Raw genomic sequence first — 461373 nt, 5'->3', positions numbered from 1 at the left:
TCTTCGCCACTGGCTGCCTTTAGGTCTTTTGTTTCGATCCCAATCGTAATTTCTTTAATCGTCCAAGTGCTTCCATTATAGAGGCGGACAGTAAATTTATTGCCAGACTCACGCATCATCGTAGCAGAAATCTTAGCTTGTTCAACTGAAGGCAACCGCTTAAAGCGCCCCGTTTCTTTTTCATTATTTTTCATTTCATTTTTTTTACGACTTCCAGGATAAAGCACCCAGGACTCTCCAGTTTTTCTGTCAATTTCATATGCAGGACCCTTGTCTGTTGGCGTAATGGAGAAGCGTGAATTCTGAAGATACATATACCATCCAATAAGGCTAGCAATAGCAATGATCGCTGCTACAATGATGGCTGCTACAGGGACACTGCTTTTGGGGTTTATTTTATCTTGGTTCATTATTCCCCCTATAATTAATCGATTATTCCCCTTTGGGGATATATCAAAAACAAAAAGGCAGTACATCCTACTCGCTATCATCTTCCCATAATCTGTCAGAAATTTTAGTGCATTGCCTCCACGTTACTATGGGAAGGATCAAACACAACACAAAATACCCCATCTCAAACAACCACAAAAGTAATCCTGTATACCAATGCTTTGTAGAAACAGAAACGCCAGAATTAAGAGTCTAGTTTATTGAATAGCGTGTCTCATTTTTCATTGACAGATTCCGTGCGGCTGTTCCATTTATTTGGGTTTCGCTGTTGTGTCCGTCAGCAGCAAGTGTATCACGTCAGGCAGTACCTGATCAAAGTCGAACCAGCCTCGGTCGGGCTGGGTTGAAAGGGGCAGAGCGATATAAGAAATTCCATGGGCCACGGCCCACATGGCGGCGGTAACCCTTTTAGGGGGAATGCCCTTTAAGAGCTTTCTGGATGCATTATCCCGGTTCATTCTTTCCGCAATGCCTTCGAGAATACGCTCCACGACAGCACCCAGTCCATTGCGAAGCTCTTTTGAAACCAGCGCGTATCCGTTTTCGTCGGTGGTCAGCAGGTCCATCACGTTAACGTACCGGCCGAACCGGGAATAGTAGGCCTTATAATCATCTGCAATGGCCATTAGGGCTTTTATTGGATCATTGATTTTCAGGCTTTTCGTGATTTCTTCTTCCAGAAGCTTCATGTTGTGAATCAACACGCAGACAATCAATTCTTCCTTGCTTTTGAAGTAGGTATAAATGGTGCCGGGGGACACATCAATGGTTTCCGCCACCCGGCGGATGGTCACTGAATCGTATCCTTCTTTATGAAAAAGTTTTTCAGCAACCTCAACAATCAGCTGTTGCCGGGCCAGTTTTTCTCTTTCTTTAAGTTCCTTAAACATAGCCAGAACCTCTTTTCTTAGGGTTGTTCGGCTGACTAAATTTCGTTTAGTTTTTGTTAGGGTAAAAATTTCCGGCCATTAAGTCAAGAAGGAACTTTAATTATGATAACTTTTTGAAAGACAGAGATTTTTTATTGACTCACGTCCGGCAAGCCCGGTTAAATGGTCGACAATTGATCGGTTGACAAAAACAACTTCACCCACAATAATTAGGAAAGACTGGTGGAAATAGAGTCATATAATTTAGAACGAATATTGAAAGAGAAATCACTTGGCTTTAACACTTAAAACTTCTTGGTGGACTGTTCTACGGACTCGTGTGGGGTGCTTCCTGCTTGTCGTCTCCGTTGTTCTGTTGCCGGAAGATGATTCGTTTTAGCATCTTATTTATCTATAATTATTCATTCTGATCAACTTCACAATCTTCCGCAATTTCATCAAGAAATTCTGGCTTCAGGTACTTGGTCATCGAAGCAGTATTTTTGATGGTGCTTCTCAGCCCTGAGAAAGGAATGTATTTACATATCTGGTTCATCGGGGTAGACAGGCTGGAAAAAACAGGACGGTTCACTTCAGCATATACTTTCTCACGTCGCTCATCTGGGGCCACTATGTAAAGCGGAATATTAATATGGGGTTGCATTGCGATTAAATCAGCCATTCTGAGGATACCAGAATAAATTGAAGTTGTACTTTCAATCTCAAATGCCGCCAGAATAGTGTTCTGTTTCAACCACAACACATCTATAAGCTGAATTGTTTTGTTGGTCGCTTCATCGAAGGTTAAGGGGAGGGATTTTTTTACTCTCGGGAGGTCCCCCAGGCGCTGGTTATTGATCTCTTTATTGCGATCATTGTTTGCCACCCAAAGATCAAGCCCCATATCATTGCCAAGATTAAGCAGCATCCACTGAATTTCTGTATGTTCGGTGTGTTCTTTTTTTGTATCTGTTGCAGTGTCTGACTCCGGCTCAGGAGGTGGAACGGTTACTGGTCCTTTATCAGTATCAACAGTAATGTCCACCTTCGATGCGGATGTATTTGGTCGCCATCCATCTTTAAGGTCCGTATAAAAATCAAACTGGCGATCTGATTTGTCGTACTCTTTCTTCAAAGCATTGCGAATCAAAAGTATGGCGTCATCTAAATCGGCAGGGACCGGGAGGGCAACTTTCTTTCGATAGGCATCAACGATCCATTTCTTGTCTCTTGTACTGATAATCCTCTCATAGTAGTCTGGAAACGCCATATAAAGTATGGCGTGACGCATATCATATCCTCGGTCATTGCAGAGTTCTATATTTTCCAATACCATATCCATAGCATTTTTCATTGCAGTATGATCTGAAATGATACTCTGGGCTGATTCTTGTTCTTTAATATGCAGAGTAAAAAGAACAATAAACCAGAACTGGCTATATTTAGTATGGTACTTAAATGCAGTGCGTGAAAAACCATGGCGTTGTACCTGCCAAATGGGGTCTGATTCTACCGGAGGGGTAACCCTTGCGTGTGATGCAGCCCAGCTTATATCTTTGCGTATTTTATCCAGAGTAATATTTATGGAGGGAAGGAAATAAACAAAATAGATGTCACAAATAATCGCCCATTCAGAAGGAGACGCACCATCCATTTGCTTTTCAAGCTTCTCTTCAAAGGCAAGAGTCTTTCCAAGTAACGGGGAATCAATCAGGCGCCGTTTTAATGACTTCACATTATCCAAAGTCCAATAGTTTTGATCAGGCCATAAGAGAGATTTATCCTCCAGTAGACACTTCTCAAAAAACAACTTAATTGTGTTGTAAAGACCTTCATTTTCTATTCGTCTGGCCATTATTGTCCCTCATAAGTTATAAACCAACCCAATAAGTATCCTGATAATCACAACCCGCGTCTGTAATGAATAGAACATTATAATCCTACGTGCGCAGTCTGTAAAGAACCTGCCCGAACTTGCATTCCTTTTACTTGACGTGATATAAAACATTTTCATCAGATTGAAGGACAATTGTACCCTCTCCCCCTCTCGTTTTGTTTTTCGATCCGATGGGGATTTTAATGTTTTGATAAATACAGGAGGTACGTCATGCCACGACCAGCCAAGAAAATTTCTTTAGATTCTGCTTTTAAGTTGATACTCCGTGACAGCGGAATTCCCACCCAGAAAGACATTGCCACGCTTAACGCAAAAATTGACCGACTTGAAAAAATGGTAAAAAACATATCTGCCAGACAAAACATTGCTGTGGCAAAAGCAGGGCGTCCTCAAACTAAAGGGAAACGCCATGGTTCTGCCACAGACATGGTTTTTGCAAGCATCACTAGAAGCAAGAAGGGTGATGGGTTTACCAATATTCAGAAAAAAACTGGGTTTGATGAAAAGAAGATCAGAAACATTATTTTTCGTTTGCACAAGCTCGGAAAGATCAAACGGGTGGGGCGAGGAAAGTACGTAGCGAAATAAAACCTGTGTTAAAATTATTTAAAAAGCTGGGCTATCTGAAAAGACAACCCAGCTTTTTTTTCACCTTACAAATATTTCCAAAAAACCAATCACAGTACAACAGGTATCCATAATGACTGATATTAATCCCCCAACATTGGCATAATAAACCTATACAGTTGTGAAGTGGGCACCTCTTCATCATCCATTACCGCTCTTGAGAGCAAGACAAAACTGTGTTCGACACGATAATCTTCAAAGGCATATAAAAATTCATGTTTTTCTCCTGTCAGTTCACCCTTAAAATTTTGAGTTAACACCCACAGATCACTCTTTTTGTCCCATTTTTTCTTTCCACTAAGGCCATCATAGAATTTTATGACTGTGCACATATCTGAAAGCTCTCCGCCAACATAAGTATGAAGCCTTGCCATAAGAAAATCTGATGGTGGGCCAATCTTGCCGTATTTTTTTACTAGTTCTTGGGCCTCTTTTGTCTCTGCCTCTAATCTTTGTCTGTCTTTATTCTCTTGCGCGGCTTTTTCTTTATCCATTTCCTCTTGCCATGCCTTTTGCCGTGCCCTTTCCTCAAGGGTGTATTGATATTCCCTTAAGTGATCTTGTATGTTTGTCTCAACGCTATGATAATCAAGGTCTCTGGCGCATTGGCATTTGTACTCCACTTCGGGAATAACCTTTTTTATCTCTCGTAACCGATCCAATTCAGCATCAGAAATTGTAAAATCCTTTATTTTTTCTATAAGCTTTTCAGATTCTTTTCTCAGGGCGTTCCACTGCTGTGTTGCTTGATCGCTAACAAATATTTCTTTCTGCTCCTTTTTTAATATTTTGATAGATTCATTTATGGTGTCTGGGAAATCCTCTTCGCCGTAGTTCCTAAAAAAATCATTTTCCCGGCAAGATATCATTGTTTTTTTATATTTGTCGAAATCATCTTCAACCCAATCAGACAACGGTTTCCTAAAATATTGCGACATAATAACATTAAGCTCTTTTGCATCAGCCGCATAATCGATTTCGTGGAGTGGAAAATTTTTTATTTTTTCACATTCAGAGAGATCGATACTTGGCGGATTATCTCGGGAGACGTCCTCATTTGTAACTTGCTTGGGTTGCTCCTTCGCCTGTCCTTCTTTTTCCAGCAAGGCCATTTGTTCTTGACGCTCCTTTTCAAGAGCGGCCTCTTTTTTCAAGCGTTCTTTCTCACGTTCAGCAGCAAGCCTTTTGCTCTCTTTCTCTTGACGCTCCTTTTCTTCCTTTTGACGCTTCTTCTCCTCTAATTGGGCATGATATTTTTCAATAACACGGTCTCTATCATGCAAATATTGAATAGCCGCCGTATTAAAAGATTCGATGGAGCTTACGGCTAATTTTTGATCAGAAGTGTCTTGAATCAATTTATCGGATTCAAGTTGTTTCAATGCTTCACTGGTTTGGCTAATCTTCTGGAATAAATCTTCGTCTTCAAATCGGCTCAAATCAGCATCCGGCCTATCTACTGGAATATCTTGTGTCAACGTCTTTAATTCCTGGTAGTTGCTGAATCCGGCATCTGATAAAATTTTTATTGGATCGTCCTTCCCAATATTTGATACAGCTCGCTCGGTTTTATTTTCAACCGCCTTTTGTGCCTTGTTGATTAAATCACCAAATCCTGCATAGCTTTGACTTGATAATACGGAAATAACGACCATAACAAATAATAAATTTTTGACCATGACTCTCCTCCCTCTCATTGAAAAAGCCGGACTATCCTACGACAGTCCGACTTTTTAAGTTGCTTTTTCTCTAGGCATAGCCCGTGATTTTCATCAGTATTGAGGAGGATACCATCTGAATAACAACACTGATGATTGCAAGGCCCCATTTAAAGTCAATTTCTCCGACTGGCAGCTCAGAGTTAGCCTTTCTTCCACAATAGATCCAGACTATCAAACCGATCAATGGGAACCCTGAAATCGCAGACAGAAAAAAAGCTTTTGGAATTTTGCCATAGCCTGCATAGTAATGGGCACCAAAAATCAACCCCATCCAACTAAAGCCTGTCTTCTTTTCCATGTTTTTTCCTCCTGTTTCTAAGTGTGTTAATGATGTGACTCCCCTTTTGGTGAATTATAAAAGGGCCATTGAGTGAATGTTCAAGTCTTTTTTACCATATATAAGAAGCATTATCAACAGTTATCCATTCATTTGAGTGCCTTTAAGGCAAGGCAATATTGCCGTATAAACACTTACGGAGGGCTTATGAATGGATAATGAACTTCTGAAAAAACGACTGGGTATCCGCCTGAAAGAACTGCGTCTTGCTAAAAATCTTAAGCAGGAAGATATTGAAAAGAAGCATGGCTTTAATTATCGATACTATGGCAGGCTGGAGAGGGGAGAGATAAATCCATCCCTAGAAACCCTTAACAAGCTGTGTGAAATATTTGATGTCTCCTTGGCAGCGTTGTTTCAATTTTTGAACCCAGACGATAAGCTGAGTACAGAAAGGGAGTCTATCTCTGTAAAAGTTTCCCAGATTTTAAATAATGCCGGTGCCGCCAAACTGAAAAAGATAAAAATATTCCTCGACGATATTTTATAATATCCCCATCCATCCTGTTTTTTTGTTCAGATCTCCTCTCAACTTATAGATAAGTATTCCCCGCCTTCAACAACATAAAACCTCTATTTTTACTATATTTGGCCCCACTCTATAACAAGAATAAGCTAACATATTAATATGTTATGGTATTTTTACTGTTGACAAAACAGCCTGTTTTTAGTATAATTAGTTAAAAATATACACAATTTTTATTATTTGCCGCACGACTATTGCCGTGTGGCTTTTTGCGTTTATGGGGCAGGCGTTTCTTTGATTTACCAAGATTGATGCAAAGATTTTTCGGCCCATGATATAGAGGGAGGGAATACAAGATTATGTGCGGTTATTGTATTGAATCTATTGGAGTTAAGCATCTTTTATTAGGGGAAGAATTTACCGAAGAGAACCTAATTCTTTCGGATTTTTATATTCAGGAAACAGTCGATCTGAATCAGGGCATTCATACAGTGCTTTCTTTGATTGTTGATTCTGAAAAAACAGAAAAAGACAAATTAAAACGATTAAATTCACATATTATTTTATGTCGTTTATTAGAAATTCTTATAGATCATGGGGTAGATTCAACCAACTATGACAGCCTTTTGCACAATGATTGGATTCTAAAATCAATAGTGTGTGAAAGCTTTGGGACTACCTGCCGGATTGAAACTTTGAACCGAATTGCATCTTTTTTACCTCACTTGCAAACCTGTTACAACTTAAATAGATGGGATTCAGATGATCCGATGCAGAAAGCCGAAAAGCGATTTCCAAATATTCGTTTTTTTTATCCACTTTATCAAGCAGAAACATATTTCAATCAGGATAAGTGGCACACTTTCCTGAATCAAGCCGATTTATCCAAAGAATGTGCATTTATTTTAAATTGTTATGTTTTATGGTGGTTGCAGGATGGTGACTCAAAAAAAAGTGATTCTCAATACATTGAGGAAATTCTTTCAGGTACAGGTGTTGTCTATGATCCCATTATGAGCACACCAAAAGAAGAACGGGTGATATTCGATTTGGCTTTTCGGGCTTTATATTTTAGCGTTTGTTATCTTTCTAAATTGCATATCCATTATGATTGCTTAAAAAAACTCATTTTAACTTCTCCGTCAGGAGTTCCTTTTTTTGATGGAATGGATTTATGGCTCCAGAGAAAAGCAACAGAAAGAATATATAGATTCGAGGGGGTAACTTTTTTTATCCATTCAATAGATGATATACGAACTATACTTCCATTGTACCTGATGGGAAAATGCAATCTTACAGGGAATGACAAGATCAATCTCTGTCGATTTATTAAATTATCCAAAAGATATGGTGATGATTATGAAATGTTTTATAAACACATTTGTTGTGAGATACCTGTCTCCTATGGCTTATGAGAAAGAACAGTATTTAACCCGCATATTTTATGAAGAACTCAAAAATGATAAAAATCGTCTCAAAAACCCTCCCAGAGTTGTCAGGCAGTTTGACGGTCCCAGTTGAACAAAAAACCGATTGCCGTCGTCAAAAATTGGCTTCCGGCCCTGAAATCCCCAATTTCGACTATATTTAGGCTTTTCTTGCGGAAAAAATATTATAACACATTGAAATATTGAACAATATTGACACTTTTTAACTTGACAAAATAGCCGAATTTTAGTATAATTTATTAAAATTAAAGGAAATTGTTACCAAATAGCCGCACGACAGAAATGTCGTAGCGGCTTTTGTGTTTTATAGGGCAGGAGTTAAATATGCATCGCATGGTTATTATGAATTTGAGAGCTATTATGGACATAAAGTATTTCACAGAAGCCCAGGTTAGGCTGTTGAGGCGAACCGTCAAAGATAAGGCTGTTGCCGATCAGAGCAAAAAAAATAAAACCGGTATCCGAGAATGGATGGTAATTGACCTTATAACCAGTACCGGCTTAAGGGTTGAAGAAGTATCCAATCTCCGTTGTGGGGATCTAAAGGCTGGTTACGGGCAATGTGAAGTCTTTGTGAGTCGAGGGAAGGGTGGGCGTTCAAGAACGGTTGAAATCCCCCAATCCCTCAAAACACACCTCAACCAGTACTTAAAATGGAAAAAGGAGCAACAAGAAAGGATAGGCCCAAGCAACTATTTATTTGTTGGCCAGAGAGGGCCTTGGACTGCTCAGGCAATTCAGCAGCTTGTTAAAAAGTATCTAAAGAAGCTTGGTTTGTATGAAAGGGGCAAAAGTGTGCATGCTTTAAGACACAGTTATGCTGTTCAGCTCTATCGAAAGAAACGTGATTTGAGAGCAGTTCAGAAACAACTTGGGCATGCATCGATACAAACAACACAGATATACGCAGATGTTACAAAGGAGGATATTCAGCAGCAAATAAACGGGTTGTGGTAAAACCCCTGTAGATAAACGTTTAGAGCAATGAAAGAGCCGTTCCAGATAGTCTGGGGCGGCTTTCTGCGTTTTGGAAGCAACAAAAAGAAAGGAGGTTGAAAGGTAGCGACCATGACGAAAGCCGAGAAAGAAAAATACGAAAGCATTGATGCGCTGAAAGACCTATTTAAACAGCTTAAGGGCAGAAAGTTTGTCCTAGACTGCGGCCATCACGTGACTTTCGGATACTTTCTTTCCAACAACATCGTAATCATTAACGAGAAGGAACCCAAAATCATTTGTACAGACTGTTGGGATTAAGGAGGCATTTATGTGGAATGAACCTAACGAAGACATGTTACAGCGGATACCGAAATTATATGAAACAGAGCATGTACCGTTAACGGATAAGTTGATCTACATGCATTTCTTTATCGGAGGATGTGACTGGTTTGTAGCGGAGTACGACGGCAATGATATTTTCTTTGGCTACGCTATTTTAAACAACGACTATTACAATGCGGAATGGGGGTATTTTTCTTTATCTGAGCTCAAATCCATAAAAATACAGGGTTGGGCGGAAATCGACAGAGATACCTTTTGGGAAGTAAAGAAGGCTTCCGAAGTAGACAAAATCAAAATCCATTAGGAGGTATACCATGAAGAACCTACTTATTGTTAACAACGTCAAGACTGAATTGGGGCTTGATGAGTTGGAATGCATTGCCGACATGCTAAATGATAGCTCTCGACATAGCGAAGTTTTCTATGAACTCTCGAAGCTGGAATCCGTGGAGATAAAAGAATCAATAGCATCCAAGCATACCATTACCAAGGAGATCGTTTATTCCTTAATAAACTCCCAATCTATTGACGTTTTAAGGGTATTGGTTGGCAACAGGCATGCTATCCCGTTTTTCAACAGAAAGTGCGTTAGGACACTGATTGAGACGCATGACAGCGAAATATATGCATCCATGGCGCAAAACCTCAACGACTACGCTCAGGTCTGTAATGTCGAGTGTTTGTGTGAAGACCTGATAGTTAATGATGTTCAGGTAAAAATGGTTCTTGCGGATAACCCAGACACCCCTGTTTTTTATTTAACTGAGTTAGCCAGTGACGCAGATGTATCAGTAGCGGAAACCGCTAAAAACACCCTCCAAAGCTTTGTAAACAATATGGAGGCTTAATATGAACGTAAACTATGGTTTTGAGCTTGATTTGGCAGAAGGCCTTGTTTTCGGTCACGACATAAATATTGAATTCACCTGCCGTCAAGCTGACCTCCGAAACCAAGCAAATAAAGCTGGTTTGCACATGCTACCGGAAATACTGAACCTAATTGAAACGCTATGAAACCATACAGGCAAGGGGATTTAGACGGATTATGCGGTATCTATAGTATCGTAAACTCTGTCAGATATATTAAAAAGTTAAACACTGAAGAGTCGGAAGAGTTGTTTTATAAGTGTTTGCGCCTAGCCGAAAAGAAAAGAAAGCTCTCAACCATTGTAAAAGAAGGCTCTTCTTTACCCGTACTGATAAACATCTTTAACGAGATTGTTGATATCCAGTACGGCATTAAAAGCACAAGGCCTTTTCACAAAAGAAAGGATGTATCTTTAGGTTGTTACTGGGATTATGTCGTTACTTTCTTGGAAGTCCCAGGAAGAGCTGTGTTGGCAGGCATAGACTGCGAAAACGCTGAAGGACACTGGAGTGTTGTGGTGAAAGCAACTCCCAAGACTTTTTACTTGATGGACTCTTATTATGAAAAACTATGGCATAGAAGGAAGATGTCTACGAAAAGAATATCTATAAACAGGCCATACTTGGTAGCACCTACACATTCTTTCTTTTTAGGGTAAATCATTTCATTTAGGGAGGTTTATTTTGAAAAATCAAAACCATAAAGTCGAAAAGTTTCAAGAAATATTAACCGAGGCAAAGAAAATAACGCCTGAAATAGAGGAAGAAACCGTTGTTAAAATCATTAATCATTTTGACCCTGACTTTTTTGATAAGAACGATCCTTTTTCATCATTACGTTTTGCCAATATTGATAGATCATGTGTTTTAGGTGGATGCAACCTTACCCTAGGGAAGGATCAATATGAGGGGTTTCGAGACGAACAAAAATATGACGAAGTGCTTTGGGCGGCAGTAGATGAATGCTATCGTTTTAGAGCAAGAACAGTTGATAAAATCCTATCTTTTATTTTACCGGAACTAGCTGAAAGGATCTTTGAAGTCAGGCCATGCACAAGGAAGTTGAAATTCATTGGGGATGGTCAAGAACATCCGTATTTTGAGGTCGGGAAAATATACGAATCCAAAGATTTTACTGGAGCGACCTATTCTTTTGCGGATTATCAAAATGGAGAAAGGAGAATCGGTTTCTGCTATTTTGAATGGTGTTGATTCCCATATTATTCCAGAAAAAACACCTGAGAAAGCAATAATCGTATCTATGGTACAGGCGGTTGTTATCTACGAAAAGGATCACGAGAAATAGGCCATACCTGGCACCCCCTCTCCGTATTTATTCTTAAGGTAAATTCTTGTTCTTAACTAAATACATTTTTAGATACCTTAAAATCCTTTAGAACTAAGAGAATGACAGTAGTGACGGTTATGACGATAAAAAATAGTAAGTTTTTTTAATTTATATATATTTTAAAAATAATAATAAAATAAAAAAAGTACCATCAATAATCGTCACTACTGTCACTATCGTCATTTAATCTCTAATGTTATTAATCTGTTCTCAGATGTCCTCTTCTTATTAAATTTTATATTAAAATGGTTAAGGGCGGCGGGAAAAGCTCCTATCTCTTGTTGAATTTTGTTGGGTTTAGGGATAACTGCGCTTTTTTCAGGGAAAGCTTTCTTTAACTGATTAACCAAATCTGTTGCATTGCCTTCCCACCGCTTATCTTTACATTTCTCAAGGAAGTTTTTTATACAATAAACAATGGGATTTTCAAGATATGTCTTTGATAAATTCTTATTGAGATGGGTGTTATAGTCAGTTAAAAATTTTTTACCTTTCCATGGTAAGGCTTCTTCGGCAGCACATACCCAACTCGCAAAATCACTCATGCGTGGCAAAGGGACATCAATCTTGATGTTTTCATTTTTTAATGCTGAAGAGACCGCTTTTAAGAGAGAGCCTAAGATCAATGGTTGCGCTTCCTGAAATTCCTGATTCAACCGTTTTTTTGTTAAGCGTTTAGCGTCATCAATAAAAGGCAGTTCAATTATCAGTGACCTATCGACTAAATCATCAGCTTTAATAAAATTATTTATTCCATTCATGATTATTGGACGATTGGCTTGAAAAACATACTCTTCATCATCCGTGTACTGCTTTCTTTTTGAAAGACCGCCTCCCGTACTGACACGACAAAGAGCATCAGACATTGGTTGGGATAAAACAGAAAGATTGTCAAAAGACACCAGCCAGTTGTTTTTGCAATATATCATCAAGGTCTCTTCATTCCCAGATAATGCTCTTGTGGTCGCTTTTGCTGGGTCAATCAAAAATTTTAAAAATTCAGTCAAGGTGCTTTTTGATGAGCCTTTGGGGCCGGTTAGTATTAATGCCACATATGGCCCCTGAGGGTTCAGAGCACCAACAAGCCAGGCCAGTATGAGTCTACATGTATGCTTATGCTGTTTGCCAGCAGGAAGAAAATGCTTCAATTTTGCAAAGCCTTTACCTTCCACAGGTACGGGGAGGGGAAGCATTCCTTGAGGGCGGTAAAAGTGGACTGGCGTTTCTTGACAAATTGTCCAGCCTTCAGATGTTATTTTGACAACTTGCTTTTTTTCATCTGCCAGGTCCAAATAAATGGTGTTATCAACCCTAGCTATCCTTATAGAGACTTCACCTTTTTTATTCTGATCAACAGCATTGGCTTCCAGATGATCAATGATCAGATCAATGTCTTGGCGGGAGATAAGGGCATCACTGCTTTTTCGGATTGAAGATCGGCAGTGGCGTTTAAAGTTATCAGATCTGGTATCTAATACCTGCTCGCCTCCTTCACCGTTAATAATTGCGTAGAAGAAACCACTATTGGTATCCTGCAATATCTCGTTTTTCTCAAAAAAGGTCTCAATAAATTTATTGAATTGAGCAGTTTTGGCGTTTTTGTTTTTATTATCTGAAGTCGATGCATTGGGGGGATAAGATGAAATACTCTCTGCAATCTTTTTAACCTCGTCATCTTCTAGGGCAGGGGTACACCTATTTTTATTGGCTTTACGAAGGACTCCATGGATCTCATCCAACTCACGTCCTTCCCCTCGCAGGCTACCGGCAATTTCTGCTAGCGTGTCGTTTCTTTTACCTTCAGGTATTTTTTTTAACGAGTGGACAAGATCACAATACTTTTCCCCTTTTTCAATAAGGTCAGTCAACCATTCAGGCATACCGGCTATCTCTATACTGTCAGGGCTATGTCTCCATTTATATTTTTTGTTTTTTATATGGTCAGAGGGAGGAGCTACCACGTATCCTCCTTCGCCCCGGATATCAATATTGCCCAGTAGACCAGTTTTACATGGGATACGGGTGTGCGGTGGTTTAAAAAATAGCTGGTATCCTCCCCCACCGGTTTTTTGGTTGACCGTTTTGGGTAGATTGCCATATGTTTTTTCAAGCTTTTTCATGTTATCGGGGCCATCAGGCAGATCGATATCTATCGCTATAAAACTCTCCTTCCCCGTCCTGATACCGATGTTCGCATCTGGCCATCTCGACCACCATTTTTTTAATTGTTGTTGGCTGCTGGAGGCGTTTTTAAACCCTTCAGTCAGATCCTCGGCATCATACATAGGATGTTTACCAGGTGTTGTGCATGTAGGCTTGTCACAAGAGCATTTCCCGTCTTTAATGGTGTGCAGGGGGAAAATAGGCCATCCTTTTTTATAATATTGTTTCACGGCTTGCCATTTATCGTTGTGTTTCATAATGTTATCTCCTTTTTATTCGTTTGCATGGGCTTATCAAGCCTCATCGTTTATGTGTCTTATAAAATAGTTAATCCGTTTCTGGAGTTCCTGCATCCGATTGAGATCTAATTCCGTATAAAGACCTTCCTTCTTGATAATGCCTGAATGTTTTATTAAAAGGTCTATTGCGGCACTGGCTTGCTTGACAATGGTGGCCTTGTTATCTGTCTTCCCTTTCTCCTGAACGGTATCGGTTTTTTTCTTTTTCCCGGTTCCACCTTTTTGTTTTTTGCGATTTATAAGGCGGTCGATCTTGTTCCGAAACTGTTTTTGCTGGTCTGGTGTGGCCGTTCGTGTTGGAATTTTTAATTTATTCTTCTGTAAAATTGAAACAACGTCTTTATCCTTTTCCTTTGCCATGAGGTCTAACAGCCGTGTCGTACCAAGGCAGCAGAGTTGCGGATGGTTTTTTATATCGACATATGTTGCTATTTGCATGTAACGCTGGATGGTACGGAAGGACATTTCAGGCAGTTGTTCTTGAATATACTCTTCGAAATCATCTAAGCCCGTTTCCTTCGTGATTTGCTGGATCGTGTTGGCCACCGAACCTTGTTCATGCCGAAGTTCAACTAGGTTACCTTCTACCGGTATCACCCTTGCCTCTATGTCCTTAATTTCCTGGACGTAATACTCTCGTTTTTTGTGTTGCTTTGTCATCCTGATCCTCCTTATTTAAGTTGCGGTTTTGGAATGATTCCTTCACACATTCTTGAACTGTAATCAGGATACAGGACCTGATGGTATTGTCAAACGATTCAAGTGGTTAGTTTCGACGTTCTGGAGTTAAAGATAAAATTCAAAATGGATTTTTGATTTCAAATCTTTTATTGTCATTTTTCCAGAAAGTCGGCATTATGTGGGTGGCTAAAATTAGGCAGAGGCTTCAGCCGGTGATAAGTTTTTCCGAGTACAGATGATAGAGATAGAAAAACAAATGGACGTTTATCCGACTATACTTGGCAGAGATTTACCGGGAGGTGTCGTGAAATGAAGTTGAGTGAAAAACTGAGTGAAAGATGAAAATTAATACTGGCATTTTAAAATTTTTTATCATAAATTTTTATAAATACTCTTGTTGTAATTACCTGAAAATTTAACAAGATCTTTAAATTATAGGCTTTTATATGTTTTGAAGTGCTTTCTCTCACGCCGGTAACGGGGGTTCGATTCCCCCTGGGATCACCACAGACAATTGAATTTCCTTCCAGGGAGCTCTTCGGCCGGCAAAAATATTGTTGACAAGGCCTACGTGACCAATTCCAGTCATTTCAGAAAGGTTGTTGTGCATGTGACGGCCATGGGCCTGCTTTTTATCATGGCCCTGACGATCCGTCTTGCCTTTCTGCAGGCCAATCACAGCAATGTTTTTATGCAGCGTGACGCTGGCGAATATCTCAACTATGCACGCAACCTGGCTTATTTTAATGTTTTTTCAAAAGCCCCGCCCGGCATCGCCGCTGCCGCGCCTGATGCCTTCCGGTCCCCGGGATATCCATTGCTGCTGTCCCTGGTGCTGCGAATTTCCGGCGAACAACGGTTTTTAGAAAACGCGCTAACGGTCCAGCAGGTGGCCGGGGCTCTGCTAACGCCCCTTACCTACGCGCTCGGCGTTTTTTTTCTCCATCCCGCGGCGGCGGTGACGGCCGGCCTATTGACCGCCTTCAGCCCCCATCTGATTTCCGTGGGTGGATGTATGCTGAGTGAGACCCTGTTCGCTTTCTGCCTGCTGGCCGGACTGTGCGCCTTTCAGTGGGCCATCCGTGGAACCGTTCGTGTTTTACCAGTATCCGCGCTGTTGTTCGGCTGTGCCTACCTGGTTAATGAAACGGTCCTGTTCCTGCCCTTTATCATCGCGGCGGCCATTCGGTGGCGTTTAAATCGCTATGAAGATTCTGATTATCGCCGTGCTATGAAACGGGGTCTGCGAATTTTTGTGCTGGTGTTCGCGATTTTTCCATGCGTCTGGATGTTCCGGTCCCACGTCCTGCTGCCGCCCGTTGCGGCACGGGGGACGGATAGGGCCATTGCTACACTGAGCCACGGCGCCTATCCCGGCTTTATTTACAAAACACGCTTCTTCATGCCCTTTCCCTACCGGGAAGATCCGCAGCAGCCGGCGTTCGGATCTTCCATGGAAAATTTTACCCGCATTCTCTGGCAACGGGCAAAGGCGGAGCCGTGGCGCTATGTTTCCTGGTATTTTTTCGAAAAACCCCTGTACCTGTGGCGGTGGAGCATCATTCAGGGAAAGGGGGACGCTTATATCTATCCGGTAAACCGCCGGCTGGAAGAGATATCCCCGCTGCTGGGTGTGATGGCGACAACCATGCGGTTGCTGCATCCCTGGCTGATGGTTACCGCGGCACTGGCCCTGCCGCTGCTCCTTTTTAAAAGGAGAACAGAGACCTACTTTCCCCAGGTTCGGCAAACCCTTTCGCCGCAACTGGTTTTGATTACGTTGCTTTATTTTACGCTGCTTTACATGGTGTTTGCGCCGTGGCCCCGCTATTCAATTCCCCTCCGTCCCCAGTTCTATCTGTGCGCTACCTGGTCTCTGGCGATTCTGATGTCCATGATTCAGGGACTATTCAGTAAGCACAGGGCCGAATCTTCCATTTCCGAGTCCGGGCCTTTCAACGGTTGATTCGGCCGGCACATGTTGAAAAATGTCATGACATATTCGGACCAGCGCCGATTATACCTCTTGAAAGCGTCGCTTGCGGCCCACCCATTTCTCACATTCCACCACCGTGAAGATCATCAGTCCGGCGCCTATCACCATGGCCCACTCGGTCAGCCCCATGGGCGCGCTCTGGAAAACGGTGTTGAGCGCGGGCAGGTAGGTGTAAAGCATCTGCAGCAGGGTCATCACCGCCACCCCGGCCCAGAGCAGGGGATTGCTGAAAAGACCAAGGGACCACACCGGGCGGGTCATGGAGCGGCAGTTGAACAGGTAAAACATTTCACCGAACACAAAGACATTAACCGCCAGGGTTCGGGCCAGGGCCTCGTCATTGCCGGCCAGCGCCAGTTCGATTTTAAACAGGCCAAAGGCGCAGATCACCAGTAGCAGGCTGACCATCAGAATGCGCAGGATCAGGGGCCGTGTAAGAATGGGCATGCCCGGGTCCCGGGGCGGACGGGCCATGATGCCCGCCTCCTTGGGCTCAAAGGCCAGCATCAGCCCCAGCAGCAGGGCGGTGGTCATGTTGATCCAGAGAATCTGAAGGGGCAGAATGGGCAGGCGGGTGCCCAGGAGAATGGCGAGCAGGATGATCATGCCCTCGCCGCCATTGGTGGGCAGGGTCCAGGTGATGAACTTGATCAGGTTGTCAAACACGCCCCGGCCCTCTTCCACCGCGGCCTTGATGGTGGCAAAGTTGTCGTCGGTGAGTACCATGTCGGCCGCCTCCTTGGAAACCTCGGTGCCGGTCATGCCCATGGCCACGCCGATGTCGGCCTGGCGCAGGGCCGGGGCATCATTGACCCCGTCCCCGGTCATGGCCACCACGTAGTCCCTTTGCTGAAGGGCCTCCACCAGCCGCAGTTTCTGCTCCGGCGATACCCGGGCAAACACGGCGGTGCTGTCCGCGGTCTCCACCAGTTGTTGGGCCTCAAGCGCGGCAATCTCCTTTCCGGTGAGGACCTCGCGGGTGTGGTAGAAGCAGGTGTCGCCGCACAGGCCGATCTGCCGGGCAATGGCCCCGGCCGTGCCGGCATGGTCCCCGGTGATCATCTTGACCCGGATACCCGCTGCCTGGCAGGCAGCCACCGCCTCTATCGCCTCGGGACGGGGCGGATCGATCATGCCCTGAAGGCCGATAAACACAATGCCCTCCTCCACGTCCGCGTGGGTGATTGTGGTGGTGCCCGCCGGCATCTCCTTGCGGGCAAAGGCCAGAACCCGCAGCCCCTTTTCGGCCATGGATTCCACCCATCCGGAAATGGCCCCCGGCCCGGCAATATCCGGTTCGCCGTCCGGGCCTAAAATAGTGGCGCACTCCACGCAGACGCTTTCAATCGATCCCTTGACATAAAGTACCGGCGGTTTGCCTTCTCCCCGGTCGTGCAGGGTGGCCATGTACTGGCGGGCCGACTCAAAGGGAATGGTGTCAAGCCGGGGCATCTCTTTTTCCAGTTGACGGGGATCAAAACCGGCCTTGGCCGCAGCCGCGATCAGGGCACCTTCCGTGGGGTCTCCCTCCACCCGCCAGCCGGTGTCGGTTTTTTTCAGGCGCGAATCGTTGCACAGCAGCCCTGCCTTTAAAAGCTCGGAAAGGGCGATGTTGGATGCCGGATCAGTCCCGTCCTTAACAGACGAAATAACGCCCTCCGGATCATACCCGCCGCCCGATACCTCGTAGCGGGGCCCTCCAGCCACGATATCCAGTACCGTCATCTGGTTCTGGGTCAGGGTACCGGTCTTGTCCGAACAGATCACCATGGTGGAGCCCAGGGTTTCCACGGCCGGCAGTTTGCGGATAATGGCGTTGCGTTTGGCCATACGGGAAACACCGATGGCCAGGGTGATGGTGATGGCCGCCGGCAGACCCTCGGGAATGGCGCCCACGGCCAGGGCCACAGACGCCATAAACATCTCCACCAGGTCCTGGCCCCGGACAAACCCCACCACAAAGGTCAGGGCCGCCATGGCCAGGATGGCATAGAGGAGAATATTGGAAAAGTGGTGAATCTTTTTTGTCAGAGGGGTTTCCAGCACATCGGCCGATGCAATGAGCTGGTTGATACGGCCGATCTCGGTGCCATCCCCGGTGGCCACCACCACACCCTGACCGGTGCCGTAGGTGACCAGGGTGGAGGAGTAGGCCATGTTGCGCCGGTCTCCGATGCTCATTTCGGGATCCAGTTTGCCTTCCGCTTTCTGAACCGGAACGCTTTCACCGGTCAGCGCGCTTTCATCGACCTGCAGTTCCCGGATTTTTATCAGTCTCATGTCGGCCGGCACTTTGTCCCCGGATTGCAGCAGCACCAGGTCCCCGGGTACCAGCAGGCGGGAGGGGAGACGCTGTTTTTCACCGTCCCGGATCACCGTGGCCTCGCTGATCATGGCGTCGGCCAGGGCTTCGATGGCCTTCATGGCCTTGGACTCCTGTACAAAACCGATGACGGCATTGACCAGCACCACGGCAAAAATGACCGCCGAGTCCACATATTCGGCCAGCAGCAGGGTGATCAGGGCCGCGGCCATAAGGATGATTACCAGGGGCTGCTTGAACTGCAGCAGAAACCGGATAAGGGCTCCCTGGCCCTTTGCCCGGGTCAGCTCATTGAGGCCGAACCGGGTTGCCCGCTCATCGGCCGCTGTTCGGGAAAGGCCGTTGGTTTCATGGGACTCAAGGACGGAAACCGCCTCCCGCGCATCTATCGCGTGCCATGTTTTTTCAGGAAGACTGCGCATGGTCCTCTCCTTTACTGCCTGTTGTCTAGTTTCCATCCATAAATGGCCTTTTCCCGCAATCTCCGCGTCAAACTGCGGGCTTCCTTGTGCGGCGTACAACAGTACGCCTCCGCGTCAGTCCTTGTTTTCCTTGATCTTGCGAAAAAATTCTCATTTCTGGATTGGAAACCTTTGTCGTGTCCTCATAATCAATGGATGGACACTGTCTATAAAAAAGCCGGCGTCCTGAATGCCGGCTTGAAATACGAAAGGACACCTCTGAAAATTTATATCACACCGTCCGCTTCAGCACCTCACGGATCTTGGCGGCCAGGTTCTGCAGAGAAAAGGGCTTCTGTATGAAATCGATGCCTTCTTCCAGCACACCCTGGTGAACAATGACATTGGCGGTGTAGCCGGACATGAAAATCAGCCGGATCTCGGGGCAGATCTCCTGAATCTGGTCTGCCAGATATTTACCGTTCATTTCCGGCATCACCACATCGGTGATCATCAGGTCAATGGCCGTGCCGTGCGTATCCACCATTTCCAGTGCTTCCTGGGGAGTGGCTGCCGCCATGACCGAGTATCCCAGCCGTTGCACCATAATGGTTCCCATTTCCAAAAGCACCGGATCATCCTCCACGATCAGGATGGTCTCCTTGCGGCCGGTGGTGAACGGTTCTTCCGCTGATTCCGGCCGGTCCGGCTCCTCCTCCTCCTCGGCCCTGTGCCGCGGGAAATAGACTCGAAAGGTGGACCCGTTACCAGGTTCACTGTATACGCTGATAAACCCATTGTTCTGTTTGACGATGCCGTACACCGTGGCCAGGCCCAGGCCGGTTCCCTTGCCCTGTTTTTTGGTGGTGAAAAAGGGGTCAAACACATGGTCCATGGTCTGGCGGTCCATGCCGACCCCGTTGTCACTCACCGCCAGCATCACATACTCACCCGGTGTAAATTCGGCATGGGTATCGCAATAGTCCTGGTCAAAAAAGAGCGTGTCGGTTTCAAGTGTGATGTTGCCCACATCCACAATGGCGTCCCTGGCATTAATGCAGAGGTTTGTCACCACCTGGTTTAACTGGGAGGGGTCCAGCCGGACGGTACAGTGCCCGGGTCCGGGTTGCCACGCCAGTTCGATGTTTTCCCCCATGAGCCGGGAAAGAATTTTAAGCAGGCCCTCCACCGACGCGTTGAGGTCCAGCACAGTAGGCACAATGGTCTGTTTGCGGGCAAAGGCCAGAAGCTGGCCGGTGAGATCGGCGGAGTGGCGGGCCGCCTGAAGTATGTTTTCCAGGTACTTGTATTGCGGGCTGTCGCTGTCTGTTGCCTCGATGGCCAGTTCTGCAAACCCGATGATGGCGCCCAGCATGTTGTTAAAATCATGGGCCACGCCTCCGGCCAGAACTCCCACCGCCTCCAGCTTCTGGGCCTGAAGCAGCTGCTCCTGGAGTTTTTCCCGCTCCGCCTCCGCTTTTTTTCGGGCCGTGATGTCAAAAAAACTGATCAGCAGGCTTTCTTCGATGCGGTTGGCGCCGATGATCATGGTCCGTTCGATGCCGTTTTTGCAGGTCACCCGGATTTCACCCATGGTGACCGGTGTGGCGCTTTTCGCGGCCCGATCAATCGTGTCCTGCCAGCCCGCCATCAGCCGCTTCCGGTAATCGGGATCGGGATAGGCCAGGCGCCACCAGTGATCCATGGTAGGGGCATCGTCCATGGTGTAGCCCACCACCTCGGTGAGACGGTCATTGACATCCAGTATCTCGCCATTCAGGGAAATGGCGGCCAGGGGAACCGGCGCCATTTTGAAAAGCGATCGAAAGCGGGCTTCACTTTGCTTTAAAGCCTCCTCGGCCTGCCGTTTTTCCGTCACATCCACTGTCATGGTAAGGATCTGTTTTTTGTCCTCGATCTCCAGTATTACCGACGAGTACAGAAGGTGTCCGAGGCTTCCGTCCTTTCGTGTCACCGTGGCCTCACGGTTTTTTATCGACCCGGTGGTCCACAGGGTGTTGATGATATCGATAGCTTCCTCTTCAGGAAGGGAAGAAAAATCCCAGATATTGGCGGTAGACAGCGCCGTCCGGTCAAGGCCCCGGCGTTGGAGAAACTCATTGTTGGCCGACAGCAGTTGCCCGGTTTCAGAATCGCTGATCACAATGGCGTAGGGCGCGTTTTCGAAAACAGCCCGGAATCGGGCCTCGCTTGCAGCCAGCCGCTCCTGGTTCTCTTTGATGCTCTGGATGTTGACATCCAGGCCGATGATACGGGAGACGGCCCCGTTTTCATCCCACTCAACGGCCCGGCCGTTGCAGAGCACCCAGCACCAGGTACCGTCGGCCCTGCGCAGCCGGAATTCGGCCTCAAACTGTCCATGTCCGCCGGAAGCAATGTGCCCCTGAAAGGCTTTGTCTGCTGCCGGAAGATCGTCGGGATGAATAAAGGTCCTGATAAATTCCTCCTCGGGGAATTCTCTGGCCGCGTCCGGATAACCCAGCATGGCACACCACTGCCGGCTTAAATGGGTTTTTTGCTGAATCGGGTAGGAGTCCCACACACCGGCCTGAAGGGCTTCAGTGGCCAGACGCAGCCGGTCGGCCTGCTCAATGATTTTCTGCTGGGCCTGTTCCAGGTTGGCGACCTTTTCCCTGAGCCGGCGGCGCAGCGCATAGGTGATAACAATCAGCCCCGCAATCAGCAAGACACCGAACCCGGCGATCACCCAGATCAGGCGCCATGTTTCCGGGCTCAGCCAGTTGGACACCTCCAGGGATATCCATTTTCGGTGGGCGGCCTGCATCTCGTTTGCGGGGATCGCATCAATGGCCTTCTGAATGGCGCTGAACAGCAGCGGATACCGGCGGCTGACGCCGATGCTCCAGGCAAAAGCGTAGTCCGTGGCGCCGGCCACGGACAGGTTGGAGATGCCCTCCCTGTCGATGTAGTAGGCGGCCACCGCCAGGTTTTCCAGAAATGCGTCCACGTGGCCCAGGGAGACGGTGTGAAGCCCTTCGACCACATTGGACACCGGCACCACGTTAAACCCCACCCGCAGGGAATGCCTCGAAGCGTAGCTTTCTGTGGCATACCCGGACACAACGGCCACCCGCTTGCCCAGCAGATCGTTTATGGTCATGTCATGGGAAGCGCCCCGGCGGGTGATGATCACCACAGGCACCGTGGCATAGGGCTGGGTGAAAAAGGCGTACGCTTCTCTTTCAGGAGTGGCCACGATGGTGGGCGCAATGGCGCACTCCCCGGAGGCCAGGGCTGTCAGGTGCCGGTTCCAGTCTTCGCAGGGCTGCCTGATAAAGGCAACATCCAGCAGGTCTTCCACAAGGGCGATCACGTCCGCGCCCATGCCGGTAAAAACGCCGGTGTCGGAAGCAAATTCAATGGGAGGGAATTCGGTGTTAAACCAGAGGGCCAGCTTATCCGGGTTTTCATCAAGCCATATCCGTTCTTCCGGAGTCAACTCCAGGGCACCGTGTTTGTCGCCGCCGGCAAGGGTAAAGGGTACGGACAACAGGGAAATAGAGAGCAGCAGAAACGCTGCCAGGTACAGCTGTTTTGAAAGTCGCAATCCGTGGTTCATGAATGCCTCTCTGCCGGTCCGGATATCCAATACACCATCGTTTAGCGGGTTGAGGATTATATGGCTGAAGTCTTTATACTATAGACCATTCCCCGGTCCTGTGGCAATGCAAAACAACCTTTTGTTCCGGGATTCGCGATGCCGAAAACCCGGTAAAATCCTTACCTGATGGCCCGCAACCCTTTTAAATCTTTTGATTTGGCTTTGGTTCTGCAATTGACACGTCCGCTCCGGGTGTGCTATAAACACCCCTTGCGTAATGGACAATTCTACTCACACACTTGAAAAAACCGTATCCATTGTCAATGAACTCGGGCTTCACGCCAGGGCTGCGGCCAAACTGGCGGCAGTGGCGGGCCGGGCAAGCGGCGGTGCGTGGCTGATAAGCAATAGGCAGGCGGTGGACGCCACCAGTGTGATTGATATTCTGACCCTGGCCTGTTCCAGGGGTATGACCGTGACACTGAAAGTGGATTCCGCGGCGGACAGTCATATACTTGAAGAGATGGCGGTTCTGGTGAACAACGGGTTTGGAGAATAGACACCCATGACGGACGGCAGGAACGAAATCAAACTGGTGGGTGTGGCCGGTTCACCCGGCATCTGTATCGGCAAGGCCTATCTTATCGATACGGATACGTCCGGTGTGGAGGTGGTGGAGAAGTATTTCATTGACAGCAAAAATATCTCAAAGGAGGTCAACCGGTTCAAGGCCGCGGTCAAAAAAGCCAAGGACGAATTGTCCGCCATTATCAAGGACGTGCCGGAAGACCTGCAGGACCATGTGCATATCCTTGAAACCCACATGGTGATGTTCAAGGACAAGATGCTTTACGGCAAGACCATTGAAACCATTGAGAACGAGCAGGTCAACGCCGAGTGGGCACTGAAAAAAACCGTGGCCGACGTGCGGGAGATGTTCCGGGATATCGCCGACCCCTACATCAAGGGCCGGGTGACCGATATCGCCCAGGTTACCAACCGGATCATGCAGCAGCTGCTGGGCACCACCACGGTGGATATCGGCAAGATCGACAAGCGGGTGATCCTGGTGGCCCATGACCTCTCCCCGGCCGACACCAGCCAGATTCAGCTTGACAAGATCAAGGGGTTTGTCACCGACCGGGGGGGGCGCACCTCCCACACCGCCATTATCGCCAAAACGCTTGATATCCCTTCGGTGCTGGGTATGGAAAATGCCACCAAGATGATCCGCAACGACGATATCATCATCGTGGACGGTGAAAGTGGTATCGTCATCGTCAACCCCACCGATGAATCGATCATCAAGTACCAGAACCGGGAGCAGGAGTACGAGGCCTACAAGATTGATGTGGCCAAAAGCAGTCACCTGCCGGTCCAGACCGTGGACGGCGTTTCCGTTAAGGTGCTGGCCAATATTGAGCTGCCCGCGGAAATCGGCCATGCAAAAGAGTATGGCGCCGACGGTATTGGTCTTTTCAGAACCGAATTTCTCTACCTGAGCCGCAAGGAGTTTCCCACTGAAGAGGAGCTCTTTTTAGAATACCGCAAGGTGGTGGAGACCATGGCCCCCAAGCCGGTGACCATTCGGACACTGGACATCAACGGCGACAAGGTGGTGGCCTATGACCAGACCGAGGAAGAGGCCAATCCGGCCCTGGGGCTGCGGGCCATCCGGTTCTGCCTGAAACGGCCCGAGGTGTTTCAGACCCAGCTGCGGGCCATTCTGCGGGCCTCGGCATTCGGCAACGTCAAGGTGATGTTTCCCCTGATCTCCGCCTACGAAGAGATGGTACAGGCAAGGGAGGCGCTGGACACGGCCGCTGATTCACTGAAAAAGGACGGCCTGGCGTACAACGGCGATATCGAGGTGGGGGCCATGATCGAGGTCCCGGCCACGGTGATCATCGCCGACATGCTGGCCGATATCGTGGACTTTTTCAGCATCGGCACCAATGATCTGGTGCAGTATTCCCTGGCCATCGACCGGGGCAACCGCCAGGTGGCCCACCTGTTTCAGACCTTTCACCCGGCGGTGATTCGCATGATCCGGCAGGTGATTGAGGTGGGTAAAAGCAAGGGCGTGGATGTGGTGATGTGCGGCGAGATGGCCGGTTTCCCGATCAACCTGCCGATTCTGCTGGGCCTGGGCCTGGAGCGACTGAGCATGAATCCGCCCGCCATTCCCATTATGAAAAACGCCATCCGGTCCATGAAGGCCGGGGATACCAAGTCTTTTATGGATGAGGTGTTTACGAAAAACACGGCCGCCCAGATCAGTGACCTGGTACACCAGCGGTTTGGCGATCTTTTCCCCTCCCTGCCCGACATCACGCAATAGCAAAGCCATCGGCATGGGCCGATACCATCGGAGTCTCCCTGTGGAAACGGTACGCATAAAAATTGTTACGGAAAACAAAAAGGCCCGTCACGACTTTTTTCTCGAAGACGAGTTTGAGGCCGGCATGGTGCTCACCGGAACCGAGGTGAAATCTCTTCGGGGCGGCCGGGCCAACCTCAAAGATGCCTATGCAAAAATAAAGAACGGCGAGCTTTTTCTCTACCAGATGCACATCAGCGCCTATTCTTTTGCCCACTACGACAACCACGAGCCCGAGCGGCCCCGGAAACTGCTGGTACACAAACGGGAACTGAAAAAACTGATCGGCAAGATCAATGAAAAGGGCTACTCCCTGATTCCGGTCAAGGTCTATTTTAAAGGCGGCAAGGCCAAGGTGGCCGTGGCCCTGGCCAAGGGCAAGCGCAAGTTCGATAAGCGGGAATCCCTCAAGCAGAAAGACGCCAAGCGGGAACTGGACCGGGCCAGAAAGAGTCAGCGGTAACCCCCCCACCCCCACGTCATCGTCGGGCCGTAGCCCCTGGGGCGAAGGCCGGACCGGGTAACCCAGCATAAATTGATTCAAAATACCTCTACCGCCTCTCCGAATCGGGATCGAAAGCCAAGAAACAATAAATCGCATTGATACCGAACCCGATCCCGATAGCGATGCGGATAGGGGCATCTGCATAATAAACAAAAAATCTCTGTTGAAACCGCTGTTTTTGTGCTTATTTTTATTCCAATCCGTATGTTTGACAACCATGCGAAAAAGGAAAAAGGAGCGTAAAAATAATGCGTTTTGATAAACTCACCATAAAAGCACAGGAACTGTTGCAGGCGGCCCAGTCCGATGCCGGCGCCCGGGGTCACCAGCAGATCGAACCCGAGCACCTGCTTTTTGCCATGCTGGAGGAGAATACCGGTATCGTGGCCTCCATGCTGGGTAAACACGGCGCGTCCGTGGACGCCGTCCGCCGGGACACGGCCGAAGCCCTGGAGGCCATGCCAAAGATTTCCGGCGCGGCCGCCGAGGTTTATATCTCCCGGCGGGCAAAGGCGGTCCTGGATGTCGCCTTTGCTCAGGCCGCGTCCATGAAGGACGAGTATGTGAGCGTGGACCACCTCTTTCTCGCCCTGCTGGATGAAAAGGGGGGCAAGGCCGCCTCCATCTTAAAGCAGCACGGTGTCACCAAAGACGCCATGCTAAAGGCCCTGCTCGACATTCGGGGCAATCAGCGGGTAACAGACCAGAACCCGGAAGAAAAATACAAAGCCCTTGAAAAGTACAGCCGGGATCTTACTGAACTGGCCCGGCAGGGCAAGCTGGACCCGGTCATCGGCCGGGACGAGGAGATTCGCCGCATTGTCCAGGTGCTCTCCCGCCGGACCAAGAACAATCCGGTGCTTATCGGCGAGCCGGGCGTGGGTAAAACCGCCATTGTCGAGGGGCTGGCCCAGCGCATCGTGGCCGGAGATGTATCAGAGGGCCTGAAAAACAAGCGCATCGTGGCTCTGGATATGGCTTCCCTGATCGCGGGCGCCAAGTACCGGGGCGAGTTTGAAGATCGGCTCAAGGCCGTGCTCAAGGAAGTGGAGCGGGCCGAGGGCAGCATCATCCTGTTCATTGATGAGCTGCACACCCTGGTGGGCGCCGGTGCCAGCGAAGGGGCCATGGACGCCTCCAACATGCTTAAGCCGGCCCTGGCCCGGGGGTCGCTGCGGTGCGTGGGCGCCACCACCCTGGACGAATACCGCAAGTACATTGAAAAAGACGCGGCCCTGGAGCGGCGGTTTCAGCCGGTGTTTACCGGTGAGCCCGACGTGACCGACACCATCTCCATTTTGCGGGGATTAAAAGAAAAGTACGAGGTGCATCACGGGGTCAAGATAAAGGACGCCGCCCTGGTGGCGGCGGCCACCCTGTCCGACCGCTACATCACCGACCGGTTTCTGCCGGACAAGGCCATCGACCTGGTGGATGAGTGCGCCTCCAAGATGCGTATCGAAATTGACAGCATGCCGGCCGAGATTGACGAGATTCACCGAAAGATCGTTCAGTCCGAAATTGAAAAAGAGGCCCTGAAAAAAGAGTCGGACAAAGAATCCAGGAAACGGCTGGGCGCCCTGGAAGAGGAATTGGCCCGGCTCAAGGAGGACCATGCCGAACTAAAAGCCCACTGGGACCGGGAAAAGGGCATGATCCAGACCATTCGGGGCATTAAAAAGGAGATCGAGGAGCTGGGCGTGGCCCAGCAGCAGGCCGAGCGCCAGGGCGACTTTGCAAAAGCCGCCGAGATTCGATACGGCAAGAGTGTGGAACTCAACAAAAAACTGGAAGCAACCGAAAAAGAGCTGGCCGCGTTTCAGGCCGACAAAAAAATGCTCAAGGAAGAGGTGGACGCCGAAGACATTGCCGAGGTGGTGTCCCGGTGGACCGGCATTCCGGTCAGCAAGATGATGGAGGGCGAACGGGAAAAGCTGGTGCACATGGAAGATCGGCTGGCCCTGCGCGTGGTGGGGCAAAACGAGGCCGTATCCGCTGTGTCCGACGCGGTGCGCCGGTCCCGGTCCGGGCTTCAGGACCCCAACCGGCCCATCGGTTCCTTTATCTTTCTGGGTCCCACCGGCGTGGGCAAGACCGAGCTGGCCAAGGCCCTGGCCGAGTTTCTGTTCGACAGTGAGCAGGTGATCCGGGTCGACATGTCCGAATACATGGAAAAGCACGCCGTGGCCCGTCTCATCGGCGCGCCTCCGGGATACGTGGGGTATGAAGAGGGCGGGTACCTCACCGAAAGCGTGCGGCGAAGGCCCTATTCCGTGGTCCTGTTTGATGAGATCGAAAAGGCCCATCCGGATGTGTTTAACATCCTTTTACAACTGCTCGACGACGGCCGCATGACCGACGGCCACGGCCGGACCGTGGATTTCAAGAACACCATCGTGATCATGACCTCCAACGTCGGCAGCCACTTGATCCAGGAGATGTCCCGGGCCAACGAAGACCCCGACCAGGTCAAAGAGCAGATCACCGACGTGCTGCGCCAGAACTTCAAGCCCGAGTTCTTGAACCGCATCGACGAAATCATCGTGTTCCATAACCTGGACCGGGACCAGATCGCGAAAATTGTGGAAATCCAGGTGCAGCGGCTGGGAAAGCGTACGGCCGAACGGGGCGTTTCCATTGTGCTGTCCGACGCGGCCAAACGGTTTATCGCGGAAAAGGGCTACGACCCGGTGTACGGTGCCCGGCCCTTGAAGCGCATGATTCAGAAGCACATTGAAAACCCGCTGGCCATGGAGATATTAAAAGGCAACATTCCGGAAAACAGCACCATTTCCGTGGATGTGGAAGGCGACGGGATTGTCTTCAGGCAGGCGTAGTTTCTTTTTCAGACATTAAACAAAAAAGGGCCTGGAGTAATTCTCCAGGCCCTTTTGATTTTGTGGCGGGAGTGACGAGGCTCGAACTCGCGACCTCCGGCGTGACAGGCCGGCGCTCTAACCAAACTGAGCTACACCCCCGGAACTGACAGGTTAAACGCCCATGGTGGGCGGAACAGGGCTTGAACCTGTGACCCTCGGCTTGTAAGGCCGATGCTCTCCCAACTGAGCTACCCGCCCTGTCCGTGTTGCGTAAAAGGTCTTTTAGCAACCCCTTGTGGCAAAGTCAAGACAAAAAGGGATGTCTTTTATCAGTTGGCGCTGTTTTTCGCGCCGTTCTCCGGCTGGGCCGCCGCGACGGGCGGTGCCGGGTCGCCGGCGGCTGAATCCGCCGGTTTTAAGGCCAGATCCAGGATTTCGTCCATGTGCTCGGACAGGATGATCTCCAGCTTTTTGGCGATGGTGGGCGGAATCTCATTCAAGTCCTTTTCACACTCCTTGGGAATGATAATCCGGTGAATGCCGCCCCGGTGGGCAGCCAGGATCTTGTCCCGAATGCCGCCCACGGGCAGGACCCGGCCCCGCAGGGTGATCTCGCCGGTCATGGCCAGGTTCCGGTAGACCGGTTTCTTGGTCAGGGCCGACACCAGGGATGTGCACATGGTGACCCCGGCCGATGGTCCATCCTTGGGAATGGCGCCTTCGGGCACATGAATGTGAATGTCGAATTTTTTGTGAAAGTCCGAATCAATTTTAAACTGATCGGACCGGGACCGTACGTAGCTTACGGCGGCCTGGGCCGATTCCTTCATCACGTCGCCCAGCTTGCCGGTGATGGTCAGCTCTCCCTTGCCCGGCATGATGGCCGTCTCCACGCTCAGCAGTTCGCCGCCCACCTGGGTCCAGGCCAGGCCGGTGACCAGGCCCACTCGATCGTCGTTTTCCATCTGGCCGTGATGATAGGAGGGCGGGCCCAGGTATTTGGCCACTGTTCCGGCGGTGATGCGGAAACTGTGGTGGCCGTTGCCCTTTGCCACCTCCCGTGCGATTTTTCGGCAGATGGTGGATATCTCCCGTTCCAGGTTGCGGACCCCGGCCTCCCGGGTATAGCGCTGAATGATGGTGTAGACCGCGTTTTTGGAAAAGGTGATCTCCCGGTCGGCCACGCCGTTGGCCTTGAGCTGCTTGGGAATCAAAAACTGAGTGGCGATATTGTATTTTTCATACTCGGTGTAACCGGGCAGCTTGATGATCTCCATGCGGTCCTGCAGGGGCAGTGGAATGCTGTGCAGGCTGTTGGCCGTGGTGACAAACAGGATGTCGGACAGGTCGTAGTCCATGTCCAGGTAGTGGTCGTTAAAGGCGAAGTTCTGCTCCGGGTCCAGCACCTCCAGCAGGGCCGCCGACGGGTCGCCCCGGAAATCCATGCTCATCTTGTCCACTTCGTCCAGGCAGAACACCGGGTTGTTCACGCTGGTCTTGCGCAGGGCTTGAATGATCTTGCCGGGCATGGAGCCGATATAGGTGCGCCGGTGGCCCCGAATCTCGGCCTCATCCCGCACGCCGCCCAGAGAGATGCGCACAAAATTTCTGCCCGTGGCCCGGGCAACGGACTTGGCCAGGGAGGTTTTCCCCACGCCCGGCGGACCCACCAGGCAGAGAATGGGGCCTTTGACCTTTTTGACCAGGGACTGGACCGCCAGGTATTCCAGAATGCGCTCTTTTGGTTTTTCCAGGCCGTAGTGGTCCTCGTTTAAAATCGTCTCCGCCGCGTCAATGTTGTTGTTTACCTTGCTTCTGCTGAGCCAGGGCAGGCTGATGATCCAGTCAATGTAATTTCGGATCACGGTGTGTTCGGCGGACATGGGCGGCGTGTTCTTCAGTTTTTTCAGCTCGTGCCGGGCCTTGCGGGCCCCTTCTTTGGACATCTTTTTGCGCTTGATGCGCCGCTCCAGCTCGGCCAGCTCTTCGCCGGCCTCGTCCTTGTCCCCGCCCATCTCCTTCTTGATGGCCCGCATCTGCTCGTTGAGATAGTAGTTCTTCTGATGCTGCTCCATCTGCTTTTTGACGCGCTGCTTGATCTTCTGCTCAATGCCGGCGATTTCGATCTCCGAGCGGATGAACCCGGACAGCTCGGTCATGCGGTGTTTCAGGTCCGCCTCTTCCAGCAGCCGCTGTTTGTTCTTGATGTTGAATGGCACATGGGCCGCGATGGTATCGGCCAGCTGGGAGGCATTGGTGATGGTCGCGATGTTGGCCTGAATCTCCGGGGGCACGGCGTCCTTGTTGTGTTTTACAAAGGCGTCAAAACTTTCTCGCACCGTCCGGGTAAAGGCGGTCTCTTCGGCCAGGGGAAGGCCGGTTTCAATGACCGGGCGGACCTCAACCTTGAAAAAATCTTCACCGGGCAGGAAGTTGACGATGCGGCCCCGGACGGAGCCCTCCACCAGGGCCTTGACCGTTCCATCGGAAAGCCGCAGCATCTGAAGCACCGTGCCGATGGTGCCGATGGTCTTGATATCGTTTTTACCGGGATCGTCGATGTCGGGCCGGGTCTGAACGGCCAGGAAAATATGCTTGTCCTGGTCCATCGCCGTTGCCAGGGCCGCGATAGACCGTTCCCGGCCGATGAACAGCGGCACCACCATGTAGGGAAAAACAACGATGTCCCGTAAAGGCAACAGGGGGAGGCTCAGGCTGGACATCTCTTCCTCCTCCTGCCTGAACAGCTTGGGTATATGAATCATGGCGTCATCGCCTGTCTGGTATGGATGTGAGTCCGCGGAAGCTGGGGCATACCCGGACGGGGGTTATGCCTGCTTTTTCTGTTTTTTGGCCTGCTCGAAAATGAGCATGGGCGCTTCCTTCTTTTTGATCACCTCTTCGCCGATCACGCACTCCTTGACGCCTTCCTGGGAGGGAATTTCGTACATCAGGTCCAGCATGCAGCTTTCAAGAATGGAGCGCAGGCCCCGGGCGCCGGACTTGCGTTTCATGGCCAGGGAGGCCACCGTGGCCAGGGCGCTGTCCGTGAACCGCAGGTTGACCCCTTCGATTTCAAACAGCTTCTGAAACTGCTTGATCAGGGCGTTTTTTGGCTCGGTGAGAATTTTGACCAGGGACTCTTCGCTCAATTCGTCCAGGGTCACGATAATAGGCAACCGGCCCAGAAATTCGGGAATCAGGCCGAACCGGATCAGGTCCTGGGGCTCCACCAGCTGCAGCGACTGGTTGTAGTTTTTGTCTTTCTCACCGGTGACCTTGCTGCCGAACCCGATGGTCTTTTCTCCCACCCGGCGTTCGATGAGCTTGTCCAGGCCCGTAAAGGTACCGCCGCAGATGAACAGAATGTTGGTGGTGTCCACCTTGACAAAGTCCTGCTGCGGGTGCTTGCGGCCGCCCTTGGGCGGCACGCTGGCCAGGGTGCCTTCCATGATCTTCAGCAGGGCCTGCTGTACGCCCTCGCCGGAGACGTCCCGGGTGATGGAGGGGTTGTCGGAGCGCTGGGCGATTTTGTCGATTTCGTCCACGTAGACAATGCCCCGCTGGGCCTTTTCCACGTCATAGTCGGCGTTCTGCAGCAGGGAGAGAATGATGTTTTCCACATCCTCGCCCACGTAACCCGCCTCGGTAAGGGTGGTGGCGTCGGCAATGGTAAACGGCACGTTCAGAAACCGGGCCAGGGTCTGGGCCAGCAGGGTCTTGCCGCACCCGGTGGGGCCGATCAGCAGAATGTTGCTTTTCTGAATCTCCACGTCACTGGTTTTTACCGAGGTGTCCAGCCGCTTGTAGTGGTTGTAAACCGCCACGGCCAGGGCCTTCTTGGCCCGCTCCTGCTCGATGACGTAGTCGTCCAGCAGGGTTTTTATCTCCTTGGGCGCCAGCAGTTCACGGGTGCCCTCGGTTTCCCGCTCGTACTCCTCTTCGATGATCTCACCGCACAGGTGAATGCACTCATCGCAGATATAGACGGCCGGGCCGGCGATAAGCTTTTTGACCTCTTTCTGGGTCTTGCCGCAGAAAGAGCAGATGAGCTTTTCATGGACCTCGTCACGCTTGCTCATGATTATGCCTCCTGGGGTTTTTCCAGCTTGTCCAGATCACTTCTGTCGGTGATCACGTGGTCCACGATGCCATAGGCCTTGGCCTCTTCTCCGGACATGAAAAAGTCGCGGTCCGTGTCAACCTGAATCTGCTCAAGGGGCTTGCCGGTGTGGTGGGCCAGAATCTGGTTCAGGATATCCTTCATCCTCAGTATTTCCTTGGCCTGAATGGCGATGTCCGAGGCCTGGCCCTGGGCCCCGCCCATGGGCTGGTGGATCATGATGCGGGAGTTGGGCAGGGAAAACCGCTTGCCCTTGGCGCCGGCCGCCAGCAGAAAAGCGCCCATGCTGGCCGCATGGCCGATGCACACGGTGGCAATGTCCGATTTGATATACTGCATTGTATCATAGATTGCCATGCCGGCGGAAACCTTTCCACCGGGGGAATTGATATAGAAGTTAATGTCCTTGTCCGGATCTTCCGACTCAAGAAACAGCAGCTGGGCGATGAGCAGGTTGGCAGTCTCGTCGTCGATGGCGCTGCCGATGAACACGATACGGTCCTTGAGCAGCCGGGAGTAGATATCAAAGGCGCGCTCGCCCCTGCTTGTCTGCTCGATGACCATGGGAATTAAGGGCACTGTATACCTCCTGTTTACAAATTCGATTTATGCCTGATCCCCGGCGGTGTCGGGGCTCGAGGGATCCGGGGTCACTTCTTCAACGGTGCTACCCTCTATAATAATACGCATTGCCTTTTTTTCAAGCAGCGTGTACCGCAGCACATCGATTTGCTCGGGGTTGCCCTGGTAGTACTGCTTGACCATGTCGGCGGGCTGGCCCATGCTTTTGGCAATAGACTCAAACCCTTCGGCCAGTTCATCATCAGAAATCGCCATCTTTTCCTGGTCGATGATCTTGTTGAGAATCAGGTGGCGTTTGGCCTGCTTGACCGCTGTGTCGCGGTATTTTTCAGAAAGGGCCTCCTTGGTCTGGCCCAGGGCTTCCAGGGAGAGGTTGTAGGCCGAGTAGGTGCGATCGATTTCGTCGAGAATGCCGTCCAGTTCATGCTGCACCATGGTTTCCGGCACCTCAAAGCTGGTCTTTTCCAGCAGGGCGGTAAACACCTGTTCGTGGAGTTCCTGCTCGCCGCGGCGGTCATAGCCGGACTGAAGGTTCTTGCGAATCTCGGTCTTGAGCTGGTCCAGGGAGTCAAAGGGGCCGAACTGGGCGGCCAGCTCGTCGTTGAGCTCGGGCAGGATCTCTTCCTTCAGACTTTTGAGGGTGACGGTAAAGCTGATGGTGTTTCCGGCCAGTGTTTTGCTTCCATGGGTTTCCGGAAAGGTGACCTCGAACGTGCGGGTTTCACCAACGGTCATGCCCACTACCTGCTGGTCAAACGTTTTGTCAATGGCGCCGGAACCGATCCTGAGGTGAAATTCCTGCTCATCGGGCAGGTCCGCCACGGGCTGGCCGTCAAGACGGGCCTGGTAGTCGATGATGGCCGCGTCTTTTTCCTGCGCGGGCCGGGGTTCGGCAATGTCCTGAAGCTTGGCCAGGTTTTTGCGCAGCAGCGTGAGCTGGTGGTCCACCTCTTCGTCGGTGCAGGCGTAGAGGGGTTTTTTAAGGGTCAGCCCCTTGAAATCGATATCGTCGATTTCCGGTTTGATTTCGATGGTGGCCGAATAGGTGAAAGGACCTTCTTCGGAAAGGACCGACGGGTTGATCTGGGGGTCGCCGATGATGTTGAGCGCCTTTTCCCGAATCGCGTTTGGCAGGCTGCTCTGGATCAGCTGAATACTCACATCAGCGTGTACCTGGTCCTTGTAAAGCCTTTTGAGCATTGACATCGGGGCCTTGCCTGGTCGAAACCCTTTTATTTTTGCGGTTTTTCGAATTTGGTCAAATCCGGCGTTCAGCTCCCGGGAGACAACCTCCACGGGAATTTCAACATGGAGCACTTTTTTGATGGTGCTCTGGTCTTCTACGGTAACATGCATCTTGACTGTCCTTTTCCATTTCTAAAATTTTAAAGAAAAATACCTTGACGCACGACGGTTCACCGTCATGCGGGGATGAACCACTGACTGTTTTTCTTATGTGGTGCGAGAGGGGAGACTTGAACTCCCACTCTGTTTCCAGAGCTGGATCCTAAGTCCAGTGCGTCTACCAATTCCGCCACTCTCGCCTGGTAATTACGATGGGCGACCAGTGATGTAACCTGTTTTTTTGATGTGTTTTCCACGCCTTTCTGGTACCATTCGCTATATATTGAAGTATGTAAAGTCTGAACACTCTAAAGTCAACCGGTATTTATGTCAAGGGAAAAAAGGCTGGCAAATATGCAGGAAACAGCCATAATTATTAGGTTTCGTGCCAAACAGCGCCTGGCGGTGCTGCTGGTGGCCGGGTTTGTGGCCATTGCCGGAACGGCCCTCTGCCCGCCTGTTCGGGCCGATGCGCCTTCCGCCAAAATTATTGCGCTGGATCCCGGCCATGGCGGCACTGATACCGGCACTGAAGGCAGCGGCGGCCTGCTGGAAAAAGAGGTCACCCTGGCCCTGGCCCGCCGGGTGGCGGCCTGCCTTGAGCCGCGCTACGGCGTGGTTCTGACACGGTCCGGCGATTACCGGCTGGACGGTGTTGATCGTGCGGCCCTGGCCAACAGCCGGCAGGCAGACCTGTTTGTCAGCCTTCACGCCGGCGGCGGCTTTTCTTCCACATCAGGCGGCATCACCGTGTTTTACAGGGGGCTGCCGCCCGACAGCCTTCTGACCACTGCTGATTCTCCTGAGAGCAGTGCCGATACCTACAGTTTGTGGGACAGAGTTGATGAAAAACAGTTTTATGCCGCCAGAAGCCTGGCATCCCTGCTGCGGGAGTCCTTTGACCCCCTGGCCGTAAGCGGCGATGCCGTTGTCCGGCAGGCGCCCCTGGCGCCGCTGACAGGTATGCACATGCCCGCCGTGCTGGTGGAGGTTGGGGCCATCACCCATCCGGCGGTGGAGGACCGGTTCCGGGACCCGGATTATCTCTCCGCCCTGGCCGATGCTGTCTGTGCCGCCGTGGACCGGTTCTTCGGCCCCTGACACCGCCGGGGCCTTGCATAACCGGCCGTGGTGTGTTAAACAACCCTTTGTCTTTTTTCGCCGGGTTCGAAGGGGAGACGGGCCGGGCGTTTAAAACCCTGTCGGGGCGTGGCGCAGCCTGGTAGCGCACCTGCTTTGGGAGCAGGGGGCCGCAGGTTCAAATCCTGCCGCCCCGACCAAAAACAGCAATAACGATGTAAAACCCGTCATCCGGTTTCCTGCTTCCGGTATACCAATTTTCGTGTTTTATACCCCTGTTTGCCTCCGACAAAAAAGCAATACCCTGCCCGGGTTTGTCCAAATGGTTTGACACAGTGACAATGGATTGATAATACAAACAAAAAGCAGGCGAAGAAAACCATCGGTAATGAAGGGGTTGGCCGGATGCCGCATGTAGAAACCGGGCCTGGAGTCAGCATGAAACATTCAAACGGGACATGGCGCGCGCTGTGGGGCGCGTTATTTGTTGTCAGCCTTTTGTTGACAGGCTGTGGCGGTGGCACCTCGGATGATGCCGCTTCACCGGATATTGTGCTGAGCGGGCAGGTGGATGCCTCCGCCATCCCGGGAAGTGAGCGGCGCGGGCCGATTTTTGTGGCAGCGGCAAAGACAGCGGACATGGAACAACTGGAGAATGACCCCGAATCCGTGGTGGTGGATATCAAGCCCGTGGACGCGGACAACCGCTATCGCATGGATGTCTCGCTGCTGGGCATGTCGCCGGGGGAAACCGTTCACCTGATCGCGTTTATTGACAACAATTTTTCTGATTCCCCGGCCCTGGATACCGGGGATTTTCTGGGGTTTTACCTGCCGCCGGAATCCTTTGACACCGCCTATACCCTCAGGGCGGGCCAGAACAGAAACCTGGATATCGCCATCACCCGCGAGGTGTTCGACTTTGAGGCGGAACTCGGGGGCACCGTTTTCTGCGACAACGGCCTGTTTGACTGTGAGGGCGGACATGACCTGACCATCGTGGCCTATGCGGCACCCATTACCTCGTCGGACTTTACCGGGCTGGACACGGACGGTGTGATCGGGTTTAAAACCTATGAAGACGTCTCTTTTCCCCTGGATTACACGCTTCCCATTCTGCCGTACGGGTATGATGTGCCCATTGAAAATGTTCACCTGGTGGCGTTTCTGGATGTTGACGGCAACGGCGAGGTGAATGCCGGGGATGTGGTGGGCAGTTATGCCGCGTCCGCCGATGCCATGCCGGCCTGCCTGACGATAACCGGCGGCATGACACCGGAAACAGACCGGTTTCCCGTTTACATGATGCAGATGGTCAATGCCCCGGCGAGCGGCAGCGACATCACGGTCTCAGGCAGCATCACCATGCCGTTTGGCGGGGAAAACAGAGCGGACATGCCGGTGGTGCTGGTGGTGGGCGATCCCGACGCCATGAACGACGGCGAGAGCGGGCTTGATGCCTTTGAGTATTTTCAGATGCTTTCCCCCGGCGAATATGATTTTACCCTGGACCTTTCATCCACCCGGTTTGCCCCCGGCGACGCGGTGATGGTGACGGCCCTGTGGGACCGGGACTTTGACGGGTGCTTTCCCGATGTAAGCCCCGGGGACTGGGTGGGGTTTTACGCGGATGCCGGCAGTCAGCAGTTTTCCGTTGTGCTGGCAGATGGTGACAATCCGGGGATTGATATCAGGATCAGTCGCGAGGTGTTTGACTTTGAGGCCGAGATCGGCGGCACCGTTTTCTGCGACAACGGCCTGTTTGACTGTGAGGGCGGGCATGATATTACGATTGTGGCCTATGCGGAACCCATCACCTCGTCTAACTTTACCGGGCTGGACCCGGACGGTGTGATCGGCTTTAAAACCTATGAAGACGTCTCTTTTCCCCTGGATTACACCCTTCCCATTCTGCCTTACGGGTATGACGTACCCATTGAAAATATTCACCTGGTGGCGTTTCTGGATGTTGACGGCAACGGAGAGGTCAATACCGGGGATGTGGTGGGCAGCTATGCCGCGTCCGCTGACGCCATGCCGGACTGCCTGACGATATATGACGGCATGGCACCGGCAACAGACCGGTTTCCTATTTACATGATGCAGACGGTGAGTTCTTCGGCCGCCGGCAGCGATATCACGATTTCGGGCAGCATCACCATGCCGTTTGGCGGGGAAAACACAGCGGACATGCCGGTGGTGCTGGCCGTGGGCGATCCCGGCGCCATGGGTGACGGCGGTGGCGGGTTTGACGCCTTTGATTACTTTCAGATACTATCCCCCGGCGAATATGCGTTTACCCTGGACCTTTCATCCACCCGGTTTGCTCCCGGCGACGCGGTGATGGTGACGGCCCTGTGGGACCGGGATTTTAACCGGTGCTTTCCCGATGTAAACCCGGGGGACTGGGTGGGGTTTTACGCGGATGCAGGCAGCCAGCAGTTTTCCGTTGTACTGGCCGACGGTGACACTCCAGGGATTGATATCACGATCACCCGCGAGGTGTTTGACTTTGAGGCGGAAATCGGCGGCACCGTTTTCTGCGACAGCGGCCTGTTTGACTGTGACGGCGGGCATGATATTACGGTTGTGGCCTATGCCGGGGCCATCACCTCCCTGGACTTTGATGAATTGGACCCGGACGCCATTATCGGATTTAAAACATATGCCGGTACGGCTTTTCCCCTGACTTACACGCTTCCCATTCTGCCGTACGGCTATGACGTGCCCATTGAAAACGTCCATGTGGTGGCGTTTCTGGACATCAACGATAACGGCATGATTGATGCCGGTGACATTCTGGGGAGCCATGCCGATGCGGCCGGCGGCATGCCGAGGTGTATCACGATTGTAGACGGCATGACCCCGCAAACAGATGTTCCCATCTACTTTATCAGTGAGATTGCCGGGGCAGGCGGATGGGACATCACCCTGTCCGGCAGCGTCACCCTGCCGCCTGGAGGCGAGAACCGGGCCGATGAACCGGTGGTGGTGGCGGTGGCCGATCCGGCTGTCATGCTGTCCGGCGGCAGTACCCTGGCGGCGGTGGATTACTTTAAAACCATTCCCGCCGGTGAACTGGATTATGAACTGGACCTTTCCGGAACCCGTTTTGTCCCGGGAGACGAGGTGATGGTATTTGCCCTGTGGGACCGGGATTACGGGGGCTGTTTTCCGGAACTCACGCCCGGGGACGTGGTCGGTTTTTATTCAACCGGCGTTCAGTCGCTTACCGTTGTCCTGGAGGACGGTTCTAACCCGGGAATTGACATTGATATCAACCGGGCGGTGTACAATTTTGAAGCTGAAATCGGCGGCACGGTCGTCTGCGACGGTGGAGCGGTTACCTGCGAAAACGGTCATGACCTGACCATTGTGGCGTATGCGGAACCTGTCAATTCACTGGATTTTTCCGAACTGGACCCGGACGGTGTGATCGGCTACACGACCTACACCGATGTCTCTTTTCCCCTGGATTATACGCTTCCCATTCTGCCGTACGGGTATGATGTGCCCATCGAGAATGTACATGTCATTGCCTTTCTGGACGCGGACGATGACGGCGCGGCCGGCCCGGATGACATTGTCGGATATCACGCGGATGAGAACGGCATGCCCGCCCCTGTCACCATCACCGGCGGCATGACAGCGGCGACCACGGATGTTGGAATCTCCATGTCAACGACCATCCCTCAGCCCGGGGGGTATAACATGTGGGTCACCGGCAGCATTGAGCCGCCGGATGGATATGACGCGGACGCACCGCCGATCTATATTATTATTACAGACGAGCAGGACGGGCTGTCCGAGCCGGACATGTCCGCCATCCGTTATTTCCAAAGGCTTGACGCCGGGGCCATCGACTTTGATATTGACCTGTCCGGCACTGCCCTGGCACCCGGTGACCGGGTGACCATTCTGGCGCTCTGGGACCAGGACTTTAACGGGTTCCCGGTTTTAACACCGGTAGTGGATCTGCTGGGCATCTACATGAACACGGGCAGCCTTGAGTTCGGCATGGCCCTTGAGACCGGGGATAACATTGTGGATCCCGGCCAGGCGGACTGGTCCTTTGCCGTGAACCGGCGGTATTACGACCACGATGCGTCGGTCTTTTTTCAGATCAACTGTAATGGCAACTGCGGTACAGGAGATGATCTTATTTTCGGGGCCATCACCAGCCAGGGGGTCAACGGCGGCAGCGGATTTCAGCCCACCGGCAACACCTTTGACCTGGATTATGTCGTCGGCCTTGACTCCGCCGTTGTGCAGGCAGACACTAACTACTGGTACGAGATGGATTTTTTAAAAATTCTGCGGGATCAGGCCGGTGTGCATCCCAACCCCTCTGACCCGTCATTTCCCGCCGGCGATTTTTCCATGGACGCGGTCTACCTGTTTGCCGTTGTGGACAGCAACGGTGATGGCCAGCCGGATACCGGCGACGCCATGGGGTTTTACTGGGAATGGGTTATTTTCCCGCTTCTTCGCGCCCCTTCTGATTTTGCGGTGTCTGACACCGCAAACGTGCTGGGGGGCAACCGGGTTCTTTTCTGGGGGCAGACGTATTAAAAATTGTAAGTTAAGTCCGCGTACACCCGGTTGTTGTCGTGAATGTTGTCATAGGTGATGCTGTCACCGTCCTGGTAGAAGAGGGCGCCGATGCCGCCGGTGAGGCGGTCGGTAAAATCATAAGACGCGGAAAGGCGCTCAAAGGCGCCGTCTTCTCCCTGGCCGCCCCTTAAAAGGCCGAAAAAGACCAGCTCAAGCCGTTCACGCAGAAAGGTCCGGGAGACCCGAAGGGCTGCTTCGAACTGTGTTTCCACGGCGTAGTCCGGCATCTTTTTCATGGCCGGCTCAAAGTCGTCCACCCATGTTTGTAAAAGATCCAGGGAAACAGTAGTGTTTTTCAGGCCTGAATACTCCAGGCCGACCAGCCACCTCAACTTCCCTTTTTCATCCTCCGTGCTGGTGTACCGGTAACCATCGGTATAGGAGAGCTCCGTCTTGAAAAGCCAGCTGCCGGTGGTGACATTGGCGGCCCCGCCCACCATGTACAGCCTGGCATGACGGCGCACGGCCACAATATCCTGTTCATAAACCGGCTGGGTCCCGCCCCCGGGCAGCGGAATGGTATCCACGAGGGTGTATTCATAGCCCAGCAGTTCATAGTAAGTGTCGTCATCAAACAGATAGGCGCCGTATAAAGACGCGTCCCACCCGTGAAAGATGCCTTTTATCGCCATTGCCAGTTCTGTATTGGCAAGGCTCGGACTGGGCACTACCTCGCCGGGCTGGGCTTCGTTTAAGGGATAAAAGTCGTTGCCGACCACCGGCATTTTGTTGAACCGGATTTCTGGAATGGCAATGCCGGTGATGGAAAAGGCGCCTGTGTAATAATCCAGCCGGGTCATGCACACCGGCAGGCGAATGTCTTCGATATCCACCAGGCCGGGGGTGCGGCTGTCAACGGGATTCAGCACATCAGTGACACGAAAGTTCTCCGACCGTCCCCAGACCACTATCTGGCGGCCCACCTTCAGGTCAAGGGACGGCAAAAGAGAGCCCTGCACATAGGCCTCCCGGATTTCAGCCTCGTCTTCATACACGTCCAGCACCTGGCTGGTGTAGTTGTCACGGCCCTGGATGGCGTATGCAAAATCATAGAACGCCCGGCCGCTGACGCGAGCCTTCCAGGAGTGATAAATATCCCGATCAATTTGCAGGTCAAGTTCCGATCGCATGCGCGACAGGCCGCGGTGATCGGTCCAGCCGGGTTCAGGGGGATCATGGTTGACGTTAAAGACAGTGGAGAGCTTTACCGAACCGCCCACATCCCAGGGAGAGGCGGTTGTGTCCGCGGCGTCAAGCTCAAGCGAAGATGTCTCGTCCTCAAACCCGGACAGTACATCGCCGAGGTCGCCGGAAGTTTCCCCATCGCCGTCAAACCCTGCCAGAACACCGTCCAGGCCATCAGCGGATGTCCCGCCATCATCAAACCCTGAAAGCACATCATCCAGGGCGGGATCACCGGTGCCGTCGGTGTCCGCGCCGGCCAGCCGGTCTTCCTGCAAAGTGCCGGCATCCGAACCTTTATTCGTTTTTTGATCGGCAGAGCGTTTTTCCGGGTGTCGCTCTGACAGGCGGGCATACTGTTTGAACACAAACCCTTCGGTGCCGTCGGACTTGCGGATTTTGACCCACGCTTCCAGGACTTCCAGGACCGTCGATGTTTCCGAAGCGGTCAGTTTCCCCACGACATCGGCATTCAGGCCAGGCCGGCTTCTGATATTCAGCACCGGCACGGTGGCGGTGAGCAACACGGGTTTCTCTGAAGGCGGGTCCGGCATCAACGCCTCTTCAGGCGCCTGTTCCGGTTGTATGACGGCGGTGTATTCTTTGAACACAAACCCTTCCGTGCCATCGGATTTGCGGATTTTGACCCACTTTTCCAGAACTTCCAGGGCCGTTGATGTTTCCGAAGCGGTCAGTTTCCCCACGACCCCGGCATTCAGGCCGGGCCGGCTTCTGATATTCAGCACCGGCACGGTGGATTGAATCTCAACGGCCTGCTGCCTGCCTGCGGTGTCCGCGGCCATTGTAAAGAAGGGAACACCCCATATCATAAAAAAATACAGCAGGCCCCACACTCCATTGCGCCGGTTTATCCGCATGTGCCCTCTTCTGGCTCCCGTATCCGGGTGAAGTCCCTATATGTGATGATTCTTGTTTTTCCCCTTAAACACTGATAAAGAATTGTTTATGGTGAATTAATGAGGACTATTTCATTTTTTGCACTGCTTTTCAAGGGGGACAATCAAAGATGCCGAAGAATCAATCCAGAAAAGTAACCAACGGACCAAGGGTTTATATCGCGTCGGACTACATTGATAAAGCCTACCGGTTTCCCATCTGCAATCAATTTATTGTGGAAGGACGGGGGAATATTGATTTGCAGGCATTGACCCATGCGGTACATGCTGCCGCTGCAGCCAATCCCAGCACCCGGCTGGTCTATAGGGGCTGGCTGAGCGCCTCCCGGCTTGTGGATTCCGGTGTGGCCCCACCGGTCACCGAACTGGACGGCGCCCAATGGTCCGGGTTGAATTTTCAGGGCACCTCTTTTTACAAGCGGCCCCTGCCGATAAAAACCGGCCCCACCAGTGAAGTGCTGGTGTTCAGGGGCGACCCCCTGCGGCTGGTATTCCGGACCCACCACGGAATTACCGACGGGCAGGGGACCTTCATGTGGATTGCGGATGTGTTTCGTATTCTGCGCGGCGAAGCACCCGAGGGGTCGGGCTATGCCGAGTCCATCGACCAGTTCCGGAACGTCACCGGCATGCATGAGCCCAAATGGAAGGGCGGGCAGTGCGTTGCGCCCACGGGAAACCCGGGAGCGGCATCGCCCGACATCTCCTTTTGCCGCATGGATGTGAAAGGGCCGATCTCCAAACTCCTGCCCAAAGTCGCGCTGCTGTCGGCACAGGCGGCATGGCAAAAGAACCCGGATGGAAAGGTAATCTTCGGGATTCCATTATCCCTGCGGCCCCGGCGGCCGGACATTAAATCTGCCAGCAACCTGTCCCGTGCCCTGTATATTGAAATCACCCGGGAAACCACCATTGAGGCGATTCAACAGCGCATTCAGGCCTACATGGAGCAGGACGGAAAGCCGGCATTTGCGGAGAAAATCATACCGCGCCTTCCCCTGTGGGTGTTGCGCCGCTACCTGGAAAACGACATCAAAAAAGGCCTGAAAACCGGCCGGTACTGGGTTTCGGGATTTATGTCCAATATGGGCCGGATCCCCGCCCCCCTGGTGACCCTTGATACGTTTATCCCAGACATGATGTTTGCCGTCCCCCCCTGCGGCATGATGACGCCGTTTTTTATCGGTATGATGGGATTTAACAAGACCATTTCCATTCTTTTGTCCATGCCCTCCCATCTGGCCACCGGCAACCGGGACAGGGCATTTATGGAGTTTCTTGCCGAAAACCTGGAGTAGAATGCCGGGACTAATCCATGGAAGGATAATACACCAGAGAAATCATGGAAACAGGAAACGCCGCAGGCATCATATGCCGGCGGCGTTTTTTTTAGGTATTTTCCGGGGACTGAGGGCCTGAACAGGCTGGATTTACGCCGTACCTTCGACGGTAAAGTGCCGGTCCAGCCGCATGGTGCGAAAGAGGTTTAAAATGTTTTTATTGGCGTTGATGACCTTGAGCATGCCTTCCACTTTGGCCAGCGAGTTATAGACAGCAATCATGACGCCGATGCCCACGGAGTCCACCATCTCCACGCCGGTCAGGTCAATGGTGACCGACTCGGGTGATTCCCGAATCACCTGCTGCAACTCCTCCCGGAAACCATCGGCCATGGAGGCCACCAGGTCGGTCCCGGGCTTCACGATCACCTGCCTGGCCTGCCGGGTGATTTCACTCTGAGCCATTCGAAGCCGCTCCATCTGTTAGAATTAATTAAGAACACATGTTCAACAACGGGTTCTGCTATGGTTATTACTCTAGCACCGCTTTGCCGAAAGCGCAAACAAAAAGATGGCGCAGATCCATGTGTGCCGATCGCGGAGGCCGCAAGCAAGACCGGCTGGAAGGGGGCCTGTTCGGGTCAGCGGGCCTCGGACTGGGAAACGGGCCGCTGGCGGGCCGGTGCTTTGGGCGGGCTGTTTTTTTCTTCGGCATTCCGGACCAGGGACTTGACCTGTTTGGCAAACTGGTCGGTGTACTGGGTGTCCAGGACCCAGAGGTTGAAGGTCTGTTCGTAGGAAAGTCCTATCTCTCCGGCATAGTTGGAGGGGTAGATAAAGACCGGCATGCTTTTCTTTTTCAAGTTTTTGCAGATACGGGCCAGGGAGGCATGAATGGCCGGTGCCGGCAGTGCCCGGTGGTCGGTGATAAAGATCTTGATGCAGCTGGTCAGGTCGGCCATGTTCAGGCCGATGTCCGAGCTGTTGATCATCAGCACCGCCTTGATCTGGTCTTTGGTTTTCAGGGAGAAGAGATACCGCTTCCGCTGAAACCCGAGCTGCAGATACTCGTTGGAAAGCTTGCGGATATTGCTGGACCCGGACACCAGGTCAAAGGCCTGCATCATCAGGCCCCCGGATTTGTGTTCGTAAAAACTCTCCAGCACCGCCAGGTCTTCGTGGGTGGTGGACGCCAGGTAATACCCTTCCGGCAGAACGCAATCCTTGTGCTCCTCCCGCCGGTGACGGAAATAGGCCAAAGAATCAATGGAGCATCCCTTGGGGCTCTGGGTGTTGCGGGCGATGCTGCCGAATACCGAAATGGCGAACTTGTCGTTGGAGTCGTAGTAGCTGACCAGGTAGTCCAGGTGGGCCGAGGCAAAGGAGTAGGACTCGTACACATACCGGGCCGCCTGGTTGAGCAGGGAGAGCTTCTGACTCAACTGGGGAATGGTGTTCTGGGAGGAGTGAAGGCAGAGAATCCAGGACCTTTCATAAAACCGCAGCATGGCCAGATGCCCCAGAATCATGCCCTTGTCCTGGTAGATGAAGTGGCGGGCGATGTGGGGGTTTTGCGTGTAGAGGTTTTCGTAGGTCCGCTTGACCTGGTCCTTGTGCTCGTGCACCAGTTCGTAGCTGTCCGAATAGATGATGCCGTTGCGGAAAAAGAACTCCCACAGCAGGTCCATGTTCACCGAGTCGCAGAGGTAGGAGTTGCCGTCCTCGGCCTGCCCCAGGATGGCCAGCAGGTTCATGTGGTCGTTGATGGCCATGTCCAGGATGGTGATGCCGCACTTGACCCCGTGCTGGTCATCCTCTTCCGGTATGCTGTAGATCACCTGGCCCCGGCACCGGAGCACGAAGTTGCTGGCAAACTTGAGGGTGGTCTCCGGCGTGACCAGGCCGGGGAGCAGCACCGCGTCTTCCTCGTGTTCCTCCACGGAGAACCCGGAACCCGACATGTCGTGAATTTTGAGCTGGACATCCTTGCCGGTCAGCGGGTGCCGGATCACTGCGTCCGGAGAGGGAACCAGCTGCTGACGGGCGCTGCGGTACTCCCTGGGCTTGAACCGCTGAATCTCGAAGTTCAACGGTTCCAGTACGATGTCCCGGTACTCCTTGTCCCCGGTCTGTTTAAATATCAGGCACTCCCCTGAATAGATGGTATCCTTGCCGGAACGGAGAATGATGTTGACCTTCACATCCGGGTTGATCCACTTGAAGGTCGGGGATATCTTGCTGATAAGCCGGATATGAAAGGCCATGGTGGAAAAGTCCAGCAGTTCGCCCCGGTAGACCACGCTGTTCTGCACCATGCGTACATCGATGCCGTGACAGTCGTACCGCTTGACCCGCCGCTTGTTGACCTCCTGGTACTGCCGCGGCAGCTTCATGATGATCCGCCTGCGGCTGGCGCTGATAATTTCGGGCTTGACCATCAGCACCTTGTTGTTGTCCGGAATCAACACCTCTTCAAGCCGGTAGTTGCGGAACACGGGGACCAGGTCCGATATGTCGGTCCAGGTGCACTCCAGCCGGGCATCCTTGCAGGGCATGGGCAGGACGTGCTTGGTCACCTTGTGGTCGTACTTCTTGTGATGGAAGTTGATGAGAATGGTCTCATCCTGGAAGTTGATATAGTTGAGCCGGTCGATGAGATACTTGACTTTGCCGCTTTTTTTGCCTGTGGTGGCGTCGGTCTTTTCATTGAGGTTGATCAGCCGGGAGCCGGGCGCCACCTTGAGCCGGCTGGTGGCCGACGGGTTGGGAAAGACTTTGACCTTCTTGGCATTGCCGCTGTGAATCGGCTTGTAAATGATGTGCCGTTTGCCTGGAGCATCCACGAATATGATTCCACGCCCTGATTGCGGAGTTTATTGAAGCACAGTGAAATATTTACTGAAAATGTAGTACCATATCACCGGGACAATATCGAGGGAAAAACCGGTCGCAGTAGACATGCCACCATATCTTTGCGTTTTGGCTGTGAGGACCACTACCGCTGGTGTATGCGCCGCCGAAAGGTGTTTATCGAATTGATGTTTGGGCGGAGATCAGTGGAACAGCCGGGCCATCAGGGGCAGGGCACCAAAGGTGCCCAGCGTGCTGCCCAGATTGACCAGCACCACAACCAGCAGCACCCGGGTGACCCGGTTGCGCCAGAAACCGCCAAAGGAGGTGATATCGGAAGAGAGGTCTTCCAGGTCTCCCACGGTGGGCCGCCGCACCAGGGCTTCCACCAGCCCGGCCACCCATCCGGCGCCAATGGCGGGGTTGACCGATGTGATGGGGGCCGATACCGCGGCCGCCAGGATGGTGAGCGGATGGCCCCATGCGGCCAGGGCGCCCAGGCCGGCCAGGGTGCTGTTGGCAAGAATCCAGAGCCCCAGAAGGTGCATGCCGGTATCCCTGCCGCCCAGGGCAAACCCCAGCACAAACACCGCGATGATAAGGGCGGGAATACCCCACTTTATCACTTTCCCGGATATACCGGGCGGTGGAACGGTCTCCAGCGCCTGAATATCGATGGCCGTGTTCCAGTACCGTTTGATGCCGGCTACATGGCCCGCACCCACCACAGCCACGATCTTTTTTCCGGGGGCGTTGTAAATGGAGTGGGCCAGGTACTGGTCCCGTTCATCGATGATGATTTTTCGCAGCATGGGGTGGGATGCCTCCAGCTCGGCCAGCACCATGTGCAGCATGTCCTCCTGCTTGAGCTTTTCGATCTCCTCTTCAGAGATTTCATCGGCACCTGCAAGGGAGCCCACCAGTTGGAACAGGAGCTTGCTTTTTCCCCAGAGCCCCATGGAACGCCAGGCCCGGGCAAGGGTGGCGCGGATTTCCCGGTCGGCCAGGTGGATCTTTGCCCCGATTTTTTCCGCGGTTTCAATAGCACTGATCATGTCCTGGCCCGGCGCAATGCCGAACTTTTCCGCGATCTTTTTCTGAAAGGCGGCCAGCAGCAGGTTGGCCAGCAGCATAAAGGCCTTCTTGTCCCGGACCACCTTCAGGATGTCCATCTGTCGCCAGTGCTCCCGGTTGCGGACAGCCTCAAACCTGGGCCGGCAAAGCTCCACGCACACCGTGTCCGGCTGCTCTGCCTCAATCACCTGAGTGACCTGTTCGGCGCTCTGGCGGGAGACATGGGCGGTGCCCACCAGAAGGATCTCTTTGTCACCTGCATGCAGGTGATGAATGTTGTCGTCACTGGTCATTATTATTCTTTTCGTGAAATATGCGGCCTGACGTGTTAAATTATCGCCCTGATACCGCCGGATATATCGAATTCCGTGCCGTGTCAAGGAAGATGTCCAACAGGCTCGTTTTTGTTGAAAGTGCCATGTATGTTTTGATTTCGATACCGATACCGATCCCGGTAGCGATTTGGGTTTGGATAACATAAATTCATGGTTGAGGAGATACCGGTGAAAAAGCAGCAGAACACGGAAATCAGGGCCGAAGATTTCCGAATTACGGAAGAACCCTTCTACCTGCCGGCGGGAAACGAGGCGGTTCTGTTTCAGGCGGCTTACGACGCCCGGCTGCCCGTTATGCTCAAGGGCCCCACCGGCTGCGGCAAGACCCGGTTCGTGCAGCACATGTCCTTTCGTCTGGGCCGGCCCCTGATCACCGTGGCCTGCCACGAGGACCTGTTTGTCTCCGACCTGGTGGGCCGCTACATTCTGAAAAACGATGAAACCGTGTGGCGGGACGGCCCCCTGACCACGGCGGTGCGTATGGGCGCTATCTGCTATTTTGACGAGATCGTGGAGGCCCGGAAAGACACCACCGTGGTGATTCACCCGCTGACCGACGACCGCCGCACCCTCTATATCGACAAAAAAGGAGAGGTGATTCCCGCCCACCCCGACTTTCTGCTGGTGATCTCCTATAACCCCGGATACCAGTCCGTGCTTAAAGACATGAAGCAGAGCACGCGCCAGCGGTTTACGGCCCTGACCTTTGACTATCCGGCGGCTGAACATGAAATTACCATCATTTGCAAGGAGGCGGGCGTGGACCAGGAGACCGCTGACCGGCTGGTGCGGCTGGGGACCCGGATTCGCAACATTCGGGAGCACGGCCTGACCGAGGGGGCCAGCACCCGGCTCCTTATCTATGCCGCCCGCCTGATCCGCCAGGGCGTGGCCGGGGCGGACGCCTGCCGGGCCGCCATCTGCCAGCCCCTGACCGATGATGAGGGGTTGCAGGAGACGCTGGATGATTTGGTAAAAGATCTGTTTTGATGGCTCCGTAAAAAGCCCAATCTCTGCGTTGCGCGGCATCCCTCGTCACTGCGGCGTACATTCAGTACGCCTCATTCCTCGGGCTTTGCGGCGCCTTGATCTTGACCTTTTTACGAAGCCATCCTGAATCGGTGGATAGAATGCCTTATCGGACCGGATACGGCGTGGGGCAATACCGCTTACGTTCATGAACCAATTCTCATACATAAATAATGGAGACTCCCCCCTGGAGGTCCTGGCCCTGGCCGATCCCGACCTGGCCCGCCGGGTAAAAAACCGGCTGGACAAGGCCGGATGCGATTTGAAGGCGAAGGCGGTAAGCGTTCTGGCCGGTGACGTGGTGTACGGCCTTTCCATTGAATCCGCCCTGGGCCGGGCCCTGGCCGACGGCTACCTGGCACTGATCACCGGGGGCGCGGACCGGAAGGCCATTGATTGTTACAGCCGATCCCTTCAGGCGGCCATTAAAGAGGGGCCCACGTTTGGCCGGATTCTGGCCATCAGCCTGCCCCCGGTGCTGCTTCACCCCGATTCCCGGCTGTTTGACCGGTTCATGGCCGCCGTGAACCGGATCAAGGCCCGGTGGCTTTATGCCCTGACCGCCGAGCCCATGGAGATCATCGGTGAACTGGTGAGCGGCAAGGCCGCGGACGCCGGCCTTGCCTACCTGGACCTTTTGCTGGCGGTGTTTGACCATGAACTGACCTACAACCAGTACCGGCGGTTTACCGCCGAGTTTCCCCGGGCCGTGCTTTCGTTTTCGCCCGGCCAGCGGGCCTGGAAAACCGTTCAGCTGGAGCGGGTGGTGCGCCGGGATTTTGACCTGGCCTGCCTGTTTCTGACGCCGTTGACCCGGGAGCTTGCCTTTCTGGCGCCGGCCGACCTTGAACGCTTTATCTCAGAGGGGCTGGACCGCCATCAAAAGGATGCCAACCGGGGAAAAAAGTTTCTGACCTTGGAGTCCCGGACCGCCATTGAAACCTGCGACCGTCTTCGGACCACGGCGATTTTTCCGGAGATGCAGCAGAAGATTTCCTGCTACCTGCATGCCCGCACCGGCCGGGCCATTCCCGTGAAGCCGATCTCCGGTCTGCCCGAAACTTTTTTTTCGAATTCACCTGATGTGTCTGCCTGTTCCGACGGGAAGACCATTTTTCTGGCCGACACGATCAACCGCAATTCGCGGCGGAAAGAAAACAGCGATTTTTACAAGGCCCTGGCCTGGATCGAGGCCGGGCTGATTGAGTTCGGCACCTTTGATTTTGACCTGCAAAAAGCCCTGGAAAATGCCGGCCGTCCCCCGAGACCCATCGGGCCGGGCGAAGATGGCCGCACCGATATGGAACGGCTGTTTGACTGTTTTCCCCACACCGGCCTGGCCGCCGACCTTTTTTCCATTTTTGAATACGGCCGGGTCCGCACCCTGCTGGAAGAACATTACCCGGAAGGGGCCCGGCGCTTTTACGGGCTGGTCCGGCAGGCGGCGGCCCCCGGGCCGGGCGAAAATATAATGCAGACGCTTCATGCGTGCATCGCCCTGGGCCGGAACCTGGTACAATGCAGGGGTGCCGGAAAGCGAACGGTGGAGACCGTGGCGCGTATTTTCAATCACCATGCAGCCGGCCGTCCGTTTCCCGAAGCCTCGGCCCAGGCCCTGTTTTCCGTGTTCGAAGGCCTGCGGCCCGGTCTTTTCATGCAGGGCGAATACAGATCCATGGCCCCGGCCCTGGGCCTTTGCCTGCGGCCCGCGCTTTTTGCCAGGGCCTGGGGCGAGCATGACAGGCTGGCGGGCCGGGTGCAGCAGGCTGTTGCAAAAGAGGGGTACAAGGCATACAAGTCCGATATCCTGCGGCGAATGCGGGAACAGGGAGGGCTTCTTTATGCCGAAGATATTCAACAGATCGTGGCTCACACCCCCCAGGCGCATGAACCGGGACCGGAAAGCGGTGCCGGCCCCGGTTTACCGGGCATTGACCTGTCCGACCTCCATGATTCCCTGGCGGCAAACGGGCCGGCGCCGGATCCTGCCGGCGGGCCGGTTTACCGATACCGGGAGTGGGACCACGCCATCGGGGACTATCTTGCCGATCATGTGCTGGTGCGGGAACGCCGCTTCGATCCGCCGGATTCCGGATTCTACCAGTCGGCTCTTTCCCGGCACCGGGGCCTGGTGAAAAAAATCCGCTACGCCTTTGAACTGCTCAAACCCGAGGGTATGACCGTGCTTCGCAAGTGGCGGGAAGGAGAGGATTTCGATTATCGCCAGCTGATCGATTTTGTGATTGACAAAAAGGCCGGCAAAACCCCGTCCGAAAGGATCTATATCAAGCGGCTTAAGAAGGTGCGGGACGTGGCCGTGCTGCTGCTGCTGGACATTTCGCGTTCCACCTCCGGCGCGGTCGCCGGTTCAGACACGACCACGGTGCTCTCCGTTGAAAAGGAGGCCACGGTCCTGTTCTGCGAAGCCCTGGACGTGGTGGGCGACACCTTTGCCATTGCCGGGTTTTCCGGCACCGGCCGCCTGGGTGTGGACTATTTCCCCATCAAGGATTTTGACCAGCCCATGACCGACACCGTGCGCCGGGGCATCGGCGGGCTGTCGCCCCAGCGCAACACCCGCATGGGGGCCGCCATCCGGCATGCCACGGCACAGCTCAAGGCTGCGGCCGCCGCCTCCAGGCTGCTGATCATCGTGACCGACGGGTTTCCCAACGACCTGGACTACAAGCGGGAACGGGCCATTGAGGATACCCGGCGGGCCCTGCTGGAAGCCAGGGCCGGCGGCATTTCCGTTCACACCATCACCGTGAACATCGCCGGTGACGGCGTGCTGGACGATCTTTACGGAAAAGTGCGCCACAGCGTGATCTCCAATGTGAGGGAGCTGCCGAACAAGCTGCTGCGAATCTACGGGCGGTTGACAGGATGACCATGTACTTGTCTTTGGCGCAAAGAAAAGAATGACCCTGACGAACAATATGGTTGCACAGACCTGATCTTATTCTTACTCTTACTTATAATCGTAATCGTGACCCACAGTTAAAAAGTTTCGATTAAGATTAAGAGCACGAGCACGAGTAAGATTAAATAAGAAATCGAACTGGATATTTTACAAGCGGATGTGGGCGGATCAATGGACGACATGATTCTCTACAACGACATTTATCACTGGGAGGGGCTGGGCAAGGCCTTCGGCCTGGCCACGGGGAGAATCCGGCTGCGTATTTTCGACCTGGACAAGGCCCCGGAAAACAGGGGCGTTCGTCACCTGAGACCCATGGTGGTGGTGGTTTCCGATGTGCCGGGAGAGAGCATCACGGTCAAGGGGTGGGCCGGCCCCCTGGCCTCCTTTATTTCCAGGGCGTTTCATATCGATCCGCACCGGATGCTCTGGGTGGAGCACTACCCTGCAGTTCAGTACGGCGTCAAACACGTGAAACAGATTGATGAAATTTTTGAGGCAGTGGAATTCACCTGGGAAGAGGGTGTGGCCGTGGCCCCCAAATGGCGTCCGCTGAAACCGCCTTTGCGGGACGTCGTCAAAAACCTGGTGGATGTCTGTTGAACCACTCCTTATGGCTCGCCTGTTTTCTGCTCCATGGGGTTGTCCTGCCAGTCCAGACAAAAAGCGGAGATTTCCGCTGCCAGGCCCTGGGCCTCTTTTGCCGGCCCGCCATCGGCATGCAGAAACCCCATCAGGCGCCACACCTTTTTGCCCAGGGCCACGGTTTGTGCCACATTCAGGGGCAGGGGCCTTGTCCCGTCAGTCGGGCCTTTGTCTGACGCGCAAGTCTTTTTGACCGCCCCGGGAATATCGTCCAGCCGGTTTACCACCGGCCCGGTGGCAAGGCCGGTGACCATGGAGTTGTCACGGCCCCGGAACACGGACCGGCAATCATTTTTGTAAAGCACCACCGGCTTGCCGGCCATAAAGGCCATGGCCGCCTCTGCCACGGCCCCCTCGTCCGGCACCCGGCCGTTGGTGTTCACCACAATGCACCCGCACCGCTCAATAATCTGAAACAGGTCCAGGGCAAATATCAGCCGGTCTACCACCTGCCGGGATTTCAGGATATTTATACCCAGGGGTGAGTTTAAGAACTTCATCACATGGGCTTCCAGTCCGTCCCGGTGGGGCAGAAAGGTGGCATACCCGTTTTGCTCCAGTACCCCGGCAATGGCGGTCATGCCACCAATCTCTTCGGGACAGAAAAGCGGACCGGAACAGTAGACAACGGTTTTTTCTTTTTGTGCCATCTACAGACTTCCAGGTTACACCGCTTCCATGGTGGAAGTGGGCTTGGAGGTGATGTTGTAGGTCACGCTGACCACTTCCGGAATGGTTTTCGTTATTTTTTTGGCAACCGATTCCAGCAGGTCAAAGGAGAGCCGCGTGGGCCGGGCCTTGCGCGCGTCCACGCTGTCCCAGCAGCGGATTTCAATCTGGTTGCCGAAGACCCGCTTGTTGTCCCGCATGCCCGTGACCCGGTCCTCGTGCAGAATGGCCATGTACTGAAAGGCGTCAACGTCCTTGAAGGTCTTTTCCATGATGGCCGTGGCTTTTCGCGCCAGGGCGATCCTGTCCGGCTTTGCCTCGCCGATCACCCGGGCCGCCAGGGCCGGGCCGGGAAAGGGCATGCGTTCAAAAACGGCTTCCGGCAGGCCCAGGCCCCGGCCCACCTTGCGCACCCCGTCCTTGCGCAGTTCAATCAGCGGCTCCAGGATTTTGTAGCCGAACGCCTTCTGGGGGTCAATGCCCAGCTGCGCAAAAACATTGTGCTGCCGCTTGATACCGGCCACGGTCTCATCCACGTCTGTCAGGATGGTGCCCTGAAGCAGGTACGTGGCCTTGCTCTTGACCACCAGCTTGCCGAAAATCTTTTTATAAAAGGTCTGGGTGATGGCCTCTCTTTTTTCCTCCGGGTCGGTCACGCCTTTGAGCGCGGCGAAAAAGGCCCTGGAGGCATCGATGACCTCTACCGGAATCCCCATTTTTTTGAAGGTTGCCACCACCCGGGCCGGTTCGCCTTCCCGCATGATGCCGTTGTCGATGAAATAGGTTTTCAGGTTTTTGCCCAATGCCCTGTGGCCCAGCACGGTGACCACGGACGAATCCACGCCTCCGGAAAGGGCGTTAATGGCCATTCCGTCTCCCACGGCCTGCTGAATGTCTTTTACCTTGTCGGCGATAAATTTCTCCACATTCATGTTTTTTGCCTTGATCTCCTTCATTTTGGCCATGGTGCCGTCCTTTCTGAAAGCGGGTTGGTAATGAGACGAAAAAGAGACTGTCTCCAGTCTTTCAATGAAACGATGTGAAGTTCAGCAATACAAAAATTACACGTTTTTGGCAAGAAAAGGTTCGGGCGTGACGTTGAGCCGGATAAACGGCCCCACGTCATCCTGTCCGGTGGCAATCCTTGTTTTCAGGGCACCCGGGTCACTGCTTTGGTCAAGGATGCTTTGGTATAGAGCATCAAACTCTTTTTTCGTGGCAAACCGGGGCTGATAGCCCGTGATCCGGTTATCGCTCATGACGGGATAAAGGCTCAGCGCACAGTCAAATTTCCCCTTTTCTTCCGTTACCGCCATCAACGCGGCCAGACTGAAAGGGGGGCCGTCATGTTCCGCGTACCGGCCCGGGGCGTTGAACACAAAATTGCCCAGGCTGTATATGATCCAGCGGTCATGGTACAGTTCAATCTCCTGAAGCCGGTGGGCCCCGTGGCCCAACACCAGGTCCGCGCCGGAATCGATCAGGGCATGGGCCAGGGCTGTCTGCCCGGTGGTTTTCCACTGATAGTTTTTGCCCCAGTGTGGAAAAGCGATGATAAAGGCCCCGGGGTTTTCCCCGCGCAGGGCCCGGATCTGGGCGGCGGCCCTGGGGATTGACCAGGCATTCACACCGCCCTTGTCTTTGCCGGCGTAAAACCGGAATGCCCTGTCATAGACCGGCCGGTATTCAAAGCCCGCCGCCACCAGCATTCGCAGGGGGTGACCGTTGATTTTATAAGACAGCGCAAGAGGCCGGGCCCCGTCAGCCGCGCTTGCCCCCGCGCCGAAAGTCTCCATGCCGTTCTGCTGCAATACGTCCAGGGTCTGTTTCAACCCTTGCAGGCCGTAATCCATGGTGTGGTTGTTGGCCAGGGAGAGGTGCTTAATGTTGTGTTTTGCAAGCGCGGCGGGCGCCGCGTGAATATCGCTCCAGTGAAGATAGGATTTTCTGCCTGCCAGCGGAGACGCCGGCAGGCTGGTGACAGGCGTTTCAAGATTGGCCACGGTTGTATCCGCGCGCTTCAGAAGCGGCAGCAGTCCGGCAAATCCATGATCATATCCCCGGGTCTTGAGAATGTCCTCGCCGGCCTGTTGGGCGATGACACGCTGATAGCTTTCGCCAAATGCGGTGTCACCCGCAAAAAGGATATGGACCTGCCCGGTGTGGGCAAGACCATCGGCCGTGTCGCCGGCACGGCACCCGTAAACGCCGACGGTGATTACACACACCACCAGCAAAAGCCGGTACGGCGTGAAGCGGTTTTTAAGGGTCATGGGTTTTTGTCTTTCCCGCTGGTGACCGGTGCCGGGGTCACCGCGCGAATCCAGGGTTCCAGACGTTTGCCATAGGCAACTTCCACCCCGAAAGCAGGGGGGGTGTCGGAACGTGTCCTTTTTTGTGAGAGCAGGGCCGCAAACACCTGCTTGTTGCCGACAGGCACGTGGATTTGCCCTACACTCAGCCGTTGAATATGGCCCACGATTTTTTCTTTTTTGTCATTCGCGTAAAAGGTGTCCATGGCAACAATGGCCGGAGCAATAATAAAACGGTTCCGGTCGCTGTATTCCACCCGCAAGGCTTTGGCGTCGGTGCCGGCGTCCACGGCAAACAGCCGGGAGCCGCTGGTTTTCACTTCGTTCACCCGCTCCTGAAAACGGGTATACTCTTTTTCAAGGTCCTCGTCATTCGGAGCGGCCTGATGCGCGGCCCGTATCTTCTCTAATGCGGTATCCATCTGCTCCAGAAACTGTTGCCAGGGTGTGCCGCCCAGTTCCAGAACAACAAATACCTCTCTGGGCGTATCGGGCTTGTATTGATGTCGTGCCTTGTATCGGTCCACGTTAAACCCCAGCTCACGAAGTTTGGCCTCGTCCATCCACCGGGGATTGCGGGACCGGTAAGTATACCAACCGTAGCTGTCCCCACGCTCCATGCCCAGCGTCTGCCACGCTATCTCCAGGGCCATGCCGCTGTTCTCTTTTGGCGTCCAATAGGGCAGGTTGAGCTCCCGCTCAGAGAGCACCACCACGGCATTCGGATCGCCGGAGCGGTTGTATGCCACGCCGGACAACACGATGCCGTTGATTGCCGCGATCATGATAAAAGCCAGGATAAAAAGTGTTTTTGCGGAAAGGCGCTTTTTCATGATGCCACCTCCTTTGCCCGCGGTTCGTCGCTTCTGAGTCGCTTGAATATCAGCAGAGCCAGAATCGCGGTCAGCGCCACGACAAAAAAGAAGATGTACTTGGGCATCCAGTCCCACCACCAGTCAAAAATTTTGGTATACAGAAAAATCACGAAAAACACGGTGCCGGTGTTGACCACGTCGGACCAGTTTTTTTGAAGGCCCAGCCAGATGGCCAGGGCGCTGACCACAAACCCCACGGCCTGGTAAAAATATTCCACAAACTTCCCATCGATATTGATGTAGCTGACGCTGGCCCAGTTTGCCAGCACCAGCACCGGCAGGAAAAAGAGCAGCATGGCAAACACCCGGTAGATAAGACCAAACCCGGAATAGGATTTGTGGGAGACAAAAAACGGAATCACAAACAAAAACAGCGCCACCGGGAAAAAGTTTTCCGGCCGGGTTCCGAAATATATCCAGTAGCAGCCGGACCACGTGCCGGTGCGGGCGGACAGAAAACAGGCCAGGCTGATGATGCCCGCGGCCAACAGCAGCCTGGCGTCGGTGGCATAGGCCAGCAGAAAGGCAAACAGCGCCCAGACCAGAAAGGCGTTTTCCGACGGCACGATGTTGAAGATTTGGCCCAGCATGATCAGGTTCAGCACAAAACAGGCCACGCAGACCAGGCCGAAGATTTTTGAAAAATAGCCGGACGGCTCGCGGACCGAGGCCGTGTATGTCAGGGCCAGGGTGACCAGGGGCGCGGCGGTCAGGATAATCACCTGAACCGGTGTGGAAAAGCGGCCCCAGAACTGGTAGAAAAGAAAAAACACGCTGGCGGCCAGCGCCAGGGCGCCCAGAAATGAGGCAATACGCATGCCCAGGCTGAACTGCTTTTCCCTGCGACTGGTGTCGATGTCAAAGCCGGCGGTAAAGGTTTCCAGCAGTCCTTTATGATAGGCGTCCACCGCCGCCTTCTGATCCGGGGCCAGGCACAATACCTGTTCCTTTTCCAGCAGCACCAGCTCCTCCTGGAACCCGGCAATCCGGTCGGCCCGTTTCTGGGCCTCGGTTTTAGAGAGTTTCCCCATTGAACGCCCTCCTCTGGTTATTGGTATCAGGCAACGGCCCTGTCCTTGCGCGCGGCCAGGCGAGTTGTGGCCATCATGGCCAGGCCACCGGCCAGGGCCGTTACCGCGCTGGCGATGAACAGGGGGCGCGCTCCCGTAGCGTCGAAAAAAACACCGTTGACAAAAATACCGATCATCATGCCAAGGCCGAAGCTCACCGCGTTGTTTACGGCCTGGCCCAGGGTTTTGGTGCCTTCCAGGCTTACCCGGTCCATGTAAAGAATACTGGCCATGTGAAAGGCGGCATAGGTGGCGGCGTGCAGCAGCTGACCCAGGAGAATCAGCGGGGCCGATATGACAACGGCCATCAGCAGCCAGCGGACAACGGCCACAAAAAAAGAGAAGATCAGTACCGCCTCCAGGGAGAAACGGGCAAAGAGCCTGGGCGAGGCCAGCATGACCACGATTTCGGCCAGGGATGCCAGTGCCCAGGCAAACCCGATGAAAGTGGCGTCAAACCCCAGGTTCTCCAGGTGAATAGAGAAAAAGCCGTAGTAGGTGCCGTGGCTGACCAGCATCAGAAAAGCGCAGGCCAGGAACATTTTGACCCGTTTCTGCCGCAGCAGGGAGCCGGCCCCGCTTTTCTCCCGCGTGCTTTTCACCGCGGGCAGGGCCAGCGCACCGGCGGACTGGAGCAGGGTGCCGGCCAGAATCAGGGGAATGATGATGTCAATGGAAAAGATGTCGGTGACCCGGCCCATGAGGATGACCACCGCGATAAAGCTGGCCGTGCCCCAGGCCCGGACCCGGCCGTAGCTGTTTTTTTCCGCGCCCAGTATGTCCATGGAAAAAGCCTCCATAAAGGAGATCACCGGAGCGCGAAAAATGCTGTAAAACAGGGTAATCACCAGCATGGGAATAAAATCGGTGGTAAACAGAAAAAAGCTCCACAAGCCGGCACTGACCATGTTGCACAAAAGGTAGATCGGCTTGCGGGCCTCAAACCGGTCGGCCAGGGCCCCCCAGATCAGGGGAAAAACAACGGTGGCGCCGGTCTGGATGGCGGACAGGGTGCCGATCTGAAAACCGGAAAAGCCCAGGTGGTAGCAGTAGAGGTTGAAAAAGGGCAGAAAGATGCCCAGCACGGCAAAGTAGAGAAAGTATTGCAGCGCGAGGCTGATGCGGCTGGATGGGGTCTCTTTTTCAACCACGAAACGTCTGGTCTCCGGCAGGGCGTGAATCAAAACGGCGTGCGGTCTTGCGCTTCCCTGCTTGATTATTGGTCATGATCATGACATAAAATAAACAGTTGACCGGTTATAACCTTTAACCCGGGTGTTAAAATGAGCAATGTTTTTTCCCGTTTCAGGCCGCATGGTAGCAGATATCACTGTTTTTTGCCATGGGGTTTCCTCCTTGTCTGCCTGCTGATGTCGGGATGCGCGACCCGGGTCGTTTCCACGCCGCCGGCAAAACCATCCACCGGTACGTACCGTCAGTTCGGCAAAGAATACAGGCTGCTGCCCAGCGCTGCCGGTTTTACTGAAGAGGGCATGGCCTCCTGGTATGGCGAGCCGTTTCACGGCCGGAAAACCGCCAGCGGCGAGGTTTATGATATGCATAAACCGTCCGCGGCCCACAAGACGCTTCCCCTGGGCACCCGGGTCACGGTGTATAACAAACAGAACGGAAAATCCCTTGAAGTGCGAATCAACGACCGGGGACCTTTTGTGGCCGGCCGGGTCATCGACCTCTCCTATGCCGCGGCCAGGGAACTGGGCGTAATCGGTCCGGGCACCGCGCCGGTGCGCATCACGGCCCTGGAACCCCATCCCGGTGATGTGCGGCTCGGCAAAGAAGAGGGGGTGTTTGCCTTTCAGGTGGGGGCCTTTGCCAGCCGGCAGAACGCCGACAATTTTCAGGCATCCCTTTTAAAACGGTTTGCCCATGTGCATGTGACGGAATTTTTTGACGGGGTGGATACGTTTCACCGGGTGCGGGTGGGGCGGTACCCGTCCCGGGAAGCGGCTGAGGCGGCCCGCTCCCAGATGGCCGCGGCCGGTTTTGAAGATGCATTTATTGTGGCGGAATGATGGAAGCGCCCGAACTTCGAAATGTCGTGTTCCTGGACCGGGACGGGGTGATCAACGAGGATTTCCCCGGCTATGTGAAGAACTGGGCCGAAGTGACCTTTGTGCCCGGCAGCCTGGAAGCCATTCAGCGGCTCACCGAAGCCGGGTTCATCCTGATGGTAATCACCAACCAGCCGGCCGTGGGCCGTGGCCTGATGACCCGGTCCTGCCTTGACTACATGATCGCCAAGATGCGGCAGGAGGCGGAACACGCCGGCGGGCGCATTGTTGACGTGTTTTACTGCCCCCATGTGCCGGCGGACCGGTGCGGCTGCCGCAAGCCTTTGCCCGGCCTGATTCAGCAGGCCCGCGAAAAATATCACGTGGACCTGCTCTCTTCGGTGATGATCGGCGACAGTGCGGAAGATATTGAATGCGCCCGGACCGCCGGGTGTGGCTGTTCGATTCTGGTCAGAACCGGCAACGGCAGACAGGCGGAAAAAGAGCTGGCCGAAAAGCAGGTTTTTCCCACCTGGGTGGCCGCCGACCTGTTGGAGGCGGCCCTGTGGATGATCAAAAATCACGATTCGGATCCGGCCGCATGATTACGCTTCAAGGGGTCCTGGAGACCATTCGATATCGCCATCCTTCCACTTTTTACACCATTGCCGGTCTGCGTGTGGCCCGGCCCGGCACCCTTGTCACGGTGGTGGGCATCCTGCCCGGCGTGACGCCGGGGCAGACCGTTACCCTCACCGGCGAATGGACTACCCATGCCCGGTACGGCCAGCAGTTTTCCGTGAAAACCTGTGACGTCACCCTTCCCGCCACGGTGGAAGGTATTCAGAACTACCTGCAATCCGGCCTGGTCCAGGGCGTTGGAACCGCCATGGCCAGAAAGATCACCCGCCATTTCGGCAAAGAGACATTTTCCGTGATTGAAAACCAGCCTGAGCGGCTGGCCGAAGTGCCGGGCATCGGCGCAGCAACAGCGCTCATGATCCGGAATGCCTGGCGCGAGCACCATGCTGTCAGGGAGTTGATGGTGTTTTTGCAGGAAAAAGGGGTGGATGCCTCCCTCAGCGCCCGGATTTTCCGGGCGTATGGAGAGGCGGCGGTGGATATCCTGCGGGCCGACCCCTTTCGCCTGGCCGAGGACCTGCCGGGCCCCGGGTTTGTGATCGCCGACACCATCGCCCTTTCTTCAGGTGCCAGGGCCGACGACCCCCGGCGGATAAGGGCCTGCGTGCGCCACACCCTGGACCAGAACAGAACGGCAGGCAACGTGTTTGCCTTTGTTTCCCACCTGGTGGACCATTGCGGCACGCAGTTTCACATTGACCCAGCGGATGTGGAGACCGCCCTTTTCGAGCTGGCCCGGGCCGAGGAACTGGTGATAACCGAGATGCCCGGCCCGGACCCGGATGTGGCCATTGTTTATCCGGCGGACCTGTACGCCGCTGAAACCGGCATCGCGGCCCGGCTGGCCGCGTTTGCCTCGGTCCCTGTCACCACGGACCGGGCCGACAGCGACCAGATCATGGACCAGGTGGTGCGGCAGTTGGCCATTCAGCCCTCTGTCGAACAGCTGGCGGTGATTCAAAACATTCTTTCCCACCGGGTGGTGGTGGTGACCGGAGGGCCGGGCACGGGCAAGACCACCCTGATCCGGGCCATTGCCGCGGTGTTCGAGGGTGCCGGTAAAAAAGTGATGCTGGCCGCGCCCACGGGCCGGGCCGCCAAACGTCTCTGCGAAGTGTCCGGCAAGGAGGCGGTCACCCTTCACCGGCTGCTGGGCATCGGGTTTGAGGAAACCCCTTTTCTGAAAAATCAGGACAACCAGCTTCGCGCCGACGTGATCGTGGTGGACGAGGCCTCCATGGTGGACATTCCGCTTTTTTTTGCCCTGCTGTCCGCCACTCCGGTAACCGCCGGGCTGGTGCTGGTGGGGGATGTCTATCAGCTGCCGTCGGTGGGCCCGGGCAACGTGCTGCGGGATCTGATTGCATCCGGCAGCCTGCCGGTGTTTGAGCTGACCCAGGTGTTCCGCCAGGCTGAACAGAGCGCCATTGTGCGGAACGCCCACCGCATTCGCCGGAGCGAGCCGCCGGACCTGGCGTCCGCCGCTGCCATCTCCCCGGATACCGGCTTCTGGTTTGTAGAAAAAGAAACTCAGGAAGAAATCGCCGCCACGATAAAAGACCTGTGTGTTTCCCGGTTGCCGCGAACCTTTGGCCTGGACCCGGCAAACGATATTCAGGTACTCACCCCCATGCACAAGGGCCCGCTGGGCACCATCGCTTTGAACCATGCACTCCAGCAGGCATTAAACCCGGATGGCCCCGGGAATAAAGAGACACTGGCCGGTTTCAGGCCCGGCGACAAGGTGATGCACCTGAGAAACAACTACACCAAGGAGGTGTTCAACGGCGACATCGGTACTGTGGCGGCTGTGGACACACGGCGGCGCATGATTGATGTGAACTATGACGGCCGCATCGTCGAATATGATGTGGTCGAAGCCGATGAGCTGACCCTGGCCTATGCGATCACGGTGCACAAGTCCCAGGGATCGGAGTACCCGGCGGTGGTGCTGCCCATGACCACCCGGCATTACACCATGCTGGAGCGTAACCTTTTTTATACCGCCATGACCCGGGCACGGCAACTGGTGGTGCTGGTGGGGACATCAAAAGCAGTGGCAGTGGCCATGCGGAAAAACACCCCGAAAACCCGGCTGTCGCTTCTGGCCGCCCGCCTCAACCCGGCCATCATCGACGAGGAACGGTTTGCGCAGGACGATATGACCTGATTGCAATACCGGTATTTTTTTGTCCCACCTTCGCTTCCTTCGTGATCTTCGCGGTCTTCGTGTCATAAGCGGTCAGCCGCGCCGGGCAGTCAGTATGTTTCAACACGAATACCACGAAGATCACGAAGAAAAAGATCATGATCACGAGTAAGAGTACGAGTACGATTAAATTTTGGTTTTATCCAAATCGAAATCATATGCTCCGGGTGTGACGCTCTTGTTTTATGAAGACGAAGGGTTGAATCAGGAATGGTGCTGGGAGTGAAAGCGAGCCGCATTGGCCACCAGGGCCGGGGCCCAGGCCGGTGTGCCCAGGGCGTGAATGTGGGTGTAGGCGGCAAAGACGTTGGTGCGGCAGATGCCGTCCCGGTGACTGACAAACCCTTTGCCCCGGGTGGTTGAAAACACCAGGTCGGCATCGGACCCCTCCCACTGTCGTACCGTAGAGTAGCGGAACTCATGGCCCCGAATCTCCATACCAACGGGAAACCACGGATTCTCACGGTCCACCATCGAGATGGTATAGCCATGGCCCGCCGGCCTGGCCGATATGCCAAAGGAGACCGGCAGCACATTGCACATGGGGTATGCGGTATTCTTCAGTTCCAGCTCTTTTCCCAGGTACATCAGGCCGCCGCACTCGGCATAAATGGGCAGTCCGGCCTCGGCCAGCTCAAGCACCCGCTGCCGGAACGACGCATTGGCGGCCAGTTCTTTTGCGTGGGTTTCGGGAAATCCGCCACCCAGATAAAGGGCGTCGATATTCGCCGGAAGCGATGGGTCCGCAATCGGGCTGACAAATACCAGATCGGCGCCGGCCCGCTCCAGTGCCTCCAGGTTGTCCGGATAGTAAAACTGAAAGGCCGCGTCCCGGGCCACTGCAACCACTGGTTGAAAGCCGGAAAGGGGCGCTGCCGCGGCTTCCGGCGCTGGCGACTCAACCGGCAGGGCCTCGTCGGCAATGGCGGCAACGGCATCCAGGTCGATATACTGTTGCGCGATCCGGGCTGCCGCCTCCACCGCCTCCTGGGCCCATGCATGCTCGAAGGTGGGCACCAGGCCCATGTGACGTTCGGGAAACTCCTCGTCGGCCAGCTTGGGAATGGCCCCTACCACTGGAATGCCGCAGTAGTGTTCAATGGATCGGCGTACAATGGATTCGTGCCGGGGACCGGCCACGCGGTTTAAAACAACGCCGCGAATTCGGGTGGCCTCGTCAAACTGCATGCACCCGGCCACGACGGCCGCTGATGTGCGGGTGGTCTTGGTACAGTCCAGGCACAGCACCACGGGTGCCCCCAGCAGCTTGGCGATTTCCGCGGTGCTGGTGCGACCGTCGATGTCAATGCCGTCGTAAAGGCCGCGATTACCTTCGATGACGGCAATCTCCATGCCGGTGGTATGGGTGAAAAAGGAGGAAAGAACCGCTTCGGAAGGGATGAAGAAGGTGTCCAGGTTCCGACAGGAAACGCCGGCTGCCAATGAAAGCCAGCCGGCGTCAATATAGTCGGGACCTTTTTTAAAAGGCGCGACCCGTTTTCCCAGATGCTTCAGTGCGGCGGTGACGCCTATGGCAACAGTACTCTTTCCCGCCCCGCCTCTTAACGCGGAAAAGACCAGCCGCGGGCAGTGAATGGGGTGTTGCATTAAAGCCTCACCAGGGGAAAAGGTGCGTCCCTGTTTGTGTGGCGGGGTGCAGGTGAAGAACTAGTCTTCGTGCTCCGCCCCGGCCTGTTTGCCCGTTCCCTTCAGGCCGTACATGGTGGTGCTGCCGCTTGACCAGAACTCCAGGATCTGCGCTTCAACCATCTTGTTGACAAACTTCTTGGCTTCACGGGGTTTCAAGCCCAGGATGTCCTGAAGATCGGAAAAATAAAACTTGGACTTGGTCTTCTGCTTTTTCTGCAGCGCCTCGATAACCATTTTGTTTGCAGTTTCCTGATCCATATCCGCCATGGTAGCTCTCCTTCAAAAAGGCAAAAGAGAGACGGAGATCATCCCCGTCTCTCTATTGCCGGTTAAGTGACTAGTCAGTGAACTTGAACTGGGTCGTCTGCCGCCAGGTGTAGTAGGCGGGATCACGGAAATCGTCAATCAGGTGATGGGTGAATTCCAGGTTGCACTTCTCAAAGAATCGTTCCCACCCGATCCGTTCGGCCCACTCGCCGACCCGCTCGTATTTTCTGGCGTCCTTGGAATAGGCGTCAATGATCTGCTTGATGACCGCCGTGGTTTCAGGCCACAGGGGCGCATTATTGGGCAGAAATGCCACCGCCACCTTGGAGAACTTGGGCGCGCTGATCCGGTTGGAGACCTTGCCGCCCACCATGATCACGATACCGTCCCCCTCTTTGTCCGCCAGGGGCAGGGCCGGGCACATGGTGTAGCAGTTGCCGCAGTACATGCACCGCTCGTTGTTCACGGCCACGGTCTTGACTTCGGTGCCGTCCTCAAGGGTCTTTTTGACGGGCTTGATGGCCGCCGTGGGGCAGGCCGCCACCGCCAGCGGAATTTCGCACATCTTGTCAAGGTACTCGTCCTCGATCATGGGCGGTTTTCTGTGGTAGCCCAGAATGGCGATATCCGAGCAGTGCACCGCGCCGCACATGTTCAGGCAGCAGGCCAGGGAGACCCGCACCTGGGCCGGCAGGTCCATGCTCTGGAAGTGGTCAAACAGGGCGTCCATGGTCGCCTTTACAGGGCCGGAAGCATCCGTTGCCGGGGTGTGACAGTGAATCCACCCTTGCGTGTGAATGATGTTGGTGACGCCGGCACCGGTGCCGCCGATGGGGAACTTAAAGCTGCCGCCGGCAAATTTCCGGCCGGCCAGGTCTTTTTTCAGCGGCTCCACCTTGTCCTTGGAATCCACCATGAACTCGATGTTGTTACGGGTGGTGAAGCGCAGGTACCCGTCGCAGTGCTTGTCCGCGATTTCGCAGATTTCGCGGATGTGGGTAACCGACATCAGGCGGCATCCGCCGACGCGCACGGTGTAAACCTCGTCGCCAGTTTCGGATACATGAACCAGAATGCCGGGCTCAAGGATTTCGTGGTAGGCCCATTTGCCCTTGTTCTTGGCAATCACGGGCGGATAGAACTCTTCGTAACTTCTCGGGCCGATATCGGTGATACGGTCCTTCATCGGCTCAGCTGGATTATAACCAGAGGATATAAAAGCCATTGTTTTCCCCTTTCTTATCTCTGATGGTTTTTACGATATTCTTTGATATCACGCTCGAAACCGCCGGGAACCTCGTCTTCCTTCCAGAAGATGTACGGATTGGTCCTGGGTTCCTTTACATGCTGGGCAACGGGCTTGATGTTGGTCATCTCAAGCAGTCTCTGGAAGCCCTGGCGCTTCATCAGCTCGCCCAGGCGCTCGCGGTTCTTGCCCTCTTCCATCCACCAGTCCCATACCGCCTCGATCACTTCCTTGATCTCGTCGTAAGGCTCTTCGACCTTGATAAAGGGAACCAGCAGGGAGCCCATCTGGGCACCGTCAAGAATGGGCGCCTTGGCGCCGGCCAGGATGGAAAGACCTTTTTCCTTGCCGGGTTTCAAGGCCCTGGGCATGACATTGATGCAGTGCATGCACCGGGTGCATTCCCGGTTGTCGATTTCCAGCTTGCCGTTTTCGTACTTCATGCAGCCCGTGGGGCAGCGGTCAATTACTTCGGCCTTAATGTCAAAGGCACCCCAGTCACGACCGGAATGGGCGCCGGCATTGGGCGGATATGTGCCGTCCACATAGGCTTTGACCGCATCCTGATCGACCTGAATGTCGTCCTTCCATGTGCCGACAAAGGAGAGGTCGGCCCGGGCGATGGAGGCCACGCAGCAGTTGGGACATCCGTCAAACTTGAACTTGAACTTGTAGGGGAATGCCGGACGGTGAAGCTCGTCCTGGTACTCGTTGGTCAGGTAGTGACACAGAGCCTGAGTGTCGTAGCAGGCATACTCGCACCGGGCCTCGCCGATACAGTCTGAGGGGGTCCGCAGGTTGGAGCCGGAGCCGCCCAGGTCCTGGTTGTGCGTGTGGGTCAGTTCAAAGAAGATCTCTTCCAGCTGGGGCGTGGTGGTGCCCAGGAAGATGATGTCGCCGGTGGAGCCGTGCATGTTGGTCAGGCCGCTGCCCCGGAACTCCCACAGGTCGCACAGGTCATTGAGGTACTTGGTGGTGTAGAACTTGCCCGCGGGCTGGGCCACGCGCATGGTGTGAAAGTGAGCCACGCCGGGAAACTGCTGGGGCTGGTCGCAGTAACGGCCGATAACGCCGCCGCCGTAGCCGAACACGCCCACGATGCCGCCGTGCTTCCAGTGGGTGACACCGTCCTTGAAGGACAGTTCCAGAACACCAAGAAGGTCTTCCACCACGTCCTGGGGGATCTGGTACTCGATGTTCTTCTCGTTCTTCGCTCTTGCCTCTGCTTCCTGCTTGAGGTCGGACACAAAGCTGGGCCACGGTCCGGACTCCAGCTGGTCAAGCAAAGGAGTCTGATGTTTTGCCATTCTTTTCCTCCATTTGTGAATAATGAAAATGATCTTGCCTGTCGGCAGTCAAAACACTCACGCCTCGTACTGCTATATATAGTCCCCGTTACCAGGGGATCCTATCCAGCGGTGTCAATTTCCTTTTTAATTTCCGGAGCCACGGCGTATCCCAGCTTTTCGGCCTTTTCGCAATGGGTCGCGGCCAGTTCAATTTCACCCTTTTCCAGGTAGGCGATGGCCAGGTTGTTATGGGCCACGGCAAAAGCCGACTCAATTTCTAGGGCCTTCTTGCTGGCCTCGATGCTTTTGTCGACCTGCCCGTGTATCAGGTAGGCATTGCCCAGGTTGGCATAAGCCTGAATGAAGTTGGGGTTGAGGGCCACCGCTTTTTCAAGGGCCTCGATGGCCGCCTCAATGTTGCCCTGCTGAAGATGAACAAACCCGATATTGCCGTAGCCCTCGGAAAACCCCTCTCTGGCGTTGACCGCTTTCTGATTGTAAAGCAGGCAGCCTTCCAAATCGTTGTGGTGCATGCGAATGCCACCCAGCAGTACATAGGCCTCGGAAAAGGTGGGGCTGCAATCGACCGCCTCCTTGAGCTCGTGTTCGGCCTCGTCAAACCGTTTCTGGGCCAGCAGGGCCACCGCGTAGTTATAGCGGGTCATGCCGCAGGTGGGGTTGGCCTGCACGGCGTTTTTGTGTTGCTCCAAATAGGCGTCGGCATTAATGGATTGTGTCATCTGTCTCTCTTTTGGCCCGGAATATGGAAGCCGGAATTTATAAAAAATCTCTGCTATATAAAGGAGCTATTCTAAGCTGCACCATGGGGGGGTTGTCAAGAGAAAAGAAACCAAAACCAAAGAAAACCGTCCCGCTTTTCGGGTTTTGGCCATTTTTAAAACGGGCAGGGAACAGGTTCAAGGCGGCTTTTGATATTGTTATTCGCCGGCGTGTGTGATAACAAGCAGTAAAACCATATTGTTGAAAGTGACAGGAGGAGATATGAGACCGGGATGTTATACGGCGCTGATCACACCGTTTGATGATCACGGGGTGGATGAGGAGGGTCTTTCCCGCCTGGTGGCGTTTCAGATGGAAAACGGTATTGCCGGCATCGTGGCCGTGGGCACCACCGGCGAAAGCCCCACCCTGACCTGGAACGAGCACAACCGGGTGACCGAGTCAATCGCCCGGCAGGTCAAGGGCCGGGGCATCTGCATCGCCGGCACCGGCAGCAACAACACTGCGGAAACCCTTTCAGCCACGGAGCACAGCGTGCGGGCCGGGGCCGATGCCGTGCTGCTGGTGGATCCTTACTATAATGGCCCCAGTTCCCTTGAGATACGCAGGGAATATATTGAACCCGTGGCCCGGGCCTTTCCCGACACCCGCATCATTCCCTACGTGGTGCCCGGCCGGACCGGCGCCCAGGTGCTGCCGGAAGACCTGGCCCTGGCGTTTCAGCGTTTTGCCAATGTGGACACGGTCAAGGAGGCCACCGGCAACCTGGAGAACATGCGGCGAACCCGCCAGTGCTGCGGTGACGCCTTCAACATCCTGTCCGGTGACGACAACCTGGTGTTTCAGATGATGACCGACCCGGAGATTCGGGCCTGCGGCGTGATTTCGGTCTATTCCAATATCTTTCCCGGCGCCATGTCCCAAATGGTGGCGGCCCTGGACCGGGGCGACAAGGAGGAGGGCCGTAAAATTTCTCTGGCCCTTTCGCCCCTGTTGGAACGGGTCACGGTGGTTTCCACGGAAGAAACCCCCCTGGGCCCTGTTACCTGCCGTGCCCGCAATCCCCTGCCGGTCAAGACCCTGATGGCCCTGCTGGGCATGCCGTCAGGCTTCTGCCGTCAGCCCCTGGGCAGAATGACCCCCGCGGGCATTGACTCCCTGGTTGCAGCGGCCCGAAAGGTGTTTGCCGGTGCCCCGGAACTGTTTACGCCGGTGGCCGAATCCTTCGGTGTTGACGTGGAGGCCCGGCTGTTTGACGGCGGGGTCATGAAAAGCCTGGTTTACCCGGACTATTAAGGACAACAAAATGGCGGCTGCCACGGTGGATATTCGCGGGTATTGCGATCCGGCCTTTGAAAAGGTTCGAAAAACCTTTGTGGCCAATTTCAAAGCCGGAAAGGAACGGGGCGCCGCCGCCGCCATCGTGATCGACAACAAACCGGTGGTCAACATCTGGGCCGGGAACGCCGGTTTTACAAGCCGCCGGCCCTGGCAGGAAAACACCCTTGCCAACATCTATTCGGCCACCAAGGGGGTAACAGCCATCTGCGCCCACCGGCTGGCTGAGCAGGGGCGACTGGATCTGGACAGGCCCGTGGCCGCCTACTGGCCGGGATTTGAAAAAAAGGACAAGGGCCACATCACTGTCCGCATGCTGTTGAACCACACCGCCGGCATGGTGGCCTTCAAGCGCCGGCAGCCGGCCAGTGCCCTGTACGACTGGAACACCATGGTCTCGGCACTGGAGGCCCAGTCCCCCTGGTGGCGCGATAACACCCTGGGATACCATCCGGTCACTTACGGCTGGCTGGTGGGCCAGGTGATCCGCAACATCACCGGCAGAACCGTGGGGCAGTATTTAAAAGAAGAGATCACCGGGCCATTGGGGCTGGACCTGCATATCGGGCTGGAGCCGGCCCAGCACCACCGGTGTGCCACCATGGTGATGCTGAGGCTGCCCACCATTCATAAAGACTGCCTTCGGTTGACCGCCGAGATGATACGCCACCCCTTTGGCGCCACGTCCTGCGCTTTCGGCAATCCGGTAAGCATTGCCACCGGTGTCAATACCGCGGCCTGGCGCGGCGCCGAGATCCCGTCGGCCAATGGCCAGGCCACGGCCCTGGCCCTGGCCCGGCTTTATGGCGTGCTGGCCGGCGGCGGCACGCAGGGCAATACCCACCTTCTGTCCGCCGAGTCCATCAACCGGTGCGTTCAGGAGACTTCCGAAGGCATGGATGCGGTATTGAAACTGCGCACCCGGTTCAGCCTGGGGTTCATGCTCAACCAGGACAACCCGTCCGGCAGCATGGGGCCGGGCCGCCGGGTCTTCGGCCATCCCGGCGCCGGCGGGGCACTGGGCTTTGCCGACCCGGACGCGAAAATGGGATTCGGCTACGTGATGAACAAAATGGATACTTTCATTCTGGTGGACCCCCGGGCCAGACGCCTGATCGACGCGGCCTACGAGTGCCTGTGATTCTTCCTTTTTTGCCGGCTACTTTTTGACGGTAAACCCTTCGCCCTTGAAAAAAATCGCTTTGAGCCAGCGGAATCCGAATTTGAGCAGCTCCACCTCGCTGTTGCGGATTTTTTCCACCGTGTCGGGATCAATGTCGTAGCGGGAAAGAAAGCTGCTTTCAAACACAAAACGCTTGAAGGCGTCCACATCGTAGGAGACCATGAAAAACATCTTCTTGGCCTGCTCGGTCAACTGAACGTTGGCGGGAAAAGAGCGTTTTCGCACCACCAAGTCGGTCCATTCGGCATTGATCTCGTCGTGAATGTCCACGCCCTGGTCTTTCCGCCACTCGGCAACAGTCCACTCCTTTTTCTCTTCAAATCCCTTGCAGTGGGGCTCATTGACAAAGAAATAGAACCCGTCGCCGTCCGGGGCCGGCATATCGGTCTCCTTGTGGCTCAGGGTGGCCACGCCAAGGGGGTAATAGCGGCAGGCCGTGGGCCGGTCCTCATAAATGATGCATCCGTCGTCCCGCACAAAGGGGCAGGAGGTCTGTTCATCATCAAGCAGCTTCAGGGACACCACCGGCAGATCGGTTTTTTCCAGAAGGTGGGGCTCGGTGTAGATGGCCAGAAACTCTGTGGAGGAAAGGTCCAGCCGGTTTTTGAGCCGGACGATATCATAGGGGGTGAGCAGAATGTTGATGCCCCGGCAGCAGGAGGTAAAGCAGGGAACTCCCTTGTGGCATTCAAACACAAACCGGCTCTCCGGCCCGAAACGGACGGGATTGATGGTTGCGGCGCCGCCGCCGGATGAAGTGGTGTTGTCAGTCATAATGGTAAAAACTCCTTTTTATTTGTTTTGTCTGTCCGTATTTTTCACATTCCGCTTCGATAGTAAAGCCAAAACCGGAACGCATGGTTTTTCCGTGCTTTTTTGCACAGGTGGAGCTGGTTAAAAACGGTCGGCCGGCAATCAACCGTTGGCAAAAAATGCTTTGCGGATTCTTGCGTTTGGTGCTAAACCGCTGTAAGGTATGTGACTTGAACGGCCTTTGGCCGCGTATTGAAACAGAGGAACAACGTCAATGTCCGGTATTGCAGGTCGGGAGTTTGTCGCAGGCAGGCGCTTTTTAGGCCGGCTGGCCCACGGCACGGATATCCTTGGTGCCATAGAAGAATTCTGCGTCCGGCATGAGATCCGCAGCGGGGTTTTTTCCCTGATCGGCGCTGTATCCTCAGCCACCATCGGGGCCTACGACCAGAAGCAGCAGGTGTATGTCACGGTAAAGGAGGACCGGGAGCTTGAGATTCTGTCCTGCACCGGCAACATCTCCTTAAAAGAGGGCAGGCCCTTTGTTCACGCCCATATTGTGCTGGCCGATATTCACGGCGAAACCATCGGGGGCCACCTGTTTTCCGACACCCTTGTTTTTGCCGGTGAAATCGAGATTGTCGAGCTGGTGGGCACCCCACCGGAACGGGCCTATGACGAGGTCACCGGCCTGATGCTGTGGCAAATGACGACAGACACCTCATGAAAACTGATCCGGATGTCCCGGGAATAGATTCGTCATCGCGAGGAGCGCGGCGACGAATCAATCTTATTGCATACGTACCTTTATATATAAATAAACGGCAGGAGACAGAAGATGGAACTTACCCTGACCCGGGCACAGGAGTTAAAGCCCCACCCCAAGGATGATGAACTGGCCTTTGGCACGGTGTTTACCGATCACATGTTCAATATGGATTACTCCCCCGAGAAGGGGTGGCACACTCCCCGCATCGAGCCTTACGGGCCTTTTGAGCTTTCACCCGCCTCAATGGTTCTTCACTACGGGCAGGCTGTATTTGAGGGGCTCAAGGCCTATCGTACCGCATCCGGCGGGGTGCAGCTGTACCGGCCGAAAAAGAACCTGGCCCGGCTCAACGAGTCGTGCCGGCGGTTGTGCATTCCCGAATTCAACGAAGAAGATCTGCTGGACGGTCTCAAACAGCTGGTGTCCCTGGACCAGGCATGGGTGCCCTCCACCCACGGCACCTCTCTTTACATCCGGCCCTTCGTCATCGCCACCGACCCCTACGTGGGCCTGCGGTCATCCCACACCTACCGGCTTGCCATCATTCTGTCGCCGGTGGGGGCCTACTACCCCGAAGGATTCAACCCGGTCAAGATCTGGGTCACCCGGAAGTATGTGAGGGCCGTGCGTGGCGGTGTGGGACATGTGAAGACCGCGGGCAACTACGCGGCCAGCCTCTATGCCACGGAAGAGGCCCACAAGGAGGGCTATACCCAGGTGCTGTGGCTGGACGGCGTGGAGCAGAAGTATGTGGAGGAAGTGGGCTCCATGAACATCTTTTTCGTGATCAACAATGAGTTGGTGACCCCGGCCCTCAACGGTAGCATTCTGCCGGGCGTGACACGGGATTCGGTGATCGAGGTGGCCCGGTCCTGGGACATGCCGGTGGCCGAGCGAAAAATTTCCATTGACGAGGTGTTTGAGGCCCAAAAAAGCGGGGCTCTTTCCGAGGTGTTCGGCTCCGGCACCGCCGCGGTGATTTCACCAGTGGGCATGATCAAATGCGATGATCTCGAGGTGACCATCGGTGACGGCAGCGCCGGGCCGATGTCCAAAAAATTCTTTGACACCCTCACCGGTATTCAGTATGGCGACGCGCCGGCGCCGGACGGGTGGATCGAACCGGTATAGCCCGGACATTTCATGAAATGTCCGGGGTAACTATTGTCCCAAAACGGTTTTATCATGACAGGACAGATCTCCGGTTGTTTATCCAAATCGAAATCGCTATCGGTATCGGAATCGAATTGTATTTACGGCGGTGCTCTCAAAGACTGTTTCCCCTATCCCGCTTATCCGTGTACTTTTCTTGGCGGCAAGAAAAGTACCAAAAGAACCGGCCCCGCAGCTTGGCCTCCGGCTTCCCTCGCGCAAACGGTTTTTTCGGAGCGGGCAGGAACTCGCCCACCTTCGGTGGGCTCAAACAGCCTGCCCGCTTTTTCCCGAAAAAACCGCCTGCGCTCGGCTGCGCTGCAATGGGCAGGGGCTGCCATCAATGCCCCGATAAAACAAACAAAAACAGTTGCCCCGTCTGCATATCTTATGATCAACGGGGTTAAGGAGACCTGATGGAAATCAGTAAACTGTTTTCACTGGAGAACAAGACGGCCCTTGTCACCGGCGGTTCCATGGGCATCGGCCGGGCCACGGCCCTGGCCTTTGCCGATGCCGGGGCTGACGTGGCCATTGTCAGCCGCAAGATGGAAAACCTGGCCCCCGTGGCCGAAGAGATAAAGGCCAAAGGGAAAAGGTGCCTGCCCGTGGCGGCCCACGTGGGCCGCATGGACCAGCTTCCCGCCATTGTGGAGCAGGTGGTTGCCGAGTTCGGACAAATCGACATCCTGGTCAACAACGCGGCCACCAGCCCGGCCTATGCCACCATTTTCGAAGCCCAGGAAAAACTGTGGGATTCGATCATCGGCCTCAATCTCAAGGGGCTCTATTTTCTGAGCCAGGCCGTGGCCCGGGTCATGGAAGAAAAGGGCGCCGGCGGTTCCATCATCAACGTCTCCTCCATCGACGGGTTCGCGCCCCAGGCCCAGGTGGGCATCTACTCCATCTCCAAGGCCGGGGTCAATATGGCCACCCGCTCCATGGCCCTGGAACTGGCGCCTCACAAGATCCGGGTCAATGCCATTGCGCCGGGGGCCACGCGCACCAAGCTCTTTGAAGGGCTGTTCGCCTTTCTGCCGGAAGACGAAAGGGAAAAACAGATTCAGCAGATCGGCCAGGCCTTTCCCCTGGGCCGGGTGGCCGTGCCCGACGACATGGTGGGGCTGATGCTCTACCTGGCCTCTGACGCCTCGGCCTACATGACCGGCCAGGTGGTGGCCGTGGAGGGCGGGGTGCTGCTGCACGGGGGGCTGTAATTAAAAAATAAGGTTTATCTCCCGATTAGTGGGAGTAAAGACTTGCATGATTTTCAGTGCAGTTGATGGTTTTAAAGGGGCCAGGGGTTCAAGGATTCAAGTGGTCCAGTAAAAAAACCCTGCGCATTCACTAAATTGGATAAGGTTCGAAAATTAAAAAAGCGGCTGCGGGTTGGAAGATGATATAAAGGAGAAGAACCATGGAAGGCAACTGGAACCCCGGAAGTCTGCTGGGGATGTCGGGTTACTACTGGCGTTCTTGTGTGCTGCACGCGGCCATCAGGCTGGACCTGTTTACCGTCATCGGGAATGAATCCCTTACCGCCGAAACAGTGGCCGACCGGATTCGGGCGGACAGCGACGGCACGGCCCGGTTGTTAAACGCCCTGGCCGCCATGAAGCTGATGACAAAGAAAGAGGACCGGTTCGGCAACACATCGGCCGGATCCCGGTTCCTGTCCGCGTCCTCTTCGGAGTACATCGGTCACATTATCCTCCATCACCACCACCTCATGGAATCATGGCAGCAGCTTGACAGGTGCGTGACCTCTGGCAAACCGGTGCGCACAACGCTTGCCTTTGGCGATCCGGCTGTTCGTGAGGCGTTTATAAACGCCATGTCCACCACGGCCATGCTCACGGCGCCCCGCCTGGTGGGCCATATGGACCTGTCAGGCCGGCGTGCCCTTCTGGATTTAGGCGGCGGGGCCGGCATGTATGCCATCGCCTTCTGCAAAACCAACCCGCACCTGTCGGCATGGGTGCTGGATCTGCCATCTTCTCAATCCCAGGCCAGGGCAACCATTGAACGCTTCGGCATGACCGGCCGGGTGCATTTCCTGGCGGGCGATTACCTGCAAGAGGATCTGCCCGGCACTTACGACGCGGTATGGATGTCCCATATCTTTCACAGCGAAAATCCGGACACCTGCTCCCGAATGCTTGAAAAGGTTTACCGGGTGCTCGACCCGGGGGGCCTGGTGGCGGTCCATGAACTGATCCTGAATGACGACCGCACGTCGCCGCTTTTCCCCGCGCTTTTTTCATTGAACATGCTTACCGGCACAGCCGAGGGCCGGTCCTATACCAACCGGGAACTGACCCTGATGCTCAAAGGCGCCGGGTTTACCGACATAACCCGCCTGTCTTATGCCGGCCCTACCGACTCGGGCATCTTGACGGCCAAAAAGCCATAACCTGGACCAGGGATAAACGGGACCGGCCCCCTTCGTGATCTTCGTGCGCTTCGTGTCCTTCGCGTAAAAAGCGGCCGGCCGATTGAGTCAGCGGGATGTTTCAACACGAAGAGCGCGAAGATTTGGAAGAACACGAAGAGGCAGATGATTCAAGTCGTCCGTGACAGGCGGCGAGAGTTTCGATCCCGATCCCGATAGCGATATCGATTTGGATAAAACAAGGAAAAACTTTTTCAAAGGGAACCGATCATGAAACACGGAAAAGCAACGACAAAAATGGCCTCCTTCTGCAAGGACTCCTGTCCGGTCTGCACCCGGGCACGGGAAAAGGGGGAGGGGTTTCTTTACGAGTTTGTAAAGCTCGAAGAGCAGATCTGCCCGGCCTGCCGCTCCTACAAAAAGGTGTTCGGCGTGCCGGCCCATGAGAAAATCAAAAAAAAGTAGGCTTTTTTTTGGCAATTCGTGGGCCGGTATCAAAAAACCGGGCCACATGGTCCTGGTAGGCGGCGATCTCTTTTGACTTGAAGATCGATTTGGCGGATTTGTCCGGCGTTTCAAAGAGCAGGATAAAATAGCGCCACAGCCCCTTCATCCGGTCCAGCAGGTGGACCGGTCCGTTTAAACGAAGGGTATAGCGGGCCATCAGGTCGTCGTGAAAATTTCGCATTCGGGCCACCTTTTCTTTTTCCTCCGGCTGACTGCCGCCAATGGCTGCCGGCAGAAAAGGGTCGGCAAGCGCTCCCCGGCCGATCATCCACCGGTCCACCGCCTTGAAGCGGCCGGACAGGTATGCAAAATCCGCAACTGTCTGAATGTCACCGTTGTACATGACCGGAAGGCCGGTGTTCTCCAGCACTCGTTCAAAGGCCGCCAGGTCAACGGTTCCTTCGTACCGCTGAATCCCGGTCCGCGGATGCACGATCAGCTCGGCCAGGGGATACCGGTGCAGCACCGGCAGCAGGCCCATCAACTCTGTTGTATCCGCCCATCCCAGCCGGATTTTGACAGAAAGACCGCCCTTCATGCGGGACATGACGGTGTCGAGAAATTCCGCGATCCGGTCCGTGTGGGGCAGCAGGCCCGCGCCCCGGTATTTTTTGGCCACCATGGGATAGGGGCATCCCAGGTTCCAGTTTGTCACCGAATACCCCAGATCGTACAGATGGTCGGCCAGATAGACAAAATCCTCGCCGCTGTTGCTCAGAATCTGGGGCACCACCGGCAGGGCGGTGTTGTATTCAGGCAGCAGGTCTTTCAGGTGGGCGCTTTTGATTTTTCTGTCTTTACGGCTGGAAACAAAAGGAGCCACCGCCGTGTCAAACCCGCCGAAGTGTTCGGCAAAGGCGGTGCGGAAGATATGATCGGTGATGCCCCGAATGGGGGCCATGCAGAGGGTCATGGGCATACCGTGATTTTCCAGCACCGGTGAATCGGCGTTTTCCGGTTGCGGTAATCCTCTGGAGTCGTGGCCGACGTGATCTCCTGAATGCCGGCCACGCCAAGCCGCTCCATACGGGGGGCAAATGCCTGGTGGTTGGTGGAAAAGAGGATGGTGCCGCCGGGTTTCATCAGGGCCACGGTCATTTCCAGCAGCCGGGGATGGTCTTTTACAATGTCCATGTTGTGCGCCCCGTCCCGGCTGGTGGCAAAGGACGGAGGGTCAACGATGGCCAGGTCAAACCGCCGGGCATCCGCGGCCGCTTTTTCCAGAAAGTCGAACACATGGGCCTGGACCAGGGTGTGGCCCTTTGACGGAATGCTGTTTAACGCCATGTTCTCCCGGGCCCACCGAATGGCGGTGCGGGAACGGTCCACCGACGTTGTGGACCGGGCCCCGCCCCGGGCCGCGTAACAGGTAAATGTGCCCGAGTAGCAGAACAGGTTTAAAAAGTCTTTGCCGTCCGCCATCTCCCGTACCATTCGCCGGGTATCCCGATGGTCGGAGAACAGGCCGGTGTCCACATAGTCGTCCAGGTTGACGTAAAATTTGAAATCCCGTTCCGACATCACGATTTTTCGCTCGGTGCGGGCCAGCCGTTCATAGCGCTTTTGCCCCTGGGTGCCGGTGCGCCGGGTCTTCAGATGGACTTTTGCCGGTGGCACTTCCAGGGCCTCTGCCACCGCGGCTCCCATCATGGGCAGCCAGTCCGGGGTGGACTGTTTGCGGGTGTATTCGCCCACCACCAGGTGACCGGCGTACCAGTCCACCACGGCCCGGATCTCGGGAATGTCCCAGTCGTAGATCCGGAACACCTCGATGTTCTGCCGTGCAAACCGTTTTTTTAAATGCCGGTACTGTTTTTTTGCCCGGTTGGCCAGCATGTGGGCCTGGTGCCGGTATTTTTCCAACAATGCCGCGTCTGGTAATGCCATACTGTTGCCTGCCGTTCTTTCGGGATTGCTCTGATGTCCGGTTGTAATGATGTTTCTGATAAAAGTCAATGCACTTGCCGAACCGGCCGGGACTGCCTTTTGGGTCTCTTCAACCGGTTCCCGACATGACAGGAGGGGTTTGACAAGCAGCACCCGTTTGCTATACTGCCTTCTGCTTCTTGTCACGCGGCTGTCTGTTCTTCATCAAAACAGTTTGAGAGGGCCATGAAAACAACCAAATGGGTATATCTTTTTGACGAATTGGATCAGGCCATGGCCAATGTCGGCAATGACTGGGATGCCGTGCGGGGGCTGTTCGGCGGCAAAGGCGCCAACCTGGCGGACATGCAGCGCCTTGGCGTGCCCGTGCCACCGGGCTTTACCGTCACCACCGAGGCCTGCAACGCTTACCTGGAGGGTGGCGGCGTTTTTCCGGATGATATGTGGGACCAGGAGCTGCGCGCCCTGCTGGCCATTGAAAAAAATACCGGAAAGATTTTTGGAGACAGTGAAAACCCCCTGCTGGTCTCCTGCCGGTCCGGTGCCAAGTTCTCCATGCCCGGCATGATGGACACCGTCCTCAATATCGGTCTCACCGACGAGACCGCCCAGGGCATGATCCGCCTCACCCAGGACCCCCGTTTTGTCTATGACGCATACCGCCGGTTGATCCAGATGTTCGGGGCCGTGGTCATGGGGGTTCCGGACGAGCCCTTTGAATCCGCTATTGACCGGGCCAAACAAAAGGCCGGGGTATCGGCCGACACCGAATTGACGGCCGAACAGTGGCATCTGCTGACGGAACAGTTTAAAACCATCTTTCACAGCCATACCCAGATCGATTTTCCCCAGGACCCGGTGGAGCAGCTCAAGATGTCCACCGAGGCGGTCTTTAAAAGCTGGAACGGCCGCCGGGCCGTTGATTACCGAAACGCCGCCGGCATTGCCCACGACCTGGGCACGGCGGTTAATATCGTCACCATGGTCTTCGGCAATATGGGAGATGACTGCGCCACCGGCGTGGCCATGACCCGCAACGGCGCTACCGGAGAACCGGGCCTGGAAGGGGACTACCTGATTAACGCCCAGGGTGAGGACGTGGTAGCCGGCATCCGAATGACCCGGAACATCGACCAACTGGCCACGGAGATGCCGGAAAGTTACCGGCAGTTGCAGGAGATCGCCAGAATACTGGAAAACCACTATCGCGACATGCAGGATATGGAGTTTACCATTGAAAAGGGCAAACTCTGGATGCTGCAGACCCGGGACGGCAAACGTACGGCCCAGGCGGCGGTACGCATCGCCGTGGACATGGTTGAGGAGGGAAGAATCACAAAGGAGGAGGCGGTGGCACGGGTCTCTCCCGGCCAGGTCGACTTCTTTCTTCACCCCCAGTTTGATAATCAGGCCGTGGCTGAGGCCAGGGCCGGGGGCAAGGTACTGGCCCGGGGCCTGAATGTCTCCCCCGGCGCCGCCGTGGGCAAGGTGGTCTTTGAAGCGGACCTGGCCGCAACCTGGGCCAGGGAGCAGGGTCGCCAGGTGCTGCTGGTGCGGCCCGAGACCAAGCCCGATGATGTGCATGGCATGCTGGCGGCCAACGGCATTCTTACCAGCCGTGGCGGCCGCACCAGCCACGCGGCCCTGGTGGCCCGCCAGTTCGGCAAGCCGGCCGTGGTCGGGGTGTCGGACCTGCAGATCAACCTGGTCAAGCGGTGCATGACGGTGGGAGACCTCACCATCCAGGAAGGGGACTGGCTCTCTCTGGATGGCAATACCGGTGAGGTTTTTATCGGCCAGATAAAAACCATGGAACCGGACATCAAAGATCCCTGGCTGATCAAGCTGCTCGAATGGGCCGACCGGATCCGCTCCCTGGACGTGATGGCAAACGCCGACTACCCGGTGGACGCCGGCCGTGCCCGGGAGTACGGGGCTCAGGGCATCGGGTTGTGCCGGACGGAGCATATGTTTTTTGAAAGTGAACGCCTGCCCCATGTGCAGAAGATGATCATGGCCACGCTTCCCTTTGACCGACGGGAGGCCCTGGCGGCCCTGCTCCCGTTCCAGCGGGAGGACTTTGCCGGCCTGTTCCGGGTCATGGACGGGCTGCCGGTCATCATTCGCCTGATCGATCCGCCGCTTCATGAGTTCATGCCCGACCTGGTGGAGCTGATCAACGAACTGGCCGATCTGAAAATGCGCGTCAACCACGCGACCAACATGGCCGATATAGACAGCCTGTTGCAACAGATCCGGGGCAAGGAACGCATCCGACAACGGACCGTGCAGTTGCAGGAGCAAAATCCCATGCTGGGCTTGCGCGGTGTTCGGCTGGGCATTCAAATCCCCGAACTGACCGGTATGCAGGTTCGGGCGCTTTTTGAAGCGGCCTGTGAAGTCACCCGTGAAGGCATTCGCGTCTTTCCCAAAATCATGATCCCCCTGACCACCCACGCCAATGAGCTTAAGCGCCAGCGGGAGGTGCTTGAGGAAACGGCTAAAAAAGTCATGGCTGAGCAGGGCATCACCATCGACTATAAATTCGGCACCATGATCGAACTGCCCCGTGCCGCCCTGACCGCCGATCGAATCGCGGCCCACGCGGAGTTCTTCTCCTTCGGCACCAACGACCTGACCCAGACCACCTTTGGCATTTCCAGGGACGACGCCGAATCCGGGTTTCTGATGAGTTACCTGAACCAGGACATTCTGCCGGACAACCCCTTTGCCACCCTTGACCGGGACGGCGTGGGTGAGCTGATGCGGATCGGGGTTACCAAAGGGCGAAGCGTTCGGCCCGATCTGGAATGCGGCATCTGCGGCGAGCATGGCGGTGATCCGGAATCCATCGCCCTGTGCCACGAACTGGGGCTGGATTACGTTTCCTGTTCACCCTTTCGCGTGCCGGTGGCCCGGCTGGCGGCGGCCCATGCGGCCCTGAAATCCAAAAACCGGAAACCGGCCGGTGCCTGACGGGCCGGTGCCGCGACCGCCTGGCATCTATTTTGTGAGGTAGTCCATGAGCAATAGCTTCTTTTCACCAAGAACGGCCTGCCTGTTTGTGTTGTGTTTTTTTTACGGCATTTACGCATGGGCAGCCCAGGAGGCACCGGATGTGCCGGAGACAGTGAGGGCCGGCGCCCATTACAAAACCGTGCTGCCGGACAATGCCCGTTACGAAGTGCTCCAGTCGGCAACGGCCCCCAAATGGCTTTTCAGGCTTGACCGGTACACCGGCCAGGTCTTCCAGTTGGTCCAGTCATTGACAGGCGAGGTGGCGTGGATTGAGATGCTGGTGTGGGAACGGCCTGAAATCAAAAAGCCGGCAACGGCGCGGTTTCAGCTTTTTGTATCCGGCTTTTCCGCCGCCTATAACGTGCTTGTGGACACCGTGGAAGGTCGCAGCTGGATTTTTCAGGTACGTGCGGTCAAGAACAAGGATACCGGTGAGTCCGTGGACATGACCGGATGGTTTCCGATTCTCCCGCCGGAGGCAGTACAGGCTGAACGCGGTACAAAATAAGCGTTTTGTTACATGCACCGCCCAGTAAAAAGCAAAAAAGGCCCGGCAGCCGTCATGGCGCCGGGCCTTTTTTACGCACGGGTTTGATTTACATCCAGGCAATACAGCCCGCCGGGCAGTTGGCAATGGCCTCGTTCACCTCGGCCTCGGGGTAGACGGTCAGGTCGGCCACCTCGATATAGCCCGCGTCGTTTAACCGAAACACCGAGGGACACACTTCTCGGCACACCTCGCACAGGATGCAGTCCGACAGCTCCACCACCGGCTGTTTCATTTTTATTGCCCCGCCTTTAACGCTTTTGCGATTTTGCGGCCGAATTCCACGCATGCGGCCAGTCCGTCTTCATCCGGCACATATTGAATCTTCAACCCCGGCTCGGGCATGGCAAATTTCATCGATTCAAGGGTGTCGTGAATGTCTTTTACCGATTCGCCGCTCCAGCCGTAGGAGCCAAAGGCCGCGCCGATCTTGTTTTTCGGTTTGAGGCCCTTCATGTAAACCAGGAAGTCCATGACCGTTGGGAACACGTTGTTGTTGAGGGTAGGGGAGCCCACGATCACGGCCCCGGCATCCAGCACCTCGGTCATTACTTCGCTGCGGTCCGAGGCGCGCAGGTGCATGGGCTTTGCCACAACGCCTTCGGCGGCCAGGCCCTCTGCTATTTTTTCAGCCATGGACTGGGTGCTGTGCCACATGGAGTCATACACCACCACGGCCTTGTTGTCCGCCGGATGGTCGCTCCACTTCGCATAAGCCGAGATGATGGCCCCCGGGTCTTTTCTCCAGATAATACCGTGGTCCGGGCAGATCATTTTAAATTCCAGCCCCATCTGTGTCACGGTGTCGATGAGTTTTTTGATCTTTTCGGTGTAGAGCAGCAGAATATTGGCAAAATACTTTTTGGCATGGGGGAAAATGGCGTCGCCGATTTCATCGTCAAACCGTTCCGGCCCGGCATAGTGCTGGCCAAAGGCGTCACTGGAAAAAAGAATCTTGTCTTCTTTTAAATAGGAAAACATGCTGTCCGGCCAGTGAAGCATCCGGGTTTCAAGGAACTGAACGGTGCGTTTGCCCAGGCTCAGTTCCTGGCCGTTTTCCACCACCTGGTAGTTCCACTTCTGCCGGAAGTGAAGGCTGTGGTTTTTGAGGCCCATTTTAGACAGGTACAGGGGCTTGTCTTCACCGATGTAATGCATCACCCGGGGCAGGCCTCCAGAGTGGTCCATCTCGGTGTGATTGCTGATGACCAGGTCGATCTTTTTCGGGTCTACGACCTGGGCGATGTTGGCCAGCAGCTGGTCGGTAAACCCGCTTTTGACTGTGTCCACCAGGGCAATCTTTTCGTCGACGATCAGAAAGGCGTTGTAGGTGGTTCCGGCCAGGGTGGAGTAGCCGTGAAAATCCCGCCCGTTCCAGTCCACCGCGCCCACGCTGTAAATACCTTTTGCAATTTCAAATGCCGCCATTTTATTCCTCTCTTCCTGAAATTCAGATCTGAAAATCAGCGCCGGCAGAGATGAGCAAAGGGACACGGCAGGCCGTATCCCTTCTCTCGTTCAGCTGCCTGTGTGCGAGTTACTCCTGCTTTACAAAATCATCCTTACTGGCCCCGCAGACCGGACATTCCCAGTCGGCAGGCAGATCCGCAAACGCGGTTCCCGGCGGGATATTGTTTTCAGAATCGCCTTCGGCCGGGTCATACACATAACCACACACTTCGCATACATACTTGTCCATGACGCTCTCCTTTCCATATGGTTTTTATTAAAATCGCTATCGCTATCGGTATCGGTATCGGGATCGAAACCGTTTGCGCCCAAATTTATAAAACCGCCGCTTTCATCGCATCCAGCCCGATCCGGTCGAGCATGGCGCCGATGCGCTCGGGTTTTTCGGCATTGGTCTTGTAAAAATCGACTACTTTTGCCACCAGTTCAAGGGCCTGCTCGTCGGATTCGATTCCCTCGGCCAGGGTATCGGCCAGCCGGGGCCTGCTGGTTCCCTTGCCGCCCACGGTCAGCACCCATCCGTTTTTTGTCCCATGGAGCCCCACATCCTTGATGCAGTTTTCCGCGCACTGGTTCTTGCAGCCGCTGACCCCCATTTTGGTTTTGCTGGGCAGGTCCATGCCGTGGTAGATCTCGTCCAGCTTCATGCCCATGCCCAGGCTGTCCCGCTGGCCCAGGCGGCAGAAAGCCGTGCCAGGGCATGCCTTGACACTGCGCACGCACATGCCAACGGCATGGCCCGGCGCAATGCCCAGGTCCCGCCAGATATTGTCGATGTCTTCAGGCCGGATCCCCACCAGGGCGATGCGGGCCGCGCTGGTCACCTTGACGGCCGCGGCATTGTATTTTTCGGCCGCATCGGCCAGTTTGCGCAGAACCTCCGGCGTCACCACGCCGCAGGCAAGATGGGGCGCAATAGCGTAAGTCTCTTTGTCTCTCTGCAGCACAACTCCCTTTTCTCCATCCTTCAGCCTGCTCTTTTCCTCCATGGTGTCAGATGCCTCCTTGTGTTTTCCCGTTTCCGTTATTATTGATGGCAGTCATTGCAGCTCACCGGCCCGGTCTTTTTGCCGGCCTGGGTCATCTCTTTGTGGCACCCCTGGCACACCTTCATCACCTGCATTTTGCGCAGGGTGCCGGCCGCCTTCAGGGAGACGATGCTGCCCGGCTCCTGGGGAAAGAGGCTGTGGCAGGTGTTGCAGTCTTCCAGCACCGTCTGGTGGGTGCCGTGGGGAAAGGAGACATCTCCTTTGTTGCCGGCGGGAATCACCAGGTTCGGGGCCCCCATGTTCATTTCCGCCGCCAGGGCCGCCACGGCCGTTAAAACCAGGGCCGCCAGTACCGGCCAGAACCACTTGCGCTGTTTCATTCAATCCTCCGTAATTTTTTTGGCCAGGGTCGCCAATTGAATCTTTGAACCCTTCTGCTAACCCGGATATTTCACGAGTTGATTTGGTCGCAGATGCAAGGCGCGGGACATGAAGCTGTAGTCAATCTACCGCGAATGTCCCGCAACACAGCAGATGCGGCCAAGGCGACTCGCCCGAAGGGTGAAATTTTTCGACATAAAATTGGCATAAAATACCTCAAGTCGCCCCTGACAGTTTGTATCCTTCAAAATTATTCGATTTTTAATTCAACAGTTTGTATTTTATATAAAATTTATACCTGTCGAAAAATTTTATGAAATATTCTGTCAATACTCCATCTCCTCAACAATCACCTTGCCTTTGAACAGCATGTAGGCCCATACCTGGTAGGCGATCACCACGGGAATGACCGCCAGCACCACGCCCAGCATGATTTTCAGGGTCAGTGGACTGGACGATGCATTAAAGGCCGTCAGGCTGGCGGCCGGATCCAGTTTTGATGGAAACAGGTTCGGATAAAGGCCGGCGATGCCGAAAAAGGTGCACATCACGATCGTGGCCGCCGAACTGCCCCAGGCCGCAAACCAGTTGCGCCGGGCGATAAAGATCCGCACCCCCACCAGGGCCGCCACTGCTGCCGCCGGGATCAGAAAAAGCGCGGGCGCGGACAGGTAGTTGCCATACAGGGGCGTGGCAAAGGCCGAGGCGATCAGAAACAGGGCCGCCACGCACAGCAGCACGATCCAGGCAACCGCCGCGGTTCCCGCGGCCCGTTCCTGGAGCGGCCCCTCTGTTTTGATGCAGAGCCACAGGGCCCCGTGCACGATAAACAGCAGCACAAACAAAGCGCCGCCCATCAGGCCATAGGGGGTGAGCAGCGAAAAAAGGTTTCCGTGATAGCCGGCGGCGTCAAAGGGAAGGCCGGCAAAGATATTGGCAAAGGCCACACCGAACAGCAGGGCCGGAACCAGGCTGCCGGCAAAAATGCAGATATCCCACACCCGCCGCCAGGCCGGGGAATCGATTTTGCCCCGGAACTCAAAGGAGACGCCCCGGAAAATCAGGGCAAACAGGATCAGCATCAGGGGTGTATAGAGTGAGGAGAACATCATGGCATACACCGCGGGAAAGGCGGCAAAGGTGACGCCGCCGGCGGTGATGAGCCACACCTCGTTGCCGTCCCATAGGGGTCCCAGGGCGTTGACCATCACCCGCCGGTCCTGTTCGGTCTTTCCAAAAAACGGGTAGAGAATGCCCACGCCAAAGTCAAACCCGTCGGTCATGAAAAAGATGGCCCACAGCAGGCCCCAGAGAAAAAACCATACGGCTTGAAGCTCCATCACCTCTCTCCTTATTCGAGTTCGACAGGGCCTTTAACGGCACTGGTCGCCATCAGGTAGATACCCACAGCGCCCAGCAGGCCGTACACCAGGACAAATCCCGCCAGGGAGACGGCCACCTGGCCGGCGGAAATATTGGCCGACACCGCGTCCGCGGTTTTCATGACCCCGTACACGATCCAGGGCTGGCGGCCCACCTCGGCCACCACCCAGCCCAGTTCGGAAGCGATATAGGGCAGGGGAATGGCGGCCACCATGATTTTCAGGTACCACGGGGTTTCCATCAGCCGGTTGCGCAGGAAAAAGCCGACTGCCGTCAGCAGGCAGAACAGTGACCCCAGGCCCACCATGATCTTGAAGGAGACCGTGGTGATCAGCACCGGTGGCCGCTCATCTTTTGGAAAGTCCTTTAATCCCTTTACTTCGGCGTTGAAATCGTGAAAGGCCATGAGGCTCAGGCCCCCCGGCACCTTGCCGATTTCAAGAATGTTTCTCTCGTTTTTTTCATCGGGAATGGCGAAAAAATACAAAGGCGCCCGTTCGGATGTTTCCCAGTGGGCATCCAGGGCCGCCAGCTTGGCCGGCTGGCTGTGGGCCAGGTCGGCGCCGTGCAGGTGGCCTTCGGCCACTTCAAAAAAGGAAAAAACCAGGCCGAACACCAGGGCGATTTTAAAGGAACGGGTAAAGACCTCCACGTGCTGTTTTTTCAAAAGATGGTAGGCGCTGATGCCCATCACGAAAAAAGCGGCAACAATGTAGGCGGCGCTGAGGGTGTGAAGAATCATCAGAACGGCAAACGGCTGGGTGACCACGGCAAAGAAGTTTTCCAGCTCGGCCCGGCCGTTGCGGATCACGTAGCCCACCGGGTGCTGCATCCAGGCGTTGGCGATCAGAATCCAGACGGCGGAAAAGGTGCCGGCCAGGGCCACCAGCCACATTACAATGCCATGGGCCTTGGCGGAGAGCTTTTTCCAGCCGAAGATCCAGACGCCCAGCAGCACCGACTCCAGAAAAAAGGCCACAGTGGCTTCAATGGCCAGCAGGGACCCGAACACGTCACCCACATAGGCCGAGTACCGGGCCCAGTTGGTGCCGAACTGGAACTCCAGGGTGATGCCGGTCACCACGCCCAGGGCGAAATTGATCAGAAACAGCCGGCCCCAGAATTTGACCATTTTAAGATAGGTCTTGTCCCCGGTCCATGCATACCGTGTCTCCATGAAGGCGATGAGCACGGCAAGGCCCAGGGTGAGGGGAACAAAGATGAAATGAAACAGGGTCGCTGCGGCAAACTGAAGCCGGGAAAGCATTAACGGGTCCATGAGCCACGTCCTTGGTCTGGTGTTGATACGATTGGATGTGCGCCTATCCTACCGTTTTTACGCGCGCAATTCAAACGCTTTTCCCCATCGGCAGGTTGTCAGGTAATTTTCTGGCCGATCTGGCGCCCGTAATTCTGGGCCATCTTCATCCCCCCCTCCAGGCTGGCCGACTTGAGCATCAGGGGACCCTCGGTCATATTCATGTTGAAGATGCGGGCCATGGTTTCAAAAATACGCTCCGGCGCCTCACCGCTCCAGCCAAAGGCCCCAAAGGCCCCGCCCACCTTCCCGGCCAGTTCGGCCTTTTCCGCCAGAAACAGGAATGTCTTCATGCCGGCGGTCATCTCCCCGTGATAGGTGGGAGCGCCGAACACATAAGCGTCATAGCCGGCCAGGGCTGCCGCTTTTTTGACGTCCTTTACTTCCATCAGGGTTACATCCACCGCTGAAAACCGGAGTCCCTCGGCGATGAGTTCGGCGATCTTCTGGGTTTCCCCGGTGCGGGTGGAGTAGACGATCAGCGCCTTTGCCATGTTCATGTCCTTTCATGAAAACTTCGGGTTAAAGCAGGGGCGCGGCCGGCCGCGCCCCTGCGGATTGAAGCTCTGCCCGGTCTACCAGTTTTCCCCCAGCAGCTCGAAATGGGCCTGGGGATGGGCGCAGGCCGGGCACATTTCCGGCGCGGCCGCTGCTTCGTGGAGATAACCGCAGTTGCGGCACCGCCATACGGTCGATTCATCCCGCTTGAATACCCGCCCGGCCTCGATGTTGGCGGCCAGGTCCCTGTACCGTTTTTCATGCTGTTTTTCCGCCACGGCTATCTTTTCATATACAATGGCGATATCCTCAAACCCTTCTTCCCGGGCCACTTTGGCAAATTCCGGATACATGGTGGCCTGCTCATAATGCTCGCCCTCGGCCGCGGCCTGAAGGTTTTCCAGGGTGGTGCCGATTACGCCGGCGGGAAAAGCGGCTGTGATCTCCAGCTCACCGCCTTCGAGAAACTTGAAAAACCGTTTGGCATGCTCTTTTTCCTGGTTCGCGGTCTCTTCAAAAATATCAGCGATCTGGACATACCCGTCTTTTCTGGCCTGTCCGGCAAAATAGGTGTAGCGGTTTCTGGCCTGGGATTCGCCGGCAAAAGACGCGAGCAGGTTTTTTTCGGTTCGTGTTCCCTTGATACGTGACATGATTCCTCCTTACAGTCAGTGGTTAATATTGTTGGTCATGAAAAAAGATATGGTTTCACAACGTGCCTGCCTTCGTGGATAAAAATGAAGGTAAAGCCGTTGTCAGGCCTCTTTCCACCACCCCTTCTGAATGTGGGCCCACATTTCGGTTTCAGCCAGCTTTCGAATCTGGTGGGCCGAGTCCAGCAGCACCCCGTAAAGAATGGCGCAGCCGTCGTCTTCGTGTTCTTCGTAACCCTTGGCCGCCAGGTAGATCATCTCTTCGGACAGCCGTAACAGCTCTTTGATGTTGGTGTCACAAGGTTTTAACATGTTGTGCTCCCGATAATAGGCCCGCACGCAGGCGTGTAATTTAAACCAGATAACTTATCAATTTGCGTGCCAGAATCGGGAGTAAAAACGAAAAATAATAATTTTACTTGTTATATTAACATATTAAAAAACTAACCGGCGGGGCATGACATCAGGAAACAGTATGTGCTCCGGTCCTGCCCACTGAAACAACGACCAGATTCTGTTTCAGCCGGCCGGGCATAAAAAATAACATACTGATTTAAATTACAAAAACTTTTTTTACTGTATCACGGTACTTTTCAGACACCATTGTATCGTGACACGGTTTTTCTGGTGGGTTTTTACCCCGGCGACATGCCGGGTTATGCCAGCAGTGCCCGGATCTGGTCCTCGATCCGGCTTTCAGGCACGGCCCCCACAAGGGTCTGGGCCACCCGGCCCTGTTTGAAAAAGAGCAGGGTGGGAATGCTGGACACCGCGTAACGGGAGGCGGTGGCCGGGTTTTCATCCACGTTGAGCTTTGCGATCTTGACACGGCCGGCATACTTTGCGGCCAGCCGCTCAAGCATGGGGCCGACCATTTTGCACGGCCCGCACCAGGGGGCCCAGAAGTCCACCAGCACCGGTACGGCGCTGGACAGAACCTCGTCCTGAAAGGTCCGGTCAAAGACGGTAATCGGGACAGAGAGGGCTTTGCCGGCAACCAGCGGGGCCCTGCATTTCCCGCACACCGGCATTTTCCCCGCAGGGTCCGTTCTCACCCGGTTTTTCGCGCCGCAGCGGCTGCACGGCACAATTACAGCCTGATCGGTCATGACCCTCTCCTTCGAAAGTCAGCATCAGATCATGGGAGCAAACATCTTCTTCCCGGCCCCGCACACCGGGCACTTCCAGTCATCCGGCAGGTCGGCAAACCGGGTCCCCTTTTCGATCTTGCCCTTTCTGTCGCCCCTGTCCGAATTGTAGATATAACCGCAGTTGACGGTCTGGCATCGGTACATGTCCGGCTGGTTTTCCATGGAAGATTCCTTTCTTAAAGTTCAAGCCTGAGGCTTTACCGGTTGAAAACTATTTGTTCGATCATCTTATTATAAGGCCGGCGGCAAAATCAACTTTTGCAATATTCAGACCATATCTTCTGGCTGTCTGCCTGCCTGCCGGAAGCGCTGCTTTGGGCCGGCAAAAAATTTTTTCATCCCTTCTTGACAGCCCGGCCTTTGTGATTATTATTTTTCTGAAAAATATAACCTTTTGATTTAACACTCTATATGTTGCTAAAAAGACAGGAGGTGTCCGTCCATTTAACAGGGGCGTATTGAAGGTAACCATGCCCAAAACAAAGGAGCACCAGGGACGAACCATTAAAATTGAGGGTTAAATACCAAACGGTTCCGGGGTCGCGTGGGCGGCTACGGAACCCGGAATGAAAGGAGGATACGCTATGATCACCAGACGCCTTTTTGATTTTCCCGGCTGGGGCCTGCAAAATTATCTCAACGAGCTGGAGCCGATCCGGCGGCAGCTGGGCAGGATCATGGAAAACATCGAAGGCAGCCAGCGCCTGGCAGGGGCAGGGGTGTTCCCCCTGATCAACCTTACCGAGGGAAAGGAGAACTTCTACCTGCGGGCCGAGCTGCCGGGCGTAAAGGCCGGCGACCTGGACATTCAGGCCACGGGCAACAGCCTTTCCATTTCCGGCGAGCGCAGGCTGCCTGAAGAGGACACGGGCGCCAAGTTTCATCGCCGGGAGCGGGACGCGGGCCGGTTTTCCAGAATGGTCAAGATGCCCGGCGACATTGACGCCGGCAAGATAAAGGCATCCCTGGTCAACGGCATTCTGACCATCACCGTGCCCAAGTCGGAAGCGGCCAAGCCCCGGCAGATCGCGGTGAACTGAAACTCCTGAACAATTTTATCCAATCCATCAGACTGTGAAAGGAGGGGATAGGAATGACAGACAAAGAGAAAAAAGAGATCCAGGTAAAAGAGAAGATGGAAGCGGCCACGCCCGAACAGACCCGGCCGGGCGCCGTGTTCACCCCGGCGGTGGATATTTTTGAAACCGATGCCGACATCACCCTGCTGGCTGATATGCCCGGTGTGACATCAAAGGATCTGACCATCGACCTTCGGGACAATGTGCTGACCCTGTCCGGTGATATTGCGCCTTTTGAAAATGCCGACGAGCAGGACATTCTGATTGAATACGAGGTGGGCAAGTACTACCGGCAGTTCACCCTGTCCGATATCATCGACCAGAGCCGGATCGAGGCCAAACTCAACGACGGCGTGCTTCGGCTGCGCCTGCCCAAGGCGGAAAAGGCCCAGCCCAGAAAAATCGAAATTTCCGCCTGATGCCGGCCGCACCGGACAGAAAAAAGAACAAAAAAGGGGACGGTTTGCACCGTCCCCTTTTTTGTTGACAGCAGCAGCCCCGGTCCTGATAATGGGCCAAGACTGGGGGAAATACAGCAGCCGTATAATCTATGTCAGCTGGAGAAAAAATCATATGGAAATTGAACCATTTCTTTTAGGAGTTGCAGGTAGTTTAGTTGCCTCAATTGTCTTTTTGATTTTCGCCTCATTTTTCCGTCCCCAACTATCTATTTCAAAGACTATTTCGAAAGGCGAATATGATGGAAAAAATATCTATTCAGTGAAAGTCGTCAACTGCGGCTGTCGCACTGCCATAAACATCAGAGCAGAAATGCAAATTATAGGGAATAGAGTTGTTGAAGGCGGAAAAGGAAGAAAAATATACGATGTAAAGCTACTCAAGAATGATCGTTGCATATTAAAACCTTATTGTAAAAATAATCCACTGGATTGTTCATTTGAATTTTCGACAGATGCCAATTTGGAAGTTGAATGGAGCAATACACAAGAATCAACCTTACTTTTGAGAGTGATCGCTCAAGATTCTTTTACCTCTTTTAGCAAGGTGTATGAGCAGGAATATTTTTCAATTAAAGAGGCGATTATTAATGGCCGTTTTGCCATTGGCAAAAAAATGATAATACACCGCTAACATATCGCTGGAAAACGACGCGCCGAAACAGCGCACGTTTCAGCTCCAGTGTTAGAGGGTTAACATGCAAAATACTATCTATCAAATTTTGAATTTGTTCCTGCTTTTCGTTCCGATTTTGATAATATTTCTATGCAGAAAGTTTGCTCCGAATAGATTTTGGTTAGGTATGGTTCTAAGCGTTGTGTTTTTTCCAATTGCCCATTTCTACATAAAAAAAGGTGGTGGGTATGTTTTTGTAATTCTTCTTAATGCCTATTTGTTATCTTTCTTAACAGAAAACGAGATTGTTTGGTTGGCAGTCAGTATTATAATTTCTGCTGTTTTAATGTTGTTCAGATTCAAACTTTGGTCAATTAAATCTATTGAACAGGTTCGTGGGTGACACCGGCAGCCTGCCTGCCAGTCTGTTCAGCACAGGAGGAGGCACTTATTCCTCCTTTAAATTATAACCTCTCGCCCTTCGGGCACGGGCAACGGGTTGCCCATGTTACCCCTTAAGTCGATATGAATGGATCAGGCAAAAAAACAATCAAGCCACGATTTTTAAGACTGGTCGTAATAGACGGGGCCAGTTACTTGCTCTTCGTTTTAGCAGTTGCAGTAATGGGCATTCCAGTTACTGACCCAATGATTTTGGCTTTCTTAACTATATCCGGAGTATTACTCATCCCGTTTTTTGCTGCTATATCATTGATGGCTTGTACATGTGATATCTCAGTTGAAGGGATTATGCCCACCTTACTGCCAACTCCTTGTGGCAGATTACGCTGGGAAGATATCGTATCTGTTCGCAAATCCCCTATGGGTCTTTTCTTTATTGTGTCAGGCAAAACACTGAACCATTTTTGTATACTTCCTGGGAATTGGCTACTGAAGGAACCAATCAGCTTAAAATCATTATTGTCGCCGTATGTACCAGAAGGTCACATTATACATAAAATTATTGCGACTTAACCATGCAACGCACACGGAGCGCAGGTGCGCAGCACAGGAAAAGGCACTTATCCTCCCTTCAAAGTATAACCTCTTACCCTTCGGGCACGGGCAACGTGTTGCCCGTTGCCGTAAAGATGGGCAGGCAGATGTTTTAGCCCCATTGCAGCGCAGCCGAAGCGAGAATGATTTTTCGGGAAAAGCGGGCAGGCTGTTTGAGCACCGCCGCAGGCGGGCGAGTTCCTGCCCGCGCCGAAAAATTATTGGAGCGAGGGAAGCCACGCCGGGGCGTGGCCAAGCTGCACGGGGCGATTCTTTTGGTACTTTTCTTCTAAAGAAAAGTACACGGATAAATGCTTTAAGAAAGATCAATGTGTAATGGTAAAGATTGCTTCGCTGCGCTCGCAATGACGCACGGTGCGAGCAAGACTGCTTCGTCATTCCCTGGCGGAGATTCATACTGCTGCGGGTGACACTGGCAGCCTGCCTGCCAGTGTGTGTAGCACAGGAAAAGGCACTTATCCCCCCTTCAAAGTATAACCTCTTACCCTTCGGGCACGGGCAACGTGTTGCCCGTGTTACCCGTTATTGGCGGGCTGTATATTCATCCAAAAGCCTGCGAATCATTTTCTGATATTGCGTGTTATACTTTTGGGCCTCTTTTTTAAAAAAAGCGACACTGGTTTTGCTTAACGCAATTGTAACTTTTACGGTTTCGTCTTTCAGGGCCAGTTCTTCAGGGGATGGGAGAAAATCGGGAATAACCTTGACCTTCCCCATGGGCTCATCCGTGTATTTGATTTTCTCTTTCATATATTTTTTTTCCTTTCCGCCAATATCCGGCGCCAAAAATTCTGATTTTGCTTTTTCTGTATGTAAATCGAACGGTCATTATTCCACCAGAAACCTTGCCAAGACAGTAATAGCGTTTCTCTTCAACACCGTGCTCAAGATCTTCGAGTATAACACGGTCAGGATCCAGAAAAGCAAGTTGTGCCAGGGCAAAAGAAACGCCATGCTTTTCCTGATTTAGCTTGTCTTTATTGACGTCCCAATCAAAATCAGATCGTTTTTTCATTGTTTTATACTAGGTCGGCAAAGAAAGAATGTCAATATAAAAATATGGTAATTTATATGGTCTTTTCGATCCATAACATAAGGGAACCTCTAAAAATCCATTTTTTAAAAAAGGCCGTTTGCGGCGGTAAAAAATTTTCAGATTGGGACCTTTCGGGTAAGTAATGAAGCATAAAAGTCATATTTTACATCCCATTTTACCGACTTTTTCCACCCCGTCGGCGGGGTCCACCCTCTTGGGACAGACCTTACCCCGTTGCCCCCAGTATACTGTATCGGTTTATGTTGTACGCCAGATTCCTCAATCCGATTTTGGCCCTGGCTCGAACAATTCCGATCGTCCGGAGAATCATTTCTCCGGCCATCATCGCCTGCACTCCAAAAACATGTTCGACTCGCGATCTCGTCTTTGCCCGTGTATGGTTGCCCCGTTGCTCCCGCTTCGTCAGCTTTCGGTGTCGACATCCCTTCCGCTGCAGATGCTCCCGAAAACCCTCTTCCTTGAGGCGCTTCACCGATTCCTCCGAACGATATGCCGAGTCCGCATACACATCACGACTGCTGTTGCTCTCATCAATTATCTGGTCAAACACCTGGCTGTCATGAACCGCCGCATCCGTAACCTCATAATCCCGAATCAGCTTGTGCTTAACGTCCACGCTTATATGGTTTTTGTATCCGTAGTAGTTCTGTCCGTTCTTCTTTGTCCACCGGGCATCCGTGTCTTTCTGACGTCTCTTGGCCTCTTTCCATTCCTCGGGAATATCTCCCCGTTTGATTCGCTCGTTTTCTTCCCGGCTGTTCCGTTGACGAGGGGCCGCTACAATACTGGCGTCAATAATCTGCCCTTTTTGCGCCAGAAAACCATTTTCCCGCAAACAGACGTCAAACTTCTCAAACAACGGTTTGATCAAACCAGCTTCGGTAATCTGCTCCCGAAACAACCAAATGGTCTTGGCGTCCGGCACCCGATCTCCAAGGCCCAAACCCAGAAAGCGCATGAACGATATCCGGTCCAGAATCTGAAACTCAATCCGGTCATCGGAAAGATTGTACAACGACTGAATAATGAGAATCTTGAACATCCGTATTACATCGTAGGGCCTTGCGCCGGCATTGCTTTTTCGCTCTTTATGACGAATTTTTTCCAGAGGCTGGCGGAACATCTCCCAATCCACCACTTGATTCAATTTAAGCAGTGGATCGCCGTTTCTGTCGAGTTTCTCAAATCTCTCATGCCAGTCAAAAAATCCGGTCTGCATCATCGCCATTTCTCCTCAATGCCCGTATTTACTGAGTTTGATGAGGATATTTATAACACACGATGATTTTAGAAACCATGATAAAATAATCAATTTTTAGAGAAACCCATAAATTATAAATCATGACGTGTGTGGTCCGTGTGCCCATTGCAGCGCAGCCGAGCGAGAATGATTTTTCGGGAAAAGCGGGCAAACACCGCCGCTTTCTATAAGGTCAGCCTGTGGCTGTTTTTAATTTTTACCATACGCTCTTTGCTGAGTTCCGCCTGTTCCGCAAACTCCGGCCATTTCCTGACACTGTCCAGGACATGGTCAATCATCTCGTTTGCCTTCTTCTTCTTGATGCCGGCAACACCGGCAAAGGCAATTAAATCGTCCCGCACAAATTTATCCCGCTTGCCGTTGACGCTCATCTGATGCCGGTTTGTCCAATCGCCGGTCGGATTATAGGAATAGCAGACATCAAAAGCCGGGGAAAGCCGCCACCGGCCCTGCCGGTCCATCAGAAAAGCGATGTTTTTCACATGATCATCCTGGTTGCGGGCAATGACATTAAAAAACGTCCGCAGCACCTGTTGATTGAGTTCCTTTTGCGAAAGGTTCAGCCGTTTCATCACGTAAATGGCCTGCTCGTATGCGTATCGGGCCGGCTGTTTATAGTCGTAGTGGGCCATGGCCCCCAGTGACTGCATATGGACTTTGCCGCCTTTTCCGGTGCGGTCGAAACGCCTGGTCATAAAGTGGCTTCGGCCCCCTTCGTGGTGAAGCCTGCAGTCAGTCATTTCGATGCCGCAATCGACAGCCATCAAATAATAGGCATATTCGATTCTGCCGTAGCCTTGCGGGTCGGCGAGTTCGTTGTCGCGATTGTTGGCGATGCCGTCAAATTTCATCAGCCAGTACTCGAAGCCTTTTTCGACATCGACCTGGCCGGAGCAAAATTCATTGGTCCGCGGATTCCAGGCCAGGATTGCTTTTGCCCGGGCGCCGCCTGCCGAGGTCCCGACGCGAAGAATGTCTTCGATGACTTTTCGGTCATCCTCACCCGTAAATGCGCCCCCCATTGCAGCACGTTCATCCAGCACCTTGTTCACCAGTGCTACCAGCTTGTCCACTTCGAGATTTTGCTGTTCTGTTGACAGTTCATGAATTGCCGGCTCAAATTCCAGCGCCCCCATACCGCGCCTGCCGATGTAACACAGGCGATCTACGGCATGGAAATCCATCACATTCCTGCCCGTTTCAGCGAGCCATGCATCAATGATCGCATTTCCGAATTTATCGGGCAGAGAATCCGCCAGCAATCCGGGGAGCCCTTTAAATGTATGCCTGGCCAGTGCCGGAAATTCATACGGGGCAGCGCGAAGGGGCATCATCAACGGTGATAATTGAATGCCACTTTCCAGGAAACCGGGCTCAAATTGAAATACACCGATTTCCCGGTCTTCCAGCCAGGTCACGGCGCCAATATCTGATCCCCAGAGCATGACCCGCGCATCGCTAATCATCGTTGGTTCCTCCGTCTCCCCATGACCATTGCGCTGTTTTTTCTTCTTTCCGGACCGGGCGTGCGCGCCGGCGTTCTTTGCCCAGGCCGATCCGCTCAACCGGCCTGACAGACGGATCAGGCAGAAGGACTTCGAGGCTGTGCTGGATGCCCAATGCGATCAGGACGCGAATGAACGTGTCCAAAGAAACGCCTTCGCCTTTTTCAAGGTTACGTAACGTTCTTACGGATATGCCGGCATCCTGAGCGAGTTGCGACTGTGTCAGGTTTCGCGAGAGCCTGATCTGCTCCATGCGCCCGCCAAGCGCAGTTCCAATCTGACGGCTATTCGCCAATGAAAAATCGATATTATAGGACATTGCAGCGTCTCCTTTAATTCGATATATTTTAAAGGCACTATATTGCTGATTAAATATATTTTTTAATATTTATAGGCATTATATTGCCGATAAAAATAAAAATCAATGGCAAATCAATATTAACGGCAAAATATCGCCTTTTATCGACTTTTGCTGTTATAAGCAGCAATATTTTGCCGGTAATATGGATTGTATTTCATGGAATGACGGAGAGGTGCCTATGCTGTAAAGATGGGCAGGCAGGTGTTTTATGCCCCATTGCAGCGCAGCCGAAGCGAGAATGATTTTTCGGGAAAAGCGGGCAGGCTGTTTGAATCCCGCGAAGCGGGATGAGTTCCTGCCCGCGCCGAAAAATTATTAGAGCGAGGAAAGCCACGCCTGCGGCGTGGCCAAGCTGCACGGGGCGATTCTTTTGGTACTTTTCTTTTAAAGAAAAGTACGTGGATAAATGCTTTAAGAAAGATCGATGTTTAATGGTAAAGATTGCTTCGTCGCTTCGCTCCTCGCAATGAGGGAAGGGGCGCTTTCGGGGATGGCCCCGGCAGCATGTGGCCCATGTTTCACCTGTGCGGCACCACGCAAAAAGGGGACGGTTTGCACCGTCCCCTTTTTTATTTTCAGTCCGGTCGCCGGGGCATGCTCCATTAACACGGATATTTCATGGACTATCCGGGTTAACGCGCCTTTTTTATGCCCATGGCCCCTTTGGCGGCGGCCAGCAGCCTGCCCGCCGTCCCCTTTTTCCCGGCCATGATGGCCTCCATCAGGTCCTCGGTGGTTTTCGGCGGCACGGTTTGAAAGCTTTTTTTCTCCAGCCGGATGGCGCCGGTCTTGCAGGTGGTCACGCACAGTCCGCAGCCGATGCACTTGCCCACATCCAGATGCGCTTTTTTCTCTTTTACCTCAATGGCCCCCATCTGGCACCGGCGGACGCACACGCCGCAGCCGTTGCAAGCATCGTTGTCCAGTGCCGCGTAAAAATTGCTGGCCGCAAAATCGGCGGGCCGGGACATGATCCGCATCATCTCCAGGACCCCGCAGCAGCACCCGCAGCAGGCGCAGACAAACTGGGGCTCCTGTTCGTTAGAGGGCTGCAGCACCAGGCCGTCTTTTTCAGACTGGTCTAAAATGGCAAGGGCCTCCTCCTTGGTGATGGTCCGGCCCCAGCCGTGGCGGGCATACATGTCATGAAAATCCCGAAGTCCCAGGCACACCTCCCGGCGGTCGGTCCTTTTGCAGGGCTCTGCCAGCAGGTCCTTTGCCTTGCGGCAGATGCATTCAGCCACGCCGATCTGTCTGTCGGTGGTTTCGATGATGGCGCGGATCTCATCATAGGTGGCGATGTTGTGCTCCGGGGTCACGCTTTTTGCCACGGGAATCACCCGCATCTGGGGCACGGCCGTGGTCAGGTATTCGATACCGTAGGCTTTGGTCATATACTCCCGGGTATCCAGGTAGAAGCCGGGCGTCATATGGGCCACCTGCATCTCGTACATGCCGATGACAAAAGGCACCAGGGCGTAGTGCATCACCCCGTCCTTTTCCATGGAAAAAATGGCGCCCCGTTTCTCCATGGCAGAGAGCCGGGCTTCCAGGTCCGCTTTTGAAAAATCGTTGTCCCTTACCTTTTCAAAGATCATATCCGCTGATTCAAACCGGTAGTCCATATGCAGGGCCACCCTGGCCTCATCAATGGTAAACATGGCCTTGAGCAGGCGCCGCTCCACTCCGGAAAAAGTGGCGGGAAATCCCACGGGCATGGTGTTTAAGTGCCTGCGCAGGGCACGGTAGGGTTTTTCCCATTGATACAGGTCTACAAGTTTGGTTTTCAACTGGTTGAGCGTGTTTTTCATCGGCCCCCCTGGGTTATGGTGTACCGGAAATGGAAGCATTCCATAAAGTCGATTGTCGGCAATATACACTTTTTGTAAAACAGTGTCAAATGGAAACTTTGCCACAACAGGCACAACAGCAGGATGTCACACTTTTAAATCGGTTCGGACTGCAACAGTGAATAATGGCATTAAAGGTAATTTTAAGTAATTTTTTGGATTAATAATTATAATTTTTCTAAATATTGACATAAACAAACAATTTATAGTAAAAAAATACTTTCATAAATATATTATCAACATGCAGGAAACGCATTTTCAGACGAAAGGAGAAGAATGTGGGTGCTATCGGATTTATTAAAAAATTGGCAATGGTCGTTCTGGTTTGTGTGGCTTTTTCTCAGTGGGCAGTTGCCGAGCCCTCCGGCGATTTGATTGTTTTTCATGCCGGCAGCCTCAGTGTGCCGCTGGAGGAGATCGGCAAGGGCTTTGTCCAGCAATATCCCAAGGTGAATATCCTCAGGGAAGGGGGCGGCAGCACCAAGATGGCCCGAATGATTTCCGAAGTGGGCAAGCCGGCCGATATCATGGCATCCGCCGATTTTGTCGTGATCGACAAGGTGCTGGTGCCGGATCACGCGGACTGGAATGTGCGGTTTGCAACCAATCAGCTGGTGCTTTGTTATACCGACAAAAGCAAGTTTGCCGGTGAGATCAGCGCGGACAACTGGTACGAGATCCTGGCCCGAAAAGAGGTGGTGTGGGGACATTCCGATCCCAACCTGGACCCCTGTGGCTATCGCAGCCTGATGGTGCTGCAGCTGGCCGAAATTTTTTACAACCAGCCGGGCCTGTACGATAAGTTGATCGCCAACCGGCCCCAGGCCAATGTGCGTCCCAAGTCGGTGGAACTGGTGGCCCTGCTGAAAACCGGGAACATGGATTACGCCTGGGAGTACCTGTCCGTGGCGGTGCAGCACGAACTTAAATATGTCAAACTGGACGACCATATCAATCTCGGCAATTATAAGTATGATGACTTTTACAAACGCGCCCAGGTCCAGGTAACCGGCGACAAGCCCGGCACCTTCATGACCCAGACCTGCCAGTCCTGCACTTACGGCATCACCATGATCAAGGATGGGCCCAACCCGGAGGCGGCCCTGGCGTTCCTGGATTACATGCTGGACCCCCAGGGCGGGTTGAAGGTGCTGGCCGATATGGGGCAGCCGCCCTTTATTCCCTGCCGGGTTCCCACTCAGGAGATGTATGAGAAGATTCCCAAGGGCCTGAAGCACCGGGTGGAGGTCAAAAATTAGCACATTCGCGGAAAAAGGCCGACCCGGAAGCGTGCTGGTGTGGGCCTCGCTTTTTTCCTGCCTGCTGGTGTCGGCCTTTATTGTGCTTCCCCTGGTGCAGATGCTGGTGCAGCCGACCTGGGAAAACATGCTGGGGGCCATCGGCGACAGAACCGTGCAACGGGCCATCGGCCTGAGCCTTTACACCGCGGGCTGGGCCGGTGCCCTTTCCTTTCTGTTCGGCACCCCGTTTGCCTATGTGCTGGCCCGGAAAGATTTTCCGGGCAAACGGCTTGTGGAAAGCATCGTGGATCTGCCCATCATGATTCCCCATCCGGTGATCGGCATTGCCTTTCTGGGCATTGTGGGGCGGGAACACTGGCTGGGCCGCCTGCTGATGGAAGCGGGTATCCGGGTGATGGGGTCCACGGTCGGCATTGTGACGGTGCTGACCTTTGTGGGCCTGCCCTTTTATATCAATGCCGTCAAAACGGGGATCGAAGCCATTCCCGTCCGGCTGGAGCATGTTTCCAGGAACCTGGGCGCCTCCATGGGCCAGACCTTTGCCCGGGTGGTCTTTCCCCTGGCATGGCGTTCCATGCTGGTGGGCCTGATTCTCTGCGCGGCCCGTGCCATTTCCGAGTTCGGCGCCATTGTGATTGTGGCCTATCATCCCATGACCGCGCCGGTTTTGATTTACGAACGGTTTACCGCCTATGGCCTGAAATACTCCCAGCCGGTAGCGGTCTGGCTGATCCTGGTCTGCCTGCTGCTGTTCGTGATGCTCCGGCTGCTGTCATGGCGCAGGCCGGATACCGCGGGCATGCGTACCGGGGGCTGGAAGAAGCGATGGAAAAGCGTGACATGAAGGGCCGGGTGGCGGTGTGCGACCTGTCGATCCGATTGCCCGGTTTCCGCCTGGAGCACATCAGTTTCTCCATTGAACCCGGCGAGTTTTTTCTGTTGCTGGGGCCCACCGGCGCCGGCAAGACCCTGACCCTGGAGGCCCTTGCCGGGCTGGTGCCCATTAACACGGGAACCCTTCATGTCAACGGGCAGAATGTCACCCGCCTGCCGCCTGAGGCCCGTTCCGTGGGTATTGTCTACCAGGATTATGCACTTTTCCCCCATCTGTCGGTGATGGAGAACATCTGCTACGGCGTACGGTACCGGAAACCGGAAGTACGAATGCCCCGGAAACAGATTAATGAATTGATGTCCCAGGTGGGTATTGCGCATCTGGCCAATCGTTCCATTGTCACCCTGAGCGGTGGCGAAAAACAGCGGGTTGCCCTTTTGCGTGCCCTGGCCGTCAACCCTTCGGTGCTCCTGCTTGACGAACCCCTGTCGGCACTGGATCCGGGATTCAGGGAGGATCTTCAGCAGCTTTTAAAGGCGCTTTGCCGCGCCACCGGCACCACGTTTCTGATGGTGACCCATGATGTGGATGAGGCCCGGTTTCTGGGCGAACGTGCGGCTGTTCTGCACGATGGCCGTATTGAGCAGACCGGCCCGGTGGCCTGGCTTTTTCAAAAACCGTCCACAGTGTTTGTCGCCCGGTTTACCGGTGTGCGGAACATATTTCCCGCCGTCTTTGACGGTGACCGGGCGATACTGGGCGGCTGCGAGCTGATGATGGAGGCCCCGGCTCCGGCCAGTGCCGCTCACGTGGCCGTGCGCAGTGAAAATGTGCGACTGACAAACGGCACAACCGGTTCCGGTGGTGTGAATCAAATGACAGGCCGGGTGACGGGCCTCACCCACATGGGACCCTATGTGGAGGCCATGATTCAGGCAGGCGGCCTGCCGTGGCGGTCGGCCGTGTCGCTTGAAGCTTTTGCCCGCATCAATCCGGCGCCGGGCCGGACGGTTGGCATGGAAATATTGCCTGAAGCGGTGGTCCCGATATCATCGGGCACCTGATTGCATGAACCGTATTAACAAAGGAGAAGAAAGATGAAAAAGTTATTGGCGTTGTTGACGGTTTTGTTTATCTGCGGTATGGCGGCAGTGCTGCCCTGCAGCGCGGAAGAGGCCAAGGCGCCCCTGATGATGGCCACCACCACCAGCACGGATAACACCGGCCTGCTGGATTACCTGGCGCCCCTGTTTCAAAAGGACACCGGTATCGAGCTGAAGTGGACGGCAGTGGGTACGGGCAAGGCCCTGCAGATGGGGCAGAACTGCGATGTGGATGTATTGCTGGTGCATGCGCCGGCCGCGGAAAAATCCTTTATCGAGGCCGGTCACGGCGTCAGCCGGACCGAGGTGATGTTTAACGATTTTGTGATTATCGGTCCTGAGGCGGACCCGGCGGGGATCAAGGGAAAGAGCGTGACCGATGCCCTGGCCGCCATTACCGCCAAACAGGCGGTTTTCGCCAGCCGTGGTGATGACTCGGGCACCCATAAGAAGGAGCTCTCCCTGTGGAGCGATGCCGGCCTGACGGTTCCCGACGGCGCTCCCTGGTACATGCAGGTGGGCCAGGGTATGCTGACCACCATCAACGTGGCCGCCGAGCGGAGCGGTTATACCATGACCGACCGGGGCACCTACATCAAGTACAGTGCCGACTACCAGGACAATCCACCGCTGGTTATTCTGGTGGAGGGTGATCCCGGCCTGAAAAATCAGTACAGCGTTGTGCTGCTGAACCCGGAAAGGTGCCCGAAGATCAACCGCGACGGTGCCGAGGCGTTCGCCAAATGGCTGGCGGACAAACCGGCCCAGGCGTATGTTCAGGATTTTAAAATGATGGGAAAGCAGCTCTTTTTCCCGAACGCCAAATAGTTTCCATCCATAAATGGCCTTTTTCCGCAATCTCTGTGTCAAACTGCGGGCTTCCTTGTGCGGCGTACAACAGTACGCCTCCGCGTCAGCCCTTGTTTTCCTTGACCTTGCGAAAAAATTCTCATTTCTGAATTGGAAACATTTTTCGTGCCCCCATAACAGTATGGATGGATGCGAAAAGCATCCTTAACCGTCGGCGGCAGGCGCCTGCCGCCGACGGTTTTTTCGGATTGATATATCATGGACTTTCTTTTCTCGGGATTGATAAAAGCCCTGGTGCTGCTGGCCACTGGTGACGCGCAGACCTATTCAGCGGTTTTTGTCACGCTGCGGGTCACCACGGCCTCCATGGCGGTCAGCCTGGTTGTGGGCATCCCCCTGGGTTTTCTGCTGGGGTACCATGAATTTCCCGGCAAGAACCAGGTCCGTATCGTGGTGGATACCCTGCTCTCCCTGCCCACGGTTTTTGTGGGCCTGCTGGTCTATGCACTGATCTCTTCCCGGGGGCCGCTGGGCGGCCTGGGCCTGCTGTTTACCCTGCCGGGCATCGCCATCGGCCAGGCCATTCTGGCCCTTCCCATCGTGATTTCCCTGGTGGCCACGGCCACCCAGGCCACTGACAAGAACCTTCGTGTCACCCTGGTTTCCCTGGGGGCCGGTCCAAAGAACCTGTTGTTGACCAGCCTGTGGGAGACCCGCCACGGCATCGTTTCCGCCGGGCTGGTGGCATACGGCCGGGTCATGACCGAGGTGGGCATTTCCCTGATGGTGGGCGGCAACATCAAGTGGTATACCCGAACCATCACCACGGCCATTGCCCTTGAAACCAACAAGGGGCAGTTTGCCATGGGCATCGCCCTGGGGCTGGTACTCCTGTTGATCGCTTTTTTTGTGACCCTGGGGGTCACGCTGCTGCGACGGCGGTCATGAGCGGCGGTAACCGTTTGATTTCAAGTATTATGGAGACATGCCGATGTCGTCGGTAATCTACCGGGTATCCGATTTGGTGTATGCCTATGACAGCGGGCCCCGCGTGCTGGAGGTCCCGGAACTGGAGATTACCCGGGGAACAGTCACCGGCCTGGTCGGCCCCAACGGCAGCGGGAAAACCACCCTGTTGAAGCTGCTGGCGTTTGTGCAGAAACCCGTGGCCGGCGAGATACGCTTCAAGGGCCGCCCGGCCTCGACCTTTTCAGAGCATGTACGGTTTGCCGTTACGTTTCTTCCCCAGACCCCCTATCTGCTGAAGCGGAGCGTGTACGGGAACATCGCCTATGGGTTAAGGCTGCGGGGGGTGACGACGGAAGATATGGATCGACGGATCGAAAGGGCCCTGGCCCTGGTGGGTCTACCCTTCGATGTCTGCCGCCGCCGTCCTGATTCGCTTTCCGGTGGCCAGGCCCAGCGGGTGGCCCTGGCGGCCCGGCTGGCCCTGGAGCCGGAAGTGCTTCTTCTTGATGAACCCACCGCCAGCGTGGATGTGGAAAGTGCCCGTCTTATCCAGGAGGCCGTGCTGGCGGCCCGGCAGGTGCATGGCACCACCGTGGTGGTGGCCAGCCACGACCTGCAGTGGATGCACGCGGTTTCCGACCGGATGCTGCAGATGTATAACGGCAGGGTCTGGGAGGCGGGCAGCAAAAACGTGGTGCCCGGGCCGTGGCATTCAGCAGGTGAGGGGCGATGGGAAAAGCATCTGCCCGGCGGCCAGCGGATTCATGTGCCGGCACCGCCGGTCGCCGATGCATCGGCGCTCATCGAGTTCGGCCTGGCCAAAACGCCAACAGCCGGTGCCGGCCTTCCCACCCTTTCCGGCAAGGTGACTCACCTTGTGCTGGAACCCAAGCGCCAGACCGTGGCAGTGACCGTGACAGTGGATCGCCTGACCCTTACCGTGCGGGTCGCAGACCATGAAGTGGAGCAACACGGCCTTCTGCCCGGCAAACGGATTCCCCTTTTTTACAACCCCGGCACAATCGTTTTTCTGTAAAACTTTTTTCCGTTATTGTCCCGATTGCGGATTTCTGCCGGTTCATTCTGAAAATCTCAGGCCGGTTATCCAAAGTTTTTGTTGACGATACACGCAAAAAGAGGTTTCTTGTTTTCGATACACCCTGAAAAAAAGGCCTGAAGGATAATACCCGGCGGCAGACGAGAACCGCCATCCGGTTTTACGCCGGAGAAGATGGAGAAAGTGTGAACCGGTCCCGGACAGACGCACTGCTGATCTCGCTCCAGGTCGATCTGGACACCATCGGCCTGAAGCAGATTCATGCCGTTTTGCAGGATCGGGGCTTTAGTTCGCTGCTGCTCTATCTTCCCTCTTTTTCCCCTGGCGATAATGTTCTGATGGAACAGGTTGTCCGTTTTGTCGCCGATCGCAATCCCGGGTTTGTGGGCATCAGCCTGATGTCCCATGAATTTTCCGGTGCGGCGGCCCTGACCGGTCGCCTCAAACAGGCCTTCCCCTGCCTGCCGGTCATCTGGGGCGGAATTCATCCTACCATCGCGCCGGAAATGTGTCTGGACCATGCGGATTATGTCTGCGTGGGCGAAGGTGAACACGCGGTGGCGGCGCTTGCCCGTGCCTTTCGGGAAGAAAAAACCGTTGAGCATATTTCCAACATCTGTTATCGCCGGCAAGGAAAGATCGTCCGAAACCCCCTGGAACCGGTCATCCAAAACCTGGATAGCCTGCCCACCTGTGAGCATCTTCCAAGAGGTTCTTATATCGCGCACCGGGGAAGCATTGTTTCCCTGGATCACCATCAGTTAAAGCGCTACGGCCGTTGGCGCGGTACAATATACAGCACCATGAGCAGCCGGGGCTGCCCGTTTGCCTGCGCCTACTGCTGCAACGATTTTTTATCCAGGCTTTATGACACCAGGAAGATACGGCGCCGGAGTGTGGCCAGTCTTATGCCCGAACTGTCCAGGGCCGTTGCCGATCATCCGGAAATTCAATATATCAACTTTCAGGATGACTGTTTTCTGGCCTGTTCCGACGCCTATCTGGAAGCGTTCTGTCATGCTTATCGCCAGAAGATCGGCCGTCCATTTATAGTCCGGTGTATTCCCGCTTTTGTGGATGCCGGCCGGTTGAAAAAGCTCAAGGCGGCCGGCCTTGTCTGGATGTCTCTTGGGTTGCAGTCCGGCAGTGATCGTGTGTTGTCCGATGCCTACAACCGGCATTCCACATCCGAACAGTTTCTGGCAGCGGCCCGGCTGGTGCATGAAGCCGGTATCGCGGCTTACTATGACGTCATTCTGGACAATCCCCTGGAAAACGACGAAGACCGTTACAAAACCATTGAGGTGCTGACAGCTGCGCCCCGACCTTATTTTCTTCAACTGTTTGCCCTGACGCTTTATCCGGGCTCCTCTCTGTATGAAAGGATAACTGCCGATTCCCCTGGATTGGCCGACGCTTATCTGCACAAGAATTTTTATCATTACCGGCATACTTCCATGAACAAATTGATTCGGATTTCAGCTTATTTGCCGGTGTCCGCTGTAAGGAGGCTGATTTCGTATGGCAGAAGCCGGCCGCAAAGCGCCGGATTCCGGCTGACGCTTATCACGGCCGGACTCTTGTCCACCCTGATGTTGGAACCGCTGGCCTATTTCCGGGTGATTCAAGTAAGCCAGCACGGAAGTGTAAAAAGAACACTCAAACAGATTCCGGTCTTTTTTAGAATCGGTTTCAGCCGCTATGTTAAGCAGTTTTCCAGCAGCCTGACAACGATTGCCGAACGATGGGTGAGGGATGATCTGATATCCGGAAACCAATCAAAAAATTTTCGCCGGTGAGGCGACGGGGAAGAGCATTTTGGAACTACAATGGCAAGCCTGCAACCTCTGTGGTGCTGATGCTCCACGGCTTTTGTATACCATTCAGGAAATGAGTATCCGAATGTGCGGAAAGTGCGGACTTGTTTATGTGAATCCCATGCCGGTAGCCGTAAACACGGAAAGCCTTTATGACGCCGCTTATTTTGACTATTATGTGATGACCGCCGCCATCAACCGGCGGACATATGCCGGCCATCTTGCTTTGATAGAAAAGTTTGCGCTCGGCAAGGGGCGGCTTCTGGATGTGGGATGTGCCACCGGTGACTTTCTTGACATTGCCAAATCCAGGGGGTGGGAAGTCAGTGGTGTTGATATCTCACCGGCTTATGCGGATAGAATCGCCAAACGATTAAATGTCCCCATCACGGTGGGGGATTTCAATAAAGTCCATTATCCGCTTGAAAGTTTTGACGTGGTAAGAATGGGGGATTCTATTGAACATATGCTGGATCCCAGGGGTGCGGTAAAAAAGGTTTTTTCTATTCTCAAGCCCGGCGGCATCGGTTATGTTCGAACCCCCGACATCTCACATATCATGCCCCGGCTGGTTGGAAAAAGGTGGATTCAGTTAAAGCCGTTTGAACATTTGTACTACTTCAGCCGTGCCACCATGCGGCGCCTGCTTGAAGAAGAAGGGTTTTATCTGCTGAAAATGGGGAGCGCGGGCATCTGTTGCACCCTGGATATGTTGCGCAATCGTCTTGAACATTATTACAACCCAAGACCGCTGCTGAAGATACTGGATTTTTTCGCAGACACACTGCGCCTGGGGCGGGCGCGGTTTTACCTCGATCCCCTGGAAGAGATGCAGGCGGTTTTTCAGAAACCCCATCACCATGATGGTTTATCCGTGCCGGAACCAATGTCATGCGATTACCGTAAGAAGACCGGATGTTAAACACAACCCGACAACAGTCATCAGCATTGCTGTATACAAGAGTAGCGGTTGCCGCGCTGGTCATATGTCTCTTGAGCGGGGCAATATATTTTCAGTCCATGCACTTCGGTCTTGTTATGGCGGACGATATCGATCTTTTTGAATATATGGCTCATCAGCCGGACAGGTTCTGGCATAACACACGCATGGCATTTACGGAGATGCCGGGTCATGTTCCGTATTGGATTCCGGTGAGCATGGCGTCGTATTTTGCTGACTATGAGCTTTTTCGGATGGATCCCGGAGGATACCATCTTACCAGTGGGGTGTTGCACGGGATTACGGCAACCGTTTTTTTTGTGTTGTTGTTTCAAATGACCGGATGTTTCTGGAAGAGCGTGGCAGCCGCTGCCATCTGGGCCGTTCACCCCCTTCATACCGAGTCTGTGGCATGGATTCCCGGCAGGGCAGGCGTTTTGAGTGTTTTCTGGACGATTCTGGCTGTCATGGCTTATGTAAGTTACACGAAAACGGGACGGTGGTGGAAGTCTCTGCTTGCCTGTCTGTTTTTTATCTTAGGACTTTTGTCCAAGCCCGCTATTATTCTTTTTCCCGTTTTTCTCCTGCTGCTGGATTATTGGCCTTTGCAACGGATTATCCCATTTGATGCGGATCGGCAGATAGAAGAAAAATCGCTGGTTTCCCTGAAGTGGTTAATCATTGAGAAGCTCCCGATCGCGGCCATTGGGGCCGGGGCGGTTCTGTTCGGCCGGTTTTTTTTTCAGGCCACGTCGATGGCTCAGTCCATGCAAGAGGGAAGTTTTCAGCCGGAACTGCTGCTCAACATTCCGGTGGTCTATGTCACCTATTTATGGAAGACCCTGGTGCCGTCCGGGCTTCCCGCTTATGTGCCGCCCATGGCGGGGTATCTTGTACCCCTGTGGCAGATTATGGGAGCGTTTACAATAATCACTGTTGTCACGCTGGCGGTCATTCGTTTTCGTAAAAAAGCGCCTTATCTTCTCGTCGGCTGGGGATGGTTTCTGATCGGGCTGGCGCCTTTTTTGCCGGTCTGCGTGGGACAGCATCGTTTTCTGCTGCAACGCTATGCCTATCTGCCGGTGCTGGGGCTGGTGCTGGGAATTGTGTGGGGCTGTGCCGCCCTGATGCGCCGGCTCGGTTTGAGCAGGTGCATCAGGGCGGTGGCAGCCGTGGCCGTGGTGGCGATGCTGACGGTTATTTCCCATGCCCAGACGCGGCACTGGGCGGATTCGCTTTCATTTTTCAGGCATGCGGTCGAGGTCCGTCCCGCTTGCAGCCAGACCCGGGCCAACTATGGAGAGGTTCTGTTTCTTCACGGCCGAAACGCCGAGGCGATCGGCCAGCTTGAAGCCGCCCTGGCCGTTGACCCAAACAATGCCCTGGCGCACTATCATTTGGGAAGGGCCATGGAGAGCGCCGGAAATTCTGAGGCGGCAATGCGCCATTTTGAAAAAGCCGTGTACTTGCAGCCGGATCATGTGCCGGCCCGCAACAGCCTGGGCAATCTCCTGTGTGACACGGGCCGGATCGACGAAGCCATCGTGCACTACCAGAACGCCCTGGCCGCCGATCCCTCGGCTTTTATGGTTTACAACAACCTGGCAACAGCGTTGACCCTCAAGGGAGATTATGAAGCTGCCGGTGATATGCTGAAAAAGGCCCTGGCCATTCATCCCGGATATGCGACCGCCCGGGAAAATCTGATGCGGATCGAACGGCTCAAGGCCGGCAGGTGATTCTTCATGCCGTTCGACTGAAGGCTTTTTTTCCCGGTCTCAAGTCCGGCTACGCCCCGCGATATCGGTTGACTTGCCTTTAAACTTTTGATAACTGGCAGTAGCCATTAACAATAAACCTGTTGCAAACAAGGAGCCATACATGGAAAGAACACTATCGATTGTCAAGCCCGACGGCGTGGAGCGGGGCCTGATCGGTGAAGTGGTCCGGCGGCTGGAGAAAGAGGGCCTGAAAATCATTGCCATGAAGATGATTCACATGACCAGGGCCCAGGCCGAGGGGTTTTACGCGGTTCACCGGGAGCGGCCCTTTTTTGAAAGCCTGACCACCTTCATGTCCTCGGGTCCGGTTGTGGTGATGGTGCTGGAAGGCGAGGACGCCATTTTGCGCTACCGCACCCTGATGGGCGCCACCAACTACAAGGACGCAGCCGAGGGTACCATTCGCCGGGACTTTGCCACGGAGATCGAGCGTAACGTGGTGCACGGGTCGGACGCGCCTGATACGGCGGCTTTTGAGATCGGCTACTTTTTCAATTCCTTTGAGATCATGGGCAGATGACGGAATCCCTGGGCATCCCGTGTATTTCACGAGTTGATTTGGCCGTCAGATGCAAGGCGCGGCATGCGAAGCTGTAGTTAATCTACTGCGAGTATGCCACAACGCAGCAGATGTGGCCAAGACGGCCCGCCCGAAGGGTGAATTTTTCGACATAAAATTGGCGTATAATACCTCAAGTCGCCTTTCATGGTTTGTATTTTCGAAATACACATGAATTTTATAGTAAGAGTTTATACTTTTTGAAAATGCCTACCCATGTCGGAAAAATTCATGAAATATGCGGGATATGCCGGAATCACCATTATACTGGTGCGGCCCCGCATTCCCGAAAACATCGGTGCCTGCTGCCGGGCCATGAAAAACATGGGGCTTTCCCGGCTGAAGGTGGTGGCCCCGGAAGCATGGGACCCGGTCCGGATCATGAAAACCGCCACCCACGCCTGCCGGGACGTGGTGGAAAAGATCGAGATTGTCGGCGACACGGCCACGGCGGTGTCGCCTTTTTCTTACATTGCCGGCACCACCGCCCGCATGGGCCGGCAGCGGCAGATGGTGCTTTCGCCCGGGGGCTTCGCTGAAAAAGCGGTTACCCTGTGCCGGGAGAACCCGGTGGCTGTGATGTTCGGGCCCGAGGACCGGGGCCTTGAAAACGAAGACCTTCAGTACTGCCACAACCTTGTCCATATTCCCACATCCGAATTTTCCTCCCTCAACCTGGCCCAGGCGGTTTTAGTGATCTGTTACGAGCTGTTCGGCGCGGCCCGGCCGAACCAGGACCATTTTCAGCCCCGGCTTGCCTCAAGCTTTGAGCTGGAGGGCATGTACGACCAGATGAAGGAGGTGCTGCTGGCCATCGATTTTCTGCGGCCGGACAACCCCGATTACTGGATGAACAATTTTCGCCGGTTTGTTTCCCGGGTGGGCCTGACGGCAAAAGAGGTCAAGCTGATCCGGGGGGTGTGCCGCCAGGTGAACTGGTACGGTGAAAAGCGGTATGCTGACGGCCTGGCTGAAAAGAAAAAGAAAGATCCCCGGTAGTTCTCGGTCTGTGGTAATCCCATGGCAGAGGGGGCGCGGGAAAAGATTGCTTCGGCGCTGGCCGGCAATGACGTTTTAAAAAAGGGGGGCGTGGTGACGCATCAGTCGTCACATGCCGCCGGGGGCCGTTTTACGGAAAGCAGCATCAGGGCCGCGATCACGTCAAGCCCCATGAACAGGATATAGGCCGGTGTGTAGGAACCGAATCGGTCAAAGCTGGCGCCCGCGATACCGAAGCCCAGCATCTGAAAGACCAGAAAGCCTCCCATGAACCGAAAGACCGAGGGAAAGGCCTTTCTGCCGAAAAGGTCGGCCACCAGGATGGGGTAGGTGGACATGACCCCGCCCATGGCAAACCCGAACAGGCAGACAAAAAGCCCGATGGCCGCCGGTGAGTGGACAAACAGGGCGGCCAGCAGGCCGATGCCGTTGATGGCCATGATGGTGGATGCCATTTTCGGGGCCGCGATGACATCGCACAGGGCGCCCCACACATATTTGCCCAGGGTGCCGGCAAGGGCCGTGGCCGCCATCAGCAGCATGGCCGTTGTGTCTGAAAACCCCACCTCCACGAATCTCGGTTTCAACTGGGACATGACCCCCACCACGCCGATCATGGCCATGGCATAGGCAGGGCCCACTTTCCAGAAGACCGATGTTCTCACCAGCCGGCCAAGGGTCCACCGGGGGACGTCGTCCAGCACACATGAAGGTTCAAGGGGAATGCCGGGCGTGGTAATACCCATGGCAAGGCCGCCGGACAGTTTCGGTTCGCTCTCGGGCTGGGATTGAATCTCTCCGTCGGGTTGCAGCCCCTTGTCCTCTGGCCAGTTGACGATCACCAGGCGGACCAGGGGGGCCAGCACCAGCACCATGGCGCCGATAAGAATGGCGGTGGTCCCCATTCCCAGCCGGGAGATCAACATCATGGCGGCCAGGGGCAGCACCGCGCCGGAGAGCGACATGCCGGCAGTGGCAATGCCCAGGGCCTTGCCCCGCTTGCGGATAAACCAGTTGCTGACCGCGGAGTTGGCCACGATGCCCCCATAGGCGCCATTGCCCACGTAAAGCAGAATATAAAGTAGATAGAAGAGCCACAGGGAAGACACCTGGAACACCAGCATAAAGGCTATGCCCGATATCAGGGAGCCGGTGATCATGAGCTTTTTTACCCCTATGCGCATCACCAGGGTGCCAAAGAAAAACTGGCCCAGCAGGCCGAAGGGGGTGCCGAGCATCAGGGCCATGTTGACCTGGGTCCGGGTCCAGCCGTGGGCTTCGCACAGGGGCTCGAGAAAGGCGTTGAACGCGTAAAATCCGGTGCCCACGGCCATGAAGTTGGCCAGAAAGGCGATGGCCACAATGTACCATCCGTAAAAGATCGGGCGCGGGGAAGTTTGTGTCATAAGGCGTTCAGCGCAAGTGGTTTGATCGAAATTGGGAAAAGAACGGCTGTCATTTGTTTTGTTCCACTCCGTCGGGCATGGGACTCATCTTTTCACCGCCCGGCACATAACCGCCGTCCAGGCGCAGCACCGCGCCGGTCATGAAGGGCGCATCCCGTATGACAAACAGAACGGCCCGGCTCACATCGTCCAGGGTGCCCATGCGGCCTACAAGGGTGTGATCGACAATGGCCTGTCTCTGTGCGTCGGTCAGCAGGCCCCAGCCCCGGGTATGTGGCCCGTGACGGGTCTCCACAAAGCCCAGCATGATTTCGTTGACGCAGACGGATGGGGCGCCCATGCGGGCCCAGGTTTCGGTCAGCAGGGACACACCGCGGCTGGCCGCCGCGTATCCCTCGTTGAATACCGGAGCGGCCGGGCCGGACCGGCCGACTATGCCGGCAATGGAGGAGAGATTGATCACCACTGCCTCGGGGGATGCCTTGAGGTGGGGCAGGGCCGCTTCAAACACCCACTGCTTGGCCCGCAGGGTGGTGGCCATTTCCAGGTCCCACTGCTTTTGCGTGTAGGGTCCGTGCACAACGGGCCAGCCGCCCCGCTCAATGTTGTTGATCAGGATGTCGATGCCGCCGAACCGGTCAGCCACCGTCTTCACCATGGCCGCAGCAGCATCCCTGTCGGTCAGATCCACCCGGCATATAAGGTGGTCGGCCCCGGACCGGGCAAAGGCGGTTCGCATTTCAGGCAGGCTCTCTTCCCAGTCATGGTGGGTGAGCCCCAGTTTTGCCTCCTGGCCGGCCAGGGCAAGGCCGATGTGACGGCCGATGCCCTTGATTGCACCCAGCACCAGGGCCACTTTTCCTTTTATTTCCATGCGTGTTCCTTATGGGCCGGGGCGGTGGTCACGATGAAAACAGCATTTTTTTAACCCAGGCAAGAGAGACGGCCAGCAGGGCCGTGTCATCCGACGCAGCCGCGGCCAGAGTGGCGTCGTCCAAATTCAGACCCTCCAGGTCCCCTTTTTCAAATATCTCCTGCCTGAACCGGTCCAGGTCATAACAGCCGGTATAAAATATTTTTTTAGATACCATGTCCAGAGACCGGCCCGGGGACGTCCTGTTTTTCGCGCTGATGATCTCCATGAGCCGATCGTTGGCCTCATTATAAGGGGCTAGGCCCTGGTCTTCTATCCACTGGGAAACCGTGCGGGGCACGCCCCGGTCAAACCCTCTGCAGTGGGGCTCTTTCATCAGCATGTAACGCTCTGTGACGCGGCCGGTCTCCCGGCACCGGGAGGCGACCCGGGCCAGGGGATAGACGCGGCAGGAGGAGGGCCGATCCGGGTAAACGCCGCATCCCTGTTCGTTGGCAAAAGGGCACTGGCGCTGCCGGTCCGCTGCCGACCGTTTCAGTGTCACCACCTCAAGGCCGGAGCCCTGTCCCGTGTAGTGGGTGGTGTAACGCTCCAGAAATTCGGTGGAGGAGAGTCCCAGGCTGTTCTTGAGGCGCAGAATATCATAGGGGGTAAGGTACTGGACCACATCGCAGCCGCAGGCATTAAAGCAGGGTACGTTCGGATCGCAGGCAAAACAGAAGGTGTCCTGGAGTCCAAGTTCTATGACGCTGTAGTCTTCCATAATTATAAAATATCCATTTCAGTTTTTGACTTTTTCATCACCCAACAGGTTTCTTCAGGTCCTTGCTGTAAGGCAGATAAGGGGTCAAGGGTTCGAGGGTTTACTTTAGAATTCAATATTGGGCCGGATGAACAGCTGAAAGTCACTGGATTTGTTTCGCGACAGGGAGCCGGTGTATTTCCGGCTGGTTTCCCACACACCGCCCACGGCCATTGAAAAAGCAAATTTTCTGTTTTTCAGGGGCCACTTTTTTTCCAGGGAAAGGTAGTGGCTGATCGGCTGAAACCGGTCCGCGGTGACATGAAAGGTGTATTCAAAACCGCTGTTTTTCAGTATGGAGCTGGCCGGGGCGTCATAGTCCAGCCGACTTCTTCGCAACGAGACATAGATCGCGTCGGAGATGTCGGCATGTTCGTGCACTTTACCACCCAGTCGAAAACTCCAGGTGAGCTTCTGGTCGGAAAATATCCGGTCCCCTTTCAGTTTCCATTCGATCTCGTACCACTGGTCATGGATAAAGTCATTGTCCTTGATGTGGTAGTCGCCCACGCTGAACAGAAACCCCATGTACCCGTTGTTGCCCGCCTTACCGGGCTCGCCTTTTTTTTCAAACTGCACCACGTTGCCGGCAAAAACCGAAAAGGCGTAGGGTTCGTCAAAACCGGCGGTGACGGCGTTGACAAGGTTTAAGCCATCAATGACTTCCGAGTCGTCGTAAAACTCCCTGGCATGTTTTTTAATCAACCCGCCCAGGCACGGCATGGGGTTGACGCTGGCCTCCAGCAGCAGGAACCGGGGTACCAGGGAGCTTTTGAGCAGATCCCGGTAGACCTCGTATTCACTTTTTTCTCCCACCCTGGGAATGGGGGCATCGGTGAGGCTCAGGATCAGGTCGGCCGATGTGTAGTAGGCGTCCCACGTGACTTCAAAGGCGATTCTGTCCGGGGCCTCCGCGACCGGTGCGGCATTTGCCGCCGGCGTGGCTGTGGCTGTTTCGCTTCCCGCTGCCGGGGTAAAAGCCGCCCCTGCCAGCATCAAGGCGTAAAAAACAGCCCGAAAAAGCCCCCGAACGCTTGTTTTCACCTACTCACCTTCAAATTCCATCAATGCAAACATTTTGTAATCACGAATTTTTTCCCGGCCTTTCAGGTCGGGCAGGTCAATGACAAAGGCGCACTCCACCACCTCGCCCCCCAACTTTTCCACCAGGTCGATGGTGGCTTTCACTGTACCGCCGGTAGCGATCAGGTCGTCAACAACAACGACCCTTTCCCCTTTTAGAATGGCGTCTTCATGAATTTCCACCATGCTCTCCCCGTACTCCAGGGAGTAGGCCGCGCCGATGGTGCGAAAGGGGATTTTCCCCTTTTTTCGAACCGGAACAAACCCCACCTCCAGCTTGTAGGCCAGGGGCGCGCCGAAGATCAGGCCCCGGGCGTCGATGCCCACGATTTTATCGATCTTCATTGTCCGGTATCGGTCGTAAAAACGGTTGATGGCCTCCTTGAAGGCGGCCGGGTCCTGAAGCAGGGTGGTGATGTCCCGGAACATTACCCCTTCGATGGGCCAGTTGGGCAGGGTGCGTATGGTTGCTTTCAGATCCATGGTGGTTTTCTCCTGTTTAAGGGATGGGTCCCGGCCGCCGGCCGGTCTATATTTTTGAAACCGCGGTGATCAGCAGCTGTTTCACATGTTCGGCGTTGCTGTGAAACACCTCCATAATGGCTTCCCACGATACGGTCTCTTCCTCGTCTCTCCAGCAGTCGTAGTCCGTGGACATGGCCACCGCCGCGTAGGGAACCTGGGCTTCATTGGCCAGGGCCGCCTCCGTGGCCACGGACATGTTGATCACGTCCGCGCCCCAGGCCTGGAACATTCTGGATTCGGCCCGGGTGGAAAAGCGGGGACCTTCGATGGTGACAACGGTACCGGTTTCATGAATGGGCAGGCCCAGTTCCCTGCCGCTTTGAATCAGCAGGTCGCGCAGATGTTTATCAAAGGGGTCGGCCATGGGGGAGTGGGCGCTCAAGTCCAGGTGTTCAAAAGAGTCAAAAAAGGTGTTTTTCCGCATTTTGGCAAAATCGATGAACTGGTCCAGAATCACAAAATCGCCCGGATGAATTTTTTCTTTTAAGCTGCCGCAGGCCGTGGTGGCCAGAATATGGGTGGCGCCCTGGTCTTTTAAGGCATGAATGTTGGCCCGGTAGTTGACCTCGGAGGGGGAGAACTGGTGGCGCCGGCCGTGGCGGGAGATCAGCATCACCTCCACGCCGTCAATGGCGCCGCACACCAGCGGAGAGGTGGGCTCGCCGTAAGGGGTGATCACCTCAAGGTCTTTTGCGTTCTGCAGAATATCCGGGTCTTCCAGCCCTGAACCACCGATAATGCCGATTTTTTTCATGTTCTCTCCCGGTGTGGTGTTACAGCCCACTGCTGTCTGGTCATGAAAAAGGGCAAGCCCCTGAAAATCGCCTTAAGGCGGTGCGCAGGGTTGCCCGTCCACATTTGCCTGCCTTTTCTTAATAGACCGGAAATACTACATGGATGAATGATTGTCAAGCATGGCCGGGCCTTATTGATGTCGCCGAAGCGGGCAAAAACAGGTTCCGGCTATTTTAAACTTGACATTATTGCGCTCAACTGGTATGACCTCTTACCAGACTGGAGGCAGCATGAATTTTTCACAAACACCCCTGATTAAACCGGCGCAGCACGCCGAACACCATATTGTCGCATCCATCCTGGACGGGACCTGGCCGCCGGGGACCTTGCTTCCCGCCGAACGGGACCTGGCCGCCCGGCTGGGCATCACCCGCCAGACCCTTCGGGAAACCCTGCAACGCCTGGCCCGGGACCGCTGGATCACCATCAGCCACGGCAAACCCACGGTGGTCAATGACTACTGGCAGGCCGGGGGCATGGCCATGCTCAAAACCATGGCGGACTTTCCCGAATTTCTGCCGCCCGAGTGCGTCGTCCATCTGCTGGAGGCCCGGGCCGTCTTTCTGCCGGCCTGCGCGGAAAAGGCCGTGCCCGCTCATCCGGAGCTCTTTTTGTCCCTGCTCGAAACCGCCGACACCCTGAACGAAGATCCCGCCGCCTTTGCTGAATATGACTGGGACCTTCAGATGCGAATGGCCCGTGCCAGCCACAATCTGATCTATCCGCTGTTTTTAAATGATTTTGAGCCGGTGTTTGCCGCGCTGGGCGGCCATTACTTTACCGAGAAAAAGGGCCGGGACGCTTCCCGGCGGTATTATAAAAGTCTGTCAAACGCCATTGGTCGCAAAAAAAAGGTGGCGCCCGTTGTCCGGCAGGCCATGGAGGAGAGCATCGAGATATGGAAAGCATGTCAACACACGTAATGTCGAATACCCCGGCCACGGTGGATAGCGTGGCCCGTTCCTGGGACCTGGTCGTTATCGGCGGGGGCATCACCGGCGCCGCCGTGTTCCGGGAGGCGGTGCGCATGGGCCTGCGAACCCTGCTGCTGGAGCAGAACGATTTTGCCTGGGGTACCTCCAGCCGATCCTCCAAGATGGTCCATGGCGGCCTGCGCTATTTGAAGGAAGGCAAGGTGCTGCTGACCCGGGCGTCGGTAAAGGAGCGCCAGCGGCTGCTGGCCGAGGTGCCGGGCCTGGTGGATCCCCTGGGTTTCATGATGCCGGTCTATTCAGACGGCGGGCCGTCCCGGCTTGTCATGGGCCTGGGACTTTCCGTCTACAGCCTCATGGCCCTTGAAAAACAGTATATCAGTTACAGTGCCGGACAGATGGCGGACCTGGTGCCGGGGCTGCGGACCCAAAACCTTACCGGCGGCTTTTATTTCAAGGACGCACAGGTGGACGACGCCCGGCTGGTGCTGCGCCTGATCCAGGAAGGCGTTGCCAACGGCGGCACGGCGTTAAACTATACGAAAGTTCAGGCCGTGGGACGGGACAGCCGTGGCAGGGTCGCCGCGATCACGGCCCAAGACACGGAAACCGGGGCCACGGCCGGGTTTGACACAAAGGTGGTGATCAACGCCACCGGGGCCTGGGCCGAGAAGCTGGGCCGGGTGCCCGAGTCCGGTGTTCATATTCGGCCGTTGCGCGGCAGCCACCTGATTTTTCCGGCGTCTGTGTTTCCGCTGGACCGGGTGGTGAGCTTCATGCACCCGGCTGATAAAAGGCCGGTGTTTATCTTTCCCTGGGAAGGCACCGCTTTTCTGGGCACCACGGACGTGGACCACGACCATGACCTGAACACCGAGCCGGTACTCACAAAGGCCGAGGCCGACTACCTGATGGAGGGGCTGGATTTTATTCTGCCGGGGTTGAAGATCTCCGTGTCCTCGTGCATTGCCTCCATGGCCGGGGTGCGGCCGGTACTCAGCCACGGCAGGGCCGCCGCTTCCGCCGAATCCCGGGAACACGCGGTGTGGGACGAAAAGGGACTGGTCACCGTTACCGGTGGAAAGCTGACCACCTTCCGGCTGCTGGCAAACGACGCGCTCAAGGCGGCCCGCGACTACCTGCCGGCCAAAAACCTGCCGTCCAAAAGCGAACCGGTCTTTGACGCGCCGAAAAACCGGTCCTCAAAGATGGCGCCTCTGAACAAAACGGTGCAGACGCGGCTTTATGGCCGGTACGGAAACCAGGCCAACACCCTGGTGGAGACGTGCGGGCCGGACCTTCTGGCGCCGGTATTTTCCACGGAAACCCTGTGGGCTGAAATCGATTTTGCGGCCCGCCACGGACAGGTGCGCCATCTTTCCGACCTGCTGCTGCGCAGGGTGCGCGTTGGCATTCTGCTGGCCGACGGCGGGGCCGCCTGTTTTGAGCGGCTGGAACCTATCTGTAAATCGGCCCTGGGCTGGAACCAGGAGCAGTGGGAATCGGAAAAGGCGGCCTACGTAAAGCTGTGGCGGGAAGCCTATGCCCCGCCGTCTGTGCTGTTTGCAAAATAATACCGTATGGCTCTCAATTCTTTTATGACGTTCAGGCACTTCGGGCCGGTGTCCAGAATGGTGGGTTGGCCATAAACGATTCGCCTCGCCCGTTGCAGCGCAGCCGAGCGCGAATGCTTTTTTCGGAAAAAGCGGGCAGGCTGTTTGAATCCCGCGAAGCGGGATGAGTTCCTGCCCGTGCCGAAAAAAGCGTTTGTGCGAGGGCAGCCAAAGGCCAAGCTGCAGGGCATGTTTCTTTTGGTACTTTTCTTTGCGCCAAAGAAAAGTACACGGGTAGTGTTTGAAGAACAATATAAATTAAGGGCATGCAAAAATAAAAGGAGAAGCCATGACGCCATCCAAAGACACCGCCGTTCTGCTGGCCGTGGACTGCGGCACACAGAGCCTTCGCACGCTTCTTTTTTCCGACACCGGAAACCTGCTGGCCAGGGTTCAGGTGGAGTATGCGCCTTATGTAAGCCCGGCGCCGGGCTGGGCCGAGCAGGATCCGGAAATCTACTGGAACAGCCTGTGCGAGGCCTGTAACCGGCTGAAGGCGGAACATCCGGACCACATGAAAAACGTCTCCGGTGTCGGCGTGACCTCCCAGCGCGCCAGCATGATCAACGTGGATGCGGCGGGCAAACCCCTGCGGCCCGCCATCATCTGGCTGGACCAGCGAAAGGCCCAGCCGCCCTTTGTTCCCCGGCATGTGATTAAACTGGCGCTCAAGCTGGCCGGCATGTACCATAACGTGCTGGACATTCAGGCCGAGGGAAAGTGCAACTGGATTCGGCAGAACCAGCCCGATATCTGGGCTGCCACGGCCAAATACCTTCAGGTGTCGGGGTTTTTAAATTTTCGCCTCACCGGCCGGTTCGCCGATTCGGTGGCCTCCCAGATCGGCCACCTTCCTTTCAATTATAAGAAGATGCGGTGGACGAAAAAACCGGATCTGCCGGCCCTGTTTTTTCCGGTGGAACCCGACAAGCTGGCCGAGCTGGTGCCCCCGGGCCAGGCGCTGGGCCGCATTACCAGAGCGGCGTCTCAGCAGACCGGCATTCCCGAAAACGTGCCGGTGATTGCCTGCGGGTCGGACAAGGGGTGCGAAACCATCGGTGCCGGCGTGGTGGACACCTCCATGGTGAGCCTGAGCTTCGGCACCACGGCCACGGTGCAGACCACGTCCGGCAGGTATTTTGAACCCATTCGGTTTATGCCGCCCTATCCGGCACCCATTCCTGGCCATTACAACCCGGAAGTGGAAATTTTCCGGGGATTCTGGATGATCACCTGGTTTAAAAACGAGTTTGCCTTTCAGGAGGTGATGGAGGCAAAGGAGAAGGGCATTGCCGCTGAAGTGGTGTTGAATCGCCACCTGGAAAAGACCGCGCCCGGCTCCATGGGCCTGGTGGTGCAGCCCTACTGGAGTCCCGGCCTGCAGAAACCGTCGGCCAAGGGTGCCATGATCGGTTTTGGTGATGTTCACACCAAGGCCCACATCTACCGGTCGGTGATCGAGGGGCTGGGGTTCGGTCTGATGGAAGGGCTTGAGCAGATGGAAAAGGCCGGAAAGTTTTTTGCCGAAAAAGCCGCGGTTTCAGGCGGGGCATCCCAGAGCGACGAAATCTGCAGGATCACGGCGGACATATTCAACCGGCCCATGGTCAAGGTGCAGACCCACGAGACATCGGGCCTGGGCGCCGCCATTGTCACGGCCGCGGGCCTGGGTGTGTATTCGTCGGTTCAGGCGGCGGCTGCGGCCATGATCAAGCCCCAGGTCGTGTTCGAGCCCGACCCCGACCACGTGGATATCTATCGCAACCTGTACGACCGGGTTTATAAAAAAATGTTTGCGGCCTTAAACCCGCTCTACGAGGAGATTCGTGACATTACGGGATACCCGGCGTAACCCCTCAGCCTGATCGAAATCAGGATCGCTATCGCTATCGGGATCGGAATCGAGACAGGCGGGAGATCACGAGCACGGGCACGGGCACGGGAAAGATTAAAGGTGAAACGAAATATTTGGAATGGAGGGATTATGAGCAAGCAGGCGGAAAAAACTCCGGAGTGGATCAGCACCCCGCCCAAACCCGGCACCTATCGGTCGATTTTAAAGTGGGGCGCGCCGGACGGGTTCAAACATCCCAGCGCCGGGTTTTTGAAGGTGATTCAGCAGACATTGGGGCTGTCGGACGCCGACCTGAAGCGCGGGCCCGACACCGGGGACCAGCCGGTGAAACACGACATTCCCTGCCGTCTCTCTTCCGATGACATGGCCGCCCTGGCCGCCATCGTGGGAGAGCAGAACATCGCCACGGACGACTACAGCCGGGTGCTGCATTCGTCCGGCAAGGCCATGGAAGACCTGATTCAGCTCCGGACCGGCAGGGCCGAACACGTGGCCGACTGCGTGGTGCATCCCAGGGATAAAAAGGATGTGGCCGCCATTGTGGCCTACTGCCATCAAAAAAAGGTTCCGGCGCGTGTTTACGGCGGCGGCAGTTCGGTCACGCTGGGCCTGGACGGCGTGGGCGGCGGCGTGACCCTGGTCATGGGCACCCACATGAACCGGGTGATCGAATTTAATGAAGCCAACCAGACCATCACCGTGGAGGCGGGCATCATGGGGCCTGCCTACGAGGAGCTGCTGAACAACGCGCCTGATCGGTTCGGCGCCAGCCACCGTTACACCGGGGGCCACTTTCCCCAGTCTTTTGAATACTCCTCCGTGGGCGGCTGGGTGGTTACCCTTGGGTCGGGCCAGCTCTCCTCCTATTACGGTGATGCATACGACCTGGTGGTCAGCCAGGAGTATGTGACACCTGTCGGGTCGTTTAAGACGCTGGATTATCCGGGCACGGCCACAGGCCCCAAGGTCAATGACATCATGAAGGGCAGCGAAGGATGTTTCGGCGTGCTGGTGGGCCTGACCATGAAGGTGTTCCGGTATATGCCGGAAAACACCCGGCGGTTTTCCTACATGTTTCCGGACTGGGAATCGGCGGTGAAAGCGGCCCGGAACATCAGCCAGGGGGAGTTCGGCATGCCCTCGGTGCTGCGCATCTCCGACGTTGAGGAGACCGACGTGGCCATGAACATGTACGGCATTGCCGGAACCCCGGCCGACACCTTTCTGCGCCTTCGCGGCATGAAACCCGGCCGGCGCTGCCTGATGCTGGGCCAGGCCGACGGTGAAAAGGGGTTTGCCGCCAACGTGAAGAAAAAGGTCGGCCGTGTGTGCAGGGCCTGCGGCGGCATCTACCTGACCACCTACCCGGCGAGCAAGTGGTTTGCCTCCCGCTTCAAAGACCCCTACATGCGCGAAGACCTGAACGATATCGGCATTCTTATCGACACACTGGAGACGTCGGTCACATGGGACAACCTGCACCATGTCCACCAGGGTGTGCGCAAATACATAAAAGACCGGGTCAGGGCCGTCTGCATGACCCATTCTTCCCATTTTTACGCCCAGGGCACCAATCTTTATTTTATCTTTATCATGCCCATGGCCGGGGCTGAAGAGTTCCGGACGTTTCAGCGCGGCATCATCGACGCCATCGTGGAACACGGCGGCTCCTTGAGCCATCATCACGGCGTGGGCCGCATGATGGGCCCGAAAATGGAACGCCACCTGGGCGCGGAGCAGATGGAAGTGCTGCGGGCCCTCAAGCGTCACTTTGACCCGCACAACATCATGAATCCCGGCGGCACCCTGGGGCTGGATGGATAGTGCGGGAGACATTACTATGAGGCCATTGCGAGCGTAGCGAAGCAATCCTGATCAGACAGGCGTCATTGCGCAGCGAAGCAATCTTGAACATATGCGCAGGAGATTGCCACGTCGCTTCGCTCCTTGCAATGACGAAAAAGGCCGTGGTTACGCCGCTGGCAAAGCAGTCTTCTGCTACCAGTTTTCGCCCAGCAGCTCGAAATAGCCCTGGGGCATGACGCAGGCCGGGCATTTTGCCGGGGCTTCGGTGCCGGTGTGCAGGTAGCCGCAGTTCCGGCAGCGCCACACGGCCGGTTTTTCCCGTGAGAACACGCGGTCAGCCAAAATGTTGGCGGCCAGGTCCCGGTAGCGTTTCTCGTGCTGCCGCTCAGACACGCTGATGGCGTCCCATGTGTCAGCGGCCCGCTCAAACCCTTCTTCCCGGGCGATCCGGGCAAAGCCGGGATACAGCTCACTGTGTTCAAACCGTTCGCCGTCCGCCGCGGCCACCAGGTTGTCATGGGTATCCTGAATCACGCCGGCGGGAAAGCTGCCGGTAATTTCCATCTCTCCGCCGTTGAAAAACTTGAAAAACCGCAGGGCGTGCTCGCACTCCTGGTCCGCGGTCTCTTCAAAGATCTCGGCAATCTGAACAAACCCCTCTTCAAAGGCCTGGCGCGCGAAATAGGTGTACCGGTTTCTGGCCTGGGACTCGCCGGCAAAGGAAAGCATCAGGTTGCGGGCGGTCTGGCTGTCACGAAATTTTCCCATGGGGATCTCCTTTGTTGAAATGAATCAGGCCGGATGCTTTAAAAAAACATCCGGCCTGGAAGGTTCACGCAGTGGCGGTGATGCTACTCTTCGAGTTCAATGGCCTCGGCGCCGCACTCTTCAGCGGCCTGGCGCACCAGGGCCTCGTATTTTTCAGGGATTACGTCAAACTGGACCACGGACAGCAGCTGGTCTTCATCATACTTGAACACCTCGGGGCAGAGCTTGTTGCAGTTCCGGTCCCCCATGCACTGGCTGGTAACGCGTGCTTTCATCAATTCCTCCTTTTAATGTCTTATTGATCAGTAACAAGGCGCTCATACAGCCTGGAAAAGGCGGAATGTATGAACGGAAAATGACAGCCGGATTTGACATCAAGTAGATATCACCCGGCCTTTTTTGTCAAGCCGGAAAACGGGCTACCGGATCGTCACGGCATCCAGGCCCGGGTTTTCCACAAGCCGTTCCCACTGGTCGCCCGCAATCCGGCCGATGTGCTCCACCGGCCAGGCCGGGGTCTGGCCGAAAAAGATGCACACGTAGTTGCCGCGCCTGCTGTAGGCGATGCCGCCTGCCGGAATATCGGGCACCGGGTTTTCTTCGCCAAGGTCGATGCCGACAGATCCGTACAGCTCCTCACCCCATTGCGTCAGGCTGACCGTATAAGGCAGATGCGCCTCGAATCTTTTTGCAATGGCGGTGTCAAACAGTTCCGCCTCAAGTACAAGGCCGCCGAAATCAAGCATTATCTGTTTTTTGGTCATTTATTCTCTCCAAGCCGGCTAAGTGTCTCATTCTGGATAGTGAACCAATCTGGTTGTCAGTCGTTGACATGCGTATCCCGTCATGCCGGGTCGCTGCCCCCGCCTTTTTTGTTAACGGGTCTTGTTCCCCCGTCCGGCAGTACCTCATAGATCAGTCCGTTTAATGTGTTTGATACAAATACGATGTCCCTGGAGTCAATGGCTATATTATCTATGCCGATACAGCCGACATCCGCCACCAGCTCTCTGGCCCCGGTAGCAGGCTCTATTTTCCAGATATTGCCCAGAAATGTGGAGGCATACAATTCCCCTTTGGCATTGAATTTAACGCCAGCCACCGTCGGTAACCCTGTGGCCACCGTTTGAATATCAGTTTCAAGTTCGGTTGTGACCGGATTGTCGGCATCCACATTGGTGGAAACAATCTTTCCCGCAAGGTTCAAGGCGGTATATAAACGGCCGTCCGGCCCGAAATCCGATCCATTGAATTGCCCCCGGGCGCCGGAAACAAGGCGGGGCGGCTTTTTCAAATCAGGATCAACTTCATATAAAGCATCGCCTAAAATTGCCAGCCCGACAAAAACCCTGCCCTCTTTTGATATCGCAATTGAGTTTACCCCGGTGGCGATATGCTGTTTTGTAACATCACCATCGGCAGCACGTCGGCAAATGTTCCCCTGCAAAATGTCTGTATAATATATGTCGCCACCGGGTGTAACCTCCACGTCATCCGGCCCGTCCACACTTTCTTCTTTGCTCAGGGTTTCCAGGATCTCTCCGGTTCCGGTGTCCATAACATGAACAGCGCCGCCCAGAACAGAGGCAATGTAAAGACGGTCATTCTTGTCAAAAAAGATGCCGTTTGCACCGCCGCTTATTCCTTTTGTCAGATACAGGGTATTTACAACCCCTGCTGCCACCAGGAGAACTACAAGCCCGACCAGGACCAGAAAAGAGATGGCGGCTATTTTTATTGATTTTTTTAGCATAAAAGCGGCTTTACCTGTTTCGAATCCGGGCAAAACAGCAGCACTGCCCGGTCAGTTGGTGCCCATCCCTTCCGCCCTGAGCTTGAGGGCCCTGTTCAGGTCGTTGAAAGGGCCCCGTATCGTTTTATCAATGAGATTTTTCACCGGGGGGATCAGCAGCCCCCAAAATACCATATCGTGATCGAGATGAGTTTTTCCGCCGGTCGTCTCTTTCAGCAGATAGATATGCTCACTTTCAAGCAGAAAGCGGATACCGGGCTGACCTTGCCATCTCAGCTCCCTGCCGGGAAGGACGACCAGCAGCAACGGTTTGAATATGCGGCTTTTCTGCCCTTCCGGGTGATAACGCAAGCAAAGCCGCTGCCCGGCCTGAACCGCGCCGCCGGCTTCTTTAACCATGGGGTTCCATTCCGGATAGGCGGCAAGGTCCACAAGCACGTTCCAGACGACATCCGGTTTTGCGTCAATATCAATTTCGGTATGGATTTCTTTTTTAAACATGCTGTGTCTTCTTGTGTCTAAGAAAGATTTTAGGGTCAAAGCAGGTTGTTCCTGACCCACTCATAAAAACGTTGTAGACCCTCTTCCCGCGAAACCGTTGGCTCATAACCCAAATCAGTACGGGCGCGATCTATGGAATAGCTGTGATTTTTAGCGAGTTCGGCAGCGGAATAGCGGGTAATGGTCGGCTCGCCGGACAACTTCAGAACCGTCCATAATACCTCCTGAGTGGCGCCAAGTGTATAAGCAAGCGGGTAAGGGATCCTGGCCCTGATCGGTGGCAAACCCAGGTCGTTCAGTATGCGTCTTAAAAAGCCCCACAGGTTAACCGTGTCGTTGTCCGTCACAAAATAGACGTTACCCGGTGCTCTATCCGCGGTGGCCGCCAGGATCAGGGCATCGGCACCGTTCTCCACATAAAGGGTGCTGATGATATTGGTTCCGTCTCCTACCTGAACGAGACGGCGTGATTTGGCCCGCTCGATAATGCGCGGAAACAGGGTGCGGTCTCTTGGCCCCCAGATCGCGTGTGGCCGGATCGCAACGGTTTCAAGGTCTGTGCCATTGGCCGCCAGGACGCGCTTTTCGCTCTCCGCCTTGGTCGCGCAGTAGTAGTTTAAAAACTTTTTTGGAAAGGGAAGCGTTTCATCAGCGTCAAAGTGGTCGCTGCCGTCAAAAACAGCAGAGGGGGAACTGACATGCACCAGGCGACGGACGCCCGACTTTTTACACCCCGCTATTACATTGTCGACAAGTTCAACGTTGATCGACCAGAACCGTTTCCATGGACCGAGGGGCGCGGCCAGGGCGGCGGGATTAAAGACCACGTCCATACCCTCGCAGGCCCGCGCGGCAAGGCTCGGATCACATAGATCCCCGGTAACAATCTCCACATCCAGATCTTTCAGCCGTTGAACGTTCCGCCCCGGAAGCTCAACCGTCCTGACAGAATGTCCGGCTTCTACCAGCTTGTCTATCAGGTGCCCGGCCAGAAACCCGCCCCCGCCTGTGACCACTGCTTTCATATGGCGCGACCCTTTCTGTAATTCGTTACAGCAGTGTTCAAAAAAACGCGGCAGACAATCGGCTGGTTAAGGGGTAACCCGGATATTTCATATAACGCCGCGGGTCAGGTGGCCTGTAGCACCAGCGGAAGGCTCACCTGCACCCGCTTGTTATACAAAAAACTATTCGTAATGAGCCCACATTCGTATAATCTTAACCGTTTTTTCAGCCTCAAGAACTTGATAGACAAGACGATGTTGAATATTGATGCGACGGGAATACGCCCCCGATAAATCACCCAATAGCTTTTCATAGGGAGGAGGTGTCATAAAAGGATTTTCACGCAAAACCTCAATCAACATTTCTGCTTTTGGTCTTAAACCGGCAGAGGATAGTTTTTTTGCGTCTTTTTGCGCTTGCTTTGTGAAGACGATCAGCCACATTACCAATCAAGTTCCTCTGTACACTCCTCGACGGGGGTGGCTAAACCGTCTCGTATTGATTCCCGCATACCTGGAATGTTCAGGAGATAAATTGTTTCCTGGATAGAGCGCCAGTCATCTTCAGAGATAAGCACTGCATTACCGCGCTTGCCTTTAATAATTATTGGCTCATGGGACGCAGCTGTTTCATCGATCAGGCCATAGAGTTTTGACCTTGCTTCTGTGGCAGTTAATGTCGGCATGATTTACCTTTTATAATAAAATTTTCGAACCCATCCATAGGTACGTTATTGCGTACGCCTTGTCAAGCCTTTTTGAGATGCAACGGCCGGCATAAGGCGCGGCGGCATTTTGCCGTCGCTTTGATGCCGTGGTTAGCCACTTAATACGCGAAAAGCTCTTGCAAACAATTGGTAATTTTAATCTGCGAATTTTGGGAAATTACACCAAGTTTTTGAATTAACCTGGATTTGTCAACGGCTCTCAGTTGGTCAAGCAAGATCAATCCTTTTTTACCCTGAAATGTATATTGGACTCTGGTTGGATAGCTAAATCCTTTGGATGTCATCGGGGCAACAATCGCGGTCTTCAGAGCAGCCATTTCATCAGGGGAGACAACAACACAAGGCCTTGTTTTTTTAATTTCAGAACCTTGTGTCGGATCAAGTTGAACCAGCCAAATCTCAAATCTTTGAACCTCTTTTTTTACCATTCCCAGTCCTCTTCATCTACCAATGGGGCATCCAACCACTCTTGATCCGATGCGCTTGATTCCTGGGCTTTAAGGGCTTTATCAAATTGTTCTTTCCAGCCTTCTCTATTTTTCTTCACAGGTTGAATTAACAGCCCGTCGTCGATTATTTTGAATTCCAATTGCTTGTCTCCCAATCGTGCTTGCTCGATTATCGCTTTTGGAATACGGATACCCTGTGAATTTCCTATTCTGATTAAAGTCGTCATTTTCGCCTCCAATTGTGGTTAATGTAATTACAATATACCCACAAAGGGACCTGTTGTCAAATCATATTTTTTCCCTAATTGCCGCAGTTGAGCGGCGATTTTATCGTCGCTCAACTGCGGCAATTCGCCGAGGGCGCAAGGACGAAGTCCGCTGCGCGCTCGGCGAACGTCCACCACCACCGGCGAGCAGGGTTTGCAGACTTCGCTAAAGTGAGTTCAACACCAAATTACGCCAAAACCCAAAGCCGACCGCCCCTGCGAGTCCGTGTGGGTGGCGTGGTTAGCCTTCCATCCTTGAGTTTACCGTTCTCCAAAACTTAGAACAAAACAGCGCCTTTGCAACAAAACAATTTTTTAACTTCAGGTTTTGAGAAAATATGAAGTTGATAGGTCCAAAACAAAAAAAATAAAAAGATAAAAAATTTTTCAACGATTGCATTGGACGAACAAGCCGGATGGAGCACAAAAATTAATGTCCTAATGATTCCAAAAGCCGAGCAAAAAAGAATAGCTGGAATAACCCATTCCTTTCTTTGCACTAAGCCAAAATATAAAATAATGAAAATGAACGACAAGAAAATTGTTTCAATTGAATCATTTCGGCTTTCACTCTCAAACAAACCCAACAAACCAAAGAAAATACCCAAAAATCCAAATATGGCTAAAATAAAATAAATTAGCTGGATCAGAGTAACAGATTTTTCGATTTTTTGTTTACTTAACATTATTTGTTAAGAAGGCTAACGGCGGCAGCCAAAGGGCGCCAGGGCTCCCTCTGACTGTCTTAAAGATGGTTGATGTTTAATTTTCCCCGAATGTTCAAAAGCCGAATGCCCTGGCGGTCCTTTTGGGCTGCCTGGTTATACGCTGGGCTTATTTTCAATTCTATCAAGAATATCTTTGATCAATTCCGGATCGTCAGCCCAAAATGGACGTGGAATTCTGGCAATTGATTTATTAACGTTATCTTTCAGAGTAATAAGAACAGAGCCAAAAGAAAATGATCTTTTGCATTTGACAATTGAACCGATCCACGTCCAATTATTTGAGACGTATTTTTTATTTCATCGTTGATCATAACGGAATCTAAAACCATTGCTGCCATGGTTGCGCCAGCTAAAGCAAATCCTATGGCGCCTATCAATGAGAAGCCCAGTAATACTATCATTGGTATTTCAAACCCTACAAGGATATTAAAAGAAAAGAAGAATACTGGAGGTATTAAGGCTTGCAATAGGGTGAATTTCAATAAATTGAACTTTATATATTTTTTCACAGGAATAGCCTTATTCTGTTGCGTATAACTGTTTAATCAGCGGCGCGGCTTTTTGCGTCCGCTGAATTTATAGGTTGGGCGCTATCGCTCTGAATCAATGTTGAACCATGGTCTCCAAAGCCCCACAAGTTTGTCCTCCTCGAAAAATCGCTCAGCGATTGCGTTGTCAGGAAAATCCGTGTTGAAAGAGAATCCAACTTTCGCATAAATCATCGATAAGGGATCTTCCTCGGATGGAAATATATGCTCTATCCCAAAACGCAATTGACAAGATGTCGTAGCCGGTTTTGCCTTAATATTGCCGTCAAGCGGAACATGAAGCCTCCCAAGTGAGCCGCTTTTTATGTGTAATGAGAACCGTTTCTTAATGTTCGTTGATTTTCCAATATAAAGGCAGGGATAAATTAACTCTTCAGGCCACCAATCGCCATAGACGACATCAACGGGTCGCCCCCCTGGTCCCTTGAGGACAATGTGGCGGTTTGAAGATAATAACTCCTCTTTGCTACCAATCCACCAGAAAGCATACACGCCTGCGGTTTCCGGAAGTGAAATTCGTGGCCCAGTGAATATTTTGCCTACGGGCTGAATGTGTTCTCTCATATGCATAGTTCACGCCCAACGTCCGCGGTGTGGGGCCGCAAGGGGAACGGGCCACCGCAGAAATTTCGTTTTTAAAATTATTTGATAAGTGCCAACACCGACCGCGCCTTGCGGTCCCTCACCAACGTGTTGTTAGCCATCATTTGATACATGCTTCAATAAACTTTACGCCCAAGGGTGTGAGCGTTACAGCATCAGAGCCCTTATAAATTGTTAGTGGCTCAGACCCCATAGTTACACCGCCTCTCAGTATTGCAGGGCCTATGCATTGCATGCGCATGAGATTGAAGATGCTTACTTGATAGGTCCCTTCATCAATTTTAACCATTTCCATAATTTGTTCTTTTTTGAGGCTGTAGTTTGTAATTTTACCTAGATCAGCATGATGCCCTTCTCTTTTTAATATATTGTAAAAGTTATTTAGAATTACTGCTTCAATTCCGGTAATGTTCTTGATGATGTCAACAAAGCCATACCTCAACTCACCATTAAAATTGGGGTCCATTGCATTAGCAAGTAGCTGGTTCCACAAATGTTGAATATTTTTATCATCTTCAAGGCTACTTTCTTCAAATATTGGAAGTGCCAACTTTGGTGGCACTGATCGAGTATCTTCTACACCACGGTCTTTAAGTATTTGATTTACATCATCTGACATTTGAACTAGGCGGCGCCAGCGGACAAACCTCAATTTATCGGTTATCATACCCGATACCTCTTGAATAGGTTCCTTAAATACACGCGCGAAGAACCCTCCAAGCTTTTCTGATGTCTCTAAGGATTTTTCTCCGAGATTGGCAACGCCCTGAACAGCTTTAGCAATTTCCTCTGCTTCTGACATTTTCTGTCCTTTATCGATGGCTAATTGCCGCAGTTGAGCGGCGCTTTCCCGGCATGAAATTGCCGTATGCATGCAGTTTCGTGACGGTAAAGGGTCCGCTCCAACGTCTTGTTCGCTGAGCGCGCAGCGGGAAGCGACAAGGCGGTGGAGCGATTTTATCGTCGCTCAACTGCGGCAATTCGCCGAGGGCGCAAGGACGAAGTCCGCTGCGCGCTCGGCGAACGTAGATTATATTGATTCTATTTCCCCACCAGTGTTTCCCGATTATTGTGGGTGCAGTCGTTTTTGTCAACTGATAAATTGTCCATTCATCATAATTTGTTATGCAAAAATACCATTGCCACGATTCCTATATTCCCTTATCATACAAAAGATTATATAGAATCTATATAAGCGTGGAGAATAATTATCCATGTCCATGAAAGACTTTCAGAACTACCTGCTGAACAAATATCTTGCTTCTGAAAAATCAGAACCTTATTGCGTTTTCTGGGTGTTAGAAGTCCTCTGGATAATTGACCAGGATATTGCTTCAATTTTTTAACAGAAAAAGGCAGGCATGATCGACCCGAATAAAAACAGAATCCCGGATGATGTCAAAAGTGTCCATTTGATCGCGGTGTGCGGCGGCTGAAAGCCATTAACACCATGCCCTTGTTCACTCTTTATTTACCGCCACGGCGGCAGCCTTTAAGTGTATCAAACACCTTTCCCTGGTTCTGTGCCCAAAATGCCCTGGCGTAGTCTTCATTGTTGAAGTGCAGAAGAATGCACCCTTTCTTGATTTCACGGTTCAGAAACAGGTTGGTCGTCGGGCCTGGTGCTAAGATGCCTCCCCCATCTGCCAATTCCTGAATTTTTGTTTTTTCCAGACGGTACAGGCAGCTTCGACAGATGGGGATATTGTAAGATTCAGTTTCTCCACAAGCATTTGAAACTATCGACCCGACGATGCCACCGGCTATTGCCCCGACAAACGCACCTCCGATGCCCCCGATGTTGGTTGCTGTTCTTGTCTTTGTGGCCGCCCATGTATTGAGTAAAAGGCTTTCGGTGGCATTGGCAGAAAAACAGCCTACGCACGCACTTGGGAACACAATATCTGCAAGAGGGCGAAACACTGCTGATTGCGAGTCAGACATTTCCCCCGCCGGATGCGTTGCGCCGCGCGCTGGTTTGGGTGTGTGTTCCTGTTTTACTGCTAGAGCCAGGGCCTCCTCCCCCCAAATTTCAGTGACAAACGTTTTCCATTCGTTTTTGTCTTCGGTCTCGGCCCCGGACCGTGTGGCTGCCAGAAGGTCGAGAGACTCCTGGTGGGACAGCCCATAAAGTTTTTCCAGTCCTGAGACGCGTTCTTTCGCACGGTTCTTGTGTGGGGTCTCCACTCGATTCGCAATCGATACAACTAGCACTAAGACCAATATCCCACCAAAGATGCCGAGAAGCCAACTGACCGCGAAGCAGGTAATGATCCCGGCAATTATCACCAACACCATGAGACATCCAAAAGCAGCCGAGCTCCTTCCGACCGGTTTTGCAAAATCCCGGTAGACCTTCTGTAAATGTTCAAGAGATTCCTTTGGGTCTTTTTTAAGAACATTTTCAGTACGATTCTTGACAGGTTGGGAGACAGCAGGCGCAGGCTTGTCGTTTGAGGAAAATGAAGACGGTCCATCCGGGACTCTTGGGATGGCGGCTTTCGTAGACACCACGGGCTCCTGTGGTGTTATGGATGCCTTATGCGGCACTGTAATTATCTGTCCACAAGCCGGACACTTGCCTCGCTTCCCAGACATTTTGTCTGGAACTTTAAGTTTCTTAGCACACTTGGGGCACGTGAGTTTCATGAAGCTCTCTTTACCATGAAACCGGGCTAAACGCCCGGGATGAGCGGTCCAACACATAAGGAGGGGAGACACAGTCTATCCCGACTGTTATACGTTGGACGCTTCATCGATTTGTTCTGGTGGCGGGGATGTGTGTGCCGTCCGGACATGGATTCTGTGTTGTGATGTAGAGCGGCTGTAAAGCGCCTGTCCCCCCCGGTTTTTTTCGACCCTATTTTTATTTTATTGAAATGTCAATGGAAAATGAGTTATTGATCATACCCTATGAGGCAGCATCAGTGTGTGGGTAATCAGGGATAAAACCCGGCGGAGTTTTTTGGAGAACAGGAAGTGCAGACATGATCGATCCGAATAAAAACAGAATCCCGGATGATGTCAAAAATGTCCATTTGATTGCGGTGTGCGGAACGGCCATGGCGGCCCTGGCCTGCATGCTCAAGGAGCTGGGGTATGCGGTGACCGGGTCGGACAGAAATGTCTACCCGCCCATGAGCGATCTTCTGGCCCAAAATCAGATTCCCGTGGCCCGGGGGTTTGCCGCGGAAAACCTGGATAACCGGCCCGACCTGGTGGTGGTGGGCAATGCCGTGTCCAAAGACAATGCCGAGGTGGTGCGGCTGGCTGAGGCGGGCCTTGCCTACTGCTCCATGCCCCAGGCCATACAGCACTTTGCCGCAAAAGACCGGGAGGTGCTGCTGGTGTGCGGTACCCACGGCAAAACCACCGCCTCTTCTTTGCTGGCGTGGATGCTCTATTCCGCGGGCCTGGACCCGTCATTTGTGATCGGCGGCGTGGTAAAAGACTTTGGCGGCAACTATCGGCTGGGCAAGGGCCGGCACATGGTGATCGAGGGTGACGAGTATGACACCGCGTTTTTTGACAAGCGGTCCAAGTTTTTTCACTACCGGCCAAAGGTGGCCATTTTAACCGGCGTGGAGTTTGACCATGCCGATATTTTTGCCGACTTTGGGGCTGTTCGAAAAACCTTTGATAAGTTTATCGGCGGCCTTTTGCCGGAAAGCCTGCTTCTGGCATTTGATTCAGACCCGGTGGTGAGGGACCTGGTAAAAGGCCGGGCCTGCAATGTTAAAATGTACGGCAACCGGGACGATTCGGCGTGGCGGCTGGGCAGGGTGACATTACAGCCGCCGGCCAGCGTGGTGGAGATGATATGCGGCGATGCGGTGTTTGGCACGTTTGAGACCCGGCTGATCGGCCGGTACAACCTGTTAAACGCCCTGGCAGCCGCGGCCGCGGCCCACAGCGTGGGCGTGCCGGCGGAAGAGATAAAAAAAGCCCTGGCCACTTTTTCCGGGGTGCGGCGGCGGCAGGAGGTGCGGGGCGTGGTGCGCGGGGTTACGGTGATGGACGATTTTGCCCACCATCCCACGGCCGTGGCCGCGACCATTGCCGGGGTGAGGCCCTTTTACCCGGAGGGACGGCTGATCGCGGTGTTTGAACCCAGAACCAACACCAGCATGCGCAACGTGTTCCAGCAGGATTACGCAAAGGCCTTTGACCTGGCGGACATGGTGTGTGTCAGCCGGGTGCCCCTGCCGGAAAAGGTGCCTGAAGGCATGCGCTTTTCTTCACAGCAGCTGGCCGATGACCTTATAAAAAGCGGCAAGGAGGCGTACTGTTTTGACGGGGCCGACGCCATTGTGGATTTTTTAAAGGGCAGGGCAGCTGCCGGAGACGTGGTGCTGGTGATGTCCAACGGCGGGTTTGACAACATTCATGAGAAGCTGCTGGTCGGTCTTTAATAAGGCGAAGCAGTCTTGAACGCATTTTGTGTCATTGCGAGCGAAGCGAAGCAATCTTTGCCGTATGCGATAGAGATTGCTTCGTCGCTGCGCTCCTCGCAATGACGGGGCTGGAGGAGATTGCTTCGTCGCAAAGCTCTGCGCAATGACGGAGATTCGGTCAGGCCGGGTCTGTTCGGGGCGACGTCTGCCGGCCGGGCAATGAAACCATCAGCACCCCGCCGACAGGCCCGGTTTTCACAAGTCCCTTTTCTTCCAGAACCTGAACATGGGTATAGACCTCGGACACGGCCAGAAAAATCTCCAGGGGCAGCCGGGCCGTGCGCAGGTTGGGAAACAGCCGGCGGGCCACCTGGTAGATGCTCTGTTCTCCTTTTTCAAGAAGGGCAAGAATCAGCCGGTTCCGGTTCTGATAGCTGACCGTGTACATGCGCACCACCGCTTCCAGATCGGTGATGGCCCGGCCATGGGCCGGATAAACCACCGTGGGGGACAGGGCCCGCACCTTTTCAATGGAGCCGTAAAATTCCTTCTGGCTCAGCCGCCGGGGCAGGGGCTCGTTTTCCCGCAGCATGACAAAGGCGTTGGGCGTGATATGGGGCAGCACATGGTCCCCGGAAAAGAGCATGCCCGTGGCGTCATGGTACAGGCAGATGGAGTCCCGTGTGTGGCCCGGGGTTTCAATGACCCGGCAGGTATAATCGCCCATTTCCACGGAGTCCGGCTCTTTAATCCGGGTGGTCACCTCGCAGCTTTCCCCCATGGATGAAAACACAACGGAGAGGATGCGCATCAGGTGGCGAACGGCAAAAGGCACCCCCATCAGGGCCAGAAACGCCCCCATGGTCTGCCGGGAAACACCGATGCCCGTGGCAATGCTCACCGGCTGGGTGAAGTTGCCGGCAATGTCAACGGGCCGGCGGGCCGCACGCAGGATCTTCTGGACCGACCCGTAGTGGTCGATGTGGCTGTGGGTCAGCACGATGCGGCCAATGTCGCCGCAGCCCATGCCGTGCTCGGCCAGGGCCTTTTGCAGCACGCCGAAAGCCCCGGCGGTTCCGGTGTCCAACAGGGTAACGTTGTTTTTTCCGGTAAACAGGTAGACGTTGACCGGCCCCGGCTTGTCGCCGGTCAGGGGCAGCCGGATGGAAAAGATGCCGTTTGCGATCTTACGGCTGAGGGTGGCGCTTTTTTTCAACGAATCCCGCCTTTTTTGTAAGAGGGCCACACATCGCTTTGACAGCGGGCGTTTGCGCCGCGGCGCTGCCCGGCTTTTTCAAAGCGGACCGGTTTCAGGAACCGGCCAGCCGTTTCCGGAAAGCGCTCTTTTCGCCCTTTTCCATGTCTTCCAGGGCAAAGGCCAGGGCCGCCTCCAGCAGGGCCGACTTATTGTCGATTCTGGCCCCTTCGAGCTTGAGCTGGTAAAAGGTCCGGTCAAAGCGGTCCAGCAGCTCCGTGGCCAGGTAAAACCCGGCCTTCTTCTTGGCCGCGCCTGTTTTGGCCCCCCTGTGCCCGCCGGTGGCGGCGGTCACGGGATCGGGCCCGGCATCGTCAAAAAAATCAGGAATGGGTTTCTTGGTTTTTGCCATCTTCAATCACCTTTCGCACAAGAAGTCGATACCCCTCGGCGCTGACGGCGCCGGGCCGAAGTTCAAAAATCGTCTGTCCCCGGGCCGCGGCTTCGGACAGGCCGGTGTTATACCCGATGGGCGCGCACATCTGCCGGGCAAACCGTTTTTTCAACTGGCCCAGCACTTCGGGGCTGTGCCGGGTCCGCCGGTCAAACAGGGTGGGCAGCACATACTTGAGCCGCAGGGCCGGGTTCTGTTTCTGGGCCGACAGCAGGTAGGAAAAAAAGACCTTGAGCCCTTCCAGGGAGGGGGCCTGCATGGCCACCGGGCACAGGACTTCGTCGGCGGCCATCAGCACATTTACGCTCAGCACGTCCCAGCCCGGCGCGCAGTCAAATATCAGGTAGTCCAGCCCGTCCCCTTTGGGCACCAGGGCCGAGGCCAGCACCGCATGGCGCTGGTCCCGGGGATACTCGCCCAGCCGGTGCTTGAGCTCCACCAGGCCCATGCCGCCGGCCAGCAGCCAGAGGTTGTCCCGGGCCGGGAACAGGGCGCTGTTTTTGGATACCGGCTCACCCTTGCGGTTTTCGCCGGTGACAAATTCGTACACGCCGTGGGGCGGCTTGACCCCGAGAAATCCGGCGGCCTGGCCCTGGGTATCGCAGTCCACCAGCACCACGGTGGCGCCGGTCATGGCAAGGCCATGGGCAAGGGTGACGGCCGTGGTGGTTTTTCCCACCCCGCCCTTGGCCATGGCAACGGCAATTTTTCGCATAGGCTTCTTTTCTCCCTAATATGAATTCTTCTAAAGGAGAAGTACCACGCCGGCAGGCGGCACGCAAGAAAAAACTTGCCCGCTCTTTTCCCCCCCTGTAGACTGGCATCATGACACGCTACGAAAAACCCCACAATCAGCGGGCTGTGCCATGACCCCGGCGCCGGTGGCCTATAAGGGGGTGTATCCCTTTTCCCTGGCCTGCCCTTCCTTTGTCTATCCGGCGGGCTACGCGGAAAACGTCCGGCGCTTGGCGCCCCTGGTGGATGAGATCGAGCTGCTGCTGTTTGAAAGCGGGCCGGAACGCCTGCCCTCCGCCGGTGAAATCGGCGCGCTGAAAACCCTGGGCGGTTCCGGCGCCGTCGCCTATAACGTGCATCTGCCCATTGATGTCTCCATTGCCGCCGCTGATAGGGCCGAGGCCCGGGCCGCTGAAAAGGCCATCGGCGAGGCGGTGGACCGTTCACGGTCACTGGTTCCCACGTCATGGACCCTGCACGTTCCCTGTGACCAGCCTAACGGAACCCGGCCTTCCCGCATCTGGGAGGAGCGGGTCTGCCGGCGCCTTGAGCGGATTCTGGCGGCCCATTCTCTTCCCCCCCGGTCTCTGGCCCTTGAAACCCTGGACTACCCGCCCTTCTTTCTCTACGATATCGTGGAGACTCTGGACTGTTCGGTCTGCCTGGACATCGGGCATCTTGCGGTAAAAGGGTATGACAGCAGGGCCGCCTTTGATCTGTTCCGGGATCGCGTTGCCATTATTCATGCCCACGGCGCGTCCGGGGCTGAGGATCACCTGGCCCTGGATGTCCTTGCTGCCGGCCGGCAGCAGGAATTGCTTTACATGCTATCGAACTTTGCCGGCACCCTTTCACTGGAAGTGTTTTCCGCAGAGGCCCTCTTTGCCTCTCTGGACTGTCTGGACCGGCTGTGGCATACGTTTCAGAAAACCGGCAACTGTTGAATGGAATGGCCATGAGACGACCGCTTCGACGCGTGACCGTGGTGCTGTTGTGGGTGGCCCTGGCCATTGGCGTTGCATGGTTTTATGATTACCGGCGTTCCATGCAGTCCCTGTGGAAAATCCGGCAGCATGGCAAAATCGTCGTTCTGACGGAAAACAACGCCAACAGCTACTACATCTATAAAGAGACCCCCATGGGGTTTGAATATGATCTGGCAAAGGCCTTTGCCGGACATCTGGGTGTGGACCTGGAGGTCAAAACGCCGGGGTGGGATGCTCTGTTTGCCTCCCTGCAGCGGGGAGACGGCGATTTCATCGCGGCCAGCATGACCCACACCAGAAAACGCGAACAGTACGCCGATTTTTCCGAGCCCTATCTTTCGGTACGCCAGCACCTGATTCTTCACAAGTCCGACCACAGCATCGTAACACCGGCCGGCCTGGCCGGCCGGACGGTCCATGTGCGGGAGGACACCACCTACCAGCAGCGGCTGGAGGCGTTGCAGGCCGACGGCATCGACCTGCAACTGGTGCTTCACCGGAACACCCCCACCGAGGAACTGATCGAGCAGGTGGCCAAGAGACAAATCGACATCACCGTGGCCGATTCGGCCATCGCGCTGCTGAACCGGCGCTACTACCCGGACATCCGTATCGCCTTTCCCATTGAAAAGGAGCAGCCCCTGGCCTGGGCCGTACGCAAGGGAGACAGGGGCCTGCGGACCGAAATCAACCGCTTTTTTGACGAGATCAAAGAAAACGGGACCTTTACAAGAATTTATAACCGGTATTATACGGCAGTGGATACCTTTGATTACGTGGATGTCAAAAAATTCCACCAGCGAATCTACACCCGGCTCCCCCGGTTCCGGCCCCTGATTGAAAAGGCCGCGGACCGTCATGGTTTTGACTGGCAGATGATCGCGGCGGTGATCTACCAGGAGTCCCATTTTGACCCCTTTGCCCAGAGTCACACAGGGGTCAAGGGATTGATGCAGCTCACCCGGGTGACCGCGGAGGAGATGGGGGTGACCGACCGGTTCGATTTCGAGCAGAACATCACCGCCGGCGTGGCCTACCTGGCCAAATTGCGCCACCGGTTTGACGATATTGAGGATCCCCGCACCCGTCTGCTTTTTGCCCTGGCCAGTTATAACATCGGCTACGGCCATGTGCGGGACGCCCAGCAGATCGCCAAAAACATGGGCATGGACCCCAACCGGTGGCAGTCCCTGAAGGAGGTCCTGCCCCTGCTGCGAAACCGGGAGTATTACGCGGACACCACCTACGGGTACGCCAGGGGAAACGAGGCGGTCCGCTATATAGAGCGTATTCTTACCTACTACGATATTCTGAAACAGAAAAAGGCCGTCTGAGCGGCCATACCGCCCGCCTTTCACTGCGTGCTGATGCTTTTCCTGCGTCCTCCGCGTCTTTGCGGTGAAATTTAATTTTTCGGGGTTTCCTTATATTTTTCCGCCGGCCACCAGGCGGGCGAAGTGGTCAAAGGACCGGTCGTAGGTCCGCTCGGCGGTGTCGGGGAAACAGCAGCCGGGCAGTTCCCGGCTCCGTAAGTGATATTCAAGGCATTCGCAGCAGATTCCTTTTCTTGAGCACGGGTCATAGGTACAGTTGCAGCGGGTCATGTTCTGGTCTTTGCGGCACTCCATGGGGCCTCCTTTCGCGGGATTTCAGGTTCAAAACGATTCTTGATGCGGGCCGTTGTGTAAGGCTGTTATACCGTATCAGCCCGATGGTGTCCAGAAAGGACCGGCCGTAAAACCCCTTGACGGCAAACGGGTTTCGGCTGTATGGTTTGTTGTTTTTCGTGTGTGTTGGCAACATGTGGCACGTACGGCCCGGTTGTTGAATAACTATTTGATTTTAAGGTTTATTGTGAACATAAATTTAATGGAGACAGGCAATGCCAGCGGCAACCGATAGCGGCCCGCTTCGCATCGGCCTGCTCAGTTACAGAAGCAATCCCCACTGCGGGGGCCAGGGTGTCTATGTGCGCAACCTGAGCTACTGGCTTTCCCGCCTGGGCCATCAGGTGGAGGTGATTTCCGGCCCGCCCGACCCCCAGCTCAAGGACGGGGTCAAGCTGACCCACCTGCCGTGCCTGGACCTGTACAACCCGGAGGCGTTGTTCCGTATGCCGTCGCTGCGGGAGCTGGCCCGGCCCATCAATTTCATGGAGTGGTTCGGCGTCTCCACCATGGGATTTCCCGAGCCCTTCACCTTCGGGTTGCGGGCCTATCAGTTCATGCGTAACCGTTTCAAGGACTACGACATCATTCACGACAACCAGAGCCTGTCCTATGGACTGTGGGCCATCGGCCGGGTGGTGCCTGCCGTGGCCACCATTCACCACCCCATCACCGTGGACCGGGAGATCGCCATTCGCAGCGTCCGGTCAAAAGTGGGAAAGCTTCAGCAGATGCGGTGGTTTTCATTTCTGGGCATGCAGAAAAGGGTGGCACGGTCACTGCCCCGTATTATCACTGTTTCCGAGCGGGCCCAAAAAGACATCAGCAGGGACTTCGGGGTGCGGCCGGACCGGTTTTCCGTGATTCCCAACGGCATCAACACCGAGCTGTTTTATCCCATCGATGAGATTGCCCGGGAGCCGAACCGCATCATCGTGACCAACAGCGCGGACACGCCGTTAAAGGGGCTGTATCACCTGCTGCATGCCGTGGCAAAGATCGCGGCCCACCGGGAGGTCTTTCTTACCGTGATCGGCAAGCCCAAGGAAAACGGCGGCGTGGAGCGGCTGGTGAAAAAGCTGGGCATCGGCCCCCTGATCACCTTCACGGGCCGGATCAGCAACGAGGAATTTGTGCGCCAGTACGCCAGGGCCACGGTGGCCGTGGTGCCGTCGGTGTATGAAGGGTTCGGCCTGCCCGCCGGTGAAGCCATGGCGTGCAGAGTGCCGGTGATCAGCACCTCCGGCGGTGCCCTGCCCGAGGTGGTGGGGAACGCCGGTATTTTGGTGCCCCCGGAAAACCCCGAGGCCCTGGCCCGGGAGATCGTGCGGGTGTTCGACAACCCGGCCCTGGCCCGGGAACTGGGACAAAAAGGATACGAGCGGGTACATCGTCATTTCACATGGGAAAACGCCGCCAGAAAAACCGAGGCGGTTTACAGAGAGGTTATTCGTGGTCACCGCGGACTTCAGCAGGCTTAAAGTAAAACCCGGCGCAAGGATTTTAGACATCGGATGCGGCGAGGGCCGTCACACCTGTGCCGCCTACCGGCTCAAGGGCGTTACCGTGGTGGGCGCGGACCTGAACTTTAATTCCCTGGCAGTGGCCCGGGAGAAACTGCACTTTCACGATCAGCTGGGCGAACACGGCGGGGGGTGCTGGGGCCTGTCCGTGACCGACATCACCCGGCTTCCCTTTGCCGACGCCACCTTTGACGTGGTGATCTGTTCCGAGGTGCTGGAGCACATTCCAGCGGACCGGGACGCCATGGCCGAGCTGCTGCGCGTTCTCAAGCCGGGCAAGGACCTGGTGGTCAGTGTGCCCCGCTATTTTCCCGAGCGCATCTGCTGGATGCTGTCCGACGATTATGTCAATGCCAACCAGGGCCATGTGCGTATCTACGCCAAGACCCAGCTGGTTAGTCGCCTGGAGTCCCTGGGCGCAAGAACCTGGGCCAGCCATTTTGCCCACAGCCTGCACTCGCCCTACTGGTGGCTCAAGTGCCTGGTGGGGCCCACGCGTACCGATTCCATGGCCGTCAATCTCTATCACCGGTTTCTGACCTGGGACATCATGAAGCGGCCGAAAATCACCCGCTTTTCCAGCCGGCTGCTGAATCCGGTGATGGGCAAGAGCCTGGTGGTTTACCTGAAGAAGAATTCTGTATAGCGCCTTTTGCACCGCAAAGGCGCAAAGTCCGCAAAGGGGTATGTTTTTCGCTTTACGCGCAGCGTTCAGCTTTTTCTTTGCGTCCTTTGCGTCTCTGCGGTGAGATTTAATTTTTTGAGATTCTCAAGCCGATTTTTGTATTGTAAGATAAAGTAACATATCATCTGCCAGCCGCCATCAGGGCTGGCGCCCACTCAACAGGTCAAATTCTCACGACGGAGGATATCGCCATGATGATGACCGCCGAAGCCTATGAGGCTTCTCTTCGCAAGCTTAATCTCAAGGTTTACATGTTCGGCCAAAAGGTTTCCAACGTGGTGGACCATCCCATCATCCGCCCGTCCATGAACGCCGTGGCCAAGACCTATGAACTGGCCCACCGGCCCGAGCACGAGGCCATCATGACGGCCACCTCCCACCTGACCGGCAAAAAGATCAACCGGTTTACCCATATTCACCAGAGCACCGACGATCTGGTAAAAAAGACCCGCATGGGCCGGCTCCTGGGCGGGGCCACGGGCTGCTGCTTTCAACGGTGCGTGGGCATGGACTCGCTCAACGCCCTTTCCATGACCACCTTTGACATCGACGCCAAATACGGCACGGAATACAACAAGCGGTTTATCCGCTACCTTGAATACGTGCAGGAAAACGACCTGACCTGCGACGGCGCCATGACCGACCCCAAAGGAGACCGGTCCCTGCCGCCGCATAAACAGAAAGACCCGGACCTCTACCTCCGCGTGGTGGAGGTCAAACCCGACGGTATCGTGGTGAGGGGCGCCAAGGCCCACCAGACCGGGGCCGTAAACTCCCACGAGGTTATTGTCATGCCCACCATTTCCATGCGGGAGGAGGACAAAGACTACGCGGTCTCTTTTGCCCTGCCCAGTGACGCCGAGGGCATCACCTACATCATGGGCCGCCAGTCCTGCGACACCCGCAAGCTGGAGATGGGCACCATCGACCGGGGCAACCCCTTTTTCGGGGGGCACGAGGCCCTGGTAGTGTTTGACGATGTGTTCGTGCCCAACGACCGCATTTTCATGCTCAAAGAATTCGAGTTTGCCGGCCACCTGGTGGAGCGGTTTGCCTCCTACCACCGCCAGAGCTATGCCTGCAAGGTAGGGGTGGGGGACGTGCTCATCGGCGCGTCCCAGACCATTGCCGAGTACAACGGCGCGGAAAAGGCCCATCACATCAAGGACAAGATCGTTGAGATGAACCATTTGAACGAGTCCCTGTTCTGCGGGTCTCTGGCCTGCGCCGCCACCGGCCACAAAGAGCCCAGCGGGACTTATTACGTGAACAACCTGCTGGCCAACGTATTCAAGCAGAACGTGACCCGGTTTCCCTACGAGCTTTCCCGGCTGGCCCAGGATATTGCCGGCGGCCTGATGGTGACCCTGCCATCCGAGCAGGATTTTAACGATCCCGAAACCGGGCCGGTGCTGAAAAAGTATTTTCAGACACGGGACGGGGTTTTGCCCGAAAACCGGGCCCGTATCCTGCGGCTGATTGAAAATATCACCCTGGGAACGGCGGCGGTGGGCTACCTCACCGAATCCATGCACGGCGCGGGATCTCCCCAGGCCCAGCGGATCATGATCTCCCGGCTGGCCAACATGGAGGAGAAAAAGAAAAAGGCCAAAGCCCTCTGTGGTATCAAGGACAATGACCAGTAAGGCCCAATCCGTCCGCGTCGTGTTTTGCGGCGGGTGCAACGCCGGGTATGACCGGGTGGCAACGGCGGAAGATATCCGGCGGCGCCTGAAGGCGGACGAAGCGTTTACGGTGACTGATGACGGGCAGCCGGATGTCGTGGTGGCGGTGTGCGGATGCACCTGCGCCTGTGTTGATGAAACGGCGTTTGGCAATGCCCGGATTGTGCCGGTGACCGATGAAAAAACGGCTCGCGATATTCTGGCTACTTTGAAAAAGACCGGTGCCCCATCCGACATGCCGGACCCTGAGGACTGTGTCATAATTTAAAAAAAACAATATTTAGTCATTGCGAGCGAAGCGAAGCAATCTTGAACGTCCAACTGATAAGGGCTTAGCAAGAGATTGCTTCGTCGCTTTGCTCCTCGCAATGACAAAAAATGAATTACGACACAGTCTCTCCGACCCGGCATCCAGTTAAATCTGATCGGCACTTTGACATCGGGATCGGGTTCGCAATCGAATTACAATCAGGAATAAAGCATGTCGATACCGATCCCGATAGCGATACCGATTTAAATGGAAGGCAAGAGACGCATATGACATTTCAGCAGACCCGGAAAATCGACTATTTTCAGACCGCCACCGACGGCCGGATCAAGCTGGACGCCCTGATGCGCATTCTGCAGAACGCGGCACTGGACCATGTGCACGAGGCCGATCGGGATACCCGGGTGATCATTGCCGCCGGTTATGCCTGGATTTTAAACAAGGTCATTCTTGATCTTGCCCGTTATCCGTTATATGGCGAAACTGTCACGGTGAACACCTGGCACCGGGGCATCCGGGGGTTCAAGTCCTACCGGGAGTATGAAATTCTGGCGGGAAAGGAGAGGGTGGCCACGGCGGCCAGCTCCTGGTTGTTTTTGGACCTGGCCCGGCGCAAGGTGGTCAAGGTGCCCAAAGAGACCGACGACCTTTACGGCGTGGTGCCGGCCATGGCCCTGGACCGGGACATCGAGGCATGGAAGCCGAACAAGAACCTGGTGCCCGAAGAGAGCATGGAGATCATCACCCGGCGTTCGGATTATGATATGCTGGGCCATGTGAACAACGCTGTCTATTTTGACTACCTGGACACCCTGCTCGGAAACCAGGTGGGAGACACCTTCGGGGTCCGCACGGTTGCCATTCAGTACAACCGGGAGATCGGCCGGCAGGTGAAGCGCATTCAGGCCGGCCTGGCCCGGCGGGAAAACGGGGCCTGCGCCTACACCTTTTTTGACGCGTCAGGAGTCTATGCCTGCGGCGACATCGTTCTGGCCTGACCATATTGTATCAAAATCGGGATCGCTATCGGGATCGGGATCGGCATCGGAAATCCCCGTCTCGCACAAATTTTTAAACACCTTTGTTTTTCACCCACAGGAGACATCCATGGCCAATACCGTCATCAATGACATCCAGGCGCTTCTGGAAAAAAGGGGGATTCCTGTTTTCGGCGTTGCCAGTGCGGACCTGCTTAACCAAACCGCGCCTGAGGGTTTTCGGCCCGGGGATATGCTGCCTGAAGCCCGGTCTGTGGTGATCCTGGCCAGGCCCCTGCCCCTGTCAGTTTTCCAGACGCCGCGCAATAACGGGTTTTATTCTTTTTATACGGCCGCCTTTCACACCTACTACCAGGCCACCAATGACGCGGCCAACGCCGCCTGCCTGATGCTGGAGGCCGCCGGCCACGCGGCCCTGCCCATCCCCTCTTATGGCCCGCTGAAGTTTCACAACGGCGAACCCCGGGGCCTGATCAGCCTGAAGCACGCGGCCGTGGCAGCGGGCCTGGGCAAGATGGGCAAAAACACGCTGCTGATCCATCCGGAAAAGGGAAACATTCTGCGCCTGGGCGGGTTGATCACCACCATGGACTGGCCGGCCACCGGCCCGGCCGAGTTCCCAAAGCTCTGCCCGGACAACTGCCATAAGTGCATGGACGCCTGCCCGGTGGGGGCCCTGTCGGAAAAAGGCATCGACAAGATGCAGTGCATGGGCAACTGCATAAAGCACACCCTGATGCCGCCACGCTGGGTGCTGTCGGCCATCCGCTGGCCGGTGGGAAAAAGCCGGTTTCTGACCGGTCTGATGGACCTGTTTGCCTTAAGCTTTTTTGACAGCTACGGGGTCTCCTGTTTTGCCTGCCTCAAGGCATGCCCCCATTTTCCGGAAAACCGGAAAAATTCGCCGCATTGATCAGCCGGCCGGCACCGGTTGTTCTTTTGGGGGCGCTTTCTGATAGAGAAACCAGTGCCATCCTGACCCGTAACCGCTGTATCGATATTCACCAAAAAGAGCATAGCTGCCGATATACGGCATGACGATGAGCGGCAGCGGCTGTTTTTCAGGTCTCCAGCTGAAGGTAATAAACCAGTCCGGCTGCTGCTGCTCCCATTCCGAAGGTTTGGCATATTGAATCTCTGGAGAAGAGGGCAGAAAGCGGCGGTAGAACAAGATCAGTCGCATCATTTTATAATAATCATTACCACTGATTACCACTTTGTCTCCGTCTGAATGCTCGATAATGGCTTCCAGGGCGGCTTTGTAATGTCCGCGCCCGTTTAAAAGCAGGGAAACCATCGGCTGTGCATTACCGGCGATAAAGAGCGCCACCAGAAAGATTGCCATCCATTTGTTCCATTTGCCGCTGGTGACCAGTGTGCCCAGAAGACGGGCTGTAAGCAGGTAAAAAAAGGGCAGGCAGATGGTGAGATACCGTGGGGAGAAGTAAGAGGGACGGGTGATACCCACAATCAGTACCGGTATGGCGATCAATGACGCGACAAAAAAAGACCACAGCCGGTTTTGTTGCCGAAAAAGCAGAAAGCACCCCGCGACCATGATGAGAGCCGTAACAGTGAAGGCAACAACGGCAATTTTTGGTTTCCATATATGGCCGAAAGGAAGGGACAGGCTTTGCAGGATGTTTTGCGCTTTTGAAACTTCTGGTCCGCCGCCGATCATCATTGGAGAAAAAAACCAGAGGTACAGGACTGTCATGAAGATAGCGGGTGGGCCGTAGATGAAAAACAGCCGGATAGTTTGTGTGTAGAGTTTTTGTCCCCGTTTATGCGCCACGGAGAACAGAGTCAGGGAATAAGAAAGCATCGCAAAGAAGATGATAACAAACGTGGCATGGGCAAGGATTCCCAACACGCACGCGGCCCAGAACAGCAGCAGGGTCAGCGTCTTGAGCGGATCTCCAACGTGTAGCAGGCAGGCAAAGGCCAGTAGAGAGAAAAAGATGGCCGGCGCATATCCACGGGCCTCGGAAAACATGAGAATCAGTTGAAAAGAAGATCCACAAAGTACCAGTGCCAGTATCGCATCCCGGTTCCCCCAGAGCTTTCGGGCGATATGGCCCAACAGCAGAAAAGAGCCGATACCTGAAAGGATGGAAAGCAGGCGATAAACGATAAAGTGCGTCTGATTGCCGGCCAGATATAAAAAGAGCGTGTTTAACAGATGGTTGTTGTCGTGTTTAAAAAAAAACAGTTCCAGAGGGGTTCTCGCGTTTTCGGCAAAAAGTATGGACCATACTTCGTCATGCCATAAATCCCCGCGGGCCGACAGAATCATCAGAACAGAAGCTCCGGTCACAAGAAGAAGGGGAAGGGTTTTTGAAACCCAGAGACTGGAAAACTGTTTTTGGGGACCGGCGCCGGGGGTCATTTCCGTTGCAGCACCCCCAGGGTCTTTACCCGGGAGTGGGGATTAAAGAGGCCGGAGGAAAGGGCCATTTTGTAGACCTCGTGCGGGGCCTGGCCCCCTTCATCGGGATTTTCAAAAATATCGTGAATCAGCAGCAGACCGCCGGGAATAATGTGTTGCGCCCAGCATCGGTAGTCGGTGGTGGCGGTTTCAAGGGAGTGGCCGCCGTCAATGAACACCAGGGAAAGGGGTGTGGCCCATCCTTTTGCCGCCGTGGTCGAACTGCATACAATAGGCACCACAGTGTCGGCAAGCCCGGCTTTTTCGATGGCTGAAAGAAAAAAGGGAAGGGTGTTGATCTGTCCGGCCCGGTGATCAAAAAGCGCGGGGTCAAAATATTCTTCGCCGGGCTGCTGCTCTTCAGAACCCCGGTGGTGGTCGATGGAAAAAAGAAGGGCGTTGTTCTCCCGGCAGGCAGCCCCCAGGCATACCGCCGATTTTCCGCAGTAGCTGCCCACCTCCAGGCAGGGGCCGGCAACGCTGGACCAGAGCGCCATGTCGTAGAGGTGCCGGGCCTCGTCATTGTCAAGAAAGCCTTTGATGTTTTTTAAATCATCAGGATCAAAACTCATTTGCCGCCGTCCATGTCCTCAAGGTTTGAAATCAGTACTTCCCGTTGTTTGACCCCGTCCGAAGGCCCCACCACGCCCTGTTGTTCCATTACCTCAATAATGCGGGCGGCCCGGTTGTAGCCGATGCGCAGGTGGCGCTGGATCATGGAGATGGAGGCTTGCCGGGTTCGGCTCACCAGGGCCACGGCCTCGTCGTACCGGTCGTCGAACTCCAGGTCTCCGTCGGCTTCTTCAGCCGCCGGCGGCGCCAGGGTCACGCTTTCGTCAAACTCCGGCTCTTTCTGCTTTTTAAGGAATTCGATGATGCGATTGACCTCGTCTTCGGAGATAAACGCGCCATGAATCCGCTGAAGCTTGCCTGTGCCCGGCGGCAGGTAGAGCATGTCGCCGCTGCCCAGCAGGCTTTCCGCGCCGTTGGTGTCCAGAATGGTGCGCGAGTCGATCTTGGACGACACCTGAAAGGAGATGCGGGTGGGAAAGTTGGCCTTGATCACGCCGGTGATCACGTTCACCGACGGCCGCTGGGTGGCCAGGATCAGGTGGACGCCCGCGGCCCGGGCCATCTGGGCAAGCCTTGCCAGGGCGGTCTCCACATCCCGGGAGGCCACGGCCATGAGGTCGGCAAACTCGTCGATGATGATGACGATGTAGGGGAGCTTCTCATCGTCGGGATGGTCGCTCTCCTTTTCTATCTTTTTGTTGTACTGAGCGATGTTGCGCACTTGCTTTGACGCCAGTTTTTCATACCGCTCCTCCATTTCCCGGACGGCCCAGTTCAGGGCGTTGGTGGCCTTTTTCATGTTGGTCACCACCGGGGCGATCAGGTGGGGAATGCCGTCGTACAGGGAGAGCTCGATGCGTTTGGGGTCGATCATCAGCAGCTTGACCTCGTCGGGCCGGGCCTTGTAGAGCAGGCTGCAGATCATGGTGTTCAGGGCCACGCTTTTGCCCGAGCCCGTGGAGCCGGCCACCAGCAGGTGGGGCATCTTGTCCATCTCCACGGCCACGGGCTCGCCCACGATGTCCTTTCCCAGGCAGAGGGTGAGCCTGGACTTTGATTTTTCAAAGGACTGGGAGACGATGATCTCTTTTATGCGTACCACCTCCCGCTCGGCATTGGGTATCTCGATACCGATGACCGACTTGCCGGGAATGGGGGCCACGATGCGAATGGAAATGGCCCGCAGGGCCAGGGCCAGGTCGTCGGACAGGTTGACAATCCGGTTGATCTTTACACCGGGCGCGGGCCGGTATTCAAAGGTGGTGACCACCGGGCCGGGCGATATTTCGGTGACCTCACCGCTGATGCCGAAGTCTTCCAGCTTTTTTTCCAGCAGCTTGGCCTGCATGTGCAGGCTGTCGTCATCCATGGAGGCGGGTCGCTTGTCCGGGTCAGTGAGAAACTTGACCGACGGCAGGTCAAAGGGGCCCGACGGGCTCATGAAATCGAACTCTTTCTGCTTGGGCGCGGGAACCGGCGGAACCGCCGTCACCGGCGCCGGTGCCTTGATGACAATTTCCCGTTCGGGCTTCTGGGCCTGTTTTTTCTGAACTTCGGCCCGTTTTTCCGCTTTCAGTTTTCTTTCCCGCCGAATGATGTAGCGCGTGCGAAGGGCGTCATAGAGGCGGCGGCCCAGGGCGTAACACCTTCGGCCGAAGCGCACCGGGGAGAAGCCGGTGGCGATGATCAGGCCCGTCAGGAACAGCAGAAAGGCGATAAAGGCGCCCCCGGCCGGCCCGGCATAGCTTACCAGCAGGTCTTTTAAGGGAATGCCGGTGATGCCGCCGGCGGGAAACCGGCTGCCCATCAGGGAATAGATATCCTGCCGCAGGGCGAACAGGCAGCCGGTGGCGATAATCAGCAGCAGCCCGCCCAGGGCGATGGGCAGAATGGTTTTGGCCGGCCTGCCGCCCAGCACCCGCATGCCGGCAAGAAACAGCAGAAAGGGAATCCAGAAGGCCCCCAGGCCGAAACCGGAGAGCAGCAGCCCCGCGGTGTAGGCCCCCAGCACGCCGAAGAAGTTATGAATGTCTCCCGGCCCCCGGGCGTGATTGATGGAGGGGTCGGCCGGGCTGAAGGTCAGCAGGCTGACCGTGGTCAGTACCACCAGAAACAGGATCAGAATACCACCGAGTTCTTTTCGCATAAGCCGTTTTATTCCACAAAAGCGAACAGGTTATCCCGGATATTTCATGAAATGTCCAGATTATGTGGCATCATACCTCAATCATCACAGGAATGACAACCGGCCGCCGTTTGATGGTGAATTTGAAATACTGCCGCAGGGCGCTTTTCATCTGGGTTTCGATCACCGAGACGCGGTCGGGCATGTCCGGCCGCACCTCCTCCAGGATTTCCAGGATCACGCACTGGGCATCCTCCAGGATATGGCCCTTCAGGTTCTGAAACACAAACCCCCTGGACAGCAGTTCCGGCCCGTGAACCACGATGCCGGTCTCCTCATCAAATACGATCACCACCACCACGATGCCGTCTTCAGCCAGCTCTTTTCTTTCCCGCAGCACACTGCTGCCCACGTCGCCCACGCCCTTGCCGTCCACCAGCACCCGGCCGGTGGTGATGTGGTCTTTGGTCCGGACACCGGTTTCGTCGAATTCGATCACCAGGCCGTTGTCCGGAAGAATGATGTTTTCTTCGGGAATGCCGGCCTGTTTGGCCAGGCGAGCGTGGTGGATCAGGTGGCGCCGCTCGCCGTGGACGGGAATAAAGTATGTCGGGTTGACCATCTGCATCATCTCTATCAGCTCTTCCCGAAAAGCATGGCCGGACACGTGAATATCGGAAATCTTTTCATAGACCACGTCCGCGCCCTGTTCATAGAAGTGGTTGATGATGCTGGTGATGGCCCGTTCGTTACCGGGAATGAATTTGGACGAAAGAATGATGGTATCCCCCGGCCGGGTCTTGATCATCTTGTTGCTGCCCGTGGCCATGCGGGCAAGGGAGCTCATGGGTTCGCCCTGGCTGCCGGTGGTGATCACCACCACCTCGTCGTCGGGAACCTCGTCAATCTGCCGAATGTTCATCTCGATGCCGTCCGGCAGGCGCAGGTAATCCAGATCCCTGGCGATCTGGGTGCTGGTTTCAATGCTGCGGCCGTCAAAGATCACTTTTCGGTTATGTTTTTCGGCGATGTCGACGATCTGCTGAATGCGCACGATGTTGGAGGCAAACAGCGCCACAATGGCCCGGCCCGGGCTTTTTGCGATAATTTTCTCAAGGGTTTCACCCACGGCCATGTCCGAAATGGTGCGGCCGTCCTTTTCCACGTTGGTGGAGTCGGACAGCAGGGCCAGAATCCCCTGGCCCCCGTACCACACAAACTTGTCCACGTCGGTGTTCATCCAGGGAAAGGCGCTCTGGCTGAGCTTGAAATCGCCGGAATGGACCACGGTGCCCACCGGCGTCTTGATGGCCATGCCCACACCATCCACCACGCTGTGGTTGACCCGCATGAAGTCCAGCTCAAAGGGGCCGATGCGCAGGAATTCATCCAGGGAAATGGTGTGGAGCCGGGCGTTGGCCAGCAGGCCCGCCTCTTCAAGTTTGTGCCTGACCAGGCCCAGGGTGAAGGGGGTGCCGAAGATGGGCACGTTCATGTCCCGCAGCAGGTAGGGAATGGCGCCGATGTGGTCTTCGTGCCCGTGGGTCAGCACCACGGCGGCGAAGTTCTTCCCCTTTTCCCGAATATAGTCCATGTCCGGCAGCACGATGTCCACCCCCAGCATGTATCCTTCAGGAAACATCAGGCCCGCGTCGATGGCAAAGGCGGTGTCGCCGTATTCGATCACCGTCATGTTCAGGCCGATTTCCCGTGTTCCGCCCAGGGGCGTGATTTTCAGCATGTTGTATCCCGGATGTTTCACGAGTTGATTTGGTTATAGTTCATTGCAGAACATCGCGCTTTATTTAAGTATTTATTCATGTCGAAAAATTTCATGCAAGATTCGGGATCGGGTCAGGTGATGATGCCCAGCCGTTCCAGGAGAGAATCCATATAGGTCATCAGCCACTCCCGCTGGCCGGCGGTGGCATAGGTGATGCAGTCGCAGCGAATTTTTTGGGGTGCGCGGACCAGCAGTTCACAGGAAATACGGGTCTCGTCCAGTTCCACGGCAAAACAGTGGGGCCGGCAGTCGGTGTGACGCCGCTGGGTGTCGGAAAGTAACTCCAGGGGAACCGGTACAAAGTAAATGTTTTCCATGGCGGACGGGCCGACGGTATCGTCCAGGAAAGACCGGATTTTTTCGTATTCTCCGGGCCTTAACTCGTCGATCACATATTGTTTCATGGGTTTTGTACTAACATAGATTGTGGTATAGTGCAATAATTTAGAAAATCAGCAAAAGGTGAAGCCGTCCATGAACCGTTCCGCATCCACGGATGTTGTATCCATGCCTTCCGGCCTTGACGACCTAAGGCGGGAGATCACCCGCACCGACAGGGAGCTTCTGGCCCTGCTCAACCATCGTGCCCGGCTCTGCCGCCAGGTGGGCCGGGTCAAGTCGGCCGCCGACCAGGCGGTGTTCAAGCCCTTTCGGGAAAAGGAGGTGCTTGAAGGGCTGGTGGCGGAAAACCCCGGAGACCTTCCCGACGACCACCTGCGCACCATCTACCGGGAGATCCTTTCATCCTCCCGGCGCTTGCAGCAACCCCAGAAGGCGGTCTACCTGGGGCCGGAAGGCACCTTTTCCTATTTTGCCGGCCGGGAGCTGCTGGGCAGCAGCACCGACTTTGAACCCTGCCCCAGCCTGGAGACGGTGTTTGCCGCGGTTGCCGGCAAAAAGGCCGACCTGGGCATCGTGCCCCTGGAAAACTCCCTTTCCGGCAGCGCCGGCCAGAACCTGGATCTTTTTCTCCGCTACGGTGTGCATATTCAGGCTGAAATCTACCTGCGTATCAGCTATCACCTGGTAGGGGCCGGCACCGGACTTGCCGGTATTCAGACCGTTTACTCACACCCCCGGGCCATTGACCAGTGCGCGGCCTGGCTTTCGAGCCATCTGCCCGAGGCCCATGTGGTGTTTGTGGGCAGCACGGCCGCCGCGGCCCGTGAGGCGGCGGGCCGGCCTGACTGCGTCGCCGTGGGCCACCGCCAGCTGGCCGCCATGTTTTCCCTCAACCTGCTGGCCGGGCCCGTCGAAGACGCGCCGGACAACTGGACCCGATTCATCGTCATCGGTCACCAGGCCCCTGCCGGCGGCAGCCGGGACAAGACATCAATTCTGTTCACCCTGCCGGACAAGTCCGGGGCCCTGGTCAGTGTGCTTTCCGTTCTGGCCAGAGGGGGCATCAACATGAAAAAACTTGAATCCCGGCCCATGCGGTCTGAAAAATGGCAGTACCTGTTCTTCGCGGACCTGGAGTGCGACCTCTCCGATGACGAGTATGCCGACCTTCAGGCCGAACTGGTTGAAAACTGCCAGACCCTGCGGGTGCTGGGGAGCTATCCTGCGGGGCTGCATCTGAACGACTGCTGATGGCTTCGTGAAAAGCCCAGTTTCTGCGTTGCGCGGATATAGCGCCTTTCGAAATCGGTATCGGGATCGCTATCGGTATCGGTATCGAAACCATAGTGGCTGAACAATCAAGAGCAAGAGCAGGAGCAAGAGTAAAAGTAAGCGTAAGATGATAAGGTATAGCGGTCATAATTTTTCAGGAATAACGAGATGAAAACCATAGGACTGGTGGTAAAGACCGATCCCGAGGCGGCCCGCAACGCTGATGAACTGGAAAAATGGCTGGCCGGCCGGGGCGTGGGAGTGGTGCGCACGGGCAGCGTTTCAGACGACAGAAAGGCACCGGTAGACCTGGGGTGCGTGTTTGTGCTGGGGGGCGACGGCACTTTTTTGAGCGCGGCCCGGTGGATCGGGGACGCCCCCATACCGCTGGTGGGCATCAAGTTCGGCGGCGTGGGCTTTCTGTCTGAAACCGTGGAGGACGACCTCTTCTCCGCGGCTGAAAAGATTTTAAAAGGCGAGTTTACCATTGCAAAGCGCATGCGCCTGCGGGTGACCATTTATGAAAATGGCCAGGAACAGGCCCGGCGCACGGTGTTAAACGACGTGGTGATCAACAAGGGGGCCCTGGCAAGGCTGGCCCATATTCACACCTTTGTGGACGGCTACGACCTGACCACCTACCACGGCGACGGCCTGATTGTTTCCACGCCCACCGGCTCCACCGCTTATTCCCTGGCCGCCGGCGGGCCGGTGATTCACCCGGCCGTGCCCGGTATCATTTTAACTCCCATCTGTCCCTTTACCCTGACCAACCGGCCCCTGGTGGTGCCGGACTCGGTGCGCATCGAGCTGCGCCTGGCCCAGTCGCCGTCGGACATCATGGTCACCCTGGACGGCCAGGAGGGGTTTGAAATGACGGAAGGTCATCGTCTGATGATCGAAAAAGCGGCCCACCCGGTGCACATGATCATCCTGCCGGGCCAGCGTTATTTTGACGTGCTGAAAACCAAGCTCAAGTGGGGTGGGGGACCGGCGGGGTATTAAGGAGTTTCCATTACTCCGTCGCTTCCGGCGAAAAGACCTTTCCGTGCCGGGCACTGGCTTTTTCCCAGTAAATTTCCTTTTTGACCTGTTTTTTCAGGTTTCTCAGGGTGTTTATGGGCTGAGTGGTGGAAAAGGCGTTGAGCAGCCAGCCCGGCAGAGCAATGCCCGGGTCCGCGATGGCGATGTAGGTGAAGGCTGATGTGTTCGGGCCGGTGGTGGTGTAGGTGAAAATGCCGTCCATCACCGGCATTCTGACGCGGCCGTTTTTTTCCGTCTCCGGGTCCATTCCCCAGACAGCGGCCTCTTCCACACTGCGAATGGAATCCACGCGAGTCTCTACGGTTCCCGCCTCCCAGTCCGCCGTTGTGACGACCCTGGACACGGCATCCCGGTCATTCAGAGGCCAGGGCAGGTCCACCACGTGGTAGCTGATTTTGTCATAATCATTGAACCGGTGGATGGTTCTCTGTAACAGGCAGTCGCCGAACCACTCATGGTAGCTGTCCGCATCGTCCATCACCTCGTAGATCACCTCCACGGGGGCCTCGACTTCACACCGGGCCCGAAGCTGCTTCATTTTAAATTCGTCCAGGGGCCGGTTTTCGACAACGATTCCGTTTTCGTCTGAAACGGTCCGCCACCCGTTGTCCGCCGCGTCATCAGCAAAAGCGCCAAACTGTGCGGTTGAAAAAATCAGCAGGAAAAGCAGAACAGGTTTGAGTCTCATGCGGCCGCACTCCTTTTTCAGGTGAATGGTTTTTTCGAACAGGGTTTCATGTTTCATACGCTGCCGGCTGGATTTTTTCAACCCTCATTTTACAGGCAGCCGGGCTTGAAGCATCTGGCGGATCACCGTGTCCTCCCAGTGACGGTTCTGGTGTCTTGCCACCCATGATTCATATCATTTGAGACGGTGGCGGGCAAGAGGGTGACCTGTTCCACTTATAAGAGGTATTGGCAGGGCGGCCGGTTTATGATACATCCTGATTGCGCATGTTCGATGCGTTGCCTCGCAAAAGATTACAAATCCCATTTTCAGGAGCCAGTATGAGCACGGAAGCCGAAAAAATCATCTACACCATGGTGCGGGTCAACAAGTTTCACCAGACCCGGCAGGTTTTAAAAGACATTTCGTTGTCCTATTTTTACGGGGCCAAGATCGGGGTCCTGGGCCTCAACGGCTCGGGCAAAAGCTCGCTTCTGCGGATCATGGCCGGGGTGGATGCCGAGTTTGACGGCCAGGCCGTGCTGTCCCCGGGGTATACCCTGGGGTTCCTGGAGCAGGAGCCGCAACTGGATCCGGAAAAAACCGTCCGGGCCGTTGTGGAGGAGGGCATGAGCGAGACCGTGGCCCTGATCAACGAGTACAACGCCATCAGCGAAAAGTTTGCCGAGCCCATGGATGACGATCAGATGAACCAGCTCATCGAACGCCAGGGTGTGCTTCAGGAAAAGATCGACCACCTGGACGCCTGGGACATCGACGCGCGCCTGGAGATGGCCATGGACGCCCTGCGCTGCCCGGCCGGCGACACGCCCATCAAGGTGCTGTCCGGCGGCGAGAAACGGCGGGTGGCCCTCTGCCGTTTGCTGCTTCAGAAACCGGACATCCTGCTGCTGGACGAGCCCACCAATCACCTGGACGCGGAAACCGTGGCCTGGCTGGAGCGGCACCTTCAGGACTATGCCGGCACGGTCATCGCCGTGACCCATGACCGCTATTTTCTGGACAACGTGGCCGGCTGGATTCTGGAGCTGGACCGGGGAAAAGGTGTTCCCTGGAAGGGCAACTACTCCTCCTGGCTGGAGCAGAAACAGACCCGCCTGCAGCAGGAGGAAAAAACCGAATCCCAGCGGCAGAAGACGTTGCAGCGGGAGCTGGACTGGATTCACATGTCGCCCAAGGGCCGGCACGCCAAGTCCAAGGCCCGCATCACCGCCTATGAGAACCTGCTCAGCCAGGAGCATGAAAAAGCGGCCGGGGACCTGGAAATCTACATTCCGCCGGGCCCGCGCCTGGGCAAGGTGGTGATCGAGGCCCAGGGGGTGAGCAAGGCCTATGGCAACCGGCTCCTGTTTGAAGAGATGAACTTTGCCCTGCCGGCGGGCGGCATCGTGGGCGTGATCGGCCCCAACGGCGCGGGCAAGACCACCCTGTTTAAAATGATCAACGGCGCGGAGACACCGGATACCGGCACCCTTCGCGTCGGTGAGACCGTGAAGCTGGCTTATGTGGACCAGGACCGCCAAAGCCTGGATCCGAATAAGTCCATCTGGGAGGTGATTTCCGGCGGGGCCGATATACTTGCCCTGGGCAACCGGGAGGTCAACTCCCGGGCCTATGTGTCCCGGTTCAACTTTGCCGGCGCCGACCAGCAGAAGAAAACATCCATGATTTCCGGCGGGGAGCGCAACCGGGTCCACCTGGCCTGTATGCTCAAAGAGGGCGGCAATGTCATCCTGCTGGATGAGCCCACCAACGACCTGGACGTGAACACCATGCGGGCACTGGAAGAGGCCCTGGAAAATTTCGGCGGCTGCGCCGTGGTGATCAGCCATGACCGCTGGTTTTTAGACCGTATCGCCACCCACATTCTGGCCTTTGAGGGGGACAGCCGGGTGGTCTGGTTTGAAGGCAACTACTCCGACTACGAGGCGGACCGCAAGCGGCGGCTGGGCAAGGCGGCGGACCAGCCCCACCGGATCAAGTACCGGCCCCTGACCCGTTAACCCGGGGTGCTCAAGGAAGGGGGTCTCGTAAAACGTCGGTCCTGGTAGAAGCCGTTACCACGTGGCGAATGCCGTGGCGGTCCATGCGCTGCCGGTCCGGGGAGAGACCGCAGCGTTCCAGGGCGCCCAGGATGCCGCCGGAGACCACGTATTCCCGATACAGGGGGAAGATGTCCCGGCCGCCGAGGGACCATTCCATCAGGTGTATCACAAACCCGGGCAGCGTGGCGGGCTGGGGCACCGTGTGATCGGAGATCACCAGCCTGTCGGCCACGGCGGCCATGGCGCGGACAGTGGCGTGACGTTCGTCAGGCCCCATTTCGTGAAGGGCCAGTGAAGTGACGGCCACGTCGTAACTGCGGTCAAGATCCTGTGCCAGCCGGGTGGAATCGCCAAAGGCAAAATCCAGATTTTTTACGCCCCGTTTGTTTTTTTGTCTTTCGCAATAGGCCAGCATACGGCGGGACAGGTCAACACCGGTCACGTGGCGGCATTTGGCGGCCAGTTCCAGGGCCAGCCGGCCCGTGCCGCAGCCTACGTCCAGCACGGTACTGCCTTCCGGAACAAAATCAAGAATCATTTGCCGGTTGGCGGTTTCCACGGGATCAAAGAACCATCCGTACAGGTATCCGTCGTACCACTGGTTTTTTCCGGTATTTTTCATGGGCTGTTTACCCGCATATTTCATGAACTATCCGGGTCAGGAGATCAGCGCGCCTTTAAAGTAATAGACCCGCTGGTGGTAGCCCTTTGCGTTCTTGCCGATATAGACAAAGCCGCTATAGGGCCACACCGCCTGGTTCCGGCTCTTCTGCAGGTATTCGTTTTCCACTTCCACGAACATGCCGATGCACTTGGTCAGCTCTTTTTTGACAAAGGCGGCTTCAAAAAAATCCCGGGTGTGCAGCACCAGGTTGGTGGCCAGCAGGGATCGGCGGTGATCCGGCGCCACAAAGCTGCGGTAGTAATAAAAGGAGTTTTCCAGCTGCGGGTTGTATTTTTCGTAAACCGTGCCCAGCCCGGCGATCTGGCCGGTGGCGCCGTCCCTGCCGATGCAGAACACCTGCCGGACCCGCTCCATGGCCATTTCCCTTGTGGGCAGGGCGTTGTTTTTCATCCAGAACTCGATGATTTCGTTTTTCAGTTCCGGGGTTTTGTCTTCCCATACATTTTCCAGAAGGTATTCATCGTCCCTGCTCATAGCCGGCACTCCGTTTGTGTTTTTGATATTGTGATACGCTCTGAATCAGATCGTGCCTATCTTATAAAGAGCCTGTTCCGGACACAAGGCTTTTTCATTTATCCGATTCAAGGAAACGGTTGAACACCGGGCCGCATGCCTGTATAGTTGAAAAAACATGATTCATTGAAGGAGTCGACCATGAAGGTTGTTTTTCATCCCGATTTTTACCAGGTCTACACATCGGACCCGGCCGCGGCAAAGGGCCGAATGGAGGCCGTGGTCAAGGTCATCGACCCTTTTGCCGGGTTTGTGACCGCCGAGATGGCGGACCATAACGACGTGGCGGCCGTGCACACCGAAGCCCATATCGACGAGGTGAGGCGTCAGCGGCTCTATCCTGTTGCCATGCTGGCCGCGGGTGGGGCCGTGCAGGCCGCCCAAATCGGCCTGGCCGAGCCCTGCTTTGCCCTGGTCCGGCCACCGGGCCACCACGCCTCTGCCGATGCCTCCTGGGGGTTCTGCTATTTCAACAACATGGCCGTGGCCATTGCGTCTTTGAAAAACCGGGGCCGCATCGACAGTGCCTATGTGCTGGACATCGACCTTCACTACGGCGACGGCACCGTGAACATTCTGGGAGACAAGTCCTATGTCACGGTCCATAACGTGGATGCCATGCGGCGCGACGCCTATCTGCGGGAGGTGGCAGACGCCATGGACCGGTGCGAGGCCGACATTATCGGCATTTCCGCCGGGTTTGACAACCACATGGAAGACTGGGGCGGGGTCCTGTCCACCGGCGACTATTTTGAGATCGGCAAAATGGCGGCCGGCGCGGCCCGGCGAAACAGCGGCGGATGCTTTGCCGTCCTGGAGGGGGGCTACAACCACGATGTGCTGGGCCAGAACGTCCTGGCCCTGATCCAGGGCATGGCAGCATGATTTTTGTGGCCGACAACCTTCATATTGTCAACCCGGTCGTTGAACAGGCGATTTTACACCGCGACCCCGGGCCGATCCGCGATCTGGTGACCCGGTGCGTGGCAGCCGGTGCCCAGGCTATCGATATCAACCCCGGTCCCCTGAAAAAAGATCCTGAAGCGGCCATGACCTTTCTGGTGAACACGGTGGCAACGGCAACTGACCTGCCCCTGCTGCTGGACACCACCAATGCCGCGGCCCTGGCCGCCGGTCTGGCCGCCTGCAAGAACCCGGTCATCATCAACGGCTTTTCACTTGAGCCTCGGAAGATTGAAACCATCCTGCCCCTGGCAAAAAGGTTTGATGCCGACATTGTTGGATTTCTGCTGGATGAGCGCAGCCGGGTGCCGGTGGATGTTGCCGACTGCCTGGAGGTGGCCGGCCGGTTGCTGGCGGCAGCCGAAAAAGCCGGCGTGAACCCGGCCCGGCTGATCATTGACCCGGTGATAGCGCCCCTGATGTGGGAAAACGGGGTGCGGCACAACCGGGCCGTGGTTGAGGTGATTCGCATGCTGCCCGACCTGTTCGGTCTTCCGGTGCGCGCCATTGCCGGGCTTTCCAATCTCACTACCGGTCCGGGGCCGAAAGAAAAGAAGCGGACGGCAGAGGTGGCTTTTCTGGCTATGCTGGCCGACGCCGGACTCAGCCTGGCCCTGGTCAACATTTTTCATCACCGCACGGTTGATTCCGGCGCTGCAAGCGAACATCTGTTGCGGTCGGACATTTTTTCATGGGAGGGGGTTTAGAACTCATGGGCTCCGGCGCCATCGGATGGGGCATAGACGTGGAGGGGCGGCCCATGCGCCACTGTCCCTGGCCTGTAACCGGGGAGGGCCGTTATCGTGAACCGTCACCAAAGGAGATCGAATCGGTTTACGGCATTTCCGGCCGGGCCGTGGCCGCGACCCTGCGCTATTTTGAGGCGTGCGGCGGCGACACGCCGGCCCTGGTGGAAAAGCTGAACCGGCATGCCCCGAAAGGCCCTTACCCGGCCTCACCGGTCGATCTTCTTGATGACTCCCGCTGGTACACCAACGAGTACTATTTTTACCTTCAGATGTTCTGCAAAAAGGCCGTGGGCCGTTACGACTGGCACGTGGGAGAGGACGGTCATGACCAGCTTCCGGTTTATCACAAGATATGGGAAAAGGGCTTTCTGGACCATCTTCCCTACGGCGGCCCGGACCGGGACTCCACCTTCAGCATGCTCTGCGCCATATTCAAGGGGTACGGCGCCAGGGGCGTGAATTTTAGTGACCTGTACGAGTGGGCCGACCTGTTGTGCCGGCACCAGGGCGCCGTGAGTTTCAGGGACGAGATCGTCAAGATGCCAAACACCTGGCTCTCGTCGGAGTTCTGGTACTACCTGATCGAGTTTGTCAAGATCGTCACCAACGAGAACAGCGTGTTTGCCATTGTGGAAGCCTGTTTCGATTATTACGACCTGGAGGGGTTCTCCTTTGCGCCGGACGGCATGCTGATGCACGTGCTCCAATACATGCTCAACAAGTCCACCCGGGCCTACCACGTGGAGATTGATCACGATCGGCGCCGGCACCGGGCACGGTTTCGCCTCTCCCGCCACCCGGCATGGGACCCGGCAAAGACCGGTCCGTACTATGCCGCCTGTACCCTGAGCGGGGACCAGGCCATTCTGGCCGCCTACCGCCTGGTGGTGCAGAAGTTTTTCCGGCTGGACCTGCCGCCCCGGATTTCCGGTGTTTCGGGCATGGGCACCGGCGAGGTGGCGTTTACTCTTCAGTGGGACCGGCGGGTGGTGTCGGTTCCCTTTCTGCAGTTGTTGGGGGCCAACGCGCTCATGGTGGCGGTTTACCTGGGGGCCGGTGCACTGGCGGGTGTCAGTGCCCCTTTTCTGTTTCTGGCGGGGGTGTTTGCCGTAAATTTTACCATCGCGCTTTTTCGGGTTTATCGTCATTATGCCAACCGCATCGCTATTTTGAAGGACCACCTGGAGCGGGTCCTGGCCGACAGCCGGGAACGGGTGGAGCAGGCCCAGACCATGAGCGCCGAGCTGCTGGAGGAGAAAAAACAGCTGGTGGCCGAGCGCGACGAAACGGCCCGCCGGCTGCGCATCACCGAGGTGTATACCCGTAAATCCCTGGTGGAGATGATCGCCGCCGGCAATGATCCCACCCGTATTCCGCCGCAGGACCGGGAGATAGGCGTCCTGTTTGCTGATATTCGGGAGTTTACCCGGCTGTCTGAAAACCGGGATCCCATACGGATCGTGGAGCTGCTTAACGATTTTTTTGATCGCATGAACCGGTGCATCATTGGTGAAAACGGCGAGATCGACAAGCTTATCGGCGACGGCATCATGGCCCTGTTTAACGATCCGGACGCCTGCCTGCGGGCCGCGGTTTCCATGTGCCGGGAGCTTCGGACTTTCAACGGTTCCGGCCCTTTTTCAGGCGACCGGGCCTTGTCCATCGGCATCGGCATTAATTGGGGCCATGTGGTGGCCGGCAACATCGGCTCGCAAAGCAAGATGGACTACACCGTGATCGGTGACATCGTCAACGCGGCCAGCCGGCTGGAGGCCCTGACCCGCCACTACGGCGTGCCCCTGATCATTTCCGAGGAGTTCAGGAAGCGGCTTTGCGGAAACTATGCCGTGGCCTTTCTGGACATGGTCCAGGTCAAGGGTAAAAAGGCGCCGGTGGCCATCTACGAGGTCTATGATCACCTGGGCCCTGATGCCGTGGCCTGCAAACAAGAGGTTGCCGGGGATCTGGAGCGCGCCTTTGCCCTGTATCGCCGGGGCGCCTTTGACGAGGCCGAAGCGATTTACGGTCGTGTGCGGGGGCAGGTGGCTGTTACGGCAAACCCCTGCCTGGACGACACCCTGGCCACCCTCGATTTTTATATTCGCCGCTGCCGGGACCTGGGCCGCCGCCGGGACGAACAGGTCCTTTCCGAATGGGACGGGGTATTCCATTTTGCCATCAAGTAGTTTCCATCCATGAATGGCCTTTTCCCGCTCCAAATCGGTATCGGTATCGAAATCGCTATCGAAGTTTTACGCCGGACAAGTCGGCCCGCCGCACCCGTTCGTCGTTGCGAGCGACTGTTCTGCTCTGAAACGAATTACGGGCAGGTTTTTCCATTAAGGCCCATTGTTTAATGGTGGACCGAACGCCAATGAAAGGACTCTCGCCCGTTGCGGCGCAGCCGAGCGCAAGCGGGTTTTCCGGAAAAAGCGGGCAGGCTGTTTGAATCCCGCGAAGCGGGATGAGTTCCTGCCCGCGCCGGAAAACCCGCTTGCGCGAGGGAAGCCGAAGGCCAAGCCGCAGGGCGCGGTTCTTTTGGTACTTTTCTTGCCGCCAAGAAAAGTACACGGATAAGCAAGAAAGAAAAAAATGATGATTGAATGAAGCACGGGTAAGGCCTTTCGGCCTTTGCCCGTGGCCCTGTCTTCCGGGCCGGTTTGCCGGATATTTCATGAAATGTCCGGGTCAGACTTTATAGCGCGTTATTCTCTCTTTGAGAATCGCCGCCTGGTCTTTAAAGGTATCGGATATGCTTGCCATTTCACCCGATACGTCAGCGTTTCTCTGAGCGATCTCTTTTAGAAGCTCCATGTCGGTGCCTATTTGAGCAACACCGGTGCTTTGATCTACAGACATCTTAAAAATTTCACGGACGAGCTCAGCCGTCTCCCTGCTTTTTGGCACAAGCTCTTTAAGAAGCACGCCCGACTCCTCTGATACGCCCAGGGCGGACTGTGAAAGTTCGCTTATTTCCTTGGATACCGAGGCGCTTTTTTCCGCAAGTTTCCTCACCTCGCCGGCAACCACGGCGAACCCCCTGCCGTACTCTCCGGCCCTTGCCGCTTCAATGGCCGCGTTTAAGGCCAGAAGGTTTGTTTTATACGAAATATCTTTAATGAGCACGGTTTTGTCTGTTATCTCCTTCATCGAAGCAACGGTTTTTTCAACAGAGGCGCCTCCGGCTTCGGCGCTTACCGCGGACATTTTCGCGATTTCGTCCGTGTTTTTCGCGTTTTCCGAGTTGCGCGCCACCGCCTCCCGTATCTCTTCAAGTGCGGCCGTGATCTTTTCGGCGCTCAGGGCCTGTTCATCGGCCCCGCTTTTTATCAACTGCGCCGTTCTGTTGACATCGATTGAGGCGCTGCTCAATACTTCGGCGCTCTTTATTACGTCGATCATAAACTCCTTTATATTGTTAATGTGGGCAGAGAACTGCCTGGCGAAATCCTCCAATACATCCCTTGATTTAACCACCGTTATCGTCTGCGTGAGATCGCCTTTTGTTGCTTTTGTTATGGCCGGCATGACGTTATCAATGGCCCTGGAGACCACCCTGAGCCGCCTGTTTATGATAACCCAGAGCGTCAGATTGAGCAGGAAAAGCGAGAGTGTGACAAAAAATATGCTCCTGTAAATGTTGTTGTATAAAATATGTTCAGGGAAAACGGCAAGCATTTGCCTATCGCCCCCGGGCAGTTGCGCCGCATAATACACGGAGACCTCCGACTCCAAAATACCTTCGAACTTTTGTGTTTCACGCCCGCGTGAAGACGTAAGAGATTCAAGCGTTGATTCCTTGAAATACCCGTGACGCTCGCTTCTCTCCACCACGGTGGAGATGTTTTTTCCCGTCATGCCTTTATCCGGATAAGCGTAAACAATATCTCCATTTTTTTCTGTGACAAGAAGGGTGCATCCCTCTTTAGCGCAATACGCGGGCGCGTAACCCCGCATATCCTCAAGGGACGCCAGCGCGGTCGCTTCATATTTTATAAACATGAATACGTTATCGTCAATTTCAGCCTTGATGACCGGAAGGTAAAGGTTGTAAACAATAATTGAAATCACTACATTGACAAGCAATATGATGGGGAGGACCAGGCTGACGACCTTGCTCCTGAGTCGCTGGACAGGGACCGGTATACCGAATCTGCCGATCGGATATGTTCTGAAATAATAAAGGTTCCTCGTAAAGTATCCGAGAAATAAAATGATAAACAGGCTGATAAAAAACACATAAAAATGGTAATAAAGATTTTTGTACCCGAGGTAAAAATACATGAAGGATATCACCGGCACATAAATCATCACCAGTGCTCCGATCTGTATGGAAAAAATTCTGTTTCCGGTGATCCTGAAGTTGTGAGCCAGTTTTTCCAGCACCCCCTTTTCAGTGATCGTATTTATTAAACGGAACAGCTTGGTGTTGATCCAGTAGACAAAATAAACATATATAATAATAAACGCCGAAAGGCTGAAGGCGATCAGAAACCATAAAAGCTCCCGGTCCCTGTTGAGTGGATAGGCGAAAGAGAATACCAGTACAAAAAAACCGATGGACGTCAACTGGCCGTATGCCCCGTATTTTTTAAACTGCTTCAGGATGTCATTAGGGTTCATTACCGCTGCTCCTTGGCTGTTGATGTTCTCCCGTAAAAGCCCGCCTGTTGGTGACGATAAGAATTTGCTTTTATTGTAATTAATTATATAGAGACCGGGCTTGTGTGTCAATGCGATCCCGACCCCGATCCCGATCCCGATATCGATTTGGATGATCAGGATTGCTTCGCTCCGCTCGCAATGACCTTATTAGACAAGCCCGGTCTCGCCGGGCGCTTCGGCACATCTTGCCCCCGGTTCTGCCCCGTGATATAAATCATCCAGTTCATTCAACCATTTGATTCCATCAGGAGACGCCATGCCGGACAACCGCGTGATCTATCTGATCGACGGCACCGCCTATATTCACCGGGGCTATCATGCCGTGCGAAACCTTTCCAACTCCAAAGGGCTGCCCACCAACGCGGCTTTTTCCTTCACCCGCATGCTGATGAAGCTGATGAAGGAAAAAGAATCCGAGTATGCCGTGGTCTTTTTTGACGCCAAAGGCCCCACCTTCCGGCACGAGATCGACAGGGAATACAAGGCCAACCGCCCCCCCATGGCCGAGGACATGGCCGTGCAGATTCCCTATATCAGGAAGATCGTGGAAGGGTTTAACCTGCCAATTGTAGAGCAGCAGGGGTACGAGGCCGATGACATGATCGGCACCCTGGCGGTAAAGGCCGAAAAAGAGGGCTTTGACACGGTGATTGTTTCCGGGGACAAGGATTTTGCCCAGATGGTCACCGACCATGTCACCATCTGGGACCCCATGAAGGAGATTGTCATCGACCGGGCCGCGGTGGAAAAAAAGTTCGGCATCCAGCCGGCCCAGGTGATCGACGCCATGGCCCTGTCCGGCGACACGTCGGACAACATTAAAGGCGTTCCGGGCATCGGCGAAAAAACGGCCCTGGCCCTGATTCAGGAGTTCGGCTCCCTGGACAACCTTTACGACCGGGTGGAGACCATCACCAAAAAGAAGCAGAAAGAAAACCTGCTGGCCCACCGGGACGACGCCTATCTTGCCAGAAAACTGGTCACCATCGACACCAACGCGCCTGTGGCATGGGACCTTGAGGCCTTTACGGTCAAGGCGCCGGACAACGCGGCCCTTTCCGCCCTTTTTGGCGAGCTGGAGTTTACAGGCCTGCAAAAGGAGTTTCCACAGCAGACCGACCTGTCGGGCAAGCGCTATACCGGCGTGATGACCCAACAGGAGCTGGAATCCCTGGCCGGCCGGCTGGAAAAAGCCTCCTGTTTTGCCTTTGACACCGAGACCACGGCCCTTGATCCCATGAAGGCCCGGCTGGTGGGCATATCCCTGGCTCTGGAACCGGACGAGGCCTTTTACATTCCCGTGGGCCACGCATACGAAGGCGCGCCCGTGCAGTTGGACCGGGACGCGGTGCTTCGAATCCTTGCCCCGGCTTTTGAAAACACAAAGATCACCAAGATCGGCCAGAACGTCAAGTATGACTGGACCGTGCTCTCCCGCTGTGGTTTTAAAATAGACGGCCCGGTATTTGACACCATGATCGCCGCCTACCTGCTCAACCCCACCCGTCGCAGTTACGGCCTGGACCGGCTGGCCGCCGATTATCTCAACCATCGCATGATCTCTTACCAGGATGTCACCGGCACCGGCAAAAACGCCAAATGCTTTTCAGCGGTGCCGCTGGAGGAGGCCATCCCCTACGCCGCCGAGGACGCGGACATCACCTTCAGCCTGCACCGGCTGCTGGAAAAGGAGTTGAAACAGGGCGGCCTTTTCGAGCTGCTTGAAACCATTGAGATGCCCCTGGTGCCGGTGCTGATGCACATGGAGATGGCCGGCGTGGCCGTGGACCGGGAGGCCCTGGCCGCCCTTTCCAAAGAACTGGAGGGGCAACTGGAAAAGCTGGAGGGTGAGATCTACGGCCTGGCCGGGGAGACCTTCAACATCAACTCGCCCCAGCAGCTGGGCGTGATCCTGTTTGAAAAACTGGGGCTTCCCACCCAGAAGAAAACCAAGAAAAAGACCGGCTACTCCACCGACGCGGACGTGCTGACCACCCTGGCGGACCACCACGAGCTGCCGGCCCTGCTGCTGCGCCATCGCACCCTGGCCAAGCTCAAGTCCACCTATGCCGACGCCCTGGCCGAACTGATTCTCCCGGAGACCGGCCGGATTCACACCTCTTTTAACCAGACCGCCACAGCCACGGGCCGCCTCAGCAGCACCGACCCCAACCTTCAGAACATTCCCATTCGCACCGAGGAGGGCCGCCAGATTCGCAAGGCCTTTGTGCCCCGGCCCGGCTGGACCTTTGTGTCGGCCGACTACTCCCAGGTGGAGCTGCGCATCCTGGCCCATTACTCCCAGGACCCCATTCTGATCGAGGCCTTTGAAAACGACGAGGATATTCACACCCGCACCGCCAGCGAGGTGTTTCAGCTTTTTCCCGAAATGATCACCGAGGACGTGCGGCGCCAGGCCAAGGCCATCAACTTCGGCATTGTTTACGGCATCAGCCCTTTTGGCCTGGCCCGGGACCTGGGCATCAGCCAGAAGATGGCGAAAAATTACATGGACAGCTATTTTTCCCGCTACAGTCGGGTAAAAGAGTTCATGGACAAAGCCATTGCCGATGCGCGCGAAACCGGCCAGACCCGCACGATGTTCGGCCGCATCCGGTATCTGCCCGACATCGACAGCCCCAACCGCACCCTGCAGGGCTATGCCGAGCGGGCCGCCATCAACACCCCCATTCAGGGCACGGCCGCGGACATCATGAAGCTGGCCATGATTGCAACGGAAAAGGCCCTGGCAAAAGAAAAACTTGTTTCGGTCATGCTGCTCTCCGTGCACGATGAAATCGTGCTGGAGTGCCCGCCGGACGAGGTGAAAACCGTCAGCGCCCTGGTGGCCGACATCATGGAGAATGTCTGCGACCTGGCCGTGCGGCTTAAGGTGAATGTGGCGCAGGGTAGCAACTGGGCCGACGCCCATTGATAAATAATGATGGCTGTGTAAAACGTCCAATCTCTGCGTTGCGCGGCGTCCCTCCTCATTCAGCGTACCGCCAGTACAGCTTCATTCGTCGGGACTTGCGCGCCTTGACCTTGAACGTTTTACAAAGCCATAGAGCCATCTTGTGCTGTTTATATCCTGAAAATTTTATCCTTAAGGCGGAAGTAGTATACTGGGCATGAGCGATTGCTTTTGCCCATTGCAGCGCAGCCGAGCGCGAATGCTTTTTCCGGGAGAAGCGGGCAGGCTGTTTGAGCACCGCGAAGCGGGCGAGTTCCTGCCCGCGCCGGAAAAAGTGTTTGCGCGAGGGCAGCCGAAGGCCAAGCTGCAGGGCCGCCTTCTTTTGGTACTTTTCTTGGCGCCAAGAAAAGTACATGGAAAAGCAGATAAGAAATAAGATGGATTCTGTCCTAAAACAACAAGGATGTAAATAAACAGTGACGGGCAACAAACTCAGCTTGCAGTCGACTCCAGGTCCGATGGGAGCTCGCAACTGAAGATTGAATGTCTTACAAAGCCATCCGAGGTAAAAATATGGAATTAAGACAGATCGATGACTATCGCTGGGAAATTCCGCAAACCGGCGCCATGCGGGTGCCGGGTATCATCTATGCCGATGCGGCCATGATGGCGGCCCTTCAAAAGGAGGAGGCCTGCCGCCAGGTGGCCAACGTCGCCACCCTGCCGGGCATTGTAAAGGCCTCCCTGGCCATGCCCGACATTCACTGGGGCTACGGCTTTCCCATCGGCGGGGTGGCAGCCTTTGACATGGACGAGGGCGTCATCTCTCCCGGCGGCGTGGGCTACGACATCAACTGCGGGGTGCGGCTGGCCGTCACAAAACTTTTTGCCGACGAGGTCGGCCCCCGGATTGCCGACCTGGCCGACGCCCTTTACGCCGGTGTTCCCTGCGGCGTGGGCTCCACCGGCGGCATTCGGCTGACCGTGGCAGAGGAGAAAAAGGCCATTTCCCAGGGCGCGTCCTGGGCCGTCAAGCGGGGTCTTGGGGATGCCGACGACATCGACCGCACCGAGGACTGCGGCCACATGGCCGAAGCGGATCCGGAAGCGGTCAGCGACAACGCCCTGGAACGGGGCCGGCGCCAGCTGGGCACCCTGGGGTCGGGCAACCATTTTATAGAGGTGGGCGAGGTGGTCGAGGTGTTTGATCCGGCGGTGGCGGCCCGGTTCGGCCTGGCCGAGGGACGGATCACCCTGATGCTGCACTCCGGCTCCCGGGGGCTGGGTCACCAGGTGTGCGATGACTACCTGGCGGTGATGGCAAAGGAGGCCCGCAAATCCAACATCGAACTGGTCGACCGCCAGCTGGCCTGCGCCCCCGTCAACGCTTCGGCCGGCCGACGCTATTTTTCGGCTCTGGCCTGCGCCGCCAACTTTGCCTGGATCAACCGCCAGGTGATGCTTCACCTCTGCCGGGAGGTGTTCATGCGGGTGTTTGCAAAGGGACCGGCAGATCTTGGCATGCGCATGGTGTATGACGTGTGCCACAATATCGCCAAAAAGGAGCGCCACGAGGTGGATGGCCGCGTGCGGGACCTGTGTGTCCATCGCAAGGGTGCCACCCGCGCTTTTGCCCCCGGCCATCCCGACCTGTGTGCGGCCTATCGCGACGTGGGCCAGCCCGTGCTGGTACCCGGCGACATGGCCACCGGCTCTTACGTGCTGGCCGGATGCGACGGCGCCATGGCCGAAACCTTTGGGTCGGCCTGCCATGGCGCGGGCCGGGTGCTCAGCCGCACCGCCGCCAAAAAGGCGGCAAGGGGAAGGGAGTTGTTCTCCGAAATGGCCGGCCGGGGCGTTGCCCTGCGGTGCCAGGGCCGCACCACCGCCGCCGAGGAGATGCCCGAGGCCTACAAGGATGTCAACAGCGTGGTGGAGGTGGTCCACCGGGCGGGGATCGCAAAAAAGGTTGCAAAAATAAGACCTTTAGCGGTTGTCAAAGGATGATGGGTTGTCATGTACCGGTTGTTTTAACCATTAGATTTTATGAGGGTTTTCTACATAAAAGGGATGCAAAACACCTCAGGCCGCCCATGGCGGTTTGGGCTTTGAAAAGTGCCCGAATTTTATTTTACCGAATTGTCTCCGGCTGGATATTCATCATGCCGAAAAATTTCATGAAATATGCTGGTTAAGGAAAAAACACCATATCTTGAATTTTTTAGTTGACACATCACAACATCTTGCGCTAGGTTGAGGCTACTTTCAGGGGCAACCCCATTCCCATAATTAAAACGATACAGATCGACGGGTTGGTGTTTGTAAACCCTGTTTTTTGTTTCATACGATTGTTTCAAAGGAGGCCGCAAGTGTTCGAAAGCATCAAGAAACGGGATGGCAGAATCACCACCTTTGATTCCAAGAAGATCACGGAGGCCATTGCCAAGTCAGGCAAGGCCACCGGCGAATTCGACGGCCGGGAGGCAAAAAAGCTGACGCTGCGGGTGCTTACCCTGGCCAGCCAGATGAAGCTGGGACCGGTGCCTGAGGTGGAGGAGATTCAGGACATCGTGGAGCGGGTCCTGCTGGATTCACCTTTTTATAAGAGCGCCAAGAGCTACATCCTGTATCGCGAACAGCACACCCAGATCCGTAACATCGCCACCAAGGCCAGTGTCAAGCTGGTGGAAAACTATATCGGGAAGATGGACTGGAAAATAAAAGAGAACAGTAACATGAGCTATTCTCTCCAGGGCCTCAACAACTATATCTCTTCAGACGTTACCGCCGAGTACTGGCTCAACCGGGTCTATCCGCCCGAAGTGAGGGACGCCCATAAAAGCGGTGACCTCCATATTCACGACCTGAGCCTGCTGTCAGTCTACTGCGTGGGCTGGGACCTTCAGGACCTGCTGGAAAAGGGGTTCAAAGGGGTCACGGGCAAGGTGGAAAGCTCGCCGCCCAAGCACTTCCGGTCGGCCCTGGGCCAGGTCGTCAACTTTTTCTATACCCTTCAGGGCGAGGCTGCCGGTGCCCAGGCCATTTCCAACTTTGATACCCTGCTGGCCCCGTTCGTGCGCCACGACCGGCTGGACTACAAGGGCGTGAAACAGGCCCTTCAGGAATTCGTGTTCAATATCAATATCCCCACCCGGGTGGGCTTTCAGACCCCGTTCACCAACATCACCATGGACCTGCTGGTGCCGACGACACTGAAGGATCAGCCGGTCATCGTGGGGGGAAAGATCAGCGAAACCGAAACCTACGGCATGTTCCAGGAGGAGATGGACCTGATCAACCGTGCCTTTGCCAACATCATGATGGAGGGCGACGCCAAGGGCCGGGTCTTCACCTTTCCCATTCCCACCTATAACGTGACCAAGGATTTTGACTGGGACAACCCCAACCTGGAACCCATCTGGCAGATGACCGCCAAGTATGGCATTCCCTATTTTTCCAACTTCATCAATTCCGACATGTCACCCGAGGACGCCCGGTCCATGTGCTGCCGCCTGCGGCTGGACAACCGGGAGCTGGCCAAGCGGGGCGGCGGTCTGTTCGGCGCCAATCCCCTCACCGGTTCCATCGGCGTGGTCACCATCAACCTGCCCCGTATCGGCTATGTGTCCAGCACCCGGGAGGAGTTCTTCGACACCCTGGCCCGCCTGGTGAACCTGGCCAAGGACAGCCTGATCATCAAACGCAAGGTGCTGGAGAACTTTACCGAGAACAACCTGTATCCCTACTCCAAGTTTTACCTGCGGGGTATAAAGGAGAAAACCGGCTTTTTCTGGAAGAACCATTTTTCCACGGTGGGTATCATCGGCATGAACGAGGCGTGTGTCAATTTTATGGGTGAAGATATCGGCAGCCGCACCGGCCGGGGATTTGCCCTGGAGGTGATGGATTTTTTAAGGGACCGGCTTTCCGAAATTCAGGAAGAGACCGGTGAAATCTTCAACCTGGAAGCCACTCCGGCCGAAGGCACCTCTTTCCGGCTGGCCATGCTGGACAAACAGCGGTTCCCCAACATTATCTGCGCAAACGAGACCTGCGCTTCCGGCAAGCCGGTACCTTTTTACACCAACTCCACCCAGCTGCCGGTCAACTACACCGACGACGTGTTCGAGGCCCTGACCCTTCAGGACGACCTTCAGACCAAGTACACCGGCGGAACGGTTTTTCACATCTTCCTGGGCGAACAGGTTCACGACACTGCCGGCGCCAAGGCCTTGGTGCGCAAGGTGGCCGAAAACTTCCACCTGCCCTATTTTACCCTGTCGCCCACCTTCAGCGTGTGTCCGTTCCACGGCTACCTGAACGGTGAACACGAAACCTGTGCCAGCTGCGGCAGCGAAACCGAAATCTACTCCCGGGTGGTGGGCTACCTGCGGCCGGTATCCCAGTGGAATGACGGCAAGCAGGTGGAGTTTGACATGCGCAAGACCTTTGACTCCGGCGTACAGCAGAGCATGGAGATGAAGAGCATTCCCGCCTATGCCGAGCGGGAAAGTGCCAGCATCGTCGGCCCGGGAACAAAGGCGGCGGTGGGCGCCCGTTAAGAAGCCCCCTATTCACAGGCAAACGCAAGGGCGACCCTTTTAACCGGGCCGCCCTTTTCATTATTTCAATCGGTATCGGTATCGGTATCGGGGTCGAAATCGGTATCGAGGAATAAGGATTAAAAATACGGACACGGACACGAGCACGAGCACGAGCACGAGTAAGAGTAAGAGTAAGATGAGCAGCAGGGAGATAAAGACAGGTAAAAAGTATCATGCGTATCGGCGGCCTTCAAAAAATTTCAGCCATTGATTATCCCGGCAGGGTGGGCTGCGTGGTGTTTACCGTGGGATGCAACTACCACTGTCCCTACTGCCACAACCCGGACCTGGTGCGGCCAAAAGGGCCGGACTTTATGTCCGAGGCCGATTTTTTCGCCTTTCTGTCCGAGCGTACCCATTTTTTAGACGGGGTCTCCATCACCGGCGGCGAGCCTTGCCTCCAGCCCGACCTGGCCGATTTCTGCGCGAAAATAAAGGAAATGGGCTTTCTGGTAAAGCTGGACACCAACGGCAGCCTGCCTGGCGTCACCGCCGGCCTGATTAAAAAGCACCTGGTGGACTATATCGCCATGGACGTCAAAACCGCGCCGGAGCGGTACGAGCCCCTGGCCGGGCCCGGGCTTTCGCCCGATACCCTTGTTCAAAGCATCGACCTGATCAAAAATTCCGGCCTGCCGTGCGAGTTTCGCACCACCTGTGTCCGGCCCTTTGTGGATGAGGCAGCGGTCCACCGCATCGCGGACCTGGTGGCCGGCGCCCCGCTGTATGTGTTGCAGCATTGCGGAAAAGAGCGTATGCTCGACCCCGAATTTTTTGATCAGGACCCGGTGATCGGCGCCGAAGAGATGGAGCGGTTTAAAAATATTGCCCAAAACCGTGTGGAACGGTGTATTATACGGTAAAAAAGGAAATATTCATGACCAGCATTAAAACCATAAAATCCAGAGCCCCCAAAGACTACCTGGTCTTTGCCCTGGATGTGCCAACGGTTTCCGAAGCCGCGGAATACGTTCACCTTTTAAAAAATCACGTGGGCATGTTCAAGGTGGGCCTGGAGCTGTTTGTCCGGGGCGGCCGCCGTATCATCGACACCATTCACGATGCCGGGGGCGGCGCAAAGATATTTCTGGACCTCAAGCTTTACGATATTCCGGAGACGGTCTACCGCACCATGAACGCCATTGCCGCCATGGGCGTGGATTTTGCCACGGTCCACTGCTCGGGCCAGAAAGACATGCTGGCCGCGGCTCAGGAGGGGGCGGACGGCCAGGTGGGAGTCCTGGGCGTCACTGTGCTGACCAGTATGTCCGCCGATGATGTGCGCGACGCCGGCTATGGGCCGGAGTATATTGAAAACATCTCCCGCTTGGTGATGAAGCGGGCTGCTGCCGCCGCTGAATGGGGATTTGCCGGCATCGTCTGCTCCCCGCTGGAGGTGTCGGCCATGAAGGAGCGGTTCGGCAAGGGTTTTGTCGCGGTCACGCCGGGCATTCGGCCGGCAAAAGGGCTGGTCTCCCGCGATGACCAGAGCCGCATCTCCACCCCGGGCCAGGCCATTCGCAACGGCGCCGACTACCTGGTGGTGGGCCGTCCCATCCGCGAACCCGACGACTCGGCCGCTGCCGCCGCCGCCATCTGCAAAGAGATTGAAGAGGCCCTGAAATAGGGCTTTTCTGTTGTATCGAGTGCCACGGGCCAGGCGACAGCTTGCCCGTGTCCGACCCCCGGCAATACGTTCCATCACCACATGAGAGTTAACCATCACAAGGAGACACCATGAAAATTGATATCACAAAAGAAGAGTATCGGCTGCTGCTGGACATCCTGTCCATTTCGGACTGGGTCATGAACTCCTATAAACTGGAGGATGATTCTGAAACCGAGCCCTATGTCGCGCTTGAGCAGAAGCTGCTGTCCCATGCCAAAGACTTCGGGTTCGACAACCTTGTGCAGTATGACGCGGAAGAAAAAGAGTATTTTCCCACGGCCGAGTATGAGGCGGCTGAAACCGACGCGCGGTTTATCGACGAGTTTGAAGACTTCTGTTTCTGGGAACAGTTGTGCAGCCGTCTGGCCGAAAGAGATCTGATCAGGGAAAGAGGGGCCGAAGTGGTCCAGGAAATGTCGCCCTGGGACAGAATCACTGAAGCAGAAGACCTGATGGAAAAATACGAGGACGAGTTTGCCGAAAACGGCATTGAGAATCTTGTCATATCAGAAGGGTAACGCCTTCACCCGGCAGGAATGACGCAACCGAACGTGAACCGTATCGGCCTTTTTTCATATTCTTTATCCACATCAAAACAGGACGGGTGTCACGGGCAAAGCCGCAAGCGGTTTGCCCGTGCCCGTTTCCCAGGATGTCCGGCCTTTTCCCGTCCCCCCGGATTTGATCCGGCAAGACCCATAAATGGACCCGTACCACCATGAACGTCCTGCTTATCTCGGCCAACACCGAAACCATCAACATGCCGGTCCTGCCCCTGGGCCTCTCCTGCATTGCCCGGGCCGTGCGGGCCGCCGGCCACCAGGCCATGGTGGTCAACACCCTGGACAAAGACCGGCTGATACCGGAAGCCCTTCAGGCCATTGAAACGTTTCATCCCAGGGTGATCGGCATCTCGGTGCGCAACATCGACGACCAGACCATGGAGCCTGCCCGGTTTTTGCTGGAGCCGGTCAGGGACCTGATCGCCGCCTGCAAAAAGCAGACATCCGCCCCCATCGTGCTTGGCGGGGCAGGGTACAGCATCTTTCCCGAGGCGGCCCTTTCCTATCTTGGCGCGGACAGGGGCATTCGCGGCCCCGGAGAAAAGCCCTTTGTCTCCCTGCTGGCCCATCTTGAAAACAATAAAAGCCCGGCTGCCATCCCCGGCCTTTACCTGCCGGGCCGCAAACCCGCGGCTCCCCTGGACCCGGACTGTCACATCAACGATTATCCCATGCCCCTGCCCGAAGACCAGGTGTTCGCGCCCTCTGAAACCGGTGACGCGCCTGTGTGGGTTCCGTTTCAAACCCGGCGGGGCTGCCCCATGGATTGCAGCTACTGCTCCACCGCATCCATAGAGGGCAGGACCACCCGCAAGCGGGACCTTTCCCGGGTAATTGATACCCTGGCGGCCTACAGACAGGCCGGCTTTTCCCATCTCTTTTTTGTGGACAACACCTTCAACATTCCCCCTTCCTATGCAAAGGCCCTGTGCGACGGCATCATTGAAAAAAACCTGAACCTCTCCTGGCGCTGCATTGTCTATCCATGGAAGATTGACAATGACCTGGCCGAAAAAATGGCGAGTGCCGGATGCAAGGAGGTGAGCCTGGGGTTTGAAAGCGGGTCTGCTCAAATGCTGCGGGCCTTTAACAAAAAATTTACCCCTGACGATGTGCGGGCGGTTTCCGCCGCGTTAAAGCAGTTCAATATCAAGCAGACCGGGTTCCTGCTGCTGGGCGGCCCCGGCGAAACCGAACAGACCATCCAGGAAAGCCTGGCCTTTGTCGAATCCCTGAACCTGGATGCTACAAAAATTACCTCCGGCATTCGCATCTACCCGGAAACCCAACTGGCCCGCCAGGCCGTGGCCCAAGGGATCATCGCCCCGGATGACACCCTGCTGTTTCCCCGCTTCTACATGGCCCCCGCCGTAAAAGACACCATCCGCGCCATCGTTGCCCCCTGGCTTACAAAACACCCCAACTGGTTTTCGTAAAAGTAAGGGGCGCATCTGCTGTGTTGCGGGATATTTGCGGATATACGGTAGGGGCGAACCTTGTGTTCGCCCTTGATGGACAACCACAAGAAGTTGCCCATCAATATTTTGTCCCGCGCCTTGCATCTGCGGCCAAAGCAACTCGTGAAATATCCGGGTTAAAAATCAAATTTCTTGACAGGACTAAATTAATATTGTACGTTTTTATACAAAAATATGTATCTATAGATACAATTTTATGTAGCTAGTGCCCATCCACCTGTTATGAGGGCACGAAAAAGTGTTTCCAATCCAGAAATGAGGGAAAGACCATTTATGGATGGAAACCAGATATCCTCCAGGAGGAGAAACGGCATGGCTGAAAAAGAATTATTAGAAAAATTAAACCGCCTGGGTTTCGCTCTTATGGAAACAAGGGCGGATTTTGATGTTAATAAAACACTTGCCGAAGTTGTAAAAAGCAAAGATACGCGATTGTGGGAAGGCTTCCCCGTTTTGCTGGTTAATGCTGCTAAAGAACCGTCTTTTGATTACGATCAGATCCTGAAGAATTTAACAAAAAGTGAAGAACGAAAAACGTTGCACTTTCTGTCGTTATTGTCGTTGGCGTTGTGTCAGCATCATCATTTGTCTTTTGTGTGGGCGCGGCAATTTAAAAAAAGTCTTTCACGCCCGGATCTGGACCGTCTGCAGGAGCTGAAAAACGCCCTGGTCCGGAATAAGGCTGTTTCGTTCGGAAACAAACAGTTTGACCCTTCACGCTTAAAAGAAACATTTAACAATTATTTTGTGCAGGATGCCGAGAAAACAAAACAGATGAAGGAACAATATGGGAACCTGTCTCTTGAATATGCGTTGTCCCAACTGTTCTCTCCAAAACAAAAGGAACTGTTTCAAAAGAAACTGCAGGGCGAACCGCTGACCAAAACCGAAAAGGAATATTATTCGCGTTCCGTAAAGAAAAAAGTTTCCGCCCTGGCAAACCCGGATCTTCACCGGCTGGCGCAGAAACTGATGGACTACTAACCCGCAGCATCAATAAACAGTGGCGGGTATGCTTTGAATGGCAGGACGGCAATGCCTTTAATGTGGCTATCGTCGATTATCATTGAGGTGAAAAAATGAGCAATAAAGATTTCCTTGATCCCATTGTACCGGGTGAAATCCTGCGTGAAGACTTTATGGAGCCGATGCAGATCAGTATCAATCAGCTCTCCCGGGACCTGGCCGTTCCTCCGAACAGAATCAGCGAGATTGTAAACGGCAAAAGAAGCATCTCCGTCGACACGGCCCTTTGGCTGGAGCGCTATTTCGGGGTGGAGGCCCAGTTCTGGCTGAACCTTCAGTCCGAGTATGACCTTCGCGTAATGAAACGTAAAATAGGGCCGGATATCAAGCAGCGCATTATTCCGGCCAAAAGGCCCGCTACGAATTCGACAGGCCGCAGCCCAAGTAGTCATCGCCCAGGATGACAACCTGCTCTTTCCCCGCTTCTACCTGGCCCCCGCCGTAAAAGACACCATCCGCGCCATCGTTGCCCCCTGGCTTACAAAACACCCCAACTGGTTTTCGTAAAAGTAAGGGCACAGGTTTTATTGTTATTGTCTTTCCCGTCACAAATTGGGCGGCATGATGTATAGTCAAAAAAACGATTTTCCGTTGACATTTCAATTAAATAAAAATAGGCTCGATTGGAAATCGGGGGAAAAGAACGCTCTAACGAAGGCATTTCAGTGGATGGCTTCCACCCACCGCTGACCTCGCTACGTTAAACCGCAACTTACAATTACAAGAGGCCTGCAGGTTCAATGGTTCACAACTCTAAATCGTGTCATCTCTACGTAACAGACGAGCTACAGCAACACATCGAACGTGAACCACCGGTGCTGCTATGTCACTATACGAATCAACATGGATTGCTGGGCATTATTTCCACTGGCGAAATTTGGGCTACGAGTGTAACCGACTTAAATGATCGGAGTGAATTTGAATACGCACAAGAACTAGCCGAATCGCTAATTGCATCACGCATCGAGGATGAGTCGGACGAGCGAAAGAAAAGACATCTTGGTTACCTACGCAATGCAGTGCTCAAGGCTGGAATTAATATCTGCGTTTCTTCATGGTCGTCGCGTATTGACGATCTCTCACAGTGGCGAGCATATAGCGGAGCCGGAACCGGCTATTCGATTGATGTAAAAGGCTCAGCGCTGAAAGAGTTTGCAAAAGCCCAAGACTTTATCCTCGCCGCCTGTATATACGATAAGAGCGAGCAGGAACGTGTTCTTCTTTCACTGATCAACGCAGACCTAGCCCAAAACATTGAGTGGGAGACAGCACATCCGCAAACAAACGAACTCGAGAGGTTTAAGCTTGAACAGAATGGCAGGAGCTTCGCCTACCATATCAATCGGTACGCTTCTCTCTTCAAGCATCCCGGGTTTGCGGGTGAGGATGAATGGCGCTTAGTCTCTAAACCGATAGACGTCTCAAGGATGGATTTTCGTCCAGGAATCTCAACAATTGCGTCCCATTTCCGTTTTTCGCTTCGAGATGGCAGTGGGCAAGGCAATCCGACTATTCGGCTTGAGTCGGTTCATGTTGGTCCATGCCCAGAACCAGAGCGTGCTCAACGGAATGTGCGCTTCCTTCTAGCAAAGTACAGTCCGCCGTTGCATGATCCTGAGATCATAGTCTCGAATGTCCCATACAGGACATGGTGATCTTTCGCTATACGGTTTAATGAGAGCCTGCACAGAGCCACAAAAGGTGGATGGCTTTGGCTGTTGCGACTTCGTCATTAAAAGTTTAATTGCCCACAGCCCGCATTCTTTTTGTAGTCTGTGAGACGCACGTTACAACACTCAGTACCAGAAAATGATTCGCCAGCTGCTGGATGAATATGCGGCCCGGCAATAGTTTCGGAATTCTTTAGACAGTGACCGGCTTAAACTCACGTATGGCTTACAAAAGCGTGAACCCGGCCTGATCGAGATTCAGGGAAAGGACGAGGAATGAACGATATTGTGGTGGTAGAAAGGATTACCAGCAAAATATATGTGATCCGACGGGTAAAAGTGATGCTGGACAGAGACCTTGCCGGACTGTATGAGGTGGAGACTTCCCATTTAAAGCGGGCGGTCAGACGCAACATAGACCGTTTCCCTGATGACTTTATGTTTGAACTGGCAAAAGAAGAATTGAAAGATTGGAGATGCTAATTTGGCACCTCCAATTCCGAAAAAATGGGGTTAAGATATCCGCCGATGGCTTTTACGGAGCAGGGCGTGGCCATGCTTTCCAGCGTGTTGATCAGCAAACGGGCCATACCAGACTTTCCTGTTGACATTTCAGGACGACGAAAGGTAATTTTTGTCAGGAGGATGGGCTTAACCATTTCATGTTACACACAACCATTATTGGCAGGGGTGGCAAAATGCCAAAACCACGTAAAATTCTTTTACTGGAAGTTGATATTGACAATGAAAAATTCCAGATGGCTCTGCTGGATGGATCGAAATGGCTTATTAACCCAGGCGACTTATCTACTGTTGTCACTTGGCTTCCCGCAACAGAGCTTAGAGTAGTAGAAAATAAAAGTTCTATGTTTAATTTTAGTATAACCAATGCCACTGACAGCAGTACTATCAGAGCGAGATGCCTAAATTCAGGAGAGAATGAAGCATAGGTGGCAGGCAAAGAAGGTCTATTTGGGGATCAATTCCCAAGGAGCTACAAGTTAAAAACTCCATACAGAATATTGGCTTGGATTATTAGTACCAGTTCAATACCGGCATTATTCGCAAGTATATTATTAGAAAAGTCATTTTTTATAGTCTTAAGCCACAACCAATTTTTACCTATGTACCGGGGTTACTTTTGAGGGAAGAGTCGTTATGTCAGGATATGTGGAATCAGGCAATGAGGAGGCAACAACAGGAGGTCATCAATGAGAGCAAGAATAACGATAATGACGTTCGTCTTGAGCCTTTTCATGGTGTTGGGGTGCGTTACCACTCAATCACATTTTTATGCAGTAAAGATTGATTCAATTAGTGGGATGAAAGCCGATAAGAACAGGTATGTTCTTTTGCCTGGGAATAAGGACACAACTGTTGATGACTTGCAGTTTAAAGAGTTTGCAACTTATATAAATTGTGCTCTTACGAAAAAAGGGTTTGTGCCTTCGGATTCTCCACAAGAGGCTAATGTTGCAATTATTCTTTTTTATGGTATTAGCGACCCACAAGAGTATCAACATACATATTCGGTTCCTATCTGGGGACAAACAGGAGTCTCTTCCTCTCGAACAACGGGCACTCTAAATACATATGGTAACCATGGGACTTACTCTGGTACAACCACATATACACCCACTTATGGCATTAAAGGCAGCACAACACGCACGAAAACCTATACAAAATATATTAGATTTTTCGTTTTAGATGCTGTGGATCTCGATGAGTATAGAAAGTCAGAAAAAGAGGTTCAGTTATGGAAGACTACAGTAACTAGTTCGGGCTCGGGCGGAGATTTGCGACGTATTTTTCCTGTACTTGTAGCAGCATCACAAGAGTATTTTGGTGAGAACACAGGCCAGGAAATAGATATTAGGATGTCTGATAAAGATAAACGTGTAGTCGAAATTAAAGGAATCGCAACAACTGACAAACAATAAAATTAACGGCCCTAAAATAAAGTTTCCGGCGGGTGCTTTACGTAGCTATATTTCCAATACCAGTCCCACTGAGCAGTGGTCTGATCCCGCGCCTTGTATATGCGACTGAATCAACTCCTGAAACATCCGGGTTAGACAATGAACCGGTGTGAATTTGCGTATATTATATAAAACTGCAAATCTGGTCTGATCGAAATCCAGGGAAAGGATAAATAATGAACGACATTGTGCCGGTAGAAAGGATTGCCGGTAAAATATATCTGATCCGGCAGGCAAAGGTAATGTTGGACAAGGACCTTGCTGAGCTCTACGGCGTTGAAACAAAGGTTTTAAAGCAGGCTGTGAAACGCAACAAGAAACGTTTCCCATCTGATTTCATGTTTGAGCTTACCAGGGAAGAATTTCAAGTCTTGAGGTCACAAATTGTGACCTCAAGTTGGGGCGGCAGCCGCTATGTGCCAATGGCCTTTACCGAGCAGGGCGTGGCTATGTTGTCCGGAGTTTTAAACAGCGACCGGGCGATTGCCGTTAATATCCAGATTATGCGGACATTTACAAAACTGCGCCAGGCGATTCTAAGTAATGAAGACCTGAGAAAAGAGCTGTCGGAATTAAAACAACTGACCGAGGACCGCTTTCGCGTTGTTTTTGAAACACTGGATCAGCTTCTGGCGGTTGAACACAAACCCCAAAAGAAGATCGGTTTTACCGTAAAAGAAAAACAGCGCGCCTATCGGAAAAACGGAGGGAAAAAGGCGAGGGCCACATGAACAACAAGAACCAGGGAATGGTTGTTATTTACCAGGAGGCGGATAAGCCGGTGGAGGTTCGGCTGGATACCGGGCGCGATACAGTGTGGCTGAGCTTGCAGCAGCTTGCCGAATTGTTTGTACGCGATAAGTACTTGATTTCAAGGCATATTCATAATATTTATAAAGAAGGAGAACTGGACAGGCAGGCAACTGTTGCAAAAAATGCAACAGTTCAAATAGAGGGTGAACGGCAGGTTCGGCGGCGGGTTGAATTTTACAACCTGGACGCCATTCTTTCGGTTGGTTATAGGGTCAACTCCCGGCGGGCGGTGCAGTTTCGCCAGTGGGCCACCCGCATTTTGCGCGAGCACCTCACCCGTGGCTGGACCCTGAACCAGCAGCGGTTTGAACAAAACGCCCGGGAACTGGAAGCAGCCATGGCCCTGGTGCGCAAGGCGGCCCAAAGTCCTGAATTAAGCACGGACAGCGGGCGCGGGGGGAGGCAACCGGCCTGTTTGCCCTGGAGCGGAAAGACAGTCTGGCCGCGCTGCTGGGCAACTTGGACCAGACGGTATTCGGGGAACCGGCCTATTCAACCTTGGAGTCCAAGGCGGCCCACCTGCTTTACTTTGTCGTCAAGAACCATCCATTTGCGGACGGTAACAAGCGCAGCGCGGCTTTCCTTTTTATCGACTTTCTCAACCAAAATGGCCGGCTGCTGAACCGGCAGGGGGAGCCGGTGATCAACGACATCGGCCTGGCCGCGCTCACGTTGCTGGTGGCCGAGTCTGATCCGGCCAACAAGGATGTGATGATCCGCCTGATTATGAATATGCTGGCCGGGAGAGGGAAAATAGTTTTATATCTCCAGCACCAGGCCCACCGGGCAGTGGTCTGATCCATAAACCGTGTTGTCGATAAAGGCGTCTTTGAGCCAGCCTTTGGATATAATGTCTTCGGTCACGAAAAAGTAGTCGATGCGCCACCCCACGTTCCGCTCCCGCGCCTTGAACCGGTAGGTCCACCACGAATATTTGACCGTGTCCGGGTAAAGGTGGCGAAAGGTGTCCACATATCCATCGGCTGAGATTTTGTCCAGCCAGTCCCGCTCGATGCGCATAAACCCCGATGTGTTTTCATTGGCTTTGGGGTTTTTCAGGTCAATCTCGTTGTGGGCCGTGTTGTAGTCCCCGCAGATCACCAGGCTTCGGCCCTGCTTGCGATACGCGTCGGCATAGGCGAAAAAGTCGCGGTAAAAGTCCAGCTTGTAGGTCAACCGGTCTTCACCCATCTGGCCGTTGGGAAAGTAGATGTTGAAAAAAATAAAATCCCCAAGATCCAGTTCGACAATCCGGCCTTCGTTGTCGTATTCCTCCCGGCCCATGCCGGTCTTCGCGTTTTTGACCGGCATCCGGGAAAAGGCGGCCACCCCGCTGTAGCCTTTTTTTGTCGTGGCATGGGCCCAGTACGAGGTGTAGCCCTCGATGTTTGCCATGTCGCCGGTCACCTGGGGGGCCTGGAGTTTGGTCTCCTGGATGCCGACCACGTCGGCATCCAGGTTTTTAAACGTTTCCAGAAAGCCCTTGCCCATCACGGCCCGCAGGCCGTTGACGTTCCAGGAGACCAGTTTGATTTTTCGTTTGGCCAATGTGTCCTCTTTTACTTGAGATACATTTCCTTGTATTGCTCGCGGATCTCTTTTTTGTTGAGTTTGCCCACGCTGGTCTTGGGGATCTGGTCCACGAACAGCACCTCGTCCGGCAACTGCCACCTGGCAAAGGTTTTGGCCAGGTGGTTGCGGATGTCGTCGGCCGTGATCCGTTCCTTTTCGCCCTCGCGCAGCACCACCAGGGCCAGGGGCCGCTCCTCCCACTTGGGATGGGTGATGCCCACCACGGCCGCCTCCAGCACGGCCGGAAAGGAGACGATTTCGTTTTCCATGTCAACCGAGCTGATCCATTCTCCGCCACTCTTGATCACGTCCTTGACGCGGTCGGTGATTTTAAGATAGCCGTATTCATCAATGGTGCCCACGTCGCCGCTGCGCCAGTAGCCGTCTTTTGTGAACTGGGCCTCCGTCTCCGGGGCATTGTGATACCGGGCGGTAATCCAGGGCCCCCGAATGAGGATTTCTCCCGGGGTTTTGCCGTCGCAGGGAACCTCTTCGTCAAGGGCGTTTACCACCTTGATGTCCAGCCCTACCACGGTGAAGCCCTGCTTCTTTTTCAGTTCCCACTTCTGGTCTTCGGTCAGTTTGTCCGCCAGCCAGGGCATGATGCGGTTGGTGGTCACCAGCGGGGTGGTTTCCGTGGCGCCGTAGGCGTGAATGATTTCCGCGCCGGTCAGGTCCCAGAACCCTTTCATCATGGCCACCGGGGGCTCGCTGGCGCCGGACAGCAGGCGGGCGCCGGCAAGGTCCGGTTTTTTGTCCAGGCCGCGGATGTACTCCAGCAGGGGCATGAATATGGCCGGGGCCCCGGCGCTGACGTTTACTTTTTCATCCACGATTATCTTGCACAGCCCTTCCAGCTTGTCCAGGGTATACATGCCCGGAAACACCAGGCGCGCGCCCACCATGGTGGCGGCCTGGCTGAGGCCCCACCCCAGGGCGTGGAACATGGGCACGATCTGGCAGTAGGTGTCGGTGGTGGAGATTTCCGCGTTGATGCCGATGGAACAGGAGTGCAGGTACACGTCCCGGTGGGAATAATAGACCCCCTTGGGCTTGCCCGTGGTGCCGGTGGTGTAGCAGGCCGCGTAAGCCGAGGTCTCATCCATGTGGGGCCATTCAAAATCCGGGGCGGATTCGGCGATCAGGTCTTCGTAGGAATAGATGTTTTCCAGGCTGGTTTCCACGTCCGCCAGCTTCTTGCCGGGCAGGGTAATGATCACGAACGCCTTGAGGTTTTTGCACAGCGGGGCCACGGCATGGGCGATGGGCAGCAGGGTTTCGTCCACGATGATGCAGGTCGCACCGCTGTGGTCGATTACATAGGCCAGGTCCTGGGGCGTCAGGCGCAGGTTCAGCAGCAGCATGACCGCGCCGGTGCCGGGCAGGCCGAAATAAATTTCATAGTTTTCATGGCTGTTCCAGGCCAGCACGCCCACCCGGTCGCCCACCTGGACGCCGATGGACCGCAGGCCGTTGGCCAGCCGCTTCATGCGTTCGTGGGCCTGGGAATAGGTGTACTTGAACATGCTGCCGTCCAGCCGGCGGCTGACGATCTCCTGTTGGCCGAAACTTCTGGCGGCATGCTGGATGATGGTGGTCACGTTGAGCTGGTAGTTGTCCTGGCTGGTGGCGGGAAAACCTTTGATGATGTCCATAAAAACGTCCTTTCTGCTGAAAATTCAGGGTTTGAACGGACAGCCGTTCGTGAGTTGAAACGCCAGCCCGTGCCGGGGGCGGGACAGGCGGTTGAAGGCATCCTGGAAAGGTCATCTTACCAAACCGGCCCGGATATACATCACGGGCGGGAGCAGTTTTTATCTACCTCAAAATGGTAGCCCGTTTGCCGGAATTTGGCAAGTCTTCTCTGTCCGGGGCATGCGGTTCGGCATGCCCCGGTGCCACCTGAACAGATGTAGGACCCCGTCGGGCAGGGGTGTTGGAGATTGTCATTTTACCGCATAGGTGATCACCGGATCTTCGGTCTTGCGGAAAATCCGGTTCTTGTTTTCAAGGTAGCGCAGGTGGGAGATAGCCTCGCCCGTGGCAAACCATTTCTGGGCCGGGGGAAAGGCGTCCCAGTTTTCAGCGGCAATATCCCAGGTCATGAAAGAGGCGGTTTCAAAGGCGGACAGGCCCGGTTGCGCAACAAGAATTTCCATCACCTCTTCCAGCCGGTGTTCGTGGTGAGTTTTGAGCTCATCAACGCGCCGGTGGCAGTCGTCAAACAGCCGGCGGTGGCCGGGCAGCACACGGGCTATGTCCATGGCCCGGACCTTGTCCAGGCTGGCCATGTAGCTGTTCAGGGGGTCGTCATCCTCGGACCAGCACTGAATGTTGGGGGTGATGTCGATTAAAAGATGGTCCCCGGCGATCAGGATTTTGTGGGCCGGCTCATACAGGCACATATGGCCCTGGGTGTGGCCCGGTGTGTGCACGCAGGTGAACCGGTACCGGCCGGCATTGACCTGGTGGCCGTCGCTTAAAATCTGAAGCGGGGGCCGCCAGTCGGTGCCGAACTTGCGGGCCGGGTGCCTGTCTAACGCCTTTCGCAGGGCGCCTTCAGGAAGCCCGCTTTTTACGGCGTATTGGATCATGGGCTCAAAGCCCTGCCAGTTTTCAATGATCTCCGCGTCCAGGCGATTGAAAAACACCTGCGTGCTGTCGGTTGCCATGCGGGTGACCAGGCCGAAATGGTCAGCGTGCATGTGGGTGATAAACAGGTCGGCCTTGCTCATATCCAGGCCGATTTCAGCCAGCCCGGCCTGCATGGCCTCAAAACAGACGTCATGGTTTAAGCCGGTGTCCACGATCAGGCTGCGGGGCTCGGCCCGGATGACATAGGAGTTCAAGTACTTGAGCGGGGTGTCGGGCAGGGGAATCTTAACCCGGAACAGGTCGGGAACGATTTCTTCAATCATGGGTCTTTCTCCGTATCAACTCAACGACCGCAGGCAGGAGAGGTCGCAGTTCTGGAACATGGTCACGTCCATCTCTTCGTCGATATACCGCAGGTCTTCGGCCAGCATGCAGTCCGCGGTTTCACCGCGGAACCGCTTTTTGTAGGCGGCAAACAGGCGGGGCTTTTTTTCGCCCAGCTCGCCCGCCACGGCCACGGCCCGGTCGATGACGGCTCTGCCTTCGGCCAGTTCATCCACCATGCCCACGGCCAGGGCCGCCGGCCCGTCAAACTTGCGGCCGGAGAGAAAGGCCAGGTCGGTCATGCGCTCGCCGATCACGTATTTCACCATGGCCAGGCACCCGGAGGGCGGCATAATGGAGACATCAATCTCCGGAAAGGTGCATACTGCTTTCTGGTTTTGCATCACCCGGTAGTCCAGGCACATGGAAAAGGCAAGGGCGCTGGCCACGGCATGGCCGTTGACCGCCGCCACCATCGGCTTGGGAAACACAAAGGCACGGTGGAAGAAGGTAAACAGCTCTTTGAAAAATTCCTTGATGGCGCCCGCCTCCAGCCCCATCACATAGGAAAGGTCCATGCCGGAGGAAAAGAACTGGCCCCCGGCCCCGGTCACCACCACGCCGGAAATGGCGTCGTCGGCCTTGATGTCGTCTAAAGCCGCGTTGAACTGGGCGATCATCTCGCTGTTAAAGGCGTTTTCCGGCGCATTGTCCATGGCCAGAATCATGACCCCGTCTCTGGTATCCATTTCGATCGGCATAAGATCCTCCTGTGGTTAAACATGGATTCGAATTTAACATACAGCCGGCCCTTACAGCCAGCGGGCCAGCAGCCCCATGATTTTCACGGTGACCCAGTCGGTCAGACGCGTGGGGAAAAGGTGGTGGAACAACACCATGATTTTTGCCTGTATTCCCACCAGCTGTCGGATTTTCGGCCTTTGGGCGGTCAGGGCGTGCCGCACGGCCTTTGATACGTTTTCCGGCGGAAAGGCCACCTTATTTATTCTTTCTGGCAGTTTGGCCAGCAGCCCCAGCTCTTTTTCATAAAGGCGCTTTGCCTGCTCCGGCATGGCATCAATGATTTGGTTACTGTTTTTCGCGGCTTTATTCCAGATTTCGGTTTTGGCACTGCCCGGCTCAATCAGGCAGACCCGTATGCCGGCGGGCAGCAGCTCCATGCGCAGGGCGTTGGCAACAGCTTCCAGGGCAAACTTGGACGCCGAATAGGGTCCCAGCAGGGGCAGCGTGTTGCGGCCGCTTTCGGAACTCATGAAAACGATACGTCCCTTTGCCTTTCGAATCAGGGGAAGAAAGGCCTGGGTCACGGCAAGCTGGCCGGTCACATTGACCTGCATCTGTGTTTCAAACATGGCCAGGGGAATAAACTCAAGGGGACCCTGAACGGTGATGCCCGCGTTGTTCACCAGGGCGTCCAGGCCCTTTCCGGCCAGGTCGGTTTCAAGCTTTTTTGCCGCCTGCCCAATGGTGTCGGCATCGGTGACGTCGAGGATCACCGGGATGATATGGCCGCTGCCGGCAGACACCAGGGCCTCGCCGTCTTCCGGGTTTCGTACGCCGGCAAATACCTGCCAGCCGGCGCGGGCCAGGTCAAGGGCGCACTGGCGGCCGATGCCCGTTGAAGCGCCGGTAATCAGAACGGAAGCCATATCCTTTCTCCCTTGCAAGAGGGGTGAGGCAAAATACGCCTTGCCAGGAAGCTTCAGCTATAGCAAGGCCTGCCGGGCGTGTCAATTTGAACCTGGAGAAGATCGCCGCTGGTGTGCCGGTCGCCATTCTTCTTGACGGTATCCCTGCAATTGACTATTTTGAAATATTCAGGCCAGGGCCATGTCTTTGCCGGCCGCCCCTTTTCTCAAAACAGCAGGAGGCCGCATGAAAACATCACTGGAAAAGTACAGGGAGTATGGCCGGCGGATCGAAGATCTGATCCGGCCGGCGACCTTTCCCCTGGCGGTAAAAATTGTCCGGCCGGAAGATGAAATCGCGCCCGAATACAAACGTCCCTTCAGGGACCTGGGTGTGCAGAATTTTGTATGCCAGAATTTTAAGATGGCGCGTACCTATGGGTGGACCATTGCCGTTACCGGGGCGGACATCAACTGCAAGCTGGCCCGGGCGCTGTACGGGTGGGACACGCTTACGGACCAGGAGCGGGAGTGGGCCGAGGATTTCAGCGTGGGGCTTTATTCAAAGGACCGGGAAACGGCCGGAAAGTTCGGCCGTCATCTTTACGCGCTGGACGAACCCTTCGCGGGTTTGATTATCTCGCCTTTGACACGGACAAAGATCGTTCCGGATACCGTGCTGGTATACTGCCTGCCGGCCCAGGCCATGCGGTTTGTCCAGGGCTACCTTTTCATGGAGGGGGGTGTTCTGGAGTTTGCCGCCGCCGGAAGGGTGGGCTCCTGCCATGAGGGGGTGACCAAGGTCCTGAAAACCGGCAGGCCCCAGTATGTCACGCTGGGTAACGGCGACCGCGTCTGGGGCGGTGCCCACGACCACGAGGTGATGTTTGCCTGCCCGGCGGAAAAACTGGATGTCCTGATGGAAGGGCTGGAAACAACCCATGCGGCGGGCCTGCGCTATCCCATCCCGCAGTACATGAACTACGCGCCGGGGTTCCAGGCGTCGTTTGAAAAGGCCGCCGTGCAGCGGGCCGGCGGCACCATTGAGAAAAAATAGGGGCGTCCCCGCGCTTTTGCCCATATTCTTGTTCGGGCCGGAGCGCGTGCTGTTCGGGTCGGACTGGCTTTTCGGCAACCCGGAACCCATGATTAAAATCGTCAAGGCCGCCTGCCGGTCCGATGCCGGCCTGGCCCGGCGGGTCTTTTATGATAACGCGGCGCAGTTATTGGGACTTTGACTGCGGCCCCGTCATGCCGGGTTGACCCGTTTGTAGTGTGCCCGTAAGGGCACTTTCAAGACGCCTGATGGCGTCACTACAAACGATATTGCCTCTGAAAAGCCGGCCTTTCCCGGTTTGAGGAAATCGGGGCCAGAAATTCAAGTGCGCATCGAAAAATTTCATGAATAATCGGGTTAAATCCTGAAGGCGATATACCGAAGGGAGAACAGATGAAATCCAGGATTTCCAAAGTCATGATCGGGCTGGTGATCGCCGGACTGGTGGCTGTTTTTTTCGGATTTGACCTCGGACAGTACCTGAGTTTTGATTTTCTCAAATCCCGTCAATCCGCCCTGGCGACCTTTTACGCGGAGCACCGGCTGATGACCATGGCGATCTATATGGCCGTTTATATTCTTGTGGCGGCGTTGTCGCTTCCCGGCGCGGCGGTCATGACCCTGGCCGGCGGAGCGATTTTCGGGTTCTGGATCGGTCTTGTCCTGGTCTCTTTTGCCAGTTCCATCGGCGCGACCCTGGCGTTTCTGGCGGCCCGGTTTTTGCTGAAGGATTATGTGCAAAACAGGTTCGGCAGCCGGCTGAAAACCGTGAACCACGGCATTGAAAAAGACGGTGCCTTCTATCTGTTCACACTGCGCCTGGTTCCGGTTTTTCCGTTTTTTGTGATTAATCTGGTGATGGGACTTACGCCCATCCGGACCGGAGTGTTTTATGCCGTCAGCCAGGTGGGCATGCTGGCCGGTACCGCGGTTTATGTAAACGCCGGCACACAACTGGGGCAGATCGATTCGTTGTCCGGAATCCTGTCACCCGGCCTTATTTTTTCTTTTGTGCTGCTGGGCATTTTCCCGTTTATTGCGAAAAAAACAGCCACCCTGATTCAGGCAAGAAAAGCACTGGTCAAATGATTCAGTGGAGCGGTATTCAGGCTCGGGGCATACCATCGGTGGATGCGGAAGTACAATAATCAGCAGGCGTATCCGTTTATCACGGCGTCACGCGCCGGATGGAGGCGCCCAGGCGTTCAAACTTTTCCTCCAGGTTTTCATATCCCCGGTCCAGGTGATAGACACGGCTGATTTCGGTGGTGCCGTCAGCCACCAGGCCGGCCAGCACCAGGGAGGCACTGGCCCGCAGGTCCGAGGCCATCACCGGGGCACCGGAGAGTTTGGGCGCGCCGGCAACCATGGCGGTATTTCCGGATATGGTGATGTCCGCGCCCATGCGCTTGAGTTCGCTGACATGGATAAACCGGTTTTCAAAAATAGTCTCCGTAATTATGGAAAGCCCGCTGGCCACGGACATCAGCACCATGAACTGGGCCTGCATGTCCGTGGGAAAGCCGGGGTAGGGCAGGGTTTTCACATCCACGCTTTTGATGGTGTCACCGCCGACCACCCGAATGACCTTGCCGTTGACCTCGATGCGGGCGCCGGTCTGGGCCAGCTTGTCAAGCTGGCCCTTCAGGTGGGAGGGCTCGGCGTTGGTGATGGTAATGTCACCCTTTGTCAGGGCCGCGGCCACCATGAAGGTGCCGGTTTCAATGCGGTCGGGAATAATGGAAACCGACACCGGGTTCAGGGAAGGGACCCCTTGAATGGTGATTTCCGGTGTGCCGGCGCCGGTGATGTTCGCGCCCATTTGATTTAAGACATCGACCAGGGCCGTTACTTCCGGCTCGCAGGCCGCGTTGCCGATGCGGGTGGTGCCATCGGCCAGAGCCGCGGCCATGAGCAGGTTTTCCGTTCCCGTGACCGATGGCACGTCAAAATAGATCGATCCGCCGGTCAGTTTCGGGGCCGAGGCATTGACATAGCCGTGTTCAAGCGCAATGTCGGCACCCATGGCCTCAAGGCCCTTTAAGTGAAAGTCAATGGGTCGTTCGCCAATGGCGCACCCGCCTGGAAGTGACACCCGTGCCCGGCCCAGCCGGGCCACCAGGGGGCAGAGCACCAGGATGGAGGCCCGCATCTTTCGCACCAGTTCGTAAGGGGCCTCGTGGTTGTTGACGCCACTGGCATCGACCTGGACCGTGGTTCCCTGGCACTCTATTTTGGCGCCCAGGTGGGTCAGCAGCTCCTTGATGCTTTGAATGTCCCGCAGGTCCGGCACATTGGTATAGGTGCACGTTCCGTTGGTAAGAAGGGAAGATGCCAGGATGGGCAGGGCCGCGTTCTTGGCGCCGCTGATTTCAACGGTACCGGTAAGGCGCCGGCCCCCTTCGACGATGATTCGGTCCATGGAAGGTCTCTTTCCCCGGCGGCTGCCGGGCTCACTTGCGGAACAAAGCAAGCGGCGGGTTTTGTGTTCTTGGCACACAGGTCATTGCGGAGCAGGGCGACGAAGCAATCTTCTGCCTAAAGCCGTTATCACAGCGTTAAAGATTGCTTCGCTTCGCTCGCAAAGACGGAAAAAACTCGCAATTACTGAAAAAAAACAAAAAGCGCCTGCTTCCCGGTATGCCGGGACAGGCGCTTTTTGATGTGCCGGTCAATGTTAGTGGTGGCTGTCGTGGCCGTTATCATCACCGCGCAGCGTGTCGTAGGCGGCCTTTAAAATGCAATAGGTCATGCCCGCGCCCAGGATGGAGAGCGCATACCACAGGCCGCCGTGAAACACCAGGTGCGCCGTGTCCCAATGCCATTCAAAAACAAACGGAAACATATGTACCTCCCTGACGCCGCATGCACGGCGAAAATTAGCTGTTTAACTCCTTTTCCTGCGGGAACACCGGCAGGTAACGATAGGCAAGAGAGATCAGCAGAATGCCGTAGGCCACCGGCAGAATGGTGGTGGCGATCTCCTGCCAGCTGGGAAAGTAGAGCACCCACTGGTCAAAGGGCATTACCGGAACCGCCATGACCTGAAGCACCATGACCCACCGGTTGATGGAAACACCCACGCAGGCCAGCACCGCGGCGGCAACCAGCAGCTTGCCGTTGCTTCGCACCCTGGGGGACAGCAGCATCAGCCCGGGAATCAGGCCGCCCACGATCACCTCGGCGATCAGCATCCAGTAGCCGTAAAACCAGTTGGCGTAGAAGGCGCCCAGGGCCTGGCCGGCGTGCTCGGGTGCGGTGACCGCGGCCCAGTAGACGGTGTCGATGATCTTGGCGATCACGTAGGTGGTGATCATCCATCCGGATATCTTGGCCAGGGTGTGAATGGCCGCGTCGCCCACCAGTTTTTTCCTGGTGACGGCCTCGGTGATCTTGGTGACCAGGATGGTGAAGCAGGGGCCGCAGGCCGCTGCCGACCAGGTGAACAGAAAGAAGGTGGTGGGCCATACCAGTACATGCTCCCGGAAGCCGAAGGGCCGGCCGAACAGAACACCGGCCACGCCGCCCAGGGATCCCTGGTGAAAGAAGGACAGAAAAGCGCCGGTGGCGGCAAACACGGCCATGATTTCGTGCATGTTGTGGCCCAGGTGATGGAAGAAGCGCACCTTGGCCAGCTGCCGGTTCTCCAGGATCAGGGGAATAAACTCGATGGTCAGCACGGCAAAGTAGCACGACAGACAGAAGGCCACCTCGGTGAGCATGGAGTGAACGTTGGCGTGCCAGAAGATGAACCATCCCCGCAGGGGCTGGCCGATATCGATGGCCAGAATCAGCAGCGCCGAGCTGTAGCAGATAAACCCGATGACAACGGCGAAGTTGATGATGTTTTTCAGCTCATCCTTTCCCACGATGTAACGCAGAAAACCCGTGAAAAAGGCGCCGCCGCCCAGGGCGATCACCGCCAGGTCGGCCCATATCCACAGGGCGAATCCGTAGTAATCGTTCATGTTGGTCTGGTTGAGGCCTTTGAGCCAGCACAGCAGCATGGCGTAAACGCCCCACAGCAGCACCGCGCCCACCACCGCGACGCCGATAAGGAATACCGGCAGCGGACAACGCCTGACCCCTTGAGGAATGAGTGCAGAATCCATAAACTATATACTCCCTGTTTGTGATGACTGGTTTATATCCACACCCGCCAGCGCGGGTTTTTTGTTCTAATGGCTTTCCGGTGCCCCGGGCTTTTCTGTTGCCAGGTAGTTGTCGCCGCTCTTGCGGACCCATTCCCGGCTGGACATGTAGTACACCTTGGGATTGGTGCCCAGGCGTTCCAGCAGCCGGAAGGCGTTGGGGTTTTTCGGCCGCCCGTGGTGGGCCGGGTCCGGCTGCACGATCTGGTGCACGGCATGGTCCGGATTGTTCAGGTCGCCGAAGATGATGGCGCCGGACGGGCAGGCCTGGGTGCAGGCGGTCTGGTACTCCTCTTCTTCCAGAGTGTCCCGCTCTTCCACATAGGCCTTTTCCATGGCCAGCTGGTAGCGGTGGTAGCAGAAGCTGCACTTTTCCACCACGCCCCGCATGCGCACCGACACGTTGGGGCTCAAAGCCTCCTTCATGCCATCGGGCCAGATCGGGTCAAACCAGTTGAAGTACCGCGCATGGTAGGGACACGCGGCCATGCAGTACCGGCAGCCGAAGCACCGGGTGTAGATCTGGCTGACAATACCCGATGTATGATCGTAATCGGTGGCCGTGGCCGGGCACACGGAGACGCAGGGCGAATGGCCGTGGTCCCCTTCACAGTGCATACAGGGCCGGGGAAGGTAGCACACTTCCGTGTCGGGAAACGGCTTGCCGTTGGTCAGCTTGTAGACCCGCATCCAGGTGATGCTTTTGAGCTTGTCGGTTTCGTCCTTCTTGAACGGCACGTTGTTTTCGGACATGCACGCCACCATGCACGAGCCGCAGCCCGTGCACTTGTCCAGGTCAATGACCATGCCGTACTTTCTGGGTGTTCCCTGCTGATTGTGTTTCATCCGTTCCTCTTATATGGGTTTATGCTTTTATAAGTTTCGCCGGAGCGCCCCATGCCGTGTCAAGGCCGGAAACCGGGTCCGGTACCGGGCCGATCAGGTCATTGACGTTGACGCCTTTGCCGCTGACGTAGTCGTCATAGGCGGTGTGGCCGAAGCCCCTGGGCATGGCCACCATGCCCGGCGCCACCTCGTGGGTGACCCGGACCCGGACCTGAGCCGTGCCCGCCGGTGTTTCCACCACGGCGGCCTTGCCGTCGGCAAGACCGGCCTTTTGGGCGGTTTCCGGATTTATCTCAACGTAAAGATCGTTTTTCTTTAAAATGGTGTCGGGAACAATTTTCATGGCATAGGGCGGTGTGGCAATGGCTCCGCCGGCAACGCGCATGGCGTCGTAAGCCGCCAGCACCAGGGCCGGGGTGTTCTGCCGCACTTTTTTGTCCGCCTCCACCACCGGGGCAAAGTCGGCCCTGCCCACGGCCACGGCGGTGTCGATTAATGTTTCCAGTACCGATTTCTGAAGATACCCTTCCGTGGCAAGCTTGCCGTAAACCAGGCCGAAGGTCTTTTCCAGACAGTCCTGATAGTCGCTCCAGGCAAAGGACTCGGCAACCGTTCCGCCCATGGCCTTTGCCAGGTCGAGGATCACGTCGCCGGGATGGCGGGTGTCGAGCCGGGGCTCCACCACCGGCTGGGTCAGGCCGATCATCGGGGTTTTGAGCCCGGCCGTGACCACCACGTCCTCGGTGCGTTCCAGGCAGGTGGGCAGGGGCAGAATGTAGTCGGCCAGGGCTGATGTTTCGTCCATGAAGGAAGAGAGGCTCACCACCAGGGGCACGGCCTCCAGGGCCGCTTTTACTTTTGTGGTGTCATGCAGGGTATAGGCCGGGTTGGCCTCCAGCACAAACAGGGCCTGGACGTCGGGGGTTTTGCCTGCCAGCAGGTCGGCGAGTGTTTTGGGGCCCTTTGCCAGGCCTTTTTGGGCCGTATCGTCCAGCACGGGCCTGGCCCACTGAATATAGTCCGGCTCCGGTCCGATGATCATGCCGCCCTGGCGGTTGACGCTGCCCACAAGGGCGTTGAGCGCGGTAACGGCCATGACTTCCCGGCTGTCGCAGGGGGTCTGTCCGTCGCCCCGGCCGCAGACCGCCACGGGGTGGGAGGCGGCGGCAAATTCTTTTGCCAGGGCCACGATAACCGATTCTTTGATGCCGGTGGCAGCCGCCACCCGGGCCGGGGTATAGTCTTTTTTCACAAGGGCCGCGAAGCTGTCAAAGGCGCGGCTGTTGGCGGCGGCCCCGGCGTTCAGGTTGTCGCGAAGAATCACGTGGGCCAGGCCCAGGGCCAGATCGGCCTCGGTACCCGGTTTGACGGCCACCCACTGATCAGCCTTGGCCGCCGTGGAAGAGAGCCGGGATTCCACCTGGACCATTTTGACACCGTTGGTTTTCCACTGGCTGTGGGCCGAAAACATGTGGACCGGCGAGCCCCAGCCGTCCAGCAGACCGGCGGCAAAGCTCAGCACGTAGCCGCTGTTTTCAAAATCAAACCCCACGGTTCCGGGTTTGCCGAACATGCGGGCAACCGCATCGCTGTAAGCGTTTTCATTGGTGGGAACCGGTAGAAAATGGGGAGAACCCGCGGCGGCCAGCAGCCGCTGCATCAGCCGGGCCACGGTGCCGCGGCCGGTGCGGGAGATGCCGGCAATGGCGTCGGCCTTGCCCGCTTCGCGCAGTTCGTTGAGCTTTTCGGCGATTTCCGAAAGTGCCCGGTCCCAGGATATCTTTTTCCATCTGCCGTTTTCTTTTTTCTTCGGTCCGGTCACCCGCCAGGGGCCGTAGAGGAGCTGAAGACCGGAGAGGCCCAGGGCGCAGACACCGTCGTTATTGACCGGATGGCCGGCTTTCCCCTCAATTTTTACCGCCCGGTCCCCGATCTTGCGCACCGAGATGCCGCAGCCGCCGGGGCACAGGGTGCATACCGAATCCACATATGAGGCCGGGCCCCTTTCCGGAACCGGCACCTCAATGGGGGTGCCCCGGAAATTCTGGCTCCAGATGGAGATGTCGTCCGTAAGCTTGATCGTCATGGGCGACAGGGCCGTGCCCACGGCGCCGCCGGCCAGCAATGTCAAAAAGCTTCTTCTGTCTATTTTCATCGGTTCTCCTCGACTTTTTTACAAGACCATCAAATGCGAATGATTGCGTCTTTTCAGACGGTCGTTATTTGTGGCACTGGAAACAGGCGCCCTTGCTGCCGGTTTCCTCCTCGTGGCACCGGGCGCAGTCGTCCATCTTCATGCTTTCCCATACGTTCTTTTTGAACAGGCTTGAGCCGGTGATGTCGTATCCCCAGATGTCCCGGCTGTAGCCGGTGATCCGGTTTTCCTGGTAGACGGGCAGGCTTTCCGATACACCGAGATAACCATGGCAGGTAATACAATCCATACCGGCCTTTCGAACATGGGCCGCGTGGGAGAAGAAAACACAATCGGGCTGCCGGGAATAGATCAGCCAGGGGACCTCTTTGTTCTGGTCCACGTACTGTTCGACAAAGGTCAGCTCCGCCTCGGTATCGCCGATGGCGTAGCTGTGGCAGTCGAGACACGCGTTGAGGGTGGGGATGCCGGCAAAGGTGCCGTCTTCACGGAAGAAGTGGCAGGCTTCGCAGTCCCCCAGTTCATCCAGGTGAAGGGCGTGATTGAACTGAAAGGGCTGCTCTTTTTCAGAGTAGAGCAGCGCCGGAAAGACCACCCAGCCCACAACCAGGGAGCCGACAAGGCCGATGATAAAGGCGATCAGCATGGCAAGGCCGCCCTTGTCTTTGGGGCTTTCCTGATTGCCGCCGTCAACAGAAGGATGCGTCGATTTGTCTTGTGCGCTCATGAACACTCCGTCATCATTACGATTTATAGGATTAACCGGTTTTGGTCATGTAAATCAAATTTTTATAGTCCACCCGCAACGGTATTGCAACCTGAAAAGAAAAAATTTTTTTGCCACAGCGGCAGGGCTTTGTCAAGGCAAATCCATACCATTCCGGTATGCGGGCCGCCCGTGGCACCCGTCGGTCAACGGAAAACAAATAATATCGTCAGGCGCAGGCATCCATTGCCAGACGAACCTCTTCGGCCACGGGACCGGCAAGTGTTGTTTCGGAAAACTTTTCCAGGGCCGTTTTGGCCTGATCGCCGCCGATGTGGCCCAGTGCCCAGGCCGCCATTCCCTTGACGCGGGGGTCCTCGTTTTCTTCAAACGCCCGTGCCAGGTCCGGAACAAAGCCCTGGTCCCGGCTGTTGCCCATGGCCCGGGCCACGTTCATCTTCCATCGCCAGATGTCGGCGGATGACATGTAGAACATGTGGGGCCATACACTGCTTTCAAAATAAGCGGTGTCCATGTGCAGCAGGGCCCGCAGGTCGAAGTTTTCCGCCTTGGCCGCGGCCCGTTCGTTTACCGGCAGCGCCTGGGCCAGCCAGGGCTGGTTGCGGGGGCAGACATTCTGGCACCGGTCGCACCCGTAGACAAACATACCCATGGGTTCCCTCATTTTGAGGGGCGTGATGCCGTCGCCGAAATAGGAGAGAAATGAGATGCATTTGCGGGGATCGATTCTGCCACTGCCCTTGAGCGCGCCGGTGGGGCAGGCGGCAATACAGACGTTCTTGCACCAGTCCGGGCATCCGATGCCCAGGGTGGGCGTGCCCGGCGTAAATTCTCGATCCACCACCACGGCGATGGGCAGGGTCCAGGAGCCGCCGCGCACGGCATTGTGAGCGTAAAAGAGGCAGTTCCTGCCGAAATCGCCCAGTCCGGCCCGGGCCGCGGCCACCCGGTGGGGCAGGTTAAAGGGCACCTTGGTGTTGATGCCGTCCTCCCGCAGAAAGGCGCGGAAGGCCTTTATCCGCGGCACCAGGCCGTCTTTTGTGACCCGGTCGTCATCCAGGTAGCACCGGCCGAAAATGCCCTCCATGGAACGGGGATAGGCGTGGGAAAAATAGTTTTCGATCAGAACGATGATGCTTTTTGCCCCCGGCAGGATGGCGTCGGGATCAGTGCCTTTCAGCAGGTCAAGGCCTACCTGCTCGGCCCATCCGTACTCCTCCTGCCGTTCCAGCAGCATTCGTCGGTGCTCCTCAAAAGGGTCGGCCGTGGTAAAACCGATGTCGGCAAACCCCAGTTCCCGCGCTTTTTTGATGATCTCTTCCTGTTGTAACATCATTCGTTCCTTTCAAAAAATAATCGGTATCGGTATCGAAATCGAAATCGAAATCGAAAAACAGACCGTCCTTTTATCGTTAAGGCGCAAACAGCAGTATCGACCGGATCATGTGGGCCATGACACGGCCGGCCGCATCAGCGGAAAGCCCCTGAATATCGCGCAGGGTATGCCATGTGAGCCATGAACCGGCTGTTTTCAGGCCCGCCAGCCGCCGGGCCGATTCGTCGGCCTCATGGTTTGCCAGTTCAGGGCCGAATATCCGTCCCGCCTGCTCCTCTTTGATCCGGCGGCACAGACCAAGGCCGTCGGTCACGGCATTCCACAGCCCGCTTGAGAGAACGGCCCGGCGGGTGGGGGAGATAAACTCCAGCAGGGTGGTGCGGTGGTCTACAAACCCGGCCAGCCGTTTGTCAAAAGGCGCTTCCCGCGGAATGTCGATCTCCAGCAGGGGGGCCAACCGCTCAAACTGAAGGGCCAGCATCATATTATATATGGACGCCATGTCCGGAAAGTGGTGGAAGACCAGCCGGGGGGAGACCCCTGCCTGTTCGGCGATCTGCTTTGCCGTGGGTGCGGTGCGGCCGGCGGCGATCAGCTCCATCAGGGCCATGGCAATGGCGGTTTTAGAGCGCCGGGACCGGTCTTTTCGGCCGTCAGCGGAAGGGAGTGTGCCTGACATGGTCAATTCAGAAGGCATGGATTGTTTATGTCCCGTTTTGATTGTGACGGGATAATATTACATTTAAAGTGCAATATATCAAGGTTAAAAATGGCGGTTCAGCGAATTTTGTATGAAACGATGCGGGCGGCTGGTTGTTGGATTGTTATATTTGCACGTATAATGCAAAAATTGTTAATCCAAGTTTTTTTACCCGACGTTCAAAAAATATTGCACATATAATGTAATATTAAATAAGTATCTGTTTTATAATAATTATATGTCAGTATATTTTTCGCTTCCCAAAGGTTGACCCGATGACATTGAAGGTATTTTCCACCACAAACAGGGCGTGCGGGTCAACCGTAAAAACCAGCTCCTCCAGGCGTTTGAGAACGATGTTGTTGGTGATCACCATCAGCACCTCCTTGTCTTTGCCGGAAAAACCACCCCTTGCCTTTATAATGGTGGCGCCCTGGCGAAGGTCTTCCTGCAGACGCCTGGCAATGGCGGGGTTTTTGTCGCTGATGACCAGCACCAGCTTACGGGCGTTAAAAAGGGCCAGCATGTAGTCCACCATGGTGGCTGAAACAAAGACCACGATCAGGGAGGCGATAAACAGGTCGATGTTCCGCTGGATCAGGAAAAAGGCAAACAGCAGCAGGCTGTTGAAGGCCATGTAAAACCGGCCGATGCCGATGTTGAACCGCTGGTTTAAAATAATGGCCACCACGTCCAGCCCCCCGCCCGAGCCCAGGGACCGCAGCACCATGCCGCCGCCGGCGCCGCACAGCACGCCACCGGCAATGGCGGCATAGACCTGGTTCTGAATTTTCAGGTCTCCTTCGATGCAGATGGAAAAAAGTGAAACCAGGATCATGGCGTAGAGGCTGTAGAAAAAGAACCGCCGGCTGACAAAAAACCAGCTCACCACGAACAGCGGAATGTTAAGCAGGAAAAACCACAGGCCCGGGCTGAGGGTTCCGGCGGTGTAGTAGATCAGCAGGCCGGTGCCGTAAACGCCGCCGGTGATAAACATCTGGGGAGAGACCACGGTCTGGACGCCAAAGGAGAAGAGGGCCGCCCCGACGGTGATCAGAAACAGGTTGTAAGGCGGTCTATAAACAAATTCGCGGGTGTTTTTTTTGCTGCTCATGTTCTCTTTTCTGACGCGGCAAAGCGGTTACGGATATGCTCGATGCGGCGGCGGTTGGCGCCCAGATCCGAGTGGCCTACCCGCGAGGCGGACCGCACATGAATGACCGGTTCGTCGGGAAAGTAGAACTCAACATCATCAACAAACCGGAAGACAAGCGAGGTAAAGGTGGCGTGAATATAAGCCGGTTCAACAGTGACCAGGACCACCCGTTTTTCGGTTTTCAGGAGCTGCACCAGCCGGTCCATGGCTTCCCGGGCCGTGCCGATGTAGGAAATGGGCTCGATAAAATGGCCGCCGGTTGCCTGGCTGTTCACGCAGTTGGGCGTGTCCGGGCAGGGGGTCAGCCGGCCGTCATGGACGCCCAGGCCGGGCAGCGTACCGGCGCAGCCGGCCATGGCCACAGTCAGAAGACATGCGAGCAGGTTGTGGTTCATGGGGTTTCCTCTCTTAAATGGTGACGGCTTCGTAAAAAGCCCAATTTCTGCGTTGCGCGGCATTCACTCGTCACTGCGGCGTACGACAAGTACGCCTCATTCCTCGGAATTTGCGGCGCCTTGAACTTGAACTTTTTACTTTGCCGTCTTGTTCCTTACTTTTATAAGGCCGTCAAATGGTGGTTTTTCATACACGCTTATATCCTCTATGCTTTCAGAAAAACAAGAAAATCATATGCCATATTTTTCACCTGCCCCCTCGACCCCTTGAATCCTTTCCTACGAGAAACTGTCATAGGCGATCATGTCCGGCTCCACCCCCAGCTCGTCCAGCATAGTCATCACCGCGTCGATCATGAGCGGCGGGCCGCACAGGTAGTATTCAATCTCCGCCGGGTCGGCATGGTCTTTAAGGTAGTGGTCGTAAAGGCACTGGTGAATAAAGCCGGTCATTCCCTGCCAGTTGTCTTCGGGCCGGGGGTCGGACAGGGCCACGTGGTAGGAAAAGTTATCATATTGTTCAGCCAGCTTCGTGAACTCTTCGTGGTAGAACATCTCCTGGACCGACCGGGCTCCATACCAGAAGGTGATGGGCCGTTTGGTCTGCTCGGTGTTGAGCTGGTGAAGAATGTGGGACCGCATGGGCGCCATGCCGGCTCCGCCGCCCACAAAACACATCTCCCGGCCGGTGGGTTTGACCAGAAAATCGCCGTAGGGGCCGCTTAAGGTCACCCGGTCGCCGGGTTTCAGGTTGAACACGTAAGATGAACCGATCCCCGGCGGAATGTCATCGGTTCCGGGCGGGGGCGTGGCAATGCGGATGGTAAAGCGCAGCAGCTCCTCGTAGGGCGGGTTGGCAAGAGAGTAGGCACGGAACACCGGCTCGTCGGCGGTGACGCAGAGCCCTGTCAGGTCGAACTGTTCCCAGGCGGAGGTAAACCGGTCAGCCACGTCAAAGCCGGCAAAACAGACACTGTCATATTCGGGAATGTCGATCTGCATGTACTGGCCGGCCTCAAATTCGATTGTTTCGTCATTGTCTATTCTGAGCACCAGCTCTTTTATAAAGGTGGCCACGTTTTTGTTGGACACCACGGTGGCGGTGTATTTCCTGATGGAAAAGATCGCTTCCGGAATGCGAATGCGCATGTCTTCGCGCACCTTGAGCTGGCAGGCCAGGCGCACATTGTCGTTTTGCTCCTGGCGGCTCAGGTGGGAGAGCTCGGTGGGCAGAATGTCGCCGCCGCCCTCCTCCACCGTGCAGCGGCACTGGCCGCAGGACCCTCCGCCGCCGCAGGCAGACGGCAGAAAGATATCGGCCCCGGCCAGGGCCGACAGCAGGGTACCGCCCACCGGTGTTTCAAGTGCCTTGTCGGCATCGTCGTTGATCACGATGTGCACGGTGCCCTTGCGCACAAGCGTGGCCTCCAGCACCAGCAGCATGGCCACCAGCACCATGATCACCGACGAAAACACGCTGAAACTGACAACGTAAATCAAGACAGGTTACCTTTTTCTTCAATAGTCATGTTGTCACGCCGCAGTGACGAGGAATTCGCGCAACACAGTAATTGGGCGTTTTACGAAGCCGTCTCATAGTGTGATTCCTGAAAACAGCATAAAGGCCATGGCCATCAGCCCGGTCACCACCATGGTGATGCCGTATCCTTCCAGGCCGTGGGGCATGTCGGCGTAGTGCAGCTTTTTGCGAATGGCGGCCATGGAGACAATGGCCATCAGCCATCCCAGGCCCGAGCCGAAGCCGAACACCAGGGATTCGAGAAAAGTATACTGGCGCTCCACCATGAAGAGGGATGTTCCCAGGATGGCGCAGTTCACCGCGATCAGGGGCAGGAACACGCCCAGGGCCGTGTAGAGTCCCTGGGAAAACCGGTCGATGACCATCTCAATGGCCTGGACCATGGCTGCAATGGTGGCGATAAAGGTGATGAATTTTAAAAAACTCAAATCCACGTTGGGCAGGCCGGCCCAGGCCAGGGCGCCGGGGGCCAGAAGGAACGTGTAGACCAGCCAGTTGAGGGGCGTGGTGATGGTCAGTACGAACACCACGGCAAATCCCAGGCCCGTGGCGGTGTGAATGTTTTTCGAGACCGCCACAAAGGAGCACATGCCCAGAAAATAGGCCAGCAGGATGTTGCCCACAAAGACCGAGTTTAAAAATATGGTGATCAGGTCCTGCATGCTACTCCTTTTTCAGGCTCTTCTGCAGCCACACCAGCAGGCCGATGATAATAAAGGCGGCCGGCGCCAGCAGCATGAAACCGGCGTCTTCGTAACCGGCGCTGTATGCGGCGCCGGGTATGACCTGGACGCCCAGCAGCTTGCCCGCGCCCAGCAGCTCCCGAATGGCGGCAACGATGATCAGCACCGAGGCGTACCCCGCGCCGTTGCCCAGCCCGTCCAGAAAGGCGAGGTGGGGCGGGTTGGCCAGGGCAAAGGATTCGGCCCGGCCCAGCACGATGCAGTTGGTGATGATCAGGCCCACGAACACCGACAGCTGCTTGCTGGTGTCGTACATAAAGGCCTTGAGAAACTCGTCGCACAGGATCACCAGGGAGGAGATCACGGCCAGCTCTACGATGATGCGGATGTTTCGCGGAATCAGGTTTCGCAAGGCCGAAATGATCAGGCTGGAAAACGAGACCACGAAGGTCATGGCCAGGCCCATGACAAGGGCGGTTTTCAGTTGAACGGTCACGGCCAGGGCCGAGCAGATGCCCAGCATCTGGATGTTTATGGGATTGTTCTCCCACACCGGTTGGGCCAGGGTTTTAAATGCCTGTGTCTTGGTGAGTTTCATCTGTTGTCCACACGCTTGATTTAAAAGGTTTATCCTGACTTCTTGTCACATGTCCCCTGGTCCGGGGGCACCATTTTAAAATGATCCTTGCGAAACTTTACCGATACCGGTTCATATTCGCGCAGAATCGTCTCCAGACCTTTGCTCAGGTAGCGTCCGGTAAGGGTGGCGCCGCTGATGCCGTCCACGTAGTTGGCCTGCCGGTCCGGCGCCACCTGATCTTTAACCGTGCCCTTGGCAACGGCAACGGAGACAAAGTCGCCGGCGGCATTGACGATTTTTTTGCCCACGAAGTTTTTCTGAAACCAGGCCTTTTCGATTTCACCGCCCAGGCCCGGGGTCTCTGAATGCTGGTACACGGTAAAGCCGGACACGGTTTTGCCGTCATCGGCAAGGGCCAGGTATCCTTTGATTTCTCCCCACACCCCCTTTGTGTCAATGGGAATGATGTAGTTTTCAATCATCTGGCCGGCGCCGATATTCAGGTAGACCTGAAGGGCTTTTGCATGGCTTTCCCCCGGTTCCAGGGGCCGGCCGTCGGGGGTCAGGCGCAGGCACCGAATGCGGTCGTTGAAAAGCTTCTCGATTTCTGCCGGGGTCTGCTTTTCGTCCTCCCGCAGCAGGCCGGCGGATTTTAGAATGTTTTTCTGCCGGTCGATGCGCACGTTGGCCAGCTGGTAGGGTTTGAGCCCAACGGCCGCGCCGGTGAGCAGGGCGCTGCACACCACGCACAATACCAGGGCAAACACGATCGATTTTAACGCGTCAGACATTGATGCTCTCGTAAAAAGTCTATTTGGGATGGCAAAGTAAAAAGTTCAAGATCAAGGCGCCGCAAATCTCGAGGAATGAGGCGTACTTGTCGTACGCCGCAGTGACGAGGGATGCAGCGCAACGCAGACATTGGGCTTTTTACGAAGCCATCAGACATTGGGCACTCGCTTTTTCAACCGAAAGGAAACGGCCACGTGGTCCAGCAGCGGGGCAAACAGGTTCATAAACAGAATGGCCAGCATGATGCCCTCCGGGTAGGCCGGGTTGAAGACCCGGATCAGCACGGTGAGCATGCCGATGAGAAACCCGTAAACCCACCGGGCGTTTTCCATGCCCGGCCCGGAGACCGGGTCGGTGGCCATATAGACGATGCCAAAGGCAAACCCGCCCATGATAAGGTGGTAAAGCGGATTCAGCCCGAACCAGGGATGGGCCCCGGGCCCGGCAAACAGGGTGAGCAGCCAGCCCGTGGCCAGCAGGCCGGCAACGCCGCCGATTATGATACGCCAGCTGGCAATGCCGGTGACAATCAGCAGGGCCGCGCCGGCCAGGCAGCAGAGGGCCGATGTGCCGCCGATGCTGCCGGGATAGTTACCCAGGAACATGGTCAGCCACGGCAACCCGGTATTTGCCAGAGTTTCCACTATGCTCTCTCCGGCCTGGGCCAGGGCTGCCACGGCCAGGGGCGTTGCCCCGGTGACGGCGTCCACCCCGGAGCCGGTGGCCAGGTCGGCCACCCACACCGCGTCGCCGGACATGCGGGCCGGGTAGGCGAAAAAGAGAAAGGCCCGGCCGGTCAGGGCCGGATTAAAAATATTGCGGCCCGTGCCGCCGAAGATCTCTTTTCCGATCACCACGCCGAAGGAGATGCCCACTGCCGCCTGCCACAGCGGAATGGACGGGGGCAGGGTCAGCGGAAACAGCAGGCCGGTGACCAGAAACCCTTCGCTGATGGGATGTTTTCGTATCGAGGCAAACAGCAGTTCCCAGAAAAAGCCCACGCCGTAAGAGACGATAATCAGGGGCAGCACAATCCGCAGGCCCCTCAGGGTCACGTCGAACAAAGAGAGCGAGAGGCCGGCGGCCATTGACGCCTGGTAGCCGGTGTTGTAAATGCCGAAAAAAAGCGGCGGCATCAGGGCCAGGATCACCATGCTCATGAACCGCTTCAGGTCGATGCTGTCGCGCACGTAAGGGGCCTGGACCGTGGCTATGCCGGGAAGAAAAAAGAAGGTTTCGGTGGCGTCGAACAGGGGCGCCAGCCGGGCGAACCGGCCCCCTTTTTCAAAGTGTCGGCGCTGGGAATCAAAAAGGACGCGGATCGCTTTCATGGGGCCGTTGTTTCCATATAGTAGGCCTGCCGGGCCGTTTTGAGGTGTTCGGTCAGTTCGATCTTGGACGGGCACACATAGGCGCACAGCCCGCACTCCACGCAGTCCAGCAGGCCGTGTGCCAGGGACTCCTCCACTTCACCGGCCAGCACCGCCTTGACCGTGAACTGGGGCAGAATGTCCACCGGGCAGACCGTGGCGCAGGTGCCGCAGTTGACGCAGGCCCTTTCTTCTCCGTGCATTCCGGCATCCATGGGCAGGGGGCCTTTTCGCAACCTGGATAAAAATGCCCTGGAGCGCGTGGGCTTGTTTGTCCCGGGTCGCAGAAAGCCCAGAAACTCGGATGTTTTTCCGTCGGGCAGGGCGGTGACGGCGGTTTCATACATGCCCAGAAAGGAGTCTGCACTGACCCTCTGACCCCGCCAGAGGCCTCCGGCCATGATCTGGATGGTATCCGCCTTGTCCAGCCCCGGCGCCAGCCGGACCAGGGGCGCCCCCATGCGGGTGCGGCAGTAATACCGTACCATCGGCGTTGAGACCGCCACCACCCGGTGAACCGGAAAGCATCCGGTTTTAAGAAATTCGCCCATCAACACCACGTCGGCGCCGTGAATGTACCAGTTTCTGTTGTCTGCCGGTGAGGAGCGGGTGTAATAGAGCAGCACGCCGGGGTCGTCGGCCGGATAGGGGCCGGTAACGGTGTGAGAGATCAGGGGTGAAATGGCGGTCAGCCGGCTGGCTGTCTCCGGCGATGCCGCTACCAGAACCCGGGGGGCCAGGCGCGAAAGGGCGGACATGCCCAGCCTGAAATGGTCGGCCGCGTCCTTCATATAGACCAGGGGGCCGGGATGAAAGGGGTCCAAGGCCTCAAGATTGACGATGATCGCCGGAGGATCGCTTAACGGATCGGCCATATCCCGAAAGGGAAGGGCGCGCAAAAACGGCCAGAGCCCGGCCTTCATCATCAGGGCGGTCAGGCCCGCCTTTTGCATGGCGCTGATCTTTTTTTCGGAAAGTGGATCAACGGATTCGCACGCTTCATCTCTGTCCACGGCGATCACAATGGCGCGAATCACCCGCCTGGGGCCGAAGTCAATGGCCTTCACCGTGCCGCCGGCCGGGGACACAAAACAAATGTCCGGGTTGCGCTTGTCGACAAACAGCACCGATCCGCGCCGAACCGTGTCTCCTTCGGCCACCTGGAGTTTCGGCTTTACAAAGGGAATGCGTTCCGGCACCACGCCGATCCGGTCAAAGCCGGTTATGGTTTCAAGGTTCGGGTCCGGTTGGCCGGTGATGTTGAGGCCGAGCCCCTTTTTCATGGCAACGGTTGGCATGGATCTGGCACCTGTAATATAAGGTCGGAAATTGCGAATTACCGTATCATGGATCGGGTTGACGTTCAAGCGCCGGAAGTCCTTGCGGACAGACCGGTCTTGACTTTTGGGCGTGACCCCCCCATGATAGGAGGGCTTTTTGGGGTGTTCCGGCATATACGGGAGTTCCGTCCCCGCTTTCTTACCGGGTCAATCTTTCTTGCCGGTTTGATCCCGGGTCCGAGGGGGAACACGAAGACGCAGGGCCTTTTAAAAAGGGAGTATCCATGCAGGGATTTTCCGATTATGACATGTACGATGCCATGGGACTGGCGCAACTGGTCCGCGATAAGGAGACCACGGCTCTGGAGCTGTGCGAGGCGGCCATTGCCCGGATCGAGGCCATCAACCCGAAGATCAACGCCGTGATTCACGCCATGTTTGACAAGGCCCGGCAGGCCGCTGCCGGGTCCTTGCCTGATGGCCCTTTTACAGGGGTCCCTTTTCTGTTAAAGGACCTGCTGGCCGCCTATGCCGGAGAGCCCTTTACCCAGGGGTGCCGGGGGTACCGGAATTTTATACCCGATCACGACAGCGAACTGGCGCGGCGTTACAAAAAGGCGGGCCTGGTGGTGCTGGGAAAGACCAACACCCCGGAGTTCGGCCTGCTGGGGGTCACCGAGCCGGAACTGCACGGCCCCACCCGCAACCCCTGGAACCCTGAACGGTCGCCGGGCGGGTCTTCCGGCGGATCGGGCGCTGCCGTGGCCTCGGGCATGGTGCCCATGGCTTCGGGCGGCGACGGCGGCGGCTCCATTCGGATTCCCTCGGCTTGGTGCGGCCTGTTCGGCCTCAAGCCGAGCCGGGGTCGGGTGCCCGCGGGGCCGGACAGTGGCGAACTGTGGCAGGGCGCGGCCCAGGAGCATGTGCTGACCCGATCGGTGCGGGACAGCGCCGCCATGCTGGACGCCATTTGCGGACCGGAACCCGGGGCCCCTTACGAAATTCTGCGGCCCCAACGGCCCTACCTGGAAGAGACGGCAATCGCGCCGGAAAAGCTGAAAATCGGTTTTAACACAGTCTCTCCCATCGGCCTGCCGGTACATGACGAGTGTATCAAGGCCGTTCACACGGCGGCCCGGCTGCTGGCGGACCTGGGCCATGTCGTGGAAGAAAAGGCCCCTGCCATTGACGGATCGGCCCTGGCCCGAAGCTATTTTGTGATGTATTACGGCGAGGTGGCCGCCGATATCGAGCAGATGGGAAAAGACCTGAACCGCCGGGCCACCCGCAGAGACGTGGAGGCCATGACATGGACCCTTGGCCGGTTGGGAAAGACCTTTTCCGCCTGCGACTTTGTGAATGCCAAGCGCCAGTGGAACAAGGCGGCCCGGGCCATGGCCGATTTTTTTACCGGCTGCGATCTTTACCTGATTCCCACCAACGCGCAGCTGCCGCCGGTCATTGGCGCCAACCGCCTTTCGGTTTTCGAAAAGGCCGGGTCAGCGGTGATTCACGCCCTGGGTCTGGAAAAGCTGCTGATCGCCTCGGGCATGGTGGAAAAAACCGGGTATCGCAGCCTGGCGCTGACGCCTTTTACCCAGCTGGCCAACCTGTGCGGCCTGCCCGCCATGTCGGTGCCCCTGCACTGGAGTGCCGACGGGCTGCCCTGCGGGTGCCAGTTCGTGGCGCCCTTTGGCCGCGAGGACATGTTGTTCCGGCTGGCCGGACAGCTTGAGCAGGCCGCGCCCTGGCGCGACAGGATACCGCTGGTGCATGCCACCCGGATGTAAAGGATTTCGGCCGGTCGGCGCAAGCGGGCGCTTCGGGGGGTGACAAACCGGTCATATTTCGTTAATATGCAACACCTGTATGGCCCGGCGCCGAAAACCCGTTTTCTTCAGGCGATGTGCGGGGCCTTTTTTTTAATCAGCAACCAGGGCCGGTCGGCATGACCGGTGGAAAAATGGCAAATATCCTCAAAAAGGCAATAAAAGCCCTCGCCCTGCTGATGGTGATCGGCATGGTCATCGCCGTGGTAGCGGGGGGCGTGTTCTATTACCAGATCAGCCGGGATCTGCCCCGGATATTTACTATTGATGACTACCGCCCGCCGACGGTCACCACCCTCTATTCCGCTGAAAAGCAAAAGATCGCCGAATTTTACACAGAGCGGCGTATCGTGGTGCCCTTAGACCGCATGCCGCCCATGCTGATCAACGCCTTTGTGGCGGCGGAGGATGCCCGGTTTTTTCAGCATACCGGCGTGGACCTGACCGGTGTGGCCCGGGCATTCATGAAAAACCTGGAGGCCGGTGCCATTGTTCAGGGCGGCAGCACCATCACCCAGCAGGTGGCCAAGTCCTTTTTTCTGTCGTCCGAGCGGACCTACACGCGAAAGATCAGGGAGGCGATCCTTTCTTATCGAATTGAGAAGCGGTTCTCCAAGGCAGATATTCTCTATCTTTACTTAAACCAGATATACCTTGGCCATGGCGCTTATGGCGTGGCCGCGGCCGCGGAAAACTATTTCGGCAAGCCCGTGGAAGAACTCTCCCTGGCCGAATGCACGCTGATTGCCGGGCTTCCCCAGGCCCCCAGCCGCTACTCGCCGTACCGGTACCCGGCCCGGGCCAAGAACCGGCAACTCTATGTGTTAAACCAGATGGTCACCGGGGGGTATATCTCCGAGGCAGAGGCCCAGGCAGCCCGGGAGGCGGAACTGGAAATCCAGCCGGTGCGGAGCCTGTTCCAGGAGAATGCCCCGTGGTATGCCGAGCATGTCCGCCGGTACGTGGAAGCCAAATACGGGCGGGACACGCTTTACAACCAGGGGCTCTCGGTGTACACAGCCGTGGATCTTTCCATGCAGGAGGCGGCCCGGCGCGAGGTGGACAGGGGATTGCGGGACCTGGACAAACGGCAGGGGTACCGCGGCCCTATTCGTCGTATTTCCGAAGAAGAGATCGAGCCTTTTCTGTCCTCCCTGCGGGAGGAGGCCCTCGGGAAGATGGAGCTGGCCGTCGTGGGAGACATTGTCCAGGGCGTGGTGGTGGATGTGGACGATGAAAAAGAGAGCGCGTGGGTGCGCCTGGCCCACGGCGCCGGAGAGATCCCCCTTGAGGAGATGAAGTGGGCCCGCCGGCCCGACCCAGGGGTGGCATGGTACCAGTCGGCCGCTACGATCAAAAAACCTTCCCAGGCTTTGAAAACAGGGGATGTGATATGGGTGAGAATTGTCAGCCTTGCGGAATCGCCTGAGAATATGGCCCCGGCGGCTGAGGACCGGGCGCTGGGTACCGCTGTTTTACGGCTCTCCCTGGAACAGGAGCCGGCGGTGGAAGCGGCCCTGATCTGTATGGAGGCCAGGCCCGGCCTTGTGCGGGCCATGATCGGGGGCCGGGACGCGGCAAAAAGCCAGTTCAACCGGGCCGTCCAGGCCATACGGCAGCCGGGATCGGCCTTCAAGCCCATTATTTACGCGGCGGCCCTGGACAAGGGGTATACACCGGCCAGCGTGATCATCGACTCGGCCATCGTGTTTGAAGACACGGCCCGCAATTTCACATGGAAACCCCAGAACTATGAAGAACGGTTTTTCGGCCCCACCCTGTTCCGCCGGGCACTGGAAAAGTCCCACAATATTCCCACCATCAAAATTCTGATGGATATCGGGGTGGATTATATTCATGACTACGCGAAAAAACTGGGCATTACTTCCCCTTTGAGCCGGGATCTTTCCATCGCCCTGGGGTCATCGGGCCTTGCGCCGGTTGAACTGGCAAAGGCTTATGCCGTGTTTGCCAATATGGGCGACCGGGTTGAACCGGTGTTTATTACCCGGATAGAGGACAGGGAGGGCCGGGTGCTGGAGGAAAATCGAGCCGAGCCGGTCCATGTTATCGGCAGCGACACCGCTTATATCATGACCCACCTGCTCGAGGGGGTGGTGGAACACGGCACCGGACGCCGGGCCAGGGAGCTGAACCGGCCGGCCGCGGGCAAAACCGGCACCACCGACAACCTGAACGACGCCTGGTTTGTGGGGTACACCCCTGATTTCGTGACCGTGGTGTGGGTGGGTTTTGACGAGGAGCAGTCCCTGGGCAAGGGAGAGACCGGGGCCAGCGCGGCCAGCCCCATCTGGCTGGGGTTCATGCAGACCATACTGGCCGGCAAACCGGTGAAGGAGTTCGAGGTGCCCGAGGGCGTGGTGTTTTCCCGCATTGACGCCGAAACCGGGCTGCTGGCAACCGATGACTCCCGGGAAACCTTTTTTGAGTGTTTCAAGAAGGGCACCGAACCCACCGAGTATGCCGAACCCGCCGATACGGTGGATGAGGAGGGTTTTTTCAAGGGCATGTAATCCGCCTGTTTTCCAGAACGGTTTTAACTCGGCAGGAAAGCGTCTCGTCTGTTTATCCAAATCGGTATCGGTATCGAAATAAAGAGAACCGGCTCCGCTTGTAATTCTGCTTCGAGAGCTTCGTGTCCTTCGTGTTTATAACCGACCAGTTGTACCAGGCCTTCAGAACGTTTCACCACGAAGGCCAAACGAAGGCGGGGTAACGGGCGGAAGTGATTTACCGGGCCGGGCGCAGGCCTGAAAACAAAAACGGAGCCGCCCTCATGGAGGCGGCTCCGTTTTGCGTTGTTTTGGCTGAGGGACAAGGATTCGAACCTTGATTAACGGGGCCAGAACCCGTCGTCCTGCCATTAGACGATCCCTCAGTGCGTTTTGCAAAGATACAAAAAGGCGGCCTTAAGGTCAAGTGGATTTTTTGATCATTTCCACGGCATCGGCCAGCCGTTCAAGCGTTTTCCGCCTGCCCAGGGCTTCGATGGTCTCAAAGATGCCGGGGCTTTCGGTTCTGCCGGTCAGGGCCACGCGCACCGGCTGGGCGATTTTACCAAATTTTTTCCCGGTTTTTTCCATCACTGCCGTAAAGGCCGGTTCCTGGTCTTTCTCCGTCAAAGAATCGAGGGTCGCCAGTTTTTCCGCCAGCATTTCAAGGATTTCCATGTTCTCGGGAACCAGGAACTTGGCCGTGGCCGCCGGGTCATAGGAGAGCGGGTCTTCGTAATAGAAGGCCGCCTTGTCGGCCATCTCCTTTAAGGTCTTGCTGCGCAGAAGCAGGGTATGGATGGCGTTGTGCAGGTAGTCGTTGTTTTCAGCCGCGTAGCCCTTTTCTTTTAAAAGCGGCAGCAGGTGGGGCGCCAAGGCCGCGGGGTCGCTTTTTTTGATGTGCTCGGCATTGATGGCCAGCAGCTTGTCCGGGTCAAACACGCCGGCCGACGTGCCGATATGTTCCAGGGAAAAAAGCTCGATCAGCTCCTTGCGGGTGAAAAACTCCTGGTCTCCGTGGGACCAGCCCAGCCGCACCAGGGCGTTGATCAGGCCGTCGGGCAGGTAGCCGGTGTCCCGGTATTCCAGCACCGACATGGCGCCGTGGCGTTTGCTCAGGCGGGAGCGGTCCCTGCCCAGGACCATGGGCACATGGGCGAACAGGGGCAGCTCACTGTCCAGTGCCCTGTACATCAGGATCTGGCGGGGGGTGTTGGTGACATGGTCGTCCCCTCGAATGATGGTGTTGATCCCCATGGTAATATCATCCACCACCACGGCAAAGTTGTAGGTGGGGGTTTGGTCGCTTCGCTGAATGATAAAGTCCCCTATCTCCGCGTTGTCAAAGGCGATGCCGCCCTTGACCCGGTCATCCAGAACGGTCTTTCCCGTATCCGGCGTGCGAAACCGCACCACGGCATCGTCCGACGGCGGCAGGGCCTTTTCCCGGCAGGTGCCGTCATAGGTGGGGTTGCGGCCTTCGGCCAGGGCCCTTTCGCGGCGCTCTTTTAACCGTTCCGGCGAGCAGGTGCAGTAGTAGGCATGACCTGATGCGAGCAGCCGCTGAATATATTCCGCGTACACCTCCATGCGCCGGGACTGGAAATAGGGGCCCTCGTCCCAGTCGATACCGAGCCATTCCAGCGACTTGATAATGCCCTCGGCGGACTGTGTGGTGGAGCGCTCCACGTCGGTGTCCTCGATGCGAAGGATGAACCTGCCGCCCGTGTGCCGGGCATAGAGCCAGTTAAACAGAGCCGTTCGTGCCCCGCCGATGTGCAGGTGGCCGGTGGGGCTGGGCGGAAACCGTGTGATAATTTGTTTCATTCGTTTATCCCTGTAATATCATTAAAATCAAATCTTTGTGGTTCGAGCCGGTGCCTGCCGACCCTGTTTTGCGTGGATCATAAGGTATTTGAGGGGATCCTGCAAGCCGGAAACACCGGTAGTTTCCATCCATAAATGGCCTTTTTCCGCAATCTCTGCGTCAAACTGCGGGCTTCCTTGTGCGGCGTACAACAGTACGCCTCCGCGGAATTCCTTGTTTTCCTTGATCTTGCGAAAAAATTCTCATTTCTGAATTGGAAACTTTTTTCCTACCCCCACAACCGATGGATGGACACCAGGTAAACAGTTCCAAAAACGGTTTTAATCACGGCAGGGCAGACTCCCGGTTGTTTATCCAAATCGAAATCGCTATCGGTATCGAAATCGAATTGTATTTACGCCCGTGCTCTCAAAGATTATCTCCCTTATCCTGCTTATCCGTGTACTTTTTCTGGCGGCAGGAAAGTACCAAAAGAACCGGCCCGTGTCGGAACAATTTCATGAAATATTCGGGTTAGCCGTTACACGCGGTTGCGCAGCATCAGCTCCATGGGGTGCGGGTTGAGGTATATCTGGTCTTTTAAGTATTCGGTTCCGTGTTTGCGAACGTAGTGGTTGATCAGGGTCAGGGGCACCACCAGCGGCACCAGCCCTTGGTGATAACGGTCAATGATCTCCTTTAACTCCGCTTTTTCATCGCTCTCCAGGGTCTGCTTGAAATACCCCATGATGTGGAGCAGTACATTGGTATTTTTCCGGGGCGTGGCGATTTTGGCCAGGGCCGGCATCAGGGCCTCCATATAAAGATCGTAGAGTTTGCCGGCAGGGTGCTTTTTGCCATCGGCCACCAGGGCTCCCAGTTTTTTCAGGGTCTGGGGGCAGTGGGCCATGAGCAGGTATTTGTGGGCCGCATGAAACGCAACCAGCCGCCCCACGGTTTTTCGTTCCTGGTTTAAAAGATGCCACCGCTGCATCACAAAGAGCCGCTCAATGAAATTTTCCCGCAGTTGCGGGTCATTGAGCCGGCCCTCTTCCTCCACCGGCACCAGGGGAAACCGTTTGACAAACAGGCCGGCAAATATGCCGGTGCCGTTGTTTTTCACGCCGCCGCCGTCCTGGTATACCTTGATCCGGTAAAGCCCGGAGCTGGGGGACCTGGATTTGAACACATAGCCGCACAGGGGGAGCCCTTCCAGTTCGTTCAGCCGCCGGGCGCTCCACGCCACCATCTGGTCGGTCAGGTCGATGCCGGTTTTCTGGGTCATCAGCCGAATGGCGCCATCGGTCTCCACCAGGCGGATGGCCTCCCTGGGGACGCTCAGGCCGCATTCGACTTCCGGGCATACCGGCACGAAATCCACGTACTGGCCCAGGGTGTCCCTGAGGTACCGGTCCAGCTTGTGGCCGCCGTCATAGCGGACGCTTTCTCCCATCAGGCAGGTGCTGATGCCAACCAGCGGTTTTTCCATCATGATGGTCCCCTTTTTTGTCAGTACGGATCATTATTTGTTTTGAAAAAGTTTCATAAATATTCGGGTCATCCCTGTTTGAAAAAGGTGACCATGGCCGCACCGGCCACACACAGCACGATGCCCACGGTCTGCACCAGGGAGAGCCGCTCGTTTAAAAAAAGGTAGCCCAAGACAGTGCCCAGCACCGGGGCCATGCAGAAGGCAATGGTCATCACCGTGGAGAGATGACCGTGTTTCAGGCCCGTGTAAAGAAACATGATGCCCAGGCCCCCGGCCAGAATGCCGCCGCCCAGGGCGATCAGGGCGATGGGCTTTGGTCCGGCCGCGCGTACCTGGCCCCAGTAGGGAAAGGATATGATTGTCAGAAAGGCCAGGGAGACAAGGGTGCGGACGGTAGTGCCCATGACCGGGGCCAGCCCGCCGGAGATCACCCCCCGTTTTTCCAACAGGGAGCCGGTTGCCCAGCAGGCGGCGGTTAACAGTGCCCATAATTCAGCTCGCATTATTTCTCCTTGTTTAAGGGTTCCTGTCCGTAGGCCATTCTTCCACAGGCCGGCCCGTTTGACAAGAACGGTGGATCGGCATCACGTTCTGGCCCTGGTAATAATGGCTCGCAGAAAGTCAAGCAGGGACCGCGTGTCCGTAGCCAGGGTGTAAATCAGGACGCCGAACTGAAGGCCGAAGATTCCGCTTTCCAGGACAAAAAAGGCCCTTGACGTGGGCATCACAATGAGAAAAGGGACCAGGACGGCGGACAGCACCAGCAGCCGGTACCGCCATACCGCCCCGGCCCTGGCCTGGTCTGCCCTGGCCAGGCCGACGATTTTTAACAGAAACCAGATGAGCACAATATCGGCGGTGCTCCAGAGCAGGCCCTGGATCTTGGTGACGATAAGATGGACTTCCGGTGAAAAGCCGTTGCCAATGGTGATAAACAGGCTTTCAGCCAGTGACGGGGGCATGGGGGCCGCCTTTCAGAACCAGGTAGGTTTTTACGCCGATCAGGGCCACGATCCATTCGATGAGAATCCAGAAAACGCCGCACGTCTTTATGTAAAACCGGAGGATGTTGACAATGGCCTGGCCGGAAAGGGCCGACCGGTCTACCAGGAAATGAAGGTAGCCGTGGTAGAGACCGAATCCTGCCAGAAAAAGCACGCACAACAGGGCCATACCCCAGCCGGGAAACCGTGGCCCGGGGGATGTCGGGTTTTTGAGCAGCCGGTAAATGCGAAACACGTAAACCGCAATGGCGCCTTCGATAAGCACCCAGAGCGTACAGATAAAATTCCACAGGTACCGGTTGTAGAGGACGGCGGTCACGGTATCTGGACCGATCCGCAGCCGGTCCAGAAAAAAACTTTTGCCGGCGTACAGCGACACAATCGTGACAAACAGGGCCAGGCAGCACAGGATGTAGATCCGCTGGCGGGAACGGCCGGTTTCAAGATACGCCAGTCCGCCGCGAACCCATACCATGATCAGGCCTTCGGCAAACAGCCAGAAAAGACCCATGAGCCTGGTAAACAGATGCATGCCTGCCGTCCCGAATACGTTGCGCGTTGATGGTCTCTAACCCGGATATTTCATGAAATCAATTACAACATACGGTATCTTATATAAAAATTCACAAATGTCGAAAGATTTCATGAAATATTCGGGCTAATAGACAACAGAGTGCCTGCCCGTGTCAAGGAAAGGGTTGTACGGTTTTTTGCTTTCTGGTATGTGTGATTCCCATGAACCGTTTACAATCACAGGAAAATATCATGGATCAGCACCTTTCTCCCACCCCGTACATGGACTTCGACGTTCCCGAGGTGATGGATTTTGCAAAAACCGCCGGCAAAGGCGCCACTGCCAAAGACAAGGCGGTAAACCTCTATTATGCCGTGCGGGACGGGTTTCCCTACAATCCGTATGCTTTCAACTTTGAGCGGGAAAATTATAAGGCCAGCTTTACCCTGGCCGCCGGCGAGGGGTTCTGCATTCAGAAGTCGATCCTTCTGGCCGCCGCAGCCCGTGCCATGGGCATTCCGGCGCAACTGGGCTTTGGCAACGTGGTCAACCACCTGGCCACGGAGCGGCTGAAAAAGCTCATGGGCGGGGACCTTTTTGTCTTTCACGGCTACACCGTGCTCTGGATCGACGGCCGGTGGGTCAAGGCCACCCCTGCTTTTAACCGGGCCATGTGCGATAAATTCAATACCCGCCCCCTGGAGTTTGACGGGGCAAACGATTCCGTGTTTCATCCCTACGACAACAGCGGCAACCAGCACATGGAGTATGTGCATGAATACGGGGCCTTTGACGACATGCCCTTTGACCTGATGATTGCCGAGATGCGTAAGTACTATCCCCAGTGGTTCGGCGAGGCGGTGTGAGACAGGCCCGATTCGTTGCTGCGACAGGGTCGGTGATACGGGGACCGATGCATCATCAAAGGACAAAAAAAATGCGGACCTCCTTTTTCTTTCTTGTTTTATTTTGTTGTGTTGCCGTTGGCCTTGTTGCGGCCGGCTGCGGCAAGGAGAGTGATTCACGGAAAGAAGTGACCCCGGAAAAGATCGCGCCGGTCCCATCACCAACAGTGGCAAAGAGCGCCCGTGAGCTGCGGATGAAAGTCGATCTGGACGCCCTGCCGGCTGATGATCTGCCGGCGGCGGTGAAGATGATCCGTGAGGCCCAGCAGTGGGCGGACAGAAAGGATGCTCTCGCCCGCCCGGCCCCTGGCGATGCCACGGACATGCTGCCTTATATGACGCTGAAGATGAACGATGCCGTTTTGGAAGAAACGTTTGCGCTGGGCCGTGGTTTCATGCTGAAAAGCCAGCGAGCCGCCGGCAACTTTGGCTATATGTATGACTGGCTGAAAAAAGAGTGGGTGCCGGGCGACAGCCAGGTACGCCAGGCCGGCTCGCTCTGGGGGCTGGCGCTCTGTCACCGCCACCGGCCCAACGATCAAACCGAAGCGGCATTGCAAAAGGGGTTTTCATTCTGGCTGGACCAGACCATTGAGGGCCCGGTGCCGGGTACCCTTCTGGTCCGGTACGGAAATGATCCCAAGGTCAGCACCGGCACGGTGGCCCTGGTGGCCCTGGCCATCGTGGAGTACCTGAAAACCGATACCCCCATCCCGGCGGCCCGCCGGCAAATGCTTACCGAAAAGCTGGAAGGCTTTTTGAAATATCTTGTGTGGACCCAGCGGGACAACGGCCTTTTTGCCGACAGCTACACGCCGGCGACAAAAACCAGAAGCAGCGGCTCCAGCCCCTATTATGACGGCGAAACCCTGCTCTGCCTGTGCAAGGCGGCCCGGCAGCTGGGCTATGACTTCCTGGTGCCGGTAATTGAAAAAGCGGCCCGGGCCACCGCTAACACCTACCTGGTCCAGGCATGGAAAGCCCGCAAGGACATGACCCTGACCAAGGGGTTTTACCAGTGGGGCAGCATGTCTTTTCTTGAATACTTTCTGGCCGGGTGGAAAGAGGCCGATCTCTACGCGGACGTGACCCTGACCCTTGGCTGGTGGATGATGCATGTCCACGAGACACTTGATCGGGGAAGAAACCACGCCTACGCCGTTGAAGGACTTGTCAGCGCCTATGCCATCGCAAAAGAGCGGGGTGACATTCTGGCCATGACAGACCTGCTGTATGTCATTGACCGCTCTCTTTACAAGCTGACCGCGTGGCAGATCGGCGGGCCCCTGGTCCATGCCAACCCCTTTCTTTCGGCCCACCCCACCGACGATCCGGCGGCCATCGGCGGCATCATGAACGCGGCCCGGGCCTGGCCGGGCCGGCCCCGCCATCCCGGCGACACCCAGCACGAGCTTCGGATCGACGTGACCCAGCACCAGATGCACGCGGTCATCCTGGCCATGGAGCATGTGTACGGCGTGCGGTGAAAGGGATACAACGCAGGGCGGCTCTGAACTTTTACGCTCTACAGCGTATGAAGCGGAGCCTGCCGCACAAACCCGGGAGCGCCGCACCCCAGTGCGGCATCTGTAACGCCCGGACGGTACCTTAAAAACTGTCTGGATTTTCTTGCAACCGGCTGTGTTTGATCGGTTTGGCTGTCTATATATCAGGGAATTCGGCCTTGCGTTTTTCAAGAAACGCGGTGATGCCGTGGACGCATTCGCCGGAGGCCACCAGGTCCACCGCTTTTTCCATTTCCATGTCAAGGGACTGGTCCAGGGTCATGTTCCGGCTTCCACGGATCACGGCCAGGGCGTGGCGAACGGCCTGCGGGCCGTTTTCGCAGATGGCGCCGGCCAGGACCAGGGCCTCGTCCAGGCAGCGGCCCGGCGCGCTGACCCGGTTGGCCAGCCCCAATTGCAGGGCTTCATCGGCGCCGACTTTTCGGGCCGAAAGAATCAGGTCCGCGGCTTTGGCCGGCCCCAGCAGGTGGGCCAGGGCCGCGCCCCCGCCCCAGTCGGGCATCAGCCCCAGCCGGACTTCCGACAGGCAGATCACCGCGTTTTTGTCCATCACCCGCATGTCGCACCGGCTGGCCAGTTCAGCGCCGCCACCGTACGCCAGGCCGTTGATGGCGGCAATAATGGGCACCGGCAGAGAGACAAACGCGTCCACCGCCTCCCGCACCACCTTCATGCCGTCCATCATCCCCTGCCGGTCCTGTTTTTCCATGGCCTCGTACAGCTCTACCACCAGGGGGTTGTCCGGGTTGACGTCAAACCCGGCGCAGAAGGCCTTCTCGCCGGTGCCGGTGACAATAACGGCCCGGGGCAGGGCCTGTTCCAGTTCGGCGGTCACCCGTTTGAGTGCGTCAAACATCATGGTGTTAAAGGCGTTTCGCCGTGACGGCCGGTCCAGCAGCACCAGGGCGATGGAACCACGTTTTTCAAGTCGGATGCCTTCGGTGGTCATGTCTTCTCCATTAATTTTGATGGCTTCGTAAAAAGCCCAATACCTGCGTTGCGCTGCACCCCTCGTCACTGCGGCGTACGACAAGTACGCCTCATTCCTCGAGATTTGCGACGCCTTGATCTTGAACTTTTTACTTTGCCATCCCAAATAGACTTTTTACGAGTTAATTAATTTTATGGGGCTCACTGAAAATTGGAGGTTCTTCTTATAAAAAAATGGTTTGCTGCGCGTAGCACCCATCCCTTTCTTTGCGCCCTCTGCGTCTCTGCGGTGAAGTTTAATATTCAGGGCGTTTCTTATGCTTTGTCCGGCGTGATGTTGCCGGGTCAGTCGATATGGCGGGCAGGCGGCAGGCACGCCTCAAGAAGCTGCTGGCGATGCATGTCCACAAAATCGTCCACATCGTCCTGCCAGTTGCGCATGACCAGCAGGTTTTCGGTCTCCAGGCGCCGGTTTTTCAGGATGGCGTTTTTCGGTCGCCGGGCCGGCGTGGGGTAGTCGGCGGTGGTGCAGGGGGAGATGGCATGAAGCACATCCATTCTTTTTAGAAAGTAGGCGGCCAGATCGTGCCAGGAGCAGTATCCCTGGCCGGTGGCATGATAGATGCCGCCGCCCCCTTTCTCGGCGATGACCTTGAGCTGCAACGCAAGGGTATCGGACCAGGTGGGGCAGCCGAACTGGTCGGCCACCACGGTAATGGGCGTACAGGGATTTTTCAGGGCCAGGCCCAGCATGGTTTTTAAAAAGTTTTTACCGCCCATGCCGTAGAGCCAGGCCGTGCGCACCACGGTGTTGGCGCTGCCGGTCTCCAGCACCGCCTGTTCTCCGGCCAGCTTGGACCGGCCGTAGACCGATACCGGATCAGGCGGGTCGGTTTCGATGTAGGCTTCAGGCACCGGCCTTTCGCCGTCAAACACGTAGTCAGTGGAGATGTGGACCAGCCGGCAGCCCCTTTTTTGGGCTGCCTGGGCCAGGTTTTCCGGGCCCCCGGCATTCGCGGCAAAGGCGGTATCCTGCTCGGTTTCACAGGCATCCACGGCGGTAAAGGCCGCGCAGTTGAGAATAAGATCCGGCCGGTGGTCCCCGACCATGTCCTGTACGGCGGCCGGGTCGGTGATATCCAATTCGTCTACATCAACGGGAACAATGTCCCAGCCGTGGGCAAAGTGCCGCATGCAGTCTTTTCCCAGCTGGCCGTTGGCGCCGCACAGCAGCAGTTTCATCACAGCCCTCCTTCGGGCTGGTGTCCCTTTCGCAGCAGGTCGAACACGGTTTTGACGGGGTTAAAGGCCAGGGGTGATATTTCCACGAACACGGTGTTCCAGAAGGCCATGGACCCGTTCCACAGGCCGGGATGCTCCAGGGCACGCAAGGGCCGGCCGTTGGTGGATTTTTCAGTGATGATGCCCATGTTCAGGTCCACAAACCGTTTCAGGTCGTAGGGCCGGCCCTTTGCGTCGCGCAGGCCGCAGACGATAAACACCGGGTTGAAGTGGGTGGCGCTCTGCCAGATAGCCTGCTGGTCCGGAGTGGCGCCGTTGACCTGGGCCGCCTCAATGATCTGGGCTGACAGGACCCCGTCTTTTGTTCGCACGAAAAAGGGGCCACCCCCGGGTTCGCCCACGTTTTTCACCACGCCGCATACGCGAAGGGGCCGGTCCAGCAGGGTCAGCAGGAACTTTTTCTGCTGTTTTCTGTCGGCGGACGAAAGTGTTTCGGGCAGGCAGAGGTTGAGCCGGTTGCAGGCAAAATCAATGGCCTGGTCAACCGTCTCGTCCGGGCAGGGATCGGCGGCAAGCTGCTCCATCCAGGCAAATACCTGTTGCTGCAGCTCCACCAGCAGGCCGAACAGGGCACGGGTTTCCGTTGCGGTTTTGTGCCGCATGCCGGTCACGGAGATGTTGTCGATGTTTTTGATAAACACGATATCGCTGTTCAGGTCGTTCAGGTTGTCCAGCAGGGCGCCGTGACCGCCGGGCCGGAACACAAGCCGGCCGTTTTCGTCCCGAAACGGCATGTTGGCATGGTCCGCGGCAATGGTGTCGGTAAACGGGTGCTGGGTGGAAAAAGTGATGTCAGGCCGGATGCCGTCCGCCTGCCGCCAGGCATCGCATGTCTGTTTCAGGAGAGCCGCAACACTGTCCCGGTGGGTCTCGGGCACGGTGAAATGGAGGCGGCAGACGCTGTTTCCGTCGGTGGCCAGCTCCACGGCCTCGGCCAGATGTTCTTCAAAAGCCGTGTACGCGCGGGGAGTGCCGGTATCGTCTGTATAACGGTGAAACAGGATCATGCCCTTGGGAAGGCCGGCATATCCCAGTCCGGCGGTGGTCAGCAGATGACGAAGCACCGGCCGGTAGCGGCCCGCGGCCACCAGTGCCCGGCACTCTTTTCCCGCCGTGGCCATGACAGCGGACAGGGCTTCATGAAAGGCAAACTTTTCAATATTATCCATGAAGCTGACAAGGGCGGCATACTCCTTGTTGTGCTGCCCGCTCTGGCGGTCAATGGAGGTCCGGTCCAGGGCGTCGGGGCTGTTGTAAAGAGACAGCAGGGACCGGAACATGCGGGTGGCCGCACCCGAGGCGGGCACGAACTTGGTGATTCGTCCCTGCTGAACCACCGGTTCCGAAAGGGCTGCCAGGCGGCGCCGTTCCTTATCGGAGAGTACCAGCACCCCCCTTTCCGGCGTGCACGGGGCCACCAGCTCGGGGGAGGCGACGCCCCTGTCAAACAGGCTTAACTGGTGATTGACCGTCTGCTCGGAAAGGCCTCTTTCCTTGATCTGTCGAATGTCCTCCCGGCTGAATACGTACTTGACCATGGGTCTCCCTGCTATCTCCCTGTCGGTGTGCCAGTGGTTTTATTTCAGTATTGGAAAAGTCGATCCACCATGGGGGAAAACGGCCACCGTGGCCTGTTTGCCCAGTTTCTTAACCCCCATGGCGATGACCCTGGCCGGATCGCTGCACTCCCCCTTGAAAAAGAAAAGTTTTTTTACAATTTCGTCGGTGAGGGACGGCACGTAAAGAAAGATGTCGTAGCCCCGGACAAGTTGCAAAGTGTAATAATATAAAAACTTTTCTTCTATGTCCAGGCCCTTTTTGGCAAGGTTTAAGAGCCCATACACCCGCGAAGGCCCGATGGCACGCAGGATCGCCTTGACCACCGGCAGGGGAAGCGGTGATCCGTCAGGCATGGGAATATCATCCATGCCCCGGTCAGCCCGGAGAAAGCCCATGACCGCCCCGCCGGGCCTGACCGCCGGCAGGGCGTTGCCCACGCACTTCATGCTCTGTTTGAAGTTGATCTCCATGGGAAAGGAATTGGTGATCACTCCGTCCACGGGCCGGTCCATGGATACACCGAAAAAGCGGCGGGTGTAGGCCACCCCCCGGCGGTGGGCCGCCACCGGGTCTCCGGCAAAGCAGGCGGTGATGGCTCCCCGGTGGTTCAGCACCACGTTGATACAGAAGATCCCGGCCGGGATCATGGCCCGAATCTCTTCAAGGTCTAAGCGAAAATCGTTGGCTTCCGGCATCATGCCCACCCGGTTGGCCTGGTAAGGCGGTTTTGTCAGCAGCTCGTGGTGGGTGCCGATGGTCTGCGCGGAGGCCACGCCGGGCAGGATGTTTTTCATACCCCCGCCGAATCCGGCCATCAGGTGGGGTTCGATCAGCCCCACCAGGACGACGAGATCCGCCTCTTTGATCCGGCGGTTCAAAGCAACCGGCGTGCCCCGGCTGGTTGTGCCCATGTGAACACTGGCCTCCGGATCAAAGGCGTCATGGTTCTCCCACGCTATTTTTTCAAGGTTTTCGGCCCCCACTTTCTGTTTGACCTCGTCGGCGGTCATGGCTGTGTGAATACCCAGGGCCGTCAGCAGTGTCACGCGGTCCAGGTCTGCCCCGGCGGTTTCCAGGGCTTCTAAAATCAGGTGAAAAAACCGGTGGGCAGGCGTGGGCCGGGTGTTGTCATCCACGATCACCAACACGTTTTTGCCGGCCAGGTCATGATCCGCAAGGGCTTTGGCTTCAACGGGCCGGGCCAGGGCGTCGGCCACAACAGCCGCTTCGCTGGTTGATGAAGTCGGAAGCGATTCCTGTGGTTTGGGAAAAATGACGGTCCATGTGGGCGGAAGGTCAAGGTCGAACGATTCATTTCCCCAGGGCAGTGTGATTCGCATGGCAGCTCCTTTGCTGAAGTTAAAGGCGCGTCAGAACGGCCGTATCTTACCATGACGGTTTGCGGCTGGGCAATGCAAATGGCGGGGTTTGTCCGTTTCTTCAAAAAAAGCATAAAAAAAGCAGGGAAGGCTCTGCTTCCCTGCTTTTTTCAATCGGCATCAATGCCGTTCTTACGACACCTTGATTTTTCTGGGCCGGGCCGCTTCGCTTTTGGGTACGGAAATCGTCAGCACGCCGTTGGTAAAGGTGGCGTCCACGTTGTCCGTGGAGGCGTCCGCCGGCAGCGTAAAGCTTCTGGAAAAACTGCCGCAGCGGCTTTCCGTGAGAATGTAATTCTCTTTTTCCTCTCTGGTTTCCATCTTTTTTTCGCCGCTTACGGTCAGCACACCGTCGTTGATGGAAATGTCGATGGCCTCCTTGTCAAGACCCGGCAGTTCGGCTTTTACAAGATAAGCGGCCTCGGTTTCAGAAACATCAATGGCAGGGGACCACTCCCCTTTTTCGGAAAACACCGCAGGCAGGTCAAATGACTTCCACAGGCTGTCCACGATATTCCCGAAATAGGCGTTATCGTCCGCCGCCCACTCCCTGTTGATCAGTGACGGTAAAAATGTATTGTACATATTCGGCCTCCTTTTGTTTAGGCGTAATTGTCCGTCTGTCTGGCAGAAAAAATAAGCATGCTATGTGAAGCCGTCAAGAGACGAAAAGCAGAATCAAAAAAAGTCTTAACCCGGATATTTCACGAGTTGATTTGGCCGCAGATGCAAGGCGTGGGACATGAAGCTGTAGTATATCTACCGCGAATGTCCCGCAACACAGTCCCGCCGATGGCGGGACCAAGGCGACTCGCCCGAAGGGTGAAATTTTTCGACATAAAATTGGCACACAAGGCCTCAAGTCGTTCATAACAGTTTGTGTTAAAAAAACACCTGAAATCCATTCCGACAATGTATCTTATGTGAAAATTAACCAATGTCGGAAAATTTTATGAAATATTCGGGTTAAAATTTCATGCGTGACACACGGTGTTGAATATGTAATATTTTTCAGAAGGCCGCTGGGTATATAAATGCGCGGACGGTATTGGGAAAAAAGACTTTTTTCTGTTGTTCCTTTCGGTTTCATTTAATACCGCCTCAGAAACAGGCGACATTCAAACCATTCATTTTAGTGTTTTATCAAACAGACCATGACATCCATACTTGAAACAGAAAAAAACTGCTGGCGTATCGAGCACTCGGACAGGGTGCGGTTTGTTATTGACGGCGCCGATTATTTCCGCCTTTTCCGGGAAGCCCTGAAACAGGCGAAGCAGACGGTGTACATACTGAGCTGGGACATCAACAGTCGCGTGCGCCTGGTCCGGAACGGCACCGATGACGGCTATCCCCCTCGCCTTGGAGATTTTTTAAATGCCCTGGCCGAAAAAAATCCCAACCTTCACATTTACATTCTGAATTGGGATTTTGCCATGCTGTACACGCTGGACCGGGAGCTGTTGCCCACCTATCAACTGGACTGGAAAACCCATTCCCGGATTCACTTTCACCTGGACGGGTATCTTGCCGAAGGTGCCTCACAGCATCAGAAGATCGTTGTCATTGATGACACGGTGGCGTTTACCGGCGGGCTTGATTTAACAATGGGGCGGTGGGACACGTCTGATCACCGGCCGGACAACCCTTTGCGTGACCGTGTGGACAAAAAGATTTCCAGGCCCTACCACGATGTGATGGTGATGGTCGACGGTGAGGCTGCCGGGGCCCTTGGAGAACTGGTGAAAGAGAGATGGCGGAAAGTCACCGGTGATACTCCGGTCGCACACAACGGCCGGCAGACGGGGGATCCATGGCCCGCCGATGTCACACCGGATCTGAAGAATGTCATGGCCGGACTGGCCCGAACCCAGTGCGCTTATCGGGAGCAGACGGAAATACGGGAGATCAGGCGTTTCTATGAAGATGCCATCCGGTCGGCCCAAAAGCATGTCTATATCGAAAACCAGTACTTTACCGCGCCGGCCATCGGCGACGCGATTCAGGCCAGCCTGGAACAGCCGTCAGGGCCGGAGATCGTGGTCATAACTCCCAGGAACACGGATGGCTGGCTCTCCCAGCACACAATGGACGTGCTGCGGGTCCGTTTGATAAAAAGGCTGAAAGAGCACGACGTCCACCAGCGGTTACACGTGTTCTATCCGGACGGCCCCGGCCTGGATACCAGCCCCGTCAATGTTCACGCCAAACTGATGATTGTGGATGACCGGCTGATCACCGTGGGGTCGGCCAACCTGAACAACCGGTCCATGGGCCTTGACAGTGAATGCAATCTCATTTTTGAGGCGGACGGCAATTCCGGCACAAGCGATGCTATCGCAGGCGTTCGTGACCGGCTGATGGCCGAACACCTGGGTTGCACGCCGCGGCAGGTGCGCCATGCCCTGGAGCGTGAGAAGTCCCTGGCCGGTTGCATCAGCAAGCTCAATAACACGGATACCCGTTACCTGAACCGGCTGCCCCTGAATCTGTCCCCGGATGTCGACCGCCTGGTCCCCGACACCGAAGTGCTGGATCCGGAACACCCGTTGCGTCCGGACCTGATGCTTCGGCATATGGTGCCCGAGGCGTATCAGCCCCCGGCCCGGATGCGTATCTTCACCTGGATGATACTGATCGGCGGCATTGTCGGGCTGGCCGCCATGTGGCGGTGGACGCCCTTAAACGAGTGGCTGCACATGGATGTGCTGTCCGGGGCTGTTACCACTGTCCGGGAGATGCCGGCAGCGCCCCTGTGGGTGATGCTGGGGTTTGTCCTGGCAGGGTTTGTGGCGTTTCCTTTCTCCTTGCTGGTTATCGCCACGGTGATCGTCTTCGGCCCGGTAGCGGGGTTTGCGTATTCCCTGGTCGGCGGCACATTGAGCGCCATGCTTGTGTATTGGGCCGGGGACCAGCTGGGCCGGAAAACCGTTCGGAAACTGGCCGGTTCCAGGCTCAACACCATCAGTCGCCGTATCGCAAGGCACGGCATGATCAACGTTATGTTTGTCCGTATTGTGCCGGTGGCCCCGTTTACCCTTGTCAACCTGGTGGCCGGCGCCTCCCATATCCATTTTCGCGACTATTTTCTGGGTACCATGCTGGGAATGGTTCCCGGCATGGCAGCCGTCACCCTGATTGCCGACCGCGCATACGCGACACTTCGGGATCCGGCACCGGGCAATACCGTGTGGCTGGTTGCCACTGTCGTGCTGGTAATCCTCGCGGCCGGCATACTGATACGCTGGCTGAAACGAAGGTCTGACGGGGACGACAGCCTCACTGCCACCGGCTCCTGATTTCAGCCTGACAATGAACGTGACAACCCTTTTGAAACTGGCCACTTACAACATTCACGGATCCGTGGGTACGGACGGCCGGTTTGATCCGGCCCGGACCATGGCGGTGATAAATCAGCTGGATGCCGATATTATTGCCCTGCAGGAGGTATCCACTATCCGCAGCGACCTGCGGGAATGGGTCAGTGGTTTTCAGGCAGAGACTGGAATGCGGGTCATTCCCGGTATGACCATGTTCCGGGACGCGGCACATTATGGCAATGTCGTATTAACCCGTGATGCGGTGGAACATGTAGAACATATCAATCTCAGCTTTAAACAGCGTGAACCCCGGGGGGCCATCTGCCTGACGCTGTCGGTGGATGACAGGCGTATCTGCATTGTTGCCACCCACCTTGGCCTTCGGGCAGCCGAACGCCGTGCCCAGGTAAAGCTTCTGCTGAAGGTGCTTGAGCGGCGACCGGCGGATATTTTTGTGCTGATGGGAGATTTGAATGAGTGGATTGCCGGGGCGCGTTCGTTGCGGCAGGCGCGCCGGTTTTTTGACCATATTCACACGCCGTCGACCTTTCCGGCCCGGTTTCCCCTGCTGTCACTGGACAGAATACTGGTGTGGCCGGCAACCTGCCTGCACACCATCGCACCGCTGAAAAACCCATTGACGAAAATCGCGTCCGACCATCTGCCGTTGCGCGCCGAAATCGTTTTTTGAACCCCGGTCCCGGCAGGCGTGAAGACCGCCAGACAGAAAGCGCCGTACGGTTTGCAAGAGGCCCTGAAGATGATAGATAAAGACTTGAGAAATCGGCGATGTGCCACGCCGCCTTTTGTTGTTAAAACAGCACGAAACAGGGGAAGGGTGCAAAATGGACCAAAACAGAAAAGTTCGCATGGGCTGGATCAAGGGGATGTACTGGTACACCATTTTCGGTGCCGGCGGTTCCGGTGCGGGAATGATTTTCGCCCCCGGGCTTTCGCAACGGCTCTTCGGCATGGGCGACCAGGACCCGATATTTTTCGGTATCGCGGCCAGCATCTGGCTGGCCTTCGGGGTCATGTCGGTTTTCGGGCTGAGGGCGCCGCTGACGTTTTTGCCGGTGCTCTGCATGCAGCTGCTGTATAAATCGGTGTGGGTGGCCGGTGTCATCGTGCCCCTGGTGGTAACCGGGAACCTGCCGGATTATGCCGGGCTGGTGATCGTGATCATGGTCAGCTACATTGTCGGCGACCTGATCGCCATTCCCTTTTCTTATGTTTTTGCAAAGGGGAAAAATTGAGCCTGTCACCAGAGTTCAAACCGCTTGTTGATTTTGCCCTTGGCGCCGGCGCCTGCCGTGCCGCCATGCTTCCGGCGGCAAAAGTCGTGATCGACGGCAGCCTGGCTGACCGGTGCCGGGCCCCCGGTTGCCCCAATTACGGGCTGTCAATTAATTGCCCGCCCCATGTTCCCGGCCCGCTGGAGCTTCAAAAAGAGCTGGAAACATTTCACCAGGCGCTCTTTTTTATCATCGATGTGCCGGCGGAAATGCTGTTTTCCGGGCAGCGCGTAAAGGCGTTTGAGCTCCTTCAGAAAACAGCGGCCGCCATTGAAAGACAAGCCGTTCAGGCCGGTTTTGCCCGTGCCCGGGCCTATGCCGGGGGCTCATGCAGGGAGATCTTCTGCCACGCCCACGGCGACTGCCCGCCGCTGTTGCAAAAAGGGGAGTGCCGCTATCCCCAGTATGCCCGGCCTTCCATGTCCGGCTTCGGTATTGACGTGGCCCGGCTGTTTGAAACCGCTGGATGGACCATGCGCATGGCGCAGCCATCGCCCGATACCGGTGCAACGCAAATGGCGGATATTTGCGGGCTGGTGCTGGTGGATTGAAGTATTCGGGCTATGTAAGAGAGCATAAAAATCGATTCCGATCCCGACCCCGATTTCGATAAGGAAGGAAGTGTTTCATGCGCATCGCATTAACCATCGCCGGCTCCGATTCCTCGGGCGGGGCCGGCATTCAGGCCGACCTGAAAACCTTTCAGGCCTATGGCGTGTTCGGCATGAGCGCGATCACGGCGGTGACCGTTCAGAACACCCAGAAGGTCTACGACATTCAGGAGATCGCCCCGGATATCGTGGCCGGGCAGATTAACTGCATTTTTGAAGATACGCCGGTGGATGCCGTCAAGATCGGCATGGTCTCCAGCGTCGGTTTGATCAAGGCCATTGCCGGGGCACTGGCGGACCGGGACCTGCCGCCGGTGGTGCTGGACCCGGTGATGATCTCCAAGAGCGGCTATCCCCTGCTGAAAAAAGAGGCCCAAAGCGCCCTGGCCTTTCATCTGTTTCCCCTGGCCCGGGTGGTGACCCCCAATCTGTTTGAGGCCCAGCTTTTGGCCGGGTTTGAGATTATTTCTCTTGAGGACATGCAGAAGGCGGCCCATCGTATGATCGATATGGGGGCCCGGCAGGCGGTAATCAAGGGAGGGCACTTTCAGGGGGAGGCGGCCGTGGACGTGCTTTTTGACGGCCGGGCCTTTAAAATGCTGAGCGCCCCGAAAATCGAAACCCGTAACACCCATGGCACGGGCTGCACGTTTTCGTCGGCCCTGGCCGCCGGCATGGCCCTGGGCATGGACTTTTTTGATGCCGCGGCCCGGGCCAAGGCCTATGTCACCCAGGCTATTGCCCGGGCCCCGGGCATCGGCAAAGGAAGCGGGCCGCTGAATCACATGGTCGCGCCCTGACGCGCGGGGGCATTGCCCGGCGAAGCCAAGGCCCGCGTCATTGCGAGGAGCGAAGCGACGACGCAATCTCCTTCGCACATGGATAAGATTGCTTCGCTCACTCGACACACGTTGCCGCGCTCCCGCCTTCGTCATTACCAGGCTTGACCGGGTAATCCAGAATCAAATTGACCTCATACCTTATTCAACAAGGAAATAGACCAGTTTTACACTGGATTGCCCAATCAAGTTGGGCAATGACGGGGATGAGAGGTCTGGGCAATGGCGAAGGGAGAGGGGGGCGGGCAATAACGGGAAGGAGCCGGGGCGCCCGGCACGGACCGGCAAAAATCAGTCGGCTTTGGCGGACGCGGCGGTTTCCAGCATCTCTTTTGCGTGGGCCAGGGTCTTTTCCGTGATTTTTTTGCCCCCGGTCATGCGGGCGATCTCCTGGATGCGGTCTTCATCGGACAGCCGCACCATGTGGGTGACGGTACGGCCGCTCTTCACCTGTTTTTCAATCCGGTAGTGAATGTCCCCGAACCGGGCGATCTGGGGCAGGTGGGTGATGCAGAGGGTCTGGTGAAAGCGGGAGAGCGCGGCCAGCTTCTTTCCCACAACCTCGGCGGCCTCACCGCCGATGCCCGCGTCCACCTCATCAAAAATCAATGTCTCCACCGCTTCCTTTCCGGCCAGCATGGCCTTTATGGCCAGCACCACGCGGGAGAGCTCGCCGCCCGAGGCGATGGCGGCCAGGGGCTTGGCGGTTTCACCCACGTTGGGGGCAATGGAAAAGGCGGCTTTGTCGAGGCCGGTATCGGTGATGATCTTGCCGTCCGCCGTCAGAAACGGGCTGGTCTTTGCATCCGCCGGGGTGGCGGAAAAGACTACGTCAAAGCGGGTGCCCTCCATTTTGAGTTGGGCCAGTTCGGCTTCGATGGCCCGGCAGAAGCCGGGGGCCGCTTTTTTGCGTTTGGCCGAAAGGGTGGTTGCGGCCCGGGCCAGGTCCTTGTGGGCCGCGGCAATGGCGGTCTCCATTTGCCCGATCCGGCCGGAAAGGTTTTCCAGGCCGGTCAGATCCGCGGCGATCTGGTCCAGCCGGGCCAGCACATCCTCCAGGGTGGGGCCGTATTTTTTCTTAAGCCGGACCACCAGGTCCAGCCGCTCTTCCACCTGTTCCAGGGCCGTGCCGTCGGTGTCGATGGTGTTTAAATAGCTTCGCAGTCCCTCTACCGCATCGGCGGTCCGGGCCTCGATATCCACGATGGCGGCCCGGTGAGGCTCCAGGGTGTCGTCGATGCGGGCCCCGTTTTCCAGGCTGGTGCGGACCAGGGCCAGCTGTTCGATCACCGCGCCCTGGGCGTCGTAAAGTCCTTCGATGCAGCCGTACACCAGGGTGTAGAGCTCCTGGGCGTTTTTCAGCCGTCTTTTATCCCGTTCCAGGTTCTGGTCTTCGCCCGGAGTGATGTTTGCCTTTTCGATCTCGTCCTTCTGAAAGGCCAGGAGCTCCTGCTGCCGGGCCTGGTCCGCCTGCCGGGATTTTAAGGTTTCCAGCTCGCGCAGCATAGGGACAAGGGTGGCAAATTTTTCACCCACCGCTTCCCGTTGCCCGGTCAGCCCGGCAAAAGCGTCTAAAATCAAAAGGTGAAGATCCTCGTTGAGCAGCTGCTGGTGGGCGTGCTGGCCCGATATGGAGGCCAGGCTGGCCGTGATGTCGGAAAGCACCTGGATGGTGGCCGCATGGCCGTTGATGTAGATCCGGTTCTTGTTGGTGTCGGACACCACCCGCCGAATGATCAGCTCATTGTCGCCGGTAAGGCCGTTCACCTCAAGTTTGCGGGCCAGCTCGCTTTTTGGCGCCACGTCAAACACCGCTTCCACCTCGGCCGTGCTTTCCCCGGTGCGGATCAGCCGGGCCGTGGCCCTTGACCCCAAAAGCAGGTTGACGGCATTGATGATGATCGACTTTCCGGCCCCGGTCTCGCCGCTTAAGATGGTCAGCCCCCGGTCAAAACGGATGCGCAGGTCATCGATGATGGCAAAGTTTTTGATGGCAAGTTCATTGAGCATGGCACACGGGTCCGAATCAGAACTGGTAGCCGACGCAGTCGGTGATAATGGTCTTGAGCTTCTGGCGCAGCACGGAATAGGAGTAGTAGCGCTTGGCCACCTCGTAGTTGTGGGTGACCATCCGGTGGCGGTAGTCCGCGTCATCCAGCACCCGCCGGGTGTGGTCCACGGTTTTTTTGGTGACAAACCCGTTGATCTCGATAACGGAAAACCCCTTGGGCTTGATATCCGTTGCGTATATGGAGTAGCGGTTCACGGCAATGGGCCGTCTGTAGTAAATGGCCTCAAGAAAGGCATTGCCGAACCCCTCGAAGTTGGAGGGGTAGGTCACCAGGTCGGCATAGGGATAGATATCATCCAGGGTATATTTTTTCCGGCCGTCGGGCAGGGTGTCCCGCTGGTCATTGATGATGTCGGACACAAACACGGTGGTGACACCCATGCGCTCGGAAAAGTCTTTCACCCGCTCATAGTATTCCATGCCCTCGTCGCCGGCGGCGTGGGAGATCACCAGTTTGGCCTTTCGTTCCAGCCGGCTGACCAGCTCAATGGCGTGTTCGATGCCCTTTCGCTGCACCACCCGGGTGGGCTGCAGAACAAACAGCTCGTCGTCGGCGATGCCCAGGTCCTGCCGCACGTTTTGGGTGTAGTCGTCGGGAGGGGGCGGCGGGTTTTCAAAGTCCATCACGTTGGGGATCACTGTGGAGGAGATGCCGGTGCGCAGGCTCACCTGGTTGTCTGCTGCCGAGTTGATCACCACGTTCCGGATCTGGGACAGGTGGGGCGGAAAGGCCATGTTGAGGTACTCCCACACCGAGTTGGTGAGAAACCGCTCCCGCTCCCAGAAAAAGTCGTGGTGGTGGCCGATGACGGGAATACCGATCTCGGCGATCAGTTCGGCCAGGCCGATGCCCAGGGGCAGGTTCATGGGAATGGCCAGGGCGTTTTCCACCACCAGCACATCCAGGTTGAACTTCTGAATAAAGGTGTAGAGGTGGTCCTTGATCTCCTCTTTTACCCGATGAATCAGCTGGGTGATGTACCGGCCCCGGACCCGGACCCCGAAGCAGTTTTCAAAGATGTCCACGATCACAGGATGGCTGAAGTGGGCCTTTTCGCAAAGATAGGAACACTCGGGCGGTGTTTCCAGCTCCCCGGCAAAGTAAAAGCAGGAAAACCCCTCTTCCTTGAAAATGTCGGCCCATTTCCAGGTTTCCAGGGTCACACCATCGGTGCCGGCCAGGCGCGTTGAAATAAATCCCACGTTCTGATGGGGCGGAATATCAGGAATCATGGTCTTTTCCCCGTGGCTTGGCGGTTGTTGATCTCATTATAACGGAAGCAGGTCACGATGTGGTCGTTGACCATGCCCGTGGACTGCATAAAGGCATAGCAGATTACCGGCCCTACAAAGGAAAATCCCCGTTTTTTTAAATCCGCGCTCATGGCCTCGGATGCCGGGGTGGACGCCGGCATCTGTTTGACGGTTTCCCACGCATTGACAACGGGCCGGCCCTCCACAAAGGACCAGATATAGGTGTCAAAAGAGCCGAATTCTTTCCGCACCCTTAAAAACGCTTTCGCATTGGTCACGGCGGCATCAATCTTTTTCCGGTTGCGCACAATACCGGGGTCTGCCATCAGTCGGTCGATTTTGCGCGCGTCATACCGGGCCACCCGGACCGGGTCGAAATCGTCAAAGGCTTTTCGGTAGGCCGGCCTCTTTTTGAGAATGGTCAGCCAGTTCAGCCCGGCCTGGGCCCCCTCCAGCACCAGCATTTCAAACAGCCTGCCGTCATCATGAAGGGGGACGCCCCATTCCGTGTCATGGTAGTGGATATAATCCGGGTCGGTACCCGCCCAGTCACACCGTTTTTCCATTTACAATTTTTCCGGGGACGGTTACATAGGACACACCCGAATGTTTCGTGAAGAATTCGGGCAACACGCTTTTCAAGTGGCAGATGGTTGCATAAAAACCGACAAATGGCAAGTAAAGACCCTGTTATTATCCATGATCCGAATCAGTTAGCCTGGCAAACCATTGCCGGCCGGGCCATTGCCGACCCGAAGGACCTGCCGGACCGGCTGAAGGCACCCCCTGGCGCGGCGGCGGTCTGCCGCGCCTACCCCATGTCCGTCAATCCCTATTATCTCTCCCTGATTCAGGCGCCCGGCGACCCGCTGTGGCGTCAGGTGGTGCCGGACGCGCGGGAGCTTTCCGGCACCCTGACCGACGATGATCCGCTCACGGAAACGGCCCAGTCCCCGGTGCCGGGCCTGATTCACCGGTATCCGGACAGAGTGGTGGTGCTGGTGTCGGGCCGGTGCCCGGTGGTGTGCCGGTTCTGCTTTCGCAAGCGGCTGGCCGGCAGGGCCGCCGCTTCCCTTACCGATGACCAGGTGGACGCCGCCGCGGCCTATGTTCGGGCCGCCCCTGCCGTCCGGGAGGTGATTTTTTCCGGGGGAGATCCCCTGATGCTGGAAGATGACAAACTTTGTGCCGCTTTAGAAAAATTTGCCGCCATCGGCCACGTGGAGACCCTTCGCATTCACACCCGCACCCCGGTTGCCCTGCCCCAGCGGATCACCGGCGACCTGGTGGTTCTGCTGAAAAAGTTTTTGCCGCTTTACGTCAACGTGCATGTCAACCACCCCCGGGAGATCACGGCCCCGGCCGAGGCCGCCTGCGCCCGGCTGGCGGACGCCGGCATTCCCCTGGGCAGCCAGACCGTTCTGCTGGCCGGCATCAACGATGACGCAATCACCATGGAAGCCCTCATGCGTGCACTGCTGCGCATTCGGGTGCGGCCCTACTACCTGCACCATCCAGACGTGGTAAAGGGCACCGGCCATTTTCGGCCCCCCATCAACAGGGGGCTTTCCGTGATGCGGTCCCTGGTGGGACGGGTACCGGGCATGGCGGTGCCGCGCTATGTGATCGACCTGCCCGGCGGCGGGGGCAAGGTTCCCCTGCTGCCCGACTATGTGGTCTCCAGCGAAACCGGGCACCTGGTGGTGAAAAACTACCAGGGAAAGGTGTTTGTCTATCCGGAGAAATAAAGGGTTGCGCGGTTATTGGGATTGCGAGGGGCGGTTTTTGAGAACCCGGATGATGACCGGTTTGTATTGGTCCTCCTTGGCCATGCGGTTGCCCCGAATCCGGACAAAGACCACGGCCAGCACAAAGGCGCCGAACCCGATCACGGCCGACAGCACCGACTGGTCCACCGAGGGAAAAACCGTCTGGGAAAGCCTGACACCGATGCCGGCCCCGGCCATGAGGCAGAGAATGGGAAACATGTAGATCAGGAAGGTGGCTTTTATCAGGGAGGCGGTTGCAAAGCTGACCACCACCCGGTCCCCGGTCCTGGCCTCCACCCGGTTGGCGGCTTCCACCTCCATATCGTTTCCGCCGCCCATGGTTTTGCAGGAGTCCTTGGATTGGCAGTGCTCGCAGGCGGCGGCCCGCTGGGTCCGGATCCAGGCCGAGGTTCCGCTGGTTCGAATCACAATGCCTTCTTCTGTTGCCATGTTGCCTTCTTTTTGCCGCTGTTTGCGGCGTTGCGCTGTTTTACATGTGCTGGTAGCAGATGATGCCGCACTTCAAGCACCGGTCCGCCTCGGTCCGGGCCGCCGTTTCGGAGAACCCGGCCTCCCGTTCCATGCCGGCCGCAACCTCGGCGTCGCCGCGCAGGGGCATGATCATCCGGGGTTTGGGCAGCACGCCGAATACCGCGTCAATGGTCTGCACCACGGCGTCGGGGGAGAGCAGGTTGTCCGGCAGGGCCAAAGGATCGCCGTACATCAGCATGTGCATGCAGGCCGCGGCCTTGCGGCCCGCGTTGATGGCCTTGATGGCCGCGTCCATGTCGGAGAGCGGATCACCGTCGGCCAGCAGGCCCCGCTGACCGGCGGCGTCGGCTGTCTTGTAGGGCGGAACGGCCTGCCACTGAACCGGCAGCTTGATCACGCCGTCGTCATCGGTGGTATCTTCGGGCCGGCGGGCAAAAATCAGTTCCGGAAACCGGCCTGCCGCAAAAACAATGGTGCCGGCCTCTATTCTGACGGGCTGGCCGGTGGCCAGGTCGGTGTATTCCACCTGGGAAACAGCCGGACCTGTGCCGTAAAGCCGCTCAACAGCGGCATTTAAAACAATGGCGGCACCGGACATGTCCGCGGGCAGTCCGGCCTCGGCTTCGGTTTTCTCCTGCAACAGGAAGGTGACCGACGCGGCTCCTGCCGCCGTGCAGGCGTCCGCAGTCTGCCGGGCCAGTGCCCCGCCGCCGATCACCACCACGTTGCCCTTGACCGGGACCTCTTTTTTCAGCACGTCGATAAGCAGGGCCATACCCGCCACCGGGCCCTGGGCCAGGGTTTTGGGATTATCAAACCCCAGCCGGCTGTCCCACCCGCCGGTGGCCAGCAGCACGGCCTCGAAATTGTCGGCCAGCAGCGAATCAACGGTAAAGTCTCTGCCCGCGATCTGCCGGGTTTTGACGGTAACACCCATTTCCCTGATACCGGCGATGTCGTCATCCATCACCGCCTGGGGCAGGCGCTCGGCGGCAATGGCCTTGCGCAAAAGTCCGCCCGGTTTGTCCGAGGCCTCCAGCACCATGGCTGAATGGCCCAGCCGGGCCGCGAAATAGCCGGCGGAAAGCCCTTCCACGCCGCCGCCGATCACCGCCACCTGCCGGCCCGTGGACGGCGCCATAAAGGGCTTGACCCGGCCGGCGCTTTTTTCCGCGTCGGCCACGAACCGCTTTAAGCCGTTGATGGACACCGCTTCATCCACCAGGGTGCGGCGGCACATGGTTTCGCAGAACCGGGGGCAGATGCGGCCGATCACCGCGGGAAAGGGGAGCCGTTCTTTTATGACGGAAAGGGAAGCCGTGTAGTCGCCCAGGGTGATCTGGCGGATATATTCGGGAATGTTGATGCCTGCCGGACAGGCCCGCCGGCACGGGGCGATGCAGTCGTCCGTGGTGTATTCCCGCAGGATGCGCCGGGTGACCGATGAAAGCTTGATGATGTGCTTGGGGCAGACCCGTTCGCAGGTGCCGCAGCCGGTGCATTTTTCCCTGTCCACCACGGGCAGGCCGTTTTCACCCATGGTCAGGGCGCCAAAAGGGCAGGCCCGCACGCAGGTGCCCAGGCCCAGACAGCCCACGGTGCATATCTTCATACCGCCGGACAAAAGGGCCGCGGCCCGGCAGTCGGAAATGCCGTTGTACACGAATTTCTGTTTCGCCTCGGCCACGCTGTAGGTGCAGTCCGGCACGGCAATGTCGGGCTCTTTGGCCTCAATGGACATGCCCAGCAGGGCCGCAATGGTTTCGGCCAGGTCAGCGCCGCCGGCCACGCAGGAGTTGGGGGCCGCTTTTCCCTCCACGATGGCCGCGGCATTGGCACCGCAGCCGGGCAGGCCGCAGCCGCCGCAGTTGGCCCCGGGCAGGGCGCTTTCCACGGCCTCTACCTTGGGATCCACGTAGACATAGAAAACACGGGAGGCAATCGCCAGGCCGATGCCGATCACGCATCCCAGCACGGCCATCATCACAAGCGCATTGATCATTGCAGCGTCTAACATGAAGTTCTCCTGCCCAGTCTGTTCTTAATCAGGTCGCACACCGGTGCGATCTCCGGCATGTCGCTATTCAGGGGCGCTCCCTTCAGGCTGCTCATGAACAGATCGTCGCTGAAGGGAAGGCGGGCGATAATACGGTTTTCGTCCACATGGTCCGCCATAACAGCGGCGGACCGGTCGTCCACTTTGTTTAGAATAAAGGCAAACTCGGTGGCAAGTGCCCCGGCCATGGCGGCGATCCGGCCGGCCAGTTCAAAGGACTCAAAGCTCGGGTCCACCACACCCAGGATCAGGTCGCAGCCGCCGTCCACGCCCCGGCCGAAATGCTCAATGCCGGCCTCGGTGTCGATGATCACCACCTGGTCGCCGGTCATGTCCAGCCGGGAAAGCACGTTCTTGGAAAGCATGCCCATGGGGCAGGCGCACCCTTCACCGGCCTCGTGAATTTTGCCCACGGCCGCCAGGTGAATGCGCCCGTTTTTGGACACGCAGTCCGGCGGCAGGGTATCAATGGAAAGCCGGCCCCCCAGCAGGGGATCGTTGGCATCGGGCAGGGCCTGGTTCATTTTCTGTTTGAACGCCTTTTTACCGCCGAGGTGGTCCAGCAGGTTCACGGGCCGGTCAAGGCCCAGCAGGCGGTGAAGGCCGGTGTTGGATTCGTCGCAATCCACCACCAGCACCGTGAGGTTTTCTGCCGCCAGTGCCCGGGCCAGCGTGGCCACAACCGAACTCTTGCCGCTGCCGCCCTTGCCGCATATAACAATTTTCATTTACAAATCAAACCTTTCCCGCTGCACGCGCACGGAACCGTAAAAAAGACAAAATAGACCAGCCAAACGATTGTTGTCAAGGACTATTCCGGCCTTCCGGTGGCCTTGAATATTGATGGTTTCGGGAAAAGCCAAAATCCGTCAATCTTGACTTTCAACAGTGATCAGTGGTAACCAGAGGCCATGACAACCCCGCAACAAATCACTGCCCGGAAAGTTTGCCACCTGCTCGACCAGGTGGCCCGGACCCTTCAATTTTATACGGATTCCGGCAGGAATGGCATTGATTGCAGCCGGGAGGCCCTTACAATGGCAACACAGTGGGACCGGCCCGGCTGCCTGGCGCCGGACCCGGGCACCGCGGTCCGACAGGGGTGCGACCAGTGCCCTCTTGCATCCGCCGGCCCCAGCCCGGTCCATGGCCGGGGGCCCTCACTGGCCCGGCTCATGGTGGTCAGCGACTCACCCCTGGGGGCCGGGGATCCGTTTTCCGGCAATGAGGGTGAGCTGTTTACCCGCATTCTTTTGGCCATGAAACTGGCTCCGGACCGGGTGTTTGTCACGGCCATGGTCCGTTGCCCCGTGCCTGAAAACGCGAAGCCCGCGCCCCGGGCCCTGGTTGCCTGCCGCGCTTTTCTGGAAGAAGAGATCCGCAAGGTCAAGCCAACCGTGATCTGGGTGATGGGAGAGACCGCGGCCCAGGCCCTTCTTGGCGCGGACGACCCCCTGGACCATCTGCGGGGCCGGTTTCACGACTATCAGAATATTCCTGTCATGCCGACCTGGCATCCCCGGGACATCCTGTCCGACCCCTCCCTCAAACGCCCGGTGTGGGACGATGTCCAGCAAATCATGAAGTTCCTGTAACAAAACAAACCAGATCAAAATCGGGATCGGGATCGGTATCGAAAGGCGACCAACCCTTTTCCCCCGGGAGCGCCGCACCCCAGTGCGGCAATATCCCTTCATGACGCCTTATGCTTTCGTATCTTATCCTGCGCTTTTATCGTTTTAAGAATTTTTTCAACACCGGGCCGGCCCCCCGGCCCCGCGCCCACATGATGCATCCGCACAATACCCTCCGGGTCGATCAGCACATCCCCGCCCCGCTGTCGAATATCAGCATCTGATTTTTTAAGTTTCTGCCCCTTAATAATCGCCTTTGTGTAGGCCAGCCATGTTTTTGGCCCCCAGATATCCAGAAAAGAAGCTTCATCCATCCCATAACTTTTATACAGCCCCCGATTTTCATCAACAATAAGCGGCCATGTCAGGGCGGTCTCTTTTATGTAATTTATGGATGCAAAGTCGGGTTCAAATGTAACCACAACGATTTTCACATTCAGCCTGTCAAAGTCTGCGTCATGCTCACGCAACTGCGTGAGGTGTGCCCGGCAGGGCAGTCAGCCAAGATGGCGGTGAAACACCATCAACAGCCAGTTCCCCTGGTAGTCGTCAAGACGGATGGTATGCCCGTTGATGTCGTCAAGGCTGAAAAAAACGGCAGGCTTTCCTTCAAGATTTTTCATGGTTGCCTTTTTGATTTTTAATAGCTTTGAAAACTTTCAAGACGTCCATTCTCAAAATATAAATATTGATTGTTATAAATCCATTGTTCATGAACTCCCCAACTTCCCACAGTCTTATTAATTTTATTTGGTTTTCCCCAAGAGAGACTGGCCTGTTCATCGGTCATACCAATAAAGATATTACCCGCTTCAATTGCATCCCAGGTTTTTTTAGGCCAATCTGGATAAATTGCATGAGGGTCTTCAAAATACCAATTTTCTTCAAATGGTTGTAGTAAATGATTTGATGAATCATTTATCCTACTGAAACTACCATCCCAATAGCCTTCAACGCCATCTTCTGTTCTAAAAAAGAATCTTAAAGGACTATGCTCACCATAACCCCATTTGACATTAGTGATAGTCAACTTTTCAAATTTATTTATTGTACGTTGACATCGGATATAACCATGTCGATCTGCGCTAGCATCTGTTGGATGTCTTTTATTCCATACCGTTTTCCCAATAAACTTTTTAGCATTATCCATTTCTGAAAGGAAAGCTATATCGTTGAGGGAGTTGCCATATGCAGTAGTATAAAGGATTTTATTTGAATCGTTTAATTTTAATATAAATTTAGTTGGATATCCTTCTTTAGCACCTATTATTTCACCAACTTTTCCAACAAGTTTTTTGTAGGAAGGATGATAAAAGCTGTTCTCTCTATAGGAATAGTTTTGATATCCATATTCTTGAACAGATTCATATCTAGTTAAAAATATTATTTTTTCTCCTATCCATTTATGTTTTTTATTATAACCAGCGGGCAAATTGGGTTGTTGAAAATCTATACCATTAGTTTTTTGAATATGCGTTCCAAGACAACTACAAATAAAACAAATTAAAAAGACTAACAAAACATTTCTTGCCATAGACATAGCCGTTTCCTCTCTCATAATTTTTCAGTATTCCGGCATTATTCCGGGGCATTATTCCGGTGTATTGTGTATTCCGGTGTATTCCGGGGACATGATACTTATATCCGTGGGTGGCACCGGCAATAAGTTGCCCGTGTCACCCGTGTTGGGTAGAGGCCTCCCCTCAATTCAATATAATAATTCAACGAGTCGCTCGCATATCGGAGAAAACATCATTCGATCCGGTGCGCCCCAAACTGATTCACTGGGCACCAGTAAACCTAAAGACATAAGACCGGAAACAATTAAGATTAATGGGGAGTTCTTGGGTATAAACAATACATCAGATTGCGATTCCTCCGGGAAATCTCCGATCTGAACTGATCCATAATCTTTATTTTCTAGCAAGAATTTAGCTTCTGCCGCTGAGATATCGCGAATGACTCTGGATAAAGCGTCTGCTTCAAGAACTGTTACATCATGGAGAAACAGTGCGCGCTCAATGCTGTTTTTTAGATAGTCAATTTTGCGTTGTTCAACCGTTTGGAAAAGCGCTAATACCGATTCGTTAATTATTTTATACTGGGCATCAGTTATTTCTTTAAGTTGAGCCTCATGTGCCCTTAGAATTGCATCTATTTTTCGAATAGCAGTCTCTACGCGCTTTTTGTGCCTACCACTTGCAAGTGCTCCCGTCAGAACAGGTAGAAGCGAGGCGACCGGATTGCCTGAGAAAGCAGATAGAAGAGTTGCCCCAATGTTTGTGAGGAGGTTTTCTGAAATCTTTTCTACTGCATTTTTATTATCCATTTTAATCTCACAGCCTAACGCTTGAGGTCACCATCTGCGCGCCCCAAATTTTCTGCGTCAGAGACTCCGCTGTTCTCGCTGGTAGCGCCGGCAACTTGTTGCCGGCGTGCGGAAGCACAGGAGGAGATTCCTCCCTGGGATGAATTGTGAAGGTAGCTCAACAGGCCCCTTGTCCGTGTCACCCGTGTCAATTTTATGTCGAAAAATTTTATCCTTCGGACGAGCCGCCTTGCATCTGCGGCCAAATCAGCTCGTGAAATATCCGGGTTAGTAAATTCGAAGTTATAATTTTATATTCGAAAGTATATTTTTTCGTTTTTCTGATTCTACGATTTGTCTCTCAAGTTCAGCTCTTTTATGCTGACTTTCTTGCCTTGCCCTTTGCTTCTCCTGTTGTATATAGCCTTGGTTCGCTGCGGCCACGTAATTTTTTGCATGGTCAACTACTTTTTGAATAGTACTTTCATTATCACGTATACCAATTGACGCTGTGTCCCCACGAATATTAAATCGTTCAGGACCATATCCTATAATGAACTGATGGCCTCCTCGAGGATTCTGGAATTCCTGCTCCCACCCAGGTGGTACATTTCGGTTCAATTGTAGTTTTAGGATGCCAGACTCATAATCAAGACCTACGATCTGGATCGGCTCAAATTCTGGAGGCTCAGCGGCACTGACAACTTGTTTCTTTGATTCATCATATTTTTGCAAAGCAACAAAAGCATTTCTCCGGCCAATAAGTTCCATTTTGATTTTTGCAATCGAATCTGGACGATTTGCTGGATTTTGCTGGGTCATCATCTCAACAAGGTCGTCTAAATAAGCATGGTTACCAGATGTGTCAGAGATTTTTTTATAGCCGGCACCCTGCAATATTTCCCCTGTAAACATTTCATTAAGGATCAATCCAAGTGGGAAAATATCGGCTCGATTGTCAATTTTTACACTTCTTGTTCTTTGCTCAGGGGCAGAATATTGAAAATTTGCCATTCGACTGGCTATTCTTGTTTCGACAGCAGTATAGATTTCTTCTTCTTCAAAGTGGGCGATTCCAAAATCTGCAAGTACCAAACGATTTTTACGTTGGTCATAGAGGATGTTTTCTGGTTTTAAGTCTCTGTGCCAAACTCCTGCAAGATGTGCAGCCTCAATGCCATCCAATATTTGTGAAAACAAGGGTAGTATTGCGTCCGTCTTCAGCTTTCCCATTATCGTTCTTAATGTGCCGGAGTACCTCCTCATGACATAGAATGGACATTTTACATCTTTAATGAATATTGCGCCGGTATCGATTAATCTAATGATATTTTGATGATTGTTACGCTGGCAGTACTGCATTTCGTTTTTAAATCGCTTTAGGCGTTCTGTGTTAATACGCTCAGGGGCAAGGCATTTTAGAGCGTATTCTTTCCCAGCACTATTATTGACAATATACACCCGCCCCGCGCCTCCCTCACCAATGACGCCAGAAGAAGTGTAGGTGTCAAAAGGTGTGTCGAAGGTTATTGGTTTTTTGGCCATAGTAGTATCTTCTCGCTAACAAAATTATACTGCCGAAGTGCCTATTACAGTACGTCAGTCCGGCTTCCGATATGGTGATGGGCTGCGGACCTTACAGTATGGCAACCGTCTTAGGGGTGTTATTCAGCCTTCTTGCTTGATATCACCCGTCCAAAAGACCGGCATGAACAGATGCACGTGATTCTGAAAATTTTATGGGCACTGATATTTATCTCCCTCTCCTGCGCGGGTCACTCCGCTTTTTCCACGATGCCGGTACTATAACGACGGAAACGGCCTGATGTCAAGCATATGGGCAGTCTCGCGCATGCATACCGGGTTCATGAAAAAAAGCGCCCATGCCGGTGGCATGAAAGTTTTTTGACGTGCAGGGCCGGTCGTTGTTTTGCCGCACTGGGGTGCGGCGCTCCCGGGTGTGTGCGGTTGTTTTTTTTGTGGGAGCGGCGCAAGGGAATTGCGCAAATTGTGAAGGGGAATACAGGGGGGGAAGGGGGGTACACGAGTCAGATTATGAATGAGGACAACCGAACGCCCCCCGGCTTTTTTAAGGGGCCGGGGCGGCGTTTTATGTTCTGCAGGAAGTGTCCGGGAAGTACATATAATCAGAACTGCTGGATAACCTCATACTGCTCCCCTTTAATGCCCTGCTGTATAACAGTTTTTAATACACTTACCTCGACAGTAATATTCTGCTGACGTCCATCAAAATGGTATGCGATATTTACCTGCAGTTTCTCTTTTTCCTTAGCGTCCAGCACAAAGCGTTTAATAAAGGTGTCGGTAACGATCATCTCCTGTTTGGCCACATTGTCCCATCGGGCGCCCCGGAACGAGGCTTCACAGATTATTTTACCGGGGGCAAAACCGCCTTCATAAAAGATCTTGTCTTTACCGAGCTCAAATTTTTTACGGTTTATCGTAAGCGTCATATCGGTAGGATAATACCCTCCATAACCGGTATCCACTTCCACATTGTAAGCATTCCAAGCGTTTACCACAAAAATATTTTGGTTTTTCTCCTTAAAAGTCCCCCCCTTGCCATCAGCTTTGAAGACAATCTGGGCATTTTTGGATGCCAGAAATTGCTGCTCCAGCCTGTCATCATATAAGGCTTTGAAGTTGTTGTATTTATCAACATCAAAATCAACCAGGGGGTATTCCTCATGATCTGAATAAAAGATGTACCCGTTCTTGGGATCAATAATATTGATCAATACCTTTATGTGCTGCGGTGAAGACTGGATGGCGTGCACCTGGTACTGGAGATCATACATGCCGTTGTAAGCAGGCTGAAGCGTAAAAAGTTGGTTTCTTTTGATATGTTGTTGCAGGCCCGATTCAATATAGGCGGAAAACCAGGGATCCTCATAATTGCTTTTTATTTTTTCCAGTTTCGCGTGAATGAGATTCTTGGCTTCCAGGTTGAGGGACCGGTCATTAAAGGAGTTGTTGGTTAGCTTGACATAAATGTCACGGATGGGATCAATGGGTTGCCGAGCAACCGGCTGGACAGTTTCTTCTTGCACACAACCCGTCAGCAGTATCAAGCTAAAACCAACCAGCACATAACGCATGAATTTTTTTGCCAGAATTTTCATGTTTCTCCTCACTTTCGGTTACACCGAAGTAGACAAAGTCCGAGAACAGGATTACGAGAGTAATGATATTTAAACGCCTTTTTGGTGGTTGACACTGCTTTTTACAATTATCGGCACTATAGCGACAGAAACGGCCTGATGTCAAGTACATGAGTAGATTTTCGTCTGCATGCCGGTTTCATGACAAAAAAAACGTCCATGCCGCACTGGGGTGCGGCGCTCCCGGGAGTGTGCGGTTAAATTTTCTTTGTGGGAGCGGCGCACCGGAATTGCGCAAATTGCGAGGGGGCGCACAGGGGCGGGAGAGGGGAGGCGGGTACGTGCACGAGCACGAGCACGAGCACGAGTATAGCGGAGGGTGGGAAAGGGTTTTGTTTTTTCGGCAAAGACGGGTTAAAAGGTGAATATGTTTAGGGACGGTGTTTGAAGATCCGCATGGATCAGTTGGTCAGTCAGTGTGGTGTCCCGTTTCAGCAGGATGTGCAATGCAGCCATGACTTGAAGCGGGGCAATAAAGGCAGGTGAAAGTGCAGGGGTTCCCAGAACCTGTTCTGCAAAGACAGGTTGGGGGGATGCGTTTTGTTCAGGTGGGAACAGGTGTGCAAACGATGTGTTTTCGGGAAGGACGGTCATGACCCGTCCTTCAAAACCGGCCACGGCGCCGTGAATCATCGGAATGTCCAATGATCGGGCGATATCGGCAAGCGCATGCCGGTCCCGGGCATTGTCTAAGGCATCGATGATGACCTGGGACCCGGTCATCTGTGAGATGTGGTCAGGTGATTTTACAGCCGTGGGGTGTGGGTTCACATCCACGGCCGGATTTATGGCCCGGCATGCTGCGGCAGCGGCAAGGGCTTTATTTTTTCCCAGGGTCTCTGTGGTGCAGAATGTCTGCCGGTTCATATTGGTCTCATCAAAATCGTCGGGATCAAATACCCTGATTTCTCCGATACCAAGACGTGCAAGAAGGGTGATGACATGGCCTCCCAGGCCTCCGGCGCCGGCCACGGATACACAGGAGCGGGCCAGGGTGATCTGTTCATTGGGGTTGATGGACGGTGCGTTGCGGAGGTAACGCAAGGGGGTGACGCCCTGTACCATGCATGTGATGGTCACCTCCCGCATGGAAAGGCCATGGGATATTGATATTTCCAGGAGATCCGATTCCCGGATGCATGTGACACGGCAGCCCCTGTGATCTTCTTTTTGAAACGATTTATTCTCGATAAGTGTTTTGACAGGTGTCATTATCCGCCTCCGACCGGTGGAAAGAGGCCGATCCGGTCCCCCTCTTTAACAGCCGCATCCAGGCCTGCGTGCTTCCCGTTTAAAAATACCAGCTTGATCTCGTCTTGTGGAACGGCCAGAGCCTCAACCAGATCGGCCACCGTGGTCGGGGGCTTACATTCCATCATGCCTTCGGGTGAAATCAAAGGGGTCTTCCCGTAGGGTGCAAGAGAGGCGAAAAGCCTGATTTCAATCTTCATGGTCTCCCTTTGTCACGATTCCCAAAAGCAGTCTGTAAGGGCCGGGGGTCCCGGGAGGGAAAGCGCCGATCCTGTCCCCGTCACTAAGCGGCGTCTCTTTAGGGGCGATTTTTCCGTTGACGAACACCCCTTCAATCTCATCTGGATGAATCTCCATGATTTCGAGAATGTCGGAGATCCGTTGGCCTTCCTGAAAAGGAATGGTCACATTGCTGTAGGGGATGTTTTTTTCTCTCAGTTTTTTTTGAAGAAATGAAAACGCGTTGAAAAGAATCGCACCCATGATAAATCCTGACATTAAACATGATGGGCACGGCATTGTCTTTACCATCCTACCGCCCGACATGCAGAAGCCGTAGAATGGGCTAAGCTTGCGTGCCCATCATCATGAATGTGTTGTTGTCATCAACGACTTTTTTGCCCGTATATCTCACCCTTCGGGCTAGCCCGTATTTTTCATGAAATGTCCGGGCTAGAAGGTCTTGGCCTCCTGAAGTTCCGCATCCGTGAAATCCCAGGTGGTGTTGTGCGGCGGAAAGGTCTCCTTGAACATATCCGGAAGGCGGTCGTCTTTTTGGGTGAATCCGGCCAGCCGGTTGAATTCATGCTCATCTTTTAAAATAGAAATGCCTAATGCCACAACATCGTCGGTGGTCAGCGACAGACCGGACTGGGCGTTGAGCATATCCACGATCAGTTGCAGGCCTGTGGCATCATCCAGAACGGGGAAGGCCACAAATAGACAGAGACCTGCCGCATCAATGGCTGCCGTGGCAACCTGAAGATCTTTGGATATGCCCACATTGAATTCTTTTTTCAAGGGGTCGATGGTCCCGCCCACGTGAAGAATGTTCTGGCAGACCCCGTAACCGGCTGTATGGTCCGCTCCCATGGGTGATGTGGCATAAGTGACACCCACGGCTTTCACGGCTCTGGGGTCGTAGGCGGGGAGGGCCTGGCGTTTAACCACAGGAATCCTGTCAACACCCAGGGCCTGGCCTGTGAATGCCGCTCCGTTTCCAATGATTTTGCCCATCGGTTCACCGGTACCAACCTTTTTCAAAAGTTCGATGGCGGCCTTGCCGTCACCCCAGGGGATCAGTCCCCCTTCCATGGCAATACCCATGGTGACACCGGTTTCAATGGTATCGAGACCGAAATCGTCACACAGCCTGTCCAGCATGGCGATGTCGTCCAGGTCCTTGATCAGGCAGTGGGCGCCAAAGGCCCAGATGGTTTCGTATTCAAAGCCGGATGTTAGAAAGTTGCCGTCTTTGTCATGATAGCATTGTGAGCATTTGATCACGCAACCCGGATGGCAGCCCTCGGACACGATACCCCCTCGTTTTTCGATGTTTGCGGACAGGGTTTCACCGCTGATGTCCTGGGCATGATCAAAACGGCCGCTACGGAAGTTCTTGGTGGGAAGCGCCCCGGCTTCATTGATGATATTGACCAGAACGGCGGTGCCGTATGCTGGAAGCCCGTTACCGGACACCGGGTGGCCCGTCAAAAGTTCCCCCCATTTTTTGTTGGCGGTTTTAAAGGCTTCCGGATCGTGGAGGGACGGACGGTCCGTGTCCGTGTCATTTACCACAATGGCTTTAATTTTCTTTGATCCCATGACCGCCCCCAGACCGCCGCGTCCTGCGGCACGACCGGCATGGCCTTTGGGATCGGCGAATTGAATGGATGCACTGGTCAACCGTTGTTCACCGGCCGGGCCGATGCTGGCCACACCCACGTGTTTTCCGAAACGTTCCCAGAGTCTGGGCATCATGTCTCCGTTGAGCACCCCGAGGTATTCATTCGCCGGAAGAAATTCCACGGAATCCTTGGTGATCACAATGATGGAGTAGGCATCATCATCCGGCTTGTCTTCAAGGATAATAGCCTGAATACCCAGACGGGCCAGTTTTTGCGACATAATACCACCTGTGTTGCTTTCCTTGATCCCACCGGTGAGAGGTGATTTGGCCCCCACGGACATTCGGCCGGAATTGGCTGCAGGCGTACCGGTGAGCATGCCCGGTGCAAAGATCAGCTTGTTATCACGGCTTAAAGGATGGCAGGTGCCCGGAACTTCGCGAAGGACTATTTTCGATGTAAGGGCGCGTCCCCCGAGATTTTTGTATTCATCCGAAGGGGTTTCAAACGTCGCGGTCTTATTTTTAGTGTTAATCCTTAATATTTTTGCCATGATCTTCTCCTGATGTTTGGGGGGGTATAAATATGTAAATACCGAACACCTATACGCCGTTTGGCGGATTCGGGTTCAGTTGGATTGAGGAGAAGAATTTGATCGGTGTCGGAGTTTTTGGCTGCATTAGCCGAATGGGGGAAATGAAAAATCATAACGCGAACAATCAGCACGACACGAACGATCAAAATTCTAAATTAGTTTAAATCTTATGGAGGGCATAGTCAATATATTACCCCCTTATATTTCATGAAATTTTTCGACACAGATGAATATTTGGATAAAGAACAAATTGCTGTGATAAAACTCATGCGTTTTGAAAATACAGACTCTCATGAACGGCGAGATGCATTTTACGCCAATTTTATACCGAAAAATTTTATGAAATATACGGGCTATAGTGACGGCAAAGGTTTGATGTCAAATAGGATGGTAACCGTCCTATTTTGTGCCGGGGTGTCGATTTCGATCCCGATCCCGACTCCGATGGCCATGTGTGAGCGGCAAGCATGATCACGAGCACGGGTGAGGCGAAGGGTGGCAAAGGGCTTTGTTTTTCCGTAAAGACAGGTTATAACGGATAAAATTTATAGCGGGGCCGAACCGATGGTCTGGCCCGGATGGGAGTGGCGATATGGCGTTTGAATTGACCAAAGAGCAGTTGATGATTCAGAAAATGGCCCGGGAGTTTGCCGCAAAAGAGCTGGCGCCCCTGGCGGCCGAGCGGGACCGGACCCATGAATATCCGGCGGACAGTTTAAAGAAGATGGGGGACCTGGGGTTTCTGGGCATGCTGGTGTCTGAAAAATACGGGGGCGAAAACGCCGGCACCGTGGCCTATTCCCTGGCCCTGTCCGAGATTGCCTGTGCCTGCGCCTCCACCGCGGTGATCATGTCGGTGCACAACTCCATCTGCTGCGGCAGCATTGAAAAATACGGTACCGAAGAACAAAAAGAAGAATTTTTGCGGCCCATGGCCGCCGGAGCGTTTATCGGCGCGTTTGCCCTGACCGAACCCGAGGCCGGGTCTGATCCCCAGGCCATGACCTGCACGGCGGTGAGGGATGGGGATCATTATATTATCAACGGCACCAAGCGGTTTATCACCAGCGGGAAAAACGGCGGGGTGGTGATTCTGCTGGCCCGGACCGCTGAAAAAGGGAGCCGGGGTATCAGCGCCTTTCTGGTGACCCATGATTTTGCCGGGTTTTCCGTGGGAAGAATCGAAGACAAGATGGGCCAGTGCGCGTCGGACACGGTGGACCTGCTGTTTAACGACTGCCGGGTGCCGGCATCGCGCATGCTGGGCTCAGAAGGGGAGGGGTTTAAAATCGCCATGTCCGGCCTGGATGCCGGCCGCATCGGCATTGCCTCCCTGTCCCTGGGTATTGCTCAGGCGGCCCTGGACGAGTCCATCAGATACAGCAGAAACAGAAAGCAGTTCGGGCAGAACCTGTCCGGTTTTCAGGGGCTTCGCTGGATGATCGCGGACATGGCCATGGATGTGGAGGCGGCCCGACTGCTGGTACTTAATGCCGCCGCCGTCAAGGAGCACGGGGAGAACTGCACGGCAGCGGCCTCCATGGCCAAGTGTTATGCCTCGGAGATGGCCCAGCGGGTCACCGGCCAGGCCATTCAGATTCACGGCGGCTACGGCTATATCAAGGAGTATCCGGTGGAGCGGTTTTACCGGGACGCCCGAATCACCACCATTTATGAAGGCACCAACCAGATTCAGAGAATCGTGATCGCCAATGAGCTGCTGGGCAGGCAGTAGGCGGGGAGCAAGGTCAAGAACAGGCTTGTAAAAGCGGCAATTATCAAACAGTGAAGCCGTCAGGGAGGAAAATATGTTTAACCGTACCATTTCCTGGTTGTTTATCGCGTTTATCGGTGTTACCTGCGCCATTCTCTATTTTGTGGCCCTGGCCATCTGGCTGGTGACCGTGCTGTTTGACCGGCGGCTGGTGATCCTGCACTGGTTCACCTGCCTGTGGGGGTCGCTTTACATCTGGGTGATGCCGGCCTGGTCGGTGACGGTTTCCGGGCGCGAAAAAATTCCGCGCAAGGGAAGCCGGGTGATTGTGTCCAACCACCAGTCCCAGCTGGACATTCTGGTCTGCTTTACCCTGTTCTTCCATTATAAGTGGGTGTCCAAAATCGAGATGTTTAAAGTGCCGTTTATCGGCTGGAACATGACCTTAAACCGTTACATCCGGCTTCGGCGCGGGGACAAGGAGAGCATTCTGCAAATGCTGGCGGACGCGGAAAAAGCCTTGAACCAGGGAAGTTCCGTGTTTTTCTTTCCCGAAGGCACCCGCTCCTGGGACGGGCAGGTGAAAGCCTTCAAGCCCGGGGCGTTTCACCTGGCCAAAAAGCTGAAAAAACCCATTCTGCCCATCGCCATCAACGGCACCACTCACGCGCTGCCCAAAAAAAGCATGAACTTTCACGGCTGGCATAAAATTCAGGTCACTATTCTGGATGAGATTCCCTATGCCGAATTTGCCGACCTTTCTGATGAACAGACCGCTGAAATGGTGCGCGCCCGGATTATTCCGCACGTGAAGGAACACAAGGTGTGAAACTGGGGGCCGCATTCAGGGGTAGGGAAAGAGGGTCGAGCACGAGTACGATTGTAGAAGAGGGTGTACAAAACCGGGTTTTGGTCTTATTGTTTGAAAATGTTCGGCGCGGCTGTTGACATGGGCTTTAATTTCTGTTGAAATAATACATTTTTTAGTATCATAACAGCATCTTTTCATATGCGCACCAAGGAGGATGACAGTATGACGGAAGAAGAAAAAGCAATGGAAGCAACCGGGGCAGAAGAAAAGGCCCCTGAAGCCCCGGCCCAGGAGAGCGGCGAGGAAAAGCCCCTTGAGAAGATGACCGCCACCGAGCTGCGGGAAGTGGCCAAAACCATTCCCGAGATCACCGGGGCCCACGGCATGAAAAAGGATGAGCTGCTGGCCGTCATTCGCGAAGCCAGGGGCATCGTGGTGGAAGAGGTGAAAAAAGACCTGACCGCCCTCCAACAGCTCAAGGGCAGCATTCGCGAATTGAAAAAAGAGCGGGCCGCGGCCCTGGGCGCTGATGATGCCGCCAAGGCTACCCGGCTGCGGCGCCGTATCAGCAAGCTGAAAAAGAAGACCCGGCGGGCGATAAAGGCTGCGTAGCGGCGACAGCCGGGGAAAGGAAGTGTGACGGTTGTCCAAGGACCACGGGGCATACCCGGCAAAGCCGCTGGCCGACGCGTTTGTTGAATCCCTGGCATCGGAAAAAGGCTATTCGCCCAACACGTGCCGGGCCTACAGCGCCGACCTGAAGGAGTTTCTGGCGTTTCTGTCCCCCCCGGACGACACAGAGCACCCGGTGTGTCTGGACGACATCTCGGTGATCGCCATCCGCGGCTACCTGGCGTTTCTCCACAAGAAAAAGATGGATAAAAGCACGGTTTCCCGCAAGCTCTCCGTGCTGCGCTCCTTTTTTCGATACCTGGAAAAACGGGGCATAATGACGGGAAACCCGGCCAGGGCCGTGTTGTCGCCCAAAATCGGGCGAAAGATTCCGGCCTTTCTCTCCGTGGACGACATGTTCCGGCTGCTGGACGCCAGCACCGGAGACACGCTGCTGGACCTGCGCAACCGGGCGATTTTCGAGACCATCTATTCAACGGGGATACGGGTGTCTGAAGCGGCGGGTCTGGACGCGGCCCACGTGGAAACAGACGAAAGGGTGTTCCGGGTTTACGGCAAGGGCGCAAAGGAGCGGGTGGTGCCGGTGGGCAAAAAAGCCCTGGCCTCGATTGCCGCTTACCGCACCCGGCTGTTTGAAGAGACCGGCATCGGCGTAGAGGAAGGCCCCCTGTTTTTGAACAAAAACCGGGGGCGGCTGACCACCCGTTCCATGGACCGGATTTTAAAACAGACGGCCCTTCGGTGCGGGTTGACGGTTTCCCTGTCGCCGCACGCGTTGCGCCACTCCTTTGCCACGCACATGCTGGACGCCGGCGCCGACCTGAGAACCGTCCAGGAGATTCTGGGCCACAAGAGCCTGTCCACCACACAGAAATACACCCATGTGTCCATGGATAAACTGATGGAGGTTTATGATCATGCCCACCCACGCAAATAGCCCTGCCGGGACCATGCGCAGCACCACGATCCTGGCGGTGCGCCACAGGGGCGTCACCGTGGTGGCCGGCGACGGCCAGGTCACCATGGAAGCCACCGTGATCAAGCACGGCGCCAAAAAGGTGCGGCGGATATACAATGACCGGATCGTGGTGGGCATTGCCGGGGCCACGGCCGATGCCATGGCCCTGTCCGAGCGGCTGGAGTCCAAGCTGGAGCGGTACAACGGCAGCCTGACCCGGGCCGCGGTGGAACTGGCCCGGGAGTGGCGCACCGACAAGTATTTAAAGCGGCTGGAGGCCCTGATGATCGCCGCGGACCAGGAGGTGATGTACCTGATCTCCGGCACCGGCGATGTGATCGAACCCGACGCCCCGGTGCTGGCCATCGGTTCCGGCAGCGTGGCGGCCCGGGCCGCGGCCCTGGCCCTGGTTGAGCATTCGGACCTGGACGCGGCCGGCATCGCAAAAGCGGCCATGGCCATTGCCGCCGCCATTTGCGTTTATACCAACGACCAAATTACGGTGGAAGAGCTGTAGGCGGCAGGACGGCTTTCACCGTGGCAGGATTTATATGAGTGATCTGACACCAGCGGAAATTGTAATCGAACTGGACAAGTATATCGTGGGCCAGGCCAAGGCCAAGCGGTCCGTGGCCATTGCCCTGAGAAACCGGTGGCGGCGGCGACAGGTGCCGGAGGCCATGCGCGAGGAGATCGCGCCCAAGAACATCATCCTGATCGGGCCCACCGGCGTGGGCAAGACCGAGATCGCCCGCCGCCTGGCCCGGCTGACCGACTCGCCCTTTTTAAAGATTGAGGCATCCAAGTTCACCGAGGTTGGGTATGTGGGCCGGGACGTGGAGTCCATGGTCCGGGACCTGGTGGAACTGACCGTTACCCACCTGAAGGTGTCGGAACGGGAGGCGGTGCGGGAAAAGGCGGTCCGCCTGGCAGAAGAGCGGATTCTGGATGTGCTTTTGCCCCGGCCGGAAGGGCCCCAGCGGGCCGATGGGGATGAACCCCTGGGCTCTCATATTGAAATTGTTTCCGATGACGACGGCCGGGTATCGACCCGGGAGAAGCTGCGCACCATGCTGCGGGCCGGCAAGCTCAAGGACCGGTACGTGGACCTGGAACTGGCCGACCGGAGCATGCCCATGGTGGAGATTTTTTCCAACTCCGGCCTGGAGGAGATGGGGGTCAACTTCAAGGACATGTTTGCCGGCCTGCTGCCGAAGAACAAGAAGCGGCGCAAGGTCAAGGTGCCCGAGGCCCTGGAGATGCTCACCGACGAGGAGGCCCAGAACCTGGTGGACATGGACCGGGTGGTGCGCATGGCCGTGGAAAAGGTGGAGCAGTCGGGTATCATCTTTTTGGACGAGATCGACAAGATCGTGGCCACGAGCAAGGGCTCCGGCCCGGACGTGTCCAGGGAAGGGGTGCAGCGGGATCTTCTGCCCATCGTGGAGGGCAGCACGGTGATGACCAAGCACGGCGCGGTAAAGACCGACCATATTCTGTTTATCGCGTCCGGGGCCTTTCACATGTGCAAACCCTCGGACCTGATTCCCGAGCTCCAGGGCCGGTTTCCCATTCGGGTGGAGCTGGACGCCCTGGGAAAAGAGGAGTTTTTCCGCATTCTCATCGAGCCGGAAAACGCCCTGCTGCTGCAATACATCGAGCTGCTGCGCACGGAAGGGGTGGATGTGGCCTTTGCCGATGAGGCGGTGCGGGAGATCGCGGCCATGGCCGAGGAGGTGAACGCCGGCACCGAGAACATCGGGGCCCGGCGGCTGCACACCCTGATGGAGTACCTGCTGGAAGACCTGCTGTTTGACGCGCCGGATCGGGCCGGCACAAAGGTGGCCATTGACCGGGCCTATGTGACCGACCGGCTGAAGACCATTCGGGGCAACGAGGACCTGAGCCGGTTTATTTTGTAAGAAGCCGGAGCGTCATTCGAATTGAAAGCAGCCTTTTAAAAGCACAAAAGCGAGGTGGTAATGGACCCCCATGTGGCTGATATCCTGATTGAGTCACTGCCCTATATCCGACGGTTTGCCGGCATGACCATCGTGATCAAGTACGGCGGACATGCCATGGTGGACGAACAACTGAAAAACGACTTTGCCCGGGACATCACCCTGCTCAAGTTCATCGGCATTCATCCGGTGGTGGTCCACGGCGGCGGCCCCCAGATCAACCGCGTGCTGGAGCAGATGGGCATCAAGACCAGTTTTGTCCGGGGCATGCGGTTTACCGACGCCGCCACCATGGACGTGGTGGAGATGGTGCTGGGCGGCAAGGTGAACAAGGATATCGTGGCCCAGATCAACCGCCACGGCGGCAGGGCCATCGGCCTGAGCGGCAAGGACGGGGGCCTGATTTCGGCCAGAAAACTCACCATTCTGGGCGATAAAAAGGGAGACGCCCCGCCGGAGATCATTGATCCCGGCCTGGTGGGCGACGTGACCCGCATCGACCCGGATATTATTACCACCCTGGCCTCCCAGGGCTTTATTCCGGTGATCGCCCCGGTGGGTGTGGGAGAAAATGGTGAGACTTACAATATCAACGCGGACCTGGTGGCCTCAAAGGTGGCGTCGGCCCTGGGCGCGACCCGCCTGATTCTGCTCACCGATGTGGACGGCGTGCTGGACAGCGGCGGAAACCTGATCTCTTCCATTGACGCCGGGGCCATCGGGGAGATGATCGGAAACGGCACCGTGTCCGGCGGCATGATTCCCAAGATCGAGTATGCCCTGGATGCCATTTACAACGGTATTGAAAAGGTGCAGATCATCAACGGCAAGCGCCGCCATTCGGTGCTGCTGGAGCTGTTTACCGACAAAGGGATCGGTACCGAGGTGGTGGCGTAATACCCGGAGAACGCAACAGGCGACACAATCGTCTTTGCGAGCCGAAGGCGAAGCAATCTTTTTCCGATGCAAGGGGATTGCTTCGGCGCTTCACGCCTCGCAATGACGGCGAAAATGAATTTTTCACGGAGTGTTAAATGATGAGTACCAATATAAAGGAACAGGCGGACACGGTGTTTGCCAACACTTACAAGCGCTTGCCTCTGGTGATTGAGCGGGGAGAAGGATGTACCCTGTGGGACGCCGATGGCAAGGCCTATACCGATTTTTTTGCCGGCATCGCGGTGTGCGGCCTGGGCCATGCCCATCCGGCTGTTGCCGAGGCGCTTTATAAACAGGCGGGCACGTTGTGCCACGTCTCCAACCTGTTTTACACCACGCCCCAGACCGAGCTGGCCGCTCTGCTGGTGGAAAAGAGTTTTGCCGACCGGGTCTTTTTCTGCAACAGCGGGGCCGAGGCCAACGAAGCGGCCATCAAGCTGGCAAGAAAGCATTTTCACGACCGGGGCGAACATGACCGGTACACCATTGTGACCATGGAAAAGTCGTTTCACGGCCGGACCATGGGGGCCCTTTCCGCCACCGGCCAGGCAAAGATTCAAAAAGGGTTTGAGCCTCTGCTGTCCGGGTTTGTCACCGTGCCCTTCAACGATATCGACGCGTTGAAAAAGCAGATGTCGCCGCGGATCTGCGCCGTGATGATGGAGCCCATCCAGGGCGAGGGCGGGGTGGTCTGCCCGTCGCCCGGTTATCTTGAGGCGGTGCGCAAACTGTGCGACGAATCCGGGGCACTGCTGATCTTTGACGAGGTGCAGACCGGCATGGGCCGGACCGGCAAGCTGTTTGCCCACGAGCACTTCGGCATCACCCCGGACATCATGACCCTGGCCAAGGCCCTGGGCAACGGCCTGCCCATCGGCGCCATGCTGGCCACCGAGGCCGCTGCCTCGGCCTTTGTGCCGGGAGCTCACGCCACCACCTTCGGCGGCACGCCGGTAATCTGCGCGGCGGCCCTGGCCGTGCTGCGCACCATGGACCAGGAGAAGATCGTGGCCCGTTGCGAAACCATGGGCACTTACTTTAAGGAGAAGCTCTCCGCCCTTGTGTCAAAACATGGTTGCGTGACCGGTGTGCGGGGCATGGGCCTGCTGCTGGGCATGGAACTGACCGGCGAGGGCGGCCCTGTGGTTTCCGCCTGCATGGAAAAGGGCTTTCTGATCAACTGCATTCAGGACAGGGTGCTGCGGTTTGCCCCGCCCCTGATTGTAACAAAACAGGAGATCGACCAACTGATCGCGTGCCTGGACGAGGTGCTGGGCGATCTGTCCTGAAAAACGAAACTTTGCGGGAGTTTTTACGTTGTGAAAAAAGACATCACCACCCTCTACGACATGGAAAAAGAAGATTTCCAGATCCTGTTTGACTCGGCCCTGGAGCTGAAAAAACGGCAGCGCATGGGCATTTACGACGCTGTTTTGTCCGGCAGGGTCATGGGCATGATTTTTGACAAACACTCCACCCGGACCCGGGTCTCCTTTGAGGCGGCCATGACCCGGCTGGGCGGCACCGTGATCTACATGAGTTCCAGGGACATGCAGATCGCCCGGGCCGAACCGGTAAAGGACACGGCCCGGGTGCTGTCGCGCTACATTGACGCCCTGGTCATTCGCACCTATTCCCAGTCCCTGATTGAGGAGTATGCCCAATACGCGGACATTCCGGTGATCAATGCCTTGAGCGACAAGTATCACCCCTGCCAGGTGCTCAGCGACCTGCTGACCGTGATCGAGCACAAGGGCGGATACCAGGGGGTGCGTATCGCCTGGGTGGGGGACGGCAACAACGTGGCCCACTCCTGGATCGCGGCTGCCGCCGTGCTCGGCCTGGACCTGGTGCTGGGCTGCCCCGCGGACTACATGCCGGACCCCGATATTCTTGAAAATGCCCGGCAAAAGGGCAACGGTTCTGTCACTGTGGTCAATGACGCGGCCGAAGCGGTGGCCGGAGCAGACGTGATCTACACCGATGTGTGGGCCAGCATGGGCCAGGAGGAGGAGCACCGGGAGCGGCTGGCGGTGTTTGAGCCGTTCCAGGTCAATGACGCCCTGGCCGGGCTTGCGAAAAAGGATGCCATTGTGATGCACTGCCTGCCGGCCCACCGGGGTGAGGAGATCACCGAAGCGGTGCTGGAAGGGCCCCGGTCCGTTGTGTGGGACCAGGCGGAAAACAAGATGCACATGCACAAGGCCATTTTAAAGGCCCTGATTTTACGTGCATGAGAAGTCATTGCGAGCGCAGCGAAGCAATCTTGAACTTATCTGTGTCATTGCGAGCGCCAGCGAAGCAATCTTGTCCGGATGCGAAGAAGATTGCTTCGTCACTTCGCTCCTCGCAATGACGGTTAAACATAATTTTTACTTCAACAACATGGAGGTTTGCTTTGTCGGACATTAAAAAAGTGGTGCTTGCCTATTCGGGCGGGCTGGATACGTCGGTGATTTTAAAATGGCTCATCGAGACCCATGATTGCGAGGTGATCACCTTTTCCGCGGATATCGGCCAGGAAGAGGAGCTGGATTATATTGACGACAAGGCACGGGCCACCGGGGCCACCGGGGTCTACATCGACGACCTGAAAGAAGAGTTTGTAAAAGAGTACGTGTTCCCGGCGTTTCGGGCCAATGCCATTTACGAGGGCCAGTACCTGCTGGGCACCTCCCTGGCCCGGCCCCTGATCGCCAAACGGCAGATCGAGATCGCCGTGGCCGAAGGGGCCGATGCCGTAAGCCACGGCGCCACGGGCAAGGGCAACGACCAGGTGCGGTTCGAGCTGACCTATTTCGCGCTCAAGCCCGATATTCGCATCGTGGCGCCCTGGCGGGAGTGGGACCTCAAGTCCCGCACCGCGCTGATGGATTTTGCCGTAAAGCACGGCATTCCGGTGCCCACCACACCGGCCAAGCCCTACAGCACGGACCGGAACCTGCTGCACATCAGCTATGAAGGCGGCATTCTGGAAGACCCGTGGAATCCACCCTCAGACGATATGTTTACCCTTTCTGTTTCCCCCCGGCAGGCACCGGACGAGCCCGAGATCGTGGACATCGCCTTTGAACAGGGCAACCCGGTCTCCATCAACGGCCAGGCCATGAGCCCGGCCAATCTGCTGGCGGCGTTGAACAAGCTGGGTGGTAAACATGGCATCGGCCGGGCCGATATTGTTGAAAACCGGTTTGTGGGCATGAAGTCCCGGGGCGTGTACGAGACGCCGGGGGGCACCATTCTGCGGGCCGCCCACATGGCCATGGAGTCCATCACCATGGACCGGGAGGTGATGCACCTGCGGGATTCGCTGATTCCCCGGTACGCGGAGATGATCTATTACGGGTTCTGGTTTTCGCCGGAGATGAAGGTGATGCAGCAGATGATCGACCAGACCCAGGTGTATGTGTCCGGTGAGGTGCGCCTGGAACTTTACAAGGGCAACAGCCGGGTCCTGGGCCGCCGGTCGGATAACTCCCTTTACAGTGCCGACTTTGCCACTTTTGAGGACGACAGCGTTTACCACCAGAAGGACGCCGAAGGCTTCATCCGGCTCAATGCCCTGCGGCTGCGGCTGCATGCATTGCTCGGACGATAGCCCGAATATTTCATGAAATTTTTGACATTGCGAGGAGCGAAGCGTGCTCCCGTCATTGCGAGGAGCGAAGCGACGAAGCAATCTCCTTCGTTATGAACAAGATTGCTTCGCTGGCGCTCGCAATGACACGGGTATGGACAAGATTGCTTCGCTGGCGCTCGCAATGACACGGGTATGGACAAGATGCTTCGCTGGCGCTCGCAATGACACGGGTATGGACAAGATGCTTCGCTTGTGCGCAATGACACGCGGGCTGGATCGATTTCGATCCCGATGACGATCCCGATTTCGATTAAAAAAAAAGGAAAAGACCATGACGGAAAAACCATGGGGCGGGCGGTTTTCCGAGGCCACCGACAAACAGGTGGAGGCGTTTTCCGCCTCCATTGACGTGGATGCACGGCTCTACCGGTGGGACATTGAAGGCAGCATGGCCCATTGCCGCATGCTGGCCCGGCAGGGCATCATTCAAAAGAAGGAAGCCGACGCCATTGTGGCCGGACTTGCGGCCATTCAAAAGGAGATCGACGCCGGCACCTTTGTGTTTGATCCGGCCCTGGAAGATGTGCACATGAACATTGAACAGGCCCTGTTCGACCGTATCGGGCCGGCGGCCCGCAAGCTGCACACGGCCCGCAGCCGCAACGACCAGGTGGCCCTGGATGTGCGGCTGTTTCTGCGGGACCGGACCCTTTCGGTTGTGGCCGGGCTGGTGGCTCTGCGGCAGCGGATCGCGGATTTTGCCGGCGCGCATATCGACGTGATCATGCCGGGATATACCCACCTGCAGCGGGCCCAGCCCGTATTGTTCGCCCACCACCTGATGGCCTATTACGAGATGTTTTTCCGGGACACCCAGCGGTTTGCCGAGGGCCTCAAGCGGATCAACGTCCTGCCCCTGGGCAGCGCGGCCCTGGCCGGCACCCCCTATCCCATTGACCGGGCCTATACCGCCGAACTGCTGGGGTTTGACGCGGTGTCGGCCAACAGCATGGACGCGGTGTCGGACCGGGATTTTGCCATCGAGTTTACCGCTTCCGCCGCCATCTGCATGATGCATTTTTCCCGGCTGGCCGAGGAGCTGGTGCTCTGGTCCTCGTCGGAGTTCGGTTTTGTTGAGCTTTCCGACGCGGTTTCCACGGGCAGCAGCATCATGCCCCAGAAAAAAAACCCCGACGTGCCGGAGCTGGTCCGGGGCAAGACCGGCCGGGTGTTCGGCGACCTGATGGGCCTGCTGACCCTGATGAAATCCCTGCCCCTGTGCTACAACCGGGACATGCAGGAGGACAAACACCTTCTGTTTGACGCGGCTGATACCCTGTCCGCCTGCCTGCCGGTCTGCACCGCACTGTTCGACAACATGAAGGTAAACAACGAGGCCATGGCGCAGGCCGCGGCCCGGGGCTACCTGAACGCCACGGACATGGCTGACTACCTGGTGGGCAAGGGCGTGGCCTTCCGGGACGCTCATGCCTGCGTGGGCAAGGCCGTGGCCGCAGCCATCGCAAAAGGCAGGGAGCTGCACGAGCTGACCCTGAAAGAGCTGAAAACTTTTTCCGCTGCCGTTGAAGCCGATCTGTTTGACGTGCTGGCCCCGGAAAAGGTGATTGAACGGCGACAGGCGTTCGGCGGTACGGCCAAAAAAACGGTGCGGGCCGCCATTGCAGCGGCCCGGCGGCAGATAAAAAAGGAAAGAAAAACCTATGGCCTGTAACCGTCATCCCGCTGTCATTGCAATAATGGCCGCCCTGCTTCTGGCAATGCTGGCTTCGGCCTGCGGCCGGAAGGCCATGCCGATTGCCCCGGGCCTGGCCGTGCCGCCCCGGGTGACCGACCTTTCCGCGCAACAGGCGGGGGATACGGTGAATCTTTCCTGGAGCGTTGCGGCCGGGGTCCCGGTAGAGGTCTTTCACATTTTTCGTGACCGGCAGCCCCTGGTAAACAATCCCTGCCCGTCCTGTCCCCCTGATTTTAAACCGGCGGGCCGGGTATCGGTCGAGGCCCGGGACGGGGCGGTTACGGGCCGGTACAGCGAAAAGATCGAAAGCGGGTATCGGTATACCTACTATGTGACCGGTTATAACGGGGGCGCGGCCGGTCCGCCGTCCAACCACCTGGTGATTATTCATGAATGAGGCATGCGCGGCCCTGAAGACGGTTGGAACCGGCAAGACCCCAGCCGTGGCCCATGTGGTTTACATCTCCATGGGGTCCAACCTGGGCAGCCGGTCCGCCAACTGTGCCATGGCCGTGGACCTGCTGGATGCCACCGACGGCATTCGGGTGACCGGCCGGTCAAAGCTTTTTTCCACCGAGCCGGTGGACTACACTGACCAGCAGTGGTTTGTCAACGGCATGGTCCGGGTGGAGACCCTGCTCTCCCCGCCGGAATTGCTGGCCCGGCTCAAGGAGATCGAGCGGCTGGTGGGCCGGACCGCGTCGACCATACGGTTCGGCCCCCGGGTCCTGGACCTGGATATCGTGCTGTTTGACGACATGGTGATGGCGGCCGAGAACCTGGTGATTCCCCATCCCAGAATGCACCGGCGGCGGTTTGTTTTGGCTCCGTTTTGTGATATAGACCCGGAAGTTGTTCACCCGGTCCTCAAAAAGAGCATGCGGGAACTGTATGACGGCCTGGGCCCGGATGGACAGGCCGTGCTGGAGTATGCCCAATGATCGTGCGACTCCTGATGCTGGCCGGTATTGTGTACCTGTTTTTCGCGGTCCGGAGCCTGTTTCGGCGGAGCAGCGGACGGATTCACGGGGCCGCCGGAGAACCGGTGGACGGCGGGCCGGCCCGTATCGACGATGTCATGGTCCAGGACCCGGTGTGCGGCGTGTACGTGCCCCGGCAAACGGCCCTGCACGTCCGGCACAAGGGAAACGATATCTATTTCTGCGGAGAAGCGTGCAAAGACGCGTTTTTTTCGCGCCATCCATAACCATTTATTAACAGGCTGGACCACGGAGGAGCATATGAAATTTTTTATCGATACGGCAAACATCGACGAGATCAAAGAGGCCGTCAAAATGGGCATGGCCGACGGCGTCACCACCAACCCGTCGCTGATCGCAAAGGAGAGCGGGGATTTTGAAACCATTATCAAAAACATCTGCGACGTGGTGGACGGTCCGGTCAGCGCCGAGGTGATCAGCCTGAAAACAGCCGGCATGGTCAAGGAGGCCAAACAGCTGGCGACCCTTCACGAGAACATCGTGATCAAGATTCCCATGACCGTGGACGGGCTCAAGGCGGTGCGCATGCTGGCCGACCAGGGTATCCGGACCAACGTGACCCTGGTCTTTTCGCCGCTTCAGGCCCTGATGGCGGCCAAGGCCGGGGCCACCTACGTCAGCCCCTTTGTGGGCCGGCTGGACGACCTGGCCTCCGACGGCATGGTGCTGGTGGAGCAGATCATCGACATTTACGATAACTATGCCATTGACACCGAGATCATCGTGGCCAGCATTCGCAACCCGCTGCACGTGCTGGACGCGGCCCTGATGGGGGCCGACGTGGCCACCATCCCGTTCGGCGTTCTCAAGAAACTGGCGGCCCATCCCCTGACCGACCGGGGGATCGACGCGTTCCTCAACGACTGGAAAAAGGCCAAAAAATAGACCGGACACCGCCGGGCCGGTATTTCCGGCCCGTTGGCATGAAACACAGGAAAAGACGGTATGAACATCTCTTCAATAGGCGGCATGCTGACCAACCCCAACGTGCTCACCGCGTCCCGGATCGCGGCCACACCGGTGATTGTCGTGCTGCTCATGCTGCCGTCCAACCGGGTGACCGCTTTTCTGGCGGCCCTTGTTTTCTCGGCGGCCGCCATCACCGACTACTTTGACGGATTTCTGGCGCGCAAATACGGGCAGGTCTCCAACCTGGGCAAGGCCATGGATCCCCTGGCCGACAAGTTTCTGGTGTCGGCGGCGTTTATTATGCTGGCCGCCGCCGGCCGGGTGCCGGGGTGGGTGGCCTGCATTATTGTTATTCGGGAGATCGGCATCACCGGCCTGCGCAATGTGATGGTAGGCGCGGGCCAGGACATATCGGCCTCCCGGCTGGGCAAGTTCAAAACAGGGTTCCAGATCGCCGCCATCATTCCGTTGCTGCTTCACTACCCGTATTTCGGCATTGATCTGCACCTGCTGGGAACATGGCTGCTGTGGGTGGCGGTGGTGCTTACCGTCTGGTCGGGCGCCGACTATGTAATCAAGGCCCGACCTTTTTTACAATGAACCTGTACAACAGGCAGGATATAACGTATTATAAATAGTTGAATATGTTCTTGAGAAAGGCCGATGCGCCGTGCCACGAATGCCGGTGCAGGGCCGGTTTACCGGTCATTAATTTAAGAAGACAGGCAGCATGAGAAACGTTACTCCCCGACGGGTCACCTTTTTTGTGACAAGCAGCACCGGGGCCCCGGTACGCCAGCTTACCGTTTCAAAACGGACGCTGTGGATTGCGGGTGTTGCCGCCTTTGTTTGCCTGATCGGCGCCGTGGCACTTCTTGCGGACTACAGCCACCTTCGCCGGACCGCCCTCAAGGTCCGGCACCTGTCAAAGATGGTGGCCGACCAGGACGCGGAACTCTCCCGCCAGGAGGCCCGGATTCAGGATTTTGTATCCCAGGTCAATGAGTTGAAGTCCCGGCTGGTGGTGCTTCACCAGTTTGAACAGAAGATTCGGGTGATCGCCAACATGGAAAACGACGCGGAGGGCGGCAACCTGTTCGGCGTGGGCGGCGCCATTCCCGACGAGATCGGGCCGGCCGCTGCCCTGGAGGAGAGCCGGGGTACCATGCTGCGGGAGATGCACGCCCAGCTCAACGTGCTGGACACGGCCTTTTCCATGCAGAAGGACAATTTTTCCTCCCTGCTGGACTACCTTGAGGACAAGCGGAAGCTTTTGGCTTCCACCCCGGCCATTCGGCCCATCAACGGCGGGTGGATCACATCGCGTTTTGAGTACCGGAAATCGCCTTTCACGGGCCGCCGTGAGTTTCACCAGGGCCTGGATATCGCCGCCCGCATGGGCACGCCGGTGGTGGCCACGGCGGACGGTGTGGTCCTTTTCAGCGGCAGAAAAGGCTCCCTGGGCAATGCCGTGATGATCGACCACGGCAACGGCGTGATTACGCGGTATGGTCACCTTAGCGAGTGTTTCAAGAAGCGGGGGGAAACCGTTTCCCGGGAAGACGTGGTCGGTGCTGTCGGCAATACCGGTATTTCCACCGGGCCCCATCTTCACTACGAGGTCCGGATCAACGGCGTGGCAGTGAATCCGGAAAAATATATTCTCAACTGACAGCCGTTGTTTTACTGTAATGGTATTATCCCTTCATTCATACCGGCTCCAGGCGCGGTTTGCAGCTCCTGTAGTGTGCCGGTTGTTTTTTTGCCCGGTTTTCGGCATGCGGTAAAAAGCAGGCAGTAAGAAAAGGAGAACGATTTTATGCAGTTCTGGGAGACAGCCGAAAAGCTTTCAGAAAAGGTGTTTGGCGGTGTCAGCAATATGCTGCTCTCCGTGTTCGGCAGTCAGAACGAACGGGTGCTCAAGCGGCTCTATCCGGTGGTGGATCAGATCAACGCCCTGGAAGAGACCATGAAGGCCAAGAGCGACGAAGCGCTGAAACAGCAGACCGCTGTTTTCAAACAGCGGTTTCAGGAAGGCGAGTCCCTGGATGACCTGTTGCCCGAGGCTTTTGCCACGGTGCGGGAAGCGTCCGTGCGGTCCCTGGGCATGCGCCATTTTGACGTGCAGCTGATCGGCGGTATGGTGCTGCACCAGGGCAAGATCGCGGAGATGAAAACCGGTGAAGGCAAGACCCTGGCGGCCACGCTTCCCGTGTACCTGAACGCTCTCACCGGCCGTGGGGTTCACGTGGTCACGGTGAACGACTACCTGGCATCCCGGGACGCCCAGTGGATGGGAACCATTTACACGTTTCTCGGCCTGTCGGTGGGCGTGATTGTTCACGGCATGGACGACGCGGAACGCAAGGCGGCCTACGGGGCCGACATTACCTACGGCACCAACAACGAGTTCGGCTTCGACTACCTGCGGGACAACATGAAGTTCTACAGCGATTCGCTGGTGCAGCGGGACCTTCATTACGCCATCGTGGACGAGGTGGACAGTATTCTCATCGACGAGGCCCGGACCCCGCTGATCATTTCCGGCCCGGCGGAAAAGTCCACCACCCTTTACTACCAGGCCAATACCGTTATTCCCGCCCTCAAGGAAGAAGACGATTATACAATTGATGAAAAGGCCCGGTCCGTGACCCTGACCGAGGCCGGCGTGGCAAAAGCGGAAAAGGCCATGGGTGTGGACAACCTTTACGCGCCGGAAAATGTTGAAAGCCTTCATCACGTAAACCAGGCCTTAAAGGCCCACACGCTGTTCAAGCGGGACGTGGATTACATTATCACCGACGAAAAAGAGGTGGTGATTGTTGATGAGTTCACCGGCCGCCTGATGCCGGGTCGCCGGTTCAGCGAGGGGCTTCACCAGGCACTGGAGGCCAAAGAGGGGGTTCGCATCGAAAACGAGAACCAGACCCTGGCCACCATCACTTTTCAGAACTACTTCCGCATGTACGACAAGCTGGCCGGCATGACCGGCACGGCCGACACCGAGGCCGAGGAGTTTGCCAAGATCTACAGGCTGAGCGTGGTGGTGATTCCCACCAACATGCCCATGGTGCGAACCGATTTTGCGGATGTAATTTACAAGACCCGGGCGGAAAAATTCGAGGCGGTGTTAGACGAGATCGCCGCCCTTCATGAAAAGGGCCAGCCCGTTCTGGTGGGCACGGTTTCGATTGACGTGTCCGAACTGCTCAGCAAGAAACTTCAGAAGCGGGGCATTCGCCATTCGGTGCTCAACGCCAAGCGGCACCGGCAGGAGGCCGAGATCGTGGCCGCCGCCGGACAGAAGGGGGCCGTGACCATTTCCACCAACATGGCCGGCCGCGGCACTGACATCGTGCTGGGCGAAGGGGTCCGGGAACTGGACGGACTCCACATCCTGGGCACGGAACGCCACGAGAGCCGGCGCATCGACAACCAGTTGCGGGGCCGTTCCGGCCGGCAGGGGGATCCGGGCAGCTCCCGCTTCTATCTTTCCCTGGAAGACGACCTGCTGCGGATTTTCGGCGGGGACCGGATGAAGCGGATCATGGAGACCCTGGGCATGAAGGACGGGGACCCCATTGAGCACGGCATGATCACCCGGGCCATTGAAAACGCCCAGAAGAAGGTGGAGGGCCACAATTTTGAAATCCGCAAGCACCTGATCGAGTACGACGACGTGATGAACGAACAACGGACCGTGATCTACGAACAGCGCCGCAGGGCCCTTCGCAAGGAGGATCTCAAGGAGCCTGTTCTGGACATGATCGCGGACAAGGCCGACGAGATCGCGGCCCGGTACGCCGATAAAAACGCCCTGCCCGACGAGTGGGACCTGGACGGCCTCAACGAGGCCCTGTACAAGCAGTTCAACATGCGCCTGGCCTTTGACGAGGCGTCACTGGAGGGGCTGGATGCCGAGGCCCTGGCCTCCCGTGTTTATGAGTCGGCGGTCCGGCATTATGAGAACAAGGAAAAAGCCATCGGCGCCCCGGACATGCGGGAACTGGAGCGGATTTTTCTGCTGCAGACCGTGGACGCCCTGTGGAAGGACCACCTGCTCTCCATGGACCATCTGAAGGAGGGCATCGGGCTGAGGGGGTACGCCCAGCAGAATCCGCTGATCATTTATAAAAAAGAGGCCTTCTCCATGTTTCAGGAGATGATCGAACGGATCAAAGAGGAGACCCTTTCCATTCTGTTCCGCATTCAGATTCAAACACCGGATACCGTGGAAAAGCTGATGCAGCCCGAGGAGCAGGATTTTACCCTTTCCCGGGGCGGTGATGAAGATGAACGAAAAAAGGCGCCGGTCAAGCGGGACGATGACAAGATCGGCAGAAATTCGCCGTGTCCCTGCGGCAGCGGCAAGAAGTACAAGAAGTGCTGCGGCGCCTGACCCGTGAAATATCCGGGCCTGACCCGGACTTGATTTTTGTGGCAAACACCGCTATCATAAAACACACGAAAAAAGCCACTGCCGGCGGCGCCAAACGGGCGGCCGGCCGGCCGGCAATCTGAAGTGATCCGGATCACCACGTTCTGCAATGCCGACAACCCGTGCCCGGGTGTGTGTGGCGCCAACCCGGATATTTTATGAATTTTTGGGGTTAAGCAGGTCGTTTTCACTCATCTTATGACAATGGAGCAGCAGGCGTATGGCCGGCCGTGATTCTGGCATTCAGACAGGACGTTTACAGAAAACCGGTACGCGGGTGAAACCGCCGTCCCTTTACAAGGTCCTGCTTCACAACGACGATTACACAACCATGGAGTTTGTGGTGGAGATCCTGCGGCACATTTTCCGTAAATCGCTTGAGGACGCCACCACCATCATGCTCAACGTTCACAGAAACGGCGTCGGCTGCTGCGGGTTGTTTACCTACGAGATCGCTGAAACCAAGATCGACCTGGTGCATGGCTATGCCCGGGAACGGGGATTTCCCCTGCAGTGTAGCATGGAAAGGGAATAGTCCGGATAATTCATAAAATTTTTTGGCATGTTTGAATGCTTATATTCGATTAAAATGTTTTAATAAAATCAGGACATTTTTTAAAATACAAACAGTCCTGGGGGTAAGGTTTTTTATGTCACCATTATGCCGAAGAATTTTACCCTTCGGGCGAGCCGCCTTGGCCGCACCTGCTGTGTTGCGGCATACTCACAGTAGACCGGCTACAGCTTCGCATGCCGCGCCTTGCGTCTGCGGCCAAATCAACTCGTGAAATATCCGGAGTAGACGTCATGATCAGCAAGGAACTCAGCGCCACCCTCGGCTTTGCCGTGAGCGAGGCAAAAAAACACCGTCATGAATTCGTGTGCCTGGAGCATATCCTGTATGCGATTCTGCACGAGGCCACCGGCGTCGAGATCATCTACGGGTGCGGCGGCAATGTGGATGCGTTGAAGGAGGCGCTTCAGGATTTCTTCCGGCACAAGATCGACCGGGTGTCCGAGGAAGATGAATACGTGCTGCAGCAGACCATCGGGTTTCAGCGGGTCATTCAACGGGCCGTGAACCACGCGCGGTCGGCGGAAAAGGAAAAGGTGGCCGTGGGCGATATTCTGGCGGCCCTTTTTGAGGAGAAGTCCTCCCACGCGGTCTATTTTCTGGAGTCCGAAGGGGTCACCCGGCTGGAGGTGCTGAAGTATATCTCCCATGGAACCGATGACGGGACGCTTTCGCCGGATGTGGAAGAGGGCACAAGGACCGGCCGGCCGGAAAAGAAAAAGGTCACCGACCCCCTGGAGGTATTCACCGTTGAACTGGTCCGGCGGGCCGCCGAAGGCAAGCTTGATCCGGTGATCGGCCGGGAGATGGAGCTGCGGCGGGCCATACAGGTGCTCTGCCGGCGGCGCAAGAATAACCCGGTGTTTGTGGGAGAGCCGGGCGTGGGCAAAACCGCCATTGCCGAGGGGCTGGCCCAGAAGATTTCCGATGGGGATGTGCCGGATATGCTGGCCGACACCCGGATTTACTCGCTGGACCTGGGATCCCTGCTGGCCGGCACCAAGTTCCGGGGCGATTTTGAGCAGCGGCTGAAGAAGGTGGTGCTGGCCCTTCAGAAACAGCCCGGCGCGATTCTGTTCATCGACGAGATTCATACCATCGTGGGCGCCGGCGCCACCAGCAGCGGGTCCATGGATGCCTCCAACATTCTCAAGCCGGTGCTGGCCACCGGTGACATTCGCTGCATCGGTTCCACCACCTACGAGGAGTACACCAACCATTTTGCCAAGGACCGTGCCCTGTCCCGCCGGTTTGAAAAGATCGAGATCGGCGAACCGTCGGTGCCCGCCTGCGTAAAGATTCTTCGGGGGTTAAAGTCCCGTTACGAGGAGCACCATCATATCACCTTCACCGATGCCGCCATTAAGAGCGCGGCGGACCTTTCCGCCCGGTACCTGAATGACCGGTACCTGCCGGACAAGGCCATTGACGTGATTGACGAAGCCGGGGCCGCCATTCGCCTCTCCGGCGGGGCTCACCGGACCAAAGTCCATTCCACGGACATTGAAAAGATCGTGTCCGACATGGCCCGTGTGCCGGTGCGCAGCGTGTCGAAAAATGACCGGCAGCGGCTGGAGGGCCTGGAACGGGAGCTGAAACAGGTGGTTTTCGGCCAGGACGAGGCCATCGCGTTTCTGACCACCGCCATCAAGCGGAGCCGGGCCGGGCTGGGCAAGCCGGAAAAGCCCATCGGTTCTTTTCTGTTTACCGGTCCCACAGGCGTGGGCAAGACCGAAATCGCCCGGCAGATGGCGGCGATTCTGGGCGTGGCGTTTATTCGGTTTGACATGAGCGAATACATGGAAAAACACGCCGTGGCCCGGCTGATCGGCGCGCCCCCCGGCTATGTGGGGTTTGACCAGGCCGGCCTGCTCACCGACCGGATTCGCAAGCATCCTTACAGCGTGCTCCTGCTTGATGAAATCGAGAAGGCCCACGCCGATGTTTACAATATTTTGCTTCAGGTGATGGATCATGCCACCCTTACCGACAACAACGGCAAGGAGGCCGATTTTAGAAACGTGATCCTGATCATGACCTCCAACGTGGGGTCCCGGGAGATCAGCAGCCAGGCCATCGGCTTTTCCGGCGACACCGGCAGTCCGGCGGGCCGGGGGAAAAAGGCGGTGGAAAATTTCTTCTCACCGGAGTTTCGCAATCGGCTGGACGGCGTCATCGGGTTCAACCGGCTGGCGCCGGCGATCATGGAAAAAGTGGTGGACAAGTTTGTCGGCCAGCTGGCGGCCCAGCTGGAAGCGCGCCGGATCACCCTTGCCATGGATGCCGATGCCCGGCAGTGGCTGGCCCGGCACGGGCATGACCCGGCATATGGCGCGCGTCCCCTGGAGCGGCTCATTCAGGCGGCGATCATGGACGTGCTGGCCGACGAGATCCTGTTCGGCCGCCTTGAAAAGGGAGGGGCCGTGCGTGTGGGGGTTGCGGGCGAAGAACTCTCTTTTGCCTATGATTCGCCGGATTCCCTTCACTGAGCCCCATACGGTTCAACGTATGTCTGTATTCTTTCTAGACGGAGCCGCAGAAGCTTTCCCCCCGGCGCGCCTTGCCGATGCAAACGGCCTGCTGGCCGTGGGGGGAGATCTTTGCGTCGAACGCCTGCTGGCCGCCTACCGGGCGGGCATCTTTCCATGGTATGCCGAAGGAGACCCCATTCTGTGGTGGTCCCCGGATCCCCGGCTGGTGCTGTTCCCCGGCGACCTCAGAATATCCCGGCGCCTGGGGCGGGTGCTTCGCAAAAAACCCTTTCAGGTGACCATGGACGCGGCGTTTGAACAGGTGGTTCGCGCCTGCGCGGCGGCGCCCCGACGGTCCGGCCCCGGCACCTGGATCGTGGACGAGATGATCGACGCCTACTGCCGTCTGCACAGGGCCGGATATGCCCACTCCGTTGAGGCGTGGCAGGAGGGCGAGCTCGCCGGCGGGCTTTACGGGGTTTCCCTGGGCCGCTGCTTTTTCGGAGAGTCCATGTTTACCCGGACCAGCAACGCGTCCAAGGCGGCGTTGGTGAGGCTTGTGCAGTTTCTTTCGGATCGCGGCTTTGACATGATCGACTGCCAGATGACCACGGCTCATCTGGTGGGGTTTGGCGCCGTGGAGATCAGCCGGAAACTGTTTTTAAAGCGGCTGGCGGCGGCCCTGATGGCGCCGACCCTGACCGGAAACTGGCGGCTGGAAACGGTGGGCCCCGGTTTTCATAATGTTTTAGCGTCCCGTACCGACCGGGCGGCGACATATTCACATCAGGGGGAAATATGATCAGACAGGTGGAGAGAAAGTTTTACCTAAAGGAGTTCAAGGCGATCAGCCGGGCCATTTCCAATTATGAAGACCTGAACCTGCTGTTTACCCATATCGTGGAAGGGCTCTGCCGGACCTTTTCTCTCAAGGGGTGCTGCATCATGCTGTTTGACGAGCGGGAGAAGCAGCTTTTCCGGGTGGCCAGCCACGGCCTGAGCGACGCCTACACCGGCAAGGGGCCGGTGGTCATGGATGAGAAGTATTCGGCCTTTTTTACCAAGGAGCCGGTTTATATTGAAGACATGCAGGCCAGCCCCCTGATGCACTACCCCGAGGCGGCCCGACAGGAAGGCATCAAGTCCATGCTGTCGGTGCCCATTCTGTACCGGAAAAATGTGGTGGGCCTGCTGCGGATGTATACGGACCAGGTGCAGGAGTATCACGAGGAGGATGTGGATTCCATTTCTACCCTTGCCCTTCAGCTGGCCGTGGTGCTGGAGAAAAACGGGCTGAAGAATTTTCTTGATGGGGTCAAGACGGTTCTGGGCAACATTCCGCCCCGGTTGCTGAAAGGGCTGTGCTGATCAATGAAGGCCGGGCGAAGGGTGGTGAATGACACCTCCGATTTCTTTTCCATTGAGATCGGCGATGAACTGGTGGTAGACGGCAGACGCTTCGAGATTCTCGGCCATGCCAAGGAGCTCCGGTTCGGCATTGAGGATCCCAAGTTCTGGGTCAAGCGGGCCATAGACCTGGACACCGGTGAGCGCAAGATTATCAAGCTGGCCTATTTTGAGTCCTTTGAGGCGGCCCTGGGCGGGGTCCGGATACGCTGTTTCCGGGACCCGGAAAAAGAGGGGGCCGTGCTGAACCTGACCAGGGGGCACCCCTTCTTCATGCGGGGGGATGTGTTTCATGATCACAAGGGCAACAACATCCGGGTGCTTGACATCGTGCACGGCCCCACGTTTCTGGAGTATATCGGGTCGTTTCGAATGCCCTATGAAACCTATTTCCATGACCATCTGCCCGGCATTCTGGAAAACCTGGTCAAGGCGTTTGAAGGCATCGGCATGCTTCACGCCAACGGCCTGAAGCACGGCGACATTCGCAACGACCACCTGATCGTTGAAAACGGTACCGGCAATTTTGTCTGGATCGATTTTGATTATGATTTCGCGGCCACGGAAAACCCGTTCGGGCTGGATATCTTCGGCCTGGGCAACATTCTGTGTTATGCCGTGGGCAAGGGGTTTCATACCTATTACGACATCAAAAACGACCGGTACACGTACAAGGACCTGGCGGACCACCTGGATGCCGACGACTTTTCGCTGCTGGATCCGCGCCGGTTTATCAACATGGCCAAGCTTCACCCGTTGATTCCGGAGATGTTAAACGGCATCCTGATGTTTTTTTCACGGGGGGCCACCATTTACTATGAAACAGTGGATGAGATCCTTGAGGACCTGCGCTGGTTTTTGAACAATCTGCCCCGCTGAGCCGATATGAGGTGAAAACCCCGGGTGCAAACCCGGGTTCAGAAAGATACAGGAGGTGAGCCATTGATTTCCATACTTTTCGCGGTCAATGATTCGGTTAGTTCCAGAGCGGCGGTGGACTATCTGGCCAATCTGCCTTTTCGCCCGGAGGATGTGCGGATTCGGCTGGCGCATGTGTTCCGCAAGCCATCCTCCAGCGAGGAGCTGATGGGCAAAAAGTTCATGGCCGAACAGGTGAACCGGTACCAGACCATGCTGGACGAGGCAAGAGAACGGCTGGTGCAGGGTGGTTTTCTGCCGGATCATGTGGATACCGAACTGGTGACCGATCCCTATGACACCATCGGCGACGGTATTATGGACCTGTTTAAAAAGGGAACCTACAACATGGTGGTGATCGGCCGGAAACGGATGTCCAAGGCCGAGGAGTTCGTGCTGGGGGATCCCAGCGTCAAGCTGGTGCGTTCTCTGGAGGGGGTGGCCATTGTTGTCATCCGGTCATGACGGCGTGGCAAAAAGTCCAATTTCTGCGTGGTAGATCCCTGGTTGTTTATCGAAATCGCTATCGGGATCGGTATCGGTATCGAATTGTCTTTACGGTAGTTCCCTCAAAGAATATTTCCCTTATCCTGCTTATCCATGTACTTTTCTTGGCGGCAAGAAAAGTACCAAAAGAACCGGCCCGTGCAGCTTGGCCTTCGGTTTCCCTCGCGCAAACGCTTTTTTCGGCGCGGGCAGGAACTCGCCCGCTTCGCGGTGCTCAAACAGCCTGCCCGCTTTTTTCCGAAAAAAGCATTTGCGCTCGGCTGCGCTGCAATGGGCGGGGCCTGTCATTGATGTTTCGACAGCGAAAGTCGTTGGTCAATCTGTCAATAACAACCACCGTGAACCCACGACCCCTTGAATCCTTGAACTTTTTGCACCCACTAAATCGGAGGTGAATATCCTGACTTTTTACGATGACATCAAGTCACGTGGGTCTCTGCGTCTTTGCGGTGAGGCTTAATACTCTGAAGGGGCGCTTATTTTTCCGCGGCAGCTTTATCGGTCAGCACGAATATCGCGTCATCAATGGTCACGTTGGTCCAGTATCGCCGGATTTTCAGGGAGGCGGTATCGCCGGTATCGGCTGTAAAGATCATTCTGTGGGGAACGGCAAATCCGTTTACCGGCTGAATCTCTTCCAGTACGATGCGATAGCTGACCTGCCTGCCGAAATCGGTGAACATGATGATTTCATCGGGCAGCAGGGCCTCTTTTGCTGAAAAGCGAATCCGCTGGACCTCTCCCCGCCATCCGTTCTTCAGGCGCAGTTCACGGCGGCCCGCCTCGCCGGTTACCAGCTCCACGGCGTCGTGGGGCCGGATCGGCACCCGGCCGGCCAGCAGCAGCAGAATCTCATCGGTTGTGATGGGAATGCCGATCAGTTTTTTCAGGTTCAGATGTTTCTGCCGAAATGTGTGAAAGGTGCTGTTCTCGGCGTGGGGCAGCCAGTAGGCACGGTCGCCGTCCGTGGCAAGAGACAGAAAGGGGTTTCCTGAAAAGGCCATCAACTCGAACCGCATGCGGTCCGGAATACTGCACATCCAGGCAAGCCGGAAGGCGGCGGGCCCGGTGGCGGCGGTGGCAAGGGAGATGTCGCCCAGGCCCTTGAAGGTTTCCAGCCGGCGGTTGTGCCCCGCCACCCGTTCAAGCAGCAGCAGGGCTTCCGGATCGGACCTGTCCGGTCGTGAAAGCAGCGACGCGCACCCCAACGTGAGCAGGACGGCCGCCAGCAGGAGGGCCGGCAGGAAGCGGAATCTCATGGCAGCTCTTTTTGCAGGGCCTCAATCTTGGCCTTTATTCCCGTTGTGTCCTTTTCCTGGTTGGCCAGGCTGCGCCGGTACATCTCCAGGGCCTTTTCCGTGTTTCCCTGTTCCCGGTAGGCGTCCCCCAGGTGCTCCAGCAGCACCGGGTCGTCGGGCACCAGGCTTACCGCTGCCTCCAGGTAGTAAACGGCCTTCTCGACATTTCCCTTTTTGAAATAGACCCACCCCAGGCTGTCGGTGATATAGCCGTCATCGGGTTGAAGGGCCAGTGCCTTTTCAATGAGGGCCTGGGCCTGGTCAAGGTTCTCCCCCTTTTCCGCGTAGGTGTATCCCAGGTAGTTCAGGGCACCGGCGTTGTCCGGGTCTTTTTCGATCACTTTTTCCATCTGGGTGATCAGGGCCTCTTTGCGGTCGGTTTTATCGTAGACCACGCCCAGGCGAAAGAGCAGTTCCACATGGTCCGGATTTATGGCAAGGCCCCGTTCAAACAGATCTTCCGCCTTCCCGTATTCTTCCTCCTCTTCGTAGAGCACCCCCAGCCGGAGCAGGTGGTCGACATCGTCGGGTTCGTCGGTGATGCGGGCGGCAAGGATCTCTATGGCCTGACCGGTATTTCCCATGCTCTGGTGGAGCAGGGCCATGTGAAACCGGGCATTGTCGTAGAACCGGCTTTTGGGGCGGACCTTTGCGAGAAATCGAATAGCCGCTTCTTTATTTTCCCGCTGGTCCTGCACCATGCCCATCAGATAGTTCAAGGCCGAGCTGTCCGGGGCGCCGGTCAGCATGCCGTTGACCAGGATCTCGGCCTCCGGGTATTTCCCCCGGTCGATATAGTACTGAAACAGGGGCTGGAGCACGCCCGGGGTTTCATCACTTTTGGGCCCCAGGGGCTTTAGTATCTTCAGGGCCGCGTCGACGTCTCCGGCTGCATGGTGGTGAAGGGCCAGGCCAAAGGCGGCCCGGTAATTGTCCGGGTTATCACGCAGCAGGTCGGTATACAGGTCGATAACCTGCCGCCGGTTGTGCGCGGAGCCTTCCTGTGGCGGCATTTGAAGGGTCTGGCCCACGTTCAGCCGGTCCATGTCGGTGATGGAAGGGTTTGCTGCGGCAATACGGTCCAGCAGGCGCCGGGAGCAGTTGCCGTAGACCTGGCGGCAGAGGGAAAACAGGGTGTCCCCGGACGTTACCGTTACCGTGACGGGCCCGGTGGGCGGCGTCTGCCGTTCGTACAGGTCCAGGAGGGCAAACCGCGGGCTTAAGGCTTCCGGGTTGAGCCGGATGGCTGTTTTGTAGCTTTTCTCCGCTTCTTTTGCAAGGCCCATCTCTTTGCGGGTGTTGCCCAGGAAGAAATGGCCGTCCCATAGGTCTGGAAAATGCCGGGTCATTTTTTCGTAAACGCCAGCGGCCGATTCCATCTGCCCCTGTTCCGTGTAAAGGTTGCCCAGCACAAGATAGAGGCCTTCCTGGTCGGGGTCGTTTTCAAGGGCCTGCTCGTAAAGGCGGGCCGCGCCCTGGAGGTCGCCCTGATGGTGCAGGATACCGGCCAGCAGGATCTGTCCGTCCACATCGTCGGGATGGACCGCCAGCAGCTGTTCAACCGTCTGCCGTGCCCGGTCGTTCTCCTTTTTCATCAAAAAGAGAATGGCCAGCTCTCTTTTCAGGTAGGCCGAGTCCGGGTCCGCGGCCACGGCCCTGGTCATCCAGGCAGTGGCCGAATCCAGGCTCCCTTTCTCTTTTTCAATCTGGGCCTGGGTGAAAAGATAGTAACTGTTGGCCGACGGGGTGCGGGCCGGTTTTGCCGGACCGCCCTTTTGCAGGGTGGTGACCGGCGCCGGGCATCCGGCGGTCAGCAGGAAGGTTAAAGCAGCGGCGATGAAAAGATGTCGGATCATATGTCAGTGCGTATCCGTGGTGTATTGATCAAAATCGGGAATCTTTTCCTTGAAAAAATCCCGCATCTTCTTGATGATATTGACTTCAAGCTGGCGAACCCGCTCCCTTGAAATCGCGTAACGCTCGCCAATATCCTGAAGAGTCATGGGCTGGTCTGTATAGATTCTTGTTTTAAATATATCGCGCTCCCTGGGTGTCAGTGTTTTTTTGAATTCCACCAGGTGCTCCCCCACCAGCTGCCGCAGGGCCTTGTCTCCTACCTGCTCGTCGACGGGCTGGGTGTTGTTAATGTCCAGCAGATCGCCTTTCTGCGTGTCTGAATCGTGGCTCACCGGCTCGTCCAGGGAGAGGTCCCACATGTCCAGGCGCTGCTCCATGTTGATTACTTCCTTCTGGGGAACGCCCAGCCGCTCGGCCAGGAGTTTCGGCCGGGGCTCGAATCCCTGGTCGATGAGGGCCTGTTTCTCTTTTTTCAGCCTGAAAAAAAGCTTGCGCTGGTTCTGGGTGGTGCCGATTTTGACCAAGCGCCAGTTGTCCATCACAAACTTGAGAATGTAGGCTTTGATCCAGAAGGAGGCATAATAGGAAAACTTGACGTTCTTGTAGGGATCAAACTTCTGCACCGCGTGCATCAGGCCGATGTTGCCTTCCTGAATGAGGTCCAGCAGGTTCTGCATCCACACACGCTGGAACTCCAGGGCGATTTTGACCACCAGCCGCAGGTTGGAGGTGGCCAGAATATAGGCGGCTTCCTCGTCGCCCTCTTCCTGGACGCGTTTGCCCAGCTCGATCTCCTGCTCCCGGGTCAGCAGATTGTACCTTGAGACCTCTTTCAGGTAACGCTGCAGCGGATCGTACTTGACCAGGCTTTTGCCGGCCCCGGAAACAGGCACCAGCGCCTTTGCGGTTTTTGATGCCGGGCCGGCCTTGCGGGCCGGTTTTGCGGAAGCTGATGATTTGTCGGTCATATTCGTTATTACCGGCCGGTGCGCGCACGGCCTGTTTTTGTTTTCGGGGTGTACGGAGAATGTCTTTCCGGCCGGTGGCTTGCGTTTCAGGTACTGCGTGACCGGCCGTGCATTTGCAGCAGGGCGACCTTTGTGAAATACCGGATTTCTTATTCCAATAAACGATGTTACCCGATTATCCTACCTTAATTCAGGCCGGCGTACAAGGAGTTTTCCGGGGTAAATTTGTTGATGGACACGGGGGGTGTGGTATGATAGGAACACGCTTTAACCCGAACATTTCATGAAAATTTTCGACATGGATGGATGCTCGTACCAAACACAAGCGGTTAGAATAAAATTCAGATGGTTTTTGAAAATACAGACTGTCATGAGCGGCTTGAGGTATTTTATATCAATTGTATGTCGGAAATTTTCACCCTTCGGGCGAGTTGCCTTGATCCCGCCATGGGCGGGACTGTGTTGCGGGACATTCGCGGTAGATTGACTACAGCTTTATGCCCCGCGTCTTGCATCTGCGGCCAAATCAACCCGTGAAATATCCGGGTTACCCGCGCCTGTAGCTCAGCTGGATAGAGCAACGGACTTCTAATCCGTAGGCCAGGGGTTCGAATCCCTTCAGGCGCGCCACATACACATCGGGGTTTTCGGGACTGTCGAAAACCCTTTTTTTGTTGCCGGCAGGTAATTGGGACGACGGCTGGCATCAGGGACAAAAAAGTGGTAGAGTCCTCACCAGTGGTGTGCCGGCGCTTACGACACGGTGTGGCGGAAGGAAAAAGGAGACAATCAAAAGATGGACGGCCCGACCAGGGTACTGCTGATCAAGCCCTATACAAATGTTCGGCCCGCCATCGTTGATGTGCCCATCGGCCCCCTGTACCTGCTCTCCTATCTGCGGCATCATCTTGCCGGCGCCGTGGATACGAAATTTATCGACCTGCGCCTCTCCCGGCATCGCCGGGCCGAACTGGTCTCCATGCTGACCGGTTTTTCTCCACAGGTGGTGGGCATCAGCCTGCTGACCTTTAACCGCGCGTTTCTGGATACCTATCTTCCCGTGATCCGTGCCCATGCGCCCGGCGCCCTTATCGTTGTGGGCGGCCCCTATGCCACCTACCATTATGCCGATATTCTGGACCGGCACCGGGAGGTGGATGTAGCGGTTATCGGCGAGGGCGAGCGGGTTTTTTTAAATCTCGTGCGAACCGTGATTGAGGAGGGGGATGTTCAGTCGGTAAAGGGTATTGCCTGCCGGGGAGCCGACGCCGTGGCGTGCAATGAAAGAGAGCCCTATATCGAAGATCTGGATGCCGTTCCTTTCCCCGATTATGAGGCGATCGACATTCGGCGCTACTGGGGAAACCACCCGGAGATGAACGGCGTGCTGGCAAAAAAGGCCTACACCCATATCATCAGCTCCCGTGCCTGCCCCTATCACTGTGTCTACTGTCACAACATTTTTGGCAAGAAAGTCCGCAAGCGGTCGCCTGAAAATTTTGTGGTCGAGATCGAACTGCTCTACCATCAATACGGGGTCCGGGAGTTTCAGATCATCGACGATATTTTCAATATCGACCGGCCCCGCATGCACGACATTCTGCGCCGCATTATGTCCAGTGGCATGAAGATCAAAATCGCCTTTCCCAACGGGCTTCGCGGCGACCTGCTTACCCATGAGGACATTGATCTGCTTCAGGCGGCCGGTGCCTACATGATCACCCTGGCCATTGAGACGGCCTCGGTCCGCATGCAGAAAATTATTCGAAAACATCTCGATATTCCCAGGGTGATGGACAACATCGCCTATGCTGCCAGCCGGGGACTGATCGTCAAGGGGTATTTCATGATTGGTTTTCCCGGAGAAACCGTGGAAGAGATGAAGCAGACCATTGACCTGGCGGTGAAATCAAAGCTGGACCTGGCCCATTTTTTCACGGTGATTCCCTTTGAAGGCACCGAGCTGGCTGAGATGGCCCGCGCCCTTTATCCCGACGTCGGCCGGGAGGTGGCCACCCATTACCTGCCGGCCCGGCCCTTTTACCAGGAGGCCACGGGGTACAACCTGAACCGGCTCCAGAAAACCGCCTATCTGCGGTTTTACGGATCGCTTCGAACGGTCCGGACCTTTTTAAAAATACCCAGAAAACTTCATCGTCTTCAGCGGTGGGCCGCCTTTGCCCTGGACGTGTTCCGCGCGTAGCCGAGTTACGGCCGCCGGTCCTTTCCGGCCCGGTGGAGGGCCAGTTTTTGCCGGATTTCGGCAATGGCCCGGTCGGTTTTGGACTCCTGAACCCCCCGGACCAGGTTCCGGAGTGTGCGAAATCCCCGGGAGGGATGCAGCAGAAACGATAAACCGTAAAACTGAAGAATGCCCAGCCACTTGAGCAGCAGCAGTTGGCGGTTCGAAAACAGGGGGTTCCACGAGGTGGCATGGGTCAGGGCCGTGGCGTCGGCCATCTTCAGGCAGTAATCATCGTTGATCGCAAGTTGTCCTTTTTTACGCAGCTCATCAAATATGGCGGTACCGGGAAGGGGCAGAAAGGTTGAGACGGCGATTTCATGCACCCCCTTGATTGCCAGACGCCGAATGCTTCTGAAGGTCATGCGGACATCGGAAAGGGCTTCGCCAGGATACCCGATAATGAAAAGCACGCAGACCTTCATGCCCGATGAGAGCCCGGCGGTCAACCCGGCCTCGAACCGGTGAATGTCGATTTTTTTGTTCATGGCCTTTCGCACGGCCGGGCTGCCGCTTTCCAGGGCAAACTGAATCCGGGTATGACCTGATGCCACCAGAAGGGCGGCCATCTGTTGGTCAATCACCTCGGCCCGCACCCCTGCCGGAGCCTGCCAGGCCACTTTCAGGCCCCTGTCGATGATTTCTTGACACAGGGCACGGGTCCAGGGCTTACTGAGAAACGGGCTGATGTCGAAAAACTGAAATTCCCTTGTGCCGAACCGTTTTGCATAGTCTTCCATTTCATCCACGATATCGGCAGGCTCCCGTTTTTTCCAGCAGTGGCCCCACATGTTGGGCGCGGCGCAGAACCGGCATTTAAAAGGACACCCCCTGGAACCGATCATGGGCATGGTAGGGCCGGTGGCGGCCCCTTCGTATATCCGGTAAACATGGGGGGATACCCTGTGCCAGGCCGGCCGGGGCAGACGGCTTAAATTCCGTATACGGGGCCGGCGGCGGGTTTCGATGATTCGGCCGGTGGTGCGGTCCAGAAAGGCGACACCCGGAACGCTGTCCAGGGGAAGCCCCTCTTCAACGGCCTGGACCACGCCGGCCATGGTTTCTTCCCCTTCACCCATAATACACAGATCCAGGGGCGACTGGGCCAGACAGATGTCGGCCATGGCGGTGGCGTGTTCTCCGCCGGCAACCAGGTACGCGTGGGGAAAGGCCCGCCTGACGGCGGCAATCAGTTCCCGGACAAGGGGCCAGGCGTGGGTGAACAGGCAGGAAAATCCGATGATCCGGGAGCGGGAAGGGATTCGGCTGATAATGGATTCAAAGGAGAGCCCCTGCACAAAAAACCCCGGGGCCGGTTCATATGCCACGAACCGGTCAATCGCCTGCCCGATGGCGTCATTGATGTGTACGTTGTGGTCCTGCTGCTCAAGAAACGACGCGATGCAGGCCAGGCCAAGGGGCGGGTGGCTGAGGGTGGAGTAGTTGTACCGGGCCACCAGGGCCGGGGGATTGATCAGGGTAATAATCAAAAGTCCGAGTCTTTTTATGGAGCAGGGTTATGGAAAATGTTTGCTTCGGGCCGGCGCTCTTTCTTTACCTACTATTGTTTAAGTCTGTATCTTTTTACCGGACCGGTGTCAATGGTCCGCAGGCAAGGTCTGGTCCATTCGCAGCAGGAGGTCTTGCGCCGCCTTCATTTGCGGATTGATGGCCAGTGCCTGTTCAAGGTAAGGGCGGGCTTTTGCGGTCTGTCCGCTTTCATAAAAGGCCCGGCCGGCAAGGTAGTTCAGGTCGGCGGATGCCGGAGCCTGCCCGGTCAGTATTTCATAGTGGCGGGCAGCCTCGGCCGGTCTGTTTTTGAGGGTCAGGATTTCAGCCAGCTGGAGCCGGGTACCGGCCATGTCCGGGTTAATGGCCAGGGCCCGCTGGTAATGGACCTCGGCCTCTTCGAGGCGGTCGCTAACGGCCATGGCTCTTGCCAGGTTGTGATGCGCGTGGGCAAAGTCGGGCGCCAGTGCCAGCGCCTTTTGGTAGCTGGCAATGGCCTTGTGCAGGCGGCCCTGGGCCGCCTGCACAAGGCCCAGGCTGTTAAAGGTGGCGGCATTTTCCGGGTCCGCAACCAGGGCCTGTTGGTAATGGTGTTCCGCCTTTTCCAGGTTGCCGGTCCGCACGTAGACATTGGCCAGGTTGTGGTGGGACTTGGCGTGATCGGGCCGAATGGCCAGGGCCTGAATAAAATGGCCGATGGCGTTTTGATTATCCCCTGCCTCGGCAAAGGCCTGGCCCAGGTGGTTGTGGGCTTCGTAGTTGTTTTTCGTGACAGCCAGGGCGTGATTCAGCAGGGTAAAGGAGTTTTTCCACACGCCCACCTGGCGGGCGCTTAGCCCTGTAAAAAGGGCCAGCACCACGACTGTGGCTGTCCATGAGGCAGCGGCTTTGTGTTTCCAGTTTCCCATAACCGCGTCTGCCCCCCACACAACGGCTATCAACAGGCCGATCATGGGCAGGTACATGTAATGGTCGGCCATGGCCTGGGTGCCGATCTGGGCGATGCCGCTCAACGGCACCATCATGCCGGCAAACCAGAGCCAGCCCACGATAAAAAACCGATGGGTTTTGGCGGCGCGCAGTGCCCCAACGGTGACGGCCAGCAGGAGAAAAACGGCGCCGGCCACTTTCCATACGGGAAATTCCACGGGCAGCGGATAAAAGACAGACAGCCCGGTTGGAAAAAAGAATTTTGCCAGGTATTGAACATAAGCAAGGGGAACATTTAAAATCCGGTGGGCCAGGGGGTGATGGTGAACAAAAGGCAGGTCATGAGCGGCCAGCACAATGGCGGACATGCCCAGAATCAGAACGAAAAAGGGCATTTTTTCCCACAAAAGGCGGCCTGCGCCGGACCAGTTGAAGCCTGAACCGCCGGTATCCGGACGGGTGATAAAAAGCGGTTTTCGTTCCAGGGGCCAATAGTCGATCAGCAGCAGCACAAAGGGCAGGGTCACGTACATGGCCACCGAAGTGATGCTCAGGGAGACGGAAAACAGGGAGACGACATATTTCCATGTGGCCGGCCGTCTGACGGCACTGGCATACCAATAGATGGCCGCCAGGCCGAAAAAGGCGCACAGTACCACCCGAATGCCCACCAGCCAGGCTACGGGTTCCACGTTAAGGGGATGGAGAACAAACAGGGCCGCCACCAGGCCGCTTTTCCACAAGGCCCCGGTCATTCGGCGCAACGCGAAGAACAGGAGTATGCCGTTGGCCATGTGAAGCAGCAGATTTCCCATGCGGTAAAGGCCGAAGTCGGTGCCGAACAGGAAATGCTCAAAAACGACAAGAAGCCCTGTGATGGGCATCCAGACGCCGGTGGGTGCTTGGGTGGCCCCGTAGACAAGGGTCTTCAGGTTCCATCCGGATTGTTCCATAATAAAGGTGTTTTGCGTCAGGTAAAAATCGTCGCAGTTGGTGGGCGCGTGGTGGCGGATCGGGTGATAGACCCACAGGGCGGAAAGAACCAGGAAAAGGCAGATGGCCACTGTTGACAGTCGATTGCGTGTTTCCATAATTTTTATGGTATGGGGTTTTCTGATGCGTGTCCTGCCGTGCCGCACTGATGCTGAACGGCAGTATATCCGACCCGCCGGAGAAAATAAAGAAAGGATCGGCATGCCGCCACTGTTTTATCGCCGGGCCCCGGTCCGCGCCAGCAGGCGGGCAAGGGTCCGGCGAAGCTCGGGGCGGTGGGGAAAGCGCGGGATTGTCTTGTGGAGGTGGTTGAGGGCTTTGTCTGTTGCGCCTGATGCGGCCAGGGCCAGGGCGAGGTTGTTGTGGGCCGATACCAGGTCCGGATCGGTGGCCAGGGCCTGCTGGTAGTGGAATATGGCGGCTTCGGGCCGGCCGGCGGCCAGCAGCAGGTTACCCATACCGACATGGGCCGGGGCAAAGAAGGGGTCAACGGCCAGGGCCGCGGTAAAGTGGGTTTTTGCTTTTTGTTCCGCCCCCTGAGCAGCGGCAACCAGCCCGAGATTGGCGTGGGCCCCGGGCGAGCCGGGCTGAAGGAGCAGGGCCTTTTTGAAAAAAACTTCCGCTTTGTCCGGCCGGCCCTGTTCCGCGTAGGCGTTGCCCAGGCCGGTCAGGGCGAAAAAATTGCGGCCTGTCACTTTTACGGCCTGCTCAAAAATCGTGATGGAGTTTCTGTAGTGCCGTGTATGAAAAAAGCCGGCCACACCCGTCGCCACAACCACGGCAATGGCGATGATCGACACATATCTGGCCGGCCCTGCGCCGGGGGAGGTCCATTCTTCCGGCACAAGCCAGGTGGCTGCCAGAATCAGGCCGATCATGGGAAGGTAGACAAAATGGTCGGCCATGGCCGGCCAGGGCCCGGACTGGATCAGGCCAAGCGTCGGGACCAGAACCGTCAGGAACCAGAGCCAGCCGAACAGCACCAGTGATTTTTTGCGCCGCAGGTAAAACAGCAGGGCCGTGACAACGGCCAGCAGCAACAGGGCCGCAGCAGGTTTCCACAGCGCGACGGTGCCGGGAAAAGGATAATAGATCGACAGATCATACGGCGCAAACAGCCGGCGGATATAGACCGGAATCACGGCCAGGCCGTTGGCGAAACGAAGTCCTGTTGGCGTGTGGGCGGCGGAGACGGCGGTGCCGGTGGCCACGGGTACGACAATGTTGACGCCGGCCCGCAGGCCCGCAAGCACCAGAAAGGGAATTTTTTCACCCAGCACCGGCCAAAAGCCTGGTTGCCGGCCGGTTGCCGGGTTTTTTTTGAAGCGGTCCAGCACCAGCCAGTCGGCGGCCAGCAGGACCACCGGCAGGGTCACGGCGACCGGCTTGGCCAGCAGGGCCAGGACAAAAAGAACCAGGCAGAAAAGATACCAGGCGGGTTTGCGCCGGCCGGCCCGGCAATAGCCCACATAGGCCAGCATGGTTGCCATCCAGAAAAGAGCGCACAGCACATTGGACCGCTCTGCCACCCAGGCCACGGAGTCGGCGGGCAGGGGGTGAACGGCAAAGACACCGGCCACGAAACCGGATCGCCAGGCAGCGCCGGTGAGGGAGAAAAGCAGAAAAAAGAGCCCCAGCACCGTACCGGCGTGAAGCACCATGCTGGAAAGATGGTGGCCCCCGGCGTCAAGGCCGAACAGGGAAACGTCTGCCATGTGGGAGACGATGGCCAACGGATAGAAAAACACATTCTCCCGCCAGGCCGATCCAAAGGCCCAGGCCAGACTGTCTGCTGTCAGGCCGGCCCGCACATGGATATTGTTGATGATCAGGTCGGGGTCGTCAAATCCGATAAAGGAAAAGGAAAGGGTCTGAATATAAACGGCACACACAGCCAGCGCAAGAAGGGCGGCAATGAAAACAGCGGGTTTTACAAAACGGGCATGGGAGAACAAGGACACCTTGACTCTGGCAGTTACTTAATATTATTCCAGTTGGCGGAGGTGGTATCTTGAGCGCCCCTGCCGTTGACACCGCCCGCCGTGGGCAGTTCGGTTTCCAGGCCACCCGGGTTCAGGGCGTTGGTGGAATAGATGTGGCCGGAGTAGGGATCTCCATCCGGGGTCATCACCATGTAGGTGCGTTCCATGGCCAGGTCTTCCAGAGAGAGGCCCCCGATGTTGCGGTTCGCACCGTCCACATAGGCCACCACCCGTTCCAGCCGTACCTCGCCCAGGACGTTATCCCAGGTGTTGTCCGCATTGTAGGTCGATGAGTTTGGATTGACGTTTATGTTCATTTCAGCTGCCGTGATATCGCCATTGCCATCGTCATCGTGGCCCCATACCGTGTTTGAGCCAATGTTTGTCGATCCCATATCCGGATAGGTGAACCGTTTGGTGAAGTGGCCCTGAATGGTCATAATAATATACTGATTGTTGTTATAGGTGGTTACATCCAGGGTGAGGGGCTGTACATCCAGGTTGCCCATGGTCCACATGCCCGAGGCGGTGTTGGCCAGCCAGTAGTCGGTGGACCAGTTGCCACCGAGATGCGTGGCGCTGGCATTGTCGGAAAATGCCTGGCAGAACAGCAGCCCCTCACCATAGGCGCTCCCGGTGGTGGGATTAGCGGGGGTGGACCGGTTGATACCGGTAAACCCGATGGTGTCAATCAGCAGTTTCATGCCCAGTTCGCCGGAGATGCCGGTGCCTGAGTCATGGGAGGCGATTTTCATGTACATGGAGGGGTTGGCGCCGTTGTCGGCAAAGTTGATTTCACCCACATTCAGGCCGAACAGGTCATTGGTCCTGGTGCTGGTATTGGCCTGAAGCATGTCTGCTTTCAGGTACATGTCCGCTTCCCAGTTGTAGAGGGCCAGGTTGAGGGCGGTACGGGTGCCGTCATCTCCCACGTCCAGCTTCATGTGCATGTCAACGGTGGCCGGCTGCCACGAGTGGGCAGTGGCGGTATCGGTGGTGCCGCTGCCGATGGTGAGGGCCACGCTGTCACTGTCGCGGTAAGCGCCCGTAACAAGAACGCTGTTGCCGTCATCCACAATTCTCAGGTAATGGCCGCCAGACCGGTCGGGATTCAGGTTCAGCGTTGTAGTGCCGCCTTCCATACGCAGTTTGAGATCATCGGCCACTATGTTAATGCCGGCGTGGCCGGAGATGCGGGTCATCTCGTTGTCGGTAAGAATATTCAAGGCCAGCGCGCCGTTGCCCAGGCAGAACAACAGAGCCAGCACCGTCAAGACAAATGTGAAGGGCTGTTTTATTCCCATTTTAACCCTATGGATTGTGGGTAAACGAAATGACGTTGGCATAGTTACCACCCGCGTCCTCAAAGTTGGGCCAGTACTGGTATTCGTTCACGCCGCCGATCAGGTTCCAGCCCGAGTAGCGTCTGTCGGTCAGGTCCATGCTGACAAAAAAGCCGTGGTTCTGCATGCGAAAGGTGCCGGCAAAGTCCCCGTTTCCCGCGTTGACCGTATTCAGGTCCGTGTTGAAGAAAAAATCTCGAAACGAGCCATGATCACCGACGTCGTTGGGGTTGAAGTTAAGGGAGGATATTCGCCAGTACTGGTCCATCATGCAGTCCCGCTGCAGCTGGAACACCGCGTTGCCCGCGTCCCCCAGCGCCGCGATACTCCGGTTCAGATCGGCCATGGACGAGTTGAGCCATCCGGAGGTCACCAGGGGCCGGGCGCCGGAATAGCCGAACAGCTTGTTGGAACCCACCACCAGACGGCGCAGCTCCTGGTTTGTGGTGCCGAAATCGGAGAACTCGGCCCGCATGATAACCCCGTAAACCTGAAGCGGGTTGTCCGGCTCGCCGCCCATGCGCACCTTTTCCCAGTTGACGTCCCACTCGGTCCAATCCGGGCCGGTGCTGAGGCCAAAGTTGTTGATGTACGTTCCCACCGCGCCGACATAAGGGGCCTCGGTCGTCTGTCCGGGCGCCGGGTGGCCGCTGTTGGTCCGCACTTTTCCGGGGCTTCGGTCCAGGTCCGTACCATAGTCTGTGCTGTAGCGGATGATGGGGGCTTCAGATCCCAGGCCGGCCAGGTTTCCCAGCTCGGCGTTGGTGCGGACGTAGTTGCCCATCTTCATGACGCCCAGCTCACCGTAGTTTTCCACATAGATGTCCGAGGAAAAACGAACAATTGTGATATTGTTCGCGCCCCCGTAAAACTCTCCCGGATCGCTGATATCGATTTTAACGATATCGCCGCCCTCCACCTTGGAAAGCTGGCTGTCGGTCATTACCGCCATGCCCGCAAAGAGGGCCGGGCTTGTGCACAGCACCAGACACAGACAGAGTGCCGGCCCGATACAGAGGCGGTGCAGCAGGTGATTACGGACGCGAGAGGGGGATCGGTTCAACGGGCCTCTCCTTGAAAGAAAAATAGTTGAAGGCATAAAAATTCTATTTGTCCTTGCAAACAGTGTTTACTTTTTCCAGGAAAACCTATCAACACTCAACCCTGATGTCAAGAAAAAGATATGTTTTTGTTGGCGCCGGGCCGGTGTGTCGCAAACACTTATACCGCCCATATCTATAGTAAACGGCAAAAACCATACCAGAAGACCGGTTTAAGCCGAAGTCGTTAAAAATACATGATTTTATTATTATTTTTTATTTTACGCGAGGCCATTGGCAACGCCCGTGCCCCCCGGGTGCGAGACGCAATTTGTCACCGGGCGCCCATTTTTGTCCGGTCCGCCTGTTTTGCCGTTACCGGCAATCCGCTGATTGTCCCGCTGACCGGGGATGACGGCGTCGGGTCTCTTGACGGGGTTACGCAAAAGGCTTAACCTTCAGGGTCGGCTTCACATCAAGAGGCGTCCGATGGCGGGCGGGGCCGGCTTCAGAAAGGGGCTTTCCATGAACGGTGACGGGTACGGCAATCTTCTGATTTTTATTCCTACTTATAATGAAGCCGGCAACATCGGCGAAATGGCTGCCCGGCTGGGCGCGCTGAACCTGCATCCCGACATCCTGTTTATTGACGACGCCTCGCCCGACTGCACCGGCCGCATCCTTGACAAACTGGCGGCCGCCAACTCCGCTATCCGGGTTATTCACCGCCCTTGCAAAAAAGGAATCGGCAGCGCCCACCTGGAGGCCATCGCATTTGCTTATAAACAGGGCTACAGCCTGCTGGTGACCATGGACGCGGATTTTACCCATCCACCGGAGGCCGTTCCGGTGCTGCTCTTGGCTGCCAGGGAGGCGGATGTGGTGGTGGGATCCCGGTTTGTTGAAACCGGCGGGTTCGAAGGCTGGAGCCGGTGGCGAGAGGGGTTGTCCCGTTTCGGTCACTGGGCCACGCAACGGCTGCTGAACCTGCCCCATGACGCTACCGGTGCATTTCGGGTCTATCGGCTGAATCATATCGATCAAGGCCTGTTCTCTCCAATTCAGGCCTTCGGCTATGCCTTCTTTTTTGAAAGTCTGTTTGTGCTGGCAAAAAAGGGCGTAAAGATTGTTGACGTGCCCGTGGTGGTTCAGCCCCGTCGTTACGGCACGTCCAAGATGGGGCGGCGCCATCTGGCCGAAAGCCTGTGGACCCTGGCGCGTCTCTGGATTACGACCCGTTTGTAACGTGGTGTGCGGCCCCTTTGAGCTGACCGTCGCCACGCTGTCCGTTGTTGTCACAGGCAGGGGGCGCTGAAAAAGCGCCATACACCTCCACCTCGTTTAAACAGAGCCTGGATTTGCCGGATGCGAAAATCCGGATATAACGGGCGTCTACAGGTGTATCCAGTTTCAGATGCAGGGGGGCTCTGGTGTCAATTGCGTGAATCAATGTGGCCTGCCAGTCTGTTCGATCCGTTGATATGGCTACGGTCAGGGGCAGACCATTAAAAAGTTCCGGCTGTTTTTTGACAACAAGAATACCTTTTTCCCATATCTGCTTTGTGTTGCCCGGCGTATGCGGCAGGACTTTGTCGTAATATTCTCCCTGTAAGGTTATATGCAATAGAATTTCTTCAATCTTTCGAACACATTTCAGGTCTACCTCCCAGGCGGGATTGGGCTCAAAGTGGGTCAGGCAACAGGACGCCACAGATGTGTCGCCGTCCACCGCGCATGCGCTGTCGTGGGTAAACGTATGAGACCGGCTGCTGCTGGACATCTGGGTGGGTTTACCAAAGGCAAGGTTTTGTGGCCTGTGGACGGGTGGGGATATCCATTCGTACCGGGTGTGAAGATTTTTCCCTGAGTAGAGGCTGTCATGCCACAGAAAAAAAAGGCCCAGTGCCCCTGCGGCAACGAGGCCGGCCAGGACGCGCCTCCCGGTTTTTTTTACGCCGAAAGCGGCGGCGATGATGCCCAGAAGGGCCAGAGTGGCGCAACTGATTGCCATGCCCCAGAACGCGGCGGGACTCCAGTAGCGGAATTCAACCGTGCTTGCGCCCTTTGGTATGGATACCGCGCAGGCATAGCCGTTGGACCGGTAAATCGGCGCCGGTTTTTTGTTGACCCAGGCGCGCCAGTGGCCGGTGTGGGCAAGGGATGTGGCAAAAACGCACGGCAACGCGGCCTGTGTTCTGAAAATCAGGCGGTTGCAGGAACTGTAGGTCAGGTTGACCGTGTCCGGTGGCAGATCGGGTGAGGAGAGCGTTGCTGTCGGCGTCTGCGGTTCTGAATAGTTTTCCATCACAACCATATCCGGGGTTCGGCCCCGGTTCAGCAGGTCGTATGCCGCATCGCGGCTGTTGACGGAGGTCCATGTTCTGTATATTTTTCCCAGAAACGGCTCCACCATGTAATTTTTCGCCTGGGTGATGACGTCCATGTAAATAAATTGGCCGATGGGATAGAAATGGTTCGGAAACGCGTTGATGGTTTGCCTTTTTTCAGCGGCAAGTTCAGTATAGGTGCGCAGGTCTCCGGGTTCTATCCGGCTGGCGGGAAAGGGGCCGTATCGAAGGAGGATGCCGAGATGAAGAACACCGGCAATGCACAGCAGCAGGACCGTTTCTTTTTTGAACCGGCGGCACGCGGCATAAAGCCCTGCCATGACCAGGGAAGCCAGCCCCAGAACCGTGGACGCAGGTTCCACCCATGAGGGGATGTGCTGTAAATTGATTTTTGGGGTTTCGCCTATACTCATCTTCACGGCCCGCGGAACCATCAGCAGGTAGAGCAGGGTCAGGACGATGGCGGCCATGGCAAGCAGAAAGAGCGGCTGCTTTTTCAGGGGCGTGTTGCCGCGGGAAGGCGTGGTGGTAAACAGCCAGACCAGCGGCAGAATAAACAGAACGGGCAGCATCATGCAGATACGGGTCGGGGTTCGTATGGAAGATGCCAGTGGCAGATATTCCCATGCCAGGCGGTGGACCGGTGTTAAAGGCCCCAGGGCGTGCAGGCCGATGATGATGACAAGGACCCAGAGCACAGCGATGAATTTTGGAAGTTTGACTCGCAGCAGGAACAGGACCGGTACCAGCATGACCGCGAGATAAAGCGGGGTTCCTGAAAAGTTGGCGGCAAACAGGGGCCGCAGCGGCAGAAAAAAATTACTGATCAGCCCGATGGGCGTCTCCAGAAAATAGGATATTTGTTCATAGCTCTGATGGGGGAACCATGTTTTGCGCACCATATCGAAATAAAGGGGCAACAGGTAGGCGGCCGACAGCAGAATGGCTGTGACGATAAACGCTCCTGTTTTTCCCCAGAAGGCCATCCTGGCTTTAAGCGTATCGACCTTGTTGCCGGGCTCGTGTGAGGCCATGGCGTATGGCAGCAACAGGACGAACAGGGTGGCTGCCAGCATGCCATAATAGGCTTCCGGTGGATTCCCGGAGTTGATGACCCAGTAGGCGGCGGCGATGATGAAAAGCGGGCCTTTCCATCGGGTGGCGTGCAGGTAGTAACAACCGATGGCGCTGCAGAGAAGAATCTGAGCGGCCCAGGTGTGCAGGGCGGCGCCGTATATAAAAGAAAGCAGGATGCGCGGGGAATAGACGGTGACCATACTGATGAAAAAGGCCAGGCCCCCGGCCAGGCCGGTTTTTCGTAAAAAACGAAACATTGCGACATGGGCCGCCGCGAGAATGAAAAGGTCCAGCAGGAGGTTCCACTGCAGGGCACTGCCGGTGCCATACCCCGGCAGCAGGGCCAGGACGTAAGGAAATGGCAGGTAGCCCTGGGCAAGCCCCACGCCTGCCACACTCGGCATGCCACCCATCACCCAGTGCGTATAAAGCGGAAAGGTGCCGGAACGAACGGCAAACAGGAGTTCCGCCTGAGGCCATATACGATAACGAATATAGTCAAGGCCCGGCGCCAGGTCGCTGACAAAGGGAGCCATCCAGTGAAACATCAGAAAGGGCAGGGCCACTATTACAACATGAATGGCGTGTCTTTTCAGCAGCATTGCAGGTATTGTTGTCGCGGGCATTGCTGGAGTCCCGTGGGTTGCCGGCCGGTGCTGTCCATAAAAAAAATAATGACAACCGGTGTCATGCTTTTTGATAAAAACGGATCAGCCGGGTAACCGCCTGAATCACCGTATCCACGTCTTGCCGGGTCATTTTCGGATACAGGGGCAGCGACACGATCCGGTCCCCGATATAGGCGGCGTGGGGGAAATCCTCTTTTTTAAAGCCGAACCGGTTCCGGTAATAGGGCTGCTGGTGCAGGGGGAAAAAATGGACCCCTGTGTGGATGTTTTCCATGAGCAGGGCTTTGCGGAATTGGTTTCGGTCAATCGCCAGTTTTTCAACATCCAGAATAATGATATAGAGGTGACAGGCATCCCGGACACCGTCAATGGCCCGGGGCCGGGAAAGACCCGGCAGCCCGGTGAAGGCGTCGTCGTACTGTTCGGAGATGTTCTTTCTCTGTTCAATGGCCCATTCCAGCCGGTCCAGTTGCGGAAGGCCGATGGCCGCCTGAATGTCGCTCATGTTGTACTTGAATCCCGGGAAAATCACCTCCCCCTGGGCTTGGGAGCCGTGCGCCTGCCGTTGCCAGGCGTCAGTGTTGATGCCGTGCAGGCTGTATATCCTTATTTTTTCCGCCAGCGCATCGTTGTCGGTTGCCACCAGCCCCCCTTCACCGGTGGTCATGTTTTTGATGGGGTAGAAGCTGAAACAGGTGGTGTCGCTGATGGTACCGATTTTCCTGTCTTTGTAGGCGGCGCCGATGGCGTGGGCCGCGTCTTCTATCACAAACAGCCCGTGGCTTTTTGCCAGGGCATGAATTTCATCCATGGGGCAGGGCCGGCCGGCTATATGAACGGGAATAATGGCCCGGGTGCGGGCCGTTATTTTTTTTTCTATCTCCTTTACGTCAATGTTGAGGGTGGCCGGGTCGATATCGGCAAACACAGGCGTGGCCCCGGTGTGCACGATGACATTGGCGGTGGACGGCCATGTGACCGGCGATGTAATGACCTCGTCTTCCGGCCCGATACCGAGCGCCGTCAGACTGACATGCAGGGCCGCGGTGCAGGAGTTGACACAGATGGCATGACCGCACCCCAGAAATTTTTTCATCCGGTCTTCCAGGGCCGTTGTGCGGGGGCCACGGGTCAGCCAGCCGGAGCGCAGGACGGCCAGTACTTCGGCCTCCTCTTCCGGACCGATAGAAGGCAGGCAAAAGGGCAGTGCCGTGGACCGGATCGGCATGCCGCTTTCAATGGCCGGTGTTTGCAGGAGTTTTTGCATGGTGTCCAGATTGTAGTACCGCGCGTCGCCGGGGTCGGACGTCGACCGTATGGCGGCCAGCAGTTCCGGCAGGCTTTTTTCAATAGTATGCTCGGCATGCCAGCCCAGTTGGGCAAAATCGCTGAAATCGACCCGGTAACTCCGCCGGTCCGGCGTTCCGGGCACCATGTTGATGCGGGCGTCTTGCGTATGTTTCTGAATCAGCCGGGCCACGTCCAGGATTCTGTAATTCTCGGCCGTTGTCCCCAGGTTGTATGTTCTGCCGGACAGGGTGTCGTCGGGCAGGCCCAGGCAGTGGACAAAAGCGTCGGCGGCATCGCTCACATGCAGAAAGGGCCGCCACTGAAGCCCCTCACCGAACACGGAGACGGCGTTCGTGGCACAGGCGTGCAGGGCCATACGATTTACAGCCAGGTCGAACCGCATGCGGGGGGAAACGCCGTACAGCGTGGCCAGTCTTAACGCAGCCGGGAAAAAACCACTGCCGGCCAGGGCCAGAACGTCACGCTCCGTGTCGGCTTTTAACCGCGCGTACCAGGAGAGGGGCTGCAGCGGAGACGTCTCGTTTACCATTGTGTCACCATTGGCGCCGTACACGCTGCATGTGGAGGCAAACAGAAATTTTTTTACACCGCAATTTTTTGCCATGCGGGCCAGGTTCAGGGATGCTTCATAATTGACGGCCCGTGTCAGGTCCCTGTCCAGGTCGGCGGAGACGTCGTCGGACAGGCCGGCCAAATGGATGATCGCTTCGATATCGGTGAAAATATTCGAATGGGCGTTCATCTCCAGGATGTCGGCCTGCACCAGGGAAAAACGGGCGTTGTTCTTCATGTGCCGGACCGGCCCATTCCCAAAACAGAGCCGGTCCAGACAGAGGACCGTAAACCCTTTATCTAAAAGTTTTTCGCAGAGTACGGTGCCGAGATAGCCGGCCCCGCCGGTGACCAGTATGTTTTTTATCATGGGGTAAGATGGCGTTCCTGTGCCTGACTGTTTACAACCCGTCGCAATGGTTATATTAATGTACAAAGTGCGCCACGGTCAATTCATAAGCTGTCTTACCGCCGAGATCACCTTGCACCCGCAGGGTAAACATATATTGAGAGGAAGCGCAGAACAACTCTTTTTTGGGGGGGCATTCATGTCGTTAGAAATTGTGCCGCTGACGGAAAACGACAGGCCGATCCTGGAACAGGTTATCGCTCTTGATGAGCATAACCCTTATCGTCATTATCCCGGGGCCGACCGTAAAAAGAGGCGGCTTGTTTTTGCCACGGAAATCTGGGACCAGTATGTGCGGGGGCCTCTTTTTCTCTGGGCCGCGCTGTGGAACGGCACGCCCGTCGGGCTTGCCGGTTTTCAGGGCCTGCCATGGGACAGCGACCAGTTTGGCAAAAAAATGGGCCGGTTCTGGCCGGTTTCTTTAGCGCCCTTGGATGCGGTGGTTGCGTATCGGGTCGCGGAAAAATTGCTGGGCACCGTCCTTGCCGAGGCCCGCAAAGAGGGCATGCAACACCTTTCCTGCCGGGTGTTTGGCGACAATTTTGCCGTGATCCACGCTCTTGAAAGAAACAACTTTTTGTTGATGGATACCCTGGTGACCTGGCTTTATCAGCCCGGCAGGATGCGGGCGCCGGACTTCCGGTGCCGGCATTCCGTTCGCCTGTATGAGGACGCGGATCGGGAAGCGGTATTAACGCTTGCGCGCAACGCCGATTTTCAATCCAGGTTCAACCGTGATCCCTGGCTTTCAGAGGAAAACGTGAGGGCCATGCATGAGACATGGGCCACCAATTGCTGCCGCAAGATCATGGCGGACGAGGTGCTGGTCGCTCAATCAGGGGGCAGGGTGTGTGGCTTTCTGGGATATCGAAAGCACCGGATTTTTATGGCGCAAACAGGAAAAGAGCTGTGGGGAAGCGGGCTGACAGCGGTTTCCCCAAAGACGCCCGGCGCCTATGTATCGCTTTTGCATGCCGCGGTGACCCGCCGGTTTGCCGGCAGCCGGGCATCCGTGCAACCGGACCTGCCGGACCTGATGGATTTTGAAACTCAGTTGTCCAACCGGTCGATTCTCAAGGTCTGGCAGGCGTTCGGATTCCGAATGGTGCGGTTTGGCTATAACTATCATAATGGAAACCTCTGAAGGAGCCTTTGCCCGTGCCGGAAAAAACGCCCCTGGTTTCTGTTATCGTGCCGGTCTGGAACGACGGTCCATGCGTCGGCCGGGCCGCCGACCGGATTCATACCGTTCTGAAACGGACCTGTGCGTCTTACGAAGTCATTTTTGTGGATGACGGCAGCAGCGACAACAGTTTTGAGGAGATTTGCCGGGCCTGCGCCGCCCATGCCCATACCATGGGCATCCGTCTGGCCCGCCACGCCGGCCAGCATGCCGCCTTGCGGGCCGGTTTGGCAAAAGCGTCCGGTGAAGTGCTGGTCAACTTCGATGTGGATATGCAAGGAGTTCCCGAAGACATTCCCCGGCTGGTGGAAAAAGTAGGGGAAGGGTTTGACCTGGTCTGTGGCTGGCGGACAGAAAGGAGGGAGGCTTGGCATCGGCGGGTTTTTTCTTTTTTCCTGAACCGATGGGTGAACCGGCACACCGGCCGGTTCCTTCACGATAACGGCTGTTTCAAGGCCATCAACCGAAAGGTGGCCGACCGGATCGGCCAGAACGACAGCAGCCGTTTTCTTACAGCCCTGGTGCCTGCCCTGGCCGACCGGGTGACCGAGGTGCCGGTGTCGTGGCGCAAAAGGGAACAGGGCCGATCCCGTTATGCTCTCAGAGAAACAGCATCCATGGTCCTCGATTTTTTTCTGGTATATCCGGTGCTCCCGTTTGTCTGGTTTTTTTGGGGTGGCCTGACAGTGCTGATGGCCGGCGGTGCAGTGCTGGGTATCGGCCTTTGCCGGCTAACCGATTCCGGTTATTGGCAGCCTTCCTGGTTGACATGGACCGGAGGCGCGCTTCTGGCTCTGGGCGGCATGCTGTTTGCGGTGTGGACATGGGCGCATCGTGGAATACACAGACGAAAAAAAATTTCGAACGTTTCCTTGCTGTTGATTGAGCGGATCGTTGGAAAGACCGACGGGAATAACGGATAGGCCACAACACGTTTGACCGGGACGGTTGTCTCTGTTCCCATACGGATTAAAACCACGCCGATCCAAACAACTGTTTGCCTTCTTAGAAAACAGGGTCGGTTCCCGTTTCGACGATTCGATATAAACGCGTGCGTCCCGATACAAGCAGAAGTTGCGGCGCGGCCCCTTCAGGCCCGTGTTCTTGTATGAAACGTTCAAAAATCGATGCATGCGTCGAAGCGTTCATAACCAGGTGATAGGTACCCGGCAGCGCCAGACCCGCGTAAATATCATGCCCATAGGTCGATCGCAGCCGCTGAAGGATTTTGGGGTAGGATCCCGTCCATCCGCCTATAAGATGAAGACGGCGGGGTGTTTCCGGCCACTGCAGGGGGGTAAACAGTATGTGCCGTCCGTTTGAGACGGCACCCGGCCAACAGGCCGCTGTCTGGATGTTGTTTGCTTCGCAGAAGCGCCAAACGGGGCCGGTCATTGCCAGCTCTTTTTTCTGGTTATCGATTAACGCCGTCTGCTGTTTAAGGGTCATCCACAGGGCGGCAAACAGCACCATCATGATCGCCATATAGAAAACAGGCTTGCGCTTCCGTGAAGCAATATTGTGAACCCCCGGCCCAAGAAGGGCGGTGACAGTGACAGCGCCAAAGGTAAGAAAGGGCAGGCATATCCTGGGCACCATGCGGCACGTGTATAATGCAATCAGGAAGAGTGTCAAAACGGTTCCGCCGGATATGATGCGTGCCCGCCTGGAAAAAATGCTGGTAAACAGGAGAAAAGCCGTTAGTATCAGGGCCTGACCATGGGTGAGCGCATAAACGGCCCGTTTCAGGCCCGCACCCATACGGTGGGGGGTGAATGCCGGCACGGGCGGCACTCGCTTTAGATTTTCCAGGTGCAAAGGGGGGGAGTCAATCCCCATGAAGAAGATCATCATGTGAAAATCATTTTCAGAAATACCCAGTTTCTGAAGGGCGGGCGTGTATCTGTATCGGCTGGAATCTGTAAAGTTGTGACGATACATATTGTATTCAAGCAGGCGGCTGTGTTCCGGGGAGCGATTATAAAGAAACAGATTAAACATATGCATTAGAAAAGCAAAGATCATCATTGTCGTTATTATGCCGGCGCGTTTCCAAAAACCATTTGATTCAGTTGCCGGGTATGGTTGGGCAGACCGCCGAATGTTAAGAAGAATATGTATCCCCAGGGCGCAGCCGGTCATCAGGAACACCGCCGGTGGACGGTAGAGGCAGGCCACAAAAAGAAAAATAAACGAGGATAAAACCGTTTTGAACGATACGGATGATGTCTGTTCAATATTTTTGATCAGAAACGGTAAAATTGCCACCATGGTCAGCAGAAGGGAAAGGATCGTGGCGTTTGGTTGAAAAGGCAGAAGTCCCAGAAGCACAAAGGCGGTTACCAGAAACATTACCGGATACGATAATTTTCGGCAGGCCGCCAGAAAGAGAAACAAGCGTCCTATTCCTGCCACATAAGCCATGGTAATGAAAAGGGCATACCAGAAAAAGTTTTCTTTCCAGGCGTACAGCCATTTTAAAATAAACCCCAATACCGAGTGAGTGGCGGGTGTGTGGTATTCTCCCTGTTGGAGAATATAGATGATCCCTACATCATCATTTATGTAATAAGCAAGGGCCCCAGCGCATCCCAGCACAATGTAGGCGAACAGGAAAAACAGGGGGACCCAAAACCCGACGGAAATTTTGCGCTCTGGTTGCTGCGGGGCTGCCATTCGTTATTTCCCAGGCTTTTTCTGAGATTGGGTGACGGTCATTTATCGTGGATCGTCGGATTGTACCGGCACAAGAGGACCGCCGAACATTCTGTATTCATCCAGCCGGCAGGAATGGACCAGTTCTCCTTCGTGGAGCATGTAGTTGACGCAGCCGTCACACAGGTTCATTTTGCCGCTGATAACCTCCAGGGGCTGCTGAATGTTGATGGTCTGGGTATAGATTTTTTCAGCCAGAACAGAGGGGTTTCGTATCACGCATTTCAGATAGGTTTTCAATGCCTGACGCATTCGGCCGTCGATCAGCGCAAACAGAAAAATTTTTTTCCCCACCCCGAATTCGCGGGCCGCAATGGCATATTTTCGAGAAAAAAGACGCAGTACCCAGAGACCCATTTTGATTGTGACAGGGCCGGCGGTGCCGAAGATCTGTTTTTTGCTGCCAATATAAGGAATGACAAGAAATTTGAAGGTCTCCGGCGCCGCGGTGCCTGGCGTATAGGCGCTGGGCCAGGAACCGGGGAAGTGGTCATTGATAATACGCCAGACATCTTCGGAACGGATGGTAATCTCGTGGGTGTCCGCCACCCGGGTTCGCATTTGACGAATGTCCACCGGCCGGCCGTTGACATGGTAGGTAATGGCGGGTGTGTCCGGCAGCCCCCGAAACACGATCAGGGAGAGGTGCTGGACTTTGTGGGGATTTTTGTGAAGCCACCTTACGATATGGGGAATCTGATCCAGGGAGGAGCGATAGACCGTTGTATAAAATCCGCACTCCACGCCACCCAGTTGGAACACCATGTCGGCATAGTGCTGGCGCAGTGTGTTATGCTCCTGTTCATCCTTCCCCGTCCAACCGGGCCGGTTCTGTTGATAATCCACGTGAAAATGGAAGGCGGCAAGGCCGGCCTTTTTCAGGGTGGCGGCCAGCTCAGGTGTCAGGCAGTGGCCGTTTGTCAGCAGCCGGGGTTTGAGCCCTCGCCCGGCAATAAAGCTGACGATTTCCGGCAACCGGGGATGCAGCAGGGGTTCACCGCCGGCAATGGCGATGGTTTCACAGTTAAGGGCCTGCTGAAGCGCCACCACATCCGAGCAAATGGTCTCCAGCGACCGGTCTCCTTCCAGGGTGTGCCGGTAACAGCCGCGACAGGACAGATCGCACCGGTCCGTTATTTCAATCCATCCACCAGGGCTGTTGCGTTGGTCCCAGGGCAGTCTGTAGAGTTTTTTTTGATCCAGTGTCATCATGGTTGTTGCGACAATATCCCAAAAAAAGTATTTTGACAATCCGTCCGCCTCAGTTGCCGAAAGTGGCGCGCGCGGTTCCAGGTCGGATACCATTACTGCCAACTGCTTTCCCACGGAGACTTTTTCCAACAGACGGCTTTGTCCCTTCCGAGGCAATACGGTCCAATATGATCGGCACAAGGACTTCAGCCCAGAATCGATTGGCCAGGGCATTGGGATGCCCTTCCCCGGGTACGCGAAGCCGGTCTGTCAGAGGGAGCCTGCCATCTAGGGAATCAATGGCATGTTGCTTCAGAAAAGCCCGATATTGGTGATAGCCCGGCGGATTCGCCTGCAAAAAGATTACTATGAATTCGGCACCGTTCTTTCTGCATGTTTCTTTCATTTGCAGCAGTAGTTTTTCAGTAACAACCCGTTTTTGTCGGGTTCTTGAGCTTAATCGCCATTTTAAAAGGGATGCCTGAGCCAGCGTGAGCAGTGCGCTGTGCTCGCGTAACGAGAAAAATGGGTAGTGGGTGGGCGGATGACGCGTCAGTGTGCCGTTGTGTTGGATGGTGCAGTAAGGGACAGCAACGGTTTTGCGGGTTTGGAGGGCATATTCCGCAAGCATGCGAAGATGAGAAAACGCGGCAACATTCCGGTTTTCATGGTCATCAAAAAAGCCGTAAATCACAAGATCGGGTGCTGGTGACTGTGTGGTCAGATGTTCCAGAAGAAGCAGGGACTGGTAGGTGCCATACCCGTCGCAACCGAAGTTCCGGATATCAGCCTCGGGCAGCATTTCCTGCAGTTGCCATGCGAACGTATCCTCATCGCTCAGGGCCCGGCCATAGGTCAGAGATCCGCCCAGCAGCAGAACATGATAGGGGCCCCCCGTTTTGGACGAAGGCCGGGTGATGCGTTCACCGTTTGCCAGGAAGGTGGTAATCACCGGTCCCGTAAGATCTGAATATCCGGGATGCACATGTCTGCCGGGCATGTTTTTCCAGCCCAGCCCGGCATCCTCCATATGCATAACCGGCCCCCGTATATATGTTTTCACCTGGTGGAGTGTATGGCGCCAGGGCTGCACCCCCCCGATTTTTAAGGCGATCTCGGCTCCCATCAGCATCAGACAGAATACAAACAGCCAGGCCGCAAATATTTTTATGAAAGACCGCATGAATGTGTCCGTGTCCTAGTAAGTTGAATTGCTTGTAAATAAATAACAAAACGGCCTGAAAAGCAAGTCGGCCGATATTTTTGCAAATTTTTGAACAGGGTAGGTTCTGGACACGTATTCTGAAATGGCACGATCACTGTTATTCGCGGCGAGGGGAAGATGATTTTCTGAATTCTAATGCCGATGCATCTTTTCCATCAGCACGCCTTGTGGGTCGGTTGCGTTTACAGCGATGCCGGCATTTGACCCGGCAAACGCATACGTGTTCAGAGCCAGCATGCGCTGCCGCCAGTCCCGGGCCCACGCCTCGGGAGTAGCGCCGCTTCCCACAACGATCTGGTTGAAAAGGGCCAGGGAGCGTTGGGCCATCACCGGGTTCCATGTATGAAAGTTTACGGCCGGCCCTGCGGAATCAGTCGGATCGTTGTTCAAAAGCGACTGGTATCGATCCGAAAGGTCGGTTCCAAGGGCCTTCAGGTAGAAGTCCAGAAGGTCGGGTGCTCCCGGAAGGTGGGCCCGGCCGGCCCCGTGTTTCAGGTCATACACAAGCCCCCAGGCCATGGCGTAATCCCCGGAATCAAAGGGTGCGCCATAGGGCCGGGACAAAACAGCCGCAAGGTCGGGCACTTTTTTCTTTTCAAGTTTTTGGGCCAGTTCGGCCAGCCGGTCTTTGTTGATCCCCCCCGTTATCAGCCGCCCGTTGACCATTCGGGCCGATTCCATATAGGTGGCCAGCCCTTCGTTTGCCCACAGGGGAAGGCCGATATGGCCCTGGTTTCGGTTGCCGGGATTATGGCGGGGGGAGGTGATGCGCCATCTCGTGTCGACCTGCTGGTGAAGCCCTTCATGCAGGAGCAGGGAAAAAGGGAACGGCTCTTCAGTTTTTTCCCATCGCACATGAACGGCCGAGGGCACCACCGGGGAAAAAAACCCGGGAATTGATGAGTGGAACGCCAGGCCGGAGGCCACTTTCCGGTACCGGTCACGGTCGGTGTAAAGCCAGACAGCGGAAGGGTCCTCGCCCTGGAGCGGCGGATCCAGGCCCAGGACCCGCTCAAAGGCGGTTCCGGCCTGTTCCATGAAGGCGGCCACATCCGAAAGTGGGACGCTCTCTCCGTCACTGCACACCCGGTACCGGGGGGTGGAAATACAGTGCCGGGTCATGGCCGGGGTCACCCTTGCCACGGCGGCCCGGTAGCGGTTTTCCCAGACCGGTCCCGCGCAGGCCGCAAGCCCCGCCATAAGGACGGACAGCAGGATCAGGCCGGCCCCTGCTTTTGATTTAAAGAAGCCCATAATTATTAAACGTTCCGATCAGTGCCGATGACGATACCATAGGCCACCGGCTGTTAAAAATCCAGAGAATCTCTAAAAATTTAAATTCACCACAAAGAGGCAACGGGCACAAAAAAAGCCGCTGTCCGGAAAGGACAGCGGCTTTTGATTTATAACAGCGGCATGCCGGCCGAAGGTATTGGCCGGCATGCCGGATTGGGTGGTTTAGAACATGTAACGAAGCCCGGCCGTGAAGGTGTGGGCTTCGAACTCTTCCTTCATGGTGCCCTCGTAACCGGCGGTCAGGGAGAGGCTGTCGCCCATAAAGGCGGTCAGGCTCAGCCCCAGTATGCCGCTGTCACGATTCGCCTCAAGGCCGTTGATCGTGAAGGCGCCGGTGGTGGTGCCGGCAAACCAGGACATGGCCTGCTGGTCGCGGTCGGCAAACTCATGGCCCCACTGCACGCTCAGCTCGGGCTTCAGGTCCATGCCGTCGCCCATCTGGAAGAGCCGGTTGACCCGCACGCCCAGCTTGCCCAGCAGGGAGCTGGTGTCGGTCTTGTCCACGGCAAGGTTTGCCGCCCCGGCGCCGGTCTCAATAAAGCCCTCTTCCTCGTGGAAGGTGTACTGCATGCTGGCCGTGGGAATCAGGTTCCAGTCGCCCATGGCAGCCATGTAACCGCCGCCGATGTAGGCGGAGTAGTCCACGCCGTCATGATCACCTGCCGCGGTCAGGCCCAGCATGGGAATGTGGCGCAGGGCGTCATAGGAGTTGATGCCGAAAAGCAGGGCGCCGTCCACGTATACCTTGTCGCCGGTCCAGGAGCCGTAGGCCCCCATGGAAAAGGTGTCCACATCCTGCTCACCCATGTTGGCGTCGACATCGGCCTCGGCCTTTGCGATTCCCAGGGTCACGCCCACAACCATGTTGTCGGCCACACCCTTGTCAATGCCCACGCTAAGTCCCATGGCGTCATAGTCGTAGCTCATGAACCCGGTGGTGGTGTCCTGCTCCGCCGTGGTATAGAAGGCCTTGGCCCAGGGACTCCAGCCCTGGCCCGCCTGCCGGTCCGCGGTAGGCACCGCAGCCAGCACAGGCCCCGCCTCGGTGGCCCGGTTGGTGGCGGCCACGCGAAGGCCGGAAAGCCGGCCGGTCATGCCGGAGGTAAAACCACCGGTGTTCACGCCGGTCAGGGCCGTACCCAGGGTGTAAAGCTCAGGCGACAGCTGGCCCAACGCGTTGGCCAGGGAGGCCGCATCCGGCTGCCGGTCCAGGGCGTTGATCACATCGGCCAGGTCGCCGTCGGGCGCGTCGTTGATCAGCTGCATCAGGCCGTGGCTCATGGCCGCCTGGTTACCGGTCAGGCCGGCGCCGGCCAGGGCCGCCGCATAGGACTGACGGTCGGTTTCCAGAATAATGGAATTCGGTTCCGTCTCGTCATCCATCTCAAAGCTCAGCACCATGGAGTTGGCCGTGGCCTGGTCAAACGCGCCGTCCAGTGTGTCGGCGGTCAGCACGGTATAAGTGGAACCGTCCTGAAGAACGCCTACCGGTGTCACCAGGATGGTGCCGCCCTCGATGCCGGCTGTGCCGCCCACGGTGAGGTTGTCGCACTCACCGGTGTCGGACAGGCCCAGGGCCAGGGTGGCGCCGGCGGCATTGGTGAAGTCGCCGGTGACCATGGTGCTCTGAATGTTGCCCCCCAGGTTGAAGGTGCCGCTGTTTTCCACGTCACCGTCCATGTTGATGCCGTTGGCCGTCAGGGTGGCGCCTGAGGCGATTTCTATGTCCGGCGTGCCGTCATAGCCGCTGATGTCGTCGTTGAGAAACAGGGTGCCGGCCTGCACGTCCACCAGGTCGTCCACGGTGACAAGGCCGCTAACGGTCCAGGTGCCGTCTCCGGTCTTTTCCAGAACGTCAAAGTTGAGAATGTCATTGTTATGAAGACCCTGGCCTTCCAGAACAATCAGGTCGCCGTCGATGGTCCCCTCCGCGTCGCCGGGGTCTGTGCACTGGCCGTTGATGGCGCCGGTGACCGTTGATCCGGAGCGGAGAATGACCGTGTCATCGCCGTCACTCATGACGATGCCGCCTTCGATGTACCCTTCGTTGATCAGCAGGTCGTCATCGCATCCGCCCTTGATGATGTTGTAGAAGCCGTCGCCAAGGTAGAGTTCGCCGGCGTTGGTGAATGTGTCATCACCCCCGCCCATGGCAATGGCCGCGCCATAATCCCCTTCTTCCACATCGGCCTGAGCCGTTCCGATGCGGATCGTACCGGTATTGGTAAAGACATCGTCTCCGTCGCCAAGGGTGAGGCCGGGATCCGTCAGTGTCTGACGGATCCGGATGGCACCAGAGTTGTCAAAGGTGTCGTTACCGCATCCCATGGTGATGCCGGTGTTGTAAGATGTGCCGATGCGGATAATACCGGTGTTGGTAAACGCATCGTTTTCGCCGCCCATGCTGATGCCGGAGCCACCCTCTTCCTCAAGGCCGGTCTCGCCGATCTCAATGGTGCCGGAATTGGTGAAGGTGTCCCGGCCGTCGGCCATGGAGATGCCTGCATATCCACTGGTCCCGATGGTGACGGTCCCGGCATTGTCAAAGGTGTCCTCGCCGTCGCTCATGGCGATAGCACCGTAACCGGTATCACCGATGGTGATGGTGCCGGTGTTGGTAATGGTGTCCTGGTGCTGGCCCATGACAATGCCGTGGTGGTCGGTTTTGACGATCTCGATGGTACCGCTGTTGTCAATAAGGTCGTTGCCCAGTCCGCCGATGATGCCGGAATAGTCGCCGCCGTCACTCTCCTCGGTCAATGCCTTGGAACTGGAAACTCCCGCAGATCCCATGTAACCGATGCGAATGGCGCCGGAGTTGATCAGCTTGTCCGAACCCGGCCCCATGACAATGCCTTTGTAGGCCTGACCGATGTAGGTGGGCTCGATCACGCCGTTTTCTTCAAGAGGGGCCGGGGCTGCATAGTCCGCCGCGGATCCACCCAGGTAGCCGATCTCAATGGTGCCGGTGTTGGTCAGTGTATCGTTTGCCCCGGCCATGCCGATGCCGCCGTAGCTGGCATACGCACCCGCGACCCCGGCAATGGTGATGGTGCCCGAGTTGTCAAAAAAACTGGGGCCGTCACCGGCGTGAATGCCGAACTGGCCCGTTGCGCCGATGGTGATGGTGCCGGTGTTGGTAAAATAGTCCAGGCCTCCGTCACCGGCGATTTCGTCGTCGCCGCCCCCCATGTGGATGCCGTTGAACCCGGCTTCGGTGATGGTCAACGTGCCGGAGTTGGTAAAGGTGTCGTCGCCGTAACAGCCCATGTTGATACCGTTGTACCCGGCTTCGGTGATGGTCAGGGTACCGGCGTTGTCAAAGGTGTCGTCGCCGTAATAACCCATGCCGATGCCGTTGTACTCGACATTTCCGATGTCGATGGTGCCGGTGTTGGTGAAAGCGTCGTCATCCCCGTATTCGTCGGCTGAGTCATCCTCCCCCAGATTGATGCCCGGAGAACCGGCCTCGCCGATGATAATGGTGCCGGAGTTGGTGAACACGTCACGGCCATCGCCCAGGCTGATGCCGGGAGACCCCGCATCATTGATTCGAATCCAGCCGGTGTTGTCAAATGTGTCGTTTCCCGTGCCCAGGTTGATGCCGGCGGTGCCGGCAGAACCGATTCTGATTTTGCCGGAGTTGGTAAATGTGTCGTTTCCTTCGGCCATGATAATACCGCCGTCGCCGGCCTCGCCGATGGTGACGGTGCCGGAGTTGGTGAACACATCGTCACCGTCGGCCATGGTAACGCCGGTGGTGCCGATATCTCCCATGGTGACGGTGCCGGCGTTGTCAAAGGTATCATCCCCGTTGGCCAGGGAGATGCCGCCGTCGCCGGTACTCTCTATGGTAACGGTGCCGGTGTTGGTGAAGATGTCATCGCCGTTGGCCAGGGAGATGCCGCCGGAGCTGATGTCGCCCAGTGTGATGGTGCCGGAGTTGGTCAGGGTATCGTTTTCAGATCCCATGGCGATACCGTGGCTTCCGGACTCGTCCAGGGTTATGGTGCCGGAGTTGGTCAGGGTGTCGTCTCCATCGCCCATGGTGACGGCGCCGGTGGAGGCATACTCGATTTCAATCCGGCCGGAGTTGGTCAGCACATCTTTTCCGTCGGCCATGGTGATGCCGTTGGAACCGATGTCTGTCATGGTAATGGTGCCGGTGTTGGTGACGGTATCGTCCCCGTCGGCCATGGAGATGCCGGCAGAGCCGATATCCCCCATGGTAATGGTGCCGGAGTTGGTGAAGGTGTCATCCCCGTCGGCCATGGAGAAGCCGGCGTTGCTGGTGGTGTCGATATCGATGGTGCCGGTGTTGGTAAAGGGTTTCTCTAAAAATTGATTATTTTATCATGGTTTCTAAAATCATCGTGTGTTATAAATATCCTCATCAAACTCAGTAAATACGGGCATTGAGGAGAAATGGCGATGATGCAGACCGGATTTTTTGACTGGCATGAGAGATTTGAGAAACTCGACAGAAACGGCGATCCACTGCTTAAATTGAATCAAGTGGTGGATTGGGAGATGTTCCGCCAGCCTCTGGAAAAAATTCGTCATAAAGAGCGAAAAAGCAATGCCGGCGCAAGGCCCTACGATGTAATACGGATGTTCAAGATTCTCATTATTCAGTCGTTGTACAATCTTTCCGATGACCGGATTGAGTTTCAGATTCTGGACCGGATATCGTTCATGCGCTTTCTGGGTTTGGGCCTTGGAGATCGGGTGCCGGACGCCAAGACCATTTGGTTGTTTCGGGAGCAGATTACCGAAGCTGGTTTGATCAAACCGTTGTTTGAGAAGTTTGACGTCTGTTTGCGGGAAAATGGTTTTCTGGCGCAAAAAGGGCAGATTATTGACGCCAGTATTGTAGCGGCCCCTCGTCAACGGAACAGCCGGGAAGAAAACGAGCGAATCAAACGGGGAGATATTCCCGAGGAATGGAAAGAGGCCAAGAGACGTCAGAAAGACACGGATGCCCGGTGGACAAAGAAGAACGGACAGAACTACTACGGATACAAAAACCATATAAGCGTGGACGTTAAGCACAAGCTGATTCGGGATTATGAGGTTACGGATGCGGCGGTTCATGACAGCCAGGTGTTTGACCAGATAATTGATGAGAGCAACAGCAGTCGTGATGTGTATGCGGACTCGGCATATCGTTCGGAGGAATCGGTGAAGCGCCTCAAGGAAGAGGGTTTTCGGGAGCATCTGCAGCGGAAGGGATGTCGACACCGAAAGCTGACGAAGCGGGAGCAACGGGGCAACCATACACGGGCAAAGACGAGATCGCGAGTCGAACATGTTTTTGGAGTGCAGGCGATGATGGCCGGAGAAATGATTCTCCGGACGATCGGAATTGTTCGAGCCAGGGCCAAAATCGGATTGAGGAATCTGGCGTACAACATAAACCGATACAGTATACTGGGGGCAACGGGGTAAGGTCTGTCCCAAGAGGGTGGACCCCGCCGACGGGGTGGAAAAAGTCGGTAAAATGGGATGTAAAATATGACTTTTATGCTTCATTACTTACCCGAAAGGTCCCAATCTGAAAATTTTTTACCGCCGCAAACGGCCTTTTTTAAAAAATGGATTTTTAGAGGTTCCCTAAAGGTGTCATCGCCGTCGGCCATGGAGACACCGGCACCGCTGGTGGTGCCGATATCGATGGTGCCGGTGTTGGTAACGGTGTCATCACCGTCGGCCATGGAGATACCGGCACAATCCGAATCCTCCGCCGTGATGGTGCCGGCGTTTTCCAGGGTATCGCTGCCGTCGCCCATTTTAATGGCCGCACCATAGGTGCTGGTCATGCTGCCCCAGTTGAAGATCTGGTCGTCGCCCGGCCCCATCAGAACGGATCCGGTGATTTCAGCGCCTTCGTAGTTGTTGAGCAGGTCGGCGCCCTCGCCCATGGCCACAGCCGCGGGCTCTTCTTCGCTCTCAATGCCGCCGGCGAGGTAGGCGCCTGTTGCCTCGATGGTGCCGTAGTTGTTGACCATGTCGTTGTTGGCCACCCCTGCTTCATTGGGGTAGAGGTCCGGGTCGGTACAGAAGCTGATGCCGGAAACGCCGGTGATGGCGCCGTTGTTGGTCACGGTGTGGCTCTGGGTGGTTTCCGCGTCATTGTCGTAGGTCACGGTGATGGCGTTGCCTTCGGTGGCGGTGATGGCGCCGTTGTTGACCACGGCATTGCCATCACCGGTAAAAGTGACGGCATCGGCCGGCGTGGTCAGGGTAGCGCCGGTGTTGACCGTGACGGTGGTGTCGTCTGCCGCAGTGATGGGGTCGGTGTTGTCACCGGTCACCGTGATGGTGCCGGCCCCGTCATCCACAATGCCGGCCACAGCCGGGCCGGTGCCGAACATCAGGCAGAGTGCCATCAACCCGATGCCCAACAGTGAAAATCTGTTTTTGTGTTTCATGCTTTGTTCTCCTTGTTGTTTTGTTTCATCTTATGGGCCGACCGGCCGGAAAGCGCCTGCCGCGGCCCGACTCCTATGCTGTTATCGCGTCACCGACACGGGTCTGTTTTTCTGGTTTGAAAACAGACCGGCCGGTGTTGATTTCGGGAAAGTGGTGTGAGTGCGTGAAAAGCTGTTTACCCCCATTCTTCTTGCATTCATCAAATCGTCAATCTGCTGGCAAAAGAAGTTATATTTTTATCAGTCAGGGTCTGGAAGTGTCAAGAAAATTAAGCTGGCATCCAAATAGAGTGGGCACTACTTTAACATTGATTGCCCGGCGTTTTTGATGGTATGGGAACCGTGTGGCTTGAAACGCGCACATTTTAACTAATTTTTTTAATATCAACTTGTTATGCCAAAGGAGGCCCCATGCAGTGGCTGGAGGCGGGCATTGTTTTTGAAACAGAGGACCTTTTTGCACAAACTGCCGCTGAACTGGTGTGCAATATTTTTTATGACCTAGGCCTTTCCGGAGTGGTTACCGAGGATCCGGTGCCGGTTTCCGACCATGGGGTGCGGGGCCGGGTGATCGGATACCTGCCGGTGGACGAGGCCCTGGAACAGACCCGGGCCGACCTGGAACAGATGGCATCCGGCCTGTCGGCCCGCCATCCGGTCCGGTGCACGCTTGAGTTTACACCCTGCGACGACCAGGACTGGGCCAATGCCTGGAAGGACCACTTTTTTGTCCAGAAGATCGGCAGAAACATCGTGGTGCGGCCCACCTGGCGGGACCATGTCCCTGAACCGGGGGAGGTGGTCATCGACCTGGATCCGGGCATGGCATTCGGCACCGGCACCCATCCCACCACGGCCATGTGCTTGGAGATGGTTGAAAAACATCTGGCGCCGGGCACGGCCTTTCTGGATGTGGGCACCGGGTCCGGCATTCTGATGATCGCGGCGCAAAAGCTGGGCGCAAAAACCGTGTGGGGCGTTGACAACGATGGGGTGGCCGTGAAAATTGCGGCGGAAAACCTGGAGCGAAACGGTATTTTTGCCGGTGGGAACGCCTGCCGGATCATGCGGGCCGATCTGGTGACCGGTGTGGATCGGGCCTTTGACCTGGTGACAGCCAACATTCTGTCCGAGGTGATTGTGGCCCTGGCCGATGATGTGGGCCGGGTGGTTGTGCCGGGCGGCCTGCTGGTCTGCTCCGGTATTATCGAGCCAAAACAGGCCATGGTGGAAGCAAAGCTGACGGCCTGCGGGTTTGACATTATTGAACGGAAAACCACCGATCTGTGGGTCTGCCTGGTGGCGCGCAGAACACCCTGATGTTTCCCCAATTTATTTTAGTCGGTATCGGTATCGGGATCGGTATCGGGATCGGTATCGGTATCGGGATCGAGCCGGAGGCGAACCAGTTCTGTCCATACTGGGTGTCATTGCGAGGAGTGAAACGACGAAGCAATCTCCTTCATATATGTTCAAGATTGCTTCGCTGACGCTCGCAATGACGGGAAAAGCCCTCCGTGGCTTTTGGTGCGGCCGGTCGCTTTTTAACACGAAGCACACGAAGCACACGAAGCACACGAAGCGGACCATACGAATCGGACAGGGCAGTGCGTCCTCGCTCAAACACCTACCTCGTCATCGTTCAGTCCCCCTCCTCGTCATCGCCCAAACACCTACCTCGTCATCGCCCAACTTGATTGGGCGATCCAGAACCAGGCATGACCCCATTCCGAAGGGATAAGGCACCAGATCAATTTTACGCTGGATTACCCGGTCAAGCCGGGTAATGACGGGCGTGGAAGTGCGTGCGTCGAAATCGCTTACCGGGGCACCAGGCAGACCAGGTGAGAGGCGGGCACCAGTTCCACCTGTTGTGTCAGGGCGGCCAGATGCTTTTCAAGGGCCGTGCAGGTAGAGCCGTGGGCATGGCCGATGGCAACAGCCTTGCCGTTGCGTTTGGCCACGGCGATGAGCCGGTCGATCTGGGCCTCGATGGCCGCCACATCTGAGTCGTTGTCTAAAAACACGTCCCGTTCGGCAAAGGGCACCTGCAGCAGCCGGGCCGCGGGCCGGCACTGGGATTCGGGCGTGGTGCGGCTGTCCACAAAAAAGAGGCCGTGCTTTTTTAACACCGAAAAGACCTGGTACATGCGGGCGGAGTCGGCGGTCATTTTTGACCCCATGTGGTTGTTGACACCGGCCACATGGGAAATATCGTTCAGGTTGTTCTCCATTCGGGCAATCAGTTCGTCCGGGCCCATGGATGTGAGCAGGACCCCGTCACCGGGATTGACCGCCGGGTATTCGTCCGGTTCCATGGGCAGGTGCAGCATGATTTCAATGCCCTTCTGCCGGGCCGTCCGGGCGATCTCCCGGCCCCGGGGGCTGTGGGGCAGGATGGAAAAGGTCAGGGGGATTCCCAGGTTGACAAACCGGCCGGCCAGTGCCCGGTCGTAGCCCATGTCGTCAATGATGATGGCCACCTTTGGCCGGGCCGACGGGGCATGGGCCGGTCCGCAGGGTGGGGAGTCGGGCAGGCGGTCGGTTTCCGGGTAGACCTCGAAGGGAGGCCGCCTGGCCGGCACGTCCGGCTGCCCGGCGGTCCGGTCCGGCGGGGTGTCGGGAAGAAAAACCAGGCCCACCAGGGCCGCTGCTCCGAGAATTCCCACCAGCAGCAGAGCCCCGGCCAGGATTTTCAGGTAGTGGCCCGGTGTCGAAGGGGCCGATGCCTTGCGGGCAGTGGCCGGAGTGCGTCGTTTTTTTTTCATCTGGCGTTTCGAAACGCGGCCACTTTATTTCGCGTGCCGGGCGCTGAAGATTTCATAGGAGATCAGGGCATCCAGTGCCCGGACGATCTGGGCATCCCGCAGCATCAGGTCCGGGTCCAGGTCGCCGTAACGGGTGTTGGTCAGGTCTTCCCTTGTCTTCTTGTCGTCGGCTGCCGGCGCCTGCGTTTTGTCATCGGCGGGGGCGTCTTTCATGGGCGCCGCTTCCAGGTGGTTTTTCAGGTCTTTTTCCTTGAGCCGGGGCACCTCTTTTTCGTCGGCTGAATCCAGAAGCCCGGGCTTTACCTCAATGTCCGGCACAATGCCTTTGGTCTGAATGGAGGTGCCGCTGGGCGTGTAGTAGCGGGCGATGGTGAACTTGATTCCCGATCCGTCGCTTAAGGGCTGCACCGTCTGTACCGACCCCTTGCCAAAGGAGGTGGTGCCGATCACCAGTGCCCGTTTATGGTCCTGCAACGCCCCGGCCACGATTTCAGAAGCACTGGCGCTGCCGCCGTTGATCAGCAGCACCAGGGGATAGTCGTGCCGGGTCTTGTCCGGACGGGCGTTGTAATTGCTCTCTTTTTCCCGCTCCTTGACCGAGAGAATGGTGCCTTCATCCAGAAACATGTCCGAGATGGCCACGGCCTGGTCCAGCAGGCCTCCGGGATTGTTCCGCAGGTCGAGGATCAGGCCCTTCAGGTCGCCGCCATTGTCGGCCTCCAGCCCGGCCAGGGCGGTTTTCAGTTCATCGGTGGTGTTGGCCTGGAAGTTGGTGACCCAGACATAGCCGTATCCCGGCTTGAGCATGGCGTGCTTGACGCTGACAATGGGAATCACGGCCCGCACCAGGTCAAAGGAGAGCGCTTCGGCCACCCCTTCCCGGCGAATGGTGATGGTGACCGATGTCCCTTTTTCCCCCCGCATTCTTTTGACCGCTTCCCACAGCTCCATGTCCGCGGTGGGCTCATCGTCAATGGTGGTGATGATGTCGCCGGGCTGAATACCGGATTTAAAGGCAGGGGTCCCCTCGATGGGCGAAATCACGGTAAGTACGCCCTTGGGCATGGTGATCACGATACCGATGCCTTCAAACTCCCCCCTGGTGTCGGATTGGAAATCCTTGAAGGCGTCGGAAGGCAGGTATTCGGAGTGGGGGTCCAGGCTCTTGACCATGCCCTGAATGGCCGCTTCGATCAGTTCTGTTGTATCCACGGGATCCACATACTCTTTTTCAAGGGTCTCGATGACCGAGGAGAATATCTTCAGGCTTTTATAGGTTTCATCGCTGCCGGCGGAGATGGTGCAGGAAAACCCGGCGCCGATGATCAGCAGGCAGGCCAGGGTTGATGTGACGCCAAGAATTTTTATCCATCGGGACTTTCTGTTGTTCATGATGTTTGCCTTTTCATTATAAATTCAATTGTAAGAATACGCGCCTGTGTCAGCCGGTTTTCAGCCATTTCATGGGGTCCTCGGGGGTTCCTCTGTGCCGGACCTCAAAATAGAGGGACGTTCCGGTCATGGAGGCGGTCTCGCCCACCGTGGCGATTACTTCATGGGTTGCCACCGGGTCCCCCTTTTTTTTGAAAAGCTCCTGGGCATGGGCATAGACCGTGTAAAAGCCGTCTCCATGGTCGAGGATGAGCATGTTGCCGTATCCCTTGAACCAGTCGGCATACAGCACCTGCCCCTGGTAAACCGCGTGGATCGGCTCGCCCTGTCTGGCGGCAATGTCGATTCCGCTGCGGAAGTTGACAATATTGAGTTCCGGGTTTTTGTATTTTCCGAACTTGCTGATGATTCTACCGTTCACCGGCATTTTCAGCAACCCCTTGTGCCGGGGAAAGCTGCCGTCCCCTTTTACGGGGGCTCTTGCCATCTCTTCGTGAAGGGCCGCGATGGTTTTGTCAAGATCTTTTGCCGCCTGTTTCAGGGAGGCAATGGTGGCCTGGCGCAGGGCGCCTTCCTCCCGAATATCGACCAGCAGCCGCTGGCGGCGCGCCTTTTCCTTGTCCAGCACCACGCGCTGCCGCTTCAGTTCACTCTCAAGGGTCTCCTTTTCGGCCTTTTCAGCATGCAGCTCTTTTGTCAGGGCCGACAGCCGGGTCTTGTCCGACAGGTACTGCTCCAGGACGGCGGCGTCATGTTCACAGATGCGTTCGATGTCGCGCCGGGTTTTGAGAAAAGAGAACATTGATTCAGCCGACCCCAAAAGGTTCATGGCGCCCATCAGTTCCAGCTTGTACAGGGCCGTCAGGCGGCGGGCCGCCTGATGCCGGTTTTTTTCGATTCGCTGTTCAAGCACCCGGGCCGCCTTCCGGTTCTCCTCGATTTTTCGGGCCGCCGCGTCAACGGCAGCGGAGATGGCGTCGATCTGGGTCTGGGAACGGTTGAGCGACCGGTCAATGTCATGAAGGCCGGCCACCAGCTCCACCTCCTGCTGGCCGTAGACGGCGATCTCTTTTTTGTGGGTTTCGATCTCCCGGTCGATCTGCCGGGCCTTTTCTTTGAGCTCTTCGATCTGCCGGGCCGGGGGTGGCGGGTTTAACCGCACATAATCGGACCGGTTCCGGATATAGCCCGCCCTGTTGTCGTAGGATATCTTGAGCCACTCCCCGGTATCGTCCAACACCGTCACCTGAGTGCCTTTTTTCAGTACGCCCACACGGGTCGCGTCGCGGTCCGGGCGGGCGCGCATGTTGAGCAGGGAGGCGCGAATCTCCGCGGTCTGCACGGCTTCGCCATGACCGGCGGTAGCCATGACGGCCACAACCGCGCAGGCCAGCACCCCGGGGGCTACTCTTTTAAGAATTGTCGCAAGGAGATATAGCATCCCAGCCATCCGGCAAACATGCTGCAGAGCAGAATGATAAAAAGGGTTTTTACGGGAATAAACTCAATGGAAAAGGTATTCACCACGGCGTCCAGGTCGATGCTGGTGGTCAGCGCGGTAAACACCGCGTAGAGCACGGCTATCCCCAGCACGGCGCCCACGGCCCCCTGGATCAGGCCCTCAAGGTAGAAGGGGGCCTTGATGAACCGGTCGGTGGCGCCCACCAGGCGCATGATTCTGAACTCCTCGTGCCTTGAGTAAAAGACCAGGCGAATGGTGTTGGCCACGATGAAGACCGCGGCCAGAAAAAAGACCATGGCCATCATCACGCCGGAGAACCGGAACAGGTTCAGCACCCCGGTAAACCGTTTGAGCCAGCTCTGGCCGTACTCCACGTCGGCCACCAGGTGGCTGGACTGAATATGGATGGCCAGCATCTCAATGGTTTCCCATTTTTTCCGGGCCGGGTCGATCCACACTTCCAGCGCGTCGGGCAGGGGGTTGTGATCCAGGCTCTCCAGCAGCGACGCCTGCCACTTCATTCGCTCCGTGAGCCGGGCCAGGGCCGCCTGCTTATCGATGAAGTGCACCTCGGTGACCCCTTCCATGCGGGAGATGTCGTTTTTCAGGGTGTCAATATCGGCTGTGGGTACGCCGTCCGCGATGTAGACAATCAGCCGGACCCCTTTTTCCCAGGTGCGGATCACCCGGGCCGCGTTGGAGGAGAAAAGGGTGAAGGTGCCCACGATGAGCACCGACAGCGCGATGATGATCACGGTGACCGAATGAAGCACCATGTTGTTTTTCAGGTCCCGCAGGGCCCGTTTTAATGCGAAAAACTTCATGATTCAACGGCCTCCTGTTCCAGGCGTCCCCTGGACAGGTGAATCCGGCGGGCCGGCGTGCCGCGGACCAGGTCCCTGTCATGGGTGGCGATCAGCACCGTGGCCCCCCGGTGGTGGAGGGTACGCAGCAGGTTCATGATGTCTTCGGCCGACTCCTCGTCCAGGCTGCCCGTTGGCTCGTCGGCCAGAATGATTTTCGGGTCCCCGGCAATGGCCCGGGCAATGGTGATCTTCTGCTGTTCCCCGCCGGAAAGGCTGGGCGGGTATGCGTGCATTCGGTCTTCCAGGCCCACGGCCCGCAGCACGCTGGCCACTTTTTTGGTGATCAGGGCCGGCCGGTGGCCGGCCACTTCCAGGACCAGGGAGATGTTCTCAAACACGGTCCGGTTGGGAATCAGGTTGTAGTCCTGAAAAATCACGCCGAAGAGCCGCCGCAGAAAGGGAATGCGGTCTTTTCGAATGCGCGACAGGTTCATGCCGTCCACCAGTATATGGCCTTCTGAAACGGGCTCGCCCAGATAGAGCAGCTTGAGCAGCGTGGTCTTGCCCGCGCCGCTGGCGCCGGTGACAAAGATGAATTCCCCCTGGCCGATGTCCAGGGTGATGTCGCCCAGGGCGGTCTGGGCGCCGTATCGTTTATAGACATGAAACACGCGTATGATGGGGGCCTTTGATTCCATGAGCCTTCCTGATTTTGCCGGCACGACCCCGGCATGGCCGTTCAAATTGGGCTATTGTCTCACATTCCGGAGCCGGAGACAAGCCCGGACCGCTTGAAATTCAAAGCGTTGTACTTTTCTTGGCGGCAAGAAAAGTACCAAAAGAACCGCGCCCCGCAGCTTGGCCACACCACAGGCGTGGCTTCCCTCGCTCGAAGAATTTTTCGGCGCGAAAATGAACTCGCCCGCCTGCGGCGGTGCTCAGACAGCATTTTCGCTTTTTGCCGAAAAATTCTTCTCCCTCGGCTGCGCCGCAATGGGCGGGGGGCTGTCATTGGAGACGGGCCGGGCTTGAAACGTCCAGGTTTGTAGTGTGCCCGTAAGGGCATTGGGCAGAACGGTATCAACGGCCGGCCGTGCATCCCCGGGAGCACCGCACCCCAGTGCGGCTGATCCTTTAATGGGCGCCACGGGCTGACCGCCACCGTACTCGTCATTACCCGGCTTGACCGGGTAATCCAGCATAAAATGGATTTTTAATATCTCTTTGCTTTTCCGTGTACTTTTTTTTGGCGCAAAGGAAAGTACCAGAAGAACCGCGCCCCGCATCGGGCCCGGCCCTTTCTTGACGATGGGCCGGGCCCGGTGATATACAGGAAAGGACAAAACCCGGGGAGGGCCGTAAGGTTTTTTCCGGTTCCCCCCTTTGCTGAATTTCGTGAAATCGCTTCTTCCTTTTTTCAGCAAAGGGGGGTTTTGTAAATTCTGAGCAAAAAAGGAGGTCTGCCATGTCCGACTGTCTGTTCTGCAAGATCGCCGCCGGTTTAATCCCCTGCGACAAGGTCTACGAGGATGATGATTACGTGGCCTTTGCCGACATCAATCCCCAGGCCCCGGTGCATATTCTGGTGGTGCCCCGGCGCCATATCGCAAAAGTGGCCGACATGGCCCCGGCCGATGGCAACCTGGTGGGCGGCCTGTTTGACGTGGCGGCAAAGATATGCGCTGAAAAGGGGATCGCCGACTACCGGCTGGTGATCAACAACGGCGCCGAAGCCGGCCAGTCGGTTTTTCATATCCATCTTCACATTCTGGCCGGCCGGTCTTTTGGCTGGCCCCCGGGGTGATCCGGAGATCCTTTCGCCCCCCACCTTGTTTCGATACTTTCCGGTGCCTGCCTTCGTGTGAATCATTTGAATACAGGCATGACAGGGCAGGTGGCGCGGTGTACGGGGATCAGATTTCCAGGGGCAGCTTTTTCGTGAATTTTCCGCGGTTATAGCAGATGTATCGGTCTTTCCGGTCCTTGGCCCGGTACATGGCCTTGTCCGCGTACTTGACCAGGTCCTCCATGGTGTCGCTGTCATCGGGATAGACGCTGATCCCTATGCTGGTGGTGATGGCGGCGATTTTGTTCTCACCGACGTCGAAGGGCCGGGAGATGGCATCAATGACCTTCTGGGCCACCTTGGGGGGATTCATGTTTTTTGAGTTGCTCAGAATGATGGTGAACTCGTCGCCGCCGTGGCGGCAGACGTAATCGGTTTCCCGCAGCAGCCCGGTCAGGCGGAAGGCCGCCTCTTTTAGGACCCGGTCTCCGGTTTCATGGCCCCAGGTGTCGTTGACGGTTTTAAAGTTGTCCAGGTCCAGGAAGAGCAGGGCGCACCGCTGGCGAAATCGCTTGGCATAGGCAATGGTTTCACGCAGTTTCTCAAACAGGGCGCCCCTGTTGTACAGCCCGGTCAGGTGATCGTGGGAGGCCAGGTAGAGCAGCTCCTTTTCGATCTTTTTCCGGGGGCTGACATCCCGTGCAATGCCCCGGAAGCCAACGATCTTGTTGTTGGCATCCCGAATAAAGGAGAGCGATGTCTCCACATAGAGCCGCTCACCGTTTTTTCGCACCAGCTCCCAGTCAAAGGGTGTGGGCAGCTGCCCGGTGCGAAAGGCCCGGTTGTAGGACCGGAACACTCTTGTGGCGGTCTTGCTGCTCATAAAGCTGCGGTACCCCATGCCGAGCAGTTCGCCTCCCGTATAACCGATCATTTTCAGCATGGAGCTGTTAAAGAAGGTGATGTGGCCGGCAAGATCCACCTCGAAATACCCCTCTTCGATGTTTTCAAGAATGGTTTTGTATTTTTCTTCGCTTTTCTCAATCTCCTGGCGCAGATGCTCCCGGCGGGTAACTTCCCGGTTGGAGCTCCAGGTCGCATGGTGGGCGAGTCTCCGCTGCTGGTCGGCGTTGAGCTGAATAAAGCGGGCACTGCAACGCCTGAGGCACCGGCCGTCCGGCGGGCCTTCCTTCTTTATAACCCGGTCTTCAATGATGCGGCAGGCGATGTCGTCGATATAGGTGTCACTGTCGTGCAGCAGCAGGTCGATCCGGGCGTCAAGGCCTTCAAGAGAGGATGCGGCACCCATATAGTCAAAGACGACCGCCTTTTTTGACAGGGCCGTGATTTTTCCCATGTGGATGCGACCCTGAACTAGGGCCGCAGCTGTGCCGTTGCCTACGGCGGTCTCGCAGGCGGATGTCTGTGATGTTTTGGTTGTCTGTGCCATAACGGTATGTCGGCCTGTGCGTGTGACAGGCGTTTCCCGAGGGCGCCATTGATGCGGCCGGACCCTCTTCGGCTATACTCCGGTCAAGGGGCAGGGGAACCGTCGGGCTTTCCCCTCCATCTGCCAACACTAAGAGAGCAAAAAACATGCCCGATCTGTCATATACGACAATTTGAGCAGTTTCAACAGTTTAAAATCAGTTCCGGTCGCTGACGCCCTTTGTGTGCCCAAAATTGTCACTTTTTCATGACGCATATTGAAGCCTCTGGCCGTGTTTTCGTGTACGGGGCTGAACCGGCGGCTGCTCATGGGAGAAAAGGAAAACCGGGGGGCACGCGAAAGCCGTCACGTTTACCGCCCATCATAGGCCAGGCGGTTTGAAAAGGCAATAACCGGCCGGGTTAACCGTGGCGCCGGTAGGTGGCCAGGAACTTGTGGGTCTCCCACTCCTCCAGCATGGCGTTGTAGGCGTGCAGAATGTCCTGGTGCCTGAGGATGCCCACCAGTTCTCCCGGCGCGCTGTTTTTGACCACCGGAATGTTTTCAATATCATATTTTTTGATATTTTTCAGGGCCATGGAAACCGGATCGGTTTCAGTGACCGGTGGCACCGGCACCACCAGGTCCCCGGCGATAAGCAGGTCCACCAGTTCGTGGGTGATCAGGGCCTGGCGCACTCCCTTTAAGGGAATCACGCCCAGGAGCCGGTTGTCGTCATCCACCACGCAGAGCTCGCCGTAGGCCGATCGCAGCAGCCGCTGCAGCAGCCGGTTAAAGGGCATGCGGTAGCTGACGGTTTCCACGTCGGTCACCATCAGCTGCCCCACCTTGATCTTTCCCAAAAGGTCTACGTCCCGCATGGCGTCCACGTCAATGCCCTCCTTGAGCAGGGCGTGGGCGTAAACGGTCCGTTTGTTTACGTAGATCACCACGATATAGGAGATGATGGAGGCGGCCATCAGGGGCAGCACGATGCGAAAGTCCCGGGTCAGCTCAAACACCAGCAGAATCGAGGTCAGCGGAATCGAGTTGATGCCGGCCAGGACCCCGCCCATGCCCACCAGGCCGAACACCACCGGATCCAGGGAGGTGCCCAGCAGGGTATTGACCGTGGTGGCAAAGAGAAACCCAAACATCACGCCGATGCCCAGGGCCGGGGCGAATGTGCCGCCAAAAGCCCCGGCCCTTAAAAACAGGGCCAGAAACACGATGCGAAACAGCATCAGCCAGAGTACCACGACCGGGGCAAAGGCGTTGTTGAGCACCGCGTTCATGGTGGTATACCCGATGCCGAACAGCTCGTTAAAGTGCAGCAGCACCAGGCCGAAGACAACGGCCACGGGCAACAGGCGGACAAAGGGGTTTTGGTTGCCCGGCAGCCGGTCGAACAGGTGCTTGACGGTTTTGGACGTGCCGAAGTAAAAAAGCGACATGGCGCCGCAGCATACGGCCAGCAACAGGAACCAGGGCAGATGGGCAAAATGGATGGGGGCGTAGTGCGGAATCGTGAAGATGACATCGTTGCCCAGAACCGCCCTGGAAAGGATGTCGGCCACGATGGAGGCGATGATCAGAAAGCTTAAGGCCTCGTTTTTCAGGTCATTTAACAGCACCACCTCAATGGCGAAAAAGACGCCGGCAATGGGGGCGTTGAAAACCGCGGATATGGCGGCCCCGGCCCCGGCAGCGGTGTAGATTTTGATGTTTTCCCGGTTGAGCCCGAACCACTGGGAAAGGGCCGATCCCATGCCGCTGCCGATCTTGGCGGCCGGGCCTTCGGGGCCGAGGGGGGCCCCGGTGCCGATGGTCATGATGGCGGCAAACATGTGAAACAGTGTGGTTTTTAAAGGGATGACGCCGTTTTTGATGATCAGGGCCTTGATGACGCTCTCCACCCCCCGTTCTCCGGCGGTTTTCGGAAACCGCACCGTGGCAACGGCCAGGACCAGGGCGCCCGCGACGGGCACCAGCATGATGGGGTGAAGAATGCCGGGCCACAGGAGGTCAAACCGGTCCGGGGAAAACAGCAGCCGCATCTCTTCGACGACATAGTGAAAGAAGATGGCGCCGATGCCGGCCAGCGACCCCACCAGCACGGCAAAGAGAATCTGGATCAGGTACCGGGAGATGTCCGAGGAAAAGCGAATATCGGCAAAGGCGTTCTGAAGAAACGCCGGTGTCCGGAATCGCCATTTTTTTGTGGGTTGGGTCATAATGAAGGGTGGGGCCGCATCCTATGTCCTTTGCCGAAAACCGCACCCCTCGCTGGCGCAGGTCAGTACCGTGCCCTCCTTTTTAGTGGTTTTTTCCACCACAAAAGGGGCGCCGCAGTCGGGGCAGGCCATGTCAACCGGCTTGTCCCAGGAGGCAAATGTGCATTTGGGAAACCGGCTGCATCCGTAAAACACCTTGCCCCTTTTTGACTTTTTTTCCACGATATCGCCGTTGCAGCCCGGTTCGGGGCACTTGACGCCGATGGGCGCGGCATTGGCGCCGGAGTTGAGGGACTGGGTACTCTTGCAGTCCGGATAGGCCGAGCAGGCCAGAAAATCACCGTACCGGCCCTGCTTGACCACCATGGGGCTGCCGCACTTTTCGCAGGATTTTCCCTCGGCAACGGTGAGATCCGGTTCCACCGGCTCCACGGTCCCCTTGTCTGTGCGGGCGTAGTTGCGGGAAAATTTGCAGTCCGGATACCCGGAGCAGGCCAGAAACGGGCCGTTCTTGCCCAGTTTGATCTTGAGTTCCTTGCCGCACTCCGGGCAGGAAAGCCCGGTGTCCATGCCCACGCCCTTGACGCTGCGCATTCGGTCTTTGGCGGCCTCAATCCGCTGGGAAAAGGGACCGTAGAACCGCTCCAGCAGGCGGACGGCCTGAAGCTGGTCGGATTCAATGCGGTCCAGGTCGTTTTCCATGTTGGCGGTAAATTCGATGTCTAAAATGGTGGGAAAGTTTTCCACCAGAAGGTCGTTGACGATAAATCCCAGTTCCGTGGGCCGGAACGCCTTGTTGATCAGGTCCACGTAGCCCTTGTCCCGAATGGTGGAGAGGATGGTGGCATACGTACTGGGCCGGCCGATGCCGTTTTCTTCCAGCTCTTTGACCAGGGATGCTTCTGAAAAGCGCGGGGGAGGAGTGGTGAAGTGCTGCTTCGGATCCAGTTCGATGAGCTTAAGGACCTCTTTTTCATCAAGCTGCGGCAGCTTGTCCCCTTTATCTTTGTCCGGTGCGCCGTTTTTGTCCTCCTCGGGTTGATAAAGGGCCATGAATCCGGGGAAGCGAACTGTGGAGCCGCTGACCGACAGCAGGTAGTCGCCGGCGGCAATGGTGATGGTCTTCTGGTCGATCTGGGCCTCGCTCATCTGGGAGGCCACAAATCGTTTCCATATCAGGGTATAAAGGGTCAGCTGATCTTTGGACAGGTACCGCTTGACACTCTCCGGCGTGTAGGATATCCCGGTGGGCCGAATGGCTTCATGGGCGTCCTGGACCTTGTTTTTGTTGGCAAAAAACCGGGGCCGGTCCGGCGCGTAGTCATTGCCGAACACGGAGCGGATATGGGCCAGGGCCTCGTGGGCCGCTTCCGGGGCGATACGGGTGGAGTCGGTACGCATGTAGGTGATCAGGCCCACGGGTTCCCCGGGTCCCAGGTCGATGCCTTCATAGAGCTCCTGGGCCACGGCCATGGTTTTTTTTGCGGTAAATCCCAGCTTGCGAATGGCCTCCTGTTGCAGCTTGCTGGTGGTAAAGGGCGGCTGGGGGTTTCGCTTGATCGTTTTCTGAACGATTTTGTCAACGGTAAAGGCCTGACGGGACAGTTCGTCAACGATCCGGTCGGCCTCGGCCTGGTTGCCGATGGTGATGTTTTTTGTCCCTTTTTTGACCAGCTTTGCTTCGAACCGGGGCGGATTGGCCCCTTCCAGGGCAGCGGTGATCGACCAGTACTCCTGGGGATCAAAGGCGAAAATCTCCCGTTCCCGGTCGCAGATGATGCGCACGGCAACAGACTGGACACGGCCGGCGCTCAGGCCGTTTCGTACCTTGCGCCACAAGAGCGGGGATATCTGGTACCCCACCAGCCGGTCCAGAATGCGCCGGGCCTGCTGGGCATCGTACCGGTTCCGGTTGAGCTCCGTGGGCTCGGTCAGCCCCTTTTGAATGCCTGTTTTGGTGAGTTCGTGAAACATCACCCGGTGAAACCGGCGCCCCTTTTTCTTGAGCAGGTCGGCCACGTGAAAAGCGATGGCCTCGCCTTCCCGGTCCGGGTCCGGGGCCAGGTAGATATCGTCGGCGTCCCCCACGGCGCTTTTCAAGGCCTTGATTACCTTCTGCTTGCCTTTGATGTTGACATAGTCGGGGGCAAACCCGTTGTCGATATCAATGCCCAGCTCATGGGGCGGCAGATCCCTCAGGTGACCGGAAGTGGCGGTGACGCTGTAGGCGTTTCCCGTATATTTTGTAATGGTTTTGACCTTTGTCGGTGACTCGACAATGATAACCGGTTTATTCACTGTAATCCCCTTTAACCCGAATATTTCATAAAATTTTTCGGTATTTATAAGTTTCTATATACAAACAATGTGTTGGAGAAGAACCCCGCAGTTTTCAAGCATACAAACTGTCATGGGCGATTTGAGGCATGTGGTACCAATTCTTATGTCTAAAAATTTTACCCTTCGGGCGAGCCGCCTTGACCGCAGCTGCTGTGTTGCGTGACATTCGCGGTAGATTCACTACAGCTTCATGTCTCGCGCCTTGCATCTGCGACCAAATCGGCTCGTGCAACATCCGGGTTAATAAGGAACCGTTTTCCCGGTTCCTGGGTTACAAACCCTTTGAGTTCCAGTTGCAGCAGGATGCCTGCTGTTTTTCCCGGCGCCATGGCCGCCTTCTGGGCGATTTCGTCAATATGCACCGGGTAAGGTTCAAGGGTTTGTAACACCCGTACCTCATCCGTGTCAAGGCCGGGGGTCGGTTTTCCGGCGTGTTTGTTTTCATCGGCCCGGTCCGACGCCGCCGGGGCGGTTGCGGGGCCGGCGGCAAGCCGGGGAGATATCTCGGCGATCACGTCCGATGCCTTTTCCACCAGGATCGCCCCCTGTTTGAGCAGGCCGTGGGCACCGGTGCTTTTAAAGGAGGTGATGCTGCCGGGCACGGCAAATACCTCCCGGCCCTGCTCCATGGCCAGCCGGGCCGTGATCAGGGACCCGCTTCGGGCCGCCGCCTCCACCACGATGGTGCCCAGGGAGAGGCCGCTGATCAACCGGTTGCGCAGGGGAAAGTGGTGGGCGTCGGGCTCGGCAAAAAGAGGGAACTCTGATATCACGGCCCCCTGCCCGGCGATGCGCCGGGCCAGTTCCATGTTCTCCGGCGGATAGATGCGGCACAGGCCGCTGCCCAGAACGGCGTATGTCAGGCCGTTGTTGTCCAGTGCCCCGGTGTGGGCCGCGGTGTCGATGCCCCTGGCCATACCGCTGGCCACACACAGGCCCATGGCGGCCAGTTCGCCGCTCAACTGGGTGGCCATGGAGAGGCCGTACCGGGTGGGGCTTCGGGATCCGACAATCGATATGCACCCCGCGTCCGGCACCAGCTTTCCCCACACGTAGAGATAGGGGGGCGGGTCATGGATTTCCCGCAGCAGGGCGGGGTAGCCGGGATCGGTCAGGGGGACGATGGAAATGGCTTTCCGGGCGCAGGTCTCAAGCACCTTTTCAATATTGTCCGGTGTCTTGTGGGCTCGGATGGCCGAGGCCAGGGTGTCTGATATGCCCTGGACCCCCAGCAGGTCGGACCGGGCAGCACTCAGCACTTTCTCCGGTGAGCCGAACCGGTCGATCAGCCGCTTGAACAGGAGGTTGCCCACGCCGGGAACGCTTTTCAGAGTAAACCAGGGGGTGAGATTTTCCATGGCGGACGGCCTTGTAATGCATCTTGTTTTTTTGATCGTGGTGTTGCACTTTACCAAAATAGGTCAGGACACATCCCGGTTCAAGAACAATTTCCTTTTCAACTGGATGCACGTTTTGCCGGGTTTGCACCGACACCTTTGTGCGCGTCGTGTTAAAAAGCGGCCGGCCTTCTGAGAAGGTTCAGCCGCTTCAACACGAAGGGCGCGAAGTCTCTTCCGTCATTGCGAGGAGCAAAGCGACGAGGCAATCTCCTTCGCATATGGCCAGGATTGCTTCGCTGCGCTCGCAATGACGCGTGGATCGGCCAGGATTGCTTCGCTTCGCTCGCAATGACGCGTGGCCGGCCTGCTATTTTTTCTTCCACAAAAGCAGGATCGGGCTGGCAACGAAAATAGAAGAGTATGTGCCGACCCCGATGCCCACAAGCATGGCAAAGGCAAAATCGTGAATGATGGTGCCGCCGAACACAAACAGGGCCGCTACCACAATCAGGGTGGTGCCGGAGGTGAGCAGGGTCCGGCTCAGGGTCTCGTTGATGCTGGTGTTGATGATATCGGGCAGGGATTTGCGGGAGAGCTTTTTCAGGTTTTCCCGAATGCGGTCGAACACGATGATGGTGTCGTTGAGGGAATAACCGATGATGGTCAGCAGGGCCGCGATGATGGGCAGGGAAAACTCCTTGCCGGTGATGGAAAAAATACCCACCGTGATGGTCACGTCGTGAATCAGGGCCACGATGGCGCCCATGGCGTATTTTAGCTCAAGGACCCAGAAAAGGACCAGGGAGACCACCAGGGCCACCAGGATCAGGTAGGGAATGCTGATGCCCAGCATGGAAAAGAGCCACACCGCCAGGATCAGGCCCCCGGCCACCACGCCGGCCACTACCCACTTCATCTCGAACCGGCCCGATATATAGATATTGATAAACAGCAACGAGAAAAACAGGGCCATCAAGGCTTTGCCCCTCAGGCTTTTACCCACCGTGGGGCCCACCATCTCCACCCTGGTGATCTCCGCGGTCTGTCCGGTGGCGCCGGCCAGGGCGGTTTTTACCTTGTCTTCAAAGTCGTCGCCCGATATGCCGGTCATGTCCATGGCGCTGTTGACAAGGTACTGGCAGTCCCCCTCTTTGGGGTGGCCATAGGCCTGAACCGTGGAAACATCGATGCCCACGGTCTTCAGGCTCGAGGCAATGGTATTGGTACTCACCGGCGAGGCGAATTTGACCTGCACCAGGGTGCCGCCGGCAAAATCGATGCCGTACCTGGGGCCGCCGTGGGCCACAAGAGAGATGATGGTGATAAGGATCATCGCCGCGGAGAACACAAAGGCGTATTTCTGTTTTCCCACAAAGTCGATGGTGGTGCCGTCTTTGATGATTTCGAACATGCCTGTCTTATCCTTGTCTGTATGTTAAATGCTCAGGTGCGTGACCTTGCGCCGGGTCAATATGAGGTCGAATATCTGGCGGGACACCACCAGGGCCGTGAACAGGCTGGCCATCACGCCCAGGCTCAGGGTGACCGCAAATCCCTTTACCGGGCCGGTGCCGAATTGAAAGAGCACCACGGCCGCAATCAGGGTGGTGATGTTGGCGTCCAGAATGGTGAGGGCGGCCCGGTCGAACCCGGCGGCCACCGAGGCCCGGGGGGGCTTGCCGGTCCGTATTTCCTCACGGATCCGTTCAAAGATGATGACGTTGGCGTCCACGGCCATGCCGATGGTCAGAATGATACCCGCAATGCCCGGCAGGGTCAGGGTGGCGCCCAGGGCCGCCAGGCCCGCGGCGATCAGCAGAATATTGAACACCAGGGCGACGTCCGCGATCAGGCCCGCCTTGCGGTAGTAGGTCGCCATAAAGAGCACCACGATCAGGCCGCCGATGTACATGGACATCAGGCCCTTGTCAATGGACTCCTTGCCCAGGGAGGGCCCCACGGTCCGCTCTTCCAGAATTTTGACCGGTGCGGGCAGGGCCCCGGCCCGCAGCACAATGGCCAGGTCATGGGCCTCGTCCATGGAAAAACTCCCGGTGATCCGGGCCGCGCCGCCGGTGATCCGGTCCTGAATGACCGGCGCCGAATGAATATGATTGTCCAGGACAATGGCCAGCCGTTTTTTCAGGTTCTCCTCGGTGATTTTCGCGAAAATATTGGCCCCTTTCCGATTGAAGGTGATGGAAACATAGGGCTCGTTATACTGGGCGTCGATCTGGACCCGGGCATCGGACAGGTCCGCGCCGGTCAGGGGGGTGCCGCGCTTGATCAGCAGGGGGGACTTGATGGTTCGACCGGTATCCGGGTCGGTGGAGACTTCGTAGAGCAGTTCACTGCCCGGCGGTACCTGGCCCCTTACCGCTTTGGCCACGTCGTTTTCCTCATCCACCAGCCGGAACTCCAGCAGGGCGGTTTTGCCGATCAGGTCCTTGGCCCGCTGGGGATCGGTAACACCGGGCAGCTGGACCAGAATCTGGCGTCTGCCCTGAATATGAATGACGGGCTCGCTGACCCCGAACTGGTCGATGCGGTTGCGAATGGTCTCTAAGGCCTGCTCCACGGCCATTTTCTTGAGGTGGGCGACCTCGTCATCGGGAAGGCCGAGCACCTGCTCCAGGGTGTTGTCACGCCTGGACGAGGAGACAATGGCCAGGCCGGCAAAATCTTTGTCCAGAACCTGCTTGAACCGTTCGATGTTCTCTTCGCCCCTTGCAAGGACGCTGATTTTCTGGCCCTTTGCCGTTACATCGGTATGCCGGACCCGTTCTTTGCGCAGGGTCTCTTCAAGGTCCCGGCCAATGCCCGATATCTGGGCCTCCACCGCTTTTTCGGTCTCCACCTCAAGAATCAGGTGCATGCCGCCCTGAAGGTCGAGCCCCAGGTTGATGGTCTTTCTCGGCCACCATTCCGGATTGATGGTGGGCAGAACATAGATCAGGGCCGCCACCAGAACGGCCAGGGTGATGGCCTGTTTCCATTGGAAATTCTTCAACGCCGTCCATCCTTTCCCAAGAGAATCACTTTTTTTCTTTTTTGTCGGCTTTATCCGCCCGGGCAGGGGCACTGGCCTGTTTTTTGGCGGCAATGCTCTGCCGGGAGACCTTGATGCGAACTTTGTCGGCGATCTCCACCGTCACGGTGTCGTCATCCACTGCCGTGAGGCGGCCGTGAATGCCGCCGTTGGTGATGACCAGGTCGTCCTTTTTCAGGCTGCTGATCATCTGCTGCTGCTCCTTGGCCTTTTTTTGCTGGGGCCGGATCAGCAGAAAATAGAAGATCACGAAAATGATGATCAAAGGGGCCAGGCCCATGAGGCCGCCGCCCTGACCCTGGGGGGCGCCGCTCTGTCCCATTGCGTAAGCGATGTCTGCGAACACGATTTTCTCCTTGCTTCTGTGACGCGGTTAATCTTTCGCCGGCAACCACAGGGTGTCGCCGTCGAACTCCAGTTTGGTTATGTTCTTATAGTCGATTTGATCCAAAAGCGCAAAGACTTCATCCATTCTGTAGACCACAATTTTTTCCAGTGGATGAATCATGTGAAGGTCCGTCGTCGTCCGGCGGTCCCGAAGGTTGTAAATGGTGACCGTGGATTCGGAAAATTTGAGAATTTTCCCCACCCCGGAGCTGGTGCCGTCCCGGGCGGCCTCGTCAGACAGCGGATCCAGGGTGATCCCTTTTTCCTCCAGGTAATCGGCCAGCAACCGGAAATGGATGTTCCAGAGGTTTTCGCCGGGCCGTACCACATGAATGCCATACTCCCGGACCCGGTCCCTGTCGATGCGGCCCGTGCCTGCCAGGTCCGATTCCACCACTTTTCCCCGGTCGATGTCCGCATCCTCGGCAATGGTCCGCATGGCCACGGTCTGATCCCCGACTTTTACGGCCTCATCCTCCCTGGCCACCAGGTCCACACCGGTGTCCAGGCCGTATTTTTCCTTACGCCGGTCCATCTCGCCGGCCAGGGTGTCGTTGTCGTCAAGGTCATTGTAGTCCAGTACTTCAGGGGCCTGATCCATGGGCAAGATTGCCCGGGAGGCCGTTTCCGCGGGAACCGGTGGGGAGGATGTCCCGGACCGGGTGGTGTGCCAGAAAAAAATTCCGGCGGCCAGGGCCGCAAGAAGCACCGCCGCCAGAACCGGTATTCGAATATTGGACGCGCGGGCCGGTTTTTCGTTGTTGCTCATGTGCCGTCTCCTTTTTTCCCGGGGCATTTGGTTGTTAAAAGGGGACCGGCAGCCGGTGTGAACAGGCGGCTCTCCCCGGGCCGGACCGGTTACGAGAGGTCTGTCTCCCCATCGGCGGAGCCGTTCGGCTTGCCTTCAAACCGGATGTCGCTTTCCCCCAGGTGCATGGCCGGGTCTCCCGTGATGGTGATGGCAAGGTCCCGGCGGGCCTCCAGCTCCAGCAGCTCGGTGCGCTTTTTGTTGAGCAGGTAGTCGGCCACCACCGCCGGCACCGTGGCGGTGACGGCCACACCCCGGTGTTTGAGGGACTCCAGCCGAAGCCGCCGCAGCACGTTGATGCCCAGTTTTTCCGTGGCCATGACATAGCCCCGGCCCCCGCAGTGGCCGCACGTCACCATGCTGGAGGTTTCAATGGACTGCCGAAGCCGCTGCCGGGACATCTCCAGAAGCCCGAACTTGGAGATTTTCCCCACATCGGTCCGGGCCTTGTCCTCCTTGACATGGGCTTTGAGTGCCCGCTCCACGGCGGCGTTGTTCTTCCTCGGCTTCATGTCGATAAAGTCGATGACGATCAGGCCGCCCATGTCCCGGAGTCTCAACTGGCGGGCGATCTCTTCGGCGGCCTCCAGGTTGGTCTGCAGGGCCGTCTCCTCAATGGAGTGCTTCTGCCGGGACTTTCCGGAGTTTACGTCAATGGAGACCAGGGCCTCGGTCTGGGTCAGGACGATGGAGCCGCCCGATGGGAGCTGAACCCGGTTTTCAAAAATCGATTCGATCTGGCTTTCCAGTTCATGCTTGGTGAAGATGGGCTTGGCGCCCTGGTAGAGCCTGACGATTTTGGCATGTTTGGGCGAGACCAGGGCCACGAAATCCTTGACCTCCTGGTGAACCGCCGGCTCGTCGATGAGAATCTCCTGAATATCGGCGGTCAGGTAGTCGCGGATGGCCCGGACCGCGAAATCCCGCTCCTTGTGAATGGCGGCCGGCGCCTTCTGATTCATGCCCTCTTTTTTGATGGTTTTCCACAGCCGCATGAGATAGCTCAGGTCCTTGGCGATAACGGTCTTGGCGGCCCCTTTTGCCGCGGTGCGAAGAATGACACCGAAGTTTTCGGGCACCCGGAGCCCGCTGACGATTTCCTTGAGCCGTTTGCGTTCCTCTTCGTCTTCGATCTGCTTGGAGACCCCCTTGGTGACGCTGCCCGGCATCAATACGCAGAAACGGCCCGGAATGGAAAGAAAGGTGGTCAGGGCCGCGCCCTTGTGCATGATCGGGTCCTTGACCACCTGGACCAGCATCTCCTGGCCCGGCTTGATCAGGTCCCGAATGGAGCCGTCCACCTTGCTGTCCTGAAAATAGTCGGTGTGAATGTCGTGCTTCTGAAGAAACCCGTGCCGCTCTTCCCCGTAATCCACAAACACCGCCTGAAGGCTCGGCTCCACCCGCGCTACCAGGCCCTTGTAGATGTTGCTTTTCGTGGTGACCCGGGAGGTGGTTTCCAGGTGAAATTCGCAGAGCCGGTTGTCCTTGACCCTGGCGATGCGGCACTCTTCGGTGTCAACGGCGTTGATAAGAATTTTGTCCGTCATGGGGCGATGTCCTGTGTGTGTTCGTGTTGATTGCGGGTGAAGTGACCTGCTGTTCCAGATTGCTAAATATAGCCAGATAAATAGTGGATTGACGGAGTCAAGTCAATGGTTTTTCACATTGACGGCCGGGCATGTGACGTTTATCGGCATTCGGGCCAAGGTTACGGTTGATTTTTTCCGGTGCTTGGTGATAATGGAGAAGCATTGCCGGCCGGGCGCCTGCTCCATACAGGCGCTCTGCCGCCGGTATTTTCAAACGCGGTGGATTCAACCGCGATAACAGCGCCTGGAGCGCAGGCACAGGCAAACATAAAAAGGGTGTGTTGCAATGAGCGGCATCAGCGATACCTATCGGCCCGGGGAGATTGAGGCCAGATGGCAGGAGACCTGGAACAGAACCGCCATCTTCCGGGCCGCGGAAGACGGAAAAAAAGAGAAGTATTACCTGTTTGAGATGTTTCCCTATCCGTCGGGCCGGATTCACATGGGCCATGTGAGAAACTATACCATCGGCGACGTGGTGGCCCGTTATAAGATGATGAAGGGGTTTAACGTGCTTCACCCCATGGGATGGGACGCCTTTGGCATGCCCGCGGAAAACGCGGCCATTGCCAACAACACGCATCCAGCCCGGTGGACCCGGGAGAACATCGCCTACATGCGGGCCCAGTTGAAGCGGATGGGGCTCAGTTATGACTGGGACCGGGAGATCGCCACCTGCGACCCCGATTATTACCGGTGGGAGCAGTGGCTGTTTGTCAAAATGTATGAAAAGGGCATGGCCTACCGGAAAGACGCCTTTGTCAACTGGTGTGACACCTGCGCCACGGTGCTGGCCAACGAACAGGTGGAGGCCGGGGCGTGCTGGCGGTGCGGCCATGCCGTAAGGCAGAAAAAGCTGGCCCAGTGGTTTTTCCGCATCACCGATTATGCCGAAGACCTGCTGGTTTACTGCGACCAGTTGCCCGGCTGGCCGGAGCGGGTCACCACCATGCAGAAAAACTGGATCGGCAAGAGCGTGGGCGCTGAGATTCGTTTTCCGGTAAAGGACAGCGATATTCAGATCCCGGTCTTTACCACCCGGCAGGACACGGTGTTCGGGGCCACATTTCTCTGCCTGGCGCCGGAACACCCCCTGGTGACGCAGCTTGCCGCGGGCACCCAACAGGAGGCCGCGGTCAACGCCTTTGTGGAGAAGATGACCCTTACCGACCGCACCAGCAAGGCTGTGGAATCCTATGAGAAGGAAGGCGTGTTTATCGGCGCCTTCTGTGTCAACCCGGTCACCGGCCGGTCCATGCCGGTTTATACCGCCAACTTCGCCCTGATGGAGTACGGCACCGGCGCGGTCATGAGCGTGCCGGCCCACGACCAGCGCGATTTTGAGTTTGCCAAAAAGTACGACCTGGACATCGTGGTGGTGGTCAAGCCGGCGGATGCCGACCTGGCCGCTGAAATCATGACCGAGGCCTTCACCGGCCGGGGCGTGATGATCAATTCCGGCCCCTTTGACGGCATTGACAGCGGGGCGGCCCTGGACGCGATTGCCGAATACCTGGAGGAAAAGGGCATCGGCAAAAAAACCGTCAGTTTCCGGCTGCGGGACTGGGGCATCTCCCGGCAGCGGTACTGGGGAGCCCCCATCCCCATGGTTCACTGCGACGCCTGCGGCATCGTGCCGGTGCCCGAGGCCGACCTGCCCGTGGTGCTGCCCGAGGATGCCGATCTTCTGGAAGGGGGACGTTCCCCGCTGCCGGTGCTGGAATCCTTTGTGTCGGCCGTCTGCCCCAAATGCGGGAAAAAAGCCCGGCGGGAGACCGACACCATGGACACTTTTGTGGATTCGTCATGGTACTACCTGCGCTACTGCAGCCCGGAATGCGACCACGCCATATTCGACCCGGCAGCGGTCCGGTACTGGATGCCGGCGGACCAGTACATCGGCGGCGTGGAGCACGCGATTCTGCACCTGCTCTACTCCCGCTATTTTACCCGGGTTCTCCACGATCTGGACCTGGTGGACTTCAAGGAGCCCTTTACCCGGCTGCTGACCCAGGGCATGGTGTGCAAGGAGACCTACGCCTGCGAAGCCCACGGGTTTTTGTACCCGGAAGAGGTTGGAAAGACCGACGCCGGGGACCTGGTGTGCGTCAAGTGTGAAGGCCCGGTGACCGTGGGCCGGGTGGAAAAGATGTCCAAGTCAAAAAAGAACGTCATCGACCCCAACTTCCTGCTGGACAAATACGGGGCCGATGTGACCCGGCTCTTCTGCCTGTTTGCCTCGCCGCCGGAAAAGGGCCTGGAGTGGAGCGACCAGGGCGTGGAGGGGTCTTACCGGTTTTTAAACCGGGTATGGCGGTTTTTTGTGGAGTGGATGGACGCCATTGACGGCGTGGCCCCCTATAAAGGCGATGTGACGGCCCTGCCCGATGCCCTGCAGGGGCTTTATCGCAAGACCCACCAGACCATTGGCAGGGTTACGGCGGATATCGAGGAGCGGTTTCATTTTAATACCGCCATCAGTGCTGTCATGGAACTGGTCAATGAGATGTACACCATCAGCGACCGGCAGGACCCCACGGCCCGGCAGGTGATGCGGCATGCCGCGGAAACCGTGATCCTTCTGCTTTCCCCCATCGTCCCCCACCTATGCGAGGAACTCTGGGCCGGCCTGGGCCACACGGAAAGCATCCTGCGTCACCCCTGGCCCGCATTCTCATCCGAGGCCGCCGCTGAGCAGGAGGTCCTGGTGGTGGTCCAGGTCAACGGCAAGCTGCGGGACCGGTTTACCGCGCCGGCGGATGCCGACGTCAAAACCCTTGAGGCAAAGGCCCTGGCCTGTGAACAGGCACAGAAGTTTGTGGCCGGCAAGCCGGTCAGAAAGGTGATTGTGGTGCCGGGGAAGCTGGTCAATATTGTGGTTTAGCCGGTCCGTGTACTTTTCTTGGCGGCAAGAAAAGTACCAAAAGAACCGCGCCCTGCAACTTGGCCTTCGGCTTCCCTCGCGCGAATACTTTTTTCGGCGCGGGCAGGAACTCGCCCGCTTTGCGGTGCTCAAACAGCCTGCCCGCTTAATCCGAAAAAAGTGTTCGCGCTCGGCTGCGTTGCAACGGGCGGGATCAACCATTTATGCCCTATTTACCCGATAGAAATTCATTTTATAGTCCCACAACAGTTTTTGATAAAATTGGATCACTGAGCTAAAGGCCATAGGAAGAGAACATCCAGGGGAGAATCGATGTGAGAAGCCATTTTTTTATAATGCGTATCGTGATGTTCGGGCTGCTGGGGGTCGTGGCCTGCCATTTCGCCGGCTGCGGGTACCGGCTGGCGGGAAGCGGCGCCATGCCAGGCGGCATCGGGTCGGTCTGTGTGGTTGTTTTTGAAAACCGCACATCCAGGGCCGACGCGGGCAGCATCTTTTCAAACAGCCTGGTGTATGAATTTACCCGGCGGAGCGGCGTGGACCTGGTGGGCGAGGCCGAGGCGGAGGCCCGGCTGACCGGGGTGGTCGTCTCTCTTGCCACTGATACGATTACGCACCGGGACCGGTATGCCGCCGACGAGATGCGGGTGCGGGCCGTGCTGGATGTCCAACTGGTGTCCCGGGGCGGCGAGGTGCTGTGGTCGGTCAGGGGCCTGGCGGACAGGGAGACCTATGAAGTGGCCGGGGATGCGGCCTATCTGACCGAGGAAAGCAAGAAAGCCGCAATTATGCGGCTTTCAGAAAAAATGGCGGAAACCATCTACAACCGAATGACGGCCGACTTCTGACCACGGCCGGTTGTTCGTGTTATTTCGTGTCCATCCATTGCTTATGAGGACACAACAAAGGAAACTATTTTGCGGCGGCGTTTACCCGCCGGGTGAGGCGGGAGATTTTCCGGGACGCGGTTTTTTTGTGGATGGTGCCTTTGGCCGCTGTCTGGTCAAACAGCTTCTGGGCCGCCAGCAGGGTGGTTTTTGCGTCTTCCGCCGCACCGTCGGCCACCAGGGCGTCCACCTTCTTGGTGATGGTTTTCAAAGCGGTTTTTCGGGACTTGTTCCGCGTGTTCCGTACAATGTCCTGTTTTGCCCGTTTTAATGATGATTTGTGATTTGCCACTGTTGTTTCTCCTTCAAAAATAAAAAGTCTTCGAGAATTTAAATTTGCTATTATGCATCGGTAAGTCGGTGCTTGTCAATCTAATTTTTTCCTTTTTTACCCTTTCGGTTTGCGTTATAGTGGGCGGCGTAAATTACCTGCGGTGCCTGCGTACCGGGCTATCCCCCCGGCACGAATTAAGGAGTATCCATCCATCCATCTATTATGAGGACACGACAAAGGTTTCCAACCCAGAAATGAGAAAAGGCCATTTATGGATGGAAACCAGGGAGATCGCTATTAAGATGAGCCGTACGCCTCTTCGTCCTGTTCAGCGTGTCCTGCTATTATTTCCGCCAATGCATGATGTTAAGATTATTGATACCATGGTGGTGCCACCCATGGGCATTGCCTCCCTGGCCGCCTATGTCCGGGACATGGTGGATGTGGCCCTGCTGGACTGCGTGGCCGAGGGATATCGGCAGAAGGTATCGGTGGCCCGGCATATTGCCAGGGTAGGGCTGTCTGACGATGAGATTCTTGCACGGGTTCGAGCCTACAGGCCGGACATGGTGGGCCTCTCCTGTATTTTTTCCAACCAGTTTGCCTGCGTGAAGGACTTGAGCCGGAAAATCCGGGAAAAGGTGGATCCCGACATGGTGATTGTCACCGGCGGCACCCACCCCTCTTTTCTGCCGGAGCAGACCCTGTCTGAAGCTGATGTGGATTATGTGGTCCTGGGCGAAGGGGAACTGGGGTTAAAACAGATCATCGAGACGCATAACAGCGGGGGACGTATTGAAGATATTGACGGTGTCGCCTTTCGCACCGAAAATGGGGTTCAAGTCACCCCCCGCACCACCTGGATAGAGGACCTGGATACGCTTCCCTTTCCGGCCCGTGACCTTCTGCCCATGGAAACATATTTTGAGGCAAAGGTTCCCATGGCGCTTCACTGGCGAAAAGTGAGGAATACCCCGATCGTGTCCAGCCGGGGATGCCCTTTCAAGTGCCCGTTTTGTTCCTCCTGGCGTCACTGGGGCCAGCGGTTTCGCAAACGATCCGCCGAAAACGTTCTGGCCGAGATCACACACCTGAAAAGCCGGTACAACATTCAGGAGTTAAAGTGGCAGGACGACAACCTCACCGCGGACAGAAACCGGGCAAAGGCCATTTTTCAGGGTATGATCGACAGGGGGCTTGTCATGCCGTGGAACACGCCTAACGGTATTGCCCTTTGGACCCTGGATGGGGAAATGCTGGACCTGATGAAAAAAAGCGGGTGTTTTGAAATCACCCTGGCCGTTGAATCCGGCGATCCGGAGACCTTTCGGAGATTTGTTAAAAAGCCCTTTACGCTGGATCAGGCCGCTAAGGTGGCAAGAATGGCCAGAGAACGGAGGATTACCACAGTCGCCTATTTTATTCTGGGGTTTCCCGGAGAAACCGTGCGGCAGGTAAAAAGTTCCATACGGTTCGGCCTTCGTATGGGGGTGGATTACCTGGTGCCCTTTATCTTCAACCCCCTTCCCGGGTCGGAACTGTGGCAGGAGTGTATGCAAAAGGGGTTTCTTTCTGACAGCCTTCAATATGAAAGATCAAATAACTATATGGATCCCGGTGCGTTGGTGAGTGCCGGGCCTGACGGTAAAGTCTCCGGCGGTGGGGATGAAGTCAGCTACGTGCAGGGCATGGCTTACCTTCAAAACCTGGCAAAGCTTCCTTTTCGTAACCCCCGGGAGTTTATGGCCAACTACAGCCGCAAGCTGCTAACAGCCCCCTGGTTTCTGGTGGATTTTCTCAAAGTGCTCTGGAATACCCGGAGCATAATCGTCAGCGGCATCAGACAATCCAGCCTGTTTGTAAAAAGGAATAGATAGATGGCGGATATTTCAAGACCCCTGCGCCCCATTCGGCGGGTGATGCTGCTCTTTCCGCCCATGTACGATGTCAAGCTCATCGACACCATGGTGGTGCCGCCCATGGGCATTGCCTGCCTGGGGGCCTATATTCGGGACATGGTGGAGGTCTCCCTTCTGGACTGCGTGGCCGAGGGGTATCGGCAGGCCGCGCCGGTCAACCGGGAGGTGGAACTGGTGGGCCTTTCCGCGGACGAGATTCTCGCCCGAATCCGGGCCTGCGCGCCTGACATGGTGGGCATCTCCTGCATTTTTTCCGGCCAGATCGCCTGCGTGGAACAGCTCAGCCGCCGTATTCGGGACGAGATTGATCCCGACATGGTGATCGCCACCGGCGGTACCCACCCCTCTTTTCTGCCGGAGCAGACCCTGACCCGGACCGCGGTGGATTACGTAGTGCTGGGCGAGGGCGAGCTGGGCTTGAAACAGATTATCGAGGCCCACAACAGCGGGAACCGGATCGACAACATCGACGGCATCGCCTTTCGCACCGAAAACGGCGTTCACGTCAACCCCCGCACCACCTGGATAGAGGACCTGGACACCCTTCCTCTCCCGGCCCGGGACCTTCTGCCCATGGAGACCTATTTTTCCGCCCGGCTGCCCATGGGGTTTCACTGGCGCAAAACCCGCAACACCCCTATTGTGTCCAGCCGGGGATGTCCCTTTGGCTGCCCGTTCTGCTCCTCCTGGCGCCACTGGGGCCAGCGGTTTCGCAAACGGTCACCGGAAAACGTGCTGGCCGAGATCGAACACCTGAAAACCCGGTACAACATTCAGGAGTTAAAGTGGCAGGACGACAACCTCACCGCGGACAGAAACCGGGCAAAGGCGATCTTTTCGGGTATGATCGACCGGGGGCTTGTCATGCCGTGGAACACGCCCAACGGCATCGCCCTCTGGACCCTGGATGAAGAAATGCTGGACCTGATGAAAAAGAGCGGATGCTTTGAAATTACCCTGGCCGTGGAGTCCGGGGACCCGGCCTCCTTTGAAAAATACGTACGCAAACCCTTTACCCTGGACACGGCAAAGCGAATCGCCGGCCTGGCCAGGGAGAGGGGGATTGCCACGGTGGCCTATTTTATTCTCGGGTTTCCCGGAGAGACCATCGACCAGATTAAAAATTCCATGCGCTACGCCCTGGACCTGGGCGTGGATTATCTTTCTCCTTTTGTCTATACGCCGCTGCCCGGCTCCGATTTGTGGCAGCAATGCGTTGAAACGGGTCTGGTCACCGATGGCTACTCTTACAAGGATGCCAACAATTTTTTCAAACCCGATTTTGATACCCAGCTTTTTGATATTGACGAGGTGTATCGCCTTCAGGGCAGGGCCTACCTGACCAACCTGGCAAAGCTTCCCTTTCGCAACCCGGCCGAGTTTCTGGCCTGGTACAGCCGCCGTCTGATCTTTCGGCCGGTTTTTCTGCGTGATTTTTTTCAAAACCTCTGGAAGTTTCGGCTGCAGGTGTTTATCAACAGGAGAGTCGTACGGACAGCGGATCGAAAGGGACGGCAATGACCGTTCGAACCCTGCGGTCGGTCAGGCGGGTGATGCTGATTTTTCCGCCCATGCACGACATTCGCCACGTGGATACCATGGTCTGCCCGCCCATGGGCATTGCGTCTCTGGCCGCCCATATTCGGGACCGGGTGGAGGTGCAGCTTCTGGACTGCCTGGCCGAAAACGGCGCCCGCCGGGTGGCGGTCAGCGAAAAGATTGAGCGGGTGGGCCTGCCCTATGACGATATTCTGGCCCGCATCCGCGGGTTTGCGCCAGACATGGTGGGCCTCTCCTGTATTTTTTCCAGCCAGTTTTCCTGCGTAACCGAGATTGCCCGCCGGGTCAAAAAGGAGATCGACCCGGAGATGATCGTTGTGACCGGCGGCACCCACCCCTCCTTTCTGCCGGAAATGACCCTGGAGCATCCTTACATTGACTACGTGGTGCTGGGCGAAGGGGAGCTGGGGCTGGAACGGATCATTGAAGCCCACAACAGCGGCGGCCGGATCGAGGATATCGACGGCATCGCCTTTCGCACCAAAAGCGGGGTTCAGGTCAATCCCCGCACCACATGGATAGAGGATCTGGATGTGCTTCCCCTGCCAGCCAGAGATCTTCTGCCCATGGAAAACTATTTTGCGGCAACGGTGCCCATGGGCCTGCACTGGCGAAAAAAGAGAAACACGCCCATCGTGTCCAGCCGGGGCTGCCCGTTTGGCTGCCCGTTCTGCTCCTCCCATCTTCACTGGGGCAAACGGTTTCGCAAACGGTCCGCCGAAAACGTGCTCGCCGAGATTGAGCATCTTAAAAGCCGGTACAACATTCAGGAGTTAAAGTGGCAGGATGACAACCTGACCGCGGACCGAAACCGGGCAAAGGCGATCTTCTCGGGCATGATCGACCGGGGGCTTACCATGCCCTGGAACACGCCCAACGGCATTGCCCTCTGGACCCTGGACGAGGAAATGCTGGCCCTGATGAAAAAAAGCGGCTGTTATGAACTGACCCTGGCCATTGAGTCCGGAGATCCGCTCTCGTTCGCGCGGTATGTGCGCAAGCCCTTTACCCTGGACAAGGCCCGGCATGTGGCGGCCCTGGCCCGGCGGACAGGTATTGCCACGGTTGCCTATTTTATCATCGGGTTTCCCGGCGAGACCCTGGCCCAGATTGAAAACTCCATGCGGTACGCGCTTTTGCTGGGGGCGGATTACCTGGTGCCGTTTATCTACAACCCCCTTCCCGGCTCCGAGCTGTGGAAACGGTGCGTGGACGAGGGCCTTATATCCGATACCTACGCCTATGAGGGGGGCAACAACTATTTTCAGTCCGATTTAAGCGGCGCCGATTTTACCAGCAAGGATCTGCGGCGCATTCAGAGCCTGACCTATTTTAAGAACCTGTTGCGCCTGCCGTTTCGCAATCCCCGGGAATTTGCCGCCTGGTACAGCCGCCAGCTGTTTGCCCATCCCGATTTTCTAAGAACTTTTTTTCTCCATGTGCGCCAGACACTTTTGCGGCAGTAATTCCCATTTCATTTCAAAAAAGGCCTGTTTTATTCCGCCCGCTTCCAGTCCGCCGGATAGTGATGATACGTGGTTTTGGGTTGAATCACGTCGCCGAACAGGGCAGTGGCTCCTTTGCGGGCGGTACCCATGGAAAAGGCGGCCATGGCCACGCTTTTTTCAAAAGCGGTCAGCCGGCCCACCATGAGTTCCACGTCTTTGCGAATGTCCCGGACCACGGCCCGCAGCTTTTCATCCGGCGCCAGCAGCTCCATGTCGTAAAGGGCGCTTTTGTAGAACCACATCCGTTTTTCAATGAGCCGAGCCCGTTTTTCAAGCGGGGCCGAGCCCGATCCCTTAAAAGAGAGGTACCCGCGGAAGGTGGTATGAATCAGCCGGGCCAGGCCCGGGCCCAGCTCGTGGAACTCCTTTAAGTAGGCCGCGCGCTGAATCTGCTCAGCCTGGTGAAGGGAAAACCGGGGATGGAAAAACCAGGGCTGCTTAAAGGCGTGGCACTCTTCGTAGGGAATGCCCTCCAGTATTCTGTTTTCCCTGTTTAATCGTTCGTAAAGCGGTGTGCCCGGCACGGGCGAGAGATGGGCAAACTGGCTGAAGGCGGGCCGGGCCGCGATGTGATCGTCGATCTCTTCCCATATGTTTTCCGGGGTATGGCAGTCCAGCAGCAGAATGGAGGAGAGAATCACGCGCACGCCCCATCGCCCCAGTTCGTCCACCAGGGTTTTCATGTCCGCGCCGGCGTTCTTGGCATAGGTCTGGAATTTGCTTTCCCGGCCGATCCACAAGGTGTCGACGCCCATTTCGGCAATCTCTTTTGGATCAAACCGGAGCAGGGCGTCGGCCGACCCGAAGGTGCCGTAGGAATAGGGCTTTTCATGCTTTACCATCAGGTCCCGGAGTTCTTTTGCCCTTTTTACATGGGCGGTGAAGTTGTCGTCCCCCACCAGGCCCATGGCCACGGTGCGGTGGCGCCGCTCCAGCCGGACCATCTCCTTAAAGACATCCTCTCCCGTGTCCAGGAGCATATGGTGCTTCTGGCCGAAAAAATGGGTGGTGGAGCAGAAGTCGCACCCCCGGTTGCAGCCCAGGGCCGTTACCAGGCAGGGCAGGTAGCTGTTTGTGGGAATGCCCAGCACCTGGAGGGTGCGGTTGCCCACGTCCGGATGGACAAAGTCAAAATCAGGGGAAAACCCCAGCAGCTCGCGCACGAACCGAATGCCCTCGCCGATGCAGACATGGTCTGCCTCAACGGTTTTTTCAAGATCGGGCAGCATGGCGACAAACCCGCCGATAATGATTTTGCTTTGCGGCGCGTATTCGCGAATGGCCTCGGTCATGCGCTTGACCTTGTAAAAATTGGGAATGATGGAGCCGATGCCCACATAGTCATACCCCTTTTTGATTTCCGCGATAAACCGGGGCCAGGTGGGAAAGTCAAGCACCGTCACATCCGCCGGCACATTGGCCCCTATCAGGTGAAGGCCGTAGGTGGGATAGTGAATGCGGGGGGAGTAGATGCCCTGGAAATGGGTGATCTGGTTGTGAAACAGCTCGGGAATGGACTCCTTTCGGCTGTAAATGTTGTCAATGGCAAACGGTTTGAATGCGCCGGTCAGCAGCAGCCTGGGTTGTTTTTTCACGTTTCACGGGTCCTTGTATGTCGCCGGTCTGTAATCGACATCGCTATCGGGATCGCAATCGACCCCATTAATTTTCATTTTCCCTTGTTTTGCTTATCAGGGTACTTTTTTTGGCGGCAAGAAAAGTACCAAAAGAAGGGCATTCAAACCCACACCCCGGGTATGGCGGTGCCGCACGCGGCGCACCGGCCGTTTTTTATGCCCGGCTGGGTCACGTTGTACCCGTGGCGGAAAATCAGCACGCGGTTACAGTTGGGGCACCGGGTATGGACCCCTTCATGGTCCGGCACGTTGCCCACGTAAACATAGCGGATGCCGGCGGCCATGGCAAGGTTTCGGAACCGGGTCAGGACCTCCACCGGGGTGGGGGCAAGGCGGTTGAGCCGGTACTGGGGGAAAAAGCGAAGCAGGTGAAGGGGGTGATCAGGCCCCAGGGCCTCGACAATCCATGCGCACATCCGCCGGAACAGGGACTCCTCGTCGGTATAGCCCGGCACCACCAGGTGGGTGACCTCCAGGTGAACCCCCCGCCGGTGCAGAGTTTCAAGGGTGTCGAGCACTGGGGCCAGCCGGCCGCCGTTGAGTTTGCGGTAGAGGGCGTCGTCAAAGGATTTTAAGTTAATGTTGGCCCCGTCGATGACGTCACACAGGGCCGAAAGCGGATTTTTGCTGATATACCCGTTGGAGATCAGAAGGCTTTTGATGCCTTGTTGTCTGGCCAGGCGCGCGGTGTCGTACATGTATTCAAAAAAGGTGACCGCTTCCGAATAGGTGTAGGCAATGGACGCGGCGCCGGCCTGCCCGGCCGACTGGACCACGCCGTCGGGAAAGAGCTCGTAGTGGCGCAGTGTTTCCGGAGTCGCCTGGGAGATCTCCCAGTTCTGACAGTTGAGGCACCGGAAGTTGCACCCGGCCCCGGCAATGGAAAAGGCCGTGGTCCGGGGCAGAAAATGGAAAAGCGGCTTTTTTTCCACCGGGTCCACATTGATTGAACAGGGGTTGCCGTAGACCAGGGAGTAGAGAACCCCGTCGATATTGACCCTGGAGCGGCACAGGCCCCGGTCTCCCGGTAAAAGCCGGCATTCATGGGGGCAGATGGCGCAGGTAACGCTTCGGTCGGCATGCTTTACGTAGTCAAAGGCTTCGACAGACCATTTCCAGGGAGTTTCCGGCGCGCTGTTTTTAAACACCGACCCCGTGATATCAGAAGGGCCGGAGGCCCGGCGGGTCTTTGTTCCCCACAGGTCAAACCCCGCCGACGGGCCGGGAAAGCAGAGCAGGGCCGCGCCCGTCATACCCGCGGCCAGAAATTCACGCCGGGAGATCTGTTTCATGATGCATTCCCATTACCAGCATGCTGATCAGTTTAAGACCTATCAGGACTATGGCCGTGCCGGCCAGGCCGAACCGGGGAATCAGCAGAATGCTGGCGGCAAGGGCCCCGAAGGCGGCGCCCACCAGGTCGGCGGAAAAGGCGTTGACGGCAAGTTTATGGGTGTCGCCGAACCGTTGAAGAATGGCGGCAAACTGGAATCCGCAGGCCCAGGAGACAGCAAAGCCGAACACCAGGTAGGCCCAGGGGCTGAGGTTTGCCTTTATGCCGTACAGCAGAAGGGCAAACCCTCCCACCAGCACGATCAGCAGGGCGTCTGTCCCCAGAATGGTTGTTTTTGACCGCTGTTGCAGGCGCTGTCCCATCCACGCGCCGGGCAGGAGACCGGCCAGAAACACCGTCACCAGCAGGCCGATTTGAAAGTAAATATAGCCGAAAAAGATCTGGAAGGCAAAGATGGCCAGGATCTCGGCGGCCATGTGAACAAAGCCGTTGGAAAAGAGCACCACCTCTCCGGCCGAGGCCCGGACCAGCCAGACGGCCAGCACCAGGCCGGCGGCCAGGAAGAAGGGGGCCGGGGACTGGCCGAACAGGGAAAACCACCGGGTAAACATTTGCTGCATCAGGACCGGGGAGAGGTCGGTATTGACAGGGGCCACCGGGTCGATTTGGGCGGAAAGGTAGGCCACCCGCCGGGGTGTGATTGTACCGTGAAAATATCCCGATACATGGGCCGTGGAAACCCCCTTTTTTTCAAGGCGATCCGGAATGTCCAGGGTCACGGGCCGGTCCGAACAGAGGAAAAAGGTCTTTCCGCCGGGCACCAGGGCCACGTGGGCAAAGGTGCGGGCCGCGGTGTTGTAAACCGTGGAGAGCTTTCGCCGGTCGGCTTCGGCCACGTAGGCGTCAAACCCCTCCATGGCAAAGGCCAGAACCCCGCCGGGGGAAAGCCGCCGGCGGGCCTGAACAAAGAAAGATTCGGTGTAAAACCGGTTGAGCTGAAAGGTGTCAGGCTCGGGCAGGCAGACGATAATGGCGTCATAGGCCGGGCCCGGACCGGCCAGCAGGCGCCGGGCATCCTGGTGGATCACGGTCACGTTGGGGGCCGGGGAGAGCAGGTCGAACCGGAACATGGCGCCGGCCACTTCCGGGTCCAGTTCCACGTAGTCGATATGGCCGGGCCGGTGTTTTTCAATTTCGCCAAGGATGCCGGACAGGGCCGACACCAGCAGCACCCGGCCGGGCGTGTCGACCTGGGCCAGGGGATAGTGAGCCATTTCTTCGGCGGCCTGGGGATCGGATGTGCCGGCCACGGGCCGGCCATCCACAAAAAGGGTGTGCTGAAGCTGGTGGCGGGTAACCACGATGCGGCCGTAGCGGGACTCTTTGTAATGAACGACCTCTCCCTGGCCCGGCGCCAGAGTGGCCTGCTCAACAGCCAGGCCGGCCATCAGGATGAGGGCCGCGGCACCGGCCCCCGCAAGGGTGGCCGCCCGCATTTGTCTTATCGTGGTAAAAAGCCAGAGGGCGGCGATCAGCAGGAAAAAGCCCGTGATCATCAGGGCCGTCATGGGGGTGGCCAGAAAAATCAGCACAAAGGAGAACAAGGCGCCGCCGGCCACGTCCCCGATGTTGTCGGTCATGTAAACGGAGGCGCCGGCATAGCCGGGCTCCCGGGACCGGAGCACCAGGAGGCTGTAGGGCAGCAGAAACCCGATCAGCAGACAGTAGGGGGCTGTGGTGAAAAAAGAGAAGGTCAGCAGGCCGTAAAACCCGGCCTGGGTGCCAAAGGTAAAAAAAAGGTCACGCAGGATCCGGATGGCCAGCAGGTGGACCACCGGTAGGACCGCTGCGACCATGGAGAGCCGGGCCAGCGCCGCCGGCGAAACAGGGAGCAGGCCCCGGCCCGCCGGCCGGGCCAGAAAGGTGCCCAGGCCGCCGAGCACGAGCCAGTTGAAAAAAACCACCGCAATGGTCCATTCGTTGCCGGCAAACTGGGCCAGGAACTCGCGGATGGTCAGCAGCTGGGTGACCACCGACGATACGCCGGTGGCCAGAATCAGGGAGTTAACCGGGCTATTCAGTACCTTCAAAAGACTGCACCTGGTAGGTGGAGACTTCCAGCCCCCCCTGCTCCCATGCGTTTTCCGGCAGGCCCGCCTTGGCGCACAGGTGGGACAGAAATTCACCGGCATCGGGAAGCTGGTCCCACACCTGGGGCAGGAAGGTGGCTTTGAAAAGTCCCTTTTTGAGAATGACGCCGTCAGTGCCCGGCGACAGTTTGGACAGGAGGTCTTTTGCGTCCTTGTAGGCCAGGGGCTGGGGCTCGGTCAGCACGCTGACCTCCACTGCCATGCGCCGGGCCTCTTCCTGGGTCAGCGGCGAAAAGCGGGGATCGTAAAGGGCCGCGTTAATGGCGTTGCGCCGGACCCCTTCAAGAATCGAGTCGTCCGACGTGAGGCTGCCGATACAGCCCCGCAACTCCCCATCCAGGGTCAGGGTGACAAAGGTGCCGCAGGGGGTGTGCAGCACCTTTTCATTTTCAATGCCTTCCGGGGCTTCCCCTTCGTCCATGCCCAACCGGTCAAAAATAGTTTTACGGGCCAGGGCCACCAGGGCTTTTCCCTGCTTCTGGGTGATTCTCTTTGTCATGTCAGTTTCTCCGTAAAAGGCAACAGCCGCGTATCCCACGACCCGGTCGGTGGGGCCTGCCGTGTCACCGCTGTTGGAATAGTGCAGCAGAACCGGCTGCCAGTTATGCCGTTTTGCCAGGTGCAGCACCGTTTCAATGGGAATGGCGCCGCAGGCGCGGTCGGGCTCACTGACAAGGCTGCCGGTCCGGCCTTGCAGTATCATGTTTATGGTCTCCCGGTCTTTTTCCCTTGCCCGGGCCTGGGAAAGGTAATGGGAGAGATCAGAGCTTGCCACAAGGAGCGTGGTTTCGTCAAGCACGGAATCAATGGTGCCGGCAAGGCGTTGCGGCGCCACAGGTCCGGTGATCACCGGCACCAGGGAAAAATCTTTGAGCCATGCCTGCAGAAACGGCAGCACCACCTCAACGGCATGCTCCCGGTTTTCCGACGCCGGTGGCGTGGTGACAAATAGTTTTGACTGCTTCAGGCGGGCTGCCGTCTTTGTGCCAACCGGAATGATCCCGATGGGGGTCCGGCAGGCGTCCGCGCCGGTGACAGCGCACTGGCCGATGCCCGCGCAGTGGTCCGGGGCCATTACAACGACCCGTTTAAATCGCCTGTTTTTCAAGGCCAGTGCCCCGTGAGCCGCGGTCAGCCCTGAATATACATAACCGGCGTGGGGCAGGATCAGGGCGCAAAGGGGCTTTTCTGCCGGTGTTTTGACGGCGGTTTTTTCCGCCTGTCGGGTCAGGTCGGTGATCAGCCGCGACAGTGCTTCGGGGTCGGCCGGGTAGAAGGTGCCGGCGGCCACCGGTTGACGGATGTCGGCCCTGGCCGGAACGTCGCCGGTGGCCGGCACCAGGCAAAGGAGAAGAAGGTATGCGGCGAACAGTCTCATGGTTTTTGGAGCACTTCCTTTCCCATGACGATTGCGGATAGTCCGATGATATACAAGGTTCGGTTCCGGGTCAACGGGCCGAGCTGTTTTTTTGTCAGCTGGTGAAGCGGCCCTCCGTAAACCTCAGCAGTCGGGATATTTTTCGAATCCACGGCTTGGTCAGGGGCTCTAGCAAAGGGATAATATCCAACTGTCGGCGCCACCGGGTGTTGCCCATCCAGGGATGAAGACCGCTGTGAACGTTTTTGCGGGCCCACAGGTTCAAAAACAACAGAAAGAGATGAGGCGGGAAGAAGTTCCGGCGAAGAATGCTGGGCATGGTATAAATTTTTTTCTGTATGGCCATGTAAAGCGTTTCCAGTTCCGCCGATTTGAGAGACGGGGTGTCAAACACCGAATGCATGCCGTCATACAGGTGCCATCCCGGCTTCAGGGGCGTGCCGTTACGCTGCATCCGCTCAAACATGGGGGAACCGGGAATGGGCGTCAGGATATAGAGGAACAGAATGGGCACTCGCATTCGGTCGCAGAATTCGACGATCTGCCGGGCCGTGGCCACGGTGTCGTTGTCAAATCCGATGATCATGCTGACAAAAGCATCTATGTGATGTCGCTTGATCTGCATCAGGGCCGCCTGGGCATCGGTATGAAGGTTCGGTGTTTTTCCGGTTCTGGCCAGAGAGACTTTGTCCAGGGTTTCAATGCCCAGGTAGAGCATTCTGCATCCCGCGTCCGCGGCCGCCTTCATCAACTCGCCGTCCGCGGCGGACCGCACATCTACCTGGCCGATCCACACCTTGTTCAGGGGCTTCATGGCGGTAAACAGTTCAAGGGCGTAGTCCCGGTCTATCATAAGGTTGTCGTCGACAATCACCAGGTAGGGGCCGGCGGCCGCCATGTCGGCCAGCACATCCGCCACCGGCCGTTTTCTATGGCGGCTGCCGAAAAAAGGGGAGACAGAACAGAAATCACAGTGGTAGGGACATCCCCGTGTGGCCTGTACGGGATTAGCCGGCATGAAGAAATTTTTCCGGTTGATCAGGTCATAGCGGGGCGTGGGCAGTCCTTCAAGCGGGTGGGGCGCTTTCTGTTCATAGATGCCCTTCATTCTGCCGTTGACGGCATCTTCAATCACTCGATTGATAACGCCTTCGGCCTCTCCCTTTACCACGGCGTCGCAATGGGAAAGGGCCTCTTCAGGCAGGGCCGTGGCGTGAAATCCGCCCATAATAACGGGCACGCCCCGTTTTTTATACTGGTCGGCAATCCAGTAGGCCCGTGGGGCCCGGCAGGAGATGGCGGTCAGCCCAACCAGGTCCACGGGATCGTCAAAGTCGATTCTCTCCACCGACTCTTCGATAATGGATATGTCATGGCCGCCGGGAATCAGGGCCGCCACATACGGCAGGGTCAGGCCGGAGACAAACTCCCGGTTGATTTTAACCACCCGCCCCTTGGCATCCAACTGGGCCGGGTTGATCAGTCTGATCTTCATGCTGTTTCCGTTTGATAAAAGAGTTCCTGACATTTAAATCACATTTTGATCGACGGACGAACAAAATGGAGTGCCAAATTTTCACAAAATTTGTGAATAACAGAAGTATGGGTTGCTTTTATAGCCCACCATAAATGGTGCGCCGGGTTTTTGCAAGGGGTGGGCCCAACCGGCGAGTAAAGAAAAAATTTGGAAAACGGCGGTCAAAGAGTGTTGACAAAGCAGGGGGCACCATGTATGTAAATTACGAAATTGATGCTGTTCGGGCCGTTAGCTCAACTAGGCAGAGCAACTGACTCTTAATCAGGAGGTTGAAGGTTCGATTCCTTCACGGCCCACCACCGGCATTCGCTCTTTAAAAAGAATGTGTTGATGCAGGATTGGGGGTGGCGACAGAAAGCCTGAGAACATACCCTTTGAACCTGGTCTGGGTAATGCCAGCGTAGGGAAATTGCAGCGGTATGGTTGTTTATGCTAGAAGGGCCGTCTCCCGCAGGGGGACGGCCCTTTGTTCGTTTTATTGATGAGTCATACGATTCGATATCGATCCCGATCCCGATTCCGATGAGGAGGAAAGACATGACACAGGTGGCCAGGGCAAAACAGGGCGTGGTAACCGAACAAATGGCGGCCGTTGCCAAAAGCGAGGGCCTTTCACCCGAGGCGGTGCGGGATGGCGTGGCCGCGGGCCGCATCGTGATTCCCGGCAATGTTAACCGCCGGTTTGCCCCGGTGGGCATCGGCTCCGGGCTGCGCACCAAGGTGAACGCCAACATCGGCACCTCTCCGGAGCATCATGATGTTGCCGAAGAGGAGCGCAAGCTTCAGACCGCCGTTGCCGCCGGCGCCCACAGCGTGATGGACCTTTCCACCGGCGGTGACCTTTTTGCGGTACGGAAAATGGTGCTGGAAAAATCCCCGGTGATGGTGGGGGCCGTGCCCATCTACGAGGTGGCGGCCCGGCTCAGCGCTGAATCGCGGGCCTTTTATGAAATGACGCCGGACATGCTGTTTGACGCTATTGAGCGGCAGTGCGCCGAAGGCCTGGACTACATAACGGTCCACTGCGGGGTGACCCGGCAGGCCGCGGCCCTGGCCGGGGCCGACAGGCGGGTGACCGGCATTGTCAGCCGGGGCGGTTCCCTGCTGGCGGCCTGGATGCATGATCACCGGAAGGAAAATCCCCTGTATGAAGAGTTTGATCGGCTGCTCGGGATTGCCGCGGCCTATGACGTGACCCTGAGCCTGGGAGACGGCCTGCGCCCCGGCGCCGTGGCCGATGCATCGGATGGGGCCCAGCTTCAGGAACTGGTGGTGCTGGGAGACCTTGCCCGGCGGGCCCGGGACGCCGACGTTCAGGTCATGATTGAGGGGCCGGGCCATGTGCCCATTGACCAGATCGGTGCCAACGTTCAAATGCAGAAAGCCCTGTGCGGCGGGGCCCCTTTTTACGTTCTGGGGCCCCTGACCACGGACTGCGCGCCGGGGTATGATCACATCACCGGCGCCATCGGCGGCGCCGTGGCAGCGGCTGCCGGCGCCGATTTTCTCTGCTATGTAACCCCGTCGGAACATCTCTGTCTGCCGGACATCGACGATGTGCGCGTGGGCGTGATTGCCGCTCGAATCGCGGCCCACTCCGGAGACATTGCCAAAAAGGTGCCCGGCGCCCTGGACCGCGATATGCAAATGTCGGCCTGCCGCAAGGCACTGGACTGGCGCGGCATGTACCAGGCCGCCATTGACCCCTGCCTGCCCCGACAGCGGCGGGAGGCAAGCCATCCTGAGGAAGAATCGGTGTGCACCATGTGCGGGGAGCTCTGCGCCGTCAAGACCCATAACCGGATGACAAATCCGTAGGGGGATTGTCGATCCCGATTTCGATTTAAAGCGGGTGTACGGAAGCTGGCATAATTTATAGAACAGAAAGGTTAAATCCATGGAACTTAACGAGGTGACCATATCACGGGCCATTATCGACCGTTTTTACGAAAAGCTGATTGCCAACCTTGAGGTGGATGTGGCGGTTGTGGGCGGCGGGCCGTCCGGTCTGGTGGCGGCCTGGCGCCTGGCCAGGGCCGGCCGCAAGGTGGCGCTTTTCGAGCGCAAGCTGAGCATCGGCGGCGGCATGTGGGGAGGCGCCATGCTGTTTAACGAGATTGTGGTGCAGAAGAGCGCCCTGCATGTGCTGGACGCCATGGAGATCGGTTACAGGCTTTACGCGGAAGATTACTATACCGCCGATGCCGTGGAGGCGATCTCCACCCTGACCTCCCAGGCGGCCAAAGCCGGGGTGGCCATTTTTAACTGCGTTACCGTTGAGGACGTGATGATCCGGCCCGACCGGATTGTGGGCCTGGTGCTCAACTGGTCCCCGGTGGAGATGGCCGGCCTGCACGTGGATCCCCTGGCCATGCGGGCCTCTTTTGTGATCGACGCCACAGGCCATGCCACCGAGGTGGTGCACGTGGTGGCAAAAAAGGTGCCCGGCACCCTGCGGACTGACAGCGGCAAAATCGAGGGGGAAAAATCCATGTGGTCGGACCGGGCCGAGTCCCTCACCCTGGAGAACACCCGGGAGGTCTATCCCGGCCTCTACGTGGCCGGTATGGCGGGCAACGCCACTTTTGGCGGCCCCCGCATGGGCGCTATTTTCGGGGGTATGCTGCTGTCCGGCGAAAAGGTGGCCGCCGAGATCCTGGAACGGTTGGAATAAGGGGACAAAGAGGCGGTTAAGATTGCTTCGCTTCGCTCGCAATGACGTGCTGGGCGGACAGGCGCAATGGCGCGGGAACCGAAAGGTGAAGCTATTTTTTATCCTTCTCAATGGTGACGGCCAGTTTGTAAAAAGAGGGGCCGGGCAGGTTCAGGGATAGCACAGAAAAAGACGAGGGCGAATCAAACACGATGCGGCTGCCCTTTAATATGCCGTCAAACCGTTTTTCTCCTTCAATACCGTCCACCACCACCAGCCATTTACCGTTTTTTTGCGCTGTGTAGGCCACGTGGCCGCTGTCCGGTGAAAAAACCGGCTCGGTGATTGCTTCATAGTACTCGTGGGACTTGCCGTCCACCACCATGAAAATGCGGTTGTCATGATCAATGGCGGGATAGGCCACCCGTGCCCCGTCGGGGGAGAAAAAGGGAAACTGGCTCGTCATGGCAACGCTGCCGTCCGCTTGCGTGCGGGGAATGCCGATGGTCCGGTAGGGCCCCTCTTTTTTTTCGCCCATCACAAAGAACATATCCTTCCCGTCCTGTGCCACATGGGCGATGGCGTCCTGCCCGGGCGGGAACACCGGCAGGCCGATGGAATCAAAGGAGCTGTATTTCTGACCATTTACCATCATGTACTCCTTGCCTGCCTGCGGCACGGCAATGTAAAGCAGGTCCGGTGAATCGGGCAGAAAAGTCAGAAAGCGGATTCGTTGAAGGCCTTTATCAACAATCTCCGTATCTTTTATAACGGCCCACGTGGTGCCGATAAGGGCGGAGTAGGCGAAATGACGACTGTCTTCGGAAAACACCACCTTGTCGGGCCGGGCGATAAGGGGCCCTTTTTTTTCGTCCATCATCAGGTGCCACCCCTTTCCCTTTTTCATCAGAAAGCCAAACCGGGTGCCGTCGGGCGAGAAAAAGGGAATGCCCGCGCTCTCTCCGGAGAACTGCTCCTTTCCGTCCTTGACAACCACCACCCGCCGTCCTTTTTCCGCCATGTAGGCCAGATGGCTTGAATCAGAAGAAAAGAGCACGCCGTTGATGTTGTCGTATGGATCGTTTTCAGTGTCGTTGTGGATCACGGACCAGTCCTGGCCCGACCGGCCCGCATAGGCAAGGTGGCGGCTGTCCGGCGAAAAGGCCACCTCCTTGATCTCATCAAAGGCCCGTAATGGCTCGTGGTTTTTTACCAGCACCTGTGAGCCGGCCTCGTTGACACCGATGTAAATCGCATGGCGGCTGTCCGGTGAAAAAAGGATCCCCGGGTCAGGCAGTACATTGACAAAAAGGGGGCCGGGCTTGCCGTCCACCACGGCAAGCACCTTGCCGTCGTTATTCTGGGCCCTATAGCCGAACCGGGATCCGTCCGGGGAAAATGTCAGGCTGTCGGCCCTGGCGTTTTTGGGCCCTTTCTCCCCGTTGATAATGGTAAACATATTTCCGTTATCAGCGGCAATATAGGCCACTTTGCCGGTCCCGGGAACAAACCGGGGGGTGGATGTCCCCTCATAAGCGACACCGGTGATACCGTCGATCCAGACCCGTACTTTGCCGTCATGGTTTTTGGAGACATAGGTGATGTGCTGCCTGTCGTCGCTGAGCTGCACCGACCCGGCAAACACCTGTTCATCGCTTTTATGAATTCCCAGGGGAATCGCCTTTTCGGTGAACCGGGGCCCTGCGGAAGCGGGGATTACGGCAACAGCGATCATAACGACAATCAGAAGAAACGGAATGACCCGGACAGCGGATTTTCTCATGATGTAATGAACTCCTGTTCTGGGGTTGCGGATCAGCAGAAAAAATTTTTTGGTTTATTATACGCAGCCACAGGCCTTGCATCAAGTGTCAATAAGCAAGACCATGGAACGAATCAGGCGAAAAAAAGGGGGCGGACCGTAGATCCTTCCCCCTTATTGATCGTTTTAAAGGTATCGTCGATTCTGTCTTTCCGGGTTTAGAAAGACATTTTCTCCTTTGTCTGCTCATAGGCCGCCTGGAGCATGTTGCCCAGCTTGTAAACGTATTTGAAGGGCATGGAAAAGTTGGCCGCGATGACGGTGGCATCCATTTTTCCGGAGACGTCCAGGCCCGCGTAGGGGTTGTACACCGCATCGGTGAAAGCGGTTGAGTTCATGCTTTTGCTGGTGTTGTTGGGCACATGCCAGGTGTCTGATTTCAGGTAGCCGAAGGCAAGGTCGATGGCCATGCCGTCCTTGAGCTGAATGCCGATGCCCGCGCCGTAGAAGTCCAGGTCAGGAACCGGGGCCATGACGTCAAAGTAGAGGGGGTTGACCGATGTTTTTCTCTCCTCATAGCCGCACCGCAGGGAGAGCCACTCCAGGACTTGGAGCTCGGCGCCGTAGCTCATGTGGATTTCGTCTTCCATGTTTCGCGTCATCTTGAGCGCATAGGCGCCATCGGTGTGGCCCACAAACTTGGCGATCTGGAACGGCTGAATCTTCTGGTCAAAATGGAGGGTGTAGGCCTTGGTCTTGGAGTAGTCGATCCAGTGGGCGTCGCACATCAGCCGAAGCCGCTTGAAGGGCCGCAGCATAATGCCGGCCTGGACCCGCTGAGGGGCATCCACACCTTCCAATACCATATGCCCGGTCTGGTAAGGAAGGGCCTCGTAGGGCAGGTCCAGAATAATTGAAAAAGGCAGCAGCAGCGGAGAGCTGCCGAACCAGGCGCTCATGCGTTGAAAATTTTCATTATACGTAAACCGGTAGGTGCCGTCCTGTTCCATCTTGACTTCGCTTTGATAACAGAGACCAAAGGAAAACCAGTTCTTGGGCTCCCACAGCAGGCCCAGGTTGTAGTTGGGGCAGTAGTCGTCCCGAGCGCTTAGTTGAAGGTTGGCGATATCCTCGTAGGGGCCGATGCCGCCGCCGAACCAGGGGGGCGGCAGGGTCAGGGCCGAGATGATGGGAATGTCAAGACCTTCCGTGACCTCGCCGAGAATTTTGGTCAGAGCCATCAGGTCGTTGGGCATGCGCATGTCCATGTCGATATAGGTGGCGGACTGGCCCATGCCGATGGTCAGGCCCAGGGAAAGGGTGTCGGTGATCCTGTAGCTGACGGAAGGCGCCGCATAGACAATGTGCTGCATGGAAACCGCCCTGCCCAGGTAGCGGGCCGGGTCGTCATTGCTTCGGGAATAACCGCCCAGGGAGGGGGCGTAGGCGCCAAAGGCGAACGTCCACCGCGAACCGGGTTTTCTGTAGGAGACCCCCAGGGGAAAGGGGGCCGCGGCCAGGGTGAACCCCAGGGGGGTTTCCAGGCCGATGGCGTCGGTGTCCTGATCTCCTACCATGGGCACATACATGTGCACACCCTGGGTGGTGCCGGTGTGTCCGGAGACCGGGTCATCCGCATTGTCAAAACTGCCGCCCAGCCAGTCCTGAAACTCAGGGTCCTGGTCAAACCGCGACTCCAGGGCGAATTCGGCGGTCACCAGGCCCATGCTCACCTGCTGGCCGTCGTGCATGCTGGAAAGACCCGCCGGGTTGTAGTGAATGGCCATGATGCCCGGCGGATAGGCGGTGCATGAATTGGCCAGGGAGATGGCCTTTGCGTGAACCGCGATATTTTCAAAAAAGGCGGCCTGAGCCGTCCGTGAATGGCCTGCCGCCAGAACCGCGGCGCAGGCCAGAACGGCCGGCACAAAGGCTTTTTTTATCTGCGGGAAAAGTCGCATGCGGTCTCCTGTGGCGTTTAACCCTTACAGTTCGTAGTCAAAGGGGATTCTGAAAGAAAAGGAAAAGTCGGACGCGTCATTGGTCAGGCCGATGCCCAGGTTCACGCTGATGGTCCTTTTGTCAAGCTTCCAGCCGGTACCCACCGACAGGCTGCCCGAGGCCCCCGTGCCGGAGTCGGCGGTTCTGCCGCCATCATAATGATAGGTGGTGCCGAAGATATAGGCGTAGGAAAACCCGGCGTGAATGGACGCCTTGTAGGACATGGCATAGGCAAGGCCCATGCTGAGGCCCACGGCGCCGCCGGAGGGTTCCACCTTTTTTAAGGTCAGGCCGTCGGCCAGGTGCTGGTTCAGGCCGCTCTCCTCCAGGGCATAGGTGTATTGAAGGCCGCCGTATGCCACCACCGGGTCCAGGCTCTTGCTGGCGGAAACGCCCAGGGAGGCGGCAAAAAGACCGGCGCCGGTGGAGAGATCTTCTCTCGGGTTGATCTCATAGGGGCTTCGGCCGGTGGGAATGGAGATGCTGGACGAGAAGATAAGGGCCGGAAAGTCCTCCCCGGTGCGAAAGGGCTGCCAGTTGGCGCCCACGGAGACATCGCCGAGGTCGGTGACGCTTTTGGACCCGGTCTGGCCGAGGTCTTGGTATTTGTAGACAAACGGAATGCTCACGTTCGCCCTGAAGTTGTCGGAAAAGGAGTATCCGGCGGCAACGGTGTTGTTGATGTTGTGGTTGGCCGAATGCTCAAGCACCAGCGCGGTCCAGTCGGCCACGTCATAGGAGTCGTAGGTGTAGCCGAAGGAGTAGTCGAAATTCAGGGTGCCTTTGGGTGACATGGTGTAGTTGCGACTGGCGGCGGAAAGGATCTCTTCTTCTTCTTTACGGGCTTCGGCCTCGGTCATGCGAAGCATTTCCCTGGCCTCGGACTCGGTCCGCAGCCGTTCCACCTCTTCGCGCAGCAGTTGCATCTCGGTGTAGAGGTCTCCCAGATCCCCTTCATAGGCACTGGCCGGTTTAGGAACAGGAGCCACCACCGGTACCGTGGTGCCGGCCGGTTTCACATCTTCCACGCTCACGGTTTTCAGCGAGTTGATGTAGGTGACAATGGCCGGCCTGTTCTCCTTTGACTGGAAGTGGGTGGTGACGGCATAGGCGTCCTGAAGGGTCTCGTAATCACCGATCCGGACCGCGTAGAGGGTCTCGCCGGTGTCGCCGACCGTCTGGAAAATATAGGGATCATAGCCCTTTCCCTTGAGGTCGGAGAGCATGGAGATGGCGTTTTCACGGATTTTGTAGACCCCCGCCTGAACGGAAAAAGGGGCCCGGCCGATGTCGGCCACCGTACCCTGGCCCTGAATCTTTTCAAGTTCTTCCGGGGAGACTTTTGACTTGTCCACCACAAAGGTCACGCCCTGGGCGATGACGCGCTCCAGGTCCCTGGTTTTCAGCATCGACTCTTCCAGAGACATGGCGCCCTGAGCGTCAATGGCGGCGATCTCCTCCGGCGTGAGAGCGGAGATAAAGCCCTGGCCGACGATCCCGTCCAGCTCCGCCTGGGTCATGTCGGTGGAGAGGCCTTGTCCTGATATTTTGGCAAGGTGTGTATTGCCAAGCGGCCGCAGGCCAGGAGTCGCTGATGCCACAACAACCGGCTTCGGGGACGCCGGTGCATCGGCTTCTGCAGGGCCGGAAACCTTTTCCGAAGAGGGAAGGGCGGTCGTGTATTGTCTGAACACATAACCGATTGTGCCGTCAGCGGTTTCGATGCGGAGCCAGTCTTCCTGAGTCTCCAGAACGGCGGCGGCCTCGCCGGCCAGCAGGCGGGCCACGCGGCTGCCGTCCAGGGACGGGGCGGACCGTATGTTGAGGACATCCACGGTGGCGCGTACTGTTTCAGGGGGCTGGTCGGCCGTCACGCCTGAAAGCGTCTGTCGGGACTCCGAATCCGGTGTTTCAGAGGCAGGGTCCTGGGCAGGGCCGGCACTGTTTCCAAAGGCCAGCGCGACGGAGAAAAAAAGCAAAAAAGCAAAGCAAAACAGCGCAATCGGTTTTCTGTCCAATGTATTTCCTCCCATGACGGTTGGTTGTCTGTTATCTTTTGTAATATTGAATTTCCCCTGGAAAAGGCTCCGGCGGCCGCCCTTCCATGACCGGCCAGTCTTTAAAGAGAAGGTCGAACCGCTTGTCCTCGTCGACAAACCGCAGATCGCGTTCACTCAATGAGAGCAGGGTGAGCTGCTGCTGGTTTTTGGGATAGACCACGAAGATCACGTTCTGGTGCCACATTTTTTTAAAGTCAGCCACCGGGTAGCTGGAGTTGCCGCGAAAGGGGTCGGCCAGAAAGACATGGCCCTGGTGAATGCCTTTAAAGACCGTGAAGTGCCGGTAGTCGTAAAGCTCGATGGGAATGATGCAGGGCATGTCCAGGGTCTCAAGGTCCTGAATGTCAGCTTTGTATCCCACACCGTTGTATCCCAGGACCCCGACGAACTTTTTCATGTCCAGAAGGGAAAAGGCCCGTTTCTCCCGGACCCGCTCCTTGTCGCCGTACCGGAACAGGCCGTGAATGACCTGGGTTTCGGAAAAGTCTTCTCCCAGATGATATCGCAGCAGGGTGGAGAGGGCCGCGGAACCGCAGCTGTAGTCGAACTGCTGCTTGATCACCGCTTGGTATTCCAGCTCAGAGGCAGGGGTCACCGTGGTCCGGATTTCAACCGGCATGGTTTGCGTCACAATGCCGCCGTCATAGCCGATAACCAGGCGTGTTTCTTTTTCTGAAGGCTCTTTTTCCGGTTTGAATCCGGCGATCAGTGAAACGGTGATCAAAAAGGCGATAAAAATATGCATAACGGCTGGGCTCCTGTGATTCCAATCCCCCGGCTGCCGGGCCATAAACAGCGTTCACATGCCTCAATAGCATACGAAGAAAACCTTGTAAAGGAAAAATTGACTCATTGCCACAATTTTATGGATACCTCTTCCGACTCTTGAAAATCGGGCCATACCCGGCATCCGGCCACGAATGCAAACACCTGCGGAATGCCGGAAACAGGGGGTTGAAAATCAACGAAAGGCCGGTTTTGTAAGGGGAACCTGGTTAAGAGGCGTGTGAAATGGAGGGGCAAGGCGGGTGCTAAAATTCCGGATAGACCACGATCACCTTTTCCACAACGGAATCGGGACCGGTGATGCCGCCGTCCACCCGGACTTTGAGGTTTTCGATGCACAGGATGCCGATCTGGTTTTCCGGTCTGCGGGCCAGGTCCAGGTCCGGACGGGTATCGTCACCGGCATCGGGCGGGGCCGCCGCAACAGTAAGGCAGAGACGGGGAGTGGATATCTCCATGGTGGAGTTGGCCGCGGCCACAAACACCGTGTCCGGCGGCACCAGCACGTTGCCGTTCCACATCAGCGGGGCTGCGTCGGTGTCGTCCACCCATGTGAGCAGGGCGCCCCATCCATGGTCCACGAACTGCCTCATGGCGGCCGGTGGAAAGTGGGACAGTGTCACGTCGGTGACATCCGTGGGGTCGTATTGCCAGAACAGGGCGGACTCTTTGGCCGGCGGCATGCGTGACGGCACATCCTCATAACCGGTGGTGGTGGCGTAGATATTGGGAAAGGAGAGGGTGTAGTCGGTGTCCGGCATGCTGTAGACCAGGAAACCGGGGTCAGGGGAGGCGGAGATCCCGTCCGCGTCTCCCCAGTAAAAATCATCGGCCGGCACTGTGGCGCGGGATTGATTTTCCACATACACCACAATGGGGTCTACTGAAAAGGGGTGAACCACGCCGGCGCTGATTTGTGAGATGGCTTTGTCGGACAGAAGGGAAGCGGCCTGGGCAGAAAAGGCAAAAAACAGCAACAGCAGCCCTGCTGTGCAGGCTGCCACACCTTTTTTCCATGGTTTTCGCATGGGGAACTCTCTTTTGAGAGGTGAAAGTGTGGCGGAAACAGATTCTGCTGTTTCCGCCACACTCAGGTTTTCAAACCCTTCCTGCAAAAACAGCCGGCAGGAAAGTCAGCTCAGGCTAGTCGGCGTAGATGTAAAGCGCGGATGCCTGGGTAACACCAATGCTCAGGTTCTCCAGGGTCAGAGTGCCCAGGGTGCCGTCGATGGCAGCAGCGCTGTCACCAAGACCGATGACAAGCATGGAGGGCATATCCACGGTCACGTTCTGATCCGGCAGGCCGACCTTTACAACGTCTTCACCGGAGGCGATGGTGGTGCCGTTAATAACCTCGGCAGCAGCCAGATGGGCCACATCCAGGGTCAGCTTGGCGCCATCGGGAATCTCGACCGTGATGTTGATGGACTCGCCAGCCGCGCTCTGAACCCGCAGGTAACCGGCACCGTCGGCAGCATTGAAACCGTCGGTGTCACCCCATGCAAGGCTTGTAAAAGAGATGGTCTGACCGGAGGTGCCGCCAAAAACAACGCGCACACCGGCCTGGCCGGAGATGCCGTCCAGGTCCGCGTCGGAGATGGTGTCCATGGCCATGGCCGGAACGATCATCAACATGCCTGCTACCAGTGCGATCAATAACTTCTTCATGTTTGTTCTCCCTTCAAGTTTGGTTCTGGTTTGTGAAAGGGGCCGCCGCGTTTTTTCGGCGTGTCTGCCGTTCGCCCCCGACCGTCGGGGTGGCCCGCTTTCGCTTATGTTCTCCCTCTTCGCGTTACGAGGTGAGATTCAAAAAACAACTTTTAGCGTTTTTAGCCTCACCCCCTTTCGCACATGTAAACATTGTTTACGGGTTCTACAAATATCACCGGGACTGTTTGAGTGTCAAGAAAAATTTTTACCCCTTTTAAATTTTTGTGGCCCACCTGGAGCCGGGCCCGTGGAAAACCATTTTCCTTAGATTTATCGAATCAAGGGCTGCAACGATCGTGCCGGTTTTTGTTTCTGGGCCATTGATTTTTTAATCTTTTGGAATGCCAAAAGATACGGTTCTGTCCGGCCGGCGGGGGTTGCGGCGGAAGATAAAAACCCAGGGACAATTGCCGTTTTTTGTACGCCCGCCTGACAAAAAGTGGCTTGCGGCCGGTTCCGGCTCAATCGGCGCTTTTCTGGATCAGGCGGTCAAAGGCCTCGGTGTGACGGATGTTGTCCAGGTCCTTGTCGGTGCGGATTCGGTCCATATCGTCATATCCCGCGGCAAGGGCGTTTTCAAGATTTGTCAGGGCCGGCGCCACCTGGTGTTGCCGGGCGTACAGGCAGGCCAGGTTGTAATAGACCACGGCATTGTCCGGCGCGAGCCGGGCCAGTTTTTCAAAACAGGTGATCGCCTTTTGTATGTCGCAGATATCGGCATAGAGCGTTCCCAGGGCGTTGAGACAGGCAGCGTCATCCGGTTTTAAGACAATGGTTTTTTCATAGGCGGCCAGGGCTTTGTCCTGCATGCCCACTGCCGCGTACAGCCGGCCCAGTTGAAAAAGGCGGGCCGGGTCGCCGGGGGAGGCGGCCACTGCCTGCTCAAGGGCGCGGATTGCCAGGCCGTAGGTCTCAAGGGCGGCCTCAATTTTTTCCAGGTTGCTCGCCGCGTCGGCAAAACCGGGGTTGCGTTCAAGGGCCCTGCGGAAAAAGGTCATGGCCTGCCCGCTGTCACCCTGCCGGTGAAGGGCAATGCCCAGGTTGTTGAATGTCTCCGCTGAAAGGGGGGTTATCGCAAGTGCTTTGCGGTAAAGCGCAACAGCCTGACCGGTGTTACCACAGGCCATGTGCAGGGAGCCCGCAAGGTTGAGGGCCAGGTCATAGCCGGGGTTGAGGTCAAGGGCACTGTTCACATGGCGCCATGCAGCGGCCAGGTCCGTCTGCCGGAAGCGGACCAGGCCCAGGTTGTAGTGAACAGCCTCTGTTTCAGGGGCCAGGGTCAGGGCTTTTTGAAAAAACGGCTCTGCCTGATCGGGCCGGTCCATGTCCAGCAGCACCTTTCCCATGTTCAGGTAACCGGGGGCAAACCCGGGGTTCAGTTTTATCACGTTCTCGAAACACTGCACCGCCTTCTGTGTCTTTCCGGTATGCTGATAAAGCACACCCAGGTTGTTGCGGGCCTCCGTATAGTGTGGATCCAGGGTGAGGGCTGTATTGAAAGCCGTCAGTGCCTCTTCTGAAAGCCCGGCCGTTCTCAATGCCAGGCCCAGATTGTTCCAGGGCCGGGCCAGGTTCGGGGATTTTTCTGTCACATCCTGCCACAGGGCTACTTCGTCTGCCCAGATGGCGTTACGCTGGTATGTCCAGAATCCCCAGAGGAGGGTTAAAGCGCAGAGAAAACCAATGGCCAGGGGCCGGGGCCGGATATATGTAACAGCAGCCCAGGCCAGGGCCGCAACTACAAAGACAGAGGGCAGGTAGGTGCGGTGTTCAAACACCAGGGCAAGGCCTAAAAAAGAGGACTCAATGGCCAGGTTGCCGAGAAACCAGACAATGGCAAAGGAGACCAGCCGCTTTCTTTTTGCCGTGACAAAAGCGGCCGCCACCAGACCGATCAGGCCCAGTATGGAGACCAGGGTGGTGACCGGATCGACCAGGGAGACAGAGATGGGAAAGTCATAATCCAGGTTGAGCCGCCCGGGGTGGGGAAAAAAAAGCAGCGAAAGGTAGAGAAAAATCACCCTGGGTTCGGTAAGGAGGCGCTGGCCCATGGTAAAGCCCTGGGAGTCGTACATGGCCATGATTTTTTCTATCGGGGAGGCGCCCAGGTATATTGCCGCAAGTGCGCCAATGATGACCACTGCTCCGCCGATCCACTTTGCCTGTTGTTTAACCCATGCCCGGTCCAGGTCCTGGAAAAAATACCATTCATAGACCAGAACAAAAAAGGGCAGGGTGGCGGCGATCTGCTTGGAGAGCACGGCCAGAATGCCGGACAGGCCGCAGAGGGCAAAAAAGAGAATGCCAAGGGGACGGCCGGTCCGCTGCCGGAGCCGGCCCTTTATATAAAGGTAGAGGGCGAAAAGAAAAAAGAGGGTGGCCAGGGCGGTCATGCGCTGGACGATATAGGTCACCGCCTGGGTATGGACCGGGTTGACGAGCCAGACCAGGGCTGCCAGGGCAGCGATCAGCTCTTTTTTTTCATTGCCCGTAAGGCCCAGTGTCTGACGCACCACCAGAAACATCAGAAAACCTGTCAGAATGTGAATGGCGATGTTGACCACGTGGTATCCGGCCACGTTATAGCCGTGAACATAATAGTTCAGCGCAAAGGTGAGGCTGGCCACCGGCCGCCGGGTTCCGACGGTGGCCGCGTCGGCAAGATCGGGGAAGGACAGACGGGTTATACGGATGTGGGGGTTTTCAAAAATGTTGGGAAGATCGTCAAATACAAACGGGGCCGTCAGGGAGTTTGAGTAAAGGACTACGCCTGCTGCGGCAAGAAGGAGCAGCGTGGCCCCGGCCTGCCAGAAGCCGGCGGATGTGGCCGGGGATCTCATTGCCCCTGCTCCTTCACTCGCACCAGGTCTTTGTAAAAGCCGGTGTCGCGGATATTGTCCAGATCTCTGTCGGTGCGGATTTGTTCCAGGTTGTCATACCCGGTATCCAGGGCTTTTTTTAGATTTGTCAGGGCTGGCTCCACCTCGTTCTGCCGGGCGTAGAGGCAGGCCAGGTTGTAATGGATCACGGGATTGTCCGGCACCAGCAGGGCCAGTTCTTCAAAACAGCCGGCAGCCTTATCGAGCCGTCCGGCTTGGGCGTGAATCATGCCCAGCCGGTTCAGGCAGGCGGTGCAGCCGGGGTCTATGCTCAGGGCTTTTTGGTAAAGGTTCTCGGCAGCCGGGAGGTTTCCGTTCTGCTGGTGCAGGATGCCGGTTTTAAGCAGCAGGCCGGCATCGTCCGGACGGGAGGCGGCCACGGTTTCAAGGTAATGCAGGGCGCTGTCGATCTTTCCGGTTCGAACCAGGGCATCGGCCAGGTTGGTGTGGGCCGCGGCAAATCCGGGGTCAATGGCGATGGCCTTTTGGTAGTGGTCGATGGCCCTGTCTGTTTTTCCGGCCTGAAGCCATAAATTTCCCATGGCGTTATGGGCCAGGGCATGGTCCGGTTTCAGGTGCAGGGCCTGCTCAAGCTGGGCCATGGCGTTGTCGGGATTGCCGGTGCGGGCCAGCAGTTCGCCCAGATGATACCGGGCTTCGGCCGACGCCGGGTCCAGGCGGATCGCTTTTTCAAGAAGGGCGGCGGTTTTTTCCCGGTCTCCCTGTTTGTCGGCAATCAGGGCCAGGTTCATCAGCGCCTCGGTGTGGCCCGGGTCTTTCTGCAGCACTGCTTCAAACAGGACGGCGGCCTCCTGCTCCCGTCTTTGGGCCAGCAGAATAACGCCCAGCGTGTTTTGTATTTCCAGGTCATTCGGGCTTATTTGTAATCCCTTCTCACACCATGCCATGGCTGCTTCACTGTCGCCGAGCCGGTGGCAGGCAATGGCCAGGTTGCTGTATGCCATCATAAAGAGGGGGTCTGTCTCAATGGCCTTTTCAAGAAGGGGCCTGGCCTTTTCCGGTTGGCCGGTTTCCAGAAACAGGGCACCCAGGTTGTTGTAAGGGTGGATGTAGCCGGGATCGATTTCGATTGCTCTGTTGTACATGGCCATGGCCTGGTCCGTCTGACCCTGGTTTTTCAGGGCCAGGCCCAGGTTGTTCCAGGGCCGGGCCAGGTTGGGGGATTTTTCTGTCACGTCCCGCCACAGGGCCGTATCATCGGCCCAGATGGTGTTTCTCTGAAATGTCCAGCAGCCGAAGATCATTGTGACGGCGCAGAGAAACCCAATGACCAGGGGCCTGTGCCGAATATATGTAATGGCGGCCCAGACCAGGGCCGCGACTACAAACACAGAGGGCAGGTAGGTGCGGTGCTCGAACACCAGGGCCAGACCGATAAAAGAGGACTCGATTACCAGATTGCCGCAAAACCAGACAATGGCAAAGGAGACCAGCCGCTGTCTTTTTGCCGTGACAACAGCGGCCCCCAGCAGTGCGATCAGGCCGAGGATGGAGACCAGGGTGGTGAACGGGTCGATCAGGGAGACAGACACGGGAAAGTCATAGTCCAGATTGAGCCGGGCCGGGTACGGAAAAAAGAGCAGCGAAAGGTATAAAAATATTACTCTGGGCTCGGTTAAAAGCCGCTGGCCCATGGTAAAGTCCTGGGAGTCGTACATGGCCATGATTTTTTCTATCGGGGAGGCGCCCAGGTATATTGCCGCAAGCGCGCCAATGATAAACACGGCTCCACCGATCCACTTTGCCTGTTGTTTAATCCATGCCCGATCCAGGTCCTGGAAAAAATACCACTCATAGACCAGAACAAAAAAGGGCAGGGTGGCGGCGATCTGCTTGGAAAGCACAGCCAGGATGCCGGACAGGCCGCAGAGGGCAAAAAAGAGAATGCCAAGGGGGCGGCCGGTCCGCTGCCGGAGCCGGCCCTTTATATAAAGGTAGAGGGCGAAAAGAAAAAAGAGGGTGGCCAGGGCGGTCATGCGCTGGACGATATACGTCACTGACTGGGTATGGACCGGGTTGACGAGCCAGACCAGGGCTGCCAGGGCAGCGATCAGCTCTTTTTTTTCATTGCCCGTAAGGCCCAGTGTGTGGCGGACCACCAGGAACATCAGAAAGCCGGCAAGAATGTGGATGGCGATGTTGACCACGTGATACCCGGTCACGTCATAACCGTGAAAATAGTAGTTGAGCGCAAAGGTGAGGCTGGCAACAGGCCGCCGGGTCTGGACGGTGGCCGCGTCGATAAGGCTGTCGATGGAAAGCCCGGTCATGCGGATATTCAGGTTATCCAGAATGTTGTGGCCGTCGTCAAAGGTGAACGGCGCGGTCAGTGTGTTGGAATAGATCAGAACGGCTGTTGCGGCCAATAGAATCAGCACGGCGCCGGCCTGCCAGCGGTGACGAAGAAAAGACAGGTTCATTTGCCCGGCTCCTGTGAATCGATACGGGTTTTGTAAAATTCGGTGTCGCGAATGGGCGCAAGGTCCTTGTCGGCGCGGATCTGTTCCCGGTTGTCATACCCGGCGTCAAGGGCTTTTTTCAGGTTTTCAACAGCCGGTTCCACCTGGTTCTGCCGGGCGTACAGGCAGGCCAGGTTGTAATAGATCGTGGCATTGCCCGGCATCAGGGCCGACAGCTTTCGAAAACACTCAACAGCCTTTGCCGGCTGGCCCATGGCGGCGTACAGGACGCCAAGGGCGTTGAGACTTGGTCCATGGCCGGGTTGCAGAGCCAGGGCCTTTTGGTATTGTGAGATGGCTCCGTACCGCATGCCGGCAGCCTGGTAAACCTGGGCCAGGCGACAGGAGAGATCCACGTCGTTGGGGGTCTTGTGCAACATCTGTTTAAGCTCCGTGATGGCGGGGCCGTGTTTTTCAATGGTTTGCCGCACCCGGGCCAGGTTGTTGGCCGCGCCGGCATAGGCCGGATCCGCGGTCAGGGCTTTTTTAAAGAACGAGGCCGCCTGATCCGGGTTGCCCTGCTGATAGGCGATAATGCCCAGGTTGTTGTAGGCCTGGGCAAAACGGGGGTCGGTTTTAAGTGCCCGCTGATAGGCGGCGACAGCAGCCTCGTGATCACCTTCCTGCATCAGGATGACCCCCAGGTTGTTGTGGGCCTTGCTGTAGAGCGGATTGACCCGAAGGGTCTGCTCAAAAGCCGTGCGGGCCTGGGCCATGTCTTTTAAGTCAAAAAAGGCCAGGCCGAGATTGTAGTGGGCGTCGGCATAGGCCGGGTTGATCTCCAGTGCCCTGCGGAAGAACTTTATGGCCTCTTTGGGACGGCCCAGCTCCCTTAATATAAAACCGCTGTTGTTGTGGGCCTCCATGTGATTCGGATCAAGGGCAATAGCCTTTTGAAAGGCCTGAAGCGCCGCCTCGCTGTTTCCCGCTATCTGCAGGGCCATTCCCAGGTTGCTCCAGGGCCGGGCCAGGGTGGGGGATTTTTCTGTCACATCCCGCCACAGGGCTACTTCGTCGGCCCAGATGGCGTTACGCTGGTATGTCCAGAATCCCCAGAGGAGGGTTACGGCGCAGAGAAAACCAATGGCCAGGGGCCGGGGCCGAATATATGTAATGGCGGCCCAGGCCAGGGCCGCGATTACAAGGACAGAGGGCAGGTAGGTGCGGTGTTCAAACACCAGGGCAAGGCCTAAAAAGGAGGACTCAATGGCCAGGTTACCCAGAAACCAGACAACGGCAAAGGAGACCAGCCGGTATCTTTTTGCCGTGACAACAGCGGCCGCGACCAGGCCGATCAAACCCAGTATGGAGACCAGGGTGGTAACCGGATCGATCAGCGAGACAGACACGGGAAAGTCATAATCCAGGTTGAGCCGCCCGGGATAGGGGAAAAGAATCAGGGAAAGATAAAGAAAAATCACCCGGGGCTCGGTTAAAAGCCGTTGGCCCAGGGTAAAGTCCTGGGTTTTATACATGGCCATGATTTTTTCTATCGGGGAGGCGCCCAGGTATATTGCCGCAAGCGCGCCAATGACAACCACTGCGCTGCCGATCCATTTTGCCTGTTTTTTAATCCACGCCCTGTCCAGGTCTTGGAAAAAATACCATTCGTAGACCAGGATAAAAAAGGGCAGGGTGGCGGCGATCTGCTTGGAGAGCACGGCCAGAATGCCGGACAGGCCACAGAGAACAAAGAACAGGGAGCCAAGGGGGCGGCCTTCCCTTTGCCGGAGCCGGCCCCTTATATAAAGGTAGAGGGCGAAAAGAAAAAAGAGGGTGGCCAGGGCGGCCATGCGCTGGACGACATAGGTCACCGACTGGGTATGAAGCGGGTGGACGGTCCACACAAGGGCTGCAAGCCCGGCAACCATGTCCCGTCTTTCAAGGTTCATCAGGCCCAGTGTGTGGCGGACCACCAGGAACATCAGAAAGCCTGTCAGAATGTGGATGGCGATGTTGACCAGATGGTAGCCGGTTATGTCATAACCGTGAAAGTAGTAGTTGAGTGCAAAGGTGAGGCTGGCCACCGGCCGCCGGGTTCCGACAGTGACCGCGTCGATGATGCCGTCGAGGGAAAGCTCGGCCATGCGAACATGAGGATTCTCAACGATGTTATGGGCATCATCAAACACGAAAGGCGCGGTCAGAGAGTTGGCATAGGTCAGAATGGCGGCAGCCGCGATGATGACAAGAAGGAGTAATGGCCACCAGGGCCTCGGCGGCAGGGAGGGATGGGTATCGGTCATGGGCTTTACTCCGGATGTGGTGTGAGTAGAACCTGCTGTAATCATGTTCCAAAGGGCTATATCAGATTCCATTTTTTTTGACAACCGGCAAACGGCTTTTGTCCTGCCGGAATAAGTTTGAAGTTTGCCCGGCCCTTCTGGTATAGTGAGTGTCCATCAAATTCAGACCAGGCAGGCAAATGAGCATTCATCGCCACTCCCGACACGTTGTGCTTGTGTTTCCCAGGTTCCGTTACAAGTCAGGGGATATTCCCATTGGCCTGGCTACGCTGGCGGCCTATATCCGGGAACGGGTGCCGGATATGTCTGTTTCGATCCTGGATACCACCTTTTCCCCGTCCTTTGCCTTTGTGGAACGATATCTTCAAAAGCATCGGCCTGATATCGTGGGCGTTTTTGTGGATGTGCTGATGGCTGAAGACGCGGCAAAAGTCGCTGCCATCGCCAAAAAACACGGGGCTGCCGTGATTGCCGGCGGGCCCCACGCCACCATGGCGCCGGAGGCCGTTCTGAAGGAAGCCGTGTTTGACGCGGTGTGCGTCGGCGAAGGGGAAGAGACCTTCCGGGAGTATATCGAAGCGTTTTACGGAAACCGGAATTTTGCGGCGGTCAAGGGGCTTTGGTTCAGGCAGGCGGACGGCACGCTTTATAAAACCCCGGAACGGGGCTTTATTGAGGAGATTGACGCCCTTCCCCGGCCCGCCTTTGACCTGTTTGACATGGAGCGCTACATTCGTATCTTCATTCAGATGGATTCCCATGACCCGGCCCTGCGCGGGGTCTCGCTGACCGTTTCGCGGGGGTGCCCCTTCAACTGCACATTCTGCCAGCCGACGGTTCACAGGACACTGGGCAGAAAAGTACGAATCCGTTCCCCGCAATCCGTTGTGGCGGATCTTGCATACCTGAAAGGCGCCTATCGCATCGAATGTTTTTATCTGTCCGACGATCTTCTTACGGTATTGCCGGACTGGATTCGGGAGTTCTGCGCCCTGCTGGAGAGCCGGAGACTTGACCTGCCCTGGGGGTGCAACACGCGGGTTGACACCATTGATGCCGACATGATGGCCCGAATGAAGCGGGCCGGCCTGGTCAAGCTCAAGGTGGGCATCGAGTCGATCACGGACCGCATTCGCAACGGCCTTTATAATAAACAGATCACCCGCCTGCAGATAACTGACACCCTTGCCGCCGCCGAAAAGCTGGGAATTCAGGTCACCGGGTTTATCATGGTGGGCGCGCCCACCGAAACCGCCGCCGAGGTCTGGGATACCATTCGGTTTGCCGCCACCTCCAGCCTGGACGAGATGGTGCTTTCCGTGACCACCCCGTTTCCGGGATCGGCCCTTCATGATCACGTGATAAAACAGGGATGGCGCCTGCCGTCCCGATTCCGGCTGTACAATTACTACCAGGTCCGGCGGCCCCGGATGAGCGACGACCAGATCAGCAACGCCCGCCTTTTTGTGTACAAAAAGGCGGCCAATGCCTATTTTTATTTGCATCCGTCCCGGCTGGCCACCACCATCCGTTCCGTTGTAGGCGGGGCCTGGCTGCGCAAACTGCTGATCAAACTGAGAAGGGTATAAGCGTTTGGCGATGAAGACCATCCACCAAAAACGGTTGTGGCCCGCGGCGCTTGCCATGGCAGTGCTTGCCGCCCTGACCCTGGGGGTTTACCATGACATCGGCAGTCACGCGTTTATAGAATTTGACGACAGTTTTTTTGTGGAGGCCCCCCATGTTCAGAATGGCCTGACACTGGATGGCCTGAAACAGTCCTTTACCACCCGGGAGGGCATGTGGTTCCCGCTCACCTGGATTTCTCACATGGCGGATGTTCATTTTTACGGCAACGATCCGGCCGGCCACCATTATACCAACCTGTTTTTACATCTGGTCAACACACTCCTGCTGTTTCTCGTTCTGTGGCGCATGACCGGTTCCCTGGGATCGGCCCTGGCGGTGGCAGCCCTGTTTGCCGTTCATCCCCTGAACACAGAAACGGTTTCCTATATTGCATGCCGCAAGGGTTTGCTGTCCACGCTTTTCTGGATACTGGCCATGGGCGCCTATACACAATATGCCCGATCACCGTCTGTGGGACGATACCTGGTGGTGACGGTCCTGCTGGTTCTGGGCATGATGGCCAAGCCCATGCTAATCTCCCTGCCGGTTATTCTGCTGCTGCTGGATTTCTGGCCCCTGGGCCGGTTGTCAAAGGGGCGGGTCTGGGACCTTGTTAAAGAAAAGATGCCGCTGCTGGCCATCAGCCTGGTGTTTCTGGGGATCACGGTTTCCGTCCAGCAGCAGACCGGCGCCATAACCTCCCTGGCGGAACTGCCGGTTTTTCTGCGGATTCAAAACGCGCTGGTCTCTTACGTGCTGTATATCGGAAAGATGCTCTGGCCGGTTTCCCTGGCCGTGTTTTACCCCTTTCCCAAGGCAATCCCCCTGTGGCAGTGGGCCGGATCAGCCACCCTTCTGGTTCTGATCACGACCGTCTCCTGGCGGGCACGGACCAGGGCGCCCCATCTGATTGTGGGCTGGGTCTGGTACCTTGTGACCCTGGTGCCGGTCATCGGCCTGGTAAAGGTGGGCCAGCACGCCATGGCCGACCGTTATGCCTACATTCCCTTAATCGGCCTGTTTGTGGCCATTGCCTGGCACCTGGCCGGTTATGCGGCGGCCCGGCCAGGCCGGCGATTTGTGGTGTGGGGCCTGGCAGCGTCCGCCGTGGCGGTTTTGGGTGTAATGTCGTTCCGGCAAACCGGGCACTGGAAAAACAGTACCACGCTTTTTGAGCATACCCTTGCCGTGACCGAAAATAACGACCTGATTCACAACAACCTGGGAAAAGTCTGTTTTGAAAGGAAAAACTATGCCTGCGCCCATGAGCAGATCACCGAGGCCTTGCGTATCAATCCCTATCTTCCCCAGGCCAACTACAACATGGGCCTGCTGCTGATCAAGGGGGGAGATACGGACCGGGCGGTGCCTTATTTTTCCCGGGCACTGGAGGTGAAACCCGATTTTTTTGACGCGCGATATGCCCTGGCCAATGTTTTTTTTAATAAGAATGATTTTGAAAACGCGCTGAACCATTATATCCGTATTTTGAAGGACCGGGAAACCGCGCCGGCCGGGCTGCTGGCCGACACCCATAACGACATGGGGGTCATCTATGCCCACCGCAAGAAAATAGACGTGGCTGAAAGCCATTTCCTGGAGGCCCTGTCCCTGAATCCCGGCCTGGCAGCGGCTCACAACAACCTGGGCCTGCTGCTCTCTTCCCGGGGGGAGACCGGCAGGGCCGAGGATCATTTTCGCAGCGCCATGGCACTGACCCCCGGGTTCCTGGACGCGGCCAACAACCTTGTGGCGTTGTACCGGACACAGGAAAAGTATGCCGAAGCTGCCGGCCTTTTGGAACGGCTGCTGGCCGAGCGGCCGGACAGCGCGGCCAGCATCGCGTACAACATCGCCTGCCTTTATGCCGTTCAGAACGACAGGACGGCGGCGATAATGTGGCTGGAGAGGGCCCTCAGCAGCGGGTTTGACCTGTGGCCCCTGCTGGAACGGGATGTCGACCTTGAGAACATCCGGGACACTGAATATTATAAGAATCTCATGGCGGGCCGTGGCGACCGTTAAGGCCGGCAACCGCGGCGTGCCCGGCGACGGATTTTTTTTGCGGCATTTTTTAATGGGTGTTCATCCATGCTTTTATGCGGGCACGAAAAACGTTTCCAATCCGTAAAATGAGAAAAAAGCCGTTTATGGATGGAAACCAGAGAGGCTGTATTGCCGAACAAACCGGTCAAGAGAACGCGGTCCCTGGGTACTCACGCGGGCGTCTGTCTGCTGCTGGCGGCGCTTTCCCTGGCTGTATTTCTGCAGATACGGCATCATGACGCCGTATCTTACGATGATCCGATTGTCACCGAAAACAGGCATATTCAGCAGGGACTCTCTTTTTCCTCCATTGTCTGGGCGTTCACGGACGTTCCGGACAATATGCCTTACTGGGTGCCTGTGGTGATCCTTTCCCACATGGCGGACTTTCAACTTTTCGGGGACAACTTCGGGCACCACCACCTGACCAGCCTGCTGTTTCATGTTCTCAGCGGCATCACGCTGTTTCTTGCTCTGTCCCTGACCACCGGCCGGTCGTTTCCGGCCGGTATCGCGGCGATGCTGTTTTCCATTCACCCGCTGAACGTGGAGCCCGTGGCATGGCTGGCGACCCGGAACAGCGTTCTGGCTGTTTTTTTCGGCCTGCTGGCCGTGGCCGCCTACCTGTATTACGCCCATGGCCCTTCCTGGCGACGGTATGCGACAGTATTGCTGATGTTTGTCCTGGCCCTGGCGTCAAAATCCGAGATAGCACCGCTGATCGCGGTGTTCTGCCTGCTCGACTTCTGGCCCCTGGGCCGCGCCGGCACCGGTGGCGTGCCGGCGCGGCGCCTGGTGCTGGAGAAAATTCCCTTTCTGGCAACGGTGGGCTGTGCCTTGCTGACAGGCCGGCTTCTGGGTGCCGAAGCCGGATCCCGCCCGCCTCTTCCCGGGCCCGGTGAATGGTTCCTGAAGACGGCCTCGTCTTATCTGACCGCCATTGGAAGGCTCTTCTGGCCTGTTGACCTGACCCTTATTCGGCCGGCGCCTCCGGGATCAGAATCGTTGTGGCCCGCGGTCGCCGGAGTCATCATCCTGGCAGTCGTCACGGTGGTCGTGATTCGGGCCCGCCGGTCCCGGCCCTATCTGCTGACGGGGTGGTTCTGGTTTGTTTTTTGCCTTGCGCCGGTTGCGGTCATGATGGCCGGGTCGGGCCGTGTGCTGGCGGACCGGCATACCTATCTGCCCGCCATCGGGCTTTTTATCATGGCCGGCTGGATCGTCGCCGACCTGGCGCAACGGTTCCGGCGGTTTCGTCCCGCGGTTCTTTGCGTGACTGCCCCCGCCATTATCGCTCTGGCACTTGTCTCCCACGCCCATGTACGGCATTTCCGGGACAGTGAGACTCTTTATCGACACGCGGCGGCCCTGCACCCCGGCAACATTCAGGCTGTCACCAACCTTGCCGACACGCTTCTGGAAAAAGGCCGTATTGATGAAGCCATCGCCTTTTACCGGCAGGCGCTTTCCATGGATCCCGAAAACGCGCTGGTCCACAACAATCTCGGCGCGGCGTTTTTGAAAGCGGGGGACCGCCAGCGGGCCGCCGCCGGTTTCCGGCAGGCCCTGAAATATGATCCCGGCCACCCGATGGCCGGTAACAACCTGGGCAACCTGCTGGTTGAAATGGGACGAACAGACGAGGCCATTGCCTGTTTTGAAAAGACACTGACCCCGGACAACCCCTTTTTGTACAAAGCGCACAATAACATCGCCACGGCTTTTGCGCGCAAAGGAGAGTTTGACAAAGCGGTGTTTCACCTGCGTCAGGCCCTGGCCATTCAACCGGACTATGCCACCGCAAGAGAAAACCTCGTCAGACTTCTGATGATGCAGCAGCAGGGCGCCGCAGCTATCGGAGGAGATGGCGATCGTTGACGAAACCCAGCCGGACGGACGTGGTCATGAAGAAGCATGGTAGGGAAATTTTTATCAGCCTGCTGCTGGCGATGGCCGTGCTTGTTGTATACGCACAGGTCCGAAACTTCGAGCTTGTAAGGGATGACGACTACACGGTCATGTCTTACGCGGACGTCCATACGGCCCATGGGTTTGATATCTCGGCCGCGTTCACGGGCGGGCCTTCCTGTTTCCCGTACCGGGTGCCGCTGGTCATGTTGTCTCACATGCTGGACCTTGTGCTTTTCGGCCAAGCCTTTGGCCTGCACCACATGGTCAACGTTTTTATCCACATCATCAATACGTTGTTTCTTTTTTACGCGTTTCGGTTCGCCACCGGCGATACATGGAAAAGCGCCGGCCTGGCGGCGCTTTTCGCCGTTCATCCCCTGAACGTGGAACCGGTGGTATGGCTGCCCTGCCGTGTCACCCTTTTGAGCGGCTTCTTTTTTATCCTGACCCTTTTGTGTTATTTCCGGTATGCGAAAAGGCCGACGAAGGCCGGGTATGCCCTGGTTCTCCTGTTTTATGTGGCCGGTCTCTTGGCAAAACCCGAAGTCATTTATCTGCCTTTTGTTCTACTGCTGATGGACTACTGGCCGCTTGGCCGGTGGCGCGGGACAGCCCCTGCATATAATCCGTGTGCTCTTCCAGAGCATGCGGGCCTGTCTGTTACCGCTTTGCTGAAGGAAAAAACGCCTCTGTTTCTTGTCGCACTGGCGGGAGCTGGCCTGGCGACGTATCTGTACATCAAAACACCTGTCCGCGGTATGATTCCAAAAGACTCGATTCTTCCTCTTTTCACGGATGTCTTGGCCGGCGTTCCGTTATCTTATCTCGTTTATTTGTTGAAGATTCTTTTTCCTTTTAATCTGTCTGTTTTCAGCGGGCTTGACTATGTGCCACCGGGGGCATGGGAAATCGCGGGCGCAGCGGTTTTATTTTTTCTGATAACGGGCTTGGTATTCTATACCGGCCGCAGGCGGCCTTACATGATTATCGGCTTGCTCTGGTTTCTTCTTACCATGGCGCTGCCGGTCGTTCTGAGCGGCCTGTTTCGGCATTCGCTGATCCACCGATATACCTATCTACCGGGAATCGGCATACTTGTCATTCTGGTGTGGGGCGGGCATGACATCTTTAAACATAACCGACACCTTTTATCTTTTTTTGTGGCGACTTTACTCGTTCTTGTTCTGGGGTCTATGACACTTTCATGGCGGCAGACCGCAATCTGGAAAAACACCGCCACCCTTTATGAAAGTCTTCTCAAAAGCGGCCACCGCCCGGCGGAAGATGTTTATACCGACCTGGGGAACATTATGCTGGGAAGGGGAGCGACGGACCAGGCGATTGTTTATTATCAAAAGGCCCTTGCGCATTCACCGGCGGACCCCCGCCTTTACCATTGCCTGGGTCTTGCCCATGCGCGAAAAGGGGCCGTGTCGGCCGCGCTGGCCGCCTATCACCGGGCACTGGCCCTGAATCCGGATTTTGCCCTGGCCCATAACAACCTGGCCAATCTGCTGGCCGATACGGGACAAATCGACGAGGCCATTGATCACTACAGGGCGGCCCTGGCGGCAGACCCCGGGCAACCGGAATTTTATAATAATTTAGCCACGACCCTGGCGCAAAGCGGGCGGATACCGGAAGCCATTCAGCACCTGGAAAAAGCGCTTGCCATCGACCCGGAATATCAGACCGCCAGAAAAAACCTGGCACGGCTTCGTGTCATGGAATCGTCCGGCGAATAACCTGAATATTTTACGCGGTGAGTCGGGCAAAGGACGCAAGGCGCGGAAAATGAACAGGCAGGGGCGAACCGGCGCTGCTATCCGTTGTCGATTTTTTTTCGGATAAGACCGATTCCCACACGCAGGCCGTCCCCCACAGCCGCCGAATTGAAGGAGCTGTTGGTAAACGTGTAGGTGACGGGGATTTCCTGAATAGAAAGTCCGTGGGTGTATATTACAGCAAGGGTCTCCATGTGGAATCCGAAGGATCTTGATGCAAGGGAAGCATTCAGAACCGTTTGCAGCGCTTTTTTTGAATACATTCTGAACCCGGACGTGCAGTCTGAAAAGGCCGGTCCTTTCAGATCATGCCAGGTATCTGAAAGACCGTAGTTGACGATGCGGGCCGCGCATTGGGAAATCAGTTTCCGGTGGGCCGGAGTTCCAATGGTTTTCCGTCTTGCCCCGATGACAAGGTCGTACCCGTCATGCTCAAAAAACCGGGGCAGGTCCTTCGGGTCGTGGGAGAGCCCCGCGTCCATGGTCACGGCAACGTCGTAGCCGTTGTCCGCGGCAAACCGCATGCCGTCGAGAATGGCGCCGGGAATGTGGGTGCGCCTGGCGTGGGTGATGATGTGAATGCCGGAAATGGCATGCAGACGGTCGCCGGTCTGGTCCGTGCTGGCGTCATTAACAAAGCACAGGTCGGCGTGGGGCCTGGCCGCCTCGGCAATAGCGCCAACGGTTTTTTCTTCATTGTAACAAGGAATGATGACCAGTCTTTTCATGGCGGGGATGTTTCACTCCCTGTGACATTTTTTCGCCGGTCCGCGGATGTCGTGTCCGGCGGCACCCTTTTGTACAGGTACCAGTTCCAGCCCGAAACGCCGGCATAAGGGAATATTTTTTCCAGCCGGTAGACGTGCCTGTCATTGGGCCGGTACAGTGCGGCTATTTCCCGGTTCAGCTGCTGGGAATGACGGATCAGCCAGTCCGTACCTTCGGTGGGCCATTGTCCTTCTCCGATATAGATCATTTTGGTGTTTTGAGGAAGGTATCTGGCATAGAAGTATAAGATCGGCAGGTTGCGAAAATCATTATCGCTGCCGACAAGAATAGTTCGGTCGTCATCGCGTGGGGCAGTCGCTCTCGGGCCTGTGTGGGGTTGCGCCGCCATATAGAACATGGCACCCAGGTAATCCCCTCTCCCAATGGTGATCAAGGCGTGGGTGCGGGTGATATTGCCGTAAGAAAAGAAAAGTACAAAAAGCAGGCAGAGTGTTTTGGCCAAGCGATTCCCCTTATAACAGGCGGCGATTCCGATGGCCAGGACGATATAAGTGAACGGAAACGCGACCAGGGAAAAACGGAAATACATCAGTTGCCGGCCGAGGTTTCCCAAAAGAGGGGGCAGGCAGACGGCCAGCAGCAAGAAAATCGCAACCGCCGCGTTTGTTCTGTATAAAGAACACCATCCGTAGAGAAAAACACAAATAAAAAGAAAGAGGCCGGCAACAAACCATCCCCCTGTGGACGGGGTGCCCATGAGGGCTGCCACCACGGTAGCCAGAAAATCCGTGATAAATTCAGTCGATCGACTGCCGATGTTGCCGACCGCCATATTTCTGACAAGGTAGGCATGCGACAGGTAAGCCATCGGCAGCAGCGGCACCAGATGGCATTTCAGGATGTGGGCCATGAAGGTTCGGAAGGACGAGGACGCGCGCAGTTCGTGCATAACCGACCACAGGAAGATGGCCAGCCAGATGAACGCCACGGTAAGGTTGGCCAACAGACCCATCGTGATGGTGAACCAAAACAACACAAGCGGTCGTATGCCGCGCTCCTGCCAGTACTGCTGAATAAAGAAAAACGCGGATACCAAAAAAAACAGGGCCGGCGCGTATCCCCGCGCCTCTGAAGAATAGAGAATAAAAGGGTGGGAAACCGTCGCCATGAAAAGCGCCGGCATTCCCGCGGATGGACTGAACCGGTCTGCCGCCCGCCATATGAGAATCAACAGGAGCGTGCCGGTGATGAGGGACGGTACGCGGAACCATCTCCAGTCATAAGGATCACCCATCATGTACATAAAGAAGGTGTTCAAAGGATGGTTGTTGTCCACTACATTGACGACCGTCAGCGCCTGCCATGGTTGAGTCATATGCCGACTCAGCATATATGACCATATCTCATCAAACCACAAACAGTCGCTGGCGGCGGCGATGCGAAGGCCGGCGCCCGCGCAGAGCAACAGAACGACAACGGTCATTACCGGGGGGCTGTATGCTTGTAGGTAGTGCGTTCGTGTCATGGCCGTGGTGGCAGGGACTCCACCGGTTCAGGCTGTGTCAGTATTCGCGAAAGCGTCATTTGGAGAGCCCGGTTATGGGGTTGAATATTGAGGGCCAGTCGGTAGGCTCTGATTGCGTTTTCTAAGTCGCCTGTGTGATAATAGGAGAGCCCCAGTTGCTCAAATGCCTCTGCCCGGAACGGATCGATTTTTAACAGCATGAAAAACCGGTCTATCGCTTTCTCGTATTCGTTGCGCGTCAGATGGATTTTTCCCAGTCTTTGGTAAACGTCCGTGTACAGGGGGTCGATATCCAGCGTTGTTTCATAGGCGGTAATCGCAGCGTCGATTTTTCCCTGTCGCTCCAGCAGTTGGCCTGTTCCGTAGTGGGCCTCGGCATTCCGGGGATCCACGGCCATGACTTTTTGATAATAATGGTTCGCCGCTTTATCCCATCCCAATCGTGTCATGACAGTCGCCAGCCGGTTATCCCATGCCATCAGTCGGGGCCGTCCGGGTTCGCCAGCGTAAAGCAGCGGCCCTGTTGTTTGACCGGTCAGTTTTTTAGACACACCCTTGATGTTTAAATGGGCCATTACGTTTGTCGGATAAATGCTGAGCGATTTGTTGAAGTGGGCAATCGCCTTTTCATAATTGCCGATTTTAGACAGCAGTGCCCCGACGTTGTTGTGGGCCATCCAGCACAAGGGGTCCTTTCGCAGCGTATCCCGCCACAGAGTATGGAGGTTCTCATATTTATTCTGTTCCTGCAAGGTACGCGTGCCAAGCAGCAACAACAGGACGGAAAACAGAATGCAGGCTGTTTTAGCGGGAAATCGATGGATGCCATGAAACAGGCGATGGGCCGCAGCCGTTATCAGGGCGATCAGGGCGATGCCGGCCATGTACTGAAAATGGTCCGCCACAAAGGAATATCGCATGGGATAGTAATTGATAAATCCCAGGGCGGGAAAAAGCGCTGTCGCAAAAATCGCCACACCGGTCAAAGCCCCCCTGCCCAGCCGGCCTCTTGTCACCCAGAGTAGAATAAAGGCCCCAAGCGCGCCGACGGGAAACAGATACTGCCACCATACAGTGGCGTTGATGTCCCACCGGGGATAGATGAACACCAGGTTTGCCGGCCAGACCAGTTTGTATGCGTAAAACCAGAGGGCCCGCCCGGCGATCAGCACACGGTCGATTGTGCTGAAAGCCCATTCCATCCCGTAGGCCCCTACGTGGCTTTTTTCCATGATGACGGTGTGCAGCGCGGCCGCGGCCCCGACAAGGAAAAAGGGAAGCGTTGCCACTGCTTTTCTGCCCCCCCCCTGAGGGTTTTTCCACCATACCAGCATCAGGAACGCTGCCGGCATCATGCAGGTGACGGTTTTGCTTAACAGGGCCGGTATAAAAAACAAAAAGGAGGTCATGTAGGAGAGCCGCCTGTTTGTTGAAGCCGTTTCGGGGTACTGGTTCCCGCCGGTTCCGGAAAGAGATGCGCGGATTAAAAACAGCAGGGAGAGCAGAACAAACATTCCGGAAAGTACATTCTTGCGTTCGCTGATCCATGCCACGGACTCCACGTTGACCGGGTGAAGCGCAAACAGGGCAGCGGCCGGCCATGCCCAGGGCAGGCGCAGTCGGGCCAGGATCAGCCATACCAGCACGGCGTTTGCGGCGTGCAGAAGGATGTTGGTGAAATGAAACACTGCCGGGTTAAGACCGAACAGATGATACTCGAGCCAGAAACTGGTAAAGACCAGAGGATAGTATTGCGGCGTGGCGCCGGGCTCAAGCCATATGCGTTTCAACCCGGAAAAGCCCGCAAGGGTCATGTTGTGAGTGATATAATAGTCGTCGTCCCAGATAAAGGAGTGGTCGGTGGATGGAAGATAGGCCACCAACACCATTCCCGCCAGTATTCCCGCCTGTATCCACCTGGATAAGATGAACCGCCTGATCATTGCGTCCCGTTGTTTTGGCTTGACAAGGTTTGGATAACCGGATAATAACATTAAGAATTTCAAAGCAAACAACCCTTTTTGGGTAAACTACAGCACCCTGCGGAAGGAATCAACATGAAAAAGCGCTTGCCATCTGCAGTAATGGCTTTTGGTATGTTGTGCATGACGGCCTGTTCAGATGGCGGAAAAGAGCAGGCGGCAAAAATTGATAACATATCAAAACAGTTCAGTTATATTGTAGGGCTGGAGATGATTTACACGCTTGAGGAACTGAAGACGGTCACTATTGACCGGGAAGCGTTTCTTCAGGGCATTGAGGACGGTCTGGCAGGCAACACACCCATGCTTTCTCCGGATCAGATGACTGGGGTAAAGGCCCTGGTTTCTCAGCAGGAGCGCGAATTTCACAACAAACGAATTGCCGCTGCCGCGGAAAAAAATTTAAATGAGCAGAAAGCCTTTCTTGCGGATAATAGAGACAAAGAGGGGGTTGTCGTTACCGCAAGCGGTTTACAGTACACGGTGTTGAGAAAAGGGGACGGCCCCCGGCCCGAGGCTGTCGATAATGTCCAGATCCACATGGTAGGGAAGCTTCTGGACGGCACGGTGTTTGAGTCCACCTATCAAAGGGGCACGCCGGTCTGGGTCAAGGTGGCCGGTGTCATCCCCGCTTGGGAAGAGGCGCTGACGATGATGAACGTCGGCAGCAAATACCGCTTTTTCATCCCGTCGGAACTGGCCCACGGCAAAGAAGGCAATTTTCTCGAAGGTGGCGTGATCGGTCCCAACGCCATGCTCATCGTCGATCTGGAGTTGCTTGCCATTCAAGAGAAGTCCGACTGATTTTTCTTATGATAATTCCCGCCCGAAAGATTCGTGTGCCGGGGCCTGTTCTGGTGCCGTGGCTGGTCTCTCTTCTTCTGTTTTCCCTGATGGTCTACGGCGGCGTTCGAACGCCGGACGGCGAGGTGGTTTTCCGTGTGGGAGAATCCCTTGCAATGAACGGCACTTTTGCTGTTGAAAAGGACCTGGAGGCATGGCCGGATTTTGGCCTGCCCAGAGGGTGTGACAACAGGCGATATTCGGGGTTCGCTCCCGCGCAGTCTGTCCTTCTGGCCCCGTTTATTCGGGTGGCCTCATGCCTTAACCAGACCCGATGGTATGAATACCGGCGCATTCCCATCAGCTTTGCCGCGGATGGATTCTCTTTCCGGTCCTACATTCTCAAACAGCGACCATCGGACATGGCGCCCCATGCCCTGCGGTTCCTGGTGTCCTTTTTTACCCCCCTGGTTTCAAGCCTCGTGGTGGTGTTACAGTTTCTGATCATTCGCCGGCTGACCGGCAGCCCGCTTGCGGCCTTTATCACAGCCCTGCTGCTGGGCCTGGCCACGCCCCTGTGGCACTATTCAGGAACGATGTTTGCAGAGCCCCTGGCCATGGTTTTTGTCCTGTTGTCTTTTTACCTGATTTCTCCGCGAAAAGATCTCAATACTTTCCCCGTTTCAGGTAAAGCCGTCCGTTTTTTGGGCAGCGGCCTGCTGTTGGGGCTTGCCTTTACCACCCATATCACGGCGATTTTGATGACACCCTTTTTTCTGGTGATTGCCATTTCTCCGTGGGCACGGTCGAAAACCGGCTTTTGGGAAAACCGGTGGATCTGTGCGCGGGTCGCGGCAGGCTTTACTGCCGGAACAGGTATTATGGCCCTGCTCTACGGCATCTATAATTACATGCGGTTCGGCAATCCTTTTGAACTGGGACGTCAGACCGCTGAGGGGGTGGCTTACGGAGTCTTTACCACTCCATGGGAAGGGCTGGCCGGTCTTCTTGCCAGTCCGGGCAAGGGGGTTTTCTGGTTCTGTCCCATTCTGATCGCCGCTGTTTTCTGGTGGCCGTACCTGCATAAACGCTACCGGTATCTCTCTTTTGTTATCATCGCCATGGTCCTGTTTCGCCTGCTTTTCATTGCGTGCCGCAGCGACTGGCACGGCGGTTTCTGCCTGGGGCCCCGATATTTTCTCATGGTGCTGCCGTTCCTGCTGATACCCATCGGGTGCCGGCTGGCCGATTTTTTCGCCGGGGACCGTCCGCCCGGTTTTTGGCGACCGGTTGCCGCCGGGGCGTTCCTGTTTGCCTGTACGGTGCAGCAGCTCTATTTCTGTCTCGGTGAACCCATATCCTTTTACTACATGCTCAGGATGGTCAATCTCCAGCAGGGAATCTCCATCATCGCTAACAACCAGATATATTTTCAGTGGAGCGCCTCTCCCCTGGTGGGCCTGTTTGATGGCAGACGGGGGCCGTTTCTCTTGCAGTCCGTCCCCCTGGGGCAGTGGGAACTGCTGGCACTCTGTGCCATGGCCCTGGCCCTGGTGACGGGGCTCCTCACTTTTTATTTGATCCGCACCAAAAGAAAGCGCTATACATAGCGCGGATGGTCATGCGTCCTCCTTGAGTCCGAAACGGCCACAGGCGCGACTGTGGCGCAAGACGCGGCCTGTTGAATAAAATCCGGGCGCGATATGTGAAAGGCACCGATTGCAGTGAAAAAGATCCGCGTGTTTCTGGTAAATGTGGGTGACCGGCCCCGGGTGTTTCAACTGGTGACGCCGCCGCTGGGTATCATGTCCCTTGCCGCTTATATACGGTCCAAGTTTTCCGCCGAATTCTGCCTGGTCAACCAGAAGCTGCACAACCTGTCCAATGACGCCCTGGTGAAGATGGCCGTGGATTTCAAGGCCGATGTGGTGGGGCTGGGCGCCCTGACATCGGCATCGCACAAGATCCCCTATATTACGAAAAAGCTTCGGGCCCTGTTGCCCGAGGCGTTGCTCCTGCTGGGCGGCCCCCATGTATCGGCCTTTGAGGAAAAATCCCTGGAAGGTAACGCGGCCCATGCCGCTGTGCCCGGTGAAGGGGAGCTGGTTTTTGAGGTGATTCTGCGCCACTGGTTTGAAGGCGATGGTCTGGCCGATGTACCGGGAATTTTCTGGCGGGACAAGGACGGCACCATCGTTATCAATCCAGGGCGCATGCCGTTCATTCAGGATGTGGACAGCCTGCCGCCCCCGGCCTATGACCTGATCGACCTGCCGGCCTACTGGAAGCGCCAGTCCATGCCGCCCATTCCCCGACGCCGGTATGCCTCTCTTTTTTCCAGCCGGGGATGCCCCTACAAATGCGCCTACTGCCACCGCATTTTCGGTGACACCTTCCGGGGCCACTCGGCGGACCGGATCGTGGATGAAATCGCGTTTCTTTCGAAAACGTACGGCATTTCAGATTTTGAGTTTCTGGACGATATCTTCAACCTGGACAGAAAACGGCTGATGACCTTCTGTGATCTGATTCACAGCCGCAATCTCAAGACCCGGCTGGTCTTTCCCAACGGGGTGCGCACCGATATTTTTACGGCAGAAGAGATCGAAGCCCTTGCCGACGCGGGCATGTATTTTGCCAGTTTTGCCCTGGAGACCGGCTCGCCCCGAATTCAGGGCCTGGTCAGAAAAAACCTGAATATCGGCAAGTTTTTAAAAAATGTGGAGATCGCGGTCCGGTGCGGGGTCTATGCCAACGGATTTGCCATGATGGGATTTCCCACGGAAACCGAAGCGGAGATGCAAATGACCATTGACGTGGCCTGCGGCTCCCGCCTTCACACCATCTCGTTTTTTACGGTCACGCCGTTTCCCAACACGGAACTTTACGAAATGGCCCGTCGCCAATGCCCGGAGAAGGTTGCGGCCATTGATTACGCTGACATGGAATATTCCGGAATTTCTATCAACCTGTCGGCTGTGTCGGATGACACCCTCTATACCTACCAGCGCAAGGCCAACCGGACCTTCTTTTTAAACCCCCTGCGCATGATGCGGATCGTCAGGGATTTTCCCCAGCCCCACCTGCTGCCTTTTTACCTGCCGGTTTTTTTGAGGCGGGCTTCCAAGGGATTACATTAAAGCGGGGGCGGCCTTACAGGAAAAGGGCGCAGGCGTCGGCCCACAACCGCAGGTTTTCTCCTGTGATGGCCATGAACACCCCCACCTCGGGCGGGCACCAGTCCGGCACAAGGGCCGTGGCCTCATCGCGCAGGAAGTCACCCAGCTCCCTGGTCCGGTCCGTCATGGCCGGCGCGGAAGGGGCAAACCGGTGCCGGAGCAGGTCTGCCAGCCAGTCGGTGAGCAGCATGCCCCAGTATTCCCGGCGCAGGTCGGCCAGCGCGTCATGGGGGTTGCGCGAATGCAGGGTGACGGGGTGGCCAAAGGCCGCGTGGTAACAGGTCCCCCGAATAAGGGCCTGTAAAAAATAGCCTCCCCACACGTCGCCGTACCGTTCCAGCCGGCCCCCGGGCATGTCGTGTCCCATGGGAACGCACAGGCAGGCCGGAATCAGGTTCCGGCACACGCTCAGGTTCTGGGTACTCAGGGGAATCCATGTGTTCTGGGAAAGTACGTGGGCGGGTTTTCCCACATAGGAGAGGCTTTCCACCGGGCCGTTGAGCCAGGTGACGGCGTCCAGGTCCGGCGCGCCGGTCCACAGCCCGGCCTTGACCCCGATGCGGGCATCGGCTTCAGCCAGTGCCATGTCTGAAGGGTCGTCCGCGTCTCGAAGCCGGAACGGGAATCCCCGGGGAAAGACCGTTCGCTTGGGGCTCAGCTCCAGGTAACGGCAGGTGTTGTGAAATCCGGAACCGGTTTCGATCATGGGGCCTCTCCACGGTTTTCCTGTATCGGCATGACCGTCGATGAAACTCTCCTCCGGCGGATAGTTGTCATCATCAATGGAAATCAGTATCTCGCATCCCGCTTCAAGGGCCTTTAAAAAACCGATGTTGCGCCGGGTTTCATTGTTGACCGGCAGGCGGCGGTAAAAATCGATGCAGCCTTTCCCCCAGGACTCCTGGGCGGCCATGTCCATATATTCGGTTTCCAGTCCCCTGCCGGTGAGGTCTTCGGCAATGGTACCGGCCGCCGCAGGGGTCTTCGTGTCGCCGATGATCCATATCTTCACCTGGCCTGTGTAGCCGGACCGGTTGATGTTCTCCAGGTAATCGTAGAGCACCCGGGGGGTATCGATGGTGGTCAACACGATGTGAAACGGTTTGCGCACGCTTGCTGCCCGTATTTTGAGGGTTGGATCTATTTGGGTGGTTGTCTTTTGGCCGCAGACCGTATATATACCAGTTCACAAATGCGATCAAGCAGATACGCCGTACATACGCAAACCGATCGGAATTGACTCGGATATTTCACGAGTTGATTTGGCCGCAGATGCAAGGCGCGGGACATGAAGCTGTAGTCAATCTACCGCGAATGCTCCGCAACACAGTCCCGCCGATGGCGGGACCAAGGTGACTCGCCCGAAGGGTGAATTTTTTCGACATAAAATTGGCATAAAATGCCACAAGTTGTTCATGATAGCTTGTATTTTCAAAAAAAGCCTGAGATCTATTACAACATTCTGTATATTATAAAAAACTTACCAATGTCGAAAAATTTCATGAAATATTCGGGTTAAGGATGACCGACGCGTCCTCATACATAAGACTTTCCATCATCATCACCGTCTACTCTGAGACCGGCGCCCTGGTCCAGACGGTGGAGCGGCTCTTGAAACAGGACCGGGATTATATTCACGAAATTCTTCTGGTGGTTTCCCCGTTTTCCTCTGACGCCTGCATGGCGGTGTGTCGGCAGCTGGCCGAAACACACACCCTGGTGACGATTCTGGTTCAACAAAAGAATCCCGGCGTGGGCCTTGCCCTGCGCCAGGGAATGGCCGCGGCCACCGGCACCCACGTGGCTGTGCTGTCGGCCGATCTTGAAACCGAGCCGGAAGCCGTGGATCGTATGGTCAGGAAAATCCAGGAGAGCGGATGTGACGTGGTGGTTGCCAACCGGTGGCTGCCCGGCGGTGGGTTTGCCCGGTACAATCCGGTCAAGCTGATGGCCAACTGGCTTTTTCAGCAGGTGTTCCGCAGGGTCTACGCTACGGATGTGGGGGATCTGACCTACGGCCTCAAGGTTTTGGAAAAAATCGTGGTTGACCGCATTTGCTGGAAGGCCACGCTTCACGAAATTTTTATCGAAACCACGGTCAAGCCGATCCGGTACGGGTATTCGGTTTGCCAGGTGCCCACCTTCTGGACCGGCCGCACCGAAGGGGTGAGCCGTAACTCGTTTTTCAAGAACCTCCGTTACGTGGGGCTGGCCCTCAGGGTCCGGTGGCGGCCGGTGCCACCGGACGAGGCAAAACCCAAAAAATAAGGGCGCGGCAGTATGCGGCGCCCTTATTTTTTCAAGGTCAGAAGCGTAATTTATTTTGCGTCCATTTCCTCTCCCAAATGCTTTGCCAGCCGCTTACCCAGGGCCAGCAGGGTGAGGGTGGGGGGAATGCCCCAGGCATCCGGCATCACCGAACAGTCGCACACGTAGAGATTCTCCTTTTCGGTTTTCAGGTTCGAATCCACCACGTCACCGATCTTGACCGTGCCGCCGGGGTGGGCCGCCACGGTCCAGCCGGAAAACACCCCTTTAGCTCCGGCGTTCTGCAGAATGCCTTTTGCCCGTTCATATCCTTTTTGCAGTTTGGCCTTGTCGTTTTTCGTGATGTCCTTGCGGACCCCACCGCCGTCGGTGATGCGGCCCCCCAGGTCATCCTTGATCTTGATCATCAGCATCAGGGTATCGCGCCTGGAGAGAAGTTTGTGCAGCCGCAGCTTGGGCGCGCTCTGCACCATGTACATGGGCCAGGGAAAATCCAGGTCCACCATCAGGTACCCCTCGTCGGCCATGTGGGCACCGGCCGCCATCTGGATTTCGCCTTTGCCCTTGAGGTTTTTTACCGTGCCGAATACCATGATCAGGGGGTCAAAGAAAAAGTCGTAGCCGGCCCGGGAAATGCCGCTGGCCCGGAGAATGGTGGGAGACCCCACCCCGCCGGCGGAGATGACGACCCGGTCGGCGGTGACCTTGTGGGTGCCCAGGTTCTTTTTGTATTCCACGCCGGTGGCGGTGTTGCCGTCAAACAGCACCCGGGTCACCTTTGCGCCGTTGATCAGTTCAGCGCCATCGGTGACGGCCTCTTCCACGAACATGCGGGCGCTCCACTTGGCACCTTCCGGGCATCCGTAACTGCACTTCCAGCAGTCGGGCTTGCACTTGTCCTGGTAGATGAACTTGTTGAGTGGCTTCCAGTCATAGCCCATTTCCTGGGCGCTTTCCATCATGCGGCGGGCGCCCGGGCCGAAAATGGCGTCACCGGCCGGGGCAATAGGCAGCTCCTTTTTTAACGCCGCCGTTTCCTCTTCAAGTTCAATGCCGTGGGACCGCATCATTTCATACGGCGGATCAAAGGCGGTACCGCAGTAAAAAACAGAACTGCCGCCGGTGCAGATCCCTCTCACCATGGCCAGCATCTTTTTGTTGGTAAACAGCACGCTTTTGCCGGGCATGCCGGCATTCAGGGCCATCTGGAACATGGACCCCTTTATCGGCGCGTTGCTGCCCCATTCCAGAATCAGGACCTTTTTGCCCTGCTTTGTCAGTTCCCTGGCCACGGTTGCCCCGCCGGGGCCTGACCCGACGATAATGGCGTCGTAATGCTGGGTGGTGTTCATGGCTGGCTCCTTTTTGATGACCGCTCCGGCGCTGGTTGCTTTTTTTGGCCGCCTATCCCTGCCGGAGGCGATAATAGGGTTTGAGTTGACAGCTCCTTAAGCATTTTGTATATTGTCGACAATATCTGATTGAGTTTTTTTGTCAACAGGAAAATTGTGAAAAATCTCTTTTTCTGTTATTTGACCGGAATATATTGAAGGCGCAAAAGGGAGGCGGCGAAAAAAGAAATGAATCTTTCTCTGGCAGGCACACTTTCAGACCAGATAGCAAACCACATTATTGAAAAGATCATTCATCTGGAGATCGAACCGGGCCAGCGCATCCTGGAGCAGAAGATCGCCGAGGAGCTGGGGGTGAGCCGGTCCCCGGTGCGCGAGGCCATGCGGATTTTAGAAAAAACCGGCCTGGTGGAGATCATTCCCCGTTGCGGCGCACGGGTGCGAAAGGTTACGGAGGAGAGCATTCGGGGGTTCTGCGACGTGTTCGCCCTGCTCTTCGGCCATGTGGTGCGGCGCTGAATTGAAAACTGCGATGAGGCTCATCGCATGGAACTGATTACCGCCTACGATCAAATGGTCCAGTCGGCCAGGGTCAATGACGGCCGGGGGTTTTACCAGGCCATTCTGGACTTTGCCGCGTCGGGCATTGCCGCTACGAAAAATCCCGTTCTTCTGCAACTGATCGACGGCATCATGCCCAACCTGCGGCGCCTGCAGTATGTGGCCATTGCCCTGAAGGCCGACGCCCTGGAAGAGAGCACCCGTTATTTCAAGATCATTATCGATGCCCTGGAAACCCGGGACCCTGAAAAAGGGGTGGCGGCCATTGAAGCGTATATCGAAGCTGAACAGTCCTTTGCCATCGCGGCCCTGAAGAACTCTCCCCTGGCCGGATACATCGGTTAGTGTCCGGTTTTCAGCAAAGGGCCGAACATGCAAGGGGGCGAGCAGGAGGCTTGCCGCCCCTCTCCCCCTTGGCGACGCAAACAGAGAGATCCTGATGATATCGCACATTGTCGTTGTTGACGACGAACCCATCACGCTCAAGCAGTTGCGGCGGATTCTTGAAAAAGAGGGCCACCGGGTGTCGGCCTTTTCCAATCCCCGTCGGGCACTGGATCATATCGAGAGCAATTCCTGCGATGTGCTGATCAGCGACGTACGCATGCCCGCCATGGACGGTATGGAGCTGATGACCCGGGTCAAGGCCCGGTTCCCGGATATCGAGGTGATCCTGATCACCGGGTACGCCTCCCTGGACGGCGCCGTGGAGGCGGTTCGGGAGGGGGCGTTTCATTACCTGGAAAAGCCCTTTACCCCGGACCGGGTAAGGGAGCGGGTGGGCCAGGCCCTGCACCTGCTTTCCGCCCGCCGGTCCGCCCGGCCAGGGGCCCAGGGGGAGGACCGGAACGACGCCGGCCCCGTTATTATCGGCCAGGGGGCCCGGATTCGGGAGGTGGTTTCCATCATCGGCCAGATCGGGCCCACCGAATGCAATGTGCTCATCACCGGCGACTCGGGCAGCGGCAAGGAGCTGGTGGCCCGGGCCATTCACGCGGCCAGCCGCCGGTCTGCCGGACCTTTTCTGGCCTTTAACTGCGGCGCCTTGAGTGAAACCCTCATCGACAACGAGCTGTTCGGCCACGAGAAGGGGGCCTTTACCGGCGCGGAGAGCAGGGGCATCGGCCTGGTGGAGGCGGCCTCCGGCGGCACCCTTTTCCTTGACGAGATCGGGGAGATGCCCACCGCCATGCAGGTGAAGCTGCTGCGGGTGCTTCAGGAAGGAGAGCTGATGCGGGTGGGCGGCAGCCGGCCCGTTCCCGTGGACGTGCGTATCGTGTCCGCCACGGCCGCGGACATCAAGGCCGCGGTGGGTGAAGGCATCTTTCGCAAGGATCTCTATTTCCGGATCAACGTGGTCAACATCAAGCTGCCCGGCCTGGCCGAGCGCAGGGAGGACATTCCCCTGCTGGCTTACCACATTCTCAGCCGCCTTAACCGGCAGGGCGGGAAAAACATTCAGGCCATATCCGAAAAAGCCATGGCCCTGCTGTCCGGCTACGCCTTTCCCGGAAACGTGCGGGAGCTGGAAAATATTCTGGAGCGGGCCGTGGCGATCTGCCAGGGGGAGATAATCCGCGAGTGCGATCTGCCCCCGGACCTGGTGGCCCTGGAACTTCAGGCTTACAGACCGCCGGACGAAACCTTCATGACCCTGGCCGAACTGGAGCGGGACTATATGGCCCACCTGTTGAAGATCACCGGCGGAGCACGGTCCCGTACCGCGGAAATTCTGGGTATTGACCGGGCGTCGCTGTGGAGGAAGATGAAAAAATACGACCTTGAGTAGATTTTTGCAACACCCGCGTTCGTTTTTGCAACAAACCGGTCCCTTTCCCTTTTTGTTACCGATTCCTTCTGTTTTGCCGCAGGCATGTTGCAATCTGCAACCCTCCGTGCCATCGGCCTTCAGCGGCGCAATTCAAATATAACTTAAATTCAAATTGTTATGGTTTTTTATCTTTTGGCAGGCTTTTTGCGTTGCAGTCGGCCAGGAGATAAAAATGTCGCGTCACATTCTTCTGGTGTTCGAAAATGAAGCGGTTGTGCCCGAGGCATTGATGTATGCGCGGGAGTTTGCCCTGCGCATTGACGCCCGGCTTACGCTGCTGATGATCGTGCCCATGTCTTTTGACATGCGCACGTCCATCGGCCCCCGGCGCAGTGTCGTCAAAAATATTGAAATTCGGGCGGGCAGGGTTCTGTCTGACTGCCTTCAGTCTTTTATTCAGGCAGGCATCGAAGTGAACTCGGCCTTGAAGCTCGGCGATCCGGCCCAGGAGATGGTGAAGTTTCTGGCCAACCGGCCCCCGTTTCAGGCCATTGTATGGGGCAGCGGAAAAGATCTGCCGGACAGGGCCCGCACCGGCCAGCGCCACTGGCTTTCAAAGATTGCGGGCAGCCTGGAGTGCCCGCTTCTGACCGTCAGCAAGCGGGATGACCGGAGTTGACATACAAATGAAAAGAACGGGCGACAGTCGCCCGGGAAAGACCAACCGGAGACGGAGTGACTATGGACGCATTGACCCTTGACATGATCCTGGTGATGGCCATGATCGGCCTGGCGGTTTTTCTGTTTATCGTGGAGTGGGTGAGAGTGGACGTGGTGGCGATTCTGATGACCGTGGCCCTGCCCCTGCTGGGCCTGGTGACGCCCAAGGAGGCCTTTGTGGGGTTCAGCAGCAACGCCGTTATCTCCATCATCGCGGTGATCATCATCGGCGCGGGCCTGGACCGCACCGGCATGATCAATAAACTGGTGACCCCGGTGCTGCGTATTGCCGGTAACAGCACTTCCCGGATCATTGTCGCCATTTCCGTTACCGTGGCGATTATCTCCAGTTTCATGCAGAACATCGGGGCCGCCGCGCTTTTTCTGCCCGCCATTCAGCGCATCAGCAAGATGCAGAACATCCCCCTGGGCCGGTTGCTCATGCCCATCGGGTTTTCCGCCATTCTGGGCGGTACCGTCACCCTGGTGGGTTCCAGCCCGCTGATCCTTCTAAATGACCTGCTGGTGCCTTTCAACCTGGAGCCCTTCGGCCTGTTCGACGTCACGCCCATCGGCCTGGCCCTGGTGGCCGGCGGCATTGCCTGTTTTGTGTTGCTGGGCCGGTTCATTCTGCCCCAGGGGGCGGCCGTGAATGCTCCAGACCCGGACGCCTCGGAAACCGGTGTCCCTTCTTTGCCCGGCGGTCCGGATCCGGATGGGACCGAATTTTATGAACTGCGGACCCCGGATGATTTTACCGATTACCGGGATCCGCTTTTTGTGGAGGACATTCGGCGGCGATACCTGCTCAACGTGGTGGCCCTGACCGAACCGCCCGACTACAAGGTGCTTTCCCCCGCGCCGGACGCCGAGGTGCGGGCGGGCATTGATCTGGTGGTCTGCGGCCGAAAAGCGGATGCCGAACGGATGGCGTCCGCCGAAGGCATGCGGCTCAAGGCGGCCCTTGAAACCTACCGGGACCGGCTGGCGGTTGAAACCGCCGGAACGGTGGAGGTGGTGGTGGCCCCCCGGTCTTCCTATGCCGGAAAGGCCCTGCAGGACATCAACTTCCAGGACCGGTTTCATGTCACACCGTTGAGTGTGTACCGGCAGGAGGAGACCTACCGGGCCCGGCTGGACGATATCGTTTTGCAGGTGGGCGACGTGGTGGCCCTTTACGGCACATGGAAACGGCTGAAGACCCTGCAGAAGGAGGGCGGGCTGCTCTTTTCCCTGCCGTCGGACATGGAGGACCTGCGGCCGGAAAAGGCCGTGTGGGCCGGGCTGTGGCTGGTGGTGGCCCTGACCATGATCATGGGGTTCAAGGTTCAGCTGTCAGTGGCCCTGATGACCGGCGCCCTGGGAATGGTGCTGACCCAGGTCCTGAGCATCGACGAGGCTTACCAGTCGGTGGACTGGCGCACCATCTTCCTGCTGGCCGGCCTGATTCCCCTGGGCATTGCCACGGAAAAAACCGGCACCGCCGCCTGGATCGCCCACACCCTCCTCGGCATTATCGGTGATGTGTCCCCCATTGTGCTGCTGTCGGTGATCGGTATTCTTTCCACCCTGTTCACCCTGGTGATCTCCAATGTGGGGGCCACGGTGCTGCTGGTGCCCCTTGTGGTGAACATGGCCATCGCGGCCCACACGGACCCCCGCATGGCGGCCCTGGTGGTGGGGCTGGCTACCAGCAATTCGTTCGTGCTGCCCACCCACCAGGTCAACGCCCTTTACATGGGGCCGGGCCACTATCGCACGGTGGATTTCATCAAGGCCGGGTCCCTGGTCAGCGTGGTTTTCCTGGTGGTGATGATTGCGGCCATCAGCCTGATTTACGGAATATGAGCACGTTTCACATCAAGGAGTCTGAATATGGCAATTATAACGATTTCACGGGGGTCCTCCTCCATGGGAAAGGCCGTGGCCGAACAGGTGGCCCGGCGGCTGGGCTATCGGCTGATCAGCCGGGAGGTACTGCTGGACGCCAGCAGCCGGTTCAACGTGCCTGAGATCAAGCTGGAAAAGGCCATTCACGACGCGCCGGGCATTCTGGATCGCTACCGTCACAGCAGCCAGTCCTACGTGGCCTATATCCGTTCGGCCCTGGTGGAACAGGTGGTGGCGGACAACGTGGTCTACCACGGCCTGGCCGGCCACCTGCTGCTCAAGGGGCTTTCCCAGGTGCTCAAGGTACGGATCAACGCGGACATGGAAAAGCGCGTCGCCGTGGTCATGAAGCGGGATCGGATTCCAGCGGATGAGGCGCGAAACCGCATTCAGGAAGACGACCGGCAGCGCCGGAAATGGACTCAGGCCCTGTACGGTCAGGATCCCTGGGACGCCTCCCTCTATGACCTGACCATCTGCATTGACACGCTTTCCGTGGACAATGCCGTGGATTTTATCTGCCAGGCCGCCGGCACCGATGGGTTTCAGGCAACGGAGAAAAACCGCCGGCAGGTATCGGACATGGCCGTGGCCTGCCGGGTCAAGGCGGCCCTGGTGGATGAGTTTCCCCATGTGGGTGTGACCTGTGAATACGGGAACGTGCTGGTGTACACCGGGACCGGGTCGGATCACGGCAGCGGGAAGCTTGCCAAAAAGATCGATCGTGTTCGAGAAACGGTGGAAGGCATTTTTCATATTGAGATTCATTCGGGAGTGGTGGTGCCTGCGGAGGCCGTCTGACGGAAAATAGCGCGGAAATTATAAGGAGAGGGTCATGTCTATTATCATAATTTCTTCGGATGTTGCCGAAACGGAGGCAATGATCGCGGAAAAGGTTGCCGAAGAAAAAGGCTACGCCCTGCTGGACCGGCGGGTTCTCCATGACGCGGCGAACCGGTATGGCGTGAAACCGGAACGGCTCAACGACGCACTGGATAACCGGCCTTCCCTGCTGCGGCGGTTACCGCCCCGCCAGTGGCGTTATTGCCTTGCCTGTATCGAAGCCGAGGTGCTGGACCGCCTGCTGGCCGACAACATCGTCTGCCGGGACGTGGGTGCGCATCTTTACGTCAACGGCGTTTCTCATGCCATGAAAATTCGTGTTCTGACGGGAAAACAGGCATGCCGGGAAGCTGCTGAGCGGGAAGGCGGTAGCCTGGAGAAGGTGGAAAAACAGAGGTCTCGCATAAACCGGCGTCGCACGGCATGGTCCATGGCCGCTTACCAGAAGGACGAGGCCGATCCGGCCGGCTATGATCTGGTGGTCAGTCTGGACCAGATCGACCCGGTGGAGGCGGTCCGCACCATCGTGGGGGCCTCGGCGTACCGGAAGTTTCAGAGCATGACCTATTCCACCAAATGCCTTACCGACCTGGCCCTGGCGGCTCAGGTACGGGCCGCGCTTTTGAAATCCATGAGCGACATGCAGGTCCAGGCCAGGGACGGTTCGGTGGTGGTGACCACCCGTGCGTTGAACCGGCGGAAAAGGGAGAAGGTCGAGACCATCAAGCAGCTGGCCGGTCAGATTCCGGGCGTCGGTTACGTGGAGGTGCATGTGCGGAATAATATTTTCGGGAAAGCGGGGTAGGCCTTTGCGACCGGCAGCTCATAGCCGTTCGCAACGCTGCGCGGACAGGCGGGCGTTTGCGTCGCCGCCAATCCGCAGACAAGGAGATGGATATGGCCAGAACACTGGAAGTGCTGCTGCTGGATGATGAGCCCATCGTTGGCCGGCGCCTGAAACCGGCGCTGGACAAGATCGGGTGCAACGTGGAGGGGTTTGAGGACCCCATGGCCGCGGTGGCCCGGATCGATGAGAAGCAGTTTGATGTGGTGGTGACCGACATTCGCATGGAAGGCATGGACGGTATTCAGGTACTGGAACATGTGCAGCGGCGGTGGCCCGGCACCAGGGTGATCCTGATCACCGGGTACGCAAAGATGGACCTGGCCCGGGAGGCCATGGGCAAGGGCGTGTTTGACTTTATCGCCAAGCCCTTTCGGCCGGACGACCTTCGGCGGATCATTCTCCGCGCCGCCGAGGACATGGGGATTTTTCTTGATACCGCGCCGGACGGGGACACGCCGGCGGACCAATAGATCCCCGCCGGCGCTGGCCGGTGCCGGTTTACGCAAGGAGGTGGGCACATGGGAATACTGGGAAAACTTAAAAAACTGGGCCACGGGGAGACAGGGGTTCGGGATTTTTCTGTTCAGACCCTTCGGTTCAAGAAGTTTCTTGAAAACGCGCGGGCCCTTCTGGAGCTTGCTGCTGACGGGCGGGAAAAAGTGGCCGGGGAGTATATTTTTGACCGCCATTATGTGGTTTCCCTTATCGACAGCGTGGTGGACCGGCTGGGCATGATGGTGTATGACGCCGGCGTGCTGGTTCCGGAAAAAGGTGCGTCGCTGTATGCCGCCCATGACCGGCTGAAGCAGGCGGCCCGACACCTTATCACGGGGCCGGTGGAAAGCGTCGGCGACGCCGAAGATCCGGAGTATAAGCTTCTGGCCGATGCGTTGCAATGGTTTGACGACCCTGCGGTGCCGGAGAAAACGGTGATGGCCCTTATGAAAAAGGCTTTTCTTGACGTGATGCAGGGTCGCCTTGGTGCCGGTGCCGTAAAAAGGACGTCGCTGTTTGACAGCGGCAATCTCCGGGCCGCGGACATGGATATCTACCTGGTCGATCTGTGGAGAGACCCCCTGTCGCTGCCGGTCCAGAAACGGTCCGTGGCCGGTTTCAACAGTATTCCCCTTCGGCACCTGCTCATGGATGTGCACCGGGATAAGGCAGCGGATACCGGCGGTGCCGCGCCGGGCAAGGCGGCATGGGTGGCGGCGGTGGATGAGTACCACCTGAGCCTTAACCGGCTGGGGCCGGGCCCGTGCTTTCGGTTGGAGGCGCTGGCCAGCGGATACGAGCCGTCGGATTTTATTTTTGTCTATACCGACCGGCCCGGCCTGCTGGAAACACTTCTCCCCCGGGGTCTTCACGTGGAGGCCGCCGCACAGGCCCGGATAGCGTGGAGCCTCGATATGTCGGCAAGCGCCATCGAAAAGAGCCTGGCGGCCATGGGCCGGGGACTTTTTGACGAAGGGCTCTGGGCCGGGGAATGATTAACTGTTTTTGTAAAAAAGGAGAGGAGCCATGTCGCAACAGCCGCTGAGAATTATGGTCATTGATGATGAAAACATCGTGGGCAAACGCCTCAAGCCGGCCCTGGAGAAAACAGGGGACGTGGTGGAGACCTTTGAGGACGGCGAGACCGCCCTGGCCCGGTTTGAAAAACAGCCGTTTGATATCGTTGTCACCGATATTCGTATGGAGAAAATCGACGGGCTTGAGATCCTGGAACAGATCCTGGCCATGTCCCGGCAGACCAAGGTGATACTGATTACCGGATATGCCACGGTCGAGATCGCCCGGGAGGCCTTATCAAAAGGGGCCTTTGACTTCATCGCCAAACCCTTCAAACCGGCGGACCTGCGCGCCATTATCGAACGGGCGTCCAGAGAGCTGAGACCATGACGGGTGGCTGCCCCCTGAAGTGAAGGAGGACCGATATGACGCACCAGCTGAACACAAAGCCGGACAACCACCGGTTCCGGTTTCGCTATGAAACCCTTCGCTCGCTGCTGAACAAAAACGGCGGCGCGCTTCAGATCCTCAGCGACCTGGAAGCGGACCTGAATCACATGCACCACTATGACAAGCGCATTCGGCGTCCCATCGGGCGGCTGATTACCGAGTCGCTGCTCATGGCCCAGGAATTAAACCTGATGACCGACGACCGCCACACGGAGCTTTACGATGTTCTTTTTCGGCTGCGCGGTGACACGGACCGGGTATTGGCGGAAAGCCGGCCCGCCGGTGACCGGTCCCTGGTGGTCGGCTTGGCCGACCCCGCGGCCGCCGATTCGGCGCTGGTCGGCGGGAAGGCCGCCGGCCTGGCCCAATTGGCCCGTTATTTTCCGGAGCAGGTGCCTGCGGGATTCGTGGTCACCACCGCCGCTTATGATCGGCTGATCGAGGAGAACCATCTGGACGATCGTATTCGCCTGCTGCTGGCCGACCTGGATGTCACCGAAGATGGCGACCGGTTTCAGTCCAGAACAAGGACTATCCGGCAGATGGTGCGGGAGGCGGCGGTCAACGAGGAGATCGGAAAAATGATTCGGGCGCAGGCGGAAGAAATCGGTCCGGACCTGTTGTGGGCCGTCCGGTCATCGGCGGTCAGCGAGGACGGCCCCCTGTCGTTTGCCGGGCAGTTCGACAGCGAACTTCAGGTCAACAGCCGGGACCTGATCACCGCATATCGCCATGTACTGGCCGGCCGTTTTTCAGACCGTGCGGTAAGGTACCGCATACATCACAACATTCGCGAAGTGGCCACGCCCATGGCGGTGCTTTTCATGCCCATGATCGAACCGGCGGCCGCCGGCGTGATTTATACCGAGGATGCCGGAAATGCCGCGTCCAACACCCTGACCCTCAGCGCGGTCTCCGGTCTGGCCGACCGAATGGTCAGGGGCGAGGTCCCGGCGGACACGTTCCGTGTTTCCCGGGGCTCACCGCGCAGGATCGTTGAAATGGTGCTGGCGGCCGGGGAAAAGGGCGACACGGGATACCTGGACGAATCCAGGGTGCTGGAAATCACCGACCGTGCCTGCCGGGCCGCGGAAAAGTTCGGTCATGCCCTGGACATGGAGTGGGCCGTGGACAAAAACGGCGCTGTGTGGTTCCTGCAGGCCCGCCGGCTTTCGGTTGCCGGGCCGGACCAGACCCCGGCAAAGGCGCCGGCGCATAAGAATGAATCGCCCCTGCTGGAGGGCGGCATCACCATCTTTCCGGGAAGGGCCGAGGGACCGGTGACCGTGCTGAATGCCGACACCCCGCTTTCCGACGTGCCGGAAGGCGCCGTAGTGCTGGTGGAACAGCCCCGGCCCGAACTGGCCTCCATCCTGCCGAAAGTGGCCGCGCTTCTGGTCATGGAAGGCAACCCGGTGGGCCACCTGGCGACCCTGGTCCGTGAGTTTGGCGTTCCCTGCCTTTTCAGGGTGGGACGGCATGCGTCAGCCCTGTCCGCCCGGAACGTGGTCAGCGTTAACGCCACCCGGCGGCGTGTGTATGACGGCAGCCGCTGGCCCGGCATCCGGGAGCGGGTGATGGCCCGTATCGGCGCTGGTAACCGCCGTCCCCCAAAGGCCGGCCCCCTGTACGACCTGGTGCTGGGCCTGAACCTGCTGGACCCGGACGCATCCTCTTTCAAGGCCAAGTCATGCCGATCGGTTCATGACACGCTGCGATTTATGCATGAGATGTCGGTGCGGGCCATGTTTGGATTCGGGGACCGTCAGAAACGGGGCCTGCACCGGACAAGCAGGAAGCTGGACACCGACCTGCCGGTGAAGTTCCAGTTGATCGACCTGGACCGGTCCATTCCCCCGGAGCTTCGGCGGGTCACGGCGAATACTGTGGCCAGTGTGCCATTCCAGGCTCTGTGGCGGGGGGTTTCAGATTCCCGGCTGGTCTGGGCGGAACGGTGGGGAAGGGCCATGCAGGGCATGCCCTCTGATTTCAAGGAAGCGGTGCTGGGCGGCAACAAGGGGCCCCGGCGCCCTTCAGACAAGAACTACGCCATTGTGGCAGGGGACTACATGAATCTCAACGCCCGGTTTGCCTATCACTACGCCATGATCGACGCCATGGTGGGGCCGGGGGCGGACCATAACCACGTGCATTTTCGTTTTCGCGGCGGTGGCGGCAGGGAAGAGAATCGACAGCGGCGGGCCCGTTTCCTGGAGCGGGTGTTGCGCGAATCCGGTTTTGGCGTGGACCGCAGCGGGGACCTGGTGACCGCCTGGCTGAGGCGCTATCCGCGGGCGGATTCGGAAAAGGCGTTGGAGTGCCTGGGCCGCCTGATCGTGTGCGCCCGGCAGCTGGACGCCGTGCTTCAGACCGATGATGCCGTCAAACGGTACGTCGCCTATTTTCTTGACGAGCAGTTCGGCATGTTCGGTTGACGCCCGGCCAGCTGCGTAGCGGAAAAAAAGCGGGACGCCGCACCGGTTCGGGTGTAGAATAAAATACGGTCCACGTGCCGCCGGGACCGACTTGAACACGGCCTTGTCCTGGAGAGGGGGCTTTGATCGAATGAGACGCTATAGAGAGATGCTCAGTTCCTGGTCAAACGACTACAGCAGCGAGCCGGAAAACATACCCCTGCACCGGCGTCCGTCGATCAGCATTCGGCTGAAGGTGGCGGTTTCGTTTTTTCTCTTTTTTATTCTCTCCCTGACCGTGACCGGCTGGTCCTACTGGATTCTTACAAAACTTGAGCACAAGATAAACTTTCTGGAGGTGGCGGACAGCTACCTGGTGGAGATTCAACAGGCCCGGCGGTTTGAAAAAAACTACCTGCTCTACGGCACCGGCCTGCAGGAGGCCCATGAACACCTGGAGGTGGCGGACGCCATCCTGACAAACAACACCGCGACAATTGAAAAGATCCTGGGCCGGGAGCACTACCGCACCATGTCCACCCTGGTGGCGGCATACCACGAGCAGCTGGTGCTGCTGGGCCGGGCCGGGAATGAGACCGCACAGGAGCGAATCGTTCCGGACCTGCGCGAGTTCGGGGGCCAGATGGTGGCCTTTGCCGAAGATTTCGTGGAAAAAGAGCAGAAATCGGTCCGCCGCATGTTCCTTCTGGCCAAGCGCGTGCCCCTTTACTTCATGTCCGTTGTGTTTGTGTTGATGGTGTTTGTGACGGTTTTCCTGACCCGGCAGTTGGTGTTGACCCTGAACCGTTTCATGGAGTATACCCGGCGGATCGGGGAGGGTGACTTTTCTCCCATTCTGCCGGCCCGCAAATACAAGGATGAGTTTACCAAGCTGGCCGAGGCTTTCAACCACATGATCAAGGAGTTGGACCACAAACACAAGGTGCTGCTGGAGTCCCACAAACTCCGGGCCATCGGCACGCTTGTGGCGGGCGTGGCCCATGAACTCAACAACCCCCTCAACAACACCCTGCTGACCGCGTCCATGCTGACCGAGGATTTTGCCACCCTCTCCGACCAGGAAAAACTCGACATGGTCAACGATGTGATCAGCGAAACCGAACGGGCACGGCGGGTGGTGAAAAACCTTTTGGACTTTGCCAGGGAAGGGGAGACACAGCTGGCCCCCCTGGAGATGGACAAGATCGTGGAGGATTCAGCCCGGCTGGTGGCCAACCAGGTCAGGTTCGCCAAGGTGGAGCTGACGGTCTCCTGCGAGCCCAACCTGCCCCGGATTCACGGGGATGAACAGAAACTCAAACAGGTTTTTGTCAACCTGATTCTCAATGCCGTGGATGTGCTGCCTCCGGGCGGGCAGATTCACGTCAAGGTGGGGAAAGACAAGATGCCCGGTTATGTGCTGGTGACGGTCAGCGACAACGGGCCGGGCATTCCCGAGCATATTCAGGGCCGCATTTTTGAGCCTTTTTTCACCACCAAGGGCCAGGGAAAGGGCACCGGCCTGGGCCTGTCCGTTTCCCGGGGCATTATCAAGAAACTGGGCGGCTATATCCACCTCACCAGCAGTCCTGGCCAGGGCACCACATTTACGGTGTCGCTCCCCACCACCGAATCGCCGTCAGAGATCATGTCAAAATAGCGGGATTGATATTCTTCGTGATTTTCTTGTCCAGACACCCTGACGATGCAGTTGGCTGGCCGCTTTTAACACGAAGTACACGAAGACCACGAAGCAAGAGCAGGCATTCAGCCGGCCGGTGACAGACCCCAGGCCTGTTTCAGCGCCTCCATGTTGTCCATCAGCAGGTGCATGTAGACGATTTCCAGTTCGATCATTTCGTGGTCTTTTTTGCGCAGCCATTCGGCCAGCCATGCAAAGCGAAGGGCCAGCACAAACCCGGCAAACACTTTCCAGCTTTGCGTGCTGACAGGGGCGTTCCGTCGCATGGCGTCAAGAAAGGAGAGAACAAGGCCGCCGGTCAGCCCGGACGGGTGCTCCATGCCGATGCATCCCACCAGGTTGGCGGCGTCGTAGATGTCGGGTTTGATGCCGCAGAACTCCCAGTCGATCACCGCCGAAACGGCGTCGTCCTGCCAGATGACATTTAAGGGATGATAGTCGCCGTGGCAGAAGGCCGTGGCCAGGGTGTCGTGACGGTCCATGAAGGATTTTTTCAGAAAACCAAGAACAGGCGAAACCCGGTGGCCCGTGTCCGGATCGTGTTGTTCCATCTGTCGTTCCATTCCAAGAATGTACTGTTTCAGGGAAAAACAGGGCAGGGCCGGGTCATGGAGAATCGTTTCGGCATGCATGGTGAGGCCGCATAAAAAACGGGCCAGGGCCTCGCCTTTTGGGGCATCCTGAATATAGGCCGGCCGATCAAGGGAAGTGCCGGCAATAAAGGGCGAGGCCAGCCACCAGCCGTCTTCACAGAAAGACGGACAGGCGCCCTCCGTTGATTTCAGATAAGGTACGACCTGATTCAGGCCATGGGCGCAAAGATGGTCCAGGACCCGGCAGATCAATTGTTTTGTTCCCAGTTGGGCCGGGCTGATCTTTTCTAAAACAAACACCTGGCCAGCCTTGTCCTCAAAGGCCGTGCGGCACAGACATCGCTCCGGACTTCCCTGAAGGCGCAGGTCCGGCCGAAGGGTTTTAAAATCAAGTTCCCAGTGCCGGGCCGCGGCTTGCGCTGTTTTAATGGAAATCATGAAAGATCGCAGCAGGCCTGGAATACCGATTCGGCATGGTCTTTGACCCGGACCTTTTCCCATACGTGCGCGATTTTTCCGTTGGGGCCGATCAGAAAGGTGGTGCGCGCTACGCCCATGTATTCCCTGTTCAAGGTAAAGGCAGGGGCTGTATCATCGGGTTTGGGCATGGCGGCCATGGCTTACTCCTTTTTGGCGATCAGGCTGGCCCAGCCATGGTGGTGAGGCTTGCCGTGGGATGTGTCTTCTTCAACCCCTTCGTAATAATCAAGGAGGGCCAGCCCGGTAAAACAGGACTTCAACTCACCGGGCGCAAAATAGTGGGCCATGCCAAAGGAGGTGTCGCTGACCCCTTCGGCGTCCACCGCACCGGCGGCGGCATATCCGGGGTCTTCGGTGGTAAACACGTTTACATAGAGAAGCCCTCCGGGTTTCAGGGCTGCGGCCATGCCGGCCATGGCCCGGTGCCTTGCGCCGGTTTCCAGATGGTCCAGAATGGTGGCCGCCACCACCACGTCAAAGGTATTTTCCGGAAACGCGTAAGTTTCGAGGTCGCACAGAACCGTGGTCACCGGAAGCCGTTCCTGTTCGGCAATACCCTGAAGCTTGTTGAGCCCGGATGCGGAAAAGTCCACGGCCGTGACCGCGCAGCCCCGCCGGGCCAGGTGAATGGAATAGCGGCCTTCGCCGGCCCCCAGGTCAAGGGCGGTTTTGCCGGTCAGGTCTATATTGTTGAAAAATCGTTCGAATTCCGGCCGGACCACCCATCCGTAATACATGCCGGATGACTGGTAGGCCAGGTCAAAGGATTTTGCCTTCTCGCTTTTGGATGTGGAAAGGGGCATGGCGAACCTGAAAAAGGATGTTACTGAATTAATAGTTAAGTTCGAATAAGCTTTTAGTGTTATGGCACCTTGTACCGCATAAGTCAACGGCCGGTTTGGCCCGGCAGGCCCGTGGCGGTTGCAAAAAACGATAAAACGTGGGACAACCGGTGCATTAATCTACTATATGTATATGGCGATCCATCATTTTCAGCTGCCGTCAAATATGATGTAATAACATCAAATTTTTACTGGATGATTCCATTATAGAAATGCCCAGAATAAGCTTGCTTGAATGGCAGCAGCGGATCGGCACAGCGGAGGCCTGCGCCGATCCATTGTAAGGGGAGGATGTTGTCATTGCGTTTGTTTGCCCAATTCGAAACCTGTGGTGATCAATTGCCAGTGACCGGAGATTTTCCAAATCGGAGGCTGAACAGTCGGTTTTTCCGGGTGCTCTGCCTTCTGTCTGGCCCGGCTGTTCTTTTCTTTTTTATTAATGGGGTTAAAGCCCTATGGCTTTCGTTTCTGCCACCCTACATTTTTATGAAGGACATGGTTCAGGATTGGTTGCTGGCCAAAGCTCTGCTGGCCGGCATTTCTCCCTATGACCCGTTACCGGTGCTGGCGGCCCGTTTCCTGGGCCCCTGGTCGGAATTTGTTATCCTTCGTCATCCATCGCCCCACCCCCCCATTGCCGCTATTGCTGCCCTCCCTCTGGGACTGCTGTCCTGCCGGGAGGCGGCGTTTGTCTGGCTGGGTTTCGAGTTGATGTGTATTGGTGTTTCCGTTTACCTGGTACTTAAATGGTGGGGGGGGGCTTCACTTGGATGGGCCACGGGCCTGACCATATTGCTGATCGCATGGGCCCCTTTTGGAGAAGGGCTGCTGTTTGGGCAGAGCAACACACTGGTGCTGTTGTTGTTGATATGTGCCTGGCAAACAGAAAGACAATGGTTATGTGGTGTTTTTATCGGGTGTTCATTGGCAATAAAATTTATGGGCTGGCCCATCCTGCTGTTCTGTCTGCTGCGCAAAAAATGGCGGGTCGTCGGCACCGCCTTTGCGGTGTTGATTGCGGGACACATGGCCGCTGTTCTGGTGATGGAGGCAGATTCGGTCCGGCTTTACTACAGCAAGGTCATCGGCAGCGTGGACGCGATTTATCGGTTCGCCGATGGTAATTTTTCCGTCTGGTCTCTGGGCTGGCGTATGTTCGTGGGGATCAGCGGCCCCTTTAAACAGAGCATCAACATTTTACCTCTTTTTGCAAACGCCCCAATGGCCATGCCCGTTTCCTTTTTTCTAACAGTTGTCTTTGTGGCGGGGGGGATGCTTCTTGCCCTGAAAAGACGGGACTCTGATGTCGCCTGGGCGCTGTTGTTTTGTCTGAGTGCCGTCACCGGCCCTATCTCCTGGATACACTATCTGGTTTTGCTGCTTCCACCTGCGGCTGTGATACTCAAGCGCATCATGCGGCTCGGGTTCCCCCTGGGGCAGACGGCCATATGGTTTTTGCTGATACTGTTGCTGCTTGTTCCAGATTCAATGTTGAACGGGCTTGCCGCTTTTTTTGATTTACAACCCTCCGGTTTCGGCCCGGTGACGGTTTCTTTCTGGGCCGGTCTGTTAACCCTGATACCACTGGCTGTTACCCTGGGAATGATGGCGTTTGTCTATCAGACGGGGAAAACGATGCCTCCAGGTTTCTGCTCCCCCGGAATGCCACGGGAAGGTAAAGGGGCACGGTATTATGATTAAATGCCGATTGTTTTACCGCCTGCGTATGCGGCAACCGGTTTCGGATCAAACTGGAAACACCGCCCCTGCTATATGTTGCCGGCAATCAAGATGGTTCAGGCGGGGGTGTTTTTTGCTGCTGGCGGTTGTGTGGGCTGCCTTGTTTCTTGAACCGCTGCGCCTGATGATGCTCTATGCTTTCCCTCCTCGTGTTTTTTTAAAGGATTTCATACAGGAGTGGCTCATGGCCAGGGCCGTTATGGAAGGGGTCAACCCCTACCTGCCGCTGGCCCGGCTGGCTGAAATATTTTTTTCTCCGGCGCCGTGCATCATCGGCCTGGGCCTGCCTTCCCCGCACCCGCCGCCGGCGGTGCTGCTGGCCCTGCCTTTCGGCCTGATAAACTATCCCCAAGCGGCATTGGCCTGGTTTCTCTGTGAACTGGCCTGTATCGGCGCGTCTGTCTATATCGTACTGCACTGGTGGCGAGGCGGACGGCCTTCCCTGGTCCGCGTCGCCTTTACCACTCTTCTGGTACTGGCCGCTGCCCCATTCTGGGAAGGACTGCTCTATGGCCAGCTCTCCTCCCTGCTGCTGCTCCTCCTCCTCTGCGCATGGCGGTCGCAGCGCCAGATTTGGGCCGGATGTTTTCTGGGCGCATCGCTTTCCTTGAAACTGATGGGCGCGCCCATCTGGCTTTTTTTTCTGATTCGAAAACAGTGGTACGCCGCCGGCGTGGCTTTTGGCGTTTTTATCGTCACCCATGTCGCGGCGGCCCTGGCGATGGGTATCGGCCCCATCGCGCATTACTATCGGTCTGTTGCCGGCAGCATGGCTTATACCTACCGGCTGGTTGAATGGAATTTTTCCCCCTGGACCGTGGGATGGCGGCTGTTTAGCGGTGTGGGGGGGCCGTTTGAAAAGAGCACGGTCATTTTGCCGCTGTTTCAGAAGCCCGGGGCGGCCCTGTATGTTTCCGCGCTGCTGCTGGTGCTTGCGCTGGGAGCTGGACTGCTGATGGCGGCAAAGTCAAAGGACCGCAACGTTTCATGGGCCGTGCTTTTCTGTTTGAGCGCTGTCGTGGGGCCGATCGCCTGGATTCACTACCTGGTATTGTTGCTGTTGCCCTTTGCCTTAGTTCTGAACAATTTGAAACGCCGGGGATATCCACTGTTGCAGACAGCCCTGTGGGCGATGCTTGCCGGAGCGTTATTGATCCCCGATTATGCACTGATCAACCTGCTGGCGCGGTTCAACATCAACTATTCGGGGACCGGGCCGGTAACGGTTACGTTCTGGGCCGGGCTGCTCACCCTTGTCCCCCTGGCCGTCACCCTGACCCTGATGGGGCTGGCGGCCTGGAGCGCAAAACAGGAGGGAAGGCAGGCCGCGCCTTCTGAATGATCGGCTTTCGGATCAGGGGATATCTCTCAAAGGGAAGGGAAGGAGTGAGCCGGAACGTCGAGGAAAATTATCATCAGTCGAAAACGTACACATAAAACGGTGTCAGATCAGGGGGGTCTGGTTGCCTTGGAATATACACCCGGCCCCTTGACCCCTCGAATCCTTGCCCCCTACTATTTTTTTTGCCATGTGCCGTCCCCGGTCTGAATCCATGTGCCGGGTACGGCGGTCTCCCGAATTTGAAGGGCCCGGCGGGCCCCCACTTTTTCAACGGTGGCCCCGGTTTGCCTGGCAATTGCCTGGTAGACCACCATGCGATCCCTGTTCTCTTCGGCCACGATGTCGGCGCCTTTGCCGACGGCTTCTCGAAGTTCCAGCAGGCCCTGGTTGTTTTCACCGATCAGGCCCTGGGCCTTGAGGCTGTCAATGGTTCCCAAACGCTCTTTCATGCGGGCCTTTATGTCATCCGCCTCACCGGCCAGGGCAAAGGATGCGGCCAGCAGGACCATGCTGGCTGCCAGTATGCAAAAAACGAAGGTTCTGTTTTTCATGGTGTTCTCCTTTCAGAATCGAGGATTCGGTGGAAGCGCTATCTTTTTTTCGGCGCGGTCAGGGGTTCGGCCGCGGGTTCGGTGGCGTCAAGGTCGCTGAAAAAGTCGTCCAGTGCCTTGTCCACCCTGATGTTGATATCCACGGTGATGTGAATGGGCTCCACCTGGACCTTGTGAGTGCAGGCCGCGGTAAACAAGAACGCGGCTGCCCACAGGTAGATGATCTGTTTTTTTCTCATGCCCTGCTCCTGTGTTATGGGTTGAGGTTCCATATATCCTTATACCCGATCAGCTGGTTGATGGGAATCCGGAAATTGACGTCCAGGCTCAACCCCTTGAATTCCGAATATTTTCGCTGGTCGGTCACCCGGACAAACCCGCCTGTGTTCTTGTCGTACACAAAGGGCAGGGACCGGGTGGGTTTACCGTCGAACTGGAGCTTGACGGAAAGATTTTCGCCTTCGGAGTTGAGCAGAACCTTGGCCCAGTCATACTGGTAATTTTTCAGGGCCTCCCGGGCCAGGTCGATCTGCCGATACTGGGCCGATGCTTCGGGCAGGCCGGCCGTCAGCATGTCGGCCCTGCTTAAATGAATAATGCCGCCTTCGCCCGGCGCGGAAAAGAGAAACCCGTTGTCAATGGTAATGTCGCCGCCGGTGTAAAGAATGGGAATACGGCCGCTCACCGTGCCTTCGCCTTCGGCGGCCACCGCGCCCATCTGGCCCAGCACATCGGCCAGGTTGAGCCGGTCGGCGTAAAGCGTCAGGTCATAGCTTGTCTGCCCCGGCGCGATCCGCAGGCCTTCGGTGTAAACCGTTCCCCGGCACCAGTTAAAACTGCTTTTTTCAATAAACAGGGTCGGCCCTGATTCCAGTTGAAGGTCGATTTTGCCGTCGGCCATGTGAATGTCGCCAAACACGGCCTCCCTGAAAACGACCTTCTGGTCGGGGCTACTCTTGAACCTCGGCAGGTCGGGAAATGTCAGGTTACCATCAATGCCGGTAATGGCAGCCTTTTTCTCAGGCATTCGAAAACTGCCCGCGTCAAGCCGGCAGTGAAGGAGGCCGGTGGTCTCTTTGTCATGGAGAGAGAAATTTGCTGTCAGATCCAGGTTGCCGTTGACCAGGGAGCCGGCGGCCTCCGGGGCAAAAAGCCCTGGATCGATGTCCGGGGCCGTGTTTCGGTGGACCAGAGAAAGCTTCATGTCCATGGCCGGCCCGCCGGAACCCTCAGCGGACGCGGAAGCCGTCAGGGTGCCGGACAGGCCGGAGAGCGACCCTTTACCGTAACGGGTGTTCAGCACCAGGCCCTGCCCCTTCTGCTGAAGGGCGCCGGACAGCTCTCCCATGTTCAGGTTCTTCCATTTCACCGGGCCAACGGCCAGACTGCCCCGCGGGGCAGTGCCTTCAGGCCACTGCCAGGGAAGGTGAACCTCTGTTTTTTCAACTCGTACCTGGTGCCGGTCCACGCGTATCCGGCCCAGGGCCAGGCCCAGGTCTCCCTTTGCGCTCATCTCCTGGCCGGCTGCTGTTGAAAAATCAGCGGTGCCGCTGATTTTTGCGTCAGCAACAGTGATGGTTTCTTCATTCAGAGTGATGGCAGCGCCGGAGGCTGTCAGTACACATTCTGCCCACCCCCTGTCGGCGGTGCCGTTGCCTGAAACCTGAATGTCGGGTACCGGCAGCGCAACAAGGGCGTCCCCCATCCTGATGCGGCAGCCCTGTTTGCCGCCGGTCCCTTCCTTGCCAGCGGTCAGGTCAAATTGCCAGCCGTTTTTGTCCGCACGGCCTGAAAAAATCCCGGCCAGGGTTAATGGGGCGTCCAGCAGAAAGGGGGCCTGCGGGTCCGGCGCTGATGGGGCTGCCGCGATAAAAAAGCTTCCCTGCTTTTCATCTGCTTCCGGTTCTGCCTGCAAGGTGCCTGTGATTTTTTCAAGGGTCAGGGAAACCGGTGAGACAAACTTGATGTTGGCGCCGGTCAGTTGCCATCCGGATGTCTGGCTGCCGGCAACGGTGACGGCAAGGGGCGCGTCGGAACCTGCCGGACCCAAGACCCCGTTCTGATATCCGGCCTCGCCTTTTGTCATCTCAAAGCGGACCGATCCGGAAGCAAGGGCGGCCGGGTTCAGGCGAATGTGAGCACGGCCCGCCACCGACGCGTTGCCGGCAAGATGAAGGCCGGGCACCAGGGAACTCCAGCCGGCGAACCGTTCCAGGACCAGGGCAGGGGCGTTGAGGGTTGCAAACAGCTCTTCCTGGTTCAGCATGGCCCGGGCCGTGACTGTTATTTGCTGGCCGCAGGGGTACAGGTCAAGGACGGCGTCGATGGCCTCCATTGTGCCGTCGCTTGAGGTCAACTCCAGATCGCAGGGAACCTGGAACCGCTGATTTTCTGTCAACAGGTTTACCATGACGCCGGAGATTTTAACGGCATCCATGGAAACCGGCAGGGAAGCCCCTTCGGCCGGGGGTGTTTTTTCAGGCGCGACCGGCGCAAAACCGGGAAAAGTAATGGCGCCGTCCGTGTATTGTGTGTTCACCGAGACGCCGTGGACCGTCACGGTATTAACATGTCCGCGCGCAAGGCCCCAGGGGGTGTACCGCGCCTTTATCGCGGCAACCTCAAGAAACGGCCGGTCCGGGTCTCCCAGCACCACAGGGCCGATCTCCGTTTCAAACAAGCCCAGCCGGGAGACGGACACGCTGGCCTGCTCAAGACCGGCCTGCCTTGCGGCGCGCGGAATCACCGTGGTCTCCAGCCAGCCGGCCAGCAGTACATTGACCGCTACCTGCCAACAGAGCCAGATAATGCTGACTATGGCACCGGCAACAACAGTTGTTTTGAAAATGTGTCTGGACATGATAGGCCTGTTCATACACAAAACAGCCAGGTCAATATAATCGAAGAAGGCTGGTTATTCCTGATCATCAAGGTCGAAATCGCTATCGAAATCGGGATCGAAAAAGTTTTTGCCGCTCCCTTTCGCCATCTTGAATCGGATTTATATGATGCACCTCGACCAGTACGGAGTTGTCAGTCATTAATAAAGAGGATTGACTGGAATAATGAGTGTACCATATTCAGATGGGTATTGATTGTCAAACAGGGAAAAGGATTCCATATTGACAACCGGGATGCAGACAGATAAAATTCAACCTTGTCACACGACGCACCGGTCGATGATTTTCCGTCATAACACTCCATGCGACATACACGTGGGTGTTTATGATTAACCCAAACCCGTAACAGAGGAGGAGCACACAGATGAAAAGATGGAGCATTGCAGTTCTGGCGTGTATTATTATGGTCAGCATGATGGGCGTGGCAACCGCCAACACCGTTCGTGAAGACTGCGGCTGCGGTCTGGGCGGCATGGCCATCGGCGAAAAGGAAGGCATTGTGTGGAAGCTGGTAGGCACCTTTCTCAACGGCATCTGCGGCAACCAGACCTTTGCCATGTCCAGCGGCACCCTGGATTGCGGACAGGATCCGCTAACGGCCAGGTATGACAAGATGAACGTCTTTGTGGCCGACAATATGGATGTGCTGGCCATCGACATCGCCCAGGGTCAGGGCGAGTCCCTGGACGCTCTGGCTGAGATCGCCGAAGTTTCAGCTTCTGACAGACCGTCCCTGTTTGCGGCCCTGCAGAGCAACTTCGACTCAATCTATCCCACCGCTGAAGTAACCTCCAAGGATGTGGTGAACGGGATTGCCCAGGTTATGCAGACCATCTAGCATGGAATATCCGGGCGAATCCTGTTAATGGACGATTTTAAAAAAGCAAAAAAGGGGTACATGGTTTTTCTTTGCCATGTATCCCTTTTCTTTGTGCTGGCTGCCGGACCGGCGTTTATTGTCCCCGCCTACGCCGCGCCTCCGGCCGTGGATGAATTGATTGCCATCTCCCGGGAGAAGAATCTTTCCCGGGATCGCTACTGGCACATTCTGATGCACTACGGAAAGACCCTTTTCGGATTCGAAAGCCAGGTGGATGACCCCCGGTTTTTTCTGTCGCCGGACGGCAAGACCGATCCCGCGGCCGAGCTGGAGGCCACCATCGCGGCCCTGTTCCAGGCGGATGACGAAGCGGCCCGGCCCTATGTGTGCCGGTTCTACGCCCGGTTCATGTGGCTTCAGGAGGTCCTGGAAGTTGATCCTGAGTCGTATGCGCACCGGGTGTGCGAGGATATCGAGCGCATCGTCCCGGTGTCCGCCACCCTGGTGTTTCCCACCTATTACATGAACAACCCGGCCTCCATGTTCGGCCACACCCTGCTGGCGGTCCAGACCGACTACGAAAACAAGCGGCTGGCCTACGCGGTCAACTACGCGGCCAGGGCCGACAATGTAAACGGCCTCTCTTTTGCCGTTTCCGGCATCTTCGGGCTGTACAAAGGCTACTATTCGGTAGAGCCTTATTACAAGAAAATTCAGGAGTACGGTGATATGCACCAGCGAGATATCTGGGAGTATCCCCTTAACCTGACACCCGAAGAACTGCGCCGTCTGATCCGTCATGTGAAGGAGTTCGACAGGGGCGTTTACACCGACTATTTTTTCTTTGACGAGAACTGTTCCTTCAATCTTCTTTATCTTATGGAAGCGGCCCGGCCGTCGGTGGACTTGGTGTCCCGGTTTTCAGGCCCGGCGGTGCTGCCGCTGGAGACCATTCGGGCCATGGATGAAGAAGGGCTGGTGGGCCCGCCGGACTTCCGGCCGTCCAAGGCCACGCGCATCAAGCACGCCATGGATGCGCTTCCTCCCCCGGCCGTTGACGCGGCCCTGGACATTATTTACGGCCGGGCTGCCCCGGCCGGTATCGCCGACGCATTTCCCGATGATCCGGCCCGGCAGGCGTCGATTCTTGACCTGTCCGCCGAGCAGCTGCAGTATCTGCATGTGAAACGGGAGATCGACAAACCCACTTACCAAAAGCGGTTTCTGGGAACCCTGAGCGCCCGTAGCCGGCTGGGGGTGATGGATTCAAAAGAAGATGGCGGGATTCCGGTACCGCCCCGGCCGGAAACCGGCCATGCCGCCAACCGGCTCAGCCTCTCCGCGGGACAGCGCGACAGCGAAGGGTTTATGGAAATCCGTTTCCGGCCGGCCTTCACCGACCTTCTGGACATGGACTATATCCATCACCAGGGCGCCCAGATCGAGTTCGGGGACGCCCGGGTCCGCTATTCGCTCTCCGATCACGCATTCCGGTTGCAACAGCTCGACATCATCGATATTATCTCCATATCGGGCAGGGACGCCTTTTTTAAACCCCTCTCCTGGAAGGTGGATACCGGGTTTCACCGGAAACGCATGAAAAACGGCAAGCAGTCGCTCTATTACCGTCTTAACACCGGTACCGGCCTGGCGTTTGACCTTCCCCTTGCCGGGCTGACCTACGCCATGGTGGACGGCGAAGTGGACCTGTCCGGCGCCCTGGATGAGAGTTATGCCCTGGGCCCGGGCCTGGCTTTGGGCATGGTCAGGACCGTGGCCCCTTTCTGGAAGAGTCACCTGTACGGCGGGGTGAAATGGTTCGTGGCCGGCGACGACCACACGGAACGTGGGGTGGGGGTTGCCAACAATTTCAAGCTGTCAAAAAACCATCAGGTCTCGGTGACGGTCAATTGGGAACGGGTGCGGCATGAATCGGACACGGAGGTTTCCGGGGCCTGGCATATTTTCTTTTAACCGGGGCGGCAGGGTAAAGATGAAACAGCGGATCGGCAAAAACTTTTTGTGCAGGCCTGTCCTGGCAGGGCTTGCGGCCGCTGTTTTTGCGTGTCTTTTGATCCCCGCGACCGGTTTCGCCTCCCCGTCGCCTGAGCCACACAGCCCCATTTCATGGTCGTTTATTATCATCGGCCTGATGGGCGGTCTTGCCCTGTTTCTCTACGGCCTTGAAAAGATGAGCAAGGGCCTGAAGGACTCGACAGGCTCCCAGATGCGCCGGATTCTTGGCGCCCTGACCCGCAACCGGATGATCGGCTTTCTGGTGGGGGGCTTTGTCACCATGGTGATCCAGTCCAGCAGCGCCACCACTGTGATGCTGGTCAGTTTTGTCCAGGCCGGACTGATGACCTTTGTTCAGTCCCTGGGCGTGATTCTGGGCGCGGACGTGGGATCCACGGTAACGGCCCAGCTTATTGCCTTCAAACTCACCGACTACGCCCTGATCATGGTGGCCGCGGGGGTCGGCGCCAGAATGTTTTCCAGGCGCCGGATCGTTATGGCCATGGGGGAAATCCTGCTGGGGTTCGGCATTCTGTTTTACGGCATGAAACTGATGAGCGACGCCATGGCGCCCCTGCGTACCTGGCCGGAATTTATAACCCTGTTGCAGGGACTGGAAAACCCCCTGCTGGGCATTCTGGCCGGCGGGGCCTTTACCGCCCTGATCCAGAGCAGCGGCGCGTTTACCGGTATTCTGATCATCCTGGCCCAGGAAAACCTGATCACCCTGGAGGCCGGCATCCCCATGGTGCTGGGGGCGAACGTCGGTACCTGTGTTACGGCGATTCTGGCCAGTATTGGTATGACCCGGGAGGCCAAGCGGGTGGCCATGGGCCATGTGCTGTTCAAGGTGGCCGGCGTTATGTTGTTTGTTTTCTGGATTCCAGAGTTTGCGGCCATGGTTCGGGACCTGACCACCCATTTCGGCGGCGGTATGGCCCGGCAGATCGCCAACGCACACACCCTGTTCAATGTCAGTGTCGGACTTGTGTTTCTTCCATTCACCACGGTATTCGCCCGGCTGATTCAGAAGGTATTCCCGGACAGGAAAAAAGAGCAGATCACCCGGGAACTGACCACCTGGTACCTGGATGACAGCAGCATCAAAACCCCGGAAATCGCCATCAGCCTGGCCCGCACCGAACTCTCCCGCATGGCCAAGCTGCTGGAGCGTATGCTTCGGGCCATTATTATTCCTTTTATCTCTGATGAACAGCATGTGGCAAAAGGGGTTAAAGAGCGGGAAGAGATCGAACTGCTGCGGCGGGAGATTCCCAAGCGGGACGCCATCTTTCCTGAACTGACCCTGATGGAGGGGATCGACATGCGGGAAGCCAAGATCGATTTTCTGGAGGAGAAGATCGGTGACTTCCTTAACCGGGTGCTGCGGGAGGGGGTTTCAAAAGAGAGCGTGAGCGAGGTGTTCGGCATGATGTCCATTGCCAAGGACATGGAGAGCATCGGGGATCTTATCCACCGGAACATGGTGCCCCTGATCGTCAAGAAAAAGGCCCTGCACGCCGACTTTTCCGATGAGGGAAAGGAAGAGCTGATGATCTATCACAATAAGGTGTGCACCCATATTCGGCTGCTCAAGGAGGCTTTCGTTGAAACCAACCGGGACAAGGCCTGCCAGATCATGTCCCAGGAGCGGACCTATCTTGATCTTGAGTCCCAGTTCCGGCTGCGGCACCTGGAACGGGTGCATTGCCAGCAGCAGGCCTCCCAGGTGACCCATGAGATTCACATGGAGCTGATGGATATGCTGAAGCAGATTGTGGTGTACTCTTCCAACATAGCGGCCACCTTTTCCAACACCTGCGCCATCACCCGGCCCCAGGCATCGGCCCCGGAAGGGCCCGGCGTCATACCCGGCGTCATTTTTCAGGAAGGCCCGCCCACTCCATGATAACCGGCTGCCGCCGGTGGCTGCTTTATTCATGCGGTGCGGGTTTTATCGGTGATTATTCATGATACAGGGATCACATAAAGCCATTGCCGGCGCTTCCAGGCGCGACCCCCTGGAGGCGGAAATCGAAAAGAGTCTTCTTCAACAAGGCGGCCTGCGATTTTCCCCGGTTATGGAGCGAAAGTACATTCATGATACCATTGAGCACCGGTTCGGCACTTACCGCGTTTTGTTCTGGTTTGCCGTTTTTCTGTTCAACCTGTTTGCCATCTCTGATTATGTCCTGACGCCGGACATCTATCCCGTGGCCTGGTTTTTCCGGTTCGCCCTGGCCACGCCGGTGATGATCGCGGCCATGGCCCTGGCCTCCCGGCAGCGGTTCCGCCGGTATATTATTCACCTGCTCACCCTGCTGTTTTTCATGGGCGGGGCCAGCCTGCTGCTGCTGGCGGTACTGAGCAGCGCGCCCAACGCGGGCCACTCCTACACCGGCGTGGCCCTGGTCATCCTGTTTGCCGCCATTGTGATCCGCATTCCCTTCTGGCATGCCGTTGCCCTGTGTGGCGGTCTGTTCCTGCTTCATCTTCTGATTTTCCCCTGGTTTCAAATGCCGACGGACCTGATTGTTCACTCGGCCCTGGTCGTGTTTTCCGTGGCGGTTATCTCCCTGCTGGGAAACTATCGGATAGAGCGGGAGTTTCGCAGGGCATACCTGCGGGCATTGAAGATGAAGATCGATGCCCGGCAACTGGAAGGGCTCAACCGGCAACTGGAAGAGATGGCGGTTTCCGATCCCTTGACCGGGCTGTTCAACCGCCGCCATTTTGACGCCCACCTGGATGCCGAGTGGCGCAGCGCGGTCCGCGAACAGTTGTCGATTTCCCTTATTTTTATCGATATCGACCACTTCAAGTTGTACAACGACAACCATGGACACCAGGCCGGCGACCTCTGCCTCAAGCAGATTGCCGATACCCTTACCGAAAACGTCCATCGGCCGGGGGACGCCTGTGTCCGGTACGGCGGGGAGGAGTTCGTGGTGCTGCTGGCCAACACCAACATGGACCAGGCCCTGTACGTGGCGCAAAAAATTCAGTCCCACCTTCAGGCCCTGGCCATTCCCCACGGATATTCACCGGTGGCCGGCGAGGTGACGGTGAGTATGGGGGTGGCTTCCATGGTGCCGGACCGTGATGATACGCCGGAGGACCTGCTGGAAAAGGCCGATAAATCACTGTACCGTGCCAAGGACGCGGGCCGAAACCGGATATGCGTGGACGGCCTGCCGTGCTAAAGCAGGAGTGAACCCTCTGTCTCACATCTCCAGCGGCTTTCTTCCGGCCCGGCGGCGCAGGCGGTTGACGGGCCTCAGCACCAGCCCCCGGGAAACAACCCACCGTTCCAGCCGGTATTTGCCGGGGAAGTCCAGCAGCAGGGCTCCCAGGAAGATCGTCAGCAGCCCCTGGCCGGGCAGCACCAGCATCATCATGCCGGCGATAACCACCAGCGCCCCCAGCAGGTTTTTCCCGATCAGCAACAGGAGCCGGAGCAGAGGCCGATTGCCGGCCCATGGCGCTTGTTGCCGCCGGCCATGGGAAAAGTAGTCGGCGGGAATGCGGGCCACCAGCCACGGCACCAGCACAAGGGTGCCGATGAAAACGGCAAGCGACCCAAGGGTGAGCCACCCCAGCAGCATCTCGTGATGATAGATCCATTGCTCCATTTTTGCGTTTTCCCCGTGCGCCTGTTGTGTGACCGGATATTTTTATCACGGGACCGGCCTTGGCAAAAGCGATTTTTTTGCGCTTATTTCAGAGCCATATAAAGTGAAAAATCTTTACACCCGGTGCCGGGCTGGTATACTTCAGAAACACGCAGGTACCATGAATGTTTCAAAATTTTAGAAAATACGGGGAAAACCATGACCCCCTCAAAACCGCAGCGCATTCATATCGGCTTCAGACAGGCCTTATCCCTGCTGGCACCTTATATAAAGGATCGTCTGCTGACCCAGATCCGGTCGGTGTGGCTGATTATTCTTTATCTGGTCTTTTTTCAGACACTGATCCTGAGAATCCGGATATTTGAAGCCGCCGTGATTGCCGTGGGTATCGGCCTGGTGGTGGTGGGGCTGACCCTGTTCATGGAAGGGCTGTTTCTCGGGCTGATGCGCCTGGGCAGCCTGATTGGCAGCGGCCTTCCCAGAAAATCGCCTATATGGGTGGTGCTGATGTTCGCCCTGGTGATGGGGTTTTTGGCCACCTTGGCAGAGCCCTCCATTCAGGTGCTGCAGATGGCGGGTATGTCCGTAAAACCCTGGGACGCACCGCTGCTGTTTTTGCTGCTCAATCGGTATGCCCACTACCTGGTCTATGCCGTGGGCATTGGTGTGGGTGTGGCCGTGGCCCTGGGCATGTTCCGTTTTTATTATAATATTTCCCTTAAGCCCTTTATTTACCTGTTTGTAACAGCCCTGGCCGGGGCTACGGTTTGGGCCAGCCTGGATGCCAACCTGGCCAGTATTATCGGTCTGGCCTGGGACTGCGGCGCCGTGACCACCGGTCCGGTCACCGTTCCCCTGGTTCTGGCCCTGGGTATCGGCGTTTCCCGCATGGTGGGATCGGCGGATTCCGGCACCACCGGTTTCGGCGTGGTCACCCTGGCCTCCCTGCTCCCCGTGGTCATGGTGCTGGCCCTTGGGGCTGTGTTCAACACGGCCGTGCCTGCCCCCATGAGCAGGGCCGATTTTTTCAGCGCGGACAACAGGGCAAGCGTGCAGGTGCTGTTTGATACCCCGGCCGATTGCGAGCAGTACCGGCTCCTGGCGGCCGGTCCCACCAGTGGGGGCACCCCGGCGGAAGAGGCGGCAAATACCGGCGCCGGATCAGCGATCGACATGCGGGGGCTGTTGCAGCGAAACGGTGTCGCGGCCTTGAAGGCCATCGGCCTGTTGACGGTTCCGATTTTTCTGGTGTTCTTTCTTGTGGTGAGGGAACGGCTGCCCCATCCGGATGAAATCCTGCTGGGTCTCTTGCTCTGCGTGGCCGGCCTGGCGGTTTTCAGCATCGGCATTGAACTGGGCCTGGACAAACTGGGAACCCAGGTGGGCAAAAAACTGCCCGCCGCTTTTAAAACCATTGCCATTCCCGAGGCCGGCCGGGCCATTGATGGCTTTGATCCGGCCATTGTGCAGACAGCCGTTTCGGAAAGCGGAGAGCCGTATCAATTCTTTTTTACACAAAAGGGACGGCGTGTGGTGTCGGTCCCTTATGAACCGGAGCAGTTTGATCCGCTGGCCCGCCGGTACCACTACACACCGGTCAAGGGCCCCCTTTTCGGGGAAGGCGCCACCGTCCCGGGAGTTCTGCTGGTGGTGGTGTTCGCGTTTATCATGGGATACGGCGCCACCCTGGCGGAACCGGCCTTAAACGCCCTGGGCGTTACCGTGGAGGATGTGACCGCCGGGGCGTTTCGGAAATCCCTGCTGATGCAGGCCGTGGCCGTGGGCGTGGGGATCGGCATCGCCCTGGGGGTGATGAAGGTCATATTTGCTTTTTCCCTGGCCTGGATCCTGGTCCCCGCCTATCTGGTGTTGCTCCTTGTCACCCGACTTTCCACTGAGGATTTTGTCAATATCGGGTGGGACAGCGCCGGTGTGACCACCGGGCCCATCACAGTGCCCCTGGTGCTGGCCATCGGTCTGGGTATCGGTTCCCAGGTCGGCGTGGTGGAAGGCTTCGGTATTCTGGCCGCCGCGTCGGTGTGCCCCATTCTCACGGTACTGCTGCTGGGGCTTCATGTGAACCGGAAACAGCGGGACGCCCTGGCTGAATCGGCCGACGGCGACGGCCGCAAATCCTGAAGGAGAAACCATGAGCACCGGCAAGACCGTCTCCCTGGTGACCGCTCACGTCCATAAAAACATCGCAAAAGACGTGACCGCCGGTATCAAAGATGCCGGTGTTCTTGACTTTTACATGTATGCGGCCCGGTCTGTTGTCATCGATAAAAAGCAGGGCGTTTGGTCAATGCTTCCGGGACGGGACCTGGCCGAAGACCCCCTGGAAACGATTTTTTTTCTGGCCACGCACGAGGCCGGCCCGTCGCTGGCCCACCGGATCGCCGAGTTGGGCCATCTCTACGCCCCGGGCCGGGGCTCGGTGCTGGTGGAGGCCGTGGACCTGCTGGAAGGCCACGCCCTTTGCAGGGAGAATGAGGTCCCCGGCCCCTATGTGCCGCCGCCGCCGGGGCACCTTCATACCTGTACCGGCATCTGCTGTATCATGCAGCGGGGCCAGGGAGAGACCGTGGCCCGGATTCCCCTGGACACGGGCACCTGTGTGCCGGCCATCCATTTCGGCACCGGCATGGGGGTCAGGGATAAGATGGGGCTGCTGCGGATCACCATTCCCTGGGAAAAGGAGATTGTTTACACCTTTACAACCCTTCACGAGGCCGACAACATCATGGAGATGATGATTGAGGCGGGACGACTGGAACGACCCGGCAGCGGTTTTATCTACACGTTTCCCATCGAAAAAGGGCTGGTCAATATCCGGGTCCGGCGGGGACAGCAGCAGCATGCCGCCAGTATTGAGCAGATCGTCACCACCCTGGACAGCATCAAGGGCGGCACCGAATGGCGGCGCCGGCGAAGCCTGGGCTCCCGGCGGGCCTGCCGGGAAAAACAGTACATTCGAAACCTGGTGGACATGGTCCTGATTTGCGACGGCGGCACCGGGCCGGACCTGATGAAGGCGGCCATGGCCGCCGGCGCCGGCGGCGCCACCATCTCCAGCGTTCAGTATGTCCGGCCCGCCGATTCCCCTCTGGGCGGCATTCCCCCTGTGCGGGACGCGTGCAGCATGGTGGTCCCCGAGTCCATTGCCGGGGCGGTGTATTCCGCGCTGGAGGCGGCCGGGGCCTTCACTGACCGATGCCACGGCCGGGTTCATGTGCGAAAAACCTATAAGGCCTTTACCTATATCGGCGGGTGACCCCGCCCCTGCCGTCATATACCGCTGAAGGAGAAGATAGCGCGGTGTTACTTCCATGTATGATCTGACCACTTCATTCACCCCGGCCGGGGATCAGCCCCGGGCCATTCGCAGGCTCTGCGACCAGATCCGTTCCGGCCGTCGCCACAACGTGTTCGTGGGCGTCACCGGGTCGGGCAAGACCTTTACCATGGCCCACGTGATCGCCGAGCTGAAACGGCCGGCCCTGATCATCGCGCCCAACAAGACACTGGCGGCCCAGCTCTACAATGAATTCCATGCCCTTTTTCCGCGCAACGCAGTGGAATATTTTGTCAGCTACTACGATTTTTATCAGCCAGAGGCCTACCTGCCGGTGACCGACACCTATATTCAGAAGGATTCGTCGATCAACGACACCATTGACAAGATGCGCCACTCCGCCACCCGGTCGGTGCTTTCCCGGCCTGACGTGATCGTGGTGGCCAGCGTGTCCTGCATCTTCGGTCTGGGGTCCCCGGAAGACTACCGGGGCCTGCGCGTGGAACTGGCGCCGGGCATGGAACTGGACCGGGACCGGCTCCTGGCCGACCTGGTGGCGATTCAGTACGAGCGCAACGACTACGATTTTTCCAGGGGCGTGTTCCGGGTGCGGGGCGACCGGGTGGACATTTTCCCCGCGTCCGAGGAGGAGGCGGCCCTGCGGGTGGAGTTTTTCGGCGACGAGGTGGAGGCCCTGTTTGAAATTGACCCGCTCAAGGGCAGCGTGCGGGGTAAAATTCCAAGGGCCGTCATCTACCCGGCCACCCACTACGTAACCCGGCAGCAGGACCGCAAGGCCATCGTGGACCGGGTAAACGAGGAACTCAAGGTCCGGATCGATCACTTTCGCGCTGCCGGCAAGCTGATAGAGGCCCAGCGCATCGAGGAGCGGACCCGGTTTGACCTGGAGATGATCCTGGAGATGGGATACTGCAACGGCATTGAAAACTACTCCCGCCACCTGACCGGCCGGGAGCCGGGCCAGCCCCCGGCCACCCTGCTGGACTATTTCCCCGACGATTTTCTGCTGTTCCTGGACGAGTGCCATATCACCGTGCCCCAGCTGGGGGCCATGTATAAGGGGGACCACTCACGCAAGTCCACGCTGGTGGAGTTCGGGTTCCGGCTGCCGTCGGCCTTGGACAACCGGCCCCTGACCTTTGAGGAGTTTGAGGAAAAGACAGGGCGGGCCGCGGTGATCTATGTGTCGGCCACGCCGGCTGCCTATGAGTACCGCAAGGCGGGCGATGCCGTGGCGGAGCAGATCGTGCGGCCCACCGGCCTGGTGGATCCCCGGATTGAGGTGCGAAGCGCGGAAAACCAGGTGGATCACCTGTTTGACGAGATTCGGGCTCGGGTGGAGAAAAACGAGCGGGTCCTGATCACCACCCTGACCAAGCGCATGGCCGAAGACCTGACCGACTACTACGCCGAGCTGGGGGTCAAGACCCGGTACCTTCATTCCGAGGTAAAGACGCTGGAGCGCATGGCCGTGATCTCCGAACTGCGGCGGGGCGACGTGGATGTGCTGATCGGCATCAACCTGTTGCGGGAGGGGCTGGATATCCCCGAGGTCTCCCTGGTGGCCGTGCTGGACGCCGACAAGGAGGGGTTTCTCCGGTCCGAACGATCCCTGATTCAGATTTTCGGCCGGGCCGCCCGGAACGTCAACGGCACGGTGATTCTCTACGCGGACCGCATCACCGATGCCATGGCCCGGGCCATGGATGAGACCAACCGTCGGCGGAAGATTCAGGCCACCTATAACACGGACCACCACATCACGCCCCGGACGATTTTCAAGGAGATGTCCCCGGATTTCGGGGCACAGGGCGGTGACAGGGCAGGGCCTTCCGCAGCCGTGGCCGAAACCCTTGCCCGGTACGGTGACACGGACGACCTGGACGAGATTATCCGGCGCCTGGAAAAGGAGATGAAGGCCGCTGCCGATGATTATGAATTTGAAAAGGCCGCCGATATCCGGGACCGGATCGCGGCGTTAAGGAAGCTGATTGTTTTTGACGGGAATGGATAGGGGGGCCGCTTTGCCCAAATCGACATCGGGATCGCTATCGCTATCGGTATCGGGATCGAAACAAGGGGCGCCACGGGCTAAGCAACACCACATCCGTCATTCTGGGCCTGCCCCGGAACCCGGGCCAGACCCGGAATTCGGGCTGGTAGGGTGGTACGATTACGAGCACGGGCACGAGCACGATTAAGAGTAAGAGCAAGAGTAAGATTTTTATGAAAACACAGGCAAAAACAGATAACGAACACGAGCTGCCCGAAGACCGGTTGGCAGAAAAACTGGCCGGTGCACCGGCCCGGCCCGGGGTTTATCTGATGAAGGATGGGGCCGGCGCCATCATCTACGTGGGCAAGGCCTTTAATCTGAAAAAGCGGCTGGCCTCCTATTTTGTCAAAAAAGAGCGGCTCGACCTCAAGACCGGGCTGCTGATGGAGCGCGTAGTTGATTTTGACACCATTGTCACGGCCACGGAAAACGAGGCCCTGATTCTGGAAGCATCCCTGATCCGGCGTCACAAGCCCCGGTACAACGTGCTGTTAAAGGACGACAAGCGGTACCCGTCGCTCCGCATCGACCCCCGGCAGCCCTATCCGGCCCTGGAGATCGTGCGCAAGACCCGGCCCGACGGGGCCGTTTACTTCGGCCCCTTTTCATCGGCCCGGGCCGTGCGGGAAACGTTGAAGGTGGTGGATAAAACCTTTCGGCTGCGCAAGTGCCGGGGCAAAGTTTTTAAAAAAAGGTCGCGGCCCTGCATTAACTTCCAGATGGGGCTCTGCCTGGGACCCTGTTTTTACGACGTGCCGGAAAACGATTATGCCGAGGCGGTGCGGGAGGTCTCCCTGTTTCTCAAGGGCCGGGCCACGGAACTGGTGAGCGATCTTCGGGTTCGGATGAAGGGGGCCGCGGAGAACCAGGAATTTGAAAAAGCGGCCCTGCTGCGGGACCGGCTTTTTGCCATTGAAAAGGTGATTGAAAAGCAGGTGGTGGTAACCCCTGATTTCGCGGACCGGGACGTGATCGCCGTGGCCGAGGAGGGCCGGCGCTCCGTGGTGGCCCTCCTCCAGGTACGAAAGGGGGTGCTTTCCGGCACCCGGTTTTTTCACTTCGAGGAGCTGCTGTCCTCCGTGGCTGACAGTCTGGCCACCTTTATGGTGCAGTATTACACCGAGCCGGGCCGGGTGCCGGACGAGATTCTCACCGATGGCACCCCGTTCGGCGGGCCGTGGATCGCCGACCATCTGCGGGACCTGGCGGAAAAACGGGTGAACATGGCTGTTCCCCGAAGAGGGGAAAAGTTTCTGCTGATAAAGATGGCCCGGGAGAACGCGCAAAACGAACTGGCCGCCGCCGCCCTGGGAGCGCGGAAGCACCAGAAGACACTGGAGCGGCTGGCCCGCAAGCTGGGCCTTTCCGATGTGCCGGCCCGGATCGCGTGCGTGGACAACTCCCATCTTGCCGGCACCGGCACCGTGGCCGCGGTGGTGGTCTTTGCCGACGGCGTTCCCGATCCGTCGGCCTACCGGCGCTACCGGCTGGCCGGTGTGCCGGCGGCGGACGACTACGCGGCCATGAAGCAGGTGCTGGTGCGGCGGTTTGCCGCCGGCGCCGATGACGCCGGCCCGGTGGACCTGCTGCTGGTGGACGGGGGCAGGGGGCAGCTGAACATTGCCGCGGCCGTACTTCAGGAGGCCGGCCTGGCCGGAAAGATGGGCGTGGCCGCCATTTCAAAAAAGGACGAGGCAAAAGAGGAGACGGCAGACAAGGTCTATGTGCCGGGACGGCGCAACCCGGTCAACCTTGGCCCGGCCGACCCGGCTCTGTTTCTGCTGGAAGAGATTCGGGACGAGGCCCACCGGTTTGCCATTGACTACCAGCGAAAGGAGCGGAAGCGCATCTCCCTGCGCTCCGCCCTGGACGACATTCCCGGCATCGGGCCGCAGCGCAAAAGAATGCTGCTGGACCGGTTCGGAACGGTCGAAGGCGTTCGCGCCGCATCGGTGGAAGACCTTGCCGCACTGCCGGGAATTACCGGGTCCATGGCCGGGCAGATCAGGGAACACCTGAGGGCTCAAGGATTCAAGGGGTCGAGGGGTTGAGGGGCCAAGTGAAGGGATACATACTTTTTATCCAAATCCAAATCGGTATCGGTATCGGTATCGAAATCGAAACCCCATTACACCTCCGTAAATAAGCGGTCGATCCCGATCCCGATTTGGATAGCGATTTGGATCAGCGGGAGCGTGCTTGCGAAAAAAAACGCGCACCCCGGTACACCGGAATGCGCGTTTGATGATGTTTTAAATCCGGCCCTGAATTACAGGCCCAGCTTTTTCAGGGTGTCCACCAGGCCCTGGACCGCCTGGGCCGAGTTGTTAAGGGCCGCCTGTTCCTCTTCGGTCAGCGTGATCTGAATGACCTCTTCCACACCCGTGGCGCCCAGTTTTACCGGTACGCCGATAAACAGGTCGGAGATGCCGTACTCGCCCTTCAGCCGCACCGCGCAGGGAAGAATCTTCTTTTTGTCCTTGAGAATCGATTCGGCCATCTCCACCGCCGCCGATGCAGGGGCGTAAAAGGCGCTGCCGGTTTTCAGCAGGCCCACGATCTCGGCGCCGCCGTTGCGGGTGCGTTCGATCAGGGCGTCGATCCGGTCTTTTGGCATCAGTTCGGTGATGGGAATACCGGCCACCGTGGAGTAGCGGGGCAGGGGCACCATGGTGTCGCCGTGGCCACCCAGCACAAAGGCGTGGGTGTTTTCCACCGACACGTTGAGCTCCCGGGCGATAAATGTTCTGAACCGCGCCGAGTCCAGGACCCCGGCCATGCCGATGACCCGGTTCGCGGGAAACCCGCTGGCGTCAAAGGCCACGTGGCACATCGCATCCAGGGGGTTGCTCACAATAATGAGAATCGCGTTGGGTGAAAGGGCCGCCACCTGGGCGGTGACGTTCTTGATGATTTTCGCGTTGGTGCTGATCAGGTCATCCCGGCTCATGCCCGGTTTGCGGGGAATGCCGGCGGTGATGATTACGATATCGGAGTCGGCGGAAGGGTCATAGACGTTCGATCCTTCCAGTTTTGCATCATGTTTCTCAATGGGCGCCGCCTCGGCCAGGTCCAACGCCTTTCCCTGGGGCAGCCCCTCGGCGATGTCGATGAGCACCACATCGCACAGCTCTTTTTCCGCCAGGCGCTGGGCCGTGGTGGCCCCCACGTTTCCCGCGCCGATTACCGTCACTTTTCTGTCCATGGTTTCTCCTTGCTGGTGAATGTCGGGTCCACGCCCGGTTTGCCATGTCATACCCCATTGGCGTTTTTGATGTCAATATAAACCGTGTCCCGTATGTGCCTGCGGCAAAGGGCGTAACCCGGATATTTCACGAGTTGATTTGGCCGCAGATGCAAGGCGCGGGACATGAAGCTGTAGTCAATCTACCGCGAATGTCCCGCAACACAGTCCCGCCGATGGCGGGATCAAGGTGACTCGCCCGAAGGGTGAAATTTTTCGGCATAAAATTGAGATAAAATACCTCAAACCGTTCATAACAGTTTGTGTTTCCAAAAAACGCCTGAAATCAATTTCAATACACTGTATCTTTATAAACATTAATCCATGTCGAAAAATTTCATGAAATATCCGGGAGTAAATGCTATTGACAAACATTATATATCTGATAGGATTTGCCTGTTTACGGTGCTGTAGAAAGTAAATACTTTTAAAACAGCCGGTTACGCTTTATTCACCGGAACGGCGCATGCGAAGGAAACACCGTTTTCCGGCACCCGGACAATAAAAGGCTGCTTCAACCATGCGGGAGAAGATCAAATCATTGTTAAAACAGGCGGAACTCTATCGTTCCCAGGGTTTGTTCAACGAGGCCCGTGAAAGTTACGAGCGTGTCCGGCGCATCATTCAGAAAAGCAAACAGCTGCCCAACAGGGACAAACTGCTGGACAATGTTTCCAAGAAAATCGCCAAGGTCCAGGGGGTTCTGGTGCGGCTGGAAAATGCCTCCAGCTCTCCGCAGATGTCGCCCGAGGTCAACCGGCTCATTAAAAAGCTTTTTTCCCAGACCGCCTCTGAAGACAAAGACGCGGCCGCTCTTGAGGGGGCCGTGGCCCTGGCCAAGTTCGGCCAGTTCAACGACGCCATTGCCGAGTTTCGGCGGCTGCTGGACGTGGATTCCCAGCGAGTCCAGGCGGCCAAGAACATTCTGCGGTGCCTGATCACCTACAAGTCCTCCGATGACGCCTATGCCCAGCTTTCCGAATGGAAGGTGGAAAACATTTTCAGCGAGGATGAGCTGGAAAAGGTCAAGAGCTTTTTTGAGGAGATTCTTGACAAAAAATGGGATGAAAAGGGGGCGGCCCGGTCCGAGGCCCTCACCGGCGGCGGCGTGGACGAAGACGATTTCCTTGATATCAGTGCTGTGGCCATTACCCTTCCCAACGGCAACCAGGTTGAACTGGACGTCAGCTTTCAGTCCGGCAACGTGGTCAGCCTGATTATTGACCGAAAAGATGAAAAGATGATTCAGGACCTCCAGGAAGGATCCAAGCTGGAGGACGTTCATTTCTATTCCCCCATCGCCATCTTCAGGGGCTCCGGCGAAGTCACCTCCAAGACAAAAATCACCTCCGGTCCCAAGCAGGGCGATTACAGCATGGACATTAAGATTGACAGTCTGTAATCGCTTTATTACCATCAAGTTCCAACAACATACGGTTTTACTGTTTGCATCCAGGCGTGAGTGTGGTATGTAGGGTATTCACGAACCCGTAACGGCTTGATCGTTGTTATAAAGACCTACTATGGCTGTATTTAATATCAATAAACGCGAGATTGAGTGCAAGATCGTCTACTACGGCCCCGGCCGGGGCGGCAAGACCACCAATCTGGAATATGTCTTCAAGGCGTATAAAAAACAGGTCAAGAGCGAGATGGTCTCCATCGATACCGAGGGGGACCGGACCCTGTTTTTTGATTTTCTGCCCATGGACCTGGGCAAGATCAAGGGATGTGACGTCCGGGTACAGCTTTTTACCGTTCCCGGCCAGGTACAGTACAGCTCCACGCGGAAACTGGTGTTAAAAGGGGTGGACGGCGTGGTGTTCGTGGCCGATTCCATGGAGGTGCGGCGGGAAAAGAACATGCTCTCCTTAAAGGACTTACAGCAGAACCTCAAGGAGTACAACATGAGCATCTTCAAAACTCCCCTGATACTTCAGTACAACAAGCGGGATCTGGCCGACGATGGCATACCATTGATGTCCGTGGAGCAGATGGAAAAGGATCTCAACCGCCAGTTGAAGGTACCTTCCTTTGAGGCCAGTGCGGTCAACGGCAAGGGCGTGGGCCAGACCCTTCAGGCCTGCCTTCGGCTGACGCTTCAACACCTGCAGAAACAACTGCAATGGGCGAGCTGATTTTCGGGCATGGAGCATTATGAAAGACCAGGTCGTTCTCACCGGTGATCTTCGGTTTCTCAATCTCGGCGAATTGATTCAGCTGATCGGGTCCAGCGGCAGCACAGGCGTGTTGCATCTGTTGAGCAAATATGTGGAGTCTCCGGGGGAGGTCTACTTCAAGGAGGGGAACCCGGTGGACGCGTCCAACGGCATGGAGCGTGGATTGAAGGTTCTTTACTCCTTTTTTGGCTGGAAGGAAGGGGAGTTTAGCTTCAGCCAGGAGCCGTTGAATGTCAAACCGTCGATCAAGAAAAGCCGCATGCAGATCATCCTTGAAGGTCTGCGACTGCTCGACGATGGGGAGATCGAGGTCAAGGGAGCCGTTGGGTTTGAGCCGTCGCCCGACACGGCCGACGGCAAAGGTGGACGTTTGCCCGTTATCAAGGGCCCGCTGATCGATTACATGGATGTGGTGGCCGAGGAGGATTTTTCTGAAGGCCAGACCATCGTTTCCCAGGGCCGGCACGGCACATGGATGTGGGTGGTTCTTGAAGGCACGGTGAATATTTGCAAAGAGGCCGGGGAAGAAAAGATCCCCATACTGAAGGTAGGGCCGGGATCGTTTATCGGCAGCATGGCCGCCTTTTCCCAGCAGGACGAGGTTCGCAGCGCAACAGCCATTGCAGCGGACCGGGTGCAGCTGGGGGTACTGGACCGGCCCCGCCTGACCCATGAATACGCGTCGCTGACCTCGGATTTTCGTAATCTCATTCTCAGCATGGACAGGCGACTGAAACAGGTCACCCGTCAGGCAGCCATGGGCCGCGTGAGTCCTCAGCCCCTCAAGGGTGTACCCACGGGAAAGGCCCCCATCATTCCCAAAGGGGGAAGCAGTGCCCGGTTGCTTTCAATTTCTGCGGGCAATGCGTTTATTGTCAAGTCTATGAAACAGGGAGACCTGCTGCTGTGCAAGCTGGAAAAATCCGATTTTGTGGGGCCTGTCCCCTTTCTCAATATCGGGCATGAGCCGGAGTCCGCCGCTGTTTTCGGTACCGACAATCTTCAGATGAAGGAGCTGAACACGGAAGCCCTGGCCGAGGAGTACGCCCGTCTTTCCGGCACCCTGCGGAACATGGTCGACAATTGTGCCACGTTTATTTCCGCCACCACCAGTATTTTGTATGATTTGTATAAAAAATAAAAATGAGGTTATTGCCATGACATCCCAGAAACGCCGATACGACAGAATCGACTCCCTGCGGCTCCTCTCTTACTCCTGCGTCGATCACGAAAACAAGGTGGTTTCCCAGGGCATGGGAAGAACCCTGAACGTGAGCGAAGGCGGTATCCTGATCGAGACCCATGTGCCCCTGGAAAAAGAAGGCACGGTGCTGCTGTCCATCGGTTTTGAAGATGAGGTGACCGAGGTCCGGGGCAAGATCGCCTACGGCAAGAGGGGGGAGAACGGCCGGGAACAGACCGGCATTGAGTTTATCGATCCGGATGAAAAGGCCCGCCGCATCATCCGGCGGTATGTGGCAGCCTTTTCCGATACCCGGGATGAGGCCGACCAACCTGAATAGCTGTAACTGACGGAGGTGAAAGAGAATATGGATCAGGTGGTTTACCATACGGATTTCCCAGGCTTAAACCTGCTCAAGCGGGGCAAGGTTCGTGATGTGTACGATTTCGGGGACCGGCTGCTGATCGTTGCAACGGACCGGCTGTCCGCTTTTGACGTGGTCATGCCGGACCCCATTCCGGGCAAAGGGGAGATACTGACGCAAATTTCCCTGTTCTGGTTCGACCAGGTGAAGGATATTGTCCGGAACCATTTAATCTCCAGCGATGTGAACGATTATCCCGAGGCGTGCCGTCCTTACGCGGAAACCCTTGCCGGCCGCAGCATGCTGGTCACAAAGACGGAGCCCCTGGCCATTGAGTGTGTTGTGCGGGGTTACCTGTCAGGCTCGGGCTGGAAATCCTATCAGAAGGACCGCACCGTGTGCGGCATTTCCCTGCCCGACGGCTTGCGGGAGTCGGACCGGCTGCCCGAACCGATTTTTACGCCTTCCACCAAGGCCGAGGCGGGCCAGCACGACATCAACATCTCCTTTGACGAGGCCGCAAATATTGCCGGCCGGGAAACAACGGAAAAGGCACGGGACCTGAGCCTGGCCATCTACCGTCGGGGGGTGGAGGTCGCGGATGCCAGGGGTATCATCATCGCGGACACCAAGTTCGAGTTCGGTTTTGTAGATGGTGAACTGATCCTGATCGACGAGGTGCTGACACCGGACTCCTCGCGGTTCTGGCCCAGGGACGGATACGCGCCGGGCGGGCCTCAGCAGAGCTTTGACAAACAGTACGTCCGGGACTATCTGCTTTCCCTGAACTGGAACCAGAAACCGCCGGCCCCTGACCTTCCCCCGGATGTGGTTGCCAACACCCGCAAGAAGTACAGTGAGGCGCTCGACCTGCTGGTGGGCTGACATTCGGAAGCGCGCGCTCCCCGTTCGCCGGATGGCGCAATGCCAACGCCGGCTTTCTGTTTTGCCCAGATAAAATTCCCGACACAGGTGGTCAAGATGTCCATCCGGTTTTCAGAACACACGATCCCGCTGGCTGATATAGACATGGAAGACCGGTCGTTTCGCATTACCACGGACGCGGACAAGCCCATGGCCCCGCTGGTTGCCTCCCTGTCAGCGGTGGGCCTGCTGTCGCCGCCGCTTCTCCGGCCCGCGAAGAAAAACGGTTTCCAGGTGATTTCCGGATTTCGCCGACTGACCGCGCTCCGGCACCTGGGTGTTGTATCAGCATCCTGCCGTGTGGTTGAGGGCGAGGCGGACCGGCTGATCTGCCAGAAGCTGGCAGTGGCGGATAATCTCTGCTCCCGGCCCCTCAACCTGGTGGAGCAGGCCCTGGCCGTGGAGAAGCTGTTCGGCCTGGAAAAAGAGATGGACCGGCTGTGTGCCGTTCTTTCCGACCTGGGAATGGCCGCCAATCCCACACTTGTTGAAAAGCTCCGGACCCTTTTAAGCTTGCCCGAGCCGGTGCTGGACCACGTGGCCCGGGAGACCATTCCCCTTTCTTCCGCCCTTCTGCTGGCCGGCATGAACGGGCCGGATGCCCAAATTCTTGCCGGGGTGTTTGCCAACCTTCGGCTGGGGGCCAACAAGCAGCGGGAGGTCGCGGTTCTGGCCCGGGAGATCGCCGTCCGGGAGGGGATATCCGTTGCCGACCTGTTTGCTCAGGACAAAACGCTTCACGGAATATTAAACGATACCGATGCCGACCGGGGGCTTCAGGCGGCCCGGTTGCGCGCATTCCTTGAAAAGCGGCGGTTCCCGGCCCTGGTGCAAAGCCGGGAGCGTTACCAGGAGCTGGAAAAGCGGCTGAAACTCGGTCGCCGGGTTCGGCTTTGTCCGCCGTCCTTTTTTGAAGGCGCCGATTTTGTGCTGGAGCTGACCTTTTCCGGCATGGAAGAGTTCCGGCGCCATGCGGCCCTTGTGAACCGGCTGAAGGAGGACAGGACCCTGGAAGCCATTCTTTCCCGTTCCGGGGATATGGATGATGTGTAATCCGTTCATTTCATGCGGTTTTTACTCGTCCACCGCCCGGGCGGTGCCACATTCGGCACCGCCGGAACCCGTAAGGCTTCAGGCACCGCTGACAAGGGCTGATGGCGCTGAAGGGCAGGCCTGCCCGGCATATATTCTCCTTGACAGGAAAGTGGCGATCATGTCTAATGAATGAGCATTCATTCATCACTGCTGACAAGGAAAAAAGAATGGTGGACCCCGCACAAAACTCAGTTAATCCGGATAAGTATCATCGCATCCTGGAAGCGGCCATCGGTGTGTTTGCCGAGCAGGGCTTTTTTAATGCCACGGTTTCCAAGATCGCCCGGGCTGCCGGTGTGGCCGATGGCACCATCTATCTTTATTTCAAGAACAAGAACGATATCCTGCTCCATTTTTTCAATTACAAGACAAAAGAGGTGTTCGGCACCTTCCGGCATGAAGTGGACAAGGGCGGCAACGCCCGTGAAAAACTGCGCAACCTGATCAAAGCCCATCTGCGTGAGTTCCAGAAGGACCGGAACATGGCCGTGGTCTTTCAGGCCGAGGCCCGTCAGATCCGGTATTTCGAGGTCTATATCAAGGACCTGACCAACATGTATTTTGACCTGGTGGGGGAGATCGTGGTCCAGGGGCAGGAGGAGAGCGTGTTTCGCCGGGGGTTGGATCCGTCCCTGGTAAAGCGGTTTATTCTGGGCACCGTGGACGAGGTGATCAACACATGGCTGCACGCGGCCAGAAAATATGACCTGGAGGCCCAGGCCGATGCCATTGTGGACCTGTTTGTCAACGGCATCGGCGCAACGCCCCCGAAATAAAAAGAAATGGACCATCGTTCATAGCAACCAAAAAAAAGAAGCAAGGAGAGGGTTATGGCACAAGTAATCGCAGACAGAAGGGATGTTGATTTTGTTCTTCATGAGCAGTTGAATGCTGCCGACCTGAGCAAAAACGAGAAGTTTGCCGAGTTCAACAAGAAGACCATCGACATGATCGTCACCGAGGCCCGAAGCCTGGCCGTCAAGGAGTTTCTCCCCATCAACAAGGAAGGCGATGAGATCGGCGCTACCTTTGACGGTGGCAAGGTGGCGGTGCCGGAGAGTTTCAAAAAAGCCTACGATCTGCTGCGGGAAGGGGAGTGGACCGCCATGACCGAGGACCCCGAGTACGGTGGCCAGGGTATGCCCCAGGTGGTGTCCCGGGCCGCCAACGATTACTTTCAGGGCGCCAACTATGCCTTCATGCTCTATGCCGGCCTGACCCACGGCGCCGGCCGCCTGGTTGAGGTGTTCGGCACCCAGGAACAGAAGGAGACCTACCTGAAAAAACTTTACACCGGAGAATGGTCCGGCACCATGCTGCTCACCGAAGCAGAGGCCGGTTCCGACGTGGGCGCCCTGACCACCACGGCGGTGAAGAATCCGGACGGTACCTATTCCATCTCCGGCTCCAAGATTTTTATCTCCGGCGGTGAACACGACATGACTGAAAATATTATTCACCCGGTGCTGGCCCGTATTGAGGGCGCCCCTCCCGGAACCCGGGGCATCTCCCTGTTCCTGGTGCCCAAGTACCGGGTCAATGCCGACGGCAGCCTGGGTGACTTCAACGACGTGGTGTGCACCGGCATTGAGGAGAAGATGGGCATTCACGGCAGCTCCACCTGCTCGCTGACCCTGGGCGGCAAGGGCAAGTGCATCGGCACCCTGCTGGGCCAGGAGAACAAGGGCATGAGCGCCATGTTCGTCATGATGAACGAGGCCCGGCTGCTGGTGGGTATGCAGGCCTTCGGCTGCGCCACGGCCTCCTACATGTCGGCCCTGAATTACGCGAAGGAGCGTATTCAGGGTCGGCCCCTGACAGCGGGCAAGGACGCCTCCGTGGGTGGGGTGCCCATCATCCGGCATCCGGATGTGCGCCGCCAGCTCATGAACATGAAGGTGATGGTGGAAGGCATGAGAAGCCTTCACTACTATGTCGGTTATTGCCAGGACATGGCGGTCCTGGCCGGAACCGAGGAGGAAAAGGAAAAATACGAAGGCCTGGTGGACATTCTTACCCCCATTGCCAAGGGCTACGGTACGGATAAGGCTTTTGAGGTATGCAGCCACGGGGTTCAGGTTTACGGCGGTTACGGGTATACCAAGGAGTACCCGGTCGAGCAGTACCTGCGGGATTGCCGTATCACCATGATCTACGAGGGGACCAACGGCATTCAGGCCATGGACCTGTTCGGCCGGAAGATGACCATGAAAAAGGGCAAGCTGGTCATGGACCTGTTCGGTGAGATCATGAAGACGGTCAATGCGGCCAAGGCGATTGACTCGCTCAAGGATGCCGCTGAAAAGGTGGAGGCGTCCTTAAACAAACTGGGCGAGGCCGCCCGGCACCTGGGCAAGACCGCCATGGAGAACGTGGACCTGGCCTTTGCCTACGCCTATCCGCTGATGGAGGTGACCGGCGACGTGGTGATGGGGTGGATGCTGCTGTGGCGGGCCGTGATCGCCGCCCAGAAGCTTGAAGCAAAACCCAAAGACGCGGCTTTCTACCAGGGCCAGATCAAGTCGGTGGAATTTTTTGTCAACGTGTTTCTGCCGGTGGCCCTGGGCAAGGTCAATTCCATGCTGGCCACCAACGGGGCCGCCGTGGAGATTGAAGACGCCTCCTTCGGCGGTTGATGGTTCATTCGTCAACCGGGACTTGACATACGGCCATGGGTTACCGATAATCCCTGGTGCCCTGTAACCGTTCATTACTATTTATAAGGAGGAGATCATGTCTTACGAAAACCTGACAGTGGAGATCACCAACAAGGTGGCGACCGTTACCATCAACAAGCCGCCCGTCAATTCGGTCAACCTGGCCACCATTCTGGAGCTTGAAAAGGCCTTTGATGACCTGGCGGAGAACAAGGACGCCCGCGCGATTATTCTCACCGGCAGCGGGGAAAAATCCTTTTCCGCCGGTTTTGACGTGAGCGACGCCGGCAACGCGGCTAAGGCCGGGGAAGAGGGGCAGCGGGTATGGACCAAAATATTTCGTTACACCAAGCCGGTGATCGCCGCGGTCAACGGGTTTGCCTTCGGTGGCGGATGCGAGCTGGCCATGGCCTGTCACTTCCGGCTGATGGTGGACACCCCCAAGGCCAAGATCGGCCTTACCGAACTGAATCTGGGCATTATTCCGGGATGGGCCGGCACCCAGCGCATGGCCATCCTGCTGGGCCGTACCAAAACCCTGGAGCTGATTCTGTTCAGCAAGCGGTTGACGGCTCCCGAAGCCTTTGAGATCGGCCTGGTGGACAAGGTCTGCACGCCGGAAAATCTGATGAGCGAAGCCAGGGCAATGGCCGAGGTGCTGGCCACCCGGCCGCCCCTGGCCGTGGCCAGCGTGTTGAAGGCTGTGGCTACCGGTGTTGACTTTACATTTGACGAAGGCCTTAAGGTGGAACTGGAAGGCACCAAGCGGGTCTCCACCTCCAAGGACGCTGTCGAAGGATTTACCGCCTTTTTTGAGAAACGGGATCCGGTGTTCACCGGCGAATAACCGCTTTTCGGCTGTACGATAATACGCAAAAACCGGTTTGCCTCAAAGAGGGCAAACCGGTTTTTTTTGTTGGTTCATCTCCCGATCAGTGAATAGCAAAAGACCTGCATGCTTTTCGGGGCAGTTGGTGGTTTTGAAAGGGGCCAGGGGGGCAACCGGATTCGGGTTACTGGCCGGCCACGATCCAGGCCACATACCCCGCGTAAATCATCAGCAGGGTAATACCTGCTTTTCTTCCCAGCTGCCGGTTGACAGCCAGAAAACCGAAGAGCACCAGTACGGTGCCAATCAGTATAAATACCGACTCCAGCAGATTCGAGGTTCCCACGGGAATGACGCTCCGGCCGGTAAAACCAAGCGCCACCAGCCAGGGAAGGCCCAGGCCGATGAGAATGTCAAAGGTGTTGGACCCGATGGCATTGGCCACGGCCATATCGCCGTGGCCTCGTCGCACCGCGATCATGGAGGCGATCAGGTCCGGTGCCGAAGTGCCGGCTGCCAGCACGGTGAGACCGATAACCACCGGCGGCAGGCCCATGATCTGGGAAAGGGAAACGGCGTGGTCCACCAGCAGTTTGCTGAGGACAATGATGATCGCAATGGAAGCCAGAAAGGCGCGAATATAGTGTTGACCGGGGTCACCGGTGATCAGGCCAACGGTCTGTTTAACGGTTCGGTTGACCATTCGCCACAACAGAATGGTTTTCCACCGGGTTTCAATCAGCGGCGTCTCTTCCGGGCCATGCTCGTAGACTTCGAAGCTGTCGCCGGGAAAACGGAAAACGGCAATCAGGTATATGCCGTATGCCCCCACCAGCAGCAGCGGCTCCAGGGGCGTGATTTCACCGTCGATAAACACGTACAGCATGACGCCGATGCCGGCCAGGTAGAAGCCGGTGTCCCGGATGATGGCCTTCAGGGTGATGTGGGCCGTGCGGATCACCGCGCAGACGCCGGTGATGACCAGGATGTTGAACACCGCCGAGCCCACGATGGTGCCGATGCCGATGTCACTGTGGGTGCCGCCCTGGGTGAACAGGGCCACCATGGCGATGGCCAGCTCCGGGGCCGACGATCCGGCCGCCATGAGGGTGGCTCCGGCCACGCTGGGGGAGAGCTTCAACCGGGCCGCGATGCCATCCAGGCTGGTCATGAAAAAATGGTTGGCCACCAGGGTCAGCAGATAGATGGCGAACCCGATGACAACCAGGTCAAAAACAGCAGTCATGGTTTTCCTTATGCTATTAAGATGCACTTATTGCAGGTGGTCATAACCTTATCACATGTGGCTGTAAAGAGAAAAACACGAAAGCGGTACGCCTTCGAAAAAATTGGACAGGGCGATTTCAATTATTGACTTTGCTGCTCCTGTGTCATAAAAGTATGAAGCTCAGCTTTTAACTTTTGCGTGGTGCGTCTGTGGGCCGCTGACGGAGACGGCAATTGGAATTCACCGAAAAGAAAATCGTTTTCAAAATATTGGTTTCCATCTGCCTTGTGGTATGCCTGCCATTCGATGCCCTTGCCCAGGAGTGGGAACGGGTTTTGGAACAGGACGGCATCGTAGTCTATGAGCGGCAGCGTCCTGACGCGCCCATGCGGGATTTTCGGGCCGAAATGGTTCTAGACAGCAGTCCGGCTTCGGTGCTGGCGCTGTTTGACGATACGGAGCAGACGCCTCAATGGTTTGCCCATTGCCGCCGCCTTGAACGGATTGCTGAGATTACCCCGGACGAGCATTTCCTTTACAATATTACCGAATTTCCATGGCCCCTGAAGGACCGGGACGCGGTGCTGCACAGCATTCGGACCTTTGAAAAAGAAAACAAACGGTTTGTTATTGATTACCAGTCGGATGAAAAGTATGCATACCCTTCTGCTGAACCGGGTCTGGTCCGGGTCAATCATGTTGAAGGCCAGTGGACCATTACCCCTCTCGGACCCCATCGGACACTGGTAACAAGCCGCGTCTATGCCGATATGGGCACCCTTCTGCCGGGATGGACCCTCAATCCGTTTTTCCGGGAAGCCACACACCTGACGTTTGTTAATCTGAGACAAACGGCCCAGTCCCCTGAATATCGGGACGCGATACCCTCCCGGGAGCTTTTGGAGCGGCTCGGTATTTCAGCAGAAAGCTTGTCGGCCAAGGGGCCGGTTGCCGACAGCTCCCGGCATTCCCGATAACCGGGTGCCTGAGGCCTACCGGTACGGGCGGCCCGGGGTCCGGTCAGAATGTGTATCCCGCCGACAACTCAAGGGATATCTGCCGGGTTTCCGTAGTCTGGTCAATCGAGTGGCTCCACGCGCCGTTCGTATAGGTGACCGACCGCCCTTCTCCATCCACGGCCAGCACCTCACACGTCAGCGTTGCAAACAGGTGGTCGCTGATGTCCTGCCGGGTTTTCATGCCCACGATCATGCCGTCTCCGTCGTAGTCACATTCCGATACCCGGTTTGACAGGATGTGATGGTCCCTGTCTGTCGCCCTTATCCATGGACTGTACCCCAGGGAGATTTCCACCGCTGTTTTCGGCGCGGGGGTCAATGCAAGGACAATCTCGGCATAGGGGATCAGGTAGGTGATGTCATAGGTCAGTGTCCGGCCGGCCAGAAAGTCGGGAGAAGCGCCGCTGGCCGGGTAGGATTGCAGGGTCTGGTCGGCTTCAAACGCAAAGTTCTGGTATCGGCATCCCAGGCCGGCCAGCATATCCAGACCGCGCCGGCGCCACATTTTGTAACGGATGCCGGTTTCCGCCATCAGGGCATCGGCATCGGCCCGGCTTTCGGAATAGATATCGACGGCAAAGGGTGAGGCGAGCCAGTCGGTATCTTTTATCTGGCCGGGATCACTGTTCAGGTTGATCTTTCCGGAAAGATACGCGGATAGTCTTTCTCCCATCCGGACATCCGCCCTGCCGGTAAGCATGTAAAGATTTAATGGAAACTTCAGTTCACTGACCGGAAAATGAAGCTGGTATGAACTGCCGTCATGAAACATCACATGGCCCCCGATCCGGTAGGTGGTGTGGCCCCGAATCGTGTCAATGCCCATGGAAAAGTCGGTGACGACATTCTCCAGCGCCGGGGCCGGCAGTGCCGCCGGAAACAGCAGGACGATCAGAATCAACGCATAACCGGTTTTTTTCATGGCTTTCTCCCTGGTGCAACCTGTTTTCATCTTGCAAAAAAGAGGCTGGTGGGAGATTATGGTAAACCAAAACACCGGGTTGGGCAAGCTGTCTGCCGGTCGTCACTGCTGAAACAAGAAAATATGGAACCGAGTTTATTAGAGATACCCGGTATGGACACGCCGATCCGCCTGCATCTTCACCAAGCGGTCGACACCTGCCTGTCCCGCCACATTCGGGAACATCACATATGGGAACCCTATGAAACCGCCCTTGTGGTCGACTGCCTGGAAAGAGGGGATGTGTTTTTGGATGTGGGCGCCAATATCGGATACTACACGGCTCTGGCCGCTGTTCTGGTCCAGGAGAGGGGGCTGGTGGTGGCCTATGAACCGGATATCGACAACTATGACCTGTTGATGAAGAACATGGCGGCCAACCATGTGACCAATGCCCGCTGCTTTTGCGCGGCAATGGCGGACTACACCGGTGACGGCCGTATTTACCTGTCTGAGACCAACCGGGGCGACCACCGGCTCTATGACCCGGGAGAGGGGCGGACCTGTTGCCCCATAAGTGTGGTCCACGGCGGGGACCATCTGTCGGGCGTAACAGACCGGGTTGACTTTATCAAGATCGACACCCAGGGATCGGAAACGGCGGTGATCACCGGGTTGAAAAAGGTGATTCAGGCCAACCGGGACCACCTGTCCATGATTGTCGAGTTCTGGCCCTACGGGTTGCGCCGGGCCGGTTCATCGGGACGGGAACTGCTGTCCGGTCTGTCCGCCTTTGATATGCCCCTTTATCTTATAGACCATATCGGACACCACCTGGTGCCGGTAACTGCGGAGTTTCTGGGCCAGTGGGTGGACCAGACCGACAGCGATCCGGAAAACCAGGGGTTTGTCAATCTGCTTGTCGGCCATGGAGGAAAACATGCACGGATTCAATAAGTTTTTTGGGCTCATGGCCGTTGCCATGATGTTGTTCCTTATTGCCTGTTCACCGCGCCTTCACTCGGTTCGCATCGAACGGCCTGCGCCGCCGGCTTCCGGGGTTGCTGTTGCCGGCCTTTCAGCCGGGCTGGCCAGGGTGGACATCACACCGCCGCCGGGCATTGCCACGGCCGGTTATTCACTCATGGCCGAGGTCAGCCGGGGGTTTCGCACCCGGCTCTATGCCCGGGCCGTCTATATTGAGGATAGCGCCGGGGGCAAGGTGGCCCTGGTTGCCTGTGATTTTCTGTCCGGCGCCCGGTTGCTGCATCACCGGGTGGCTGAGCTGGCGGCCCCCGCTACCGGCATCGGTGTCCAGGAGTTGATTATTGCCGGCACCCATACTCATTCCGGGCCGGGCAACTATTTTTCCAGCAATTTTTATAACGCCCTTGCAGGCGGCAAGAGCGGGTTTGATCCGCAGCTTTTTGATTTTTTGGCGCATCGCATCGCCGATGCCGTCATCTCGGCCCATGCGGCCCGGAGACCGGCGAAAATCGCCACGGGAAGCGCCGAAATTTACGGCATGACCCGCAACCGGAGCATGGAACCCTTTCTGGCCAACCCGGACCTGTCGCCTGACTGGACCGGCGACCCGGAAAAGGCGGTCAACCCGCGGATGACAATGATCCGGATTGACCTGAAGGACGATAACGGCGTATATCAGCCGGCCGGCGCCTTTTCAAGCTTTTCTATTCACCCCACGGTGATTCCCCACTGGAACAATCTTTATACCGCCGATGTATTCGGTTACATCGCGCGGGAGCTTGAGTTCGATCTTGAAAAAGCGTACGCCGCCCCATGGCCGGTGGTTCATGCCGCGGCTAACGGCACCCACGGGGACAACTCCCCCAACTATGCAAAGGGCCGGCAGGACTATGCCGAGGCAAAACGGATCGGCGTGGAAGTGGGTCGCCGGGCCATCGAACTGTTTCATTCTCTGGAGACCGGGCTTTCCAGCGACGTGGCGGTACGGTCGGCCTGCCGGGAGGTGGACCTGTTTACCCATCCGTCCATCGACGGGGTATCGGTGTGCCAACGGCCGGTGGTGGGCAATGCCCTGACCGCCGGCGCTGATGACGGTAAACACCCGATTCTTTATCGCACCCCCTTTTTCCGGGAGGGGTGGGGCTCGGCCCGCTGGTTTTTCACCGGCTCATGCCAGGGCCACAAGCGTCACGTGGGGGGTGTGTTTCAGCCCCTTGTGTTGAAAAAGCAGGATTTCCCCCATGTTCTCTTTTTCCAGGTGGTCCAGGTGGCGGACCGGGTGTTTGTGCCCATGCCCTTTGAGATCACCTGCCGGTCCGGCGCCATGATCGCGGCCCAGGTGGCCGAGGCCCTTCAGACCGGGCCGGAACAGGTGGCAGTGATCAGTTGCGCCAACGGTTATTTCGGGTATGCCACCACACCGGCCGAGTATACCCGGCAGCACTACGAGGGAGGGCACACCCTGTACGGACCGGCCACCACTCCCTTTCTGGCCCGTCATGCCGCTTCCCTGGCCCTTGCCATGGACCAGGGCTGGACGGCGGATATTCCAGAGAGCTGGTCCGTGGAACTGAAGGCAAAATCTTTTTTCCCTGAAAACCCGACACCCGGTGGAGACAGGGCCGTCCGCGGCCGGGTGAAATATGACGAAGATGCTTCCGACAACGAGGAGGCCTACGGTTTTGAATGGCAGGATGTGCCGCCGGCCATGATCGAGCTTCACCGGCCCCTGGTGCGGATCGAGACCAGTCTCGACGGCACGTCCTGGGAACCGCTTTCTGACGAAGGGGGCCGGCCCGTGGACGACACCGGGTATGATGTGTCCGTGGCCCTTGAAAAGGCCACCGGTGACGGCATGGCCGTCTACCAGGCCCGGTGGTACAGTCCCGGGACAGCGGCCGGCCGGTATTACCGCTTTGCCGTCCTGCCCAGGGGCGGGTTTGACACCCTGTATTCAGACCCGTTTTCCGAAGACCAAAAGGAATAATCAGCCAAACCATGAAGAAAATCGTCGTACAGATTTACGAGGTGCAGACGCCCGACGAGGCCGAATCGCTGATCAATGGGGGCGTGGACCATCTGGGCAGCGTGGTGCTTGACCCGGAACGATGGAAGGTGGCCGAATTAAAGGACACAGTGCGCCTGGCAGCCCAGGCAGGGGCAAAAAGCAGCATGATTCCGCTTTTTTCCGACCCGGACACTATTTCCCGAATGCTGGATTTTTACCGGCCGGCCATTGTCCACTTCTGCGAGCACCTGCCTTTGGGGGACGAGGGCCGAAAGCAGTTGAACGACATTTTTGCCGTTCAGCGGATTGTCAAACAGCGGTTTCCGGAGATTCAGACCATGCGCACCCTGCCGGTAGGGCTCCCCGGAGAGGCCGAAACAGACGACCTGCTGGCCCTGCTGCCGGAGATCGAGCATTTGTGCGACTGGTTTCTTACCGACACCTCCCCCACGGCCCGGGAAGCGGCCCCGGTTCCCGGGTTTGTGGGCATCACCGGCAGGCCTTCCGACTGGGCCGTGGTGGCGAAATTGGTTGCATCCACACCGGTTCCCGTTATATTAGCAGGAGGTATGTCGCCGGAAAATGTGTATGACGGGATCGTTCAGACACGGCCCGCCGGCGTGGACAGCTGTACGCAGACCAACCGGCGCGATCCGGCCGGCAACCCGGTGCGGTTTTCTAAGGACATGGACCGGGTCCGGCGGTTTGTCGAAGAGACCCGCCGGGCCGAGGCCTGTATTGCCCGGGATGAGGCTAACCCGGATATTTCATGAAATATTCGGGCGAACGGCGGCAGTGCCCGGTAAGCCTGATGCGGCGGCCGGTGCCATAACTCAGAACTGGAGGATAATCAAACATGTATGAAGCGGGTGAATTACGGAAGGGGTTGAAGGTCGAGATCGACGGGGATCCCTATGTGATTATGGAGTTTGAATTCGTCAAGCCGGGAAAGGGCCAGGCCCTTTACAAGTGCAAGCTCAAGAACATGCTGACCGGCTCGCAGTACGACCATACCTACAGAAGCGGCGACAAGGTGGGGCGTGCCAACCTTGAAGAACGCAAGATGGAGTACCTCTATTTTGACGGGGAAAACTACTGCTTCATGGACTGCACCACCTATGACCAGATTTTTGTCCCCCCGTCTCAGGTCGCTGAAGTGCTGGACCTGCTCAAGGAAAACACGGTGTGCGATGTGCTGTTTTTTGACAACCGGGCCATCGGCGTGACCCTGCCCAATTTTGTGGAGCTGGCCATCACCGAGGCCGATCCCTGGGTCAAGGGCGATACCGCCTCGGGCAGCAACAAGCCGGTTACCGTGGAAACCGGCTGCGTACTCCAGGTGCCGCCGTTTATAGAGGTTGGCGAGGTGATCAAGATAGATACCCGCACAAAAAACTATGTGGAGCGGGTGAAAAAATAGGGCCGGTGTTTTCTTGCCGGGCCGCTTGATTTTCAGGAAATTTTTGTGCAAGGTGGAAAAAAGACCAGTCGGCGTTACTTCCGGGTGGACCGCCGGGAAATCGCTTTTCTCCGGTTTGTGTTTGAGGGGTATGACGGCCTGGCCGTTCTGACCACCCTGGATGCGGCCGCGGGAACGGTGGTGCTCTCCATTGCGCCGGGTTGTGAAGACGAGGTCGAAAAGATTCTGGCTGACCTGAAAAAAGAGATGCTGATGGAAGACACAGGATTTACGGCGGCGGAGCTTCCTTATTAGTCCGGATGCTGGTTTTGGTTCATTCGTTGCGGGAGAAAGTCGATGAAAAAGAGAGTGTGTCTGCTGTTGTCGGTGATGGCGGCGGTGATGTGCCTGGGCATGGGCGGTGCCGGCCAGGGCGGCATCGAAATTCCGGAACCGGCGCGTGATTTTTCCGCGGCCCTGGTGGACCGGTCCGGCCTTTCCATTGTGCTGAACCGGTTTTCCTGCGATGGGAGCACCTTTTTTTTCGGCAAGATGGGTATGGCCGACGCATCGGTGGATTTTGACCGAATCCGGTCGGCAGCGTTTGAAAAGGCCGCGGACGGGACGGTTTCGGCCCTGATCCAGTTAAAGGACGGCGACACGGTCCGGCTGGTCATGAAGGCGGACATGGCCTGCTACGGTTCTTCCCCGGTGGCCGACGTGCGAATTCTGCTGGCCGATATTCAGAGACTGGAAATTCAGGGCGGGGATGAGTAAGAAGAGGACGTTCGTCCATGAAGCGGTTTTACATCCATACCATCGGCTGCCAGATGAACGTGTACGATTCATCCCAGCTGTCGGCCATCCTTACCGCCATGGGCCACCGATCCGTAAACGCACCTGAACAGGCCGACCTGGTCTTTGTCAACACCTGCACCATTCGGGCCAAGGCCAAACAGAAGGCCACCAGCTTTGTGGGCCGGCTGGCCGCCATGAAGCGGGCCCGGCCGGACATGATCGTCGGCGTGGGTGGATGCCTGGCCCAGGAGGAGGGCCGGCAGTTACTTGACGCTTTCCCCTGCGTGGATATCGTGTTCGGCACCCATGCCCTGGGCCGGCTGCCCGGACATATTCAGGCCGTGGCGCACCAGGGCGACCGCATCGTGGACGTGGAGATGACCGCCGCCATCGACGAATCGGTGCATGCCCTTCAGGGGCCGGACAGCAGCGGGGTAACCGGTTTTATCACCATCATGCGGGGGTGCGACAACTTCTGCACCTACTGTGTGGTTCCCTATGTGAGGGGCCGGGAGACCAGCCGCGCGCCGGAGCATATTCTTGATGAGATTCGGGCCCGTGTGGCCGGCGGGCTGCGGGAGATCACCCTGCTGGGCCAGAACGTGAACAGCTATGGCCAAAAAGAGGGGCTCTGCTCTTTTGCCGACCTTCTGGCCAGGGTCAACGAGATTGACGGGCTGCACCGCATTCGGTTTACCACCTCCCATCCCAAGGACCTTTCACCGGAACTGGCAGCGGCCTTTACCTCCCTTGACAAACTGTGCAGTCACGTGCACCTGCCGGCCCAGTCCGGTTCCGATGCTGTTTTAAAGCGCATGAACCGACGCTACACCCGGCAGGCCTATCTGGAAAAACTTCACTGGCTGAGGGAGGCCCAACCCGGCATGGCCCTTTCCACCGATATCATTGTGGGGTTTCCCGGGGAGACGGAGCAGGATTTTTTACAGACCCTGGACCTGATCGAAAAGGTCCGGTACGACAGCATCTTTGCCTTCATGTATTCAGACCGGCCCCTGGCACCGGCCCGTGCGTTTGACGGCAAGGTGGATGAAGCGGAAAAGCAGCAGCGCATTTACGCCCTGCTGGAACTGCAGAACCGGATCACCGCTGAAAAAAACAGGGCGCTGGAGGGCCGTGTCGAACAGGTGCTGGTGGAGGGCAAAAGCAAGTCCTCGGGCAGAAACGACATCACGGCGGATACCGTCCAGTGGACCGGCCGCACCACCTGCAACCGGGTGGCCAATTTCACGGTGCCCCGGGAGCTTGCCAGCGGCAATGCCGTTGGACCGGGCGCCATGGTGCGCGTGGAGATCATGTCCGGCCTGGCCCACAGCCTGTCCGGCATTGCCGTAGGTGTTGAGAAACCGGGAGCAGGAGGAGACGCGCATGCTGCATAAGGTTGATATTCTGGGCCTGGCCCTGGACCAGGACTCCAAAACCCCGATTCTGGTACTCAAGACCGTGGACACCCAGGAGACCATTCCTATCTGGATCGGCCTGCTGGAGGCCACGGCCATTGCATCGGCCCTTCAGGAGGTCCATTTCGAACGGCCCATGACCCACGACCTGTTCAAGAATTTTATCGCCATGATGCATGTGGATGTGGAGCGCATTGAGGTGTGCGATTTGAAGGAGAACACCTTTTACGCGCGTATCTATTTTGCCTCCGGCGACAACGAGTTCTCCATTGACGCCCGGCCCAGCGACGCCGTTGCCATGGCGGTGCGGTTTAGCGCTCCGGTGTTTGTGGATGAAAAGGTGATCGCGGCCCTCAAACCCGACGGCGGGGCCCGAACTTACGAGGTCAAGGACAAGAGCGAAGAGGGAAAGAAGTGGGCCGAGTATCTGGCCAGTCTTTCTCCCGATGATTTTGGAAAGTATAAAGTGTGACGGCTTCGTAAAAAGCCGCCCAAAAACGGGGGAAACATGATCGACCTGCACATGCACACAATTTTCAGCGACGGCGTACTGATTCCGTCCGAGCTGGCCCGGCGGGCCGAGCACAAGGGCCTTGCCGCCATTGCCATCACCGACCACGGCGACTCCTCCAACATCGATTTTATTCTCCCCCGCATCGTGGACGTGGCCGAGGAGCTCAATAATGTTCTGGCGATCCAGGTGATTCCCGGTATCGAGATCACCCATGTGCATCCGTCCCTGATCGCCGGGGTGGTGATTCAGGCCCGCTCCCTGGGGGCCCGCATCGTGGTGGTTCACGGCGAGACCCTGGCCGAGCCGGTGGCGCCGGGCACCAACCGGGCAGCCATTGACGCGGGTGTGGACATCCTGGCCCATCCCGGCCTGATCACCGAGGACGAGGTGATGGCCGCTAAAAAGAACAATGTGCTGCTGGAGATTTCGGCCCGGGCCGGTCACTCTCTTGCCAACGGCCACGTGGCGGCCCTGGCGAAAAAACACGGTGCCGGCATGGTGATCAATACCGATACCCACGCGCCGTCGGACCTCATCGACCACGAGACGGCCCGTCGCATTGTCCGTGGCGCCGGCCTTTCCGACGCTGATTTCGAGGCCATGCAGAAAAACGCAGCCGCGTTCCTTCAGTAAGTAAGCAGCCGGTCCGGAAAAGCTTTATCCTTCACCGCGCCGCAGATCCGATGACACCAGGTCTCCGCAGTCCATTCCACTCTGGCAGGCCAGTTCCGTGCCCACGCCCCGGGCCGGGCCGGCGCAGTCGCCGGCAATGTAGAGCCCTTCAACCGGTGTCCGGTGATCCGGCCGGCCGGGGCCCACCTGGTCCACGGTCTGGGCCGTGGTGATCACCGATCCGCTGCTTTTGCCGATCCAGCCGGCCAGGTCGGCCACGGTCCAGGTGTCGGCAAACAGGGTGTTCTCCTTCAAGCCCGGCACCATTTGGTGCAGGGCGTTCATCAGGCCGTTGATCCATACCTGTTCGTTGTCGGCAAGGGGCACGTCCAGGGTGGGGGCCACGGCCGCAGCCGTGATGATGTGGCAGCCTTCGGGTGCCAGGTCCGGGTCGTAGTTGGTGGGCACCGGCGCGTAGATGGGAATGGTGTCGCCCTGAATGCCGTTTTCAACCCGGGCCATGGCTTCCCGCACCACCCGGTCTTCGATTTTGAACCGCAGGGGCACGCATCCCACCATCGAACCGGCGTGAATCAGGCGTTTTTTGACCGCTATCTTGGCCTGGACCGCGGTCCAGGCCTGTTTGATTTTTTTAACCCCGGCCACGTAACCGGGCGGGAAAAGATCGCCGCCTGCCAGCCGGAACACCGTGTCCCTGAGGGCGGTGGTGCTGATCACGGACCGGGTGGTGACCTGTTCCCCGTTGTCCAGGACCACGGCCTTGACCTGGTTGTGCTGAATCTCTATTTTTTCAACCCCGCATTTCAGGCGGACTTCGGCGCCATGGCGTTCCGCGCCGGCAAGAAATGTCTTTGGAATGGTGATGGCCCCGCCTTTGGGATAGCCCAGGCAGTTTTCAACAAACATCTTCTGCAGGTTCCAGATGCTCTCCCCGGCCGATGCCTCCCATGCGGGAAGCACAAAGAAAAGCCCCAGCAGAATACCCATCATGGCCCGCACCTCCGGGTTTTCAGTATAGCGCAGCAGAAAGGCTTCGATGGGGACCTTATCCAAGGCCTCTACCTGTCGGGGTTTCATGCGGGCGATGTCGTAAAACAGCCGGAGAATGGGGCCGTGGTATCGTGGATGAATTTTGAGCTGCCAGATCAGCAGGGGAAGCACCATGACCATACCGAACCGTCCGGCCGGAATGCGGGCGTCCACGTTCATGCCCTTCACGTGGGTGAGGTACCGGGTGCGACGGAATTCGATGGGCAGGCCCATGCCCAGACGTTTCGTAAGATCGCCAAAAGGGCCCCTGTTACACCGGATAAACAGGTGGGTGCCGGTGTCCAGCCGGAATCCCTGTTTTTCGTAGCAGGAACAGGCCCCGCCGGGTGCGGGGTTTTTGTCCACGATCAGGGTCTTCAAGCCGTTCAGGGCGCAGATGGCCCCGGCCGCCGACCCGCCCATGCCCGTGCCGATCACCACAACGTCCCATGACGCTTTTGCCTCTGCCGGGCACTGGATCATGGTTTTGCCTTCGTCTATTTTACCGCCACGCCGCGATTTTTCAGGTATGATTTGAGTTCGTCGATCCGGATCATGCCGAAGTGAAACATGGAGGCGGCCAGCAGAATGGTGGCCCCCGCCTGCACTGCCTCGTAAAAGTGTTCCAGTGTGCCGGCGCCGCCCGAGGCCACCACTTCGGCGGAAACCGACTGTTTGATGGCCCGGATCACCGGCAGGTCGTAGCCGGTCTGGGCACCGTCCCCGGCCTTGCTGGTGGGCAGAATCACCGGCACCCCGAACCCGTCCACCTTTTTGGCCCACTCCACGGCATCGGTCCCTGTTGCGGTGCGGCCGCCGTCCACGTAAACCTCGTACCCCGACGGCAGGGCCGGGTTCTGGTCCACGTCAATGGCCACGGTCACTTTTTCAGCGCCCAGGGCGGAAATCAGGTCCGGCACCAGGTTCGGCTTGCGAAAGGCGGCGCTGCTGATGGAGACCTTGTCGGCCCCGGCTTTGAGCACGGCCTCGGCCGAGGCCACGTCGGCAATGCCCCCACCCACGGTAAAGGGGACGGTGGCAACGTCGGCCACCCGGCGGACCACGTCCAGCATGGTGGCCCGGCCCTCCACCGTGGCCGTAATATCCAGCAGGGCCAGTTCGTCGGCCCCGCCCGCGCAATAGGCCCTGGCGCATTCCACCGGGTCTCCGGCATCCTTGATATCAACAAAATGAACGCCCTTGACCACGCGTCCGTTTTGCATGTCCAGGCACGGCATGATGCGAATCGTTTCTGTCATGAATCTGTCTCCGGTTTGTGTGATGGTTTTATGCAGTTCAAATATTTTTCCGAAACAGGGGCCGCAAGCATCTTATCCGGCAAATCCCACGTGTTCAGGCGTTTCAGAGTATCAATGCCGCCCGGCGGTTGTAAAGTAAAAAGGTGGCCCCTTGATCCTGTGTCTGCACCGGGCAGGGTGTGGTATAATTTGCAGGAAAAATCTCGAAAGCGACGGGACATGAAACACTTTTCCAATGTGGTGGGGTTTGACGACGCGCCCTTTGCAAGGGACCATGCGGGACCGGTGGCCGTGGTGGGCGCGGTCTATGCCGGCCTGCGGTTTGACGGCGTGTTAATGGGAGAGATTCAGAAAGACGGCACTGACGCCGCTGACGTGCTGGCAACCCTGATTACGGAATCCCGGTTTGCGGATCATATTCGCCTGATCCTGCTTCAGGGCATTGCCCTGGGCGGGTTCAACGTGGTGGACGTGTTTAGCCTGCATCAGCGGACCGGCCTGCCCGTGCTGGTGGTCTCCCGGGTTCGGCCCGACATGGAGGCCATCAAAAAAGCCCTGCTCGCGTCAATTCCGGAAGGCAAAAAGAAATGGGCCGTGATTGAACGGCTGGGGCAAATGGAAGAAGTGGCGGATATTTTTGTGCAGCGCGTGGATATTTCAATGGAGCAGGCCCGGCAGGTGATAAAGCGGTTTGCCGTGCACAGCCGGATTCCGGAGCCCATTCGCGCGGCCCACCTGATCGCCGGGGCACTGGCAAACGGCCAGAGCAGGGGCAACCCCTGATTCCAACGGGGAAGATGGACGGCTTCGCAAAAAGTCCAATAACCGCGTTGCTGGGTGCAAAGGGTTCAAGGATCCAAGTGTTGTTATTGACAGGTCTATAAAATAATCATTTGAATTTACAAATTACGATAATAAGAGTTAAAACCAGGTTGTCTCTGGGAAAGCAAATCTTTTATATACCACGTCAGGGCATCAATGGCAGGCCCCGCCCATTGCAGCGCAGCCGAGCGAAAATGCTTTTTTCGGAAAAAAGCGGGCAGGCTGTTTGAGCACCGCGAAGCGGGCGAGTTCCTGCCCGCGCCGAAAAAAGCGTTTGCGCGAGGGAAGCCGAAGGCCAAGCTGCACGGGCCGGTTCTTTTGGTACTTTTCTTGCCGCCAAGAAAAGTACACGGATAAGCAGGATAAGAGAAATACTCTTTGAGAGTAACGCCGTAAAGACAATTCGATTTCGATACCGATCCCGACAGCGATTTCGATTTGGATAAACAACCGGGAGAGGAACCACTTTTGAGGCGTACGTCAGGATTTGCTTTGAACTCAGATAATAATGCTTGACAACCACACTGTATCCCTGTAGTGTCGCAGCAACATAACAGTGTTCCTGGTTGTTGATGAAAGACATTACATAAGCCCCGGAATGACTCCGGGGCTTTTTTTATATTAGGAACACGGAAAGAAAAGGTAGCAAGTTGAATTTTGAAGCATTTGGTTTTAACCCCCAGGTAGCAGCCGGCATTAAAGAGGCCGGTTATGCAGTCCCCACACCGATTCAGGTCCAGGCGATTGCCCCGGTCATGGAAAACCGTGACGTCATGGGAATGGCCCAGACCGGCACCGGCAAAACCGCCGCGTTCGTCCTGCCGATCCTGCATCGGTTAATGAAGGGGCAGAAAGGCGGCATTCGTGCCCTGATTTTGGCCCCCACCCGGGAACTGGCGGAGCAGACCCACCAGGCCATTGGCGTTCTGGGCCGCAAGACCGGCCTGAAAAGCGCCACGGTTTACGGCGGCGTGGGCATCACCCCCCAGATTCAGAAGTTGAAAAAGGTTGATATCGTGGTGGCCTGCCCGGGCCGTCTCCTGGACCATATCGGTCGCCGTACCGCCAACCTGTCCAAACTGGAGGTGCTGGTCATTGATGAGGCGGATCAGTTGTTTGATATGGGGTTTTTCCCTGATATCAAAAAGATCCTCACCCATCTCCCGAAACAGCGCCAGACCCTGCTGTTTTCCGCCACCATGCCCGCTGAGATTCGCAAGCTGGCCGCGGATATTCTGCAGAATCCCGCCACCGTCCAGGTCGGCAATGAAGCGCCGGCGGACACGGTGAGCCACGCGCTCTACCCGGTGGCCCAGCACCTGAAAACCGCGTTTCTGCTGGACCTGTTAAAGCAGACCCAGGCCCGGTCGGTATTGGTGTTTACCCGCACCAAGCACCGCGCCAAGAACCTGGACCAGAAACTGGCCGGCGCCGGTTTTCGCTCCACCTCGCTGCAGGGCAACCTGTCCCAGGTCAAACGCCAGGCGGCTCTGGACGGTTTTCGCAAAGGAACCTTTCAGATCCTGGTGGCCACGGATATCGCGGCCCGGGGCATCGACGTGACACGGGTCTCCCATGTCATCAACTATGACGTGCCCTCCACGCCGGAAGCCTATATTCACCGCATCGGCCGTACCGGCCGGGCCACCTGCACCGGAGAGGCGTTTACGTTCATTACCGGTGAGGACAGAAACATGGTACGGGCCATCAACCGGCTGCTGGGGTCGGAGATTGAGCAGCGGACCCTGGAAAGTTTTAATTACAAGGCAGCGGCTCCGGCCTTTACCGGCAGCGCGCCGGCCCGCACCGATTCGGCCCACCGGCCGGCCCGAAAAAAACCGGCCCGGCAGTCTTCACCGCGACCGAAGACTTTTGAAAAAAGCGGCAGCCACGGCAAAAAGCCGGCCCGGCGCCACACCTTTTTATAGTCTGTCCGGACTGAACTGATCAAAACACCAGGAGGCCCGTTGGCGCGTTGCAGGTATTGCAACCGCGCCGGCGGGCCTCTTTTTGATTGTCTGACCGGCAGAAAATGGTATGCTCGTGTTCAGCCCGAAACGGGCGTTTGACGCAATTTTTTGCCCGGAGCCGCCGATTCCATGGAAACCACATTGACAGGCCAGCTGGAGCGCATCACCTACACCAGCGAGGAGAGCGGGTTTACCGTGGCCCGGGTCAGGGTGCGGGGCCAACAAGACCCGGTTACCGTGGTGGGGCCGTTGCTGGGGGTGTCACCGGGTGAGGTCCTTGAAATGCAGGGCCAGTGGACCACCCACCCCTCCTTTGGTGACCAGTTCAAGGTGGAATCTTACAAAGCCCGGGCCCCGGTCACGGTGGAGGGCATTCAGAAATACCTTGCCTCAGGCATGATCAAGGGCATCGGCCCGGTCACGGCCGAGCGCATCACAAAAAAGTTCGGTAAAAAGACCCTTCAGGTCCTGGAGACCGACATCAGCCGCCTGGCCAAAGTGCCGGGCATCGGCAAGAAACGCATCACCATGATTCAGGCGTCCTGGGAGGCCCACAAAGAAGTCCGGGACGTGATGGTCTTTTTGCAGAGCCAGGGCATCGGCTCCGGCTACGCCATGCGCATTTTTCAGACGTATGGCACCGGCACCATGGACGTGGTGACGAACAACCCCTACCGGCTGGCCGCTGACGTGGCCGGCATCGGGTTTCTCATCGCCGACCGCATCGCTGAAAAACTGGGGTTTGCCAAAAATTCACCGGTGCGGGTGCGGGCAGGGGTGCTGCATGTGCTTTCCAGCCTGGGCGATGACGGCCATGTCTATTACCCCTTTGAGCCGCTGGTCCGAAAGAGCATGGAGATCCTGGGCGTGGACCGGGCACTGGTGGTGGCTGCCGTTGCCGACGAGGCAACGGAAAAAAATATCGTGGTCGAGGAGTTGAAGGATGACGACGGCGAGGACGGCAAGGGGGTTTACCTGGCCGGCTATTTTCTGTGCGAAACCGGCATCGCCCGCCGGATAAAAGAGCAGGTGGCCACCGGCAAGGTGATTCGGGAGATCGACACGGCCAGGGCCGTGGACTGGGTGCAGAAAAAGCTTTCCATCACCCTGGCCGAGAAGCAGGCCGAGGCGGTGCGCACCGCGGCCAAAAGCAAGCTCATGGTGATCACCGGCGGGCCGGGTACGGGCAAGACCACCATCGTAAAGTCCGTGCTGCACATCATCAACGCCCTGGGGGCCGTGGTGCTGCTGGCCGCGCCCACGGGCCGGGCCGCCAAGAAACTCAAGGAGGCCACCGGCCACGAGGCCCGCACCATTCACCGCCTGCTGGAGTTTTCCATGGCCAAGGGCGGGTTCCAGCGCCACGACAGCCGGCCCCTGGAGTGCGATCTTTTGGTGATCGACGAGGCCTCCATGATCGACACGGTGCTGATGTACCACCTGCTCAAGGCGGTGCCGCCCCATGCCGTGCTGATCCTTGTGGGGGACGTGAACCAGTTGCCGTCGGTGGGGCCGGGCAACGTGTTAAACGATATTATCTCCTCGGGCGTGGCGCCGGTGGTGACGTTAAACGAGATTTTCCGCCAGGCCAGGCAGAGCCGGATCGTGGTCAACGCCCATCTGATCAACCAGGGACAACTGCCCCATATTCAGAACGACGATACAGCCGGCGACTTTTTCTTTGTGGACCAGGAAGACCCGGACACGGTTGCCGACACCATTGTCGACCTGGTCACCCGCCGCATTCCGGCAAAGTTTGACCTTGATCCCTTTGACGACATTCAGGTGCTGACCCCCATGCACAAGGGAACGGTGGGCGCCATCAACCTGAATAACCGGCTGCAGAAGGCGTTAAACCCGGAGTCAAAGGGCATTGTCCGGGGCGAGGCCACCTTCGGCCTGTCGGACAAGGTGATGCAGATTCGCAACAACTATGACAAGGAAGTGTTCAACGGCGACATCGGCCGCATTGTCCGTATCAATCAGGAGGCCCGGGTGCTGGGCGTTCTGTTTGACGGGCGGGAGGTGGCTTACGATTTTTCAGAGTTAGACGAGCTGGTGCTGGCCTATGCCATTTCCGTGCACAAGTCCCAGGGATCGGAGTATCCGGCGGTGGTGATGCCTGTTCTGACCCAGCACTACATCCTGTTGCAGCGCAACCTGGTGTACACGGCCGTGACCCGGGGCCGCCGCCTGGTGGTGATGGTGGGCACCAAAAAGGCCCTGGCCATCAGCGTGAACAACAACCGGCCCAACCTGCGCTACACGCGGCTGCGCCAGCGGCTGGCCGGTGCATAAAGGTAAGGACGGTCATGGTCAGTCATAATGCACGGCCAGCCAGATGGTTTCACCGGCCGGGTCGGTCCACTCCACCCGGTGCCTCACATGGGCCTTGATGTTGATCCAGTCTCCGGCCCTGAGTTCAACAATATCTTCCCGGCCCTCAAACCGAAGCCCGGCACTTCCCCTGACCACCAGGACAAACTCGTCTTCTTCCTGGTCGTACCAGAATCCCGGCGGAGAGGCGTGGCCCTTTGACACGATCCGCTGGATTTTGACGCTGTCTGTCGAACACAGGGTCTCAATGAATTCTTCGGCCAGATCGGTGGGTATGTTTTTGAGAAGGGATGGCATATTTATGCACTTGGTCGGCGAACGCCCGCTAATCAGCCGCGCGGTTTTTTGCGTCGGCTGAATTAGCTTGGTTATGTGTTTTAGCTTCTCTGCTTCAGTTTATAAAAAGTCAAATAATTGTAATGACTATGGTTTCATATACAATCTTTTATTCAACTTTTGACTTGTGTTCTTCTATTATCCGCTCAGCCTCACGATCGTATGAGTTTGCCAGTTCTCTCAATGTGAACGCGAATCTTGCAAATCCAGAATTTTCTAATGCATCAGCTTTTTCCCGCCACAGTGCGGCAAGATCTCTTTCTGGCTTCCCAGTTGGATCAACCGAGTGTACTCCTCTAGAATTGAATATCTCAGTACGAAAACCGCTCCGCATTTCTTCAGCGTCTCTGGCATTCAATACGGAAGCAACCGACCGAGGAAGCCAGAGCCCTTGGGGATCTGGAGGGCAATAAAGCAATACTTCTCCAACTTTAATCATGGCAACCTCAAGATGGCCTGACTCCTTACATAGATGCTTAACACTTTTAAGCCACGCTTCGAAATCTTCTGAAGAGAAACTCCCGTCCTCACGTAAACCTGGTGGCCTCCTCCATTCGTGCAAAAGCCTCCAAGCATTCGATGCAAGAGCTTTTTTAACCTCACCAGGCTCTTCACCTTGCGTTTCCTCATTCTTGGATCGATAGATAAGCCGGATAACTTCACAAAAGAAATCCGGTTGCGTGGAAAGGTATTTTTCAAGTAATTTAGGTTCAGCACCACTATGCCGGTCAAGTAGCCGTAAATATGCCCATTCAACCTTAAAAAGATCATCTTGATCTGTATTGGAATCATTCTGCAATGCTTTGATAAGTTCTGTAATTTCATATGAATCAATATTCGCTGTTGGTTCTGAAGAAGATACAGTTTCTAATAGAGCACGGACTGTCCTTTTTGCATCAAAAGGCAATTTTTTATGTAATCGATAATTTAGGCAAGCAATTGCCGCCTGTGGCCGAGCTACCCCTAACAGTTTGTCGATGGCGAACAAGAGATCGCTTTTAGATTGATAAGGATTAACTGGAACTCTTTGCCAATATTCATACTCGGCATCACCTAGCCAATCGACAGCGCGCTTCCATGTATCGTCTTCGAAAGGCAAATACATCAAAAGCTGACATTTCTGTGCAATAGTCCATTCAGCTCTATCTAATCCATCAACCCATTCCCATCCTTGATTTTGATATCGGCCCCAAACAAAGCCACCCATAAATTGCCGATAGATAGTGTCTTCAGTATCTAAATAGTTTTTTAATAAATCAGAGTCTATGCCACTATCGGCTATTAGACCTAAGGCCCAACCCACTTTATTTGGGGATTCAACTTCATTAATAAAGGCTATAATACCCTGTAATCCACTGGCATCATAAATTTCCTGAATAGCTTTTTGACGTCTTTCATCCAGTTTCTTATGTTGCTCCTCCCAATCCCCGTTTTTGTGATAGAGATCAAATTCTTTGCTAACGAAAAGCCTCCGGTACAGGCCCTCCGGGCTGGTGGGTGCTAGTCTATTTGCAACGGCCTCAATTTGGGTGATATTTTCATCATTTAGAGCCCATTTCGCATCTGAAAAACGTCGGTGTTTCCTTGCAAAATTTGTAAGATCTGTCCAAATCGGTAAGCGTTGGTTTTCTGGAAGATTGGTGATAGCTTCTGAAGATAGGTATTTCAAAACCTGATCAAATGATGGCTTGGGCAAATTATCAAGATTTGCTACTAGTTCTTTGAGTTTATCTAAGTCGCCGCAAGCCATTTCGACAGCAATCTCTGCATAGCCAGCAACCTGATCCCAATATTGTTTATTGGTGACTTTGGGCTCCCAATCTTTGGGAACGATGCTACGCCAGAGCGGTTTGTGAACACCAAATGATGTCTGGTGCTGATTAGGTAGCAGACTAAGTAGTACCTTCCAAGCAATATCGGGAAAGTCCCTTCTTATTGCCTTAATAGCCGCAATACGTTTATCAATTGGCGCCAGCGTTTGTGGATACCATGGTAACAAGATGGTTATTAAAGAATTGACTGGTCTGTTTGTCCAATTCCCACCTGGATCATGTGATGCTAGCTCAGCTAAAATTATAGCTACACCCATAAAATGTTCTTCAGCCCAGGACAAACCTTCTAATGCCCAAAGTAAACCAGTCATGTAATTTCTACCTGCAATGCCTTTTCCCTCTTGAGCAAATAGCTCATCGAAGGGGCATGGTTGTTTCTGAAGTGCATTTTGTACCAAATTCAAGAACTCACCAGGTGCAGCTTCGGATAGCGTGGGCAACAGGCTATTTAGGCTTCCCCAAAGTTGCCAGTTTGCTTGCTCGAAAATATCGCGAATGGATAGAACGGCAATAAATTCTGGCTTATGCTGCGTGCAGTTCTTTAATATACCTCCATGGCTCCCAAGCAACGCCAAAGTTTCTGCTAAACCTTTACGTAGATCTGACGAATGATTAAGCACTTTTCCATGAATGTTTGCAGCATAACGCTCCTCAGCAGGTAACTCAAATTGCGGGTCTAACTCTGAAAGCACCTCAACTGCACAGTCTTTGAACTGGTCTAAATGAGTATCGAATATTCTAGAACCCAAGCCATGCCAAAGCTCCTTCCGATCTACCACTTCCCAGCGCCCGTTTCGCAGAGCCAATGGATTATCTTGCCCTTGAAGAACTTCTCGAAGGCTGGCTATCCATGAATCAAAATCCATCAACTATCTTCCTTATTATTTTTAAATCGTTTTCGTTGCTTTCGTACCATTTTCCAATCATTGTGGCGGCAGTTAATGCCTTTGCTTGGGCCGTATCACTAGCAAATTTGTTTAATTCTGCTCCGCGTGGAACGATAAAGCTGTCTGGAATTGATGGCATCTCCTTATCACTTTCTGAGATAGCCGCTTCTAAGTCTGTTTCAATATCTGCAGCTTCAAAGAGAACGGAGAATACCCATAGTGCTACCTGCCGTATTCCATCCAGTGTATCCTGTTGGGGAACACCGAATCCGCCGCCATGATAATGCTCATTGCGTTGGTCGTGATACCACACGATCTCAGCTTTCTCTTTATATTCAGGTAGACCCCGCGTCTGTATTTCTAACGCGAAAAAATCAAGCTTAGAATGATAGTTGTTCATCCATTTTTCTATATCTTTTTTAGGATATTGCCTATTTCCTCGCTGTAAGGGATTCAAAGATAAATATGTGGCTATGGATACCTCAATGGCATTGTCAAAGCTTATGAGTGCTAATCTACGATCGTAATCACTACCTTTGCGGTAATGAATCTCCGCATGGAAAATCAGTTCAAAAGGGCGCGCTGCCCAAGGTTTGAGTTTATTTTTCATGCTCACGGTATCTATGCCCACCCTTTAATACTTAACATACGTTCACAAGAAGATTTTTACGATGGTGTTACTTATCACATAACATTAATATTATTGTGATTCTCGTTTTCCGACCGAAAAAATATCCCCTGAAGCATTTAATACAATTGAAAATTGATTGTCAATATATAAAAAGTCAAACAAAATAAGGGCCTTGAGGTTCAAATGACAAGCTGTTTATATTGTTTTTTTAAAAAATTTTTATAAAAACACTGAACAGGCCGGCTGAATATTAATAATTCTATATGATTTCAATTTATTGTTTGGATGGTGATGCCTGTGCGGGCGTTGATTCGTTGCGGGACTTGGATAAATCGTTTTCTGCTCGATCCCGATCCCGATTTCGATTCGGATAATGAAAACAGGGAATGCCGTGACCCGGGGCCGCCGCCTGGTGGTGATGGTGGGCACCAAAAAGGCCCTGGCCATCAGCGTGAACAACAACCGGCCCAACCTGCGCTACACGCGGCTGCGCCAGCGGCTGGCGAATCATTTGGTGTAGGCCGGTTTGAGCCCTTTGAACATGGGATAGTGCCGGGTGTTGAGCGTTTTCAGCTCCGCGTTTTCGATTTTCGCGGTGGCGGCCAGGATCGCATCTGCAAGTCCCACGCCGTGTGATTTACCATAGTCCCTTCTGTAAAGCCCCCCGGCCTTGCCGATTTCGGCGCTGATAGGGACAACAGGGAAAAGCGAGAAAAAGTCTTTCAACGCGGCCTGCTCCGCTTCTCCCTTGACGCCGGCGTAAAGTTCCGCGATGACAATCGGCGACAGGATGATACGCGCATGATGGGTGTTGACAAACGCCCCGGCTTTTTCATGCCCCCGGAAAAAGTCAACAAGAACATCCGTGTCAACAAGAACGGGCCGTTCCATGATCAGTTCCTGTTCCATTCTTCACGAAGGGCGTCAAAATCGGGAAGGTCTGTCCGGTCTTTCCATATGCCGGCCGCCTGCCGCAACACCGACGCCCTGTGCCCGCCCCCGGTTTTGCCGATCAGGTTGTCAATGGCCTCTCGAATAAGCTCGCTCTGGTTTTTGCCGGCAACCTTGGCAATGGCGTTTAACTGATTGCGCTGTTTTTCCGTCAGGTAAATCTGGGTTCTTATCATGATGCACCTCTTGAGCCATATACACCACAACTATACACCAGTTGTCGTGCCTGTCAAGATCGGCTTTCTCTCCGGGAGAAAACAGCCAGCCACACGGTTTCTCCGGCCGGGTCGGTCCACTCCACCCGGTGCCTCACATGGGCCCTGATGTTGATCCAGTCTCCGGCCCTGAGTTCAACAATATCTTCCCGGCCCTCGAACCTGAGACCGGCGCTTCCCCTGACCACCAGGACAAACTCGTCTTCTTCCTGGTCGTACCAGAATCCCGGTGGAGAGGCGTGGCCCTTTGATACGATCCGTTCGATTTTAACGCTGTCCGTCTTCCACAGGGTCTCAAAGAACTCTTCGGCCAGATCGGGGGGGAGGTTGTCGAAAAGGGATGGCATATTTATACACCTGGTCGGCAGTTAACGCATGCGGGTAGCTGTGGCGGGGCTTGCCTGAGCGTAGCGAAAAGCAAACCGTGACATCAGCTACACCGCTTTGTTCTACGATATATTCTTTTTCTTTCGTTTAACTGGTTCTATAAAGCCAATCGATTGTTTCTTTCCCTTTGGGCTATCGATAAGTTTCCTTATTTCATGAACCAATTCAATTAAAATTTCGTCATGGTCGCTTACGCGTTTTTCTAATTCTATGAATTTCCTTGATAATTTTTCGTTTTTCAACGCCATCTCACGGAGCTTGATAAAAGTCCTGACGATAAAGACACTCATTTTATTCGCTTGGGATGAATTCAGAATATTTGCTGCTTGCAAGGCTCCGTGTTCAGTAAAAACTAATGGGAGTTTCCGTCGGCCGCCCCAAGTGGAACTTGATGTCGCAAATTGCGATTTCAAGTTTTCGAATTCCCCTTTGGTTAATTGGAACATAAAATCGTCTGGAAATTTATCAATGTTGCGACGAACTTGCTCGTTTAGGCGTCTGGTCTCTACGCCATATAGTGTCGCCAAATCGGAATCAAGTATAACTTTTTTTCCCCGGACAACTATAATAATATTTAATATTTTTTCTTCGGGGATAATATCTCCATGTTTTTTTGGCATAATTTATGTCCTCAAATGATTCATCGTAGAACATTAATATTATTGTGATTCTCGTTTCCGACCGAAAAAATATCCCCTGAGGCATTTAATATGATTGAAAATTGATTGTCAATATATAAAAAGTCAAACAAAATAAGGTCCTTGAGGCTCAGATGACAAACTGTTTATATCTTTTTTTAAAAAAACTTTGCTAAAAACGCTGAACAGGTTGGCTGAATATTAATAATTCTTAGTTATTTCAATTTATTGTTTGGCTTGTGATGCCTGTGCGGGCGTTGATCTGTTACGGGATTTGGAGAAATCGTTTTCTGCTCGATTTCGATACCGATCCCGATCCCGATAGCGATTTCGATTCGGATAATGAAAACAGGGAATGCCTTTTATGGTTTGGCATTCCCTGTCGAAGGGGCGATATGCAGGGCCGGGTCAGGGCCGGATGGTGATGGTCGGGAAGAGCCCTTTCAGGTCTCCTTCGGAATAGGGTTGCAGGGTGTTAAAGGAGATCTTTTGGTTGAACTGGGCGTGGCCCAGGCTGCAGGTGCCGTCGCAAAACGCGCCGTTGGCCTCCAGGATGTGCTGAATCCGATGCTCAAAGGCCTCCACAAAGGCCTTGCCGCTGCCTTCAAAAAAGAGGTCGCCCATGGAAAAGTGGTCGGACACGGCGGCAAACTCTTTGATGGAAATGGTGTTGGTTTTAATGTCGGCGGGACCGGTGATCATGCCCCAGGCCAGGTGGCCGTCGGGAATGGCCAGGGGCGTTTCCGCGTCAATGATGGTGTGGGGCATGATGATGCAGCCTTCGCCGATCTTGAGCTTGGTTTTGGGCCGGCCGTTGAGAAAGCTGTTGAACCCCACAAAGACGTTTTTGCCCAGCTCCGCGTCCAGAATCTTGGCGCCGTGGGCCGTCACGTTGTTGCCCTCCAGCCGGGAGTTCACGATATAGCAGTTCTCCTGGGCGTTGGCGCCCTTGCCCATCCACGCGTTGTCCAGAAAGGCCCGCTGGGCCACCAGCACGTTATCGCTGATGTGGGTGCCGCCCTTGACCAGGGCGTACCGGTCCACCGACGCTGTCTCCGGCACGGCCACGGGGTGTTCGATGTGGACCCGGTCAAAGATGTTCTGAAAATCCTCCTTGCACGCCTCGGCCACCTCCATGAAAATACCGGTGGGCGCCGACCCGGTGGTGTAGCTGATGTATTTTTCCAGCCGGCTCCGGTCGTACTGGTAGAAGAAGTTGAACGCGCCGGGGCTGCGCACCCAGATGGTGCCCGGCTTGATGCTCATGTGGCTGATTTCGCCGGCCTGCACATAGGAAAAGGCGCCGATGATGCAGTCCCGAAGGGTGGTGAGGTCAGCCGTGGCAAAGGGGCCGAGAAAACAGCCGTCGCAGGGCGAGCCGTGAATGTTGGCATAATGGGTGGAGATGGTGTCTTTGATGAAAAACCATTCCAGGGATTCCGGGTCGTGGGAGAAGTTGTGCACCAGGGTCTTGACCAGGAAGCTGTCTTCGATGTCGATGCCCTCGTCCCGGGTGATGGGGATTTCAAAATTCTGGAATTTAAAGACGTCTCCCTTTTTCTTGAGTTCGTCGCCCCGCACGTCGCTTTTGTAGACCAGGGAGCTGGCCACCCGGCATTTTCCCAGAAAATAGCTGCCGGCCAGGTTGGCGTGCTGGAACTGAAGGTCCAAGGGATGATAGTTGGAAATGCCGTAAAAGGCGTAAAATTTGTCCATCTGGCGTAACGGCACCAGGTTCTGAATCACCGGCGTGGCGTCGTAGTTGATCTCCCGCAGGTTGATATTGGCGCGCTGTATCAGTCTGTCCAGAAGGCGTTGCAGTTCTTTCATCCTGTTTCTCCTGAGGGCTTGTCGGTTGATGGAGCGCCGGCGGCTTCGTGATGACACTCTTCCATGGCGTGGAACACGGCGGCAAACACGTCGGACAGGCGGAGAATGCCCACGATGTCACCGTTGCCGGTCACCAGCAGGGAGAGATGGGCGCCGTAGACAAACTGGGGGATCACGCTTTCCAGGGTGACGTTTTCATCCACGTATTCACCGGGGGTGGTGGCTTTCATGAACTGCTCCACCTTCATGGCGGCGGGTGCGGCGCAGATGTTTTTCAGGCTGCGGCCGGCAAACCGTCTCCGGGCCTCCATGGCGCTGATAAACTGCGGCGTAAATCCGAACCGGTCCAACTGGCGGATGGTCTTGATTTCCCGGTTGTCAACATCAGCGCCAAGGGCGTGCAGCACGTTGAGCTGGCTGAGCTTGCCCACCACGTGATTATTGTCGTCCATCACCAGGATGGCCCGGTGCTGGTACTTGGAACGGTCGAAATTGAGCTGGGCCTCTTCCAGGGCCAGCACCGCCTCAAACAGGGTGGCGCCCACCGGCACGGTGGCATATTCCGAGATGGGCACCATCAGGTCTTTTACGATGTAGTTCATGTGCACTCCTGTGTTGATTGTGGAAAGACACCATACCATGTCAAAAAAAGCAGATCAATATCAAGAGAAGGTGACGCCGAGCGCACAATTTTTTCGGTTGGGCCGATCTGTTTCAGAAGGGGTCAAGGGGGCCAGGATTCAAGTGGCCAGGTAAAAAACAATAAAAAAAGCTTGACAGAAAAAACCCATGCGGGTAAAACTGACTTAACAGTCAGTCTGACTGATCCATCAGTCAGTTTTATTAAAAACGAAAAGAGATGGGTTGATGTCAAAAAAGCACGAGATTCTTGAAGTCGCCACGTTTCTGTTTGCCACAAAGGGGTTCAAGGAGACCTCCATGGGTGAGGTGGCGGCCATGAGCGACGTTGCCAGCGCCACGATTTTTTATCATTTTAAAACCAAAGAGGACCTGTTTCTGGCCGTGCTGAGCAGTGTAAAGGACGGCATTCTGGAGGAGTTTTCCCACTATTTCGGTGAAAAAGAGTTTACCGACGGTGCGGCCCGGCTGGAGGCGTCAGTGGCCTTTTACCTCTACCTGGCCGGCACCCGGCAGCCCTGGTTTCTGCTGCTGCATCGCTATTATCCTTACAAGCTGGCCGAGGAAAACGAGTTTTGCAGAACCCTGCTGGAGGAGATTTACAACTGTTTCGTGGACATTTTTGAAAAAGCCCTGGTCGAAGGGCAGGCCGACGGATCAGTGGGCAGCCTTTCACCCCGTAAAACCGCCCTGGTGCTGCTCTCCACGGTGGACGGCATTGTCCGGTTCAAGAACTGCAACCTGTATGATGCGGGAGCGCTTTATAATGAACTGATGTCCTTGATTGGTCGCATGGTAAAATAAAATATTGATGGCTTCGTAAAAAGCCCAATATCTGCGTTGCGCTGCACCCCTCGTCACTGCGACGTACGACAAGTACGCCTCATTCCTCGGGATTTGCGACGCCTTGATCTTGAACTTTTTACTTTGCCATCGCAAATAGACTTTTTACGGGTTTATAAAATATTGGAACAGAAATTCATGTAAAGGAAAAGGTGCGGCTTATGATCAACGCGATTTTCCCCTTTATGGCCTGGCTGCGGGGCTATAACCTGGACAAATTCAAGGTGGACGGCATTTCCGGACTCACCGTGGCCCTGGTGCTGATTCCCCAGTCCATGGCCTATGCCCAGCTGGCGGGCATGCCCTCCTACTACGGTCTGTACGCCTCTTTTCTGCCCCCCCTGGTCGCGGCCCTGTTCGGTTCCAGCCGGCAGCTGGCCACCGGTCCGGTGGCCGTGGTATCGCTGATGACATCCGCCTCCCTTGAGCCTTTGGCCACGGCGGGCAGTGAGGGCTATATCGCCTATGCCATCATGCTGGCCCTGATGGTGGGGATTTTTCAGTTCTCCCTGGGCGTGCTGCGGCTGGGCCTGGTGGTCAATTTTCTGTCCCACCCGGTGGTCAACGGTTTTACCAATGCCGCGGCCATCATTATTGCCTCGTCCCAGTTTTCCAAGCTGTTCGGTGTGGACGTGGACAAGGCGGCCCACCATTACGAAACCATCATTCGCGTGGTGGAGGCGGCGATCCACTATACCCACTGGCCCACATTTTTCATGGGGGCACTGGCCTTTGCCATCATGGTGATATTGAAAAGGATCAACCCCAGAATTCCCAATGTGCTGGTGGCCGTGGCCGTTACCACGATCATGGCCTGGGCCATGGGGTTTGAGCACAACACCACCGTCACCCTGGATGCGATTCAGGCCCCGGAGGTGCATGAAACAGCCACGGCCTACAACGGCTGTATCGATCAGATTCGGGCTATCGTGGAAGAGCGTACCGCTGCCATGAAGCACCTGGATGAAGCCAAAACCGCCCATGACGCCATGTCCGTGATGGCGGCCGAGCACGACCTGCGCGTGGCAAACTACAAGATCGACCAGCTCAAGGAAGAGGCCCACCTTTACCGCGATGAGCTGCGGTCCAAACTGTTTGTGGCCGATGCATCGGGATCTGTTTTTTACCTGAATGACCCGGCGGCCCAGAACCTTTCCGGCCGTACCTGGCGGATCAAGTTGCGCGCGGCGGCACTGAACCCCGACAGCATTACCATGAGCGGCGGCGGGGCCGTGGTGGGTGTGGTGCCCAAGGGACTGCCGGCCATGTCGATTCCAAAAATCGACATGAAAATCATGCTTCACCTGTTTCCCTATGCGGCCATCATCTCCCTTCTGGGGTTCATGGAGGCCATCTCCATTGCCAAGGCCATGGCCGCCAAGACCGGCCAGCGGCTGGACCCCAACCAGGAGCTCATCGGCCAGGGCCTGGCCAACATGATCGGCGCGGCCGGCAAGAGCTATCCCGTGTCCGGGTCGTTTTCCCGGTCCGCCGTCAACCTTCAGGCCGGCGCGGTCACCGGTCTGTCCAGCGCGTTTACGTCGCTGGCCGTGGTGATCGTGCTGCTCTTTTTCACGCCCCTTCTCTACCACCTGCCCCAGGCTGTTCTGGCCGCGGTGATCATGATGGCGGTGATCGGCCTGGTCAATGTCAGCGGTTTTATTCATGCATGGAAGGCCCAGTGGTATGACGGGGCCATCTCCATCATCTCCTTTATCTGCACCCTGGCCTTTGCCCCCCACCTGGACCGGGGCATCATGGTGGGGGTGGCGCTTTCCCTGGGCGTCTTTCTTTATAAAAGCATGCGGCCCACGGTGGCCTCCCTTTCCCGCAAAGAGGATGACGCGTTCCGGGCCGCCATGGTCCACGGCCTGCAGAAATGCAAGTACATCGACCTGGTGCGGTTTGACGGCCCCCTGTTTTTCGCCAATGCCAGCTACCTGGAAGACAAGATCAACGACCGGATGATGCAACGCAAGGACCTGCGCCATATCGTGATCGCGGCCAACGCCATCAACGACATCGACGCTTCGGGTGAAGAGACACTCTCCCTGCTTATTGACAATGTTCGCAGCGCGGGTGTAAAAATTTCCTTCAGTGGGGTGAACGAGTCGGTGATGCGGGTGCTGGAGCGGACCCACCTGCTGGCCAGGATCGGCCCGGAGAACATCTATCCCACCATGGAAAAAGCGGTGTGCGCCATTCATGCCGACGCTCACCAGAACGCGGATGAACCCGACTGCCCGCTGATGACGGTCTGCCGGATTGCATAATGAAATAAACCTATAGGAAAAAGGATACATATCATGTCAACGTTAGCGATTTTCAGCGCCACCTTCTGCAACGCAGAGGCCGTTATTGAGGCCTGCCGGGAGCGCACCGGCCACCGGCTGGTTACCGATGACGCCCTGGTAGCAGACGCGGCCCGTCTGTCCGGACTTTCGGAAAAAAAGATCGAAAACGCCTTTGCCGCCAAGGCATCGGTGTTCAACCCGTTTACCCATGAAAAGGAGCGGGCCGTTGCCTACCTGCGCCTGGCCCTGGCCGATCTGCTGGACGCGGACAACCTGATTGTTTCAGGATTTGCCAGCCTGCTGATTCCGCCGGACATCACCCATGTGCTGCGGGTTTGCCTGGTGGCGGACGCAAAGTTCCGGGTGGAGACGGTCCGGCAGCAGAAAAAGATGTCTGAAAAAGACGCGGCCGCCCTGATTCGAAAACACACGGAACAGGCAGCAACCTGGGTCAAGGCCGCCAAGGGGGATGAGGACCCCTGGCAGTCGGAGCTTTATGACATGGTGGTGCCCATGGACAAAACCGCTCCGGAACAGGCGGCCGAGTTGATTGTACAACACCTGGGCGCCGATGTGGTCCAGCCCACCACCCGGTCCCGCCAGGCAGTGGCCGATTTCCAGCTGGCGGCCCGGGCCGGCGAGGTGCTGGCAAAGGCCGGACACAACGTCTCCACCCATGCCAGGGACGGCAAAGTGACCATCACCATTAATAAACATGTGCTGATGCTCGCCCGCCTGGAGGAGGAGTTGAAAGCCCTGGTGGAGAAGGTGCCCGACGTCAAAGGCGTGGAAACCAGGGTAGGGGAAAACTTTTACCAGACCGATATTTATCGCAAGTACGATTTTCAAATGCCTTCCAAGGTGCTGCTGGTGGACGACGAGCGCGAGTTTGTGCAGACCCTGTCCGAGCGGCTGATCATGCGGGATATGGGATCGGCCGTGGCCTATGACGGCGAGTCGGCCCTGAACATGGTGGCCGAGGAGGAGCCCGAAGTGATGATCCTGGACCTGAAGATGCCGGGTATCGACGGTATCGAGGTGCTGCGCAAGGTCAAGGCCACCCGGCCGGACATCGAGGTGATCATTCTTACCGGCCATGGCTCCGAGGCCGACAAAAAGGTGTGCATGGAACTGGGGGCTTTTGCCTACCTGCATAAGCCGGTGGATATTGACGTACTCAGCGATACCCTGAAACAGGCCAATGAAAAGGTTCAGCAGCGCAAGCTGGCGACCGGCGGGAACGCCTGATGAGTGCTTTCGAATTGATCCCGAACAGGGGGACGGCGTGAAACTGGACTCCATGAAGCGATCCATTAAATTGTTTCTTCCCGCTTTCCGGCGGCAGCAGGACCCTTCCCAGGGCCGTCTCTACCGGTATATGTTTAATTACGGCCGGCTCTGGAAATCGGCGGTGATGCTGACCGGGCTCTGCGCCATTATTCCCCTGCTGCTGGTCACCTGGGTGGATTACAACGTCACGCAGAGGGCCGTGGAGTCGGAAAGCCTGGCCCGGACCTCCCGCACCGTTTCCAATGCCAAGCGGACCATCGCGGCCTTTCTGGCCAAGCGAAAGGCGTCTCTGGTCTATATTGTGCATGACAACACCTATGACCGGCTGCTGGATTCCGGGCGTCTTTCCACCATCCTGGAAAACCTGCGCCTGTCCATCGGCGGGGTCACGGATATCGGGGTGATCGATGGCGTCGGCCAGCAGGTGGCCTACAGCGGGCCCTACTCACTGGAGGGCCGGGACTACAGCGACCAGCAGTGGTTCGAAGAGGCCATGGACCGCGGGTTTTTTATCAGCGAAGTTTTCATGGGGTTTCGAAACGCCCCCCATTTTGTCATTGCCGTGCGTTACGAGGCCCCGGACCGCAGCTTTTTTGTCCTTCGCATCTCCATCGATACCGGCCGCCTGAACGAACAGCTGTCCGGCTTTGAACTCAGCGACCAGGGCAATGCCTTTATCATCAACACGAAAGGGGTTCTGCAGACCCCCTCCCGCGGTCATGAGAAAATATTTGAAAAGATCAATTTCCCGGTTCCCGTCTATTCGGACAAGACCGAGGTGGTCCAGTACCACACAACCGCCGAGGGCGACTACATCCTGGGGTATGCCTATATTCCGGACAGCCCGTTCATATTGATGATCGTGAACAAGACCGGCGAACTCATGCGGTCGTGGCACCGGACCCGCATTGAAATGCTGGCCTACCTGCTGGGCGGTATCGTCATCGTGCTGATTGCGGTGACCGGGTTTGCCACCTATTTTGTCAATCGCATTTATGTGGCCGACCAGCGGCGCATCCGCAGCCTGCACCAGGTGGAGTACGCCAACAAGCTGGCCTCCATCGGCCGGCTGGCCGCCGGCGTGGCCCATGAAATCAACAACCCCCTGGCTGTGATCAATGAAAAGGCCGGTCTTATCAAGGATATTTTTCAACTGACGGACCGGTATGCAGGGGATGAAAAACTGCTGGGCCTGGTGGATGCCATCAATGAATCGGTGGCCCGTTGCGGCCGGATCACCAAGCAGCTGCTCAGTTTTGCCCGTCACATGGATTTCAGCGTACAGCCGGTGGACATTCGGGCGGTGATTTCCGACGTGGTGGGTTTTCTGGGCAAAGAGGCCGAGTACCGAAATATCGCCATCACCATTGACGTGCCGCCGGATATTCCGCAGTTTGAAACCGACCGGGGCAAGTTGCAGCAGATTCTGCTAAACCTTATCAACAACGCCTTTGCCGCCCTGTCGGAAGGTGGCGCTCTGACCATAACGGCGAACCGCGTAAACGGCAAGACCCTTCGCATTCGGATCAATGATACCGGCTGCGGTATTTCAGACAAGGATCTCAAACGGATTTTTGAGCCCTTTTTCTCCACCAAGACCAGCACCGGCGGCACCGGCCTGGGACTTTCCATCACCTATTCACTGGTTCAGGAACTGGGTGGCGTCATTGATGTGGAGAGCGAGGTCGGTGTGGGAACGCAGTTCACCATTACACTGCCGTTGATGCCTCCGGCCAGAAACAAAGGAGAGACGACATGAAACTGCTCCTGGTTGACGATGAAAAGGATTTTGTGGCCACCCTGGCCGAACGCCTGGCCCTGCGGAATATCGAGGCTGACTGGGCCACCAGCGCAAAGGAGGCCGAAGACCTGATCCAGACCACCCATTATGACCTGGTGGTGCTGGATATAAAGATGCCCCAGATGGGGGGGCGCCAGTTGAAGCAGATCATAGAAAAGCGGCTGCCCGGGGTTAAGACCATCTACCTGACCGGTCACGGGTCTGAAGAGGATTACCGGGCCGGCGTGGTCGAGGCGGAGTATTACCTGCTCAAGCCCATCAACATCGATGATCTGATCGCCAAGATCAACCAGGCGTTGTCCAGGTAAGGAGGCAAACCATGGAACACAAACCACTGCCGCAGGATACGGGGCTGGCCTTTTATTCAAAGGTTTCCGCGTCCATCTCTCACGAATTGAAGAACGCCCTGGCCGTGATCAACGAGAGCGCCGGGTTTCTGGAAGATGTCACCCTGATGGTGCAGAAAGGGATTCCCCTGGATCCCGGGCGGCTGAGCACGCTGGCCGGAACCGTTTTGAAACAGGTGCAGCGGTCCAATACCATTATAAAGAACATGAACCGCCTGGCCCACAGCCTGGATGAAAAACAGGCCGTGGTCGATATTGCCTCCCTGCTGGAACTGATGCTGCACGTGTCGGAGCGCAATGCCGTCAGCCGGGGGGTAAAGATCACCGGCACCTTTCCGGAAGCACCGGTATCCATTACCACTCACCCGTTTTTTCTGGAAACCCTGGTCTGGCTGCTGCTGGAGCTTTCCATGGAGACCTGCGGCGATGCCCGGGCCGTCAACGTTGCGGTGACCGGAACCGGCGCCGGCGCCGGAATGACGTTTTCCGGGCTTGAGGCACTGACCGGCGCCGGCGCTGACGCGTTTCTCGCGGGCCGGTCAGGCCCCCTGCTGGAGGCACTGGGCGCGAATCTGGAGATCATTGAGGGAAAAGGTCGGTTTGTTCTGAGCCTGCCGGCTGCTTTTTCCGTGGATAGGTAAAAAAACCGCCGGACCTGTCGTAAAGTGTCCGGCATTCTTAAATCGATATGAGGAGGCATGCCATGTCTGACAAGGTTTTGATCGTGGATGATGAAAAGGATTTTTTAGACCTTATTTCCGAACGCCTGAAGGCCCGGGACGTGGACGTGTCAACCGCCACGCGG

General features: G+C 56.5%; 395 protein-coding genes, 7 tRNA genes, 2 pseudogenes and 1 riboswitch (2 of these 405 cut by a window edge). Of the genes and pseudogenes, 200 read left to right on the top strand and 204 right to left on the bottom strand.

Features of this window, described 5'->3' with window-relative positions; all coding sequences use genetic code 11:
• The 3 genes from DOLE_RS13960 to DOLE_RS17595 all read right to left on the bottom strand — a co-directional run.
• A protein-coding gene (locus DOLE_RS13960) for a hypothetical protein (RefSeq protein ID WP_041280590.1) crosses the window boundary here: on the bottom strand, positions 1–410 show its 5' portion. It extends 283 nt beyond the left edge of the window; the window shows 410 of its 693 coding nt (coding positions 1–410); its start codon is at positions 408–410; its stop codon lies beyond the left edge, outside the window.
• Positions 411–701: 291 nt separating this feature from the next.
• Positions 702–1340 carry a TetR/AcrR family transcriptional regulator gene (locus DOLE_RS17600; protein ID WP_012176130.1) on the bottom strand — a complete coding sequence of 213 codons (639 nt, stop codon included), beginning with the start codon at positions 1338–1340 and terminating at the stop codon, positions 702–704.
• 397 nt (positions 1341–1737) lie between these two features.
• Positions 1738–3174: a hypothetical protein gene (locus DOLE_RS17595; protein WP_012176129.1), complete on the bottom strand. Its 1437-nt coding sequence runs from the start codon at positions 3172–3174 to the stop codon at positions 1738–1740.
• 252 nt (positions 3175–3426) lie between these two features.
• Between DOLE_RS17595 and DOLE_RS13945 the strand changes: the two genes are divergently transcribed.
• On the top strand, positions 3427–3804 hold the full coding sequence (locus DOLE_RS13945) for a hypothetical protein (protein WP_041280589.1): 378 nt from the start codon (positions 3427–3429) through the stop codon (positions 3802–3804).
• Between the two features lie 122 nt (positions 3805–3926).
• On the opposite strand, the gene DOLE_RS13940 is transcribed toward DOLE_RS13945, so the two are convergent.
• Both DOLE_RS13940 and DOLE_RS13935 read right to left on the bottom strand, forming a co-directional pair.
• On the bottom strand, positions 3927–5522 hold the full coding sequence (locus tag DOLE_RS13940; RefSeq protein WP_012176127.1) for a hypothetical protein: 1596 nt from the start codon (positions 5520–5522) through the stop codon (positions 3927–3929).
• A gap of 70 nt (positions 5523–5592) precedes the next feature.
• The gene (locus DOLE_RS13935; protein ID WP_041280588.1) at positions 5593–5862 is read right to left on the bottom strand and encodes a hypothetical protein; all 270 of its coding nucleotides are present in this window, start codon (positions 5860–5862) and stop codon (positions 5593–5595) included.
• Between the two features lie 190 nt (positions 5863–6052).
• Between DOLE_RS13935 and DOLE_RS13930 the strand changes: the two genes are divergently transcribed.
• The 8 genes from DOLE_RS13930 (at position 6053) to DOLE_RS13900 (ending at position 11175) form a co-directional block, all read left to right on the top strand.
• Positions 6053–6391: a helix-turn-helix domain-containing protein gene (locus DOLE_RS13930; protein WP_012176125.1), complete on the top strand. Its 339-nt coding sequence runs from the start codon at positions 6053–6055 to the stop codon at positions 6389–6391.
• A 335-nt stretch (positions 6392–6726) separates the two neighbouring features.
• Positions 6727–7782, top strand: coding sequence for a hypothetical protein (locus tag DOLE_RS18280; protein ID WP_012176124.1), 1056 nt, complete (start codon positions 6727–6729; stop codon positions 7780–7782).
• A 357-nt stretch (positions 7783–8139) separates the two neighbouring features.
• A complete protein-coding gene (locus tag DOLE_RS13925; RefSeq protein WP_012176123.1) occupies positions 8140–8772 on the top strand; it encodes a tyrosine-type recombinase/integrase in 633 nt (210 codons plus the stop codon).
• Positions 8773–9082: 310 nt separating this feature from the next.
• Positions 9083–9400: a DUF2958 domain-containing protein gene (locus DOLE_RS13915; protein WP_041280587.1), complete on the top strand. Its 318-nt coding sequence runs from the start codon at positions 9083–9085 to the stop codon at positions 9398–9400.
• A 10-nt stretch (positions 9401–9410) separates the two neighbouring features.
• On the top strand, positions 9411–9944 hold the full coding sequence (locus tag DOLE_RS13910; protein WP_012176121.1) for a hypothetical protein: 534 nt from the start codon (positions 9411–9413) through the stop codon (positions 9942–9944).
• Between the two features lies 1 nt (position 9945).
• Positions 9946–10110 carry a hypothetical protein gene (locus tag DOLE_RS18275; RefSeq protein ID WP_153304440.1) on the top strand — a complete coding sequence of 55 codons (165 nt, stop codon included), beginning with the start codon at positions 9946–9948 and terminating at the stop codon, positions 10108–10110.
• Positions 10107–10622: a hypothetical protein gene (locus DOLE_RS13905; RefSeq protein WP_012176120.1), complete on the top strand. Its 516-nt coding sequence runs from the start codon at positions 10107–10109 to the stop codon at positions 10620–10622. Before DOLE_RS18275 ends, DOLE_RS13905 begins: the two co-directional genes overlap by 4 nt.
• 25 nt (positions 10623–10647) lie before the next feature.
• On the top strand, positions 10648–11175 hold the full coding sequence (locus DOLE_RS13900; protein WP_012176119.1) for a hypothetical protein: 528 nt from the start codon (positions 10648–10650) through the stop codon (positions 11173–11175).
• Positions 11176–11490: 315 nt separating this feature from the next.
• Here DOLE_RS13900 and DOLE_RS17590 read toward each other — a convergent pair whose 3' ends face one another.
• Both DOLE_RS17590 and DOLE_RS13890 read right to left on the bottom strand, forming a co-directional pair.
• The gene (locus tag DOLE_RS17590) at positions 11491–13731 is read right to left on the bottom strand and encodes a bifunctional DNA primase/polymerase (RefSeq protein WP_012176118.1); all 2241 of its coding nucleotides are present in this window, start codon (positions 13729–13731) and stop codon (positions 11491–11493) included.
• A 36-nt stretch (positions 13732–13767) separates the two neighbouring features.
• Complete coding sequence (locus tag DOLE_RS13890) at positions 13768–14433, bottom strand: hypothetical protein (RefSeq protein WP_012176117.1); 666 nt, start codon at positions 14431–14433, stop codon at positions 13768–13770.
• 592 nt (positions 14434–15025) lie between these two features.
• On the opposite strand from DOLE_RS13890, the gene DOLE_RS13885 reads away from it, so the two are divergent.
• Positions 15026–16420: an ArnT family glycosyltransferase gene (locus DOLE_RS13885; RefSeq protein ID WP_153304439.1), complete on the top strand. Its 1395-nt coding sequence runs from the start codon at positions 15026–15028 to the stop codon at positions 16418–16420.
• A gap of 51 nt (positions 16421–16471) precedes the next feature.
• Here DOLE_RS13885 and DOLE_RS13880 read toward each other — a convergent pair whose 3' ends face one another.
• Together DOLE_RS13880 and DOLE_RS17585 are read right to left on the bottom strand one after the other, a co-directional pair.
• The gene (locus DOLE_RS13880; RefSeq protein WP_012176115.1) at positions 16472–19195 is read right to left on the bottom strand and encodes a cation-transporting P-type ATPase; all 2724 of its coding nucleotides are present in this window, start codon (positions 19193–19195) and stop codon (positions 16472–16474) included.
• A gap of 271 nt (positions 19196–19466) precedes the next feature.
• The gene (locus DOLE_RS17585) at positions 19467–22775 is read right to left on the bottom strand and encodes a PAS domain S-box protein (RefSeq protein WP_012176114.1); all 3309 of its coding nucleotides are present in this window, start codon (positions 22773–22775) and stop codon (positions 19467–19469) included.
• A 259-nt stretch (positions 22776–23034) separates the two neighbouring features.
• Here DOLE_RS17585 and DOLE_RS13870 point away from each other — a divergent pair, with 259 nt between their 5' ends.
• The 4 genes from DOLE_RS13870 to clpB all read left to right on the top strand — a co-directional run bounded on the left by DOLE_RS13870 (position 23035) and on the right by clpB (position 28479).
• On the top strand, positions 23035–23316 hold the full coding sequence (locus DOLE_RS13870) for an HPr family phosphocarrier protein (protein WP_012176113.1): 282 nt from the start codon (positions 23035–23037) through the stop codon (positions 23314–23316).
• A gap of 6 nt (positions 23317–23322) precedes the next feature.
• Complete coding sequence (ptsP, locus tag DOLE_RS13865) at positions 23323–25098, top strand: phosphoenolpyruvate--protein phosphotransferase (RefSeq protein ID WP_012176112.1); 1776 nt, start codon at positions 23323–23325, stop codon at positions 25096–25098.
• A gap of 13 nt (positions 25099–25111) precedes the next feature.
• Positions 25112–25600: an SsrA-binding protein SmpB gene (smpB, locus tag DOLE_RS13860; protein WP_012176111.1), complete on the top strand. Its 489-nt coding sequence runs from the start codon at positions 25112–25114 to the stop codon at positions 25598–25600.
• Between the two features lie 290 nt (positions 25601–25890).
• Complete coding sequence (clpB, locus tag DOLE_RS13855; RefSeq protein WP_012176110.1) at positions 25891–28479, top strand: ATP-dependent chaperone ClpB; 2589 nt, start codon at positions 25891–25893, stop codon at positions 28477–28479.
• A gap of 63 nt (positions 28480–28542) precedes the next feature.
• Here the strand turns inward: clpB and DOLE_RS13850 are convergent.
• The 7 genes from DOLE_RS13850 to DOLE_RS13820 all read right to left on the bottom strand — a co-directional run bounded on the left by DOLE_RS13850 (position 28543) and on the right by DOLE_RS13820 (position 34710).
• Positions 28543–28620 (bottom strand) — tRNA-Asp (locus DOLE_RS13850).
• Positions 28621–28643: 23 nt separating this feature from the next.
• Positions 28644–28719, bottom strand: a tRNA-Val gene (locus DOLE_RS13845).
• A gap of 71 nt (positions 28720–28790) precedes the next feature.
• Positions 28791–31226, bottom strand: a complete 2436-nt coding sequence (lon, locus tag DOLE_RS13840; RefSeq protein WP_012176109.1) for an endopeptidase La — start codon at positions 31224–31226, stop codon at positions 28791–28793.
• Between the two features lie 63 nt (positions 31227–31289).
• A complete protein-coding gene (gene clpX, locus DOLE_RS13835; RefSeq protein ID WP_012176108.1) occupies positions 31290–32543 on the bottom strand; it encodes an ATP-dependent Clp protease ATP-binding subunit ClpX in 1254 nt (417 codons plus the stop codon).
• A gap of 2 nt (positions 32544–32545) precedes the next feature.
• Positions 32546–33163, bottom strand: a complete 618-nt coding sequence (gene clpP, locus DOLE_RS13830) for an ATP-dependent Clp endopeptidase proteolytic subunit ClpP (RefSeq protein ID WP_012176107.1) — start codon at positions 33161–33163, stop codon at positions 32546–32548.
• A gap of 27 nt (positions 33164–33190) precedes the next feature.
• Positions 33191–34522 carry a trigger factor gene (tig, locus tag DOLE_RS13825; protein WP_012176106.1) on the bottom strand — a complete coding sequence of 444 codons (1332 nt, stop codon included), beginning with the start codon at positions 34520–34522 and terminating at the stop codon, positions 33191–33193.
• 101 nt (positions 34523–34623) lie between these two features.
• Positions 34624–34710: transfer RNA gene (locus DOLE_RS13820), tRNA-Leu, on the bottom strand.
• A 154-nt stretch (positions 34711–34864) separates the two neighbouring features.
• On the opposite strand from DOLE_RS13820, the gene DOLE_RS13815 reads away from it, so the two are divergent.
• The 3 genes from DOLE_RS13815 to DOLE_RS13805 all read left to right on the top strand — a co-directional run bounded on the left by DOLE_RS13815 (position 34865) and on the right by DOLE_RS13805 (position 40162).
• Positions 34865–35611: an N-acetylmuramoyl-L-alanine amidase gene (locus DOLE_RS13815; protein WP_041280585.1), complete on the top strand. Its 747-nt coding sequence runs from the start codon at positions 34865–34867 to the stop codon at positions 35609–35611.
• Positions 35612–35713: 102 nt separating this feature from the next.
• Positions 35714–35790: transfer RNA gene (locus tag DOLE_RS13810), tRNA-Pro, on the top strand.
• A 238-nt stretch (positions 35791–36028) separates the two neighbouring features.
• Positions 36029–40162: a hypothetical protein gene (locus DOLE_RS13805; protein WP_012176104.1), complete on the top strand. Its 4134-nt coding sequence runs from the start codon at positions 36029–36031 to the stop codon at positions 40160–40162.
• Here DOLE_RS13805 and DOLE_RS13800 read toward each other — a convergent pair.
• Positions 40159–42264: an SH3 domain-containing protein gene (locus DOLE_RS13800; RefSeq protein WP_041280584.1), complete on the bottom strand. Its 2106-nt coding sequence runs from the start codon at positions 42262–42264 to the stop codon at positions 40159–40161. The genes DOLE_RS13805 and DOLE_RS13800 overlap by 4 nt on opposite strands.
• A gap of 149 nt (positions 42265–42413) precedes the next feature.
• Here DOLE_RS13800 and DOLE_RS13795 point away from each other — a divergent pair, with 149 nt between their 5' ends.
• A complete protein-coding gene (locus tag DOLE_RS13795) occupies positions 42414–43601 on the top strand; it encodes a hypothetical protein (protein WP_012176102.1) in 1188 nt (395 codons plus the stop codon).
• 132 nt (positions 43602–43733) lie between these two features.
• Here DOLE_RS13795 and DOLE_RS13790 read toward each other — a convergent pair whose 3' ends face one another.
• The 3 genes from DOLE_RS13790 to DOLE_RS13780 form a co-directional block, all read right to left on the bottom strand.
• A complete protein-coding gene (locus DOLE_RS13790) occupies positions 43734–44048 on the bottom strand; it encodes an STAS domain-containing protein (RefSeq protein WP_012176101.1) in 315 nt (104 codons plus the stop codon).
• Positions 44049–44224: 176 nt separating this feature from the next.
• Positions 44225–46426: a hypothetical protein gene (locus DOLE_RS13785; protein WP_012176100.1), complete on the bottom strand. Its 2202-nt coding sequence runs from the start codon at positions 46424–46426 to the stop codon at positions 44225–44227.
• 210 nt (positions 46427–46636) lie between these two features.
• On the bottom strand, positions 46637–47800 hold the full coding sequence (locus tag DOLE_RS13780; RefSeq protein WP_012176099.1) for a TraB/GumN family protein: 1164 nt from the start codon (positions 47798–47800) through the stop codon (positions 46637–46639).
• Between the two features lie 210 nt (positions 47801–48010).
• On the opposite strand from DOLE_RS13780, the gene DOLE_RS13775 reads away from it, so the two are divergent.
• From DOLE_RS13775 to DOLE_RS13765, 3 genes are all read left to right on the top strand, one after another.
• A complete protein-coding gene (locus tag DOLE_RS13775) occupies positions 48011–48832 on the top strand; it encodes a CbbQ/NirQ/NorQ/GpvN family protein (RefSeq protein WP_232362712.1) in 822 nt (273 codons plus the stop codon).
• 187 nt (positions 48833–49019) lie between these two features.
• A complete protein-coding gene (locus DOLE_RS17580; protein WP_012176097.1) occupies positions 49020–51761 on the top strand; it encodes a nitric oxide reductase activation protein NorD in 2742 nt (913 codons plus the stop codon).
• A gap of 204 nt (positions 51762–51965) precedes the next feature.
• A complete protein-coding gene (locus DOLE_RS13765; RefSeq protein WP_012176096.1) occupies positions 51966–52397 on the top strand; it encodes a hypothetical protein in 432 nt (143 codons plus the stop codon).
• A gap of 8 nt (positions 52398–52405) precedes the next feature.
• On the opposite strand, the gene DOLE_RS13760 is transcribed toward DOLE_RS13765, so the two are convergent.
• The 6 genes from DOLE_RS13760 to DOLE_RS13735 all read right to left on the bottom strand — a co-directional run bounded on the left by DOLE_RS13760 (position 52406) and on the right by DOLE_RS13735 (position 58516).
• Complete coding sequence (locus tag DOLE_RS13760; protein WP_012176095.1) at positions 52406–53089, bottom strand: nucleoside 2-deoxyribosyltransferase; 684 nt, start codon at positions 53087–53089, stop codon at positions 52406–52408.
• Between the two features lie 15 nt (positions 53090–53104).
• The gene (locus DOLE_RS13755; protein ID WP_012176094.1) at positions 53105–54073 is read right to left on the bottom strand and encodes a GMP synthase (glutamine-hydrolyzing); all 969 of its coding nucleotides are present in this window, start codon (positions 54071–54073) and stop codon (positions 53105–53107) included.
• Between the two features lie 96 nt (positions 54074–54169).
• Positions 54170–55381 carry a CapA family protein gene (locus DOLE_RS13750; RefSeq protein WP_012176093.1) on the bottom strand — a complete coding sequence of 404 codons (1212 nt, stop codon included), beginning with the start codon at positions 55379–55381 and terminating at the stop codon, positions 54170–54172.
• The gene (locus DOLE_RS13745) at positions 55378–56253 is read right to left on the bottom strand and encodes a DUF4824 family protein (protein ID WP_012176092.1); all 876 of its coding nucleotides are present in this window, start codon (positions 56251–56253) and stop codon (positions 55378–55380) included. Before DOLE_RS13745 ends, DOLE_RS13750 begins: the two co-directional genes overlap by 4 nt.
• A complete protein-coding gene (locus DOLE_RS13740; RefSeq protein ID WP_012176091.1) occupies positions 56250–57326 on the bottom strand; it encodes a DUF2157 domain-containing protein in 1077 nt (358 codons plus the stop codon). Before DOLE_RS13740 ends, DOLE_RS13745 begins: the two co-directional genes overlap by 4 nt.
• A gap of 26 nt (positions 57327–57352) precedes the next feature.
• On the bottom strand, positions 57353–58516 hold the full coding sequence (locus DOLE_RS13735; RefSeq protein ID WP_012176090.1) for an MFS transporter: 1164 nt from the start codon (positions 58514–58516) through the stop codon (positions 57353–57355).
• Between the two features lie 186 nt (positions 58517–58702).
• On the opposite strand from DOLE_RS13735, the gene DOLE_RS13730 reads away from it, so the two are divergent.
• The 3 genes from DOLE_RS13730 to recD2 (DOLE_RS13720) are packed head-to-tail and all read left to right on the top strand — an operon-like array spanning position 58703 to position 62189.
• The gene (locus tag DOLE_RS13730) at positions 58703–59398 is read left to right on the top strand and encodes a septal ring lytic transglycosylase RlpA family protein (protein WP_041281192.1); all 696 of its coding nucleotides are present in this window, start codon (positions 58703–58705) and stop codon (positions 59396–59398) included.
• Positions 59398–59982, top strand: coding sequence for a D-glycero-beta-D-manno-heptose 1,7-bisphosphate 7-phosphatase (gene gmhB / locus DOLE_RS13725; protein ID WP_041280583.1), 585 nt, complete (start codon positions 59398–59400; stop codon positions 59980–59982). The genes DOLE_RS13730 and gmhB overlap by 1 nt, the downstream gene beginning before the upstream one ends.
• On the top strand, positions 59979–62189 hold the full coding sequence (gene recD2 / locus DOLE_RS13720; protein ID WP_012176087.1) for an SF1B family DNA helicase RecD2: 2211 nt from the start codon (positions 59979–59981) through the stop codon (positions 62187–62189). The genes gmhB and recD2 (DOLE_RS13720) overlap by 4 nt, the downstream gene beginning before the upstream one ends.
• 243 nt (positions 62190–62432) lie before the next feature.
• Here recD2 (DOLE_RS13720) and DOLE_RS13715 read toward each other — a convergent pair whose 3' ends face one another.
• The 5 genes from DOLE_RS13715 to DOLE_RS13695 form a co-directional block, all read right to left on the bottom strand.
• Positions 62433–63836, bottom strand: a complete 1404-nt coding sequence (locus DOLE_RS13715; protein ID WP_012176086.1) for a cobyrinate a,c-diamide synthase — start codon at positions 63834–63836, stop codon at positions 62433–62435.
• A gap of 60 nt (positions 63837–63896) precedes the next feature.
• Entirely contained in the window at positions 63897–64145 is a 249-nt protein-coding gene (locus DOLE_RS13710) for a dissimilatory sulfite reductase D family protein (protein WP_012176085.1), read from the bottom strand.
• A 70-nt stretch (positions 64146–64215) separates the two neighbouring features.
• The gene (gene dsrB, locus DOLE_RS13705) at positions 64216–65370 is read right to left on the bottom strand and encodes a dissimilatory-type sulfite reductase subunit beta (RefSeq protein ID WP_012176084.1); all 1155 of its coding nucleotides are present in this window, start codon (positions 65368–65370) and stop codon (positions 64216–64218) included.
• Positions 65371–65384: 14 nt separating this feature from the next.
• Positions 65385–66698 (bottom strand): dissimilatory-type sulfite reductase subunit alpha, encoded by a 1314-nt coding sequence (dsrA, locus tag DOLE_RS13700; RefSeq protein ID WP_012176083.1) that lies wholly within the window; start codon positions 66696–66698, stop codon positions 65385–65387.
• Positions 66699–66799: 101 nt separating this feature from the next.
• Complete coding sequence (locus DOLE_RS13695; protein WP_012176082.1) at positions 66800–67420, bottom strand: tetratricopeptide repeat protein; 621 nt, start codon at positions 67418–67420, stop codon at positions 66800–66802.
• A gap of 262 nt (positions 67421–67682) precedes the next feature.
• Between DOLE_RS13695 and dapA the strand changes: the two genes are divergently transcribed.
• Positions 67683–68717 (top strand): 4-hydroxy-tetrahydrodipicolinate synthase, encoded by a 1035-nt coding sequence (gene dapA, locus DOLE_RS13690; protein ID WP_012176081.1) that lies wholly within the window; start codon positions 67683–67685, stop codon positions 68715–68717.
• A 10-nt stretch (positions 68718–68727) separates the two neighbouring features.
• Positions 68728–69900: an EstA family serine hydrolase gene (locus tag DOLE_RS13685; protein ID WP_012176080.1), complete on the top strand. Its 1173-nt coding sequence runs from the start codon at positions 68728–68730 to the stop codon at positions 69898–69900.
• A gap of 18 nt (positions 69901–69918) precedes the next feature.
• On the opposite strand, the gene DOLE_RS13680 is transcribed toward DOLE_RS13685, so the two are convergent.
• Positions 69919–70716 carry a YkgJ family cysteine cluster protein gene (locus DOLE_RS13680; protein ID WP_012176079.1) on the bottom strand — a complete coding sequence of 266 codons (798 nt, stop codon included), beginning with the start codon at positions 70714–70716 and terminating at the stop codon, positions 69919–69921.
• Between the two features lie 253 nt (positions 70717–70969).
• On the opposite strand from DOLE_RS13680, the gene DOLE_RS13675 reads away from it, so the two are divergent.
• The 6 genes from DOLE_RS13675 to DOLE_RS13655 all read left to right on the top strand — a co-directional run bounded on the left by DOLE_RS13675 (position 70970) and on the right by DOLE_RS13655 (position 75473).
• Positions 70970–71422: a PPC domain-containing DNA-binding protein gene (locus DOLE_RS13675; RefSeq protein ID WP_012176078.1), complete on the top strand. Its 453-nt coding sequence runs from the start codon at positions 70970–70972 to the stop codon at positions 71420–71422.
• 111 nt (positions 71423–71533) lie between these two features.
• Positions 71534–72595, top strand: a complete 1062-nt coding sequence (locus DOLE_RS13670) for a branched-chain amino acid aminotransferase (RefSeq protein WP_012176077.1) — start codon at positions 71534–71536, stop codon at positions 72593–72595.
• Between the two features lie 54 nt (positions 72596–72649).
• The gene (locus DOLE_RS18270; protein WP_153304438.1) at positions 72650–73033 is read left to right on the top strand and encodes a hypothetical protein; all 384 of its coding nucleotides are present in this window, start codon (positions 72650–72652) and stop codon (positions 73031–73033) included.
• Positions 73033–73833 (top strand): SDR family NAD(P)-dependent oxidoreductase, encoded by an 801-nt coding sequence (locus DOLE_RS13665; RefSeq protein ID WP_012176076.1) that lies wholly within the window; start codon positions 73033–73035, stop codon positions 73831–73833. The genes DOLE_RS18270 and DOLE_RS13665 overlap by 1 nt, the downstream gene beginning before the upstream one ends.
• Before the next feature lie 200 nt (positions 73834–74033).
• A complete protein-coding gene (locus DOLE_RS13660) occupies positions 74034–75029 on the top strand; it encodes a methyltransferase (RefSeq protein WP_012176075.1) in 996 nt (331 codons plus the stop codon).
• Between the two features lie 249 nt (positions 75030–75278).
• Positions 75279–75473, top strand: coding sequence for a hypothetical protein (locus DOLE_RS13655; protein ID WP_012176074.1), 195 nt, complete (start codon positions 75279–75281; stop codon positions 75471–75473).
• Here the strand turns inward: DOLE_RS13655 and DOLE_RS13650 are convergent.
• Together DOLE_RS13650 and DOLE_RS13645 are read right to left on the bottom strand one after the other, a co-directional pair.
• Complete coding sequence (locus DOLE_RS13650) at positions 75460–76434, bottom strand: tRNA dihydrouridine synthase (RefSeq protein WP_012176073.1); 975 nt, start codon at positions 76432–76434, stop codon at positions 75460–75462. The two genes, DOLE_RS13655 and DOLE_RS13650, sit on opposite strands and share 14 nt — an antisense overlap.
• Positions 76425–77402, bottom strand: coding sequence for a class I SAM-dependent methyltransferase (locus DOLE_RS13645; RefSeq protein WP_012176072.1), 978 nt, complete (start codon positions 77400–77402; stop codon positions 76425–76427). Before DOLE_RS13645 ends, DOLE_RS13650 begins: the two co-directional genes overlap by 10 nt.
• A gap of 225 nt (positions 77403–77627) precedes the next feature.
• Here DOLE_RS13645 and ppdK point away from each other — a divergent pair, with 225 nt between their 5' ends.
• Both ppdK and DOLE_RS13635 read left to right on the top strand, forming a co-directional pair.
• Positions 77628–80378, top strand: coding sequence for a pyruvate, phosphate dikinase (gene ppdK / locus DOLE_RS13640; protein ID WP_012176071.1), 2751 nt, complete (start codon positions 77628–77630; stop codon positions 80376–80378).
• Between the two features lie 46 nt (positions 80379–80424).
• Entirely contained in the window at positions 80425–80928 is a 504-nt protein-coding gene (locus DOLE_RS13635) for a hypothetical protein (RefSeq protein WP_012176070.1), read from the top strand.
• 88 nt (positions 80929–81016) lie between these two features.
• Here the strand turns inward: DOLE_RS13635 and DOLE_RS13630 are convergent, their stop codons facing one another.
• The 12 genes from DOLE_RS13630 to DOLE_RS13575 form a co-directional block, all read right to left on the bottom strand.
• Positions 81017–81202, bottom strand: coding sequence for a ferredoxin (locus tag DOLE_RS13630; protein ID WP_012176069.1), 186 nt, complete (start codon positions 81200–81202; stop codon positions 81017–81019).
• A gap of 2 nt (positions 81203–81204) precedes the next feature.
• On the bottom strand, positions 81205–82395 hold the full coding sequence (locus DOLE_RS13625; RefSeq protein ID WP_012176068.1) for an FprA family A-type flavoprotein: 1191 nt from the start codon (positions 82393–82395) through the stop codon (positions 81205–81207).
• 109 nt (positions 82396–82504) lie between these two features.
• The gene (gene rd / locus DOLE_RS13620; protein ID WP_012176067.1) at positions 82505–82666 is read right to left on the bottom strand and encodes a rubredoxin; all 162 of its coding nucleotides are present in this window, start codon (positions 82664–82666) and stop codon (positions 82505–82507) included.
• An 85-nt stretch (positions 82667–82751) separates the two neighbouring features.
• On the bottom strand, positions 82752–83426 hold the full coding sequence (locus DOLE_RS13615) for a nitrite/sulfite reductase domain-containing protein (protein WP_012176066.1): 675 nt from the start codon (positions 83424–83426) through the stop codon (positions 82752–82754).
• 38 nt (positions 83427–83464) lie between these two features.
• A complete protein-coding gene (locus tag DOLE_RS13610; protein ID WP_012176065.1) occupies positions 83465–83806 on the bottom strand; it encodes a cytochrome c3 family protein in 342 nt (113 codons plus the stop codon).
• 327 nt (positions 83807–84133) lie between these two features.
• Complete coding sequence (gene cydB, locus DOLE_RS13605; protein ID WP_012176064.1) at positions 84134–85147, bottom strand: cytochrome d ubiquinol oxidase subunit II; 1014 nt, start codon at positions 85145–85147, stop codon at positions 84134–84136.
• Positions 85148–85158: 11 nt separating this feature from the next.
• Entirely contained in the window at positions 85159–86469 is a 1311-nt protein-coding gene (locus DOLE_RS13600) for a cytochrome ubiquinol oxidase subunit I (protein WP_012176063.1), read from the bottom strand.
• 98 nt (positions 86470–86567) lie between these two features.
• The gene (locus tag DOLE_RS13595) at positions 86568–87002 is read right to left on the bottom strand and encodes a flavodoxin domain-containing protein (protein ID WP_012176062.1); all 435 of its coding nucleotides are present in this window, start codon (positions 87000–87002) and stop codon (positions 86568–86570) included.
• An 81-nt stretch (positions 87003–87083) separates the two neighbouring features.
• Positions 87084–87659, bottom strand: a complete 576-nt coding sequence (gene rbr / locus DOLE_RS13590) for a rubrerythrin (RefSeq protein ID WP_012176061.1) — start codon at positions 87657–87659, stop codon at positions 87084–87086.
• A gap of 102 nt (positions 87660–87761) precedes the next feature.
• A complete protein-coding gene (locus DOLE_RS13585) occupies positions 87762–87971 on the bottom strand; it encodes a hypothetical protein (RefSeq protein WP_012176060.1) in 210 nt (69 codons plus the stop codon).
• Between the two features lie 344 nt (positions 87972–88315).
• A complete protein-coding gene (gene trxA / locus DOLE_RS13580) occupies positions 88316–88768 on the bottom strand; it encodes a thioredoxin (protein ID WP_012176059.1) in 453 nt (150 codons plus the stop codon).
• Positions 88769–88792: 24 nt separating this feature from the next.
• A complete protein-coding gene (locus DOLE_RS13575; RefSeq protein WP_012176058.1) occupies positions 88793–88972 on the bottom strand; it encodes a rubredoxin in 180 nt (59 codons plus the stop codon).
• A gap of 422 nt (positions 88973–89394) precedes the next feature.
• Between DOLE_RS13575 and DOLE_RS13570 the strand changes: the two genes are divergently transcribed.
• The 4 genes from DOLE_RS13570 to DOLE_RS18265 all read left to right on the top strand — a co-directional run bounded on the left by DOLE_RS13570 (position 89395) and on the right by DOLE_RS18265 (position 91938).
• Positions 89395–89850, top strand: coding sequence for an Hsp20/alpha crystallin family protein (locus tag DOLE_RS13570; RefSeq protein ID WP_012176057.1), 456 nt, complete (start codon positions 89395–89397; stop codon positions 89848–89850).
• 53 nt (positions 89851–89903) lie between these two features.
• Positions 89904–90308 carry an Hsp20/alpha crystallin family protein gene (locus DOLE_RS13565; protein WP_012176056.1) on the top strand — a complete coding sequence of 135 codons (405 nt, stop codon included), beginning with the start codon at positions 89904–89906 and terminating at the stop codon, positions 90306–90308.
• Between the two features lie 154 nt (positions 90309–90462).
• The gene (locus DOLE_RS13560; protein WP_041280582.1) at positions 90463–90981 is read left to right on the top strand and encodes a hypothetical protein; all 519 of its coding nucleotides are present in this window, start codon (positions 90463–90465) and stop codon (positions 90979–90981) included.
• Between the two features lie 507 nt (positions 90982–91488).
• Complete coding sequence (locus DOLE_RS18265; protein ID WP_153304437.1) at positions 91489–91938, top strand: hypothetical protein; 450 nt, start codon at positions 91489–91491, stop codon at positions 91936–91938.
• Between the two features lie 564 nt (positions 91939–92502).
• On the opposite strand, the gene DOLE_RS13550 is transcribed toward DOLE_RS18265, so the two are convergent.
• The 6 genes from DOLE_RS13550 to DOLE_RS13530 form a co-directional block, all read right to left on the bottom strand.
• Positions 92503–92730: a hypothetical protein gene (locus tag DOLE_RS13550; RefSeq protein WP_012176054.1), complete on the bottom strand. Its 228-nt coding sequence runs from the start codon at positions 92728–92730 to the stop codon at positions 92503–92505.
• The gene (locus DOLE_RS18030) at positions 92702–92995 is read right to left on the bottom strand and encodes a BrnT family toxin (protein WP_012176053.1); all 294 of its coding nucleotides are present in this window, start codon (positions 92993–92995) and stop codon (positions 92702–92704) included. The genes DOLE_RS13550 and DOLE_RS18030 overlap by 29 nt, the downstream gene beginning before the upstream one ends.
• Before the next feature lie 247 nt (positions 92996–93242).
• A complete protein-coding gene (locus DOLE_RS13545; protein WP_012175873.1) occupies positions 93243–94259 on the bottom strand; it encodes an IS5 family transposase in 1017 nt (338 codons plus the stop codon).
• 203 nt (positions 94260–94462) lie between these two features.
• Positions 94463–95743 (bottom strand): type II toxin-antitoxin system HipA family toxin, encoded by a 1281-nt coding sequence (locus tag DOLE_RS13540; protein ID WP_269719167.1) that lies wholly within the window; start codon positions 95741–95743, stop codon positions 94463–94465.
• A 13-nt stretch (positions 95744–95756) separates the two neighbouring features.
• Entirely contained in the window at positions 95757–96122 is a 366-nt protein-coding gene (locus DOLE_RS13535; RefSeq protein WP_012176051.1) for a helix-turn-helix domain-containing protein, read from the bottom strand.
• A gap of 674 nt (positions 96123–96796) precedes the next feature.
• A complete protein-coding gene (locus DOLE_RS13530) occupies positions 96797–97975 on the bottom strand; it encodes a 4Fe-4S dicluster domain-containing protein (RefSeq protein ID WP_012176050.1) in 1179 nt (392 codons plus the stop codon).
• A gap of 317 nt (positions 97976–98292) precedes the next feature.
• Here DOLE_RS13530 and wtpA point away from each other — a divergent pair, with 317 nt between their 5' ends.
• The 11 genes from wtpA to DOLE_RS13475 all read left to right on the top strand — a co-directional run bounded on the left by wtpA (position 98293) and on the right by DOLE_RS13475 (position 110146).
• The gene (gene wtpA / locus DOLE_RS13525) at positions 98293–99273 is read left to right on the top strand and encodes a tungstate ABC transporter substrate-binding protein WtpA (RefSeq protein WP_012176049.1); all 981 of its coding nucleotides are present in this window, start codon (positions 98293–98295) and stop codon (positions 99271–99273) included.
• Between the two features lie 37 nt (positions 99274–99310).
• The gene (locus DOLE_RS13520) at positions 99311–100120 is read left to right on the top strand and encodes an ABC transporter permease (RefSeq protein WP_232362711.1); all 810 of its coding nucleotides are present in this window, start codon (positions 99311–99313) and stop codon (positions 100118–100120) included.
• Entirely contained in the window at positions 100102–101175 is a 1074-nt protein-coding gene (locus DOLE_RS13515; RefSeq protein WP_012176047.1) for an ABC transporter ATP-binding protein, read from the top strand. The genes DOLE_RS13520 and DOLE_RS13515 overlap by 19 nt, the downstream gene beginning before the upstream one ends.
• Before the next feature lie 33 nt (positions 101176–101208).
• On the top strand, positions 101209–102042 hold the full coding sequence (locus DOLE_RS13510) for a substrate-binding domain-containing protein (RefSeq protein ID WP_012176046.1): 834 nt from the start codon (positions 101209–101211) through the stop codon (positions 102040–102042).
• Positions 102043–102282: 240 nt separating this feature from the next.
• Complete coding sequence (locus tag DOLE_RS13505) at positions 102283–102972, top strand: ABC transporter permease (RefSeq protein ID WP_012176045.1); 690 nt, start codon at positions 102283–102285, stop codon at positions 102970–102972.
• A gap of 43 nt (positions 102973–103015) precedes the next feature.
• Positions 103016–104029, top strand: coding sequence for an energy-coupling factor ABC transporter ATP-binding protein (locus tag DOLE_RS18025; protein WP_012176044.1), 1014 nt, complete (start codon positions 103016–103018; stop codon positions 104027–104029).
• A gap of 206 nt (positions 104030–104235) precedes the next feature.
• Entirely contained in the window at positions 104236–105849 is a 1614-nt protein-coding gene (locus DOLE_RS13495; protein WP_012176043.1) for a B12-binding domain-containing radical SAM protein, read from the top strand.
• Positions 105850–105988: 139 nt separating this feature from the next.
• Entirely contained in the window at positions 105989–106789 is an 801-nt protein-coding gene (locus DOLE_RS17570) for a class I SAM-dependent methyltransferase (protein ID WP_167320886.1), read from the top strand.
• Positions 106790–107061: 272 nt separating this feature from the next.
• Positions 107062–108546 (top strand): tetratricopeptide repeat protein, encoded by a 1485-nt coding sequence (locus DOLE_RS13485; RefSeq protein WP_167320885.1) that lies wholly within the window; start codon positions 107062–107064, stop codon positions 108544–108546.
• Between the two features lie 142 nt (positions 108547–108688).
• Positions 108689–109108 (top strand): nucleoside-diphosphate kinase, encoded by a 420-nt coding sequence (ndk, locus tag DOLE_RS13480; RefSeq protein WP_012176040.1) that lies wholly within the window; start codon positions 108689–108691, stop codon positions 109106–109108.
• Positions 109109–109378: 270 nt separating this feature from the next.
• Positions 109379–110146, top strand: a complete 768-nt coding sequence (locus DOLE_RS13475; protein WP_041281186.1) for an RNA methyltransferase — start codon at positions 109379–109381, stop codon at positions 110144–110146.
• Between the two features lie 101 nt (positions 110147–110247).
• Here DOLE_RS13475 and DOLE_RS13470 read toward each other — a convergent pair whose 3' ends face one another.
• From DOLE_RS13470 to mtnP, 6 genes are all read right to left on the bottom strand, one after another.
• A complete protein-coding gene (locus DOLE_RS13470) occupies positions 110248–111552 on the bottom strand; it encodes an MFS transporter (protein WP_012176038.1) in 1305 nt (434 codons plus the stop codon).
• A 49-nt stretch (positions 111553–111601) separates the two neighbouring features.
• A complete protein-coding gene (locus tag DOLE_RS13465; RefSeq protein WP_012176037.1) occupies positions 111602–112426 on the bottom strand; it encodes an SDR family NAD(P)-dependent oxidoreductase in 825 nt (274 codons plus the stop codon).
• Between the two features lie 28 nt (positions 112427–112454).
• Positions 112455–113189 carry a YkgJ family cysteine cluster protein gene (locus DOLE_RS13460; protein WP_012176036.1) on the bottom strand — a complete coding sequence of 245 codons (735 nt, stop codon included), beginning with the start codon at positions 113187–113189 and terminating at the stop codon, positions 112455–112457.
• A gap of 105 nt (positions 113190–113294) precedes the next feature.
• Positions 113295–114272, bottom strand: a complete 978-nt coding sequence (locus DOLE_RS13455; RefSeq protein ID WP_012176035.1) for a hypothetical protein — start codon at positions 114270–114272, stop codon at positions 113295–113297.
• The gene (locus tag DOLE_RS13450; RefSeq protein ID WP_012176034.1) at positions 114273–114794 is read right to left on the bottom strand and encodes an adenine phosphoribosyltransferase; all 522 of its coding nucleotides are present in this window, start codon (positions 114792–114794) and stop codon (positions 114273–114275) included. It abuts the gene before it with no gap.
• Between the two features lie 46 nt (positions 114795–114840).
• Positions 114841–115590 carry an S-methyl-5'-thioadenosine phosphorylase gene (gene mtnP, locus DOLE_RS13445; RefSeq protein WP_012176033.1) on the bottom strand — a complete coding sequence of 250 codons (750 nt, stop codon included), beginning with the start codon at positions 115588–115590 and terminating at the stop codon, positions 114841–114843.
• A gap of 271 nt (positions 115591–115861) precedes the next feature.
• On the opposite strand from mtnP, the gene fadR reads away from it, so the two are divergent.
• The 4 genes from fadR (at position 115862) to DOLE_RS13425 (ending at position 121855) form a co-directional block, all read left to right on the top strand.
• The gene (gene fadR / locus DOLE_RS13440; RefSeq protein ID WP_012176032.1) at positions 115862–116554 is read left to right on the top strand and encodes a fatty acid metabolism transcriptional regulator FadR; all 693 of its coding nucleotides are present in this window, start codon (positions 115862–115864) and stop codon (positions 116552–116554) included.
• Entirely contained in the window at positions 116539–118137 is a 1599-nt protein-coding gene (locus tag DOLE_RS13435; RefSeq protein WP_167320884.1) for a glycerol-3-phosphate dehydrogenase/oxidase, read from the top strand. The genes fadR and DOLE_RS13435 overlap by 16 nt, the downstream gene beginning before the upstream one ends.
• A gap of 328 nt (positions 118138–118465) precedes the next feature.
• Positions 118466–120028: an FGGY-family carbohydrate kinase gene (locus tag DOLE_RS13430; RefSeq protein WP_012176030.1), complete on the top strand. Its 1563-nt coding sequence runs from the start codon at positions 118466–118468 to the stop codon at positions 120026–120028.
• Positions 120029–120160: 132 nt separating this feature from the next.
• On the top strand, positions 120161–121855 hold the full coding sequence (locus tag DOLE_RS13425) for an FAD-binding oxidoreductase (protein ID WP_012176029.1): 1695 nt from the start codon (positions 120161–120163) through the stop codon (positions 121853–121855).
• Between the two features lie 174 nt (positions 121856–122029).
• On the opposite strand, the gene rbr (DOLE_RS13420) is transcribed toward DOLE_RS13425, so the two are convergent.
• The 14 genes from rbr (DOLE_RS13420) to DOLE_RS13350 form a co-directional block, all read right to left on the bottom strand.
• Positions 122030–122605, bottom strand: a complete 576-nt coding sequence (gene rbr, locus DOLE_RS13420; RefSeq protein WP_012176028.1) for a rubrerythrin — start codon at positions 122603–122605, stop codon at positions 122030–122032.
• A gap of 83 nt (positions 122606–122688) precedes the next feature.
• Positions 122689–122880, bottom strand: coding sequence for a ferredoxin (locus DOLE_RS13415; protein ID WP_012176027.1), 192 nt, complete (start codon positions 122878–122880; stop codon positions 122689–122691).
• A gap of 144 nt (positions 122881–123024) precedes the next feature.
• The gene (locus DOLE_RS13410; RefSeq protein WP_012176026.1) at positions 123025–123369 is read right to left on the bottom strand and encodes a cyclophilin-like fold protein; all 345 of its coding nucleotides are present in this window, start codon (positions 123367–123369) and stop codon (positions 123025–123027) included.
• Positions 123370–123449: 80 nt separating this feature from the next.
• Positions 123450–124391, bottom strand: a complete 942-nt coding sequence (locus DOLE_RS13405) for an NHL repeat-containing protein (RefSeq protein WP_208596981.1) — start codon at positions 124389–124391, stop codon at positions 123450–123452.
• A gap of 18 nt (positions 124392–124409) precedes the next feature.
• A complete protein-coding gene (locus tag DOLE_RS13400) occupies positions 124410–124919 on the bottom strand; it encodes an SRPBCC domain-containing protein (protein WP_208596980.1) in 510 nt (169 codons plus the stop codon).
• A complete protein-coding gene (locus tag DOLE_RS13395; protein ID WP_012176023.1) occupies positions 124895–125884 on the bottom strand; it encodes an NAD-dependent epimerase/dehydratase family protein in 990 nt (329 codons plus the stop codon). Before DOLE_RS13395 ends, DOLE_RS13400 begins: the two co-directional genes overlap by 25 nt.
• 162 nt (positions 125885–126046) lie before the next feature.
• Positions 126047–126307: a Txe/YoeB family addiction module toxin gene (locus DOLE_RS13390; protein WP_012176022.1), complete on the bottom strand. Its 261-nt coding sequence runs from the start codon at positions 126305–126307 to the stop codon at positions 126047–126049.
• Positions 126307–126549 carry a type II toxin-antitoxin system Phd/YefM family antitoxin gene (locus tag DOLE_RS13385; protein WP_012176021.1) on the bottom strand — a complete coding sequence of 81 codons (243 nt, stop codon included), beginning with the start codon at positions 126547–126549 and terminating at the stop codon, positions 126307–126309. The genes DOLE_RS13390 and DOLE_RS13385 overlap by 1 nt, the downstream gene beginning before the upstream one ends.
• A 140-nt stretch (positions 126550–126689) precedes the next feature.
• On the bottom strand, positions 126690–127019 hold the full coding sequence (locus tag DOLE_RS13380; protein ID WP_012176020.1) for a type II toxin-antitoxin system PemK/MazF family toxin: 330 nt from the start codon (positions 127017–127019) through the stop codon (positions 126690–126692).
• Positions 127013–127267 (bottom strand): AbrB/MazE/SpoVT family DNA-binding domain-containing protein, encoded by a 255-nt coding sequence (locus tag DOLE_RS13375; protein WP_041280574.1) that lies wholly within the window; start codon positions 127265–127267, stop codon positions 127013–127015. Before DOLE_RS13375 ends, DOLE_RS13380 begins: the two co-directional genes overlap by 7 nt.
• A gap of 970 nt (positions 127268–128237) precedes the next feature.
• Positions 128238–128543 carry a hypothetical protein gene (locus DOLE_RS13365; RefSeq protein WP_041280573.1) on the bottom strand — a complete coding sequence of 102 codons (306 nt, stop codon included), beginning with the start codon at positions 128541–128543 and terminating at the stop codon, positions 128238–128240.
• A gap of 81 nt (positions 128544–128624) precedes the next feature.
• Complete coding sequence (locus DOLE_RS13360; RefSeq protein WP_153304434.1) at positions 128625–129152, bottom strand: hypothetical protein; 528 nt, start codon at positions 129150–129152, stop codon at positions 128625–128627.
• A 133-nt stretch (positions 129153–129285) separates the two neighbouring features.
• Positions 129286–130059: an Abi-alpha family protein gene (locus DOLE_RS13355; protein WP_012176018.1), complete on the bottom strand. Its 774-nt coding sequence runs from the start codon at positions 130057–130059 to the stop codon at positions 129286–129288.
• A gap of 593 nt (positions 130060–130652) precedes the next feature.
• The gene (locus DOLE_RS13350) at positions 130653–131696 is read right to left on the bottom strand and encodes a hypothetical protein (protein WP_153304433.1); all 1044 of its coding nucleotides are present in this window, start codon (positions 131694–131696) and stop codon (positions 130653–130655) included.
• A 476-nt stretch (positions 131697–132172) separates the two neighbouring features.
• Here DOLE_RS13350 and mpl point away from each other — a divergent pair, with 476 nt between their 5' ends.
• On the top strand, positions 132173–133597 hold the full coding sequence (mpl, locus tag DOLE_RS13345; protein ID WP_012176016.1) for a UDP-N-acetylmuramate:L-alanyl-gamma-D-glutamyl-meso-diaminopimelate ligase: 1425 nt from the start codon (positions 132173–132175) through the stop codon (positions 133595–133597).
• 160 nt (positions 133598–133757) lie between these two features.
• On the opposite strand, the gene DOLE_RS13340 is transcribed toward mpl, so the two are convergent.
• The 3 genes from DOLE_RS13340 to DOLE_RS13330 all read right to left on the bottom strand — a co-directional run bounded on the left by DOLE_RS13340 (position 133758) and on the right by DOLE_RS13330 (position 135943).
• Positions 133758–134795: an MBL fold metallo-hydrolase gene (locus tag DOLE_RS13340; RefSeq protein WP_012176015.1), complete on the bottom strand. Its 1038-nt coding sequence runs from the start codon at positions 134793–134795 to the stop codon at positions 133758–133760.
• Positions 134796–134889: 94 nt separating this feature from the next.
• Complete coding sequence (locus tag DOLE_RS13335; RefSeq protein ID WP_012176014.1) at positions 134890–135186, bottom strand: hypothetical protein; 297 nt, start codon at positions 135184–135186, stop codon at positions 134890–134892.
• Entirely contained in the window at positions 135158–135943 is a 786-nt protein-coding gene (locus DOLE_RS13330) for a ParA family protein (RefSeq protein WP_012176013.1), read from the bottom strand. Before DOLE_RS13330 ends, DOLE_RS13335 begins: the two co-directional genes overlap by 29 nt.
• Before the next feature lie 151 nt (positions 135944–136094).
• Between DOLE_RS13330 and cbiR the strand changes: the two genes are divergently transcribed.
• Together cbiR and mltF are read left to right on the top strand one after the other, a co-directional pair.
• Entirely contained in the window at positions 136095–136907 is an 813-nt protein-coding gene (gene cbiR / locus DOLE_RS13325) for a cobamide remodeling phosphodiesterase CbiR (protein WP_012176012.1), read from the top strand.
• An 11-nt stretch (positions 136908–136918) separates the two neighbouring features.
• On the top strand, positions 136919–138283 hold the full coding sequence (gene mltF / locus DOLE_RS13320) for a membrane-bound lytic murein transglycosylase MltF (protein ID WP_041280570.1): 1365 nt from the start codon (positions 136919–136921) through the stop codon (positions 138281–138283).
• A 90-nt stretch (positions 138284–138373) separates the two neighbouring features.
• On the opposite strand, the gene DOLE_RS13315 is transcribed toward mltF, so the two are convergent.
• Positions 138374–138577: a DUF6485 family protein gene (locus DOLE_RS13315; protein ID WP_012176010.1), complete on the bottom strand. Its 204-nt coding sequence runs from the start codon at positions 138575–138577 to the stop codon at positions 138374–138376.
• A 254-nt stretch (positions 138578–138831) separates the two neighbouring features.
• On the opposite strand from DOLE_RS13315, the gene DOLE_RS13310 reads away from it, so the two are divergent.
• The 6 genes from DOLE_RS13310 to DOLE_RS17565 all read left to right on the top strand — a co-directional run bounded on the left by DOLE_RS13310 (position 138832) and on the right by DOLE_RS17565 (position 144688).
• Positions 138832–140097: a glycosyltransferase family 4 protein gene (locus DOLE_RS13310; protein WP_012176009.1), complete on the top strand. Its 1266-nt coding sequence runs from the start codon at positions 138832–138834 to the stop codon at positions 140095–140097.
• Entirely contained in the window at positions 140069–140785 is a 717-nt protein-coding gene (locus tag DOLE_RS13305; protein WP_012176008.1) for a class I SAM-dependent methyltransferase, read from the top strand. The genes DOLE_RS13310 and DOLE_RS13305 overlap by 29 nt, the downstream gene beginning before the upstream one ends.
• A gap of 230 nt (positions 140786–141015) precedes the next feature.
• Positions 141016–142470 (top strand): 4-hydroxyphenylacetate 3-hydroxylase family protein, encoded by a 1455-nt coding sequence (locus DOLE_RS13300; protein ID WP_012176007.1) that lies wholly within the window; start codon positions 141016–141018, stop codon positions 142468–142470.
• Entirely contained in the window at positions 142460–142777 is a 318-nt protein-coding gene (locus DOLE_RS13295; protein ID WP_012176006.1) for a hypothetical protein, read from the top strand. The genes DOLE_RS13300 and DOLE_RS13295 overlap by 11 nt, the downstream gene beginning before the upstream one ends.
• A 269-nt stretch (positions 142778–143046) precedes the next feature.
• Positions 143047–143775, top strand: a complete 729-nt coding sequence (locus tag DOLE_RS13290) for an acyl-[acyl-carrier-protein] thioesterase (RefSeq protein WP_041280569.1) — start codon at positions 143047–143049, stop codon at positions 143773–143775.
• Between the two features lie 109 nt (positions 143776–143884).
• Positions 143885–144688: an epoxyqueuosine reductase gene (locus DOLE_RS17565; RefSeq protein WP_012176004.1), complete on the top strand. Its 804-nt coding sequence runs from the start codon at positions 143885–143887 to the stop codon at positions 144686–144688.
• Here the strand turns inward: DOLE_RS17565 and DOLE_RS13280 are convergent, their stop codons facing one another.
• The 5 genes from DOLE_RS13280 to DOLE_RS13260 form a co-directional block, all read right to left on the bottom strand.
• A complete protein-coding gene (locus tag DOLE_RS13280) occupies positions 144689–145771 on the bottom strand; it encodes a hypothetical protein (RefSeq protein ID WP_153304432.1) in 1083 nt (360 codons plus the stop codon). It abuts the gene before it with no gap.
• A 389-nt stretch (positions 145772–146160) separates the two neighbouring features.
• Positions 146161–146775: a class I SAM-dependent methyltransferase gene (locus tag DOLE_RS13275; RefSeq protein WP_012176002.1), complete on the bottom strand. Its 615-nt coding sequence runs from the start codon at positions 146773–146775 to the stop codon at positions 146161–146163.
• Positions 146772–148922: a DNA translocase FtsK gene (locus DOLE_RS13270; RefSeq protein ID WP_012176001.1), complete on the bottom strand. Its 2151-nt coding sequence runs from the start codon at positions 148920–148922 to the stop codon at positions 146772–146774. Before DOLE_RS13270 ends, DOLE_RS13275 begins: the two co-directional genes overlap by 4 nt.
• Positions 148923–148992: 70 nt before the next feature.
• Positions 148993–150642, bottom strand: a complete 1650-nt coding sequence (locus tag DOLE_RS13265) for a ribonuclease J (protein WP_012176000.1) — start codon at positions 150640–150642, stop codon at positions 148993–148995.
• Between the two features lie 113 nt (positions 150643–150755).
• Positions 150756–151088: a hypothetical protein gene (locus tag DOLE_RS13260; RefSeq protein ID WP_012175999.1), complete on the bottom strand. Its 333-nt coding sequence runs from the start codon at positions 151086–151088 to the stop codon at positions 150756–150758.
• A 70-nt stretch (positions 151089–151158) separates the two neighbouring features.
• Here DOLE_RS13260 and pheA point away from each other — a divergent pair, with 70 nt between their 5' ends.
• Both pheA and DOLE_RS13250 read left to right on the top strand, forming a co-directional pair.
• Positions 151159–152277, top strand: coding sequence for a prephenate dehydratase (gene pheA / locus DOLE_RS13255; RefSeq protein WP_012175998.1), 1119 nt, complete (start codon positions 151159–151161; stop codon positions 152275–152277).
• A gap of 189 nt (positions 152278–152466) precedes the next feature.
• A complete protein-coding gene (locus DOLE_RS13250) occupies positions 152467–153303 on the top strand; it encodes an NAD(+)/NADH kinase (protein ID WP_012175997.1) in 837 nt (278 codons plus the stop codon).
• A gap of 10 nt (positions 153304–153313) precedes the next feature.
• Here DOLE_RS13250 and DOLE_RS13245 read toward each other — a convergent pair whose 3' ends face one another.
• A complete protein-coding gene (locus DOLE_RS13245) occupies positions 153314–154087 on the bottom strand; it encodes an START domain-containing protein (RefSeq protein WP_012175996.1) in 774 nt (257 codons plus the stop codon).
• Between the two features lie 263 nt (positions 154088–154350).
• On the opposite strand from DOLE_RS13245, the gene ettA reads away from it, so the two are divergent.
• Positions 154351–156033, top strand: a complete 1683-nt coding sequence (gene ettA / locus DOLE_RS13240) for an energy-dependent translational throttle protein EttA (RefSeq protein WP_012175995.1) — start codon at positions 154351–154353, stop codon at positions 156031–156033.
• Positions 156034–156043: 10 nt separating this feature from the next.
• Here the strand turns inward: ettA and DOLE_RS13235 are convergent, their stop codons facing one another.
• A complete protein-coding gene (locus DOLE_RS13235; protein WP_232362710.1) occupies positions 156044–156721 on the bottom strand; it encodes a class I SAM-dependent methyltransferase in 678 nt (225 codons plus the stop codon).
• A 12-nt stretch (positions 156722–156733) separates the two neighbouring features.
• Positions 156734–157234: a hypothetical protein gene (locus DOLE_RS13230; protein ID WP_012175993.1), complete on the bottom strand. Its 501-nt coding sequence runs from the start codon at positions 157232–157234 to the stop codon at positions 156734–156736.
• A gap of 180 nt (positions 157235–157414) precedes the next feature.
• Here DOLE_RS13230 and DOLE_RS13225 point away from each other — a divergent pair, with 180 nt between their 5' ends.
• Genes DOLE_RS13225 through DOLE_RS17560 form a run of 3 tightly spaced genes read left to right on the top strand, consistent with a single transcriptional unit; the run spans position 157415 to position 161171 of the window.
• On the top strand, positions 157415–158158 hold the full coding sequence (locus tag DOLE_RS13225; protein ID WP_012175992.1) for an acetylpolyamine aminohydrolase: 744 nt from the start codon (positions 157415–157417) through the stop codon (positions 158156–158158).
• Positions 158155–158943 carry a dihydropteroate synthase gene (locus DOLE_RS13220; RefSeq protein ID WP_012175991.1) on the top strand — a complete coding sequence of 263 codons (789 nt, stop codon included), beginning with the start codon at positions 158155–158157 and terminating at the stop codon, positions 158941–158943. The genes DOLE_RS13225 and DOLE_RS13220 overlap by 4 nt, the downstream gene beginning before the upstream one ends.
• Positions 158928–161171, top strand: coding sequence for an adenylate/guanylate cyclase domain-containing protein (locus tag DOLE_RS17560; protein ID WP_083766617.1), 2244 nt, complete (start codon positions 158928–158930; stop codon positions 161169–161171). Before DOLE_RS13220 ends, DOLE_RS17560 begins: the two co-directional genes overlap by 16 nt.
• Before the next feature lie 55 nt (positions 161172–161226).
• Here the strand turns inward: DOLE_RS17560 and DOLE_RS13210 are convergent, their stop codons facing one another.
• Both DOLE_RS13210 and DOLE_RS17555 read right to left on the bottom strand, forming a co-directional pair.
• Positions 161227–161661, bottom strand: a complete 435-nt coding sequence (locus DOLE_RS13210) for a hypothetical protein (RefSeq protein WP_041280568.1) — start codon at positions 161659–161661, stop codon at positions 161227–161229.
• A gap of 12 nt (positions 161662–161673) precedes the next feature.
• Positions 161674–163719, bottom strand: a complete 2046-nt coding sequence (locus DOLE_RS17555; RefSeq protein ID WP_153304431.1) for a methyl-accepting chemotaxis protein — start codon at positions 163717–163719, stop codon at positions 161674–161676.
• 187 nt (positions 163720–163906) lie between these two features.
• Here DOLE_RS17555 and polA point away from each other — a divergent pair, with 187 nt between their 5' ends.
• The 18 genes and pseudogenes from polA to DOLE_RS18615 all read left to right on the top strand — a co-directional run bounded on the left by polA (position 163907) and on the right by DOLE_RS18615 (position 181164).
• Complete coding sequence (gene polA / locus DOLE_RS13200) at positions 163907–166585, top strand: DNA polymerase I (protein WP_012175988.1); 2679 nt, start codon at positions 163907–163909, stop codon at positions 166583–166585.
• Between the two features lie 238 nt (positions 166586–166823).
• Positions 166824–167000, top strand: coding sequence for a hypothetical protein (locus DOLE_RS18255; protein ID WP_153304430.1), 177 nt, complete (start codon positions 166824–166826; stop codon positions 166998–167000).
• A 137-nt stretch (positions 167001–167137) separates the two neighbouring features.
• Entirely contained in the window at positions 167138–168571 is a 1434-nt protein-coding gene (locus tag DOLE_RS13190) for an RtcB family protein (protein WP_012175986.1), read from the top strand.
• Positions 168572–168933: 362 nt separating this feature from the next.
• Complete coding sequence (locus DOLE_RS13185; RefSeq protein ID WP_012175985.1) at positions 168934–171126, top strand: ribonucleoside triphosphate reductase; 2193 nt, start codon at positions 168934–168936, stop codon at positions 171124–171126.
• Between the two features lie 215 nt (positions 171127–171341).
• Positions 171342–172031: an anaerobic ribonucleoside-triphosphate reductase activating protein gene (locus DOLE_RS13180; protein ID WP_012175984.1), complete on the top strand. Its 690-nt coding sequence runs from the start codon at positions 171342–171344 to the stop codon at positions 172029–172031.
• 14 nt (positions 172032–172045) lie between these two features.
• The gene (gene pyrF, locus DOLE_RS13175) at positions 172046–172795 is read left to right on the top strand and encodes an orotidine-5'-phosphate decarboxylase (RefSeq protein WP_012175983.1); all 750 of its coding nucleotides are present in this window, start codon (positions 172046–172048) and stop codon (positions 172793–172795) included.
• Positions 172796–172905: 110 nt separating this feature from the next.
• Positions 172906–173355, top strand: coding sequence for a hypothetical protein (locus DOLE_RS13170; RefSeq protein ID WP_012175982.1), 450 nt, complete (start codon positions 172906–172908; stop codon positions 173353–173355).
• A gap of 200 nt (positions 173356–173555) precedes the next feature.
• Positions 173556–174836 carry a B12-binding domain-containing radical SAM protein gene (locus DOLE_RS13165; protein WP_012175981.1) on the top strand — a complete coding sequence of 427 codons (1281 nt, stop codon included), beginning with the start codon at positions 173556–173558 and terminating at the stop codon, positions 174834–174836.
• Between the two features lie 354 nt (positions 174837–175190).
• Complete coding sequence (locus DOLE_RS13160; protein WP_041280567.1) at positions 175191–175862, top strand: hypothetical protein; 672 nt, start codon at positions 175191–175193, stop codon at positions 175860–175862.
• 95 nt (positions 175863–175957) lie between these two features.
• The gene (locus tag DOLE_RS18015; RefSeq protein WP_012175979.1) at positions 175958–176308 is read left to right on the top strand and encodes a HigA family addiction module antitoxin; all 351 of its coding nucleotides are present in this window, start codon (positions 175958–175960) and stop codon (positions 176306–176308) included.
• Between the two features lie 336 nt (positions 176309–176644).
• A complete protein-coding gene (locus DOLE_RS13150; protein WP_012175978.1) occupies positions 176645–177559 on the top strand; it encodes a DUF2971 domain-containing protein in 915 nt (304 codons plus the stop codon).
• 291 nt (positions 177560–177850) lie between these two features.
• The gene (locus DOLE_RS18635) at positions 177851–178057 is read left to right on the top strand and encodes an ORF6N domain-containing protein (RefSeq protein ID WP_012175977.1); all 207 of its coding nucleotides are present in this window, start codon (positions 177851–177853) and stop codon (positions 178055–178057) included.
• A gap of 179 nt (positions 178058–178236) precedes the next feature.
• Complete coding sequence (locus tag DOLE_RS18630; RefSeq protein WP_052294305.1) at positions 178237–178524, top strand: hypothetical protein; 288 nt, start codon at positions 178237–178239, stop codon at positions 178522–178524.
• Positions 178525–178785: 261 nt separating this feature from the next.
• A complete protein-coding gene (locus DOLE_RS13140; protein ID WP_153304429.1) occupies positions 178786–179514 on the top strand; it encodes a DUF4136 domain-containing protein in 729 nt (242 codons plus the stop codon).
• Between the two features lie 215 nt (positions 179515–179729).
• Positions 179730–180284, top strand: coding sequence for an ORF6N domain-containing protein (locus DOLE_RS13135; RefSeq protein ID WP_012175975.1), 555 nt, complete (start codon positions 179730–179732; stop codon positions 180282–180284).
• Positions 180281–180625 (top strand): annotated as a pseudogene (gene rhuM / locus DOLE_RS18625) (RhuM family protein); the annotation flags it as partial. The gene DOLE_RS13135 and the pseudogene rhuM, both read left to right, overlap by 4 nt.
• A 200-nt stretch (positions 180626–180825) precedes the next feature.
• Positions 180826–180906, top strand: a pseudogene (locus DOLE_RS18620) (hypothetical protein); the annotation flags it as partial.
• Between the two features lie 99 nt (positions 180907–181005).
• Positions 181006–181164 (top strand): hypothetical protein, encoded by a 159-nt coding sequence (locus DOLE_RS18615; RefSeq protein WP_232362751.1) that lies wholly within the window; start codon positions 181006–181008, stop codon positions 181162–181164.
• On the opposite strand, the gene DOLE_RS13125 is transcribed toward DOLE_RS18615, so the two are convergent.
• The 5 genes from DOLE_RS13125 to DOLE_RS13105 form a co-directional block, all read right to left on the bottom strand.
• Complete coding sequence (locus DOLE_RS13125; protein WP_012175974.1) at positions 181126–181914, bottom strand: exodeoxyribonuclease III; 789 nt, start codon at positions 181912–181914, stop codon at positions 181126–181128. The genes DOLE_RS18615 and DOLE_RS13125 overlap by 39 nt on opposite strands.
• A gap of 11 nt (positions 181915–181925) precedes the next feature.
• Complete coding sequence (locus tag DOLE_RS13120; protein ID WP_012175973.1) at positions 181926–183593, bottom strand: long-chain-fatty-acid--CoA ligase; 1668 nt, start codon at positions 183591–183593, stop codon at positions 181926–181928.
• Positions 183594–183884: 291 nt separating this feature from the next.
• Positions 183885–184856 (bottom strand): MBL fold metallo-hydrolase, encoded by a 972-nt coding sequence (locus DOLE_RS13115; RefSeq protein ID WP_012175972.1) that lies wholly within the window; start codon positions 184854–184856, stop codon positions 183885–183887.
• Positions 184857–184871: 15 nt separating this feature from the next.
• Positions 184872–185618, bottom strand: coding sequence for an enoyl-CoA hydratase/isomerase family protein (locus tag DOLE_RS13110; protein WP_012175971.1), 747 nt, complete (start codon positions 185616–185618; stop codon positions 184872–184874).
• 51 nt (positions 185619–185669) lie between these two features.
• Positions 185670–186527, bottom strand: coding sequence for an SDR family oxidoreductase (locus DOLE_RS13105; RefSeq protein ID WP_012175970.1), 858 nt, complete (start codon positions 186525–186527; stop codon positions 185670–185672).
• A gap of 226 nt (positions 186528–186753) precedes the next feature.
• Here DOLE_RS13105 and DOLE_RS13100 point away from each other — a divergent pair, with 226 nt between their 5' ends.
• From DOLE_RS13100 to DOLE_RS13095, 3 genes are all read left to right on the top strand, one after another.
• Positions 186754–187563: a DUF169 domain-containing protein gene (locus tag DOLE_RS13100; RefSeq protein ID WP_012175969.1), complete on the top strand. Its 810-nt coding sequence runs from the start codon at positions 186754–186756 to the stop codon at positions 187561–187563.
• The gene (locus tag DOLE_RS18005) at positions 187550–187744 is read left to right on the top strand and encodes an amidohydrolase family protein (RefSeq protein ID WP_167320883.1); all 195 of its coding nucleotides are present in this window, start codon (positions 187550–187552) and stop codon (positions 187742–187744) included. The genes DOLE_RS13100 and DOLE_RS18005 overlap by 14 nt, the downstream gene beginning before the upstream one ends.
• Before the next feature lie 212 nt (positions 187745–187956).
• The gene (locus tag DOLE_RS13095) at positions 187957–188652 is read left to right on the top strand and encodes a TVP38/TMEM64 family protein (RefSeq protein WP_012175968.1); all 696 of its coding nucleotides are present in this window, start codon (positions 187957–187959) and stop codon (positions 188650–188652) included.
• A 79-nt stretch (positions 188653–188731) separates the two neighbouring features.
• Here the strand turns inward: DOLE_RS13095 and murA are convergent, their stop codons facing one another.
• The 16 genes from murA to DOLE_RS13020 form a co-directional block, all read right to left on the bottom strand.
• A complete protein-coding gene (gene murA, locus DOLE_RS13090; RefSeq protein WP_012175967.1) occupies positions 188732–189985 on the bottom strand; it encodes a UDP-N-acetylglucosamine 1-carboxyvinyltransferase in 1254 nt (417 codons plus the stop codon).
• A gap of 255 nt (positions 189986–190240) precedes the next feature.
• A complete protein-coding gene (locus tag DOLE_RS18460; protein ID WP_012175966.1) occupies positions 190241–190408 on the bottom strand; it encodes a hypothetical protein in 168 nt (55 codons plus the stop codon).
• Positions 190409–190442: 34 nt separating this feature from the next.
• Positions 190443–191675 (bottom strand): menaquinone reductase integral membrane subunit QrcD, encoded by a 1233-nt coding sequence (gene qrcD / locus DOLE_RS13085; protein WP_012175965.1) that lies wholly within the window; start codon positions 191673–191675, stop codon positions 190443–190445.
• Between the two features lie 66 nt (positions 191676–191741).
• On the bottom strand, positions 191742–192560 hold the full coding sequence (qrcC, locus tag DOLE_RS13080; protein ID WP_012175964.1) for a menaquinone reductase iron-sulfur cluster-binding subunit QrcC: 819 nt from the start codon (positions 192558–192560) through the stop codon (positions 191742–191744).
• Positions 192561–192579: 19 nt separating this feature from the next.
• Complete coding sequence (qrcB, locus tag DOLE_RS13075; RefSeq protein WP_012175963.1) at positions 192580–194715, bottom strand: menaquinone reductase molybdopterin-binding-like subunit QrcB; 2136 nt, start codon at positions 194713–194715, stop codon at positions 192580–192582.
• A 64-nt stretch (positions 194716–194779) separates the two neighbouring features.
• A complete protein-coding gene (gene qrcA, locus DOLE_RS13070) occupies positions 194780–195442 on the bottom strand; it encodes a menaquinone reductase multiheme cytochrome c subunit QrcA (protein WP_012175962.1) in 663 nt (220 codons plus the stop codon).
• 208 nt (positions 195443–195650) lie between these two features.
• On the bottom strand, positions 195651–196775 hold the full coding sequence (locus DOLE_RS13065) for an epoxyqueuosine reductase (RefSeq protein ID WP_041280565.1): 1125 nt from the start codon (positions 196773–196775) through the stop codon (positions 195651–195653).
• 79 nt (positions 196776–196854) lie between these two features.
• Positions 196855–197475: a TetR/AcrR family transcriptional regulator gene (locus DOLE_RS17540; protein ID WP_012175960.1), complete on the bottom strand. Its 621-nt coding sequence runs from the start codon at positions 197473–197475 to the stop codon at positions 196855–196857.
• 244 nt (positions 197476–197719) lie between these two features.
• Entirely contained in the window at positions 197720–198592 is an 873-nt protein-coding gene (locus DOLE_RS13055; RefSeq protein ID WP_012175959.1) for a YitT family protein, read from the bottom strand.
• On the bottom strand, positions 198589–199029 hold the full coding sequence (locus tag DOLE_RS13050) for a DUF1499 domain-containing protein (protein ID WP_012175958.1): 441 nt from the start codon (positions 199027–199029) through the stop codon (positions 198589–198591). Before DOLE_RS13050 ends, DOLE_RS13055 begins: the two co-directional genes overlap by 4 nt.
• Before the next feature lie 279 nt (positions 199030–199308).
• A complete protein-coding gene (nqrF, locus tag DOLE_RS13045; protein WP_012175957.1) occupies positions 199309–200529 on the bottom strand; it encodes an NADH:ubiquinone reductase (Na(+)-transporting) subunit F in 1221 nt (406 codons plus the stop codon).
• A 93-nt stretch (positions 200530–200622) separates the two neighbouring features.
• A complete protein-coding gene (nqrE, locus tag DOLE_RS13040; protein ID WP_012175956.1) occupies positions 200623–201231 on the bottom strand; it encodes an NADH:ubiquinone reductase (Na(+)-transporting) subunit E in 609 nt (202 codons plus the stop codon).
• Position 201232: 1 nt separating this feature from the next.
• A complete protein-coding gene (locus DOLE_RS13035; protein WP_012175955.1) occupies positions 201233–201850 on the bottom strand; it encodes an NADH:ubiquinone reductase (Na(+)-transporting) subunit D in 618 nt (205 codons plus the stop codon).
• Positions 201851–201879: 29 nt separating this feature from the next.
• Complete coding sequence (locus DOLE_RS13030) at positions 201880–202623, bottom strand: FMN-binding protein (protein ID WP_012175954.1); 744 nt, start codon at positions 202621–202623, stop codon at positions 201880–201882.
• 150 nt (positions 202624–202773) lie between these two features.
• The gene (locus DOLE_RS13025) at positions 202774–203955 is read right to left on the bottom strand and encodes an NADH:ubiquinone reductase (Na(+)-transporting) subunit B (protein ID WP_012175953.1); all 1182 of its coding nucleotides are present in this window, start codon (positions 203953–203955) and stop codon (positions 202774–202776) included.
• Positions 203952–205292, bottom strand: a complete 1341-nt coding sequence (locus DOLE_RS13020) for a Na(+)-translocating NADH-quinone reductase subunit A (RefSeq protein ID WP_012175952.1) — start codon at positions 205290–205292, stop codon at positions 203952–203954. The genes DOLE_RS13025 and DOLE_RS13020 overlap by 4 nt, the downstream gene beginning before the upstream one ends.
• Before the next feature lie 266 nt (positions 205293–205558).
• On the opposite strand from DOLE_RS13020, the gene DOLE_RS13015 reads away from it, so the two are divergent.
• Both DOLE_RS13015 and DOLE_RS13010 read left to right on the top strand, forming a co-directional pair.
• Positions 205559–207064, top strand: a complete 1506-nt coding sequence (locus DOLE_RS13015; RefSeq protein ID WP_012175951.1) for an amidase — start codon at positions 205559–205561, stop codon at positions 207062–207064.
• A 173-nt stretch (positions 207065–207237) separates the two neighbouring features.
• Positions 207238–209637, top strand: coding sequence for a penicillin-binding protein 1A (locus DOLE_RS13010; protein ID WP_153304428.1), 2400 nt, complete (start codon positions 207238–207240; stop codon positions 209635–209637).
• Positions 209638–209928: 291 nt separating this feature from the next.
• Here the strand turns inward: DOLE_RS13010 and DOLE_RS13005 are convergent.
• The 6 genes from DOLE_RS13005 to DOLE_RS12980 form a co-directional block, all read right to left on the bottom strand.
• Positions 209929–210002, bottom strand: a tRNA-Gln gene (locus tag DOLE_RS13005).
• A gap of 37 nt (positions 210003–210039) precedes the next feature.
• Positions 210040–211443, bottom strand: a complete 1404-nt coding sequence (gene gltX / locus DOLE_RS13000) for a glutamate--tRNA ligase (protein WP_012175949.1) — start codon at positions 211441–211443, stop codon at positions 210040–210042.
• 521 nt (positions 211444–211964) lie between these two features.
• Positions 211965–212915 (bottom strand): YbgA family protein, encoded by a 951-nt coding sequence (locus tag DOLE_RS12995; protein WP_012175948.1) that lies wholly within the window; start codon positions 212913–212915, stop codon positions 211965–211967.
• Between the two features lie 65 nt (positions 212916–212980).
• Positions 212981–213418: an EamA family transporter gene (locus DOLE_RS12990; protein ID WP_012175947.1), complete on the bottom strand. Its 438-nt coding sequence runs from the start codon at positions 213416–213418 to the stop codon at positions 212981–212983.
• A gap of 81 nt (positions 213419–213499) precedes the next feature.
• Positions 213500–213877 carry a hypothetical protein gene (locus DOLE_RS12985; RefSeq protein WP_012175946.1) on the bottom strand — a complete coding sequence of 126 codons (378 nt, stop codon included), beginning with the start codon at positions 213875–213877 and terminating at the stop codon, positions 213500–213502.
• Positions 213858–214451, bottom strand: a complete 594-nt coding sequence (locus tag DOLE_RS12980) for a hypothetical protein (RefSeq protein ID WP_012175945.1) — start codon at positions 214449–214451, stop codon at positions 213858–213860. Before DOLE_RS12980 ends, DOLE_RS12985 begins: the two co-directional genes overlap by 20 nt.
• Before the next feature lie 233 nt (positions 214452–214684).
• Between DOLE_RS12980 and DOLE_RS12975 the strand changes: the two genes are divergently transcribed.
• Positions 214685–215299 (top strand): transglutaminase-like domain-containing protein, encoded by a 615-nt coding sequence (locus DOLE_RS12975; RefSeq protein WP_012175944.1) that lies wholly within the window; start codon positions 214685–214687, stop codon positions 215297–215299.
• 71 nt (positions 215300–215370) lie between these two features.
• Positions 215371–216825: a hypothetical protein gene (locus DOLE_RS12970; RefSeq protein WP_012175943.1), complete on the top strand. Its 1455-nt coding sequence runs from the start codon at positions 215371–215373 to the stop codon at positions 216823–216825.
• A 175-nt stretch (positions 216826–217000) separates the two neighbouring features.
• Here the strand turns inward: DOLE_RS12970 and DOLE_RS12965 are convergent, their stop codons facing one another.
• The 5 genes from DOLE_RS12965 to DOLE_RS12945 form a co-directional block, all read right to left on the bottom strand.
• A complete protein-coding gene (locus tag DOLE_RS12965) occupies positions 217001–217813 on the bottom strand; it encodes an enoyl-CoA hydratase/isomerase family protein (protein WP_041280564.1) in 813 nt (270 codons plus the stop codon).
• A 326-nt stretch (positions 217814–218139) separates the two neighbouring features.
• Complete coding sequence (rfbD, locus tag DOLE_RS12960) at positions 218140–219036, bottom strand: dTDP-4-dehydrorhamnose reductase (protein ID WP_012175941.1); 897 nt, start codon at positions 219034–219036, stop codon at positions 218140–218142.
• The gene (locus DOLE_RS12955) at positions 219036–220634 is read right to left on the bottom strand and encodes a DUF4301 family protein (RefSeq protein ID WP_012175940.1); all 1599 of its coding nucleotides are present in this window, start codon (positions 220632–220634) and stop codon (positions 219036–219038) included. Before DOLE_RS12955 ends, rfbD begins: the two co-directional genes overlap by 1 nt.
• A gap of 39 nt (positions 220635–220673) precedes the next feature.
• A complete protein-coding gene (locus tag DOLE_RS12950; protein ID WP_012175939.1) occupies positions 220674–221996 on the bottom strand; it encodes a lactate racemase domain-containing protein in 1323 nt (440 codons plus the stop codon).
• Positions 221997–222167: 171 nt separating this feature from the next.
• Entirely contained in the window at positions 222168–222620 is a 453-nt protein-coding gene (locus DOLE_RS12945) for an Hsp20/alpha crystallin family protein (protein WP_012175938.1), read from the bottom strand.
• A 569-nt stretch (positions 222621–223189) separates the two neighbouring features.
• Here DOLE_RS12945 and DOLE_RS12940 point away from each other — a divergent pair.
• The 5 genes from DOLE_RS12940 to thiD all read left to right on the top strand — a co-directional run bounded on the left by DOLE_RS12940 (position 223190) and on the right by thiD (position 228061).
• The gene (locus DOLE_RS12940; RefSeq protein ID WP_012175937.1) at positions 223190–225334 is read left to right on the top strand and encodes a VTT domain-containing protein; all 2145 of its coding nucleotides are present in this window, start codon (positions 223190–223192) and stop codon (positions 225332–225334) included.
• 13 nt (positions 225335–225347) lie between these two features.
• Positions 225348–226046: an endonuclease/exonuclease/phosphatase family protein gene (locus tag DOLE_RS12935; RefSeq protein ID WP_012175936.1), complete on the top strand. Its 699-nt coding sequence runs from the start codon at positions 225348–225350 to the stop codon at positions 226044–226046.
• Between the two features lie 154 nt (positions 226047–226200).
• Positions 226201–226611 carry a hypothetical protein gene (locus DOLE_RS12930; protein WP_012175935.1) on the top strand — a complete coding sequence of 137 codons (411 nt, stop codon included), beginning with the start codon at positions 226201–226203 and terminating at the stop codon, positions 226609–226611.
• Positions 226608–227201, top strand: coding sequence for a DUF2284 domain-containing protein (locus DOLE_RS12925; protein ID WP_012175934.1), 594 nt, complete (start codon positions 226608–226610; stop codon positions 227199–227201). The genes DOLE_RS12930 and DOLE_RS12925 overlap by 4 nt, the downstream gene beginning before the upstream one ends.
• A gap of 77 nt (positions 227202–227278) precedes the next feature.
• The gene (thiD, locus tag DOLE_RS12920; protein ID WP_012175933.1) at positions 227279–228061 is read left to right on the top strand and encodes a bifunctional hydroxymethylpyrimidine kinase/phosphomethylpyrimidine kinase; all 783 of its coding nucleotides are present in this window, start codon (positions 227279–227281) and stop codon (positions 228059–228061) included.
• 330 nt (positions 228062–228391) lie between these two features.
• Here the strand turns inward: thiD and recN are convergent, their stop codons facing one another.
• The 3 genes from recN to DOLE_RS12905 are packed head-to-tail and all read right to left on the bottom strand — an operon-like array spanning position 228392 to position 231991.
• Entirely contained in the window at positions 228392–230110 is a 1719-nt protein-coding gene (gene recN / locus DOLE_RS12915) for a DNA repair protein RecN (RefSeq protein WP_012175932.1), read from the bottom strand.
• 16 nt (positions 230111–230126) lie between these two features.
• Entirely contained in the window at positions 230127–231404 is a 1278-nt protein-coding gene (locus tag DOLE_RS12910; protein WP_012175931.1) for a glycosyltransferase family 4 protein, read from the bottom strand.
• Complete coding sequence (locus tag DOLE_RS12905) at positions 231401–231991, bottom strand: DNA-3-methyladenine glycosylase I (RefSeq protein WP_012175930.1); 591 nt, start codon at positions 231989–231991, stop codon at positions 231401–231403. Before DOLE_RS12905 ends, DOLE_RS12910 begins: the two co-directional genes overlap by 4 nt.
• Before the next feature lie 105 nt (positions 231992–232096).
• Here DOLE_RS12905 and DOLE_RS12900 point away from each other — a divergent pair, with 105 nt between their 5' ends.
• Complete coding sequence (locus DOLE_RS12900; protein ID WP_012175929.1) at positions 232097–233173, top strand: KamA family radical SAM protein; 1077 nt, start codon at positions 232097–232099, stop codon at positions 233171–233173.
• A 12-nt stretch (positions 233174–233185) separates the two neighbouring features.
• Here DOLE_RS12900 and DOLE_RS12895 read toward each other — a convergent pair whose 3' ends face one another.
• The 3 genes from DOLE_RS12895 to DOLE_RS12885 are packed head-to-tail and all read right to left on the bottom strand — an operon-like array spanning position 233186 to position 236470.
• Positions 233186–233644, bottom strand: a complete 459-nt coding sequence (locus DOLE_RS12895; RefSeq protein WP_012175928.1) for a SoxR reducing system RseC family protein — start codon at positions 233642–233644, stop codon at positions 233186–233188.
• A gap of 40 nt (positions 233645–233684) precedes the next feature.
• A complete protein-coding gene (locus tag DOLE_RS12890; RefSeq protein ID WP_012175927.1) occupies positions 233685–235703 on the bottom strand; it encodes an RnfABCDGE type electron transport complex subunit B in 2019 nt (672 codons plus the stop codon).
• On the bottom strand, positions 235697–236470 hold the full coding sequence (locus DOLE_RS12885; protein WP_012175926.1) for an ATP-binding protein: 774 nt from the start codon (positions 236468–236470) through the stop codon (positions 235697–235699). Before DOLE_RS12885 ends, DOLE_RS12890 begins: the two co-directional genes overlap by 7 nt.
• A gap of 183 nt (positions 236471–236653) precedes the next feature.
• Between DOLE_RS12885 and DOLE_RS12880 the strand changes: the two genes are divergently transcribed.
• Entirely contained in the window at positions 236654–237337 is a 684-nt protein-coding gene (locus DOLE_RS12880) for a uracil-DNA glycosylase (protein WP_012175925.1), read from the top strand.
• Between the two features lie 98 nt (positions 237338–237435).
• On the opposite strand, the gene DOLE_RS12875 is transcribed toward DOLE_RS12880, so the two are convergent.
• The 9 genes from DOLE_RS12875 to DOLE_RS12840 form a co-directional block, all read right to left on the bottom strand.
• Positions 237436–237999, bottom strand: coding sequence for a peroxiredoxin family protein (locus DOLE_RS12875; protein ID WP_241392850.1), 564 nt, complete (start codon positions 237997–237999; stop codon positions 237436–237438).
• Between the two features lie 17 nt (positions 238000–238016).
• Positions 238017–238916, bottom strand: coding sequence for a hypothetical protein (locus DOLE_RS18245; RefSeq protein ID WP_153304425.1), 900 nt, complete (start codon positions 238914–238916; stop codon positions 238017–238019).
• Positions 238917–239084: 168 nt separating this feature from the next.
• Positions 239085–239705 carry a hypothetical protein gene (locus DOLE_RS12870; RefSeq protein ID WP_041280562.1) on the bottom strand — a complete coding sequence of 207 codons (621 nt, stop codon included), beginning with the start codon at positions 239703–239705 and terminating at the stop codon, positions 239085–239087.
• Positions 239706–239987: 282 nt separating this feature from the next.
• Positions 239988–241229: a serine/threonine protein kinase gene (locus tag DOLE_RS12865; protein ID WP_012175922.1), complete on the bottom strand. Its 1242-nt coding sequence runs from the start codon at positions 241227–241229 to the stop codon at positions 239988–239990.
• A 602-nt stretch (positions 241230–241831) separates the two neighbouring features.
• The gene (locus tag DOLE_RS12860) at positions 241832–242827 is read right to left on the bottom strand and encodes a hypothetical protein (protein WP_012175921.1); all 996 of its coding nucleotides are present in this window, start codon (positions 242825–242827) and stop codon (positions 241832–241834) included.
• A 393-nt stretch (positions 242828–243220) separates the two neighbouring features.
• Positions 243221–244078: a HesA/MoeB/ThiF family protein gene (locus DOLE_RS12855; protein ID WP_012175920.1), complete on the bottom strand. Its 858-nt coding sequence runs from the start codon at positions 244076–244078 to the stop codon at positions 243221–243223.
• Complete coding sequence (locus tag DOLE_RS12850; RefSeq protein WP_012175919.1) at positions 244078–244317, bottom strand: MoaD/ThiS family protein; 240 nt, start codon at positions 244315–244317, stop codon at positions 244078–244080. The genes DOLE_RS12855 and DOLE_RS12850 overlap by 1 nt, the downstream gene beginning before the upstream one ends.
• Positions 244307–244600: a MoaD/ThiS family protein gene (locus DOLE_RS12845; RefSeq protein WP_041280561.1), complete on the bottom strand. Its 294-nt coding sequence runs from the start codon at positions 244598–244600 to the stop codon at positions 244307–244309. The genes DOLE_RS12850 and DOLE_RS12845 overlap by 11 nt, the downstream gene beginning before the upstream one ends.
• Before the next feature lie 189 nt (positions 244601–244789).
• Entirely contained in the window at positions 244790–246517 is a 1728-nt protein-coding gene (locus tag DOLE_RS12840; protein WP_012175917.1) for an aldehyde ferredoxin oxidoreductase family protein, read from the bottom strand.
• Positions 246518–247151: 634 nt separating this feature from the next.
• On the opposite strand from DOLE_RS12840, the gene DOLE_RS12830 reads away from it, so the two are divergent.
• The 24 genes from DOLE_RS12830 (at position 247152) to DOLE_RS12715 (ending at position 271094) form a co-directional block, all read left to right on the top strand.
• The gene (locus tag DOLE_RS12830) at positions 247152–248294 is read left to right on the top strand and encodes an acyl-CoA dehydrogenase family protein (RefSeq protein WP_012175916.1); all 1143 of its coding nucleotides are present in this window, start codon (positions 247152–247154) and stop codon (positions 248292–248294) included.
• A 73-nt stretch (positions 248295–248367) separates the two neighbouring features.
• Positions 248368–249102 (top strand): lysophospholipid acyltransferase family protein, encoded by a 735-nt coding sequence (locus DOLE_RS12825; protein ID WP_012175915.1) that lies wholly within the window; start codon positions 248368–248370, stop codon positions 249100–249102.
• A 204-nt stretch (positions 249103–249306) separates the two neighbouring features.
• On the top strand, positions 249307–249696 hold the full coding sequence (locus tag DOLE_RS12820) for a Rho termination factor N-terminal domain-containing protein (RefSeq protein ID WP_012175914.1): 390 nt from the start codon (positions 249307–249309) through the stop codon (positions 249694–249696).
• 31 nt (positions 249697–249727) lie between these two features.
• Positions 249728–250654: a site-specific tyrosine recombinase/integron integrase gene (gene xerA / locus DOLE_RS12815; RefSeq protein WP_012175913.1), complete on the top strand. Its 927-nt coding sequence runs from the start codon at positions 249728–249730 to the stop codon at positions 250652–250654.
• A complete protein-coding gene (gene hslV / locus DOLE_RS12810; protein ID WP_012175912.1) occupies positions 250635–251192 on the top strand; it encodes an ATP-dependent protease subunit HslV in 558 nt (185 codons plus the stop codon). Before xerA ends, hslV begins: the two co-directional genes overlap by 20 nt.
• A gap of 34 nt (positions 251193–251226) precedes the next feature.
• A complete protein-coding gene (gene hslU, locus DOLE_RS12805; protein ID WP_012175911.1) occupies positions 251227–252597 on the top strand; it encodes an ATP-dependent protease ATPase subunit HslU in 1371 nt (456 codons plus the stop codon).
• 60 nt (positions 252598–252657) lie between these two features.
• On the top strand, positions 252658–253533 hold the full coding sequence (gene argB / locus DOLE_RS12800) for an acetylglutamate kinase (protein ID WP_012175910.1): 876 nt from the start codon (positions 252658–252660) through the stop codon (positions 253531–253533).
• 137 nt (positions 253534–253670) lie between these two features.
• Positions 253671–254864, top strand: a complete 1194-nt coding sequence (locus DOLE_RS12795) for an acetylornithine transaminase (RefSeq protein WP_012175909.1) — start codon at positions 253671–253673, stop codon at positions 254862–254864.
• Positions 254865–254894: 30 nt separating this feature from the next.
• On the top strand, positions 254895–255812 hold the full coding sequence (gene argF / locus DOLE_RS12790; RefSeq protein ID WP_012175908.1) for an ornithine carbamoyltransferase: 918 nt from the start codon (positions 254895–254897) through the stop codon (positions 255810–255812).
• A gap of 161 nt (positions 255813–255973) precedes the next feature.
• Complete coding sequence (locus DOLE_RS12785; protein WP_012175907.1) at positions 255974–257173, top strand: argininosuccinate synthase; 1200 nt, start codon at positions 255974–255976, stop codon at positions 257171–257173.
• A gap of 313 nt (positions 257174–257486) precedes the next feature.
• Positions 257487–258887, top strand: coding sequence for an argininosuccinate lyase (argH, locus tag DOLE_RS12780; protein WP_012175906.1), 1401 nt, complete (start codon positions 257487–257489; stop codon positions 258885–258887).
• On the top strand, positions 258877–259308 hold the full coding sequence (locus DOLE_RS12775; RefSeq protein ID WP_012175905.1) for a hypothetical protein: 432 nt from the start codon (positions 258877–258879) through the stop codon (positions 259306–259308). Before argH ends, DOLE_RS12775 begins: the two co-directional genes overlap by 11 nt.
• A complete protein-coding gene (gene folK / locus DOLE_RS12770) occupies positions 259301–259852 on the top strand; it encodes a 2-amino-4-hydroxy-6-hydroxymethyldihydropteridine diphosphokinase (RefSeq protein ID WP_012175904.1) in 552 nt (183 codons plus the stop codon). The genes DOLE_RS12775 and folK overlap by 8 nt, the downstream gene beginning before the upstream one ends.
• Positions 259849–260118, top strand: coding sequence for a YHS domain-containing protein (locus DOLE_RS12765; protein WP_012175903.1), 270 nt, complete (start codon positions 259849–259851; stop codon positions 260116–260118). The genes folK and DOLE_RS12765 overlap by 4 nt, the downstream gene beginning before the upstream one ends.
• 34 nt (positions 260119–260152) lie before the next feature.
• Positions 260153–260797, top strand: coding sequence for a fructose-6-phosphate aldolase (gene fsa, locus DOLE_RS12760; protein WP_012175902.1), 645 nt, complete (start codon positions 260153–260155; stop codon positions 260795–260797).
• Positions 260798–260857: 60 nt separating this feature from the next.
• Entirely contained in the window at positions 260858–261421 is a 564-nt protein-coding gene (gene pgsA / locus DOLE_RS12755) for a CDP-diacylglycerol--glycerol-3-phosphate 3-phosphatidyltransferase (protein ID WP_012175901.1), read from the top strand.
• A gap of 130 nt (positions 261422–261551) precedes the next feature.
• A complete protein-coding gene (locus DOLE_RS12750; RefSeq protein WP_012175900.1) occupies positions 261552–262493 on the top strand; it encodes a M23 family metallopeptidase in 942 nt (313 codons plus the stop codon).
• Between the two features lie 147 nt (positions 262494–262640).
• Positions 262641–265220 carry a preprotein translocase subunit SecA gene (gene secA / locus DOLE_RS12745; protein WP_012175899.1) on the top strand — a complete coding sequence of 860 codons (2580 nt, stop codon included), beginning with the start codon at positions 262641–262643 and terminating at the stop codon, positions 265218–265220.
• Between the two features lie 259 nt (positions 265221–265479).
• Positions 265480–265794: an ATP-dependent Clp protease adapter ClpS gene (gene clpS, locus DOLE_RS12740; RefSeq protein ID WP_012175898.1), complete on the top strand. Its 315-nt coding sequence runs from the start codon at positions 265480–265482 to the stop codon at positions 265792–265794.
• 272 nt (positions 265795–266066) lie between these two features.
• A complete protein-coding gene (clpA, locus tag DOLE_RS12735) occupies positions 266067–268322 on the top strand; it encodes an ATP-dependent Clp protease ATP-binding subunit ClpA (protein WP_012175897.1) in 2256 nt (751 codons plus the stop codon).
• A gap of 19 nt (positions 268323–268341) precedes the next feature.
• Entirely contained in the window at positions 268342–269106 is a 765-nt protein-coding gene (gene aat / locus DOLE_RS12730) for a leucyl/phenylalanyl-tRNA--protein transferase (protein WP_083766613.1), read from the top strand.
• A complete protein-coding gene (locus tag DOLE_RS12725; protein ID WP_012175895.1) occupies positions 269103–269672 on the top strand; it encodes a GAF domain-containing protein in 570 nt (189 codons plus the stop codon). The genes aat and DOLE_RS12725 overlap by 4 nt, the downstream gene beginning before the upstream one ends.
• 24 nt (positions 269673–269696) lie before the next feature.
• On the top strand, positions 269697–270590 hold the full coding sequence (locus DOLE_RS12720; protein ID WP_232362708.1) for a protein kinase: 894 nt from the start codon (positions 269697–269699) through the stop codon (positions 270588–270590).
• Positions 270591–270653: 63 nt separating this feature from the next.
• A complete protein-coding gene (locus DOLE_RS12715) occupies positions 270654–271094 on the top strand; it encodes a universal stress protein (RefSeq protein WP_167320882.1) in 441 nt (146 codons plus the stop codon).
• A gap of 518 nt (positions 271095–271612) precedes the next feature.
• Here DOLE_RS12715 and DOLE_RS12705 read toward each other — a convergent pair.
• The 3 genes from DOLE_RS12705 to DOLE_RS12695 are packed head-to-tail and all read right to left on the bottom strand — an operon-like array spanning position 271613 to position 275259.
• Entirely contained in the window at positions 271613–272395 is a 783-nt protein-coding gene (locus DOLE_RS12705; protein WP_012175892.1) for a hypothetical protein, read from the bottom strand.
• Entirely contained in the window at positions 272392–274290 is a 1899-nt protein-coding gene (locus tag DOLE_RS12700) for a tetratricopeptide repeat protein (protein ID WP_012175891.1), read from the bottom strand. Before DOLE_RS12700 ends, DOLE_RS12705 begins: the two co-directional genes overlap by 4 nt.
• A 3-nt stretch (positions 274291–274293) precedes the next feature.
• Positions 274294–275259, bottom strand: coding sequence for a sigma-70 family RNA polymerase sigma factor (locus DOLE_RS12695; protein WP_012175890.1), 966 nt, complete (start codon positions 275257–275259; stop codon positions 274294–274296).
• Between the two features lie 553 nt (positions 275260–275812).
• On the opposite strand from DOLE_RS12695, the gene DOLE_RS12690 reads away from it, so the two are divergent.
• Positions 275813–275889, top strand: a tRNA-Arg gene (locus DOLE_RS12690).
• 166 nt (positions 275890–276055) lie between these two features.
• Positions 276056–277462, top strand: a complete 1407-nt coding sequence (locus DOLE_RS12685) for a B12-binding domain-containing radical SAM protein (protein ID WP_012175889.1) — start codon at positions 276056–276058, stop codon at positions 277460–277462.
• A gap of 5 nt (positions 277463–277467) precedes the next feature.
• On the opposite strand, the gene DOLE_RS12680 is transcribed toward DOLE_RS12685, so the two are convergent.
• From DOLE_RS12680 to DOLE_RS12660, 5 genes are all read right to left on the bottom strand, one after another.
• The gene (locus DOLE_RS12680; protein WP_012175888.1) at positions 277468–278991 is read right to left on the bottom strand and encodes a B12-binding domain-containing radical SAM protein; all 1524 of its coding nucleotides are present in this window, start codon (positions 278989–278991) and stop codon (positions 277468–277470) included.
• A gap of 108 nt (positions 278992–279099) precedes the next feature.
• The gene (locus tag DOLE_RS12675; protein ID WP_012175887.1) at positions 279100–281031 is read right to left on the bottom strand and encodes a tetratricopeptide repeat protein; all 1932 of its coding nucleotides are present in this window, start codon (positions 281029–281031) and stop codon (positions 279100–279102) included.
• A 117-nt stretch (positions 281032–281148) separates the two neighbouring features.
• Positions 281149–282894, bottom strand: coding sequence for a tetratricopeptide repeat protein (locus tag DOLE_RS12670; RefSeq protein ID WP_012175886.1), 1746 nt, complete (start codon positions 282892–282894; stop codon positions 281149–281151).
• Between the two features lie 14 nt (positions 282895–282908).
• Positions 282909–284219, bottom strand: a complete 1311-nt coding sequence (locus DOLE_RS12665; RefSeq protein WP_041280556.1) for a hypothetical protein — start codon at positions 284217–284219, stop codon at positions 282909–282911.
• A gap of 7 nt (positions 284220–284226) precedes the next feature.
• On the bottom strand, positions 284227–285321 hold the full coding sequence (locus DOLE_RS12660) for a hypothetical protein (protein WP_041280555.1): 1095 nt from the start codon (positions 285319–285321) through the stop codon (positions 284227–284229).
• 466 nt (positions 285322–285787) lie between these two features.
• Here DOLE_RS12660 and DOLE_RS12650 point away from each other — a divergent pair, with 466 nt between their 5' ends.
• Positions 285788–286543 carry a polyprenol monophosphomannose synthase gene (locus DOLE_RS12650; protein WP_012175883.1) on the top strand — a complete coding sequence of 252 codons (756 nt, stop codon included), beginning with the start codon at positions 285788–285790 and terminating at the stop codon, positions 286541–286543.
• Here the strand turns inward: DOLE_RS12650 and DOLE_RS12645 are convergent.
• The gene (locus DOLE_RS12645) at positions 286527–289325 is read right to left on the bottom strand and encodes a hypothetical protein (RefSeq protein WP_041280553.1); all 2799 of its coding nucleotides are present in this window, start codon (positions 289323–289325) and stop codon (positions 286527–286529) included. The genes DOLE_RS12650 and DOLE_RS12645 overlap by 17 nt on opposite strands.
• A gap of 85 nt (positions 289326–289410) precedes the next feature.
• A complete protein-coding gene (locus DOLE_RS18000) occupies positions 289411–291585 on the bottom strand; it encodes a bifunctional SDR family oxidoreductase/aminotransferase class I/II-fold pyridoxal phosphate-dependent enzyme (RefSeq protein ID WP_012175881.1) in 2175 nt (724 codons plus the stop codon).
• A gap of 178 nt (positions 291586–291763) precedes the next feature.
• Here DOLE_RS18000 and DOLE_RS12635 point away from each other — a divergent pair, with 178 nt between their 5' ends.
• Positions 291764–292768 carry a GNAT family N-acetyltransferase gene (locus DOLE_RS12635; RefSeq protein ID WP_012175880.1) on the top strand — a complete coding sequence of 335 codons (1005 nt, stop codon included), beginning with the start codon at positions 291764–291766 and terminating at the stop codon, positions 292766–292768.
• Positions 292769–292782: 14 nt separating this feature from the next.
• Positions 292783–293730 (top strand): glycosyltransferase family 2 protein, encoded by a 948-nt coding sequence (locus DOLE_RS12630; protein WP_012175879.1) that lies wholly within the window; start codon positions 292783–292785, stop codon positions 293728–293730.
• An 82-nt stretch (positions 293731–293812) separates the two neighbouring features.
• On the opposite strand, the gene DOLE_RS12625 is transcribed toward DOLE_RS12630, so the two are convergent.
• The 5 genes from DOLE_RS12625 to DOLE_RS12605 form a co-directional block, all read right to left on the bottom strand.
• Positions 293813–295483 (bottom strand): hypothetical protein, encoded by a 1671-nt coding sequence (locus tag DOLE_RS12625; protein WP_012175878.1) that lies wholly within the window; start codon positions 295481–295483, stop codon positions 293813–293815.
• A gap of 42 nt (positions 295484–295525) precedes the next feature.
• Positions 295526–296734 (bottom strand): radical SAM protein, encoded by a 1209-nt coding sequence (locus tag DOLE_RS12620; protein WP_167320881.1) that lies wholly within the window; start codon positions 296732–296734, stop codon positions 295526–295528.
• Positions 296735–296783: 49 nt separating this feature from the next.
• On the bottom strand, positions 296784–297749 hold the full coding sequence (locus tag DOLE_RS18455) for an SGNH/GDSL hydrolase family protein (RefSeq protein WP_167320880.1): 966 nt from the start codon (positions 297747–297749) through the stop codon (positions 296784–296786).
• Positions 297750–298070: 321 nt separating this feature from the next.
• Entirely contained in the window at positions 298071–299192 is a 1122-nt protein-coding gene (locus tag DOLE_RS12610) for a DUF1570 domain-containing protein (protein ID WP_012175875.1), read from the bottom strand.
• A gap of 204 nt (positions 299193–299396) precedes the next feature.
• A complete protein-coding gene (locus tag DOLE_RS12605) occupies positions 299397–303506 on the bottom strand; it encodes an autotransporter outer membrane beta-barrel domain-containing protein (protein WP_012175874.1) in 4110 nt (1369 codons plus the stop codon).
• Between the two features lie 159 nt (positions 303507–303665).
• Here DOLE_RS12605 and DOLE_RS12600 point away from each other — a divergent pair, with 159 nt between their 5' ends.
• Complete coding sequence (locus DOLE_RS12600) at positions 303666–304682, top strand: IS5 family transposase (RefSeq protein ID WP_012175873.1); 1017 nt, start codon at positions 303666–303668, stop codon at positions 304680–304682.
• An 83-nt stretch (positions 304683–304765) separates the two neighbouring features.
• On the opposite strand, the gene DOLE_RS12595 is transcribed toward DOLE_RS12600, so the two are convergent.
• On the bottom strand, positions 304766–305665 hold the full coding sequence (locus tag DOLE_RS12595) for a hypothetical protein (RefSeq protein ID WP_012175872.1): 900 nt from the start codon (positions 305663–305665) through the stop codon (positions 304766–304768).
• Between the two features lie 411 nt (positions 305666–306076).
• Here DOLE_RS12595 and prmA point away from each other — a divergent pair, with 411 nt between their 5' ends.
• Positions 306077–306985: a 50S ribosomal protein L11 methyltransferase gene (gene prmA / locus DOLE_RS12590; protein WP_012175871.1), complete on the top strand. Its 909-nt coding sequence runs from the start codon at positions 306077–306079 to the stop codon at positions 306983–306985.
• 500 nt (positions 306986–307485) lie between these two features.
• Here prmA and DOLE_RS12585 read toward each other — a convergent pair whose 3' ends face one another.
• Genes DOLE_RS12585 through ftsE form a run of 5 tightly spaced genes read right to left on the bottom strand, consistent with a single transcriptional unit; the run spans position 307486 to position 312791 of the window.
• Entirely contained in the window at positions 307486–308433 is a 948-nt protein-coding gene (locus tag DOLE_RS12585; protein WP_012175870.1) for a divergent polysaccharide deacetylase family protein, read from the bottom strand.
• 24 nt (positions 308434–308457) lie between these two features.
• Positions 308458–309825 (bottom strand): S41 family peptidase, encoded by a 1368-nt coding sequence (locus DOLE_RS12580; protein ID WP_012175869.1) that lies wholly within the window; start codon positions 309823–309825, stop codon positions 308458–308460.
• A gap of 49 nt (positions 309826–309874) precedes the next feature.
• On the bottom strand, positions 309875–311266 hold the full coding sequence (locus DOLE_RS17535; RefSeq protein ID WP_167320879.1) for a peptidoglycan DD-metalloendopeptidase family protein: 1392 nt from the start codon (positions 311264–311266) through the stop codon (positions 309875–309877).
• Complete coding sequence (gene ftsX / locus DOLE_RS12570) at positions 311230–312111, bottom strand: permease-like cell division protein FtsX (RefSeq protein WP_012175867.1); 882 nt, start codon at positions 312109–312111, stop codon at positions 311230–311232. The genes DOLE_RS17535 and ftsX overlap by 37 nt, the downstream gene beginning before the upstream one ends.
• A complete protein-coding gene (gene ftsE / locus DOLE_RS12565) occupies positions 312108–312791 on the bottom strand; it encodes a cell division ATP-binding protein FtsE (protein ID WP_012175866.1) in 684 nt (227 codons plus the stop codon). The genes ftsX and ftsE overlap by 4 nt, the downstream gene beginning before the upstream one ends.
• A gap of 767 nt (positions 312792–313558) precedes the next feature.
• Here ftsE and DOLE_RS12555 point away from each other — a divergent pair.
• Positions 313559–313897 (top strand): histidine triad nucleotide-binding protein, encoded by a 339-nt coding sequence (locus DOLE_RS12555; protein WP_012175864.1) that lies wholly within the window; start codon positions 313559–313561, stop codon positions 313895–313897.
• Positions 313898–314006: 109 nt separating this feature from the next.
• Here DOLE_RS12555 and DOLE_RS12550 read toward each other — a convergent pair whose 3' ends face one another.
• From DOLE_RS12550 to DOLE_RS12510, 9 genes are all read right to left on the bottom strand, one after another.
• Entirely contained in the window at positions 314007–315329 is a 1323-nt protein-coding gene (locus tag DOLE_RS12550) for a sensor domain-containing diguanylate cyclase (protein WP_083766606.1), read from the bottom strand.
• A gap of 401 nt (positions 315330–315730) precedes the next feature.
• Positions 315731–317542 carry a chloride channel protein gene (locus DOLE_RS12545; protein WP_012175862.1) on the bottom strand — a complete coding sequence of 604 codons (1812 nt, stop codon included), beginning with the start codon at positions 317540–317542 and terminating at the stop codon, positions 315731–315733.
• A gap of 21 nt (positions 317543–317563) precedes the next feature.
• Positions 317564–319840, bottom strand: coding sequence for a type I DNA topoisomerase (gene topA, locus DOLE_RS12540; protein WP_012175861.1), 2277 nt, complete (start codon positions 319838–319840; stop codon positions 317564–317566).
• A 230-nt stretch (positions 319841–320070) separates the two neighbouring features.
• The gene (dprA, locus tag DOLE_RS12535; protein WP_012175860.1) at positions 320071–321240 is read right to left on the bottom strand and encodes a DNA-processing protein DprA; all 1170 of its coding nucleotides are present in this window, start codon (positions 321238–321240) and stop codon (positions 320071–320073) included.
• 349 nt (positions 321241–321589) lie between these two features.
• On the bottom strand, positions 321590–322633 hold the full coding sequence (gene secF, locus DOLE_RS12530) for a protein translocase subunit SecF (RefSeq protein ID WP_012175859.1): 1044 nt from the start codon (positions 322631–322633) through the stop codon (positions 321590–321592).
• 24 nt (positions 322634–322657) lie between these two features.
• Complete coding sequence (gene secD, locus DOLE_RS12525) at positions 322658–324232, bottom strand: protein translocase subunit SecD (protein ID WP_012175858.1); 1575 nt, start codon at positions 324230–324232, stop codon at positions 322658–322660.
• A gap of 25 nt (positions 324233–324257) precedes the next feature.
• Positions 324258–324617: a preprotein translocase subunit YajC gene (gene yajC / locus DOLE_RS12520; protein WP_232362707.1), complete on the bottom strand. Its 360-nt coding sequence runs from the start codon at positions 324615–324617 to the stop codon at positions 324258–324260.
• Between the two features lie 27 nt (positions 324618–324644).
• Positions 324645–325427, bottom strand: a complete 783-nt coding sequence (locus tag DOLE_RS12515; protein WP_012175856.1) for a hypothetical protein — start codon at positions 325425–325427, stop codon at positions 324645–324647.
• 89 nt (positions 325428–325516) lie between these two features.
• Entirely contained in the window at positions 325517–327016 is a 1500-nt protein-coding gene (locus tag DOLE_RS12510) for an Rne/Rng family ribonuclease (RefSeq protein ID WP_012175855.1), read from the bottom strand.
• Positions 327017–327344: 328 nt separating this feature from the next.
• Between DOLE_RS12510 and leuS the strand changes: the two genes are divergently transcribed.
• Together leuS and lptE are read left to right on the top strand one after the other, a co-directional pair.
• On the top strand, positions 327345–329942 hold the full coding sequence (gene leuS / locus DOLE_RS12505) for a leucine--tRNA ligase (RefSeq protein ID WP_012175854.1): 2598 nt from the start codon (positions 327345–327347) through the stop codon (positions 329940–329942).
• Between the two features lie 314 nt (positions 329943–330256).
• Complete coding sequence (gene lptE / locus DOLE_RS12500; RefSeq protein WP_012175853.1) at positions 330257–330790, top strand: LPS assembly lipoprotein LptE; 534 nt, start codon at positions 330257–330259, stop codon at positions 330788–330790.
• Between the two features lie 64 nt (positions 330791–330854).
• Here the strand turns inward: lptE and rpsT are convergent, their stop codons facing one another.
• Entirely contained in the window at positions 330855–331121 is a 267-nt protein-coding gene (gene rpsT, locus DOLE_RS12495; protein WP_012175852.1) for a 30S ribosomal protein S20, read from the bottom strand.
• Between the two features lie 338 nt (positions 331122–331459).
• On the opposite strand from rpsT, the gene DOLE_RS12490 reads away from it, so the two are divergent.
• The 3 genes from DOLE_RS12490 to DOLE_RS12480 are packed head-to-tail and all read left to right on the top strand — an operon-like array spanning position 331460 to position 336048.
• The gene (locus DOLE_RS12490; protein ID WP_232362706.1) at positions 331460–332980 is read left to right on the top strand and encodes a B12-binding domain-containing radical SAM protein; all 1521 of its coding nucleotides are present in this window, start codon (positions 331460–331462) and stop codon (positions 332978–332980) included.
• Positions 332981–334543, top strand: a complete 1563-nt coding sequence (locus DOLE_RS12485; protein ID WP_012175850.1) for a B12-binding domain-containing radical SAM protein — start codon at positions 332981–332983, stop codon at positions 334541–334543.
• Positions 334540–336048, top strand: a complete 1509-nt coding sequence (locus DOLE_RS12480; RefSeq protein WP_012175849.1) for a B12-binding domain-containing radical SAM protein — start codon at positions 334540–334542, stop codon at positions 336046–336048. The genes DOLE_RS12485 and DOLE_RS12480 overlap by 4 nt, the downstream gene beginning before the upstream one ends.
• Positions 336049–336077: 29 nt before the next feature.
• Here DOLE_RS12480 and DOLE_RS12475 read toward each other — a convergent pair whose 3' ends face one another.
• The 5 genes from DOLE_RS12475 to DOLE_RS12455 all read right to left on the bottom strand — a co-directional run bounded on the left by DOLE_RS12475 (position 336078) and on the right by DOLE_RS12455 (position 344044).
• Positions 336078–337685, bottom strand: a complete 1608-nt coding sequence (locus DOLE_RS12475) for a B12-binding domain-containing radical SAM protein (RefSeq protein ID WP_012175848.1) — start codon at positions 337683–337685, stop codon at positions 336078–336080.
• 143 nt (positions 337686–337828) lie between these two features.
• Positions 337829–339019 (bottom strand): AmmeMemoRadiSam system radical SAM enzyme, encoded by a 1191-nt coding sequence (gene amrS / locus DOLE_RS12470; protein WP_012175847.1) that lies wholly within the window; start codon positions 339017–339019, stop codon positions 337829–337831.
• Positions 338997–341111: a spermine/spermidine synthase domain-containing protein gene (locus DOLE_RS12465; protein ID WP_012175846.1), complete on the bottom strand. Its 2115-nt coding sequence runs from the start codon at positions 341109–341111 to the stop codon at positions 338997–338999. Before DOLE_RS12465 ends, amrS begins: the two co-directional genes overlap by 23 nt.
• On the bottom strand, positions 341095–342549 hold the full coding sequence (gene amrB / locus DOLE_RS12460; protein ID WP_012175845.1) for an AmmeMemoRadiSam system protein B: 1455 nt from the start codon (positions 342547–342549) through the stop codon (positions 341095–341097). Before amrB ends, DOLE_RS12465 begins: the two co-directional genes overlap by 17 nt.
• 94 nt (positions 342550–342643) lie before the next feature.
• On the bottom strand, positions 342644–344044 hold the full coding sequence (locus tag DOLE_RS12455) for a B12-binding domain-containing radical SAM protein (protein WP_041280549.1): 1401 nt from the start codon (positions 344042–344044) through the stop codon (positions 342644–342646).
• A 264-nt stretch (positions 344045–344308) separates the two neighbouring features.
• Here DOLE_RS12455 and DOLE_RS12450 point away from each other — a divergent pair.
• The 3 genes from DOLE_RS12450 (at position 344309) to DOLE_RS12440 (ending at position 346760) form a co-directional block, all read left to right on the top strand.
• Positions 344309–344385 (top strand) — tRNA-Lys (locus DOLE_RS12450).
• 31 nt (positions 344386–344416) lie between these two features.
• Positions 344417–344510, top strand: a riboswitch (TPP riboswitch).
• 113 nt (positions 344511–344623) lie between these two features.
• Positions 344624–345904, top strand: a complete 1281-nt coding sequence (thiC, locus tag DOLE_RS12445; RefSeq protein ID WP_012175843.1) for a phosphomethylpyrimidine synthase ThiC — start codon at positions 344624–344626, stop codon at positions 345902–345904.
• 79 nt (positions 345905–345983) lie between these two features.
• On the top strand, positions 345984–346760 hold the full coding sequence (locus tag DOLE_RS12440) for a sulfide-dependent adenosine diphosphate thiazole synthase (protein ID WP_012175842.1): 777 nt from the start codon (positions 345984–345986) through the stop codon (positions 346758–346760).
• 91 nt (positions 346761–346851) lie between these two features.
• Here the strand turns inward: DOLE_RS12440 and DOLE_RS12435 are convergent, their stop codons facing one another.
• The 9 genes from DOLE_RS12435 to DOLE_RS12395 form a co-directional block, all read right to left on the bottom strand.
• Complete coding sequence (locus DOLE_RS12435) at positions 346852–348522, bottom strand: WD40 repeat domain-containing protein (protein WP_012175841.1); 1671 nt, start codon at positions 348520–348522, stop codon at positions 346852–346854.
• A 197-nt stretch (positions 348523–348719) separates the two neighbouring features.
• Complete coding sequence (locus tag DOLE_RS12430) at positions 348720–350462, bottom strand: OmpP1/FadL family transporter (RefSeq protein ID WP_012175840.1); 1743 nt, start codon at positions 350460–350462, stop codon at positions 348720–348722.
• 24 nt (positions 350463–350486) lie between these two features.
• A complete protein-coding gene (locus DOLE_RS12425; RefSeq protein ID WP_041280548.1) occupies positions 350487–352520 on the bottom strand; it encodes an SH3 domain-containing protein in 2034 nt (677 codons plus the stop codon).
• A 31-nt stretch (positions 352521–352551) separates the two neighbouring features.
• Positions 352552–353307 carry a C39 family peptidase gene (locus tag DOLE_RS12420; protein ID WP_012175838.1) on the bottom strand — a complete coding sequence of 252 codons (756 nt, stop codon included), beginning with the start codon at positions 353305–353307 and terminating at the stop codon, positions 352552–352554.
• A 286-nt stretch (positions 353308–353593) separates the two neighbouring features.
• On the bottom strand, positions 353594–354376 hold the full coding sequence (locus DOLE_RS12415) for a hypothetical protein (protein WP_012175837.1): 783 nt from the start codon (positions 354374–354376) through the stop codon (positions 353594–353596).
• A gap of 115 nt (positions 354377–354491) precedes the next feature.
• A complete protein-coding gene (locus DOLE_RS12410) occupies positions 354492–355016 on the bottom strand; it encodes a hypothetical protein (RefSeq protein WP_012175836.1) in 525 nt (174 codons plus the stop codon).
• Positions 355017–355519: 503 nt separating this feature from the next.
• A complete protein-coding gene (locus DOLE_RS12405; protein ID WP_012175835.1) occupies positions 355520–357898 on the bottom strand; it encodes a tetratricopeptide repeat protein in 2379 nt (792 codons plus the stop codon).
• Positions 357895–360378: a tetratricopeptide repeat protein gene (locus DOLE_RS12400; RefSeq protein WP_012175834.1), complete on the bottom strand. Its 2484-nt coding sequence runs from the start codon at positions 360376–360378 to the stop codon at positions 357895–357897. Before DOLE_RS12400 ends, DOLE_RS12405 begins: the two co-directional genes overlap by 4 nt.
• Entirely contained in the window at positions 360375–362663 is a 2289-nt protein-coding gene (locus tag DOLE_RS12395; RefSeq protein WP_012175833.1) for a tetratricopeptide repeat protein, read from the bottom strand. Before DOLE_RS12395 ends, DOLE_RS12400 begins: the two co-directional genes overlap by 4 nt.
• 179 nt (positions 362664–362842) lie before the next feature.
• Between DOLE_RS12395 and DOLE_RS12390 the strand changes: the two genes are divergently transcribed.
• The 4 genes from DOLE_RS12390 (at position 362843) to DOLE_RS12375 (ending at position 369994) form a co-directional block, all read left to right on the top strand.
• Complete coding sequence (locus DOLE_RS12390; RefSeq protein WP_012175832.1) at positions 362843–364252, top strand: B12-binding domain-containing radical SAM protein; 1410 nt, start codon at positions 362843–362845, stop codon at positions 364250–364252.
• Positions 364253–364262: 10 nt separating this feature from the next.
• The gene (locus tag DOLE_RS12385; protein ID WP_041280546.1) at positions 364263–366317 is read left to right on the top strand and encodes a tetratricopeptide repeat protein; all 2055 of its coding nucleotides are present in this window, start codon (positions 364263–364265) and stop codon (positions 366315–366317) included.
• A gap of 129 nt (positions 366318–366446) precedes the next feature.
• A complete protein-coding gene (locus DOLE_RS12380) occupies positions 366447–368216 on the top strand; it encodes a tetratricopeptide repeat protein (protein ID WP_012175830.1) in 1770 nt (589 codons plus the stop codon).
• The gene (locus DOLE_RS12375; RefSeq protein WP_012175829.1) at positions 368213–369994 is read left to right on the top strand and encodes a tetratricopeptide repeat protein; all 1782 of its coding nucleotides are present in this window, start codon (positions 368213–368215) and stop codon (positions 369992–369994) included. Before DOLE_RS12380 ends, DOLE_RS12375 begins: the two co-directional genes overlap by 4 nt.
• A 77-nt stretch (positions 369995–370071) precedes the next feature.
• Here DOLE_RS12375 and DOLE_RS12370 read toward each other — a convergent pair whose 3' ends face one another.
• Genes DOLE_RS12370 through DOLE_RS12360 form a run of 3 tightly spaced genes read right to left on the bottom strand, consistent with a single transcriptional unit; the run spans position 370072 to position 374230 of the window.
• Positions 370072–370761, bottom strand: a complete 690-nt coding sequence (locus DOLE_RS12370) for a glycosyltransferase family 2 protein (RefSeq protein WP_012175828.1) — start codon at positions 370759–370761, stop codon at positions 370072–370074.
• Positions 370758–372245, bottom strand: coding sequence for a glycosyltransferase family 39 protein (locus tag DOLE_RS12365; protein WP_041280545.1), 1488 nt, complete (start codon positions 372243–372245; stop codon positions 370758–370760). Before DOLE_RS12365 ends, DOLE_RS12370 begins: the two co-directional genes overlap by 4 nt.
• A 38-nt stretch (positions 372246–372283) precedes the next feature.
• Positions 372284–374230: a tetratricopeptide repeat protein gene (locus tag DOLE_RS12360; RefSeq protein WP_012175826.1), complete on the bottom strand. Its 1947-nt coding sequence runs from the start codon at positions 374228–374230 to the stop codon at positions 372284–372286.
• A gap of 78 nt (positions 374231–374308) precedes the next feature.
• On the opposite strand from DOLE_RS12360, the gene DOLE_RS12355 reads away from it, so the two are divergent.
• From DOLE_RS12355 to DOLE_RS12345, 3 genes are all read left to right on the top strand, one after another.
• Positions 374309–375073: an FKBP-type peptidyl-prolyl cis-trans isomerase N-terminal domain-containing protein gene (locus tag DOLE_RS12355; RefSeq protein WP_153304423.1), complete on the top strand. Its 765-nt coding sequence runs from the start codon at positions 374309–374311 to the stop codon at positions 375071–375073.
• An 8-nt stretch (positions 375074–375081) separates the two neighbouring features.
• Positions 375082–376662 (top strand): phospholipid carrier-dependent glycosyltransferase, encoded by a 1581-nt coding sequence (locus DOLE_RS12350; RefSeq protein WP_012175824.1) that lies wholly within the window; start codon positions 375082–375084, stop codon positions 376660–376662.
• A 114-nt stretch (positions 376663–376776) separates the two neighbouring features.
• Complete coding sequence (locus DOLE_RS12345) at positions 376777–378192, top strand: B12-binding domain-containing radical SAM protein (RefSeq protein WP_012175823.1); 1416 nt, start codon at positions 376777–376779, stop codon at positions 378190–378192.
• 13 nt (positions 378193–378205) lie between these two features.
• On the opposite strand, the gene DOLE_RS17530 is transcribed toward DOLE_RS12345, so the two are convergent.
• Complete coding sequence (locus DOLE_RS17530; RefSeq protein WP_012175822.1) at positions 378206–379342, bottom strand: hypothetical protein; 1137 nt, start codon at positions 379340–379342, stop codon at positions 378206–378208.
• A 410-nt stretch (positions 379343–379752) separates the two neighbouring features.
• On the opposite strand from DOLE_RS17530, the gene DOLE_RS12335 reads away from it, so the two are divergent.
• Positions 379753–380499: a glycosyltransferase family 2 protein gene (locus DOLE_RS12335; RefSeq protein ID WP_012175821.1), complete on the top strand. Its 747-nt coding sequence runs from the start codon at positions 379753–379755 to the stop codon at positions 380497–380499.
• A gap of 50 nt (positions 380500–380549) precedes the next feature.
• On the opposite strand, the gene DOLE_RS12330 is transcribed toward DOLE_RS12335, so the two are convergent.
• Entirely contained in the window at positions 380550–381851 is a 1302-nt protein-coding gene (locus DOLE_RS12330; protein ID WP_012175820.1) for a GMC family oxidoreductase N-terminal domain-containing protein, read from the bottom strand.
• A 228-nt stretch (positions 381852–382079) separates the two neighbouring features.
• On the opposite strand from DOLE_RS12330, the gene DOLE_RS12325 reads away from it, so the two are divergent.
• From DOLE_RS12325 to DOLE_RS12270, 12 genes are all read left to right on the top strand, one after another.
• Positions 382080–382370: a GntR family transcriptional regulator gene (locus DOLE_RS12325; RefSeq protein ID WP_012175819.1), complete on the top strand. Its 291-nt coding sequence runs from the start codon at positions 382080–382082 to the stop codon at positions 382368–382370.
• Positions 382371–382757: an FCD domain-containing protein gene (locus tag DOLE_RS12320; protein WP_269719166.1), complete on the top strand. Its 387-nt coding sequence runs from the start codon at positions 382371–382373 to the stop codon at positions 382755–382757. It abuts the gene before it with no gap.
• Positions 382758–382851: 94 nt separating this feature from the next.
• Positions 382852–384201 (top strand): sigma-54-dependent transcriptional regulator, encoded by a 1350-nt coding sequence (locus DOLE_RS12315; RefSeq protein ID WP_012175817.1) that lies wholly within the window; start codon positions 382852–382854, stop codon positions 384199–384201.
• Positions 384202–384415: 214 nt separating this feature from the next.
• Positions 384416–384862: a universal stress protein gene (locus DOLE_RS12310; RefSeq protein ID WP_012175816.1), complete on the top strand. Its 447-nt coding sequence runs from the start codon at positions 384416–384418 to the stop codon at positions 384860–384862.
• 62 nt (positions 384863–384924) lie between these two features.
• Positions 384925–386751: an SLC13 family permease gene (locus tag DOLE_RS12305; RefSeq protein ID WP_012175815.1), complete on the top strand. Its 1827-nt coding sequence runs from the start codon at positions 384925–384927 to the stop codon at positions 386749–386751.
• 27 nt (positions 386752–386778) lie between these two features.
• Positions 386779–387594: a cytidylate kinase-like family protein gene (locus tag DOLE_RS12300; protein ID WP_012175814.1), complete on the top strand. Its 816-nt coding sequence runs from the start codon at positions 386779–386781 to the stop codon at positions 387592–387594.
• 34 nt (positions 387595–387628) lie between these two features.
• A complete protein-coding gene (locus DOLE_RS12295) occupies positions 387629–388441 on the top strand; it encodes a cytidylate kinase-like family protein (protein WP_012175813.1) in 813 nt (270 codons plus the stop codon).
• A gap of 92 nt (positions 388442–388533) precedes the next feature.
• On the top strand, positions 388534–388953 hold the full coding sequence (locus DOLE_RS12290) for a response regulator (RefSeq protein ID WP_012175812.1): 420 nt from the start codon (positions 388534–388536) through the stop codon (positions 388951–388953).
• A 48-nt stretch (positions 388954–389001) separates the two neighbouring features.
• Complete coding sequence (locus tag DOLE_RS12285) at positions 389002–389973, top strand: hypothetical protein (protein WP_012175811.1); 972 nt, start codon at positions 389002–389004, stop codon at positions 389971–389973.
• A gap of 31 nt (positions 389974–390004) precedes the next feature.
• Entirely contained in the window at positions 390005–390385 is a 381-nt protein-coding gene (locus DOLE_RS12280; protein WP_012175810.1) for a response regulator, read from the top strand.
• Positions 390386–390420: 35 nt separating this feature from the next.
• Positions 390421–392880 (top strand): PEP/pyruvate-binding domain-containing protein, encoded by a 2460-nt coding sequence (locus tag DOLE_RS12275; RefSeq protein WP_012175809.1) that lies wholly within the window; start codon positions 390421–390423, stop codon positions 392878–392880.
• 130 nt (positions 392881–393010) lie between these two features.
• Positions 393011–394519 (top strand): sensor histidine kinase, encoded by a 1509-nt coding sequence (locus tag DOLE_RS12270; RefSeq protein WP_012175808.1) that lies wholly within the window; start codon positions 393011–393013, stop codon positions 394517–394519.
• 107 nt (positions 394520–394626) lie between these two features.
• Here DOLE_RS12270 and DOLE_RS12265 read toward each other — a convergent pair whose 3' ends face one another.
• From DOLE_RS12265 to DOLE_RS17525, 3 genes are read right to left on the bottom strand one after another with little or no spacing between them, the layout of a single operon-like run.
• Positions 394627–395592: a phosphotransferase enzyme family protein gene (locus DOLE_RS12265; RefSeq protein WP_012175807.1), complete on the bottom strand. Its 966-nt coding sequence runs from the start codon at positions 395590–395592 to the stop codon at positions 394627–394629.
• Positions 395589–395771, bottom strand: a complete 183-nt coding sequence (locus DOLE_RS12260; RefSeq protein WP_012175806.1) for a thioredoxin domain-containing protein — start codon at positions 395769–395771, stop codon at positions 395589–395591. Before DOLE_RS12260 ends, DOLE_RS12265 begins: the two co-directional genes overlap by 4 nt.
• A 3-nt stretch (positions 395772–395774) precedes the next feature.
• Positions 395775–396437, bottom strand: coding sequence for a class I SAM-dependent methyltransferase (locus DOLE_RS17525; protein ID WP_012175805.1), 663 nt, complete (start codon positions 396435–396437; stop codon positions 395775–395777).
• Positions 396438–396776: 339 nt separating this feature from the next.
• Between DOLE_RS17525 and DOLE_RS12250 the strand changes: the two genes are divergently transcribed.
• On the top strand, positions 396777–398177 hold the full coding sequence (locus tag DOLE_RS12250; RefSeq protein WP_167320878.1) for a glycosyltransferase family 87 protein: 1401 nt from the start codon (positions 396777–396779) through the stop codon (positions 398175–398177).
• A 223-nt stretch (positions 398178–398400) separates the two neighbouring features.
• Positions 398401–399558, top strand: coding sequence for a glycosyltransferase family 87 protein (locus DOLE_RS12245; RefSeq protein ID WP_167320877.1), 1158 nt, complete (start codon positions 398401–398403; stop codon positions 399556–399558).
• A 173-nt stretch (positions 399559–399731) separates the two neighbouring features.
• Here DOLE_RS12245 and DOLE_RS12240 read toward each other — a convergent pair whose 3' ends face one another.
• From DOLE_RS12240 to DOLE_RS12230, 3 genes are read right to left on the bottom strand one after another with little or no spacing between them, the layout of a single operon-like run.
• Positions 399732–400109: a YdbL family protein gene (locus tag DOLE_RS12240; RefSeq protein WP_012175802.1), complete on the bottom strand. Its 378-nt coding sequence runs from the start codon at positions 400107–400109 to the stop codon at positions 399732–399734.
• Between the two features lie 38 nt (positions 400110–400147).
• The gene (locus DOLE_RS12235; protein ID WP_041280542.1) at positions 400148–400348 is read right to left on the bottom strand and encodes a YnbE family lipoprotein; all 201 of its coding nucleotides are present in this window, start codon (positions 400346–400348) and stop codon (positions 400148–400150) included.
• A 14-nt stretch (positions 400349–400362) separates the two neighbouring features.
• Complete coding sequence (locus tag DOLE_RS12230) at positions 400363–402969, bottom strand: intermembrane phospholipid transport protein YdbH family protein (protein ID WP_041280541.1); 2607 nt, start codon at positions 402967–402969, stop codon at positions 400363–400365.
• A gap of 404 nt (positions 402970–403373) precedes the next feature.
• Here DOLE_RS12230 and DOLE_RS12225 point away from each other — a divergent pair, with 404 nt between their 5' ends.
• The 4 genes from DOLE_RS12225 to DOLE_RS12210 all read left to right on the top strand — a co-directional run bounded on the left by DOLE_RS12225 (position 403374) and on the right by DOLE_RS12210 (position 409048).
• Positions 403374–403847 carry a DUF3015 family protein gene (locus DOLE_RS12225; protein ID WP_012175799.1) on the top strand — a complete coding sequence of 158 codons (474 nt, stop codon included), beginning with the start codon at positions 403374–403376 and terminating at the stop codon, positions 403845–403847.
• Positions 403848–403874: 27 nt separating this feature from the next.
• Complete coding sequence (locus DOLE_RS12220; RefSeq protein WP_012175798.1) at positions 403875–405803, top strand: Lnb N-terminal periplasmic domain-containing protein; 1929 nt, start codon at positions 403875–403877, stop codon at positions 405801–405803.
• Between the two features lie 19 nt (positions 405804–405822).
• Entirely contained in the window at positions 405823–407754 is a 1932-nt protein-coding gene (locus DOLE_RS12215; RefSeq protein ID WP_012175797.1) for a Na/Pi cotransporter family protein, read from the top strand.
• 61 nt (positions 407755–407815) lie between these two features.
• Complete coding sequence (locus DOLE_RS12210) at positions 407816–409048, top strand: GGDEF domain-containing protein (protein WP_012175796.1); 1233 nt, start codon at positions 407816–407818, stop codon at positions 409046–409048.
• 21 nt (positions 409049–409069) lie between these two features.
• On the opposite strand, the gene DOLE_RS12205 is transcribed toward DOLE_RS12210, so the two are convergent.
• Entirely contained in the window at positions 409070–409477 is a 408-nt protein-coding gene (locus DOLE_RS12205; protein ID WP_012175795.1) for a PGPGW domain-containing protein, read from the bottom strand.
• Positions 409478–409675: 198 nt separating this feature from the next.
• On the opposite strand from DOLE_RS12205, the gene DOLE_RS18240 reads away from it, so the two are divergent.
• The 4 genes from DOLE_RS18240 (at position 409676) to uvrC (ending at position 416900) form a co-directional block, all read left to right on the top strand.
• Entirely contained in the window at positions 409676–411616 is a 1941-nt protein-coding gene (locus tag DOLE_RS18240) for a DUF1538 domain-containing protein (RefSeq protein ID WP_012175794.1), read from the top strand.
• A 10-nt stretch (positions 411617–411626) separates the two neighbouring features.
• Positions 411627–412751 (top strand): hypothetical protein, encoded by a 1125-nt coding sequence (locus DOLE_RS12195; RefSeq protein WP_012175793.1) that lies wholly within the window; start codon positions 411627–411629, stop codon positions 412749–412751.
• A 55-nt stretch (positions 412752–412806) separates the two neighbouring features.
• The gene (gene uvrB / locus DOLE_RS12190; RefSeq protein WP_012175792.1) at positions 412807–414807 is read left to right on the top strand and encodes an excinuclease ABC subunit UvrB; all 2001 of its coding nucleotides are present in this window, start codon (positions 412807–412809) and stop codon (positions 414805–414807) included.
• 212 nt (positions 414808–415019) lie between these two features.
• On the top strand, positions 415020–416900 hold the full coding sequence (uvrC, locus tag DOLE_RS12185) for an excinuclease ABC subunit UvrC (RefSeq protein WP_012175791.1): 1881 nt from the start codon (positions 415020–415022) through the stop codon (positions 416898–416900).
• 218 nt (positions 416901–417118) lie between these two features.
• Here the strand turns inward: uvrC and mdh are convergent, their stop codons facing one another.
• Positions 417119–418054: a malate dehydrogenase gene (gene mdh, locus DOLE_RS12180; RefSeq protein ID WP_012175790.1), complete on the bottom strand. Its 936-nt coding sequence runs from the start codon at positions 418052–418054 to the stop codon at positions 417119–417121.
• A 559-nt stretch (positions 418055–418613) separates the two neighbouring features.
• Here mdh and DOLE_RS12175 point away from each other — a divergent pair.
• From DOLE_RS12175 to DOLE_RS12135, 9 genes are all read left to right on the top strand, one after another.
• The gene (locus DOLE_RS12175) at positions 418614–419495 is read left to right on the top strand and encodes a tetratricopeptide repeat protein (protein ID WP_012175789.1); all 882 of its coding nucleotides are present in this window, start codon (positions 418614–418616) and stop codon (positions 419493–419495) included.
• A gap of 121 nt (positions 419496–419616) precedes the next feature.
• Complete coding sequence (locus tag DOLE_RS12170; RefSeq protein WP_012175788.1) at positions 419617–420231, top strand: GTP-binding protein; 615 nt, start codon at positions 419617–419619, stop codon at positions 420229–420231.
• 19 nt (positions 420232–420250) lie between these two features.
• Positions 420251–421414 carry a DUF4388 domain-containing protein gene (locus DOLE_RS12165; RefSeq protein ID WP_012175787.1) on the top strand — a complete coding sequence of 388 codons (1164 nt, stop codon included), beginning with the start codon at positions 420251–420253 and terminating at the stop codon, positions 421412–421414.
• A gap of 16 nt (positions 421415–421430) precedes the next feature.
• On the top strand, positions 421431–421796 hold the full coding sequence (locus DOLE_RS12160; RefSeq protein WP_012175786.1) for a PilZ domain-containing protein: 366 nt from the start codon (positions 421431–421433) through the stop codon (positions 421794–421796).
• A gap of 27 nt (positions 421797–421823) precedes the next feature.
• Positions 421824–422705 carry a phosphoribosylaminoimidazolesuccinocarboxamide synthase gene (locus DOLE_RS12155; RefSeq protein WP_012175785.1) on the top strand — a complete coding sequence of 294 codons (882 nt, stop codon included), beginning with the start codon at positions 421824–421826 and terminating at the stop codon, positions 422703–422705.
• A 39-nt stretch (positions 422706–422744) separates the two neighbouring features.
• Entirely contained in the window at positions 422745–423797 is a 1053-nt protein-coding gene (locus DOLE_RS12150) for a ParB/RepB/Spo0J family partition protein (RefSeq protein WP_041280540.1), read from the top strand.
• Positions 423798–424006: 209 nt separating this feature from the next.
• Positions 424007–424615, top strand: coding sequence for a TetR/AcrR family transcriptional regulator (locus DOLE_RS12145; protein ID WP_012175783.1), 609 nt, complete (start codon positions 424007–424009; stop codon positions 424613–424615).
• 54 nt (positions 424616–424669) lie between these two features.
• Positions 424670–426475 (top strand): acyl-CoA dehydrogenase, encoded by a 1806-nt coding sequence (locus DOLE_RS12140; protein WP_012175782.1) that lies wholly within the window; start codon positions 424670–424672, stop codon positions 426473–426475.
• A gap of 97 nt (positions 426476–426572) precedes the next feature.
• Positions 426573–427343 carry an enoyl-CoA hydratase/isomerase family protein gene (locus tag DOLE_RS12135; RefSeq protein WP_012175781.1) on the top strand — a complete coding sequence of 257 codons (771 nt, stop codon included), beginning with the start codon at positions 426573–426575 and terminating at the stop codon, positions 427341–427343.
• Between the two features lie 166 nt (positions 427344–427509).
• Here DOLE_RS12135 and DOLE_RS12130 read toward each other — a convergent pair whose 3' ends face one another.
• Positions 427510–428571 (bottom strand): calcium/sodium antiporter, encoded by a 1062-nt coding sequence (locus DOLE_RS12130; protein WP_012175780.1) that lies wholly within the window; start codon positions 428569–428571, stop codon positions 427510–427512.
• 215 nt (positions 428572–428786) lie between these two features.
• On the opposite strand from DOLE_RS12130, the gene DOLE_RS12125 reads away from it, so the two are divergent.
• Positions 428787–429530 carry an START domain-containing protein gene (locus DOLE_RS12125; RefSeq protein WP_012175779.1) on the top strand — a complete coding sequence of 248 codons (744 nt, stop codon included), beginning with the start codon at positions 428787–428789 and terminating at the stop codon, positions 429528–429530.
• 43 nt (positions 429531–429573) lie between these two features.
• Here the strand turns inward: DOLE_RS12125 and DOLE_RS12120 are convergent, their stop codons facing one another.
• Complete coding sequence (locus tag DOLE_RS12120; RefSeq protein WP_041280539.1) at positions 429574–430494, bottom strand: omptin family outer membrane protease; 921 nt, start codon at positions 430492–430494, stop codon at positions 429574–429576.
• A gap of 153 nt (positions 430495–430647) precedes the next feature.
• Between DOLE_RS12120 and DOLE_RS17520 the strand changes: the two genes are divergently transcribed.
• The 9 genes from DOLE_RS17520 to DOLE_RS12075 all read left to right on the top strand — a co-directional run bounded on the left by DOLE_RS17520 (position 430648) and on the right by DOLE_RS12075 (position 438230).
• Positions 430648–431430, top strand: a complete 783-nt coding sequence (locus tag DOLE_RS17520) for an FkbM family methyltransferase (protein ID WP_052294300.1) — start codon at positions 430648–430650, stop codon at positions 431428–431430.
• Positions 431414–433447, top strand: coding sequence for a neutral/alkaline non-lysosomal ceramidase N-terminal domain-containing protein (locus DOLE_RS12110; RefSeq protein ID WP_012175776.1), 2034 nt, complete (start codon positions 431414–431416; stop codon positions 433445–433447). The genes DOLE_RS17520 and DOLE_RS12110 overlap by 17 nt, the downstream gene beginning before the upstream one ends.
• 11 nt (positions 433448–433458) lie before the next feature.
• Positions 433459–434241, top strand: a complete 783-nt coding sequence (locus DOLE_RS12105) for a phosphoribosylanthranilate isomerase (RefSeq protein ID WP_012175775.1) — start codon at positions 433459–433461, stop codon at positions 434239–434241.
• 83 nt (positions 434242–434324) lie between these two features.
• Positions 434325–434888 carry an elongation factor P gene (gene efp, locus DOLE_RS12100; RefSeq protein ID WP_012175774.1) on the top strand — a complete coding sequence of 188 codons (564 nt, stop codon included), beginning with the start codon at positions 434325–434327 and terminating at the stop codon, positions 434886–434888.
• Positions 434889–434933: 45 nt separating this feature from the next.
• Complete coding sequence (locus DOLE_RS12095; RefSeq protein ID WP_012175773.1) at positions 434934–435182, top strand: DUF4911 domain-containing protein; 249 nt, start codon at positions 434934–434936, stop codon at positions 435180–435182.
• Between the two features lie 42 nt (positions 435183–435224).
• On the top strand, positions 435225–435644 hold the full coding sequence (locus tag DOLE_RS12090; protein ID WP_012175772.1) for a hypothetical protein: 420 nt from the start codon (positions 435225–435227) through the stop codon (positions 435642–435644).
• A 17-nt stretch (positions 435645–435661) separates the two neighbouring features.
• Complete coding sequence (miaB, locus tag DOLE_RS12085; RefSeq protein WP_012175771.1) at positions 435662–437062, top strand: tRNA (N6-isopentenyl adenosine(37)-C2)-methylthiotransferase MiaB; 1401 nt, start codon at positions 435662–435664, stop codon at positions 437060–437062.
• Positions 437052–437555, top strand: coding sequence for a bifunctional nuclease family protein (locus tag DOLE_RS12080; protein WP_012175770.1), 504 nt, complete (start codon positions 437052–437054; stop codon positions 437553–437555). Before miaB ends, DOLE_RS12080 begins: the two co-directional genes overlap by 11 nt.
• Before the next feature lie 36 nt (positions 437556–437591).
• Complete coding sequence (locus tag DOLE_RS12075) at positions 437592–438230, top strand: histidinol phosphate phosphatase domain-containing protein (RefSeq protein ID WP_012175769.1); 639 nt, start codon at positions 437592–437594, stop codon at positions 438228–438230.
• A 24-nt stretch (positions 438231–438254) separates the two neighbouring features.
• Here the strand turns inward: DOLE_RS12075 and DOLE_RS12070 are convergent, their stop codons facing one another.
• Together DOLE_RS12070 and hisF are read right to left on the bottom strand one after the other, a co-directional pair.
• Positions 438255–439742: a phytoene desaturase family protein gene (locus DOLE_RS12070; protein ID WP_012175768.1), complete on the bottom strand. Its 1488-nt coding sequence runs from the start codon at positions 439740–439742 to the stop codon at positions 438255–438257.
• A gap of 14 nt (positions 439743–439756) precedes the next feature.
• Positions 439757–440518, bottom strand: coding sequence for an imidazole glycerol phosphate synthase subunit HisF (gene hisF, locus DOLE_RS12065; RefSeq protein ID WP_012175767.1), 762 nt, complete (start codon positions 440516–440518; stop codon positions 439757–439759).
• 219 nt (positions 440519–440737) lie between these two features.
• On the opposite strand from hisF, the gene DOLE_RS12060 reads away from it, so the two are divergent.
• The 3 genes from DOLE_RS12060 to recD2 (DOLE_RS12045) all read left to right on the top strand — a co-directional run bounded on the left by DOLE_RS12060 (position 440738) and on the right by recD2 (DOLE_RS12045) (position 445608).
• Positions 440738–441301 (top strand): endonuclease dU, encoded by a 564-nt coding sequence (locus tag DOLE_RS12060; protein ID WP_012175766.1) that lies wholly within the window; start codon positions 440738–440740, stop codon positions 441299–441301.
• A gap of 689 nt (positions 441302–441990) precedes the next feature.
• Positions 441991–443268, top strand: a complete 1278-nt coding sequence (locus tag DOLE_RS12050) for a DEAD/DEAH box helicase (protein ID WP_012175765.1) — start codon at positions 441991–441993, stop codon at positions 443266–443268.
• Positions 443269–443439: 171 nt separating this feature from the next.
• Positions 443440–445608, top strand: coding sequence for an SF1B family DNA helicase RecD2 (recD2, locus tag DOLE_RS12045; RefSeq protein WP_012175764.1), 2169 nt, complete (start codon positions 443440–443442; stop codon positions 445606–445608).
• Positions 445609–445626: 18 nt separating this feature from the next.
• Here recD2 (DOLE_RS12045) and DOLE_RS12040 read toward each other — a convergent pair whose 3' ends face one another.
• From DOLE_RS12040 to DOLE_RS17515, 3 genes are all read right to left on the bottom strand, one after another.
• Positions 445627–445944: a cupin domain-containing protein gene (locus DOLE_RS12040; RefSeq protein WP_012175763.1), complete on the bottom strand. Its 318-nt coding sequence runs from the start codon at positions 445942–445944 to the stop codon at positions 445627–445629.
• Positions 445945–446092: 148 nt separating this feature from the next.
• On the bottom strand, positions 446093–448681 hold the full coding sequence (locus DOLE_RS12035) for a hypothetical protein (RefSeq protein WP_012175762.1): 2589 nt from the start codon (positions 448679–448681) through the stop codon (positions 446093–446095).
• Positions 448671–449312: a hypothetical protein gene (locus tag DOLE_RS17515; RefSeq protein ID WP_052294299.1), complete on the bottom strand. Its 642-nt coding sequence runs from the start codon at positions 449310–449312 to the stop codon at positions 448671–448673. Before DOLE_RS17515 ends, DOLE_RS12035 begins: the two co-directional genes overlap by 11 nt.
• 394 nt (positions 449313–449706) lie before the next feature.
• Between DOLE_RS17515 and DOLE_RS18235 the strand changes: the two genes are divergently transcribed.
• Positions 449707–449853 (top strand): hypothetical protein, encoded by a 147-nt coding sequence (locus tag DOLE_RS18235; protein ID WP_012175760.1) that lies wholly within the window; start codon positions 449707–449709, stop codon positions 449851–449853.
• On the opposite strand, the gene DOLE_RS12030 is transcribed toward DOLE_RS18235, so the two are convergent.
• The 6 genes from DOLE_RS12030 to DOLE_RS12005 form a co-directional block, all read right to left on the bottom strand.
• A complete protein-coding gene (locus tag DOLE_RS12030; protein WP_041280537.1) occupies positions 449841–450224 on the bottom strand; it encodes a type II toxin-antitoxin system VapC family toxin in 384 nt (127 codons plus the stop codon). The two genes, DOLE_RS18235 and DOLE_RS12030, sit on opposite strands and share 13 nt — an antisense overlap.
• 2 nt (positions 450225–450226) lie before the next feature.
• Positions 450227–450460: a ribbon-helix-helix protein, CopG family gene (locus tag DOLE_RS12025; RefSeq protein WP_012175758.1), complete on the bottom strand. Its 234-nt coding sequence runs from the start codon at positions 450458–450460 to the stop codon at positions 450227–450229.
• A gap of 53 nt (positions 450461–450513) precedes the next feature.
• Positions 450514–450846, bottom strand: coding sequence for a cupin domain-containing protein (locus tag DOLE_RS12020; protein WP_012175757.1), 333 nt, complete (start codon positions 450844–450846; stop codon positions 450514–450516).
• Between the two features lie 102 nt (positions 450847–450948).
• Positions 450949–451506: an ORF6N domain-containing protein gene (locus DOLE_RS12015; protein ID WP_012175756.1), complete on the bottom strand. Its 558-nt coding sequence runs from the start codon at positions 451504–451506 to the stop codon at positions 450949–450951.
• A 426-nt stretch (positions 451507–451932) separates the two neighbouring features.
• Positions 451933–453354: a transferase gene (locus DOLE_RS12010; protein WP_012175755.1), complete on the bottom strand. Its 1422-nt coding sequence runs from the start codon at positions 453352–453354 to the stop codon at positions 451933–451935.
• A complete protein-coding gene (locus tag DOLE_RS12005) occupies positions 453351–453956 on the bottom strand; it encodes a CBS domain-containing protein (protein WP_012175754.1) in 606 nt (201 codons plus the stop codon). Before DOLE_RS12005 ends, DOLE_RS12010 begins: the two co-directional genes overlap by 4 nt.
• A gap of 265 nt (positions 453957–454221) precedes the next feature.
• Between DOLE_RS12005 and DOLE_RS12000 the strand changes: the two genes are divergently transcribed.
• From DOLE_RS12000 to DOLE_RS11970, 7 genes are all read left to right on the top strand, one after another.
• Complete coding sequence (locus tag DOLE_RS12000) at positions 454222–454797, top strand: TetR/AcrR family transcriptional regulator (protein WP_012175753.1); 576 nt, start codon at positions 454222–454224, stop codon at positions 454795–454797.
• Positions 454798–454997: 200 nt separating this feature from the next.
• The gene (locus tag DOLE_RS11995; RefSeq protein ID WP_012175752.1) at positions 454998–457109 is read left to right on the top strand and encodes a SulP family inorganic anion transporter; all 2112 of its coding nucleotides are present in this window, start codon (positions 454998–455000) and stop codon (positions 457107–457109) included.
• A 33-nt stretch (positions 457110–457142) separates the two neighbouring features.
• Positions 457143–458378, top strand: coding sequence for a response regulator (locus tag DOLE_RS11990; protein ID WP_012175751.1), 1236 nt, complete (start codon positions 457143–457145; stop codon positions 458376–458378).
• On the top strand, positions 458332–460179 hold the full coding sequence (locus DOLE_RS11985; protein ID WP_232362705.1) for a sensor histidine kinase: 1848 nt from the start codon (positions 458332–458334) through the stop codon (positions 460177–460179). Before DOLE_RS11990 ends, DOLE_RS11985 begins: the two co-directional genes overlap by 47 nt.
• Positions 460176–460529 (top strand): response regulator, encoded by a 354-nt coding sequence (locus tag DOLE_RS11980; protein ID WP_012175749.1) that lies wholly within the window; start codon positions 460176–460178, stop codon positions 460527–460529. Before DOLE_RS11985 ends, DOLE_RS11980 begins: the two co-directional genes overlap by 4 nt.
• Positions 460530–460540: 11 nt before the next feature.
• Positions 460541–461209 carry an ATP-binding protein gene (locus tag DOLE_RS11975; protein ID WP_012175748.1) on the top strand — a complete coding sequence of 223 codons (669 nt, stop codon included), beginning with the start codon at positions 460541–460543 and terminating at the stop codon, positions 461207–461209.
• A 62-nt stretch (positions 461210–461271) separates the two neighbouring features.
• Positions 461272–461373, top strand: partial view of a response regulator gene (locus DOLE_RS11970; RefSeq protein WP_012175747.1) — the start only. Its footprint extends 327 nt past the window's final position; the window shows 102 of its 429 coding nt (coding positions 1–102); the start codon lies at positions 461272–461274; the stop codon falls past the right edge of the window.

Source organism: Desulfosudis oleivorans Hxd3 (genome assembly GCF_000018405.1).
In the GTDB taxonomy this organism is placed as follows: domain Bacteria; phylum Desulfobacterota; class Desulfobacteria; order Desulfobacterales; family Desulfosudaceae; genus Desulfosudis; species Desulfosudis oleivorans.
The sequence above is the reverse complement of the archived record's forward strand: the minus strand, read 5'-3'. Positions and strand labels throughout refer to the sequence as shown.

Excerpts from the sequence above, each read along its gene's own strand:
- DOLE_RS17600 (WP_012176130.1), bottom strand. The coding sequence starts at position 1,340 with ATGTTTAAGGAACTTAAAGAAAGAGAAAAACTGGCCCGGCAACAGCTG.
- DOLE_RS17595 (WP_012176129.1), bottom strand. The coding sequence starts at position 3,174 with ATGGCCAGACGAATAGAAAATGAAGGTCTTTACAACACAATTAAGTTG.
- DOLE_RS13945 (WP_041280589.1), top strand. The coding sequence starts at position 3,427 with ATGCCACGACCAGCCAAGAAAATTTCTTTAGATTCTGCTTTTAAGTTG.
- DOLE_RS13940 (WP_012176127.1), bottom strand. The coding sequence starts at position 5,522 with ATGGTCAAAAATTTATTATTTGTTATGGTCGTTATTTCCGTATTATCA.
- DOLE_RS13935 (WP_041280588.1), bottom strand. The coding sequence starts at position 5,862 with ATGGAAAAGAAGACAGGCTTTAGTTGGATGGGGTTGATTTTTGGTGCC.
- DOLE_RS13930 (WP_012176125.1), top strand. The coding sequence starts at position 6,053 with ATGGATAATGAACTTCTGAAAAAACGACTGGGTATCCGCCTGAAAGAA.
- DOLE_RS18280 (WP_012176124.1), top strand. The coding sequence starts at position 6,727 with ATGTGCGGTTATTGTATTGAATCTATTGGAGTTAAGCATCTTTTATTA.
- DOLE_RS13925 (WP_012176123.1), top strand. The coding sequence starts at position 8,140 with ATGCATCGCATGGTTATTATGAATTTGAGAGCTATTATGGACATAAAG.
- DOLE_RS13915 (WP_041280587.1), top strand. The coding sequence starts at position 9,083 with ATGTGGAATGAACCTAACGAAGACATGTTACAGCGGATACCGAAATTA.
- DOLE_RS13910 (WP_012176121.1), top strand. The coding sequence starts at position 9,411 with ATGAAGAACCTACTTATTGTTAACAACGTCAAGACTGAATTGGGGCTT.
- DOLE_RS18275 (WP_153304440.1), top strand. The coding sequence starts at position 9,946 with ATGAACGTAAACTATGGTTTTGAGCTTGATTTGGCAGAAGGCCTTGTT.
- DOLE_RS13905 (WP_012176120.1), top strand. The coding sequence starts at position 10,107 with ATGAAACCATACAGGCAAGGGGATTTAGACGGATTATGCGGTATCTAT.
- DOLE_RS17590 (WP_012176118.1), bottom strand. The coding sequence starts at position 13,731 with ATGAAACACAACGATAAATGGCAAGCCGTGAAACAATATTATAAAAAA.
- DOLE_RS13890 (WP_012176117.1), bottom strand. The coding sequence starts at position 14,433 with ATGACAAAGCAACACAAAAAACGAGAGTATTACGTCCAGGAAATTAAG.
- DOLE_RS13880 (WP_012176115.1), bottom strand. The coding sequence starts at position 19,195 with ATGCGCAGTCTTCCTGAAAAAACATGGCACGCGATAGATGCGCGGGAG.
- DOLE_RS17585 (WP_012176114.1), bottom strand. The coding sequence starts at position 22,775 with ATGAACCACGGATTGCGACTTTCAAAACAGCTGTACCTGGCAGCGTTT.
- DOLE_RS13870 (WP_012176113.1), top strand. The coding sequence starts at position 23,035 with ATGGACAATTCTACTCACACACTTGAAAAAACCGTATCCATTGTCAAT.
- ptsP (WP_012176112.1), top strand. The coding sequence starts at position 23,323 with ATGACGGACGGCAGGAACGAAATCAAACTGGTGGGTGTGGCCGGTTCA.
- smpB (WP_012176111.1), top strand. The coding sequence starts at position 25,112 with ATGGGCCGATACCATCGGAGTCTCCCTGTGGAAACGGTACGCATAAAA.
- clpB (WP_012176110.1), top strand. The coding sequence starts at position 25,891 with ATGCGTTTTGATAAACTCACCATAAAAGCACAGGAACTGTTGCAGGCG.
- lon (WP_012176109.1), bottom strand. The coding sequence starts at position 31,226 with ATGATTCATATACCCAAGCTGTTCAGGCAGGAGGAGGAAGAGATGTCC.
- clpX (WP_012176108.1), bottom strand. The coding sequence starts at position 32,543 with ATGAGCAAGCGTGACGAGGTCCATGAAAAGCTCATCTGCTCTTTCTGC.
- tig (WP_012176106.1), bottom strand. The coding sequence starts at position 34,522 with ATGCATGTTACCGTAGAAGACCAGAGCACCATCAAAAAAGTGCTCCAT.
- DOLE_RS13815 (WP_041280585.1), top strand. The coding sequence starts at position 34,865 with ATGCAGGAAACAGCCATAATTATTAGGTTTCGTGCCAAACAGCGCCTG.
- DOLE_RS13805 (WP_012176104.1), top strand. The coding sequence starts at position 36,029 with ATGAAACATTCAAACGGGACATGGCGCGCGCTGTGGGGCGCGTTATTT.
- DOLE_RS13800 (WP_041280584.1), bottom strand. The coding sequence starts at position 42,264 with ATGCGGATAAACCGGCGCAATGGAGTGTGGGGCCTGCTGTATTTTTTT.
- DOLE_RS13795 (WP_012176102.1), top strand. The coding sequence starts at position 42,414 with ATGCCGAAGAATCAATCCAGAAAAGTAACCAACGGACCAAGGGTTTAT.
- DOLE_RS13790 (WP_012176101.1), bottom strand. The coding sequence starts at position 44,048 with ATGGCTCAGAGTGAAATCACCCGGCAGGCCAGGCAGGTGATCGTGAAG.
- DOLE_RS13780 (WP_012176099.1), bottom strand. The coding sequence starts at position 47,800 with ATGACCAGTGACGACAACATTCATCACCTGCATGCAGGTGACAAAGAG.
- DOLE_RS17580 (WP_012176097.1), top strand. The coding sequence starts at position 49,020 with ATGAACCAATTCTCATACATAAATAATGGAGACTCCCCCCTGGAGGTC.
- DOLE_RS13765 (WP_012176096.1), top strand. The coding sequence starts at position 51,966 with ATGGACGACATGATTCTCTACAACGACATTTATCACTGGGAGGGGCTG.
- DOLE_RS13760 (WP_012176095.1), bottom strand. The coding sequence starts at position 53,089 with ATGGCACAAAAAGAAAAAACCGTTGTCTACTGTTCCGGTCCGCTTTTC.
- DOLE_RS13755 (WP_012176094.1), bottom strand. The coding sequence starts at position 54,073 with ATGGCCAAAATGAAGGAGATCAAGGCAAAAAACATGAATGTGGAGAAA.
- DOLE_RS13750 (WP_012176093.1), bottom strand. The coding sequence starts at position 55,381 with ATGACCCTTAAAAACCGCTTCACGCCGTACCGGCTTTTGCTGGTGGTG.
- DOLE_RS13745 (WP_012176092.1), bottom strand. The coding sequence starts at position 56,253 with ATGAAAAAGCGCCTTTCCGCAAAAACACTTTTTATCCTGGCTTTTATC.
- DOLE_RS13740 (WP_012176091.1), bottom strand. The coding sequence starts at position 57,326 with ATGGGGAAACTCTCTAAAACCGAGGCCCAGAAACGGGCCGACCGGATT.
- gmhB (WP_041280583.1), top strand. The coding sequence starts at position 59,398 with ATGGAAGCGCCCGAACTTCGAAATGTCGTGTTCCTGGACCGGGACGGG.
- recD2 (WP_012176087.1), top strand. The coding sequence starts at position 59,979 with ATGATTACGCTTCAAGGGGTCCTGGAGACCATTCGATATCGCCATCCT.
- DOLE_RS13715 (WP_012176086.1), bottom strand. The coding sequence starts at position 63,836 with ATGCAACACCCCATTCACTGCCCGCGGCTGGTCTTTTCCGCGTTAAGA.
- DOLE_RS13710 (WP_012176085.1), bottom strand. The coding sequence starts at position 64,145 with ATGGCGGATATGGATCAGGAAACTGCAAACAAAATGGTTATCGAGGCG.
- dsrB (WP_012176084.1), bottom strand. The coding sequence starts at position 65,370 with ATGGCTTTTATATCCTCTGGTTATAATCCAGCTGAGCCGATGAAGGAC.
- dsrA (WP_012176083.1), bottom strand. The coding sequence starts at position 66,698 with ATGGCAAAACATCAGACTCCTTTGCTTGACCAGCTGGAGTCCGGACCG.
- DOLE_RS13695 (WP_012176082.1), bottom strand. The coding sequence starts at position 67,420 with ATGACACAATCCATTAATGCCGACGCCTATTTGGAGCAACACAAAAAC.
- dapA (WP_012176081.1), top strand. The coding sequence starts at position 67,683 with ATGAGACCGGGATGTTATACGGCGCTGATCACACCGTTTGATGATCAC.
- DOLE_RS13685 (WP_012176080.1), top strand. The coding sequence starts at position 68,728 with ATGGCGGCTGCCACGGTGGATATTCGCGGGTATTGCGATCCGGCCTTT.
- DOLE_RS13680 (WP_012176079.1), bottom strand. The coding sequence starts at position 70,716 with ATGACTGACAACACCACTTCATCCGGCGGCGGCGCCGCAACCATCAAT.
- DOLE_RS13675 (WP_012176078.1), top strand. The coding sequence starts at position 70,970 with ATGTCCGGTATTGCAGGTCGGGAGTTTGTCGCAGGCAGGCGCTTTTTA.
- DOLE_RS13670 (WP_012176077.1), top strand. The coding sequence starts at position 71,534 with ATGGAACTTACCCTGACCCGGGCACAGGAGTTAAAGCCCCACCCCAAG.
- DOLE_RS18270 (WP_153304438.1), top strand. The coding sequence starts at position 72,650 with ATGACAGGACAGATCTCCGGTTGTTTATCCAAATCGAAATCGCTATCG.
- DOLE_RS13665 (WP_012176076.1), top strand. The coding sequence starts at position 73,033 with ATGGAAATCAGTAAACTGTTTTCACTGGAGAACAAGACGGCCCTTGTC.
- DOLE_RS13660 (WP_012176075.1), top strand. The coding sequence starts at position 74,034 with ATGGAAGGCAACTGGAACCCCGGAAGTCTGCTGGGGATGTCGGGTTAC.
- DOLE_RS13655 (WP_012176074.1), top strand. The coding sequence starts at position 75,279 with ATGAAACACGGAAAAGCAACGACAAAAATGGCCTCCTTCTGCAAGGAC.
- DOLE_RS13650 (WP_012176073.1), bottom strand. The coding sequence starts at position 76,434 with ATGCCCATGACCCTCTGCATGGCCCCCATTCGGGGCATCACCGATCAT.
- DOLE_RS13645 (WP_012176072.1), bottom strand. The coding sequence starts at position 77,402 with ATGGCATTACCAGACGCGGCATTGTTGGAAAAATACCGGCACCAGGCC.
- ppdK (WP_012176071.1), top strand. The coding sequence starts at position 77,628 with ATGAAAACAACCAAATGGGTATATCTTTTTGACGAATTGGATCAGGCC.
- DOLE_RS13635 (WP_012176070.1), top strand. The coding sequence starts at position 80,425 with ATGAGCAATAGCTTCTTTTCACCAAGAACGGCCTGCCTGTTTGTGTTG.
- DOLE_RS13630 (WP_012176069.1), bottom strand. The coding sequence starts at position 81,202 with ATGAAACAGCCGGTGGTGGAGCTGTCGGACTGCATCCTGTGCGAGGTG.
- DOLE_RS13625 (WP_012176068.1), bottom strand. The coding sequence starts at position 82,395 with ATGGCGGCATTTGAAATTGCAAAAGGTATTTACAGCGTGGGCGCGGTG.
- rd (WP_012176067.1), bottom strand. The coding sequence starts at position 82,666 with ATGGACAAGTATGTATGCGAAGTGTGTGGTTATGTGTATGACCCGGCC.
- DOLE_RS13615 (WP_012176066.1), bottom strand. The coding sequence starts at position 83,426 with ATGGAGGAAAAGAGCAGGCTGAAGGATGGAGAAAAGGGAGTTGTGCTG.
- DOLE_RS13610 (WP_012176065.1), bottom strand. The coding sequence starts at position 83,806 with ATGAAACAGCGCAAGTGGTTCTGGCCGGTACTGGCGGCCCTGGTTTTA.
- cydB (WP_012176064.1), bottom strand. The coding sequence starts at position 85,147 with ATGGAGCTTCAAGCCGTATGGTTTTTTCTCTGGGGCCTGCTGTGGGCC.
- DOLE_RS13600 (WP_012176063.1), bottom strand. The coding sequence starts at position 86,469 with ATGGACCCGTTAATGCTTTCCCGGCTTCAGTTTGCCGCAGCGACCCTG.
- DOLE_RS13595 (WP_012176062.1), bottom strand. The coding sequence starts at position 87,002 with ATGGCAAAGGCGCTGATCGTCTACTCCACCCGCACCGGGGAAACCCAG.
- rbr (WP_012176061.1), bottom strand. The coding sequence starts at position 87,659 with ATGTCACGTATCAAGGGAACACGAACCGAAAAAAACCTGCTCGCGTCT.
- DOLE_RS13585 (WP_012176060.1), bottom strand. The coding sequence starts at position 87,971 with ATGTTAAAACCTTGTGACACCAACATCAAAGAGCTGTTACGGCTGTCC.
- trxA (WP_012176059.1), bottom strand. The coding sequence starts at position 88,768 with ATGACCGATCAGGCTGTAATTGTGCCGTGCAGCCGCTGCGGCGCGAAA.
- DOLE_RS13575 (WP_012176058.1), bottom strand. The coding sequence starts at position 88,972 with ATGGAAAACCAGCCGGACATGTACCGATGCCAGACCGTCAACTGCGGT.
- DOLE_RS13570 (WP_012176057.1), top strand. The coding sequence starts at position 89,395 with ATGATCACCAGACGCCTTTTTGATTTTCCCGGCTGGGGCCTGCAAAAT.
- DOLE_RS13565 (WP_012176056.1), top strand. The coding sequence starts at position 89,904 with ATGACAGACAAAGAGAAAAAAGAGATCCAGGTAAAAGAGAAGATGGAA.
- DOLE_RS13560 (WP_041280582.1), top strand. The coding sequence starts at position 90,463 with ATGGAAATTGAACCATTTCTTTTAGGAGTTGCAGGTAGTTTAGTTGCC.
- DOLE_RS18265 (WP_153304437.1), top strand. The coding sequence starts at position 91,489 with ATGAATGGATCAGGCAAAAAAACAATCAAGCCACGATTTTTAAGACTG.
- DOLE_RS13550 (WP_012176054.1), bottom strand. The coding sequence starts at position 92,730 with ATGAAAGAGAAAATCAAATACACGGATGAGCCCATGGGGAAGGTCAAG.
- DOLE_RS18030 (WP_012176053.1), bottom strand. The coding sequence starts at position 92,995 with ATGAAAAAACGATCTGATTTTGATTGGGACGTCAATAAAGACAAGCTA.
- DOLE_RS13545 (WP_012175873.1), bottom strand. The coding sequence starts at position 94,259 with ATGATGCAGACCGGATTTTTTGACTGGCATGAGAGATTTGAGAAACTC.
- DOLE_RS13540 (WP_269719167.1), bottom strand. The coding sequence starts at position 95,743 with ATGCTCTGGGGATCAGATATTGGCGCCGTGACCTGGCTGGAAGACCGG.
- DOLE_RS13535 (WP_012176051.1), bottom strand. The coding sequence starts at position 96,122 with ATGTCCTATAATATCGATTTTTCATTGGCGAATAGCCGTCAGATTGGA.
- DOLE_RS13530 (WP_012176050.1), bottom strand. The coding sequence starts at position 97,975 with ATGAAAAACACGCTCAACCAGTTGAAAACCAAACTTGTAGACCTGTAT.
- DOLE_RS13515 (WP_012176047.1), top strand. The coding sequence starts at position 100,102 with ATGGAAAAGCGTGACATGAAGGGCCGGGTGGCGGTGTGCGACCTGTCG.
- DOLE_RS13510 (WP_012176046.1), top strand. The coding sequence starts at position 101,209 with ATGAAAAAGTTATTGGCGTTGTTGACGGTTTTGTTTATCTGCGGTATG.
- DOLE_RS13505 (WP_012176045.1), top strand. The coding sequence starts at position 102,283 with ATGGACTTTCTTTTCTCGGGATTGATAAAAGCCCTGGTGCTGCTGGCC.
- DOLE_RS18025 (WP_012176044.1), top strand. The coding sequence starts at position 103,016 with ATGTCGTCGGTAATCTACCGGGTATCCGATTTGGTGTATGCCTATGAC.
- DOLE_RS17570 (WP_167320886.1), top strand. The coding sequence starts at position 105,989 with ATGCCGGTAGCCGTAAACACGGAAAGCCTTTATGACGCCGCTTATTTT.
- DOLE_RS13485 (WP_167320885.1), top strand. The coding sequence starts at position 107,062 with ATGGATCCCGGAGGATACCATCTTACCAGTGGGGTGTTGCACGGGATT.
- ndk (WP_012176040.1), top strand. The coding sequence starts at position 108,689 with ATGGAAAGAACACTATCGATTGTCAAGCCCGACGGCGTGGAGCGGGGC.
- DOLE_RS13475 (WP_041281186.1), top strand. The coding sequence starts at position 109,379 with ATGAAATATGCGGGATATGCCGGAATCACCATTATACTGGTGCGGCCC.
- DOLE_RS13470 (WP_012176038.1), bottom strand. The coding sequence starts at position 111,552 with ATGACACAAACTTCCCCGCGCCCGATCTTTTACGGATGGTACATTGTG.
- DOLE_RS13465 (WP_012176037.1), bottom strand. The coding sequence starts at position 112,426 with ATGGAAATAAAAGGAAAAGTGGCCCTGGTGCTGGGTGCAATCAAGGGC.
- DOLE_RS13460 (WP_012176036.1), bottom strand. The coding sequence starts at position 113,189 with ATGGAAGACTACAGCGTCATAGAACTTGGACTCCAGGACACCTTCTGT.
- DOLE_RS13450 (WP_012176034.1), bottom strand. The coding sequence starts at position 114,794 with ATGGATCTGAAAGCAACCATACGCACCCTGCCCAACTGGCCCATCGAA.
- mtnP (WP_012176033.1), bottom strand. The coding sequence starts at position 115,590 with ATGAAAAAAATCGGCATTATCGGTGGTTCAGGGCTGGAAGACCCGGAT.
- fadR (WP_012176032.1), top strand. The coding sequence starts at position 115,862 with ATGAATTTTTCACAAACACCCCTGATTAAACCGGCGCAGCACGCCGAA.
- DOLE_RS13435 (WP_167320884.1), top strand. The coding sequence starts at position 116,539 with ATGTCAACACACGTAATGTCGAATACCCCGGCCACGGTGGATAGCGTG.
- DOLE_RS13430 (WP_012176030.1), top strand. The coding sequence starts at position 118,466 with ATGACGCCATCCAAAGACACCGCCGTTCTGCTGGCCGTGGACTGCGGC.
- DOLE_RS13425 (WP_012176029.1), top strand. The coding sequence starts at position 120,161 with ATGAGCAAGCAGGCGGAAAAAACTCCGGAGTGGATCAGCACCCCGCCC.
- rbr (WP_012176028.1), bottom strand. The coding sequence starts at position 122,605 with ATGGGAAAATTTCGTGACAGCCAGACCGCCCGCAACCTGATGCTTTCC.
- DOLE_RS13415 (WP_012176027.1), bottom strand. The coding sequence starts at position 122,880 with ATGAAAGCACGCGTTACCAGCCAGTGCATGGGGGACCGGAACTGCAAC.
- DOLE_RS13410 (WP_012176026.1), bottom strand. The coding sequence starts at position 123,369 with ATGACCAAAAAACAGATAATGCTTGATTTCGGCGGCCTTGTACTTGAG.
- DOLE_RS13395 (WP_012176023.1), bottom strand. The coding sequence starts at position 125,884 with ATGAAAGCAGTGGTCACAGGCGGGGGCGGGTTTCTGGCCGGGCACCTG.
- DOLE_RS13390 (WP_012176022.1), bottom strand. The coding sequence starts at position 126,307 with ATGTGGCTGATCGTCTTCACAAAGCAAGCGCAAAAAGACGCAAAAAAA.
- DOLE_RS13385 (WP_012176021.1), bottom strand. The coding sequence starts at position 126,549 with ATGCCGACATTAACTGCCACAGAAGCAAGGTCAAAACTCTATGGCCTG.
- DOLE_RS13380 (WP_012176020.1), bottom strand. The coding sequence starts at position 127,019 with ATGGTAAAAAAAGAGGTTCAAAGATTTGAGATTTGGCTGGTTCAACTT.
- DOLE_RS13375 (WP_041280574.1), bottom strand. The coding sequence starts at position 127,267 with ATGACGACTTTAATCAGAATAGGAAATTCACAGGGTATCCGTATTCCA.
- DOLE_RS13360 (WP_153304434.1), bottom strand. The coding sequence starts at position 129,152 with ATGCATATGAGAGAACACATTCAGCCCGTAGGCAAAATATTCACTGGG.
- DOLE_RS13355 (WP_012176018.1), bottom strand. The coding sequence starts at position 130,059 with ATGCATACGGCAATTTCATGCCGGGAAAGCGCCGCTCAACTGCGGCAA.
- mpl (WP_012176016.1), top strand. The coding sequence starts at position 132,173 with ATGATCGATCCGAATAAAAACAGAATCCCGGATGATGTCAAAAATGTC.
- DOLE_RS13335 (WP_012176014.1), bottom strand. The coding sequence starts at position 135,186 with ATGGCAAAAACCAAGAAACCCATTCCTGATTTTTTTGACGATGCCGGG.
- DOLE_RS13330 (WP_012176013.1), bottom strand. The coding sequence starts at position 135,943 with ATGCGAAAAATTGCCGTTGCCATGGCCAAGGGCGGGGTGGGAAAAACC.
- cbiR (WP_012176012.1), top strand. The coding sequence starts at position 136,095 with ATGACCCCGGCGCCGGTGGCCTATAAGGGGGTGTATCCCTTTTCCCTG.
- mltF (WP_041280570.1), top strand. The coding sequence starts at position 136,919 with ATGAGACGACCGCTTCGACGCGTGACCGTGGTGCTGTTGTGGGTGGCC.
- DOLE_RS13315 (WP_012176010.1), bottom strand. The coding sequence starts at position 138,577 with ATGGAGTGCCGCAAAGACCAGAACATGACCCGCTGCAACTGTACCTAT.
- DOLE_RS13310 (WP_012176009.1), top strand. The coding sequence starts at position 138,832 with ATGCCAGCGGCAACCGATAGCGGCCCGCTTCGCATCGGCCTGCTCAGT.
- DOLE_RS13300 (WP_012176007.1), top strand. The coding sequence starts at position 141,016 with ATGATGATGACCGCCGAAGCCTATGAGGCTTCTCTTCGCAAGCTTAAT.
- DOLE_RS13295 (WP_012176006.1), top strand. The coding sequence starts at position 142,460 with ATGACCAGTAAGGCCCAATCCGTCCGCGTCGTGTTTTGCGGCGGGTGC.
- DOLE_RS13290 (WP_041280569.1), top strand. The coding sequence starts at position 143,047 with ATGACATTTCAGCAGACCCGGAAAATCGACTATTTTCAGACCGCCACC.
- DOLE_RS17565 (WP_012176004.1), top strand. The coding sequence starts at position 143,885 with ATGGCCAATACCGTCATCAATGACATCCAGGCGCTTCTGGAAAAAAGG.
- DOLE_RS13280 (WP_153304432.1), bottom strand. The coding sequence starts at position 145,771 with ATGTTTTCCGAGGCCCGTGGATATGCGCCGGCCATCTTTTTCTCTCTA.
- DOLE_RS13275 (WP_012176002.1), bottom strand. The coding sequence starts at position 146,775 with ATGAGTTTTGATCCTGATGATTTAAAAAACATCAAAGGCTTTCTTGAC.
- DOLE_RS13270 (WP_012176001.1), bottom strand. The coding sequence starts at position 148,922 with ATGCGAAAAGAACTCGGTGGTATTCTGATCCTGTTTCTGGTGGTACTG.
- DOLE_RS13265 (WP_012176000.1), bottom strand. The coding sequence starts at position 150,642 with ATGCTGAAAATCACGCCCCTGGGCGGAACACGGGAAATCGGCCTGAAC.
- DOLE_RS13260 (WP_012175999.1), bottom strand. The coding sequence starts at position 151,088 with ATGAAACAATATGTGATCGACGAGTTAAGGCCCGGAGAATACGAAAAA.
- pheA (WP_012175998.1), top strand. The coding sequence starts at position 151,159 with ATGAACCGTTCCGCATCCACGGATGTTGTATCCATGCCTTCCGGCCTT.
- DOLE_RS13250 (WP_012175997.1), top strand. The coding sequence starts at position 152,467 with ATGAAAACCATAGGACTGGTGGTAAAGACCGATCCCGAGGCGGCCCGC.
- DOLE_RS13245 (WP_012175996.1), bottom strand. The coding sequence starts at position 154,087 with ATGAAACATGAAACCCTGTTCGAAAAAACCATTCACCTGAAAAAGGAG.
- ettA (WP_012175995.1), top strand. The coding sequence starts at position 154,351 with ATGAGCACGGAAGCCGAAAAAATCATCTACACCATGGTGCGGGTCAAC.
- DOLE_RS13235 (WP_232362710.1), bottom strand. The coding sequence starts at position 156,721 with ATGAAATATGCGGGTAAACAGCCCATGAAAAATACCGGAAAAAACCAG.
- DOLE_RS13230 (WP_012175993.1), bottom strand. The coding sequence starts at position 157,234 with ATGAGCAGGGACGATGAATACCTTCTGGAAAATGTATGGGAAGACAAA.
- DOLE_RS13225 (WP_012175992.1), top strand. The coding sequence starts at position 157,415 with ATGAAGGTTGTTTTTCATCCCGATTTTTACCAGGTCTACACATCGGAC.
- DOLE_RS13220 (WP_012175991.1), top strand. The coding sequence starts at position 158,155 with ATGATTTTTGTGGCCGACAACCTTCATATTGTCAACCCGGTCGTTGAA.
- DOLE_RS17560 (WP_083766617.1), top strand. The coding sequence starts at position 158,928 with ATGGGAGGGGGTTTAGAACTCATGGGCTCCGGCGCCATCGGATGGGGC.
- DOLE_RS13210 (WP_041280568.1), bottom strand. The coding sequence starts at position 161,661 with ATGAAATATCCGGCAAACCGGCCCGGAAGACAGGGCCACGGGCAAAGG.
- polA (WP_012175988.1), top strand. The coding sequence starts at position 163,907 with ATGCCGGACAACCGCGTGATCTATCTGATCGACGGCACCGCCTATATT.
- DOLE_RS18255 (WP_153304430.1), top strand. The coding sequence starts at position 166,824 with ATGCTTTTTCCGGGAGAAGCGGGCAGGCTGTTTGAGCACCGCGAAGCG.
- DOLE_RS13190 (WP_012175986.1), top strand. The coding sequence starts at position 167,138 with ATGGAATTAAGACAGATCGATGACTATCGCTGGGAAATTCCGCAAACC.
- DOLE_RS13180 (WP_012175984.1), top strand. The coding sequence starts at position 171,342 with ATGCGTATCGGCGGCCTTCAAAAAATTTCAGCCATTGATTATCCCGGC.
- pyrF (WP_012175983.1), top strand. The coding sequence starts at position 172,046 with ATGACCAGCATTAAAACCATAAAATCCAGAGCCCCCAAAGACTACCTG.
- DOLE_RS13170 (WP_012175982.1), top strand. The coding sequence starts at position 172,906 with ATGAAAATTGATATCACAAAAGAAGAGTATCGGCTGCTGCTGGACATC.
- DOLE_RS13165 (WP_012175981.1), top strand. The coding sequence starts at position 173,556 with ATGAACGTCCTGCTTATCTCGGCCAACACCGAAACCATCAACATGCCG.
- DOLE_RS13160 (WP_041280567.1), top strand. The coding sequence starts at position 175,191 with ATGGCTGAAAAAGAATTATTAGAAAAATTAAACCGCCTGGGTTTCGCT.
- DOLE_RS18015 (WP_012175979.1), top strand. The coding sequence starts at position 175,958 with ATGAGCAATAAAGATTTCCTTGATCCCATTGTACCGGGTGAAATCCTG.
- DOLE_RS13150 (WP_012175978.1), top strand. The coding sequence starts at position 176,645 with ATGGTTCACAACTCTAAATCGTGTCATCTCTACGTAACAGACGAGCTA.
- DOLE_RS18635 (WP_012175977.1), top strand. The coding sequence starts at position 177,851 with ATGAACGATATTGTGGTGGTAGAAAGGATTACCAGCAAAATATATGTG.
- DOLE_RS18630 (WP_052294305.1), top strand. The coding sequence starts at position 178,237 with ATGTTACACACAACCATTATTGGCAGGGGTGGCAAAATGCCAAAACCA.
- DOLE_RS13140 (WP_153304429.1), top strand. The coding sequence starts at position 178,786 with ATGAGAGCAAGAATAACGATAATGACGTTCGTCTTGAGCCTTTTCATG.
- DOLE_RS13135 (WP_012175975.1), top strand. The coding sequence starts at position 179,730 with ATGAACGACATTGTGCCGGTAGAAAGGATTGCCGGTAAAATATATCTG.
- DOLE_RS13120 (WP_012175973.1), bottom strand. The coding sequence starts at position 183,593 with ATGGACATCATCAAAGGTTTTCCCGCCACCAGCCAGGACAACTACCAG.
- DOLE_RS13115 (WP_012175972.1), bottom strand. The coding sequence starts at position 184,856 with ATGATTGAAGAAATCGTTCCCGACCTGTTCCGGGTTAAGATTCCCCTG.
- DOLE_RS13110 (WP_012175971.1), bottom strand. The coding sequence starts at position 185,618 with ATGCCGATCGAAATGGATACCAGAGACGGGGTCATGATTCTGGCCATG.
- DOLE_RS13105 (WP_012175970.1), bottom strand. The coding sequence starts at position 186,527 with ATGGCTTCCGTTCTGATTACCGGCGCTTCAACGGGCATCGGCCGCCAG.
- DOLE_RS13100 (WP_012175969.1), top strand. The coding sequence starts at position 186,754 with ATGAAAACATCACTGGAAAAGTACAGGGAGTATGGCCGGCGGATCGAA.
- DOLE_RS13095 (WP_012175968.1), top strand. The coding sequence starts at position 187,957 with ATGAAATCCAGGATTTCCAAAGTCATGATCGGGCTGGTGATCGCCGGA.
- murA (WP_012175967.1), bottom strand. The coding sequence starts at position 189,985 with ATGGACCGAATCATCGTCGAAGGGGGCCGGCGCCTTACCGGTACCGTT.
- DOLE_RS18460 (WP_012175966.1), bottom strand. The coding sequence starts at position 190,408 with ATGTTTCCGTTTGTTTTTGAATGGCATTGGGACACGGCGCACCTGGTG.
- qrcD (WP_012175965.1), bottom strand. The coding sequence starts at position 191,675 with ATGGATTCTGCACTCATTCCTCAAGGGGTCAGGCGTTGTCCGCTGCCG.
- qrcC (WP_012175964.1), bottom strand. The coding sequence starts at position 192,560 with ATGAAACACAATCAGCAGGGAACACCCAGAAAGTACGGCATGGTCATT.
- qrcB (WP_012175963.1), bottom strand. The coding sequence starts at position 194,715 with ATGAAAATAGACAGAAGAAGCTTTTTGACATTGCTGGCCGGCGGCGCC.
- qrcA (WP_012175962.1), bottom strand. The coding sequence starts at position 195,442 with ATGAGCGCACAAGACAAATCGACGCATCCTTCTGTTGACGGCGGCAAT.
- DOLE_RS13065 (WP_041280565.1), bottom strand. The coding sequence starts at position 196,775 with ATGTTACAACAGGAAGAGATCATCAAAAAAGCGCGGGAACTGGGGTTT.
- DOLE_RS17540 (WP_012175960.1), bottom strand. The coding sequence starts at position 197,475 with ATGCCTTCTGAATTGACCATGTCAGGCACACTCCCTTCCGCTGACGGC.
- DOLE_RS13055 (WP_012175959.1), bottom strand. The coding sequence starts at position 198,592 with ATGAGCAGCAAAAAAAACACCCGCGAATTTGTTTATAGACCGCCTTAC.
- DOLE_RS13050 (WP_012175958.1), bottom strand. The coding sequence starts at position 199,029 with ATGAACCACAACCTGCTCGCATGTCTTCTGACTGTGGCCATGGCCGGC.
- nqrE (WP_012175956.1), bottom strand. The coding sequence starts at position 201,231 with ATGCAGGACCTGATCACCATATTTTTAAACTCGGTCTTTGTGGGCAAC.
- DOLE_RS13035 (WP_012175955.1), bottom strand. The coding sequence starts at position 201,850 with ATGAAACTCACCAAGACACAGGCATTTAAAACCCTGGCCCAACCGGTG.
- DOLE_RS13030 (WP_012175954.1), bottom strand. The coding sequence starts at position 202,623 with ATGTCTGACGCGTTAAAATCGATCGTGTTTGCCCTGGTATTGTGCGTG.
- DOLE_RS13025 (WP_012175953.1), bottom strand. The coding sequence starts at position 203,955 with ATGAAAGCGATCCGCGTCCTTTTTGATTCCCAGCGCCGACACTTTGAA.
- DOLE_RS13020 (WP_012175952.1), bottom strand. The coding sequence starts at position 205,292 with ATGCCAACCGTTGCCATGAAAAAGGGGCTCGGCCTCAACATCACCGGC.
- DOLE_RS13015 (WP_012175951.1), top strand. The coding sequence starts at position 205,559 with ATGCAGGGATTTTCCGATTATGACATGTACGATGCCATGGGACTGGCG.
- DOLE_RS13010 (WP_153304428.1), top strand. The coding sequence starts at position 207,238 with ATGGCAAATATCCTCAAAAAGGCAATAAAAGCCCTCGCCCTGCTGATG.
- gltX (WP_012175949.1), bottom strand. The coding sequence starts at position 211,443 with ATGAAACAAATTATCACACGGTTTCCGCCCAGCCCCACCGGCCACCTG.
- DOLE_RS12995 (WP_012175948.1), bottom strand. The coding sequence starts at position 212,915 with ATGATGGAAAAACCGCTGGTTGGCATCAGCACCTGCCTGATGGGAGAA.
- DOLE_RS12990 (WP_012175947.1), bottom strand. The coding sequence starts at position 213,418 with ATGCGAGCTGAATTATGGGCACTGTTAACCGCCGCCTGCTGGGCAACC.
- DOLE_RS12985 (WP_012175946.1), bottom strand. The coding sequence starts at position 213,877 with ATGCCCCCGTCACTGGCTGAAAGCCTGTTTATCACCATTGGCAACGGC.
- DOLE_RS12980 (WP_012175945.1), bottom strand. The coding sequence starts at position 214,451 with ATGCATCTGTTTACCAGGCTCATGGGTCTTTTCTGGCTGTTTGCCGAA.
- DOLE_RS12975 (WP_012175944.1), top strand. The coding sequence starts at position 214,685 with ATGGATCAGCACCTTTCTCCCACCCCGTACATGGACTTCGACGTTCCC.
- DOLE_RS12970 (WP_012175943.1), top strand. The coding sequence starts at position 215,371 with ATGCGGACCTCCTTTTTCTTTCTTGTTTTATTTTGTTGTGTTGCCGTT.
- DOLE_RS12965 (WP_041280564.1), bottom strand. The coding sequence starts at position 217,813 with ATGACCACCGAAGGCATCCGACTTGAAAAACGTGGTTCCATCGCCCTG.
- rfbD (WP_012175941.1), bottom strand. The coding sequence starts at position 219,036 with ATGAAACTGCTGCTGTGCGGCGCCAACGGCCAGCTGGGAAAAGACTGC.
- DOLE_RS12955 (WP_012175940.1), bottom strand. The coding sequence starts at position 220,634 with ATGGTCAAGTACGTATTCAGCCGGGAGGACATTCGACAGATCAAGGAA.
- DOLE_RS12950 (WP_012175939.1), bottom strand. The coding sequence starts at position 221,996 with ATGCGAATCACACTGCCCTGGGGAAATGAATCGTTCGACCTTGACCTT.
- DOLE_RS12945 (WP_012175938.1), bottom strand. The coding sequence starts at position 222,620 with ATGTACAATACATTTTTACCGTCACTGATCAACAGGGAGTGGGCGGCG.
- DOLE_RS12940 (WP_012175937.1), top strand. The coding sequence starts at position 223,190 with ATGACATCCATACTTGAAACAGAAAAAAACTGCTGGCGTATCGAGCAC.
- DOLE_RS12935 (WP_012175936.1), top strand. The coding sequence starts at position 225,348 with ATGAACGTGACAACCCTTTTGAAACTGGCCACTTACAACATTCACGGA.
- DOLE_RS12930 (WP_012175935.1), top strand. The coding sequence starts at position 226,201 with ATGGACCAAAACAGAAAAGTTCGCATGGGCTGGATCAAGGGGATGTAC.
- thiD (WP_012175933.1), top strand. The coding sequence starts at position 227,279 with ATGCGCATCGCATTAACCATCGCCGGCTCCGATTCCTCGGGCGGGGCC.
- recN (WP_012175932.1), bottom strand. The coding sequence starts at position 230,110 with ATGCTCAATGAACTTGCCATCAAAAACTTTGCCATCATCGATGACCTG.
- DOLE_RS12910 (WP_012175931.1), bottom strand. The coding sequence starts at position 231,404 with ATGATTCCTGATATTCCGCCCCATCAGAACGTGGGATTTATTTCAACG.
- DOLE_RS12905 (WP_012175930.1), bottom strand. The coding sequence starts at position 231,991 with ATGGAAAAACGGTGTGACTGGGCGGGTACCGACCCGGATTATATCCAC.
- DOLE_RS12900 (WP_012175929.1), top strand. The coding sequence starts at position 232,097 with ATGGCAAGTAAAGACCCTGTTATTATCCATGATCCGAATCAGTTAGCC.
- DOLE_RS12895 (WP_012175928.1), bottom strand. The coding sequence starts at position 233,644 with ATGGCAACAGAAGAAGGCATTGTGATTCGAACCAGCGGAACCTCGGCC.
- DOLE_RS12890 (WP_012175927.1), bottom strand. The coding sequence starts at position 235,703 with ATGTTAGACGCTGCAATGATCAATGCGCTTGTGATGATGGCCGTGCTG.
- DOLE_RS12885 (WP_012175926.1), bottom strand. The coding sequence starts at position 236,470 with ATGAAAATTGTTATATGCGGCAAGGGCGGCAGCGGCAAGAGTTCGGTT.
- DOLE_RS12880 (WP_012175925.1), top strand. The coding sequence starts at position 236,654 with ATGACAACCCCGCAACAAATCACTGCCCGGAAAGTTTGCCACCTGCTC.
- DOLE_RS18245 (WP_153304425.1), bottom strand. The coding sequence starts at position 238,916 with ATGTCTATGGCAAGAAATGTTTTGTTAGTCTTTTTAATTTGTTTTATT.
- DOLE_RS12870 (WP_041280562.1), bottom strand. The coding sequence starts at position 239,705 with ATGGATAATAAAAATGCAGTAGAAAAGATTTCAGAAAACCTCCTCACA.
- DOLE_RS12865 (WP_012175922.1), bottom strand. The coding sequence starts at position 241,229 with ATGGCCAAAAAACCAATAACCTTCGACACACCTTTTGACACCTACACT.
- DOLE_RS12860 (WP_012175921.1), bottom strand. The coding sequence starts at position 242,827 with ATGAAAATTCTGGCAAAAAAATTCATGCGTTATGTGCTGGTTGGTTTT.
- DOLE_RS12855 (WP_012175920.1), bottom strand. The coding sequence starts at position 244,078 with ATGACACCTGTCAAAACACTTATCGAGAATAAATCGTTTCAAAAAGAA.
- DOLE_RS12850 (WP_012175919.1), bottom strand. The coding sequence starts at position 244,317 with ATGAAGATTGAAATCAGGCTTTTCGCCTCTCTTGCACCCTACGGGAAG.
- DOLE_RS12845 (WP_041280561.1), bottom strand. The coding sequence starts at position 244,600 with ATGGGTGCGATTCTTTTCAACGCGTTTTCATTTCTTCAAAAAAAACTG.
- DOLE_RS12840 (WP_012175917.1), bottom strand. The coding sequence starts at position 246,517 with ATGGCAAAAATATTAAGGATTAACACTAAAAATAAGACCGCGACGTTT.
- DOLE_RS12830 (WP_012175916.1), top strand. The coding sequence starts at position 247,152 with ATGGCGTTTGAATTGACCAAAGAGCAGTTGATGATTCAGAAAATGGCC.
- DOLE_RS12825 (WP_012175915.1), top strand. The coding sequence starts at position 248,368 with ATGTTTAACCGTACCATTTCCTGGTTGTTTATCGCGTTTATCGGTGTT.
- DOLE_RS12820 (WP_012175914.1), top strand. The coding sequence starts at position 249,307 with ATGACGGAAGAAGAAAAAGCAATGGAAGCAACCGGGGCAGAAGAAAAG.
- hslV (WP_012175912.1), top strand. The coding sequence starts at position 250,635 with ATGCCCACCCACGCAAATAGCCCTGCCGGGACCATGCGCAGCACCACG.
- hslU (WP_012175911.1), top strand. The coding sequence starts at position 251,227 with ATGAGTGATCTGACACCAGCGGAAATTGTAATCGAACTGGACAAGTAT.
- argB (WP_012175910.1), top strand. The coding sequence starts at position 252,658 with ATGGACCCCCATGTGGCTGATATCCTGATTGAGTCACTGCCCTATATC.
- DOLE_RS12795 (WP_012175909.1), top strand. The coding sequence starts at position 253,671 with ATGATGAGTACCAATATAAAGGAACAGGCGGACACGGTGTTTGCCAAC.
- argH (WP_012175906.1), top strand. The coding sequence starts at position 257,487 with ATGACGGAAAAACCATGGGGCGGGCGGTTTTCCGAGGCCACCGACAAA.
- DOLE_RS12775 (WP_012175905.1), top strand. The coding sequence starts at position 258,877 with ATGGCCTGTAACCGTCATCCCGCTGTCATTGCAATAATGGCCGCCCTG.
- folK (WP_012175904.1), top strand. The coding sequence starts at position 259,301 with ATGAATGAGGCATGCGCGGCCCTGAAGACGGTTGGAACCGGCAAGACC.
- DOLE_RS12765 (WP_012175903.1), top strand. The coding sequence starts at position 259,849 with ATGATCGTGCGACTCCTGATGCTGGCCGGTATTGTGTACCTGTTTTTC.
- fsa (WP_012175902.1), top strand. The coding sequence starts at position 260,153 with ATGAAATTTTTTATCGATACGGCAAACATCGACGAGATCAAAGAGGCC.
- pgsA (WP_012175901.1), top strand. The coding sequence starts at position 260,858 with ATGAACATCTCTTCAATAGGCGGCATGCTGACCAACCCCAACGTGCTC.
- DOLE_RS12750 (WP_012175900.1), top strand. The coding sequence starts at position 261,552 with ATGAGAAACGTTACTCCCCGACGGGTCACCTTTTTTGTGACAAGCAGC.
- secA (WP_012175899.1), top strand. The coding sequence starts at position 262,641 with ATGCAGTTCTGGGAGACAGCCGAAAAGCTTTCAGAAAAGGTGTTTGGC.
- clpS (WP_012175898.1), top strand. The coding sequence starts at position 265,480 with ATGGCCGGCCGTGATTCTGGCATTCAGACAGGACGTTTACAGAAAACC.
- clpA (WP_012175897.1), top strand. The coding sequence starts at position 266,067 with ATGATCAGCAAGGAACTCAGCGCCACCCTCGGCTTTGCCGTGAGCGAG.
- aat (WP_083766613.1), top strand. The coding sequence starts at position 268,342 with ATGTCTGTATTCTTTCTAGACGGAGCCGCAGAAGCTTTCCCCCCGGCG.
- DOLE_RS12725 (WP_012175895.1), top strand. The coding sequence starts at position 269,103 with ATGATCAGACAGGTGGAGAGAAAGTTTTACCTAAAGGAGTTCAAGGCG.
- DOLE_RS12705 (WP_012175892.1), bottom strand. The coding sequence starts at position 272,395 with ATGAGATTCCGCTTCCTGCCGGCCCTCCTGCTGGCGGCCGTCCTGCTC.
- DOLE_RS12700 (WP_012175891.1), bottom strand. The coding sequence starts at position 274,290 with ATGATCCGACATCTTTTCATCGCCGCTGCTTTAACCTTCCTGCTGACC.
- DOLE_RS12695 (WP_012175890.1), bottom strand. The coding sequence starts at position 275,259 with ATGACCGACAAATCATCAGCTTCCGCAAAACCGGCCCGCAAGGCCGGC.
- DOLE_RS12685 (WP_012175889.1), top strand. The coding sequence starts at position 276,056 with ATGGACGGCCCGACCAGGGTACTGCTGATCAAGCCCTATACAAATGTT.
- DOLE_RS12675 (WP_012175887.1), bottom strand. The coding sequence starts at position 281,031 with ATGGAAACACGCAATCGACTGTCAACAGTGGCCATCTGCCTTTTCCTG.
- DOLE_RS12665 (WP_041280556.1), bottom strand. The coding sequence starts at position 284,219 with ATGGGAATAAAACAGCCCTTCACATTTGTCTTGACGGTGCTGGCTCTG.
- DOLE_RS12650 (WP_012175883.1), top strand. The coding sequence starts at position 285,788 with ATGGCGGGCGGGGCCGGCTTCAGAAAGGGGCTTTCCATGAACGGTGAC.
- DOLE_RS12645 (WP_041280553.1), bottom strand. The coding sequence starts at position 289,325 with ATGCTGCTGAAAAGACACGCCATTCATGTTGTAATAGTGGCCCTGCCC.
- DOLE_RS18000 (WP_012175881.1), bottom strand. The coding sequence starts at position 291,585 with ATGATAAAAAACATACTGGTCACCGGCGGGGCCGGCTATCTCGGCACC.
- DOLE_RS12635 (WP_012175880.1), top strand. The coding sequence starts at position 291,764 with ATGTCGTTAGAAATTGTGCCGCTGACGGAAAACGACAGGCCGATCCTG.
- DOLE_RS12625 (WP_012175878.1), bottom strand. The coding sequence starts at position 295,483 with ATGGCAGCCCCGCAGCAACCAGAGCGCAAAATTTCCGTCGGGTTTTGG.
- DOLE_RS12620 (WP_167320881.1), bottom strand. The coding sequence starts at position 296,734 with ATGATGACACTGGATCAAAAAAAACTCTACAGACTGCCCTGGGACCAA.
- DOLE_RS18455 (WP_167320880.1), bottom strand. The coding sequence starts at position 297,749 with ATGCATATGGAGGATGCCGGGCTGGGCTGGAAAAACATGCCCGGCAGA.
- DOLE_RS12610 (WP_012175875.1), bottom strand. The coding sequence starts at position 299,192 with ATGGGCTTCTTTAAATCAAAAGCAGGGGCCGGCCTGATCCTGCTGTCC.
- DOLE_RS12605 (WP_012175874.1), bottom strand. The coding sequence starts at position 303,506 with ATGGCCGACGGGGATGACACCTTCACCAACTCCGGCACCATTACCATG.
- DOLE_RS12600 (WP_012175873.1), top strand. The coding sequence starts at position 303,666 with ATGATGCAGACCGGATTTTTTGACTGGCATGAGAGATTTGAGAAACTC.
- DOLE_RS12595 (WP_012175872.1), bottom strand. The coding sequence starts at position 305,665 with ATGAAACACAAAAACAGATTTTCACTGTTGGGCATCGGGTTGATGGCA.
- prmA (WP_012175871.1), top strand. The coding sequence starts at position 306,077 with ATGCAGTGGCTGGAGGCGGGCATTGTTTTTGAAACAGAGGACCTTTTT.
- DOLE_RS12585 (WP_012175870.1), bottom strand. The coding sequence starts at position 308,433 with ATGAAAAAAAAACGACGCACTCCGGCCACTGCCCGCAAGGCATCGGCC.
- DOLE_RS12580 (WP_012175869.1), bottom strand. The coding sequence starts at position 309,825 with ATGAACAACAGAAAGTCCCGATGGATAAAAATTCTTGGCGTCACATCA.
- DOLE_RS17535 (WP_167320879.1), bottom strand. The coding sequence starts at position 311,266 with ATGCTATATCTCCTTGCGACAATTCTTAAAAGAGTAGCCCCCGGGGTG.
- ftsX (WP_012175867.1), bottom strand. The coding sequence starts at position 312,111 with ATGAAGTTTTTCGCATTAAAACGGGCCCTGCGGGACCTGAAAAACAAC.
- ftsE (WP_012175866.1), bottom strand. The coding sequence starts at position 312,791 with ATGGAATCAAAGGCCCCCATCATACGCGTGTTTCATGTCTATAAACGA.
- DOLE_RS12555 (WP_012175864.1), top strand. The coding sequence starts at position 313,559 with ATGTCCGACTGTCTGTTCTGCAAGATCGCCGCCGGTTTAATCCCCTGC.
- DOLE_RS12550 (WP_083766606.1), bottom strand. The coding sequence starts at position 315,329 with ATGGCACAGACAACCAAAACATCACAGACATCCGCCTGCGAGACCGCC.
- DOLE_RS12545 (WP_012175862.1), bottom strand. The coding sequence starts at position 317,542 with ATGACCCAACCCACAAAAAAATGGCGATTCCGGACACCGGCGTTTCTT.
- dprA (WP_012175860.1), bottom strand. The coding sequence starts at position 321,240 with ATGGAAAATCTCACCCCCTGGTTTACTCTGAAAAGCGTTCCCGGCGTG.
- secF (WP_012175859.1), bottom strand. The coding sequence starts at position 322,633 with ATGTTCGAAATCATCAAAGACGGCACCACCATCGACTTTGTGGGAAAA.
- DOLE_RS12515 (WP_012175856.1), bottom strand. The coding sequence starts at position 325,427 with ATGAGCAACAACGAAAAACCGGCCCGCGCGTCCAATATTCGAATACCG.
- DOLE_RS12510 (WP_012175855.1), bottom strand. The coding sequence starts at position 327,016 with ATGACGGACAAAATTCTTATCAACGCCGTTGACACCGAAGAGTGCCGC.
- leuS (WP_012175854.1), top strand. The coding sequence starts at position 327,345 with ATGAGCGGCATCAGCGATACCTATCGGCCCGGGGAGATTGAGGCCAGA.
- DOLE_RS12490 (WP_232362706.1), top strand. The coding sequence starts at position 331,460 with ATGCATGATGTTAAGATTATTGATACCATGGTGGTGCCACCCATGGGC.
- DOLE_RS12485 (WP_012175850.1), top strand. The coding sequence starts at position 332,981 with ATGGCGGATATTTCAAGACCCCTGCGCCCCATTCGGCGGGTGATGCTG.
- DOLE_RS12480 (WP_012175849.1), top strand. The coding sequence starts at position 334,540 with ATGACCGTTCGAACCCTGCGGTCGGTCAGGCGGGTGATGCTGATTTTT.
- amrS (WP_012175847.1), bottom strand. The coding sequence starts at position 339,019 with ATGAAACAGATCTCCCGGCGTGAATTTCTGGCCGCGGGTATGACGGGC.
- amrB (WP_012175845.1), bottom strand. The coding sequence starts at position 342,549 with ATGAGACTGTTCGCCGCATACCTTCTTCTCCTTTGCCTGGTGCCGGCC.
- DOLE_RS12455 (WP_041280549.1), bottom strand. The coding sequence starts at position 344,044 with ATGAAGATCAGACTGATCAACCCGGCCCAGTTGGATGCCAAGGGGCGG.
- thiC (WP_012175843.1), top strand. The coding sequence starts at position 344,624 with ATGACACAGGTGGCCAGGGCAAAACAGGGCGTGGTAACCGAACAAATG.
- DOLE_RS12440 (WP_012175842.1), top strand. The coding sequence starts at position 345,984 with ATGGAACTTAACGAGGTGACCATATCACGGGCCATTATCGACCGTTTT.
- DOLE_RS12435 (WP_012175841.1), bottom strand. The coding sequence starts at position 348,522 with ATGAGAAAATCCGCTGTCCGGGTCATTCCGTTTCTTCTGATTGTCGTT.
- DOLE_RS12430 (WP_012175840.1), bottom strand. The coding sequence starts at position 350,462 with ATGCGACTTTTCCCGCAGATAAAAAAAGCCTTTGTGCCGGCCGTTCTG.
- DOLE_RS12420 (WP_012175838.1), bottom strand. The coding sequence starts at position 353,307 with ATGCATATTTTTATCGCCTTTTTGATCACCGTTTCACTGATCGCCGGA.
- DOLE_RS12415 (WP_012175837.1), bottom strand. The coding sequence starts at position 354,376 with ATGCGAAAACCATGGAAAAAAGGTGTGGCAGCCTGCACAGCAGGGCTG.
- DOLE_RS12410 (WP_012175836.1), bottom strand. The coding sequence starts at position 355,016 with ATGAAGAAGTTATTGATCGCACTGGTAGCAGGCATGTTGATGATCGTT.
- DOLE_RS12405 (WP_012175835.1), bottom strand. The coding sequence starts at position 357,898 with ATGAGATCCCCGGCCACATCCGCCGGCTTCTGGCAGGCCGGGGCCACG.
- DOLE_RS12400 (WP_012175834.1), bottom strand. The coding sequence starts at position 360,378 with ATGAACCTGTCTTTTCTTCGTCACCGCTGGCAGGCCGGCGCCGTGCTG.
- DOLE_RS12395 (WP_012175833.1), bottom strand. The coding sequence starts at position 362,663 with ATGACCGATACCCATCCCTCCCTGCCGCCGAGGCCCTGGTGGCCATTA.
- DOLE_RS12390 (WP_012175832.1), top strand. The coding sequence starts at position 362,843 with ATGAGCATTCATCGCCACTCCCGACACGTTGTGCTTGTGTTTCCCAGG.
- DOLE_RS12385 (WP_041280546.1), top strand. The coding sequence starts at position 364,263 with ATGAAGACCATCCACCAAAAACGGTTGTGGCCCGCGGCGCTTGCCATG.
- DOLE_RS12380 (WP_012175830.1), top strand. The coding sequence starts at position 366,447 with ATGGAAACCAGAGAGGCTGTATTGCCGAACAAACCGGTCAAGAGAACG.
- DOLE_RS12370 (WP_012175828.1), bottom strand. The coding sequence starts at position 370,761 with ATGAAAAGACTGGTCATCATTCCTTGTTACAATGAAGAAAAAACCGTT.
- DOLE_RS12365 (WP_041280545.1), bottom strand. The coding sequence starts at position 372,245 with ATGACCGTTGTCGTTCTGTTGCTCTGCGCGGGCGCCGGCCTTCGCATC.
- DOLE_RS12360 (WP_012175826.1), bottom strand. The coding sequence starts at position 374,230 with ATGATCAGGCGGTTCATCTTATCCAGGTGGATACAGGCGGGAATACTG.
- DOLE_RS12350 (WP_012175824.1), top strand. The coding sequence starts at position 375,082 with ATGATAATTCCCGCCCGAAAGATTCGTGTGCCGGGGCCTGTTCTGGTG.
- DOLE_RS12335 (WP_012175821.1), top strand. The coding sequence starts at position 379,753 with ATGACCGACGCGTCCTCATACATAAGACTTTCCATCATCATCACCGTC.
- DOLE_RS12330 (WP_012175820.1), bottom strand. The coding sequence starts at position 381,851 with ATGAACACCACCCAGCATTACGACGCCATTATCGTCGGGTCAGGCCCC.
- DOLE_RS12325 (WP_012175819.1), top strand. The coding sequence starts at position 382,080 with ATGAATCTTTCTCTGGCAGGCACACTTTCAGACCAGATAGCAAACCAC.
- DOLE_RS12315 (WP_012175817.1), top strand. The coding sequence starts at position 382,852 with ATGATATCGCACATTGTCGTTGTTGACGACGAACCCATCACGCTCAAG.
- DOLE_RS12310 (WP_012175816.1), top strand. The coding sequence starts at position 384,416 with ATGTCGCGTCACATTCTTCTGGTGTTCGAAAATGAAGCGGTTGTGCCC.
- DOLE_RS12305 (WP_012175815.1), top strand. The coding sequence starts at position 384,925 with ATGGACGCATTGACCCTTGACATGATCCTGGTGATGGCCATGATCGGC.
- DOLE_RS12300 (WP_012175814.1), top strand. The coding sequence starts at position 386,779 with ATGGCAATTATAACGATTTCACGGGGGTCCTCCTCCATGGGAAAGGCC.
- DOLE_RS12295 (WP_012175813.1), top strand. The coding sequence starts at position 387,629 with ATGTCTATTATCATAATTTCTTCGGATGTTGCCGAAACGGAGGCAATG.
- DOLE_RS12290 (WP_012175812.1), top strand. The coding sequence starts at position 388,534 with ATGGCCAGAACACTGGAAGTGCTGCTGCTGGATGATGAGCCCATCGTT.
- DOLE_RS12285 (WP_012175811.1), top strand. The coding sequence starts at position 389,002 with ATGGGAATACTGGGAAAACTTAAAAAACTGGGCCACGGGGAGACAGGG.
- DOLE_RS12280 (WP_012175810.1), top strand. The coding sequence starts at position 390,005 with ATGTCGCAACAGCCGCTGAGAATTATGGTCATTGATGATGAAAACATC.
- DOLE_RS12275 (WP_012175809.1), top strand. The coding sequence starts at position 390,421 with ATGACGCACCAGCTGAACACAAAGCCGGACAACCACCGGTTCCGGTTT.
- DOLE_RS12270 (WP_012175808.1), top strand. The coding sequence starts at position 393,011 with ATGAGACGCTATAGAGAGATGCTCAGTTCCTGGTCAAACGACTACAGC.
- DOLE_RS12265 (WP_012175807.1), bottom strand. The coding sequence starts at position 395,592 with ATGATTTCCATTAAAACAGCGCAAGCCGCGGCCCGGCACTGGGAACTT.
- DOLE_RS12260 (WP_012175806.1), bottom strand. The coding sequence starts at position 395,771 with ATGGCCGCCATGCCCAAACCCGATGATACAGCCCCTGCCTTTACCTTG.
- DOLE_RS17525 (WP_012175805.1), bottom strand. The coding sequence starts at position 396,437 with ATGCCCCTTTCCACATCCAAAAGCGAGAAGGCAAAATCCTTTGACCTG.
- DOLE_RS12245 (WP_167320877.1), top strand. The coding sequence starts at position 398,401 with ATGGCCAGGGCCGTTATGGAAGGGGTCAACCCCTACCTGCCGCTGGCC.
- DOLE_RS12240 (WP_012175802.1), bottom strand. The coding sequence starts at position 400,109 with ATGAAAAACAGAACCTTCGTTTTTTGCATACTGGCAGCCAGCATGGTC.
- DOLE_RS12235 (WP_041280542.1), bottom strand. The coding sequence starts at position 400,348 with ATGAGAAAAAAACAGATCATCTACCTGTGGGCAGCCGCGTTCTTGTTT.
- DOLE_RS12230 (WP_041280541.1), bottom strand. The coding sequence starts at position 402,969 with ATGTCCAGACACATTTTCAAAACAACTGTTGTTGCCGGTGCCATAGTC.
- DOLE_RS12225 (WP_012175799.1), top strand. The coding sequence starts at position 403,374 with ATGAAAAGATGGAGCATTGCAGTTCTGGCGTGTATTATTATGGTCAGC.
- DOLE_RS12220 (WP_012175798.1), top strand. The coding sequence starts at position 403,875 with ATGGACGATTTTAAAAAAGCAAAAAAGGGGTACATGGTTTTTCTTTGC.
- DOLE_RS12215 (WP_012175797.1), top strand. The coding sequence starts at position 405,823 with ATGAAACAGCGGATCGGCAAAAACTTTTTGTGCAGGCCTGTCCTGGCA.
- DOLE_RS12210 (WP_012175796.1), top strand. The coding sequence starts at position 407,816 with ATGATACAGGGATCACATAAAGCCATTGCCGGCGCTTCCAGGCGCGAC.
- DOLE_RS12205 (WP_012175795.1), bottom strand. The coding sequence starts at position 409,477 with ATGGAGCAATGGATCTATCATCACGAGATGCTGCTGGGGTGGCTCACC.
- DOLE_RS18240 (WP_012175794.1), top strand. The coding sequence starts at position 409,676 with ATGACCCCCTCAAAACCGCAGCGCATTCATATCGGCTTCAGACAGGCC.
- DOLE_RS12195 (WP_012175793.1), top strand. The coding sequence starts at position 411,627 with ATGAGCACCGGCAAGACCGTCTCCCTGGTGACCGCTCACGTCCATAAA.
- uvrB (WP_012175792.1), top strand. The coding sequence starts at position 412,807 with ATGTATGATCTGACCACTTCATTCACCCCGGCCGGGGATCAGCCCCGG.
- uvrC (WP_012175791.1), top strand. The coding sequence starts at position 415,020 with ATGAAAACACAGGCAAAAACAGATAACGAACACGAGCTGCCCGAAGAC.
- mdh (WP_012175790.1), bottom strand. The coding sequence starts at position 418,054 with ATGGACAGAAAAGTGACGGTAATCGGCGCGGGAAACGTGGGGGCCACC.
- DOLE_RS12175 (WP_012175789.1), top strand. The coding sequence starts at position 418,614 with ATGCGGGAGAAGATCAAATCATTGTTAAAACAGGCGGAACTCTATCGT.
- DOLE_RS12170 (WP_012175788.1), top strand. The coding sequence starts at position 419,617 with ATGGCTGTATTTAATATCAATAAACGCGAGATTGAGTGCAAGATCGTC.
- DOLE_RS12165 (WP_012175787.1), top strand. The coding sequence starts at position 420,251 with ATGAAAGACCAGGTCGTTCTCACCGGTGATCTTCGGTTTCTCAATCTC.
- DOLE_RS12160 (WP_012175786.1), top strand. The coding sequence starts at position 421,431 with ATGACATCCCAGAAACGCCGATACGACAGAATCGACTCCCTGCGGCTC.
- DOLE_RS12155 (WP_012175785.1), top strand. The coding sequence starts at position 421,824 with ATGGATCAGGTGGTTTACCATACGGATTTCCCAGGCTTAAACCTGCTC.
- DOLE_RS12150 (WP_041280540.1), top strand. The coding sequence starts at position 422,745 with ATGCCAACGCCGGCTTTCTGTTTTGCCCAGATAAAATTCCCGACACAG.
- DOLE_RS12145 (WP_012175783.1), top strand. The coding sequence starts at position 424,007 with ATGGTGGACCCCGCACAAAACTCAGTTAATCCGGATAAGTATCATCGC.
- DOLE_RS12140 (WP_012175782.1), top strand. The coding sequence starts at position 424,670 with ATGGCACAAGTAATCGCAGACAGAAGGGATGTTGATTTTGTTCTTCAT.
- DOLE_RS12135 (WP_012175781.1), top strand. The coding sequence starts at position 426,573 with ATGTCTTACGAAAACCTGACAGTGGAGATCACCAACAAGGTGGCGACC.
- DOLE_RS12130 (WP_012175780.1), bottom strand. The coding sequence starts at position 428,571 with ATGACTGCTGTTTTTGACCTGGTTGTCATCGGGTTCGCCATCTATCTG.
- DOLE_RS12120 (WP_041280539.1), bottom strand. The coding sequence starts at position 430,494 with ATGAAAAAAACCGGTTATGCGTTGATTCTGATCGTCCTGCTGTTTCCG.
- DOLE_RS17520 (WP_052294300.1), top strand. The coding sequence starts at position 430,648 with ATGGACACGCCGATCCGCCTGCATCTTCACCAAGCGGTCGACACCTGC.
- DOLE_RS12110 (WP_012175776.1), top strand. The coding sequence starts at position 431,414 with ATGCACGGATTCAATAAGTTTTTTGGGCTCATGGCCGTTGCCATGATG.
- DOLE_RS12105 (WP_012175775.1), top strand. The coding sequence starts at position 433,459 with ATGAAGAAAATCGTCGTACAGATTTACGAGGTGCAGACGCCCGACGAG.
- efp (WP_012175774.1), top strand. The coding sequence starts at position 434,325 with ATGTATGAAGCGGGTGAATTACGGAAGGGGTTGAAGGTCGAGATCGAC.
- DOLE_RS12090 (WP_012175772.1), top strand. The coding sequence starts at position 435,225 with ATGAAAAAGAGAGTGTGTCTGCTGTTGTCGGTGATGGCGGCGGTGATG.
- miaB (WP_012175771.1), top strand. The coding sequence starts at position 435,662 with ATGAAGCGGTTTTACATCCATACCATCGGCTGCCAGATGAACGTGTAC.
- DOLE_RS12080 (WP_012175770.1), top strand. The coding sequence starts at position 437,052 with ATGCTGCATAAGGTTGATATTCTGGGCCTGGCCCTGGACCAGGACTCC.
- DOLE_RS12075 (WP_012175769.1), top strand. The coding sequence starts at position 437,592 with ATGATCGACCTGCACATGCACACAATTTTCAGCGACGGCGTACTGATT.
- DOLE_RS12070 (WP_012175768.1), bottom strand. The coding sequence starts at position 439,742 with ATGATCCAGTGCCCGGCAGAGGCAAAAGCGTCATGGGACGTTGTGGTG.
- hisF (WP_012175767.1), bottom strand. The coding sequence starts at position 440,518 with ATGACAGAAACGATTCGCATCATGCCGTGCCTGGACATGCAAAACGGA.
- DOLE_RS12060 (WP_012175766.1), top strand. The coding sequence starts at position 440,738 with ATGAAACACTTTTCCAATGTGGTGGGGTTTGACGACGCGCCCTTTGCA.
- recD2 (WP_012175764.1), top strand. The coding sequence starts at position 443,440 with ATGGAAACCACATTGACAGGCCAGCTGGAGCGCATCACCTACACCAGC.
- DOLE_RS12040 (WP_012175763.1), bottom strand. The coding sequence starts at position 445,944 with ATGCCATCCCTTCTCAAAAACATACCCACCGATCTGGCCGAAGAATTC.
- DOLE_RS12035 (WP_012175762.1), bottom strand. The coding sequence starts at position 448,681 with ATGGATTTTGATTCATGGATAGCCAGCCTTCGAGAAGTTCTTCAAGGG.
- DOLE_RS17515 (WP_052294299.1), bottom strand. The coding sequence starts at position 449,312 with ATGAAAAATAAACTCAAACCTTGGGCAGCGCGCCCTTTTGAACTGATT.
- DOLE_RS18235 (WP_012175760.1), top strand. The coding sequence starts at position 449,707 with ATGAAAACAGGGAATGCCGTGACCCGGGGCCGCCGCCTGGTGGTGATG.
- DOLE_RS12030 (WP_041280537.1), bottom strand. The coding sequence starts at position 450,224 with ATGGAACGGCCCGTTCTTGTTGACACGGATGTTCTTGTTGACTTTTTC.
- DOLE_RS12025 (WP_012175758.1), bottom strand. The coding sequence starts at position 450,460 with ATGATAAGAACCCAGATTTACCTGACGGAAAAACAGCGCAATCAGTTA.
- DOLE_RS12020 (WP_012175757.1), bottom strand. The coding sequence starts at position 450,846 with ATGCCATCCCTTTTCGACAACCTCCCCCCCGATCTGGCCGAAGAGTTC.
- DOLE_RS12015 (WP_012175756.1), bottom strand. The coding sequence starts at position 451,506 with ATGCCAAAAAAACATGGAGATATTATCCCCGAAGAAAAAATATTAAAT.
- DOLE_RS12010 (WP_012175755.1), bottom strand. The coding sequence starts at position 453,354 with ATGAAAGAACTGCAACGCCTTCTGGACAGACTGATACAGCGCGCCAAT.
- DOLE_RS12005 (WP_012175754.1), bottom strand. The coding sequence starts at position 453,956 with ATGAACTACATCGTAAAAGACCTGATGGTGCCCATCTCGGAATATGCC.
- DOLE_RS12000 (WP_012175753.1), top strand. The coding sequence starts at position 454,222 with ATGTCAAAAAAGCACGAGATTCTTGAAGTCGCCACGTTTCTGTTTGCC.
- DOLE_RS11995 (WP_012175752.1), top strand. The coding sequence starts at position 454,998 with ATGATCAACGCGATTTTCCCCTTTATGGCCTGGCTGCGGGGCTATAAC.
- DOLE_RS11990 (WP_012175751.1), top strand. The coding sequence starts at position 457,143 with ATGTCAACGTTAGCGATTTTCAGCGCCACCTTCTGCAACGCAGAGGCC.
- DOLE_RS11985 (WP_232362705.1), top strand. The coding sequence starts at position 458,332 with ATGAAAAGGTTCAGCAGCGCAAGCTGGCGACCGGCGGGAACGCCTGAT.
- DOLE_RS11980 (WP_012175749.1), top strand. The coding sequence starts at position 460,176 with ATGAAACTGCTCCTGGTTGACGATGAAAAGGATTTTGTGGCCACCCTG.
- DOLE_RS11975 (WP_012175748.1), top strand. The coding sequence starts at position 460,541 with ATGGAACACAAACCACTGCCGCAGGATACGGGGCTGGCCTTTTATTCA.